The sequence below is a fragment of the Chryseobacterium indologenes genome (assembly GCF_018362995.1).
GTDB classification, from domain to species: Bacteria; Bacteroidota; Bacteroidia; order Flavobacteriales; family Weeksellaceae; genus Chryseobacterium; species Chryseobacterium indologenes_G.
On the sequence record NZ_CP074372.1, the window covers coordinates 115343 to 576715 of the forward strand.

Sequence of the window (461373 nt, forward strand, 5' to 3'; positions counted from 1 at the left end):
CAGACAAAGAAAAAATCATTGTATTAGGTTCCGGACCTATCAGAATCGGACAGGGAGTTGAGTTTGACTACGCTACCGTTCACTCAGTATGGGCGATCAAAGAAATGGGTTACGAAGCGATTATCATCAACAACAACCCTGAAACAGTTTCTACAGACTTCTCAATCTCTGATAAACTATACTTCGAGCCGCTTACAGAAGAAGATGTAATGAACATCATCGAGCTTGAAAAACCAAAAGGAGTAGTGGTGCAGTTCGGAGGACAAACTGCGATTAACCTTGCAGATAAATTAGCCTCTCACGGAGTACAGATCCTGGGAACTTCACTGGAAGATCTTGACAGAGCTGAAAACAGAGATAAATTTGAAAAAGCACTTCAGGAGCTTGGAATTCCTCAGCCAAAAGGAAGAACTTCAACCTCTAAAGAAGAAGCTATAAAAATTGCTAACGAAATTGGTTACCCGGTATTGGTACGCCCAAGCTACGTTCTTGGAGGCAGAGCAATGGAAATTGTATACGCTGAAGCAGAATTGGCCTACTACATGGAAAATGCGGTAGAAGCAAGCCCTGAGCACCCTGTTTTGGTTGATAAATACATGGTAGGAAAAGAAATCGAGGTTGATGCCATCTGTGACGGTGAAACAGTAGTGATTCCTGGGATTATGGAACACATCGAAAGAGCAGGAGTTCACTCCGGAGACTCTATCGCGGTATATCCACCACAGAACATCTCTCAAAGTGAAATTGATACTTTGGTAGACTATACACAAAGGCTGGCAAAAGGACTGAAAGTTATCGGATTAATGAACATCCAATACGTTCTTTTCGAAGGAAATGTATATGTAATCGAAGTAAACCCTCGTTCTTCAAGAACAGTTCCTTTCTTATCTAAGATCACAGAAGTTCCGATGGCTAACCTTGCAACAAAGGCCATCTTAGGACAAAAGCTGAAAGATTTAGGATACAAAAACGGATTGGTTCCAAACAAAGAAGGAGTATTTGTAAAAGTACCGGTGTTCTCTTTCTCTAAACTAACGAAGGTTGACATCTCTTTAGGCCCTGAAATGAAATCTACAGGAGAGGTTATGGGGAAAGACACTACTCTTGAAAAGGCACTTTACAAAGGATTGGTAGCTGCCGGAAGAAAAGTTCCTATGCACGGTTCTATCCTGTTCACAGTAGCAGATAAGCATAAAGATGAAGCAGCGGCTCTTGCAGCAAGATTCCATGAAGTAGGATTCAGAATCTGGGCTACAGAAGGTACTGCGAAATTCTTCGAGGAAAAAGGAATCCCTTGCAAAATCGGATACAAAATCGGAGAAGAAAGTGTAAACCTTATCGACCTGATCCAGAAAGGAAAAGTTCAGTATGTTGTGAATACCACTACAAAAGGTAAGCAGGCTGAAAGAGACGGATTCCAGATCAGAAGAATGAGTGTGGAAAACGGTGTTCCTTGCTTAACTTCAATGGATACGGTAGAAGCAATTCTAAAAGTAATCGAAAGCATGAGCTTCAAAATGGAGACAATGTAATTTCGAAAAATAAATATTTAAATCCCACAAGCTTTCTTGTGGGATTTTTTTATAGGATTAGCTTAAAAATACATGATGTTTACCGAATTATTTATAAATTAGAGCGTTAAAATTCAAGCTGTTATTATTATTTAAAAACTAATAAGAATTCCACCAAATCAAAATATAACCATGGCAGAATATTACGCAAAATCAAGCAATTCTTTATCTTTTGAAATCACAAAAGAAGAAAAATTAATTGGAAAGCTTACTTATACAAGTTGGTTTAAATTTAATGCTGTTATTGAAATTGCAAGTGGTCAGAGCTATCAGGTGGAACCAAAAGGCTTTTGGGGAACTACCATTGAGCTGAAAGATCATGAAAGAGTCCTTTTAAAATTCAGGATGAACTGGAATGGTGAAATTGTGGTACAGACTTATTTTGATGGCGTGAAAAACGGTTATCTTTTTAAACACAGAGGCATCTTTAAAGAATCATTTGTCCTTACAGATCAGGAAGGAGTTGAACTTATGATTATCAAGCCGCATTTAAAATGGACCTCCATGAATTATGAATACCAGATCACCACATCTGATTCCTTTGAAATGTTCCCGGATAAAGAGATTGTCTTAATTAATGCTTTGCATTGTGCTAATTATTACATGTCAATGATGGCGTCTGCTGTGATTTAAAAAAGATAATCTTATTATCATAAGAGAAATAATTTCAAATTATATAAATAGCTATCTCAAAAGTCGAATGAGTCGACTTTTGTCATTCTGACGTAGGAAGAATCTCCGTAATAGTGGTGGTTGTTACCAATAAAAGCAGATAGCCTTTAACTACTTTTCCAAAGATTTCGAAACAGCCAGACTATCTTCTAGCAATCTGTAGCGTATAATCTTATTGTTTTGAATACGCATCTGAATACAGAATAAAGACTCTGCAATATTACCTGTTTCAAGCATCTTCGTTGCAAATTCTCCTGTGATAACAGCATTTTCATTGTCGGTGAAAATATGGTCAATTTTAGCAGAAACAGGTTCTGTATTTTTCCATAAAAGTTCAAAAAAATCAGAGATTTCCTGTTTATTGTTTCTTACTCCCAGCCACGGTGCTTTTTGTTCATCTCCAGGGATATACCAATCTACATTGTCCGAAAATAAATTAGTTAATTCTGTCAGATTTCTCCCAGAAAGATACTGAAGGAACTCCTGAACGGTTTCTTGAATGTTGTTATTCATTTTTCTATATAATTTTAAACTTACTGAATCATTTCTATAAAACTATAGGTTGTCAATGACAACAATTAATGACTAGGTTTTAAGACCATCTGTTCCTAATGCCTGTTATCACAATTTATCGGAAAATCTTTCTCCGTTTTATCTAAAAAACTAATGGAAGGACAGCCAAAAGACTGCGCAAGGAATCCAAAAATCACCGGAGGTTTTCCTTTGAAAAGATAACCGGTATATTGGAAAATATTAGCTTCATCAGCATCTATTCCGTATAGAGGAAGAAATTCTCCGCCATCACTTCCTGCAAGACTGAATACCTTTTCTGCAATCTTTTCCTTGCGATCATTAATAGCGACAAGCTTACGTTCTGTGATATTTCCTTCCTCAAGATAATCCTGAAGATAATAGGTCAGGTTTTCATATTGGGCCTGATAAGTTTTTCCCTGAGCTAATTTTGAATGGCCAAAATATTTTTTTGAAATATCGGTATTCGCTTTTTGCCATTTTACCGCTTTCATTTTGTTTTCTATGAAAGGATTTTTATTCCCAAAATAAGCGATGGCATTATTGTATCGGTCGTAGTTTGTCGTTTTTTGGTGAGTGGCTACCTGAAATCCCATCATGTAAGAATCCGGATTTAAATCTTCGTCATCTGAATAAGGACTTAGATAAGCCACTGCTTTTAACTGACTAACGGGCATTCTTTGAAGTTTATTAGTCCCATACTCATAGATATATAGCGAATCTTTTTCTGTAAGATGAATTCCATCAAGCAATTTTTTTCTGCTGGGAGCATCCAGCTCAAAATGCTGGCGTTCCTCATAAGTCATCTGCTTCTGATTTTTCATAATATCCGCAGGAATAGGCTGTTCTCCTTTATAGACATCTGAAACAGAAATGAAAATATCCATATCAGAATCTTTTTCAGCGGATGAAATGATGGACAGACTGAAAATATTAAAATCGGTATAATCTATTTTCTCTTCAGTTTTTACTATTTTTAGAGAATCATTCGCTGGCTGTATTTCTGTGGTAACTGTTTTTTTCTCTTCTTTCTTACAGCTTACAATAGCCAATGGCAAAAATAAAAGAGTAGCGACCATTTGGGGTTTTATAATCTTCTTTAGCACTAAAGTTTTTATCATATTCTAATTCATTTTGTAATAAGGCTCTGAAAAGTATTTGCTGGGTTTTATATAAGCCATTTTCCTGTCGGCATCAAAGATCCAGATAAACCTGCGGAGCATATCGGCACCCAGATAACTTACATTTTGTGTTTTAAGTTCTCCTGAGAAAAATCCTGCCGGGATATCTTTGAAAACACTTTTTCCCAGTTTAAAATAAGGAAGAAGGGCCTGTTTGGTGGTTAGAGTTTTCCCTTCAGAATTTTTCAGCGTTTTTTCTCCGGTTACTTTTAACTTTTTGTCAAGATGCTTTTCTTCGGCAAACTCATTACTGTATAGAATCGCTCCGGAAAATCCTGATTGCAGTACAAAATAGGCTTCCTGCTGTTGATCTCCATCAATAATATTATCTCCGGCAAGATAGAACCCATCATGATCTAAGATGATATTTAAAGGCTGGTAGCCATTCAGGTCCGGCATTTTATCAAACATCACAAATTGGTTGTTATCATAATCAATTTTAAATGCTTTGCCTTCAAAAATTCCGGTTCCTATCTTTCCGTCAGCTTCATGTCCTGTTAATTGATTGTCAAAGAAGCGCACGTTTTTCTGCGTAATTTTCCCGATTTCTACGGTATTATGGTCACTGATTTCATCTTTGTTGAAAATAATATGATCTGCTTTATGCTTTCGTTCGGGTGAAACTGAATAATCTTTCATTGCAATCTGGAACATAAGATCCAGAGAATCCTTTTTGTTGACAAGGGTTTTAACAATAATATTATTGTGTTTGGTGATCCGGAAAGGGATGGTCTGCTGGGCTTTCATCCCGGAAAATCCAATAGAAAGCAGCATGAAAAGGGCTGTTTTTTTGAGCATTATCAGTGATTAGTGTTTTAAAACATTAAAATTACCTATTATCTTTGGAAAATCAAATAATAAAATAAAATGGTTGAAAAATTGTTTCAAAGCGGAATCCATTGGGAAAAGAAAGAATTCAAACGGAATGAGTTTCTTAAGATTTCAGGCAGTACGGATACTAATATTTATTTTATTGAAAACGGCAGTGTCCGGATTTTCATGATGGATGAAAATGAAGAGAGAATTATCCGTTTCGGATATACCGGAAATATTATTGTCAGTCTTGACTCTTTTTTATCAGGAAAGCCCTCTGATCTATACATTCAGGCTATTAAAAAATCAACCGTGAGAATTGCTTCAAAAAAGGATTTTTATGAGTTTATACAATCCAGTGAAAAACATCTGAAATTTTGGATGGATATTCTGGAAGATCTGGTGTTGCAGCAGCTCGAAAGAGAAAAAGATTTGCTGATCAATGCTCCGGGAGAACGCTTTGAGAGAGTTTTAAAACGAAGTCCAAAGCTATTTCAGGAAGTTCCCAATAAATATATTGCCAATTACCTGAGAATGTCACCGGAAACGTTGTCCAGACTTAAAAAACCTTGAGTTCAGTCAAGATTTAAGAAAAATCTGATGATGATATTTGTATAAAAAAACATCATGAAAATTTCAACTTCAGCATTATTAAATGAATTAAAGGAAAGAACCAGTCAGCATTTGGAATATGCGCAGACTCTCACCCTAAAAACAGAAGAAGAGCTGAACTTCAGAAATTCACAAGATAGTTGGAGTGCGCTGGAATGCCTGGAACACCTCAATCGTTACGGAGACTTCTATATTCCGGAAATCACCAATAGAACAGATACCTCCAAAATTCCTCCGAAAGATATTTTCAAACCGGGAATTCTAGGGAATTACTTTGCTAAAAGTATGCTTCCCAAAGAGAATTTGAATAAAATGAAAACGCTTAAAATAATGAATCCTATCCACAGTCAACTCAATAAAACAGTGATAGAGAAATTTATCAGTCAGCAAAAACAGTTACTCAGCTTATTAGAAAAAGCGCAGAATATTGATCTTGAAAGAACAAAAACGAGTATAAGTATTTCAAAACTGATCAAACTGAAACTGGGAGACACCTTTCGTTTTGTTATTTATCATAATGAAAGACATATTGAACAAATAAAACGAATTTTAGCTTCTTAAAAAAGAGATATAATTTCTAAAAAGCTTAATTTTAAACTAATGGAAATTATACACCAAAAAAACATATCAACTCCACTGGGAGAAATGATTGCCTGTGCTGTAGACCAGGGAATCTGTCTGCTTGAATTTACAGATCGAAAGAATATTGAAAAACAGCTGAAAGCTCTGTCAAAAGCTTTGAAAGCAGAGATTGCAGAAAAAGAGCACCCTCATTTTGTACAGCTGGAAGAAGAACTGAAAGAATATTTTGAAGGAAAAAGAAGCCACTTCGAAGTTCCGCTATTTACCACAGGCACTGAATTTCAGGAAAAAGTCTGGCAGCTTCTCCGCGAAATTCCTATGGGAGAAATCAGAACGTATAAACAGCAATCGGAAATCTTAGGAAATCCCAAAGCAATACGTGCCGTAGGAACAGCAAATGGAATTAACAAGATTGCCATTTTAATCCCTTGTCACCGTGTGATAGGCGCTAATGGTGAACTTGTTGGTTATGCCGGTGGGATATGGAGAAAACAAAGATTACTGGAACTGGAAAAGGCTATTTTATTTTAGAAGTCACTCAGAATAAAAGCGAAGATAAAATTCATTTCTAAAAAGCATTGACTTAAAAGAATATAACCATAGAAAAATATCGGTAAAACAAAATTTAACGAAGTTTGTGAAAGCTATTTTGTTTTGATTTTTGTAATTTTAAACAAAAATTTACACGTGAAAAAGTTATTAGCAGCAGTTTGCATTTCAGTTTCAGCATTAAGTTTTGCTCAGGATTATTCTGTGCCGGCAGCAAGTCCGCGTCAGAAGGTTGAGCAGCAGTTTTCAATGTCTAAGATTTCCATCGACTACGGAAGACCAGGAGTGAAAGGGCGTAAAATTTTCGGGGAACTGGTTCCTTATGGTCAGGTTTGGAGAGCAGGTGCTAACTCGTCTACGAAAATTACTTTCGGACAGTCCGTTAATTTCGGTGGAAAAACAGTTCCTGCAGGAACTTACGGATTGTTCATCGTTCCTACAGAAAAAGAATGGAAAGTGATTCTGAATAAAGATTTCCAACAGTGGGGAGCTTACACTTACGATCCTAAACAGGACGTTGTAGATGTTACCGTACCGGTTAATAAATTAGCAGACAAACAAGAGTGGTTTGAAATTACCCTGAATCCTACCGATGAAAATACAGGAAACTTAGTGATCAAATGGGATATGGCTCAGGCAGAAGTTCCTTTGAAACCATCAAAATTAGATACTGTAATCAAGATTTCTGACAAGTTAAAAGAAATCAAGAAAATAGAATCAGATTCTACTAAAAAGAGCTAAGCAATGAATTTTTCTGTTCAGCCCGTTTTAGAGAATGAAGAATTTCAATTAATCCCCTTACAGCAAGGGGATTTTGAATCTTTATATGAAGTAGCTTCCGATCCTAAAGTCTGGGAACAGCATCCCAACAAAAACCGCTATCAGAGAGAGGTTTTCGAAAAATTTTTTACAGGAGCTATGGAAAGTGGCGGAGCTTTTAAGATTATTGAGAAAGCTACCGGAGACGTATTGGGAAGCAGCCGTTATTATGACTTTGATGAAGAAGACAGCCATATTTTCATCGGATATACTTTCTATGGAACAAAATCCTGGGGTAAAGGAATCAATCCACAGGTTAAAAAACTGATGCTGGATTATATTTTCCAGTTTGTAGATAAGGTCCATTTTCATATCGGAAAAGAAAATTTCCGTTCACAGACAGCTTTGGAAAGACTTGGAGGACAAAAAATTGCTGAAGAAGAAGTCGCATATTTTGCAGAGCCTACAAGAACCAATTTTGTATATGAAATCACAAAAGAAGCCTGGATATGAAAAAATATAAAATTCAACATTCACCATTTATAGTTCCTACTAACGATGGAAAACTGATAGAAGAGCATTGGGGAAATTCTACTGGAAACTCTAATGTTTCTATTGCTCATATGGTGGCACCTCCGGATTGGAGCGAGCCTCACCAGACCCCTGAATTTGATGAATTTACTTACATCATTTCAGGAAAAAAGCAGTTTGAAATTGATGGAGAGATTGTTACTCTGGAAAAAGGTCAGAGTATTCTTATTGAAAAAGGAGCAAGAATCCGATACAGTAATCCATTTTCAGAACCTTGCGAATACCTTGCCATCTGCCTGCCTGCATTTTCTATGGAGTTGGTCAACAGGGAAGAGGAAGGAGTAGATTAAGAAAATTTTTAAAATATAAAAAAGCAAATCCTAGGATTTGCTTTTTTATTGGGTATTAAATTGTTTTCTTGGAATGCCTAATTATAGACTTATTTCAAAATTTCTTTCAGAAACATTAGGGTATGATTCCAGGCTCTTTTCGCCATGGTTTCATTATAATCCGGTGATTTCGGATCTGTGAAAGTATGTTTGGAGTGAGCGTATGTGATAATCTGCCAGTCGGCATTTCCTTCATTCATTTCTTTGATGAGGTTATTGTAATCATCAGGAGTTACACTTTTATCATCAGCGGGATTTTCCACCAGAATTTTAGCAGTTAAAGCTTCATTTTTTCTGCTCTGATCCCTTGCAAGACTTCCATGGATAGAAACCACTCCGGCAACAGGAAGATGACCTCTGGCTGATTCTAACGCTCCGGTACCGCCAAAACAATAACCGATAACAGCTGTTTTATCAGAAATCGCCCCGTTTTTCTTCAGCTGCTCCAAAGCAAGCGAAATTCTTTTCTGGTATTCGTTATAATTCTGTTTGTAGTATCCTGAACTTTTAGCGGCGGATTCATTGTCTGCAGGAATTTTTCCTTCGCCGTAAATATCAGCGATAAAAGCAATATAACCTTGTTTTTCAAGTTCAAGAGCCGCTGTTTTAGCTTCTTCGTCAATCCCTTTCCAGGCTGGGAGAATCAAAACTCCCGGAAGTTTTTTTCCTGCATTGGAAGTGATAAGACCATTTAGTTTCTGTGCACCGTCCTGATAGGAAACAGGTTTAAGTTTCTGACTGAAAAGAGTTCCTGAAGCCATAATCATTGTGGTTAATAAGATAGAACGTATCATAATTAATTATTTGTGAATTAGTGAATTGTAAAACAGATTAAAATTAAGAAAATATTTAAAAGAGTTAAACATCAATTCCAATTTTCTTCAACTCCTTGGTTAAATTGATATCAGGAAAAACTGAAGGGTATGAAGCCCAGTGACTGTGATAGTATGGTTTCTTAACCTCTGTCTTTCCTTACTCCGGTCTGTAAAACTGATACTGTCCGTCTTTATAATAAGCATTGATATGCTGAAGTCCATTGGTCAGAATGATTTCTCTGGCTCCGATAATGGAATTATACCTGGCGGTCTGTTCAAATGTTTTCTCCGTTAATTTGATCTGTGGCGCTTTACATTCGATCAGAATAACAGGCTCTGTTTTCTCGGTAATCAAAAGATCTACACGTTTGGTAAGCCCATTCAGGACAATCTTTTTTTCGGTGATCAGGGCTGATGTAGAATAGGATTTTACAGTAAGGTAATAATGTATCCAGTGCTGTCTTACCCATTCCTCAGGAGTGAGCAGAAGATAAGTTTTACGAACCAAATCATAAATAAAAAACTTATCTTTGTCTTTCTTGAATTTAAAATCAAAAGTTTCCTGAAAATTCAGTTTTGGAAGTTCCATTTATAAGATGAAAGAATTAGATTTAATCCTCAAAAATATTAAAAATAAAGAAGTTTTACCTATTTATTTTTTCCACGGAGAAGAAGCTTACTTTATTGATGTCGCTGTGAAGGCCCTTGAGCATAACTTTCTGGAAGAAGACGAAAAAGCTTTCAATCAGACGGTTACTTATGGAAAAGATACTTCTTATCAGGAAGTTCTTTCTTTGGCCAGACAGTTTCCGATGATGGGAGACAAGCAGGTGATTATTGTGAAAGAAGCTCAGGATTTACGATTCAATGAAGAGGAAAACAGAATTTTGGAATCTTATGTAGAAAACCCTGTTCCTTCTACAGTATTGGTTTTTGCGCACAAACATAAGAAACTGGACAGCCGGAAAAAGGCAGCCAAAGCTTTAGATAAAGCCAAAGCTCTTTTTCTGAGTGAATCTGTAAAGGAAAGTAATCTTCCTAAATGGATTTCAGATGAATGTGCGAAACTGAAAATCAATACAGCCCCTAATATTTCCCATCTTCTGGCAGAATATCTTGGGAATGACCTGTCAAGAATCGTCAATGAACTCAACAAATTAAAAATCATTCTTAAAGAAGGTGAACTTCTTGACGGAACCATTGTTGAAAACCATATCGGGATCAGTAAAGAATATAATATTTTTGAGCTTCAAAAGGCTTTGGGGACCAAAAATGCCAATGCTGCTTTTAAAATTGCCCATTTTATGGGAAAGAACCCGAAGAATAACCCTTTTGTAATGATGCTGGCAAGCCTTTACAATTACTTTTCAAACGTTATTATCTATCAGACGATGGCCGGGCAGTCTCCACAGACTATTGCATCCCAGATGGGCGTTAATCCTTATTTCATTAAAGATTATGCGGAAAGTGCAAGACTTTATCCTTTAAAACATGCCACGAGAGTCATTTCTATTTTACGTGAGTTTGATATGAAAGGGAAAGGACTTGGAGCGGTGAATATGGGAGAAGCTGAACTGATCAGGGAGTTGGTGTATAAAATTATCAATGTAGATAAAATTAAGATGAAAGTGTGATAGGAATGCGAGATACGGGGTAACGAGTTGCGAGTAATATGAGATACGAGTTGCGGGATATGAGGATACAAGTGTTAAATTTTCGTGCCAAATTACTGCCCAAATCCCAATAACTCATCATCAAACCCGGACCAGGAAACCCGAATCCCGAACCTCACAACAATTACTATCGAAATTCAACATATCAGATATTGACAAGTATCATTAAAATAACTTTAAGGAGAAATTAAAAATTCCGAAATTAGCAGTCTTAATTCAAATTAAATCTTTTCGAACAAAGTAAATTATGGAGCAAAACATTTTAGATTGTGTGATCGTTGGATCTGGGCCTTCTGGTTTCACCGCTGCTATCTATGCAGCAAGAGCAGACCTTAAACCTGAATTGTATACAGGTTTGGAGCCAGGCGGACAATTAACTACCACCACAGAAGTGGATAACTTTCCAGGGTATCCAGCTGGGATTACAGGTCCTGAAATGATGATGGATCTGCAAAAACAGGCAGAAAGATTTGATACCAAAGTTCATTATGAAATGATCACTAAAGCTGAATTCTCTAAAGAAGTTGGTGGTGTTCACAAACTATATGCAGGAAATAAAGAGATCCTTGCAAAAACAGTAATTATCTCTACAGGTGCTACTGCAAAGTATTTAGGTCTTGATGATGAAAAAAAATATGCAGGAGGTGGAGTTTCAGCTTGTGCTACGTGTGACGGATTCTTCTACAGAGGAAAAGATGTTGTGGTAGTAGGAGCGGGAGATACAGCTGCTGAAGAAGCTACTTATCTTGCTAAGTTGTGTAAAAAAGTGACATTATTGGTAAGAAAAGACGTTTTCAGAGCATCAAAAGCAATGGTTCACAGAGTGGAAAATACTCCGAATATCGAAGTTAAATTCCACCATGAATTAATCGGGATTGAAGGTGAAAACAGCCTGGTAGAAAGAGCAGTGATCATCAACAACCAGACTCAGGAGAAATCTACAGTAGATGTTGAAGGAATCTTTATTGCAATCGGTCACAAACCGAATACTGATATTTTCGCAGGTCAGGTAGATCTTGATGAAAACGGATATATCTTAACAGAAAAAGGTTCTACAAGAACAAATCTTCCTGGAGTATTTGCTGCTGGAGATGTTCAGGATCACATCTACAGACAGGCTATTACAGCTGCTGGAAGCGGGTGTATGTCTGCTATGGATGCTGAAAAATATTTAGCTGAATTACACTAGTAGTATTCAGTTTAGACAATACAAAGCGTGCCTGATGGGTGCGCTTTTTTTTATTGGAAAACACAAAGGAGCAGGTTTTTTCAAATTATTTTGAACCATTAAGGACATTGAAGCTTTGAAGGAAAGTTAAGGAAGCATCAAAGATGTTTTATAAAGCACAGCGTTTCACCTTAATATTCTTAATTATTTAATTCATCTTAATGGTTTAAGATTATGCAATGTTTCAGAAGATTTTCAACGGGAGGCTTAAAATATACGCGATCATCAATTTTATCGGATCACTTGCGTCTTTGCGCTTGCCAACATTCAACATTTCTTCATACAAAATATTCGATAAGAAATTCGTTAAATATGTAATGAAAACATTAATATATTTGTGAAACTGCAAAACGATCCCGAATTGCATTCCATTATAGAAACTGAAAAAACGAATAAAAAATGAAAAGAGTAACCGCCATCGGAGGCATCTTCTTTAAGTGTAAAGACCCTGAACAAGTAAACGAATGGTATAAAACCCATCTTGGATTACCCACCAGCCCATATGGAGCCAAATTCGACTGGAAAGAGGCCGATTCTGATAAAAAAGGATACACCCTGTGGAGTCCTTTTAAAGAGTCTACCCAGTATTTTGAACCTTCATCAAAAGAATTCATGATCAATTACCATGTAGAGAATATTGAAGTATTGGTAGAGGAACTAAAGAAAGAAGGTGTAACCGTCCTGGATGAGGTAGCTACCTATGAATATGGGAAGTTTGTACATATCCTTGATCCGGAAGGAAACAAGATAGAATTGTTTGAACCGGCAGGGGAGTAAAAGGCGGAAAAGACTGTGATTGAGAATCTGGTGCTATAAATACGTAAAGCTTGTCATTATGAGCGGAACAAAGCGAAGCGTGGATCTAATTTAATAAGTTTAGATTCCTGCGGAATGACAAACGTTGTGGGTAAGCAATTATTCCCATTGTGTCATTCCGTAGGAATCCAGCTGATTTTAAATATAAAGATGCAGTTCTGACTAATACCCCAACGGAAGACGCAATCATTCCCCTCCTTTAGAGGGGTGGCAAAAATTCAAAGAATTTTTGCCGGGGTGGTTTTTCCGGTGCATCTTCCATATTGTTTTCCGGCGAAAGAAGAATCTCATACATCCAGAAGATTCTTTCGTCAGAATGACAGTTTTACAACATTTCTGTATTTCTAATCCAAAATATAAATCTTTTTCTCTTTAAGATTGAATCCCAGTTTTTTACCCAGCCAGTTGATACTCGTTTTACCTTCATAAATAAGACCTTCCACAAAAGCGACTTTAGGCTTTTCAACGGCAGCAAAAGGGGTAGAAATAGAGCCAATATCACCTATATAAAACTTGGTTGTCAGATCAGGATTGAATTCACTTTTCTTTTCCATCACTTGCAGGGTTTCCTTTTTGATATCCATTGTTTGCATCAGACGTTCACTTAGCCAAAAAGAATCTTTGCCAGAGCCGGAATCCAGGAGAACATTGATCTTGTATTTATTGTTCAGGAGCACATAAGTAGTAATATCCATAGACTGGTCTGCATTGGTAGACAGCTGGATATCCATCACTTTCTTACTGCTCAGTTTTTCTTTAGGAAAGATTAGCTCATTGGTAGTATAATCAATGATAAACTCTGTGTCATAAAGCATGGGAAGGGAAATCAAGCCGTCAATTCCATTGATTTCCATATCATGAGTGGAGTACCAGGTATCTTTAAACTTTTTACCATTGAAAATAATCTCTTTTGATTTGAACAGGGGAATGGGCATCTTTTCTCCAGTTGCCCGAAAAGCCGTCAGATAATTATAAGTCTCTTTTGGACCGAGCTTTTTGGAAAAATTTCCCAGAAAAAGATTGATTCCTCCTCCGGTATCAAAGATAAAATTTCCTTTTTTACCATCCACTTCGGCACCTACTACGAGATGGCCGGAAGGAAGAACAGATATAGGTGTTTTTTGAGCAAAAACCATAGAGGAGAAGGCTAGTGAGGTGATCACAACTGTACTTTTAATAAAAGATTGAGTAAACATTTTAAAAATAGTGTTATTAGTTTTTAGTTCTGTTATAGAGTGATTTGAATCTTTACAAATATACTTTATTCTTACCACTGATAAGGTATGCAGCCACTTCGGAAGGGGTTCTACCCACTTGATGAAGGGGCTATACCCCCTTGGGTAAGGGGGTATAGGGGCTTGGTGAACGGGCTGTAACCCCTTATGAAAGTGGCTAGAGGTACTTTCATAAGGGGGTAAAGGATTTTTTGATTGTTATCCGGTGAAAAAACAATTGGGCTCTTTCGTACAGGTAAATCTGTCTATCTCTGGAAAATATTCCTACTTAAAGTAAAATCCCTAAATTTAGCCCCAAATCAAAAACAAAATGGAAATAAAAATCATAAAGGTTACACACGTTACCGGAACTTATATAATCGAAGTTCCCAATGGATCGCTTAATGATATGAAAACCCAGCTGGATAAATGTCTGAATGATGAACAGGGAGCTATTGTTGTAAAGGGAGAGGATGGTGATCAGTTCGTATATCCATCTGATCTTTTAAAAAACAGCTTCATTGCAATCGTAGACAGGGAATAGATGATATGTTCGGGAAAAATAATTCCCTTGATTTCTAGTCTATTATTAATTTTTGTTAAAATTTGTGTGTCAAAAGTTTTGCAGAAATTAAAAATCGTTCTATATTTGCACCACTGAAAACAACGGTATAGCCGGGGTTTAAGGAGAGTTGGCAGAGTGGTCGATTGCGGCAGTCTTGAAAACTGTTGACTGTAACAGGTCCGGGGGTTCGAATCCCTCACTCTCCGCTGGTTGAGAAATTAAAATATGCTAAAACGCTGTAAACATCAATGTTTACAGCGTTTTTTGTTTTAACGCTAGTATCAAAAAAAATCAAAATAGGTCACGATTTATATGACCTATTCCGTGACCCATTTTATAATTTTCAAGATGGGGCACGAAAAACTCAGGGAAACTCGACTAATAGGCAGTCTAATGATTGTACATCTTGCAAAAACTGGTAACAAAAAGTAAATTATTAACAATTAAAGTTATCAAACAATGAACAAAACATTTGACATTTAATAGAATAACTTTTCATATAAAATCAAAATGATCAAGTCTTATGACAAAGTAATGTTCAATTGTTTTTTGAGCTTTTTTGCACATTGATAAAAGATCATTTCCTGATGTGTTGTCAAAACTAAAGTCATCATGGGTTTTCACGATATATTCAGTTACTATTTCAATATTCATTAAATCGAGCTCGATTACATCGGTTTTCAACCTATGTTCTTCTTTGAAGAAAGGAATTTTACGGAAAATAGAATCGTTAAACCGAAAGAGATGTATTGTTTTCATTGGAAAAATATTTAATAAGATGAAAAATTTAGGTTGCAGTTTATTAAGAATGCTTATCTTTTAATCTTCTGTTGATCCATCTTTTGGATAAGGTACGTTCTGATGGTAAGGGATACAAGCCGCCTGAAAGGATATACAATAAGTTGTCCCAAAAATTATTTTTCCTACATAATTCATGACTGTAGTTAGTTAATATTTTTATGTATTCGTGTTCATATTCCTTTGCTTCCTGTAATGTGTAATTTTTTGGAATATCTTGGATAATATCCATAGCAGTCTGGTTAAAGGTTTTAGGTGAATATTTTTCTATAAAGTCTAATTCAAGCCTGCACATCCCGATAAGGGGAGTAAGTAAAGAAAAAATTTCATCATAAAAATTATAAATATTTACCTTCCAAGATAATCTTTCATCTTCCGGTAAAATCTGAATAGTCAATAGAATAAGTTTTTTATGGATTACTTCCATTTCATCTGTGTAGAATTTGTTTTGCTGCCAGAATATGGGTGAATTGATTTTATTTTTTTTAATAATATTTTCCAGTATATATTCAAACTGGATTCTAATATTCCTTATACTCTCGCTCAGGTCTTCTAAAACGGACTGCCAAAGATTATGTTGACTCAAGCTGCAATACGTACTAAATATCAATCTTGATCTGTTGGTAAGTTGCTGTAATTCTTTTAACATCCTAAGAATTTCCGTTGCATCTCTTTCAAGGGTGATATTAGTATTCCTAATATAGAATAAAGTAGCAAACTGTGAGTAATAGATTCTTCTTGAGGCATTTTTTTTATTTCTGAGCCCTAATTTCTTTTTTGGGTGTTTAGTTAGCTTTTTCATCAGAGTTTTATTGTAAGTCTTTTTTCTTAATAATCCCTTTTTCAAAGGATTTTTGCTGTATGATAAGAGAAATAAGATATTGTCTCAAATCTTTTATCGTGATATTTTTTTCTTTCTCAGAAAAAAATAGTGGAGTTTCATCTAGAAGTTCATACAGTTCAGGAAATTCTTTTTGGATTTCCATTGTTTTTTTAAATATCTTTTTTGTTAAAATAGATATCGTGTTTATATTATTCATAGCCGCTTTTTATTATTGTTACTATCATCTTAAAGCGTTTATTTCCTTTTATCGAATGAAATTTATGGGCGGGAATGATAATGCATTCACCTTCTTCCATAAAATAAGAAGCTCCGTCTATAATGATTTCTGCTTTACCTTCAATAATTTGTGCAAAAGCATCAAAAGGAGAAGTTTTTTCGGATACCCCTTCTTTGTCATCAAACGATAAAGCACTGATGTTGCCTGTAAGTTTTTCCAGTATTGTTTTGCTGCCAACAGAATTCGGAATGTATTCTACAATCTGGTTGGTAATATATACTTTTGATTTCTCAAGTTCTTTATGATTCATCACAGTTGGTTTAAACATAAAAAGAGTAGGAAGTATTGTAAATAAAAGGGATAGAACTGTCTAATATCCCATCCCTTTTTCTAGTTAGAACTTTTGATAAATATATCTTTTTCAAAGGTTTTAACTATTCTTGAAAACAATTTATGAAAGATTAATTTCTTTAATAATATTGAGAACTTCTTCACGGTTTTTTCTTAGTCTGTTTCCGATTCTTTCTAACATTTCCTTTTCTTGACCTTCTTCAAGTTTCAGATCGTTATCCGTTAATGTTGAAAACTTTTCTTTCAATTGTTTTGACTGTTCAATCCAGTCTCCAGGAGTTTTGAAAAATTTGTTGCCTTTGTTGTGGTTTGTGTCCATAAGGTGGATTTTAGTGTAACTTCATTGCTACGTTACAAAGTTGGACGTTTAATAATCTATTGTATTATAGATTGTTTCTTTTATGTTGCACATATCACACTTTTACAAAATTGCAGCTTGTTTTGTCTATCTGAAATCCGGGTTTTTCATAAAAGCACAGCTTTGATTACTCTGATATAGTAATAGAAGTTATAAGTCTAGGGATCATTACAAACTTAATATACTAATATATAATTTCAAATAAGTGAATGATTATTCGTACCTTGCTGAATAATTGCATTGAGCTGACAATCTGGACTCTAAAGAACCAGCGTATTCACTTCTTTTCTTTCATTATTTAATACTTCCGGCATACCTCTCTGTTCCGCTTCAAATCATTTATAAAACTGTTTTTGAAAAGGAGAATATAAATCTACTGATTCTCTCAAAAGAGAATTTAATGGTAAAAAAATTATTGATGTTTTTATGTATATAAAAAAATATTTAGGGATGTGGACGTTTTTGATTCCTATCCTGGCATGGTTCTCTTATGTTGGAAATTCTGTTTTTTCTTCAGGGTATTACTCTGTGATTCTTACTTTATTTTTAATAGGAAGTGTTTTGGCTGCGGTGTACCATTCCGAAGTCATTGCTCATCGTTTGGGAGAGCCATTCGGTACTTTACTTCTGGCATTTGCCATTACGGTCATAGAAGTAGGGCTTATTATTTCCATTATGATGGGAGCAAAAGGGTTGGAAACCATTACTCTTGCCAGAGATACGGTTTTTGCAGCAGTGATGATAATCCTTACGGGAATCATTGGGGGCTGTATTGTAATAGGTTCTTTAAGATATAGAGAACAAAGTTTTACACTACAAGGGGTAAGTACTGCACTGATTACGCTTACCTCTGTTATTATTTTTGTGCTTATTCTGCCCAATTATACGGTAAGCCATCTCGGAGGTGAATACACGTCCTTCCAACTGCTTTTTATTGCCTTGATTTCTTTAGGACTTTATCTTGGATTTACCATGATCCAAACTTTTAGACATCGAAGCTTTTTCATTTCTCCACAAAACAAATTATCCAAGAACCTGCCTGTAGAAAGCAATAATAAAATAATTTCCAGAAAACAATTGTATATCAATTGTATATTGTTAATTTTATCCCTGGGAATAGTCGTTTTGCTGGCAAAACTTCTTTCAAAGGATGTTGAACATATAGTTGTTTCTGTGGGTGCCCCCAAATCTCTTGTAGGTATCATTATTGCTGGTATTGTTCTGCTTCCGGAAGGTCTGGCTGCATTCAGAGCTGCAAAAAATGATCAGATCCAAACCTCATTAAATCTGGCTTTTGGTTCAGCTTTGGCGAGTATCGGACTAAGTATTCCTGCGATTGCCATTATATCTGTAATGACCGGTATAAGAATGACATTGGGGATAGATATCAAATCAACGATACTTTTAGGACTGTCGCTTTTTATTATTACTGTTTCACTGGCAACAGGCAGAACTAATATCATGCAGGGAATTGTATTGATCGCTATTTTTTTAATTTATCTTTTTATTACAATTGTACCATAAACCTATTTAAGTTATACATTATAGCTTGATATATACTGAAACGGCCATCTGTAGTTTATATGATATGATGTTTGATATAGAATATATCTCATCAAATGAATCCACAAAAACATTTGAAGGCTAATGATTATAAAGGTATTGCCCAAATATTGAAATATCAAATAAAAACTAATGAGATAACATAGAAATTGGTTCACAACTTGGGTTAAGCCAATACTTTAAAAGTTTGAAGAAGTACTCTGAACAAAAAAAATATTTTGCAAATAAAAATTATTTATTGATATGACTAGTAAAAAATATTACTTCCAAGATAAAAGTCAGAATATTATATCAGAAGATCAATTAATTGGAGGAAATATAGATGATATAGAATGTTTTCTGACTGATTATCAGTTACAAAAGCTACATACAATAGAGCGTGTTTATATCTTGAAAAAAACATTTTTAGGAATTTTTAAGACAAGATTGTATTTATATCTTAGTGAAGATACAATATATAATTACGCTATTCAGAAAACATAACATTACTATACTTTATTATTCCTCCAATCATAGCTTAATGTTAGAATTCAAATTTGTTTGGAATATCGATGCTTTGTCTTATTTCGTTTTGATGGTTTCTGAAAGCTATAATATTTGTTAGTCTTACTAAAACGATAACATCTTTAAAGGAGTGGTCAGCGGCACTATGATGATGAAAATTAGAATTTTCACTTTAACCTTTCTAATGCCTAGGAGGAGAGTATATAACAAAACCCTCCTTTTTAGGGGAGAGTTAATTGTACTAATGAGAATGTACAACTATTATGAACAGTAAATGTATATGTAAATAAATTACATTAATATGCTGCAAGTCATGTGATTCTTTTTATTATTGTCGTATATGGAGTAGAATTAATAAATTTATTTTTAACTCTCCTTAGGGTAATTTTTTTAAGCATGACTTTTTAATGCGAGGTCTTATTACAGAGTTGCAGATAAATGACTGATATCAGAGTTTTGATCATAGGGTTGGTTGCTGGTTGAAAAAGTAAACTACTTATTTTGGAAAACAGAGCCTTGCCATGAGATAGCTGACGGTTGATTCTGCTCCCTGATTAAGATTAACATTTTTTTCTTCAAGGCCGTCATAACAACCACCCGTTGCAGGGTTATAAATGATCTGATGTAAATGATTTTTTCCTAAAAACCAATTAAAAGCACTCCTCATCATCTGCAAGTATTTTTCATCCTTAAAAACTTGATAGAATGTAGATAATGTCAGTATGGTGTAAGCAACATCTATGGGCTGTTCCCCGCCAATTGATTCAGGACTTTTAACCGTTTCTTTCTGCAACCATCCTTTATTGGAAATTACTTTGATTTCCCCCTTAATAAATATTTTAGAAAGCAGAAAACTGAATGATTCATTGGCAATTTGCTTGTACATTTCGTCTTTGGTAGTAATCCATGCGCATAATAAAGCCTCTGGAAGTAAACTGTTTCCATAGGTCAGATAGCTTTCAAACCAATGCCAGTCTTTGTGCTTTTCATGCTGGTACATTTTCACCAGACGATTGGCCAGCTTTTTCAATAATGGAATATTGATTTCTGAATTTTGATAATGTAAGCCTTTGATGATAAAGCCCATTGCTCGGGTAGAATGGATTTTCTCAATCAATGGAAGACTTTTTTCAATTACTGATTCTGCTTCATCATAAAACTGTTGAGGTAAGATTGTTTTTGTTGAAAGTAGATATCCCAGTGCCCAGACAGCCCTTCCATTGGAATCTTCAAGATTGGTTTCATAATTCTGCTGAGCAAATTCCTTGTTTTGATTCACATAGTTAAGAAAACTACCATCCGGTTGTTGACAAAACTTAATAAATTTTAGATAAGTGGAGATTAAGTCTAGGTCAGATTCATCTTTGCTCAGCTCATAATGTCTGCAGGCTACAATCATAGCGCGGGCATTATCATCCAAAGTATATCCGGAATTGATATCAGGTTTATTGATTTTAGAAAACTGGATCATTCCAAAATCTGTTGTCATATTTTTTATATGGCTGAGATTGATGATGGGAAATGCATAATGTAATGTCATGTTGTCTTTGCTATATTGTTGAAATAATAGGGCATGTGAAATAGAGGAATTCTCCCAGGCTGTGGGAGCCATTTTTTCCAAACTATTTGACCGTAATTTTTCCTGTGCAGTTTCATTTTTTAGTAATGTATTCACGGCAACAGCAAGCTGTTTCGGATCTTCAAAATCAATAATGATTCCCAGGTCTTCATTCAGTACTTCCAAAGCATGGGGAATAGGAGTGGAAACCACAGGGCAGCCACAACTGATGGCGTAGGAAAAAGTACCACTTACTGCCTGATTTCTGTCTTTTGAAGTGAAAAGATAAATATTGGTAAGCTGAAGATAATCCAACAACTCATCTAAAGGCAGGTACTGGTTGATAAAGTAAGTATGTTTTTCCAGATGGAGCCTTTTAATAGTATCCTGCAAAAAATCACGATATTTCTCACCTTCATATTTAATGATGCCGGGATGCGTTTTTCCAATAATCAGAAACATTACATCGGGGTTTTTTGTAATAATTTCAGGCAAAGCTTCTAAAGTGGTTTCAATATTTTTCCCAGAACCCAATAAACCAAATGTTGAAAGAACTTTTTTATCATTAAATCCGTATTTCGCTTTTAGTGAAATCTTATCGATAAATGGCAGCAAATGAGTGCCATGGGGTATTACTTTAATTTTTTCAGCCGGAATATCATAATCATAAGAAAGGATATCCGCAGAAATACCGGTCATTACGATAATAGATTTTACAAAACTGCTGATTTCTTTTACCTTTTCTTTTAATTCCAAATCCGGTTTCGGGAGAACTGTGTGAAAAGTAATGATGACGTCTTTCTCTAAATTTTGAAGAAAAAGCAGCAATCCGTTTTTAGCTTCAGTGAAAAATCCAAATTCATGCTGGAGCACAACCAATTGAATATTGTCATTTTTGTTGATTTTATCAGCTAGCTCCAAATAAGAAATAGCATCGGATGTATTGAGTCGATATTGAGGATTTTCTTCGTATCGATAGCTTTCATCTTCAGTTTCCATTGGGCAGATGGTGATGGTAAATGATTCTTTGAACTTTAGCTGAAGAGAGTTTATAAGGTCTTGACAATAGGTTGCAATACCGCACACTTTAGGAGGAAAGGTACTTATAAAGATAATTTCAGGTCTATGATAAATTGTGTTTTTATTACTGTGTACAGATCGTCTTTTTGCCTTTTCCTCCACGTCTGATTTTATATTTTTATTCATGTTGATATCTGTTTTAAAGTCTGATATTCTGTAGTGAATAGTCAGTTATGTGTACCGTAGTAATTCTTTCAGTAATTCCTGGATATTTAAAGAAGCAACAGCAATTCTTTTATCTGCTGCTCCGTAGTAAATATGGAGTGTATCTCCTTCTGCTATAGCTCCGGTTGGGAAGCAGACATTGTTCACTTCTCCCTTCTGTTCCCATTCTTCTTCAGGCTTGAAAAGAGGATAAGGAAGTCTTGAAATTTCTTTTTCAGGGGTGTTAAGATCCAGTAAAGCAGCGCATGCGCTGTAAACATACCCTTCAATGGTATCATGTACGCCATGGTATATCAAAAGCCATCCATGCTCGGTTTCTATAGGGGGACATCCTCCGCCAATATAGCTTACTTCATGCTCATATTGGGGAGATAATACAATATGATCTTTAAAGTGAAGGAAATAATCTTTCCAGAAATCAGGATTCAGATCTTCAATGTTTTCTATACTTGCAATTTGAATATCAGGTCTTATGCGATGAAGAAAATAAAGCTTACCGTTAATTCTTCTTGGGAAAAATATCACATTTTTATCCCACAGGAAGACATCTTTATCATTTTTATGAGTAGGCGGGAGTTTATTGAAACGCTTGTACTTTTCTGCTATTTCACCTTGGGATTCTGATAAAAGTCTAAATTTTTTGTATGGAATTTTGGGAACAATAAGGCCCAGCTTTTTCCATGATATAAGATCCTCAGATATGGCAAGAGCTCCCAATGCATTAACCCCGTCATAACTGGTATAGGTAAGATAAAATAAATGATCGATTTTTACGATTCTTGGATCTTCAACACCATGTTTTTCGTATTCAAACTCGGGGATAATAACCGGATTGCTCAACCGGGTTTCTATAGTCTTATAATCTGATAGTATACAGTATCCGATACTGGAGAAATTATTCTTGGCAACTGCCCTGTATAATAAATGTATTTTTCCGTTATCCTTAATAACTGCGGGGTTTAAAACACCTTCACTCTCAAAGTCTAATGTCGTTTTTCTGAGTATAATTCCGTCTTTTTTCAGGGATACCATTTAGTTGCTGGTATTTTGGGCTTCGTTTTCCCTGTCTCTTCGTTTATTCATCTTATCTTCCCGTTTCTCTTTTGCGGATTTTGCGGGTGGCGTTTTATCCGACTTCTTTTTTCCGTCTTTTTCTTTTGACATTTGAAATATTTTTTAGTAATTGTAAATTTCAATCATTAAAAAGGGAAAGCTTTGCAATTGTCTTTCAATTTGTTGCATAAATCATAGATATTTCCGATTTAATAGACTAACTTTGGTTAAATAACTGTTAATGAAATAATTGACAGATATAAATAGTAAGGGAGATGAAGTTGTATATAAAATATATGGTAAGCTTGCGCTGTAAAATGGTTGTCCATCAGGAATTGGAAAGGCTGGGCATTAAAAATGCTATTGTCGATTTGGGAACTGTAGAATTATTGGATGATATCAGCGCCGAACTAAGACAAATTCTGAAAGAAAATTTACTTAAAACAGGACTTGAAGTATTAGATGATAAAAAAAGTATCCTGATAGAGAAAATAAAGAATGTAGTGATAGAAATGATTCATTATTCAGAGGAACTCCCAAAAGAAAATTTCTCAGATTATGTAAGTGAAAAATTAGGATATGATTATACTTATCTTGCCAATACCTTTTCAGAAGTAAAAGGAATGACACTTCAACATTTTATTATTATTAATAAAGTAGAAAAGGTAAAAGAATTACTGTTGTATGATGAACTCAACCTGACGGAGATCTCTTATAAACTCAATTACAGCAGTGTAGCCCATCTCTCTAATCAGTTTAAAAAGATTACAGGGCTTTCTCCTTCATTTTACAAGCAGTTGAAACAAAGACGTCTTGGAAATCTGGAAGACTTATAAAAGGTGGGATATATGTAAGATTATTCCGGATATATATAGCTTAGTATATACTCTAAAGGCCATCTTTGTAGTATAATAATCAGGAACTTATCAGATCCATAAAGTTTATATCATCATAAATAATTTTAGACTGAAAAATAGAGTAAGCGGTTGAAAGTATCTGTCATACAAAGTGCTGGTCTCCGGTATTAAAACATTCTATTAGTAAAAAAGACTGTAAAAAGCCAATATAAACCATGATAAAATTAATAGGCTTAAGGATTCTCAAATTTGATAATGAGTATATTAAAATCCCAATAAAATAGGAGACTGTTTTCACAAGATTTTAATTAATTAAGGATAGGAACCTATGGTCTCTGTCCTTTTTTAGCCATTTTGGTATATAATAAATTTCATCAACTGAGTCCACAAAAAGATCTGTCTGAATATAAATAAGTATTTTTTTCACACACAAAACAGACCGTTCTTACTATAAATTCAATACAGCAAGCCATGAAAACAATACATCTTTTTCAGTTTAAGAACTCAATTTCCCGGAAGCTTCCTTTTTTTAAGGAAGAATGCAGATTAAATAATTTAAATGATTTAATGGCCTATGACCTGATGAACACCGAAAAAGTGACTGAATTCATTATTGAAGTTCATGATGATTTCATTTTTGAAGATATGACCATAGAAGATCTTTTGTCAATGTGCGAAAATGCCAAGGAAATGATTGAACATTATTTTGTAACAACCATGAATGATTATGACGTTATTTGAACATTGATTTCAGTAGCGTAAAAAGTTTTTTTATATCAACATTAAATAGTAGATGCAATGAAATTCCAGCAAAGTTTACTTGATTATATCAGTACTTCACTCATTACCATGAATGAAACGGTTTCTATAGCAGAAAGCGTAACCTCGGGATTAATACAGCTCGCTTTTTCCCAAATGGCTAACGCAAAACTGTTTTACAAAGGAGGAATAACGACTTTTACATTACCTGAAAAAGTTCAATTTTTAGATATAAATCAAATTGAAGTTAAGGAAAATGGTTTTGAAACTCAAAAAATGGCTGATACAATGGCTGCAAAGGTCGCTGAATCATTTGGAACAGATTGGGGAATTGCTTCTACTGGATATGCTGCATCTGTAAGAAATTCGGGATTTAAAGTGTATTCATTCTGTTCATTCAGTTACAAAGGAGAGATTGTGCTTTCCAAACGCATAGAACTTCATGATAAGACTCAGGCACTGGATGCACAGTTGTATTATACTGAATTTATTTTAGGATGTTATAAAAGTGTTCTTAATCAAATATTAATTTAGGCTATGATATACTTAGATATACCAGCTAAGTATATCATAGCCTTCGCTAAAATTTTAAATAGCTGCATTATTATTCACGACAGAAGTATAATTAGGAAAATTATTTTAAAAGAAACTTGTGAAACAGCCATGAAAATACAATTACTAAAAAATGATTTGTCCTTGGTTTTTTTTTATATGATCAGCATCATAATATAAATCTTATTATTATGCTATATTTGTAATAATAGGATTAAAGAAAATAAGAACAGCAGAACCTAAACTAAAATTATCAACAGTTGTTAGAAACTTATTTTCATCAAATGGCAAAGAAAGGAGCATATTATTACCTTTTGAAAGATGTACTGAATTACTGAGATAATAGATACCATTAAAAACTTATATTATCAAGGTTCCAGGGCTAATAATATTGCGGTATTGCCAATTAATGCATAACTGTATTAGTCACCAATGATTATGTCGAATATTCTCATAGTGTTACAAAGGGAGATATTATGTTCCCAATATAACTATACTATGCTTACATAAAACATTATCCATACGGACATTTTGGAATTTATTTAAGAGAAGCTTTTAATAATGTAATAATTGACTATATAGAATTTTACAAAGAAAACTTAATAGCTTACTAAATATAAAAACTACTGCTAACATAAAGGGCTTAAACGAAGCACAGTGCAGCGGAGGTGCGTTTAAACCTTTGCTGACTGAGCCTTTTTGTGGCTGGGCCAATAGTTAGGGATTGTGAAATGAGATGTTGTACCTTGGTGAGGTGAGTATGCGTTTATTAGATGATCAATTTCAGTATTTCATGTTGCTTTGCGGTATATTAGAATGCTTATTGCATAAGATTTACTATTGTTTTTATATGCAAAGGGGTATTTTTATAAGTATGGAAAAGTATAACCCTTCGATGCATTAAATTGAAAAAATAATCATCCATTTGTGATTTGCTGCTGTGTTTTCCATTTGCCCAAAAAGAATAATTCAGGCAAGCTTTGCCAGCGCCTCCATGGCCACCTGAATCGCGAAAAGATTCTATACTATTAATTAAGCACGATAGGACGTTTTGTAAAGAATAAAGCACTTTTGGTTGAACCTGACAAATCGAATATCATTGGAGAGTAGGCTAAAGTATTGTAAAACAATTATTTAACATTATTTAAGAATGTTAATAATGGTATTAGGAGTTCGACAGGACTCCCTCTCTCTCCGCAAGTTGGGAGACCAAAATAAGCTAAAACGCTGTAAACATTTATGTTTACAGCGTTTTTTGTTTTAGCGAGGGCATCAAAAAAACCAAAATAGGTCATTATTTATATGACCTATTTCGTAGTAGTAACAAAAAGTGAATTATTAATAATTAAAATTATCACACAATAAACAAAACATTAGCCTTTTATTCTTTTTATAAAGAATAAAATCAATACTGAATCTCTAGCTTAAAGATCTTTCAGAATATTTTTCTTCAAAGGTTATTGGGTTCAGAAAAAATATATCTGACAGCATAGGGGATTCGTGAGCTTGGCTTAAAGCGGGAAATAATAGAATGCTTACTGATTATACAGCCTAAGAATTTCCACCAATTCGGGTATGGATCGTATTTTCAGCTTTTCAAACAGTCTGTTTTTGTAAGTGCTGATCGTTGATGAATGGAGGTTAAGTTGATTAGAAATTTCTTTGAGAGGAAGACCTTCAGCAAGCTTATTGGCAATTTGCAATTCGCGGTCTGACAGCGCTTCAAAGGGTGAGCTTTTTGTCGTTCCATTTAATGATTCTAAAAAAATAGCTTCTTTTATGTTATCACTGATATATCGGCCCTTAGTGAGCATCGCCGTTAAAGCAGTCTCAATCACTTCTGTGGAACTTAACTTGCTGAGATAGCCACCAGCACCCATTTTCAAATAACGCATCCCATACAATTCTTCATCCTGCGAAGAAAATATTAAAGTTTTTAATTCAGGCTGGTGAATTTTTATGTAATCTATTGCTTCCTGAACAGTACCATTAGGCATATTAACGTCCATAATGGCCAGATCAAATTCTTCGTTCAGAATTAATTTGTAAAGCGATTTATAGTCCTCTACTTCTGAAATGATGGCATCGGGTTTGAATCGTTTAATTGTTTGTATCAAACCCATCCGGACGATACCATGATCGTCTGCTACAACAATGCGAATATTTACTTTTAAACCCATTATTCTATAAATTTATGTAAAAAAAGGGAAACCGTAGTGCCTTTATTTTCAGCAGAAATGATTTGGATGTTTCCATACAGCAAGGATATAAAATTTTTTACAATTTTCAAACTTAATCCCACTCCTTTCTCACCCGCGGTTCCCAGGAATACGGGATTATCATAATTGTAGATCGTAGATAAATACTTTTCATGTATTCCTGTTCCGGAATCAATCACAGAAAGAACCATCTTATCACCTTCTGTAATTACTTGTAAATAAACATCTTGGTCCTCAAATGAATATTTTACCGCATTGTTAAAAATTTTGTCTAAAACATATTCGAGCAACAGGCGATCACTTATAAGAGATGCATTGTGATCTCCTTTAAAATAAAATTTAATATTTTTTTCCTTTAATTTAGCAGCGTATTTTTCTTCCAGATAGTGAAAAAGATCCATCACCATTATTTTAACAGGTTTAATCTTAAATTCCCCGTATTGTGTTTTTAGCCAGGCAACGCTATCCTGAATAGTTTGCAGATTCTTCTGGGTATCACGTTTTACCTGTGGCAATAACTTAAAAAAATCTTCCTCACTTAAAGTCTTTTGCTCCAGCTCTTCTGTAAGCCATAGAAAGGTTCCAAACAATTCTTTTGAGTCATGAGACAATATTGAAATCAGTCCGTTCTTGAAATTGATTTCATTTTCCAGTTTTTCGATTTTTAATTGGAGTTCGTTGATAAAATCATTCATAAATTAAGTATCACGGTTTAGAAGCTGTTTGAATTATTTTTTTTAAAGAAAGCAGAAGGGTTATATTGTTTAAATGTGAATAAAAACATCCGGTTCAGGCCTTTCTTCAGGAGCTGGCAAGTTAAAAAAAATATCATATTAGTTTAAAAAAAAATCGAATGGGATTTACTTTAAATAGTAAATCCCATATTTTATCTTACTAAAATCCACATTGCACAAACGGCAAAGTTGAAATTCATGAAAGCGCTGAATTGTTGAGAAAATCATCTGCTGGACTCTTACTACCAGAAGACGCTCCAAAGATTATGAAAGAAAAACCGAAAATGCCAATGTTTATATTGTTGTACCAAATATCAGGAGATGAACTAATAAAATTTAATTCAAACAGCTTGAATTTTTCTCATGCAGTTAATTTGATAATATCGTGCTGATCCGTCAATGGATCATTGCTATTAAAATGATCCATAAGGAAGAACATCGCTAAATTGCTGTGAAGCTATAATAAACATTGATAGAGTAGGTGGTATTTTCCTTCCCTACCAAACTTTGGGCACCCGCAGGTGGTATGGTGTATCTTACGTTCAGTCCCTTGTCCAAAACCGGTGTTCCGTTAAAGAGTATTTTTTGGGGAGTTTTGGATAAGGGAACATTTACAGAACTTCCATCTACGCCAATTTGTAATATGTTGGAATTGATGTTGGTCTGCAGACCGCCTTTCTTGAAATAATTTTCGTCCGATTTTACATACAGCTCAAAATTTTCATTATTGGACAACATAATTTGGTTGGGTATCATTTGTGACTGACCATCGGTGTATTGGACAGCGGTATTAAAATTGAAGTTTACATTGCGCCCGGAACTGGGGATGGTGATCTCTGACAGAGGAAGCACTTTTAACTGAACAGCCGTATTTTGCAAACTGTTAATTGAGTTATCTGTACTTCTTGCGTTGAGGTTCAATTCAAACGTATAAGTTCCGGCTTCAAAAAAAAAGTTTTTAAAATCTTCCGCAGACACATAAAGCTCTGGAATGAAGCTGTTTCTGTTTCCCGCTACAACACTGAAATTAGCGGGAGAAAAATTCTGAAAATCGGCAGATAAAGCCTTAGTTGTGAGTGCAGATCCGTTACTACCCAATTTAATGCTTGCTATATTTCTGGTTCCCGGAATACCTTTAGAGGAAGTGAACTGAACAGTTGTGGCAGCAGCTTTCGCCCAAAAATTAAAATCAACCGTATGCGCGATTTCTGTATTATCCAAAGTGAATACCCGTGTGCCTGTATTGCGGTAGTCATTCAAAGAAGATATTTCAAAGTATTTTGTTAAAGAGTTGGTAATCCATCGTATAGATGAAGGAATGACTAAGATCGTTTTAAAATTATGCGGTGTGAAGTCATTATAATTCTGAGTGATATCCATGGAGTAATTCCCGGCCCGGAAGGCATTGGCTGTAAATTGTGAGGCAGGAATTTTAAATGTAAAATTGATATTCCCCCTGTTAAACCCTCCTCCGATACTGAGTGATGGCGGTTCAAACCATCTTATAGCACTTGTACTGAACGACTGAAAACCTGGTAAATAACCTGTTAGTCCGGTATATGGCAGCTGTCCGCCCATACTTTCTAACTGCCACAGAAGAGTGGAACTGGGTAAAGTAGATGAGGAAGAGGAGTGAGTAAAAGTTGGTCCGGAAACTGAGGTGAATGTAGGAGCTGTTGGGAGTAATCCCAAAAAGGCATAATCCCAGTTTGTTCTGTTGGCGTTCGTCATTACCCTTGTAGGCACCGAGTTAAATTCACTTCTGTTAAAAATATTATTTTCCGGAATTGACAGGTATATATCCTGAGCTTTCGTGGCTGCAGACCCACAGAACATGGTAAAAATTCCTATTAGAAAAGCCCTCATCTTTTTCATACTTTTAAATTTAAAACTTTTTCACCTTAATGGTGGTGTCTTTCTTCTTATACTCAAAAACCACAGTTTTTGAATACCCTTCTTTTGTCACCTGAATAGTTTGAGTGGGTTGTATGTAGCTGTATTTGTCATTTTCAATATAGAGGTTGTATTTTCCATCTTTCAGGAAAAACTCAAACTCATTTTTTTGGTTAACCACGGCAGTATAGATTACGCCATCTTCACTTTTTGCATACACTACTATTCCGGTTACATCCGTTTCCAAAACATCGTAGGCTTGCTTGATCTCTGTTAACTTCCCACTTACCCTGATGTTTTTTACCAAGCTCACTTTGCGGTTAATATTATTATATACCAGAATGACAGGATCCATCATCAACCGGGCACCTGCACTTTCGTTCACCTTCAGTGTGTAAGTACCTTCAGGCACATTCTGAAAAACTACTTTTCCATTCTTATCTGTCATCGCTACATAATTGTCCAGTTTTACAATTTCATTAGCAAGTACTGATTCGCCGGAATCCAGAAGTCCATTGAAATTTTTATCTTCAAAGAACTGAAAGGCCACCTTATGATTTCCGAGAGCCGTAGCTATCGTAAAATATTTTTTAATTCCCACTCTGTACTGGTAATAACTGCCACTGCTTGCATATTCAGCCGTAGATTTATAACCGGAAAGATTAAAATAACCTGTAGTGGACCATGAAGGCGAAATCTTATATTCCAGATTACCAGAGATATTACTGTTTAAGTTTTTGTAAAGTTCCGAATAGAAGGTTCCGGCTGAAAAAGATCCGGTCAGATTATGATTAAGCATCTGGAAATTATACGATGCATATACATTGTAATTGGCGAAATTACGGCTTACATCATAATAAGAATTTAAATCAAAGACACTGATTGCGTTCCATTGGGCTGTTCCGTTTAGGGAGAATGACTTATATCTGTAAGATAAAGTTGTTTTCAAACTGTTGAACCAGTCAGCTTTATTGTTCTCTTTTGAATAAGAATATTCCGCCGTCAGGTTCAATCCGTGCGCACCTAAAGTAGTGCTGATGTTGGCTTCCAACCGGTAAGAAAAAAGTTCCTGAGATGTGTAAAAATTAGCTGTTTTTTGCTTTTCAACCTTTGGAGAAAGTAGAAAATTCCACTTCCTTAAAGAAAACTGATAACCTAATCCCAAAGCTTCTGTACTGTTGAAATAATATCTTAAATTAGAAGTATTGCCAGGTTGGGTTGGTGCACCCTGGAAACTCAGGAACTCTGGTTCTACCTGCGAATTCTGATATTGTATAAAAGCACGCTGAGCAACAGATAATTGGCGGCCGATCCGCTGATTTGAGAAAAAGGATCCCCGTTTGATCCCTGCATAGCTTTTGGTGGCAAAGGAATTAACAGATTGTATATCCCATTTTCCTATTTTTCCCTCGTAATTGGCTCCCATTGAAGCGCCTGCGTTTTCATCTTTGTTCACAAGGCCTTTTTCGTGGCTCAGGCCCAACTCTGTGCGGATTGAATGTTTATCGTTAATTAGCAATGATGTTACCGCGTTCGCTACCTGCGTATCTACGTTAAAGCGCGGATCATGTTCGAATATATAGGACACTTTTCCATTGAAAGATTTAGCATTTCCAAAGCCATATTTTGCACCCACCATGGTAGATCCTTCTGTTTGCTGGAAGTAAGTACCGTACAGATTATAATTATTTTCCAGCGCAAGAATTTCAATCTGATTATTTTTGCCAAATTTGGTAGAAACTTTCCCGCCTCTTCCGAAAACCGGGTAATCGTAATCGCTGCTATTAACATTTCCCACTCTTAATACCGTTTTTTTTCTCTCCAGTTCCAGCCACGTATCGTACAGGTTATAACGACCGTCTTCAACATAGTAATCTGCACCAATATTAAAGCGCGATTTCAAATTCTCAGTCACGCGGAATGCTGTATTTCCCCTTAATTGAAGATAGTTGAAACCTGAACTGTTTTCATTATAGCTAATTTCTGCAAAATTACTTCCGCTCACCGCTTCGTTTCCTCTGGCAATTTGTCTGTTGTGCGATAAAATGACCAGATAGAGCGTGTTGCTTCCCACGATTTTATTATCAAGCAGGTCTGTGGCGATTGCATTAATATTAAATTCCGGATAAAGTGTATTCTGTTTTCTGACCGCAATTTTGATCTCAACCGTTTGTTTTTCTAAACCTTCCAGAGATACGGTTTGCTGTTTTGGCATCATTTCCAAACCATCAGGAATGGATTGCAAATCAATATTAACGGTTCTTTTACTATAACCCTGGTTTTCTACAGTCAGCAGAATTGAGGATTGGGGTGCAGCAGGATTAATGAAATTTTCGTATGTGGCGGTATAAATTGCGATGTTTTTGTTCTCGTCTTTAATAACGAAGAACGATGTGCTTTCAGTTCTGGTGACCGCTGGGGTGGCGTACGAAACCTGGAATTTGATTTCATTGGATCTCAGTTTCATAAAATCCACATTGGCGATCAGCTTCACAGGAAGATTTTTAGACTGGCCTGCACCTAAGGTAAAGTCATTTTTGGGATAGAAAAGCAATCCCGGATATTTTTCCTGAGGTATGATATTCTGAATAATAATCTCTTCAGAACTTTTATTCTCAATAACCAGGAAATTTGTAAAAGTAGAACCTTTTTCAACAGCTACGCTGTCATTTTCAAAATGGATTTGAATATCCTTCTTTTCCTGCGCAAAGGCCAACGAAAAGTGCAGAAGAACAAATACAAAAAAGAGGATTGTTCTTCTTAGGACTGATATCGATATTCCATTCTGTAGTTTCAAGACTTAATTTTAAAATTTAAAGTTTTTTTCGCCTACGCGTAAATCATTGGATTCTGCCATTTTGATAATAACCACGCCAAGGAAGTTCCCTGAAATTTTCTCTGGTAAAGAAAATTGAACAACCTGATTGGTATCGGGAAGCATGGAGATGGAAATTGCTGGCAATTTTATTTCCTTACCACTATCTGTGTCGGTGAGTTCAAACTCAACGGTGGCATCATTGATGGTGTTTCCATCATTATGGATGCTTACGGCTACTTTTCTGTTCGCTGTATTCTCATTACTCACCTCTGCAATATTGGTAATATCCAGACTTTTTACGTGGTTTCCCGGTGGAGTATAAAAAATGTGAAGTCCCACTTCAAATAAGGTGATAATACCAATACCATTCTGAACACGTGCCTTATCTGACTGCTGAGGAAGCTGGGTGAAAAACAACATACTGTTTGTAACAGCAGACTGTGATGCATTTGCCGGAATCTGCATGGTTACTACAATCTCCTTTGTGCTTTTCGCAGGAACTGTTATAGAGTTTTCTAAGGTGGATATCCATGAGGCGTTGGAGATTTTTGAACTGCCTGCTTCAAGATAAACCTTATTTCCGTCTTCTTCTCTAACCCAATCTTTGTAGTTGAGATTAAAAACATAATCTTTATCCGAGCTGTTTTGAAGCGTGACTGTCTTTGTTACTTTTTCTCCCGGATTACCTGTGAAAAACAAGCGTGTAGGTGACATGGAGATACTTTGTGCCAGAAATGAAGAAGACCCTGTGAGGATAAAGAAAATGAAAAGGTGAATAAACTTGTGCATGGTGTAAATAGTTTAATAATAAAGATTCCCAAAACTACTGAAAACATAGCAAAAGGAACCTTTACAAACTAAAAATTTTATTATAAAGCAGTCGCAGTATAAGTTACTGTTTGCGTATAAGTTCCGGCTGGTTTACCTAAAATATCAGAAGATGAGGATTTTGCTGCTGGAATGGTGTAGTCCAGATTCAGTGTTAATGCACTTCCAAGCGGAGCATTTGATACTAAGGTTTGATCCGTTGCAGATAAAACTACAGCGCTTTTTGTTCCGCCCATTGTTCCGGCAGCAGTAGCAGCTTTGATAGTCAGAACATTTACAGGGATCAGGTTGGTTCCATTCATGAAATTAGCACCTCCTGCTTTAACTTTAACATTAAAATTTTTTGTAGAAGTAACTTTTAAAGAGTTGGCTTTAGTAATTGTTTGATCAGAGTTATAGTCTGCAGCAGTAGCATAGTTAAAGTCAACCGTATTACCGATTGCTGTACTTCCCGCGTCGATGGAGATTACATCGTTCAGGGTAATGTTTACCGTTGTGGTTGCTGTAGTATTTTGAGCTTGAACATTGTTAGTTCCTAATATGATTGCTCCAAAAGTTAAGGCTGAGATTACGATTAGTTTTTTCATGATAGTAATATTTAATTGTCCTTTTGTATACAGCAAATTTATAGCAGCGATAAAAGTTTCTTTGTAGTGGAAAAAGGAAGTTCATGTAGTAAAATCACTACAGGATTGCTCATTGGTTTAAATAGAAAAACCCTCAATACCTGGAAAGTGCTGAGGGTATATATAATTGATGTGTTTTTTTATAAAGTAGTCGCAGTATAAGTTACTGTTTGGGTATAAGTTCCGGCTGGTTTACCTAAAATATCAGAAGATGAGGATTTTGCTGCTGGAATGGTGTAATCCAGATTCAGTGTTAATGCACTTCCAAGCGGAGCATTGGATACTAAGGTTCTTTCTCCTGGAGATAAAACTACCTCGTTTTTGGTTCCGCCCATATTTCCGGGAGCTTCTGCAACCTTGATTGTCAAAACATCTACAGGGATTGAGTTTGAACCATTGACGAAATGCGGTCCTCCTGCTTTTACCCTTACATTAAAATTCTTCGTTGAGGTAACTTTTAAAGAGTTGGCTTTGGTAATCGTCTGATCAGAGTTATAGTCTGCTGCAGTAGCATAGTTAAAGGTAACTATACCACCAATTGCTGTACTTCCTGCATCTATAGAGATCACATCGTTCAGGGTAATGTTTACAGCTGTGGTTGCGGCTGTATTTTGAGCTTGAACATTATTAGTTCCAAATATAATTACTCCAAAAGTTAAGGCTGTGATGGCGATTTGTTTTGTCATGGCAGTAAGATTTAATTATTATTCTTGTTCTCTTTTGAACATTACAAATCTACAGTTGCTACAAAGCTGTTGCAGTATACGTTACTGTTTGAGTATAAGTTCCGGCTGGCTTACCTAAAATATCAGAAGATGATGATTTTGCTGCTGGAATGGTGTAGTCCAGATTCAGTGTTAATGCACTTCCAAGCGGAGCATTGGATACTAAAGTCTGATCCGTTGCAGATAAAACAACAGCGCTTTTTGTTCCGCCCATGGTTCCGGCAGCAGTAGCTGCTTTGATAGTCAGAACATTTACAGGGATCAGGTTGGTTCCATTCATGAAATTAGCACCTCCTGCTTTTACTTTAACATTAAAGTTCTTTGTAGAAGTAACCTTTAAAGAGTTGGCTTTAGTAATCGTCTGATCAGAGTTATAATCTGCTGCAGTAGCATAGTTAAAGTCGACCGTATTACCAATTGCAGTACTTCCCGCATCGATAGAGATTACATCGTTAAGGGTAATGTTTACCGTTGTGGTTGCTGTAGTATTTTGAGCTTGAACATTGTTAGTTCCTAATATGATTGCTCCAAAAGTTAAGGCTGAGATTACGATTAGTTTTTTCATGATAGTAATATTTAATTGTTATTTTTATTTAATTGTTCTTTTGTATACTGCAAATTTATAGCAGCGATAAAAGTTTCTTTGTAGTGGAAAAAGGAAGTTCGTGTAGTAAAATCACTACACGGTTTATTCATTTGATTTAAATAGTAAAGCCCTCAACACTTTCTAAGCGTTGAGGGCGTATATAAATTCCTGTTATTTCTATTATAAAGCTGTCGTAATATAAATTACCGTTTGCAAATGTCCAAAAGCATAGATTCTACCTTACAGATGACAGATACTTATTCCCGGATTTTGAATTTTATCTATATCGATACAATACATACAAAATCGAAGGCCTCCCTGAGGAAGCCTTCGAAACACCAAATCACAAAATATTAATATGAAAAAATTAACTTATAAAGCTGTTGCAGTATAAGTTACTGTTTGAGTATAAGTTCCGGCTGGTTTACCTAAAATATCAGAAGATGAAGATTTTGCTGCTGGAATAGTGTAGTCCAGGTTCAATGTTAATGCACTTCCAAGCGGAGCATTTGATACTAAGGTTTGATCCGTTGCAGATAAAACAACAGCGCTTTTTGTTCCGCCCATGGTTCCGGCAGCTGTAGCAGCTTTGATAGTCAGAACATTTACAGGGATCAGGTTGGTTCCATTCATGAAATTAGCACCTCCTGCTTTTACTTTAACATTAAAGTTCTTCGTTGAAGTAACTTTTAAAGAGTTGGCTTTAGTAATCGTCTGATCAGAATTATAGTCTGCTGCAGTAACATAGTTAAAGTCAACAGTATTACCAATGGCTGTACTTCCCGCATCGATAGAGATTACATCGTTCAGGGTAATGTTTACCGTTGTGGTTGCTGTAGTATTTTGAGCTTGAACATTGTTAGTTCCTAGTATGATTGCTCCAAAAGTTAAGGCTGAGATTAAGATTAGTTTTTTCATGATGGTAATATTTAATTGTTATTTTTATTTAATTGTTCTTTTGTATACTGCAAATTTATAGCAGCGATAAAAGTTTCTTTGTAGTGGAAAAAGGAAGTTCATGTAGTAAAATCACTACACGGTTTATTCATTTTGCTTAAATAAAAAAGCCCTCAACACCTTTTAAGTGTTGAGGGCTTTCTATTTAAAAATTGGTAGTTATTTACAATGCAGTGGCAGTATAAGTTATTTTCTGTGTGTAAGTTCCCTGTGGTTTCCCCAGAAGTACCTTGGAGGCATTTTCGGAAGAAATAGAGTAAGCAATATTTAAAGACTGTTTAGTACCTACACTTGCATTACTCACCAGTACCTGATCAGCTGTAGATAAAGTGACCTCATTCAAGGTTCCTACCAGACTTCCCCCGGGTATTGCCTTTACCTGTAATATATCTACAGGAATTACGTTGGCGCCACTTACAAAATGGGCACCTTCAGATTTTACTTTTATATCAAAATTTTTAGAGGAAATAATAACTAAACTATTAGGAACGGTCACGTTTTTTGATGAATTATAGTCTTTTGTGCTCCCATAATTAAAATCTACAGTGCCTTCTGAAGCAACACTGCCTATATCCATTGCAATAACATCTGATAAAATAATATTTACGGATGTACTAACCTTCTCGGAATTTTGTGCAAGAACCTGGTTGCTTCCTAAAACGATTGCTCCCAGAGATAGGGCCGTGATAACGATTTGTTTTTTCATGATAGGATAAAATTTAAAGGAACTGTACTAAAATGCTGTCATTCAAAATTAATTATGCTAACCAATATCATTAAAATCATATCTAATCTAATAACATTATCTGACATGACCAAGCTTTTACGTTGTTAATTAATTGTCATACTGACAATTTCGATAATGATGGATGAGTTGTCATCAAGTCATTTTTTTATTTCACAGAATGCTTCACAATAGTTTTAGGTGAGATAATGGTAAAATCTTCTGAATCAAATCAACTAGAATAAGAAGAAGTGACGCTCATTTAATCTTTCGTGTTTTGATCCGATTTTTGGTAATATTCAAATGAATAAAAGCAAGGAAGCAGCCGTGATGGAAACCGGTGTATTTGCTGAAAGTTTTACAAACCCGTTCAATACTGAAGATGAGATTCTGGAATAGCTAAAGTAGGAAGAATGTTATCCAGACCAGCACCGAAATTTGGTTTAAAAAATGAACATCAATGAAGAAAACAATCAGGAAATCATTCAAAATAAACTTTTATATCTAGCAACACTATCGTTAAACGACTTAAACTGATTCATTTTCCACGATCTGCTGATAAATTTCTAAATTAATTTGTAAATATTATAAAATGACCTATTTTTAGTATTTTATTACAAAAATAGTGTTCAATGCCGAAAAAAATTATAAGAAATCTTCAGATAGGAGTAGTGATTTCTCTGATGCTTTTGATTGCTAGTTCTATAGCATCTTATATAAGTATACATAAGCAGATGGAGAATAGGGAAGACTTATTAAAAAGTAAGGAATCTATAAGCTTAGTAAAAGATATCTTAAATACGCTTTTAGATGCTGAAACGGGCAATCGGGGATATCAGCTTACCGGCCGGGAAAATTTTCTTGAACCTTTCAATGAAAGCAGGAATGAATATCCGCTGTTTGTTTCTCAAAAAGATAGACTTAATCTTAGAGATAAGGATCAGATTAATATCCTAAATGATCTGCTGCATACTTCAGAAATGCTGATGAAAGAATATGTCCTGCTTATTGAGAACCGTAAAAAGGGAATATTAATGAGTCCGGAAGAACTTGAACAAAACAAGGAGACTATGGACAGATGCCGTATGCTCGTTCAGAAATTTGTAAAACTTGAGGAAGTTCAACTTGCCATAAAAAACGATGATCTGAACAAGTCTTCGAAGTTGACTGTTTTATTCATCATCTTTTCTGCACTTGCAGCCATCGGTGTAACGCTTTTTGTTTATATACAACTAAAATCTGATCTTATCCGGCGTGGTAAGTTAGAAAACGATCTGTTTTACACTAAGGAAATGCTTGAGGAAACAGGTTCAGTAGCCCAGGTGGGAGGCTGGGAAGCCAATATGAAGACCGGGAAGCTCTTCTGGTCTCAAAGCACAAGAGAAATTCACAAAATAGAAAATAATTTCCAACCTACTTTTGAAAATGCCCTTGAATTTTACAAAGGAAAAAGCGGGGAGAGAATAAAATATCTTTTTAACAGGGCAATACAACAAGGAATTGCTTTTGATGAGGAACTTCAGCTGTTACGTAATGATGGCGTTACGATCTGGGTAAGAGTAAAAGGTATTCCCGAATTTGAAGATGGTATCTGTAAAAGGGTTTTCGGAATCATTCAGGACATTGATGCTTTCAAAAAAATGTTTATGGAGGTCACCCGGAAGGAAGCTATAATGAAGTCCTTTGCTACTGATGTTCCTGTTCCTTTGGCCATGTTTGATAGAGACCTTAACTATGTTGCAGTAAGCAGCAGATGGAGAGAGGAATTTAATATGAATAATATAGATCTTATCGGGAATAATCTATTCACTATATCACCTAATATTCCAGAAGAAAGACAAGAGATCTATGAGAATGCGCTGTTGGGAAAAACATACATCAACGGTGACTTTATGCTGAAGGTGGAAGGAAAAGAAGAAATTCAGCATTACGACCTTAAAGTCGGACCCTGGTATCTTACAAAAGATGAAGTAGGGGGTGTAATTATTTCCATACAGAATATTACAAATGCTGTAAAGATAAATGAAGAACTGAAAAATGCCAAGGAAACAGCTGATATAGCCAGCAAAGCAAAATCCGAATTTCTGGCCAATATGAGTCATGAGATCAGGACTCCTTTAAACGGAGTTATTGGTTTTTCAGACCTTCTCCTTCAGACACCACTGAATGAAACACAGGTGCAATATCTGAATTACATCAATGAGTCAGGGGAAAACCTGCTTAGCATAATCAATGATATATTGGATTTTTCTAAAATAGAATCCGGAAAAATGGAGCTTTTGATTGATAAAACTGATGTTTATGATATGCTGAGCCAGGTCATAAATGTTATTATTTATCAATCCCAGAAAAAAAATATTGAACTTCTTCTCAATATTGAGCCGGGTCTTCCAAAAATACTTTTTTTGGATGAAGCAAGGTTAAAACAGATCTTGATCAATCTTTTGGGAAATGCTGTGAAATTTACAGAAGAGGGAGAGATTGAGCTCAAAGTAGAGAAATTACGCATGGATGATAGTAATATTGCTTTGCGCTTCTCGGTAAGAGATACGGGGATAGGCATCCCTGTTGAGAAACAGAAGTATATTTTTGATGCCTTTACTCAGGAAAACAGTTCCATCAGTAAACGATATGGTGGTACGGGTCTAGGGCTTACTATCTCAAACAATATTCTGGGATATATGGGAAGCCATTTGTCGCTGAGCAGTGTAAAGGAAAAGGGTTCTGTATTTTTCTTTGACATTGAGATTCCTTACGAGATCCCTCAATTGAGGGAGGAAGATGAAATAACTATTAAAACAGCCTTAGTGGTTGATGATAATGAAACCAACAGGGTCATTCTTGAGCACATGCTTAGCTATAAAAATATCAAGTCTACCTTGGCTTCTAATGGGATGGAAGCGCTGGAGATCCTGTTGAAAGGAGAGCGGTTCGATGTGATCCTGATGGATTATCATATGCCTGTTATGTCCGGATTGGAAACAATAGATAAAATAACAGGGCTGTTCAATCAGCGAAAAGAGACTTCTCCGTTTATAGTACTTTCTTCTTCTTCTGAAGAGCTAGGCATACTTGCTTCAGTTAAGAAAATAGAAAATGCCCATTTACTGTTGAAGCCTATCAAATCACATGATCTATACAAAACCTTAAAAAAGGTAGACCAAAGTTATGCAGTAGAAATTAATAAGGATAAGTCTGAGAAAGTTTCGCATTTATTTGCCCCGGATTTAGAAGTGCTTTTGGTTGATGATAACGTAGTGAATATGGTACTGAATAATAGAATGATGAAGTCTCTTGTTCCCGGTGTACACCTAACGGAAGCTGTGAATGGGCTACAGGCTTTGGAAGAATGCAGGAAAAAGCAGTTTTCCATTATCATGATGGATGTACAGATGCCGATAATGAGCGGTATTGAGGCAACACAAAATATTAGAATGCTGCCGGGATATGAACATATACCTATTATAGGCGTTACAGCCGGAAATGTACTGGGTGAAAAAGAAAAGTGCCTTGAAGCCGGAATGAATGATTTCCTTCCCAAACCTATCAGGCAGGCAGACCTTGTTGAAGTACTCAAAAAATATATTAGTGAACATTGATTAGATTACCCAAAAGATTAATACATAATTTTTCGGTTTGAAATTCGGACTATTTTGTCTCGCTCCATCTTTTTTATAGCCCTGATAGTAGTTTCAACGCATAATCCTGTTAAAGAAGCTAATTGCTGCCGTGTGATGGGAACTTCATACGTAAATGGAGTTTTATCTTCATGCTCATGCTTCATGAGCTCCAATACTTCCTTAATCCTCTCAACTGCACTCGGAGAAGATATTTTCTGCATGAGAATAAATTTACGGTAGAGTTGCTTGGATAAGGATTTGCAAAGCTCTAAATAATGACTTGGATGTTGGTTGGTCTAAGAAACGTGTGAAAGTACTTGCACATAATTTAATAATAGTACAATTAGAAAGAGCTACAGCATTTACAGGGTATGTCTGTTCAAGATATAACCTGTAATCTCCTACGGGATCTTTAGAACTTAGAATATTTTGAATAAATTCTTTACCTGCACTATTATAGTTATTTAGTTTAACATCACCATTAACAATCTGAAAATAAAATTTTGGATTTGCGCCTTCCCGGAATATGTAATCTCCCGGATTATAATGTTGTTCTACAGCTCCGATAGAGTATAGAAGTTCTTCTTTAAAAAACATACTTTTAATTTTTGTGGTTTGTGATAAGAATGGATTTAAATTCCCATGTAGGATCATCAGCGTAATACGGGTATCGTAATCTTGCTGCATGTTACAGTATGTTTTTAAAGCATTTTAAAGCAACAGTCTAGCTTAGGATTGGTAGATAAATCATGAAGTGAATTGCGCCTTTTTAATAAATATTTATCAGACGATTTTCAGTAAGAAAACTGCTAAGCTCCATAATTTGTTAGGAGATAATATAATTCGTTAGCAATTAATATGTAGCAAATATAATATAAACACTACTTAAATTATATGTTTTGAATCATACTCTAATGTGTTTTATATTTAATCATAAAGTAGGTGATTAAAATATTTAAGCCTTATTTATGGGGATGATTAAACAAATCTTTTTAACAGAGATTTTATTGATTAATTAAACTCTTCAGGCTCTTAATTGCAATCTATTATTTGAACATTTAAAAAATAAGCTTTCCTGTAAAAAGGAAAGCTTATTTGATTTCAAGTAAGATGTAACTATTAAAAGTACTCAAAATTAAGCTTAACATCTTTTGAATATTATGAGTAGAGTCATAATGAGAATATACGGTATTAAATTCTTCGTTATGAAATACCGAACCTGGGGATCTCCATAAATAAAGTATTATTATGATAGTAATCATAAAGCAGCCAATTATAAGTCTATACCTTTGAATACACACCACAAAATCCCTGAGAACTCATTTTTCGTGAAGGAGTGCACCTCTTTACTGTTATCAGGTTTTTTAAAAATGAAAAGTCAATGTTAGACGCTAAATATTATTGTTTATCAGGATATTAAAATCAAAATGAGTCGTCCTAAAATAGATTGACATAAAATTAGACAATATTTAATCCTGAGAAGTATTTATTTTCTTTGGATTTTTTATGCACTTTATCTGGCGTTTGCATATTAAGACTTAAATATGGTCTTTTAGTATTGTAGATATTAATACTTTCTTTTATCAAAGAGTTTAAGTCTTGTATATTCTTTGTTTTACAAAACAGGAATTCCTGCTTTAATATTCCATTAATTCTCTCAGCCAATGCATTTTGATAACAATCATAACCATCAGTCATAGAAGGTTTTATTCTATTTTTATTAAGCATGTTTTGGTAATAGCCAGAACAGTACTGCAGTCCTCTATCTGAATGATGAATCAAAGGAGTATTTGAAACTCTATTTTTCACTGTCATTTTTAAAGCTTTGGCTACATTCTCAGTATTCATATTTGAGCTTAATGAATATCCCATGATTTTTCTGCTGTAAGCATCTGTTACTAAAGACAAATAGCAGGTAGATTCCCTTGTTTTAATATAAGTTATATCGCTTACAAAAACCTGTTCTGCTTTTGCGATCTTTAATTCTTTCAATAAATTAGGATGTTTTCTAAGCCAATGTTTTGAAAAAGTTGTCTTAACATACTTTTTTTGAGCACGCACAAGCATATTCTCTCTTTTTAGATAAGCAAATAAAGCATCTCTGCCTATTTTGATTCCTTCATTTTTGAACCCTTCTTTAAGTAGGTAATAAAGCTTTCTGGTTCCAAGTCTGGGTATTTCCATTCGTACTTTTTGTACGAGTATCTTTATTTTTAGTAATTCTTTTTCACGGGTTAAGCTCCTCTGCTTATTTTGATAAACTGCCTGACGGCTTATCCCAAACAATCTGCACAGCCTGGATATGCTTATTCCTTCTCTGTGGAGTCTGAAGATTGTTGGGAGGAAAACTTTTTTCTGATTTGGCTGCCATACTGCTTATCTGACATATCAATCATGGTATTAAGAACCTTAGTTTTTAGCTTTTCATCAGCTAATTCTTTTTCCAAACGCTTAATTTTTTGAGCCGGAGTTTCTTTAGAGTTATGCATAATATGGAGTTTAGGTTTACTCCAATCTAAGTTACCATATCTTCGCAACCAAACCAAAACTGTACTTCTGCCTTGGATACCATATTCTTTTTGGGCTTGTTTATAAGTGTAATCACCGTTTTCTACCTGAGAAACAACTCGTAATTTAAAGCCTATATTGTAATCTCTTTGAGTATGTTTTTCCTTTTTTAATTCTTGAGCTTTCATAATATAAGTTGATTAAGTGTCAACTTATTTCAGGACAGGACAGCCATTGGTGTTCTGTCTCATGTTGTCATTGATGTGATTTTTCATGAGAAAGATATTCAGCTGTCGCCATTCTCTGCCAAACCGGTTTTAGGGCTGGGAATTCTGGATTATCCCATTCTGAATTTCATTATTGAGTTTGCTTATGGAATATTTTGCTGGTGGTACTTTAAAGGAAATAAAGCATTGCTTTGGGTAATTATTATATTCAATGTTATAGACCTGCCGATTATGCTGGCACACGGTGATGCACTGAACCCTTTTGTCCATTATCCTTTCCTTTTGCCATCGGTTATATTATTCCAGATCCTTATTACATGGTATTTTGTTTACCAGTATGCCCATTCAGGAAATAACAAAAATATTCATGTCACAGATGACATTTAATTTTTTGTATTTAAAATGGATAAATATATTCCGCACATCATAGTTACTACCGAATAAAGTATTTCTATAATCATGATCTTTAGCAATTCATTATATTCGTAACCAGAATGATACATGATATAGATGTTAATGCTTACATTGCCATAACAGATACAGCTTAATCATAATGAAACTAACCATGAGACAGATTATTTTTACCACTTTATTTTTTTTATCAATTTTCAGTGTAAAGGCTCAAAAGCAAGATAGTATCGCTATTTTTTTTGATGAGATGAAAGAAGCTTCAGTGAAGAATAGAGGACTTTGGAATAAAGACTTGTATGGTCCTATATTGTTAATAGATCCGAAAACCAGAAAAGTTTTTGCCAACGAGCCGGATACAGAGGAAATCTTAAAAAGCAGTGGAAGCACATATTATGGAATTCTGCCTGCTAAGATTAACATTGCCAATACTGCGATCAATTGGGGTGGAAAAAGATGGGCTATGATCATGCTTCCTCTTTCTGACAGTAAACAAAACAGAATAAATCTGCTGGCGCACGAATTATTTCACAGTATTCAGCCTTCACTGGGCTTTACCTTTACAAATGTTGAAAATAGTCACCTTGATCAAAAAGAGGGTAGAATCTGCTTACGTCTGGAATTAGAGGCATTGAAAAAGGCCGTTCAGTCGGTTTCTGACAAAGAATTACAAAAACACCTTACTCATGCGCTTATTTTCAGAAAGTATAGAAATACACTATATGATGATTCTGAGAATACAGAAAATTTGTTGGAATTGAATGAAGGAATCGCAGAATTTACCGGACTTATTGTGAGTGGAAGAAATAGTGAACATACAAAAGTATTTCTTATAAAGGGGATTGACAATTTTATGAAAAATCCCACATTTGTACGCTCTTTTGCATATCATACTACACCTGTCTATGGTTATTTGCTGTATCAGAAAGATCCAGACTGGAACAAAAAAATCAATGCAAAAACTGATCTGACAGATTATTTCATTGAACGCTTTAACATCAGAATTCCGACTGCTCTGCAAAAGACAGCTGAAAAATTATCCGGAGATTATAATGATAAGGCAATTATGAAGGAAGAAGCTGAGAGAGACGAGAAAACTAAAAAACTGATTGCTGAATATAAACTGAAATTCATCCAACAGTCCCATTTTGAAATAAAATTTGAGAAAATGAATGTTTCTTTTGATCCCAGAAATATTGTGCCGCTAGAGGACAAAGGTACGGTATACCCTAATATCAGGGTTACGGATTTATGGGGTATTCTGACTGTTGAAAATGGAGCTTTAATGAGTCCTGATTGGGGTAGAATTTCAATAACAAATCCTATCAAAACAGAAAATAGAAAGATATCAGGAGATGGCTGGACCCTTGAATTGACTGACAGCTACACCCTAGAAAAAGATACGGCTACCGGAAATTACATGCTTGTTAAGAAATAATATTACTCTGATAGCAAAAGCACCACTGTTTTAGTGATGCTTTTGTCATTCAGGTTTTCAGATTATTCATGATACCATTTCTTTTTTAATAATAAGCCCGCTTTTACCAGAAGTATTAAAACCGGAACTTCTACCAGGGGACCAATTACTCCTACAAAAGCCTGCGGAGAATGAATACCGAATACAGAAATGGCAACCGCAATAGCCAGTTCAAAATTGTTTCCGGTAGCTGTAAAGGCAATAGATGCATTTTTATCATAAGGAACCTTTAATGATTTGTTGATAACAAAGCTTATAAAAAACATCAGAATAAAATAGATGATTAACGGGATTGCCACTTTTACCACATCCATGGGCAGCTCCAATATTTTAGACCCTTTTAAGCTAAACATCAATATGATGGTAAATAACAGAGCAAATAAGGTAACGGGAGATATCTGAGGGATAAATCTTGTGTTGTACCATACTGTACCTTTTGATCTTATCAATAAATAACGGGTGAGAAAACCTGCTAAAAAAGGAATTCCCAGATAAATAAGTACACTTTCTATGGTATCTTTCATAGAGACACTTACATTAAAACTGGTGAGTCCCAGCTGATGAGGCAGTATTGTAATAAAAAGCCAGATCATAAAACTATAAGTAAACACCTGAAAAATACTGTTTAAAGCAACCAGTAAGGCTGCATATTCTCTATTGCCCCCAGCGAGGTCATTCCATACGATGACCATTGCAATACATCTTGCAAGACCAATTAGTATCAGACCTGTCATATAATCGGGTTCATCTCTTAAAAAAAGGATGGCCAGAATAAACATCAAAACCGGTCCTATGATCCAGTTAAGAAATAAAGAAATACCTATGATTTTTTTATCCTTAAATGCCAATGGTAAAAGAGAGTAATCAACCTTAGCCAAAGGTGGATACATCATCAGAATAAGCCCTGCTGCCAGAGGAATATTTGTAGTCCCTACGGATAATGAGTTGATCATATCAGGGATGGCAGGGAAAACATGTCCCAGACCAATACCTGTGCCCATCGCCAGAAATATCCATAAAGTAAGATAGTGATCAAGAAATTTCAATCGTGGCTTCATCGTTACTTCGTGATTTTTGAAAAAACATAAAACATTTCTGTGGCGATCTGTAAGCTTCTTTCAGCATATACGGCGGCTTGTGCCGGAGTATTGTCTGACACCTTAGGATCTTCAAACGTAATCGGAATTCTTTTCTCAGCACCAGGAATAAACGGACATCCATCATCTGCCTGTGAACATGTCATAATTGCAGCAAATCCGGAAACAGGATTGAAGTGGTTATCGTATTTTTTGGAAAAGCCAATGACAGGCATACTATTGTCATCATATTTTACGGCATACACAGGATTATTTATCTCTGCCAGGCTGAAAATCGTAAAACCCTGTTCAGCCAAAGTTTCCGCAATCTTAGGGAATAAAGCTGTTGTTTCCGTTCCTCCGGAATAACAGTGAACTCCGAGAATTGAAAAATAAGAAGCAGCGGCCTGCGCCCATATCTGAGCTAAATGGCTTCGACGTGAATTGTGAGTGCAGATAAAACTCAGATTGATTTCTTTTCCTTCAGTCACTTTTTGCTGGACAAAATCCACTAGTGGCTGCAATACTTTTTTTCGGTCTGTGGTTATTTCTTCCCAATGTAAAGATTGGATTGTGTTTAATAATTTTTGAAGCATAATTTCCAGTTTTATGAGCAGCAACCTGAAGCCGGTGTGCAGCAAGATGATTGATTTCCCGTTAGTTCAGATAGATTTTTCTTTTGTTTTTCAGAAGGAATCCCACATGCTTCCTGAGCAAGACAGGCTGTTGTCTTATTTTTCAGAATGAAATTTTTACCGTTAAATTCAAGATCATATTTACCGATGGTCTCTCCCTGATATTCTACTTCAATTTCTGAATCTTCTATTCCCAGTTTATCTTCAGAAAGTTGAATGATGTGAAGCAGTTTTCCCGGTTTCAGACGGTGTTCATAATCATCAGCATTCCATAGCTGGAAGTTCACTGCTTTCTCATGTCGGATTACGCCACCGCAATCAATGAATTTTTTTACAATCTGTCCCACTTCTGTTACATGGAAATGTTCAGGAACAAAAGTGCCGTTTTCCAATTGAAATTCTACATTTTCCAATGTTGGAAGAATTTCTTTGATTTCTGATAGTTTCATTAGATTAAAATTTATTTAGTGTTATATTGCAATATTACGATGTTTGTTTTCAAAAAAATGCCTTAACAGCATTGTTTTATCGTAACATCCTGATTAAAAAACAGGTTAAACTCGTTTTGAAATTGTTTCCAGGTGCTTTCATTAATACAGTAGCATACAGATTTTCCTTCAATTGAACCTTTGATGATTCCAATATTCTTCAGTTCTTTTAAATGCTGAGAAATGGTAGCCTGAGCCAATCCCAGTTCTTCAACAAGATCATTGCAGATGCATGCTTTTTGATTGATGATATACTGTAAAATAGCTATTCTGGCAGGATGCCCCAAAACTTTAAGAAGAGAAGCCAATCTGTTCTGCTCTTCGGTGTAGATTTCTGTTCTAGTAACTCCCATTTTTTTAATTTTAATATTGCAATATTACGATATTAAATTAATGGAACAAAAAAAATCATTGTTTTTTTATGAATACATTTCAATCAGTTGAAATAGGGGGAAAAAAAAGATGAAGCAGAAATAAGCTTCATCTTTTGATCTGTTGTTATGGTAAACTAATCTTTTTACCCTGTTCCGGGAAAATATAATTTACTTTTAGAGGATTGTTTTTCAATAGCTCTTTTTTGATAAGTTCTGGATTATCACCCGTTGGTTTTCTATGTGTAACTACGATGCTGAGTCCTTCAAGATTGTTTTGTCCCGTTTTTTCTTTCAGCTTGCTTAGCTCTTCAATCAGAAGATTAGGGGTAAGGTGGCCGAACAGCAGATGCTCAGGCTGGCTGTTTGGGAAAGAAACTTCAATTAATATAGTATTTAACTGTCTTTTTTTAACAAGTGGAGCAATAGTATTCCAAAGGTGGTCAAGACGGTCAGACTTTTCTATGCGGTCAGCACCTGTATCACCCAGATAAAGAAGGTAATGATCATCCTTTCTTACCAGTGCTGCACTGCTTTTATACGGGTTTACATGACTCAGTTCATAGCCTGTTATAAAAAACGGAGTTTTAGGAGCCGGGATTTCAGTTCCTTCCTGAAGTTCGTTATAATGGTATTTTCCAAGGATTGGTTTTTGGCCCTGATCGGCAAAATTAATCCATGTATCCGTGATAAAATAATGATTTTGCAAAATCTGAATCACTGGCGCTATAGCGAAAATATCCTTTTTAGAATCTGCCGGAGAGTTGATGATCAACCCTGATAAATGATCCAAATGCCCATGAGATACAAAATATCCTTTTATCTGATCTTTCAGAACCGTTTCTGCAGAACCGTCAAGACTTTTCATTTGAATCGCCTTTCGTATTCCTGCATTTACAGTACCTGCATCAAGGCAGAGAAATGCATTGTCTTTCGGAGCGCCTACCAGATAGGCTGATAAATTGTCTTCCTGCTCTCCACCATAGATTCCTAAGGGAATAACATCAAAATTCTGTGCGTGGCAAACAATATTCAGAAGAAAGGCCAATAAAGAAACTGCTGTTTTTTTCATAATACTTAAACTGGAAACCATCCTTTACTTGATGGACAGAGCAAATTTAAGCTATTTTTTGGCGACTGCCTTTCTGTTGTAATAACAAATAGGATATAATGAGGTTAAGTATTTAAAAATCTTACTAAATAATACTTTATATATCAATACATAAAAGTCCACCGAACAATCAGCAGACTTTATCTATTAGGAAATTTGTTTTTATTGGGGCTGCTGCTGTGTTACACAATGTACCATTCCGCCATTGGCAAATAAATTACGGCAGTCTATTCCAACAACCTGTTTACCGGGGTACAGCTGTTGAATAATAGTATTGGCAACAGCATCATTCGGATCATTATAATTAGGGACCAATACACGGTTGTTCGCAATATAATAATTGATGTAAGAAGCACGTCCTACATTTTTTCCGTAAGTGGTTATCACGTCATTTCTGGTTAACGGAACTTTTACGAACTGATAAGGAGAACCGCTTTTTGTGGTAGCATCATATAACTTATCAATGTCGCCGTCAGGAACCTGCCAGTAATTAAGGTCATCAGGATTCATTGTGATAATAGTAGACGAATTTGCAAATCGGGCAAAACCGTCAATATGCATATCAGTGATATCAAGGCCCGCTTTTCCATTCAGCCAGATAAATTTAGTGACTCCTAAATTTTTGGTAAATATAGCTTCTGCCTGCTGTTGGGTCATTCCCGGATTTCTGTTGTTATTAAGGATGGAACTTTTACAGGCCATCAATACTCCGTTTCCGTCAATTTCCACACTTCCGCCTTCATTGATCATTACAGAATTGAGATTGATCTTAGGGATATTGGTGTCTGCAGCTATTTTTGAAGGAATTGCATTACATCTGCTGTAATCGGCTTTGTTACCCCAGCCGTTAAATCCCCAATCCTGAATGAATAATTGGCCATTCTGATCCTTTACATAAATAGGACCGTTATCTCTTACCCAGAAATCATCTGTCTGATAAAGTTTGAAATTGATATTGGTAAGGGGAACTCCGGCACTGTTTAATAACCCTGTAATACGGGATTTTTCTACGTTGTCATAAGCAATGATATGAACTTTTTCACTCTGTACCAGTTCTTTGGTCATTGCTACCCAGGTTGCATCCAATCGGTTGCGGTAAGTTGTTCCATACTGATAATGGTGAGGCCATTGAAGCCACGTTCCTTCGTGTGGAGCAGATTCTTCGGGCATTTTGTAAACAGTAGTTAAGGTATCTGCTGGATCCGGAGTTTGTACCGGATCTGCCTGAGAGCAGGAAAGTAAAAGAGCTGGTAATAACAGGAACATGATTTTCTTTTTTTGCATGATTGATCTATTTTTAACAGAGCAAAATTAGATCGATAAAATTGTGAAAACTTGTCCCAAATTGACAAGTTACTTCAAAGGTAGTAAAATATAAGTCAGCTGTTCTTCCTGATTGTCTTCCTGTTCAATATGCCTTTCGTATTTTTCTATGATAGGAGAGTGTGAAAATTCAAGACCAGAATTAAAAATCCAACGGGAGTAGATTTTGGTGTAAGTTTCATCTATCGTTTCATAGCTGCCGGTATGGGTAAAGCGGACATATTTACCGCCGAATATTGTTTTTGAAGGCAGCTTTTTGTTGACGGACTGTGTTGAAGAGCATGCATCATACCGGCAGTTGATTTCCGTTTTAATTAATGGTTCGTCTGCTATAACTCCAAAATATTCTGTTCCGGAACCAGGAAAATCATTTTGCATGAAGTTTTCCCACAATACTTCAATTTCATCATTGTTATAATAGGTTTTAACGCTTTGATAATACACCTGCATTGGTTTAAGAAAGACAATTTCCGGTTCCAGCAATACTTCAGAGGTTACCGGAATAATCTCATCTTCACAAAGAAGCTGTTCCTTATCTAATCTTGCTGCTTTTGGAGAAATCCCGAAATGTTGTTTAAAAGCCTTAGAAAAAGAAGCAAGATTGGCAAATCCTACTTCAATAGCAATTGTGGTGAGATTTTCCTGGGTATAAAGAATTCTCTTATAAGCATTTTCTACCTTCAGCCTTTGCTGGAAAGCGCCTATGGTTTCTCCGCAGCTATACTTAAAAATACGCTGGATATTCCGGTAAGAATAATTGGAAATTTCTTCCAGTTCCTTTACAGAGACGGGTTGATCATAATTTTTTTCCATAAAATTGATGACTCTGTAAATACAGTTCAGGTTGTCTTCCATAAGCTTGAAGTTTTCAGAAAAATAAAGTCTGAAATTCATTACAAATAAAAGAAATAAAAAAATATCTCAGCAAAATTGTATTTTAGCTTTTGGTATAAAATAGATCAGGAAACCATAATTTTTACCATTTTAAAAACAAAAAACAACTAAAAAACTTGAAAGAAACCATGGAAAAAGAATTATCACAGTTAACCGATCAGGAATTATTGATAAAGAAAAAAGAAGCTAAATCCGGCAATATTCTTAATGCTGTACTTCTGGGAGTAATGGTAGGTATTTCGATTTACAGCACCATAACTGACGGTTTTGGGTTTCTGACTGTCTTGCCATTATTTTTTATAGGTTCTATTGCCAGCCGCTGGAATAAAAATAAAAAACAACTAGACGAAGAATTAAACTCCCGAAATCTGAAATAAAATGCAGGAGTTTAACAGACAAACAGAGGAGGGAGCAGTAGCCTATTTCCGTCACTGTATAAAAAACGGAGATGCTGCAGGAGCATTAAGCTGTTTTCATCCTGAAGCAGTCTACATTAATAGAGATGGAAAAGAGCTGAGAGGACTTGAACAGATAAGTCTGGCAATGAATGAGATCTGCAGATCAAAGCTGGATATTCAAGGAGAAGTTCCCCACGTGACGGTTGTGAATGATGTTGCGATGTGGCTTGATCAGTGGGAAATGACGGGAATTGCTCCGGATGGACATGCTATACATATGACTGGTCATACTTCGTGCATTATGAAAAGGAATGAAGATGGGGAATGGCTGTGGCTGGTTGACAATCCTTTTGGAGCTGCTATACTTAAAAATGATAACATGGTATAAAATATAAAATAATCTTATTGAGAATAAAATTTATGTGACTTTTTGATTCCTGATTCCTGACCCTTGTCAAGGTTTTAAACCTTGACAAGGGTTAGTACAAACAAAAGACCTTCAGAACAGATCTGAAGGTCTTATATTTAAATATGTCGGATATCGATTTTAATTACGCAAAAACTGACCAATTCCGGGAGAATCAAAAGTAAAAGCATTTTGACTTTCCGACTTATCAATTTTATTACTGATAGTGAGTGCCCATAATACCAATTCTTTACAGAAATTTTGATCTTCAGAACTTAGATCAGAAGCATTTTCTTCTACTACAGCTGTCAGAGGAGCTATCCCATCGAGTTTAGCATAAAACTCTTCATCCGTATCATTATAATTAAGTTCCAGATGATTTTTATTGAACCATCTGATCAGGTCGGTATAAGGAGTTTTGATACCTTCTTTTTCAAGTTTGGAGATACGTGGGAACAGGCTTTCAAATTGGGTCATAACCGCTTTGTCAATCAGTATTTTGGCAACATAATCAGCACCTTCTTGTTCTCCTTCATATACCAGTTCAATTTTTCCTGTGATAGAAGGAATTATGGACATGAAATCAAGCAGGCGGACAGTAGTTCGCTCCGCTCCGGATTCAATCAAACGTAATTTGGCTGCGGCAATTAAATTCTCCATAGCGCTGATGGTCAGACGGGCACTGACACCGCTTTTTGCATCTACATATTCACTGATACGTGCCGCAAAAGCAACTTCCTCCAAAAGATCTTTCGCCAGGTCAGGAATCTGTATCTGTGCTTTATCTTCAGCAGAAATCAATGCCTCCTGTTCTGTGATCTGTCTGGCAAGAGCAATTGTTTTTGGATAATGGGTGAAAATCTGGGATCCGATTCTGTCTTTCAGCGGAGTTACAATACTTCCTCTGTTGGTATAATCCTCTGGGTTAGCCGTGAAAACAAACTGAATATCAAGCGGCATTCTCAGCTGGAAACCACGGATCTGAATGTCTCCTTCCTGCAAAATATTAAACAGGGAAACCTGGATGCGGGCCTGTAAATCCGGCAATTCATTTAAAACAAAAATAGAACGGTTCGCACGCGGAATCATTCCGTAATGTAAAACACGCTCATCGGAATAAGGAAGTTTTAAAGTAGCTGCTTTGATGGGGTCTATATCACCGATTAAATCCGCAACATTTACGTCTGGAGTAGCCAGTTTTTCATAGAAACGGTGAGAACGGTGTATCCATGAAATCGGAGTTTCATCACCCAGTTCATCAATCAGATCTTTGGCATATTTTGAAATTGGCTGGAATGGACTATCATTGATTTCCGATCCTTTTACGATGGGCATATACTCATCAAGCAGGTTGACCATACTTCTTGCAATTCTTGTTTTTGCCTGACCGCGTAAACCCAGTAAATTGATGTGGTGCCCGGCAAGGATTGCTTTTTTTAATTGGGGAACCACGGTGTCTTCATAGCCCCAAAGTCCCTCAAATACAGGCTCTTTAGCTTTAATCCTGGCAATTAAGTTCGCCTGGATTTCCTCATTAATCGTTTTATGGGTATAACCGGAGTCTTTTAATTCTTTGAATGTAATATCGTTTTTCATTGTCTTGTAATACTATTTATCTGATCAGATTTTTATGTCAAGTGATTTAATATCTGATATTTATATTCTTCTTATTCTGTTTTTTTCGTAATCCTCGAAGATCATTTGCCCTAAACCTGACAGCCCTGTCAGAAATGCTTTTCCTTTGTTCTGAGCTGTAAATTCTTCTACAAACTGACGCAGGTAAGGATCTTGGGCAATCATAAAAGTAGTGATCGGAATTTTCAGCTTTCTGGCTTGTGCTGCTCTGTTGAGACATTGGTTCACAATCTTTTCATCCAATCCAAAGCTGTTCATATAAAATTCACCGCTCGGCAGCTGAATACAGCTCGGTTTTCCATCGGTGATCATGAAGATCTGCTTGTTGGTATTTCTTTTTCTGCGAAGAATGTCCATGGCTAGCTCCAGGCCGGCTACCGTATTGGTATGATAAGGCCCTACTTTTAAATAGGGAAGGTCTTTGATTTTGATGGGCCACGCTTCATTTCCAAAAACAATGATATCAATGGAATCTTTGGGGTATTTCCGTTTAATCAGTTCCACAAGTGCCATGGCAACCTTTTTCGCCGGAGTAATACGGTCTTCACCGTATAAGATCATGGAGTGGCTGATGTCGATCATAAGGACGGTACTCATCTGTGCCTTATGTTTGGTTTCCTCTACAATGAGATCATCTTCCGTAAGGCGCAGGTCTGAGATTCCGTTGTTGATCTGGGCATTTTTTAAACTTTCAGTCATGTTTACGGCTGCTAAGTCGTCTCCATATTGGAAGGAACGGTTTTCACCATCGCGTTCGTCACCAACTCCTGTTTTGCTGGTGCGGTGATTTCCCGCTCCGTTTTTCTTCAGCTTTCCGAATATCTGATCTAAAGCATACTCGCGAAGGGCAGCTTCCAGTTTTGGGGTTAATATATTTTTGCCTTTTCCACTTCCGGTATTGCCTTCTTCAGGGTCTTCTTCTTTGATATAACCTCTTTTTTTCAAGTCTTCTTCAAAATCCTGAAGAGTATATTCGTCACTGAAAATATCATATTCCTTATCAAGCATATCAAGCCATTCAAAGGCTTCCTCAAGATCTCCGGAGGTATGGGTGAGCAAATCTTTGAAAACATCAAAGACCCGGTCAAAATGTGATAATTCCTCCGGCACATGTTTACTGAATACAAAGCCTTTTCCGGGATTAAAATTTTTATCTGTCATAAGATGATAAATCTGTTTTGCTGTTATTATCTTTTGAATATTTCAGAGAATATAATGAATTGTCTGAAGCATTCTTTAACTCGTTTCAATCTGAAAAGTTAGGAAAATATCATCTTAAGATTTCCTTAGAGAAATAGAAAATACTAATGATTATGATATGAATTAGAATATAAGATCTTATGTTTTGCAAGTATTGAATAGTATATGATATAAAAAATGCACAATATAAGGGTTGTGCATTTTTAGTATTATAAGAAATTGGCTTTTTTATTCGTGATATTTTAGTCCGTCTAAAGCTTTATCAACCTTTTTATTTTCGCCATATACAATTATACCCATCAGATCCAGATTGTCTGCAGTATGTTTTGCTATTTCGAGAACATTTTCTTCACCTGACCTTGTATAAAAAAGCTGTCGGGTATAGATTCCTATTGCCAGCTCACGGTCTTTTGCCCGGCGGAACGCTCTCTGAAGTTTTTCTGCATTATCTGCTTTATAGATAAGGGTAGGATGTTTGATAAAAGCTAAATATTCTTCATGATCTGCAGTGATGAACTTTTCACCATGAGTTTCAGGAAATTCAATTGCAATACTTCCGGCCAAAAAAGAAACAACATTAAGTTTTTGCCATGGCAACAGGTCGTCTTTGATAACGATGGCTACTTTTTTATCGTACATATTTTAATTTTTTAGGTCTAATTCCATCTGAATATTACAACGCTGATAAGGAGTTGAACGTCCGGATACTTTCTGGAAACCCAGTTTGTAATACAGATTAATGGCGGGTTTCAGGATGGTATTGCTTTCAAGATATATTTTTGATGCTCCGGATTCTTTTGCCTTGCTGATGATGGCCTGTCCCAGTAGCCAGCCTATATTTTTTCCCTGTGCTTTGGGAGATACGGCCATTTTTGCCAGTTCAAAATCATAATCAGGGTCATCCATTTTGATAAGAGCGCAGACTCCGAGCGGTTCTTCGTTATATAGGGCAACAAGTATTTTTCCGCCTTTATTTAAGATATATTCATCAGGGTTGTCCAATGCTTTATAGTCGGCATCTTCCATTTCAAAGTAGGCAGAAATCCATTCTTCATTAAGTGCTTTAAATGCGGATTGGTATTTCGGATTATAATCAACGATTTTTACATTTTTACTTTCGCGGGCCTTTTTCTGTTCCTTTACTCTTGAAAGCAAAGATTTCTGTTCAAAAAGGTGCTCCCATTCTGCAAGTGCTTCCCAAAGATTATGAGTTGCTTCGTCAATCATTTCATCAATAGCATGGTCAATATCTATGCACTGGATTTTTATATTTTCAGAAAGTTCTTTTCCTTTTTCCGTAAGTCCGGCAATATTTCTCCTCTTATCATCTGACTGCTGATTGTCCTTAACCAATCCTGCGGTGGTCATTTCTTTGATAATTTTGGTCACTGAAGGTTGAGAATGTCCTATTTCTTCAGCAATCTCCGTAATGGTTTTTGAGCCACCTTCGGAGAGAACGAAGAATACCGGAAACCATTTTGGTGAAAAATCAGCACCATAAAGCTCATAAATCTTTGCTGCTTCTTCTGTAATATTTGAAGCCATAAACCGCAACCGGCTCCCCAATGCAATTTTTCCTGTTTTTTCAAATAAATCCATACGTATAATCAATTATATAACTAGTTATGCAAATGTAATAAATTAATGGATACTGCAATAAATATTTTGATTAAAAAAGCACAAAATGAATTTAATAATTTAAAAATGAGTGTATTAAGGGTTTTTTGGGTTTATAGATTAAAGACAAGAGTGTAGGACTGCTTTTTTCATGCTCTGTTGATCAAATATTATTCGGTAGATATAATAAAATAAGCAGATGCAGAATATTTTACAGAGCATCAACTTTTGCAATTGATCTAAAAAAATAGATTTACGCAAATAAAACTAAATGTTTACAAAGCATTTTAATAGTAAAAAAAAATAAATTCTGTGAGTTTTATCAAATATTCATTATTATAAGAAGACAAAAATTACTTTAACTTTGCGAATGAGATGATATGCTGCTATTATGAAATTGTTGAAAATAATAGTATATTGTTGAAGGCTAATATCTAATGGACTTATGTGGTCAGGAAATTAATTTAACTGATAAACAAATATGAAATATAAATTCTTAAATTTTAAATTGAGAAAACTTGTTCATTACTCATTGATCCTTTGTATTTTACTGATACAGGTCATTATCGCCATATTTTTTTATAATGAATTTGTCAACGGGAAGAAGCTGAAGTTTATTAAAGACCAGCTGGAAGAGAGCCGTGCTTTAGGAGGATTGACGGATAACTCCAGGAAAGATTTTCTGGATGCTCAGGAGCATCTGCAGAAATATATGGCTACTCAGAATAATAAAGAGTTGCAGCTTTATTTTCAGTCGTTGAGAAAACTTAAAATCAATTTTGATAAGATTGGTGAATATGAAAATACAAGCCCAAGGCTGAAAAAGAACCTTGCCGCTCACAGACAGGATACCCTGAAGACCGCAAAACTGAAAATATTGATAGATTCAGTATATCAGACATCTCTGAATCCGCCGGCAAAGATAGAAGAAAAGCAATATGAACCTGCAAAGTATAAAAATGATTTTGAAGATCTGAAAATTCAAACCCGCACCTATGCAGACACTGTTAAAAAGAAAGGCTTTTTCGGTCGTTTAAAAGATGCTGTAACAGGGAAAGTGGATGTTCAGAAAGAAAGTACGGTGATTACGATGACCAACAACAAAACACTGGATCTTTCTCAGGTTAAATCTAAAATGGACAACACAATAAAGTCTATGGATAAGCATTATGCTGCTGAAGTGAAGAAAGTACAGATGCTTGCTGCCGAAAAACAGAAGAACAACCTGCAGTTTTACAGCAATTTCAGTAAACTGCTGGTGTATAGCAACGGCTTAATAGAAGTGTATGAAAATGCCATCAAAGATTTTAAAACCGAACTGGAAAAAGAATATAACGAGCAGAGCTCTAATAATAACAGGATCAGAACCTATCTGGTATTGGGACTGATGATTCTTATGTTTATTGTATCCATTCTGATCATGTATTTTACAAGAATGGCGTTTATCTATGAACAAAAACTGGATGCTGCCAATAAAGAGATTAAAAAGAACCTTAATTTTAAAAACAGAATTCTGGGAATGCTGAGCCACGATCTGAGATCTCCGTTAAAAATCATTAATATTTTTATTGATAAGATCCACAGAACCACAGAGGACGAAACGATAAAGGATTATCTAAAATCCATCAAGTTTACCAACAGTACTCTGCTTCTGCAATCTAACCAGATCCTGGAATACACTAAAAATGAGAATGCTGAAAAAGAACTTATAAAATCGGTTTTTAATCTTAAAGATGAGATTAGTTCTATTGTGAAGGTAATTACTCCTTATCTGGAAACCAGAAACAACAGGTTTGTGGTAACAGACAGAATTCCTGAAGGGGTAGAGGTCTATTCGGATAATATAAGAATCAACCAGATTTTCATGAATATCCTGGGGAATGCCAATAAGTTTACAGAGAACGGACAGATTGATCTCGTTATGGCTATAGAACCCATAGAAGAAAATAAAATTTCCCTGATTACAACGGTAGGAGATACCGGAGTAGGAATATCAGAATCTGATCTTGGTAAAATTTTTGATCCTTATTATCAGGGAATGGTATCTGATGAGGTAGATAATCTGGGAGCCGGACTTGGTCTTAACCTGGTAAAAGAAATTGTAGAGCTTTTCGACGGTGATATATCAGTGGAAAGCAAATTGCACAAAGGAACGAAAGTGACATTCAGGATCAATTTAAATCGTAATAATAATGGAAACACCAATTCAAAATAAAGAAATTATTTTCCTGCTGGCAGACGATCACAGCATTGTACGCCAGGGAATGGAAATTGTTATCAGTGATATTGTTCCCAACGCTAAAGTCTATCAGACTTCATCCTTACATCAGGTATTGGAGCTTATAGAATCCAAAGGAGTTGAGATGGCCATCATTGATGCACATTTCCCTGACGGAAACAGTCTGCATATTCTGCCTCAGATGAAAAGTATAAATCCTGATCTTAAAGTTTTGGTTTTTACAGGACTTGAAGAGGATCTGCATGGCCTTAAATTTATCAAAGCGGGTGCTAACGGCTACCTGAGCAAACTGAGTGAGGAGGAAGAGGTAAGGAAAGCCATCACAACTTTTATAGAGAAAGGAGAATATTTTTCTGATCTTTTGAGGAATCTATTGGTGCAGCTTGTCTACAATCCGGATCTGATAAGCCCTCTCAACAGTCTTACCAAACGGGAACTGCAGATTGCAGAACTCTATGCCGAAGGATATGGAAACCTGGAAATTTCAAACAGCTTGAATATCAAACAGAATACAGTAAGCACAATCAAAAAGAACATCTTTGAAAAACTAAAGATAGAAAATATGGTTGAGCTGGTGGACCTCATTAAAACACACCATAAACTATAACAGTCTGTAGGATATTTTTCACTTCTTTTTGTCAGAGAATTTAATTTTATCGATAAATATCTATAAGTAAATCGAGATGTATCGATGGGGTTTATAGAGGATTTTATTGTGTAATGTTGTTCCTTTGTACTATGAAATTTAAGCAATGAAAAAAGTAAATCAAAAATGCTTATTCAGGTTTTAAATTTCATACACAAAACAACAAATGATTATAACTATACAATTAATAAACAATAGTTATAGAAACACAAATGATGAAATTAATAAAACACTGATGAAATTAAACGTGGTGATGAGTAACCTCAGACGGGCTTCTTAAAAAGCCAGATGAAAAAAACACAAATATATATAAAGAGGTTCAGTTGACAGGTTACAATTACAAAACAAAAAAGGAGGCTGTATGCCTCCTTTTTTGTTTTTTATCATTTGATAAACAGATACTGTAATCTATATCTTAGTTTTGTACCCAAAAAAAGATGACAGGAGAAAAAAAATTGGCCGTTCTGCTTCAGAACATGGAACCGGTATTGAATGCCGGGGAATATGTATTTTGTACTGTTGAAAACCTCAGTGAGGTACCGGATATAGAAAAGGTTTTGTTTTTCTTTCGGGAAACTGAAGCGGTTACCATTGTTTTAAAAAAAGAAATGGCAGATGAATGGAGTATGACTTACAGTTATATTGCTTCATGGATTACTCTGAATATTCATTCTTCTCTGGAAGCTGTAGGGCTCACTGCGGCCTTCGCCAATGCCCTGAAACAGGAAAATATCAGCTGTAATGTAGTTGCCGCTTACTTTCATGATCATATTTTTATTGCAAAAGAAGATGCTGAAAAAGCTATGAAAACCCTCAACGCATTGAAAAAGGCTTAAGAAATTTCAAAATCATCTTCCCATTTTACACTTGTCATTTTCACCTTCAAAAATGTCTAATTGAATTCCTAAAATGTCCTGTTGATAAAGCTTTTGCGTGTTCTGCCTGTTTTTGTGTTTTATGTTTGCACCATAATCAAACAAAAATAAACTACAATGAAAACAATCAGAAAAATCTCAGCTGTTAGCCTGTTATGTTTAACTCTTTTTACCGTAGTGACGGTTTCCTGCACTGAAGAAAATGAACCTCCCACGGTACAGGAGGTACAAAACAGAAACCACCAAACGGCCAAAACCCAATTCATAAACGTTAAAGGAAATGCCATTGCATACCGTGTTTCAGGAAAAGAAGACGGGATCCCATTGGTGCTTCTGCCGGGATTAGGCGGGTCTATGGATGACTGGGATCCTGCGGTGACAGACGGACTGGCAAAAAAATACAAAGTAATTATCTTTGATAACAAAGGAGTAGCTTCTTCAAAAGGAACAACTCCCAACACCGTTCAGGCAATGGCCGATGATGCTGTCGATTTTATCAATGCAATGAACTTGAACAAAGTCAATATCATGGGATTTTCCATGGGTGGGTTTATTGCCCAGAGAATAGTGCTGACTCATCCTTCACTGATTAATAAAGTGATTTTAACCGGAACAGGGCCTCAGGGAGCTATCGGATTATCAAACTTACCTAATATTGTTGCAGGAACAGCGGGATTAAGTCCTGAAGCCTCATTTTTGAAATTCGGATTTACAGAATCGGCTCAGAGTATTATGGAAGGAAAAGCATCTTATGCAAGAATCCAGCTTCGTACAACAGACAGAGATCTTCCGTTAAATGATGCTGCTTCAAATTCTCAATTTACGGCTGTATTGACCTGGGCTCAACCCGATGTCGATGCTCTTACAGAAATAAAAAAGATCAAAAATCCTGTACTGATTGTTCATGGTGAAAATGATCTTCCTGTGTCTGTTCAGAATGCTAAAAATATGGCTCAGAATTTAGACCAAGCAGAATTGGTGATTTTCCCGGATTCAGGGCATGCTTCTTTCTATCAATATCATGATACCTTTGTAGCAAAAGCAATTGAGTTCCTTGGGAAGTAAATTGAAATTATATTCAATGAAAAACTCGCTGTTATCTTCAGCGAGTTTTTGTTTTTATTAATGAAAGAGTTCTAGCTGAATTTCTTTACAGCTTCCACACTCACCGGAGTAAAAAAGTTAATCATGTTTCCATCCGGATCGCAGAACAGAAGTGATCTGTTTCCCCAGGGCATTGTTGTAGGTTCCTGAATGATCTCGGAGGCTATACTTTTAATTCTTTCATATTCTTCATCTACATTTTTAACCATCAATTCAATAATGATTGATTTTGTTCCTGTAAATTCTGTAAGACCTTCCGAAAACATCTGCATGGTTCGGGTACTGCCAATCGCAATGGTTATAGAATCTGTAGAAAGTTCTGCAAAGTCTTCAGTATACCATCGGGCAGTTGCTCCCATGGTTTGTTCATAAAATTCTACTGCTGCTTTAATGTCTTTGCTGATGAGCCTTAATGACGTAAGTTTCATAAGATTTTTTTTGTTTAAACTAATTTTAAACAAAGGTAACGGGTAGTTATGACAACAGACTGTCAGTAGGAATTTATGGATTTTTTATCGAACATAAAACTGGTATATAAAAAAATCCCGATTTAATCGGGATTTATATTCTCTAAGGAGTTACAGGCTGAATCACAAAAGTCTCCGTATCTGTTGTATGGGCGGAAAAATAGCCCAAAGCTCCATTGTTGATATTACTTGGCGGATTGGCTGGAGTAGCACCCCCGCCATTGCCTCCGGAAATCTGAAGCAAAGCACTATAATAAGTGAATATATTGTTATCAATAGACTGCATTTCTACATGGATTTTATCCCCCACAATCACTTCATGATCTCTGCCTTTGTTATCGTCATTAGGCAGAATCAGAGGCTGCTGGTTAAGCATTCCGTTATTTACATTGTCTGAAAAGGTATTCATGTATTTTTTAGGAAGATCGTTGATGGTAAAACTAAAAAGATAACGGTTCCCAAGCGGCTGTGGATCTGTAAAGATCGGTAGAAGGGTATAAGTGGTTTTGTCACCAAATTTGAACGAACTCTGTTCAAGTCCGTCAAAATGAACAATTTCAGGCATGCTGCTCTGAGCGGTATACTGCTTTCCTTCCGCCTGTATCTTCAATGTATAGGTTCTTCCGGGCTGCCCAACAAAAGTTGTTGTCTGATACATTCCGTTTCCTGTGTACTGCAATGTTTCGGTTTGGCCCGTATTATCACTTAAAATGACCTGAGCACCGGTTACAGCCGGATATTGATTAGGCTCTGAGAAACTGACTGATTTTGTAATTCTTACAGTATAAGGCCCCGGTTCATTGGTTACATTTCCTTCGATGACAATATTTCCGCCCTCATTATTCAGGTCCAGATCAATCTCTTTTTCACAAGAGGTTAATGCAAAGAGAGATAATATGATATAAAAAGTATTTTTCATGATTTAGAATTTGAAGTTATAAGTGATGTTAGGTACCCAGCGGAACAGAGAAGTCTGCATTGCACGTGTTGTTCCGGGACGGTCAGGATTGTCTTCAAAATTGATTGTGTAGGCGTTTTCTCTTCCGTACAGGTTATAAATACCGAAGGTCCATGAGCCACGGAATCGCTTATTGGATGTTGGCTCATAAGTCGCACTCAGATCCATTCTGTGATAGGCAGGCATCCTGTCAGCATTTCTGTTGCTGTACTGGAATATGGTTTGCCCGTTCAGCTCATATTTTCCGGTAGGGAAAGTAACGGCATTTCCTGTGCTGTAAACGAATAATCCTGAAAAGCTCCATTTCGGATTAAGCTGATAAGTGGCAACGATAGACAGGTCGTGGGTTTTATCCATTCTGGCGTTGTACCATTCATTATTATTAATTCCGTTGATCTTTCTTTCCGTTTTAGAAAGAGTATAGGAAATCCATCCTGTAAGTTTTCCGCTTTTCTTTTTGGCAATAAGTTCCAAACCGTAAGCTCTTCCTTTTCCGAACAACAGTTCACTTTCTACATCAGATCCGGCATCAAATCCAATCTGAGCCCCATTTTTGAAGTCGATCTGATTTTTCATTGATTTATAGTAAACTTCAGCATTTAATTCATAATTATTGTTGTTGAAATTTCTGCTGTAGCCCACACTGACCTGATCTGCAATTTCAGGTTTTACCGTATAGCTGCTTCCTATCCACTGGTCAGTAGGATTTCCGCTGTTGCTGTTGCTTAAAAGATGAAGATTCTGCGTGTTTCGGGAATAACCTCCTTTCACACTGCTTACTTCATTGATGCGGTAATTTGCGCTAATTCTTGGTTCAGGATTCACATACGTTTTCCCGAATTTCCCTTTCTCTAAGAATTTACTATCGGTAAGCACCCCGTTTTCATACGTATTGAAAGTATCTCCTCCCAATACACTGAATATCGCAAGTCTTACTCCATAATTGATGGTTAGCTTTTCCGTTGCTTTAAAATCATCGTTGATGTAAACAGCGTTTTCCCATGAATATCTCGGATTTCTTGGAAAGCTGCTCACCGTAGTACCGGAAGCACTGCTTGGGGTAAGAGTATGATAAATAGACTGAAGACCGAAACGTACAGAATGCTTATTCCCGGCAAACCAGGTAAAATCCTGCTTAAGGTTCCAATCACGTATTTTTGAATTTAAATCAAATACCGTATCATCATTTTTCAGACTGATTTTGTAATCATAATTGCTGTAGATGAAAGATGTATTGGAAAATAGCTTACTGCTGATAATGCTGTTCCATCTCAAAGTGGCGGTAGTATTTCCCCAGTCTGTATTGAAGGTGTCTCCCAGTCCCAGAACATCTCTTCCGAAGTATCCCGAAAGATAAATACGGTTGTTTTCGTTGATCTGATAATTGGCTTTCAGGTTGAGGTCATAAAAATATAACTTGTTATCTTTATAATCTTTGTTGGTTTTAAGAAACAAATCCGCATACGTTCTTCTTCCCGAAACAATGAATGATGATTTTTCCTTCTGAATAGGCCCTTCTACACTCAGTCTGCTGCTGATCAGACCGATTCCTCCATTCAGATTATAGTCCTTATTGTTTCCGTCTTTCATTTTGACATCCAGTACAGACGAAAGTCGGCCTCCGTATTGTGCAGGGCTGTTTCCTTTGATGATACTCGCATCTTTCAGGGCATCACTGTTGAATGTACTGAAAAACCCAAGAAGGTGAGACGCGTTATAAACAGGTGCTTCATCCAATAATATCAGGTTCTGGTCGGTAGCACCGCCTCTTACACTGAATCCGCTGCTTCCTTCACCGTTACTTTTGATACCCGGCAGAAGCTGTATGGTTTTCATTACATCCTTTTCCCCAAAAAGAACAGGAAGTTTTTCTATACTTTTTATATTTAACGTTTCTGCTCCCATTTGAGCTGATGTTAAATTTTTATCCTTTTTAATAGCGGTTACCACCACTTCGTCAATGGCCTTTGTTGTCTCTTCCTGAGGCAGAAGAGGAAGATCAAGCTTCATATTCTGATCCACTTTGATCTGCTGTTCAAAATCTTTATATCCGGGGTTGGAAATAATGACGGTATAAGTACCAGCAGGAAGTGAAAGAGAGTAAAATCCATACTCATTGGCTGTAACGTTGATGGTAGGATCTTCACTTACTTTTACCGATACTCCGATTAACAGCTCACCGTTTTTTTTGTCTTTCACAGTTCCGCTTACAGAGTAGGTTTGCTGGGCTATTGCCAGGGTACTGAAACAGAGCGCTGCGGTGGCAGCGGTAATTTTTAAAAAGGATGTTTGCATTAGTTTATTTTAAAGTAGTAGATCTCTTGTATAGGAATTAATATTTTGTTGACGTACGATTAGTTGGATGAACAGGGAATTTGTTACACGTAACAAATTAATTATGAAATAAATCCATTGAAAATGGGTGTTTTTGAAAATGGTAAAAGCAAGAATAAAATGAGACTGTTACATAAAAAATAATATTATGCATTGTATATTGATTTATTAATGGTTTTTTAGTTGATTATGTTAAAAAATAAATTATTAACGGCATAGTATAAACTTTATTACTGTTTATTGTGAAAATTATACATCGGAATACTTAAATGGCTTTTATTTCTGTGATGAAAAGACTTTCAGCGTAAAAACGATCTTCAGAACTTTTGATCGGAATTTTAGTCTTATCTTGGCTAAGAATTAAGAGGAAAGAATATGGAAAATGTAAAAATGTGGATCAGGAAAAATGGCTCCACTGCAATACTGACAATATTGTTTATTATCGTATTGGTGAATAAAGATGCAAAAGCGTGGCTGATGAGACAGGTTGCTTCCACAGGAATCCTTAATTCCAGTATATCGGAAACAAAAGAGGATCAGAATACCTCAGCACGATTTTCCTACGCCGGGTTTATGCTTAAAAACGAAGACGGGAGCATCATCAATACTTCTGATTTACAAAATAAAGTAGTCTTCATTAATTTTGGGGCTTCATGGTGTCCTCCCTGCAGGGCAGAGTTTCCCTCAGTTCAAAAGCTATATGATCAATATAAAAACAATCCGGATATGGTATTTCTTACCGTAAATCTTGACGACAACACTGCTCTTGGAAAATCATATTTAAAAGAAAAAGGCTTTACAGTTCCTTTTCTGGTACCGGCTGGCAATATCCCCGGAGTACTTTACAGTGGATCATTACCTACAACCGTTGTGCTGGATAAAAAAGGCGAAATACGTCTGTATCATAAAGGATTGGCAGATTATAGTAAAGATTCTTTTTACCAGCAGATTGATGAACTGTTGAAACAAAAGCCTTAATTTTTACAGCTTATGATTTCTTTTGCCATATTAACTCTAGCAGAAATAGAATCTGAAATATTGAAAGTGAAAATTCCTTTGCAGAACTTTTCCAAAACAATATCATTTCCTTTCTCTGAACGGTACAGGAATTGGGTCACTCAAATACCAACGGCAGAAATTTCTTCTGAAACGATCCTGTATAATTCGGTTGAGGCTGTCAATGAGAATAAAGAATTTGACTTTACTGATTATTGGTGTTTTGCTGGTAACGGGCAGGGGGATCAATGGTTCCTGAATACTGATGATCAGGTTTTTTTCTATAATCATGACTATGATGAAAAGCTGGAACCCATGAATATTAATTTTGAAGAATGGTTGCAGATGGCTTTTGTTATCCGCCAGTTGGATATGTATTTCGATGAATATGACAACATCCCGGAATCTGTTCAACAAGAGTTTTATAAAACCTTGAATAGGCTTCATCCAACATTAAGTAATATTTATCCGTTTACATTTTAACGCTGTTTATATCATAAAGACAATGAATTTAAATGTCTTGATGAAAAAAGAGTACTTTTATACTACAAGAAATAGAACATGCTGCATCAGCTAAGATCTCACATTGAAAAAATAATCCCCCTGAGTGATGATGAATTTGAATTCATATCATCCTGTTTTACCTATAAAAAATACAGGAAACATCAGTTTTTAGTACAGGAAGGAGAAAGGGCGCCTTATAATTATTTTGTTCTGAAAGGCCTTCTGAAACTGGTTTATTCTGATGAAACCGGAAAAGAACACATTGTTGGATTTGCGATGGAAGACTGGTGGGAAACAGATTTTTCTGCTTACTATCAGCAAACGTTGGCAACGATGTCTTTAGTATGTCTTGAAGATACAGAAGTATTGTGTCTTCAGTTAGATGACTATAAAAAGCTCTGTGCCCATCTGCCAAAACTCGAACATTTTTTTCTGGAAAAAGCATATATGGGATTTATTACCGCTCAGCAGCGAACCATTTCAATGATGACAACCGGAATAAAAGAACGGTATGATCAGCTTTTGAAAAAGTATCCTTCTCTTGTCCAACGTGTGCCGAAATCTCTTTTAGCCGCTTATTTAGGCGTTTCCAGGGAAACTTTAAGCCGTCTGCCATTGTAAAAAAGTGATCGGAATCACCTCATAATCGTGATCAGGATCACAGGGATTTGCTGTATTTGTTCTGCAATTTTGTACCGTAATATATAACAAATTCATACAATGGAAAAAAGAACGGTTAACCCATGGAAATGGCAGGAGGAGAGAAGCTATTCTCAGGCTGTGGAGGTAAAAAATGTTGAAAGTACTTTATACTGCTCAGGACAGGCGGCTATTGATCCTGATGGAACATCCAGTGATAAAGATATGAAATCGCAGCTGGAGCAGGCTATTGCCAACCTGGAAGAAGTGATCAGCACGGCAGGATATGAATGTAGCGGTATAGTACGATTAAATATCTATACAACTTCTACTGAAGAACTCTGGCCTTATTTTCCCATTCTTCAGGAATGGATTGCCCAACATAAAATACAGCAGGCCGTAACGATGCTTGAAGTAAAAGGGTTGTTTGAAACTTTAAAAGTGGAACTTGAAGCTACAGTTGTCAAATAAATAAGAAATTGAGCTTAGAAAATTAAACCTTCAAAATGTAATTTGGAGGTTTTTTCTTACATTTATCTTATACCAATTAACATTGATCAAGACATTATGAATATTCAACTTTTTTCAAAAAACGTTTTAGTGGGAGGGGCAACTCAGGGAATAGGAGCAGGAATTGCTCTGGAACTGGCAAAATGTGGTGCTAATGTTACCGTTATGGCCCGCAATGAAACAAAGCTTAAAGATTTCGTTTCTTCACTGCCAGTCATCAATCCGGAACAGAAACATGAATACCTGGTAGCCGACTTCTCGGACTTTGAAAATTATAAAAAAATTATAACAGGATATTTTAATGACCATTCTGTTGATATTCTGGTTAATAATACAAACGGTCCTGAGCCAGGTTTAGCACTGGATAAAACTCCGGATGATTATCAGAAAGCATTTGATCTTCTATTTAAAACGGTTTGCGAAACAACCTTATTGGCTCTGCCTCATATGATCCAACAGAAAAATGGCCGTATTATCAACGTTTCCTCTTTGTCCGTTAAAGAACCGATCGGAAGTCTGGCGCTGTCAAACTCCATCCGTTCAGCAGTCATTGCGTGGGCGAAAACCCTTTCTAATGAAATCGCACAGCATAATATTACCGTAAATAATGTTCTGACAGGATATTTTGACACCGAACGAATTCAAAAACTGGTTACCCATGAAGCTCAGCAAAGTGGTGATTCAGCGGAGGAAATAAAAAAAGCAAGGGAAAATAAAATTCCGATGAAAAGATTCGGACAGCCGGAAGAATATGGGCACCTGGTGGCTTTTCTGGCTTCAGAGTATTCAAATTATCTCACCGGAACAAGCATTCCTTTGGATGGAGGATTGAATAATACGTATTAATTTTTTCATCGAACATGAACAATGTTAAAAAATGAAATTAAATCTTATTAAAACACCTAAATATTTGAAAATCAAAAGGAAGTTCTAAATAGTTTTGAAAATTTAAGGACATATTTAAAGAAATGGACCGAAAATCCAGATTATGAAGAACATGATATTAGAAATATGTTTATTAATCAGTTAGATAAGGTTTTGCTCTTTCATAATTTAAACTCTCATTACTTCATCAATATTTTACAAAATAAACCACTGTTTGATAAAATTCTTCAAACAGCTTCAATAATGGACTATCAAAAATTATTGAGTGTGTATCAAATACAAGGAAAAAATGCCCTTATTTTTCAGCTATCAAGTATTCTAGAAAGGTTTTTTAGAGTTTTATTACAATGTATCAAACCTCAGACTATAAACAAACCGTTTTATATTATTAGAAAAGAATTATTTGAAGTTTTGAATATTGGGTATAATGATGAATGGAAGGCAATTTCAATTTTATCTAACATAAGGAATACTTTCCATAATAATGGAATTCATACTTCAGATGATGTTCCACCTATTAAATATAAAAATATCAATTACACATTTACAAAAAATGAGCTCCATAACAATGCAGATTATTATACACTTTTTATGATTACACAAGATATTGTTAATTTGTATCAAAAAATTTGTGAAAGTAGTTTAGTTAAAAGCTTTGTTTTAATTGAAGGCTAAACAAATATTTCAAACAATCATATTATTAATTTTTTCTTTCATGTAATAAACCCTTTCTCCCGGTTGTCATATACATATTGAAAATATTATATGAAAAACTGGTCTTTTAAAAAATGGAACACCATACTGGGATGGTTCCTTTTCGCTGTTGCACTTATTACATATCTTTCAACAATGGAACATTCCCTGAGTTTTTGGGATTGCGGAGAGTATATTTCTTCTGCAGTAAAACTTGAGGTAACTCATGCTCCGGGAGCTGCCTTATTCCAGATTGTAGGGGCGGGGGCGAGTATTTTTGCGTTGGGAAATGCTGAAAATTATTCCATTGTGATCAATGCCATGTCAGCGTTGTTCAGTGCATTTACCATTCTGTTTCTGTTCTGGACGATTACCCATTTTTTAAGACGGCTTTTGAATAAAGATTTTGACGATGTTACCAGATCTCAGGAGATTCCAATTCTGTTTGCCGGAGTCATCGGAGCTTTATGTTTTACTTTTTCAGATACCTTCTGGTTTTCAGCCGTAGAAGGAGAGGTTTATGCAATGGCTTCTGTGTTTATCGCGCTGCTGGTCTGGCTGATCACCAAATGGGAGAACGAATCTGAAGCCGCAGACAGTGAAAGATGGATCATTCTTATTTTCTTTGCAATAGGACTTTCTGTGGGAGTGCATATGATGTGTATGCTGGCTATTCCTGCCATATGTCTGGTATATTACGCCCGAAACTATACTTTTTCCTGGAAGAGCTTCATGGTTGCTAATCTGGTAACGCTGGGAATTCTTGCGTTCGTATTCAAGATTATATTTCCTTTGGTGATGACGGTGTTTGGAAAACTTGAGATTTTCTTTGTGAACGGGTTGGGACTTCCTTTCCATTCAGGGACGATTGTAGCATTTATTCTTATGATTGCTATGAGTTATTTCCTGATTAAATATGCGAGGAAAACAAAAAGAAAAGTTTATCAGACCATCGTTTTATCTCTGGTGTATATGATGATTGGTTTCTCTTGCTGGCTGGTGATTCCCATCAGGGCAAATGCCAATCCGCCGATGAACCTTAATGATCCGGATACTGCAATAGGAATGAGAGATTATTACAACAGGGTACAGTATGGTGACTGGCCAACAATTTATGGACAGAACTACACCGCATTTCTAGACAGAAACGGTTTGGAAAAAGATGAAGACGGAAGCTACAAAAGAGATGTGACCGGAGATATTTACGAAAAAGATGAAAAAACCGGAACCTATAGAAAAACCGGGGAACGATTCAATTATGTGTTTAATAAATCGCACATCAGTTTCATGCCGAGGATGTTCAATGAGGATAAAGAGGTTACCGCTAATTATATTGCTTTGTATGGCGCTCCTGATTTTACTTTCAATTATGATAATGAAGAAATAGCGGACAATCCGGAGGCTAAAAGGATTTTTGATGAACTGAGGGCCAAATATGAAGGAGACTCCATCACCGCAGAAGATTATCTGAAAGTAAAACCTTATGATCTTATCAAGGTGCAACGCCCTTCCTTTGCTCAGAATATGGATTATTTTATCTCTTTCCAGAACGGATACTACTTTGTCCGATATCTGATGTGGAATTTCGTAGGAAGACAGAATGATCTTGAGGGACATATGGAAAATACCAATGGTAACTGGATTTCAGGATTTTCTTTTATTGATAATGCGTTATTGGGTGATCAGGATCATATGCCGGCTAAATTTAAAAATGAAAGTACCGTGAAGTTTTTCTTTCTGCCATTGATTTTAGGACTTATCGGTTTCTTTTTTCAGCTGAACAGGGACTTCGGGAGGTTTTATGCTATTCTTTCCCTATTTGTTCTTACAAGTATGGGAATTGTCTTCTATACCGGAGTAAAACCATTTGAAGTAAGGGAAAGAGATTATGCAATGATAGGTTCGTTCTATGCGTTTGCCATATGGATTGGTCTGGGAGCAGGAGCTGTACTTTGGCTGATTCAGGCTAAACTTAAATCTAATGCAGCTAATATTATTCTGGGAGTTGTGCTGCTGGGAATTCCTTTTATGATGGGGTTCCAGAATTATACTTCGCATGACCGCAGTAAAAAAACTGCAGCCCGTGATTATGCCTATTCATTTTTACGATCGCTGCCTAAAGACGATATTATTTTTATTTATGGTGATAATGATACCTTTCCGGTGTGGGCAATTCAGGAGACGGAAAGATTCAGGGATGATGTGAAAACTGTCAACTTTACCCTTTTAGCCACACCATGGAATATAGATCAGGTAAAAAGAAAAACATATAATGCCAAGGGGATTCCGGGAGAACTCACTCACGAAGAGTACAGAGATGGGGTCAACGATCAGGTTTATCTGATGAAAAAAGAAGATTGGGAAGGCCTTTTCCAAATGTTGAAAGAACAGGGAGCACCGGACACAGCTTTCCAGGAGTTCAGAAAATATCTTACCCAGGATTCTCTGACGGTGAAAGATGCTATCAGATTCCTTAAACTTAGATCTTCCGAAAAAGATGAATTGCTGAAGATGTATTTCGGGGAAAAGCAATATGAAAAATATAACATACTTCCGGTAAGTAAATTTATCCTTCCGGTAAATAAGGAAAATGCTGTAAAATCAGGGATCATTAATCAGGCTGATCTTTCTAAGGCAGTAGATCAGATTATGATCAATTATGAAGCGAATACCCTTTACAAAAGCAATCTGATGATGCTTGATATGCTGGCCAATTTCGACTGGAAACGTCCTGTTAACTTCTCATCAGGAGGAATGTATGACAGCGAAAATATTTTTTACCTTGACGAATACCTGCAGTTTGACGGTTTCAGCTACAGGCTGGTTCCTATTCACACACCTCAGAGTTCCGATGGAGATAAAGGAAGGGTAGATGCCAATTCGCTTTACCAGGTGGTGAAAAACTTCAGATGGGGGAATTTTAAAGACCTCAGTGTTTATTATAATGAAACGGCAACTTCCAATATTTTAGGATACAGGATGTCTGTAAGCAGGGCTGTATCTGCACTTGTGGTAAGCGGACAGAAAGCGAAGGCTTTAGAACTCCTGGACCTTGCCGCGAAAGAAATCCCGGTTGAAAAGTACAACGATCCAAGGTCATTAAGCTCAATGGTAACCGGATACATAGTTGCAGGACAGGAGCAGAAAGGTCTTCAGCTGGCGGAAACCCTTAAGAAAGGAATATTTGAAGAATATGACTACTATCAGAATCTTTCTCCGGTATTTAAAGCGGCTGCCAGAAAACAGATGAGGTCAAAACCAATGGAATATGCATTAGTTGTTTCAGCAGTTACAGAAGCTTACAAAACATTAGGGCAGAAAGAAAAAGCACATGCTTATCTTTTAAAGTCAATGGAGCCGATTGATAAAAAATTCAGTGTTTTTATAAAAGGGCTGCAGCAAATGGGTAAAGAAAAAGCGATTAAAGAATCTGAAAATGTACGGCAGATCACACCTTTTTACCAATATTTATTCAATGTAATGGAGCCTTTTGATTCTGCATATTCCAGAAAAAAGGAAATTGAAATTACCAATGCCATGATGAAAGCAACACAGTAGATCATCAATAAAAAAACTTTAAACCGGATGTTTAAAGTTTTTTTATTGATTCAGGATAAGTTTAATCTGTGAGATTTTGAATAGCTTTATTGCTCTTTCTTAAATCAGAAGGTCTGGATTGGGTAAATTCGCGGAATGTATCACTAAACGCGCTAATGGAGCTGTAACCCACATCATCCGCAATTTCATTGATGGGTTTGTCCGTATTTAAAAGTAATTCAATGGCTTTTATAATTCTTAATGTTTTCAGGTATTGAAGAAAAGAAATATCCATATCTGCTTTGAAAAGACGGGACATGGAGCGCTCACTCAGCCCGAATCTGCCGCTTACATTGGCCAAAGTAAGTTTTTCCCCGATATTCCACTCCAGATAAGATACAATTTTCATCATCTGTTTGTTGTGAGTGGCCGGAAGAATGATGGGTAAAGGCTGCTGATGGGTTTTTGGCAGTATTTTTTTTAAAGCTACCAGAAATTCAAAATTTTCGTCTTTTGAAGTAACATGTTTTTCATCCCATATTTCAGTATACTTGATCATCTGGATCAGCAGTTCTGATGCCGGATATATTCCCAGCCTGCTGTAGAAAGGATCTGAGAGATCATCATGGGCATAAAAATAAAGAGAGCGCAGAACAGTTGCGGTGTGCCCGATCTCTAAAATATGTTCCATTCCCTGCGGAATCCAAAAAAAATGCCGGGCCGGAACCACATACGTTCTGTTGTTGATCGTAATATAAGCAATACCACCTTCTACATAACTCAGCTGTCCTTTTGTATGCTTGTGGAAAGGAATCAGTTTTTCTGATTTTTCGTGCATAACAAATACACTTTTGTCGTCTTTATCAATATCAGGAAGCGCAGCAATTAATCCCATAAAAAAATATAAAATACCAATGAAAATGCAAATATAATCATTTGGCCGGAATCATGTAAAAGTTGACTATTTTAGATAAATATAATTTCAGGATTGAGGATAAATTTGCAGTGCAATAATTCAAAAATTCAAATGAAAATTTATGTCGCCGGATTGCTGATGCTGGGAATTTCCTGCACAATATCAGCTCAGACTGGCAGTCCAACTAAGGATACTATACGACTTTCCTTAAAAGATGCGTGGCAAAAAGCTGAAGAAAACAGCCGCCATATCAGAATCAATACCATCAATGTAGACATTGCGGAAGCTGAAGTAAAAGATGCGAAAAGAGAACGGCTTCCTGAAATAGAAGTTAAAGGTTCTGCAGAAAAAGCATCCAACATTCCCATCTATGAAAACGGAATCTTTTCCAAACCGACCCAGCATGAAGTTATTCATACTCTTTACCGGGCAGGAGCAGATTTTTATCTGAACATTTATAACGGAAATAAGTTGAATCTTAAGATCAAGGAAAACCAGACTCTTCAGAAAATTAAGGATATCCAGAAAGAGCAGTCTGTATCTGATATTCATTACAAAACAGCAGCTCTATACCTTGAACTCCAGAAAACTTTAATTTTCAGAAACCTTATTCAGCAGGATATTGCCGATCAGAAAACGCAGCTTAAAGAAATTCAGTCCCTTTATAAAAACGGGGTCGTTTTAAAGAGTGATGTTTTAAGGATTGAACTTGAACTTTCAAAGCGGAAAATGGCTTTGGTAACCATAGAAAATGATATTCTCATTGCGACTCAAAAGCTGAATATTATCCTTGGTATTCCTGATGAACAGACTGTCATTCCTGAAGCTCCACTTAATCAATGGGATGAAAATACCTCTTACAATGATTATTTGAAGCTGGCACTGGATCACTCTTTCAGTTACCATGTTTCTGAACAGCAGACAGAGCTGAGTAAACTCAAACTAAAGCAGGTAAAAGCTAATGTAAGACCTAAAATCGGGATGTACGGCGAATTTTATTATGCCAATCCGCAGATTTTTCTCTATCCCTACAATCCTTATTGGTATTCATTGGGAATAGTGGGAATTAAAGCATCTTTTTCCATCTCCTCTCTTTACCATAATACTCATAAAGTAAAGGCAGCACAGCTGGAATTTGAAAAAGAAGAAGAAGCACACAAGGATACAGAGGATAAAGTGAGACAACAGGTGAAAGAAGCCTATCTGAGGTATCAGGAAGCACTTGAGCAGATAAAGGTAGCGGAAGCCAATGTCATCCAGGCCAAAGAGAATGCGCGTATCATTAAGAATACTTATTTCAGCCAGACTTCTCTTATTACAGAACTGCTGGATGCAGATATACAGCTTCTTCAGACAAAATTTGAACTGGAAGCGGCAAAGATTATGGCACAGAACAATTATTATTTACTACAAAATATTACAGGCGTTTTTATAATACAATGAAAAAAAAATATACTCCCACCGACAGACTGATCACAAAGATCACAGGATGGATTTCAGTTTTAATTGTTGCAGCACTTGCTGTTTGGGGTGGTTTTACCCTAAAGAACTACTATGCATACGAACAGACCAATGATGCACAGGTTCAGGAATATGTGAACCCTATTATTTCAAGAGCCGGAGGGTTTATTGTAGCGGTGAAATTTGAAGAAAACCAGGAAGTTAAAAAAGGGGATACACTTCTGATCATCGATAACCGTGAATATATCCTTCAGCAGAAACAGACGCAGGCAGCCCTTCAGAAAGCCCGTGCCCAACTGAGAGTATTGGAAAGTAACACAGGTACGACAGAAAAAGAAGCGGAAGCAGCAATGGCTCAGATAGATGCCAATAAAGCAAAAGTATGGAAGCAGCAGCTTGATTATAACAGATATAAAAAATTGTATGATGAAGAATCTGCCACAAAACAAAGGCTTGAAGATGTAAAAGCAACGTTGGATGTCAATGAAAGTGATTACAAATCTTCACAGGATAATTACGCTGCTTCACTATCAAAAATAAATGATATTCAGGCAGAAAAAACAGTTGTTCTGGCAGAAATTGGAAGACTGGAAGCCCTATTGGACCGCCACAAACTGGATGTAAGCTATACGGCAGTTACTGCAGCTTATGATGGAAGAATGGGACGTAGAACCGTTGAAGTAGGGCAGATGATTGATGCCGGAGAAACGCTGGCATTTATTGTCAATAATGAAACAGATAAGTGGGTGGTTGCGAATTATAAGGAAACACAGATCAGGGATATGCATATCGGGGACCATGTGAAAATTGTAGCAGATTCTTATCCTGACAGGGAATTTAAAGGAACGATTATTTCGCTTTCTCCGGCAACAGGTTCTAGTTTTTCATTGCTTCCTCCGGATAATTCCACCGGGAATTATGTGAAGATTGTTCAGCGTATTCCTGTGAGAATAAAAGTAGATGGAATAAGAAAAGATATCGATGTCCTGAAAGTAGGAATGAACGTGAATGTATATGCCGACAAAAAACATTCTAATGGCTAAAAGACCAATGCCCTTTTTCAAAAGATGGGCACCAGAATGGCTCATCAAGATCATTCTCTTTTCGATGACTCTTCCGGGGATCATTATATTTTTTCTTCCTTTGGCTAATGTGAATGCAGCAGCAGGATATTATGGCTGTGAACCCGCGGATATTCAGTTTTCTGTAGCCTTGTTCTATGCAGGATATGTAGGGTTTTACAGTCTGGAAAGAAGGTTTTTCAGTTTTCTGGCAGCAAAAGAATATTTTCTTCTGTTTACCACACTGCAGATTGTGGCTTGTCTCGTATGTTATTTTACCAACGAAATTTATATCCTGTTTCCAGTGCGTTTCATGCAGGGAATGTTATTTGCAGGAAACGTAAACCTTTCGCTTACCCTTATTTTTACGAGACTGAGCAGTGAAAGAGCAAGGGAGATCAGTTTTTCTGTATTCTTCGGAATTCTGATCTGCGCACTGCCGTTTAATAATCTGATTACTGCAGATCTTATCGATTCCTATAATTTTAATATTGTCTATAAAACAGCCATATTCTCTTACCTGCCCGGGCTTATTTTTCTCACTCTTGCCATGAGCAATTACAGAACTCATGCTAGATTTCATCTGTATAAGCTCGATTGGCAGAGCTTTGGACTTTTCAGTACTATTTTGGTGCTGGTAGGATATATTACCATTTTTGGACAGGAATATTACTGGCTGGAAGATAACCGGATTCTGGGAAGCGCCATAGGAATTGTTGTTTTGGGAGGAATATCCATTTTCCGTCAGCAGGTGATTAAAAGACCATATATTGACCTGCGGATTTTTAAATACAGAAACTTTAAAGTAGGATTGCTGATCCTTTTTGTGATGTATATCTGTCGGTTTGCATCCGGAATTGTTAACAGTTATTTTGCTGCGGAACTGCATTTGGATCCGCTTCATATTTCCTATATAAATATTTTCAATCTTGCAGGATTGGTTGCCGGGGTAATTATTGCCTGTTGTATGGTATTGCAAAAGAAAAATATACGGTACATCTGGGGTTTTGGATTTTTAATGCTGTTGATCTTTCATGGATTGATGTATTATTCTTTTGACGTTCAGGCTGATGAGTTTAATTATTATATTCCCTTGTTTCTTCAGGGATTGGGAGTAGGATTGATTATGGTTCCCACAATTATTTTTATTATTTCGTCAGTTCCTGCTGTTATTGGCCCCTCAGCTGCTGCAACAGCTTTGGCAGTCCGATACCTGGGGTTTTGTATCAGTATAGCGCTGATCAATTTTTTTGAATTGTTTGAAAAAAGCCGCCATTATAATGCTTTTCAGGATCATTTAAGTGCTGTGGACCCGGCAGTCAAAAACTTTCTTCATCAGCAGACATCTAAACTTATTTCCAGGGGAATGCCTGAAGATAAAGCGGTAAAAGCAGCCAATAAATTGTTGGTGGGAAGAATGAATATGCAGGATCATTTGCGTTTTGCAATGGATTATTATGAAATGATGGTGTGGCTTCTTGCGGCCTCACTGTTATTGATTTTTCTTTTCCCTTATCTGAACCGTACAGCTCTTTATTTGAAATCCCGTAGACTATCACCTGCTTAGTTGAAATTTAATATTTGAAAGTATAGCTTGTTAAGCTAATTTTATAGTAGAGTGCTGAGACTGTCTGATAAGGCAGTCTCTTTTGTGATGATAGAAAAAATAAAATATTTTGGCCGGAACTGCATGTTTTTTGTCATTGCAGACAAGGAGCTTTCTCTCTACATTTGTACTCATACAGAACGAGATATGAAGAATGAAGTACAACATACCGGGAAGAAAAACATAGTTCTTTTGGCATTGCCAGAGGTGCAACTGCTTGATATTGCCGGACCGTGGGATGTTTTTACAGCAGCAAACCGTTTTTTGAACAGCGAAAGACAGGATTCCGGTTATCATGTTCATCTGGTATCCGGGACATTAGAGAAAGTAATCTATTCCGGGTCGGGAATGCCGCTATCGTGTAGTCATACCATTTATGATATTGATTTTTCTGTAGATACTTTACTCGTGGCTGGTACCACTTTGAGTGTGCTGGATGAGATCAGTCCCGATGTTTATCATTATCTTCAAAATATAACACCACAAGTAAGGCGGATGGGATCAGTATGTGTAGGAGCATTTGTTCTTGCTAAAGCTGGTCTGCTGGATGGAAGACAAGTAACTACCCATTGGAAATTTGCAGATGAACTGCAGAAATCTTACCCAAAGTTGGAGGTCAATGTTAATCCATTTTTTATTTGTGACAAACCTATCTATACTTCAGGAGGTGTTTCTTCAGGAATGGATCTGGCATTGGCACTCTTGGAAGAGGATTTTGGTAAAGCTTTGGCAGCAGAAGTCGCCTGTCATCTTGTTCTGCATTTAAAAAGACCCGGAATGCAGTCTCAGTTTGGAAACGCATTGCCGGAATATGAAACTATGTCTCCTTTTACAAAACAGGTTCGGGATCTGTTGAAAGACAAGCTAGGGGAGGCTGTAACGGTAGAATATATTGCTGAATCTCTGAGTATGAGTGTCCGCAATTTTTCGAGGGTATTTGTAAAGGAATCAGGAATAACGCCTGGCAGATTTATTGAAAAAATGAGGCTGGATCAGGCCAGGAATATGCTTGAATATACCAATATGAGTATAGAGATAATAGCTGATAAATGTGGCTTTGGCAGTGTTGTTTCGCTGCGTCGTTTATTCCTTAAAAATATTTCTCTCACCCCGGCGCAATACCGGAAAACATTTAAGCGCACAGAATAATCATTTATTCTTTCTTTTTTACTATAAAACTGATGATCATCAATTGTCGGTAAGGAAGAGCTATGTCTTTATTTACAAAATAATCAACTTAAAATAACAGAATTATGAAACACGAACAAGACAATAAAACAATGAATGTAGCATTTTTAGTCTATGATCAGGTAGAAGTACTTGATTTAAACGGTCCTTTGGATGTTTTTGTTAAAGCAAATATCATACAGCCGAACAGTTATGATTGCTTTACGGTCGGAAAAACAAAAGACGTTATATACACAGAAGCAAATACGATGGCTGTTATTCCCACCTATGACTTGCAGACCTGTCCAAAGCCGGATATGATCGTCATTCCCGGAGCAAGTCCTGATTACATTATGAAATATATTCAGGATAAAGATTTTGAAGAAACGGTTCTGAAATGGATTAAAAATCATTATGATGCCGGAACTGTTGTATTTACAGTATGTACAGGAAGCATGTTGCTATCCCGGACGGGCATACTTGATGGTCACGATATCACAACTCATAGTATGCTGCTGGATGCTTTAGAACAATATAATCCGGAAGCCAATATATTCCGGGAAGTACGTTATATTGATCAGGAACAGTTGATTACTACTGCAGGAATTACAGCCGGAATTGATGCTGCCCTCTATCTTATTGGAAAACATCTGGGGCAGGAAACCGTTGATACTATTATCAAAATTTTTGAATATCAGAATAATAAAATTGATGTTTCAAATTAAAATAGTTTGATTTAATAATTTTCGCCAACTGTAAAAGCCGGCGAAAATTATTTTTAGAATCATAATTAGTGACGGAAGCTGAACAGCTTAATGCAAAGAGGAATAAAGCCAATTGAAACGGCAATATAAATAGCTACCCGCACATAATTCAGGGTTTTCCAAAGTGATATTCTGGATATTATTTCTTCTAAAATGGAAGAGGATGCTGCCAAATTTTGAAACTGTATAATATTAGGTGCAAAAAAGGCCAGCGTCCAGACTCTTACTGCTGCATGAATAATGAATAAAACCAAAAGCCAGTTCCTTACCGGATCAATTTTCCAGCAAAAAATAATAGCAAGAATGAAAGCGATTTCGTGAAGAGAATGAAGAATGATCCAGAAAAATTTCAGACTTGCTCCTTTTCCATCCTGAAGAAATTTTAATGTGTCGGGTGGGGAAGAAGTCCATTTAGGCACAAATACAAGAGTTTCGAAAATCTGTGCGCCATTCATAAGGAAATAAAGCAGTGTAGTAATGCAAAGCCATATTTCTGCGCGGGTAATTGAGATGGGTAAACTTTCCATGGTTTTATTTTTTTATGGGTTGTTTAAATGTTCTGCAGTTTCTTTCATAAGAATAGTTGCCTCTCTGAAATATCTCTCAATGGATTCTATTTCCTTTTGAGAAAATGTAGCAATGAGACTCAGTGTCTTTTGTTGCAGCTCATCGAAAATAGGACCCAATAATTTCATGCTGTTCTCAACATTTGGAATGATGATTACTTTTCTTCGGTCTTCCTTGATAAACTGTCTCTTAAGAAGATCCTTTTTCTCCAGCCTGTCTATCAATCCTGTTACTGCACCTGTCGTAAGGCCTGTTAACTTTGAAATTTCCCCTGCTGTTATAGAGTCATACTTCAGAATAAGTCCCAGATACTTATGGTCAGCACTGGAAAGACCTGCTTTTCTGGCAATAGCTTCGTGCATAAAAATTGAAGCATCAGAATACGATCTGCTGGCTTCGCGAAAATTCTGTATACTATTTTTAGCCATCGATTTAATTTAATTGCTAATTATCTTAGTTGCTAAGATATATTATATATTTGATTCATCAAAATATTTTGATGACCAAAAAACTGGCTCACTTGTCAATTCCCATTATTTCATTGATTTTTATCAGAAAAAATAATTAACGTAATTAATTTATAAACAGGTGTTTGACTTTTTGACTGTGAATTTTATTATAAAAAGGCCTGGAAAAGTTTGGAATTTAAGACTGTTTTTCTATCTTTGCAGTCCCTTAAACAAAGGGATTTACTTGAAAAAGTAAGTGGCCGACTCGGTAGCTCAGCTGGTAGAGCAATACACTTTTAATGTATGGGTCCTGGGTTCGAATCCCAGCCGGGTCACTTGTTGGGACAAATCTAAAAAAGATAGATTTGTCCCATTTTTTTTACCATTTAATTTGTTGGTATCCTGATAGATAAGTTCGACTGCTGAATTCATTCTTAGAGTTCGATGTCGTGTTCCGTCAAAAACCAAAAAATCAGGGAATATCGAACTTATGATATGTCTTTTTTCTTCTGTATTCCCCTTCTGATAGCGTATGTCAAGATTAGCAATCTTTTTTAGCCCAGACTTAAATAGGTCTTTGATTTCGGTGTTTACAGAAGATAAATTATTCAATCTTACTTCTAATTGTTCAATTTTTTCAGTGGTATATTTTTTCAGAAAAATATACTCATCAGCTTCAATACCACCATCAATCTTTTGGATAAGAGCTTTCCTTTTACGATTGTTTAATTCTGCAATTTGATTTAATATATTCGTTCTTTCTGCGTTTTGAGTTTTCGTTTGTGCATTAAAATCTTCAGTGAATGCTTCTATAAAAACATCAATCATTCCTTTTTTAGGTATTAAGGATTTAAGTTGTTTGAGAAAAACATCATTAGCAATTTCTGCTTTAAATCGGACACCACATGAGCTTGAACAGTGATAATAGTTGTAATAGACTCCCATCTTTCCTTTTGATGCACTTCCGGTGAGCATTTTACCACATTTATTACATTTCAAGAATCCTCGTAGAGGTAGGTTGTCAATTGAAACTACCTTTGGCTTGATTTTTCTCTTCCTTCCATCAAGTATTTGCTGAACTTCATTGAACATACTTTCGGTTATGAGTGGTTCATGCTGTCCCAAAACAAAATGTGCTTTTTCATCTTTATGAGCCGGGATAAATATTTTTCCGCAATACAGCGGGTTTCTTAAAGCGACCCAAAAATTATTTTTACTGAATCTGTATTTGCCATCTGTTCTAAAGCGCAGCATTTTCCATATTTGTTCAGTATTGTAATTGTTCAGAATAATCTGTTCAAAGGCCCATTTTAATAAAGGTCCTTCGACTTCATGTATACCGATATATTTCTTATTATCTTCTGTTATTTTATTGCTATAGCCTAAAGGTGCTGTCCCCATATATCAGCCTTCTTTTTTAGCACGTCTCATTCCGTAAAAAGTGTTCAGTGATCTACGATCATTTTCTACTTCAGGAGTGGCAAGATAAAAAGCGAGCATTATCTTGTTTTCTGGAATGTCAAAATCAAGGGGTTGTTCAATGGCTTCGGGCTCTACGCTAAAGGAGCGTAGCAGATTGATCATTTGGTATGCATCACCAGCATTACGGCTAAACCTATCCCATTTTGTGAATAGTAATAGTGAAGCAGTTGTATTCTTTTTTATTTTCCGTAGTGCTACTAAGTACTTTTGCCACTCAGGTCTATTAAAGGTTTTAGCTGAATAATCTTCAATGTAAACATTCCTTATTGTGATACCTTTGATTTCACAGTACTTTCTCAAACGATCTTCCTGATCTCGTTGAGAGTATCCTTTATCTGCTTGTTCATCTGTAGATACACGTATATATAAGTCAGCTTGTCTCATAACATCAGCATTATTGTTTGGGATTCATAAAATCCAAATCACGTCCACTAAGATACTGATTTACTGCAATATTAGCAATTGCCTTAATAAAGCTGAGTATTGCCTTAGCCTCTTCGATATTTACAATTGTTCCTTTTTCTTTCAGGACTTTAACTACTTTTTCAGGAGTTAGTTCTGTTACCTCTTCTCTTTTCATCTTACCTCCATTTACCCTTAAATTATAGAATAAAGGTTTTAAAATTACGAGATGATTTTGTTTGTCCGTAGGAGGTCTTATTTGGCAATTGTATATAATCGAATTAAGAAGGAACAAAGGATAAAAACTCCTTCTATAAATGAATATGAATTTTTGTTAGCCCCAACGGATGATTTCTCGAATTTTTTTAAAGAAGATTTATTGAAAATAGAAAGTATATATGAATTATCTTTAGTCATGACCTATTGATATGTACACATTGTTTTTTACGGATTCTTTGTAATTGCTTGATATATAGTTCAACAGGATGGAGCAGGATGCTCAATATTGGTTTTGTGGATAGATTAGTTAATACAAAATTAATATTTATGAAAAATAAATCTTTACTGTTTAAATCATCTCTTAAATCTTTATTGTTTTGTGGATTAACATTATCCACTGTTGATTTGAGTGCTCAGACATTAGCATTTCCTGAAGCAACCGGTTTTGGAAGATATACTACAGGAGCAAGAGGGGTAGCAAATCCTCAGATCTATCTGGTTACCAATTTAAATGACAGCGGCCCGGGTTCATTCCGTGACGCGGTAAGTCAGCCGGGTCGGTTTGTTATATTTAAAGTGGGAGGTATTGTTAACTTACAATCAATTGTTGCTGTGGCGGCTAATACTACAATTGCCGGACAAACCGCTCCCGGAGAAGGAATTGTATTTTTGGGACCCAGAGTATCATTTACAGGAGCCAATAATACGATTGCGAGATATCTTCGTATCCGTTATGGCGGGACATCTCAAAATCAGGATGCATCAGGAATAGCCAACGGGGCCAATATCATTTTAGATCATATGACTTTTACATGGGGTACAGATGAAGTATTCTCGGTTAACTGGGATAACAACGGCACAAGTCCCGATAATATAACGATTCAGAATTCTATTATAGGACAAGGAATGCACCGTCATAATCATTCTGCGGGAGGATTAATGCAGCCTCCACCAGGGGGGAAGATCAGCTTAATCGGGAATTTATATATCTGTAATAAAACCCGTAATAATAAAATAAAAGGAATCAACGAGTTTGTAAATAATGTAGTTTACAACTGGGGTAATTATGGAAATACCTATGGCCACACCCAATCCGGGGAGGCATACATCATGGGAGGAGATTCGGCAGGAAGCTCTTTTGCCAATATTATTAACAATTATTTTATCGGAGGTCCCAATACGAGCAATACGGTTACCACACCTTTTAGCGTAGGAAATGCCAATTTCAATTTATATGGTTCCGGTAATTATTTTGACAATAATAAAAATGGTGTATTAGATGGAGCCGCAGTTCCTCAAAGCTTAGTGGGTTACCCTGTCGGAGATCCGGCCGCCATAATGGCTACTCCGTATGATTATCCGATGAAAACCCCTGCATTAACTGCTCAGGAGGCATACAATAATATTGTTACAAGTGTGGGAGCATCATATCCAAGACGTGATCAGGTAGATGGTCTAATGATTTCAGATTTAATGTCGAAAGGTACAACAGCTACTTATGTGTATGTACAAACTGATTTAACAGCCCAATTTGGTTTTACTAATGGTGGTGCAGGGCACGTTTACGGTGCGCCGGCTCCTCTGGATACGGACAATGACGGGATGCCTGATGCATGGGAAACGGCCAATGGACTAAATCCAAATGTCTTCGATGCTTTGGCAGTAAGCACAACACATGCTCCGTATTTGAATATTGAGGTTTATATCAATAGTTTACCCAATACAGTTCCTCCGGATTTCATTATTCCGCCTACAAATGTGAATTTTACCAATACAATCACAACTACAGGAACTTCACCTTCAAGCTCTTTAACTGTTAATTGGAACGATAATGCGACAAATGAAACTCATTATATTGTAGAACGTTCTTCCGATGGTACGAATTTTACTGTCATTGCAACCTTGGGGGCGAATGCAACAAGTTATAATGAAATTGGTTTAACGCCTGATACTCAATATTATTACAGAGTTAAAGCAACAAATGCAACAGAATCTTCAGTTTACACATCAGATACATCAGTAACCACACCACCAATCCCGTCAGCTCCGGCAAAAGCAAATAACCCGATTCCTTCAACTGGCAATAATAATGTTGAGTTGAACGGTGGAAACCTGCTTTTAAAATGGAATGGAAGTCCAAATACAACAATGTATACAGTTTATTTTGGAACAGATCCTTCAAATTTAAGCAGTATTGCAACTGTACCTTATTCTACTTCACCCGCATACCAGTTTAATAATTTAAATCCGGCAATAAATTACCATTGGAGAATTGATGCGTCCAATACTCTTGGCACTGCTGTGGGAGATGTATGGAATTTCCGTGCACTGACTCCGGGTATTGTCGGCAACTGGCCATTTGCGGAAGCTCCTTCCGCTGGTGAGCAAATTGCAGACATAACGTCTTTTGCTAATCATGGAGTATTAGATACAGCTTATGACAATGCCAATGTAAGAATACCGGGAAAAGAAAACAACGCCCTTGATCTGGCAACGTCGTCCGGTAATATGTACATCGCCAGTATTCCTCATCAGAATCATATTTTATTTGATAATCATTCGTTTACTGTTTCATTTTGGATGAAGACACCAATCAGTATGATACCATCGTCTTCATCTGCAAGTCTTTATATATTATGTAAAGGTTCTTTCACTAAAAATACGGCAACAGGAGCCACAGGGAAACGTTTTAATATAGAAATTAAAGGAGGCCAGCTGCGATATGCTATTGATGATGACATTACGAAAAAAGAAATCACATCACCTATTGCCAATTATTTTACTGGTAACTGGGTACATGTTGTGATTCAGAGGGATATTGCCGCACATAAAATGAGAATTTTCACCAATGGCGCTTTAATCACTGAAGGAGATGAAACTTCAGTTACGGGTATTGGTGAAGCAAGTGATCTGATCATCGGGAATATAGGTGAGCTTGAGTTTTTGTCAACCGCCAATGCTCCGGCTCCCTATAAAGGAGCATTCGACGAACTTAAGTTGTACAATTATGCTTTATCTCCAACAGAAATATATACTTTATACAATCAGGACGTGTTGGGTAATGATGAATTCAGCATCAGCAAAAATGTTGGAACAGTATATCCGAATCCTGCAAAAGACCAGATTTTCATTACGCTTCCAGAATATAAAAAATCCAGTTTAACAGCAACAATTATTGATCTGACAGGAAAAATCGTTGTCAAAGAAAAGATTAATGCTGATGGAAACGGAGTCTTTACATTAAATATTGCAGACAAAAAAGCCTCAGGAAACTATATTCTTAATGTTTCAGGAGAAGATTTGAATAGTAATTTTAAAATTATTATTAAATAAAAGGAATTACCAAAGTTTAATTTCATTCCTATTCAAAAAGAGTCCTTTCAAATTATTTTGAAAGGATTTTCTTTAATTATAAATGGTATTTCAAATATTTTTCTAAATCAACCTGTTAGATTTAAAATTTGATTATTTTTTTGATGTTCATAAGAAACTTATCATTATTTTTGATTTTTACAACTCAATTGAATAATTATGTTCAGATCAAAATTTTTAATTTTCGGATTTACTTGTGCAATCGTTTGCGCTAGTTCTTTTCTGAAAGCACAAAATTCTATTCAGGTAAAAAATACATTGAATTTTTCAAGAAATGAAGTCGTTTCAATACCTGTTTCTCAATTAGCTCCTTTTCTACGTAGAAACAGTGAATCTGACCTCAGGATAAAAGATAGTGGTAAAAACATTCTGCCCATCCAATGGATCGACTATGATGGAGACGGAAAAAATGACGAATTGCTTTTTCAGGTGAATATTGAAGCTAAAAAAGCAAATACTTATACCATTATTGCAGATGCTACAATTCCAATTCCTGAAAGCAAAACTTCAACATATTCAAGATTAGTTCCTGAAAGAGCAGACGATTATGCGTGGGAAAATAATAAAATAGCATTCCGTGTTTATGGCCCGAAAGGTCAGAAAGAAGCACTGGAAGGGATAAAAGGAAGCACGCTATCCAGTGGAGTTGATATCTGGCTGAAAAGAACAGATAAGCCAGTGATCAACAAATGGTATAAAGGCTATCAGACAGATCCGTTGTACTATCACAAAGATACGAGAGGCGAGGGGTATGATCCTTACCAGGTTGGAGACAGCCGCGGAACAGGTGGAATCGGGATTTGGGTGAATGAAAAGCTTCAGGTGTCACAAAATTTTGTAAGTTCTAAAACCATTGCGGAAGGTCCTTTAAGAACGGTTTTTGAATTAACCTACAATCCGTGGAGTGAATTCGGAGTAAAAGAAACAAAACGAATTTCTCTTGATCTGGACTCCAATTTTTCAAAGTTTGAATCCAATTTCCAGGCTGAAAAGCAGGTTCCGAATTATACAATCGGAATTACTTTACATAAAAACGAAGGTGAAACAAAACTGAACGACAAAAGCGGATATTATTTGCACTGGGAAAAAATTGATGATGCTTTTGTAGGTGAAGGAGTTGTAGTGGATCCTGAAATTGTTGAAAAATCTGTTGCCCTTAAATCCGAAACTCCGGACCAAAGCAACCTGTTAGTTGTGACAAAACCTCAAAATAAGCTGATTTATTATGCCGGATTTGCATGGCAGAAAAGCAGGCAGATTCAGACACAAAAAGATTGGGAAGCTCTATTGCAAAAACAATCTCAGATAATTGCAAACCCATTAATGATTAAAGTCGAATAATAATGAAATTAAAACTTTCAGCAGCTGTCTTTTCCTTAACAACAGCCGTTCTTTCTGCTCAGATTAAAGATACTTTAGCCGAAAAAATGCTGGTATATCAGCTTCCCATTGGCGGGTGGGGCAAGCAGCTGGACGATAAATCTGTAGTGAATTATAATTTGCCGCTCGATAAGGATCTTTTGAAAAAGATAAAGGCAACGGGTGACGATCATGCAACCATTGATAATAACGCGACGTCAAGGGAAATTAACGCCTTAATAAAAGCATATTCCACCACAAAAAATCCTGAATATCTGAAATCTGCAGAGAAAGGAATTGGTTATCTTCTTTTAATGCAGTATAAAAATGGAGGTTTCCCACAATATTATCCTAATTCTGGATTGTACAGAAAGCAGGTGACCTACAATGACAATGCGATGATTAACGCTTTGACGGTTTTGTATAATGTGGCGGAAGGGAAAAATGATTTTGATGCTGTTGATTCTAAATTAAAGGAAAAATCAAAAATAGCCGTACAAAAAGGAATTGAATGCATCTTGAAAACTCAGGTTTTACAAAAAGAAACCCCAACAATCTGGGGCGATCAGTACAACGAAATCACGCTTCGGCCAGATAAAGCAAGAACTTTTGAACCGATTTCTCTGGCAACAGGAGAATCTGTAGGAATTATAAGATTTTTAATGCTGCAACCCGTAACTCCGGAAGTTGAAAAATCGATAAAATCTGCTGTAAAATGGTTTAAGCAAAATAAAATTAAAGGCTACAGCTACAATGTTTCAATAGTAAACGGAAAAGCTGTCCGGACTTTGGCAGAGGATAAAAATTCTGTAATCTGGGCAAGATTTTATGATATTAATAATAACAAACCTCTTTTCGGTGACCGTGACGGAAGCGTAAAATACAACTATAACGAGGTTTCTGAAGAAAGAAGAAACGGCTACAGCTGGTTTGGAGATTTTGCCGATAAGCTGATCAATAAAGAATATCCAAAATGGCTTGAGAAAAATAAAATTTCTGAATAACAATTTTAGATTATAAAAAAGACTGAGAATTTCTCAGTCTTTCTTGTTCTAATTTATTGACTAAAAATTATAATGAATTACAGATATTTCCTGTTAATGTTGCTCCTGCATTGGCTGTTACGTCAGACTTTACAGAAGATAAGGACAGCATCGGGATTGTATAAGGAGGATTAAATGCAGTACCGCTTCCTGCTGTGTTTCCGGTAACATTGGTAAATGTATTGTTGGAAGTAACCGTAACTGCTGTGTAACCACTCATCAGGTTAATAGGTTCTTTTACATTCTCAAAAACGTTTCCATCGACACGGATATTCGCCTGAACTCCTGCTGCAATACATTTGTTGCTTACAGAACTGTTGAAATAGCTGTTAACAATATGTATTTTACCAAATCTCACTCTCGGCATACGCTCTCTGCATCCCGGAGCCCACCAGCAGCGAACGAATGTTACATTCAGTTTTCCTGCATCTGCTGTTGCCCCGTCACCTGATCCGATAAGGTTGGAGAATCTGTGGTCGTCTGTTCCGCCTGAACCGCCAGGTTTCGGAGCTTTCAGATAATGAAATTTCGTATAAGAAACTGTAACGAAGTCGGATTTGTTTTTAATGTCAAAATTCCCGTCTACACCGTCTCTGAATTCACAATGATCGATCCATACATTTCTACAGTCATCTAAAATGGCATTGTCCCAGCCATCTGTATCATAAGCTCCCGGACCTTCGAAAATCAGGTTTCTGATCACGATATTGTTGCATCGTTTAATATTGATAATTCCTGATCCGCTTGCAGTCTGATCCGTAGAAACCAATTTAGCACCGCTTGTCCCATAAAGTGTTTTTCCTGTTTGATCCTGTAGCGATAAACGAGTTGTAATAGTGATGGTTCCTGTCACTTTAATGACTTTTACTGCTGTGTTTTCGATCGCAGCTTTTAATTGTGCATAGGTGGCCACGGTAGTTTCAGCGGCTGTTCCTCCACCGGTTGTTCCCCCGTTTTGAGAAGCCCATCCCGGAGCTACACAATTTGCTAAAGGAACTACGGCATTGGCAACGAGTTTGTTTCCGAGACTAAGTTCGTTTGGGTTTTCCGCTAAATCTGTTTTAATGTCTTCCTGCCCGCAACCAGTCAGGGCAAAGGTAGAGCTTAGAGCTACCATAAGAAAGGCAGCTTTAAATGTTGTTTTCATAGTAATGATTTATGTTATTTGATTCGGTTGTAAAATTATATATTTTATATTTAAATGTTTTATATTTTAACATATTAATATTTATATAATTATAATATTATTAAATTTACTTATTCAATCGGTTGCATTTTGTTATTAATTAAAAATTATTTAATCAATTGGTATTTGTAAATAAAACTCCCGCAGATTTTAGAATTCACAGTAAATAACCTGTTTAATTCTGAAATCTGCGGGAGTTTTTCTGCTTACTATTTATTACCTATTATTTTGATTCAAAAATATACGTTTGTCCTTTTTCAGTATCAAAATCAAAAATTTGTGTTTCAGGAATTGAGTAACCTTTTAATTCCGCTTTATCTGAAACTAATGGCATTTTAATAGCATTCACCTGGTAATACAGATTCGGATTTTCTCCTTTTGCTGAGGTTAAACCGGTCTTTGATTTAAACTGAATATCTTTCGCAACTCTGATTCTCGCATTTCCTCCCAGAAAAGATTTTATAACCAGTTTCTTTAGTTTAGAATTCTTCCATTCCATATCGATTTCAAAACCGCCTCTTGCTTTTAACCCTTTCACAGAACCATTAGGTAAAGCATCAGGTAGGGCGGGCAAAATATAAACATATCCATCATAACTTTGCAGTAATAGTTCTGCAATTCCTGAAGTACATCCAAAATTTCCATCAATTTGGAACGGAGGATGCGCATCCAGAAGATTCGGATAAGTTCCTCCCGACTGACCTTTTGTTTCCATAGGTGCGGGAGTCAGCTGATCAGAGATTAATTTAAAAGCTCTGTTTCCGTCCAGTAATCTTGCCCACCAGTTTACTTTCCAGCCCATCGACCAGCCTGTGGATTTGTCACCGCGATACGTCAGCGAATTTTTTGCAGCTTCTGTTAAATCAGGATTTCTGAAAGGAGAGATTTGTCCCGACGGAAAAAGTCCGTACAAATGCGAAATATGTCTGTGTTTATCATTGGTTCTGTCCATATCTGTAAGCCACTCCTGCAGTTGGGTGTGTTGCCCGATCTGCATGGGCGGAAGCTTATTTAAAGCTGATTTTACTTCATCCGAAAGGCCTTTATCTTCATTTAGAATTTTTGAAGCATGAATAAAATTATTAAAAACATCAAAAACCAATTGGTTATCCATTGTTGTTCCTGCCGTAATTCCCACACTTTTCATATAGGTATTTTCAGGGGACATAGAAGGGGAAACTACCAGATATTTTTTCGAAGGATCCTGTTGCAGGACATCGAGATAAAATAAGGCACAACCTTTCAGAGCAGCATAATGTTTTTTCAAAAACTGCTGATCTCCGGTGTATAGATAATGATTCCAGATGTGCTGAGTCAGCCATGCTCCGCCCATCGGCCACATTCCGTAAAACCCGCCGTCTACAATTCCGGTGATTCGCCACAAATCTGTATTGTGATGCATATTCCAGCCTCTGGCATGGTACATTTCCTTCGCAGATTCCTGTCCTGTCACCGATAAATCCTGAATCATATCGAATAAAGGTTCGTGCATTTCACTGAGGTTTGTATTTTCAGCAGGCCAGTAATTCATTTCTGTATTGATGTTCACGGTGTATTTGCTGTCCCAGGCAGGATGCAGCTGATCATTCCAGATTCCCTGAAGATTGGCTGGCTGGGTTCCCTGTTGTGAAGAAGATAGTAAAAGATAGCGTCCGAACTGGAAATATAACGCGACCAGATCAGGATCTTTTGAGCTTCCAAATTCTTTAATTCGAATGTCAGTGTTTTTTTTCGTCTGTTCGGTAGTTCCTAAATCTAATTTTACACGCTTGAAAAATTTCTGATACTTTTCAATGTGTGCTTTTAGTTCAGCATCATATTTCTGATGCAAAGCAGATTGTATATATTCTGAAACTCTTACATCCGGATTTCCGGAAATATCATTATACTTTTTAAAATTCGTAGCAATGGAAATATAAATGATCACTTCATCTGCTCCGGAAATTTCAAGCTGATCTTTTGTTGAGGTCAATTTTCCACCTTTTAAAACCGGAAAAGCCACTGTTTTAAAATTAATTTTTCCAATTTTATTATCGGAAGAACCGCTTGTTCCGTTAATCACCAATTGGTTTTTCTCTGTAAAAATTGATTTTTTCAAGTGTGGAGTGGAAGCATGAATAGAAAAATTCAGACTTCCTTTTTTGCCGGAAGATAATTTAATCATAATCACATTATGCGCAAAAGATGAGAAAATCTCGCGTCTGAAAGTCACTCCATTTACTTCATAGGAAACACTACTGACTGCCTTTTCAATATCTAACGTCCGGGTATAATTTTTAAAATTTTCATGACCTTTAAAATCCAGAAACAGATCGCCCATCGTCTGATAAGGCATTCCGTAATTCAAATCTTTTGGAGCGGCTCTTGGATAGGTTGTATTGGATAGTTTTTGAGCTTTTTCAAACTGACCTTCATTCAACAGTTTTCTGATTTTCTGGATACTGTCGAATGTGTTTTTCGAAACATTATTCCCCGGTTCTCCCGCCCAGATTGTTTCTTCATTAAGTTGAAGATGCTCCTGCGAAGCCCCGCCAAAAATCATAGCACCTAATTTTCCGTTTCCAATTGGTAAAGCCTCGTTCCAGTTTCCTCCAGGCCTGTTATAAATCAGTTTTAAATTTTGCTGTGCCTGAACTGAAACTGAAATTACCGTTCCAAAAGCCAGTAAAAAGATTTTATGTTGAATGATTTTGAACATTTTTATATTTTGTTAAAGTGATTTGATTTGTTGGAAAAAATGCAAGGGGTAAAGGTTTTCAATTATAATAATGCTTTAAGGCACAAGAAAATCAAAGATTTTCAGTAAGTTTTTATAATAATCAATTTTATCAAAGATAAAATCCTTGCGCCTTAAAACGTAATAACCTAAATAATTTTTTACGCCCTTGCGTTTTTCCAATATATTTTAATTACCCATTACTTATTACTTATTGATTATGGCTTTAAGCCAGTCTGAGCAAAGTTTTTTCCAGTTATCCGTCAGTTCAGATTTATTCGTAATTCCGATTTTATGTTCACCTTCAGCGAAAATAAACATTGCACCTTTTACTTTGTTTTTAATCATTTCCTGATAGTATAAAATACTGTTCATGACAGGAACTGTTTTATCATTTTGAGCATGAAATAAAATCGTGGGTGGAGTTTTTTCCGTTACCCGGTTTTGCATTGAATATTCTTTGATTTTTTCAGGAGAAGCATTTTCACCCAGAAGGCTATTGCGGCTTCCGACATGGGCAAATTCTCCTAAATCAATAACCGGAGAAATCAAAATTGCAAAATTGGGAATAGTTGGAATTGAAGTCCAGTCTCCTTTTAATTCCGTATAATCTGTAGGAATATTACTCACAGATGCAGCCAGATGTCCGCCTGCGGAAGTTCCGATAACGCCAATCTGTTCTGGTGAAATGCCGTACTGCCCAGCGTTTTTTCTAAGATATTTTATAGCTGCCTGAATGTCCTGTAACGGGGCAATTTCTTTTTGTTTCAAGTCTGGAGAAGTCGGCAACCGGTAATTTAAAACAAAGGCCGAAATTCCTTGAGTATTGAACCATTTTGCGATCTGGTAACCGCCTAAATCATAAGTAAGTTTATAATATCCTCCACCGGGAATGACGATTACAGCCATCTGTTTCCTATCTTCCTTTGGAGGTAGAAAAGCAAAAAGTTCGGTCTCTTTTATCTGTATGATTCTTCCGTCTTTTTCTTCCGTTTTCAATGGTAATCCTTTGGAGTTCGGCATCTGACCTTTCGGCCAGACCCTAATTTTCTCCTGTGCAGATAATTGAAGAGTTAGGGAAATTAATAAGAGGAACGCAATTTTTTTCATAGCAAAATAATTTAGCGAAATGCTTTTCTAAATCTTGAAGATTTAATTTTTTAATCTTTCAGGAAATCTTCTCTAAAAGGAGCGAAAGCATCAATTAATTGTCCTGCTTCCAGACATTTTACTCCATGGAAAATATTCGGCTGCGCGAAAAATCCGTCACCTTGCTGTAAGATCTTTGTTTCACCATCAACCATCACTTCAAACTTTCCTGAAGCAACATAGGTGATCTGAGAATGAAAATGCTGGTGTAAAGCTCCAATGGCATCTTTTTCAAACTTTACAATCACCATCATTACTTGAGAATTATACCCCACAAACTGTCTGGAAACTCCTGCTCCTAAATCTTCCCACTCTGAATTACCATCGAAGAAGGGTTCTTTTCTGAATTTCATTTTTTATGTTTTTGATTTTTTAACTAATTTTTTTTACGCTTAGTTTGTCATTTGGACGAAGGAGAAATCTATCTAAACTTCATTCGTAAGTCTTCAACTTGTGTTTTGAATGACAAACTGATTTTTTAATTATCAGGATTGAAGAACTATTTAATATATTTCTCTAACCCGATTTTTAAACTCTTCAAATTCTTCAGTGCTAATTTTGCAACTGATTCTGCGCCTAAGGTTGATAAATGAGTATCATCGTCTTTTCCTTTTGGATAGTAAGGATTTTCTCTTTCTTTATAATGCAGATGAAGTTTTTTTGAATTTTCAGGACCGTAAGAAATTTCCAGTTGTTCTGTCAGTAACTGCATATCTACAAACGGAACTTTCAGATCATTGGCCACCATTCTTACTACTAAAGGATATTCTTTATGGGTATCAATCAAAACTCCGTTTTCATTGAAATTTCTTCTTACAATAGAAGTCATCAGAATGGGGGTTGCTCCTTTTGCTCTGGCTTCATTTACATACCTTTCCAGGTTGGCTCTATATTGTGTATATGGATTGGTGAATTTCGTAGAATCCTTTAATTTCTGGTCGTTATGTCCAAACTGAATAATGACAAAATCTCCTTTTTTCAGCTGTTTTTCCACTTTATCCCATCTGCCTTCAGTCCGAAAGCTTTTTGAACTTCTGCCATTCATCGCATGATTCTGAATTTCAATTCCTGTTAAAAATTGTGGCAAAACCTGTCCCCAGCCATGTTCTGGATTTTTATCCGGATTTTCTTTGTTGGCCATAGTAGAATCACCGATGAGGAATAGGGTTGGTTTTTGTGCGAATGTTATTATTGATAAAAATAATAATAGTAAGGTTAGCTTTTTATTCATTTTTAAATTCATTTAATTAAACTTAAAAATGCTTTGACTTTGCTCAGTATAACACGGGTAAACATTACGTCATTTAAGCGAATATTAAAACAGTTGGTATTAGCGATGTCATGCTGAGCGAAGTCGAAGCATCTCAATTATTTATTTGGATTCCATCCATCAAAAATTTTTTCAAGGGTATAATTTTTCAAATCCTTTTTCGTCACCTTATGCGACCAGCTTACTCGTTTGGAGATATCTCCTCCTTCGCCTTTGCTGCCGGATTCTGCATAATAAGCGGTCCTTTCTTTATCAGGAAACATTTTGTCGCCTTTCCATGGATTCCAGCCTTCGGGAAGGATGTGTTTTCCCATTTCAGTGTTAATGAAAACAGTTCTGGCGTAAGGTCTCCAGGGTCTTCCCAAATAAACTTTTGTGATGCCTTCTTTTGCACTTAATTTACAGTCGAAAAAAACAAAACCATACGGTCTGCCGGCTTCTGTAGCGGCTGCGGTAATATAAGAATCGGCCAAACTTTTAATGGTGCAGTTCTTAAAAACAACGGTTGCCTGTCCAAAAATGAAATCAGTTGTTCCTTCAATATAGCAGTTTTCAAAATATTGCCTGCTATGGTTGGTTGCGGAATAAATGGTGTCCTGACAGCCCAGAATATTTGAGTTTTTTATCACAAAATGGTCTCCTTCCACATGGAGAGAAACCGCTTGTCCTTCATTGCACGAAGAATTTTGAATTGTCAGATTACTGATTTTAATATCGTCACCCATTACCAGTAAAGTATAGGAATTGAAGGTTGTCATTTTTTCATTAAAAGCATCCGGTTTCCCTGAAAAATCATTATTGCTGATAATGGTATTGCCTTTATTTTCGCCTTCTAAGGTAATTTTATGTTTTGAAGAGGGAATAGTCACTTTTTCATTATAGATTCCGGATTTAATGAAAACGAAAGCTTCTGCAGGCCCTAAATCTCTGATAGAATTTATGGCTTTCTGAATGGATGTGAAATCTCCGCTTCCGTCTTTGGCTACGGTAATTTTTATGTAAGGATCATTTCCCGCAAAGAGAAAATTTGCCGTCGATATGAACAGAATTAAAAATAACTTTTTCATAAACTGGATTATTGTTTTTTAATGCAAAGATTTTTATGAAACCTCATAATTTTTAGAAAGCAAAGGCGAATAAAATTTACTTCGTGAAGCTGTGACGATAACTTTACTAAATCACTTCGTTGATTCATCCTTGCTCGCTAAATATTCATTAATATTAAATTAAATCTTTGCGTTTAAAATCATAATTAATACTATTTCAAAACTTTATTTAAAAAGTCAATTGTTAAATTCAAAGTTTCTGTAAACCAAGGTTCTGCCGACCAGAAAGAGTGCGAAGTATCTTTGATTTCATGAAATTCTGTCGGAATATTATAACTCTTTAATTTTTTCATCATATCGTCTCTTCCTGCATGAAAACGGGGTTGAGAGCTATTAATGAAAAGGGTAGGAGGTGTATTTTTATCCACATATTCGAGAGGTGAAGCTTCTTTCCAGATTTTTGGATTGTCTTTTTGTGGATACCCCATCCAATAGGCATCGTAAGTTCCTTCTTTTCCGGATTCTTCATGAACAAAAGAAACTACGCCATCTACATTGACGATAGCCTGTAATTTAATATTTTTCCTGACTCCGACTAAAGTAGCGATCTGAGCTCCGGCAGATTCACCCAAAACCGCCATTTTCTTTTTGTTTAATGAATATGTTGAATGGTTTTTCTTTAACCATTGTATACCTGTTTCAATGTCTTCAACTCCGGCAGGGTATTTCGCGACATCAGCCAACCGGTATCCGATAGCAATCACAACGTATCCGTTTGAAGCCAGTTCCATCGCCATAAATTTTTCATTTTCCTTACTTCCGGAGATCCAGCCACCGCCATGTACCATTGCAATTCCCGGATATTTTTTTGACTGATCGAGAGGATAGTATACATCGGCTTTTAAAGAAATTCCGTTGATATTGGCATATTCTACATCGTTATCTATTTTGATATTTTGCGGTACAGGTCTGTCAATGGGTGTGATAAAAGGATATTTTTTCTTAAACTTTTCAAAAGTGCCTTCGTTGGTGTAAGGAGTGGCATTCGGTCTCTTTACCTGTCCAAATGCCATTGTCCCTACAAAAAAAATAGAAATATAAGTATGTTTTTTGCTAAAATTCATGTTATCAAATTTTAAAATTTTGAACCATTAAGAATATTAAAGGAGTTAAGTTTAATTAAGAAAATCATTTTGATTTTAAGTATTATTCAAACCAAAGCTCAGCTTAATATTCTTAAAGACTTAATCAATCTTAATGGTTTTATCTTATCCTTGATGCATTTTATTTAACTGCGTTTTTTGCCACATCTTTTCCGATGGAAAGTGAATTTTTATCGGATGTCACTTCTTTAGGAACCAATACTGCTCCTGTTTTGCTTCCTAACACTTTCACAACAGGCTTACTGGCAGATTCAAACTTCACTGTTGAAAGGTTGATGTTTTTACTGTTGTAAATGGTTGCTCCCGTTCCTTCTGAATATTTCAGTTTTACATTTTTCAATTGAATTCCGTCTGCGTCTACGATGGTTAATGCTTTTCTGGTATTAAACTGTGAATCTTCAATGACTATATTTTTAAGATTCATTTCTGCTAAACCGAATAACGTAATGGCTTCACCAGAATTGACGGCATTGATATTTTTAAAGAAAATATTTCTGAAAACAGGTGTTTCTTCTGTTACCGGATACACTTTTTCCGGCGCTTTGTTGCCTTCCTTCTTTTGGCCATCCTCTAACACAGGAGAGGCTCCTTCATAGAACATATTGAAACCAATGGTCTGTGTCGGAATATTAATCATGTCAATATTTTTAATATAAATGTTTTCAACAATTCCGCCTCTCCCGCGGGTTGTTTTAAAACGAAGACCGATATCTGTTCCGATGAAGGTACAGTCGGAAACATGGATGTTCCTTGCTCCGCCGGACATTTCACTCCCGATAACAAAACCTCCGTGACCGTGGTATACGACATTGTTTTTGACAATTACATTTTCAGTGGGTATTCCTCTTTTTCTGCCATCCAGATCTTTTCCTGATTTTATACAGATGGCATCGTCACCCACATCAAAAGTATTATCGTAAATCAAAACATTTTTACATGATTCGAGATCTACACCGTCCCCATTTTGTGAAAACCATGGATTTCTAACCGTAAGATTTCTTAAAATAACGTTGGTACACATCAATGGATGAAGATTCCATGCCGGGGAATTCTGGAAGGTAGGTCCGTCTAACAACACTTTATCACAACCGACTAAACTTACCATTACCGGACGAAGAAAATCTTTAACTGTCGTTAATTCATCTTTAGAAATTTTATCGGGGACATTGAAACTAGAACTGCTTTCAAATCCTTTTTTATAACTTTCTGAAGGGAACCATGTTTTTCCGTCTGCAGATAATAATCCGCCAGATTTCACTATATTTTTCCATTCAGATTCTGAAACTTTGCTTTTTTTGATGGCTCTCCACGCATCACCGCTTCCATCAATTACCCCTTTTCCTGTGATGGCAATATTGGTTGCATTTTTCGCGGAAATAGGAGACTGGCAGCGAATGGTATTTAATCCTTCAAAACTTACGTCGACCAAAGGATAATCTGCTTTATCTTTACTGAAAATGATGAAAGCACCTTCTTCCACGTGAAGGTTGATATTGCTTTTCAACTCAATGGGACCCGTTAACCACATTCCGCGGGGAATAACCAATTTTCCACCGCCTTTTGTACTAAGGTCTTCAATTGCTTTTTTGAAAGCTTCCGTATTTTTTACATTTCCGCCTGCAATGCCACCATATTGTGTGATAGAAACGGTGTTGGCTGCAAATGAAGTTTCTGCCACCTGAGGCATTTTAAACTCAATGTTTTTATAAATATCCAGGTTCTGAGCATATGTTTGTCCTGAAAATATCATGACTGCAGCTAAACCGATAATTGTAAGAGACTTCTTCATTTTATTTTTTCTGAGTTTTAATTACTTTTTTAAATTCCTGGTAAACAATGGAGGCCATTGCTTTTGCGCCTTCCGGCTGAAAATGGGTATTGTCTTTTTGACCCTTCGGATAGGCTTCATATACATTCTCAGGGAGATTCATGAAATAGTGATTCGTTGTAAAGTCCTGTCCTTTCTTTGTAAAATATTCCATGGATAATTTGTTTAAATCGATGTAAGGAACATTCATTTCTTTAGCAATTTCAATGGGTGCCTGAGCATATTCTCCGTGTACATTTTCCAGTTTGCCGTTTTTCCATGGATAATTTCTGGCAACGGGTGTTAAGATGATAGGATTTGCACCTTTTTGTTTTGTCTGCGTTACAAATAATCTTAAAAATTCTTTATATCCTTCAATGTTTATATACCGCTCTGTATGCTTTTCAGAACCGTCATTATGACCAAACTGCATAATGACGTAATCGTTCGGCTGCAAATGTTCATACACATATCTCCATCTTCCTTCCTGAAAAAATGTTCTGGTACTTCTTCCGCCATGCGCTCTGTCAATAACAGCAACAGAATCTGTTGTAATTGCGGGTTTCAGAAAAGCCAGACTGTCTTTTGTAAAATAGGGCTGAAAAACCTGTCCCCATCCGGTAATCGGGTAGCGGACTTTCATATAATCTTTTCCCGGTTCGTAATCTCCGGTATAATCTGCCATTGTGGAATCTCCGATAAGATAAATATGGGTGACCTTTGTATTGTGTTTTGCCATTGTCTTTTGGACGTTGTTTTGTGATTGACATGCAGACAACAGCAAAACGACGAATAAAAATGAAACTATACTATATCTTTTTTTTGTCATTGATTTTAATGAATTAGGCTCTAATTTTATCAAACCTAACAGGTTTTTAAAACCTGTTAGGTTTCTATATTGTTAAATGAAATTAATTTTTAGTAATTCTGAACCAGGCAAAATCTGCATAGCCACCACGATTTGCTTTTTGTGTGCTTACAGAATACAGGCCGACTTTTGCCCCAATCCATTTTCCGGGTTTCGCCTGGAATACATCGCCCACTGGGGTGAAATTTTTTCCGTTTTCACTGTAGCTGAACTGGCATAGGCCGTTCGGCTCACTTACATTTACTTTTAAATAGACTTCGTTTCCTTTTAATTTTGTTTCAAACAGAACCTTCTCTTCACCTCCTTTATCTGCTTTTTCGGCTCTTCTTAACTGAATATAAAATCCATCGGGTTTATTGGTAATCACAATTGACTCATGATCTAATCCCATTACTAATAAACCTGCAGTTTTGCCTTCTTTAGCATCTTCGGGAGTTAATTTTACTTTGGTAGAAGCTGCAAAATTCGGGGCAGGGAATTTTTGGGTTAACAGATTCGGAACATTCCATAGATTTTTTTCACCTTCAGGAACTTTTATTGAAAATAATCTTAAAAATTTCTGTCCGGGAAGTTTAGAAGACCACACGATATTTTCGTTGGCGCTCCATTGCCATTGAATTCCCAATTTCGCTTTATCAAATTCATCTGTTTCAGGAGGAGTAGCAACAGGGTAGGATTTTCCCACGTTTGGTTTTTTATAGGTTAAAACCGGTTCTCCGATTCCGTTTTTATTATTATCGATCCCGATAACAGGCCAGTCTTTTTCCCACTTCATTGGTTGTAAGTGAACGATTCTTCCGCCCGTATCCACATCCTGAAAATGATAGAACCAATCTTCCCCAGAAGGTGTATCTACCCAAGCACCCTGATGCGGTCCGTTGATTTTTGTTGATCCCTGTTCCAGCACTACTTTTTCTTCGTAGGGTCCGTCAATATTTTTTGATCTTAATACCAATTGCCAACCGGTTGCTACACCACCTGCAGGAGCAAAAATGTAGTAATAACCGTTTTTTTTATACATTTTCGGACCTTCCACTGTTGGATGTGCATCGTGGCCATCGAAAATGTGAACTCCTTTATCGAGGACTTTTGTTCCTTCGGGATTCATTTTGTTAAGAGTCAGAATACTTTTCACCCCGGCGCGGCTTCCTGCCCAACCATGCACTAAATAAGCATTTCCATCCTCATCCCAAAACGGACAAGAGTCGATTAAACCTTTTCCTTCCATTACCAAAATAGGCTTCTCCCAGGTTCCTATCGGATCTTTAGTTTTCACCATGTAAATTCCGAAATCGGGATCGCCCCAATAGATGTAAAATTCACCTTTGTGAAATCTGATACTGGGTGCCCAAACTCCGTCACCTCTTTTGGGTGTGGAAAAATGGTTGTTTGGAAGTACATCAGGAAGTGCATAATTCACCAGTTTCCAGTTGACCATATCTTTTGAATGAAGAATGGGCAGCCCTGGAGCTTCATTGAAACTTGAAGCGGTCATATAATAATCTTCACCAACGCGAATAGCGTCCGGATCAGAATAATCAGCGTATAAAACCGGATTTCTGTAACTTTTTCCCTGATCGGCAGTCCAGACTTCGGAAACGTAGTTTTTCTCCTGTGCGGTGAGGTATGTTGAAGCAACTGAAAATAATGTGATTGCTGCTATATTTAAAATTTTTGTCTTCATAAAATCAGATTCATTATTTAGGTAATAGGAATCAGGTTGTGGTTCTTGATTTATTTTTCAAATTCTAAACTTGCCAAAATGAATGGTCCTGTTCCTTTTCCGTCATTTGAACGGACTTCTTCGTTTACATAATATTCGTAAGAACCGTCTCTGTAAGGTTTTCCTCCTAATCCGGCAACGGCACAGCATTTATTTAAATTAACCACGCCGTTTTCATCAACCGTGATTAAATTTTTGATAATTCCGTCGTAACCTTTTTTTGCAGCAGCTTTGTATGATTTTGGAAGATAACCCTCGTTAACCGATTTAATGATCGTATAAACGAACATAGCTGATGCTGTTGCTTCTTCATAATTACCTTTTTCCAAAGGCTTGTCTAGGATCTGGTACCAAAGACCGGATTTTTTATCCTGAACTTTAATGACTGCATCTGCGTAAGATTGTAAGTAAGAAATTAATCTTGCTCTTCCCGGATGGTCTTTGGGTAAATAATCCAATACATCCACCATGGCCATTCCGTACCAGCCCATCGCTCTTCCCCAGAAATTTGGGGAAAGTCCGGTTTCTTTATTGGCCCAGGCTTCTTTTTTACTCTCATCCCAGGCATGATAAAGAAGTCCTGATTTTTTGTCTAAAAGATTTTTCTGAACGGAATCAAATTGGAAAACAATATCGTCATATGCTTTCTGAGCATCTGCATTTTTGATAAAATCTTTCGTATAGTGCGTGTAGAAAGGCATTCCCATATAAAGGCCATCCAGCCAAACCTGGTAAGGATAGATTTTTTTATGCCAGAAAGATCCTTCATCGGTTCTTGGCTGCCCATCGATTTGTGAACGTAAAGTTTGAAGTGCCTTCAGGTATTTCTCTTTTTTCTCTTTTTCATACAGGTAAAGAAGAACATTTCCGCTGTTGAGCATGTCAATATTATATTTAGAAAGGTCGTAGGTAAGGATTGTACCATCTTCTTTAATCAGGTCTTCACCAAAACCGCTGATATAGTCGTAATATTCTTTTTTGCCTGTTTTTGCATATACTTTTTCTGCACCGTCCAAAACTATTGCTGACGGATAGGTCCATTTCGGACTTTTACTGAAATCAAGCATCCACGCTTTTGGGAATCTATGCATTTCAGAAAGCAGCATTCTTTCTGACCATTTCAAATTGGAAGGAATTATTTTTCCTGATTTTGAAGTTTCTGTTGAAGTTTTTGCTGCGGTTACATTTTTCGTTTGAGCACAAGCGAGGAACATTCCTGAACCTAGAATGACCACCGCATATGCTTTTATTGTATTATTAATGAAATTCATGATCCTAAACTTTAAAGTTGATTATTTTTATCTAAAATTTCCAGTTTTTTATCTAAATCCTGATAAAATGCTTCTTCTGTTACCAAACCGTTTGGTTCCCATGACCAGGCTCCCAAAAAGTAATAAGAGACATTCTTTGTTTTCTTGAAAACTACAGTATGCGTTGATTTTATTTTTACATATTTATCAAAACTTTCGAGAGAATAGAAGATAGCCATGCCCAGATTATCATCTTTTTTCGTTTCGGTTTGATTGCCGTAAGAAGCAATGTAGCCCCATTTCTTATTTTTACTGATTCCCTGTTTTAACGGGATATTTTTAAAAGCAACAATTCCTGTACATAATCCTGAAATGGTATTGCTTAAGTTTAAATCTACTTTTACAAACCTATCTCTGTTGAAAATCGTCAGTTTTGACTGTAAATCGATGGGATTTCCCCAGGTTTTCCAGCCTTTATAATCGATAGATGCGTAAGACTGGTCTTTTTCATTAACAACTTTTACGGCTGTATTTTTTACAATTTTAAAAGTTTCAACAAAATCATTTTGTTCATCATATCTTCCATAAGAACCGATGCCGATTGTACGTCCGGATTTCAAAATGTCCTGTCCCCAGAAGGCATCGTGATGATAGGATTCAAAGCCGTCTTGTCCGACTTCAGGTAAAACCAAAGTGTTTACTTTTTTACCGAAAATATCCGTAGCGTTTCTCCAGTCCAGATATAATCTGTAGCCGATCTGGTTGTTTTCCAGTCCGATACCTTCATATCGGATATAGTAAGAATGATCGGTATGAGATTCAGGAAGAGTGATTTCCTGAACATTTTTGAAAGTTCCTCCAATGTACTGATTATCTTCCCATTTTCCTCCTTCTTTTACGGAAAGTTCCGCATAGGAAAAGGGAGCTTTTGGATTTTTCTTAATTTTTTCAATTACAGAAGTCTGAGCCAGAGAAAATGCTGAGCTCAAAAATGCTCCTGCTATTAATATCTTAAACAAGTTGAATTTCATAATATCTCTTTTTTAGATAACTGGTTTTTTAAACTAAAAGTTTTCATGGTTATTGGTATTGTCTTTCGGTTATTTTTTTAACCAGATCGTTAAAATATACTTCAATATTATCGTAGTTTTTATCCAAATTCCGTTCGTTGGAATTGGCAACTTTTGGATTTAATTTATTCTTAATTTCCCATTCATCAGGCATTCCGTCGTTGTCTGAATCGGGTAGGGGTTTTCCTCTTTTTAAATCCGGAAATCCGCCGACATCTTTTTGAGAATCTATGATTCCGCTGGAACTTCCTTTTGAACCGCTGTAAGTGAAGCTTCCGTTTTTTACATCTTTTAAAACATGTAAATCCACAGCATCCCTTACTAAACTGGCACCGCCGATCTGTAAAATTTTATCATAAGCTGCTTTTGCAGGATCAGTTTTTACATTATTCTGAATATCATGAGGCTTGTTGATTTTTATTTCATTTTTATCTTTTTCCATCAGGTTATAAGACGGTTTCATCTGTGCGAAAACTCCTTGTGCCCAATTGTCTTTTGTTACTTCTGCATTTCCTTCAATCACATTTCCGGTGATGTAATATTTCCCCCAGATATTGTAAACTTCTGTCTCTGGTTTTTCATTTTTATCAATGGCAACAATTCTCTGTCTGGTCATGGTTGCAGGTCCAGGTTTGTAGTAATTATTAACCATATTTACGTTCATTCCTTCACCACCGTAGATATTGTTGTGTCCCCAGTTGTAGATCACATTATTTCTGAAATCGGTAAGATCGGTCAGGGCAAATTCACTTCCCGCATATTCTCCCAATCTCGGGTTTCTGCTGTCGTGATGAGCATAGAGATTATGGTGAAAACTTGCAAATTTTCCTCCTGCAATTCCGCCATATCCGTGAGCGCCTTTCCGGTGAGCAGAATTTCTTAAACTTTCTGCGATCACGCACCATTGAAGCGTGGTGTTTTCATTCACATAAATGGATACTGTTTCATCTGTTGACCAGCTCATAGAGCAATGATCAATGATTAGATTTTTGACAAATCTTGCCCCTAACGCATCGCCTTCAAAATTTTTCTGATCGCCCATTCTGAATCGCATGTAACGTATAACCACATTGTCTGCGCCTATGAAAGTTTCGTAATTGGCAACTGTAATTCCATCTCCGGGAGCAGTTTGTCCGGCAACGGTAACATCGCCTTCCTTTATCTTTAAAGGGGATTCCAGATAAATGGTTCCGCCGGTTTTAAACACAATATATCTCGGACCTTTTTGGTCTAAAGCATATCTTAAAGTGCCTTCTGAGCCATCATCTGTTAGTTTTGTTACGAAATAAACCCTTCCGCCGCGGCCACCTGTTGTATATCTTCCGAAACCTTCTGCTCCCGGAAAACTCAAGACTTCCTGAGCATTGGTCAACATTGCAATACCACATAAGGTCCCTATCGTGAACATTTTTTTGAAGTGCTTTTTCAAGATTGAAAATTTTTTGGTGTTTTGGATTTGGATTAGGTTTATTTCAAACTTTTTTTGATGTTCCAACGGTCGTTTCCTTTTAAAATAATTTCTGTAGTGTACTTTTTTCTTTCTCCTTTTGTTAATTGATGTGACCACGGAACTCTTTTGGAAATATGGGCTCCGCTTCCTTTTGAGTTGAATTCTGCGTAGAAAGTGGTCTTTTCTGCATCAGGTTTGCTCCAGTTGTGCCATCCTTCAGGTTTTATGGTAGAATTGATTTCGCAATCAATGTAAACGGTTTTTGCAAAAGGTCTCCAGGGTCTTCCTAAATACACTGAGTTTTCTTTGGCATTTCCGATGATTTTTGAATTGATAAAAACAAATCCGAACTCGTTTTCCTGTGGGGTAGAAGCGGCTGTAACGTAGCTTGCCGTTTCTTTAGAATAAATGGTGCAGTTTTCAAAAACGGCAGTTCCGGCTCCGAAAATATAATCGATTGTACCTTCGATATAGCAGTTTTTAAAGTAATTTCTTGATGGTTTTGTCTTGTCAGTGGAATCCTGAGCTCCTTTTAAGTACAATGTATCCTGATTTCCTAAGAATCTGCAGTTTTCAAAAGCGATTCTGTCTCCTGAAGTCAGTACGGCAACGGCCTGCCCAACTTTTCCTGAGCTGTTTTCAAATGAAATGTTTTTCGCTGTGAAATCATTTGAATAAATAAAAATAGTAGAAGAACCTGTGGTTCCGATATCTTTTCCTTCTGCATTCTTTTTTGAAGCAAAATCATCATACGTAATGTTGGTGTTTTGAGGGTTTTCTCCTTCTAACACAATGGGACCTTTTGTTTCAGGAATGGTAATTTTTTCTTTGTAAACTCCAGGTTTAATTAAAATTTTTGTCCTTATAGAAGAATCATTTTCAATGGCATCAATGGCTTGTTGTATGGTGGTAAAGCTGCCTTTTCCGTCTTTTGAAACCACGATCGTTTTATCGGCAGTTTTAAAAGAAAGAAGGCTTAACAATAGTATCGAAAGTATTGAAATGAAGTTAAAATTTATATTAATGAGAGGAGCTTTCATAAAGGTTTAATTTGATTTAAAATACAGACTTAGCCAAGGCCAAGCCTGTATTCTCAACTTAATATGAATGTATTTTTAATTTCTAGTAGCCGTAATCTTGTGTAAGGTTATAATTGGACATAATGATATCACTGTAAATAGGCAATAATTCTCTTTTGTTGGGCTGGAAATATTGCGCAAAACCTTTTACAGGATCGCTGATATATGTTGGTAACACTGCGGCTCTCCACGCTATTTTAGTATATCCTGCTGGAGTTGCATCCTGAGAAGGCAGATAAAATACCTGGGATTTATCTCCTCCTGTAAAGAAAATATCGATATCATTAATATTTTGCTGTGCCGTTTTTGTAGGGTCGTAAACTGATTTCTTATAATAAAGATTCAATGGTACGTTAGCATACTGACCTGTTCCGTTGGCAAAAGCCGTTAACTTTTGTCTTGTTTCCGTAATTTTAGCATCTAATAAATTCCAGCGGATCAAGTCATATTTTCTGATCCCTTCACAACCCAGTTCCAATAATCTTTCCTGAACAAGATAATTGAAGAACCCATTTTTATCGGTAGGAATTGTTCCAACTTGTCCTAAATTTCCTGTGTAAGCCCTGTTTCTTACCGCTTTTACCGCATTGATGGCATCTGAAGAAGGCGCTCCGTGAAGTTCATTATCTGCTTCAGCAAACATTAATAATACATCTGAAAAACGCAGTAAAGGCCAGTCAACAGCAAGATTTTGAGAAGGTCCTGTTACATTGGTCCAGGACTTTCTGTATTTAGAATCTGTGAAAGAAATGGCATTTACGAGTTCAGCCTGATTAGAATTATTCACTTTGAAAATTCCAACGTTCATATCTCTTCTCAAGTCATATTTACTGAATTCGTAGAAATAAGTCGGAAGGGCATTGATTCCTCCTCCGCCTTTCCAGCTGGAGTTGTCATCATGCTTTAAGCCATTATAGTAACCGATTTTACTGTCTGTTCTTGCGTTTCCTCCGAATGCTCCTACACAGAAAATGATTTCGTTGGTGGTGTCTTGCGAGTTTGAATGTAAAGCTTTGAAAACTTGCTCGTAGCTTGGGTTTAAGCTATGTTCACCAGTATGATTCATGATGTCTTTACATTCATCAAGAGCAATTTGATAATAGGTTTGAGGATTGGTTCCCTTCACCATCTGCTGTGGATTTCTTCTTAAAGAATATCCTGCTCTTGCTAGTGCGATTCTTGCTCTTAATCCTTTTACAAAACCTTTGGAAATTCTGGCATTGGTCGTGCTTCCTTCGGATCTCCACGGAACTAAGGTTGCAGCCTGGGCAAGATCAGCAATCATTTTTTCGTAAATAACGTCCCTGTCAGTTTTCGCTAAATAAAGATTGTCATAATCTGCAGATGGTTTGTCTTGAAAAGGTATATCACCCCAGTTTCTGATCAGTTCATAATAAAACTGAGCTCTTAATGTTAAAGCTTCTCCAAGGTATCTGTCCATTAATTTTTTATCAGCGTCAGAACCTGTCTTGTAAACAGGAGACAGCGGAATGTTTTTAATGCAAAGATTGGCTCTTTCAATTCCTGAATATAATTTTAAGAAAGGCTTATTTAATTCTGTATTGGTAGGGCAGGCACCAAATGTTGCGAGACCTCTTCTGTCATTACAGTTGTAATCTCCCGAAGTTCTGAAATCATCACTTGAATGCGGATATATTAATGCTAATCTCTGCCCGTATCCGTCATCACCTGCAAGCTGGCTGTAAACTCCCACTAAAGCGGTAAATGTGTCGGATACACTATCGAATTGCTGAGCTTCTGCAACACTTGAATAGTTTTCAGGTTCAAGATAATCACTACATGAATGGATGGTGGTAAGAGATAGAATGCAACTTATTATAATTATTGTTTTTTTCATGTTAATTTTCAATTAAAAGGTTAAATCAATACCTGTTAAAATAAATCTGCTTCTAGGATATGCAGCGTAATCAACTCCCGGAGTTAAAGGGTTTCTTCTTGTACTGGCTTCAGGATCATATCCTTTGTAACCTGTGATGGTAAATAAATTATTTATCGTAGCATACAGTCTGAAATTTTTGATACCAAGCATTTCCAGTGAGTTTTTTGGCAGGGTATATCCTATTGTAACATTATTCAGTCTTAAGAAAGATCCGTCTTCGATGGCGTAAGAATGAAGGATGTAATTTCCTTGTGGCGGTGTCCACATGGTGGTGTTTGCATTTAGCGCTGCCAAAGCAGTAGGATCTGTAACTTTTACCCCCTGATCATTGAACCATCTCCATCTGTCTGCAACATCGGCAGACATGTTGTTGTCTCTGTATAAATATTGAGTGGTAAACTCGATTTTATTGGCATTATACACTTTGTTTCCGATAGAGAAATTAAAGAATAAACTCATATCCCAGTTTCTGTATCTGAAAGTCTGGCTGAAACCTCCGAAGAATTTTGGCTGTGCATTTCCAAGTTCGGTCTGGTCGGCTGCGGTAATTTGTCCATCACCGTTCAGGTCTCTCAATTTAAGATCTCCAGGCTGGATTGGTTTTGAACCGTTAGCTACAGAACTGCTGCTTGGAACTCCGTTTTTTAATGTATAAGCCTGAGTGGTCGGGTTGAAATCGAAATCACTGATCTCATAGCGTCCTTCAGTTACGTATCCATAATAAGTTCCTACAGGATTTCCCACTTTAGCAATGAAGTCATACAAACTGTTTACCCATCCTGAAGCCACCAGATAATAATCATTTCCTCCCGAAACATTCGCCCCCAGGCTTTTAATAATATTTTTGTTGGTAGAAATGTTGAAATCTGTTTTCCATGTAAAGTTTTCTTTATTGACAATAAGTCCTCCCAGTGTAAATTCCAGACCTTTGTTCTGTGTTTTTCCTGAGTTTTGATACTGATACTCATATCCTGACGTCTGAGGAATTTTTGCTAAGACCAATAAATCTTTTGTATCAGTAATATATCCATCAATGCTACCATATAATCTTCCGTTAAAAAAACCGAAGTCGAGTCCTAAGTTTTTAGATACGGTAGCTTCCCATGTTACGTTTTTGTTTGCCAAAGTATTTCCTGTAGTAGCTCCCGGAGTTACACCGCTTCCGAAGGTATATCCATAGTCGGTGGAAGTCGTGAAGAAAGTATCATAAAGGTAGGCCGGAATTCTGTTGTTTCCTGCAAGACCATACCCGAAACGTAATTTAAGCTCCTCCAGCCATTCTTTATTTTTAAGGAAATTTTCTTCTTTAAGTTTCCATGCTACAGAAACTGCAGGAAAAGTTCCCCATCTGTTTCCTACTCCGAAGACATTGGATGCATCTGCTCTTATAGAGGCTGTTATGATATATTTATTATTAAAAATATAGTTTGCTCTACCAAAAAAAGAAAGAAGTCTGTCCGGAGGTAATGCACCGGTCTTGGGAGCATCCTGAATCATCCCTGAAGGTGGAGTTGCAGATTGGATATTAGCAAAAGCCTCATTAGGTGTAATAGATACTGGTAGCCATTTGGTGTATGTACTTGAGGTTTCTCCGTCAGTCTGTACAGTTTCTTCTCCCAATAATAAGTCTAATTTATGACTTCCAAATTTTTGGGTATAATTTAAAGTGTTGGTATTGGTAATTCTTCTGGTCTGGTTTCTCGTTAACTGTACAATCGGCTGATTGTTATTCGATCTTGCGTCACTGGTAACGGTGCCCCAGAACTGATTAATAAAATTATCTTTCTGAACATATCCTACAACACTTCTGAAAGTTAAGTTTTTGGTAATGTTATAATTCAAATATGCATTTAACAATAAATCATTTGTTCTTGCTTCTTTTACTTCGTTATCATTTAAAATTAAAGGATTTACAAGATTCGTTAATGTGGCGTAGTTAGGATCAAAATCATCAATAGGAACATTGCTGCCTCCTTCGAAAGGTTGATATCTTACAGCGTTTCTTAATCTGTTGGTACCCTGAGATCCACTTGCAGAAGTTCCTGCTCCTGAAATCAGCTGACGGCTGTATCGGACATTAAATCCAACCTTCAGTTTTTTTGAAATATCATAATCATATTTGAAATTAGCCATGCTTCTTCTGAAGCCGGAGGAGAGCATAATCCCATCTTCTTCCACATGATTTAAAGTCAATGAAAAAGCAGATTTATCGGAACCGCCTGTTAAGCTTAAATTATGAGTGAAGTTGAATGCTTCTTTTCCGAAAAGCTCATCCTGCCAGTCTCTTTTCTTTATATTTCTGTATTTCTCAGCAAGCTCATTGAAACTACCATATCGGGTTGTAAATGCTGTAATGTCATCGGCAATACCATTTTTATTGTAAAGCTCATACTGATATATTACAAATTCATAAGGGTCAAGAACAGGAATCGTGTTTGTGATTTTTCTTACCCCTGTGTAACCGCTGTAATTGATTTGAGCACTGGTTTTTTTGCGGCCGCCTTTTGTGGTGATCAACACAACACCGTTGGCACCTCGCGATCCGTAAATAGAGGTAGAAGCAGCATCTTTTAAAACTTCAATAGATTCAATCTCTTTAGGAGAAATGATTGACAGAGCGTTATCCATCTGGATTCCGTCTACAATATAGAGAGGAGCATTACTTTGTGTAATAGAAGTACCGCCCCTTACCTTAATTTCAACTTCAGCGCCAGGCGAACCTTCACTGGCCGTGATCTGAACACCGGCAACTCTTCCCTGAATTGCCTCTGCCGCACTGTTTACAGGCATATCTTTTACTTCGTCAGCCTTTACAGAGCCAACAGCATTGGTAACATCTTTTTTTGAAACTTTAGAATAACCAACCAAAACCACTTCATCAATGTTTTTTTCAGTTTCCTTTTTAGTTTCTTTTTCTTGAGCCGTAGCAAGGACAGGAAGTAGAAAGACAGTTAAATATAACCACTTTATTGAATGTACTCTTTTATCCATTTTGTATCCTTATAGTTTTAATTTTTGGTTGAAAGTTTTTTTCAATCGTTTTGTTTTGTGTGGATTTGTAAAGTATTCTACTGATTTTTAGCGGCAAATATTTTCTGAAAGATTATACACATTTTAGAGTGCAATCGATTGCGTAAATTTTCATGATAAATATCCTGGCTTCTAAACTAATATTATTTTTTAATACGCAAAGAAAAAAATATTATTTTTTCATTAATTTGATTGTTGAAAGATAAATGAATTTGCAAAATAATGGACAGTTGTAATGTGATAAATCGCTGTAAATTAATTGTTTGTTAATTTAATCTTAGCTTGGGATATTGATCCGAAAGAAATCAAATTTCTTTATTCTTTATTAATTTAAAGCTTAAATTTTACTTAAAATTTATCCTTTTTTGCACCTGAAAATTTCCCAAAATGACAGTCAAGAATATTTTTTTTATAATATTTCTGATTTTTATCATCTTTTCAGATTAATATTTTTAATCAAATTTTATACTTTATATTAATTTTTCTTATTGTATACAATATATATAGTTGTTTTGGTTTATTATTATCAAATCAATATCTTAATTTTGCTATATTGTTTTGGCGTAGTTTTATATTTAAAACGCTGTTTAAACATTAAATTTGGTTAATATTATCCATGCAATTTCCTAGATATTTTCCCGTTTTTCATATTGTTTTTTAAATTAATAGGCTGTAAATTAGTTACTTATGGATTTGAATTAATTTTTTGTTAACTAATTAAAGAATAATTATATATTTATCCCACAAGTATTTCTATCAGATTTTAGTGTAATTTTATGCAATCGATTACACAATGTTTAACAGGTTTTGATAAAACCGCAAAAGAAAAGTATAAAGTAGTATGTCACAATCAGAATTTCGTTACGCCCATCATCCCGAAGATGTAAAAAAGTATACCACTGAAGATCTTAGGAGGGAGTTTCTAATCAATGATTTATTTAATGAAGATAAGATAAAATTAGTCTATTCTATGTATGACAGGCTGATTGTAGGAGGTATTATGCCTTTAGCACAGGCTTTGAAGCTGGAACCTACGGACGATTTGAAAGCCCAGCATTTTCTTGACAGAAGAGAGTTGGGAATCATCAACGTTGGTGGTGCCGGAAAAGTAACAGTAGACGGTGACGTATATGAGCTAGGAAACAAAGAAGCTTTATACATCGGGAAAGGAGCTAAAGAAGTAGTTTTTGAAAAATCAGGTGATGCACAACCTTATTTTTATATCAATTCAGCGCCCGCACATCATACTTATCCAACTAAAAAAATCACGAAAAGTGAAGCCGAAATTGTAGAATTGGGTGAAGAGAAATATGCCAACAAGCGTACGATCAATAAACTGATTGTAAATTCTGTACTGGAAACCTGCCAACTTCAAATGGGAATGACGGAACTTCACCCTGGAAGCGTTTGGAATACAATGCCTGCGCATACTCACACCAGAAGAATGGAAGCCTATTTCTATTTTGATCTGGAAGAAGGGCAGACAGTAAGCCACTTCATGGGACAGCCTGATGAAACGCGTCATATTTTTATGACCAACAGACAGGCGGTATTGTCTCCGGAATGGTCTATCCACTCAGGAGTCGGAACTTCCAATTATACTTTTATCTGGGGTATGGCCGGAGAAAATATGGACTACGGTGATATGGACGGTATCAAAACTAACGAACTAAAGTAATTTTTCCAATGAATTTATTTGATTTATCCGGTAAAGTAGCAGTCGTTACAGGCGGTACTCACGGATTAGGAATGGCAATGGCAGAAGGTCTTGCCGCTGCAGGTGCTGAACTGGCGATCACAGGTACAACACCGTCAAAATTAGAAGAAGCTTTAAACTACTATCATTCAAAAGGGTATAAAGCAACCGGTTATCTTTTTGATGTGACAGACGAGCTGGAAGCCGCTCAGAAAGTAGCTTTAATGGAAGCTGCCCATGGAAAAATTGACATCCTTGTCAACAATGCAGGAATTATCAAACGTATTCCGGCAATCGACATGGAAGTGGAAGACTTTAGAAAAGTAATCGATGTAGACCTTACAGGACCTTTTATCATGTCGAAATTAGTTGGCAAATACATGATCAAAAGAAGATCCGGTAAGATCATCAACATCTGCTCGATGATGAGTGAACTGGGACGTGACAATGTAGTAGCCTATGCTTCTGCAAAAGGCGGCCTTAAAATGCTTACCAAAAATCTGGCGACAGAATGGGCAAAACACAATATTCAGGTAAACGGAATCGGTCCCGGATATTTTGCGACTTCTCAGACAGAAACAATCCGGGTAGATGGACATCCTTTTAATGACTTTATCATCAGCAGAACTCCGGAAGGAAGATGGGGAAATCCGGAAGATCTTGCAGGAACAGCTATTTTCTTAGCTTCTGACGCAAGCAGATTCATCAACGGACAGATCATCTACGTGGATGGAGGTATTTTGGCAACCATCGGGAAGCCTGTTAATGAGTAACAACAGAATCAGATTAGAATGAAACCTTTTATTACAGATAACTTTTTATTACAAAATAAGTACGCAGAAGAATTATACTTCAGATACGCGGAAAAACAACCCATCATTGATTATCATAATCATTTGATTCCTAAAGATATTGCGGAAGACACTGTTTTCGATAACATCTCAAAGGTTTGGATTGCAGGTGACCATTACAAATGGAGAGCCATGCGTACCATGGGAGTGAACGAAAAATTCATCACAGGGGACGCTTCAGATAAAGAAAAATTTGAGGCATGGGCAAAAACAGTTCCGTATACATTGAGAAATCCTTTGTACCACTGGACACATCTGGAATTAAAAAGATATTTCGAAATTGATGAATTGTTAAATGCAGACAACGCATCGGAAATCTACGAAAATATCACCGCTCAGCTTCATACTCCTGAAAAATCAACAAGAGGCTTATTAAAAATGATGAATGTAGAATCTCTGTGCACTACGGAAGATCCTACAGATCTATTGAATTATCATCAGGATCTAGCAAAAAGCGATTTCACCATTAAAGTAAGTACTGCTTTCCGTCCTGATAAAGCAATTTTAATTGAAAATCACAACTTTGCGGATTATATTTCAAGATTAGGCGAATCTGCCGGAATTGAAATTAATTCCTATCATACTTTATGTGATGCTTTAATCAAAAGAATTGAATACTTCCATGAAAACGGCTGCAGATTGTGCGACCACGGATTAAATAATATTTCTTTTGAAGAAGCTTCACAAGCGGAAGTAAACGCAATTTTTAATGATAAAATTTCAGGAAAAGTAATTGCTGAAAAGCAGGTGAATCAATTCAAAACTGCCATTTTATTATTTTTAGGAGAAGCGTACCACAAATATGGTTGGGTTCAGCAGTTTCATCTTGGAGCATTGAGAAATAATAATGAAAGAATGCACAGAATTCTTGGTCCTGATACGGGATGGGATTCTATAGGTGACTTCGTTCAGGCTGAAACCCTGTCTAAATTACTGAATACATTAGACGGAAAAGATAAGTTAACAAAAACCATTTTATACAATTTAAATCCTGCTGACAATGAGATTTTTGCGACAATGATTGGGAATTTCAATGATGGAAGCATCAAAGGAAAAGTACAGTTCGGATCAGGATGGTGGTTTCTTGATCAGAAAGACGGTATGATCAAGCAGATGAATGCCCTTTCAAACATGGGGTTGATCAGCTGTTTCGTTGGAATGCTGACAGATTCCAGAAGTTTTCTTTCTTTCCCGAGACATGAATATTTCAGAAGAGTATTGTGTAATCTTTTCGGAGAAGAAATGAAAAACGGTGAATTACCTGATGATATCGAACTGATTGGTAAGACCATTTCAGATATTTGTTATCATAACGCAAAAAATTATTTTGATTTTTAAATTTCAAATTAAATAAAAATCTCTCGCAGATTGAGCTGATTATACCGTTTTTTTAACATAATAATCTCAATTTGCAAGAGGTAAAAATAGATTTAAATCATTAAATAAATTGAAAAGATTAAGCTGAATTAATAAAAAGTCAAATTAATTCTACATAATCTCTTCAATAAATCTTAATGATTTAAAAAAATTAAAGGTTGATAAAAAAAATGAGCAGCAAAATAGTCACATTCGGGGAAGTCATCATGCGACTTTCACCACCCGGAAATAGAACCATGAAGCAAAGCCATGAAATGGAATTCTTTTTCGGCGGAACGGAGCTTAATGTAGCATCTTCATTGGCAACAATGGGTTGTGGTGTAAGACATATCAGCAGCGTTTCTGATGATTTTGTAGGTGAATCGGCCATTTCCTTCATTAAAAGTTTTGGGATTGACACCGCATTTATCAACAAAAATGAACATCCTTTAGGTTTGTACTTTTTAGAAGTAGGCTCATCAGTTCGTGCCAGCAGAATTGCTTACAATAGACTGAACGGTTCTTTTGCCAATAGTAAGCCTGAACAGATTGACTGGAAAAAAGCCCTTGAAGGCTGCCAGTATTTCCATTGGACAGGCATAAGCCCAGGAATTTCCGAAGCCGCTTATAAAAGCCTGAAAGAAGGTTTACAAACAGCCCGTGAATTGGGAATCGAAATTACAACCGATCCTGCTTACCGTTCAAACCTTTGGAAATACGGTAAAAACGGAAACGAAGTTTTGAAAGAACTGATTTCTTATTCAACGATTTTTATCGGTGGAGTGAATGAAATTAATGAAATTCTCGGAACTCAGTTTCCCTCAGATAAAGAAGGCTTTATTGAAGCATGTAAAGAATTAAAACAGCAAATTCCTTCTATTCATAAAATTTTCGACAAAATAAGAATTGGTGTTACAGCAAGTTCTCAACAAACACAGGGAAGAGCTTTAGTTGGCGATAACTATTTTGAAACTGAATTGTTGGAAGTTAATCCTGTGGTCGATAGAATTGGGACAGGAGATGCTTTTGCAGCAGGTTTGATCTATGGGTTAATCAATTTTGATGACGAAAAAGCATTGAAATTCGCTAATGCAGCCTGTGCGATAAAACATACCATATTAGGGGACATCAATTACAGTAGTGTCGAAGATATTCTGGAAGTCATGAACGGAGGTTCAGGCGGAAGAATAAAAAGATAGCTGACTTTTGGCAATTGGCTTGTTGATAAAACTAAAAAAATGTAGACTTCGCTGAGTGAAACGCCTTTGCGAACTTGAAAATATACATCAAGCACTAAAAAGAAAATCTTTGCGCCCTTCGCATTAAAAACAAAAGATTAAGATAAAATTTTGAAGGGACAGCATACTAAAGGATGGATAAAACCCCTTCAATGATTATTTTCAACAAAGTAATTCAACAAAATGACAAAAATTCAATTGGTTACAAATACGATCATCAACCAAGGGGTTTTGCCTCTATACTATAATGCTGATGAAATAGTAACTCTGGAAATACTGAGATCACTTTACAAAGCAGGAGTTCGTGCAGTGGAATATACAAGCCGTGGTGATGCTGCGTTAAGTAATTTTACAAAAATGGTAGAAATCCGTAATGCAGAAATGCCGGAAATGCTGTTGGGAATTGGCACAATAAAAAATATACAACAAACTGAAGAATACTATAAAGTAGGAGCAGATTTCTTTATCAGTCCGGGTTTCGTAGCTGAGGTTGCAGAATTTTTGATTCCGAAAGATCTGTTGTACAGTCCGGGTTGTATGACGCCGACTGAAATTATCGAAGCTGAAAATGCTGGCGTTACTTTCATTAAACTATTCCCCGGGAACGCATTAGGAACCGGATTTATGAGTGCGATCAAAGATGTTTTCCCCAATCTGAAATTTATGCCGACGGGTGGAGTAGATACTACTAAAGAAAGCATCGAAAGCTGGTTCAAAGCCGGTGTTTCAGCAGTAGGAATGGGAAGCAAATTGGTAAGCAAAGAATTAATGCTTGCTAAAGACTATACAACTATAGAAAATGAAACGGTAAAAGTGCTGGAAATTATTCAGACTTTAAAATAATAATGAGTAAGAAAGCTGGAAACACCTTGTGATCCTGGCTGAGTGAAACATCTTAAAAACATTCAAACAAAACTAATTCTAAAATTAATATGAGTTCAGTTAAGTCTCTTAAACCGAGCAACTTCAGATGGACGATATGCTTTTTGCTGTTCATTGCAACAACAATCAATTATCTTGATCGTCAGGTTTTATCTTTGACGTGGAAAGATTTTATCGCACCGGAATTTCACTGGAACAATAATGATTATGGAAATATCACGGCATTATTCTCTATTTTCTATGCAGTAGGAATGCTTTTCGCTGGAAAATTTGTCGATTGGATGGATACTAAAAAAGGTTTCCTGTGGGCAATCGGAATCTGGTCTGTCGGTGCAGTTTTACATGCATTTTGCGGAATTGCAACTTCAGGAATTCTTACCGGAAACTGGTTGGCAGGCTTTCACGGATCTAAAGAATTGATTTCTACAGTTTCCAATACCTCTGCCATCATCAGTACGAGTGTAACGCTATTTATTTTTGCACGTTTCGTATTGGCTATTGGTGAAGCAGGAAATTTCCCGGCAGCAATTAAAACTACAGCGGAATATTTCCCTAAAAAAGACAGAGCTTTAGCAACAAGTATTTTCAATGCAGGAGCAACGGTTGGGGCTTTGGCAGCACCGGTTACCATTCCTTTTATTGCAAAAGCCATGGGATGGGAATGGGCATTTATCATCATTGGAGCGTTGGGATTTGTATGGATGGGATTATGGATTTTCTACTACAAAAAACCTCACGAACATCATAAAGTTAACGAGCATGAATTAACCTATATTCAGCAGGATCAGGAAGACTTTGCTGCTGAAGAAAATACTGTGAAGGCAGAAGAAAAAAAGTTCACTTTCAAAGAATGTTTCAGTTACAGACAGACCTGGGCTTTTGTCTTTGGAAAATTTATGACAGACGGCGTTTGGTGGTTCTTTTTATTCTGGACTCCGGCTTATTTAAGCTCCGTTTACAAAATGGATTCTACACAAAGTGCATTACCATTATTCGTTCTTTATATGATTACTTTATTGTCAATCATCGGCGGTTGGCTTCCAAAATATTTTGTGGAAAAGAAAGGCATGAATGCTTACTCAGGAAGAATGAAAGCAATGCTGATTTTCGCATTTTTTCCTTTGTTGGCCCTTTTAGCACAACCTTTAGGTTCGTTAACGTATTGGATTCCGGTTTTAATTATCGGAATTGCGGGAGCAGCACATCAGGCCTGGTCGGCAAATATTTTTTCGACAGTAGGCGATATGTTTCCGAAAAAAGCTATTGCAACCATTACCGGAATTGGCGGAATGGCGGGTGGAATTGGTTCATTCATTATTAATAAATCTTCAGGCGTATTGTTCGATCATGCTCATAAAGCCTGGTCCACGGTTGACGGAATTCCTTTATTGGAAAAATACCCTCAATACATCAACGAAAGATTACCCGACGGATTTTTTGAGCAGTTGGAAAAATCAGGATCAGTAGTTGTAGACGGAATCGACAAGGGCTACATGATCATATTTTCAGCCTGTGCCGTAGCATATCTTATCGCATGGACAGTAATGAAAATATTGGTTCCAAAATATAAAGTGATAAGTCAGTAGAAAAAAAATCTTGGTTAAAATTAGCGTTCTTCGCTGAGTGAAACGCCTTTGAAGCTTAAAAAGTATACAGCATGTTAGCAAAAAAAACTTGCGGACTTTGCATTAAAAATTTTATAGAATTAAAAATATCATTTAATTCAAATTAGAAAGATGGAAAATCAGACAAAACAAAAATTAAATCGTGAATTAAACAATTCTCAGGAAAAACTTCCTATTAAAATAATACAGTTTGGAGGCGGAAATTTTATGAGAGGATTCACAGATTATGTCATTGATAAATTAAATAAAGAAGCGGGATTCAATGCCGGAATTGTAAACGTTCAGCCAACAGCGGGCGGCTCAGTTCATAAATTGGAAGAACAGGGTAATCTATACACGCTTTTCTCAAGGGGAATTAAAAAAGGGGAAATTATTGATACAAAACAGGTAATTTCTGCGATTCAGAAGTCGATTAATCCTTATACAAATTATGATGAATTCTTAGCGTTGGCGAAAGAAGAGGAATTAGAATTTATCTTCTCAAACACAACAGAAACAGGAATTTCTTATGACGAATCAGAAAATAATTACATTGGTCCGCACAAGAATTTTCCTGCAAAACTAACGGTTTTATTACACGAGAGATTCAAACATTTCAACGGAGCTGCAGGTAAAGGCGTGAGAATTATTCCTTGCGAATTGATTGAAGACAATGCGTTTGTATTGAGAGATATGATCCTGAAGTATGCCCGACTTTGGAATTTAGATCCTGATTTTGCACAATGGATTAATCAAAGTAATTACTTCCATAATACATTGGTCGACAGGATTGTTCCGGGGTATCCGAAAGATGACGCAGAATCATACGAAGATCAGTTGGATTATGAAGATCAGATGATGGTTGTTTCTGAAACATTCTTACTTTGGGTAATTCAGGATGCCGGAAATGTAAAAGAGAGAATTCCTTTCGATAAAATTAATGAACAGATTTTGGTGGTTGATGATATTCAGCCGTACCGTTTGAGAAAAGTGAGAATCCTTAATGGCGGTCATACCTTAATGTTGGCTCCGGCAATTTTATCAGGAAAGGAAACGGTAAAAGAATCTATTGACGATGCATTTATCGGGAAGTTTTTAAGGGAAACCATTTTTAATGAAGTAAATCCGACGTTAGGTCTTGATGAAACGGAACTGAAAGATTTTGCAGAAGAAGTTTTTGACAGATTCAGAAATCCTTTTATTAAGCATTATCAGGCGAGCATTGCACTGTATTTTGTTTCTAAATTTAAAGTAAGAATCCTTCCGAGTTTGCTGGGTTACGTTGAAATTAATCAAAAATTACCACTAAATCTGGTATTCTCTTTGGCAAGCTTAATCAGATTCTATCAGGGTAATTTTGGTGAAAAATCTTTGCCAATTAATGATGAAGAATCCATTGTTGCTCAATTCAAAGAAATCTGGACAAACGGAGATTATGGGAAAGTTGCAGAATTATCATTAAGCGAAACCACTTTCTGGGATATAGACCTTACTCAGGTTGGCGGACTGAAAGATGCAGTAGCAAAAGCTTTGTGGGAAATAGACCACAACGATGTAGAAATTGCGTATCACAACTTTATACAATTTTATTCTTAGGAAAAATGCAAAAGAAAGTATTAAAAGTAAATCCCAAGGATAATGTAGCGGTGGCACTGGTAGATCTGGCGCGGGGAGAAACGGTTACTTTGGGTGAACTTACTTATGAAATTATAAAAGACACGAAGGCGAAACATAAATTCGTGACCGAAGATATTACCGTAGGTGATTCTATTATCATGTACGGAGTTTTGGTGGGAAAAGCCAGCCAGCCGATCCGGAAAGGAGAGGTGATTACCACTGAAAACGTAAAACATCAAAGCGCAAAAGTAGGAGGTAAAACAGAAACCACTACCTGGACCGCTCCCAATGTTGATAAATGGAAAGATAAAACATTTATGGGCTATCACCGCGACGACGGACAGGTGGGAACAGAAAATGTCTGGTTATTTTTTCCGCTGGTTTTTTGTGAAAACAGAAATGTTGAGATTTTAAAGGATGTTTTTGAAAAAGAACTGTTGTTTGAAAAAGTGACAAAACATCAGTTATTGTTAAGATCATTAATCAATAATTCTGAAACGGAAGCTGCTGTTGAAGAAGAGCAGGATTCAAGAATATTTAAAAATATTGTAGTTAAATTCATTACACACCAGGGAGGTTGTGGCGGAATTCGTCAGGATGCCGAGGCATTGGGAAGATTGCTGGCAGGATATGTTAACAATCCGAATGTAGCCGGAGCAACCGTTTTAAGCTTGGGTTGTCAGAATTTACAGGTTCAGATCTTTAAAGATGCCTTGGAAAAAATCAGTCCGGATAATAAAAAGCCAATCATCGTTTACGAACAGCAAAAGTCCGGAACGGTAGATGAAATGTTAAGCGGAATTATTAAAGATTCTTATGAAGCCATCAAACACGCTAATGAAATAGAAAGAAAACCAGCATCCCTTTCTAAACTTGTTTTAGGGTTGGAATGCGGTGGTTCAGACGGTTTCTCAGGTATTTCTGCAAACCCGGTTTTAGGACAACTGTCAGATTTAATGGCTGGAATCGGAGGTTCAACTATTCTTTCAGAATTCCCGGAGTTATGTGGAGTGGAGCAGGAGCTTGTCAACCGTTGCGTAAAGGAAGAAGATGCAGAAAGATTTTTACAATTGATGAAAGATTTTGAAAATTCAGTTGTTGCTGCAGGATCTGGCTTTGATATGAATCCGTCACCGGGGAATATTAAAGATGGCCTAATAACAGATGCCATGAAATCTGCAGGAGCAGCTAAAAAAGGAGGTTCATCGCCAATAAATGATGTACTCGATTTTACAGAATACATCAAAGAACCGGGCTTAAATTTATTGTGTACACCTGGAAATGACGTGGAATGTACTACAGCTTTAGTGGGCTCAGGTTCCAATGTTGTTTTATTCACAACAGGTCTGGGGACTCCTACAGGAAATCCTGTGGTTCCCGTAGTGAAAATTTCATCAAATACATCGTTATCAGAAAGAATGCCGGATATCATCGATTTCAATACAGGAGACGTGATTACAGGGGAAAAGTCAATAGACGAAAAAGCAGAAGAATTGTTAGAATTTATCATAGAAGTTGCCAGCGGACAGGTAAAAACCAAAGCGGCAATTCTCAATCAGAACGATTTTATCCCTTGGAGACGGGGCGTAAGTTTATAGTTCTTGTTTTTATATATAAATTATTAGATTTGAAAATGCTTTCAACAGGATGTGGGAAGCATTTTCTTTTGGAGTAAATTAAGTTTAAACACAAATGAAACAAATATTTTCACGAACAAACATAATGTTTTTAATCATTAGGAGCGGACTTTTGTCCGCCTAAGAATATACAATCCGATTGGCTTTGCCCAAAACTTAAGAATGCTGAGATTACTTTAGAATGGCAAACTGAGACATTAACGACATAGGAAAATAGAGCGTTAAGAAAAATTAAAAATTAATCCGTTAAAAAATTCCCACTGTTCGATGCACGAGACAATTTTTGAACCGAAGAACAGATAGCAAATTCGCGCAAGTTTGGGAACTTTAGGATTAAGTTTTAATTTTTAGCGGCAGTTTCCAGGTCTTGAATTTTTGTTTCTTTTGTTTGACTATGTCGAATCGTTGATTTCAAGACAAAAGAAAATCACTTCCTTTTTGAAGACTTCCTGATATAAAGCTGTGGTGCCAAAACCACCTTTTTCTCAATAGAAACCCCGGAATTATTCTCTTTCACGCTTTCAATAAAAACCTGTCCTGCCATTTTCCCCATCGTCAGGGGAGTCTGATCTACAGAACTTATCGGAAGCTCCATAAATTGTGTAAAAGGTTCATTAGAAAAGCCAATAACAGCAACTTCCTGTGGGATTTTGATTTTACGTTTTTTCAGTTCCTGGCAAGCACCTAACGCAGCAAAATCACTGGATGAAAAGATGGCATCCGGAACAGATTTTTTATCCCAAAGTTTTTTAACCGCATCAATTCCTTCATCGATTGAACTTCCTGTTGTGATAATATTCTCTTCTTTTATGCTTAAATTATGGTCCATTAAAGCCTGTTTGTAACCTTTCAGACGGTTCTCATAAATTTCCAGATTTAAGTCTCCGGAGAAATGGCAAATATTTCGGTACCCTTCATTAATCAGATGTTCAGTCGCCATATAACCACCGCGATAATCATCAATAGTTACTGTACTTATTCCTGAAATATCCTTTTTACGGTCAAAAAATATAATAGGAGTATTGGTGGAACTCAGAATATTCTGAATATGTTCGGTATCAATAGTCGTTTTGGAAACAGACATGAAAATCCCATCAACCTGAGCATTAAGCAAAGTATTTAAGTGTCTTTTTTCAATATTTACATCTTCATGGCTCTGGCAGATAATTACATGATAACCATGTGGAGAAAGCTCTTCTTCAATTCCACGGATTACGGATGAAAAGAAATTGGTATTAATATAAGGCACAATAATTCCTACGTTTTTTGTTTCCCCGCTTTTCAGAGCTTTGGCAAGGTTATTTTGTTTGTAGTTCATTTCTTTGGCCGTTTTCTTTACCAAATCTTTCGTTGCCTGGCTTATTCTCGGATGGTCGTTCAATGCTCTGGAAACAGTTGCCACACTTACGTTAAGCTTTTTCGAGATGTCATATATTGTGGCATTTTTCTTATTCATACATGCTTTTTCTGAAGTTTTGGGTATGTCTGGGATAACATACATTATAGTCGTAAATTTAATCAAATTATGTCTATCAAAAAGGAAATATTGAGATTTTATACAAGATTAAGAGTGATTAAAATCAGATTAAGCCTAAAAAATATTGAATTGGCTAATTTTTATTGAGATAGGGTTGAGTTTTTATCTAAAATAAAAACCGAATTCGCTGGAATCAAGCTTATTAACAACAAAAATTTGATTTAATGATAAAAAAGATCGGTTAGTTTAACCAAAGGACACCGAAAACTGATGTCCCCATGGCTAACTATTGATATAAAAAATAATTAACTTTTCCAAAGTTTTTCAATTTCCTCCAAAGATTTCCCTTTAGTTTCCGGAACCATTTTCCATACAAAAAACAGTGATAAAACACTCATCACTCCGTAAAAACCATAAGTAAAAGCTCCGCTAAACTCCATCATAAAAGGATAGGTGGAGGAGATCAGGTAATTGGCGGCCCATTGAGCTGCAACTGCAACTGCAATCGCTGCCCCCCTGATTTTATTAGGAAAAAGTTCTGAGATCAAAACCCAACAAATCGGTCCCCAGGACATCATAAAAGATGCGGTATAGATGATGATGAAAACCAAAGTTGCAATTCCGATAATATGCAAATAAGAGAAAATGGCAATGGCAAACATTCCCATTGCCATTCCTATGGACCCTACGATCAGTAATGGTTTTCTTCCCCATTTATCAACCGTGAAAATAGCAACCACTGTAAAGATAACGTTAACCAATCCCATAACAACAGTTTGCAGCATTGAAGCATCTTTGTGAACACCCATGCTCTCAAAAATCCTCGGAGCATAGTATAAAGCTACATTAATTCCCACAAACTGCTGAAAAACAGAAAGTAAAATTCCAATAATAATAACTGTTTTCCCGAATGTAAAAAGCTCACTTTTATGTTGAGCAACAGTTCCCTTAATTTCCTGAAATATTTCATGTCCTCTAAGCTGCCCATTAATTTTTGTTAAAATTTTAAGCGCTTCATCATCTTTTTTAGTTAAGGTTAAATATCGGGGAGTTTCCGGAACAAAAAACAGTAAAATCCCGAATAAGGCAGCCGGAATTGTCAGGGATAAAAACATATAACGCCAGCCGATATCGTTGATCCATTCTACTGATTTTCCGTCGGCAATACCCCAGTTGACAAAATATACTACCAGCATCCCAAAAATTATGGCAAACTGATTTAGAGAAACCAATCTTCCACGAACTTCAGCAGGGGCTATTTCTCCAATATACATCGGGCAAACCGCGGAAGCAAGACCAACACCAATTCCTCCAATAATTCTATAAAAGTTAAAAGCCAGCAAAACACCCAATGATTGTTCACCCTGCTTAAAAAATAAAAATTCAGGATAAGCAGCTCCCAAGGCACTGATGAAAAATAAAAATGCAGCTACCATCAGTGATTTTTTCCTTCCTAATCTGGTTGAAAAATATCCGGAAACAACCCCTCCGATGACACACCCTATCAATGCACTGGAAATAGTGGCTCCATGAGCCAATGAACTCATTCCCAATGGGATAATTAAATATTCCTGAATGGACTTTTCTGCCCCCGAAATAACGGCTGTATCATATCCGAACAAAAGCCCTCCCAAAGTGGCAACCAATGTAAGCATGGTGACATATACCATGTTGATTTCTGCCTTTGTTCCTGAAGAATATTTCGTGCCCGAATCTATTATTTGCATAGTCTCATATAGTTTTAGTTGTTAAAAATTAGATACTTTGTTAACGGCATTTGTATTATAAATACTGATTAATCAGACTTTCCAGATATTCCTGTTTACCACTTTCCCTGCCTACTTCTCCAAGCCCTTCCGCATGGGAAGCCAGGTCAGTAAGAGATAATTTCCCCTCTTCAAAATCTTTACCTTTTCCGTTATTGAAAGAAGCATATCTGTCAGCTCTGATCTCAGAATATTTTGATTTTTCTAAAATAGCATCTGCAGCCAGGAAAGCTCTTGCAAAATTGTCCATTCCGCTGATATGAGCGATGAAAATATCTTCCAGGTCTGTTGAGTTTCTTCTGATTTTAGCATCAAAATTTACACCTCCACCCTGAAAACCTCCTGCCTGAATAATTACCAGCATTGCCTGCGTCATTTCATATAAATCAACAGGAAACTGGTCTGTATCCCAGCCATTTTGATAATCTCCACGGTTGGCGTCAATACTTCCTAAAACGTTGTTGTCGGCCGCTACTTGTAATTCATGTTCAAAAGTATGCTGGGCTAAAGTTGCGTGATTGACCTCAAGGTTAAGCTTGAAATCATCCAGTAAATCATATTGACGAAGAAAGTTTAGGCAGGTTGCCGCATCAAAGTCATACTGATGTTTCGTAGGCTCCATTGGTTTTGGCTCAATAAAGAAAGTCCCTTTGAACCCTTGTGAACGTGCATAATCTTTTGCTATGTGTAGAAACTTTGCCATATGTTCAAGTTCACGTTTCATGTTGGTGTTCAGTAAAGACATGTATCCTTTACGGCCACCCCAGAAAACATAATTTTCTCCGCCTAGCTTAATCGTTGCATCTAAGGCATTTTTAACCTGTCCTCCGGCATAAGTCAATACGTCAAAGGATAGATTTGTAGCTGCGCCATTCATAAATCGGGGATTGGAGAAACAGTTTGAAGTTCCCCAAAGTAATTTTACTCCGGAAGCTGCCTGTTTTTCTTTGGCATAATCGGTTATAAATTCTATTCTTTTGGTTGATTCTTTAAAATTATCCGCCTCATCAATTAAATCATAATCGTGGAAACAGTAGTAAGGCACACCTAGTTTTGTGAAAAATTCGAAAGCCGCATCCATTTTTTCTGTTGCTCTTTGCTTAACATCTGTTGCGTTTAACCATTCAAAATGCTGTGTTCCCACTCCAAAAGGATCTCCACCCGTTGCACAGAATGTATGCCAGTAAGCTGTTGCAAATTTGAAATATTCTTTCATCGTTTTCCCTCGAATCACTTTATTTTCGTTATAAAATTTGAAAGCCAGAGGATTGTCAGATTCTTTTCCTTCAAATTGAATTTTTCCAATTCCTTTGAAATACTCTTTGTTGCCCATTGTAATTGCCATATATTTTAGTTTTAGTTAGATGATAACATTTATGCAATCGATTGCATAAATGTGTTTGAAAATTTCTTAATGATTAGATTTTGCAATAGTTTTAATTTCCATTTTTCGTAACTATCCTTGTACTGGTTATAGTTCTTATTATCAGGATAATAGCTTTTTAAAATGTCTTTGTCAGTCAGGATCTCATTTTGCGATTTGAATGCTCCGGATCCCATGGCTGCGGCTCTTGCTGCACCCGTAGAACCTGTGGAATCTATAATTCTTATTTCAGTATCCAAAATAGTAGTGATGGTCTGCGTGAATAAAGAAGAGCGGAATAAATTGTCACCGCCTGCTTTTATAATACCTTTCTGAAGCCCGTCGGACATTAAAATATCCGTTCCGTAAACAAAAGAAAAGGCAATACCTTCTAATCCCACCCGGAAAAGATGCTCGCTTTTATGACGGTTAAAATTCAGGTTAAAAACAGACGAGCCAATATCTTTATTATGCAGTACTCTCTCTGCTCCGTTTCCGAAGGGCAGGACAATAACTCCATCGGAACCGATCGGTATTTTTGAAGCTAAATCATTAATTTCATGATAGCTGTGTCTTTTTTGATCCACCTGATGTCGAAGCCAGCTGTACTGAATTCCCGCACCATTGAGGCAAAGCATTTTCCCGATTCTCGGCTGTTCCTTTGTGTGGTTAATGTGGGCAAAATTGTTAATTCTTACAGATTCCTTTGATTTAATATTGTCAGTCACACCATAAACAACTCCGGAAGTTCCGCCTGTTGCGGCAATCTCTCCGAGATTCATTACATTGAGGGAAAGTGCGTTATTGGGTTGGTCTCCGGCTCGGTAATAAACAGGAATTCCCTCGGGAAGACCACTTTCTTCTGCTCCCTGTTTTGAAACATAGCATTGTTCAGTGAAATTTTCCACAATATCAGAGACAAAGGATTCCTCAATTCCCAGGTGTTCCAACATTGTTTTTGAAACTCTATGCTTTTCAAAATCCCAAAGTATACCTTCTGAAAGCCCTGTAACAGAAGTTGTTGCTTCGCCACTAAGCTTAAATGCAATGAAATCTCCCGGAAGCATAAATTTCCAGATCTTGTCATAGATCTCGGGGGTATTTTCCTGTACCCATTTCAGTTTGGAAGCGGTGAAATTTCCCGGAGAATTAAGCAGTTCTTTCATGCATTCTTTTTCTCCGATCTCACTAAAAATCCGGTCGCCAATTTCAACAGCCCGGCTGTCACACCATATAATTGAAGGACAAAGTACTTGTTTGTCTTTTCCAATCAATACTAATCCATGCATTTGATAGGAGATACCAATTCCTTTAATCTCATTTTTGTGGATTTTGCTCTCTGCAATTATTTTTTGTGTGAGAATCCGGAGATTTTGCCACCATTCATCGGGGTTTTGTTCTGCCCAGCCTGCTTTTGGGGAATCTATTGACATTTCATGTTCCGGGTATTTGGCATGGGCAACTAATTTTCCCTGATCATCTACGATGGAAGCCTTTATCGATGAGCTTCCTACATCATAACCTATAAACTTCATTAATTATTAATAATTAATAATTGTAATGCTTTAAATGTAATAATTTTATGTATTATACCGAAGATTTTTATAAATATGTTAATTTTTAATATTATTGAATATTAAATTATTGTTATTCAGTATTTTAACTTTAATTAATTATTTTTTAAATGCTTTAATTCCAATTAAATTAAATAAATTGAGTAATTAACTTTAACTAAAAAAGGCTTTAATTATCCAATATTGAGCAATCGATTGCGCAAATTAATGATTAATTTATATTTTGGTAGATGTTAACCAAGGATAAATCATCGCAAATTAATCAACATGAAAGAGCAGGATACCGTCAAATTCTAAAATGTATACTTTTATGAAAATGAAATGAAAGAATAATTTCGTTATAGAGTTGAAGATTATTTGTTGATTTTTTTGTAAAAACAAACCGAATAAATTTTATTTAAATGATATTCCTTTATTTTGCCATTCTTTTGAATACTGAATTTTATTAATGAAAAATCAGATTCTACAATAAAAAATAAATTATGAAATCTCAAAATACATCAAGCTTTTTATTATCCCTGCTGATGCTTTTATTGTTTTCATCAGGTATAAAAAGCCAGGATAAATTTCCCGACGGCACCATAATTCAAAGATGGTTTAAAGAAAACAAACCTACAGACATCAGTAAATTAGGTAAAAAATATATTCTTACCGATAATGGAGTGAAAAACGACAGTACGATTCTTCAGACAAAACAGGTTCAGCAGGTCATTGATCTTGCAGCTAAAAATGGCGGTGGGGTAATTATTGTACCCAAAGGAACATTCCTGATCAGTTCGGTATTTTTCAAACAAGGAACACATTTACATTTGGAGAACGGTGCGAAATTAAAAGGAAGCGATGATATCAGTGATTTTCCGGTTGTGGAAACAAGAATGGAAGGGCAGACTATAAAATATTTTCCTGCAATAATCAATGCAGATGGGTTAAATGGTTTTACTATTTCGGGAAAAGGAACACTTGACGGAAACGGATTGCGCTTTTGGAAAGCATTCTGGAAAAGACGTCAGTGGAATCCTAAGTGTACCAATATGGACGAAATGAGACCCAGAATCATCTATGTTTCAAATTCTAAAAATGTTCAGGTTGAAGGGATTACCGTAAAAAACTCTCCTTTCTGGAGTACACATTATTATAAAAGTGAATTTGTAAAATTGTTAAACCTGACAATTCTTGCACCAAAAGAACCGGTAAAAGCACCAAGTACAGATGCCGTTGATATTGATGCCTGCACAAATTTCCTGATTAAAAATTGCTATATGTCGGTGAACGACGACGCCATTGCATTAAAAGGTGGAAAAGGTCCGAAAGCAGATAAAACTCCTGAAAATGGTGAAAACAGAAATATCATCATCGAAGATAACAACTTTGGGTTTTGTCACAGTGTTCTTACTTGCGGCAGCGAATCAATCCACAATTATAACGTAATTCTGCGCAACTCAAAGGTGAAAGATGCTTCCAGACTGCTCCACCTTAAAATGAGACCGGATACTCCTCAGCATTACGAATATATTACCGTTGAAAATATCACGGGCAATGTCAAAACTTTCTTGTATGTGAAAGGTTGGAGCCAGTTTTTCGATTTGAAAGGAGAGGAAAAGCCTAAAAAATCTTTAGCGAATGATATTCTGATTAAAAATATTGATATCAGTTGTGAAACGGCATTCGATGTTGAAAAATCAGACTTGTATGATCTGATAGATTTCACGTTGGATAACCTGAAAATAAGGGCTTTAAAACCAAAAGAGGAGAATTTGGGGGCTATTAAAAATTTAGAAAAAATTAAAGTAAATGTTACTCAGGTTGCCTCGCTAGACCAGTCTTATGACAAGAAAGATGATTCCGACATTGCTGCAAAATGAGTTTTTTGTCTAAAATATTCGGCGTGGTATGCTTATGCTCCCAATTATTGCATTCTCAATTTAGATTGGGACGGTTTCTGAGCATACAAGCGAATAGGATTTTTGGATTAATGGAGGAGTCAATATTTTTAATGGAGTGATTATGAAAAGTTGGATAAGAATTATAACCATTTTTATTTGTTCATCGATGTTTACCCAGCAAACCAATTTTAAATTTGATTTTGGCGGAAGCAGAGTTCAGGATGGTTTTATTCCCATCACGGAACATTCTGAATTCGACAGAAAAGCAGGCTATGGATTCATGGATATTTCCGGCTTAAAATCAATCGACAGAGGAGGAAATGCTTTGACGGGAGATTATATTACCAGCGACAGACCTTTCTATTTTTCGGTGGTACTTCCGGAAGGGAATTATGATATTAAGTTAAATTTAGGTGATTCTAAAGGAACTTCTCAAACAACAGCTCGTGTAGAAAACCGTCGTCTGATGCTGGACGAAGTAAAAACAAAAGAAGGTGAAATAGTTGAAAAACTTATTACAGTTCATATTAAAGACAGCATTCTCCGTAATCAGGATGGAGTTGAAATTGGAATTGTAAAATTAAAACCAAGAGAAAGAAAATATTTACATTGGGACAACTTATTGACGATTGAATTTAACAGTAAAGCCCCAAAAATTTGTGCAATAACCATTCAGTCTAACAAAACGGCAAAAACAATTTACCTGACAGGGGATTCCACGGTTGTAGATGCACAGTACGAACCCTGGGCCTCGTGGGGACAAATGCTACCGTGTTTTTTTGTTCCGGAAGAAGTTGTTGTTGCGAATTACGCCGAAAGCGGAGAAACTTTGAAAGCTTTTGAAGACCGCCATCGGATTGATAAAATCTGGAACAAAATAAAGCCTGGAGATTATCTGTTCATCCAGTTTGGGCATAATGATCAGAAGTATGGCAACAGCACAAAATCTGGTTATAGAAAAAGATTACAGGAATGGAGTAATAAAGCAAAACAATTGGGAGCGATTCCTGTTTTAGTTACATCAATGAATCGAAGAGTTTTTGATAAGAATAATAAGATTGTCAATACTCTTGATGATTTTCCTGATGCGATGCGGGAAATTAGCAAAGAAGAAAATGTATATTTAATCGACCTGAATGCAATGAGTAAAACGCTTTTTGAAGCGTTGGGACCGGAAAATTCTAAAAAAGCATTTGTCTATTATCCTGCAAATTCTTATCCCAATCAGAAGGATGCTTTGGCAGATGATACTCACTTTAATACGTATGGCGCTTATCAACTGGCAAAATGTGTCATAAAAAGTATTGTCGATCAGAAGCTGCCTTTGACTAAGTTTATTTCTAAAAAATATAAAGGTTTTGACTTAAATCAACCTGATCCTTTTGAAAAATTCCATTGGCCGGAATGTATCTTCATGGAATCTTTAAAACCGGATGGAAACTAAAAAGTAAGAAAATGAATATTCAATCTATAGTAAAGGCAGGCATATTTTGTTTTGCGTTTGGGAATCTTCCTGCACAAAATCCGTGGCCAAAAACCACTGAAACGGCAAAGCCGTGGACACGATGGTGGTGGATGGGAAATGCTGTCAGCGAAAAAGGATTGGATAAAGAATTGACAACACTTAATAAAGCAGGTTTCGGTGGCATAGAAATCGTTCCCATTTACGGAGCAAAAGGTTTTGAAAATCAGTACATCAATTATCTTTCTCCGGAGTGGATGAAAATGCTTCAATTCACTACAGGCAAAGCAAAAAGTTTGAACATGGGAGTTGATATGGCTGTAGGAACAGGCTGGCCAATCGGTGGTTCGCAGGTTGACAAAGAAGATGCCGCTACAAAAATGATTGTTCAGACATACACAATTTCATCAGGCGAAAAATTTTCAGAGCAAATCATTCTGAATGATGAAAAACAGAAGAATTTAGAAACAATAAAATTAGATATTGTAACGGCTTACAATGAGAAAAATGAAGCAGTTGTTTTAACTGATAAAATAGCAAATGACGGCTCTCTCAACTGGAAGCCGGATTCCGGGAAATGGACGATTTATGCTGTTTTTACAGGCAAAACTTTACAAAAAGTAAAACGTGCAGCTCCAGGTGGTGAAGGGTATACACTAGATCATTTTTCACCTGATGCAACGAAAGATTATCTTAAAACTTTCGATAAAGCTTTTGGAAACTCAAACTATGGAATCCGTTCTTTTTTCAATGACAGTTATGAGGTTTATAATGCTGACTGGACCCCTGATTTTAAAAGTGAATTTAAAAAAAGGAGAGGATATGATTTGAGTCCATACATTAAATATCTTGTCAGTAACGAAGAAAACGAGATGACGGGTAGAATTAAGTCAGATTACAGGGAAACCCTGAGCGAATTGATTTTGAGCAATTTTACTAAGGATTTTACAAACTGGGCTCATTCCAAAAATTCCAAAAATACCAACCAGGCCCACGGATCGCCAGGAAATTTACTGGACTTGTATGCTGCAGTCGATATTCCGGAGTCTGAGACTTTTGGAAGTACGGTTTTTGATATTCCGGGGCTGAGAAGAGAGCGTACAGATGTGCAAAAATCTGATCAACCGGATATTAATATGCTGAAATTTGCTTCATCGGCTGCCAATGTTAGAGGTAAACAATTAATTTCAAATGAAACTTTTACATGGCTTACAGAGCATTTTAAAACCTCCTGGTCGCAAGCAAAACCCGAAGTGGAGCAGGTTTTTCTATCTGGAATCAATCACGTTTTTTATCATGGTACAACATATACACCGGCCGATGTTCCTTTTCCGGGATGGCTTTTTTACGCTTCGGTTAATTTTGTTCCGGAAAACAGTTTGTGGCCACATTTAATGGGATTAAATTCTTATGTTGCCCGTACTCAAAGTGTTTTGCAGAGCGGGAAATCTGATAATGAACTGTTGATATACTGGCCAATTTATGACCAATGGGCTAATCCGAATGGAAAAGATATCGCGTTTAAAGTTCATAACGTGGAAAAATGGCTGCAGCCAACTCCAATGTATAAGAATTTAACGAAGCTAAGCAAAATGGGCTATGCTCTTGATATGATTTCTGACAAGATGATTGGCGAATCCAAATCGGAAAACCAGAAAATTCAGACTGCAAAAGAAGGATCTTCTTACCGGGTTTTAATTATTCCTGAATTAACTTATTTGCCGGAAACTACGATACATTATATTCTCAAATTAGCTCAAAATGGCGCTTCGGTTATTTTTCAAAATGAGCCAAAAGATATTCCCGGAAATTTTGAAGTTGAAAAAAGAAGAGCAGAACTGAAATCATTGTGGGCTCAGATCAAGTTTCAGGATCACGGAGAAAATATAAAAACTGCGAGTTTCGGAAAAGGAAAAATTGTGTTAAGTTCTGATATTGAAAAAGGCTTGGAATATTTAAAAATACAAAAAGAACAATTAACGGAAACCGGATTGAGGTTTGTGAGGAGACAGTTTGACGGTGGAAAATACTATTTCATTGTTAATCATACTGCAAAGGACATTAATCAGTTTATTCCTTTAAACTATACAGGAAAGCAAGCCGTGATCATGAATCCGGAAAACGGAGATTTCGGAGTTGCGGAAATACAAAACAATTCTGTAAGAATTCAACTGAAATCCGGACAATCTTTATTTTTTAAAAATAGTGAATCTGTTGATCATTCCATTGCAAAATGGAATTATATTGAAAAAATAGATTCCCCTATCAGTTTAAATCAAGCATGGCAGCTGACTTTCAAAGAAGGCGGTCCCGAACGTCCAAAATCAAGGATTCTAAAAAATCCGGAACCCTGGACGAACTTTTCAGAAGATTCTGCAACACAGAGCTTTTCAGGAACCGGTGTTTATACAACAACATTAGTTTTGAAGAATAAAAAAGCAGACGATTATCTTTTAAAATTCGATAAACTATATGAAAGTGCAAAAGTAATTGTTAACGGTCAGGAAGCTGGGATTGTCTGGAGTATTCCTTTTGAAATCAACATTGGGAAATATCTGAAAAAAGGGAAAAATACCATTCAGATTGAAGTCTGCAATTTGATGGCAAATAGAATCCGTTACATGGATCAGAATAAAATTCAATGGCGTAATTATCATGAAATTAATTTTGTAAATATTGATTATAAAGCTTTTGATGCCTCTGGATGGAAAATTCAGCCTTCCGGATTGGATGGACAAATTCAGTTATTTCCATTATATTTTTCAAAATAGAATTCATATAAAGAAAAGTATATCAAAATAAATTGCGCAATCGATTGAATTATATATTAATATAATAGTTCAGAATTATGAATATAAAATATAACTTTATTGTACTGATCATTTTTTTTTCACAGCTCCTTTCAGCACAAAGGCAAATGGAGTATTTAAAAAGAGGAATTGTTGCAGTACCTTCAGAAACAGGAATTTTTGTGAGCTGGCGTTTACTGGGTACAGAACCTCAGAATATTCAGTTTGATCTATATCGTATTGAAAATAATAAAAGCAAAAAGCTGAACGAAAAACCATTGCTTAACGAAACCAGTTTTTTAGATACAACGGCAGACAAAACAAAGAATTACACTTATTTCGTAAGATCCAATACCCAGGAACGGGAGATTGATCAGGATTCTGCGAAGTATGCTGCTAATCAAAAACCTTATTTTTCAATTCCTTTAAGAACTCCGGTGGGATATACGCCCAACGATGCTTCTGTTGCCGATCTTGACGGAGATGGTAAATATGAAATTATCCTTCATCAGACGGGGCAATCCAAAGACAACAGTCAGAAAGGCTTTACAGATGAACCCATTATTCAGGCTTATAAACTGAACGGAAAATTCTTGTGGGAAATTAACTTAGGAAAAAATATCAGGGAAGGGGCGCATTACACACAGTTTTTAGTGTATGATTTAGACCAGGACGGCAAAGCAGAAGTCGTTATGAAGACGGCAGATGGAAGCAGAGATGGTAAAGGAAAATTCATCGGGGACCCTTCCAAAGATTACCGGAATGAAAACGGGTTTATCCTTTCCGGTCCTGAATATTTGACTGTTTTTAATGGTGAAACAGGCGAAGAAATTAATACCGTTCATTATATTGTTCCGAGATTTCAGGGCAGCTTGAATCCGACTCCGGAACAGCTTACCGAAACCTGGGGCGATGCGAAAGGAAATAGGGTAGACCGGTTTTTGGGTGCAGTTGCTTATCTGGATGGCAAAACACCCAGCATTATTATGTCGAGAGGTTATTATACCCGAACGGCAATCGCTGCCTGGGATTATAAGGATAAAAAACTCAGTTTACGATGGCTTTTTGATACGGAAAGTTCAAAAGAAAATAAAAAATACCGTGGTCAGGGAAATCATAACCTGAGCATTGCCGATGTAGATAATGATGGAAAAGATGAAATTATTTTTGGTGCAATGACGGTTGATAATAACGGAAAAGTCTTGAATAGCACGGGCTTTGGTCACGGTGATGCACTGCACGTTGGTGATCTGGATCCTTCCTCTGCGGGATTGGAAATTTTTGATATTCAGGAAAGATTTGATGATGCGGGTGCCCATTTCAGAGCAGGTGCAACGGGTAAGGTTTTATGGAAACTACCTTCTTTGATTTATAGTAAACAGGGCAAATTTCAAGGACCGGGAAGAGGACTGTCCTTAAATATTGATCCCCGCTATCAAGGTTCAGAATCGTGGGCTTCAGGAGCTGGTGTGAAAGGTATTTACGATACTAAAGGAAGAAAAATAAGTGATAAAAATCCTGCCTGTAATATGGGAATTTATTGGGATGGGGATTTTTTAAGCGAAATTTTAGACGGAACTTCTGTGTCAAAATGGGATTGGAATAAAGAAAAGTCCAATCTCATTTTTGATGCTAAGGATTTTCAGTGCGAATCTAACAATGGCACTAAGAAAAATCCTTCTCTGGTTGCCGATTTATTTGGAGACTGGCGGGAAGAGCTGATTTACAGAACATCAGATAATCAGGAACTTCGGGTTTTCAGTTCTACCATTCCTACGAAGCACCGTTTGTATACGATGATGCATAATCCGCAATACCGATTGAGTATTGTTTGGCAAAATGTAGGCTACAACCAGCCTCCTCATACTGATTATTATTTGGATGAATCTGTTTCAAAAGCTCCATTGCCAAATATTTATACAGTTAAACCTTAAATCAACCTTAATCCTTTAATTATCTAAAATAAAATAATTATGAAGCAAGTACTAATGAGAGGCGTTTTTTTTGCGTCGATGTTTGGAGTTTTATATTCCTGCTCAGTTCAGAAACAAACGGTGGCAAAAAACGTTAATCTTCCGGATAAAAAAGAAGTTTTGGACGTTTCACGCAGGGCAAATCAATATTTCATGAACAAATGGCCGGACGCGGGAAAGGAAGTTGTCGGAAAAAAAGTATGGCCAAGTAATTTGTGGACACGGGCTGTTTACTATGAAGGACTGATGGCTCTGTATAAAATAGATCCTAAAAAAGAGTATTACGATTACGCCATCGACTGGTCTCAAAAACACAATTGGGACATGATGCGCGGTACCTATACCCGTAACGCAGACAACCAGGCTTGCGGACAAACGTATCTGGATCTTTATGAAATTGACGGCAAAAAAAATCCGGAAAGAATAAAATTTGTCAAAGCTTCTATGGACAGTATGATTGCCTCTAAAAAATCAGATGACTGGTGGTGGATTGATGCGCTCCAAATGGGAATGCCGATTTTTACAAAGCTGGGCAGAATTACAGGTGAACAAAAATATTTCGATAAAAATTATGAGATGTATGCCTTTACGAAATATAAGCATGGAGGAAATGGTTTATATAACCCAAAAGACAAACTTTGGTGGCGGGATAAAAGCTTCGTTCCCCCTTATAAAGAACCCAATGGCGAAGATTGCTACTGGAGCCGCGGAAACGGTTGGGTAGTTGCAGCTTTAGCGCGTACACTGGAAGATACCCCGGAATCTGATCCGCATTATAAGGAATATTTACAGGATTATAAAGATCTGTTATCAGCTTTGCTACCCATTCAGAGGGAAGATGGCTTTTGGGATGTAAGTCTGCATGATCCTGGCAATTTCGGAGGTAAAGAAATGACGGGAACCGCTCTCTTTGTGTATGGAATGGCCTATGGGCTTAATAAAGGATTGATTGATAAAAAGACATATTTACCCGTTCTCGTAAAAGCCTGGAGCGCAATTGTAAAAGATTCTGTTCAGCCGAATGGATTTTTAGGCTGGGTTCAGGGAACAGGAAAAGAACCTAAAGACGGTCAGCCGCTTGCCATTGATAAGCAGCCTGATTTTGAAGATTATGGTTTAGGCTGTCTGTTGCTTGCTGCAAGTGAAGTGTATCAATTAAAATAAACGAATATTCAAAATAGTTAATTTTCACTGAGTGAATGTATCGATTTAGAAAGCAGGAGCGTTAAGAAACTAATATTACAACATGACACTACAAGATGCGCAATCGATTTCATAGTATTAATTTTCAAATTCAATCCATAAGATAAATTATGAATGCATTATTAGGAGTTTTTTTTCACTTCTTAGGAGGTTTTTCTTCAGGCAGCTTTTATTTACCCTATAAAAAAGTAAAAGGCTGGTCCTGGGAAACCTATTGGTTAATTGGAGGCGTCTTTTCCTGGATCATTGTGCCGCCTCTTGCGGCATTTCTTACCATTCCCGGTTTTTGGGAAATCATTCAGAATGAAAGCTCTTCCATATTGGGGCTGACGTTTTTGTTTGGTGCTTTGTGGGGAATTGGCGGTTTTACTTATGGTTTGGGCGTTAGATATCTTGGAGTAGCACTTGGAAGCAGCATTATTTTGGGGCTTTGTATGGTGTTTGGATCACTCGTTCCTTCCATTTATTATGAATTTTCTCCACAAACAGGAAAAGACAATATCGGTTTGCTGTTTTCCAGCCAATGGGGACAGTTTGTTTTGCTGGGACTTCTGGTTTGTGTCATCGGAATCATCATTAGTGGAAAAGCAGGAATGATGAAAGAAAAAGAGTTACAAACCGATTCAACAGATCCTCATGGTCTAGAAGTAAAAACGGAATATAAATTCGGGTTGGGATTAATCGTTTCTATCATATCCGGTGTTTTAAGTGCATGTTTTAACTTCGGACTGGAAGCAGGAAAGCCAATGGCAATCGTAGCCAATGAAGCCTGGAAAATAGCTAACCCGGATCAGGGAGAATTCCTTTTTCAAAATAATGTAACCTACATTGTTGTGCTTTGGGGTGGTATGGCAGTCAATCTGATCGGGTGTTTGTACTTAGCTGTTAAAAATAAATCTTATACCGATTATACCAAAAGAAACGTACCGGTGGTGCGTAACTTGATTTTCTGTGCACTTGCCGGAACTATGTGGTTTTTACAGTTCTTCTTTTATGGTATGGGCGAAAGTAAAATGGGAAATGGCGCCAGCTCATGGATTTTACACATGGCCTTTATCATTTTTATTGCCAATTTATGGGGAATTATCATCAATGAATGGAAAGGAGTTTCCAAAAAAACAATTATAACCATTTCTGGAGGAATGATTGTAATGTTTGTTTCTATTTTGATTGTAGGATACGGAAATTCTTTACGATAAAATTCATTTCACATTCATCCATTCATATAGTTTCAGAGTTAGAATTTTAGCTCTTTTAAAGGCACTGAAAAATCAGTGTCTTTTATTAAAAATAGAGGGGTTTTTAATTCGCGGTTTAGTTAAGTATTTTATAAAATAATTAGTGATTTACAATTGTTTTGTTGTTTATTTTAAAATATAACTTAAATATCGTGGCTGATTGTGGTAAATCGTTAATATTTAAATACAGGATATTGCAGGATGCCCGGATTTTTGTAACGGTGTATTTTGGTAACATAAAAATTAACATATGTCTTTAATAGTTAAACATAAAAATATAAAGCGAATCGTCTTTCCGGCATTTATGCTTTCAACAAGTTTTGTCTGGGGGCAAAAGACGGTAAATGATTCTGTGAAAAACACAAAAGATATTGAGGAAGTGGTTGTTATCGGTTATGGTAAAGTTAAAAAGTCAGACTTAACAGGATCTGTTTCTTCAGTTTCTGCAAAAGATTTGGCAGCTACACCGGCAATGAATGCTTTACAGGCGCTGCAGGGAAGAGCATCAGGTCTGAATATCGTAACAGCAGGTGGTGCTCCGGGTGCCAATGCCAACGTTACGATCAGAGGTGGTTCCTCCATAACTCAAAGTTCCGATCCGCTGTATATTGTAGACGGGTTCCAATTGGATAACGCTTTGAATGTGATTAATCCCAATGATATTGAAAGTATCGATGTACTGAAAGGTGCTTCTGCCATTGCCATTTACGGAGCTCGTGGTTCCAACGGTATTATTGTTATTAAAACTAAAAGTGGGAAGAAAGGAAAAACGACTATCACCTACAATACTTTCATGTCATTTGATATGCTTTCAAAGAAACTGGATGTGCTCTCCAATGTGGAACAATATGTAAAGTATCAGTACGAATTGGGAGTTCTTCAGTCTAAACCATCAGCGTGGAGTAATGTTTTTGATAATAATCTGGGAACCGATGCACCGGGATTCTATTCCGGTGCCAATCAGAGAATTGCCAATCGCTACGGATCTGCTTCTGCATTAGATTGGCAGGAAAAAATGCTGGGAGGAACGGGATTAACTCAGAACCACAACGTAAACGTTTCTGTAGGAAATAATAAGACACAGGCATTCATCAGTTATAATTACAATAAACAGGATGGTTTGCTTCAAAACTATAGTGAGACAAGGAATTCATTACGTGCCAATATCAATTCAGAATTGTATAAAGGGGTAAGAGTAGATTTCAATACCATGTTTACGAACAATTCTGTAAACGGTGGAGGAGCTTATTCAGGAATGAAAAAAATTCTTCTTCAGCCTATTACCGGTGGTACATTATTTAACCAGGATCATTTGTTCAACACTCAGACTTTCCCGGATTTTTCAGCGCTGGACTCTGGTTTCGATACAGAAAACCCATACATAGAAACCCAGGCTTCAACTTCAAACAAGCGTACCAGAACATTCGTAGCCAATGCAGGTATCGAATTTGACTTTCTGAAAAACTTCACATGGAGAACTGCCGGACAATATAGCTGGATAAATAGCAAATCAACATCATTTTCAGATCAAAACTCCCGTGCGTTCCTCACAGATCCTATAAACACAGGGATCAATGGCAATATCGCCAATGCAGAAACATTCCGTTATCAGATCACGAATACTTTGAATTATAATAAAACGTTGGGTGAAAAACATAAACTAAATGCTTTAATAGGGAACGAAATCTGGTATGAAGAATCCGAGGGAAGCAGCATGAAACTTACAAAATTCCCATATCCTAATTTCGGACTGGATGATATTGCCAACGCAACGGTTGCCGATAAAAATACAGATAGATCAAGCAACAGCTTACTTTCCTATTTTGCCCGGGTAAATTATAATTATGATAATCGCTATTTAATTACAGGAACAATACGTGCGGATGGTTCTTCAAAATTTGCAGAAGGATCCCGCTGGGGGTACTTTCCATCTGTAGCAGGTGCATGGCGTGTTTCTCAGGAAAATTTCTGGCAGGGTCATAAGATTGATAAAATCGTTAATGATTTTAAATTAAGAATTGAATATGGAGTAACAGGTAACAATGGTGTCTCTAATAACTTATGGAGAACCAATGTTTTGCTTACAGATTATCCAATAAACAATACTCAGGGATATCCGGCATACGTTACCAGTACAAACTGGGGAAATCGTGATCTTCAGTGGGAAGAGCTGAGAACTACCAATATTGGTGTAGATCTGGCGTTTTTCAATAGCAGAATTAAATTGACTTCCGAATGGTATCATAATAACGTAAGCAAAATGCTTTTCGAAAGTGTACTTCCCGTTTCTTCAGGATATTCGAGACAGTACCAGAATATCGGTTCTATGAGAAACAGAGGGATGGAATTCACATTAAATACGGTGAATGTAAAATCCGGAAACTTCAGATGGACGACAGATCTTAATATCTCTTTTAACAAATCTAAAGTTCTTTCTCTTGAGAACGGACAACTGAATAAAACATTCAGTGTAGGAGGCAGCAGAACGGGAATGGTGACCTACTATGCAACGGTAGGAGAAGAACTGGGAGATATGTACGGGTATATTTATCAGGGAGTTTACACTACGGATGACTTTACCCAAAATTCGGACGGATCTTTAACCTTAAAGCCGGGCGTTGTAAAACCTGCAACCGGAACTCCTAAACCGGGCGATATGAAATTTGCTGCTGATAATGAATCAGGAGATCAGTTTACAAGAAAAATGCAGAAGATCGGAAACGGTACTCCGGACTTTATCGGAGGAATCAGTAATAATTTCTCTTACAAAGGTTTTGACCTGGCTGTATTTATGAAATTTAGCGTTGGAAATGATATTTATAATGCCACTAAACAAAGCTTAAGCCCATATGCGATGTTCCAGAATGTTCCTTCAGAATTCGGGAATAATTATTATCATCTGATTGATCCTAATACGGGGCTGGCAACAACCAATTTAGTAAGATTAAAAGAACTGAATCCAAACGAAGACTCAAGCCTTTGGAGTTTAAGCAATACAAACACTTCAAATATTGCCTACCCATCATCATACTATGTAGAAGACGGTTCTTATCTGAGAATTGCCCAGGTGACATTAGGATATTCTTTTCCTAAAGAATTTTTGAATAAAGTAATGTTGTCCAATGCCCGCATCTATTTTACCGTTAACAATTTAGCAACAATTACAGGGTATTCAGGTTATGACCCTGAAGTTTCTGCAGCAAGCGGGGTGACTATTACACCTGGGTATGACAGTTCTACGTATCCCCGTTCGAGAAGCTATGTTCTTGGCCTTAATTTAACTTTTTAATGATGTAATATTTAAAATCATGAAAAATATATATAATACTCCCATGTTTCTAAGAAAATTAGTCATTCTTCCCTCAATTTTCGTTGCTGTTTTAGCGATGAATTCATGCAGTGACGATTTTCTGGATCAACCCGCTTACAATTCATTGGATACAGAATCCGTATTTAAAAATATAGATACTGCAGAAATGTTTGTTCTGGGTTGTTACAGAGGTATAGTTCCAACAGAAATGTATTATCAGTTAGGAGCCGGAGACACAGTAACCCATTCTTCAGAAGATGGCTCTACCAATAATTCCAAATATAATATTGCCAACTATCAATATGATGCATATACCCCCAATACGGTAACAGGAATTTACTCTGCGATGTATACCGTTATTGAAAGAACAAATATTGCAATCAGCGGATTAAGCAAAATGGAAGCAAGCCCAAAACGTGATGCTTTATTAGCTGAAGTTAAGGCCATCCGTGCATTTTGTTATTATAATTTAATTCGTGTTTACGGAGACGTTCCTTCAGTTTTTAAACCTTTGGATGAGATGGATCCGAATGACCCGAATACATTGTATCCAAAACGTACTTCAAGAGACGAAATTTATGATCATATCATTGCTGATCTTCAGGAATCCGTAGTCAACGTTCCAGGTTTTGGACAAAGTGGATATGCAACAACAGAACGTTTAACAAAACATGCAGTGAATGCCCTATTGGCAAGAATTGCTCTTTACGCAGCAGGATATTCCCTTCGTTGGGATCTGAATACCGGAAGTGGAGCCATGATGTCGCGCCGTAGTGATAACAGCAGAATTCAGGAGTTGTATCAGATTGCGGATAATGCCTGTGCGGCTATTATTAACGGAGGAAGCAATTCTTTGGTTCAGGCTCAGGGCGGTAAAAGTGGTTTTGAAGCCTTGTGGTTCAATTTCTGCCAAAGGAAATTTTCAGTCACAAACTCTGAGATTCTTTGGCAGGTTGCAGAATACGGGGCAAATACAAACTCATCTTTCGGAGTCTACGCTAATGAAGGGTCTCGTGGAGGAACGTATGGATCTAGAAAGGCATTGCAATTCATTCTTCCTAGTTATTATTTGTCTTTTAATCAGGGAGATACACGTAGGGACGTTTCTTGTACTTCTTACAGTGTATATTTCTTAAACAATGGTAATGCAAGTGACACCTGGGTGAATGCCGGAACTACATATTCATGTATCCTGTCAGGTAAATTCAGAATGGGATGGTGTATTGCGCCCCAGGCTGCAGACGCCCGTAATTTAAATATTCCTGTTTTAAGATATGCAGATGTTTTATTAATGTATGCAGAAACTCAGAACTATCTAAACGGCGGACCTACCGCTGCAGGAACCACTGCTTTAATGCAGGTAAGAAACCGTGCAGGAATTGGTTCTGTACCTGCTCCGTCTGGTCATCAGGCATTTGAAGCCGCTATTGTTCAGGAACGTAAATGGGAATTTGCAGGAGAGTTTAATCTTCGTACAGACTTGATTCGTATGAATCGTTTGGCAAGCGAAATTGATGCAACAAAACAAGCGATGAAAAACCTTTCAAACAAAACGGGAGCCTATGCAAATACACCTGTTTACAGACTTTATAAGCTGGAAAAAAATGCACAGATTTATGGTGATCCGTTTTTAGCATTAAAATATATTGATATTACGAACCCTGCAGAAATTGCAGTAATTACTAATGTTCCCACAAGTTCTGCAGGCTTTGAGAATTATCAGACCGCATTACGAGATATTGCAGTAACACACGGACAAACCACTACAACAGATGATAAATGGTATCCTGCGAATATGTTCCAGGCTTATAACAGTACATTTAACAGCAATGCAAAAAGGACAGCCGGATTTATCGGAGCTGCTGCAGGCCAGCTTCAGATCGGTAGTATCATCTATACCAAACCAACCGGTTCAGCTGAAAACGGAGGAACGTATCCAAACTGGATAGAAGGTGGAGGAGACGGCCTTTTCTATGGATTTATACCGAATAAAACAGAATTGCTGCCTTTTGCAGCACAGGCGGCAGGTCATCCGTTAGTTGATAATCCAAATCTGTCTCAGCTTCCCGGATATTAATCAAATTAACCTCAAAGTATATTTTAAACCAATCTTTTTAATCACAAAATAGTAATTATAAATATCCTCAGCCGGATTGTTTTATAAAGATAAATTGACTGACAAGAATTTAAACATTAATTTATCTTTAAATACAGTATTTACCAGTATAGTACGGGATGCTGTAAAAAATATTACAGTCTAATTTTGGATAGAAATTCAGAAATATAAGTAAACCAATGGAAAAAGTAAAAACATTCAAATACGTAGACTATTTATGGGATGAAAGCAAAGCAGCATCTTTCGGAAATGATCAGGTGGCTTTATTTTTATACCGCTCAAACATATTAGGGGCAGATTTAAGAATTACCAATTACGGAGGAGGTAATACAAGCTGCAAAACCATCGAAAAAGATCCCTTAACTAACGAAGATGTTGAGGTGATGTGGGTGAAAGGCTCGGGTGGTGACATCGGAACACTAACAAGAAAAGGGATTGCCGGATTATACACAGAAAGATTAAGAAACCTGAAAAATGTGTACCAGGGATTAGCAGATGAGGATAGAATGGTGGGCTTATTCAATCACTGTATTTTTGATCTGGACAGTAAAGCACCTTCCATTGATACACCTTTACATGGTTTACTTCCATTCAAACACATCGACCACCTTCATCCGGATGCTTTAATTGCGGTAGCTGCCGCAAAAGACAGCGAAAAAATTACAAAAGAAATCTGGGGTGATACAATGGGCTGGGTTCCATGGCAGCGTCCGGGTTTCGACTTAGGATTACAATTGGAAAAATGTTTAAATGATAATCCCGGAATCAGAGGAATTGTTTTAGGAAGCCACGGATTATTTACCTGGGGTGATACTTCTTATGAATGTTACATCAACAGCTTGGAAGTTATCGAAATGGCTTCTGAATATATTGCTGGAAAAATCGAAGAAAAAGGACAGGTTTTCGGTGGTCAAAAAGTAGAATCTCTTCAAGCTGATGAGCGCAAGAATAAAGCAGCTCAGTTGATGCCGTTGTTACGTGGTCTGGCTTCTTCCGAAAGCAGAATGATAGGTCACTTTACAGACAGTGATGTGGTTCTGGAATATATAAACAGTAATGATTTGGAGCGTTTAGCACCACTTGGAACTTCCTGTCCGGATCACTTTTTAAGAACTAAGATTCAACCATTAGTTTTAACTCTAGATAAAAATGAAGATTTAAGTGATTCTAAAGCTATTTTAGAAAAATTAACTCCTCTTTTCCAACAATACAGACAAGAGTACAAAGCATATTACGAAAACTGTAAACACCCGAACAGCCCTGCGATGCGTGATCCGAATCCCGTGATTATCATTTATCCGGGAGTAGGAATGTTCAGTTTCTCAAAAGATAAACAGACTACCCGTGTAGCTAGCGAATTTTACGTCAATGCAATCAACGTAATGCGTGGAGCAGAGGCTATTTCAGAATATACCTCATTACCAAGACAGGAAGCTTTTGATATTGAATATTGGCTGCTTGAAGAAGCGAAACTGCAAAGAATGCCTAAAGAAAAGCCATTGTCAAGAAAAATTGCTGTTGTTACAGGAGCTGGAGGTGGAATAGGGCAGGCTATTGCTGACAAAATGATTCAGGAAGGTGCAGTCGTTGTTTTTACAGACCTGAATAAGGAAGCTTTAGATTCTGTTACAGAAAAATACAGTAAGGATCAGGCTGTAGCAGTTACTTGTGACGTAACCAATGAAGAGGCTATTGCTAATGCTTTTAAAGACACAGTTTTAGCGTTCGGTGGAGTAGATATCATTGTTCATTCTGCTGGCTTGGCGATTTCCAAATCCTTGGAAGATACCACTACAAAAGACTGGGATTTATTGGAAAATGTTTTGGTGAAAGGTCAGTTTTTGATGGTTAAAAATGGGGTGGAGATCATGAAAAAGCAAGGCTTGGGAGGAGATATCATTAATATTGCAAGTAAAAACGGATTGGTTGCCGGCCCAAATAACGTGGCATATGGAACTGCAAAAGCTGCTCAACAGCATATGACAAGATTATTGGCAGCAGAGTTGGCAACAGATAAAATCCGAGTAAATGTTGTAAATCCTGACGGGGTAATTGTAGGGAGTAAAATCTGGGAAGGAGCCTGGGCAGAAGGCCGTGCAAAAGCAAACGGAATTTCTGTTGAAGAACTGCCTGTATTTTACGCAAAGAGAAATTTATTAAACGAAATTATCCTTCCTGAAGATATTGCAAACGGAGTTTTTGCATGCGTTGCTATTTTAGATAAAACCACAGGAAACATCATCAATGTAGATGGAGGGATGGCAAATGCTTTCCCAAGATAACAGATTAAAAACAGTACCCACAAAAGCGTTTTTTGACACTTAAGTTTATTAAGTTAACTATAAAAATGTAAAAAAGAGCACCTAAGTTTTTTGAAAATCTTTGATTTTCTTCTTATATGGACTTTTTATTTTCATTGATTTAAACTTTTTAAAAGCTTAAGTGTTCTAAAGTGTTTAAAAATAAAAAGCTTTTGTATCTATAAATCAATTCAAAAAATCAAAGCATGATTATAGGAAAAGATATCATTGAACAATATAACAAAACAGAAATTGAAAACTTTACGACAGATTTCGATTTTCTACAAAATAAATTAACAAAATCAGGAGCTAATGTTGCTGAGATTGTCAACAAAATTGCTGATTTCCAGGTGGCTATTCCGAGCTGGGCTTTAGGAGCGGGAGGAACCCGTTTTGGAAGATTTTCTTATGGTGGTGAGCCTTCTTCTTTAGAGCAAAAATTAGATGATGTAGGTTTAATTCATACTTTAACACATTCTGCAGGAGCTGTTTCATTACACATTCCATGGGATATTCCAACTGATGTGAAGGCCATTAAAGAAGTAGCTGCATCTCACGGACTTGTTTTTGATGCCATGAATTCTAATACATTCCAGGATCAGGCAGGCGCTAAACACTCTTATAAATTCGGTTCTTTGAACGCTGTGAACGAAGATTCAAGAGCCTATGCCGTAGAACACAACAAAGAAGTGATCAGGATAGGAAAAGAATTAGATTCAAAAAGCTTAACGGTTTGGCTGGCGGACGGAGCAAGTTTTCCGGGACAATTGAATTTTCAGACAGCATTGTCAAACACAGAGAAAAGTTTAAAAGAAATCTATGCAGAAATGCCTGAAGACTGGAAACTTTTCATTGAATATAAGCCTTACGAACCGAATTTTTATTCAACAACCATTCAGGATTGGGGAACTTCGTTTATGTTGGCAAATGCTTGTGGTGAGAGAGCTTATACGTTGGTAGATTTAGGCCATCATCTACCGAATACCAATATTGAGCAGATTGTTGCAACCTTGATGTACAAAGGAAAATTAGGAGGTTTCCACTTCAACGACAGCAAATATGGGGATGATGACTTAACGGTAGGTTCCATTAAACCTTATGCTTTATTCTTGATTTTCAATGAATTGGTATACGGAATGGAAAATAATCCTCAAAACCCTTATCCGGCCTGGATGATCGATGCAAGCCATAATATTAAAGATCCGTTGGAAGATTTATTACAGTCTCTGGAAGCTATCCTAATTGCTTATGCACAGGCACTTTTGGTTGATCAGAAAGCATTAAAAACAGCTCAGCTGAATAATGATGTCGTTGGTGCGCAGGATATTTTGCAAAACGCCTACAGAACAGATGTTCGTCCATTATTAAGAGCTGCAAGATTGCAGAAAGGTGCTGCTTTAGATCCGATCGCAGCTTACAGGAGTTTAAAGGTGAGAGAAAATTTAATTATTGAAAGAGGCCTAGAAACCAAAGCAACGGGATTATAAAACCCTTTTTTAAAATTGATAATTTCAACTTTTGAGTGCAATCGAAAGTTTTTATTATATGTATCCTTATATTTTTATCATTAAGGTTGAAAGTGTTTGGAGGTAGGATCTTGCTTTTTGCTGCTTAAGAAATAAGTGGATTTTTTCTTAATTCATCGTATCATCTGAACACTCCTTAATGGTGTTTCAATAACTAAATTTAAAATTATTGAAACACGAATCAAATATCACAAATCAGCATTGTGACATTTGTGAAGATAGTAGCGTCACTTGTGTTAAAACAAAAAAAATAAATTGCTTTGCCGCTTCGTTGTTGCAATGACAAAAAATAAAAATTCATCCCAGAAATGTCTAAAAAAAAGGTAACCATTGTATTTGATATTGGAAAGACCAATAAAAAGTTCTTTTTATTCGATAAGAATTATAAAGAAGTTGTCCGGGAATATACAGAATTACCACTCATTACTGATGAAGATAATTATCCTGCGGAAGACCTTTCAGCCTTGCAGCATTGGATAAAAGATAATTTTAATGCCATTCTTGATCATGAAGAATATGAAGTAAAAGCCATCAATTTTTCCACATATGGAGCAAGTTTTGTGCATCTGGATCAGAAAGGAAATGTTCTGACTCCATTGTACAATTACACCAAACCGATGGATGAGGAAATTCTTGATTTATTTTATGAAAAGCATGGAAGCAAACAGAAAATTGCCCGTGAAACAGCATCACCCCAGGCTGGAATGCTTAATTCAGGTCTGCAATTATTCTGGCTGAAATATAAGCATCCGGAAATATTCAGAAAAATCCGTCACAGCCTTCATTTACCTCAATATTTATCGTATTTGTTTACCGGAATTTGTGTGTCGGAATTTACTTCAATAGGCTGTCACACCAATTTGTGGGATTACGACAAAGCTGACTATCACGACTGGGTGTATGAAGAAGAAATAGACGCTTTATTACCACCAATTGTGCCGACTTCTGCGAGTATCAATACTTCTTACAGAAATAAAAAAATTAAAATCGGTGTTGGGATTCACGACAGTTCTTCAGCGTTATTACCTTATATTTTAAGCAAAAAAGAACCGTTTTTACTTCTCTCAACGGGAACCTGGAGTATTTCGTTAAATCCTTTTAATGATGAAAGCCTAATTGATGAAGATATAGAAAATAATTGCCTGAATTACATGCGAATTGATGGGAAACGTGTAAAAGCATCCCGTTTTTTCATGGGAAATGAATACAAAATCCAGATTGAAAAACTATGTGCTTATTACGGAAAAGAATATGGTTTCCACAGAGAAGTGCAGTTTGATCAGGATTTGTATTTGCGCTTAATGAAAAATAAAAATATCTATTTTCGCTTTGAAGGAATTATTTTAAAACGAAAAATGATCAGTGAAACAGATTTAAAATCATTCACTACTTTTGAAGAAGCATATCATCAATTAATGATAGAACTGATGGATTTACAGATTCATACCATCAAAAATGCAATCGGAAATTCAGATATCGAAAACATTTATATCGATGGCGGATTCACTGATAATGACGTATTTATGAAGCTTATGTCTCATCATTTTCAGCATTACAATGTGATGTCTACACATTCTCCGCTGGGTTCTGCATTGGGAGCTTCCATGGTGATTTCGAACAAAAAAATAGACGAAACTTTTTTACAGCAGCATTATCAGATGAAAGTGCTTCAACCGTTAATTCTTAATTTATAAAACATGGCATTTCCATTTGATACCCGTTACGCTTCGCTTGAACTTTTAATCGAAAAGTCAAAAAAAAGAATGCCCCGTTTCGCTTTCGAATACCTGGATGGCGGTTGCAATGAAAACATAAACCGGGACAGAAATACGAGCGAACTAAGAGAAGTTCTTCTTCGTCCACGTTATCTGAATAATTACAGTGAAACCAACATGGAAACTGAATTGTTTGGAGTAAAATATTCTGCGCCTTTCGGAATTTCTCCCGTTGGGTTACAGGGACTGATGTGGCCCAATGCTCCCGAAATTTTGGCAAAAGCTGCTTTTAAACATAATATTCCCTTCATATTAAGTACAGTTACAACAAGCAGTCTTGAAAGAATTTCCGAATTAACAGAGGGAAAAGCCTGGTATCAATTATACCATCCGAAAGAAGAATGGCTGCGCGATGATATTCTCGACCGTTGTGAAGCTTCCGGATACGATGTACTTGTTGTTTTGGCTGATGTTCCGACTTTTGGATACAGAGCAAAAGAAATAAGAAATGGCTTATCAATGCCGCCTCAAATTAATTTCCGAAATGTTTCCCAGGCTTTGGTAAAGCCGCAATGGTGTTTAGAGATGCTGAAACATGGTGTTCCGAGTTTTGCAACGATGAATAAGTATATGGATAAAAATATGAATGTGAAACAGCTAGGACAGTTTATGAATTCTACCTTTTCCGGCAGATTGAATTCAGACAGAATCAAGGCGATTCGTGACAAATGGAAAGGAAAATTAGTCATTAAAGGTGTCGCTTCAGACGAAGATGCCGCAGAAGCAGTTCGTTTAGGTTTCGACGGAATGATTATTTCCAATCATGGCGGAAGACAGCTTGATGCGGGTGAATCTACGATTGCTGTAGTGAAAGAAATCAGCGAAAAATATAAAGGTCAGATCAAAATTATGATGGACAGTGGTGTAAGAACCGGCCCGGATGTTGCCCGCGCTTTAAGTTGTGGTGCTGAATTTACCTTTATGGGAAGGACTTTCATGTATGCAATAGGAGCTTTAGGTGACAAAGGCGGTGACCATATTATTGAAATGCTTAAAATGCAGTTCAGACAGGTGATGGAACAGGTTTGCTGTGAAAAACCGGAAGATTTGCAAAACTTCAGAGTGAAATAAAATTTTTAAGGTTATATTAATATTCAATTGGAACGGGCTTTAGCCCGTTTTTCATTGTAACAGATTCTTATTGACTTTAGTCAAAATGTAAAATTCTGTTTGCGGATTCCAAAATATTTTTAAACGAAGATTTAAAATAGTAAAATGCATTATTTAAGGAAGCAAAGTATTGCAACAAAGTTGCTGATGAAGTTAGCTTTATTAGAATCAATTTATTGATTCCATTCTTTGCTCACTTACAATAGGCAGTATGATAAATAAAACTTTGAGTTAAAAAAATGACCACTTCAAAATAAAAATTCGCAAAGACAGCTTTGCGAATTTTTTTATGATAATTTGAAAATTTATTTCTTCTTTTCAGCCTTCACCGCCTGTCTCGCCAATAGCTTCCAGTCATTTTTTACTTTTACCCAAACCAATAAGATATCCAGCGTCACATCTCCTGGTGCTTTTCCGGCATCAGCAGTCGTTGCATAAAAATGATGACGGACAATGGCTGTATTACCAACAATACTTACTGTTTGATTGGTAATATTAATCGTTACAAAATCAGACTTTTTGCTGGCCAGTTTTTCTACAAATTCCCTGGCATCATCAATATGGCCTCCTGAATGTCCGTAAGTTAATTCCGGCAGGATTAAAGATTCTAAATCAGATTTTTCTCCGCTTATCATCGCTAATCTGAACTTTTCGGCAACAGCATTTACAGCCTCCTTATCACTTATTTTCTGTGCTGAAATACTTATTGCCATCATAAAACCAATGGCAAAAATTAATTTTTTAATCATAATTGAATAATATATTTTGATAGTATTTAAAAGTGTTTTTATTCTAAATTCGAAAGTATAATTCGTGTAATCGATTGCATAACTATTTATAAAGAATCTCTCTGAATAAACTTAAAGACGTTATTCACAGATTCTTTTTTATTTTTCAGAATCATATAGGCGGCAGATTCTCCCATAGCTTTAAAATCTGTAGTAATTACCGTAATTCCCAGTAGTTCTTTAAGAGGCGTTTCATTATAGGAAATAATTCCGATGTCTTTGCCTAGTTCAAGGTTTTTCTGTCGGATTTGCTTAACCAGGTTCACCAGATCCCGTTCCCGAATCGTGATGAAAATATCTTTATCCTGCAATTCCATATCGGGATAAATTTCGTCAAGAATTTCATAATCCAGTGTAAAATCTTTACAAAACTTCTCAAAACCCCGTACAATACGGAAAGGGTAGGGATGAATGGATTTGTCGGGATACACTAAAATTATCTTCTCGTATTTCTTTATTTTGTCTAAACCTTCCTTTAAAGCATTATAAATATCATGCTCGAAATCCTGAAAAATAGAGCCATATTCTCCGGAAATATTAGGCTTGGTATTGTCTAACAACAGCAACTTGTTTTTCGGGATCTGTTCAATCATATCTAAAACCTGCTGTGTTGAGCTGGTATGTTTAGACTGTTCGTCACGGAAATGGGGCATAATCACGTAATAGTCAAATCCGCCAAGATTCTTTTTTAAAGAATTAATGAAAAGTGTTTCGTCACAGTGGTAAATATACATCTCAATATTGCCTTTGGTACCGATTGCATTGACGAAATAATTATAAATCATCATTTTATAAGTACTCGGTTTGTTGATCAGGAAGAAAATATTGATCACATCATTTTTATTAATCCGTGAAATATAATATCCTTTTCCTTTTACAGATTCGATGATTTGTCTTTTCCGGAGTTCTTTATACGCTTTTTCTACCGTATCTCTTGAAAGAAAGCACGACTCGCTGAGTTCATTTATAGAAGGGATTTTCTCACCAATCTTAATCTCTCCGCTATCAATTCCATTGAGAATAGAATCTACAATTTGTTTATATTTAGGAACTCTGGAATGCTCATTGATTATTATTTCAAATGTTTCTGCCATGATGTTAAAGTAGGAGATGTTTATTTCAGTTTAAAGAATAATTCAAAGGTTAACGAACGGGCTAAGGCAAGTTACAAATATTTATAATATTAATTGTAATTGCAATGGTTTTACTATAAATTATAACGGAAAAATAGAATTTTAGTATACAAAGTTAAATACAATATGCAAAAAACTTAATAATATACCTTGACATGGTAATTAGAAAAGTAAAAGAAACAAAGAAGGAATTGAGAATTAAATTGTAGTGCTTGTAATTTCAAAGACAAAAGAGGTAGAAGTTTCAAACTTTCCTCCCTGTGTTGCTCCAAACAGGAATTTAGGGGTTATACCGTCTTTGTCCATTAAAATCATGGGACGTTCTAATCTTCCGAATCGTTTTAAATGACTGGATGGTACAGGTTCCTTAATATAACTTTTCATATCAAGGTAAGCAATTTTCGGTTTGGACCAGTTAAGGCCATCCCTGGAAGTTAAATGTAAACCGTATTCATGGTTAAAGAACCCCATATCACGGGCTACTATATGAAATTTTCCATGTTGTTTCCAGATAAAAGCATCTTCCAGCTGGGCATTGTCAGGCTGTAATGAAAAATCGATGACTGGATTTTCCTTCATTTTCTCGTAAGGACCTGAAGGGTTATCAGCCTTTGCCAGTCCGTATTTTCGGTTTCCTCTTACCGGACCTTTCTGGTTTTCATATTCTTCGGTGTTCCAGGATTTATAAAAAAGCCAGAATTTTCCATCATTTCCTTTTATAAAAGCAGGATTGGTAGTACAATGGTCGTCCCATGCGCCTTTTTCTCCGGGAAGTAGCAGAGGTTTTTGCGGCCTTGCCCAATCTCCGTCAAGACTTTTTGAAGTGGCAAGCCCTATTCTTTTGGTATTTGTTTTTCCGTTTTGGTTACCCATGTAGAAAAGGTAATACTCATCTTTTACTTTGGTAATTAAAGGATTATGACAGGTCGTGGCATCCCAGAATTCGCCGCCTCTGGGGGTAAGAATAATTTGTTTATGCTTGAATTCATCATAGGGAGAATCTGCTTCTGCACGGCAGATTTCAGAACCGTTGAGCCAGCCGCCCATCCCTTTTTCTTTTTTCCATCTTGAATAAAAAAGATGAACCTTACCGTCTTCGCTCCAGATTGGAGAATTACACCAAATGTAATAGTTCTCCAATGAAAAGGTACGCCCAATTGGTTTTAAACCGAAATAAGGTTTGTCGGAAGATGAACCTGTAAATGACAACCCCAGAACCCCAGCCGTGATCCCAAGGGCTGAAGTCTGTAAAAAGTCTATGCGTGTAAAGTGTCTGGGTTTGTCCATTTCATCTGATTTACGGCTAATTTAGTTTAAACATATCAACAGACTGTCCTGTACTTTCGGTGAACTGTTTAGCCGGAATTTATCAGCCTTTGGATTTGAAAAAATTAAAACTAGTGCATAAAAAAAGCCCACCCTAAGGCAGACTCTAACTACTACTATATGAATATGAAATTTAAGGCATCTTTTTAAAACCTTCCGCTTTTATTTTCCATGAACCGTCTTTTGGAAAACCCGGAAATTTACCTTTGGAACTGTCCCAGCCTTCGAGCATCATGGCAACAGTCGTTAAAACACCTCCGTTTCCGGGAAGATAAATACGAAGACGTTTATCCTGAAAATTATGACCGTTTTTAAGATAGGTATTAGTCTGAATATTCATAAAAAGTGCATCCAGAGCTTTATTTGGAAGCCCCAGTCTTGCGGCGTTCATGGCCGTCATCGGGAAATCCCAACCCCAGGTGTGTTCCCAGTTCCATCTTTCCCAAACAATGTCCAGTGTGTTTTTCATAATTTTTTTATCCAGTTTCGGGGATTCAGGAACCATTCCTAATGCTCCCAGAACAGCCGGATGATCAGTCATCCATTTCGGAAAAGTGAAAGAATCTTTTGCAGATTCGGTTGATAAATAAACGCCATCCTGAATAGGAAGCGGGGCTAGTTTTGCAATAACCTCATCCCATTTTTTATCTCTAGGCTGCCCCAATCTTTCCTTCCATTGTTGAGCAACTTTCAGTGCCCAATCCCAATAAGCCACTTCATAAGTCGGGTTGTACGTATTCTTTGCAGGGAAAACTTCCTGTGCGGGAATAACGCCTTTTCCTAGATTGTAACGGTTTTTCTCTTTATCATAATGAGCATAATCTGCCATAAATTCGGCTGTTGCAAAAATAAGGTCTTTATATTTTTTCAACACTTTTTTGTCCTGTTTATCGCGGTACAGAAGTTCGGTCATATAGATGATGTGCGGTTGTTCCCAGATCAGGAATGCAGCCACAGAAGATGGGCTTTCATTTCCTTCATTATCAGACATTTTAATCCACCTTACGCCTTTGTAGCCTTGTCTTTCTGCTAATTTTTTTGCTTTTTCAAAAGTCCTGAAATAATAATCCAGTTGTTTTTCTAAAATCTCAGGTCTTCCCCATAAAGCGTAGTGAACACCATGCCACCAATGCATCTCTGTATGTGGTTTTCCGTACCAGCTGTTGAAGGTTAATCCTGTTTCCTGTGGCGGGTTGCTTCCTCCGCATTGTACTTTGGTTAAATATTCTGACAGAACAACCCTGCGTTCCAATTCGTTGGCTCTGGGGTCTGTACTTCCTTCAAAGTCAATTGCTGCACCGCTTTTCCAGAAAAGTTCCCATCCCAAAGCGCTTTCTTTTTCTGCATCAGCAAATAATGCTTTCCTGCTTTTCGGATTTTTAGCTGAAAACTCAACACTTAATTCTATTTTTTTGCTTTTTGAAGATGGTTCTAATACAAAATAATGTTTCCCTGCTTCTCGTAATTTCCCTTCTGTAAAATAAAACTGGGTATAATAATCTGCACTCTGCAACTGATGATGAATGATACCCTGCGTTGATTGTGAAGAAACAATTCTTGTCGTATGATCGTTTTCATTGCCATAAAAAGCAGCGTCATCCAAAAACTGTCCGGTAGGAGAAGGATAGCGTGCGAAAACTTTTAACCTGTTTTGAGCAATCAGATCAGACTCAATTTTAACTCCGATTTTATCAGAGTTCTGAAAAGAAGCCGTCCAGACTTTTACAGGAATTCCGTCCAGTGAGAATTCACTTGTTATAATTCCTGTCCAAAGATCAATTTTTTGATGAATGTTGGTAAGGTCTGAAATTTTTGCTTTCTGACCATCTTTTTTAAGTAGTTCAATACCGATATTTCCTAATTGCAGACGATGTTTGTTGACTCTGAAATACTCAACGGCTCCTTTATTTCGTTCAGGCTCTTTAAGTTGCACACTGTACATTGCTTTACGTCCTTCATTGTTGAAATCGTATGCTTTTAATGTTTCCTTAAATGTATAATCTTTAGTATTTGGAAAACTGTTCCAGCCCCATTCTGACTGGGTTCCCAAGGAAACTCCATTTTTGTAATATTCAGGAAACGACTGCATTCCGGTAATATCGGCTGTGTAGGCAAATTTTCCGTTTCCAACCGTTAAAGTAGAAAGGGTATCGGCTTTTATGTTGACCACATTGTGACGCTGCACTACTTTCTTCCGGTCTATTTTCTGAGCAGTTAATGAAGAAAAGCTTATCAGAAAAAATCCAAGATATACTGCTAATTTTTTACTCATATTTTTTATTTAAGAATAGTGGCACTCATCAGTCCGATAACTACATCGTTGCTCACTGCTGTTAATTTTATTGATTTTAATTCTCTGTTTGGGTCAATCGGAAGATCCAGAATGGTTGCGGCACCGCCTTCAACAGCCCGGCTGCTTACTCCTTTAATTTCTGAATATTTTGTTAAACTTCCTCCTTTGTACAATTCCCCGGTTTTCAGCTGAACCCGGTACGGAATTTTATCGTCCGGAATTTCAAAAGCAAAATTATCATCAAACAAATCCTGCTCTATAGGCCACCAGTTTATGGGATTTTTTAGTTCTAATGCCGTAACCGAACCATCTGAATATTGAATTGTAATCGTTCCATTGATAATTTGTGACTGCATCGGATTGGTAGAACCTGCCATCAGAAAATAGATTTTCTTTCCTTTTCCCGTAACAGGAATTTCAACCGATTTATGAAAATTATCCCATTGACTTGTAAAGACAATATTTTTCGCTTCGTTATTAATTAAAAAAGGAATTCCTAAGAACTCTAGTTTCCCGTCTTTTCGTTTTTTCATCAATCCGCTGTCATCAATTTGAGTTGTGGTCAGCGGGTAACACCAGTTTCCGATTCCTTGCCACGGAAGCTGTAGAGTAGGGACATGGAGTCGTGGTGAAAGATATTTTTGATTGAAAATTTCAGTTACTCTCTCATTATATTCTGAGGCTAATGAAACGGGATTGAATGCGCCTTTATTTTCAATTTCCCAATCTGTTATTTCTACATTTTGCCTGATTCCATTGTATTCAAGCTGAATAAAGTTGGTTCCCCTGCTTAAAACATTTGCTGGAATTTCAATTGAAGTATTTTGATTTTTTTGAATTGAAAAACTTGTACTTAAATTATTAATACTCAATTTTCCATTGATTGTATTGAATGATTTAGACTGAATTTGTAGTTTTTTATTCGCCCATTTTGTTTCCAAAGGAAATCGGATGTCAACATTTATAGGTTGCCACCAAGTTGTTCCGTTTTGCTCGACTTGCACGAAAAAAGTTCCTTTTCTTTCCTTTTGGTTTAATTCAAACTTGTGGTTGGCCAACCCGTCTTCTCCCTTTGGTTGAGTCCACTCCTCCTGAAGAGGGGAATTTTTTACTAATCCCTGAGGATCATAAATATTTTTGATTTTCTTTTTTGTATCAAAATTCAATTGAAAATTTTCGGAAATATAAGTGATGTAATCTGTTTTTTCTGTTTTTAATTCATCTCCCGAATACGTAATTTCAACGGTGAACTCTTTCCCTTTCTCTGTTTCTAACCTTACAAAAGGTTGTAAAATAGAATTTGGATATATTTCAAATTGCACTTTTTTACCATTTACCGTTACTGATTTTATTTTGGAATGATTCACAGGGATCGATACATCAAGCGAAACTGCATGGGTATAATTTGATTTAAACCAATAACTCGTTTTTTTTGAAATTTGGTTAAATTTAAATTCCCAATCCTTAAGCTTTAGTTCTGCAAAATTCCAGTCTTTGGGAAACCCTGGTTTTATAGTGATTTTATTTTCTAATAATTTGGGGTAGATTCCGAAAAGACCTTCCGTTAAAGTTCTTGCAGCCACACCAATTGGATCGGCAAAATCACGGTACAATTCCCCGCGAAAAGCATCATAGTGAGATAATTGCTCAAAATTTCCCGGACTGATTCCGTAGTACATACTTTCGGCCAGATTGCCTTTCCAAAGTCGATAGGCTTCATCATTTCTTCCCGCCTGCCAATATGCCAAAGCTGTTTGTAAATTCTCTGCCAGCGCTACATTATTAATTGACCAATCATAAGGCTGCCAGCTGGTGGTGGAAAGGGTGTAATAATCTTTATTAATTTCCCCTTTTACTGTTATAGGAATCTTCGGAATATGATTGTTGATGTACTGTGTGTTTTGATAATCCTCAAATTCATTTAAAATATAAGCATCCGAAACATGATAAATAGACCATATTCCGGGCTTATCGTGAAGTACCTGATTCCCCAAAGCGTCTTTATATTCAGAAAAATACCCTTTGTTTTTAATCCAAAGCTCGTTTTTCATAGCTTTTAAAATGGATTCAGCTTCTTTTTCATACGGAATAGGATCTTCGCCAATGATTTTGGCCAGTTTTGCCATTTCACGGTTAGCTCTGTAATTATAGGCAGAAGTGTGGGTTACTTTTCCACCAGAATACTGCAAAGCATCGCTCGCCCAAATGGCAGCATACGCATCATAAAGATTGCCCCGTTTGAAGTTTCGTTTTTCCCAATCCATTTGACGGACCATTGTAGGCCACATTTTTTTTAAAAAAATTACATCTCCCGTGTAGTTGAAATGAGAAAACATCTGATCAAAGAAAACCAGATTCATATCATAATGATGAGGTTTTGAATGGTCATTGGGATTTCTGGAAATATATCCGCTTGAGAATACCGAAGTTCCCATTTCTTCTTTGTGTCTTGCCAGATGCAAAAGTGTGTCCATTTCAACGGGTGCCGAATCGGGTTTTAAAACCTGAGAATTGGAATAGCTTTCAAAGTGTTCTTTTGCCCGATCATGCCAACTGAGAACATCGGCGGCGTAAGCTCCTCGCCAGGCATTTAGCCTCATCCTCCAGGCAACTGCGCCATGAAGAAATGTTGGACTTTCCCAAATGCCATCTGCGGCAACGGCAAGGGTAGCTCCGAAGCTATTTAAATCCGAATCCGGAGTTTTCAACTGAATCCGGCTGATTAATGATAAACGGGATCGTTCAGCTTCATTAAAAATGCCTGCAAGTCGTTTGTCTGAAATATTCTGATCTGATTTTCCTTTTTTAATCTGAATATAAACCGGATTTTTTTGCGCTGAATATGCTGCGTAAATGATCGGAGATTTTTCTGTTTTATTTTGTGTAAAATCAGATAATTTTTCCAACGTTTTCGCCTCTGTCAATTGTAATGAATTGGCGTTCGAAAAACTTCCGCTGATGAACTGGTTTTCTTTTTTCTTGTTTAAATAAGTAAGCTCAAATTGGTTTTTATTAATTTGAAACTGATTATTTTCACAATATTCCGGAAGCAAGTAAAAACCTGATTCCGGGTCTGCACCGATGTCGCCATTTCTGCTGAATGTTTTTCCGCTTGCTCCACCATAAACAGCATAAATCTTTGATGAAGGATCTACATTTATTGTCTCCATTTTTAAGATCAAACCTTCTTCTTCAGATTGTGCTAAAACCGTTATTTTTAAATTTCCATTTCCAAGAATATGATCTTTAATGGTATATAACATCATTCCCGGACGATAACGGGTTTCAATGATATCGGCCTGAATTAATTTTTTAATTGAATTTCCTTTATGAATAACAAACTGAAGATTACCACCCATTCCGGGAAGATACAACGCAAACTCCGGCAAATCTCCGGCTTCTACTCTTGAGGCGAGGTTGTTACCATACAAAGCACGGTTGAAGCGGTATTTCCCTTTAACCAGCAAAAAATCACCTTTGTCTTCTTTGTAATGCAGCGCTCTTTCATTTTTCTGCCAATGTCTGGATTGGGAAAAAGAGTTTGAAAAGGCACATAAAACAATAAGCCCTGCTAAAATGGATGTTCTTCGCATTTTATTTATTTAAATCAGTTAGTGGATCTCCGTTAACAGTTACGTTTTTCAAGGTGACATTCTTTAAGAAATCAACTTTATAAGGAATTTCAACACCGTTAATTTTAGCATTCACCATCGTAAAATCTGTTACCGGAGAAGATTCGTAGGCATCAGAAAGGACGGCATATTTTCCACCTTTTTCAACAGTTAGGTTTTCCACCCAAATGTTTCTGATCGTAGGGATGAAGTTGCCTGGTTTTTCATAGTGCATATTGAAACGCACTGCAGCTTCTTTATAAGCGCCTACTTTTGTATTGTAGAAGAATACATTTTCGATAATTCCGCCCCGGCTTGAGCTTGTTTTAATACGAAGTGCCCTGTCAAGGTTTTTACTATCCATCACATTTTCTATGGCGTAAATATTTTTTGCTCCGCCTGCAATTTCGCTTCCGATCACTACGCCGCCGTGTCCGTCTTTCATTTCACAGTTTTCGATGATGTGATTTTCTGCCGGCTTCCCTATACCTCTTCCGTCTTCATCTCTTCCAGATTTTATGGCAATGCAATCGTCTCCCGTATCGAAATATGAATCTTTAATCCACACATTTTTACAGGCTTCAGGATCAAAGCCATCATTATTAGGACCGTGGCTGATTACTTTTACTCTTTCAATCAAAACATTTTCACACAATACAGGATTAAGGTTCCACATCGGAGAATTTTTCACAAAAACATCTGCCATATAGAAATTTTTACTCTTGTAAGGCTGAACGAAATTAGGCCTTAAATAATATCCATCACCGAATATTCTTTCTCTCGGATCTTGCTTTTGAGCCATGTATTCATGCAGTTTTGCGCGGGCAGGATTTTGTCTTCCGGGGCGGGATTCGTTCCAACCGTATTTTTTTGCACCACACCAAAACCACCAATGGTCGTTATCAGAGTTTCCATCCAATGTTCCTTTTCCTGTTATAGCTATATTTTCTTCTTCGTAGGCATAGATTAACGACGAGTAATTCATACATTCCATTCCTTCCCATCGTGTGAAAACAATAGGGTAGTCGTTGCTGTCCTGGCTAAACAGGATCGTTGCACCTTCACTAACATGCAGATTCACATTGCTTTTTAAGTAAATAGCTCCTGTCAAAAAGATACCTTTTGGAACAACAACTCTCCCTCCGCCTTCTGCATTGCATTTTTCGATGGCTTTTTTAAAGGCTTCCGTATTTTTTGTTTTTCCGTCACCATAAGCACCAAAATCAGTAATGAGATAATCTTTTTTTCTGAAGATGGGCTTTACAATTTCTTTTTTTAATCTATTGATTTCCTGTAAAGGCTGTTCAGAGGAAGTCCAGGGTCTGTATTGCCCCGAAACGGAAGCTGATATGATTAATGCGAAAAGTATTAAAGCGTATTTTTTCATAATGTCAGAAAGATATTAGTTTAAGAAAGAACATCAATATTAAAAATCTCTTTCTTTATCGCAATCTAAAACAATTATGATTAAGAATTATCCTGCACTGTCTGTATAAAATTAATGCAATTAAATACTTGAATGTACTAAAATAAAAAAATAAAGTATCACTTATCAGTCAGTATCTTCCCTGGAGTTGCTAACTTTGTTAGGACACACTATTTATACTCTTTAACTTTAAGAGTATGAAAAGATCAGAAAAAATTACAGTTTAGAGTTTAAGATTGGGCCGGTATCTTTAAGTGAGCAGCGAGGCAATGTATCCTCGGTAGCCGAAGAATTGTGGATCTGTAAAGAAAGTCTAGTCAATTGGCGAAAACTTCACAAAGAAGGTAAACTTAGCAAGGAAAAACAAATATCCTCTGATCCGATAAGGGAAGAGTTATTGAGACTTCGCAAGGAACTAGAAGAAACAAAGCTTGAACGTGACATCTTAAAAAAGGTGGTAGGCATCTTCTCCAAGAGAGACGATCATGATAGCTTGATTTTCCATTCAGACAGTGGGATACAGTATGCGTGTACAGAATTTATATCAATAGTCGGAAGAAACATTACCCGAAGCATGAGCGGAAAAGGAAACTGTTATGATAATGCTGTAGCGGACAGCTTTTTCAAAACTCTGAAGACTGAGCTTGCCTATCAAAATAAATATGAAACTAGAGATCATGCTAAAAACTCTGTGTTCGAATATATAGAAACATTTTACAACACTCACAGAAGTTAGGAAATTTAACCATAAAAGAGTATCAAAATTTAATGTCTAATCAATCTAAAAATATAGCATAAAGAGTATATAAATTTTGTCTCAAAAATAGTTGCAAGTTCAATAGCGAAGTTATACAAATCATAAAACTTTAGGTACCATGGAAACATAGAAGAACTAGTGAATTGATATTCAATATGTTAAAAATCCCTTGATATTAATTACCAAGGGATTTTTAGTCTTATAGTTTAAAGTTTATTCTGTCCTATTTCTTTCATAGGTTGTATTTTTACTTGGTTTGGTTTTCGCTTTTCCTATTTTATATGAAAAGCCTACTGTTAAGTACCGATTGTCCGTGTAGTTATTTATTGTATTATCATAGCCATTATAGTAATACATTCCCTTATCTCTTTGTTGTCTAAACAAGTCACTAAAAGTTAAATTGAATTGCATTTGTTTCTGTAAAAGTAAAATCTTTACACCTCCAGCTAAATTTGCTACATTTCCAAGATAAGAGTTAATGGAATTGGTCGGCAGACTATGGAGATAAGACAGGTTTAGGAAAACAGTCTTAGACTTATTGAGATAATAATTATTATCAATATAATAATAAAAAATAACTCCATTTCTAGGAACGAATGCATCATTTAGAATATTTACTTTTGAATAGGAAATATTGGTCATAATACTTGATTCCAGATTCTTAATTTTATTGAAGCTATATCTTATATTGATACCAGTGGTGGTAAGGTTGAAGAAGTTTTCAAAATAATCAACCTGATTATCACCATCAAGTTTAGTAATGTTACTAAACATATTCCTGTTTTCAGTTCTAAATAGTAATATGTTAAGATTCTTCTGACCTTCTCCCATAAAACCTTACCATTTAAAAGTAGAGATTTTCAATAAAATTATAACTTTAAAAAAAGAAAATCTTATGAAAAAGAGCAAATTCACGGAGAGCCAGATTGTCTTCGCCTTAAAGCAATCTGAGACAGGGGTCAAGGTTCAGGAAATCTGTCGTAAAATGGGCATCAGTGAGGCAACCTATTACAATTGGAAAAAGAAATATGGGGGATTGGGTATTTCTGAGCTTCGGAGGTTACGACAGTTGGAAGAAGAAAATAGCCAGCTTAAGAAACTGGTTGCCGATTTAAGTTTGGATAAGCAAATTCTACAGGATGTTTTGAAAAAAAAGTTCTGAAGCCAGCTCAAAAACGTGGGTTGGCTTCAGAAATACATGATAATTATAAGGTATCATTAAGAAGAAGCTGTGATTTGGTAATTCTGCAACGAACGGTTTATTACTATCAATCTCACCGTAGGGATGATACGGCCCTTAGAATGCGGCTGGTGGAGCTTTCACAAATTCGTGTCCGTTATGGCATTCAACGCTTGCAAGTTCTTCTCAGGCGTGAGGGTTGGAAAGATAATCATAAACGAGTGTATCGGATTTATTGTGAGGAAGGCTTGAATCTGCGTAGAAAGAAGAACAAGAGAATAAAATCCGCAAGAAACAGAAAGCCTACGGATGGTACATCCTCCAGTTTACACGAATGCTGGAGCATGGATTTCATGAGCGATGCCTTGTTTGATGGGAAGAGATTTAGGCTTTTCACTTTAGTTGATAATTATAGTAGAAAATGCTTGGCCATTGAGGCGGGAATTTCCATCAAGGGAGAAAACGTCACAGAAATATTAAAAAACATTACCTTTGAAGAGAAGGTTTTTCCCGAGCGTATCAAAATAGATAATGGTCCTGAATTTATCAGCAAGGAATTGGATAGATGGGCTTATGAAAAGAATGTAGAATTGGAATTCTCCAGACCTGGAAAACCTACTGATAATGCATTTATAGAGAGCTTTAACGGTTCATTGAGGGATGAGTGTCTAAGCGTAAATTGGTTTTTGTCGCTTCAGGATGCACAGGAAAAATTAAATGCATGGAAGTTGGATTATAATGATTACAGACCGCATAGCTCATTAGGAAATCTAACCCCGAATGAGTTCATCGAAATGCAATCAAAAAAGCAAATTTCTCTATTTTAGATTGGTAATATTAACGGGGAGAGGTCACCTGTATATGAAGAAATCTTTAAAAAGATAGAGCTAAGAAAGAAGCAGAAAAAATGGTAGATGAATTAAAACAAAATGATTAATGATGAAATATATACTATTTATTATTGCAGTTACCATTTGGAGTGGCTGTTACTCTCAAAAAAAATTGCCAATGGAAGATTGCATCTGTTATTTTAATATCGATTCTTTATCGCAAAGACCTTATTACAGTCCTAATTATTCATTGATAATTAATTCAGACAAGCCTGAAGTTATGTCACTGTCAAAAGGAGTTGTTTCTAAAATAATTAACAGCAATGGAGCTTTAAGTGTAATTATCAGAAGTGATAATCTGTTTTATATTTATTCAGATATTTCAGTTTTTTCAAAAAAAATCAAGGTCAATAAAAATGTTTCTAAGGGAGATGTGATTGGCAAGGGAATTAAATCCAAAAATATATATAGTTCGCAATTGCAAATCTATAAAGGATCAAGTATAATACCTGATGCAAATAAGTACGTTAACTGCAACTTGATAAAAATTAAAAAATAATAGGAATAGTACGTGGCCTTGATAATGATTAAGTCATCATATAATTGGTCCTTTTTATGCGGCTACTATTTGTAACTCACAGTTGTCAGAGCAAATTATGCCTTATAAAATATATAAGCAAAAAGCAGTCTCATTGAGGCTGCTTTTTTGTGCTCCTTAAGATGACAAATATGGTGTTCGGCTACCATCATTTTTAAAAAACTTATCTGTCTTTATATATTAAGTCCTTACTCAAAATATAAAGCGATGGATAACAATATAAACGAAGAACTGAATACAGTCGAAAAAACAGGCGATACCTTACTGGTACTCCATATAGAATCCGGTACTGTTGGAAATATTAAGGGATTGGATGATAATGAGGAAGTAAATAGAGTAAGTCCTGAGGAGCTGAACCATGATGAAATGCTCAGTATTGACCGTAATGAGAATTCTTTTGCTGAGTTTTATTCCACGTTTTATAACCAGCTGAAAGATCCTTCAGAGTCTTCTTTTTTTTAAGGTAACGGAGTATGAAGCAAAACAGACGGCTGTAAATCTTCAGAAGTATTTTGAATAAGGCTTGTGATGAAGAGAAAAAAGAGCTGAAGCAGTATGAGATTTCTATTGATGTGGTGGAGGTGCATAGAAAGGCTGGGGAAGAGAATATGCTAAAGTAGATGATCCTTGGATAATCCAGATTATTTATGGTGCAAATTTTAGATTTATATTTTGCTTTAGCAAAAATATAATACGCCGTATTTTGTCGCTTTGCGGATATATCTTTGCCTTATTAAAGAATGTTAATCAATTCCACTTGGGTGAAACTTTAAAAAGCTTAATTTTGCAGGCAGTAAAAACTTAACCATGAACAATAATTCCACTATACAATTTGTGTATTTCTATTATACACGATTATAAACCACTATTCATTAACGTTAATTACAATATAAGCATGAAAAAACTCTACACGGGTGCATTATTCTTATGTACTATGGGGATATTAGCCCAGGAAGTACTCTGGCAGAAAGATATAAAGTCCAGTTCGCAGGATTTTTTAAACCAGGTTACTACTACCATTGATGGGCAATACCTTATTGCAGGAAGCAGTATCCAAACGGATAAACTCCAGCAAAACAGCAAACAAAACAATGGCTATGATTTTCACCTGATAAAATTGAATCAGCAGGGAGAACAGGTTTTCGAGAAATATTTATCAGGAAACAATCACGACTATTTATCTTCCACGGTTACTACCCAGGATGGTGGTTTTCTGATTTCTGGGACCTCATATTCAGAAAAAGGACTTGATAAAAAAGAAGACTCTAAGGGAGGTTCAGACATTTGGCTCATTCGGATCAATGAATTTGGTGATGAATTGTGGCAGAAAACATTAGGTACCTCTTCGAATGAAGAAGCTAAAGCAGTTATCCAGACTATAGATCAGGGATTCTTTGTTGCCGGGAATGTACAGAACTCCTCTAAAGGTTATGGTTCTAAGGACGTCTGGATTGTAAGACTCGACAAAGAAGGGAAAATATTATCTGAACAAACATTGGGAGGACGCGGACTTGATGAAGTTGAAAAGATGATCCCAACGAAAGATGGCGGAGCATTACTGGGAATTTATTCCAGAAGTGGAGTTGTAATTGGAGATAAGACGGGTAAGCAGACAGAAAACTTTGGTGAAGGCGACTACTGGATTGTCAAGCTTGATAAAAATGGCAAAGTTGAATGGGAAAAGAATTTTGGAGGGAAAGATGATGACCATATCAGAACACTGGCATTAACTTCAAATGGTTTTATTGTCGGTGGAGAATCCAGATCAGAAAGATCAGGAAACAAAACTGTCGGATTAGAAGAAGGAACAGATCTGTGGCTCATTTCCTTAAATGAAAGAGGTGAGCAGCAGTGGCAGAAATCCTACAATTTCAAGAATCGTGATATCCTGATGGGAATGAGTGTGATTCATTCAGCAGACGATAAATCATCCAAAGGAATTCTTTTAGGGGGCTATACTCAAGCTGAGGGAAGAATACAAACTAATGATGAAACCTTCTGGATGCTATATCTGGACCAAAATGGTAATGAGCAGTGGAGAAAACACGTGGGTGGAGAATCAAGGAAAAAGGAGGAAAGGCTTTCAGATCTGAAACTCAATAGAGATGGTTCTATTATTCTTGCGGGAACAAGTGCAGAAGAGTTAGGTAAAGAAAACTGGAAGATTGTAAAGCTGGGAGACAAGCAAGTAAGTGAGCTTCTTCCCCAGTATGATATAAAGATCTATCCAAACCCTGTATCTGATTATGCTTATGTAGAAATCGGTTTTGATTTTAAGGATGCAGATATTTTGTTGTACGACATGAGTGGAAGACAGCTTCAAAATATAAAAACTAAGAACAGAGTGACAAAGATCAATACTCAGGCTTTGGTACAGGGAGCTTATCTGGTGACGATAAAAACTGATTCGGGTAAAACTTCAAACGCAAAACTGATAAAAAAATAATGATGAAAAAGATATTCTTAATAATGGCACTGCCATTAATATCGAATGTTTCGATATGGGCACAGACACTACAACTGCCTAAAAATATACAATCTCCCAATGCTGCTTCTTTAGGGAAATACGGGGATGTACCAATGGATCTCTCTTCGGGAAGAGCCAATGTAAGCATACCTTTGTATTCTCTTAATGAAAATGGTATTCCATTAGATATAAGTGTAAGTTATGATACAGGAGGAGTGAGAGTGGGTGATACCCCTGGATGGGTAGGACAAAACTGGACATTCAATGCAGGAGGTGTAATTACAAGAGTTGTTAAAGGTACTTCGTTCGACGAAAAATTCACCAATGATGTTCCTATGGGCTCCAGCCAATGGGGGATAGCGAGCGGTTATTATTACTATACACCTGCCCTTAATGGGGCCCAGTGGAATAGTGTTAGTAATATGACAACAGTATTAAAAAACGGAGGCATAACCAATAGTACTTATCCAGCAGCAGACCTGGAACCCGATATTTTTATTTTCAACTTTATGGGCCATGTAGGGAAATTCTTTCTGGACTCTGATGGAGTTTGGAAAGTATCTTCTAAGGATAATATGAAGGTGGAAATCAATATGAATGATAAGATTACACCAATGAACTTTCCTGCTACCAATAATTTCAATCAGAGACCATTTTTAAAGGTTCTTGGTAAAATTACCATGACTGATGATCAAGGCAATAAATATATATTCGGAGGTATACAGGATAATATAGAATATACCATTCCTGACTTCTATAATCAATTGGTGAATCCAGTTATTGCTAATGCTTGGTATCTTTCGGAAGTATATGATAAAGAAGGAACTAAGATTTATTCCTTTGAATATGAGAGAGGAGATTATATAGCATCCTTCTATAATACGAATTCTTTTAGCGGATATAGCAAACAGTTTGATGGTAATATATTCGTTCCGGGGGTGGGATGTAGCGGCGGAAGCAGTATAAGTAATCAGGTCGTTGCTGCTGGACAGCTGATCATTCCTACTTATTTGAAATCCATTACTACAAAATCTGCAAGAACAATTAATTTCTCATCATCAATTAACAATTCACTGAAATACAGGTACAATAATGGAGACCCTACTCTAGACAGTGCTTTCTCCAATATATTAAGTTATCTGGCGGGGCTGGCCCTACCGGGAGATTATGAAAATGCGATGTTCTATTATATCAAAAGATTACAGAATGGAGTTACCCCAAATCCCAATGTCACATCAGGACACTTTGACTCGTATATCAATGCATTGAAATGGAGAAAATTAGATGGATTTGTAGCAAGAGACAGCAAAAACAATGTCTTAAAACAGGTTTCATTCAGCTATAATAATACCCCAGCTGAAAGATTGAAACTGGAAAAATTAACGGTGGATAATCAATTTGATCATACCTTCGAATACAATAATTTTAATCAGCTTCCGGGCTTGCTTTCTACTAATGTAGACCATTTCGGATATTACAAGTCTACTCCTTTTTCTCTGGACTATAATTCACCTACAATTCATGAGCCTTCAAGGGAAACAGATCCTACAAAAGTGTATTTTGGAACCTTATCAAAAATTACATATCCTTTGAAAGGGTATACAATATTTGAATATGAACCTCATACCTATTCCAAATATCTGGATTCAAACAGCAGCCTGGTTTCGGGGAATGGAATTATCGGTGGGGTAAGGATAAAAAAAATGTCGGATTTTAGTGATCCACAAAATAAGATTGTAAAAGACTACAGCTATACCATTGATGCCAACTCTACTGTATCCTCAGGAACATTGCTTCAAAAAAATGTCTATTATGTAAAGAATTTTCTTATTCCTACTGAGAATGGTATTCCTTACTATCAAACCCAGTTCAGTATAGGATCTGTAGTACAGCTTTCCAACTTGATGGGACCGCAGATTGAGTATTCAACAGTGGTTGAGAAAACAGAGGATAACGGATATATTGTCAATAATTTTACTAATTATTCAGATTTTCCAAATCTACCTAATAGTGGAAAGCTGGGCCAGAATAATTCCATTTTTGATCCTCATACGGAGTTCGGTTATAAAAGAGGTCTTCCCAAAGAAAGAAGATTTTATAATTCAAGTAATGATCTGTTAAAAGAGGAAATTTTCACCTATAGTGAAACTTCTCCCCAAGCAGCAAGGGGGCTGAGTGGTAAATTTTTTCTTGCTTGTCCTCAATCTAATGGGCAGACACAAGAATTTGTTATTGCCGGAACTGCATATGAATTGTACTATTCTGACTTTAACCTTACCACAAAAAAAACCAGAACTTATGGAAGTGCCGGGCAGTATTTTGAAATGGTTGAAAATAGCAATTTTTCCGATCAGGGAAACTTTGGGGATAATTTTCTGAAGAATAAATCCTTCATTGATACCAATGGGAAATCAATATCCGAGAATTACCTCTATTCTTTTGATAAAAATGGTACTGAGCCATACACAACCATGGTAAATCGAAGAGAGTACCCAGTTGTAGAAACGAGTAAACTTGCCAATCAGGAGCTGTTAAGTAAAACGATAACAGAGTATGCTCTTATTCCAACAGTGGCGTCGAATGGAACTGCTGTGGCTTCCCGAATATTTCCTCAAAAAGTATCGGAAGCTAAGGGTAATAATGCACTTGACGAAAAGTTGATCGTTGATAAATATGATACTGACGGGCATATTTTGAAGGCACACCTACCAACCGGAAACTATACTTATTATTATTATGGTTACGATAACAAATATCCGATATTGAAGATAGAAGGTGTCGAGATTACAGATGAAAGTACTGTTTTAGGATATCTGGCAACGCTTAAGCCTTTGCTTAACGTAATCTCACCTAACTATACCCAAATTATCCAGCAGCAGGCGAATATCATTAATGCTCTGCCTAATCATCTTTGTACATTGTACACTTACAAGAATGAGTTTGGGGTTAGCAGTATCATGAATTCATCAGGTGTGATTGAATATTATAACTATGATAATATTGGACGGTTGATGAATGTGAAGGATCAGAATGGAAAACTTGTAAAGAGTTTTACATATGAAATTAAAAACTAATAATCTGATGAAGTCAATATATAGAATTGTTTTATTGGTACTTGTATTTAGTACCTCAATTATCAAAGCCCAATTTTCGAATTATTCCAAATATTACAATTGGAATCTGCTTACCACGTATTCCAATGGTGGTGGCGGTGGGGTAACATTGAGTATCACCAATAATGTACTCAGTCTTAGTTTTAGTGCTGGTTTTACGGAAACCACTTTAAAACAAGGAAAAATAGGGCCAACTGATTATGTAGGAACGTTACCCAACACAGAAATTCCTGTTCCGGCTGGAAGCTTTTTTACTGATAAAGGATACCGGTTCTTCATTGTTGATAATCAGTTAGCTATTTATCATAATACGCCCATTTCTTTAACTGGATTTTCGGGAACCATATCTGTGAATTTAACATCGCCAGTTCCCATACCCGCGGACATTTCGACGTACCTTTCTAACTGGACTCCGCAGAATAAGATAATGTCGGTAAACTACCTTACGGACCAAGGAGATTCTGGAAAGAAGAAAGCATCTATCGTATATTATGATGGTTTAGGAAGGGAATTGCAGATTGTTGCCAAAGGAGAGACACCTTCAGGAAAAGATTTGGTGACTCCTTTTGAGTATGATAACCTTGGAAGGAAGTCGAAGGATTTTTTACCCGTTCCAACCATGCAAAACAATGGTCTTTTAGTTGATGCAGCTACAATTTCAGGTTTAGCTTCATCTGTTTACAATGGTGAACCGGCATTTTCGGAAAATGTATTTGAAGCCTCTCCATTAAACAGGGTTTTGATGCAGTCAGCACCTGGAACGGCCTGGAAGAAAAACAGCGGACACGAAATAAAATTTACTGATGATGTAAATACAGTTTCTGACGAAGTAAAAAAATATAATGTTGATCTGGCAGTTGCTCAGGATATTTATAATCCTAAATTATCATTCAGTTCCACTTATGGGACAGGTAGCTTAATAAAAAAAGTAATCAAAAATGAGGATTGGACCTCTGCAAACGGAAACAACAACACTTCAGAAGAATTTATTAATAATGAAGATAGAACTGTTTTACGAAGAAAATATGTAGATGGGAAGAAAGCTGATACCTATTATGTTTATGATATTTATGGCAATCTTACCTATGTTATTCCTCCTCTTGCCTCAGATGCAGTTAAAAGTCTGACAACGGGCTTCTTCCCTGATGTAACTCTTGACAATTTGTGCTATCAGTACAAATATGATAAGAAGAACAGGTTAGTAGAAAAGAAGCTTCCCGGAAAAGGCTGGGAATATCTGATTTATAATAAGGCCGATCAATTGGTGATGAGCCAAGATACAAATCTTAAAGATCAAGGTAAGTGGTTGGTAACCAAGTACGACCAGTTCGGTAGAGTGGTGTTTACAGCTATTACTAATAATAATAGTACAAGACAGTCTTTGCAAACTACTATTACAGGAGCTGCTTATACCTTTGAGATAAGAAGTGCTGGCTCGTTTACCGTAAGCGGAATGCCTATTTATTATACCAACAGGGCTCTCCCGGGAAGTCTGGCACAGGTCTTAAGTGTTAATTATTATGATTCCTATCCTGCAGGATATACTTTTAATCCTGCTTTTCCAACGGATATTTTAGGAGAGCCAACATTAAATGCTATTCCTACACTTGAAGGTTTAAGTACCAAAAGCCTTCCTGTCCTTACTTTAGTAAAGAATATTGATGACGATAATTGGTCAAAGGATTATACCTACTATGATAAGAAAGGAAGAGTGATAGGAACTTATTCCATCAATCATTTAGGAGGATATACTAAAACAGAATCCAAACTTGATTTTGCAGGGATAACAAAGCAGACTATAACAAAACATAAGCGTCTGGATAGTGATACTGAAAGAGTCATTACAGAAACGTTTGATTATGACAACCAGAACAGACTGTTGGTACATAAGCACCAGGTAGACAGCAATCCAACAGAGATTCTGGCACAAAATACTTATAACGAGATTTCTCAGATTACCAATAAGAAAGTAGGAGGAACTGATGTTGCCAGTCCATTACAGTCTATAGATTACCAATATAATATAAGAGGCTGGCTGACTAAAATCAATGATCCGGCTGTTTTAAATGGAAAGCTCTTTGGGTATGAAATTAAATATAACAATCCTGTATACACTAATTTAGCATCAGGTAAGTATAATGGAAATATCGCAGAGGTAGATTGGAGAAATGCTTCGGAGGGTGCCTTGAAAAGATATTCTTATACTTATGACCCTCTTAACCGGTTGAAAGATGCTATCTATACAGAACCCAGCGCTACCAATCCCTATAATAATAATTTCAATGAAAATCTGAGCTATGATTTAAATGGAAATATTATGACCCTGAAAAGGAATGCTTATCCTGTATCAGGAACTACAGCCACACAGGTGGATGATCTTGAATATAAATATATAGGAAACCGTCTGAATCAGGTAATAGAAAATTCACCTAACAACTCAGGATATGAAGGTGGGAACAATATTATTGGCTATGACTTTAATGGAAATATGACTGATATGAAGGATAAAGGAATCCAGTCCATAGTTTATAATCATATCAATCTGCTTGTTTCAATTAGTATGCAGTTTACTAATCCTGTTGGAAATATAAGCACAACAAATATAAATCATTTATACCGTGCTGATGGAGTGAAACTTCGTAAAACATACAGTCAGCAGGCTCATATGGGGCTTCCAACAATACGAATGACGGATTATCTGGATGGGTTTCAGTATTCATATGAAGATGATGGAGGGATCTGTATCACATGCAAGACGGAATCGGCCTATGAATCGCAGGCTTATTCAACATTTAAACCTGTTCTTCCGCCGCTTGCGGCATGGAAACTAGATTTTGTAAGTACCCCAGAAGGGTTTTACAGTTTTGCAGAAAACCGTTATATTTACAACTATAAAGATCATTTAGGGAATGTAAGGGTAAGTTTTGGTAAGAACAATGCAGGGGTAGTTCAGACAATGGATGTCAATAATTATTATCCATTTGGGTTAAACCATATCGGAGGATCAAATTACTCAAACTTTGGAAGTTATTATAACTATAAGTTTGGAGGAAAAGAAATGCAGGAAACAGGCTGGCATGATTTCGGAGCGAGAATGTATATGAGTGATTTGGGCAGATGGGGTGTAATTGATCCATTGGCAGAGAAAATGACCAGATATAGTCCTTACAATTATGCTTTTAATAACCCGGTAATGTTTACAGATCCTGATGGCAGGAGCCCGGCCCATGTTGATCCATCAGAGATTTATAAGAAAGGAAATCAGCAACAGATAAAAGCTTTTGAATTTTTTGCGAAATCTAAAGAAGGTCAGGCTGTGATATCAAAATTTGCAGAAAAAGGGCAGGTTATTGCAGGTGTTCAATATAAGGAAAGCGGAGAATTCCATAAGAAGGGAATGGATCTGACATTTGATAATAATATATCAAAAACGTCAGCTTCACAAGGCGCATCCGGTGAAACAACTGTCGAAAACAAAAATGGGAGAACTAATTTTACCGTAAGTGTAGAGAATAATAATACTCCGAACAGAATGGCTAATCAGATTGAAACATTCGCTCATGAAACTTTTATACATGCATTTCCCGAGGCAAAGGATTTCGCTGATGATAAAAAATTTAATCAAAGCAGCGGATATGATAATAGACTTATTAATTTTTTAAAGAAACCGGGAAATGAAAAATATCAGAGCGTTAGATATTATGATCACTATCAGGAAAAGCAAAATCATACTGCAAGGACTCAATATATATCACCTATTTTACAACAATATTATAAATCTGTAAAACAAAATGTTACAAAAGATTCCATTGATAAAAGCATTGACGGCTTTAGGTATTAATTTAGCCTTAGTGAGTACTGTTGTACAGTGCAAGGAGAAAAAGGAGAATACGGAAGTACTATTTTTGAAGAATGACGGTCAGTATTCATTTCTCATTGAAGCTCCTTCAACGATAGCATATAGCACCCCCTCAGCTATGGAGCTTATATCCAAAACTGAGGGAAACAAAAGTAATGTAATATTTGCAGATCAATTAAAAGAATTCAGGCCATACAAATTTGTTTCTGAGCAAGAGAATTATAATAATATTTACGTTTCTAATGTACTCGGAGAAACAAATTTTAGCAATAATAATCTGTTTGAATATGATGTTCAGATAAGTCAATCAGGAGTTTTAAAGTCAAATATTTATTATCCCTATGATCTAAAAGGAAGCTATGAATTTAAAATAGATAGGCACACAAGCAAAATTTTGGGACAGCTGCTTTACAAAATTTCTTTAGAAGATAGGAAAAATAACAAAGTATCTCCAGATGCTAAGTTGAATAATGTAATTGTTTTGGAAGATGATAGAAGGAGAAATGAAGTTTTTACCCATGAAAACAATGCCCAAAATAATCTAGAATATTCTTTGCTTCTGGCTTGGATAAATAAGTTATTATTGGAAAATATTAATAGAGCCAATAAAATAGATCATTTAGATATTCCTTCCATTCAGTATGTGGAAAGGTTAGATATTCCACCTGATATGAAATAGTAAAATAAAGTTAACTTTTCATATTTATAAAATTCCTTTCTTTCTCGGAAAGTTTTTGAGTTTGAATTGATATAAGAAAATCCCGCAGAAGCGGGATTTTTTTATTCTTTCAAGTAATCTTTTTATTTTCCCTGCCGATCTTAATGTCAACTATGACCTTTCAACTGCCATTACTTAAAAGAAACCTGTCCGACTTTATATCTTACTTGGTACACAATAATTTAGGTCATGGATAGCAATAAAAACGATGAATGGATTACTATTAGGAAAACAGGTGATACCTTACTGGTGCTCCATCATGAAACGGATACAGTAGGAATTGTTAAGGGATTGGGGGAGAATGGGGAAGTGGTTAGTGTGGGTCCTGAAGACTTGGACGGTGATGAAATGCTTAGTATTGAACGCAATGAGAGTTCTTTTGCTGAGTTTTATTTAACGTTTTATCACCAGCTGAAAGAGCCTTCGGAGTTTTCGTTTTTTAAAGTAACGGAGTATGAAGCAAAGCAGACGGCTTTAAACTTACAGAAGTATATGGATGAGGCTACGGATGATGTGAAACAGGTATTAAAGAAGTATGAGATTTCCATTGATGTGGTGGAGGCACATAGAAAGGCGGGAGAGGGGAAAACAGCAGGTAAGGGAAAGGATGCAGGAAACAGGTATGTATATACGGCTGAACAGGTGGACTGGAAGATGATGGAGAAGCTGGGCTGGAATAAGGAAAGACTGGAAGAGTTGGGGGCTTTGGAACCAATGCTGAAAGGATATAAAACCCCGATGCTTGTTCCGGTACATATTGAACTGGGGAAGGTATCAGGTACGATTGAAGCGAGGCTTTCTCTTCAGGCTAATGATTTTGGAGAAGTGGAACTCAGGTTTCATCTGGTAAGAAGAATGCCCGATTTTTCCAAGCCTTTCTTTGGGCATGTATTTTCAGAAGAGGATAAAAGGAATCTGATGATAAGTGGGAATATGGGAAGGGTGGTGGATCTGGCTCATGGAATTACAGGGGAGACAGTGCCTTCTCTTATCAGCAGGGATAGGTTGACCAATGAGTTGGTGCAGGTGAGGGCTGAGTGGGTGAGAATTCCGCTGGTGATTAAAGGAGTGACTTTGGATCAGAAGCAGAGAAAGATATTAAGGGAAGGAAAACCGCTGTTTATTGAAAATATGCTTTCAGCGAGGGGGACCCTGTTTAATGCAGCGGTTCAGTATAATGCGGATAAAAGATATGTGGAGTTTTTGCTCGGTAAGAATGTAAGGAGAATAGGAGTGGGAGATTTCAGGCAGGTTCCGGAGGTGTTCAGAGGGAAGAGGCTTAAGAAGTGGCAGGTAGAGAAACTGAATAAAGGAGAGGTGGCGTATGTGGATGGGTTGGTGGATAGAAATGGGAAGGGGTATCAGGGGTATTTGAGGTTTGATAAGAGGATGGGGAAGTTTGAGTTTTCGTTTAGGAATGTGTGGAAGGGGGAGAAGAAAGAGGAGAAGAGTAGGAAAAGAGGAAGGGGGATGTGAAAGCATTCTGGTGGGAAGGCTTTTGCAGTTGGGGAGAAAGCAATTGTGTAGGGGATTACAGTTTCATCCTTTATATTTTACTGCCTTTTAGGGAGTTGTTAATTTTAAATAAGGGTACTTTTTTCTGATCTTTTTCATACTCTTAAAGTTAAAGAGTATAAAAATTGTGTCCTAACAAAGTTAGCGACTCCAATATTACTTCTTTATCAATTTCTGAACAGAAATTTTATTTCCTGAATTGATTTGTGACAAATATACTCCTTGCTTTGAGATCGGCAGTTGCAGCTGTTCTGGAGTCTGAGAGCATCTGAAATTTTCTTTTCCATAAATAAGTTTACCTGAATAATCAAAAATACGAACGCTTACTTTTCTCTCTTTTTCACATTTTATATTAATATTGTTTGAAAAAACTGTCGGGAAAATCTTGAAGTTATCTGCTTTTTTAGACTCAACAATTCCTAAGTTATTGTATGTGTATTGTGCAAGTGCAAATTTGCTGTTGCTGGGAAAATCTGAAGAAGAAGCAAATCCTGCAAGAATTATTTTTGAATCAAAAACCAACGATGAATACGGAATATCCTGAAATCCTGAAAAATCTGTAATTACAACACCGGAATTTCCGAATTGTGTATCTAAAATCCCAGATAGATTAAATTTCATCATCGCAAAATTTTCATTACCATTGGTCGCCGAGTATGTAGAACCAAATGCGATAATATTATTTGAAGAATCTAATTTCATATTTCTCAGCTGACCTCCGATACTTGGAAGAAGTGTCTGTACAACACCGTTCGTTCCGAAAGAATTTTCAAAAGAACCATCCACATTGAATTTTATCACCGTAAAGTTAGATGAAACATTGTTATTGCTTGATGAGAATGATTCTCCGCCCAATAAAATACTTCCGTCACTTAAAACAATATTGGTATTTGATAGTGAGCTACCTATATTCGTAACATTAAAATATCTGTATCCTACGGTGGAAAATGAAGTATCCAAAGTTCCGTTTGGTAACAATCTTAATATAAACATTCTACCTTGGTTGGAGCCTGTCGTCAGCAAAAGATAGCCTGAACAAACGATTGTTCCATTTGGAGCAATATTTACGGCATTCAAATAATGGCGGTGATTAACAGGTGCAATAGTGAATAGTCCGGTATTATTAAACGTAGTATCAAATTGACCGTTCTGTAATAAACGCAAAACGTAACCTTCTGTCAAAGCATTCGTGCCTCTTTTGTTGCCGACCACAATTATTTTTCCGTCAGATTGCAGTTCACCGTTAAAGACATTGTCATCTGACTGAGCGCCAAAATTGATTTCCAGAATACCGTTTGTACCGAAATTTGTAACATAATTTCCATTTTCATCAACTTTACAGACGATGATGTTAAAATAGCCGTCGGCGGCAAGCTTAGTTCCGAGAATGATCATCTCGTTGTTGCTTGTCTTTAATATTTTTTCAATTGATTTAAACGGAAGCTGTTTGATTCCGCTGCTCTGAAAAGAAGTGTCAAAAGAACCGTCAGAATTGTGTCTCACAAGATAAGCGCTGGTATTGTCAGTACCTCCAACCAGTATTTTACTGTTGCTCACAGCAATCATCGACCCAATTTTCTCAATATTTGCGTTTGCATTGATGTCATAAACCATTTTTCCATTGGTTCCAAAATTATTATCAAGTACCTGAGCAAAAAAGAGGTGTACAGATGATAACAAAACAATAAAGATCGCTTGATATTTCATGATTATTTATTTAGCTAATTTCTGATATTTGACGATGGAGTCAGCTGCTTTATCCTGAAATTCAGCAGAATTTAACCACGCAAATATAGGCAAAAACTTCAATGAAAGAACATGAATCCCACTTTTGAGAATGCTGCAACTTTCATCATAAAGAAAGGTTCGATAAAATATCTGAATAAATTGATTCGTACATATTTCGTGCAAGTTATTAAATAAAAAAAGCATTAAAAATCAACGCTTTTGTAATCCAAGATGAACAATTATCGAATTAATTAGTTGATGATTTGGAAATATTGGTAAAGTTAAATTCTTAATGCTACTATTTCTTACCATAATTATTAATCTTATATTTTAGACCATTTCTCCTTACAATGTAGCATAGATTATTCGGTCGGTTTCCTGTACATCTATTAATATCTTGTTAGCAAAACTATTTTGTTCTGTTCTTAGTTCATTTTCGTTGTACACGAAAACAAATTACAGTATATTTGAAATAAATGAGTAAAATGAACTTATGTTAATTGGATATGCAAGGGTAAGCAAGTTTGAACAGAATCTCGATTTACAAACTGATGCTTTAAAGAATATAGGAATTGAAAAAATTTTTATTGATAAAGTTAGTGGTGTTAAATCAGAAAAACCGCAACTTAACGATTTATTAAATTTCGTACGTAAAGGGGATACCTTAACCGTATGGAGATTAGATAGGATTGGGAGGACTACAGTTGGGTTAATTCAGTTTGTGACAGAGCTGAACGAAAAAGGAATACATTTTAAATCTATTTCTGAAAACATTGATACAAGTTCAGCAAGTGGAAAATTAATTTTCCAGATTTTCTGTGTTTTAGCTGAGCACGAAAGAAATGTTTTGATTGAAAGAACAAATGCTGGATTGAAGTCTGCTAGGGCAAGAGGTAAAAACGGAGGAAGACCAAAGGGTATGACCGAAAAATATAAAAAAATCGCACCTTTAGTAAAGAGCTCTTATGAAAGTAAGAATGTTTCAATTGAGGAAATTATGAAAGCTTTTAGTATAGGCAGTAAAGCAACATTTTATAAAATAATAAAATCTTAAAAAACAAAAGAAATAAATGGGAAAGTTCGTAATATCAAAAAGATTTACAGGAGATTATCAATTTAACCTAAAAGCTATTAATGGTCAAACTATTTTGGTGAGTGAAGGCTATTCCTCTAAAGAAGGTTGTAAAAAAGGAATTGAATCTGTTGTACTCAATTCTCAAAATGATGATAAATATGAAAGAAGATCTGCAAAAGATGGTAGATATTATTTTAATCTAAAAGCATCTAGTGGAGAAATCATCGGAACCAGCCAGATGTATGAATCTAAAAATGGGATGGAAATAGGAATTGAGTCTGTGAAAATGAACGCTTCATCGGCTATAATTGAAGATTATACACTATGAAAGCAATAAAAAAAGAAACTCCTGAAGCTCTATCTGCTAAAGTAAAAATTCTCATCGATACAAATATCTATTTAGATTTTTATAGAAGTAAAAAAGATTCAATAAAATTACTAAGTGAACTAGCGAAACATTTTGACAAAATTATTTTGACTGATCAAATAATTCAAGAATTTGAAAGAAATAGAGAAGTTGTCATAAATGAAATGAAAAAGGCTTTTGAACTTGATTCAAATATCCTGTACAAACCGAGTGCATTTTTAGAAAACTTACAAGAATTTACAGAATTAGTCAAATCATTAAGTGATTATCATAAAAAAAGAAAATTGGTTATTGGAGCTATGGATATGATACTTGAAGCTCCTGAAAAAGATCCTGTTTATGCATTTTTTACAGATATGGTAAGAGAATGTACAAGATTAAATACTTTATTGTATACAACTGATGAGATATTAAATAAAGCTCATAAAAGAAAGCTTATTGGCAATCCTCCGACATCACCTAATTATTCTATTGGCGATGAGATTAATTGGGAAGTTGTTCTTTCAAATGTTAAAGAAAATATAATTATTATAGGAAGAGATAATACTTATACTAAGAATTTTTCTTATTTAAAAAGAGATTTTCATTCAAGAACTGGACGATTAATATTAAAAAAGACTGATAAGATAACAGATGCATTAACTGAAATTGGTATTTCTACTTCAACCGAATTGAAAGATGTTGAAAAGACGATGATTGCAGAATTAGAAAACTTTAATGATTTTTGGAAGCCAGAATCTTATGAATAATAATATACATCGCTATGTAAGCAATAGAAAATATAAAAATCTCAAAAGAACAATTTGTAAGTGTTTAATCTTAAAGTACGAAATTTTATTTCGTTGACTACATAATTTAAATTATGACAATAAATGAAAAAATGTATTTGGTGTAGCCGAAATGATCGTGATGTAAATTTTAATACTCTAGCACACACTTTTCCTCAATCATTAGGAGGGAAAAACATCTGCTTAAATGTATGTGACTCCTGCAACTTTGAGTTTGGGAAAAAACAAAGCTTTCAACCATCTGTGGATTTGGCAGTCAAGGAGATTTTTAATCTTTCAAGATTTTTAATTTCAGATAGTAAAAATATTTCTTCTTACAAAAGGTTCAGCTCAGAATATTTTAAGGTAAATCTGCAACGAAGACAGATTAATATCAAAATGAAGTATAAGCTTCAAAGCAAATTTCAAGAAAATTTTGCTAGAAGTTTCAAGCGGGGTATATATAAAATATTCTTAGAAGAAAGAGAAAGAATCTGTGGAGATTCTCATTCTGAAGAGTTTAATTTTATCAGGGAGTTTTCACGATATAATTTAAATGATGTGCCTTTATATTACTTAAAGCCTCGGTATCCTATTTTACTTATTGATCAGGAGCAGTTGGATAATCCTAAACTTCACTTTATGGAGTCAGATCTGGAACTACATAGAAAATACAGATTGTACGAGTTTTATTATGGAGGATATAGCTACCTGCTTCATACTAATGCATTTATGCAGGATCTACATATCAATAAATATAATGCAGATGACCTCTCCCCGTTAATATTACCAATCTAAAATAGAGAAATTTGCTTTTTTGATTGCATTTCGATGAACTCATTCGGGGTTAGATTTCCTAATGAGCTATGCGGTCTGTAATCATTATAATCCAACTTCCATGCATTTAATTTTTCCTGTGCATCCTGAAGCGACAAAAACCAATTTACGCTTAGACACTCATCCCTCAATGAACCGTTAAAGCTCTCTATAAATGCATTATCAGTAGGTTTTCCAGGTCTGGAGAATTCCAATTCTACATTCTTTTCATAAGCCCATCTATCCAATTCCTTGCTGATAAATTCAGGACCATTATCTATTTTGATACGCTCGGGAAAAACCTTCTCTTCAAAGGTAATGTTTTTTAATATTTCTGTGACGTTTTCTCCCTTGATGGAAATTCCCGCCTCAATGGCCAAGCATTTTCTACTATAATTATCAACTAAAGTGAAAAGCCTAAATCTCTTCCCATCAAACAAGGCATCGCTCATGAAATCCATGCTCCAGCATTCGTGTAAACTGGAGGATGTACCATCCGTAGGCTTTCTGTTTCTTGCGGATTTTATTCTCTTGTTCTTCTTTCTACGCAGATTCAAGCCTTCCTCACAATAAATCCGATACACTCGTTTATGATTATCTTTCCAACCCTCACGCCTGAGAAGAACTTGCAAGCGTTGAATGCCATAACGGACACGAATTTGTGAAAGCTCCACCAGCCGCATTCTAAGGGCCGTATCATCCCTACGGTGAGATTGATAGTAATAAACCGTTCGTTGCAGAATTACCAAATCACAGCTTCTTCTTAATGATACCTTATAATTATCATGTATTTCTGAAGCCAACCCACGTTTTTGAGCTGGCTTCAGAACTTTTTTTTCAAAACATCCTGTAGAATTTGCTTATCCAAACTTAAATCGGCAACCAGTTTCTTAAGCTGGCTATTTTCTTCTTCCAACTGTCGTAACCTCCGAAGCTCAGAAATACCCAATCCCCCATATTTCTTTTTCCAATTGTAATAGGTTGCCTCACTGATGCCCATTTTACGACAGATTTCCTGAACCTTGACCCCTGTCTCAGATTGCTTTAAGGCGAAGACAATCTGGCTCTCCGTGAATTTGCTCTTTTTCATAAGATTTTCTTTTTTTAAAGTTATAATTTTATTGAAAATCTCTACTTTTAAATGGTAAGGTTTTATGGGAGAAGGTCAGTTCAAAAGGTTATTGGAAGCTATAGTTGGTTGGAAGAATTTTACCATGAAGACAGTTTCTTAAAAGGTTCATTTAGTGGAAAAATGTAATTTATGTTATCCTACATCTTATAAAGTCATATTAGTGTTTAAGAAGATTACATCTGATTTAAATCTCAAGTATCAAGAGTACATAATCGCCTCAAATCCTCTAGGAGAGAGTTCGAGTTTTGTACCAGTGAGGTCACTATTTTTCTGATATTTTTTTAAAAACATCAGAAAAATGTAAAAAACCCTGCAAATCAATAGTTTTGCAGGGTTTTTTGTTATAGCAGTCGCTATAGTTGTCAAAAATATTCTAAAATTTTGACAAATTAGTTGTAGATTCTGATTAACTGACCCGTTTGAATGGATTGTTGTGGTCAGATTTTCAATATTTTACGCTTTTATCTTCTTTATTCTTCATTTTTCGGTTTAAAGTTTCTTCCAACTCCTTGCCGCAGGAATGTTATTTTTCCTTGTACTTTTTTCGCTTGCTCAAGCACTTCCAATGCTTTTGTCCGCTCGTTCATTTTACCAGCGTGTGTTATATTGTCCTGACGTTCATTTTTTTTCATACTATCAATATAGTGAATTTATTTGAGAAAAACAAATTCTGATTGTTAGATTAATACGAAATTAATATAAGAAGCATTGAGAAGAACCAGTATGACTAGGTTTCTCCAGATTCGATGCTTTTACAATTTTTTTGTTGACATAAGAATTTTCAGAAGGAATTTTTCTGTCATGCTTAAACTATTGTTAAATGGATGTCTAATACAAACAGACTTTTTTTGATTGTATAATAATTGCTAGTTTTGAATACCGGATTTGACGTGTAATCTGTAGATGGTTAAAAAAGAAAATAAAGAACAAAAAGACTGTGAAATGACTGACGCATTTAAAAATTACTTATCCTCAACAGGAGCATTGTTGGCTGATGAAATCAACTTTTCTGCACAGTTCTTCAAACCGATTCACTTGAAGAAAGGTGATTTCTTTATTCGTGAGGATGAAATCTGCCGTCATATTGGATTTATCGCCAGTGGTGCTGTAAAAGCATATGCTACTAATAAAGAAGGGAAGGAAAATATAACCTGCTTTAAGTTTGAAAATGAATTTGCCACCTCATTTCCCGAATTTATGGCGCAGGAAAAATCCAGAAGGAGTATCAGGACTGTAGAAGATAGCATAATCTATAGGATAAGCTATCCGGACTATCAGCTCCTTCTTGGTCAGGTAGCTGCTTTGAATGGAATTATAAAATCGGTGATGGAGCAGGAGTATAACCAAAAGGAACGTTATATGCTGAATTATAATAATAAGTCGGCTGTGGAAAAATACCGTCATGTCTTATCCAGTGAACCGATGCTCATCCTGCGCATAGCAACACAGGATCTGGCATCGTACCTGGGCATCACGCAGCGATCTCTTACACGAGCGAAGGGACAGTTCCACAGACCCGGCATATTATAGGACAAATGTCCTTATGCAGTCCTGATCAGCAATGTAGATTTGCAAAAAAAAATAATATGTTACGTCAAATTGCTCCCGAGGTGTTCCAGATTCCACTAATGCCAAGAAACAGTATCAACTGCTATATTATCGAAGGTGTATTGGTAGACTCCGGAATACGGAGCTCATATGCAATGATAAAGAAAACTCTTCAGAAAATTCCCGTTTATCAACATGTACTGACACATGCCCATGCAGATCATCAGGGATGTAGCGATCAGATATGTGCTGAGTTCGGGATATCATTACTCTGTCACCCCAATGAAGTTTTCAGGACTGAAACAGGTATGGTAACAAGTGACTATCCAACTCCGCAGCATTGGGTAGCAAAGCTTCAACAAAAATACTGGGCAGGCCAGGGGCATCAAGTTGAGCAGACAATTGTTGAAAACGATAAGATCGGAAACTTTCGGGTAATAGAAACACCCGGACATTCGGTAGGTCATATTTCTTTATTCCGTGAACAGGATGGTGTACTGATCATCGGGGATGCGGCGACAAATATGAATCTGCTTACGACAGCGACCGGGTTGCGACTTCCGCCGGATATATTCACCTCGGATCAGCAGCGCAATATCAAATCGCTCCAGAAATTGGCAGAATTGAATCCGGCTATTATCTGCTTTGGCCACGGACCTGTTCTACACAATAAAGATCGGAAATTTGAGCAATTTGTGGCTAAATGCAGTACGGCTGTTTAAAGATAGTTTGTGCTAAAAAACATAAAAATGAGTATCAATATTAATCAGCATTAAGAAAATATCTGTTTTTAGTAATGGCAGAATGTAAAAACATTTGAAAAACTAAAGTAACTTTGTTGGTATATTGTTTTTTTAATGGTTAGAAAGCATTATCTTTTTAATCAGATAAAAATGTTTTACATCTTCCTTTTATGCAGTTAATGTTATGAATAAATTGGCTCAGTTAAAACTGGTATTAAGTATATTTTTAATTTCATTTGTAATTTTCAGTTGCAAAAAAAAACAATCAGACAGTAAGAACAACCTTGAAGGTTCTGTGATTTCTGTTGCCGCTGCAGCCAATCTCAGAGGTGTTTTAGAAGAGTTAAAGGATGTTTACATAAAAGAAAACGCCGATAGAAAAGTTGAAATTAGCTACGCATCTTCAGGATTGCTGGTTCAGCAAATAATAAACGGAGCTCCTTTCGATCTGTTTCTTTCAGCAGACTCTTCATTTCCTGAAAAGCTTAAAAGTACTCATAAAGGTTTCGGTAATTCTTCAGTTTACACCTACGGAAGAATTACTCTGTGGAGCTCAAATTCAGACGTTTCTGAAGGTTTGAAAGTTGTATTAAATCCAAAAGTTAAAAAAATAGCCATTGCTAACCCGAAATTGGCTCCTTACGGGAAAAACGCTGTCGAAGCATTGAAAAAATCGGGTTTATTTACGATCATTGAACACAAAATTGTCTGGGCAGAAAATATCAATCAGGCAGCACAATTTGCCTCTTCCGGCAATGCTGATATTGCTTTTGTAGCACTTTCCAATGCGATAGGCAAAGAAATGACAGGAAAAGGAAAATTTTATGAACTTTCAGCACAGGAATCATCTCCAATTCCTCAAAGCGGTATTGTTCTGAAAGGGAAAAAAACAACGGAAGCACAGCTTTTTTTCGATTTTATTAAAAGTGAAAAATCAAAAAGAATCTGGAAAAAATACGGTTACCAATCTGAAATTGAATTCTAATGCTGGATCAGGATTTTGTTTATACCTTACTTCTTACCGGAAAATTGGCATTGGTGACCACTACTATTCTGGTTATCATTGGAATTCCTGTAGCTTACTGGATTACCCATACACGATTTAAACTGAAATTTATCGTAGAAGCGCTCATTTGTATGCCTATGGTTCTGCCGCCAACGGTGATGGGGTATTACCTTTTGGTGGCCTTCAGTCCGGATAACGCTTTTGGGCATTTTTTAGAGCAATATTTTGATGTCAGGCTTGCTTTTTCATTTAACGGAATTGTTATTGCAAGTATTATCGCCAACTTACCTTTTATGATTCAGCCTCTTCAGAACGGTTTCTCTTCATTGCCCGATGAGTTGAGGCAGGCTTCCTATACAATGGGCAAATCCCAAATAGTTACCCTGATTAAAGTTCTTCTTCCCAACATAAAAGCTTCCGTGATTACCGGAATTGCTCTTACATTTGCACACTGTATCGGGGAATTTGGTATCGTCATTATGGTGGGTGGAAATATTCCTAAGGAAACCAGAATTGCATCCGTTGCAATATATGATCAGGTTCAGGCTCTCAATTTTGAAGCGGCCAACCGATATGCATTTGTACTTTTTATTCTTTCATTTCTTACCTTAATGCTGATTTATAGTATCAACCGTAAAGTTAATTTGACAACATTCCGATGATTGAGATTAATATAAAACACCAGATTTTTACCTCCTCGGGAAATCAGTTTCTTGAGATCAATGAACAGTTTGAAGAGGGGAGTATTGTTCATGTTTCCGGAGATTCGGGCATTGGGAAAACCACTTTTTTTAAAATTATATCAGGTTTAACAGCTCCGGATTACGGGTTCATTAAAATAAATAATACAGTTCTATCGGATACAGAAAATAGAATCTTTTTATCACCTCAAAAGCGTGATATCTCATTGATGTTTCAACATTATGCTTTGTTTCCCAACATGACTGTGAAAAAAAATATTGAATTTGCCCAGAAAAAGAGAAACGATGAGAACATTAATCACCTTGTAAAAATATTTAATCTTGAAAATCTGAAAAATACAGTTCCTTCCAAGCTTTCCGGCGGTCAGCAGCAAAGAGTTGCGTTGGCAAGAACATTGGTTCAGAATGCCACGGTTGCTCTCTTAGACGAACCCTTTTCAGCTGTTGATCCTGCAATGAGAAAGGTAATGAAAGATGAAATTGTGAAAACCTCTATCAATCAGGGATTCACTTTTTTTGTGATCAGCCATAACGACAATGAGTTTGAAGATTATCCTCATAAAAAATTGGTTATCGGATAATTTTTGATTTGTCCAAACTTCAATATCATTGCCGGAATGGAATTGCTTTCAGGAAAAACTATAATACCGGATCCGGTAAGAATATATTTTTAGTCCTTCACAGCACCAATCATTTCTTCACTAATGAATATTTTGGTATATTTTTGAAAGTTCAACAATATTTTTAACTCCTAATTTTAAGAAAATCTTCTTTTTAAAAGTGCTGATAGTGGTTATTTGAATGCCTAACATATTGGAGATCTCCAAATTACCATTGCCATTTGCCAGAAGTTTAAAAATCTCAAACTCCCTGGGACTAAGATTCATTGTATTTGTTTTCTTTTGAGAACTTTCAGCTATTAAATGAATTAAATCTGATGGGTAATAATATCCTGTTCGCAAAATCGTTACGATTGCATTCTTCAACTCATCCTCGGTAGATAGTTTATTTAAATAGCCTTCCGCTCCTTTACGAATATACTGGATAGCAACTTCCTTATCATAGGTTGTAAATATTAATATTTTGACATCTTTCTGAATTTGTTTAAGCTCTGAAATCATATTGGTATACGTGCTGCCTTTCATATTAATATCCAAAAGCACTAAAGAATACTTACAGGCTTGTAAATATTTCTTTGCTGCGTCAAAATCTGATACCAAATCTATTTCTATATCAGGGTATTCTGCCTTTAATATGGCCTTTACACCTAGTCTTACTACAGTATGGTCATCAGCAATTAGTATTTTTCCTTCCATTAAGTTATCGGTTTTGATTGTATATATTGATTTCAATGATTGTACCTGAGGGAGTATTCTTTCTGAATTCTATCTCAGCATTTATCTTTTTAATAAGGTTAATAACCATATGAAGGCCCAGCCCATAACGCTTAAACTGTATGGCTGCATCATCGTTATTACGAGACAACTCATTATAATAAGATAGCTGTTCATGTGACATTCCAATACCTTCATCCTCAATCTTTATTGTAATTTTATCTGCTGTTTCTTTTGCGTTAAGGGAAATCATGCTTTCAGAAGAATATTTAACTGCATTATCAATGAGATTGTGTACAATACAAGCTATGATGCTTTTATTTATAGTGCAGGTTATAGTATTTTTGTTCTGAATTTCAATGTGGTTATTTTTTAATTTTGCTATTTCGTTGAATAATTTTTGCTTGGATTCAAATATTTCATGGATTGGAAATTCTTCCAGAGTATAAATTTCTGCGGTATACAGATTGTTATATTCTTTAAGATTCAGGGTGAATTTATAGAGCTCTTCGGAAGTCTGATGAATACCTTCAAAATATTCTTTCTGAATTTTCAAATCTTCCTCTTCGTTTAATTTTTGAGCTAACATTGCTATGAATTTCACCGGGGTGGTGATATCATGGTTAATGGCATCTACAAACTTTTTCTGGTACTCGGATTCCTTTAACATATGATTCTTTACATTTTCAAGATGTTGAGAAGTCTCTTGCAATTCCATACTGATGTTGGAAACTTTTGTTTTTAAAACCTTGTTTCTTCTACGGATAAATTGGGTTAATATCCTTACAATTAATACGATTATTATAAGTAATATCACAAGCATTCCAGCTTTAAAGACCTTTGTCTGGTAAAAAAGAGGTTTGATTTTGAAAGTGATGATATGATATTTGTAATTTCCGTCAGGAGTAGTTAATATTCTTATTTTCAGAGTGTATTCTCCGGGATCAAAGGTTTTAATGGTAAACTTTCTCTGGTCTTTCAAGTCAATTTTTTGCCAATTTTGATCTTGATTTTCTATTTTCGCTTCTACACTCAGGTTTGATGAATCCGCAAAATAAGGAAGATCAATAAAAATATCGGCTGAATTATAATCATTTTCCAGGAGAAGATGATTCTTAAAATAAACAATACGATTATTGATTCTGGCCCTTTCAATAAAAATCTTATCACTATCAGGATAGTAACTACGCACCTTTTGGGGATCAAAAAAAACAAATCCTTCCATGGACGGAAAAATTACTTCGTTATTTTGGAGTGAATATGCATTGGGCATCGATCCACCATTGAATTCATTGGTCAGTAATCCATCGTTTTTTGTAAAGCGATAATAAAATACTTTTGAACTTTTTTTTGCTGATGCCTGAATGAGTTGTTTTTTTTGCACCTTAAAAAGGCCGTTGTTTGATGATATCCAATAAAAACCAAATGGATCATCTACAATAAAATGAGCAGAAGCTAAATATTGCTGTTGATCAAGAGGCATCTTTATCAGATGGGAATTCTTAAATAGAAAGAAGCCTTCTTTATTGGTTGTAATCCATGTATTTCCATCTTTTGTTGTGAAAATACTTTTGACATTCAGATTTTTTAACAGTATTATTTTTTTTTCACGTAAAGAGACGTAGTAAAGCCCATGGGTGGAACCCACTAATAGTCCATCTGCACCATACTTTAAAAATGAATTGACAACCCCTTTGAATTTGAAAATATCGTTAGGTCTTTTTAAAGCACTGTTGTTGAAGACATGCAAAAAAGAATTAGCATAATCCGTTTTAGAAATTCCAAATAAATTGCCACTACTGAAAATGCCGTTGAGTGCAGTTCCTGAAAAGGAGATAGAATCAGCCACTTTATACTCAGAAGACCGATACCTTCTGAAAATAACATTATCATGCTTATACAATATGTTTCCTTTTGGATCGTAAAACATAAAATATTTATCATTAGAGCCAAATCTATGGGCCTTCAGCATTCCATCCCTATTATATTCATAGCCGTGTGCATCAATAATTGTATTGCTGCTGAAAGGCAATGATGAAGAACTTACATCATCAATGAAAGGAATATTTTTCCGTGCCGTATGAAACTGTGTCAATTGTAAGATGTTGAGACCTTTTACTGAACTTCCTAAATACAGCCTTTGAAATTTGTCATCATAGTAGATACATCCGAACCGGTAATTTCCAAATTTGTCATACCGGGTCAGTAATTTAAATTTTAATTCCAGGTTATTTTCAGACCCTGTAATACTATAGATATGATCATTGTTAACAAGGAAAACCTGGCCTGTAAGCTGCTGCCAATATATTTTGGTCTGTGGATCATTAAGAATAGATGGTTTTTTAGAAATAAAGTCTTTCCCTCTGAAAATATAATGAGTCTCTGTATTTGATGGATCTGTAATACAAAGAATGTCGTTATAAAGGAAAAAATTATATTTCTTGGCTTTTGCCAGTGAAAAAGATTTTTTTTCCTGAGTAGCTTTATCAGTGTAAACAATATTATGATGATTAATATTATACACTCCAAATTTTGTCCGAATTAGATAATTTGTCGCAGCATCAAGTTCAGTACTTGTTGTTCTTGCCATCTGCTTATTGTCTGATTGGTAAAAAACGACCCCTGTATTTTCTTTATTGCGTTTTTTTATAATCAGGGGAGATCTTTTATTGATAAGTATTGTACTTTCTTCATAATTATTAAAAGCAACAATACTATCATTTCGGATGTTTCCATAAAAAGCTCCAAAATGAAAATCTCTGACCGCCAGTTTATCAAACGTTAAAAAGTATGCTCCATCATATCTAACTATTCCGTTATCTGTAGAAAGCCATATAAAACCATATTTGTCTTTAACGATATCTTTAATACTATTTTGGGGAAGACCATTATCCATAGTAAACCAGGATGAAATGTTCTGTCCTTGGATATGGAGGGTAACGAATAAGAAAACTAATAGCCAATGCTTCATGCGAAGTCAATTCTCTAAATTTTTGCAAATATATTCTAAAATAATGTAGAATAAATTTGATATGATAGCAAAGATAATCGTATGCAATTTATTTTATTGAATTATTAACAGACTATAAATTTGTATCAAATCTTAGCATTATGAAAAAGCCTCTTCATTATAGTTCCAGGAAACTTATGATTATTTTTTATAGTATAATGCCTTACAATAAATAATATTTAATCAATTCTTGTTAAGTAAAATTAATACAATGGTTAGTCATTCTACTTCTAATTTTTTCACTTCTGTTGTTTGATTTTTGGTCTGTCATGAGACATCAACAAGTAGACTAAATTTCAAAACTTTTAAAATATGATTCTAAATACATAAAGTTGAAACGGAACTGCTGCATATTCCCTCAATCTGCTGGCAGCAGTTCATGAATCAAAACCTGAATGCTGATGTATTGACGCTAAGAATTTTCTGTATTACACATGAAATCAATAATATAAACTAGACATATCTAAAACATGAAAAAAGCAACTTTATTTTTTATTTTGAGTAGTACGGTTCTCTATTCACAAGCTGGAAATATTGGAATAAATACTACGGCACCTGGCTCCAGCCTGACTGTCAATGGTTCTTTGGCAGCGAAATACAACGCCATTACATCTGCAGCGTATACAATGACTTCTTCAGATTTTCATATTTCGTATAATGGGACAGCAAATGCTGTATTTACATTACCAACTGCTATTTCGGGAGATGGTAACTTTAAGGGTCGTATGTATACCATTAAAAATAATACGGCTTTTACCATTACGGTAAATCCTGCAGCTACAGAAACCATTAATGGTAATGCCAGTGCTACCATAGGCCCTAACCAAAGCTTACAGTTAATCAGCACAGGTCTTACAGGAGCTGCTTCCACATGGGAATTATCAGGAAGCAATTCTGCGGTGGCAACTAATGTAACGGCAAGCAACGGACTTACCACTGTAGGTAATGATGTGAGACTTGGCGGTACACTTTTGCAGAATACAGCAATTGACTATGCGGATAAGGCCTTATATTTCAGAAGCAATGTTGATGGATTCGGGCTTACAGCAATCAGTAATAGCAATCCGGGAACAAATGCTGCTGCACTTTTGCAGTTTACCAATAATACCGGCAGTTCTCTGAACATGTTTCTAAACTCTTCTACAAAAACTACAGACGGTGGTGCCAATGCATCAACAATCAATAGTGTGGGAGGGCCTCTAACTGTGGCTGGTAATAATAATGTGGCACAGTTCAGGCTAAGCCAGTTAGGCGGTGGTGATTATCTTTATAACAATGATAGAAAGCTTAATTTCAACGGAGACGGCGATATTACAGCCTTTGGTACTGCAGGAAATGCTGTTAATGCTTATAATGGCCTTCTTACTTTAAAAGGAAACAGCAGTATTGCGTCATTTTCTAAGGTAACACTGGGCAGTACCGGTCTTAGATATTATTTTGCTGATGATAGTACAGTGGATAAGAGTGTGCTTGACATCAATGGATACGGGGATATATACATGAAGAGATCTGATGGTTCTGGAAATATAATATCGTCTCAATATGGGCATCTTGACTTAAGTGGATTTAATGGTAATACGCCCAATGCTCCTACTCAGATTTATCTTGGTATAGATGGCCTTAAATATAGTTATAGTGGTTTTACAAAAACTACGATTAATGGGATTGGAGATATAAAAACAGCAGGAGATGTGCAAGGACAAACATTATCTTCAATATCACATGCTTATGTAGGAAATAATCTAAGTGTAAGTGGAAGTGCTTATGTAACAGGAACTGTCACTGCAAGTGGAACTGTACTTACTTCAGATATGCGTTTGAAAACTCAGGTTAAAGAAATAGGATATGGTCTTAGTACCATTATGGCATTACAGCCAAAACAATATGAGTTGTCTGCCGATACCCAGATTAAAGATGGGAAACCTGCTGTAAATCCTGCTTTGAAGTCACAGCATAGGCTGGGTTTCCTTGCACAAAATCTTTATAAAATAGTTCCTGAAGCAGTCTATAAACCAAAAGATGATTCAAAAGAAGCCTGGGGTGTTGATTATACAGCACTTGTTCCAGCACTTACAAAGGCAATTCAGGAACAGGAGGCAGAGATAGAACAGCAAAGGAATAAAATTAATAAGTTGGAACTTGAAATGGAGGGTATTAAGAAAAAGCTGGGCTTGTAATTTTGTTGAAAATCAATAAAATAAAGATCTCCTTAAATAGCTTAAAGCAAAATTAGCTTCCAGTGAGTCACTTAATGGGACAAATCATTTTTATGAATGGTTTGTTCTTTTTTATTTGTGCTCACCTAATTGTTTATCAGCTGTGCATTTTTTTAAATAGAATTAGGTTTCGATGTTAAAGAAAACTATTTAATTTACTGACTACATTCTCCCAAAGCTTATCTTTCATATTTCTTTTGAAAAAACCAAAGTGATCAATCTTTTTCAACCCTAGTTCTGAAGGAACCAATTTTGTAAAAGATATTTCTTCCTTACTTTTAATATGCTGCCAGTAAGATTCAGTATTTTTCTCGCTTGATATTGTATCATCTACAGTCCAGTACAGATGAATAGGGAATGTGTAATTCTTGAAATGCCCAACGGGGACAGTCTTACCATAGAATTTCGGATCGAAAAAATAATCTTTCTTCTCGAGCCATTTACCCCATTCATATACCACATTTTTAGGAAGATTTTCCATTAATCCAAAGGTTTTAGCTTTTACATATCCGGTCATTAAAACACTGAGGGGAGCAAAAATGTAGAAATAAAAGTAGGCTTTCATTCTGTAAGAAAATGGCATATTGTGGTAGTAGCCGGCTGATACTGCAAAATTGATCATTCCTTTTACATTATCCAGATTTTTCATAAATCCGATTTGTTGTCCTCCTGCACTGTGCCCCACAATCATAAATGGAAGATCAGGGAACTTTTTGTTCAGAAAATCTTTGATAGCAGGCATGTCTTTTACTCCATAATCTGAAAATGTAAATTCACATGTTTTTAAATTTCCAGAAGAAGAATCTCCGCTTCCTCTGTAATCCCAAAGGCAGCACAGGAAGTCATTTTCAGCGAGATAGGTAAGAAAAGATAAATAAATTTCCTTTTTTGTTGCAGTGCCACAATTAAATTGAATGACAGCTTTAGAAGTATCCGGGATGAAAAGGATTCCCTTGAGTTTTACACCGTCTTCACATATTGTTTCAAAGCTTTCCGTTTTCATATTTCTTACTTTCAAGTTTAAATGTAAGAAATACTCTAATTCATTTATAATATTTCACTATGCAATACTTGGTTTCTATATTAATTCTTAAGAATTTAAAATAGTGGAAAGTCGTGGAGGGATAAAGAATTTGTGAACTATTGGTAAAAATAAGAGAATGATATACTTAAAGATATACCATTCTCACCTTCTAAATAAAAAACAGGATGAATTTGTTAAATGATATGAAATTTTATTTTTTCTCTTTAAAATGCGCAATCCCGGATATTTCTACAGAAGCATTTGCGGGTAGATCTGCAACTGCAATACATGTTCTGGTTGGAAAACTGTTTTTAAAATAACTGCCATATATCTCATTTAATTTGTTATAATTTTTCATGTCTTTTAAATATATAATAGTACTTATCAGATCATCAAATGTCAGATTGTAAATTTCAAGCTGAGCTTTAAGATTTTCCATCACCTGTTTCACTTCCGATTCAAAAGTTGAGTCTGAAAGCTGAGATGTAGCAGGATTGATTCCAACCTGTCCGGATATAAAAACCATTTCGCCTACTTTTAACGAGGGTGTATAAGGAACTTTGTTTGCCATATTGTTTTGTGCTTTGATTATTAAATTGCTTGCTATTAATAAGAAAAAAGGAATGAATTTTAACATTTTTGTTCAGTTTTAAGATGAAATAATGGCGGACTAGGCCTTTTCAAGTTGTACCAATTCATTAAATAATTCCTCCGTATAAATCATATTATATCCTGCCTTCCGGGCAAATAAAATAGGCTTTTCATAGATGTATTGTAATTCCATTGGCCGCCCAAAATCATAATCCAGTTTCATACTTGGCGCATAAGGGATCATTTTTTGTGTAAAAGCAATCATTTCCTGATCAAAATTTTCGGGTAATAGAACATCACAGGCTTTTGCCGCTTCTATAACTTCTTTCATTATTATTTTACACCGTTTCAGATCTTTGGGATCATCGAGTATTTGATTTGTTGTTTTGTCCAGTACGACTGATAATCCGTTAAAGGTCATATTCCATACAAGTTTTTTCCAACGGAGTTTTTTTAAAAACTGATGGGATGATGGGACACCTGAACTTATTAATTGTTCAGAAAAATTATCCAATAGAGTGGGTTGCTGAAGATTATAACTTCCTACGTCAAGGTTTCCGTAATCTTGATGAATCACCGTCCCTTTTTGAGTTTTATGACTGGATATAAGGGCTGCACCACCTGCAAGCTGTAAAGAAGGTAATTGAGCAGATAAGTCTTCCTCCATTCCTAAACCATTTTGTACCAGAATTACAATGCTGTCATTATCCACAATATCAGGGAGTATATTAGGGAGTACTTCATTGTTCTGAGTAGTTTTTAATGCCACAATTACGATATCAGATTTTGGCATTTCCTTAGTGCTTTTGTAAGCATTTACAGAGGGGAGAATAATATCTTTATGCGCATTTGAATAGAGTTTCAATCCATTGGATTTCACATATTCATAATCACTGCGAAGGAGAAAATCAACCTGATGTCCTGCGTTTGCCAGCATAATTCCGTAATAACTTCCTACAGCTCCTGTTCCAATAATGGAGATTTTCATATTTTTATAAGTATTTGCTATCCGACCCGGATAATAGAGTTTTAAATAAAAATTTCACCTTTCAGATATAAAGCTGCTTTCCCTGATATTTCAACTCTTTTGTCGAGTAATTTACAATACAGTTCCCCACTGCGCTGAGACGGCTGAAAAGCATGTAACTGACTTTTCTGAAGTTGAGATGCCCAATAAGGAGTAAGTGTGGTGTGTGCAGAACCACAAACGGGATCTTCGTTTACCCCTACGGCCGGAGCAAAAAAACGGGAAACAAAATCATAGCTTTTACTTTTTGCTGTTACAATAATTCCCCTTGCATTTAGAGCTGCTATTACCGGGAGGTTGGGTCTCATTGTACTGATATCTTCTTCATTTTCAAATATCAGCATATAGTCAGTTTTTCCTTTATATGCCGCAATAGGGGTTTTGTCTGTGGTAGATAAAAGTTCATGAGTTAAGAAAACTTCGGAGAATTCATCTTCCGGGAAATTCAATGTAAAAAGGCTATTTTCTATTCCTACGGATAATATACCGCTTCGTGGAGAATGAAATTCAATCTGATCACGTTGATAATTTTCATAATAATAAAGAACAAATGCTGTTGCAAGAGTTGCATGCCCGCAAAGGTCTACTTCTGTATTGGGAGTAAACCAGCGTATTTCTACATTGTTTTCTTTAATTACATAGAAAGCAGTTTCTGAGAGATTATTTTCTGCAGCAATTTTTAATAATATTTCATCAGTTAACCAACCGGTGAGTGGGCAGACCGCGGCTGGATTTCCTTTAAATATTTCACTTGTAAAAGCGTCTACTTGATATATTTTCATTTTCAAAATTTTTGTATTGCAGGTAAAATTATTAAAGTCTGATTATTCAAAGCAGATACAGGTATTGTGTTTTAACAGGATACAGGTGTTATTGATTTTATTTACCTTAAAATCTTTCTATTTTCCCGTGAGAAAAAAGCCGTTTTTACAAGTGTAAAAACGACTCCAATTTTTTTTCATTTTTGAGTTTTTAGAATACATATTTGCTCTTTCTAAAATTTTAGTCCATGTTGTGTTTTTCCAGACTATTAAATCATGTGTTTATTAATGAGGGTGACATTAACTCCCTGTGCAAATATATTGGGATATTTTGACTTATGTTTAGTTTGCCTGATGTCAATATTTGTTGAAATTTTCTGTTTGTTGACGTTTGAATTGAATGTTGATAAAATAACTAATATTCAATACATACATACTTTTGTTTTTTTTGGAATTTTTTATGAATTGATTTTCCTTAGAATTGGGTTTATATGATTTAAAGGTTCAAAATATAGCAATGAAGAGGCTGTATGTTATGAGAAAATACAGTTTGACAAATTTTGACAAATCTTGGCAAACATCAACAAATGGTTTTTTTTTCAGATAAATGAATTGATAATAATTTTGCTGTCATAAAGATAACAGATATGAAAAAAATTATTATCAGCATTTTAATGTGCTATGGATTCAGCTTAAATGCACAAACCGGAAGTGTAGGAATTAATACTTCAAATCCAGACCCTTCTGCCGTTTTAGATGTTAATTCTGCGAATAAAGGTTTATTAATTCCCAGAGTTTCTTTGCAGAGTTTAAGTGATGCAAGTACAGTTCCATCACCGGCAAATGGATTGTTTGTGTATAATACTAATAGTAATTTATCAAGCGGAACAGGTCTCTATGTGAATTCTGGTACCGCAGCGGCTCCTAACTGGCATACATTCCTTCCATATAGTGTCAATTATGTACTGGATAATGCTTATTCAACAACTGCAACAAATAGTGTACAATACCCTTTTCCTGCTTCCGGTACTACTGTCAATAATATAGATCTTGCATTAGGATTAACCGTCGTTGTTCCTGCAATGAGTACGGTTCAGATAGTCGTTAATTATTCAACGCCAGTAGGTTTTTTAAAACCGAATATTAGTGAAAATTTTGGAGGTTATATGGGAGTGCGTTTCTTAAGAGCCGTTGGTGCAAATCCAGCAGCTGAAGCTCAAGGAGGTTCAAGAAAATATTCTATAAGCCAGATTTTTAATGAAAATGTTGGGAGTTATGTAATGACTAGTGTGGGAGCAACATTTGTAGAAACGGTAACAAATAACACAAGCACTGCTGGATCTGTAACATACAGTCTTAACGGATACATAGAAAAGACCCAAGGTACAAACACTACCCCAAATTTTATATTTAATATGTTCTCTGCAACAGGGCAAAATTATAATTGGGGTCGAGGTACTATGTCTGCCCAGGTCTTCAGAAAACCACTTTAATAAATAAATTATAAGAGTAACACGGGGTATTCTATGGATTATTTAAAGAATATACATATAGGAGAGCTAATAGAAATAAAATGGAAATCGACGGGTATTTCCATAGAGAGAACCTGTAATTTTTTTAAAACTACCGAACCTGAGATACAAAAAGTATTCAAGCAGAATACTATGAATTCTGAATGTTTATTGAAATGGAGCAAACTGCTTGAATATGATTTTTTCAGGCTCTATTCACAGCATTTGATGCTTTACTCTCCACCAACTTATAATGGTAGAGATATTAGTAAGACAAAAAAAGGAAATAATTCTGATTTTCCTGTCTTCAGAAAAAATCTGTATACCCAGGAAATTATTTTGTTTATACTTGAGCAGTTGAGGTTAGGAGAAAAGACTAAAAATCAGATTATGGAAGACTATAGAATTCCTAAAACAACATTATATAAATGGCTGGAGAAATACAGGGAGAAGATATAAGCATAAAAGGTCCTGACTACAGGCGGATTTTTCAGGATATCATTGATAAAAAATTTCCTGAGAAAAAAGAATGGTATTCAGAAGTATTGCAAAAAGAAGACTTATGCATGCTTGATGTTTTGAGAATCAATAATTCCATATTCAATACTCAGGATGAAAAGATGGAGATTTACAATCAAAAACTTCGTTCTTATGATGAGCACTCAATTTTATATATGTTAGATTATCAGAGAAAGAATTATCTGACAAATACTCAGTTAGCTAACCATTTCAGACTAAGCAGAAATACAGTTGCTAAATGGAAAAAACATTTTACATTATAAAATTTCAGAATGTAAAATGTTTATTTATTTGCTAATTGTTTTTATATTTCATTAGAATGTTGCTGGAAATAGGTTTTTTTGACATTTTTTGATAAGATAAAATGTCTTTTTTATATTTTTCATAAGTATTATTATAACGAATTTTGTACCCTTGAATTTACACAAATGATGAAAAAAAAAATGATTTCTGATAGGGAAATAAAGAAATTCTGTATTAAAAATGTGGTAATTAATTTTTGCTGTCTGTAATTTTATATGGATGCACATAAATTATGTTCTGTTATAAATATCAGAACAGTTCTATTGTTCTTTATTCTGTGCAATAATAGTTTTTATTCACAAGATAAAGCAAGACGAAGAAGTATAGACAGTCTCGGTAATATAATTAAAGACAAGAATGTATATGCAGATAAAGGAAGCAAGGAAATTCTGAGATTATGTACAGAAATTTATTACCAGTCTAAACAAATCAATTATAATAAAGGCATGCTTCAGGCTATTTTGAAGATGTCTGAAGTATATATGAATGAACGGAATTATGAGCTGTCTTTAAAGAAAATTTCAGAAGGTAAAGTATTATCAGGTAAAGAAAATGATAATGTTGCTTTATCTAGCTTCCTACTTTGTGAAGGAATGATTTATAGTGAAATGGGTTACACAAAAAAATCCCGTTATTCCCTTCAACAGAGTTTAGAACTTGCTGATAAATTGCCGAGTCAGGATTTACATATAAAAAAGGCTGCTGTTTACAGGTGTATGGCTAGAAATATCAGGCAGGAGGGAAATGTGAACCATTATGATTCTATACTCATATATCTTAATAAGGGGTATTCGGAATCAAAAAAAATGAATCATAATTTCTCTTACAAACCCCTTTATTTAGCTTCATTTGCAATGGACATGGCTAAAGAGTATTTTCGGACTGATAAAATTTCAGAATCTGAAAAATACCTTAATGATTTTCAAATTTATATGAAAAATGAAAGAGACAGGTCAGAGTTTATTTATTATTATTTACTTAAAGGTAATATAGAAAATAAAAAGAAAAACTATAACACAGCCCTTGAATACTTTGAGCAATCCAGACAGATTGTTAATGAGTATAAGATTTATACAAATGCTTTAGAAGATATTTATTCAGGACAGGCAGAAGCTTATCGGAGGCTGCAGGATTATAAGAATGAAGCTGTGTATTCAACAAAAGCAAAGAAAATAACGGACAGCATATCTTCTTCTGAGAAAAAAATATTAAATACTATTGTTGCAAACGAAGATACGGTGAAATGTCAGAAAGAGAATTTAAATTATAGTTATTGGTTATTTATTCTACCTTGTTTATTAGGGGTTGGAGGAACAGCATATATTTTTTTTAGAAAAAGAGGAGATGAAGAGGAAAATGAATATATAAGAAATGCTGAAAATGAATTGCCGGTTGAAGAATATAATATTTCCTTTGAAGAAGCTATCTCTCCCCAAGAAAAAGAAAGGCAGGAACTGGAAATTGAGGATTTAAAAGAACTTATCGAACTTGTTCATAATAATGACAAATCCTTTCATTTGAAATTTCATGAGCGTTTCCCATTATTCAATCAACAGCTTTTAACTATAAATCCTCAACTAAGCCATTCTGATCTTGAGTATTGTGCACTCATAAAATTGAAATTTGATACCAAGGAAATTGCACAATATAAAAATGTTTCTGTAAGTTCAGTATTCAGTAAGAAATATAGAATCCGGAAGAAATTGGATATCAGTACAAATGCGAATATTTATACCTGGATGTTTAATATTGGGTAGTTCATATACATATTCAAAAAATAAAAATATGCAATTCTGTTGTTTTATAGTTTAGAAGATATAAAATCATTTATAAGGATTATTTTTATTGATAATGTACTTTTCATTCGCAGTGTAAGCCTGGAAATTCCAGGCTTTTTTATCTATATTTACTATTTTCAGATAGATTTTCAGACAACATCTGACGTAAATAAATCATCAGGAAACAATAATTTTAATAATATTATTGTTGATGTACTAGCTTTGAATTGACTTTAATTTTACTTTGTTCGATCCAATGAATATTAGGGATTTAGTGTTAAATTTGTTATTAATAAATTATATGTTCAATGTCTAGAAAATCCAGGGCTGCATCGTCTGATCTTATTTCTTATTTCACTTTTGAAGAGCTGCTTCAGCAAGTGGGGTTTGATTTAAGGGTTAAAGGATTTATTGTTATGAACAGTAGTAAAAACGACCATACTATTAAACTCAACATGCCTTATCGGGCCGATTATTACTGTATGATACTGGTTAGAAAAGGAAGTATTGGATTTACAATGAAGGATCAGCTGTATGAAATTGCTGCCGGAGATATGATCTTTTGTCCGAAAGGGGAAACTTTCTGGATGGATCATCTTTCTATAGATTATAATGCCAAGTATATATTCTTTTCTTTCGATTTTATTTCTGAATCAGGATTTAATTCAATTGATGTTCTTAAAATATTCACTTCAGATCCGGCAATATTTATTAAGAATGAATCCGATTTATTCAGGAAGGTTGTATTTCATCTTGAACAACTTGAAAATCTGAATAATGCTGAAAAGAATAATTATTATTTCAAAGAAATGATCTGGCATTACTTTTCACTGATCATCTATGAAATTGATAATTACTTAAAAAAAACTGAAAAAATTAAAAGTATTAGCGATAGAGAAGATGAAATTACGACTGATTTTTTTGTTTTAGTTCGCAAGCACTTTAAAGAGCAGCATAATGTACAATTTTATGCAGATCAGTTGTGTATCAGCCGGAAATATCTTACAAGCATTATTAATAAAACCCTACGCAAGTCGCCTAAAGAAATTATTGATCAGGTTTTGATATTGGAGGCAAGACTTTTGCTTAAAAATTCAAATTCTAATATTACTGAGGTTGCTTTACAGCTTAATTTTCCGGATCAGGCTACTTTCAGTAAATTTTTTAAACGTCACACCCGAAAATCTCCACAGGAATATAAAAAAGGAGATTTATATTAAAATAAACGGATTTAAAATCTGTATTAGAGATTTTTAAAAATGGATTACTCAAATTGAGCAATCCATTTTTTATAATATTTGAAGTTTAAATCACATGATCCGTAATAGAGCATCAAATTTTTGTATCTGATATTGTAAAGGTTAGCAGGATCTGATTCGTAAAATCGTTGGGAAGTATTGTAAATAAAGAAAAAGTTTCTATCTTTGCAGTCCCTTAAACAAAGGGATTTACTTGAAAAGTAGGTGACCGACTCGGTAGCTCAGCTGGTAGAGCAATACACTTTTAATGTATGGGTCCTGGGTTCGAATCCCAGCCGGGTCACCAAAAACCTGAACAGGTTTTAATCAGTTAAAAAGGCGCATTTTTATGCGCCTTTTCTATTTAATATCACTTGTTCATTTCTGAAACAAATGTCCCAAATATCTTGAAACTAATCAGTTTTTACGTCATTGTCTCCTATGATGTTTTCTGCAGGTAATGCTGTGATAAGCTCATGGGTCGTAAGCAATGCATGGGCATAAGTAGGACCGTTCAGAACATGGGCTGCATGCATCATTTCGGAAGTGAAGGCTGCTGTTGCATCTTTTACCAGAGTTACATGATATCCTAACTCCATAGCAAAACGGGCTGTACTTTCAACACAGGTGTTAGCGAGTAATCCTATAGCGATGACATGGGTGATGTCCCGTTGTTTGAGCAGCATATCCAGATCTGTATTGGCAAAACCACTTTGCGCCCAGTGTTCCTTGGCGATAATATCTCCTTCCTGAGGGGTAAAATCAGGATGCCATTCTCCTCCCCAGCTTCCTTTTGCGAAAGAATGACGTTCCATAATACCTATCTGAGTAGGGTTAGGAAATTTCCAGTATTGATAATCCGTAGATTCCCATCGTTTGTGTGGAACAATAAAGATCTGTATGTCGGCCTGCCTTACAGCTTTTACAATGCTTCGGAGATTATTTAATAAATTGTTACTTTCAGCAACTTCTTTCACTCTTGGCCACACTTTCCCACCTTCAGATAGAAAATCATTGTAAGGATCAATAAACAACAAGGCTGTTTTGCTGCGTTCATAGATTGGTGCTTCCATTTTCTTTTTTTATTTAATGTAAGATTAATTTTGTCTCAATGCATGCCTCTCAATACTTTTTGCAAACAGAGGAGTCTCGCTTTGATTGTGATGTATAGAGACTGGCTGTCGCTGGGTTTTAAAAAGTTCAAATGGGATACCCTGCTTTTCCAACCCTTTCATGAAATCCTCAGTGGGTCTGGATACAACTCTGTTGGTAAATTCACACGTATTATCATCTATCTTTTTTACGCTCATTTCCCAGTGTACTAAAACAGTAATACGGCCGGTAGGGGTAAAAACATCCGAAACTGACTCCAGAATAAGATGTGTAGGTTCCGAGACGGTTTCTATATAATGCTGTACCATTGGACTTCCTCCAAGTATTTCTACATTGATAGACATTCTCTTACCATCAGATGAGGTTGTAACGCCTGCCGAAATGTGAGCAGGAGAGCATGCCTGATATTCGTGCTCCGGAAGGGTGAAGCACCACTCCGGAATGTTGATTTTTTCAATCGGTGCGTTGATCACAGCAGAAAAGCTTGAGTCAACAATAATTGGTTTATTTTCCATGATAATTATACTTTAATTCATTTTAGTACATCAGTGAATTTATTTTTGTTTTCCTTTATTCCTGGGATCATCCAAAGGATTCATATAGCTTATTCCTAAAGGTCCATAGGCACTTACCTGAGTTTCATAACTACCTGATTTAGCCCAATGAAAATGCGGTGTATTTCCGGGAAGAACCACAACACTTCCCGGTGGATAAGCCTTTAATTGAGCAGCATCGAACTTTTCGCCTATGCCAATATAAAATACACCGCTTATGACTGTATATATTCTGTTTTCGGGATGTTTATGGGGAAGCAGTATCACATCAGCAGGTACTCTTACCCGAACGACATAAGGTGCTACCTTTTTCGGATCTCCTATCAGTACAGCAAGACGGGCTTCCGGTGGAAATGCCGGAAATGCAGACCATTTGATATTTTCTGCATAGATATCACCTAATTCATTATTGGATAAACTTTGAGCATTAGTCCGGTTTGTACTTAGAAATGCTGTGATGCAAAGCAGAGTTATGAAGTAATTTGTTTTTTTCATTTTTTAGAAATTAATTATTGTAGTGAAAACCGACAGGAATTGGACTTTGATTGTCTCATTACTTTTACCTGATCGATTGTATTCGGATGAATTTTAATACCGAAAAAATTACAGAACAAAATTCGGTAGAGTCTGGCAATGGATTACGTGACCTACATCACATAAACAGGGTGCTCAGCTATTATAATGGGTACAGTAAGTGGGGGAGATCAAACAAAAATGCCAAGTAAAAATGATAACTTTTACTTGGCGTTTTCTTGTTGTTAAGACTGAAGAAGCTGAGAAAATAAAATATTCTTATCCGGGAATATATTTCATCCTGATTTCTTCAGAAGAAGTACTGGTAACTTCCTCAAATCCTATTTTCCGATACAGATTGTAAGCTTTATCATTTCCGGGAGTAACCTCAAGAATGATTTCAATGCCATTAAAGTTCTGACAGGCTTCGGCAATAACAGCTTCAATCAATCCCTGACCGATATTTTTCCCCTGAAACTCTTTTTTGACATACATCTGGTAAATACTTCCGGTATTGTTTTCATTTTTAACAAACGTACAGATGCCGACAATTTCATTCTGTGCGAAAGCTCCATATACAAACCTTTCCGGTGTTTCTTCTTCAATATCGCTTTCTATCCGGAATTTTTTAATACTCAGAGCTTCCTGGTAGTTTGCGCCAAAGGCTTCAGGGAACTTTTCCAGACTTTCCAAACGGATAGCCCTGTAAATTTTACTTTCTTCAGGCAGAAGTTTTCGATAATTAATATTTATCATAGTTATTGATGCGTTGTTATCCGGATACAAATGTGTATATTATTTTGAATTTTCCCCTTAATCTGATAGGTTGAATTTCAATAATTATATTAAAATTTTCAAACTAGCCGATCTATTTGTAACAAATTTCATTTCAGATAGTCTTATTATAAAGAAAAACAGACTTTTTGATCGGAATAGTTTACAGAAACCGTTCAAAAAACTTAAGAAGATGTCTGTTTAAGGGGGAAAATTTTAGTACTTTATTTAAATGTTACATTTTTGCAAAATTAACTGCTTATTTCATAATAAGCATGATAATTTATGTATATTTATAACACTTATTGGGGAATAATATAGAATAACAGTAGAAATTTATCAACATATTTCAATGGAATATGTATAGGTAGATATAGGGAAAAGTGGAGCTGATGGAAAGAATTAGTTTGATCATTCTTACGAATAAAAAAATACATTCAAAGGATATAAAAAAAATAATAGCCTGTACAATCTGCATAGGGTTATTTTTATGTATGCTTTCATGCAGCGGTGATTCTCGGGATCAAGAAAGAGAAAATTTTGATACTTCTTTGTTAAACCAGACTTCGGACCTTCAGTTGTCAGGGGAATATGAAGTGCTTATCCGGCTGAATATAAAATACCTGAAAAAGGCTGCAAAAATGAAATATAAAGCTGGAAAAGGCCTTTGCTACCTGAATATGGCAGGGGTGAATGTTTCAGCAGGAAATTATGATAAAGCCCGTTTTTTTTTCAACAAAGCGGAGAAAGATTTGAAAAACTCTGAGAATAGCTATCATAAAGCAGCATTCTATAATGACTACAGTCTGTATTATTCTCATCTTAAACTAAATGACAAGGCTATTGAATGCAATAATAAAGCATTCTATTATCTAAAACAGGCCCAAAAAACAAGTCTTACTCAAAAACTTCTTCCAAGGCTGTATGTAAACAAAGGGATTTACTATGCATGGAAAGGGTGGTTCGGAACTTCTCTAAAATGTTTTAACAAAGCGAATGTACTGGAAAACTCGGCCTATAGCAATTGTATGGTTGCCCAATACTATTTATTTGTCCATAAACCAGATTCTGCCGGAATATATATTGAGCGTGCAGATGAGAAGATGCTAAGTCAAAAGACAACCGACGTAGAATCTCTCTGGGTTTACTATACCATGGGATATTACTATAACGAAGTGGATAACAGCGAGGAGGCCGAGAAAGCACTCAGGAAAGCCTTAGACATCAATATTAAAACAAGGCGTACATATTCTTCGCATATCAAAGAGGTTTATAAGGCACTGGCAGAACTGTATAAAAAAAAGAACGACGGAGGAAAGGCTTATTTCTATCTGAAGAAGTATATGGAAGAAGAAGGGAGGTTTGACGCCGCCCGATTTACCACGATGAATAAGGCAACCGAAGATTTTATTTCTGAAGTAAAGCAGGAGTCGGATTGGCATAAGAATGATCTTCCGCTGTTTATTGCCTTGTCTATCAGTGTTCTTACCTTTTCAGGAGTATATGTACGGAAGATAATTAACAATTTAAGGCTAAAGAAAAACTCCCTGAAAGAAGAAACGGATGAGCTGAAAAATCATGTGGAAACCAAGCAGCTGGAAGAAGTAATAGAACTTGCCAAGAGGAATGATTCTTCTTTTTTACTAAAATTCAAAGAACTGTATCCTGATTTTATAAAAGCGCTTTTGAAAATAAATCCTGACCTTGAAAATTCAGAACTGACTTTCTGTGCCATGCTGAAACTACGCTTCTCATCCAAAGAAATTGCAGACTATACTTTTGTACAGCACAAATCTGTACAACAGAAAAAATACAGGATCAGAAAAAGATTGAGTATCCCCGGAGAAACAGATATTTATGACTTTTTTGAAAACTTAACTGAATAAAGAATTTCATCACAATAAAAAATACCGGATTCTGTTTTATAAAAGAATTTATTATTGATTTCAGCAGGAACATCATTAAAGAATTTAAAAAAATTATTCTGAGAGATTTTTAATCCTAATTTATACAGGAATTTAGCTTAAATAGAGAAACATATGACACGTATTTTTCTTGTTGTTTTACTTATTATTTTGGTTTCGTGCCATTCTCATTCAAAGAAAGAGGCTGAAAAGAAATTTGATGTTTCCCTGCTGCAACAGAATGAGCAATTCAGAGTGGCGGGAGAATATGACTCTCTGATCAATCTCAACAAAAAGTATTACAAACTGGCTGATAAAATAAATTATGCAGACGGAAAAGCGCTGTGCTATATCAATCTGGCAGAACTTAATATTTCTTTAGAAAACTTTCAGAAGTCCCAGATTCTTTTCGATAATGCAAAAGAAATCCTGGATCAATCAGAAGATGATCTGCATAAAGCCAGATTTTATAATGTCTATGGCCGTTTCAATATGGAGCTCCGAAGAATTGACAAAGCTTTTCAATATAATAATGAAGCCATGAGCCTGATCCAGAAAAGTGGTCAGTCTGAGCTTAAAAATGATCTTCTTTTCAGTATTTATTTCAGGCAGGCTATCTATTTTATCCAAAAAAAGAATTACGAAAAAGCACTTGAATATTTTCACAAAGCCAAAAAGCTGGATAACTCAGGTCTTACGGATTGTGCTATAGGTGATTATGTTTATATGCATAAAAATAAAGACTCTGCATACAAATATGTAAGCACTGCTTACGATAAAGCCAATATAAGAGGGAAGGATGACGGGATAGCATTGTATGCCAATACTATTATGGGAGAATATTTTCTTACCAACAAACAATACGACAAGGCAGAAGAAACGCTTAAAAAAGCTCTGAAGATCAATGAGAAAACTAAACGTATCTATGCCTACTACGGAAAGTATATCTATAACGATCTCAGAGTGTTGTATGAACGCACGGGAGATAAAGAAAAAGCATATTTCTACCTGAAAGGCTATACAGATGCTTATTATAAAACCAATACGTCTTTACTGGCTACAATTAATCAGGATATGGAATCTTTTATTACGGGGGCCCAAAAGGATGCTGAACATCATAAAAGTAAGATATACTGGATTGTCTTTCTGTCACTTGCCGGTCTTTCTCTGCTGGGATTGTATGCCTGGAGAATTATCAGGGCTTTAGGGAAAAGAAAAGAGGTGCTTGCTATAGAAGCTGAAAATCTTAAAATCAGGATGAATGATAATAAACAGGAAGAGGTCTTAGAGCTTGGTAAGAAGAATGATCCTGAATTTCTGAACCGTTTTAAGGAAGTTTATCCTGAATTTATAGATCAACTTTTAACAATTAATCCTAATCTTGAAAGTTCTGAATTGATTTTTTGTGCAATGCTGAAACTGCATTTTACATCCAAAGAAATTGCAAGCTATACTTTAGTTCAGCACAGAAGTGTCCAGCAAAAAAAATACAGAATAAGAAAGAAACTGAATATTCCGGGAGAAACAGATATTTATCATTTCTTTGATACCTTGAAATAATTACAAAAAAAAACTGTCTGATTTATCAGGTCAGACAGTACTCGAAAATATTCTCTTTTCACCACTTGGATTTTTTTAGTGGTCTCTGGGTCAAATATGAAAATTTTTAACGAAAACAGAAAAAAACACTCTACTACATGGGTACTACATCGTGTATTTGTGTTTTTAAATCGCTGATACATAATGAGTTGTTTTTGTTGGTTGTTTTGGAGGTTTATTTATGAAAAAAAAGCTGATGATTCTAAACTGCTTCATTTTTTTAGCTCATATTTTTTATAATTTATCTTTTTGACTGTTGCTCAAGTAGCATTTAAGTATTACTTTCTTTCTGATTTTCAATTTCTTTTTTCGGTCACCTTTTGATCAGAATATTCAAAATATTTTATTCTTTAAAACTCTGCTGATTGATGAATATAAAAGAAGTGAAATATAAATTATTGATAATTAATAACTTATGATAAAGGTGTATCTGTGTAGTATCACCTTTTTTTGTTTTTTATTAAAAATATATAAGTTTTGTAGAGGGTTTTATTGTGAATGTTATACGATATGTTTGGTTTTGTTGAATTTATGATAATGGTGTCTTTGTGTTAAGATAACTATAGAAGAATAGAAACTGAAACAATCTTTGAATAAATATTTTCAATGAACTTTCCAAAATAACTTTAAATAAATCTATGAAAAAAAGAATTTTATTCGTTTGCGCATTAGCGTCTTGTTTTACGGTTTTCAATGCTCAGAGATGGGAATCTGTTTCTCAAAAATCTTCGGGTATAAGAGAAGGAGTCGAAGTGCAGCATTCTTACAGAGTTGATCTGAAGTCTCTGAGAGAAATGTTGAAAAATGCTGAAGAGACGGGAAAAAATGCACGTCCTGTTATTATTTCTTTACCAACAGCAGAAGGAAAAATTGAAAAATTTGCGGTCTATAGCAATCCTGTAATGGATCAATCTCTTGTAGACAGATATCAGCTGGGATCCTATGTAGGAATTGGCGTGGATGATGCTTCTAAGTATTTAAGATTCAGTACATCTCCTACAGATATGCAGTCTATGATCATTAAAGACGGTATATTTCAGTTTATAGAACCTATAAGTGCAGATAAGCAGACTTATGGCGTTTTTTATAAAACAAAGGAAAAAGGAGATGTGCATGGGTTTGAATGTGATACGGAGCATGATCTTAAAGAGATTGGTAAACTGGTGGAAAACGGAAAAAAGATGCTTTCCAATGTAGGAATTACCAACAGACCTACTAATACGAAATACAGAACTTTCAGAATGGCTATGGCTGTTACCGGTGAATATACACAATTTCACGGAGGTACGGTTGCCGGAGCTGTCGCTGCAATCAATAATACAATGACAAGGATCAATGGGGTTTTTGAGAGAGATTTTGGAGCTCACTTTAATGTGTTGGATCTTCCGGGAATTATTTATACAGATCCTGCTACCGATTTTTATATACCTCAGGCAGCAGCAGGAGATCCGTCATTAAACTTACAGCTGCAACAAAAGCTGACGGCAGATGTTGGAAATGCCAATTATGATATTGGGCACGTATTTCATCGCAATGTAGGACAAAGCAGAAATGGAAATGCCGGAGGAATAGGAATTGTTTGTACAAATCCTGCCACTAATACCTCCTTAGGAAAAGGTGCCGCTTTTTCAATGAGCCCTGACCCTGTAGGAGAGGTATTTGACTTAATGGCAGCTCACGAAATGGGACACCAGCTGGGAGCCAACCATACCTTCTCTATGAGAACTGAAGCTTCCGGTGCCAATGTAGAGCCTTGGGGAGGAACAACGATCATGGGATATCCGGGAATTACTCAGGATAATATTCAGGCCAATATGGATGGATATTTCCATTATAAATCTATTTCCCAGGTATTGAATAACCTCGAATCTAAAGTAGGATGTGGTGTTGCTGTTGATATCATAAACAATACCGCACCGGTAATTACACCTTTGGCTAATTATTCTATTCCTAAAGGAACTGCCTATTATCTGGATGCTGTAGCAGTAGATGCAGAAAGTGATCTTGTTACCTATACATGGGAACAGTACAACAGTGTAGGAGACAGGAATACCATTTCCGGAGATAGCGGATGGGGCTATAATGCAGAAGGAGCTATCGCGAGATCTTTACCGGGAACAGCTAACAGCAGAAGATATTTCCCTAAGCTGGAAACTGTATTGAATGGCGTACTGACAGATAAACAGGTATGGGAAACCGTTTCCTATATCCCAAGAACATTGAACTATGCAGTAACTGTAAGAGATCAGAATGCATTAAGACCAATGACTTCCACTGCTGAAACAGTTGTAACAGTAGGTAATGACGGACCTTTCAAATTCAGTGGACTTACCACAACATCTGTTTTATATAATGATGCTTCCAATACCATCACATGGGATGCTGCAAACACCAATAACGCTCCTTATAATGTCGTTGCTGTAAAAATAGATTATACAACCAATAACGGGGCTACATGGACAGATCTGGTAGCTTCTACACCCAATACGGGAAGTTATGCTGTACAAATGCCGGCTAATGTAACGGGGACTGTTAAATTAAGAATATCAGCCATAGGTAATATTTTCTATGCTGTATCTCCGGCTGTAACAGTAGGAACGGCTCCTACTTCTACTGCCGTTGCTCCAACGGGAGTTTCTGCAATAGAGACAGAAGTTTTAAAAACAACGGCGAGAATATCGTGGAATAAATTACCGGGAGCCACTTACTCTGTCAATTACAGAAAAGTAGGGGCTGCAAGCTGGTCGAATACAACAAGTGCTGCCAACTCTGTATTGTTGTCAAATCTTGAAGATGAAACCAATTATGAAGTACAGGTAGCTGCTGTTGTGAATAGTGTTCCTGGAGCATTCTCTACTAATTATGCCTTTAAAACAAAAGGGTTGAGAACGGGTTCAGATTATTGTTTAATGACTACAGGAGGAAATGGTGGAAGCTTTAATAGTGGTCTTGTAAAATTGACATTATCTAACCTGGCTTATGTATACACCGGATTGGATGTTTATAAAACATATCTTGACTTTAGTGAAGATGCAACTAAAGTTGTTAATTTAACAAAAGGAACTCAGTACACCGCAAGCTTTAGAAACCTTGCAGGCGGAAACTATAATGATTGGCTTGAAATCTGGATAGATTACAACAGAAACGGAGTCTTTGAAAACTCTGAAAAAGTAGTGACCAGTGGAGCTCTTCCTTTCTTTGCTGCCGCTGCTCAGGCTTACCTTCGTGATGGAAATGTGACATTTACAGTGCCTGATACGGCGTACTCTGGTGAAAAATTGTTGAGAATGAGAGTTGCAAGTACTTTCTTTAATGCAGCCAGCGGACCTTGCGGAAGTCCTACCGTACCTGTAACTGGTGGTGGAATCGTTTCTGTAGGTTCTTTCAGAGATTTTTCTGTGAAGATTTCGGAAAATGCTAACCTTGCTGTGAGAGATATTGTAGACACAAAATCTTACGAAGTATCTGTTTATCCTAACCCTGCAGATACATTTGTAGAAGTGAAAAACCTTAAAGGTAAAGCAGATTACAAAATCTACAGTGCTGACGGAAGACTAGTTCAGGAAGGTAAAATTGATGGAAAGATCAACGTTGCTTCTTTGGTAAAAGGAATGTATGTGATCTCTATAAAAGATGATAAGGATACTTATAATACTAAGTTAATCAAGAAATAACACAAATGAATCTCCGCATCAGGATCTAAAACGCGGAGAGAAAAAAGATTTATTTAACTGAAAAAGGCTGTCTCTGGTTGAGGCAGCCTTTTGTTTATGATGAAGTAAGATGACCATTAAAAAAGTCCAGCATGGTTGCCAATGACTTTTCAGAATGCATCCGTTCGCCGTTTTCCAGAGATTCCTGTGTGGCAATGGCAGCTCTCTTCCGCATGTGAAGTTCGTAGTTGGAAATCGCTTCCTGTAAAGTGCTGTAAGTATCATTCGTTAAATATTCACTCAGTTCAAGTGCGTCCAGCATAGCCATATTGGCACCTTCTCCTGCAAATGGAGGCATTACGTGGGCTGCATCGCCTATCAGAGTCAGATTGGATTGTGCTTCCCAGGTCTGATCTGAAGGCATAGCGTAGATCAGGCGCGGAATAAATGGAGTGGCAGCATTTTCAAACAATTCATTCCAGACGGGGCTCCATTCGGAATATTCTGTTTTGAACCATTGTAGTATCTGTGCATTATCAGAAAAATCAAGACCGCTGTCTGCAGGCCAGTTTTCATCAGCTTTAAAGCTTGCATAAAATCCCAGATCTCCGTTACCTTTCTGACCCAGCAGAATATTTTTGGTATTTCCGAATGCCATTATTTTTCCTCCTTTAATCATGGCATCAATCTGAGGAGCAGCTTCCTTTGAAACATTTCCTTCCAGCATGATAATTCCGGAATAAACAGGTTTAATATCAGTAAGATAAGGCCGTATTTTAGAATTAGCTCCATCACCTGCAATCACAAGATCTGCATATTCTGAAGTTCCGTTTTTAAAATGCATAAGCCATCCTTCATTCTGAGATTCCATCTTTAGAAAATGACTGTCCCAGACTACGGTCTCAGGATGTAGTGACTCTAAAAGCATATTCCTTAAAGGTCCGCGGTCTATTTCTGGACGGAAATGTTCCTCGCCAAAATCTTCTTCGGGTTTCATCTCATGATCATTGAAAAATATTTCTGCCTTTTCATTCATTATCAGTGTTCTGTCTGCTCCGGGGCGGAAAGTCTTTTTGAATTCCTCCAGCAGTTCTGCTTTACGGATGGCTGCTAATCCGGAATCTTCATGCATGTCGAGAGGAGAGCCCTGTACCCGTGCATTTTTATTGAAATCTCTTTCATATACTTTTACGTTGGCTCCTTTCAACTGTAAAAGTCTTGCCAGTGTAAGCCCTGCGGGACCGCCACCAACGATTGCTATTGATTTGTTTTCTATCAGCATTGTTAATTTAAATTTTACAATGCAAATTTATTTTCCTTTCAATACGGATAATAGTACAAATCGGTCGTTTTTATTTTTGGATAATTCTTTAGGAGCAACTCCGGAAAACTTCTTCACTTCTTTGATGAAATGGTTTTGATCAGTATAATTAAGTTCGGGAAAGAGTCTTCCCTGCGCGATGTGCTCCAGAGATACTCTGAAACGTAAAATAGTAGAGTAGGCTTTTAATGATAAGCCAAGCTGTTTGGTAAAATACCGGTTGATCTGCCTGCTGCTCCATCCTGTTTTTTCAGAAAGTTCCTTTACACTCATTTCTCCTTTTGAAGCATATACCAACTCGAAAAGCCTGTGTTTTCTTTCATCTGCTTTTTGGGGAAGCAGATCTTTAATTTTTTGGGTTGCTTTTAAACAACAAAGATCAAAGTTTTGTAAATCATCAGCTTTAAAATCCCAGAATCCGTGAGAAAGCTCTTTTCCTATATTTAATAGATCAGCGATAGAAGTATTTAAGATATATTCAACAGCAATAGGTTTGAAACTGACAACAAAAGCAGTCATATGGGGAGCGATATATCTTTGCTCCGGATAAGTTTCCAACCCGAGAAGCGTTACATGAAAAGGTTCTGAATCCGACTGTGAGAAGAACAAATCAACTCTTCCGTCAGGAATAATCACAACTTCTTTAGCTTCACCTGAAAGGTTTTGAAACGTTCCCAGATTTTCAACAAAATCAGCAATCTCTTTGTCGGGTTCGATGAAGTTATAATAAAAGTCGTTGTCCATATTTATGCCTGCAGAATGTTGCTTTTAAAGAAGAAAATTACAAAATTTGGAATAGACTGACAAAATATTCCTCATTGTACAGAATTAAAGCAAACCCTAAGATTTTAAATCCTATTTTTGTTTTGGAGAGATTTCAAAAATAAATGTATCATAGTTCTTATTCTCATGGACAAATCATCACTTAACACTTACTTTCATTCCCTTTTCAGTATCAAAGCGGAAGTGGTTGAAAAGATCACAGAAAAATTTATCCATTTTGAATTAAAAGGCAATACTATTTTGTTGGATAAGGATGCAATAAGTACTAAAACATACTTTCTGGAAAAAGGGTATGTACGTTCCTATATACTGAATGAAGATAATGAGGAAATCACAACCAATATCTATACAGCTCCTTGCTTTGTGAATGATTTTCTGTCTTTTTTCAGGCAGCAGCCCACCAAAGAAATATACCAGACAGTAACTGACTGTATTTTCTGGGAAACAGGATTGGAGAATGTACAGGACAATTTTCACAATATTCCTGAATTCAGGGAGTTCAGCCGGCTTCTTTTTGTGCTTAATTACTACAATATTCATGACAGGCTGATAGAAATGGCAAGTCAGAAAGCTTCCACAAGATATTTTAACCTGATGAAGAAAGATCCTGATATTTTTCAGCATGTTCCTTTGAAGATAATAGCTTCTTACCTGGGAATCAAAGACAGTTCCCTGAGCCGGATCAGAAGGGATATTCATAAACTTTAATTTCTTTTCATTTGTCAAGTGATATTTCAGAGATCAACCCTGATCTTTGCTAAAAATAATTTCATGAACAAAAAACATATTGTCGTTGTTGGATTAGGTGGAGTAGGCGGTTACTTTGGTTTTAAAATAAATCAGACCAATGAAACTTCCGGAAAATATACTGTTTCTTTTGTTGCCAGGGGAGAAACCTATAAAAAAGTAAAAGAAAACGGATTGACTCTGCTGTCTCCCGAACATTCCAATACTCAGACATATCCCAATGCTGTGGAAGAGAATATCAGTGATATTCAAAATCCTGATCTCGTGCTGATCTGTGTAAAGGAATATGATCTTGAGAATGTGTGTAAACAACTGCTGCCAGTCATCAATAAAGAAACCATTTTACTTCCGATGATGAACGGAGCAGATATCTATGACAGAATACGTAAAATAATTCCTGAACATACGGTTCTACCGACTTGTATCTATGTGGCTTCCCATATTAAAGAAAGGGGAATTGTGGAACATAAAGGAAAAGCCGGGAAAATGATTGTGGGAAGAGATCCTGAGCATTTTTCTGTTCCTGTAGAATGGATTACAGAGTTATTGGCTGAAAGTAAAATTGATTTTGACTTTAAAGACAATTCATTAACGGATATCTGGACGAAATTTATTTTCATTGCCAGTTTCGGACTGGTAGCAGCTAAACATAATTCTTCAATAGGAGCTGTCTGTACTGATGAACAGCAGAAGAATGAAGCAACTGAAATTATGAAAGAAATTAAGCAGATTGCAGATAAAAAAGAAATCTACCTACAGGAAGATATCATTGATAAAACCTTTGAAAAAGCGTCTACTTTTCCTTTTGAAACACCCACTTCTTTACAGCTTGATATCAATTCAGGAAAGAAAGAAAACGAACTGGAGCTGTTTGCAGGAGCTGTACTGAAATATGGCTCTGAAACAGGTATTGAAACTCCTTTTACTCAGAAAATCTACACTGAGATTAAAGCAAAATAAGTTTTGGCTAAAGCCAAAAAGAAAAAGAAATATAAGAAGGCGGGTTAAAACCCGCCTCTATTGAAATTAAATATAAAAGATAGAAATTTCTTAAGAATTCCCAGATTCTATTCCATAGTTAAGCATCGTGCAGAGGTCTAAATAAAAAATGAATTTAATACATTGTTGTGTCGACTTTTAAGCGTTGTGCATGAATTTCTGCCGATCCAGTAATACTTCATCTGTTTCCCGATGATCAGGATCATCAATACAACAGTCTACGGGGCATACCGCCTTACACTGAGGTTCCTCATGAAAGCCTTTACATTCCGTACATTTTCCGGATACGATATAATAAACCTCGTCAGACACAGCTTCATTATAAGTATCGGCATCAGCTTCCGTCCCGTCCGGGAAAGTTATATGACCAGAAAGTTTGGTCTTGTCTTTCCAGCGCCAGTCGATGGCTCCTTCGTAAATGGCGGAGTTGGGACATTCAGGTTCACAGGCTCCACAATTGATACAGGCATCCGTTATTTTTATAGCCATATTGTGTATGTTTAGAGGGTTTTAAAAAGGGATTTCTTCAACGTTGAACGGTTCGGAAATCCCTGCTAAACTTAATTACAGCAGTTCAACACTGTTCTTTGAAAATAAGCAGCATAAAGTGTGCTATTTTTTATTTTTAAATCATTAATCTGCAGCAATTTCTGTGAGAAGTCCCTGCATCTGCTTTATAAAAGGTATCACGAGACTAATCTTTTGACTTTATGAATGTTGAAGATTTCAGACTTTCTATTTTTTTAGTTGTTGCAATGCTGATAAGTTTATCAAACTTACCGGAATAGAGTTCCGAAATTTCAGTTGAATGTTCAGGATCAAATAATGCTGATCTCACAATAGGCACACTGAATGGCAATGGCCATGCTCTTAATGACTTGGCAATAGAATCCATGGCGTTGATTCCCTGCATCGCCTGAAGACCATCTGCCCAGCATATGAGTCCTACAGTTTTATCTGTAAGGTAAGGTTCGTATCTGTTGGCGGTCACTTCAAGCCAGTCCAGGCAGTTTTTCATCACTCCCGGAATGCTTCCGTGATAAAGCGGAGCCAGCCATATATGGAGGTCAGCATCGGTAAACATCTGGGTCATGCGTTCTACTGCCAAAGGAGTTTTGGAAAGTGTGACATCGAATAGAGGAATGCCGGAATCAGCAAGGGTAAAAATATCAGTCTGGATTCCCAGTATTTTCAGACGCTCTGAAAAATAATTGGAAATCAGTCCGGAAGTAGATTGTGTTCTTCTTTCCAGAGATCCGTTGAATATGATTGCTTTCATTTTTTATTGTTTAAAAATTACTTTGGGTAATCCTATCTCACCATACATCAGTGTTTTAACCAAAGGTTTCAGAAGTCCTGCAGCTAATAAATAGAGGGCGGGATCATGATGGGTACTCGCCCGGACTACTACTTTCTGATTTCTGTAATGTTTCAGGTCTGCATAGATAAGACGGCGTTTCCAGAGATCGAGCAGAACCGTTTCTGCATTGTTCAAATCTACATAAGCAGCATAGGGAGATAGTTTTTCCATGATCAGCATATAGGCCCATGGCGGGATAATGGCATCCGTAGAGCAGATGATTCCTACTGCTTTTTCGTTATAGACAGAAAAATCCACCTTAGCAATTGATTCTTTAAACTCTTTTTCCTTGACAATCATTCCCATGAAGAGATGATCTTTGATATCCAGTTCCACAATTTCCGTTTTCGGTTTGTAATCTGAAAGATCAAGGGCAATAATGCCTGAAGCTTTTGCTTTATTGATAAAATTTTCCTCAGTCATAATTTGTTTACTTTCAGTGTTACTTATCTTACTTTTGACAAAGCTTCTTCATATTTTCTTTCCACAGAAGACCAATCCAGTACCGACCAGACAGAATCCAGATAATCTGCTCTTTTATTCTGATAGCTCAGATAATAAGCATGTTCCCACACATCGATCCCAAGAATCGGGAAACCTCTGTTCATCGAAAGAACATCCATCATCGGATTATCCTGATTAGGGGTTGAACTAATGGCCAGAGATCCGTTGAATTTTACAAAAAGCCATACCCATCCGGACCCAAACTGTGACAAACCTGTTTTTTTCATTTCAGCTTTAAGATTCTCAAGGCTTCCAAAAGTTGAAATGACAGCATCGTTAAGTGCTCCTTCGGGGGTAAGTTTGGGCTGGGGTGAAAGAATTTCCCAGAATAATGAGTGATTATAGTGTCCTCCGCCATTATTTCTTACCGCAGGGCTGTATTCACTTATCCTTTGCAGTAAAGAATCAAGATCAGGATTGACTTCACTGGTTTGTGCAAGGGCTGTACTAAGATTATCAACATAGGCTTGGTGGTGACGCTGATGGTGAATTGTCATTGTTGCTTTATCTATAAAAGGTTCCAAAGCATCGTAAGCATAAGGTAGCTGAGGTAATGTAAATGGGTCCATCGTATTTATTTTTTTGATTATTGTCTGACAAAGGTAAAAATATATTTAAATAAAACAACTTTTTAGTTGTTTTATAGATTTTATACTTTGAAAAGATAAAATATTGTAAGTCTTGTGTTTACATGGTATTTTTGGAGGTTATAGAAAATGACTATATTTGTTGTTGAAAAATAAAACAACCTAAATATTGCCAAATGAAGAAGCCGGCTGCTGATCGTATTCTGATGTTTTTAAAGATGAGAGGTGAAGTTACATCACTTCTTATCGCTGAAGAATTGTCGATTACCAAAGAAGGGGCAAGAAAACACTTACTGAATCTTGCTCAGGAAGGATTGATCCGGTCTTCGGTGAAGAGTGAAGGCGTAGGGCGTCCCTCTACTTACTATGCCCTTACGGAAAAAGGATTGGCGCAGTTTCCTGATACCCATGCAGATGTAACCGTCCAGATCCTGAAATCAGTGAAAAATCTTTTAGGTGAAAATGCCCTGAATTTATTAATCAGTGATCGTGAGAAAAATACTCATGAGCGATATGAAAAACTACTTTCTAAGGCAAAATCTCTGGAGCAGCGCCTTGAATCTCTTGCAAAAGTACGTAGCGAAGAAGGATATATGGCAGAATGGAAAAAAGAAGGAACAGATTATTTTCTTATAGAAAATCATTGTCCGATATGTGCTGCAGCAACAGAATGTCAGGGATTCTGCCGTGCTGAATTATCCAATTTCCAGTCGCTGATCGGGAAAGAATATACGGTTGAAAGAATAGACCATATTATTTCCGGCGGACAGCGTTGTGTTTATAAAATCAGTCAATAATTTATCATTCGGAAGATGGCTTTAAAAGCAGTAATATTTGACATGGATGGAGTCCTGATAGATTCAGAAAAATTCTGGACTCAGGCAGAGCTTGATGTATTTTCATCCTATGGAGTACAAGTTACGGAAGAGCTGGCGGCACAAACCAAATACATGACTACCCAGGAAGTGACAGAATTCTGGTATGAAAGATTTCCATGGGAAAACCGGGATGCATCTGATCTGGAAAATAAAGTCGTTTCAAAAGTAATCGAGCTGATACAAAACCAGGATTGTAGCATGGCCGGTGTAGAGGAATTTATCAGACATCTTAAGAATAAAGAATATAAAATAGGATTGGCAACTAATGCGCCTTTGCGTGTGGCACACGTAGTTCTGGAAAAACTTCAGGTTCGCGATTTGTTTGATACTGTTCATTCATCTGAATTTGAAACCCATGGCAAACCTCATCCTGCTGTATATCTTACTTCTGCAAAAAACCTTGGTATCTCTCCTGAATACTGCATTGCTATTGAAGACAGCCATTCAGGATTAAAAGCAGCAAAAGAAGCAGGAATGCAGACCATAATTTTCACTAATAATGATGAAAGCGTAAATTCTAATCTTGCCGATTTTAAAATATTGAACTTTAGGAATGCTTTGCTGCCGGTGTTTGGGGAATAAGTTGATAGGTAATAGTGAATGGGGAATAGTGAATCCGCCTCACTGTGAATTTTAATACATGCTGCAAAAATTGACGATTGAATGCGCAGCAAATTGACTATTGATATAACCCCGCAACCCGCTCTCAATATCTCATCAAAATCTCCATCAGCAACAGAATAGAAACCAGTTTTTTAGACGACTGATATTCAGGGTTCAATTGTTCGCGGATTTCACCCAAAGCTTTGCTTAGTTTATTACTTACCGTCTTATTGCTGAGTCCCAACGCTTCTGCGGTTTCATTAACGGACATATTCTTCCGGATTCTCATATCATATACCTGCTGTTCTGTTGAAGGAAGTTTGGCAACCACTTGATCAATCATTGATAATAAAGTATTGATCTCATTCTCCTCAAGAATTTCAAAATAATCTGTATCTGATATCTCCAGCTCATTGGGGATGTCAAACTCGTCAATACTCAGCGTAGGAGGAGCTTTTTTATAACTGTTATATAAGTCAAGGATACGATAATGAAGATGGCGTAGAAGATAGCCTTTGGCACTTTCGGAGTCGTCAGTTTGTATCGTATCTGTATTCTCAAGAATCTTTACCCAAAGGTTCTGAAGGATTTCCTCAGCAATTTCTTTATCCCGGGTCCGTACAAATACAAAGCTATATAGACTATCCCAGTATCGGTCATACAGCAGCATAAATGCAGGGCGGTCGCCTGATTTTATTTTCTTTAATAATGTATAGTCTGTTGGGTTCATATTGTTGATGCAAAATTACCTAAAGGAAAATTAACTTTTTGTGAACTTTGGGGATGGTAAGATTAAATATTTCTGAAAAACGGGGTCAAAATAGCGGGTTAATGTTGACTAAATGTGAAAAATGATGAAAATTATTAACAATTTGCTCATAATATGAATATAACGTTAAGAATGCCCTGGGGAAGTTTTTCATTTTCACTGTCTTATAGATAGAAGTATGTGTGAATACCATGAAAGACTTTATGAAAAATCGTTTAACATATAAAAATATTGAAGCCTTTGTTTTCAGACTTTGGGAACGGGAAGTTTCTGAAGAACCAATTTCTGAAAAGGAAAATGAACTTTTAACAAAATGGAGAATCCGGACTGAAAAAGACCTGGACGCTGTTCATAGAAAAGAATCCAGAGAAAGAGTATTATCCGGACTGGAACATTATTTTCCTCAAACAGATAGTATTCCTATACATTCTGTAAGAAGGTTTAAAACAAATCTATATAAAATTGCAGCGGTTATTATTCTGCTTTTGTCGTTAGGAGGTATTTTCACTTATACCATGTTCATTGAGCCTGATGTTTATCTTGCAAAATCGGAAAACCGTATTGTTCATCTTGAAGACGGTTCTGTGGTTACCCTTTTGCCGGGTGCCGAACTTACCGTTGAAAAATCATTTCCTGCTTCTACCAGAGTGGTGGATTTAAAGGGAGATGCCATTTTCTCTGTGGCTAAGTCAAAAGTTCATCCTTTTGTGGTGCGTGCTGATGGTTTTAGTACTAAAGTATTGGGAACAGTATTTAAAATCTCACAATCAGGGAAGAGAAAAGCGGTTGATCTTTATGAAGGAAAAGTGGCTGTATCTTCTCCGGGAGTTCCGGTTTCTTTCCTTAAACCGAATCAGAAATGGACGAATTTCGGGATTGCACATACTACAGCGGTCATTTCAATAAGTCCGGTGAAAAATTCAGCAAAGAAAGTTTCTGCAATCCTGTCTTTAAGCTTTAATGATGTTCCTTTAAAAGAGGTAGTAACGGTTCTGGAGAGCAGCTATAACACGAAAGTATTATATCCTAAAGATGCGGAAGATAAGAAAATCACGGCTGATTTTACCGGAGGAACAGTCGGAGAAAATATTGAATCTCTGGCTTTCATCCTCGGATTGGAAGTACAGAAAAAAGAGAACACCTATATCCTGAAAAAATAAAACATTACTCAAAAAATTAAATAATCATAATCAAGAGAACACTTTAAGTATGAAAAGTTTGAAATGTGGGATTACCATAGCAGCCTTATTTTTTACTGTAGCCGCAGAAGCACAGGAGCTGGTCCAGAAAGTAACATTTTCTGTACCTGCCAACAGACCGTTGATTGAAGTTTTGGAGGAATTTGCCGGAAAAACAGGAATGAGACTCGCTTATTCCAAAGTAGATATTAAAGAGCTGAAGGTAAAGGGAGTAAAATGTGAAAATACTTCTGTCAACAACTGTCTGAAGGATATTACCAATGGACTTCCGGTTGTCTACCGCCTGCATGGTGATCTTATTTCGATAAAATATGAAAATTCTAATATCTCAGTACTGGGAAACGGACGTATTTCCGGTAAAATAGTGGATGAGGTAGGAAATCCCATTACCGGAGCTGAAATTAATATAGCTAAGAAAACCGTAGTCACAGATAATAACGGAGATTTTACAGTAGATCTTCCTTCGGGAATTTATAATCTGACAATAAAAGCACCTAAATATAATACGCTGAGAGTTGAAAAACTGTCTGTCAATGATAAAGAAACAAGTTCTGTATCATTTGCTCTGAATAAAGCTTCCGATAAAATTACAGACATTAAAGAAGTTGTGATTACCGCAGCCCGTAAAGCAGATACACAGGCGGGACTTCTTGCTCAACAGAAAAAAGCGGCACAGATGAGTGACGGGATTTCTGCAGAACAGATTTCCAAAACACCGGACAGCGATGTGGGAGGAACTCTGAAAAGGGTAACGGGAATTACCACTATTGATAATAAATATGTAGTCGTAAGATCAATGGGTGAACGATGGAATACGGCAGCCATGGACGGAATTAATCTCCCAAGTACAGAAGCCTATAATCAGAATTTCTCATTTGATATCATTCCTACTGCTATGGTGGAAAGTGTAGTGGTGAGTAAATCTGCAACACCTGATATGAATGCCAGCTTTGCCGGAGGCTATGTAGAAGTGAGAACCAAAGATATTCCTAACGAAAATTTTACAACGGTAACCATGGGAACTTCTTATAATGACCAGTCGGCTTTCAAAGAGTTTCTGACCCGTCAGCGCGGAAAGTATGACTATTTCGGGTATGATGACGGAACAAGAAATTTTCCAAAAGGACTTGAGCCGATGAACTGGACAGATCCCAGATTTTTTGAACAATCCAGGCAATTTACCAATGACAATTTCAGTACCTATAAAACCAGAGGTGACATGGGATCCAACATCCAATTGGCATTAGGGAGAACTTACGCCCTTAAGAACAATAATAAATGGGGTTTCGCCGGAGCATTTGTCATCAGAAACGAACAAAATAAACTGGAAATCGATCATACGGGAAGAGGAAACTGGCTGGATACCACCGGACCTTATGTTGCTGACTGGCAGACAAAAGGGGTAGCTCCTATACCATTTTATAATTTTAAAAACCAGGGGGCATCTTATAATTACAACTCTACGATGGCGGGGATGCTTAATTTTGGACTTCAGCTGGGGAAGAACAGAATTTCCTTCCGTAATTCATACACCCATATTTTTGATAATACATTAACAAGAGTTACCGGCTGGAATGAATATACTACCGGAAGTTCGATGGCCTCTAATGCAGAATTAGCCTATAATTATTTTTATAACGGAATCATCCCCAATAATGATCCTGCTCAGATCAAGAACTTAGACAGACCTTATACTGATAATACCAATTATCCGATTTTTCAAACCCTTTTGCAGAATAAACTGGAAGGGAACCATAAAATAGGTAATACGGAAGTCAGCTGGTTTGCGGCAAGAACCGGGATAGCCTCTGATACCAAGGATTATACGCAGTATCTTACTCTTTATGATTTTATTGGAAGTGAAATTCTTACCTATCATAAAATTTATAATACCGGAGGAAATTTTTACAGAGGATATATCGCTAATAAAGAAACCGATTACAATTATGGAGCTTCAGTTAAGTGGGATCTGGATACCGGAAATTTTAAAAATACTGTTAAGACAGGATATGCAGGGACATTAAAGAACAATACCAATCAGCAGCAGAAATTCTTCTTAAGGGTAGACGAGAACCGTGATGTTCCGAATAGTGAAAAAAATTACCTGACAATGTACGGTACTCTTTCGGATTGGTTCAATGGATCTCAATATGTCCCGGGGGGTATTGGGTGGGAAACCAAAGCATTGTATAAAAATGATAAATATGAAGGAGAGGTGAAACAACACGCTCTGTATGTGATGTTTGATAACCGTTGGGAAAATAAATTAAGGCTAGTATGGGGAGTTCGTGCAGAATATTTTAAGTATGATCTTGTTTCTCAACAATTGGATCCAAGTGATACAAAAAATGTTACCAAAGCACCCATAGAAGATAAACCGTGGCAATGGATGCCTTCTGTGAATTTTACCTATAGTCCTACGAACAAAATCAATCTGAGACTTGCCTATAATAAATCTGTAATTCGACCACAGTTTAATGAAAGAACAGGGCTTCCTTATTTTGATCCGATTGCCAATGGTTTGATTTATAATACAGAAATGACCTCTTCTGTCATTAATAATTATGATTTCAAATTTGAATGGTTTCCCGGCTTGGGAGAAATATTTTCCGCAGGGCTTTACTATAAAAATATAGACAGGCCCATAGAACGTGAAGGACATATTTCAAGTGAAGGGAATTTATACCTCTATAATGGTAATTCAAAAAATGCAAAACTTGCAGGAGTTGAGGCGGAGGTCAGAAAGAATTTAGGATTTATTGCCGAAGGAACTTTTCTGGAAAAACTTTTCATAAGTGGAAACTTTACCTATAACCATACCAAAGTAATAGCCTTCAAGGATATGTATAAAACAGGGGACAATGATGAAACCTATGAAGTAAAACGTCCGCTGTACGGGCAGACTCCTTATGCCTATAATCTTGGATTGGTTTATGATGGTGACCGTTTGGGGCTGAGCTTTTTATACAATGCAAAGGGTGACCAGTACATTACCGTTGGGTATGCTTACAAAGGAGAAGAAATACAACGTCCTTATGCTGTAGCAGATGCGCAGATCTCCTATAAATTTCTCAGGAATAAAAACCTTGAATTAAAATTCAATGCAAGAAACTTATTCAACAGAGTGAAGGAGTATTATAATAATTATAATTCCTATGTAATACCATTGGGACTGGGGAGTGCTATCGGAACTGAAAGGGAAGCATGGGGACTTTTACCAGGTGCAACGGACAGGTATGACAAGAATATTGATAAGATCATGTTTAGAGCCTACAGCGGAAGAATGTTCAGCCTGAGTGTGAATTATATGTTTTAAATAAGGTTTAAGATCAGATAAAGAAGACTGAATAAAAGAATGGGAAAATATAATATACTATTAAAACTTGTACAATGAAAAAAATAATTCCAATTGTAATACTATTATTATTCTTTACGGCTTGTCAGCATGATAGATTGGAGGATAGGCAGTCTTCTTTTGAAATAAAGGCTACTTCTTCAGAATACCTTACAGCTTCTTCATTTCCGGTAACCAGTGTAAGTGGTAATATTACAGCCAATACAACCTGGAGTGGAGTCATCGAAATGGACGGAATAATAACAGTAAAAGATGGAGCCACACTGACAATCCTTCCAGGAACATATATTAAAGCAAAACCAAAAGGCACAGCAGCTCCATCAGGAGCTCTGATCATCACAAAAACAGGAAAGATCAATGCCGTAGGAACAGAAAATCAGCCAATTATTTTTACAAGTTATAAGTTGTTGGACGGAAACGAAGATACTATTGGAGAGCCAGGCGACTTTGGAGGATTGATCCTGCTAGGGGATGCTTTAACGAATACACCGTCTACAACAACCATTGAAGGACTGTTCGGACCTGATTATTATTATGGAGGGACTAATCAGAATCACAACGGAGGAATCGTGAAATATGTGCGCATTGAATTCGGGGGAACAGATATATTTCCTTATACAATCCATGAAATTAACGGCCTAACTTTAGCAGGAGTGGGCAGTGCTACCACTATTGATCATATTCAGGTATCTTACGGTAAAGACGATTCTTTTGAGTTTTATGGAGGAAACGTAAATGCTTCCAACCTTATTTCTTTTGCACCAGACGACGATAATTTCGATTTTAATAATGGATATACGGGAACTGTTACATGCGCACTTGCTTTGGCAGATTATAATTCTACACATAGTCTCAGTGGGGCAGTTAATGATTCTCACGGTATTGAACTTGATAATAATATTGATGGAACATCTACAGCATTGGTTACACATCCAGTAGTAAATAATCTTACAATAATAGGGTCTTGGAAATCCACTATGGGCGCTATGTACGGAAATGGAATTTACATCAGAAGAAATGGAAGATTAACATTAAATAATACTGTCATTACGGGATATCCTGTAGGAATTAAAGTAGAAGGTACAGGCTCAATGCTTTCTTCTGCCTCTAATTATAATACAATTCAGGTCCACGGATTTACAACTTCTGTTACAGGTGCTGGTACATCAGGAATTCCTGTTACAAACTTATCTACCGGGCTTTCTGCTTCCGGGTGGGGGATGAATCAACCATTTTTTAATGAAGGAGGATGGAATATATCACCAAGAAATTGCGGCAATTTTCAGGGACTTTGGACTAAATATAATTTCTCCATTTTGGAATAAGGAAATGAACCTTATGAGCATGGAAATAGAAATTTAGATTAAAAGATATCTTAATTATAGCAGCGTACAGGTTTCGGTAACCTGATCAAATGACTGAAAAATACTGATGATGCGCACAGCAGTACAGTTCTGAAAAAACCGGGCGTTAACAGCTTTTCCCAGGTATTAACGGTTTCTATGGGAACGTCCCCAATGTAGCTCCTCCTGCAGTGACGGATGAATTCTAAAAACCAAATCGAAGGAATAGAGAGGCAGATATTCCTGAATATTAAAAAACTGATCTGGTATATAAAATAACACGACCGGATTTATTAAAAATTATAACAATGAAAAGACTAACTCTAATTGCAGTGGCAGCATTATCTCTTACAGCTTGTCAAAACGATCAACTGGCGGATTCATCATCTCCATTCGAAATGAAATCTACTTCTGCTGAGTACCTTACAGCTTCGGCTCTTCCGGTAACCAGCGTAAGTGGTGCTATTACTTCAAATACTACATGGAGTGGTGTAGTTGAATTAGATGGAGTTGTAACTGTAAAAAATGGTGCTACATTAACAATCCAGCCGGGTACATTCATTAAGGCTAAGCCAAGCGCAAATAATACAGCTACAGGAGTTTTGGTAATTGCTAAAACAGGAAAAATCAACGCAGCTGGTACAGAAGCTCAACCAATCATTTTCACCAGCTACAAATTGTTAGATGGAAACGAAGATACAACTGCTGCTCCTGGTGATTTCGGAGGTGTTGTTATATTAGGAGATGCTCCTACAAACACTCCATTCACAAAAACGATTGAAGGATTATCTGGTCCTGATTTCTATTACGGAGGTACCAATGCTTCTCACAACGGAGGAACATTGAAATATGTACGTATTGAATTTGCAGGATATGATCTTTTAGCTCCTAATTCAGGTAACGAAATCAATGGTCTTACTTTAGGAGGAGTAGGAAACGGAACTACTTTGGATCATATTCAGGTATCTTTCGGGAAAGATGATTCTTTTGAATTCTTCGGAGGTACTGTAAACGCTTCAAACCTTGTTTCTTTCGCTGCGGATGATGATAATTTCGATTTCGATAACGGATATACAGGAACTATCACTTGTGCTCTTGCTTTGGCAGATTACAACTCTACACACAGTCTTAGCGGAGCAAGCCCGGATTCTAACGGTATCGAGCTTGATAACAACGCAGACGGTTCTTCTACAACATTGTTGACTCACCCGGTTATCAACAACCTTACGATCATTGGTTCTAAGAACTCTACTAAAGGTGCTTTGTATGAAAACGGTATCCACATCAGAAGACACGGAAGATTAACATTAAATAACGCTGTGGTTACAGGTTACCCTGTGGGAATCAAAGTAGAAGGTACAGGTTCTGAACTTTCTTCAGCTTCAGCATACAACACAATCCAGATTCACGGATTTACGACTTCAGTTACAGGTACAGGTACAGCAGGAATCCCTGCAGCTAACTTAGCGACTGGTACTCCTGCATCTCTTTGGGGTATGAGCCAGCCTTTCTTCAACGAAGGTGGTTGGAACGTATCTCCAAGAAACTGTGGAAACTTCCAGGGACTTTGGACAAAATACAATTTCTCTATTGTAGAATAATAAAAAACTTTAAAAAGCAGGGAACAGCATATGCTGATTCCTTGCTTTTACTTCAAAATCTTAATAATCAGCATTATGAAAAAAATAATTTTATCATCTGTTTTGTTTTTATCTCACCTGGCTGCAGCTCAGTCTCTGGTATGGGGGAATTCTTTTGATACTCCTGCTGACCTTCAGGGATGGACTTTCCATGATTTGAACAACAATGGCAACGGATGGGTACAAGGACAGAACATTTATCATAACGGAACTGCTTTAACCTATGGAACTACCGGAGTTCTTCGTCATTCTATCAGTTTGGTTCCAACCGGAAGTGCTACTGGCTTTGCAACAGAAAATGACTGGATTATTTCTCCTCAGATTGATCTTACAAATACTGCAGGAACCGTTACGCTGGCTGCCTATATCGGGAGACAGAGATCTACTCATACTATTGTTGCCAGAGAGCTTTTTATTTATGTAAGCACACCACAGAAGGAAGTTCCTGCATTATCAGACTTCCAGGCAATGACAGTAGATGCGGATGGAAATGATGTTCAGAGTATATATAAAATACAGGTAGGTGATTCAGCCAATCCTTTTCCGGCTGATCTTACCCAGTTTGTAGAATCCCTTGTAGATCTTTCTGCCTTTGCAGGAAAAAAAATCTATATCGGAATGTGGTCAAACAGAAAAACAAGCGGAAATAATGTCCAGAATATCAATATTGATGAAATGGGAATCTACGCTACTTCATTTTTGGGAACTAAGGATGTAAAAAGAAACAAAATTGTAACACAAATAGCAGAAAATCCGGTAAAAGAATCTCTGCAGCTGCAGCTTAATCCGGCATTGAAAGAAAATATGACGCTGGTAACCATTTACAGCGCAGCAGGACAGAAAGTACTTACCGCTCAGTATTCTAAAGCGATCAATACAGCAGGTCTTACATCTGGAGCTTATATAGCAGAAATTACAGATGGAAAAACTACGGAAAGGTTGAAGTTTATTAAAAAATAAGTCTTCTTCCCTTAGAAACTGATTCCAGAAACACCATGAATTTTTAATATAAGATAATGGATAGTATTTGATAAAGGCTATCCAGAACATATCCAACTAGTTTTTTTATAATTATATATTGCCCTGCTCCCGGGTAGGGCAATATTTTTTAAGTTTTACAATGAAATAATTGACGAAAGATGAACAGAATCTTTGCATTACTACTATTATTTACTGCACTTTTTTCATGCACAGACAGCAACACGATGGAGCTGTATGATAAAGTACAGAAACCCGGAGAGGTTAATATCAAAGGATTTTCCAAACCTGATGTCCTTCAGCTGAGGTTCAACGGAGCACCTGTATCCATTGACGGAAAAACATCCTATACCAATAAAATAGAAACCCAGCTTCAGTTTGTCCTCGATCAGGGAGAAACCAATAAACTGTCTGTATATAATAATGAAACAGGAACTGAAATTGCAAAATACAATATTACCTATGACAATATAAATGATTATAAAAACTTATACTTTTTCAATCTTCCGGGGATTTATCTGCAGACGTATGCTGTAAAACCTCAGGTTAATCTTGGGAAAGTAGGGTTTGAATTTATTTTTCCCAATCTTGGCGAATTTTCCGGAGCCACACTGAAAGAGGTGAAAGGCGTTCTTAAAAGAGAAAATGGAGTGGTACTGGCAGAATTTGAAAACATTGGAAAAGACAACTTTACCGCAGTGAAAATCTATAGTTTTTTCAGTTCTACAGCTCCGGTATATCTGGAATTGTACAAACCGGGAACTACAGAACCTTATTCCGGATCTAAAATGATTCAGGTGAAACTGAAACAGCACACAGGAGCAAATATGATCGTCCTTCAGGAAAAAATAGAGAATGGGGAATGGGTGGTAAAAGGAGATATTGATGTCGCAGAATATCTGTAATTGCGTATGAAAAACATTTTAAAACTTACATGCATTGCGATCGCAGTCTTTCTCATTTCGTGTACGAATAATAATGACGAAAGCGCACCTGTTTTTCCGGAAGGAAGTACAGAATCTGTCAATCTCTGGGTTCAGGACAGCATGAAACGGTATTACTATTGGGCAGATCAGATGCCTGAAAAACCAGACTATCGTCTTCCCGTTAAAGATTTTTTTAAAAGTCTCCTGTCTTCCCAGGACCGGTTTTCTTTCATGGTCAATACTGAAGATTCTTCTACCTATCCACGTTCCATAAGAAATATGTACGGTTTTGATTATACCGTTGCCAAGCTTGCCAACAACCAGGTCGTTACAATCGTAAAGCTGGTTCTTCAAAACTCTCCAGCTTTCAATGCAGGGCTGGAACGGGGGATGATTATTACCAAAATCAATGGAAAAGTCATTACAGCAGCCAATGCGGAATCAATGGCTTCATCCATTAAAGACCAGACCGTTGTAGACCTTACCGTAGGGAAATGGCAGAACGGAGCGGTTACCGATGAAAAAAATATTACCGTTTATTATGGCTTTTCTTTTGAACAGCCTATTTTATCTAAAGTTTTTGAGAAAAATGGTAAAAAAGCAGGATATCTGTATATCTATGATTTCCCGGACGGAATGGCACAAACACTGAACCAGAAGTTTGCAGAATTTAAGGCTGCCGGAGTAAAGGAGCTTATTCTTGATCTCCGTTATAACTATGGAGGTTCGGTATCATCTGCAGCAGCTCTTTGCTCATTGATTCCCTCAGGGCTGTCATCTGGTTCACCATTCATTATTTTCAAAGGAAATAAAAACGGAGGTGAAGTGAAAAGAACATTTGCCCAGCAGATCGCTTATGATCCCAAAGCTCTTGATTTTAATACTCTACTTGCCAATGCATTGGGGTTACAGAAAGTATTTATCCTTACCTCCAACAGCACGGCATCTGCAGCGGAAATTGTCATCAACAATCTGAAGCCGTATATGCAGGTTATTCAGATCGGAGATACTACTTTAGGTAAAGATATGGCCGGATTTGTAGTAGAAGACAAACGGAAGCCGAGAAAAATTTCCTGGCAGATCCATCCGGTAATTTATAAAGTATTTAATGCTAACGGAGCCGGAGAATACAGCAATGGAATTTCTCCACAGGTCATGGTCAATGAATACGCCGGGTTGCCACTATTGCCTTTGGGTGATCCTAATGAAACCCTAATTTCTTCTGCCCTTAACGGAGGTTATTTCAAATCTGCAGGCCAGGAAAAGAACGGAAGCGTTACAATTCTTTATCAGAGTGATGTACCTCCGGTGATGATGGAAAAATAGAATTCGGATAGAGAAAGAAATGGAGTAAATATTTTTAACCATTAAGAAGTTTGAAGAAATAAAGTATAGTTAAGATTAATCATTCTGATCTTAAGTTAAAGCGAAGCTTGATCTTAATAATCTTAACACCTTAATATAATCTTAATGGTTCAAGAAAAAATTAAAAGGTTTATTTAATAATAAAAAAATAATGTCGAATAGTAAAAGGATAAAACCTTTTTGCCCTTTCACCTATTCAGGAACACCATAAAATCACAAAATCATGCAGGGAATAGAACCGAAACTTCACATGAACCTGACCAGCCGTATTGAATATTACCGTCTGCTGATAGAAGCTGCAGAAGATCCTGAAAGCCAGCCTTCTGATGTGGTTACACAGATTTCAGAACTGGGTCATCTGTATGAAGAATATCTCCTTAATAAAAAGAATCTGGAGAATAGCATCAAAAACTACCGGCAGTATCATAATGATTTACGGAAAAACCTTACCGTAAGGCTTCGGGAGCTCAGAAGAAAAGCAAGACAGAAATAATACCTGAAATTTACTTTATCAGCTGATTTTGCTGTGAAATTCATACCTTTATAACATCAAGCTGAAGGATGAAGGAATTATGAATTTTACTCAGGCAGAACTTTCCGGTTATTTACAGATATTTTGGCAGTTTTCATGGCCGCAATGGATGATATTCAGTCTTGTCATTAACAGCTTTCTGTACCTGTTTTCTATAGGTTTATATGTTTTTATTGAAAAGACCTGCAGGAAAAGTCAGCTGCAGGAAAAAAATCATCCTGTTACAAGATCCGATTTCTACCTCAGCCTTTTTACCATCATCTGTAACAGCTTTATGTTGTTGCTGGGAGCATTCTTATGGAAAAACGGTTGGATTGTGCTTGGAGGAACTCAATCGGCGATTGGAATAACAGCAGAAATCATTGTTCTGCTTCTTCTGATGGATCTTCTGATGTATCTCTTTCATTACGGTGCCCACTTGCCTTTGATCTACAAAATTCTGCATAGAAAACACCACGAGCATGTAAGTACCAATTTTCTGAGTCTTTTTGTTCTGCATCCTTTTGAAACAATAGGGTTTGGATTCATGATGCTCGTTTTACTCATCGGTTATGATTTCTCAGTAATTTCTATTTCCATTTATCTATTGCTCAATCTCATCTGGGGAACCATAGGACATCTGAACAGGGAATTTTTTCCGGCCTCATTTGACCGTTTATTCGTTGGAACAACAAGATTTCATAATCAGCATCATCTGGATGAAAGCAAAAACTTTGGATTTTATACTTCTATCTGGGACAGGGTATTTGGGACCTATAAATAAGAGAAGGATATTACAATTTTACATGATTCAAAACTTTGCTTAGCAGATAATTAAAATTTTCCAATTCTTTGGAAGTCAATATAGAAGCCGTTTGTCCGGTAATATTTTTACGGAAAGTTTCTGAGTTTTCTATGATAAACCTTCCCTTATCCGTAACTGAAAGATTGTATTTCCTGTGATCTGTTTCCTCCTGTTTTTTAAGGATCAGATCATTGCTGATCAGAAATTTCAGCTGTTTCGAGATGGCTGCCTGGCTTATGTTAAATGCTGCCGAGATTTCCCTTCCTGTGACTGTTTCTTTTCTTAAAATAAATTCAATGATATTATAATGGGCAGCAGTAACTCCATTGATATTTCCCCGGTTCATATGCGCCAGAATAAGACATTGGAAATTTGTGAATGTGTTAAAAAACTCTTTTTCAATGTGTTTCATGATAAATATACTTAACTTAGTTAATTATTAACAAAGTTAAGCAATTTAAATATGGAAAATATAGAAATTACGAACGCCCGGCAAAATAATCTCAGAAATGTTTCCATAAAAATTCCAAAATACAAGATCGTGGTTTTTACGGGAGTATCTGGATCCGGGAAATCGTCATTGGTTTTTGAGACCATTGGGGCAGAAGCTCAAAGGCAGATTAATGAAACCCAGAACAGTTTTATCAGAAACCGTCTGCAGCATTATGGCCTGCCTGATGTGGATAAAATTGAAAACCTGAATGTTCCTATCATCATCAATCAGAAGCGGCTTGGAGGAAATGCCAGATCTACGGTGGGAACGGCAGCTGATGTTTCTGCTTCTTTAAGGTTGTTATTTTCGAGAATGGGAGAACCTTTTGTAGGATATTCTAACGTTTTTTCATTTAATCATCCTCAGGGAATGTGCCCGGAATGTGAAGGATTGGGTTTTGTTCAAACTCTGGATGTGAATGCTTTAATTGACCGTGAAAAATCTTTGCATGAAGGGGCAATCCGGTTTCCGACTTTCCAGCCGGGTGGATGGCGTTTAACAAGATATACGTTGTCCGGCTATTTTGATAATGATAAAAAGCTGAAAGATTTTACCGATAAAGAATGGGAAATTTTGCTGTATGCACCGGAACATAAGCCTAAACATCCAAATAAAGAATGGGGAAAAACTGTAAAATACGAAGGCATTGTTCCAAGAATAGAAAAAGCGTTCCTGAAAAAAGATTCCAAAGAAAATATCACAAGAAAAGATGCCCTGAAGAATATTGTGATCACAAAAACCTGCCCGTTATGTGAGGGAAAACGGTTAAATGAAAAAATACTGTCCTGCAAGATCGAAGGTAAAAGTATTGCAGATTGTATGGCCCTTTCCGTGGATGAACTTCTTGAGTTTATTACTTCGTTGGACTCAAAGCAATACGAAGTCGTCATCAAAGAGCTTTCGGCAAAACTGCAGAATATTATGACTATCGGGTTGCAGTATCTGACTCTTGACAGGAGTACCAACACCCTTTCCGGAGGAGAATCCCAGCGTATAAAAATGGTGCGGAGCCTTGGTAATAGTCTCATAGATCTTTTATATATTTTTGATGAGCCCAGTATTGGTCTCCATCCAAAAGATCTGCAAAATATTATCACGATCATACAGCAGATCAGGGATAAGGGAAATTCTGTCTTAATTGTAGAGCACGATCCGGATCTGATAAAAATGGCAGATCATATCATTGATATAGGTCCCGGCTCGGGAAGAAACGGGGGAGAAGTGGTGTATGAGGGAACATTTAAAAACTTAAAGACTTCAACCGGCAAAACAGGGTCTTATTTTGCAAGGAAACCTTTCATAAAACAAAAATTCAGAAAGCCTGATGGTTACCTTGAAATTAAAAATGCCAACAGGTATAATCTTAACAATGTAACTGTAAATATCCCAACCGGAGTAATGACAGTCGTAACGGGAGTGGCGGGATCTGGCAAAAGTACTCTGATTAACCGTATTCTGCCGGAGCTTTATCCTGATGTGACCATTATTGATCAATCTTTATTCGCTGCAAGTGCCCGGTCCAATTTGCTTACATATCTGGGAATATCAGATATTGTGCGTAAGCTTTTTGCACAATCTAATCATGTTTCAGACAAACTGTTCAGCAGAAATAGTGAAGGAGCCTGTAAAAACTGTAAAGGATTGGGAATAGAAAAGATTGATCTTGCTTTTATGGATGATATTGAGCAGCCTTGTGAAGTTTGTGGAGGTTCGGGATTTGATCCTGATGTGCTGCAATATACCTACAATAAAAAAACAATTGTGCAGGTTATGAATATGACTGTTTCTGAGGCTATCTTTTTTTTTAAGGAAGAATCTGTTCTCAAAAATTTTGATCTGCTGATACAATTGGGACTTGATTATCTGACCCTTGGCCAAAGACTGGACGGCTTTTCCGGAGGCGAGAGACAGCGCCTGAAGCTGACAAGAGAGCTGAAAAACACCAATCAGATCATTATTCTGGATGAACCGAGTACAGGGCTGCATCCAAGTGATACCCAAAAACTGCTGACTTTTTTTAATGGTCTTGTAGATCAGAATAATACGCTGATTGTCATAGAACACAATCTGGATATTATTTCACAGGCAGATTGGATTATTGATATGGGATCTGGTGCCGGAAAATTTGGTGGAAAAGTATTGTTTGAAGGAACTCCGCCGGAGCTTTTGAAAAACAAAATATCATTCACCGCAGAGTTTCTGAAGAAGCATATTCAGTGAAAGGAATGAAAAATGAAGAGTATTAAGTTGAACTCAACTCATGAGATTGCTTCACCTTTGCTTCGCAATGACAGTGTGGCTCAACTTAATACTCTTAAAACCTTATCAACCTTAATGGTTTAAAGATTAATTTTTTATTTACCAGCTTTCACTGCTGATTTAATGGCTTTCTCAACCATTCTCCAATCGTAAAAGTGAAATACCCTGCCATTACTCATCGCAACGAAAACTCCTTTAGGAAATTTTGGACCTAAATTAACATTCGTTACCTCAGAACCATCACTTTCCAGTGTAGAAACAGGAATTTCGGCAATTCTTCCTTTGGACTGATCTTCTCTCAGATAAACATTGAAGGTATCATTCTGCTGATTGGAAACCAGAATATATCCTTTTCCTTTAGAAGTAGGGTAGATGGAAATTCCTTCCACATCAGATTTAAAATCATCCTTCCCGAAAACTGATAATTCCTCATTTCCTTTGTCCGGATCTGCATAATATTTGTGAACGCCGAATTGCTCATCAGAATAATAGATATACCCCATTTCATCATCTACAGCGATACTTTCAATCTCTTTCAGACCGCTGTATTTTCCGAATTTACGAACAACTTCTCCTGTAATGAGACCATCCTTTTCAACCAGTTTATATTGCCAAAGGTATCCGTCAGCAGGTCCTGATTTTCTTCCCACAATGACAAAAATTTCTTCTGTCTGCGGATTTTTATAGAGAGAAATTCCCATCGGACCACGTTCAGATTCTCCGTCAAATACAGAGATTTCTCCGATTTCTTTCAGCTCAGGAAGCGTATATAATTTTACTTTGTTGGTTTCCCTTTCCGTTACGGCAGCGATATCTGTTTTTTTGCCATTCAGCATAAAACCATATTCCAGATCAACGTTGTTGGGACGTTTCAATCCCAAAACCTTATTAATGATTTTTCCATTAAGGTCAAAAGCGTACAAACCTCCATCAGTATCTTTATCCGTTCCAATGATGATACTTTTTGAGGCATCCTGTGGATTGATCCATATGGCGGGATCATCCGTATCATGAACTACTGTTTCTGTGATAACAGCCGGTTTTAATTTTTCTGCTAAATCTTTCTGCCCTGTACAGTTGATCACGAAAGGAAGAACTGAAAGAGCCAGTATATAATGTATGTTTTTCATGTGTATTTAAAAATCAAATTTCACCCCCATTGTAAACCTTGGCCTGTAATATTCAGCCTGAGCGGTTCTGCTCTGGATTCCCTGGTAGTATCTTAACGGCTGATTCGTCAGATTATTGGCTTCTGCAAAAACTCTGAGCTGGCTTGTAATCTTGTAGGAAGCATTGGCATCAAGGAAAAACTGTTTGTCATAATAACGGTCGTCAAACGCTTTCCCCCCCAGCTCATCAATATAATGAGACGCGTAGTTCATAGAAATTCTGGCTGAAAAACGCTTATTTTCCCATGAAAGAGATCCGTTGAACATATGAGGAGCAGCTCCTGGGAATCCTACATCTGTTCTTTCAATGCCTTCTTCATTGGTGATTCCTTTTGCTTTTGATTTAGTGTAAGTATAGTTTACATAAACTCCAAGACCTTTCCAGAAAGCTCCGGGAATGAAATCAAGCTGTCTTTGTAAAGCTACTTCAAACCCATAAATATCTACATTGTCACCATTACGCTGCTGGGTAAATTTCCAGTTGCTTTCCCCTGCAGGAATTGGATTGGTTTGTCCTGCAAAATCATTCGCGAAATCATTTGCCGTATAATTTCTTTGGGAATACGTGTAAATAAAGTTATTCAGGTTTTTATAAAAAATACCTCCGGAAAGTATCCCTACAGACTTAAAGTACTTTTCTGCCATAAAATCAAAATTATACGCATAGGTTGCTTTTAAGTGCGGATTTCCGGCAGCTACGATCTCGTCTTCTGAAATAACATTAAGATAAGGAACCAATGAATAATAATTCGGGCGGGCAAGAGCTGTAGTAAATGCGGCACGAAGCACAAGATCCTGGATCGGAACATATTTGAAGGAAATATTAGGAAGAACATTTGTATACGTATTCGTATTATTGATTTGTCCTACAAGATTCTTTTCATTCATTACATAGTTTCCGGTGTAATCAATGTTGGTAGTTTCAATACGTGCTCCAACAATCATGGATAATTGATCATTGAAATCCTGATCCCAACGGATATAACCTGCATAGATCTGCTCCTTCGCATTGTAATTGCTTGAAAGATATTTCTCAGGCTTTAATTTTCCATTAAACAAAGCAGGATTGAATAAATCCAGCCCTCCAAGGAAAGCAGGATCAACGAATGTTCCCGGAACATAATTTCCCGGCTGGAAGTTCTGACCGTCAAGATGTATCGTTGGTACCGATGAAAGGCTCCCCATAGTGTTGACAGGTGTAAAAGCATAGAAATCATTTTCTCTTTCTTTCTTCTTCAGACGCATACGGAAACCGGTACGAAGACGTCCTTTCTGGCCATCAATTACAGAAAAAGGAAAACGTATATTCACTTTTGCTCCCAGTTCCTTTTCCTGTGTAAAGTTATTGGCATCCGAGAGGTCACTCAACTTGTAACTTCCTAAATTATCTGCAGCAAGGAGATTGAACATCGGTTTTTCAGGATTACTAAGATCGGGAGCGAAATTCATCTTGCTGTTTTCAAACTCAATATAACGTTGATGAGGTTTATCTTCGCTTGCAATGGCATAGTTGACTGACCAGTCTAGATCTACTTTAGAACCTAATAAATGTTCCCCTCTCAAAGCATAGTTCTGAACTTTTTGTTTCTCAAAACGGGTATTGTCATTATCAGCATCACCGCCTTTATTTTGTCTTGTGATGCTTCCTTTCCAGTCTGTAATCTCGGTTTCATCAGCATTGTAGACCGGTTTTATTTTATAGCCTAATGCAAATCTGGTTTCTTTATCATTTCTGAAATTATACATGGCTGAAGCGTAGATCTTATTTTTGGAATTGAATTCATAATCCATATTAAGATCAAAACTATGTCTGATACGGTGTTCATTGTAATAACGAACTCCCATTTTACTTACATAAACGGTTTGTGCAAGATCATTCGCCTGGCTCCATACCGGCTCTATATTATCCGAACCAAAATTATTGTTGTTATAGGAAAAACTGAATACCGCCCCTAGTTTTTTATCTAAAAACCGGTTTCCATATACAAATCCTGCAGTATAATTTCCTTTTTCACGGATAGGATTATAACCTCCTGCAACCGTTGCAGAAATCCTTTGTCCGTTCGGGGAAGCCCTGGTAATAAGGTTTACGGAACCTCCTATCGCATCAGCGTCCATATCCGGGGTCAAGGTTTTATTAACCTCAATCGTGGAGATCATATCAGAAGGGATCAGGTCCATCTGTACATTACGGTTATCTCCTTCAGCAGAAGGAATTCTGTCACCATTCAGGGTAACAGAGTTAAGATTGGGAGCTAGTCCCCTGATGATAAGATTTCTGGCTTCCCCCTGATCATTCTGTATGGTAACTCCCGGAACACGCTTCAAAGCATCCCCGATATTGGCATCAGGAAAACGCCCGATCTGATCAGAAGAAATAACATTGGTAATATTGGCGTTGTTTTTTTGCTTGTTTAAAGCTCTTGCTTGATTTTTTAAAGTAGCTCCTGACACTACAATCGCAGCAATAGACGTTTCTTTTTTGTCGAAAATGATATTCTGACGGGTATTTTTCTCAGGTTCAACGGTTACGTTGTATTCATGAACACCATACCCAAGATAATCAATTTTCATGGTATAACTTCCCGGAGGAACATTCAGGAAAACAAAGTTTCCGTGTTCATCTGAGGTTGTATAAATGTTTCCAGGGCTCAGAGAAATCTTAGCTCCCGGAAGGGCAATTTTCGAGTCGTCATTAATGTTTCCGGAAAGAGATCCGGTTTGCGCATAGAAAAAAATAGAGGCACAAAACAAAACAGATGTAAAAATTTTCTTCACTTTTCCTTTTTTAGATAAAAATCACAACAAAATTAAACGACTGTTTGGGGAAAGTGTTGAAGAGAAAATTAAGTGTTTCTTAAGAATTGTTAATATAGAAAGATAAAAGATAAAAGATAAAAGATAAAAGATAAAAGATAAAAGATCTTGTCGTTAAAATTCAATAGAGGTGGGCTTTAGCCCGCCATACAAATTGTAAATAATTCTATTGGCTTTAGCCAAAACTTAAAATTATTGTTTAATGTGAAGATTTGAGTATATCCTGCACGATAATTTTAGACTTTTCGATTAATTCATTAGATCTGTAGAGCTGGCTGGTGAGTATCGAACTTTCAAAAAGAAGGTAGATATGAGCTGCTGCAATATCGTTTTGAATGTCTTCATTGAAGCATTCCCTCAGCTTACTTTTATGATACCGGATTACCTTATGAATTTCTTCCTTATCAGCAGGAATTTCAGATAAAATATTCAGAAAGCTGCATCCTCTGAAGTCTTCCCTTTCATTCATATCAATCAGAAAATCAAATGATTTCAGTATTTTTTCCTGTACTGTTCCGGCTTCTGATGTAAACTGTCCAAGCTCAGAAGCCCAGTAGTCGTATCTCTTATTAAGAAATTCAATACAAAGCTCATCTTTGGATCTGAAATGCTGGTAGAAACTTGCTTTTGATACTTTCGCTTCGTCAATAACCTGATTGATGCCCGTATTGTTATAACCTTGTCTATGGAATAAAACCATGGCAGTGCTTAGTATTCTTTCTCGAGGTCGGGGCATAATTAAAGATTTTCACAAATGTAAACAAATATGAACAGACGGGTACGTTTTGCAGGATAGATTTTAGACAAACCCTCTGGCATAATAAAGCTGAATGGCAAAAAAGAGTATGGTGAAAAACCATACAACATAAGGATGATAACTGAAATTATTTTTCAGGATATAGTGCAGTGCTTTGAAAAGTTTAAAGGTTCCGATAAGTCCAATAATCACAAAAACGAGAAAGACCATAAAAAAGAGATAATCCCGGGTTCCATACTCGTTCACTTTGCCAAGATGATCCAGATAAGACTCAACATTCAGGGTTTGTCCCAAAAACATAGCGGAAATGATTAATATAAAAAAAGGAGTAGAAGTATATACGGTGGTATAAATGAAAGAAAACAACAGCGTCCGGAAAGCAACGGTATTTACTTTTTCCTTTTTGTACCATAATAAAGCAACACTGAAAATAACGGCTGTAACATTATTCATCAGAAATATAAACAGGGCTTTCTCTACCATGCTTAATCCCTTGATCTTTGAAATAATATTGTGCTCGCCACCGTAATCCATTAAAAGTACAGAGATAATGACAGAAGTGTAAACGGAAAGCTTAATGGGAGAAAGATAATCCTGAAAACGCTCGGTCTCATCTTTTTCCATCTCGTGTACAGAAAGATCATAGCAGCGGCGGGGATCCTGAAACAATTTGAAAATGGTGACCGGAACCAGCAATATTTCAATAATAATCTGCAGACACAGCTTTTCAAAACTATCGATTAATTTTTCAAACATATACACGGGGATTAGGGAACGTACTACGCAATTTAATTAAATTTTACACGATATCTTAAAAAATTAAAGTCTCGAAACAAAAAAAGAGGATAGTTGTAATAAACCATCCTCTTTATCAGTATAAAAATCCTTCCTTTTATTTAGGAAGTCCTCTTTTTAATGCATCATTGGCGATCTCAACCGCTTTTCTTTCTTTCCAGTCCATATACCTTTTTTTGTATCGTCCTTTCATGAAATTATCAAAATTACGCTGCACGGCAAGATTCCAAAGAGAATGCGCTTTTACAGCCCAGCTTTTGTCCCATGCACGCAGGGAAATAGAGAAAGATCCATCCAGATATTTCATCCAGTGCCACCATCCTGTAGGCATGAATAAAGTATCGCCATGTTCCAGGAAGCATTCAATTCCTTCAATACCATCCAGTGCCGGGAATTTTTCAAAATCAGGATTGGCAATATCATAATCCTCCAATGCATAAGTAGCATATGGTAGCTTATAAAGTCTTGATTTCCATTTGTATTCAAATAGAAGAACATGTTTTCTTCCGTTGAAGTGGGTGTGGAAAATATGAGGCATGTCTATATCATAATGAAGGAAGGTCACAGAACCTTTACCTCCGAAAAACATACTCGGATATTTATCTAAAAATCCACCCATCAGATTCTTTGGCGGAACATAGTCGTCCAAAAGTTTTGGAGCAAATTTTATAGGATCAAAGAAAAATATTCTCAGATCAGTAGGCTCCCGTTGAATAAGATCAACATAGTCACGAAAAGGCATTTTCGTAGTCGGAGTATTGATGGGAGCGGCAGGATCTGCTTTGGAACTGTCGTATAGGGGAACTTCAACGTCGCCAACCACTTCTTTCATATACTCCATTGTCCACTTTTGGTAGGCTGGCCATTTTCTTGCCATATTTCTGATTACCACTGGCTTACATGGCTTTAGATATTTTTCACGGAAATCTTCTTGTGAAATATCATCTACAATATCAATTGGTTTAAGGATTATTCCCATTCGTTCAAATTATTAAGCTAAAGTATTAAATATTTACGAAAATAAAATAGAAAGAAATAAAATTATTTGGAATTAATATAAATAAATGATAAAATATATATTCCGGTTCATTTTTTTAGAGTTATTGTGATACATTTTTAGCTTCTATAGCTTTAAAATGTTCAGTGTTTATGCTGTAAAATGATAGTTGTGAAATATAATAATTGTATGTATCATTGTGGTATTAAAAACAACCATGAAAACTTTCACTACAATTATTTTTTCGCTTGTTTTTGCAAGTGCTTTTTCACAGAAATCAGCTAAAATTTTTACTTCAGATATTGACAATTTTTGGGTGGCCTATGATAGCATTCAAAAAACAAACGATCATACCCAAAAACTGGCTCTGATTAAAAAACTCTATACAGACAAAGGAACACCCGGCCTGAAAGCTTTTATGAAAGCCAGAGATTATAATGATACGGTGTTTGTAAACATCATTGAAAAGTATCCTAAATTCTTGAACTCGATCAGGCCCAACACTCTGACGATAAAAACCAAAACAAATGAACTGGAAGCCAGTATTATCAGGTTGAAAGAGATCTATCCGGACCTCAAAGAAGCTGAAATGTACTTTACAATAGGCGGCCTTAATTCCGGAGGAACAGTGAGTGGAAATAAAGTGTTGGTGGGCGCTGAACTTGCCACCGGGCTTCCGTCTACTGATGTTTCAGAGTTTCAGGATGATTGGATAAAAGGGGTTTTTGCAAATCAGTCTCTGGATAATATCGTCTCTTTAAATGTTCATGAATATATCCATACCCAGCAGACCGGAGACCGCAGGAGAGTTCTAAGCCAATCTATCAAAGAAGGTGCCTGTGATCTGATTGCCGAACTGGTCATGAATAAGCCTTTGGAAAGAAAATATTTGTCATATGGAACAGCACATGCCGCTGAGGTGAAGGATTGGTTTAAAAAAGAAATGTTTACCGGGAATTTTGCCAACTGGCTGTATAATGGGAGAAAAAAAGGAGAAAGTGCCGATCTGGGATATTATATAGGATATGAGATATCTAAGTCCTACTACGAGAATGCAAAAGATAAAAAACAGGCTGTAAAAGATATTATAGAACTGAATTATGACAATGATAAGGCTGTAGAAGACTTTCTCACCAGATCAAAATTTTTCAAAGAAAAAATTGATAAGCAAAAGCTGATCAAAGAATATGAGAAAAATTTACCGTATGTTGTAAAAACAGAACCTGCAAACGGTTTCGCACATGTAAATGCTGACACCAAAGAAATAAGAATTACCTTTTCAAAAGAAATGGTTCCCAACAGCTATTCATTCAACCTCTCCGATAAAGGAAAAGAATATTTTCCCATCACCAAAATAATAGGAATGGAAAATAATGACAAAACATTGGTTCTTTCAGCAGATCTGAAGGCAGGTAAAGAGTATGAATTTGTGCTGACGAACAAAAGTTTCGCGTCTAAAGATGGTTATCCTCTGAGAGATGAAACGCTTCTTGTGAAATTTAAAACAAGTGAGAAATAGTTTGACGATGAATGATCTGTGAAATATTTAACTTTAAATTAAAATAAAGGATTAAAAGATAACTGTAAAACCTTGAATAAATTATTTAAATTTTTATAAACCAATCTTCCGTTATCCAGAAGGTTTTATTTTTTCTGTATTAAAAATTAGTCTCCGTATATTTTCTTTTGATAAGCAACATGATGAGAGCCAGAATTAAGCCTATAATGCTTGACCATATTATATTTTCAATGCCATAATGAGCAATCCAGAATCCTCCGGAAAGCGTACCCGCTGTTACAGCGAAATTCCCGCAAGAAGTAAAAATACTATTGATGAACTCCGAAGAATCTAAAGAAGAGGTCACATTGATATTGCTGATCAGAAACCCTCCGGAATGAACCAGTCCCCAGCATCCAACAATCCAGATCATAGGTGCAAAATGGTTTCCGTAATACCAGATCAACAGATGGATGCCGGATAATAACATCAAAAATAAAAGAGTTGTTTGAAACGGAAATCTGCTCATATATTTTCCTGCAATTTTATTCCCGATAATTCCTACCGTTCCAAATAAGAAAAGCATCAGGCTGACCTGTTTTCCATTCATCTGCGTTATATTCTTTAAAAAATCAGCCATATAACCATACGTAGAATACATGGAAGCAATAGTGAAAAATGCAAGAAAAAGCCCGATCCACAAATGTTTATTGTAAAAAATGTGACTGGGAAAACCTTTTGAAGTTTCGGTTTTACTCTGAATAGCTGGTAAATAAATCCAAACACCCGCTAAAGCCACTGCATTGATAAAAGCGGTAAGCAAAAAAGAAGACTGCCAGGAAAACAGATCAGACATAAAAGCAGCCAGAGGCACTCCTAACACTGTGGCCAGAGTAAGCCCCGAAAAAATAATGCTTACCGCCCTTGACTTTTCTTTAGGATCAGACGTTTCTCCGGCGGCAGATAAAGCTATCGACCAGTAAACCGGATGGAAAAATGCAGGAATCATTCTGACAGTGAGCAGCAGATAAAAATGGGTGATATATGCAGAAAGAACATTTGCTGTCACAAAAATAAGCAACGAAAAAATGAGCAGACTTTTTCTTTTGAAAGAGGATAGTGCCAACAGCATAAAAGGACCGAAAACAGCAACGATCAACGCAAAAGCACTCAGCAGCCATCCCGCTTTTTCAATGGAAACCCGGAACGCTGAAGCGAGTTCAGGCAATACACCAATAACTCCAAATTCTGTGGTTGTAATTCCAAAAACACCAAGTGCCAGTACATAAAGATTTCTGTTCATTTTCATTATTTTTTTTGCAAATTTGCACAATAGACTATCAAAAAACTATATACTTACCCTTTAGTTCTATACTTACCTTTTTGAAAGTGTACATAAAAAAAGACTATTATGCCTCAATTCTTCCACGATAAAAGATTGTATTATACTCCGATTGAATTTGCTCTAAGCCATATTGGAGGAACCTGGAAAATGCCTATTCTATGGAGATTACAGGAAAAACCTCTCCGTTTCAGTGAGCTTAAAAAGGATATTCCTCATATCACAGACAAAATGCTGACCAGCCAGCTGCGCGAACTGGAAGCTAAGGAAATGATTCACCGTGAGGTATTTCCCGGAGTACCGCCGAAAGTAGAGTACAGTCTTACAGAAAAAGGTAAAAAAGCCATTCCGGTTATTGAAACCATTATGCAGTTTGGCTACGACCTGATTAAAGATGAAGGGATTGTTTTTCCGCCTAAAGTATAAAATGGTATATCGTCTTTTTTCATACCTTCACCTAAAATCTATTCTATAGTATGAAGCTGAAATTAGGGATCTTAGACCAGTCACCTGTAACAATGGGCGGAAGTGCAGCCTCTGCATTGGAAAACAGTATCAAGCTTGCTTTAATGGCTGAAGAAACGGGATTTCATAGCATCATGTATTCCGAGCATCATGGAGTAGAAGCTTATGGAAGTTCCAGTCCTGAACTTTTAGCAGCAATTATACTCAGTAAAACCAACCATATCAAAATAGGAACCGCCGGAATTATGATGAGAAACTATTCCGCTTATAAAATTGCAGAATGGTCAAAAATGTTATCCACTCTATATCCAGAACGTTTTATTCTCGGATTGGGAAAGGCTCCCGGAGGATTGAAGGATGCAGTTATGGCACTTAATAATCATAAACCGGTAGTTTTATCAAATATGGAAACGAAGCTGGAAGAGATTATTCAACTGATCAGGGATGAAGAAGGAATTTATGACGGACTGATTGCGCAGCCCACCCATGTACAGCATATTCCTGAAATCATGTGGCTGGGATCAGGAATGACTTCCGCAAAAGAAGCTGCTAAACATGGGACAGGGTATTCCTTCGCTGCTTTTATGAACAGTGAGAACGGAATGGAAAATACGGAAGCTTATCTCAGAGAATTTGACGGCACCCAATATTTTTCCCAGCCTTCTTTGCAGGTGGCGGTTGCCGTATCGGTAGCTGATACTATTGAAGAAGCCAGACGGAATGCTTATGGAATGGCCTATCAGTTTTTACAATCCCGTCAATTAGTCAGTCCCAATGCTGTTCTATCTCCTGAAGCTGTAGAGCAAAAGGTTTTGGGAACTAAAGATGAAGATGAGTTTTTCACCTTTTTAGATAGAATTATCATAGAAACACCACAGTCTGTGAAGCAGAGATTAGAACGGGTTTCAGAAAAGTACAATACGGATAATCTTTTGATATTGTGTAATATGTACCGGGAGGAAGATCGTATTTATACCTATAAAAGTATCATTAAAAATAATAACTAAGCCCGCAGGAAAGCAAAAAAAATCTGTTTTACATGGGCTGTATTAAAAGATAATTCAAACTCATGAAGCAGAATATTTCAAAATTCTATATTATTACAGGTGGTCCGGGAGCCGGAAAAACAACGCTGTTGGATGAATTAAAAAAATATGGATTGACAACAGTTCCTGAAGAAGGCAGGAGAATTATTAAAGAACAAATGGAGTCCGGAGAAGAAGGGCTTCCCTGGCTGAACAAAGAACTTTTTGCTAAACTGATGTTTGAAGAATCTGTCAAAACTTACCAGAAACTCAATCAATCGACCCATTTGAAACCCGTTTTTTTTGACCGTGGAATATGGGATACGCTTGGGTATATGAGGCTTGAAAATATTCCTGTTCCGGAAGTAATGATAACAAAAGCCAGCGAAATGGTTTATAATAACAATGCTTTTATTCTTCCCCCATGGAAGGAGATTTATGAAAATGACCCGGAAAGAAAACAAAGCATTAAAAAAGCCATCCTTACTTTTGAATGTATGAAAGAAATTTATCAGGAATATGGTTTCAATATCATTGAAGTACCAAAAGTTACTGTAGAAAAGAGAGCTGCGTTTATACTTGACAGAGTTTTGATATAAAACTGAAATAGGCCCGGCTGAGGGCTATCCTTTATCAACAATCAATTATCATTTATTATAGTATGGACAATTTCCCATTTGAAAAAGAACTGATCGAACTCGCCGACAAAGATCTGACTGTAAGAGAAGAACTGCTCGCAGCAGGAAAACTTTCCGAAGGTTACCATCCTGAAATGGAAAAGGTTCATAAAGCGAATGCCCGGCGGCTTCGGGAAATTATAGCTGAAATAGGATTTCCAACCCTCTCAAAAGTTGGTGAAAAAGGAAGCAATGCTGCATGGCTGATTATCCAGCACGCTATTGGAGAGCCAGAGTTTATGAAAAAGTGCTGTACCATAATGGAAGAAAACAGCAGTGATATTAATCCGATCCATAAAGCCTATTTACATGACCGGATTCAGTTCTTTCAAAGCAAACCTCAAAAATATGGAACACAGCTTACCGCTGATGGAAAGATCTATCCCGTAGAAAACAAAGAAAATTTAAACAAAGAACGGGAAAAAGTAGACCTTCCTGCGTTCTCTGAGGCAGAAATCAACAAAATTCCGGAACCTGAAGACATTCCGGAAATAGATGATAAAAATGTTGAATATACGGTTTGGAGGAAAAAAGTAGGCTGGATTTAAAAAATGTTAAATGAAGAAGAAGATTTTATACTTAAACTTCCAACTCCCATCTTCCTGCTTTCATCTTAATTATTCACTTTCAAAACTTCACGAACCTCAATATTTCCACCTATTTTAAAGATAGGATTTCCTTTCGCCATTTCTACAGCCTCATCAATAGATTCTGCCCGTACAATAATATATCCGCTGATGAATTCCTTGATTTCGGTATAAGGACCATCCGTTACAATATTATCCGGTTTTACCGTTTTTGCAGCTCCCGGTGCGGGCAAGAGAGTATTTCCTTTATCTACAAGTTTGTTTTGTGCAGCAATGCTTCCCAGCCAGTTCAGGCGCTCCTGGATCTGTTCCGGGGAAGGCTTAAAATCAGAAACGTCTTTCAGTCTGAAGATTAACGCAAATTCTTTCATAATCAGATTCTTTATTTAAATGACGATTAAGACATGAAAATAGGGACAGAGTTTTAATTTTATTTTTAATCTGTCTTTGGTTTTTGCTCAAATGTAATATAATCAGATGCAGTATTTCCCGGGTTTTCAACATTTTTTACTTATCCAGTAAAGGTCTGGGATCAAACAGTACCTTTAAGGTATGAATCTTTCCATCTTTAATCTGGTACCATCCGGAAGCTTCTGTCGATTTTTCTCCCATATCAATAATATACCAGAAACATACATCTTCACCGGATGTAAAAGATTTCAGAATTTCATACTTAAACTTCATCTGCTTCATATCTTTAATGTAAACAGATGCGCCTTCTCTTTTTCCTAATATGCCTATAAATTTAAAATCAGGAGCAAGACAGCTTTCCGCTTTGTCAAAATTTTCCTCATTTAAATATTGAATAAACTGTTCCGCCACATTTTGGGTTGTATTGTCCATAATATTGTTTTTATTGTTGAGTACAAAATTAGCGGTTCACTGAGTGTTTCACTTGTGACTATAATCACAAAATGACTCCATTTTATGCTATTTTAAAACAGGAATTCTCCCTTTTGCATACGCAATCTGTTCTTTTTCCTTTTCCTGGTCCGGATGGTTTTTAAGGTACATCTGATAGTAGGTAGCCGCATTCTTAGGCTGTTTCAGATTCAGATCATAAAGAAGGCCTAAGCGATAATAAATAATATTACTGTTTCCAAAAGTCAATCCTCTTTTATAAGCTGTCACTGCATCATTGTATTGGTTTTTAGCTTCATAAATGCCTGCCAATGCTGCATAATATAGTGTGGTGTGATCTGAAATGGCTTCATCAATAGTCTTTTGGGCATAGATGGCAGCGTTGTTGTAATCTTTCAGTTCACGATAGCTTAGAGCCATGAAATATAAAGTGCCTTCGTTTTGTACTCCCATACCTTCCAGCATTTTATAAAGGCTAACACATTTTTGATAATCTTTTACATAAAAATAAGCCTGTCCCATATCATTTATTACATTCACATCCGCGTGGTTTTTAAGAAGTTTTTCACCAATTTCAATTACTTCCGGATATTTGGCGAGTTGATTGGCAACGGGTAATAACGCCTGTTGTAAAGTGAAATTTTCAGGGTCAGAAGCAATAGCTGTCTTCAAAACATCATACGCAGGCTGATATTGTTTCAGGCCACTGTAGGTCAGAGAAAGATCATAAGCAACATCAGCATCCGCAGCGCTAAGAGAGTTGGCTTTTTTGAGGTAGCTCAGTTTGGTTTCAGGAGTATCTGCATAAGTGGCAAGCTGCTTATAAGCATTGAAATTAACACTATCCAGTTGAACAATCTGTTGAAGATAAGTTTTGGCATTAGCAGCATTCCCTCGCCTGGAATTGATACTGGCAAGACTAAATAAAGTGGGAAGATTATTGGGTTGGATGGTGTTGATTTTCAGATAATTTTTTTCTGCTTCCGGTAGCTTTCCGGCCATCATATTACAATAGGCTATTTGTGAAAGAGCTTTTATATCCTCTGTATCTCCGGGATATATGCTTTGGAGATATTTTGCAGCATCGGCATAACGCTGTGTTTCATAATATTCAAGAAGCTTTTCTGTGTCAATTTTTGCAGACTGAGCAGTGAGACTGTTAAAGCCCAATAGAATAATGCACAAGCAAATTCCTTTTCTCATCATGGTTATTTTTAACTAAAATATTGGATATTTAGTAAGCTGCCAAATTTTACTATCACTTATTGGGGATTTTTTTAATTTTTATGAATAATTTATAATAAAACCAAAAACTTCTGTCATTAGATTCCTTATATTCATCCTGCAAAAACAGATCAGACAAAGCAATAAATATGGAAATAAAAACAGTACAATCATTCATTGATTATTATGAAAAAATAAGAGAAAGAACCAACCGCATTATTGCAGTAGTTCCGCCTGAACACATAGATTTTACCTATAAACCCGGAAAGTTTACCATTGGCGATCAGATAAGACATATTGCCACTATAGAAAGGTATATGTATGGAGAAACCATTATGGGAAAGAAAAGCGCTTATCCGGGATGCGGAAAAGAACTGGCCGACGGCTATGAAAATACTGTAAAGTTTTTCAATGAAATGCACAGACAAACGCTGGAAATTATCAATAACCTTTCTGATGAAGATCTTACCCGTAAATGCCTGACTCCGGCCAACAGTGAAATCTCTGTCTGGAAATGGCTCCGCGCAATGATAGAGCATGAGATTCATCACAGGGCAGAATTATATATTTATCTCAATCTCCTGGATGTAAAAACCCCACAGATTTACGGATTTTCTGCTGAAGAAGTTCAGGAACTGAGTGTAAAACTATAGAATGAAAGGAAGTTTTGAAGAATTTCAATCCGTTTGGGTTAATTTGTATATTAGCCCATTCAAAAAATTATAATGGCCAGACCTTTTATCATTCCTCTTTTACTCTTTTTAAATAGTGCGTATGCACAGACCTATTCAGATCTTAAACCTGGAGATACTTTGAAATATGCTCCCCAATCTCATAAACCTTCATGGATCTCGGTACAGTCAGCGGATGCCAATCTGGGAGTTGCCTTGTTTATGGATGGGAAAAAGGTAAAAGAACAGGATGATTCCAGAGGTATAAAGAGTGTTGAACGCTTCTACTTTACGCCGGAAAAAGGAAAAAAATATGAATTTAAAATCTGGGCCAAGTCTTATGTTGAAAAAAGTAAAACGGCCAAAGTTTCCATTACAGAATCCAAAAATGTACCTGTCCTGAATGGTCAGTTCACTTCTGATCAATTAATAGAAGACCTTCACACATTCCGTTCTATAAGAGAAAAAGCAAACTCCGGGCTGTATGTGTACAGAACAAGAAAGCAAATTGACAGTATTTATCAGCAGGCTGAAGAAGAAGCCAGAAACAGCAGGAATATTTTTGATTTTTATAAAATAATTGCAAAAGTTACCGGATTTGAAGGAAGCTGTCATAACTATACAGATCTTCCCAACCATGCTTCTTATTATCTCACCCAGAAACCGGAATATTTACCCATTACGTTAAAAAATATTGACGGTCGTCTGCTTCAGGATTCAAAAGACAATGTATTGCCTCTCGGTGCTGAAATCCTTTCTATCAACGGAATTCCTGCAAAAGAGATGATCAGTCGCTTTTCCCAGTATTATTTTTCTGACGGATTTTCAGCTCCTTACAAAGAAATGACAGGTTTTGAAAGGGGAATGCTGGATAAATTTTATATCGAATTCGGAACCCATAAAAACTATGTCATCAGCTACAAATGGAACGGAACTGTAAAAGAAGTTTCACTGCCGGGAATATCGTTGGAAAACTTTAAAAAACTTCAGGATTCAAGATATTCGCTTGCTTTTGACAAAAAACTGTTGTCTGAAAAATACAGCCTCAATAAAGAAGCAGATGGCATCTATCGCTTATCTTTGAGAGGATTTGATTTTGCAACCGGGAAAGACGATCCTGCCTATAAAAAATTCAGTGCTTTTCTTGATCAGATGATGGACACCCTTGAACGCGAAAAAATAGAAAACCTGATCATCGATCTCAGAGGAAATACCGGAGGTACAGGTGCTCTTTATGAAAAAGTATTTTCATACCTTACACAAAGACCCTTCCGTGACAGTCAATATGCCTATACCAACTTTAATGAAGTGCCTATGGAAGAAAAGCTGGTCATAACTTCTCTTTTTCTGTCAAATGGAGTAACAGATAAAACCGGTTTGAATGCTTACCTTAAATCATTATATCCTAAAGCCGTTCAGGGGAAATACTATTGGGCAGATGATAAAAACCCTTCGATTATGCCTAATGAAAGAACTTTTAAGGGGCAACTTTATTTGTTGGCAGATCAGCGTGTTGCCTCGGCAGCTTCCCACCTTGCTTCTCTGATTAAGTCCTATACCAATGCCATTGTGATAGGAAAAGAAACAGTGGGAGGGTACTATGAACATAACGGCCATCTTCCGCTGGTATATGAACTTCCCAACACCGGTATCCAGACCGGATTCTCTATTGTACATGTTATTCAGGATGCGCAGAATCTTCCCGATCAGAAAAAAGGTCAGGGAATTATTCCTCACGTTCAGATACAGCAGACCGATCAGGAATTTCTGGATCAGACTGATGTTTATCTGAAAAAATTTTCAGAGCTTAGAAAACAGTAAAACGATTTCATTTTTAATATAAAAACCAGCCGTACATTCATTATTTACGGCTGGTTTTTTTGTTGCTGAATTTCAGAGCCATTTTAGTTTATTTCTATTTTAAGTGATAAATTTATTGTTTTTATTTATTAAAAATTGTTAAATATCCATTTGATAAAGAGGTATTTATTTCTATTTTTTAATCATTTATTTTGGAATTATTAATAGAAAGTCGTAGAACTACTACAAAATTTCAGATTACTCACTGAAAATTTTTTGAATACAGATTAGCGTTTTATCTTTGTAATACCACCAATCCAATTACAAAAGAAATAATAATGATTAAAATTTGCCAGTCATCACGATAAACACAGGAGAAATCCTGAATTTCAACAGGGAGTAAAGTAAATACAAGAATTGCTTTACCTTTTACTTATGATTCTATGCCCTGTTTTGATCCCAATATCCGGATTTTATTCTTAGAATAGAACACGGATAACGAAAATGTATCTGATCTTTTTGATCCAGGTAGATTTTAGCCTTAAAAAATTTGACACTCCAATCAATCAAAATATTACAACTATGTTTCAGGACGATCATTCACCCAAAAGGCCTGTTTCCAAAGATAAAGTTCCAGCTGTAGATAATCTGAAAGAGAGTCTGAAAGATCAGGCTGTATCCAAAACTACCCAGAAAATACAGGAAAAATCAAGCGGAACTGTTAAGAAAGCTACAGAAAAAATGGTTCAGGCTCAGGCTTATACCGGAATGGTTCAAAGCGGTTCCCAAATGTTTATGAACCAGGTTAAACAGCCTAATCCACCTACATTGGTAGAGGATAAAGTATGGTCAAAACAGCCTACTTCCGGAATCTATAACGCCAATACAATTCCTGGCAATCAGGTAGCAGGAATCAACCGTGTGATAAAGCTTGAAATTGTAATTGACGGAAAAGTAATCAAACATTTCAAACATTTTCAGCTAAAGCAAAGTGCTGTAAAGCATCATGAATTTGACCTTATGCTGGCCCATGATACCCTTGGAAGCTCAGAAAATCATAATCTGGAAGAAGCCCAAAACTTTCTGGGAAAAAGAATTACCGTGATTTTCAGGTACAAAGACGTTGAAGACGGCCCTGAAAGAAACTTTGTAGGAGTTATCACTGAAGTAGGTTTCAGTCAGGAAAAAGGAAGCCTGGGAAATATTGTTCTTACAGGGGCAAGCCCCACTGTTCTTTTAGATGCAGCCCCTCATATTCAGAGTTTTGGCGGGGCACAGGAGATCAGTCTGAACAGTATTGCAGATCAGGTAATCAAAGAAGGTCTTGGACAAAATTCTTTTGATTTTAGAGTAGATGCCGCACACGGAAACGTTTCGTACAGTTCACAATATGAAGAAACCCATTACAACTATCTGGCAAGAATAGCAGAAGCGTATGGAGAACAGTTTTATTATGATGGTGAAGTCCTGCATTTCGGAAAACTTCCACCTCAGGAAAAGCCTGTGAAACTTACTTACGGAAGCAGTGTGAGTGACGTAAAGATCAAAATGAAAGCCCAGCATGTGAATCCTTCATTTTATGGATATAACAGTAGTAAAAATGAAAAATTAACGACAGGTAACTCTAAGATTACCCATACTTCAGATATAGCCAAAAGAGCTTATGAAATATCAGAAAAAACCTTTACAACCCCTTCACTGAGGGTAGCTCCGATAAAAGCGGTCTCTTTCATGGATGTGGAAAACTCTCAGAAAGGAACAGCAGGAAGTAAAGCTTCAGAAGTATTTGTTATTTCAGGTGTTACAACAGTGCCATTCCTGTATCCGGGCTGTATTGCTGATATTGAAATGCGGAAAGCAGAAAGCAGTGAAACGACTTATTTCACCAAGCTGATGATTATAGATATGTATCACGAGGTGGACGCAAGAGGATATTATACCGGAACATTTGAGGCAATAGCTTCTGACACAGGATTTATTCCACGACCGGAGTTTCATACTCCGAAAGCAGATGCACAATTTGCCAAAGTAATTTCCAATGCAGATCCTTTAAATCAGGGAAGAGTTAAAGTTCAGTTTGACTGGCAGAATGGCTCTACCACTACAGAATACATCCGGGTAATGACCCCTGATGGTGGCGGAAGCGAAAAAGTAAGCAAAAACCGTGGTTTTATGGCCATTCCGGAAGAAGGTGACCAGGTAGTGGTGAACTTTGCCCATCAACATCCCGACCGTCCGTTCGTGATGGGAGGAATGTTCCATGGTGGAGTTGGCGGCGGTGGCGGAGCCGGGAATAATATTAAAAGCTTAAGCAGTAAAAGCGGACATACCATGAGTCTGGATGATGGCGGTGGAATTACCGTAAGAGATAAAGACCAGAATTCTGTTTTTCTGGATGGAGCAGGAAATATAACCATAGACAGTAAGATTTCAATTACCCTCAACTGTGGAAGCAGCTCTATTTATATGGATAAAGACGGAAATATTCAGATCAAAGGAAAAGAAATATTTGTACAGGGAGTCAATATCGGAGTTGGAGGAACAACAAGTATCGGCGTTGGAGTAGGTCCTGAAGACGGTGATCCTACTTCCGGAGTCGGAATCAAGTCAGATACTCTGGATATCGGAACCAAAACCCTTTCCATGAGAGGAGATACCGAAGCCAATCTCAGCAGTGGAGGAAAAATAAATGTAGGTGGCGGAAGTGAAACAAATATTGTAAGTGGAACTGTAAAACTGAATTAAAAGCAGATGAATCCAGTAGATTTGGAGTTGGTAAAATTAAAAAGACAATGGCAGAAAGTCGTTTCAAAGAACGAAGAAAAACCTATGCTGATTTGTTTAGGAGAAAAACATGAAACCGATCTTTTTGATGGATTTATCAAATCAAAACTCTCCGAAGATGAAGAAGGAGATGATATTTTTTTACTCCATTATCAGGAATTTAACGGAATGAAATCTTTCGGACAGACTTTACTGGATGAATGGACCGAGTTTTACGGAATGCTGAAGAAAAGTGAGAAAAATATTCCCCAATGGGAACTCAAAGATCCGGAGCAGACTTTTAAAACAGATGCCTACAAAGCATTTTATCCTTTACTGGAATTAAAGAAAAACTTTCCCAATATTAAGGATTCAAAGATTTACCTCTATATAGCTCCGCTCAGGATCAGTGATACAGAAGAGCTGTCCCTCTGGGTGAAAGAATGGTGCAGGATCTGTGAAATGTCAGAAAACAAAGACCTTAAACTGGTTTGGGCAGAACATCATACCCATAGAACACTATCACAGATTCCTTCAGCGCACAGTTTCAGGGTAGAAGTGGATATCCATCAGTTAATGCAGAATACTGCAGCGCATACTAACCGGAAGAAAAACAGCCCGGATACGGATTTTCAGCAGCAGATTCTTATAGCGAGTAACCATTTAAGTAAAGAAAGATTCAAAGAAGCGGAACATGCCTTAAAAACAGCAGTGAAGCTCGCTAAAGAACAAAAAAATAAACAGGGAGAGATTTCTGCCTATTTTATGCTTACCCAGGCGTATACAGCAGACAGGAAAAAAGACAGGGCAGAAGATACTTACCGGATCATATTTGAAGAAGTAGAACCTGACTCACCTCTGGAAGTTCAGATGTACATGAATTACGGAAGCCATCTGTTAGGAAATTCCAAAAAATCCAAGGCAGAAAAAATATTTGAAAAAGCTGCAGAAACAGCACAAAAGATAGGAGAATATGCAATGGCTATTGAATGCTACAGAATCATAGGAACATTGAATGATACTGTGCTTACAAAAGATAAAATGATAAGGTATTTTGAAAAATGTCTCGACATAGCAAAATTAATGGATCCTTCAGTAAGGGAACAGAGCAGCCTGCGGTTTGTAGCCTCAATGCTGATTCTCAAATACGAAAGCGACCATTCTAAAAAAACAATACTGGACAATGAAATGAAGACTTATTTTGGTGATGACTGGAGGGTAAGTGTAGAAAGGCCAAAAGCAGGGTAATCTCAAATTAAAAGAATCATGGCAGATCTGAATAAAAAGACAGTAAAACCCATAAAGGTTGCAAAACCGGATATGAACCCCAACCGTTCTTTGAAGGTGAACGCAGACGTTACTTCAGTGAGCTGGGACAAAACCAAACAGGGTTGGAAGAACGGTATGAAAAATAACATTGACTCCCTGAATCCTGTATCTATGGCTAAATCCTTAGCTGGCGGAGATAGCGCTCAATCTGGGAAAAGTAGTAGTGGAGGTGGCGGTGGCGGTGGAAGCAGTGCTGTGACTGCCGAAAAAGCAGCTCCGGAAAGTAAGGTAAAACTGATCAAGGTGAATACTCCAGCAATGCCTTCCACTGCCATTCAGCATACGAGTAAGCATTTTGATATTGTGCTGGCCATTGATATCCACTGGACACTGATCCCGCCGCCGCCATCATTTATGCTGATTCCACTGCCATTGCCACATCCTTTTATCGGAATTGTTTTTGACATCATGGATTACATTACCATCACCATTCCGATTCCGCAGTTTGCAAGAAATCTGATGCCATCACTGCCGGAAAGTATTCCAATGGGAGGCTCCATATACGTTCACGGAAGACACAAAGCTACCACCACTACCAGTGTAATGGGAGTGGTGATTCCGTTCAGACACATTACATCACTCATTCCTGTATATATCATTCCTTTTCCTCAGGAAGCTCCGCACGAAGGAGAAGTGTATTATGGTTCACAGACCGTTTTGGCACAGGGAAGTAAAATGAGCGGAAACCAGCCGCAGCAGGTCCTTACCTGTATGGGATTCCCTTTCGGGATGACTATGCTTCCTGCGATGCCGGATAAACCGAAGAAAAATCCACTGGCCTATTTCGCATTCTATAATAACTTTTCAAGCATGTATATCCAGATCAATACGGGCGGGCCTGTATTGGTGGGAGGAGCTTTCGTCCCGCATGTCTATACGCCCGGAGAAATGCTGATGCGTCTTGCGGGAATGTTTTTAATGAGAAGCCTGACCAAGAAAATAGGAAAGTTGGGAGCTAACGGATTAAAGAAATTCAATAACAGTGTCCTTAAAAAAGCGCCGTTCAGTAAATTTAAATTTGCCAATGCTTTGTCTAAAAAATTGTGTAAATGGGGATTTGAGCCGGTTAATCTTGTGACAGGAGCAATGGTTTTTGAATGGGATGATTTTGAAATTCAGGGAAGCACTCCTTTAAAATGGAAGAATGTATGGCACAGTGACAGACCTTATGACTTCGGACCTTTAGGAAATGGGGTCTTCAGTAATCATGACCTGTTTATTCTTACTGAAAAAGGCAATAAGTTTGCCGGTTGGATGCATCCTGACGAAAATATTGCCATGTTAATCCCTGCGCCTGAAATTGGTGAAGAGATGACCTATTTCAGGGATCAGAAAATATGGCAGTACAGACCAAGCAGCAGTATTTGGGTGATCCGTAAAGGAACTGATATTTATACCTATAAACGTTTCTATCATGTTACAGAAGGAACAATTTATAAAGTGATTCATATTGAATATGGAGATGGCACAATCAGAGAATATGAGTATGAAGACCGGAATATTGTACTGAAAACTATAAAAGATGTAAAGAGCGGATTCAGTATTGAAACGGTTATTCATCCCGAATATAAAAAAATAACAGAAGTATATTACTGTTATAAAAAACAGAGAGACCTGCAGGTTCGCTACGATTATGATGAGCGGGGAAATCTTACCCATGTCTGGGATATTCATAAAAAAGCAATTGTCTTTGAATATGATGGAAGAAATCAGGTGGTGAAAAGAACGAACCGAAACGGAATGAGTTATCAGTGGGAATATGATGCAGAAGGAAGAGTAACGCATACCAAAGGTGTAGATGGGTATATGGAAGGAAAACTTCAGTATCATGATGAAGAAGGTTTCACGGAAGTTATTTATCCAAAACAAAACAACAAAACAGAAGAGTATCATTATGATGAAAACTTTCTGGTTTATAAAATGGTAGATGGAGAAGGAGGGGAAACCTGGTATGATTACACTGCTCACAGCGAGCTGAAAATGGTAGGATCTCCCGAAGGCCGAGTTGAAGGATATACCTACGATGAAATGGGAAATATCAAGATTTTCCATAGCCCGGATGGGGAAGAATACCATTATCAGTACAATGAATTCGGACAGGTGATTGCCCGTCTCTCACCTTCGGGAACTTCTGAAACATGGAGTTATGATGAAGACGGAAAATTGCTGAGCTATACTGATCCCACAGAAGAAAGCGTATATTACGAATATGCCGATGGGGAAAGACTTCCTGAAACCAGTAGAAGAGCAGATATTATCACACATTATGAGTACAATTCTAGAGGTCAGGTTATCCATTTGACCAATAGCGCAGGCGCTGAGCAATATCTGAAATATGACGAATACGGAAGAATGTTGGTTTTCAGCCCAAAACCTTTAAACAGAACCCTCCTGAACAGAGACAGAATGGGTAGGGTGGTAGAAGTAAATGAAGAAGGACAATTACCTTTGAAACTTCGTTATGATGCTTATGACCTTCCGATATATGCTACAGACGGCCGTGCAGAATGGCTGCTGAGCTATACCCCATTGGGAAGCCTGAAACGTAAGGTGAGAAGAAATGCAATTACCAATAAAAAAGAAGAGACCTTGATTTTTGGATATGATGCTTATGAAAACTTAGTAAGCATTACCAATGAAAAAGGAGAAATCTATTCTTTTGAAAGAAATAATAATAACGAAATCATAGGAGAAACAGGTTTTGACGGTCAGAAGAAGTTCTTTATTAGAGATAAAGACGGGCTCATTACCCAAAAAAGAACTCCTCAGGGAAGCAATACATTTTATGAATATGATTTAGGACGAAGAATAACACAGACCCATTACCCTGACGGCACCTGGGAGGCATATCAATATGATACTTCAGGATTACTGGTTAAAGCTGATAATGAAGACAGCAGTATCAGTTTCCAGAGAAATAAATTAGGACAGATCATCACTGAAAAACAAGGTGAACACTCTATTCAGTATGAATATGACGATCAGGGAAATCTTATAGGTCTGCAAAGCAGTTTGGGTGCGGAAATAGAATATTCTTACAATGATCTGAGGCATCTTAAAACTGTTAGGGCAGTTACTCCGGATCTTCAGTTGCCATGGCAGATGAACCTCAATATCAGCCAAAACGAACAACTGCTTTCCCGCGAAATGACGGGTGGTATAGACAGCACTTTTGAATTTGATCATATCGGAATGCCGGTGAGTCAGAAAGTGACAGTTAATAAAACAGAAACGGCTTTCCATAAAGATTATGACTGGGCAGCCGGAAGCCGTTTGCTTCATGTTCTGGACAGGGTGACAGGTGGACGGACAAGATTTGATTATGATGCCTTTGGAAGCCTTGTCGCAGCAGAAAATTCCAGTGGGGAAGTTCAGTATAAAAATCCTGATGAAACTGGCTGTCTATACGAAAGTGCAAGAAGAACAGACCGTGTATATGATAAAGGCGGAAAACTTATGCGTGACAAAAACTGGTTCTATCATTATGATGATGAAGGAAATTTACTATTAAAAAGTAAACGGCCGGTTAATAATGTTTTGCCTGAGCATCGGGAAGAAGAAAACAACGTACATCCTTATTACAAAACGATAGCTTCAGACTGGCTGAATACTCCTAAACTGCCAAACGGTATAGACTTACCGGATGTGAATCCCGTATCTTCAGAAGAAGTACAAAGCCCGGAATGGAACCCTGGTGACTGGGCTTATTTCTGGCATGCCAACGGTATGCTTACCAAAGTAAAACGTCCGGATGGAAAAGAGGTGAGTTTTGGATATGATGCATTGGGAAGAAGAATATCTAAAATTGGAGCAAAGAAAATAACTCGTTATATTTGGGATGGCAATGTTCTTTTACATGAATGGAGTTACGATATTGATGAAGAACCTGTAACCACAGTAGATGATGACGGAAATGTCATTGTGGGCAAAGAACCTGTGGAGAATGTGGTGACCTGGGTATATGAGCGAAATTCATATGTGCCATGTGCCAAAATTATCAACGGAGAAAGCTACAGTATTGTTTCTGATTATTTAGGAAGACCTGTTCAGGCTTTTGATAAAGAAGGTAAAGTAATCTGGAGTACAGAATATGATATCTATGGAAATCTTAAAAATGTAAAAGGTGACCGATATTTTATTCCGTTCAGACAGCTTGGGCAATATGAGGATATAGAAACAGATGGTCTTTATTATAACAGATATAGATATTATGACAGCAGCAGTGGCGTATATCTGTCAAAAGACCCCATAGGCTTATTTGGGAATAATCCCAACCCTTATGCATATGTTTTTGACAGCAATAACTGGGTGGATATCTTTGGCTTAGATCCACTTGGTACAACTGGATACGCAGTATATGCATTATATGAAAACGGATCATCAACTCCATATTATGTAGGTATTACTAAACAAAATGTTGGTGATAGGATGTCTCAGCATATGGATACAGGAAGATATGGAGAAACAACTACTCATAGAGTTCTCCAGGAAAATATAACAATAGAACAGGCAAGAGGATATGAGCAGTTTTATATTGAGCAGTATGAAACAAAAACAGGAATTATTGGGGAAGAAATATCCTCTACAAATAGAGGAAATAAAATAAACTCGTTTGAAAAAACCCGTACAGATCCTAGAGGTGTTGCTTTTAAAGCTGAATACGATAAAATTAAGAAAGAAGCTGAATTAGCTGGAACAAGAATAAAATGTAAATAATTTATGGAATACTTTGAAAAAAAAGAAGGTAACATCTTTTTCATACCTTTATTTTTACCTGGAGGGGTAAAGGAAAATATTAAAAATTATAAATCTTTCAAATTTTCTGAAAATGAAACTTATGCTTATGGAAGATTAATTGAAAAAAATGATTCAACAGGAGATCTTATTGAAATATTCAAATATACAGGTGAAATTCCAAAGGATAAGAACATAATTCTTAATTCGGGAAGATTAACAGAGCCTATCCATACTACGCTGGCTTTTGACAGAGACAGATGGAGATTCATTTTTGAAACAGATAATTATGATAAAAATAAAGATTCCAATTATTCTGAAATAACTTTTATTCTGGGTACGGAAAATAGCTTTGATTTATGGAAAGGAGGTACAAAGCAAAGAATAAGTAATGACGAAGCTAAAAAATATAACCCTTGGACTATATTCAATCCAACAAGAGTTGAAGATGCCATAAAGACTAATAACCTAGCCCAACTCCAGCAATAGAAATAGTAAGATTATGGAAATTAATGAATTAAAAGAAGTCATCAAGCCTTTTTTTTGGGTAGAACATGCAAACAGCTTTTCGGTATGTTTAGATGTGGGAGCATATAAACAGGAAATATTTGATACCCGTGCTGATGAAGGGTTTGAAGGTAATGGTTATGATTGGGCATCGTTGGCAGACGTTTTTATCAGAGAAAAAAGAGCCGATCTGATGGATATCATTCATTTTGATCCTGAAGCAGGAATGTTTTGTGCTTACTCTTCCGATTCAGAAAAGTTGAAAGATTTTATTTTAAACTTTAAAAAAACATGTGAAGATGAAACTTTAATCAAAGATTTGTTTTCAAGGGCTGAACTTGACTAATCAAATATTAAAACAATTTAAACAGGTTTAGATGATAATTAGCAGATAAAACTTAATCCAAATCCAATCCAAATATACATGAAGAAAATATTCTCAGAACTTAAAGGTTTTGTGGTGTTTAGTCCGCAGCTTTTAGCAAACTACCTGCAGGAAAATCATCTTCCGGGTACTAATATTTTAAAATATTTCGTAGAAAATGAGCATGGAGACGAAATCACAAAATCAGGAATCGCTATTCCAATAATAGGGGTAGAAGAAGATTATTATGCATTCAGAGTCTCTGTGAATGACGAAAAGATTTTAAATGATGATGAAGTAGAGGTGGAGTCACGAGGCTGGATATTTCAAACCGCTAATAATGAAGTGAAAATTGTTGGCATTGGCTATTTAAAAGATATTGCTGCTATCAGCGAAGAAAATAGTGTCACACTATCTCTGGAAAACGGATGGTATTCTTTAAAAATACGGGGAGGGAATAAAGACGGTGAAAGACTATTTGAACTGAATATGCAGAAACAGGACGTGTATCCGGCCTTTAGCGGAGATGTGACTACCGAATATTATTACGGGTAAAAATAGGCATTAAAAAATAGTAATGAAGGCGAAATACCTTTATTAAAGGGTAAATAACTGAAGTTGAGTTGTTAATAAATTTTAATTTAACAACTTCGAAAGATAGAATTTTCTTCAAAAACAGAGAAATGTAAATTTTCTTCAAAAAATATTTTGCCAGTAATAAAAAACGTTCTATATTTGCACCACTGAAAACAACGGTATAACCGGAGTTAAAGGAGAGTTGGCAGAGTGGTCGATTGCGGCAGTCTTGAAAACTGTTGACTGTAACAGGTCCGGGGGTTCGAATCCCTCACTCTCCGCCAGGTTAGAAACCAAAATAAGCTAAAACGCTGTAAACATCAATGTTTACAGCGTTTTTTGTTTTACGCTTGTATCAAAAAAAACCAAAATAGGTCACGATTTATATGACCTATTTCGTGTCCCATTCAAAAAATTACAAAAATGGGTCACGAAAAATCAGGGAAATCCCGACCAACAGGCAGTCTAACGATTGTACATCTTGCAAAAAGTGGTAACAAAAAGTAAATTATTAAACCATTAAAGTTATCACACAATGAACAAAACATTCAACCTGTTATTCTTTATAAAAAAGAATAAGATCAGAACAAACGGAACCGCTCCCATCTACTTACGAATTACGATAGACGGCAAGGCCGCAGACATTGCTGCTAAAAGATATATCGATCCGAAGAAATGGGATGTTAAGGCACACAAGGCACTAGGTAATTCGCAAGAAGCTAAAACACTGAATCTCTATCTTAAAACTTTGGAACAGAAAGTTTACGATTTCCACTACCTGATGCTGAAAGAAGAAAACTTTGTAACTGCAGAGAGTTTAAAATCTAAACTGCTTGGAACTGACATTGAGCAAAGAATGCTCATCCCCATCTTTCAGGAGCATAATGATAAAGTGGAAGCCTTGGTCGGTCAGGATTTTGCTGCCGGAACATTGGAACGTTACAGAACTTCCTTAAAGCATACGCAGGAATTCATTAACTGGAAGTACAAAGTTTCTGATATTGATATCACGCAAATCGATCACGGTTTTATCAGTGATTATGATTTCTGGTTGCGCAGTGTGCGTAAATGCGCAAACAATACAGCCGTTAAATACCTCAAAAATTTCAAAAAGATCATTCGTTTGTGTATGGCGCACGGTTGGATCACCAAAGATCCTTTTCTCGGCTATAAAGCAAAAATAAAGGCTGTCGAACGTCCATATCTTACCAAAGACGAAATTCAGATGATTTACGAAAAGGAATTTGCATCAGACCGATTGAACCAAGTTCGGGATATCTTCCTTTTTAGCTGCTATACCGGATTGGCTTACGTGGATGTCAAGCAATTGTCTAAGTCTAACATCAACGTTGGGATTGATGGTGATCAATGGATTTTTACCCATCGTCAAAAGACCGATATTTCAACCAGAGTTCCATTATTGCCTGTAGCTCAAGAGCTGGTTTTAAAGTATGAGAATCATCCACAATGCGTCAATTCAGATGTCCTGTTTCCTGTTCTCAGCAATCAAAAAATGAATTCGTATCTCAAAGAGATTGCGAGCGTCTGTGGAATCAATAAAGATTTGACTTTCCATATCGCAAGGCATACGTTTGCTACTACTGTTACTTTATCCAATGGGGTTCCCATTGAAAGTGTGAGTAAAATGCTGGGGCATACGAATATAAAAACGACGCAGCATTATGCGAAGATCCTGGATAAGAAAGTGAGTGATGATATGATGGTTTTAAGGGGAAAACTTCATAACAAATAAAAAAATAGGGATAAATAAAAAAGTCTTACACTTATTTTAGGACGGGACATCCCTTTAAATTTGATTTTTAAGATATGCCTATAACATATAAACACTACTCTATTTTAATGGCCTTATTTAAGATGGAACGGTATCCTTTATTAGATAATTATATTTGTTTTTCTAAAAACTTCTTCACCTAAATCTTTACCTTTTTTTATTCTCCCGGAATCTAGAATACTTACAAACCCCAATTTACACTGATTTATCTTGTTATTATATATGAATTTGTAATTTCCAAACTCACTATCTTTTTGATTTATTTGAGGATATAACAACATACTTTGCGGTGATTCCCAATGTAGGTTATATACAAACATTTGTTTTAAATCTTGATCGGAAGGCTTGTTAGATGTCACAACTTTCCATTTTGTGTCAATGATAAAATTTTCTCCATTTTCTTTTCTAATCAGTATGTCAGGTTTAATTCTTTTATTCTCCCAAAATTTATCTGAATTTTGATAAGAAACTTTATAGTTTGCAGGTTTATATTTGTGAAGAATTCTGAAAATATATTCTTCCCAAAGTTTGTTCATATCAAACAATAAGGTTAACATATTTTCAGTACCTGAGCTGATATTTGGTGAGTAGTTTAGAATTAACATTTTTGCAATTTGTATTGCATTGGTGTAGGGCTTAGTTTTACGGTTTGTTTGAACCATCGCAAAGTGTCTTGAAGTTATCTTCACTTTGTCAATTTTATCAAACTCGAACATGATTCTATTAATTCGATCGGTAAATTTTCCGTTTTCTAAATGTTGCAACACGGATACGCCTTCAAGTAAAATTTGATGGATTACGTTATTTCTGTCATATACTTGATGGGAACAGTAGAACCGTTCTTTATGAACTACATTTTTTTGAATATTCTGAGAAAACAACAATTTTCCTTTTAATGAAAATTGATTGCTTTGGTTCTTTCTGTATTTTTTAATTAAACCTCTTTTAATTAAATATTCTATTTCATTTAAATAAATCTCATAATAAGCTTCAAGAACAGAATTATATCTCTTTTTAAGATGTGTCTCAGATATATTATCAACTTGAATTAATTTACATTCCTTCAACATATGAAGTAACACATCACGCCAAAGTAATTTATTATCTGAGTTGTCCGCTTTTGGTAAAATTTCAATAGTTAATCCGCCAATTTGAATAACCCCTACGTAACTATTAAACAGAATTCCTTTGTGTACTGTTGTAAAGTATTTGTTACCATTTTTTTCATTGAATAACACCAACGCTTGGAAGTTAGATTCAGTAAATCCATCTTGTCCAATTTTTAATTTTTGGTATTCAAATACTTGTATTAATTTATTTTTGGACATCTTCTTCGGCATTATAAATTGAGGTAAATGTTTTCAAATTCCAAGAATCTTGAGGAGTGAACTTGAAAACTTCTTTTTCATCCAAAATTTCGGCATTATATGAAAAATTCTGAGCTAAAATATTTTCACCATTAATTGTTTCAGATGTTACGAATCCACCACCTAAAACTAAACCTATTTTACCATAATCACCATAAAAATATTCTTCCAGAAGAGGAATAATGTTATTAGCAAAGACATTTGATAAATCTTTGAGACATTTTACTTTAAATAAATATGAATGACCGATTTGATGATCCTTATCAATCAAAAATTCTATTCTGTCATTGATAGTTTTGAGAATAGTATTCAAGTTTATTCTTTCTTTGAAATATGGATTTAATTTTTCAGCATCATTTATATTATAGCCTTCTTTTGTATAACTGTCCCATAATTCTCTTTTATCATCTTCCCAATCAAGATTGAACTCAAATAGCTCTTTAAGTCCGTTTTCAACCTCTATCCATCTACTGTCATCCCATCCGATATCTTCATATTGCCATAAAGTGTCATAAATAATTTTATCGGCTTTTACTAAATCTGGATCCGAAGGCATTTCTGTAAAAGAGAATCTTCTGCGTAGCGCAGTATCCATTGCTTCAACACTTCTATCTGCAGTATTCATCGTTCCTATAATATAAAGATTATCCGGCACTGAAAATACTTCATTGGAATATGGTAAGATTGTTTCTATGTATTCATCATTATTCTTGTAAACGCCTTTTCTTTTATCAGCTTCAAGTAAAGTGATTAGTTCTCCAAAAATCGCTGAAACATTTCCTCTATTAATTTCGTCAATGATGAGAACGAATTTTTTTTGAACAGAATGTTTTTCTTTCTTGAACATTTCTTTTAAAACATCCTTCTTTACATCTTTGTCATAAAACTGATAGATTGTTTGCTGAGAGATTCCTTTACTTACAAATACGTTGGAGTTTACGTTTAAATCTGTGGCCAACCATTTCACCTTTCTAAATTGATAATTATCAAAATTTTTGCTATCATCGTAAAAATAATCACTTTCAACCACTCCAACAGCATCAATTATTTTATTACCTTTTGAGACTAAAACAATATCACCAATCTTCATTCTTTGAAACCAAAAGACAGCTTGAATTACATATTTACTTTCTTTAACTAATTCAGGATATTTTTCTTTAAATTTATCTCTGAACACAGTCCATTCTTCAATATTTTTAAACTCAGTAAAATCTTTATCGTCACCCCATCCCAAGAAAATTAATCCATTGTCGACAGACCATTGATGCTTTTCTAAATTCTGTAAACCGCCTAAGCTCATCTTGAAATAATTACAATTATCAAAATTGATATCTATAGAATCATTAACTACATTAGCTGATTTAGCAACAGTACATAATTCTTTAAATATTCCCGGCTTTTTTTCATATATAATCTGTCCATTAACTTCTTCAGGTCTTATTCCTTCAACAAAATCTTCGTAACTCATGCTTTGATGAAAGGTTGTGAATTTTATATGACCTAAGTTTTTTAAATCTTCATATTCGTTTAGAATTTCTGTTCTGTTTCTTTTACGGACACCATTTATTATTTCTACAGCTATCTTTTTTGTTAAGTATGTTTTACCTGTTCCGGGTGCTCCGTATAAAATTTGGTTTAAGGGGAATTTTGTTGTCATATCTGCTATTTCTGAATCTTGGGAGGGATCTGTATTATTTGTATTATTCTCAATTCTGTACATCCAAAAGAATATTTGTGCCTTATAAATATCCTGATAGCTAATCTGGTCTAAAACTTCTTTATTCTTATTAATTTGATCGTCGGGTGCAATAGCGATTTCAAAGTCATCATTAAGTTTTTTCAATAAAGAATCAAATTGGTTTGGAGCATCAACCGAAGTTAAATTATATGGAAATAGAGCTCTTAGAAATCGATAAATAACAGTCCAGTTATTTCCTTCAATTAGGGTTTGAATTTTTTTAAAACATTTATGAATATCTTTTTCTAATAAAATATTAAGAAGAACTGAGAAATCTTTTGAAACTTTTTCCCTAATTTTTTGACGAACAGTAAGTTTAATCAATTGATTCCTTACAGTTGAAAATCCATTACTAGACATGAATAAATATCTTTCTAAAAAGTCACCATTGATATTATTTGAAATGATTTTGTAGTCAGAATTTAATTCAGTGTAGGAACTATACTTATTTTGTTCACAGTTTTTCTGTAATTGAGCTATAACTTCTGTATAAAATTTTATATCTTGATACCATTCCCAATTTTCTAATTTTTCATGTTTAATAAAAAAATCATATTTTTTTTGTAACGTGTTTACAGACATTATTTTTCTTGTTACATATAATAAAAAATCTTGAGCGATGAAATTCCAGTGTAATTCCGTTAACTCTTCAATATTTAATATTTCTAATATCTTTTGGACATCTATTGTGCTTTCTTTCAATAATTCTTTAACCATCATATAGAATTCTTGATAGAACGTAAATGCTTTAAAATCTCTTTTGGGTGCATTTTGAATACTTGTTAGATACCTATGAGATGGTAAAGACTCATTGTCATATGCTATGAATCTTTCCGGTTTATAAAAAGAAAGAAATGCACTTGTTTTTGGGAAACTATTAAAAGATAAAGTAAGATTTTCTTTATTGAGTGAAATTTCACCATTCACAATTTGTTTTATCTTTAGAAGATCTTCGATGGTGACAAAATTATCTTGATATCTAATTATTGTTTGAATAAAATTTACTCCCTTTATTGTGGAATTTGGTGAATATGTTCGTTTTTGAGAAAGTTCAATTTTAGATTTTATTTCTTCATTTAAATCATTTTGAAAATCAATGTTTTTTTGAACCCAATCGATGAAGTTGAATTTGTAAATTTCTTCCGTTTTTAGCCACTCGGTATTTGAAATTGCGTAGTTATATTTTATCACACAAGATTTCAAGACATCTAAATTTACTATCGAATAATCTTTATTGGTTATAATTTCAAAACCCAAATCTTGGAAAGGTTTATTTACTTTGCCACCGTATAAAGTACTTTCATCTATTTTATATTGTCTTAATTGAGCCATATATCTCATAATTTCTTTTGGAGGATAGGTTTTACCTCCAATCATAATTGAGTATTTGGTTGATTTGATTAATTCTATATTGTTATTTTGAATAAACTCAATTGCTTCAAAAACTAAATCTGAACTAATTAATTTGTTGAAATCACTTGCTGAAATTATTTTAAGATTATTATTCATTTTTAATCTATTTTTTGTGCAAAATTCTCTTTTAAAATCTGCATTGAATTTTGAAAGTATTCATATCAAGTTTTAATTTGGTAATATTAATCTATTGAAGAATCTCAACAAATTGAATATATAGATAATTTTACTATATGTGCAATTGGCTATTTTACAGCTTTAAAGTTTCTACAATTAACAAAATAAAAAGCACTTCAAATCAGTAATTACATTGGATTTTTTGGAAATTATGAATATCCATATTATTAAACCCAATTCTTGTATAGATTTTAATTTAGCTTTATGGGATGTTTTTTAAGTATTTTACTAAGTCAAGATTTTTATTTTTTAATTATTTCCTTCACTTTTTCAAATATCTGACTCTCGTAAGAGTCAAAACTATTTTGGATATTTTTTGCCTGTTCAGCAGTTTTTGCATCGTAATAAGCCACAATTTTGTTTGGAACTCCATAATCACTGGCAATTTTTGCTTCCTCCGAAAATGCGTTGTATTCAAGTTTAATTAAAAGTATGTCAATACCAGAGGTCTCCTCTAATGATTTGTTTTCTAAGTTAGAAATAAAGTATTTATACATTAAGTTGAATACACCTAAATATTTAACCAGTTGATACTTAAATGTATTATAAATTAATTCGGCTGTTTCTCTCATTGCTGAGTCAATACATTCCGAAATTTCTTTTTCCTTAGAATTTGAAGAAAACTCTTTTGGGGTAACCTTCTTGCCAATAAGTTTTCTTGACAATAAATAGTTGTAATTACCTTGGAAACCAGCAGAAATATAGCTACTTAATGAAGCATATAAAATTGAATAATCATTAACATCGTTTGGCTTAAACTTGAATCTGTTTTGGATTAGTGCTTTGAGTTTCTCATTTTCAACACGTGGTAGAATAATGTCTAGTATTATTTGAAAACCGTCTTTATCTAAACTCATTGTAGTAGAATTTAAACTACTTATAAGTTTTTTTATAAGTGATAATTGTGTCGAAGACAATTGAAAAATGTCCTTATAAATATCTATTTTTTGTCTTTTACTAATAACTTTAAATTGATTAATAATGTAATCAGGAATTCCAAATTGTTCTTGCAGTTTCCTTAGTTCTTCAATTTGTTCTTTTGTTCTATCATCTAAATACTCGGCTTTAGTCATTTCAAATTCCACTTCATTTTTCGAAGTTTCAATATCATAATTTTTATGCTCTATAGGTTTTCCTTCTTTCTCAATAACGCTTAAAAAATCATTATCTAGAGTGATGACTCTCCCGACATAATGTTCCATAAATCGACCAGCTCTTCCTGCAATGTTTTTTGCGTCGAATTTTAGTAACGGTTTGATATGTTGACCACCACCTTTACTGCTTTTATAAACAATCATATTTTTTGCAGTTGTATTTACGCCTTCTGTTATTGTTGTTGTAGCGGCCAAAATATTCAAATTGTTTTCAGTTTGATTAAATAAGTCAATAATTTCTTTCTGAATGTATTTTGGAACTACACCATGGTGAACACCAATCCCCTTTTTTAGAGCTCTAATTACAATCCATCTTTCGTCAAAAGTTGTTATTAGGTGATTTAAGAAATCAGAAAAGTTTTCAGTTGAAATTTCGGTTCTTTCATACTCCCGAGCTACACTTTCTGCAATTGATTTGGTATTACAATAGATTATTGCGTTTTCGTTTTGCAGAAGAATACGGTCAAATAATTCTTGAATCTTGGCTTTCTTCGTTCCTTTTCCTTTTAAATTAACATCAAGAGAATCAAAATTGGTTTGTATTTTAATATCAGCAGAATATTTATTTACTTTTACAATCTCATATTCATTAAGAAGCACTTTTACAATCTTAAAGTCCTCTAAAAATAAATCAAATGACGGATTGTATTTCTCATCGTTTTTTTCAAACACATCAATGTATGGACCCGCAATAAATAAATCAACATTTGTATTGATTGTTAGACCATAAAATAGTGACATTCTGTAGGCAATATCTCTTTCGTTTTCTTTGCTTTCATCATCTATAATATAGCTGTTGTCAATTTTATAAACTTCATCAACAAAAATAAAATCTACTTCAAGTTTTTTATTTTTGTCTAGATATGATAAATATCTTTCTGGTGTAAAAATTAATATGTTATTTTCTTCGGGATTAATTTCCGAATCACTCAGAGTATGGATTTTGAAATCATTTGATAATTTTATCTTTCCCTCTTTTATCCTTGATAGATTTTCTGATAATAATGCAATGCTCGGAAATATTAGAATTACATTTTTGTAACTCATTTTATTGATTATTTCATAAACTAAGTGGGTTTTTCCAAATGAAGTTGAAGCAGATAAGAAGTAACGATTTAATTTTCCAGTTGTAAAAAAATCTAAAACTTCTTTTTGGTAGAGGTGTAGTTTAGAATTTTCGTTTGTATATAAAGTCGATTCAAAAATTACAGCTGAGATAACGTCTAATTTCACATTTTCTTCATTTTTTAAAAGTATTTTGTCCTCATTAAATTTATGTAAAATATCATAGTAATGAGGTACTCCAGCCTTTGAAGACAGGTGGATTAAAAAACGGTAATCTGAGTCGTCTAACTCATAACTTTTAATGAAGTCAAAATATTCACAAACATTTTCTAGGAATTTATGTCTTGGTAATTCTTGATTTTGAAATTGATTTAAAGCAATTACTGCATCAAGGGTTCTTTGCTGTCTATCCATTCTATAATTTGTTTTTTACATTGCTTTACATCAGATATTGGAAGTAAAATGAAAAAAATTGAATAATCGATTCCGATATTTGGGAAGGTTGTGGTATTATATTTTGTATTAATGTGCGTAATGATTTCGTTGATTGAATCATTGTAGCCATCTTTATGCTGGTCATAGGTTAGTAGAATTGGATAGACTAATTTAATATCATTGCTATTTAATTCATCCACTAAATTTGGAATTAGAGACTTTTCCCATTTATCTAGAATCTTATAAATTGTACTGTCTTTATCCTGAATATTTCCTTTGCTTTGTAAAATTGTAGTAAAGTTTGTTTCGATAAGATAATCATTTGATATAGCTTTAGTAATGTTGCCAAAAACGCTATCTACAGCAGAAGTCCCATTTTGATAAAATTTTGTTTCTCCAAACCAAAGTTGTAAATTATTTTCATCTTGAATTAAGTGGAAACAATCATATCCTGTGACCTCAGATTTTTTCTGAATATCATAAAAATATCCACGGCAAACTAATGTTTCATTATTGTAAAAAATCTTTAGTAATGAATATAATAGAGCTTCACCATAGAAACCTAACTTTAATTTGGCGGTTTCATCAGCAGCCTCATTAAACTTGAATTTTCGCTTAAAAGCATTTTCAAACATTCCTTGATGATAACCACCTTCAAGTTGGTACTGGTCATATGAGTAATACAAGACACTTTCATAAATTATTCTTGATAATTTTTCTAAATTATCGATTTTGTAACAATCATCATTTAAATCATTGTGTGTTATACATGACTTCTGATAGCTTAATGTTTGATTAGGTAAGTTATATTCCAGCAGAATACTGTTAGTAATTAAATCAAGTAAACTTTGTTTCATTTAAGTTTGCATTGTATTAGTTTCTTATTTCAAATATACAAAAGCTTTTAATCGGTTGATTACGGTTTCCCGTAAATAACAAAAATAAAAACTGCCTTAAAATCATCATTCAGTATTTTCACTGATTTTTATGGTGATTATAAATTCAACGTATTTTATAAATAAGCAAATCCCAACTCTCGTCAGGATTCATTACTTAAATTGAAACTCACACTATTTTCCAAGATAACGTTTCACATCTTCGACAGAAGTTCCAACTGCCCTTACAGCTTCTTTCAGCCGTTCTTTGGTAACACCAAGTTCTTTTGACCAATAGTCAAGTTCCCAAGTTTCGTTCACGTTGATTTTTGTCGCGTCTTGAGGTCTTCTTTTACTTAAATCATCACTCATAATAAATAATTTTTTGGTTAATGGAGTAAAATTAGTCAGCTTTTATTTTATATCACTACGGTTTTCCGTAAAACAAAAATATCAAAGAAAGTTGGGTCTGAATTTATTATCTCTTCAGAATTTGTAAATACTGCTATGAAAATGATTTATTCTTCATTGTCTTCTTCTTCCGATTTTGTTCTGATCCATTCATCACCAATAAAGTTTCTATCCATTGAATAGCCATAGTCTAAGTCAAAAGCTTCATTGAGTGTAGAGTCGCTGATAATCATTTCTTCTAAAGCGACGAGCCTGATATCTTCGGGCATCTGGTCACCTGTTAGAAATTGCCAATCTCCGTCCGTATCGTGAACAACTCTCAATATTGGTTGGTCGAGTTCTAACCATTGTCTTGTGGTAAATATTCTCAGGTTTTTTGCTTCTCTGAATTTGAAATCCGCATTTCTATCAAGTAGTGGCTGATCGTATAAAAACTTTTCTTCAAAATTTTCCTCCCAAGGAAATTTGTTGTTTCGGTCTGTCCAGACAAGTTGAACAGCGGGAAATTCTGTTTTGTCGTAGTAATTCAAAGCTGCTCCAAAATAATCGGCTATGTATCTCTTATCCACTGGTATAAACTCGGCTCTACTATCTTTAAAAATATTATGATAGTTAGAATAAGTTTTAATGTTTTCGCTATTCTTTATTAGTTCAGCAACATCATTAATTATTGCTTGTCCAAGCTTTTCCGGCAAACCAAAGCAAATTACTTCCGGTTGCTTGTAAGTCTCGAAAAGTCCGATACTGTAGGCAAAAGATGGCGAATAGTCAGAGCTATTTACAGTTATTACTTGAAGCCCATACTTGTCAATATTAATCTTAGTCTGGATGAGAAGTTCATCCTTACTGACGCAATTATGCTGCTTTTCTTTTTTCATACAAAGGTTTATTATCAGATTGCCATCAATGTTTTAGGCAGTTTATATAACGTTTAACACTGAATTTCAGTTAGCATCCTTCTCAATTGAAGTTTCCCAGCCGTCATAATCTGCATTTAATTCGTTAGCAAGTTTCCATAAATAAATTACATAATCATCCACGCTATTTTGGTCAACATTGTCCATTCTTTTAATATGTAGCACAAAAGGCGTTTCATCCAACTCTTTATTATAACCTTTTTCAACGATGCTAAATCCATTGTTTGAAATTTGTTCAATATAAGCTTCTCTATCAGTCTCTGTTTTGAAATATATCCAATGATCAACTTCTCTTGCTTTGGTTAAGTCATCACCATTTTTTTCTAATTGATCAATTACACGCCTGTTCTGAATAGTTTGCATCTGTGTTGGTGTGGGATAAAGAAAGTCCAGATAACCGCTCCATTCTTTGTCTTCCTTTGATCCATATTCAAATTCGTATTTAGGATAGGAAACCATTACCTCTGAAATTGTCCTGTCATAAAGCATTGTGTCACCAGAATAGAAATACAAATCTCTATGACCTGCTGATGTTAGCCGCCCAATGTAAATTGAGTTGTGTTTGGAAGAAACTTTTGAAACTAATGCATCTTCAATATCACATAACAACGTACTTTCTTCTTTTGAGGATAGCCCGTCTTCTCTTGGGTTATTCATCTGGATAGAAACCCAAACAATATTTGGTTTGTCTTTCATTGGAGCCATAGTAATGAGTCCAAGGTCAACAAAGATTGAGGCTAAGTTACCATCAACATTGGTAAAATAAAAATCCCAATCTTCTTTATTATTTGTTTCTGAAGCAGAAAGCATTGTTGCTTGTTTATTATTTGGCTTTCCAAATATTTTATTGAAAAAACTCATTATAATTACTAATTTATTTAGATATCAAATTTTTTTTATAATTTCTGCTAATAAAGAAAACAATCGATTGTATTCGATAAATAGAAATCCTAATTCATTTCTGGATTTAATCGGAAATTCTATGTCACTCTATTACAAATTTCAACAAATTCTGTTGAGATCTTTGTCTTTCAAATACTCAACAATTAAAAATGTTTCATATAATAAATGTGGACTTTCACATTTTACAGAAGTTAAGTTTATGATAAAGTTAAAAAATATAGTTTTACATCGACTATCGTTGTAGCTATAATTCCATCTTTTATTAAACGTACTAGAATTATTCTACAAATAACTAAAAAAATATATGTAGAAATATCTTAAATTTAGATCAATACTTATGCAATATGATATATAGATTTAGAACCGCAGATAGTTTACTGGATCGTTTTAACGAGTTAGAAAGACAGGAAATTTATTTTGCATCTCCAACTGAGCTTAATGATCCGATGGAAGGGTTTCAAGATATTTTTTGGAAAGGCGACGAGATTGTCTGGAAGAACTTCTTTATAAACTATATTAAAAGTTTGGAAAGATTCTACTCTCTTATGCTGGTAACTGCGGAAACAATTAAGCTAAGTGAAAAAGATATAAGATTAACACATCAATCGGCATTGCATCCGCCAGAGCATCAAAAAGTTATTGAGCAGATAATCATCCATATATTCAGCTATTCGTATATAAACTCCATTCCAAAATCATTAGCAAACCGAACCAGTCCGGTAAGAAGAGAGGAATTACTGTCATATCTGAACTTTTTTCATCAAAATGCTATAAACGCAATTAGCAAAATTTATTTCGACAATGGTTATACTGATCATAAACATTTTTTTAATGAATCTCCAGAATTAACTGAAGTGCAGCAGCAGATGGGGAATATGGTTGAACTTACCAATACATTAGAGCAGGAAAATGGCACTACGGTAGTAGAAGCACTGTTTTCAATGACTGCCAAATTAATGTCGCAGACGAAATTAAACGCCAGACTATCTATGACGGAAAAAGATATGAATACAAATGGCTTTTTTCTTATTTCTGAATTTCCAGAAAAGTATCTTATATTACTAGAGGAATCCATCTATCCTGAGTGGTATTCAGCTTCATTTTTGACAGACAATACCAATTCTGCTATTTGGGGACATTACGGTGACAATCATAGGGGAATCTGCCTGATTTTTGAGGCAAATATCGATAAGGATGATAATATGTTTCTAAATCTGGATGTGGAGTATGGAGTGAATTCCGAAGGATCCGTGAGAGGAATGAGACCAAATCAATTTTATAAAATTAATTACACACAAAAACATACCGAGATTGACTTCTTTAGATCAATCGGCCGGTTAAGTAAGATTGATCTAAATAGAATGTGGTACCGAGATGAATCTGGTAACCTAAGTATATGTGGTGATCATATCAATAACAGTAAAGATCAAAGCTGGATCGACAAATATTGGGATAACTTTTATCTTAGCGTAACATCAAAACTAGATGAATGGTCATATGAAAAAGAATATAGATTAGTTTTAACTAACACCTTTAACGATTACTCTGATAAAAAAGAACGTAAGTTAAAGTATGATTTTAAAGATTTGAAAGGCTTGGTTTTCGGTATTAAAACTGATATGACAGACAAGTTGAAAATAATTAAAATCATCACTAGAAAATGTAAAGAAAACAATAGGCAAGATTTTAATTTTTTTCAGGCTTATTACTCGAAGGAGACCGGCAGGATTGATAAGTTTAAGTTGGATGTATCTTTGTCTGATTAATTGGATTTTCGATTAATTTTTTGCTTAAACATATTTCAGAATAAACAAACATTTTCTTGTATAGTTAAGGTTTTTCGTAAAAGAAAAAAATCAAATGTTGTCAAGATTTACATTTATATTTCTTGAAAACAAAGTTGTTACATATTTTCATTTATTAATCTAATTTCCTCTTCTAAGTCCAATTTGCTGTCAAAGTTTATTTTTAAATTCATACCGATATTATAATAAATTACATTCGAATGTGTTATAACTTCAGGGAATTCATTCATTATATTCAAACATATTTTTTGCATAATCATCAAACAAACTTTTTTTTCATTTAAAGAATCTGGAATTAAATATTCATAAACTTCATTATTCGGATTATTAAAAAATGATTTCTTATTTGCTCTAAAATTATGTGCGAGAATGTCATTTCTGAATTTTTCTAAATCTTTCCATTTACTAATTCGTTTAATTCCGTATTGATTGATATTTCGCACTCTTCTTATCGATTCAGCGTACTTTTTATCAAAATTACTTTCATTGAAGTTTTTATATTCATCTAAAAATGACTTAAATTGTATTAAACAATGATTTGATAAAATTGCTCTTGAAGCCATTGAAAATCCAGGTTGATTATAAAAATTTTCATCAAATTCTATTTTACTTAATTCCGAATGGTTTTTTATACATTCCTCAATACAGAGAATTGTTAATTTTATTTGCGTGAATAGAAAAGATAAGGATTTATAAATTTCAATTAAACGATCCATTTCTTAATGAAATTGCTAATACGGTTTCTGACTATGCTAAATGTGTAATAGAAAATCCCAACTCTCATTAAGATTAATCTGGAATATTTATACCTTTTGCACTTTCAAATTCTTTGAAGAATTTTTCTAATGAATAACGCTCGTGTCGGAGTATATTGTAAATTGTTGACATTGGAATATTATACCCTTCTTCTAATTTCAACTTTGAGATTGTTGATGAAGTGATTCCACACATTTTTGCATATTTATTTTGTGTTATTACCTTACCGTCTTGGTCACGATATTCACGTAGAAATTTACTTTCAATAAAATTACACAAGTGCTTATTAACAAGTGTATTTTTTGTATTCAAAACTTCTTTATTCTGCATTTCATAATAATCTTTATCAAAAGAAAAGATTAAAAAGAAAAATACTGTTCGCTATAGCGAACGATTTAAAAGTTTTTATTATATTTGTAAAATAAATTACTGAAACGTAATTTTGCGATACTTCAACGAAATATTAGAAGCTATTGCTTAGAATCTCAATTCGAAAACTGGTAATTTTATGACACGAGACGATAAGCAGAAAGCTCACGACCTAGGCGTGGGCTCTCTTATCTGTGTCAAAGGTATACCAGTGCCCCGAATTGGATAGTGTAGAGTTCCACGCCGTTTTTATTTCTTATGTAGTCCGCTACCTCTACACTTCTCTAAGCTGCTTTTACAAAATATAGTATCAGATTAGAACAGATACAATGGCAGCGCAACCATTGCGGCTTTACAGCTTTCACGAGACACAATTTTCATTCATATTAATTTTTGGCTTGTATGGGCAGGAAGCTTTGTACGAAAGACTTCCAACGCTTCCTCCTATGCAGTCATTAAGCAAATACCTACAAAACGATTGAAAAATAAAAGGATAGACTTTGAAGCCCGATTTTGGTCCGGTAGCAGGAAACATTCAAGACTAAGGATTATTGAATCATTCTTCCATTTTAACGACCTGGTCACTGCCAAACAGATGCTCAACAACATTATGATCTATGCCGGAAAAAAGAAAACGACGATCAATGAAGACTCTTCGGCAATATTCCATTTTCATCAGGCCCTTCGGTCTTTTGTGCGGGCGTGCTATGCAGTCAGGCTAAAAGAAAGGACCTGTGAAATGAATACTAATTCCGAGAATCATTCTCCATTGATGCAAGGTTCCCTTTCGGATGAGGAATACCGTAATCCAACCCTGGTATTTCAAAAAGCTTTTGATGAATTCAGTATCAAAGATTTCGACTACTATATTGCGGTATCAGTATATTTTTCATTGGGAACTTTCACGCACGCTGCCGAAAGTAAAATTTTTGAGCCTTACCTGCACCTGACAAAAATGCTGGATGCGGCATACCTTATCCTCGAAAGAAGAATCCAAAAGAATCAATAACCATTAAAAGTAAAAATCAGAGAATGGAAAACAGTACCTAGAAATTATCCCAATATAACAATAAAGCCCTTTCCCTCAGTTTGCAGACCACAGGAAAGAGCATAATCAGTTTTAATAATTATAAAAACCTATTCAAAAGTATGAAAAATATCTTTTGCAGGGGAATCCTGTCCCTTATTTTTATCCTTCTCGCAGCTACAACATTCTTCGCCCAGAAAAAGTCTATTAAAGTCGGAGAATCTCTTCCCGATAATTTCTGGACAACTTCCTTAAAGGTGGTGAACCATTCGCAAAAAACCATAAATCTTTCTGAGGATAAGAACAAATTAATTCTCATAGACTTCTGGAATACCTGGTGCAGTGCCTGCCTGATGAATCTGCCCAAGATCACTGCCCTACAGCAGAAGTTTGGGAACAGGATCAGGATACTGCCAGTAAGCAACCAGGATAAGCCGGCACTGGAAAAATTCTTTGTGTCTCAAAACGGAAAGAAGTTTAATACGCTAACCTCCGTTTATAACGATTCCTATTTCCATCAGCTTTTCCCGCACGCCGGTGTTCCGTTCATCATCTGGATCAAAGATGGAAAACTACTGAGTACGACCGATGCAACGCAGCTTACCGAAGAGACCATCAATGAGATCCTGGACGGAAAGCAATCTTCATTACAGACTATCATTCAGATGGACAGGAAACGTCCCTTGATGCTTTCAGAAGATTATGACCGTCAGAAGAATATCCAGCTCCTCAATTATTCATTCTTTGCAAAAGGTCCCATTCCCGACATCGGCTCCGGCGGAACATACCGCACCACAACTTCCGAAACGATCAATGGCAGGCAATTTACCAACCTTCCTCTTTGGGATATGTATTATGCCATCGGCTTTGAATTGTTCAGACAACAGTCTCAAGAATCCTTTACGGGTAAAAGAATGCTCATTGAGGTCAAAGAACCCCAAAAGCTGATGCTCAATCAAAAAGCAGACGGTTCCAATGATACCTCCAATCTTTACAATTACGAGTTCATCATTCCTGAAAGTAAGGCTGATGCGCTTTACCAATATATGCTGGAAGATATCAACCGCTATTCGGATTATACGGTAACACTGGAAAAGAGACCTGTGCAATGTCTGGTGCTGATAAGAACAAGTCAGAAGGACAAACTGGCAAGCAAAGGCGGGGAAAAACGCTCCACCTTTCCACGGACACCATCCATCCTCAGAAACGCACCGCTCAGGAATATGATCAATATGCTGAACGGCGAAATTCCCATTAAGGAAATATTTATCGATGAGACCGGATATACGGGGAATGTGGATATCGAAGTTTCGGGTGTCAAAGATATTTCAACCCTCAGGAAAGAACTTCAGAAATATGACCTTGACCTGATCCCGGCAGAGCGAAACCTATTGATGATGGTCATTAAAGATAATCAATGATGAAACCTATCTGTCATCTGCCTGTGTATTAACATAAATTCTAAACTATATCAAACTATGAAGAAATTATTAATACTTCCCGCTATCTGTTTTGCTTTGCCCGCAATGGCGCAGCAAATGATTACCGGAAGTGTGATGGACGAAACAACCCGATTACCAATAAAAGGCGTAACGGTAGCTATACAAAACACCAAAACAGCCACCACAACAGATCAAAATGGGAAATTCAGCCTTAGTACTGACGAGAAAAAGATTAGCCTTGTCATTCTCGGTAAAGGTTATGAAGAAAAGGTACTTCCTTTGGAACTGCCACTTTCAGAACCTTTGAGGATTTACCTATCAGAGAAAGTGGCACAGATCGATGAAGTGGTACTGACCACCGGGTATCAGAAAATACCAAAAGAACGTTCCACAGGTTCATTCTCCTCCGTAGGTAAGACAGCACTGAACACACAGGTATCCACGAATATTCTTGACCGCCTGGCGGCCACTGCCAACGGCATTGTCATCAGCCGGGGAACTTCCCAGGGAACGCCGCAGATTATGGTCAGAGGACTCAGCACGATTCAGGGACCGAAAGCCCCGCTGATCGTGGTGGACAACTTTCCCTACGATGGCGATATCAGCAATATCAATCCCAACATTGTTGAGAGCATTACCATCCTCAAAGATGCCGCCGCAGCGAGTATCTGGGGAGCCCGAGCCGCCAACGGGGTCATCGTTATTACCACTAAGGGAGCAAAATACAATCAGCCGATAATGGTGGATTTCAATACCTATCTCACGACAAGCCCGAAACCTGATTTGAATTACCTCAAAGTAATTTCCAGTGCAGATTTCATCGATGTGGAACAGGAGCTTTTTAAAAAGAACTTTTATAACACCGATATCAATTCATCAAGCCATCCGGTCCTTTCTCCGGTTGTAGATCTTCTCAACAAAGAAAAGAAAGGCCTGCTTTCTCACGAGGCGGTTCAGAGGGAGATCGAGCGGCTCAAAGGTATTGATTCACGAGATCAGTTCAAAAGGTATATGTACCAGCCATTGGAGAACCGGCAATATTCACTGAGTATGGCTGGAGGCGCACCGCAGTTTTCGTGGACCTCTTCACTCGGCTACGATGACAACACCGGAAACCTGGGTGAGAACTACCAAAGGATGAACCTGCGTTTCCAGAACACCTGGCAACCCCTGAAAAATCTTACCCTAAACACCGGGGTCTTCTTTACTCATTCATCGACCAAAAACGGAAGAAGTTCCTACGGAAGCATCATTATGAAAACCAATGCGGTTCCGTATATGGAAATGGCCGATGCGAACGGTAATGCACTTATTGTCTCAAAATCTTTTGAACAGGGCTATAAATCAGGATTGGGCAATGGAAAATTACTGGACTGGAACTACTATCCGCTCACTGACTGGCAGCATTTCTCAGGGACAGGCAGAAACTCGGAAATTATTATTAACGCAGGATTGAATTACAAAATCCTGAAGGGCTTTGATGCTGATTTGAAATACCAGTATCAGAGAACTACCGGGCTATCCAACAGTCTGTATGATGAACAAAGCTACTATGTAAGAGATTATGTCAACCGCTTCACGGTCATCAATTCCAACGGCAGCCTTACCTATAACGTTCCGAAAGGAAGCATACTGGATAAAACAACCTCACAACTGCTCATCAACAATTTCCGTGGCCAGCTGAATTTCAACAGAGGATTTGGAAAACATCAGGTTTCAGCCATTGCCGGCGGGGAGGTCCGGGATGCCAATTCCCAGTCTGCCAATACCAGATACTACGGCTATGACCCAAATAATCTTTCGTTCGGTACGGTGGATTTTAAGAATAAATACCAGCTGATCACAGGTGGTACTTCTTTCATTGATAACCTTAATGCCTTGCGTGAGACCAATAACCGATTCGTCTCCGTATATGCCAATGCGGCCTACACCTTCGATAACCGCTACACCATTTCCGGAAGTGCCAGAAGAGATGCCAGCAACCTGTTCGGGCTGAAGACCAATGACCAATGGAATCCGTTCTGGTCGGCAGGACTGTCCTGGAATGTCTCCAATGAAAAGCTCTATCATCTAAAGTGGCTGCCTGAACTCAAGCTAAGAGGTTCTTATGGTTATAATGGTAATATCAACCCTGCAATGGTCGCCGTGACCACAATGGCCATACTGGGTGTTTCCACCTATACCCAGGAACAGATGGCTAGATTTGACAACTATTACAATCCACAGCTTCGATGGGAAACGGTAAGGATGATCAATGCAGGACTGGATTTTGCGACCCGCAACAATAGGATCTCCGGCTCTGTAGAATATTTCCGTAAAAAAGGAGAAAATCTATTCGGACAGGTTCCGCTGGATTATACCATAGGATTAACCAGCCTGGTATGGAATGTTGCAGGTATTGAAGGGAATGGTATTGATGTGGAATTAAGGACCATCAACATCAATAAAGCATTCCGTTGGCAGACCACGGCTAATTTCAGCACGTACAAGGACAAGGTGACGAAATACTATCCAAGCAGCACTATTGCCAGGAACTTTGTGCTGTCAAGCGTTCCCATTTCAGGGATTGAAGGCTTGCCGGTCTATTCCATATTCGCTTACCAGTGGACAGGGCTTGATCCTCAGAATGGTGACCCCCGAGGATATCTGAATGGAGAGGTCAGTAAGGATTACGCCAAGATGATGGGCGCTGATGTAAAAGATCTGCAATACTTCGGTTCTGCCATTCCTACGGTGTATGGTTCATTTACCAATACCTTTTCTTATAAGCAATTCACTTTGGATATAGGGATCACCTACAAGCTGGGATATTATTTCAGAAGGCCTTCCATCAATTATACCAGCCTTTTTAAAGATTGGATCGGCCATAGTGATTATGCCTTACGGTGGCAGAAGCCCGGAGATGAGGCGTTTACCGATGTGCCGTCCAACCAGTATCAGACCAACTCTAACCGGGATGCCTTCTATGCAGGTTCGGCGGCTCTTATCGAAAAGGGTGATCATATCCGTCTGCAGTACATCAATCTGGGATACGAGATCGGCAAAAAGCAGTGGCAGCAGATGCCGCTTAAAGCCTTACAGCTCTATGCCAATATAAGCAACTTGGGAATCCTCTGGCAGGAAAGCAAAAGCGGGATCGATCCTGATTTTAATCTGGGCAGCTACGTGGTAAAGCCGCCTGTAATGTACACTTTAGGATTGAAAGCTAAATTTTAAAAATATAAAATTAAAAAATCAAAGGTATGAAAACTATCAACAAAATAAAAACACTCTTTAAATCATCAGTGCTAATACCGGTAATACTATCCGTTTTGAGTTGCAGTGATTTTTTAGATGAAAAATCAGACCTGAAGCTGGCTACACCCGATAAGCTGGAAGACAATCAGATGCTGCTCAACAACTATGGTTTTCTAAATGTGGATTTTGCATCCAGCGGTGAAACAAGCTCGGATGACTACTACCTTACGGATGCAGATTATAATGCATTAAGCTTCGAGGCCTCCAAACGGCTTTATACCTGGATGCCGGATAATGTGGCTACTCCGGTTTCCTCCGGAAATGACTGGTCAGCCTGTTACCGGAGCGTCTATGTCTGTAATGCCGTACTCTTCAATATGAAGGATAAGAACTATACCGGCGAGCAGGCTGATAACATCAGAGGACAGGCGTTGGCTTTGCGTGCCTTCCGCTACCTGGATGCCGCGCAGATCTGGTGTAAGGCTTATAATCCTCAAACAGCAGGTACAGATTTAGGTCTTCCACTAAGGCTGGATCCGGATATGAATATTCCGTCAGTGCGGTCAACGGTACAGCAAACCTATGAACAGATCATCAGTGACTTTCAAACGGCCATTCCACTATTGTTATCAAAACAGATCTCCGGAATGCGGATCTCAAGAGCAGCAGCTTATGGTCTGTTAGCCCGTACCTATCTGTTTATGGGAGATTATCAGAAAGCGCTCAGCAATACGGAAGCGGCATTGAATATCAATAGCGAGCTGATGGATTTTAATACCCTCAATCCTAATGCAGACTATCCTGTTACGGAAATGAACAAAGAGGTCCTGCTCTGGGCAGCGATGAAATACGAATATCATCTGATTCCGGCCAAAATCCCTGACCACATTTACCAGATGTACGATAATAATGACCTGCGGAAAACCGTATTTTTCAGGAAGAATGCAGTGAACGAGGTACTCTTCAAAGCGTATTACAATAATGCGAATGGTCCGATAGTAAGTGTGGCCACTGATGAGCTGTATCTGATGGCAGCTGAGTGTAAGGTAAGATTAAATAAGATCCAGGAAGGTATCGGTTATCTTAATACCTTGCTTGTCAAGAGATGGAAAACGGGAACCTATGTTCCGATAACTGCCAATTCGCAGTCAGAGGCTTTAGATATCATTCTTAAAGAACGGCGGAAAGAACTTTTGATTCGTGGACTCCGATGGCCAGACCTCAAACGGTATAATCGGGACGGAGCTAATATTACGTTGACAAGAACGGTTAAAGGACAAACTTATACGTTACCACCGAACGACCTTCGCTATGCGATCGCCATTCCGGAAGATATCATTACCCTGAGCGGAATACCACAGAATCCGAGATAACAAAAAAACAGGGCTGGAAGTTTCCAGCCCTGCATTGTTAAGGATTGATGAGTTAAGGTCTTCTTTCACTTGGGTGAATCGCTAAAACCTGGGCATTGGTCAGCCCGTCGATCACATCACTCAGGCTGCTTCCTTCTGGAACGGTCATAGAACAAGGTCTGTTTCCTGAAGTAATACAGGATGGGCTTGTTCCTTCCTGCCAGTTGGCTACTTCAGCAAAAGCACCTTCTGACACATCACTGCTGTTGTAAAAATACTGTTTGTCAGCGGACTTTTTTTCCATCACTTTGAAGGACATCACAGCCCCAGAGAATATCACAGCAGCAATCGCTACTGCATTGGCTTTCAAAATTTGATTAAGTTTCATAATTCCGGTCTTTTTATAGATCAAAAAAGATTACCATAAAAACTTTAGAAATCTGCCTGAGAAGTACAATTGAGTAGGTTAAGTCATTTAATTATACCCATAGATTAGCGAATCTTGTCGTACCAAAATATCCTATTCTACGTATTCTCAAACAAATTGTTGTTAATAAAATCATTTTAGAATTTCGGGTTGTTAAACTGCTTTCGGCCGTCTAATTTTAAGGTTGAACATTAATTACAAATTCAGTCACGATCGATCATCCGTAAATAATTACGGTAACATACTTACTCAGCATGCCTGCTGTATTTTAAATTTAAACCTAAAGCGATAACAGAAAGAATGACACAGCCTATATTAAAATACAAATGTTGATGCCAGCTCATTTTCTCCAAAATTCCGCCGCAGGAACAAGGTAAATGATCGCTTGTACTTAGTAGTAAAGCAATATATCCGCTGAAGATGAGCATCAAAATGATACTACTAATCAGTCCTATATTTCTGGTTTTCCGGTAGCATAACAATCCTGTAACAAGAAATTCAACAATGATTATCGTGTAAAGAAGGAATTGTGATAATTTATTCAACAAAGGTGATGCTGAAATCTGGGCTTGAAAATTTTCAAAATCCAGTAACTTACTAATGCCGGCGTAACAAAACTGTAGTATAAAAAAGTAGCTGACGAATTTTACGATTCTTGGTTTCGACTTTTTCATAATCATAATTAGTTTTTAAAATTTTATCTTCCGATTTATTTGCCTTAAATCTGAAGACTAAATTACAGTGATAGGAAGGCTGTGGAAAGCATTTGTGGGAAATATGTATCTTTTTATAAGTCACAAATGATACATTTTTACCACTGTTTTTATTTTTAAATAACTGAAAGTAAAATACTTGTGTCGTTTTTGCGGCTTCTGTCATGGCATTGGCTCCTACAAGTGATTTTAAAAAGATTTTTCCGGTAAATTTGAGTATATCTTATCGCTATGAATTATCATCATAAGATTTTACTGCTGATTTTTAATCTATTGCCCTTCTTTATGATGGCACAGGAGTCTGAAAAACTAACATACAAGATGATTTCAGACTTGTATGCGGGTTACCCTGAGAATGATGAAAGAGCAATGGCATTTGTAAACCGCTATATCGGAAAAGCCAAAAAAGAACATTGTCTTAACAAACAGATCATCGGTTATGAAGAAGCCATCTTTTATACTAAAAATGTAAACCGCAAATTATCTTACGCTGACAGTGCCATTTCTGTGGCATTGCAAGCAAAAGTCTCTGATGTAATCTCAAGATCTTACCTCGGAAAAGGAATCATTTACTATTACAATAAAAGACAGTATAAGCAGGCTTTGGAACAATACCTCAAAGCTTATCAATGGTCTCAAAATTCAGACAACGATTATCAGAAAAACAAGGTTGTCTATCACCTTGGGATGGTAAAAAGTTATCTGGGTGATTATCAGGAAGCGTCCGGACATTTTCGAAATACGGCGAGATATTTTGAGGAACGTCTGAAAGAAAATCTTAATTCCAACACCAGGCTGAATAATGAAGCGGGATATTTTAACAGCATTTATCGGCTCAGCAACTGTTATAGAAATTTAGGGTGGTACAGTCAGGAAGATTCGTTGATTGATCTGGGTTTGCAAAAACTGAAAAATATCAATGACCATCTATTAGAATACGGTTATTTGCAAACAGGAAAAGGCGTACAGCTTTTGAGAAAAGGAAGTAAAACCGAAGCATTAGAACATTTAAAATTATCACGTGATATTTTACTTAATAATCAGGATTACAATTCATTGACAATAATTTACTATTACTTAGGAAAAGTATATTGGTTACAAGAAAACAGGACTGAATCTTTGCGTTATCTGAATAAAGTAGATTCTATGATCCATAAATTCCATTTCATAAGCCCGGAGATCCGCTCAAATTATCAGTATCTTATTGCTGATGCAAAACAGAATGATAATGTTGACAGGCAGTTATATTATATCGATCAGCTCTTGAAAATGGATTCAATTCTCATTGCTGATTTTCCAATGATGGCATCAAAAATTTATCACAAGTATGACAGTGTTCAATTAATAAAGGATAAACAATTGCTGAAAAAGAAACATTATAATTTTAACGTAGTAACTGTTGCTACGGTTGTAGCAACTCTGATTATTTTACTTATTACACTGGATTACAGGCGGCGGGTAAAAAAGAAAAGAATTGGTATTAGGTATTATGAACTGCTGGAAAAAATGAGAAAGCACAATGATCTTTTTGAAACAGTTCCTATACTTTCCAATAAAAAAGAGCCATTCAGTCCGGAGGTTATAAAAGATATCAAAGCGAAACTTAAAAAGTTTGAAGACCAGAAACAATTTCTTACCAAAAATCTGACTTTACCAAAGGTTGCCAAAATGTTTGGCAGAAACCATTCCCAATTATCTTATGTACTGAACGAGCATCTGAAAATGTCTTTCACACAGTATCTGAAAATTTTAAGAATCAAGTACATCACTAATCTTCTGATCGAAGACAAGAACTATCTCAAATACAAGATTCACGTTTTAGCCGACCAATGTGGAATGTCTAACAGGCAGTCATTCTCCGCACACTTTCTCGAAATTAATGGAATGAGACCAACCGAATTTATAAAGAAGAGACTGAAGGAGATTGAAGAGAGATGAATATTATTTCAAAAAATAAATCAATTGTAACAGTATATAATTGAAAAAATATTAAATGATTTATAAAAAATGCATTGTTTTTATTGGTTCAATATGTAAATTTGAAAGATAACGATGATAAAATAGCATTCAAAAATGGTATTGAATTTATTTAGTGACTTAGAAGACGAACAATATAAGAATCGAAAAGATAAAATAGGACAAAGCTCAATCCAATATATTAAATCAGCAAGTATTCTTACAGAAGCTAAAGGCTTTATGCAAGCATACGATTATACACTTAACCCTTATTCTGGCTGTTCTTTTGGTTGCAATTATTGTTATGCTGCATTTTTTGCACGCTCTTCAGATGAAAGGGAAAACTGGGGAAATTGGTTGAAAGTAAAAGAAAACGCATTACAACTATTAATGAAATGGAGAAAGAAGCCTTTAATTGACAAAACTATTTATATAAGTAGTGTAACAGACCCTTACCAACCTATTGAGAAAGAACTTGAGCTTACAAGAAATATTCTTAAAGAGCTGCTTGATTTTCACAAACCCAGATTGGTAATTCAAACACGAAGTACCTATATTACACGAGATATTGACTTGATTAAACAATTTGATGTAGCTCAAGTGAATATGACAGTAACGACGGATAGCGAAGATGTAAGGAAAGCATTTGAGCCACTTTGCCCTTCCAATAAATTACGTTTGAAAGCTATAAAGGAAGTAACCGAAGCAGGTATTCAGACTTGTATTACAATGACGCCACTTTTGCCAATTCAGGACGCAAAGAAGTTTACTCAGGAACTTTTAGATACAGGAGTAAAAAAATTTATCGTTCAACCGTTTCACTCAGAAAAAGGAAAGTTTGTCGCAAGCACTAGAGAAATTGCACTGGAACAAATGAAAAAGATGAATTGGAACAATGACAAGTATCTTGCAGTTGTTGAAATATTCAGAAAAGAACTTCCCTGGTTAGGCGAAGGAAAACAAGGATTTGCCCCAATTTAAATTGCCTATGAAAAGTAAACTTACAGAGTGGTTAAGAGCCGAACAGCAAAATATAGACAAGGCAATTGCAAATGCTGCGATAAAGTATTACAATGAACACAATTCAGAACCTAACTTTCAATACGACTTAAAACAATGTCATATTGAGAGTTACAACCTAATCAGAGGAAAAGATTTATGTTATGACAGACCAAATACAGCTTTTGCTTACTCCATTTGGTACCATCCAAGAAGAATAAATACATTTCTTTCATTTTTCTTAAATAAAATCATTGAGCAAGATGGAGGGCACATCGAAATTTTTGATTTGGGTGCCGGCGCTGGTGCAATACAATGGAGCTTAGGATTAGTATATGTTGGACTTAAAAGATTAGGTAAAACACCACCAAGAATTACGATAATAAATATTGACACTAGTCCATTTATGCTCAATTATAATAAGGAGTATTTATGGAAAGAATTTTTAAAAATATATCCTGAAATTGACAATAATTTCATTGTTGAATATGAGGTTAACTCTTGGAATAATGAAAGAAATTTAGAAACTTCAAATCCAATTTTAGCGGCAAGCTATCTTTTCGATGCGTCAGACAATAAAATGGAAATTGCAAATGATTTCAAGGCATTAGTCAATAGGTACAGGCCGAATACTGTTTTGCTCTTAACTTCAAACCAAACAGAAAAAATTCAGTTTCTTAGAGAACTTGAAATAGAATTTAAACAGCAAGGCTATGACACGTTTAATACTTTGGAATCGAATTTACTTTTCACTGAACCACTTATAAATATTAATAAAATAAGAACGGCATTAAGTAAAAATCTTGGAATTTCAGAACTGCAAAGAGGTGCTTCGTGGATTGACAGAAGTCATTCGGGGTTGGTGTTAGAAAAACAGCAAATTGAATTTACATTTTCCTACGGAATTAAATCTATAGCTTCTTTAGATATCTATAATCCTCCAATAACAGTTCGCCGGGAGGTTTCTCTCAACGAAAAACAAAAACGGTCAGCAAGAAATACAGAAAACCCATCTATAATAGTTGGGCCAGCTGGCTGTGGTAAAAGCATCGTTATTACAGAAAAGATTAAAAATATAGTTGAAGCAGCAGAATATTCTCCCAACTTAAAAATTCTTGTAACTACTTTCAATAAGGGGCTTATAGGTAAATTGGCGGAATGGCTGAAAGATTTGCTTGATAGTACAAAATATTCAATCCATTATGACATTAACTCTTACGGATATAATGATAAATCAAGTCATATAAAGTTCAAAAATTCAGCACATACAAATATCAGATTACTACATTTTGATATGTTACCAAAATTACTTGGTGGTGTTAAATACAGAGGATTTGTAGATCACGAACAGCATTTTAATTTGTTAAGAGAAATTATTCAAAAAGTAAAGCAAGAAGAAAAAATTTTTAATGATAGATATGACAATATCTTAAACCCAGATTTTTTGTTTGAGGAATATCATCGTGTTATTTATGGTTTGCAAGTTGGAATTTCGCAAGGCGAAGATACATATTTGACAATTACAAGAAAAGGTCGAGGCAACAATCCTTCATTACAAAAAAATAGTGACAGAAGAAAATTAGCTTGGAAATGTTTGGCAGAGTACGCACAACGAATGCATAAGGAAGGTATTCAAAGTTTCACTTTAAGAAGACAATATCTGTTCTCTAAATTAAAGTCGGGTCAGCTAAATCCCTACTACGACTACATTTTAGTTGACGAATTTCAAGACTGCACAGAAGCAGATTTTGAGATTTTTTACTCAATGATAAAAGACCCTAACAATTTTACTATTGCAGGTGATCTGGCTCAATCAATTCACTTAGGAACAGCAGCAAGAATACCGAGGGATGAACGAATGAGCCGGCGGCAATTTTATCGTTTGGAAGGTTCATATCGTTTACCTGTAAGAATTAGTGAGTGTATTAAAAAACTTTCCGAAGCCATTGTTGAAAGATTTGGAAATGACGAAGGTGTTACAGACATTATACCATACAAAGGTGCACCACCCGGCTCAAGACCTATCGTTGTTTATGGGCAAAACTATATTGAAGTTGCCGAGAAGGTTAAACAAATTTTTGAACATTATAAAATATATGATCTTCAAAAAATAACAATTCTTGAGAAAGATGCTGAACTCCAGAGAGCAATTGCTCAAAAAGGAATTATTTCTGAAACTAACACAATCCTTAGTTTAAAGGGACTTGAAAAAGAATGCGTACTTTGGTCAACGAGAATACCTTTGGAGTTTGAGAAAGAAGTATTTGAATTTGCATACACCATTGTTACAAGAACTTCGAGTATTTTAATAATTGCCCTTACTGAAAATACACAAAATATTTACAAAAAAATCTTAGGGTTGTTAGACATTGAGCGTTTAATAATGTGGGACAAAGAAACATCTAGTAAATTTTATACTTTTTGTGAACAATATCTACCTGAAACTATAATTGATGAAGATCAGGAATAGAGAGGAAATATGAAAATATGAATGTATTAACCAAAATTGTGTTTTAAATGAAAGTTACAGAAATAGTATAGACTTATTACGGATTTCTGTAATTTACGATTGATTACTTTTCGTATATTTAATTTTACAATAATTCCTTTTCGAAATACATACATAGATGTCATATCGCGATTTTAATAGTTGGGTTTATAAATATTATCTGGAAAATTTAATTCCTAATCAAATTAATTCACTCACGATACCAAGTGGTGAGATTGAACACTACTTAATTTCAAGTAATGATAATGTAAAAAACTGGCGAGAAATTAACAAAGACTCTTGGAGTTATTTGCTAAAGCCTTACCCAAATAATACACCAAGATTTTTGGGTTTAATAGCCCTGCAATGTCACGCTGCATTCAAAATGCATAAGGATAATTCGGTAAGTGCTTCTAACTTTCGTGAAAGATTTGTTGAATTAATAGGAATTGATTCAAATACGAAGCTGAATCAGTTATTTACAGAAATGTATGATTCTAAGCTAAATATTCAAGAAAAAATTTGGAAATCAGTAGTAGATTTTTTTAAAACAAAAAATGTTGTAATCACTATTCCGTCACAAAAATCATTTACTGGTAGAAATACGCAATATCCTCAATCACAATGTATCATAAACTATGAAGATTTAAAAGAATATTTATCTCTTTTTACAGGAATACATTCAAAATATGATATTATCCATTTTGATGAATTTTGTACTGAGTATGAAATTTTATTGCCATATTTAAAACATAATTTTAGAAGAGAAAATAATGTTAAGGAGATTTCTATTTCTGAAAGTAAAATTAAAATAAAACAAATTTTTGATCATTATGTAAGTAATGAGTGGAGGAATCATGAACGTGTTAAAAAAGTTAAGCATGAGGAAAGCTTTAAAATATTCTATGTCAAATTGTTTGAAAATAGCATAAAAATGTTTGATGATAATTTTGAGGAGGTTACAAATGTTGGTACACTTTTCAAAAATAAAAAAATTATTTTTTTTAGAGAGGATATTGAAAATAAGGGAGAATTTAACTTAATAAAAAAATTAGAAAAAGGGTTCCAATATATTTTTTTAGCAGAAAAAGAAAATTCTCAAAACTCATTTTTGGAGAACCTGAATAAGACATTTTCCATGGGGAAAATATATTCTTGCTTAAATAATGTATGCTGTTTTCTAGTCGATCTCAGGGAGAACGTTCCAGATTTTTTGTCTGATTTTGTAGGAAATGAATATCCAATTGAATTACATGGATTCAAAGTATCACAAAAAAGACAATATTTTGTGACAAATCCACCAATCATTGTTTGTAAAAAAAATACCCCATATTCTCTTTATCTCAATAATTTACGTGTACAAGATAATCAGCCTTCAGTTTCTGGAAAATATATTATTAAAGTAAACGGATTTAGTAATTATTCTTTCGAAATTATTGATAAACCTACAATTTTGTCTCAGATTCAAGAATCAAATCAATTCCTAGATTTCAAAAGTATTGAATATACCACCAACGTAATTGGTGGAATGTCCGGTTTTTATGTTGAATATAAAACAGATTTTGTACCTAAAAATCTTACGATAATGAATTGGGCGAATGCAAAAAATAATCATAAGCTCAAATCAAAAAATATTATAATAAAGGCTATTAACCAAAGCAAACATGGAAAAAATTAGTAAAATTTATGCAGTCATATTAGATCGTTCTGAAAAAGGCTATGGCTCTGGAGGAAATTGTAAAGTAGTTTCATTATTAAGAAATGGTAATTATGTAACTGGAGAAGAAGATATATTGAATTATTTTGCTACAGATAGAAAACTGTTTTCAAATAAGATTTTTGATTTTGTACCTGATTTGATGGTGAGAGACCTAATTGAGATTACACCACAATATATAAATAAAGACGTTGAACAAAATAGGAACTATTATGTTTCGCTTCAAAGTGTAAAAAAAATAGGGACGCCTGTGGTTGATATACCAAGCGAATATTTGGAGCAGGATTTTATTGATCTGGATATCATTTCAAAATATCTTTCTGAAAGAAACCTCTATCCTAATAATCATACTCAAATTTATTTGTGTAATAACGAATCAATTTTCGGTCCTTTTAGGATTTCAAATTATTCTATAACACCCGTTCAGGGCAGGCATACCTATTCATTTGAGTATGATATTAATGAATTAATAGAAGATGATGATTTAAATTTTATTTTTTTAATTAGTGAACCTAAATCAAAGATAAAAGCAATTGATTGTAGCACACCTACCCAGTTAGTTGATTTTTTAAAAGGTCGTCTCCAGATTGATAGAGTCAGTTTAAATTTGCTCACCAAGATAGGTAAACAAATAAATGATATTAATAACGGTGCATCAGAATTAGATGTTATCCGCTTAAAAAGAGCATCCGATTATATAGGACAACTTTCAATGTCTTTAGAAGAGCTTTTTACAGTACTTAGCAAAGAAGATTTATGGAATCACGAAATAGGAAATATAGTCGACATATATAGGGATGAGTTTAAAAATTTTGCACTATTAGATATAAATAATTTAATAAAAAAGATTGAAGATGACCTCGCTCAAAAACAATCAGAATTGTTATTAACAGAAAATAAAATAGAGAAACAAACTGCTTTGGCCGTAGAACTAAAGAAAGAAATAGAGTATATTGAAAATCATAAAGACGAACTAATTCTAAATGTAAAATTACTTGCTGGACTACAGTCAGATAAGCCTTTGGAGCAGATTTCTTATAGTAAAAACATTTATGACATCATTCAAATTGAAAACAATCCAGTTTTTGATAATATTGACGATTTTTATGATAATTTGAAGGATAATTATAATATTAAAATCAACAATGGATCTATTTATGAAGATGGTATTTTGCTTTTAAAAGAAAATAGTTTCTTGGTTGCAAAGAGTGCTGTATTTGTATTAAACTTAATCCCTCACTTGGGGAAAACAGAAATATTACTTCAGAATGCTGAAGTTGATTGGTTAAAGTTTAGTTTTTGGAGAGAAAATGGCTTAGAAGAAATCGTTAATAAAGCTACTCTGAATAAAGAATTAAATTACATCTATATTCTGCAGGATTTCAATATCGCAAGTTTTGAGTGTTATGGTAAGCCTATTTTGGATATTGCAAATAATATTCGCAAATCCTTATTCGGTAGTAACTCATTTCCAAATAATTTAAAAATTATCCTGATTCAAGCTGATGAAGAAATAGAAGATTTTGCCTTCTCACTAAATAAATCAACTTTCAAGAATTGGAAATTTCTCCCAGGCGTTATCGATGTGCCCAAAATAGATTTTCCGGTTTGTGATGGTATTGATCTTTTGAATTTTATAGTAGATCGACCAGTCGAAGATTATTCAATAAACTATTTTTAATCGATGATAGATTTTTTATACTATACATTTTTATATCAATATCAAATAGGCAATACTGAACTAAGTTATACTAAAATCAAAAGAGTCTTGTCTAATAGTGTATCAGACTTCCAGAGTGCTGACAAAAATATTTCGGCATTTTATGAACTGCTTAAATATGGTTTAATAGATGTTTATGAGAAAGATAAATACAGTCTTACCCAATCGTGTATTTTCTCAAATACCAGATCTAATTACAGTTTAGGAATCAACATTCCCGAATCTGTTATAGAAAATTTCAAAAACTATAAAATAACCTCTCGTTTAGGGTTGACTATTTTCTATAATCTTCCTTTAGACGAAATTAATACAGAATTGATTCACATTGTTTTTGATTTTAAATCATACACGAATAATTATAGTAGTGTTAATAAGGCAATTAAAAATTGGAAAGCTATAAAAAAGGAAGAAATAGGACAATATATTTCTTTAGAATATTATGATTTTCAGTTTAATAAATGGATTAAGACGCAAACCATAGAGGGGGAATATTCACTATTCAAAAAGTATACTGTAAATGATTACTTTTATTCATACCTTTTTAAATATGGCAATAATTTTTTTGATATTTCTATTGGAGAAACGGAAAAGATTAGAATGCTAACTATAGGCAACCCTGATAGTAAATTTATTCAGTATAAGCCAAGTAGTAAAGAAGTTGTCTTGATCTCATATTTTAATTATCCAAACTTCTTATACAAGACGTTTTTTATTACTCATATTTTAAATACAGGAACTTTTCCTTCAGAAAATAAGTTTACAGTTGATCAAAATGACTTTTTACATATTATTAAAAAGTTAAAATTAAATTACGAGATGTTATGAAAGAAAATTTATTTAATATTTGGAATGACTTAAGAATAACCTATCAAAAGTATATTGACACGAGTTTATTCTTTAGTAATAAAAAGTTAGAGGATGAACGCAATAGTTTGTTAAGTATTGAAGATACTATTACAAAATATCCGATTATTGAATTTACGCCTAAATATAAAGAATATGATACCATTGAAAATATTTGTAAAGAACTTTATTTAGATCCTTCTTTTGCTGTATTTGCAGAAAAAGGATTATTTCCCAATTACAATGGGATTGAAAGTAAACTTTATACACATCAGTATGAATCTTTAAAGACAGCTGTTGTTGATAGGAAAAATTTGATTGTAACAACCGGTACCGGTTCTGGTAAAACAGAGTGTTTCTTATTCCCTCTTCTATATGATATTCTAAATGAAAAGATAAAGAATAAAAACACTAATAAAGTTCACAAATCTGCTATTAGAGGTTTGATATTATACCCATTAAACGCTCTGGCCGAGGATCAAATGAGAAGACTTAGAAGAACGTTATCTTCGGAAGAGGTTGTGAACTGGTTTGATAAATACCTAGACAAGAATTATATTTCTTTTGCAAGATATACAGGTGCAACCCCTACTACAGGTGATAGGAATAATTCCAAAACTAAATCGAAAAATGAAAAAGCTTTAAAAGATTTGGACAAAGAATGGGAATCACTTAAGAATCTCATGGAAGAAGATGCTTCAATATCAACTGATTACTTGTTGGATATCCCAAACAGAAATTACACGGATATTGAACTTTGTGATAGATGGTCAATTCAGGATTTTCCTCCAGATATTTTTATTACCAATTATAGTATGCTAAATATTATTCTCATGAGAAATGAGGAGCAGAACATTTTTGAGCAAACCAAACAATGGCTACAAGAATCACCGGACAATATTTTTCATTTGGTAATAGATGAGCTGCACTCTTATAGAGGGACAAGCGGTACAGAAGTAGCTTATTTATTAAGATTATTACTAAATAGATTAGGATTAAATCCAAATTCCAGACAATTGCAATTTCTTTGTTCAAGTGCTTCTATGCAGAACACACCTAGAGTAAAGAAATTTATTGCTGGATTCTTCGGAATTGAGGAAAATGAAGTAGAAAAAAGATTTACTATTGTTAAAGACAATAAGAAAAATAAATTTCAAGAGAAATTAGAAGACTTAGTTGCTAAGGATTTTTTTCACTTAGATAATCTGGATACTGATGTAATTCAAAATATTTTTACAGATAATAAATTATTAGAAAGATTACAATTTCTAATAAGTAAACCAGAAGAGGCAGACAAGGTTTCAATTGATTTATTTCCTAATGACACTTTAAAAGATGCACTCATTGCATTTGAACAAATTTTAGCTGCTCTTACCATTTTGAAGGATAAGAACAATAATACCCTTCAGCCAATAAGGGCGCATTTATTCTTTAGAAATGTAGATGGGCTTTGGGCATGTTCGAATCCAAATTGTTCTGAAATTGACCAGAAGTTTCTTTTTATAGGTCGTAATATAGGCAAATTATACAAGCGTCCTCAATCAAAGTGTGTTTGTGGTTCTACAGTCTTAGAGTTATTAAACTGTCGTCAATGTGGTGAGATATTTCTGAATTCCTGGGTTAATAAACAAGATTTTAATGAAGATTTTAAATACAAATTGTTGCAAGATCCTTCTCTTGATAAAGATAGTTTTGTAAATCGTGTAATCTATAATAATACAGAGAAGAAAATAAAGTTTAAAGATTTGGAAGGTGAAAAAGATCTTGAAGATTGGAAACCGGTAAATATAGATTTTAAAGATAATTGCTGGTCATATTCTAGGGCTGATTTCAATGCTTTAGTTTTTAGGGGAGGTCCTTCCTATAAAGGCAAATACCCTAACTCTTGTGTATGTTGTGGTGTTACAGTTAGAGAAGATAAGGTGGATGAAAATACATTAACTCCCATACATAGGCACTATACAGGTGTGCAAAAGATTAATCAGCTAATGGCAGATGGTTTGATGAGAGCTTTAGCAAAGAAGAATCCTAATAATGCGAAATTAGTTTTATTCTCTGATAGCCGGCAAGCAGCAGCGAAATTGGCAGCCGGCATCGAATTAGATCATTATAAAGATATTGTTAGGTCATTACTATTAAAGAACCTGGAGAATGAATCCCATTATTATAAATTATTATTAGATTTTCTAAAAGAGAATATTTCTAAAGAGGATAAGGCTATGCTTCGCAAAAAAGCACGTGCAGATTCTGCTATTGGTGATATTTATGAAGCTATTGAAGAATTGCATGATAATCCGAATAAGAATCAGGAAGAAATCTTATCAAAACAAATCACACTGAAAGCAAGAAACGGGATTGCTACCTCTTCTTTAGTTGAAAAAATTGCTTATGCATTATTGCAAAAAGGGATTAATCCTGGTGGTCCAAAAGATTCTCTAATGACTGATTCTAATAAAAATCCATGGCATGAGCAAGCAGATTTTACGGCTAACTATTTTAAAGAATTTCAAGATAAATCACTTTTCGAAAAAATAAAAAAATCGTTAAGTGATGAAATTATTTTAAGTTTATTAGCAGGAAGCCGTAGATCCTTTGAATCTCTAAATATAGGTTATGTCAAACCTCAATTTATATCTCACAAAGAATATGATGATAAATTTATAATAAACTGTATCAAATTATTAGGTGAATCTTATAGATTAGAGTCAGCACAATCTATTTCTAGATTTACTTCTATGCCACAAAAAGTATGGAAATATGCGAGAGCTTGTCTTAATTTTAATGGTTATACAAGTACATTTAAAAGTGATTTTTTAGAATTACTAAACGATAATAAGCTGAATAGAGATGACAAATTTGTCTTAACAAGTAAAAATCTGAACTTTGTATTGAATGATGGTAATTTAAGCTCCTTTATTTGTAATACTTGTAGTAATATCCAGCTTGTGAATTTTGCTAATATCTGTACCAATTGTTGCAACGGAACATTGGTGGAAGCCAATGAGAATACACTAAACCAAATTCTAAAACAAAATTACTATCTACACTTAGCAAAGGATCAGCAGCATGAAGACAGACGTCTGCATTGTGAAGAATTATCTGGGCAAACAGATACAGGGGATGGTAGAAAACGTCAAAGGTTATTTCAAGGCCGTCTTTTTAAATCCGAAAATAAATTAGTAGAAGAAATTGATTTACTGAGTGTAACAACGACAATGGAAGCTGGAGTTGACATAGGCTCACTTACTGCTGTGATGATGGGTAATGTCCCCCCGCAAAGATTTAATTATCAGCAAAGAGTCGGTAGAGCAGGAAGACGCGGAAGTCCTATCTCTATTGCTTTAACCATAGCGAAAGGTAATTCACATGATCAAACACATTACAATGAATCTCATCGAATGGTTTCAGCAACGCCTTCTGATCCTTATTTAGAAATGAACAGAGAACAAATTCTTCTTAGGTTTATTAATAAAGAAGTACTTCATCATGCCTTTAAAGAACTTGATGTAAAATCCTCTAATGTTCATGGGAACTTTGGAAAAGATTGGGATTGGAAGAACAATAAACCAAGAATAAAAGTATTTATTATAGATAATAAAGCTAAAATAATTAATATTATTAATTTCTATAAGAAAGGTTCAAATATTACATTTTCTGCCGATGAAATATATAACGATTTTATTATGAATCTTACAGATAAAATTGATGAAATATGTACTTTGAGGGTTGATTTTCCACAAGAAGATCTTAGTGAGAAATTAGCTAATGCAGGCATTTTACCAATGTTTGGTTTTCCAACACAAGTACGTTCACTCTACGAAAAAACACCATCAAAACTGCCCACGGAAAATGTTGTTTCACGTAGTTTATCAATGTCTATTTCTGAATTTGCTCCAGGCAGTGAAATTGTTAAAGATAAAAGGATATTAAAGAGTGTTGGCGTTGTTTCCTATGTAACTAAATTTGGCAAAGTTGTTGAAGATGATTTTGAAAATTCATTGCGAATAGGCATTAATAGATGTGTGGAGTGTAAAACAATATTTTCGATTAAGCCCTCTTCTGGCAATTGTACACAATGTGGAAATTATTTGCAAGAATTAAAAGCAATTTCGCCAAATGGATACTGTGTAGATGAAGAATTACAATCGAAAGATTTTGATGGACGTTTTGAGTTTAGTGCTAGAGCTGGAGATGTTTCACTTGATCCCAATTCAAATCTAAACTCTCAAAAGCCAATTAGTAATATTTTAGTTTCATCAAATACAATCCCTGACGAAGGCATTGTACATCAACTGAATGATAATAATGGTGATTTATTTAAATTAGGAAATATTAGAAATTCAAAAAAATGGGTTGTTAAAGACTTACTGCATGATACTAAAACGTATGTTGATAATGAAGACTTTTATGCATTAATTTCAACTCAAAAAACGGGTGTTTTAGCCTTGAAACTATTAGAAACATCTGTACAGCTCGACCTTATTCCACCAAACATTTATCAGAAAGCAATTTTTTTAGCTTGGGGATATTTGATTCGCAAGTCAATTTGTGACGAACTTGATATTGAAAATTCAGAATTTAGCATTGGTTATCGTATTTCGCCTGACACAAAGTCGCATGAAATTTATCTTGTAGAAACTGCCGACAATGGAGCTGGTTATACTAATTATTTAAATGGTCAGCAAGATATTGAAATAAGTAGAAAAGTTTTTATAGATAATTTAATTAAAAATGGCAGAATTTATTCTGCTTTACTAAAAGATTCTCATAGTAATGATTGTTTCACATCGTGTTATGATTGCTTGCGTGATTATTATAATCAGAAACATCACTCAATGCTAAATTGGAGATTTGCTTTGGATTTGGCGCAGCTTAGTAGTGATAAAAATGCCGAAATGAGCTTTAATCAAGAATATTGGGAGAGTTTTTTCAGGGATTATTTGTCAAGATTAATTAGTAATAAATACGATGGACAATTGATACAAAATCAAAACATCTATTCTATCAAACACAAAAATGCTGAATACACACTTATACAGCACCCTTTCTGGAGTGAAATGTATGTCTCATCATTATTACTAAAATATAAATATAATAACTCGATTCAATTAATGGATATTTAAGTTTTAATTTTGGTTGATAATATTATAAAATATTGAAAACTTGAATATTATTATTTATTCTATTGCTTTATTGAGGATAATTTATTAACATAAGCAGGAAATTTAAGTTCAATATTTCATTCAAAATCATTTACTCTAAATATAAAAATGCTGCAGCAATAATTTACAACAACATTCTGCTTTGGCTCAAAAACTAAGCAACTCAACACCAAACCTGCGTAAAAATTGAGCAGAATATTTAAATGCGTGCTCAAAATTTAAACAACCATATCTCTGAAGTTTATCCAGGAAAGTAAAGCAGCTCATATCCCTGCGTAAAAATTGCGCCACTTTTTTAAAAACTGGCTCAAAAATGTTACCACAAAACGCTTACCTGGCTCAAAAAGTAAGCCTGTCATCCCTAACCCTGCACAGAATTTGAGCAACCTTGAATTCATTGCTTTTCCGTTTTTTTTCTTTTCAGAAGCAATTAATTCAACTAATTAATAATCAATTAAATAAGATTTTTTTCAGAGCTCTGAAAAAATGAGCAGCATTACTTTGCAAGATGTGTCTTTGTATATACAAACTTTTCAAGTTTTATATCCAAGACTCTCTTGCCTTTTTTGCAAAAAGGGGAAAAGACTTCGGAACTCGTCTTTTTTTCTTTGTAAACCATCTAGTAGATTCCAATTTATTCTTTTTTAATCTCCAAAAGATTCCTGTATCATCCAGATTGTTCTTATTTAGCCCACGCTCCTCTAACACTATTGTTTTCAATGTTTTAATGCTACAAATTTGTAAAAGAAAACTAAGTTGAAAATAAAAATGAAGTAGTTATGATCGTAAACCTAATCACCAAAGAAGACCTTCAGGAATTTAGAACCGAATTGCTGGAAGACATACAAAACCTATTTCAAATCAAGATTTTCCAGCAGAAATTATGGCTGCGTTCGTCAGAGGTCAAAGCACTTCTGAAAATCTCCTCCGGAACATTGCAGAAGCTACGCATCAATGGAACTTTATCTTACACCCGTGTCGGTGGGACACTATATTACAATTACAAAGACATTGAAGAAATGCTGAAAAATAAGCAATGATATTTCGAAGCACCGAAACTAAATTATGAATTATATTAAACATCTTACAGCTTTCTATGAAAAGGTGGCTCAGGATCATACGCTTAATCCATCACACATCAGCCTCTATTTAGCCTTATTCCAGTTCTGGAATTTCAGCCGTTTCCGAAATCCGGTCAGTATTTCACGCGATGAGGTGATGCGCATCAGTAAAATCCGCTCAAAAGCCACCTATCATAAATGCCTGAAGAATCTCCATTCTTCGGGCTATATTGATTATCAGCCGTCTTATAATCCGTTTCAGGGAAGTCAGGTGGTGATGTTGGATTTTGATGGGGAGTTGAAGGCTGGTGTTAAACAGCAAGATAGGAAAAAGTAATTTTTTCTTAAAATCCCCAACGAATAAATTGAATAAGTATTTTTAATCAATTCCTAAATAAACTTACGTAAGGATCTTAGTATATGATATTGATGAAGGATAATGGAAATAATGTTAAATTTGTAAATATGCATCAATTATCATCCACTCTTTTCAAATCCATTAAGCATTTGATTGAAAATGCTAAGAATAGTATCGTCCGCAATATTAACACTACTATGTTGTTAACTTATTTTGAAATAGGTAGAATAATTGTTGAGGACGAACAAAATGGCAGAGATAGAGCCGAATACGCTAAGGAGATACTTAAAAAACTCAGTAAACAATTAACGAAAGAATTTGGAAGAGGATATTCTATTTCAAATCTGGAATATTTCAGAAAATTTTATTTAACATTTCAAGACAGAATTCCCCAATCGATGACTGGGGAATTTAGAAAATCCCAATCACTGATTGGGATTTCTTCAGAAAATTTATATGATGAAATACCATCTCGTAATTTACCATTTACACTATCGTGGACTCACTATATACAATTACTTAAAATTGAGAATGAAGACGAAAGAAACTTTTATGAAATAGAAGCTTCTCAAAACAATTGGAGCGTAAGAGAATTGACCAGACAATATAATTCTGCAATTTATGAAAGATTAGCTCTTAGCAGGGATAAAGAAGGTGTGAAACAATTAGCTCAAAAAGGGCAAATTATAGAAAAGCCCACCGACGTTCTAAAAAGTCATTATGTTTTGGAATTTCTGGATTTGAAAGAAGATAGTCGCTATTCCGAAAGTGATTTGGAGACAGAAATCATCAATAAGCTGGAACATTTTATGTTAGAATTGGGTAAAGGTTTCCTTTTTGAAGGCAGGCAACGGCGATTTACTTTTGACGGTGACAGCTTTTTTGTGGATTTGGTTTTCTATAATCGGTTGCTAAAATGTTTTGTTCTATTAGATTTAAAAATTGGAAAACTAACCCACCAAGATATTGGACAGATGCAGATGTATGTAAATTATTATGATAGAAAGATAAGAACGAAGGATGAAAATCCTACAATAGGAATCATTCTCTGTAAAGAGGAGAACAAAACAGTGATAGAATTTACACTTCCGGAAAACAATAAGACCATTTTTGCGAAAGAATACAAAGCTATTCTTCCAAGTAAAGAAGAATTAAAAAAACAAATTGGATAACCATCAATAAAAACTAAACCCGTGTCACAAAAAATATTAACTCCTCATAAATCTCTAAATAAATCCTTTCTGAAACTTAAACCAAACAGAAAAGATATTGAAAATTTCAAACGCAACTTTATAACACTTTTCGATAGGATTAACGAAAAAGAATCTGAAGAATTTCAAAAAAACCTCATCATAGACTTCCTAAAAAAAAATAGTTTTGATGCAGATTTCTATATAAATACAAAAGGAAAAAATGATTTAGTTATACATACTGATAAAACAGCTGCTAGTCCTGTAGGGGTCATTATTGAAACCAAGAGCATTAGCAATTCTGCGGAAATGGTGAGTGCTAAAAAACTAAACACTAAAGCACTTCAGGAATTGTTATTATATTTTCTTAGGGAGAGAATTACACATAAAAACTTGGAGGTTAAGCATCTTATTGTAACCAATCTATATGAGTGGTTCATTTTTGATGCGTATCAATTCGAATATTTTTTTGCGAAAAACAAAAAATTAGTTAAGCAATTTGAGGATTTTGAAACGAAAAGACTTTCAGGAATATCAACAGATATATTCTATAAAGAAATTGCAAAGCCATTTTTAGATGAGGTAGCTAGTCAATTAGAGTTTACCTATTTCAATTTAAAAGATTACGTATCTATTGTAAAGAACCATTCTCAAAGGGATGACAACAAGCTGATTGCTATTTTTAAAATATTTAGTCCGGCTCATCTCCTAAAACTTCCATTCATCAATGACAGTAATACTTTAGATAAGAGTTTTTATAATGAATTGTTACATATTATCGGATTAACAGAGACAAAAGAAGCTGGAAAAAGATTAATTGAGCGTAATAAGTCTGGACAAAGAAATTTAGGTTCTTTATTAGAAGATACCATTATACAATTGGATTCTTTAGATAAGGTAAATCGTATCAATAAGCCATTCTTGTATGGAGATTCATATGAAGAAAGACTTTTCAACATTGCACTTGAACTCAATATTACCTGGATTAACCGGGTTTTATTCCTAAAGTTAATGGAGGGACAGCTCGTAAATTATCACAGAGGCGACAAAGCATTTCTTTTCTTAAATTTTAACAAGATAAGACAGTACGACGATCTCAATACTTTATTCTTTCAGGTTCTAGCTAGAAAGTATGAGGACAGAAATGAAGATGTTAAGAAAGCATATGAAAAGGTCCCTTACTTGAATAGTTCGCTTTTTGAACCTACCGAATTAGAGCATTCGACTTTATTTATTAGTAACTTAAAGGACGAAAAGAAAATACCCATCCTTCCTACAACAGTTCTGAAAGATACAACAGGTAAAAAAAGAAGTGGAGAACTTAACACTTTAGAATATTTATTTGAATTTTTAGATTCTTATGATTTTGCAAGTGAAGGGACAGCAGATATTTTAGATGAAAATAAGACCTTGATTAATGCTTCTGTCTTAGGGTTGATTTTTGAGAAGATTAACGGTTATAAAGATGGTAGTTTTTATACTCCGGGCTTTATCACAATGTATATGTGTAAAGAAACGTTACGCAAAGCAGTTTTACAAAAATTCAATGAGATAAAGAATTGGGATTGTAATTCAATTGTGGATTTACATAACAAAATAAACGATATAAAAGAGGCAAATGACATTGTTAATTCTTTACGCGTTTGCGATCCTGCGGTTGGTTCGGGTCACTTTTTGGTATCTGCTCTTAATGAATTAATAGCGATTAAAAATGATCTTGGAATCCTGGTAGATAAATTTGGGAAGAGATTAAAAGATTATAATATCGAAGTACAGAATGACGAATTAATAATTACAGACGAAAATGGAGAACTTTTCGAGTATAATCCTAAAATTAAAGAAAGCCAAAGAATTCAGGAGACTTTATTTCACGAAAAACAGACCATTATAGAAAACTGTTTGTTCGGTGTAGACATAAATCCCAATTCTGTAAAAATATGTCGTCTTCGTCTTTGGATTGAATTGCTGAAGAATGCTTATTATAAATCAGAGAACGAATTGGAAACACTTCCTAATATTGATATTAATATTAAGAATGGCAATTCATTAATTAACCGTTTTGGATTGGATAGTAACTTGTCATCTGCTCTGAAAAAAACAGGAATTTCCATAGAAAAATATAAAGAAGCTGTTGATCTTTACCGTAATGCAGAAAGTAAAGCTCAAAAATGGGAATTAGAACAACTTATTAACAATATCAAAACAGGATTCAGGACAGAAATTAGCAAGAACAGCAAAGAAATCAAATCTCTTAATCTATTGAGAGGAGAATATTATACGAAGTATCAAAGTGAGCAACTTTTTGAAACTGCTTTAACAAAAGCTCAACAGAAAGATAAGAAAACTCTGGAAGCTAAAATCAAAAAAATTGAAGATTTTATTGAAGAGATTAAGAACAATAAGATCTATGAAAATGCTTTTGAGTGGCGTTTTGAATTTCCGGAAGTATTGGATAACGAAGGAAATTTTATTGGTTTTGATGCTATCATAGGGAATCCCCCATACATTCAACTACAAAAAATGGGAGCTGAAAGTGATGCGCTTCAGCAAATGGAATATGAAACTTTTGCTAAAACTGGGGATATTTATAGTTTATTTTATGAGTTAGGATATGATATTCTTAAACCTAAAGGAATATTAACCTTTATTACTTCCAATAAATGGATGAGAGCTGCCTATGGCGAGAGTCTGCGTAAATTTTTTGCAGAGAAAACAAATCCTGAAATTTTAATTGACTTCTCAGGAAATCAGATATTTGATACAGCAACAGTAGATACTAATATTTTGACATTTACTAGGGATAAAAATAGACAACAAACAGAAGCCTGTATTGTTAAAGAAAAGCTGTTAATTAATTTGAGCGATTATTTTAGACAGAATTCTTCATTGTCGTCATTTTCAAATTCTGAAAGTTGGGTAATTCTCTCTCTAATCGAACAGCAGATAAAGAAAAAAATTGAGAAGATTGGCACACCGTTGAAAGATTGGAACATAAGGATAAATTACGGAATCAAAACAGGATTTAATGATGCCTTTATTATAGACGGAGCTAAACGAAAAGAACTTATTAATCAGGATCCTAAAAGTGAAGAAATTATACGACCCTTATTAAGAGGGCGTGATATTAAGCGATACTCATACGAATTCGCTGATTTATATCTTATTACGACATTTCCAAGTTTGAAAATAGATATTGAACTGTATCCCGTTGTAAAACAGCATCTTATGTCCTTCGGATATGATAGGCTAAAACAGACTGGAGATAAAGGTGCTCGTAAAAAGACTAATAATCAATGGTTTGAAACACAAGATTCGATAAGTTATTGGAGGATTTTTCTATACAAAAAATTATGTATCCTAATATGACAAAATTTTTACCTTTTTATCTCGACGATAAAGGATTTATGCAAAATGATAAATCCTTTATGATTACAGGAAAGCATCTTTCTTACTTGACTGCATTTTTGAACTCGTCACTCTTCAAATATTGTTTTATTGATAACTTTCCTGAATTACAAGGAGGGACACGTGAATTAAGGAAAATATTCTTAGATAAAATTCCTGTATTGGAAATTGATAATGATTTAAACTCTAAATTTGAAATAATAGTTAGCAAAATTCAGGCAAACATAGATTTCTCTAATATTAACCAACTTCTATTACAATTAGATAAAATGATTTTTGACCTATATGAATTATCCGAGGAAGAGAGAACTGCAATAGGTTTTATTGAGATTCAATAAAACTGATTTCTTCATCATTTAACTCAAATAAATTGTACATCCTTTGATTCACTAAATTTTCCAAATAATCAGTGTTGATATTTTTGGACTTCTGAGTTTGAATTTCTTTTGCTAAATTAGTAAATAATTCCTCTGTTGTTGGGTCAATCCGCATCGGAACTCTTAGCTGCTCAATATATATTTTAATCCATCTTGTCGTGCCAACACCAGATGTTGCTGCAAGCTTAGTAAAATACCATTTGCAGACATTTGAATTTAAATATGATACTAAATACTCTAATCTTTCACCGCTTATAAAAAAGATAGTATTATTTAATAAATAATTGTTTTTATCTAAACAAAAATTTGGATTGTTAGTTAATTCGATCCAGACTATTTTCGGTCTATAAAAATCCTCCATATAAGCACAGTTTCTTAGATTATATGGAGTATCTCCTTTATCAGTTCTTTTCGACAATTGAGGATAATATAAATCTAAATGCTTTTTTACAATAGGGTAATCATTTATATCTATTGCCTTTACGCCCTTCTCTTTGATTCCATTATGAGTATTAATCAGCCATAAATCAGTTGCTTCATAAGCATATCTTTTTATATCTCTGCCACGTAAAATAGGTCGTATGATTTCGGCAGATTTTGGATCTTCTGCAATAAGCTCATCTTTCTTTTTTTTATCTATAATAAAGGCCTCATTATACCCAGTCAAAATTCCTCTGTAGATATTAATATCCCACTCTTTAAGAGGTGTTCCTACAGCTTCAATTTTAGCTTTTATCCGTTGTTCGATATCACTTAATATCACCCAGGAGTCACTACTGGAAAAATTTGCTTTTACTGAATTCTGTCTAAAATAATCGCTCATATAGATGTTATTTTAATAGTCTATGTTTATTTTAGACAGTTATAATATATTTTATACCATTATTGTATAAAATTTTAAACAAAAGAAATGATTTACGGATACATCAGAGTAAGCACAGACAAACAAACAGTAGAAAATCAAAGATTTGAAATCAATCATTTTTGTGACAAGCAACAAATTGTGGTAAACAAATGGATTGAAGAAACTATTTCAGGGGCAAAGAATGTTGATGAGAGAAAATTAGGAAAACTTTTAAAAAAAATGAAAAAAGGAGATGTTTTAATTTGCTCAGAATTATCCAGGCTTGGAAGAAATCTTCTGATGATTATGGGCGTACTTAATGAATGTATGAATCGTGATATTCAAGTTTGGACCATTAAAGACAATTATCGCTTAGGAAGTGATATTAATTCTAAAGTGTTGGCATTTGCATTTGGTTTATCAGCCGAAATTGAAAGAAACCTTATATCCCAAAGAACTAAAGAAGCATTAGCTCGAAAAAGAGCAGAAGGTGTAATTTTAGGCCGTCCTGTGGGTAGTAAATCTTCTAAAACAAAATTAACTGGTCAGGAAAAGAAGATTCAAGAATTGATTGAAAAGAAAGTTTCATATTCTGCAATAGGTAGGATTTTAGGTGTACATAGATTAACCGTTTCTAGTTTTGTAAAAGAACGAATGAACTAATTAAAACTACAAATTAAAATAAAAAACAGAAACCAAAAATAATTCGCTTCCCAGTCAAACAGCTAAATTCTGTCAAGGTCAAGTCCACGGATTTTCAGAAAAACTTTTTACGTATAAAAATCTACGCAAAAACTTTTTCCAAAAAACCTTGACAGAACGCAACGCTCATTTTCAAAAAGCTTTCTTTTTTTTTTCGGTTTTTTCTTCGTTTTCTTTTAGAAATATTTCAACTGAGAAATTTCAATCGTAAAGAGAAGGACTAAATTCCTGATTTAAACTCTAAAAAAACTTGTACAAATTTTTGTCTTTCTAATTGCAGATTTGAACAAAAATTTTTAGTTTTACTACGTAAAATTTAAATTAGGATTTTACCACTTTTTTGCCAATGTCCTATTTAAGGCCATTCACAGAGATGCTACAGCGAAATCTTATCCATAAAGCGATGAGAAATGGGTACAAAATCCCTCACTCTCCGCAATTATTCAAACAAAATAATACAAAAAGCTGTAAAATATTTACAGCTTTTTTTTGTGCTTTGTTGATATATAGAATCTTTAAAATAATTCTTAATCTTATGGCAGAATCTTGGAAGTTTGAAAGGTTTACCGGTACAAAGGAAGATTCTAAATCCTTTAAATCAATATTTACAAATTGAAAGTAACTTCCATATTTTTTATATAAGAAATAAAAATTTAATTCTTTAGTTTATCAACAACCTGAAAAAATTAATTGATTAATTTTACGAATAGATGTAATGCTGTTTTATTTGGATCTTTAGGCTGAAGCTTATCCATATTTAACAAAGCCAGCGATTCTAAGTTAATACTTTATAAACCTTAATTTACTATGGAAGATAATAAACTAAATTTCAGGAAAGTAAAGATTCAGGCTTTTACAAAAGTATTGTTATTTTATGTCTGCGCTATAATAATACTGATTTCAGCATCAGAATTAACAAAAGAATTATCAAAACCAAAAGGTGATTTACTGTGTGTTTTGATAGCAATGCTGGCAACATTTTTTCTTACAGTTTTATTTGTAAAATGGGATAAGATTACACTCTCCGAAATTGGAGTAAGTCCAGGTAGATTAACGCTCAAAATGCTTTTTTATGGATTTATAATAGGCTTGTTATTGGCAATCCTCCAGGCTTTAATTGTTATGGCTTTTGGGCATCTGAAATTAATAATGACTCCTAACTTCAATTGGGGAACAATTATTTTTTATCTATTCTTTTATGTGCTTATAGCAGTTCGGGAAGAATTGGTTTTCCGATCTTACTTACTGAGAACATTAGACTATAATTTTAAAGCAGTATTCGCATTATCTGTAATGATTACACTGTTTATTTCTGAACACATTTTATCCGGTATGAGTTGGAAAATGTCAATCATTGGTTCCGGTTTAGGAGGCTTGTTATTTGGAATTGCTGCATTAAAAACAAAAGGAATTGCTTTGCCCATAGCTATTCATGCATCATGGAATTTTGGACAATGGGTAACGGGTTTTAAAAATCAATCCGGTATCTGGAATGCAGTTGTTGATAAAGGATATGAAATTCAGACAGAAAATATAGGATTAGCGGCTTTTGTCTTGGTAATGGTTTCGGCTGTGTGCATTTTATCTTCCAGAAGAATAACTATTTAAATGGATAAGGAAGAATCAAGAACTGGTTAATTCAAAATTAATTCAAAATTAATTCAAAATTGAGTTTCATTTTTGTTCTTTAATAAACTTCATTGTGAAACAATTATCAATTTTTTTAGCTTTATTACCTGCCATATTAATTAACGCGCAGACTGCAAACCCAGAAACTGCATATAAAAATACAACTGATACCATAAAGGATAATCGGATTAAAAGCCTTCAGGAAGTTACTATTGTCGGGAAAAAAGCGGTTGTCGAAAATAAAGTTGATAAAATTGTTTACAATGTTGCCAATGATGTAACCTCTCAAAGCGGAGCAGCAATTGATGTTTTAAGAAAAGTTCCGCAGGTAACGGTAGATGCAGACGGAAATGTAGAATTACAGGGAAATCCCAATGTCAGATTTCTGATCAACGGAAAACCTTCAAGTATATTTGGAAACAGTCTTGCCGATGCATTGGCTTCCATTCCCGCAAGCCAGATTAAAAGTATTGAAGCAGTAACAAGTCCGGGCGCAAAATACGATGCACAAGGAACGGGAGGAGTCATCAATATTATCCTGAACGAAAGCAAAGTAAAAGGAATCAACGGACTTATCAATGCTTCTGCAGGAACACGTTTTGAAACGGGTTCTTTAAATTTAAATTTCAGAAATAATAATTTCAGCCTGAATGCTTTTTTCAGCGGAAATGCACAGTTGAAGTCAAGAACGCCATCATCACAGGATAGATTTTCTCACGACAATTCACAGCAGACTCAAACCAGATTATTGCAAAACGGGTATACCGATTTTCAAAGACACGGCTATCGTACAGGGTTGGGTTTTGAGTGGTCAATTAACAAGACAAATACATTAAGCGGCTCCGTTTCTTACAATGATTTTGCCAATAAAAGTATCGGATTCATCAATCAGGAACAATATATTACCGATTTTTCCAATTCAAGTGAGCAATCGATTATTGGTTATAGAACTTCGGACAACCGTTCTTCGGTGAATTCCATCGATGGAAATTTAAGTTACAGAAAAATATTTCAAAAAGAAGGACAGGAACTAACGGCAGATTATCTAGTGAGTTACGGTTCACCGAAAAGTAATTATTTGCAGACTCAAAGCCTGGCAGGTGCATTTTCTCCTTACAATGGCATTTCGGGGAGTAATCCCGGTACGGATTCCAGCCATAATTTATCAATAGATTACGTGCAACCAATCAATGATAAGGTTAACCTTGAAATGGGAACAAAAGTGATTTTTCAACATATTACGAATACAACCAGCGTTAACGTTTTGGATGCTTTATCAGGACAATATGAATCAGATCCTTTTCAATCTTACCATTTGAAATATGATATGGGAATTTATGCAGCTTATCTTGCTTCTTCACTAAAATTATTTGATTGGCTGGATGTAAGAGCCGGTGCCCGTTACGAATATACGACCGTTAGAATTGATTATCAGAATACTAATGTTCCTTCGTACAGCCTGCTCGTTCCCTCGTTAATTCTGTCACATAAATTTGATAGTGGAGAAACACTGAAACTTGCCTATACAAGAAGAGTAGAAAGACCCGAATATGCTGAACTCAATCCGTTTTTAAATTTCAGTGATCCACATAACATTACAACAGGAAATCCTTCATTGAAACCTGAAATAGGAGATAATATGGAGCTGGGTTACAACAAAAATTTTGAGAATGGTGCTAATCTTTCATTAACACTTACAGAAAGAATTAACAGTCAGGATTTAAAACAAATCACCACTTTTTACCCGATTTACACTGTAAATGGGACAGACTATACAAACGTATCGGTAACCTCAAGAAAAAATATCGGAAAAGAATATAATTCCGGCGGTGCTTTATCAGGTTCACTTCCGGTTTTTAACAACAAATTAAATATACGGGGGAATATGATGCTTTTTCACAGATATATTGTCAGGGATTATTTTGGAAATGTTGATATGGGGCTTCGTTACCGTTTGAATTTAAATATGAATTACCAGTTTCCAAAAGATTTTATCGTAGAAGTATTTGGGAATTATAATTCAGCGGCCAGGAATATTCAGGGTAAAAACCCACAATCGATTACGTACAGTATTGCAGCGAGAAAACAATTCTGGAACAAAAAAGCAAGCATAGGTATCACGACAACCAATCCTTTCAATAAATACATCAAGCAGGTAACAACGATTGATACCAATGACTACAGTTCCTATTCGGTACGCCAGTTGCCACTTCGTTCTTTTGGGATCAGCTTCAGTTATAAGTTTGGAAAAGATTTTAAAAAGGACAAAGATATCAGTAATGATTATTTAAATGAGGCTTCGCAAGGGAGCTAAGATTCAAAATTAATTCAGAATCAGTAGGTTATTTTGTGTATTGTTTAATTCTTAAATGATGAGATTGATAAATTTTCTGCAAGCCAATAAACGACTTTTATTCCTTTCTTCGCTTGTCACACTTTTGATCATATTTATAGCGTTAAGCTGTTTCGTATTCTTGGAGCCACCGGAATATTTAGACATTCATATTTCTGAGGAAATACAGGAAAATCAAACCCCGAATCTTAATACACTCATGATCTGGATCAGTTGGTTGGGAAGAACACCGGTATCAGTTGTCATGGTCGTTTTAAGTGCTTTTTTCTTTTATTTTTTTCGTTTAAAAAAAGAAGCTGTATTGATTTTTACAACCCTTTTATCGGGAATTTTAGGTTTAGGATTAAAAATATTGATCAACAGACCACGTCCGTCAAAAGATCTCGTTGTTCTTTTGGAAGAAACAAAATACCAAAGTTTTCCGAGCGGTCATGTTTTATTTTATACGGTTTTTTTCGGAGCATTGATATTGATTATTCTTCGTTTAAAAAAGATAAAATATAAAGTGAAAATCTTTCTTACAACGGTTTGTCTTTCTATTATTTTTTTTGGTGCAGTTTCACGGGTTTATTTGGGTGCACATTGGTTTACAGATGTTCTGGGTGGATTTATTCTTGGTGTTTTCTGTGTCTTGATTATGGGATATTTTTATGTTAAAAATGATACGAATGTTTCTGGAAATATAAATTGACATTTTGGAATTCAAAATTTCTACAAAATCGTTTCTGAATATTGTATAGAAAATTCAAAATTTAATTAAAATGAAAAAAATAGCAATTCTATTAACACTTATTACAGCTGTAGTTTTCGTTAATGCACAAAAGATTCAGCAAAAAAATGTTCCTGTACCGGTTCTGAAAGGTTTTCAAAAACAATTTCCAACGGTTAAAGATGCAAAATGGGAAAAAGAAGACGGTAATTATGAAGCAGGGTTTAAAGTAAATGGAACGGAAACATCCGTTGTGATCAATCCTTCAGGGAGCATTCTTGAAACGGAAACAGAAATGAGCAGCAATTCTCTTTCTGCTTCTATCAAAACATATATAGTTAAAAATTATCCTAACCAGAAAATAAAAGAGGCAGCGCAGATTACTGATTCAAAGGGTATTGTTACTTATGAAGCAGAAGTAAATGGGAAAGATCTGATTTTTGATAATAAAGGAAAGTTTTTAAAGGAAAAAAAAGATTGAGATTTTTTAAGCCACGATTTTAATTGGTCATCAATAAACCTCGAAAATGCCTGAGTCATCAATATTATGATGAAAAGAAAAATAATAAGATTAGGATGTACTTATAAATTTTAATAAAAAACTCAACAGAGATCATGGATAATTTATTAGAAGCTGTAAGCAGCTATGTGATATTATTTCTTTCAGAAAATCTTTCGGAGCATCTTTCTTTTCACTGTATGAGTCATACCTATGATGTAGTAGCTGCGGCAAGGGAAATTGGTGTACAAAGTAACCTGTCGGAAGACGAAATGTCGGTCTTATTGGTGGCAGCATGGTTTCATGACAGCGGATATGCAAATCTTTATATCGGCCATGAAGAAGAAAGTAAAAAAATAGCAAAGAATTTCTTAGAAAATTGCGGGTGTGAAAAAAGTTTTATCGATGCGGTTTTAAGTTGTATTGATTCTACAAAATATCCCCCAAAACCTTCTTCTTTACGAGACAAAGTATTGTGTGACTCAGATTTATATCATTTGACACAACCAAATTATTCAAAGTATGCAAATGCAATCAGACAAGAATTTGAAAAATATCTTGGCCTTATTTATACTGATGAAGAATGGCTGGTAAAGAACTGTAATTTCTTAGAAGATCATAAATATTATACAGATTATGGTCAAAATGTTCTTACAAAGTTTAAAGAAGTGAATATTCAATTAATAAAATGTTCCGAAGGATCTTAAAATCAATAAATTACCAAGATGTCAAAGTTTACTAAAAAAATAGCATTTCGACTTTTCATATTAGTTTTTGCTTGTGGAAAAATAGCTGGTCAAACAAACAATGATACCATTCAGGTTGAAGAACCAAAGAAAGATAGTATCATTGCCTTAAATACCGAAAAAAATCATCTGAACTATAAAAGCTTAATTATTCCTACAGCACTTATTGGTTATGGTGTCGCCAGTTTGTCTATGAATAGTCTCAAGAAATTAAACTTCTCCACCAGAGATGAAATTAATGAGCACCAACCGGATCATATCAGACTTGATAATTATACTCAATTTGCACCTGCAGTTTTAGTATACGGGTTAAATGCAATAGGCGTGCAGGGAAAGCATAATTTTAAAGAAAGAAGTATCATTTACGGAACTTCCATGTTGATAACTTCGGCCATCACGATTCCTTTAAAACACATTGTTAAAGAAGAGAGACCGGATGGTTCTAATAATCTATCGTTTCCTTCAGGGCATACGGCTGTAGCATTTGCTTCTGCACAATTTATGTTCAGGGAATATAAGGATACCAACTTCTGGCTGGGAGTTTCAGGATATTCATTTGCTGTTTTTACAGGAGTTTACAGAATGCTGAATGATAAACATTGGGTAGGGGATGTTATTGCAGGTGCTGGTTTTGGAATTCTTTCCACAGAATTGGCCTATTGGTTATATCCAAAAATTAATCATTTTCTGAGTGGAAAAAACAAAAATATGGCTACGATGGTAATGCCGTTTTATCAGGATAAAAGTGTGGGAATTGGCTTTGTTAAAACTTTTTAAATTGATCATTAAAAACAAAAATATGTGGTTCTATTATGCGTTATTGTCGGCTTTATTTGCCGCATTTACTGCTGTTTTTGCCAAAATTGGAGTTTCCAATATCAACTCTAATCTTGCAACAGGTATCAGAACGGTGATTATTCTTGTTTTGGTCTGGAGTATTGTATTTATCAATGGTGAAGCGAAACAAATTGGTTCTTTATCAAAAATGAACATTCTATTTCTGGTTCTTTCGGGAGTTGCAACGGGATTATCCTGGCTGTTTTATTTTAAAGCACTACAAATTGGAAAAGTTTCGCAGGTAGCCGCTGTAGATAAATTGAGTGTGGCTATTGCCATCATTTTATCCGTATTATTTTTCAAAGAAACAGTAACATTAAAAACAGTAATCGGAGCTTTGTTAATCATTAGTGGAACAATATTGTTTGCTTTGAAATGATGTATTGATTTTAATTTTAATTAAAAATAATTTTTATTGAATCTAATTCTATCAATTATAAAGATTAAGAGATTTTAAGATGAAAGTTGTTATTTTTGTAATACTATGCATGATCAGCTATACCAACTTATTTCAGAAAATGTAAAGCTCTCAGATTCAGACAGAGTGCTGTGTACTCAATATTTTGAACCTGTCTTGTATCCAAAAAACAGAATAATTGAGGAAGAAGAAAAAATACCACAGTACTTGTACTTTGTGGTTTCCGGTTTTGTCCGTTTGTTCCATTATAATGATAAAGGAGATGAGATAACCACGCATATCAACTGTCCTCCCGGCTTCATTACTTCCTATTCCAACTTTACCAGTCAGAGTAAATCTGATGAAAATCTGGAGTGCATTACGGAATGTGAGCTTTTACGCATTACAAAGCCTGATCTTGATCTGCTGATGCAGCAAAGCTCTGTGTTTAAAGACTTCAGTTTTTTGATATTTCAACAATCGTTATCCTATAATGAACAACGTGCAAAGGAGCTGGCAACGCTTACTGCTGAAAAACGCTATTTAAAGCTGATGGCTCAAAATCCTGAAATTCTGCACAATGTCCCTATGCAGTATATCGCTTCTTTTTTAGGAATGAACCCTAAAAGTTTGAGCCGGATCCGGAAACAGATTATTAAGTAACATTTGTGAAGTGATTTTGAATGAGCAACACTGAACTTTGCAGTATCATTTAAAATCAAAAGATATGACAAACAGAAACTTAGTATTGGTTTCAGGAGCAAATGGACATTTAGGCAACAATCTCGTAAGGTTACTCATCAAAAAAGGAATTAAGGTCCGGGCGTCCGTTCGCAACATCAAAAACAAAGAGTGTTTCAACGATTTGGACTGCGAAGTAGTACAGGCTGATATTACGGACAAAGCTTCATTCATTAAAGCTCTTCAGGGGGTTCATACATTTTATGCTGTTGGAGCCTCATTTAAATTGTGGGCTAAAGATCCTAAAAAGGAAATCTACGACGTAAATATGAGCGGGACCCGTAATACTATTGAAGCCGCCGCCGAAGCGGGTGTTAAAAGAATTGTCTACGTAAGTTCCATCGCGGCTTTGGATTATACCAGTCTTCCTGCTAAAGAAAGTAATGGCTATAATCCTGACCGCCGGGATATGTATTATAATTCCAAAAACGATGGCGAAAAACTCGCTTTTCAACTGGCTGAAGAATTGGGAATAGAGCTGGTATCCGTACTGCCGGGTGCCATGATAGGCAGTGAGGCATTTCTTCCCCTGAATGTCTCTTACGGTGTACTGAGGCTGATTTTAAATAAACAGATTCCCATGGATACCAAAATAACACTTAACTGGGTAGATGTAAAAGATGTTGCAGAAGGATGTTATCTCGCTGCGCAAAAAGGTCGTTCAGGAGAAAGGTATATTTTAGCTAATGAAAAATGTATGACCATTACCGACACTACCAAACTGGCTCAAAAGCTTTATCCGGAATTGGAAATCAAAGTACCGGGTGCTGTTCCTAAGTTTGTGCTCTATGCAATTGCGGGATTAATGGAATTAACAGCTAAGATTAATGGAAAACCTCCCGTGTTAACGACAAAAGACATTGCAATGTTTTCAGGATTACAACAGAACTTTGATTTGTCTAAATCCAGGAACGAACTTGGTTTTCATCCAAAAAATCCCGAACAAGCAGTGAAAGAAGCTTTCTCCTTCCTGATGGAAAATAAAAATTTGCTATAAATGAAATCCTGTAAAATTAAAAGTTTGCAGGATTTTTTTGCCCGTATTTTCGAATAGATCTATCGCTTTTACTTTGAATTTTTCATGTTTGTATTATTATATCATATTGTTGTTTAAGTTGATTGTTTCGTAATTATTTGCGACTAGAGTATGAAAAATGGTAATTATAAACAGTGGTTTACTTCTTTTTTAATAATAAAAAGTGTGCTTTTTACATTTTTTTTTCACCCAAAACGAAAAAAAAAAACATTCTTCTTATCATAATATTTATTCAGAAAAAAAACATTCTTTTTTTGGTATTGTCGTATTGCAATTAATTGTGAATTCATGTCTTATGAAATAAGTAAGTGTAAATTTAATGATAACCTTATCATATTTTTTATACAATTGATATCATAAAAATTCGATATGTAATGCATTGATAAGCAGTAGATAGTGGTAGTTTTATTTTTTTTATTCAGATGAATTTTTATATTTGTAATGTTACCAAAATGTTAACGAACTAATGAATCAGAACTTTATCCATACCTATGTCTCTGTAGATTGTGTTGTCTTTGGATTTGACCATGAAAACCGGTTGAATATATTATTAGTACAACGCCATGTTGATGATGTACCGTTGGAAAAACAGATCAAACTTCCGGGAAGTTTGATTTTTAGTGACGAAGATGTAGATGATGCTGCACAAAGAGTACTTCATGAGCTTACAGGAATTAAAAAAATGGTTCTTAAACAGTTCAGATGCTTTGCAGATCCTATGAGAGCAAGCAATGTGCATGATATCAAATGGATGGATCAGGAATACAAACATCATATAGACAGGATCATTACAGTAGCCTATCTTTCTCTTTGTAAAATAGATCATAAGATCAACAGCACAAAATATGATACCGTAGACTGGTATCCTATTGATGAGGTTCCGGTACTGCCATTTGACCATAATAAAATTATCAGTGAATCTTTGATGGAGATCAGAAAATGGATTGAATCCGATTTCTCCATTATTTTTGAGCTGCTGCCGAAAAGATTCACCATAAGACAGCTCTATCAGCTCTACAGCGCTTTGAATGAAAAAAATATTGATATTAAGAATTTCCATAAAAAAATATCTTCATTCCCCTATATCGTTCCTCTGGACGAAATTCAAAAAGATGTATCTCACCGCGCAGCAAGATATTACAGATTTGATGCAAAGATTTACAAGAAAAACAATACAAAACTTATAAAATAACCCTTTTAAAAAATTATGTACTTACTAGGCTATGACATTGGCAGTTCTTCTGTGAAAGTGTGTCTCATTGAGGCGTCCAGCGGAAAAGTGATTGCTTCTGAATTTTCTCCCAAAAAAGAGATGAAAATCACTGCGATAAATCCCGGATGGGCAGAGCAAAATCCGGTAGACTGGTGGACCAATCTGAAGTTGGCACATGAAGCTGTTATGCATGAATCTGGTGTACATACTGAAGATATTAAAGGAATCGGAATTACCTGGCAGATGCATGGTTTGATTCTGGTAGACAAAGATCAGAACCTTTTAAGACCGTCAATTATCTGGTGTGACAGCCGTGCTGTACCTTATGGTGAAAAAGCTTTCAAAACCATAGGAGAAGAAAAATGTCTTTCACATCTTTTAAACTCACCGGGAAACTTTACCGCATCAAAGCTTGCCTGGGTAAAAGAAAACGAGCCTGAAATTTTTGAAAAGATAGATAAAATAATGCTTCCGGGAGACTATATTGCCATGAGGCTTTCCGGACAGATAGGAATAACCATTGAGGGATTATCAGAAGGAATCTTCTGGGATTTTAAAAACAATTGTATTTCGGAAGATATTATCAACCATTATGAGATCCCGAAAAGCTTTTTTCCGGAAATTGTACCCACTTTTGGCATCCAGGCAACAGTTTCACGGGCTGCAGCTGAAGAATTAGGATTAAAAGAAGGTACTCCTATTTCATACAGAGCAGGAGATCAGCCTAACAATGCGCTTTCCTTGAATGTCTTTAATCCCGGAGAAATTGCCTCTACAGCAGGGACTTCAGGAGTGGTTTACGGAGTTCTGGACCAGCTGGAATATGATAAATTATCAAGGGTCAATACATTTGCCCATGTCAATTACACTCCGGAACAGATCAGACTGGGAGTTTTACTTTGTATCAACGGAACAGGAATTTTAAATTCATGGTTGAAACATAATTTCGCAACCTCACTTTCTTCTTACGGCGATATGAACGATATGGCTTCACTTTCACCTATCGGTTCAAAAGGATTAAGCATTATTCCTTTTGGAAACGGAGCAGAAAGAGTGTTAGAAAATAAAGATACAAGCTGTTCCATTCACGGAATTAACTTCAATATCCATTCAAAAGGTGATATTCTGCGTGCAGCACAGGAAGGTATTGTATTCTCTTACGAATACGGAATGGATATCATGAGAAATATCGGAATGGATATCCAGGTGATCCGGGCAGGAAATGCCAACATGTTTTTAAGTTCAATCTTTCGCCAGTCACTGTCCAGTGTGAGCAATGCGGTCATTGAACTTTATGATACCGACGGAGCAGTAGGAGCGGCAAGAGCTGCCGGAATGGGAATAGGATTTTATGCAGATTCCAGAGAAGCATTTTCTTCGCTTGAACAGATAGCGGTAATAGAACCTGAACACGAAAAACAAGAACAATATTTAGAAGCCTATGGCAGATGGAAACATCATCTTAACGAAATAATCTAGGACAAATTCAACAGTATTTTTGATCCTCTTACTGACTTTTTAGAATCAGTGAGAAGGGAATCTCTACGCAAAAATTAAAAAAACAAATTAAAAATAATCAAATAAATATGAACACTTTAACAGGTACAAAAGAGTTTTTTACGGGTATTGAAAAAATTAAGTTTGAAGGGAAAGAAAGCAAGAACCCGTTGGCATTCCGCTATTATGATGCGGAAAAGATCGTGATGGGAAAACCTATGAAAGACTGGACCAGATTTGCAATGGCATGGTGGCACACTCTATGTGCAAACGGAAGTGATCCGTTCGGAGGACCTACCATCCACCACCCGTGGGATATCGGAAACGATGCAGTAACCAGAGCAATGCATAAAATGGACGCAGGCTTCGAATTCATGTCTAAAATGGGCTTCAACTATTACTGCTTCCATGATATCGATCTTGTAGACCCTGCCAGTAACTGGAAAGACTACGAGAAAAATATGCAGGCTATTGTAGAATATGCAAAACAAAAGCAGCAGGAAACCGGAATTAAGCTTTTATGGGGAACAGCGAATGTTTTCACGCATGAAAGATACATGAACGGAGCCTCTACCAACCCAAATTTTGATGTTGTTGCATGCGCAGGAACTCAGGTTAAAAACTCTATAGATGCTACCATAGCACTTGGAGGTGAAAACTATGTTTTCTGGGGTGGAAGAGAAGGATATATGAGTCTTTTAAATACCGATATGAAGCGTGAAAAAGATCACCTTGCGCGTTTCCTTTCCATGTCAAGAGACTATGCACGTCAGCAAGGCTTTAAAGGTACTTTCCTGATCGAGCCAAAACCGATGGAACCTACCAAACATCAGTATGATTATGATTCTGAAACAGTAATCGGATTCCTGAGACATTACGGATTAGATAAAGAATTTAAGCTGAATATCGAAGTAAACCACGCTACATTGGCAGGTCATACATTCGAGCACGAACTTCAGGTTGCTGTTGATGCCGGGCTTTTAGGAAGTATTGATGCCAACAGGGGAGATTATCAGAACGGTTGGGATACGGATCAGTTCCCGATCGATTACTACGATATGGTTCAGGCATGGCTTGTATTACTTCCGGCAGGAGGTCTGGGAACAGGAGGGGTAAACTTTGATGCCAAAATCAGAAGAAATTCTATTGATGCTGAAGATCTGTTCATTTCCCACATTTCAGGGATGGACGTTTTCGCCAAAGGTCTTCTTGCAGCAGCTGATATTCTTGAAAATTCGGACTACAAAAAACTGAGAACAAACCGCTATGCTTCTTTTGATAACGGAAACGGAAAAGCATTTGAGGAAGGTTCACTTACATTGGAAGATCTTCAGAGAATTGCTCACGAAATCGGCGAACCACAGCCAAAAAGCGGAAAACAGGAATTGTTTGAGGCCATCGTGAATATGTATATATAATAAAAAAATAAAAGGCTTATAAACACTAAGGATTTTTATACACTATAATTATTAAACAGCCTTTTATTCAACAACTAATACTAAAATAATAATTATGAACCGATTTTATTTCAATAAAAGCAATAGAGCGGCATTATTTTTTGCAATGACTTTATTGCCTTCCGGCATAGCATATTCACAGGTTAAGAAAGATACAGTAGCTAAAGAAAATAAAATAGATGAAGTTGTTGTGATAGGATATGGAACCCAGAGAAAAGAAGCTGTGACAGGTTCTGTAGCCACTGTAAAAGGAGATGCCCTGCGTGAAGTACCTTCTGCCAATATTACTCAGGCATTGCAGGGAAGAACGGCAGGGGTAGATATCTCACAAACCTCCACCAAACCGGGGGCTGCCATGCAGATCCGTATCAGGGGAACAAGATCTCTGACAGGGGATAATAACCCGTTGATTGTATTGGATGGTATTCCTTTTGTGGGATCACTGGCAGACATAAGCTCAAGTGATATCAAAAGTATTGATATCCTGAAAGATGCTTCTGCCACAGCCATCTACGGGTCAAGAGGAGCAAACGGTGTTATTCTCGTTACAACCAACAGAGGGGCAAAAGGGCAGAGACCTAAATTTACTTATAACACCTTTACAGGAGTTCAGACTTTGTTTTCAAAATATCCGATGATGGATGGGCCCCAATTTGCAAAGTTGCGTGCCTATGCCATTCCTGCGGGAAATACAACCCCTTTGTATTCAAACGGGGCTGATGAAAATAACGGTGTCAATACAGACTGGCAAAGCCTGTTTTACAAGCCAGCAATGATGACCAGCCATGATGTAGGGGTTTCAGGAGGAACAGAAGGTGGGAATTATAATGTAGGATTGTCCTATTTTAAACAAAATGCTTTAATCCCTATTCAAAGTTATGAAAGATTTGCCCTGAGAATGGCCATTGACCAGCAGGTAGGATCCATCTTTAAGTTCGGTTTTACAACCAATACAAACTATTCTGTTTCGGAAGGAAACGGAGTAAATCCTGGTGCAGTTCTGGGATATTCTCCTATTGCCAATCCTTACAACGCGGACGGAAGCCCGAAGAGAGTAATGAGCACAGCAGGCGGTATTGATCAGACATGGATTTATACCAGAAGAAGCTTAGAAAGCCTGGCAGACAAATATATTGACGAAACCAAATCTTTTGCATCCTATAACAACCTTTACGGAGAGTTAAGCCTTCCAGTCAAAGGATTGAAATACAGATTAAATGTAGGGTTGGATTTCCGTACGTCAAACAGTGGAAATTACAGCGGCGTAGGAGTCTTCAATACAAACCCTCTGGGGCCGTCATCTGCAGGAAAAGGGAATAACCAGACCTACCATTGGGTATTGGAAAACCTTTTAACGTATGACCGTACATTTGGTAAACATAAAGTAAATGCGGTAGCATTATATTCCGCAGAACAGAATAAGTATACAAGCTCATACATGAGTGCAAAGAATGTTCCTGCAGACTTTTTCCAGTATTATAACCTGGGACAGTCGCCTCAGGCAGATATTACAGTAAGACCTGAAGACCAGGCTTACTCGAAAACCGGTCTGCTTTCTGCCATGGGAAGAATCATGTATACCTATGATAATAAGTATATGTTTACTGCAACACTTCGTGCCGACGGATCTTCCAGACTGGCTCCGGGTAACAAATGGCATACGTATCCCGCATTATCACTAGGATGGAATGTTACCAACGAATCCTTCATGCAGAATATCAAAGCGATTAATCTCCTTAAATTCAGAGCAGGATGGGGGCAGACTTCCAACCAGGCAGTAGATCCATACACTACGATGGGAAGATTTAATGTTGCTCCTTACAATTATGGAAGTGCAGGAAGTACAGGGATTTACGGAAGCCAGCCGCCAAACCCTAATTTAGGATGGGAATATTCAAAAACACAAAACTACGGGGTAGATTTCGGAATACTGAACAACCGCCTTACGGGAAGCGTGGAATATTATAAGACCCATACCTATGACCTGTTGACGCAGAAAAGTCTTCCGGCAACAAGCGGATGGTCATCCATTGTTTCCAATGTAGCCGAAACAGAAAATAAAGGACTGGAAGTTTCCTTAAACGGGGTCATTTTTGATAACCCTGACGGGTTTACATGGGAAGCTGGAGTTAATTTCTATACCAATAAAAACAAAATTTTATCACTTGCATCCGGAACAGAACGTGACGTCAATAACTTATGGTTTGTAGGTCATAATATTAATTCATTGTATGATTATCAATACATCGGTCTTTGGCAGGCTGGCGATCCTTATCAGAATATTCTGGAACCGGGTACCGCTGCAGATGTTGTAGGATCTATCAAAGTTCTTTACACCGGAGGTTATAATGCCGACGGAACTCCGGTAAGAGCAATAGGACCGGATGACAGACAGATTTTTGATACAGCCCCGAAATTTCAGGGAGGATTCAATATGCGCTTTGCCTACAAGAATTTTGAACTGAGTACGGTAGGAGCTTTCCAGCACGGAGGAATCCTGGTGAGTACTATTTATGGATCTGCAAGTTATCTTAACAGATTAACGGGAAGAGGAAATAACGTAGACGTAGATTACTGGACAGAAGATAATACCGGTGCTTATTTTCCGCGTCCGGGACGTCATTTGAGTGGTGATAATCCGAAGTATTCTTCTACTTTGGCGATGTTTGATGCTTCTTATCTTAAGCTTCGTACCATTACATTAGGTTATAATGTCAATAAGGACTTTTTAAAGGATTTAAAAATTACAAGCTTAAGAATCTACTTTACGGTAACCAATCCTGTTGTACTATTCTCACCTTATCATAAGTTCTCGGGAATGGATCCGGAACCGAACTCTTTCGGAAATGAAAACCAGGCAGTAAGCGGATATCCAAACCGCCAGCTTGTTATAGGAACCAACAACCCTTCCACAAGAAATTACTTAATGGGACTTAACTTAACCTTTTAAAACTGTACTGTCATGATAAATTTTAACAAAAAACTGCTATTAGGAGCAATCTTTTTATCCTTAACATTTACAGGATGTAGTGAAATTCTTGATGAGCAGCCAAGAGCAATATATACAGCTGACTATTTTAATACACCGGACGGGGTGAATCAGGGATTTACAGCTTTATACAGACAGATGAGATTACTGTATGGCAATGGCTATTTTATGAGCAATTGTCAGAACGGAACTGATGAATCTACCTGGGCACAAAGTGCGGATGGTAACTTTAAAGAATTGGATATGTCCGGAAACGGTATCATCAATTCCAATACTTTTCCTACAAGTATGGTTTGGAACTCTGTGTTTCCGTATATCAATACTGCCAACGGAATTATTGAAAAAGGACCAGGATTCGGAATTGCAGAATCTATGATTTCTGAAGCCCGTTTCTTTCGTGGATTTTACTACTTCATGCTCGTTCAGACCTATGGAGGTGTTCCTTTGGATTTAGGAGCAGGAGAATTGAAATACAACACCCTGCCATCTACAACTTCTGCAAGAAATACTGTTCCGGAGGTATATACAAAAACTGTTTTTGCTGACCTTAAAAAAGCAATAGAAAATCTACCTGCCTCACCAAGAGTAACCGGAGGCGTGACCAAAAATGTAGCAAGACTGATGCTTGCCAAAGCTTATCTTACTTATGGATGGTGGCTGCAGAATCCAAACGGAATTCCAACTTATCCTGAAGTGACGAGAACAGATCCTGACGGACACAATGCCCAATGGTATTTCCAGCAGGCTTATGATATCGCAATGGAAGGGATCAATAATCCAGGACCTTATGCCCTTCAGCCTACCTTTTATGATGTCAATGCAGGTTCAAATGACAGGAATACCGAATCTATGCTGTATGCAGACCATACACAGTCAAGTACGTATTATAATGAAAGTGATCCTGTAGGATTTGGTTCAGGCTGGGCTCCGGATAATTTTGCAGCATGGATGCAAACCTGGAACTATACTGCCATCAAAAGCAGTAAAACCACAGCGTGGGTGGGAGCAGATGTAGTAAGTGGTGTACAGCGTGAAGCCGCTCAGTCTCTGGGACGTCCGTGGGTTCGTATGTGTCCTACCCTGGGAGTTATTAAAAATACCTTTGCAGATAAAACCAACGATTCCCGTTATGATGGTACTTTTGTAACCACTTACAGAGGAAACTGGAACAAAAACGGAACAGGTCTTACAACAGTTCCTGTACTTTATAATGCCAATAATTTACCTGTACAGCCGGGAGGAGCTATCTTAAGCTTCCTGAATGATGACAGCCAGACTCCTTCTTATCCTACAGGAGCCGGACAAAGCGGAGTGGGAGCAGGAACTCTTTCAGGAAGAGCAGACTGGGTCATTGCACCGAACGGTATCAGCAGAATTGTATACCCAGGCTTATGGAAAATTGGAACTTACCGTACTGATGATCCGAACGGCTTAGGATATCCGAATGCAGGATTAACCCGTCCATTCAGTGTTGCCAAATTTTCAGAATTCTATTTTATTGCAGCGGAAGCAGCCGTAAAAGGAGCTTCAGGAGCTATGACAGCCAGAGACCTTATCAATGTTATCCGTGCCCGTGCCGGAAAATGGAAATTCAATAATGCCCAAAATACCGCTTATGTAGCAGATAACAGTGTAGCTATGACTGCTGCCACACCTTCTGCAATCACCATCGATTATATTCTTGCAGAAAGATCCCGTGAATATTACGGAGAATTCTACAGATGGTATGATCTGGTACGTACTCAGAAGTGGGGAGACTATGCAGCTACTTATCAGATCGGAGGAGCTTCTTATGGAGATCACGCTCCGCAAACGGTTACTAGAACGATAAAACCATTTCACTATCTGAGACCTATTCCTCAGAACCAGATTGATGCAATGGAAGTATCGGCAGATATTAAAGCAAAATATCAGAATCCAGGATACAATTAATTTCATTCTACATTCATATCAGCAACAGAGTAGGTGTGCAAGCACCTGCTTTGTTTATCTGAATTAAAATTTAAAAACTATGGAAAAAACCTGGCGTTGGTTTGGCAAAAAAGACAAAATAGCACTCAGTACACTTCGTCAAATAGGAGTAGAAGGAATTGTTTCTGCTCTGCATGATATCCCAAACGGAGAAATCTGGAATTCAGAGGCCATTATTGATTATAAAAACTATATAGAAAGCCACGGACTTCGCTGGTCTGTTGTGGAAAGTCTTCCCGTAAGCGAAGCCATCAAATACGGAGGTGAAGACCGTGACTCTTTAATAGAAAATTATATCACAAGCCTTGAAAACCTGGGTAAAGCAGGGGTTACAACAGTTTGCTACAACTTTATGCCTGTTCTGGACTGGGCAAGAACCGATCTCTTTCATGAATGGGAAGACGGTTCATCATCACTTTATTTTGACAAAGCCAAGTTCGCATACTTCGAAATTCATATTCTCAAAAGAGAAGGAGCAGAAAGGGATTACAGCTCGGAAATCCTTCAAAAAGTAGAAGGATTAAAAAATACCTTAACGGAAAAAGATAATCATGATCTGATAGACTCAGTCATTGTAAAAACACAGGGATTCGTGAACGGAAATATCAAAGAAGGCGAATTGAATCCCGTAGAAAAGTTCAAAAGTTTATTGGCATTGTATGATGGTATAGATAAACATCAGCTTCGTCAGAACATGAAATATTTCCTCGAAAAAATAATGCCTGTCTGTGAAAAATGGAATATCCAGATGTGTGTACACCCTGATGATCCGCCGTTTTCACTATTGGGCTTACCAAGAATAGTAACCAATGAAGAGGATATTGACTGGCTTCTGAAAGCTGTTGATAATCCTTACAACGGGTTAACGTTCTGTGCAGGATCTCTAAGTGCTAACCTTCAGAATGATGTTCCAAAACTGGCACAGAAATTTGCCCACAGAACCAAATTCGTTCACCTGAGAAGTACAAATGTTTTTGAAAACGGTGATTTTATCGAGGCTCATCACCTGGGAGGAAGAGGAAAGCTTATTGAAGTGATCCGTGTATTCGAAAAAGAAAATCCTGATCTTCCGATGAGAATAGACCACGGAAGACTTTTAACAGAAGATGTTGACAAAGGGTATAATCCCGGCTATTCATTTTTAGGAAGAATGCTGGCATTGGGCCAGATCGAAGGAGTAATGGCTGCCGTTCAGTCAGAATTACAGAAAAATTAATCTGCGTTTGTAATAAATAGTAAAAAGTAAAATGAAAGACCTGTTTAGTATTAAAAACAAAGTAGCAGTCATCACAGGGGCTTCAGGCGTTTTGGGAGGCAGCCTTGCCAAAAGTTTTATAGAAGCCGGCGCCAAAGTTGTCGCACTAGGAAGAAACCAGGAAACACTGGAAGCCCGTGTAAAAGAACTTACAGATTTGGGAGGTGATGCACTCGCTGTAGAAGCCAATGTGATGGATATTGAAAGCCTTGAAGCTGCTTCTGTGAAAATAAAAGAAAAGTATGGCAGCATTGATATTCTGCTCAATATAGCCGGTGGAAATATTCCGGCAGCCACTTTATCTCCCGAACAGTCATTTTTTGATATGGATATGAAGGGATGGGCTGAGGTTACCGATCTCAATATCAACGGAACTGTTTATCCCAGTTATGTTTTTGGAAAAGCAATGGCTGAGCAGGGGAGCGGCAACATTATTAATATTTCTTCAATGGCTGCCTATTCAGCGATTACGAGAGTAGCCGGGTATTCTGCAGCCAAATCGGCAATTACCAATTTTACCCAATGGCTGGCCTCTGATCTGGCATTGAAATTTGGAGATAAGATACGGGTGAACGCCGTGGCACCAGGATTTTTTATTGGTGATCAGAACCGTGCTATTCTGTTGAATCCGGACGGAAGCTTAACCGAGAGAAGTAAAAAAGTAATGGCTAAAACACCCATGCAGAGATTTGGAGAAGTAGAAGAACTGAATGGTGTTGTACAGTTTCTATGTTCGGATGCAGCAAGTTTTATCACAGGAGCATTGATTCCTGTTGACGGAGGTTTCAGCGCATTCAGTGGAGTATAAAAAACTAATTTCTTCATATATATATAGATTGGAACAAGACCTTAATGGTTTCATTCAAGGTCTTGTTTTTAAAATGCTGGCTTTCATGAAGTCAGAACTAAAAGACAATTAAAATCCAGGATTGTAAAGTAAATAATGAGTAATTCCACTAAAAATAAAGAAGTTTTCGGAGAATTGTTTCTGCTTGAATCAGCAAAGGCAGAGAATCTCTATTTCGGATATGCCAAAGATATGCCTGTGATTGATTATCACAATCATCTTGAGCCGGATGTTATTGCTGCCAATCAAAACTTCCGTTCTCCAACCGCTATCTGGCTGGATGGGGACCATTACAAATGGAGAGCCATGAGAAATTTTGGTATTGATGAACAGTTTATTTCAGGAAATGCTTCAGACCACGAAAAATTTATGAAATGGGCAGAAGTGGTGCCTTATACCCTTCGTAACCCGCTATTTCACTGGACGCATCTGGAGCTCAAAAATCCTTTTGGAATCAGTGACTATTTATCATCCGATAATGCAGATACTATATATCATCAGATGAATGAAAGTCTGCAGACAGATGGCTTTTTACCACAATCCATCATTCAGAATTTTAAGGTAGAAGCGTTGTGCACTACAGATGATCCTGCTGATGATCTGGTTCATCACAAGGCTTTAAAAAACAGTGGATTTAACACAGCTGTTCTTCCGGCTTTCCGCCCTGATAACTATATTAATATCATTAATTCTGAACAATATCTTTCTGGAATTAAAAAGCTTGAAAAAGTCTGCGGATTTTCAATCACATCAGCCTCGGACCTGTTGAATGCACTTCAGTCCAGAATGAATTATTTTGTGGAAGCAGGAGCAAAAGTAGCCGATCATGGCTTTGAATATTTCCCGGATACGACAAAATGGAATCATAGCCTTGAAAAAGAGTTTTCTGAATTCCTGAAAGGTAATTTTTCAACGTTTTCCGATCCGGATGCATTATGCGGCTATTTGCTGAAAGAGCTTTGCAAAATGTACGCAGAAAAAGGCTGGGTACAGCAGTTTCATGTAGGGGCAACCCGAAACAACAATTCAGAAATGTTCAGAAAAATAGGTGCCAATGCAGGATATGATGCCATTGGAGAACCCTATTATGCACAGAGACTGAGCGTTTTGCTAGATGCACTGAATACAGAAGGAAAGCTGGCCAAAACCGTTATTTACAACTTGAACCCAGCATTTAACGAGGTTTTGGCAACTCTTGCCGGAAACTTCAATGAAGGAGGCATCAAATCCAAAGTACAGTTTGGAGCAGCCTGGTGGTTTCTCGATCAGCTTGACGGCATGACCAAACAGATGAACACACTTTCCAATATCGGTCTGATCAGCACTTTTGTCGGCATGTTAACCGATTCCCGAAGCCTGTTATCATTCTCAAGACACGATTATTTCAGAAGACTTTTGTGCAATCTGTTCGGAAGTGAAATGGAAAGAGGTCTGCTGCCTGATGATGAAAAATGGGTAGGAAAGATCATTCAGGACATCTGCTATTACAATACAAAAAATTATTTTGAAATATAATACTATGCAGGACTGGACGAAAATATTATGTTTCGGGGAACTGCTTCTCCACTTTGCCCCGGATTCCGAAGGAAACTGGCTCAATGAACAGTCTCTGAAGATGTACGTTGGCGGCGCTGAATATAATGTCGCGGTAGCACTTTCCCAGTGGAAGAATCCTGTAAAACTGTTATCAGCATTACCGGAGAATTTTGTAGGAAATCATCTCGAACTACAGCTTAAAAATAAAGGAATAGAAGTCCTTGCAGAAAAAACTCAAGGGAGAATAGGAACATTTTATCTTTCTTCCGATGGAGATATGCAGAATGCGTCAGTGGTTTACGACCGTTTTCCGTCTGTTTTTACCCAATCGGATTTTGAAGCTTTTAGTGATGATGAAATATTTTCAGGAGTAAAATGGCTGCATATCAGCACTATCACGCCGGCTTTGAGTGACCATGCATTTCACAAATGTTTACAGATCATGAAAGAAGCCAGAACAAGAAATATCACGGTTTCTCTTGATCTGAATTACAGAGCATTGCTTTGGCAAAACCAGAATCCTTATAAAATTAAAGAACTGATGCCATTTGTGAACGTTCTCATGGGAAATATCTGGTCTGTTGAACAGTTCCTGGATATTCCCATTGAATATGAGCTTAATGGAAAATTCGGTGATGAAAATCTTCTGAAACAGGCCGAAAAAACAGCGTTGGAAATCCGGAAACAATTCCCGGAGGTGGAAAAAATTGCGAATACCTTCCGCTTTACAAACGGCGAACAGGTCAATTATTTTGCCACTTTGTTTGTTGATGAAGAGCTTTTGGTTTCAGAAAAATATAATTCAGATAAAATCGAAGAAAGGGTAGGAAGTGGTGATTCTTTCATGGCGGCCTTAATTCATGGAATTTTAAAAGAAAATCCTGACCAGAAGATCCTTGAGGAATCGACAAAAGTTGCTTTTAAAAAGCTTTTCATAAAAGGAGATGCCATTGATGAAAGCATTAATATCGAAAAATTATGAGTGAAATACCACAAAAAATAAAAGACCAGAAAATCGTTCCGCTGTTTTATAACGAATCATTTGAAGTCTCAAAAAATATCGTAAAAGCTTTATACGAAGCAGGAATCCGTGTGATAGAATATACCAACCGAGGTCAGCAGGCACTGGAAAATTTCACCAGACTAAAAACCATTTCGCATGCAGAATTTCCCGGACTTCTGCTAGGAATCGGAACGGTAAAAAACATAAAAGAAATGGATGATTATGCTCATGCAAAAGCAGATTTCATCATTACACCTGTTATCAGTGAAGCATTGGTGAAAAATGCACTTGAAAGAAATATCCTTTTGATTCCGGGTTGTTTTACCCCTTCCGATATCAATATTGCCTATCAGAATGGTTTAAAACTGGTTAAAATATTCCCTGCTGATGCTTTAGGGAAGAAATACATCAAATCGGTACAGCCTGTTTTTCCGGAAATGAATTTTATGCCAACCGGAGGGATCAATGCAGAATTTGAAGATATTCTGGAATGGCTCAATGGCGGAGCTGTAGCAGCAGGGCTGGGAAGTTCCCTAATTGGAAAAGATTGTAATGAAGAAGAATTGACCCAGAAAACACAGAATTTATTACAACAACTTAATCATAATTAAATGCAGGCTCCTCAAAACCGCAATATAAGATGGTGGATGCTGTCCCTTGTCTTTCTCGCCACTACGATCAATTATCTTGATCGTCAGGTAATGGGTTTGCTGAAACCTGTGCTGGAAAAGGAATTCAGCTGGGACGAAAAAGATTACAGTTATATTGTCATGGCCTTTACCACGACTTATGCCATTGGTTATATGGCGATGGGAAGGTTTATAGACAAGGTGGGAACCAAAATCGGGTATGCTGTTTCTCTTATTGTATGGAGTCTTGCCTCTATAGGACATGGTTTTGTGAAAAGTACCATCGGGTTTATCATTGCGAGAAGCACTTTGGGAATCAGTGAAGCGGGAAACTTTCCTGCTGCCATCAAATCAGTGGCTGAATGGTTTCCTAAAAAAGAAAGAGCATTGGCAACGGGTATTTTCAATTCGGGAGCAACGGTGGGAGCTATTTTAGCGCCGCTATTGGTTCCTTTCATCCTCGGACATTACGGCTGGAGACAGACTTTTGTGTGGATTGGAGCTTTGGGCATGATTTGGATTATCCTTTGGTGGAAATTCTATGCCGTACCGGAAAAAACAAAAAATCTCAGCAAGGAAGAACTGCAGTACATAAAAAGTGATCAGGCTGAAAAAGCAGAAGAGAAAACAAAAATTCCTTTATCGGAATTACTCAAATATAAAGTAACATGGTCATTTGCCATCGGTAAAATGTTAACCGATCCTATCTGGTATTTCTTCATGTTCTGGCTGCCGGCCTATTTCTCGGATGTATTCAAAATGGATTTAACAAAACCATCTCTTCCGTTAATTATTATTTACAGCGGAACCACGATCGGAAGTATCGGCGGAGGCTATCTCTCATCATTTCTGATTAAAAAAGGCTGGGCCATCGGAAGAGCCAGAAGCATTACGATGTTATTGTTTGCTTTGATGGTAGTTCCGGTAATGTTCTCAAAATATGTAGATAATATGTGGATGATCACGATCATCATTGCCTTTGCAACAGCTGCGCATCAAGGTTGGGGAGCCAATCTTATGACCACGGTCGGAGATCAGTTGCCTAACAATTATGTCAGTTCTGTCATTGGTTTTGGCGGAATGCTCGGCTCAGCCGCAGGAATTATTTTTCCGCTTTTTATCGGAATTGTTCTCGATGCCTTTAAAAAATCAGGAAATATCAACGGAGGCTACAATATTATATTTTTCATAGCCGGAATATCCTATGTTACTGCCTGGGGATTGATTAAAATAATTAACCGGAAGAAAACCGTTTAAAATATATAACGATCAGTAAACGATTATAATGATAAATATGAATGCCATTTGCTGAGTGTAACGCCTTTGCGAACTTTAGCAAGGAAGTAGTTAAAAAACTTGCGAACTCGGCGTTAAAAAAAATAACACCCATTCAAAAAAATACATTTTAAAAACTATAAAAAAAGAATAACAATGAAACAGAATATAATGAATTTAGCTTTCTTCAGGAATAAAACGAATATCCTTGCAGCAGCAGCTTTGCTATCAGTGACTTCTATTTCTGCCCAGACTTTCTCAGACTTTACTTACCATGGAAACGATAAAATATATAATGACAACCCTCTTAAACCGGACGAGTTTTATTCCCCGATTTTACAGGGCTGTTACCCGGATCCCAGCATTACCAGAAAAGGCGAAGATTACTATCTCGTAAACTCTTCATTTTCAATGTTTCCGGGAGTCCCGATTTTTACTTCTAAAGATCTTGTGAATTGGAAACAAGTGGGACACGTTTTAGACAGGCCTTCACAGCTTAAGGTTGAAAAATCAGGCGTTTCCCATGGAATTTATGCACCGGATATCAAATACAATAAGCACAACGATACTTTTTATATGATCACTACCCAGTTTGCAGGTGGTATCGGAAATATGGTCGTAAAAACAAAAGATCCTGCAAAAGGATGGAGCGAAGTTCAAAAACTGAATTTTGAAGGTATTGATCCTTCTATTTTCTTTGATGATGACGGGAAAGCATATATTATTCACAACGATGCTCCGCCACAAGGTACGGAACAGTACAATGGCCACCGTGTGATTAAGATGTGGGACTATGATCTTGAAAAAGACCAGGTAGTTGCGGGTTCGGATAAGATTATTGTAAACGGCGGTGTGGATCTTTCCCAAAAGCCCATCTGGATTGAAGGTCCTCATATTTATAAAAAGAACGGTAAATACTATCTGATGTGTGCAGAAGGAGGAACCGGCGGTAATCACAGTGAAGTTATTTTTATGTCCGATTCTCCGAAAGGACCTTACGTTCCGGCTGGAAACAACCCGATTCTGACACAGCGCTATTTCCCGAAAGATAGAAAAGAAAAAGTAGACTGGGCCGGTCATGCAGATCTGGTAGAAACGCTGGATGGCCAGTATTACGGAGTATTTCTGGCAATACGCCCGAATGAGAAAAACAGAGTCAACAAAGGCCGTGAAACATTTATCCTTCCGGTTGACTGGAGCGGAAAATACCCGGTTTTCCAAAATGGACTGGTTCCAATGAAACCAAAACTGAAATTACCAGCTGGAGTTCAGAATCAAAACGGACAAAACGGATTTCTACCCAACGGAAACTTTACCTATACTGATAAGCTGACAGATAAAAATCTTGATTACCGATGGATTGCCATGCGCGGACCTCGTGAAAGCTTTATTACGGTTACAAAAAACGGGGTGAAAGTAAACCCTTTTGCCACCAATATCAAAGCGTTGGCTCCGGTTTCGGCACTGTTCCACAGATTGCAGCATGAATCTTTTGAAACTTCTGTAACCCTGGATTTTAAGCCTAAATCAGAAAAAGAGCTGGCAGGAATTACCTGTTATCAAAGTGAAACATTCAATTATGTTTTCGGAATCACAAAAAAAGATAAAGATTTCTACATCGTATTGGAAAGAACTGAAAAAGGACAATCAAAGCTGATCGCCAGCGAAAAGATTTCATTATCCAAACCGGTTAAATTGCAGGTGGTAGCCGATAAAGATGAACATAGTTTTAATTATTCGCTGGATGGCAAGAGCTATAAAAACCTTGGCGGACCGGTTTCAGGAGATATACTTTCTACGGACGTTGCAGGAGGTTTTACAGGAAGCCTTATTGGTCTGTACAGTACCTCTTCCAATGATATTGTGCCACAATAGTATGAAAGATCTGTCATTCTGAATGGAACGAAGTGAAATGAAGAATCTCGTCTTTTACTGACAGTAGAGAAAAAATACTTAGTGACAGCAATTAAGTATTTTAAAATTGAAAAACTAAGCGTAAAACCAAATATCACAGTACATTTTGAAAATCAAAAAATCTTATATAGTTTCTTTATTGGGGTTTATCGGGCTGAATCTTCTTTCAGCCCAGGTAAATCCTTCCGGAAAACAAAGTACGACATTTACAAACCCAATCATATGGGCAGATGCACCGGATTTATCCATTACCAGAAACGGAAACGATTTTTACCTGATCAGTACAACCATGCATCTGATGCCGGGAGCTCCGGTGATGCATTCCAGGGATCTGGTTCATTGGGAAATGTCAGGATATGTTTTTGATACTTTGAATGACAACCCGAAATATGATTTATTGAACGGAACCGTTTACGGCAGAGGTCAATGGGCTTCCTCAATCCGCTATCATAAAGGCAAATATTACGTTTTATTCTCTCCAAATGATGAACCTTTCAAATCTTATTTCTATGTGACTGATCATCCCGAAAAAGGAAAATGGAAACTGATCATAAGAACACGGCATTTTCACGATGCTTCATTGTTTTTTGATGATGATGACAGAATATATGTTTTCACCTCCAACAAAGTTTTTGAATTGAGCCCCGATTTTAAAGAGGTGATCGGAAATCCGGATGGAACTGAAGTATTTCAGAAAGATGCTTCGGAAACCGGACTTCTGGAAGGCAACCAGATGATCAAAAGAAACGGTAAATATTATATGATGATGATATCCTGGCCCAAAAACGGAAAACGCCGTCAGGTCGTCTATAGAGCAGATAAAGTGACAGGTCCTTATGAGAAAAAAGTAGTGCTGGAAGACAATTTTTTAGGATTTTCCTACGCAGGGCAGGGCGCTTTGATTGATGATAAAAATGGAAACTGGTATTCCCTTATTTTCCAGGACAGAAATGGAGTAGGACGTGTTCCGCTGCTGCTTCCCGTACAATGGGAAAACGACTGGCCGATACTGGGAGATAACGGAAAAGTTCCTTTGAAAGGAGAAGTTCCTCTTCAGCCATTCAAAGCCAAAAATCATCTCGTGGAAAGCGATGAATTCTCTGATAAAAAAATGAAAATTCAATGGCAATGGAATCATAATCCTGTAAATGAAGCATGGTCTTTATCCGAAAGAAAAGGCTTTCTGAGGCTGAAAACCAGCAGAGTCGTAGACAATCTGTACGCTGCACCCAATACTTTGACCCAGAGAATGGAAGGTCCGGTCTCTTCAGCAGTTTTGGCCATAGATCTTAAAGGAATGAAAGATGGAGATGTTGCAGGCTTCAGTGCTTTCAATGGGGATTCCGGGATTTTGTCAATAGTAAAGGAAGGTAAAGAAAAATTCATTGTTTTTTCAACCAATGAAGTAAGCCTGGATAGTAAAACCAAAGCGATTACAGGAGTTAAAAAAGAAGAGAAAAAACGGATTTCTCTCAATTCGGATAAGGTTTTTCTACGTATTGATGCCGATTTTAGCTTCGGGAAAGATCTTGCAGACTTTTATTACAGTACGGATCAGAAGAACTGGACTGAAATGGCAAAAGACTATAAAATGATCTTTGATTACCGGAGATTTTTTATGGGATCAAAATTCGCGTTTTTTAATTATGCTACTAAAAATACGGGAGGATTTGTAGATGTAGATTTTTTCAGAGTTAATGAAGCTGGAAAATAACAATCGGATGTAAAGGAAAAAACCTATCGTAAATAAAAAATAAAATAATACACTATTATTTTTTTATCTGAAATAATAAGTGTTAAAACTACAAATAAAAAAATCATGAATAAATCAGTTGTATTAGCATTAGGTTTCATGCTGTCAGGAGTTTTAATTTCTGCACAGGCTTTTGAGAAAAAAGTACCCCAGGATTTCGATATAGAAAAAAAGGAAATTCCACACGGAAAAATAGATACAATACAGTATTCTTCGGCAACGGTTGGAACTACACGTAAAGCTTTGGTATATACGCCTCCCGGATATAAAAAAGGCACTCAATATCCTATTTTATATCTGCTACACGGTATTGGCGGAGATGAAAAAGAGTGGTTTAAAAATGGAACTCCGCAAATTATTTTAGATAATCTGTATGCTAAAGGAAAACTTTCTCCCATGATCGTTGTACTTCCCAACGGACGGGCGATGAAGGACGACAGGGCTACCGGAGACATCATGGCAAAGGATAAGGTGGAAGCTTTTGCAACCTTTGAAAAAGACCTGCTGAATGATCTGATTCCTTTTGTAGAAAAAAAATATCCGGTTAAAAAAAACAGAACTGACAGAGCTATTGCCGGACTTTCCATGGGAGGCGGACAAACCCTGAATTTCGGACTGGGAAATATCGATAAGTTTGCATGGGTGGGAGCCTTTTCCGCAGCTCCAAATACCAAAGAACCTCAACTTCTTCTTCCGGATCCATCCAAAGCTAAAGAATTAAAGCTTCTCTGGATTTCGTGCGGAGATCAGGACAGACTGATGCCTTTCAGTAAAAGAACGAGTGACTATCTTACAGACAATAAAATTCCCCATATTTTTTATGTAGAACCGGGTGGTCACGATTTCAAAGTCTGGAAAAATGATCTGTATCTGTTCTCACAGTTGCTTTTCAAACCTGTCAATCAGGAAGAAGTTAATCGTATTCTGAAGTCACAATAAATACAGGATCAAAGTTTTAAATCCAAATTTCTATGAATATCCGTACAATCCATATAAGTTTCATTGCGCTGATAGGTTTATTTTCAATGGGAACTGCCCAAAACCCAATTATTCAGACCAATTATACTGCAGATCCAGCGCCAATGGTGTACAATGACAGGCTGTATGTGTATACCACTCACGATGAAGACGATTCTACCTGGTTTACCATGAACGACTGGAAAGTATATTCCACCAATGATATGGTGAACTGGACAGATCACGGCAAAATACTCTCGTATAAAGACTTTGAGTGGGCAAAACGCGATGCCTGGGCCGCACAATGTGTAGAAAGAAACGGAAAGTTTTTTATCTATGTTCCGATGTGGTCCAAAACCAATAACAAAGGCGCTATAGGGGTTGCTGTTGGTGACAGTCCGTTTGGGCCTTTTCATGATCCGCTGGGAAAACCTCTCGTTCAGAGCGAATGGGGGGATATTGATCCCACAGTTTTTGTGGATGATGACGGACAGGCACACATGTACTGGGGAAATCCCAAGCTTAAATACGTAAAGCTGAACGAAGATATGATCTCCTATTCCGGAAATATTGTAGAAGTTCCGATGACGGAAGAATCATTTGGCAAAAGAGACGGGAAACCTAACCCGGAAAGACCCACAAAATACGAGGAAGGCCCGTGGCTGTACAAAAGGAAAAACCTGTATTATCTTTTCTGGCCGGGTGGTCCGCTTCCTGAATTCATAGGATATTCTACAGGTAAAACAGCACAGGGACCATGGAAATATGGAGGAATTGTAATGCCTACTGAAGGGAAATCATTCACCAATCATCCCGGTGTTATTGATTTCCGGGGGAAAACGTATTTCTTTTATCACAATGGGGCATTGCCAGGCGGAAGCGGTTTTACAAGATCGGTAAGTCTGGAAGAGCTTACATTCAATAAAGACGGTTCCATCTCACCATTTAAAATGACCAACGGAATTACAAAAGCTATCGCGACAGTTAATCCTTATTCATTCAATCAGGCAGAAATGATTGCCTGGTCGGAAAATGTAAAATCCTATCAGAATAAAGAGGCTGGTGTTTTCATCAAAGCAAAGAAAAATGGAGCATATACCAGTGTAAAGAATGTAGATTTCCGGAAAAAAGGAGCTGCTGCCTTCTCTGCAAGAGTAGGAACGACCCATAACAGTGACGTCACAATGACCATTCATCTGGATGCTGTGAACGGCCCGGTTGCTGCAATGGTAAAGGTTCCGCTGACGGGCGGGGATGACCGCTGGGAAACCGTAAAAGTTCAGCTTACTGAAAAAATTACTGGTGTTCATGATCTGTATTTTGTATTCAATGGAAAAGCCTCAACAGATATTATGTATTTCGACTACTGGACCTTTCTTGAAAATAATGAGTTATGAGAAAAAAAGTTTTATATATCGTATTCAGCCTGTTTCTGATCAGCAAAAGCTTTGCGCAAGTAGCAGAAATTTCAAGTCCGGACGGACACCTGAAGCTTCAGGTTTTTTCAGAAGAGGGAAAAGCATCGTATAATGTTATCCTTCAGGGAAAAGCAATGCTTGAAAAATCCCCGCTGGGCCTGGTAACCAATGAGTCCGATTTTTCAAAGGATCTGAAATTTGTGGACAGCAAAAAGGATATTGTTTCTAAGAAATATACGAACGAAAAAATCAAAAAATCTGAGATTGATTATAAGGCCAATACTTTATTGGTTAACTTCAGTAATGCAGACCAGCATCAGATAGGCATTGAATTTCAGGTGAGCAATAACAATATTGCTTTCCGCTACAATATTCTACCGATGAAAGAGCGGCTGAGTGTTGTGGTACAGTCAGAAATTACAGGGTACAGATTCCCTTCACAGACCACTACTTTTCTTTCACCTATGATGAAGCCTATGACAGGTTTTGCACGCACCGCACCAAGCTATGAAAGTGGCTATAAAGCCGATGCAGAGCTGGGAACACCGTCTGATTACGGCTACGTTTTCCCCGGTCTTTTCCATATTGGAAATGAAGGCTGGATATTGCTTTCCGAAACAGGAGTAAACAGTACATATTGTGCTTCACACCTTGAAAACACAGCAGAAAGAAGCCTTTACAAAGTAGCCTATCCGAACATTGCTGAAAACAATGGTTTCGGAAGTACAGGAGCAGCCGTTTCACTTCCTGGAAAAACGCCTTGGAGAACAATTACAGTGGGCAGTTCTTTGAAACCCATCGTAGAAACTACCATTCCTTTTGATGTCGTAGATCCGATGTATGAGCCTTCACAGGAGTATCAGTTTGGAAAATCTACGTGGAGCTGGATTCTGTGGCAGGACAAAAGCATGAACTATGATGATCAGGTGAAATTCATAGACCTTGCTGCTGCTCTGAAATATCAGTTTATTCTTATGGATGCGCTTTGGGATAAAAATATAGGTAAAGACCGTATGAGAGAGCTTATTCAATATGCAAAATCAAAAAATGTAGGGGTATTGCTTTGGTACAACTCCAACGGAGCAGCCAATGACGCACCGATGGGACCGAGAAACAAAATGAGCTCATCCGTTGAACGTAAAAAGGAAATGAAGTGGCTGAAAGATGTCGGTGTAAAAGGGCTAAAAGTGGATTTCTTCGGAGGAGACAAACAGGAAACCATGCGTCTTTACGAAGATATTCTGTCAGATGCCAATGATTTTGGATTAACCATTATTTTTCACGGAGCCACGGTACCTAGAGGCTGGGAAGTGATGTACCCGAATTATGCAGGAAGCGAAGCCGTTCTTGCCTCAGAAATGCTCTATTTCTCAGAAGAGGTACGCAGGCAGGAAGCTTTTTTTGCCACGCTTCATCCTTTTATCAGAAATACGGTGGGAAGTATGGAATTCGGAGGAACTTTTCTCAATACATATTTAACCGAGTCCAACAGAGACAAAAATAAAAGACATACCACGGATAGCTTTCAGCTGGCTACAGCAGTCCTGTTTCAGAATCCCGTTCAGATGTTTGGTATCATGCCGAATAACCTGACCGATGCTCCGAAGTTTCAGCTGGATTTTATGAAAGAAATCCCGACACTTTGGGATGAAACCGTTTTTATAGATGGTTATCCCGGGAAATATGCCGTGGTGGCGAGAAGACATGCGGATCAATGGTATGTGGCTGGTGTAAATGCTGAGAAACAATCCCGGAAACTGAAAATAAAACTTCAGATGTTTGCCGGGAAAACAGTCAGGTTGATTAATGATGATGCTCAGGGAAATTCCTCAGAAAAAGAGGTTAAAGTGAATGCAAAAGGTGATTTTACGATTGAAATTCAGCCGAACGGAGGATTTGTAATAAGAATTAAAGATTGATAAAACGAAAAACAGAAAAAATGCGCTTCAAAAGCTTATATATCTTTATCATCTCGGGATTTTTGGTTTCCTGCTCTTCCTCACGAAGTCTGGAAAAACAGTCATCCAAAGGCCAATGGCTCACTACCTGGGCAACAGCCCCCCAATTGGTAGAACCTAAAAACCTTGCGCCGGAACCGGGACTTTCGGGGAATACCCTGCGTCAGATTGTGCGTATATCTGTGGGTGGAAAAAAATTGCGGTTACGTTTTTCCAACAAATACTCCATGGACAGCTTGGCGGTAAAAGCCGTTTCGATTGCCGTGCCGTCCGATAGCAGCAATGTGGATGCCGCCACCATCAGATCATTAACGTTTGAGAAGAAAAACAATTTTAAAATTGCTCCCGGATCCGATATTTATTCTGATGAGGTGAACTTTAATCTGAAACCTAATTCGTTGCTGGCCATTACAATTTCTTATACAAAAGTAACCCAATCTGTCACCGGACATCCAGCTTCAAGAACAACTTCTTTCATTGTTAAAGGTGAGCAGACCAATGCTGCGGTATTTAAAAATCCAGTAAAGACAGATCACTGGTATTCGCTTTTTAACATCGATGTAAAGACTGATGAACCCTCATATGCTGTTGCAATCATGGGAAATTCCATTACCGACGGAAGAGGATCAGGAACCAACAGACAGAATCGCTGGCCGGATATTTTTTCGCAGCGGTTACTGGCAAATCCTTCTACCAGGAATATAAGTGTGCTTAATTTCGGGATCGGGGGGAATTGTGTGGTGCGTGGCGGTTTGGGTCCTACAGCATTAGATCGTTTCGATTATAACATCCTCAATCAGCAGGGTGTAAAATGGCTGATCATTCTGGAAGGAGTGAATGATCTGGGAGGAACAAGAGATCCTGATGACGCCTTCAAAAGAACAGAAGAACTGATTGCCGCTTACCAGGTGATGATCGATAAGGCACATACTAACGGAATCAAAGTGTACGGAGCAACGATTCTTCCTTTCGGAAAGTCGTTCTACGAAAAACCTTTCCGTATCGAAGCATGGAGAAAAGTAAATGACTGGATCAGAAACAGCGGGAAGTTTGATGCTGTCATCGATTTTGCCAAACACATGCAGAGTGAAAACCCGGAGGTCATCTTAAATGATATGCATGATCATGATTTTCTTCACCCCAATGAAGCCGGCTACAGGAGAATGGGAGAATTTGTTGATCTGAACTTATTTAAAAATTAAAATCAAAAATATATAGTATGAATTTTACAAAAAACATTTCGTTGTTTCTTACGTTGTTGTTTATATTTTTTGTAAAAGCAGCCGAACCTTTTATTTCTTTTGCCAGGACAGAAAATTCGGTGGTATTGAAAGATAACAATTCAGGTTTGACACTGTTTTCAGACAGCGATTCGGATAAAGGAATTCTGCGTGCCGTTGCAAATCTTCAATCCGATTTTCAAAAAGTAACAGGTGTTCAGCCTCATCTTATTTCCCAAAATTCCGGTGTGAACGGAATGATTATCATTATTGGTGAAGCAGGTAAAAGCAAGACCATTGATGGTTTAATCAGGCAAAAAAAGCTGGATGGAAAAGCATTGGCAGGGAAAAGAGAAAAATATATCATTCAGAATGTCAGTAATCCTTTTTCGGGCGTTTCTGAGGCTATCGTGATTGCAGGAAGCGATAAAAGAGGAACCATTTACGGAATCTATGAAATGTCCCAGCAGATAGGTGTTTCGCCCTGGTATTACTGGGCAGATGTTCCGGTTGAGAAAAAAGATAATGTATACTTTAAAAAAGGAATTTATACCGATGGTGAGCCTGCTGTAGAGTATCGTGGTATTTTCCTTAATGATGAAGAGCCTTCACTCGGAGGCTGGGCAAGAGCAACTTTTGGTGGAGTAAACAGTAAGTTCTACGAAAAAGTTTTTGAACTGATTCTACGTCTTAAAGGAAACTATATCTGGCCGGCAATGTGGGGAAAAGCGTTTTATGACGATGACCCTTTGAGCGGCCCTTTAGCAAATGAAATGGGTATTGTCATGGGAACTTCTCACCATGAGCCTATGGCTTTGGCACAAACCGACTGGCACAGGTATATCAAAAAAAATAACCTCCCGAATGTCTGGGACTACGCTAAAAATGCAGAAGTGCTGCAAAAATTCTGGAGATCCGGAATGGAAAGAAGCAAAAACTGGGAAAAGCTTGTTACAGTGGGAATGCGGGGTGACGGTGACGAAGCGATGGGAGAGGGAACCAATATTTCCCTGCTCGAGAAAATTGTAAAAGATCAGCGTAAAATCATTGCAGATGTTACCAGAAAAAAAGCTGAGAAAACACCTCAGGTCTGGGCATTGTATAAAGAAGTTCAGGACTATTATGATAAAGGAATGCGGGTTCCGGATGATGTGATCCTGCTGTTCTGTGATGATAACTGGGGAAATGTAAGAAAGCTTCCAGACCTTTCAAAACCTTTGCATAAAGGAGGCTATGGAATCTATTATCATTTCGACTATGTAGGCGGACCGAGAAATTCCAAATGGATCAACATAAGCCCTATCCAAAGAGTTTGGGAACAGATGAATCTTTCTTATGAACATAAAGTAGATAAGCTTTGGGTAGTGAATGTGGGAGATTTAAAACCCATGGAATTTCCGATCAGTTTTTTTCTGGAAATGGCCTGGAATCCAAAACAGTTTAATGCTAAAAATCTTTTGGAATATACTGAAAAATGGGCTGCACAGCAGTTTGGAGAAAAACATGCAAAAGAAATTGCGAGGATGATTAATCTGTATGCCAAATACAACAGAAGAGTTACCCCTGAAACCCTTGACAGCAAAACGTACAGCCTTGAAAATTACCATGAATTTGAAACGGTTTTAAATGATTACAGAGCATTGGCTGTAGAAGCTTTACGTTTAAAAGAGCAGATTCCTGCCGAATACCAGGATGCTTATTATCAGTTGGTTTTATATCCTATCGATGCATGCAGCAATTTGTATGAAATGTACTATGCGGTAGCAAAAAACAGGAAATTAGCAGCTCAATATGACTTAAAAGCAAATTATTACGCTGATAAGGTAAAAGAGTGTTTTGAGAGAAATGCTTATCTGGATTATAAATACAATAATGAGATTGCCGGCGGGAAGTGGCAGCATATGATGGATCAGATGAGAATAGGATACAAAACATGGGCAGATGGAAAAGAAAACATAATGCCTGAAGTTACCTATGTATATGATGATAATGCTTCGAAAGAAAAAATATTTCAGGAGAAAAACGGCTATGTTTCCATTGAAGCAGAAAATTTTGCAAGAATGAACAGTTCAGACAGAATCCATTGGGAAGTGATTCCTGATTTTGGGAAAACAAAATCCGGCGTGACAACCTTTCCACAGAATGCTTATCCAAAAACTGATGAAAATATCTGGCTTGAATATGATATCAATTTTGAATCAAAAGGCGAGTTTGAAGTCCAATTATTATTAGCTCCGACTTTAAATTTTAATCATAATAAAGGATTGCGTTATGAGATTTCTTTTGATAACGAAACTCCGCAAATTGTCAACTTCAATGGTCATTACAAAGGAGAGTTGGGAAGATGGCAGTCCGAACATATCATTAAATCCGTTACAAAACATTCGATTCAGCAAGCAGGAAAACATACTTTACGATTCAGAGTGCTGGAACCCGGAATTGTCCTGGAGAAACTCCTGATCAACACCGGAGGTTTAAAACCCTCTTACCTGGGCGCTCCGGAAAGCGAAATGCTTCACTGAGTGACCAATACTCATCACAAACAACACTTTAATTATGAAACACTAATCTTAATTCACATTCCAATCTGAAATACAGTTCCCTGACAGAGAATGAAGAGAAAAAGCAGCGGATGATTTTGTAAACAGCTTTATTTAACAGATCGCTGCCTGATCTATTTCAGGGTATTTCCTGACGGTTTTTGAAAATAAACTGTCTTGATGGGGAATCTATTGCCCTTACTCTAATTATTTGCAATCAAAATCACGAATATTTAAAACTAAACCATTATGAAAAAACTTTTAAATCTTGTCAGCATTCATTCTATATTGTTTTTCAGTTGTCTGGCGCATGGACAGCTTACCACTGTAAAAATTGATAAGAATACAGCTTATCAGAAAATAAAAGGGTTCGGGGGATTTGTCTGCAGTCCTCAGTTTGCGTATAACCATATGTCAACCTCAGAAATTCAGACGCTTTGGGGAGCTTCCAGTGAAGGTGGATATAATATTATGAGATTGTATATCCCTGAAAATAGCAGTAACTGGAGTTCCGTACTGGCTACAGCACAGCTTGCCAAATCTATGGGGCTTACCATTTTTGCTTCGCCGTGGACAATGCCCGCAGCCTGGAAAACCAATAACCATGTAAATGCTGTCTATACCGATACCAATGGTGTACAGCAGATTGGATATTTAAAGCCGGAAAATTATCAGGATTATGCACTTTATCTTAACAGTTTTGTTACCTATCTTCAGAACAACGGAGTTGATCTTGATTATATCTCCATTCAAAATGAGCCGGATGAGATGGCCCAGTATCAGGGATGCATCTGGACTCCTGCACAAATTACCAATTTTATCAAAAATTACGGACAGCTTATCAATTGTAAAGTGATTGCCCCGGAAAGTGTGGGATTTACGGATAATTTTGCCAGTGCTTTGCTGGACCCTTCGGCAATGGCTAATTTTGAAGTGTATGGAGGGCATCAATATGGGCTTATGCAGTCCACCTACAAACAATTCCAGAATTACAACAAAGAAATCTGGCAGACAGAATATCTGATCAACTGGAACTCTTCATCTACCCAGCCGGCCCGAGATTTCAGCTGGAATACGGATGCTTTTACTTTCGCCGGCAGTGTCAACAATGCATTATTGGGTAATGTCAATGCATGGATCCATTACTCTGCCAAACGTTATTATGGCTTAATGGGTGACGGAACTTACGGAACTCCTGCAGGAGTAATGACCAAAAGAGGCTATATTCTTTCAAATTATGCCAAATACACAACAGGAAAAACGAGAATAGAAGCCAAATGGGATGACAAAACCGGAGTTTTACAAGGCTCTTCCTATATTTCCCAGGACGGCAATCAGGTGGTTCTTATGGTCATCAATCCTTCTCAGAATACGTATAGCCTGAAGGTTGATCTGCCTTTTTATACTACTTCGGGAACAAAGATATTGACCAACACACAATCCAATATGGTAAGTACACCTATTTCTTTGAGTACAGCAACGTTCCGGCCAACGGCTGATATCAGCCCTTCTAGTGTTATGACTTTTGTTTTCAATAAAAGTGGTGACAGACCTGCTTCTCTGATGACAGGCGGTGATATTCATTATAATAAAATCGAAACGCAAACGGCTACCAGTACAGCTTTTGGGACAGGATTCAATATCAGCAATACAACGGTGACGTTCTCCAATCCAAGTCCTCTTATCAGTAATAATATGACTGCGGCTAACGGATATCTTCAGCTTAATGACCGATATAATAAACTGATTCTGCATGTAAACAGCTATACAACAGCAGGACAAAGCTATTCGGACAATACAACTTTATACTATATCAACAGTCAGGGGGCAACGAAATCATATAATTACGGTAAAATTAATTTTCCGCAGGGAGGAAATTTTGATATTACATTAGATATTTCAAGACAGGTGCTTACAGACGGATGCAAAGGGATTTTAGGACTGAGAAACTCCAATTACAGCTCTGTGCTTACGATTAATCTGGGAGATGTTTATTTCAACGTAGGAAATGAAATTGCTTCTAAATTCGGCGGAACTTATTCCGCAAGCGACAGCTATCTGATGGATGCCCTGGAAAACGGCTACTACACTTCTGTAGATTTCAGAAATGCAGCAGGCGTTACTTCCTCCAATAACTGGCAGCCTATGAGTGCTAACACTAACAGCATTTATTATGTGAATTCAAACGTAAGTTCATCTGCCAATAATGTGATTTCAGGGACAGCTTGTTCAAATCTTGTCCTTTCCGGTCAGGGTATGGATTTTCAGGTGCCGTTTAACTTTACAGCCAATACAGCTTCTTACAGTCGTACATTTAATGGTTACGACGTGTTGATCCTGCCATTCCAGGCTAATATACCGTCCGGGGTTACTGCTTATATGATGTCACCGGATGCAAATAATATCAACTGTACTGCAATTTCAAACGGAATCATTCCTGCAAATACACCTGTAATCATCAATGCGACAGGAAATATTACTTTCAACGGTACAGGAAACGTCTCTACTCCCAAAGCAATTACTGTTAACCAGATGAATGGAGTTTATCAGAACATTAAAGTTCCGGCCAATGCTTATGTGCTGAAAACAGAAAACGGAGTAACAGGCTTCTATAAAGTAACTGCCGGAAGTGAGCCTGCAATAAGGTCTTTTAAAGCATATCTTACAGAAGAAAATGCCTATTCTGCCAATGTTCTTCCTTTAAATTTCGGATCATTAGACGCCAGAAATATTCTTGCTGAATCCAAAAAACAAGAAGTGAAAATATATCCTAATCCGGCAAAAGCAGATCTTTTCATTGATTCTGATCTTTCAGAAGCTGCTGCAGCCATTTTTGATGCAAAAGGAAGTATCATCAGATCCGAATTGAAAATAAATTCAGGGAAAAACCATATCAATGTGGGAGATTTCCCGGCTGGTATTTACTTTATTGAGGTTACTCAAAAAAACAATACAATAGTAAAACAAAAATTTATCAAAGAGTAAACTGATTCCAAAGCCATCATAAACATTGCTTATGGTGGCTTATTTCCACAATTTGATAGATGAAAACCAAAAGTAAGTAGGATTTACCATTAATTTAAGTGTGTTATTTACATTTATTTAAAATAGAACATTATATTTGTTTTTCAGTGCATTTATGCTCAATGATACAGGCAATTTGTATAAAATAAGAATGAAAACATAATTATCCGTGAAGATATGTGAAATGAGTGGTTTGAAAATTATTATCAGAAAATTCACAGCCTTTTTTAGGACTTTACTGATCCCTAATTGTTATAAAGAAATATTCGCAGTCATCTGTGAAAATCCGTGAAATCTGTGGTTAGAAAATCATTAATTAGAAAATCCACAAAAGTTTTTAGGACTTTACTGATCCCTAATTGTTATAAAGAAATATTCGCAGTCATCTGTAAAAATCCGTGAAATCAGTGGTTAGAAAATCATTAATTACAGAATCCACAAAAGTTTTTAGGACTTTACTGATCCCTAATTGTTATAAAGAAATATTCGCAGTCATCCGTGAAAATCTGTGAAATCAGTGGGCTGAGAATTGTTAATCACAAAATCAACAGCCTTTTTCCGGACTTTATTGAAACCCATACTACCTATGAAAAGAATTGTATTAATCCTATGTGCAACACTGGCAGCACCTTTATTTTTTGCCCAGAGTCATTATAAATACCCATTCAGAAACCCGGAGCTTCCGGTTAATGAAAGAATAGAAAACCTTCTTTCCTTATTAACAACAGAAGAAAAGATAGGTATGATGATGGATAATTCCCAGGCAGTTCCGCGTCTGGAAATTCCAGCCTATGGATGGTGGAATGAAGCACTTCACGGTGTGGCAAGAGCAGGTACAGCCACTGTTTTTCCTCAGGCAATCGGGATGGCGGCCACATGGGATGCTGCAGAGCATTTTAAAACTTTTGAAATGATTTCCGATGAAGCACGTGCAAAATACAACAGGTCTTTTGATGAAGCTCTAAAAACAGGGCGGTACGAAGGACTGACCTTTTGGACACCCAATATCAATATTTTTCGTGACCCAAGATGGGGAAGAGGCCAGGAAACCTATGGTGAAGACCCCTATCTTACCTCTGTTCTGGGCGTTGCTGCAGTAAAAGGCCTGCAGGGAAACGACCCGAAATTTTTTAAAACCCACGCCTGTGCCAAACATTTTGCGGTACACAGCGGACCGGAATGGAACCGCCACTCTTATAACGCAGAAATATCAAAAAGAGATCTGTATGAGACGTACCTTCCCGCTTTCAAAGCATTGGTTCAGGAAGGGAATGTAAGAGAAGTAATGTGTGCCTACAATGCTTTTGACGGGCAGCCATGTTGTGCAAACAATACTTTACTTACTGAAATTCTCCGTGGAAAATGGAAGTATGACGGAATGGTGGTCTCAGACTGTTGGGCACTGGCCGATTTCTTTCAGAAAAAATACCATGGCACTCATCCTGACGAAAAAACAACCGCAGCAGATGCCTTGAAACATTCTACAGATCTGGAATGCGGAGATACCTATAATAATCTGAATAAATCTCTTGCAAGCGGATTGATTACCGAAAAAGATATCGATGCATCGATGCGCAGAATCCTGAAAGGGTGGTTTGAGCTGGGAATGCTTGATCCGAAATCTTCCGTTCACTGGAATACCATTCCTTATTCTGTAGTAGATTCTGAAGAACATAAAAAACAGGCATTGAAAATGGCACAAAAATCAATTGTGCTGATGAAAAACGAAAAGAATGTTCTGCCTCTCAGCAGAAGTATTAAAAAAATTGCCGTTGTAGGCCCGAATGCTGATGACGGATTGATGCAGTTAGGAAACTATAATGGAACTCCTTCTTCCATTGTAACGATTTTAGACGGAATCAAAACCAAATTTCCAAATGCTGAAATCATCTACGAAAAAGGAAGTGAAGTAACAGATCCTTCGTCCAGAACGTCACTCTATCAGAATTTCATCAGTCAGAAAAACGGCGCGAAAGGAATGAAAGTAGAGTTCTTCAATAACAATGAATTCAAAGGGCAGCCGGCAAATACTTCCGTAAATTCCACCGCCATCAGCTACAACAGCTTTGGAGGAACCCAGCTTGCGCCCAATGTAGGAAGAGAAAATACCTCAGCCATTATTTCAGGAATTTTCAAAAGCACCTATACAGGAGATGTCGTATTTTCTGCTTCCACTTCTGATATCTATACACTTTTTGTGGACGGAAAAGAAATCGCCACAAGAAAAGGACCGGATGCAAGACATCCTTCGGAGTTTCCTGTAAAAATGGAAAAAGGAAAAGAATACCAGATAGAGCTGCGTCATACACAAAAAGGAAAATATGTAAGCATAACCTTTGAAGTCTACAGAAAAGACCCTGCTAATTTTGCTTCGGTGAGAGAAAAGGCGAAAAGTGCAGACGTCATTGTCTTTGCAGGCGGACTTTCTCCAAGTCTGGAAGGTGAAGAGATGATGGTGAATGCAGAAGGCTTCAGAGGGGGTGACAAAACTTCCATTGCCCTTCCTAAAGTTCAGCGGGACCTGTTGGCGGAGCTGAGAAAAACAGGAAAACCTGTTGTGTTTGTTCTTTGTACCGGAAGTGCTCTGGGATTGGAGCAGGATGAAAAAAATTATGATGCTTTACTAAATGCCTGGTATGGCGGGCAATCCGGAGGAACGGCTGTAGCAGATGTTTTGGCAGGGGATTATAATCCTTCGGGAAAATTACCTATTACCTTTTACAAAAATCTTGAACAGCTGGATAGCGCTCTTTCAAAGACAAGCAAGCATGAAGGATTTGAAAATTATGATATGCAGGGGAGAACGTACCGTTACATGACGGAAAAACCTCTTTATCCGTTCGGGCACGGCCTGAGCTATTCAAAATTTGTTTACGGAGATTCAAAGCTGGCCAAAAATACAATCAGTACTAACGAAAATGTAATGATCACAATTCCGGTGACCAATTTTTCAGAAAGAGATGGCGAAGAAGTGGTTCAGGTCTATATTAAAAGAAATAATGATGCCCAGGCACCGGTAAAAACGTTAAGGGCTTTTGAAAGGACTTTGATCAAATCAAAAGAAACAAAAAATATTCAGCTCAACCTTTCCAAAGATTCATTTGCCTTCTATGATGAAAAAGCAGATGATCTGATTTCAAAACCCGGCGATTATACCATTTTTTATGGCGGAACTTCTTATGATGCGGGGTTAAAAAGTATTCCGCTAAAAGTAAAATAAAAATTGATTCAGGACAAATTGAGATTTGCTTTAGTTTTCAAAATATACGATCTATGACAACCAAAAATAAAATATTTTCCATCACAATTTCCCTCAGTGCCGCTTTTTTTTCGGCTCAGAATAATATGGTCCGTACCTTTAACCTGGATCTGAAAGAAACCTCTGCTCCTGTTAAAATACAGCCCACCATGTACGGGATTTTCTTTGAAGACATCAATTTTGCAGCAGATGGCGGATTGTATGCTGAGCTGATTAAAAACCGAAGCTTTGAATTTGATGAACCTTTTACAGGATGGAAACAGCCCAACACAAAAACACTCTCTCCTAATCTGGATTCCGGGTTTCTGACCATTTATTCCGATCCTGCCAAAACCAATAAGAATTACGCGAGGATTACCGTTCTCAATGATAAAAATTATATTCTCGAAAATGAAGGATTCAGAGGAATAGGCCTTCATCAGGATGAAAATTATGATTTTAGTTTTGATCTGGAGAATGTTTCAGGAAATATTGCTGCAGTAAATGCCAGTCTTGTTGATGAAAACGGGAAGGAGATTTCTTCAGTTTCCACACTCATCAAAGGAAAGGGGTGGCGGAAATACATAGCCGTTTTTAAATCACCACAAACCGTAGAAAAAGCAAAACTGCGGATCACATTTACCGGAAACGGTATTGTAAACATGGATATGATTTCCCTCTTCCCGCAAGATACCTGGAAAGGCAGAAAAGGAGGCTTACGAAAAGATCTTGTTCAGAAACTGTATGATTTGCAACCCGGATTTTTGAGATTTCCTGGAGGCTGTATTGTTGAAGGAAGAACGTTGGCAGAGCGATATCAGTGGAAAAAAACAATAGGAAATGTGGCAGACCGTGAATACCTCATCAATAAATGGAGTACAGGATTTCCGCACAGGCTTACACCGGATTACGGGCAGTCTTTCGGATTGGGATTTTATGAATATTTCCAGCTTTCCGAAGATCTGGGTGCAGAACCGGTTCCTATTCTGAGTTGTGGAATGGCATGCCAGTTCAACACCGCAGAACTGGTGAAAATGGAAGACCTTGATCCCTACGTTCAGGATGCCCTGGACCTGATTGAATTTGCCAACGGAGGTTCTGGCACAAAATGGGGTAAAATCCGTGCTGAAATGGGACATCCAAAGCCTTTTAATTTAAAAATTATCGGAGTGGGAAATGAACAGTGGGGAGCGGATTATATTGAACGCTATAAAGTATTTGAAAAATCCATTCATGCAAAATATCCTGACGTTAAGATCATCTCCGGAAGCGGACCGTCACCTGACGGCGAATTCTTCGAGTATGGATGGAAAGAGTTGAAGCAGCTTAATGCGCAGATTGTAGATGAACATTATTACAATTCTCCCGAATGGTTCGTGCAAAATGCAGGCAGATACGATAAATATGACCGCTCCGGGCCAAAAGTTTTTGCCGGGGAATATGCAGCCCAGTCTGTAGGCGTGGTAAAACCTGATAATAAAAATAACTGGCTGACCGCCCTTTCGGAAGCCGCTTTTATGACCGGTCTTGAAAGAAATGCAGATGTTGTGTATATGACTTCCTATGCACCGCTTTTTGCCCATGCTGATAGCTGGCAGTGGACACCCGATCTCATCTGGTTCAATAATCTGAAATCTTATGCAACCCCGAATTATTATGTTCAGAAATTATTCTCCAATAATAAAGGAACGGATGTACTGAAAATAGAAAGCAACGGAAAAGCAGTATCCGGCCAGGAAAAATTATACGCTACAGCAGTAAAAGACGCGAAAACTCATGAGATCATTATTAAAATCGTCAATGCTGATACTCAGGCTAAAACAGTAAATATCAAAGCCGGAACTCTGAAAATGGGTAAAAAAATAACCAAAATCCTTCTGTCTGCAGCACAGCTTTCTACTGAAAATAGTTTCGATGCTGAACCCATAAAACCTAAAGAAGAGATTTCTGAAGTCAAAAATGGGGAAATTTCAACGAAAATTCCCACCAATTCTTTAGTGGTTTTAAAGTTGAAAACAATTTAAGTAGCTGTAAAACATATGTTTATGAAAAATAAGTGTGTTTTTTACATTTATTGAAAATAGAATCTTATATTTGTTTTTATCTCATCAGGAGAATTTAAAATCTCAACAATCAAAAACGTTTCACCACCATGAAAAAATATGTCATCGGGCTGGACTATGGTACAGATTCCGTACGGGCCGTCCTTATTGATACTGAAAACGGTTCCGAAATAACTTCTTCAGTCAGCTACTACCAGAGATGGAAGGAAGGTAAATTCTGTAATCCCTCAGCCAATAGTTTCAGACAGCATCCTTCAGATCATATTGAAGGTCTGGAAAAGACTATTTCAGAAGTAGTACAAGAAAGCGGAATACCGGCAGAACAAATCGTCAGTATTTGTATTGATACTACAGGATCGTCGCCGCTTCCTGTAACCAATGATGGAACAGCCCTGGCACTGGTTCCGGGATTTGAAGAAAATCCCAATGCTATGATGGTTTTATGGAAAGACCACACCGCCATTCGTGAAGCCGAAGAAATCAATACCCTGGCAAGAACATGGGGTGGTGAAGATTATACAAAATATGAAGGCGGTATTTATTCTTCAGAATGGTTCTGGGCTAAAATACTGCACATCAGCAGAGCAGATGCAGAAGTAAAAAATGCGGCTTATAGCTGGATGGAACACTGTGATTATCTGACTTTCCTTTTATCAGATCATAAAGACCTGGCTACCTTTAAAAGAAGCCGTTGTGCAGCTGGCCACAAAGCTATGTGGCATGAGTCATGGGACGGCCTGCCTTCCGAAGAATTCCTCAACAGGCTTGATCCTTCTCTGGGAGCGCTCAGATCAAGATTATACCGGGAAACCTATACTTCAGATGAAATTGCCGGTTACCTGAATGAAGAATGGGCTGCAAAAACCGGTCTTACCACCAAAACCATCATTACCGTGGGAACCTTTGATGCCCACTCAGGAGCTGTAGGAGCCAGAGTGGAAGAAAATACACTGATCAGGATCATGGGAACTTCTACCTGTGATATTATGGTAGCCTCACAGGAAGCTATCGGAGAAAAAACGGTAAAAGGAATCTGTGGACAGGTTGACGGCTCCGTAATTCCCGGATTGATAGGGCTTGAAGCAGGGCAGTCTGCCTTTGGAGATGTGCTGGCATGGTATAAAGATATCCTGATGTGGCCGGTTCACCAGGTTATGGTGCATTCCGAAAGTATTTCAGATGAGCAGAAGACAAAGCTTGCTGAAGAAATGGAGGCAGGACTTATCAGAAAATTAACCCTTGAAGCAGAAAAAATTCCTCTTTCAGATACCGTTCCGATTGCCTTGGACTGGGTAAACGGAAGGAGAACACCGGATGCAGATCAGGAACTTAAAGCAGCCATCAGTCAGCTTTCTCTGGGAACAGAAGCTCCCCATATTTTCAAAGCTTTGGTGAATGCCATTTGTTTCGGAGCTAAAAAGATCGTTGACCGTTTTGAAGAAGAAGGTGTGAAAATCAATAAAGTGATCGGAATCGGAGGAGTAGCAAGGAAATCGCCGTTTATCATGCAGACACTCGCTAATGTTCTGGATATGCCGATTGTTGTTGCCGCTTCGGACCAGACTCCTGCGCTGGGGGCTGCTGTTTATGCGGCCGTATCAGCAGGAATTTATCCGACTGTACAGGAAGCAAGCATGAAAATGGGTTCCGGATTTGAAGCAGAATACGAACCGAAAGCCGAAGAAGTACAGCACTACAGAGAATTAATGCAGCAATACCAGAAGCTCGCTGATTTTGTAGAATACAATACCAAGCTGAAAAACAACAGAAAAGAACTTCAGAGCTCCTGAATATTAACCTTTTGAATGATACTCAAAATGAATACTTATAAAGAACTCCAAAGAGAATGTTATGAAGCGAATATGCAGCTGGATGCCCTGAAGCTGGTGGTCTATACCTTTGGGAATGTAAGCGCTGTGGATCGCGACAAGGGGATTTTTGCGATTAAACCAAGCGGTGTCCCTTATGATATTTTAAAACCGGAAGATATGGTGATTTTAGACTTTGATGCCAATGTCATTGAAGGCAGGCTCAGACCTTCTTCCGATACCAAAACCCACGCTTACCTGTACAAAAACTGGGAAAACATCGGTGGGATTTCTCACACTCATGCGATCTATTCCGTGGCCTGGGCACAGGCACAAATGGATATTCCTGTTTTCGGAACCACCCATGCAGACTATCTTACGACAGATATTCCCTGCGCTCCACCTATGCGGGATGAACTGATTGAAGGAAACTACGAATACAATACAGGAATACAGATTCTGGAATGCTTTAAAGAAAAACAGCTCTCTCCGGAAGAGGTAGAAATGGTTCTGATCGGCAATCACGGTCCGTTTACCTGGGGAAAAAATGCTGAGAAAGCAGTCTACAACAGTAAAGTGCTGGAAACCATTGCCGAAATGGCTTATCTCACCAGACAGATCAATCCTGATGCAGAGCGCCTGAAAGATTCGCTCATCAAAAAACACTATGAACGTAAACACGGCAAGAATGCTTATTACGGACAGGAATTTAAACACTAAACACTTCAACATCAACAACTATTAACGATCAACAAAATTATGTTAACACCTCTCAATACCAAAGAAATCTGGTTCATCACAGGAAGTCAGCATTTATACGGACCAGAAACACTGGCACAGGTAGCAGGCCACTCACAAAAAATTGTGGCAGAACTTGAAAAATCTTCTTTCATTCCGGTAAAAGTCATTGTAAAGCCAACGGTAAAAACTACCGAAGAGATATTTGAAACCATTGCAGCAGCCAATCAGGCAGAAAACTGTATAGGAATCATCACGTGGATGCACACTTTTTCACCCGCCAAAATGTGGATCAGAGGATTAAAAATCTTACAGAAACCTCTTTTGCATCTGCATACCCAATTTAACAGAGATATTCCATGGTCAACCATGGATATGGATTTTATGAATCTTAACCAGGCAGCTCACGGAGACCGTGAATTTGGTTTCATGGTAAGCAGACTCAGAAAGAACAGAAAAGTAGTGGTAGGACACTGGTCAGAAGAAAGAGTTCAGAAGCAGATCGGCGACTGGAGCCGTGTTGCTGCAGGCTGGGACGACTGGCAGGGAGCTAAATTTGCCCGTTTCGGAGATAATATGAGATTTGTAGCCGTTACGGATGGTGATAAAGTAGAAGCTGAAACCCAATTCGGCTTTTCAGTCAATACCTGGGGACTCGGTGATCTTGTTGGAGTTATCAATTCAATAAGTGAAGGGGAAATAAAAAGCCTTATGGAAGAATATGAATCTTCTTATCACATGGCAACATCCCTTTTACAAGGAGGAACTAACAGAAGTTCACTTCATACCGCTGCAAAAATTGAATTAGGACTTGAAAAATTTTTAAAAGAGGGAGGATTTAAAGGATTTTCTGATACTTTTGAAGACCTTCACGGGCTGGAGCAGCTGCCGGGAATTGCCGTACAGCGCCTGATGCAGAAAGGATACGGATTTGCAGGCGAAGGAGACTGGAAAACAGCAGCACTCGTACGTGCCATGAAAACAATGGGGCAGGGCCTTGAAGGAGGGAATGCCTTTATGGAAGATTATACCTATCATCTGGATCCTTCCAATCCTTCCATTTTAGGTTCTCATATGCTGGAAGTAGATCCTGTGCTTGCAGCCGGAAAACCTTCATGTGAGATCCATCCGCTGGGAATCGGGGGAAAAGCAGATCCGGTGCGTCTTGTTTTTAACTCCAGAGGAAATATTGATTCTCTGAACGCTGCCCTGATGGACTTTGGAAACCATTTCAGACTGCTGATCAACAAAACCAGAGCATTGGAAATTACAGAAGAGTTGCCAAAACTCCCTGTAGCAAGGGTTTTATGGAAACCTCTTCCTGATTTATATACCGCCGCAGAAGCCTGGATACTGGCTGGAGGGGCACACCATACATGTTACAGTGAAAATATTTCAGCAGAGCAGCTGGAGGATTTTGCTGAGATAGCTGGGATTGAATCATTAGTCATTGATGAAGATACCAGAATGCGTGATTTTAAAAATACACTTCGTTGGAATGAAATGTATTATCGTTAATTAATTTTAAAAAATATGTAAATAATTATGAAAAAAGCAACACATAATGGTATTTTTATTTTATTATTTTTAATTATTTTCGGCTGCAGAAAAGAAAATAACAAACAGGATATTTCAGGAAAAATGGAGAATGTTCATACTTCAGACTATGGAGTGACACCAAAAGGCGATTCTATTAAAAAATACACGCTGACCAATAAAAACGGGATGAAAGTTGAGGTCATCAACTTCGGAGGAATTATCACTTCTTTAACCGCTCCGGACAGGAACGGGAAATACGAGGATGTAGTCCTTGGCTTTACAAAACCAGAAGGGTATTTTGATGGCAACCCGTATTATTTCGGGGCATTGATCGGAAGATATGGCAACAGAATTGCCAACGCAAAATTCTCACTGGAAGGTAAAATATACGAAATCGATAAAAATGATGGTCCCAACAGCCTTCACGGAGGAAAAGAGGGATTTCATACCAAATTCTGGAATATTGAAGAGGTAAAGGATGCAAAATTTCCGACATTGAAATTGTCTTACACCAGCGCAGACGGTGAAGAAGGATACCCGGGAAAACTGACAACAACCGTTTTCTACACCCTTACAGATGACAATGCTTTGGAAATTTCCTATGAAGCAGAAACCGATAAGCCTACAGTGGTAAATCTTACCCAGCATTCTTATTTTAACCTGTCAGGAAACTTTACTAAAACGATCACTGATCATGAGCTGCAGATTAATGCAGATCAATTCCTTCCGGTGAACGAAACCCTGATTCCTACGGGTGAACAGAAAGCGGTAAAAGGTACTCCTTTTGATTTCACGGTTTCAAAACCGATCGGAAAAGATATCAGTGCAGAGGATGATCAGTTGAAAAAAGGAAAAGGATATGACCACAACTGGATCCTGAACGGAAAAGGTCTGAGGAGCATCGCCAAAGTGTATCACCAGGGAACAGGAAGACTGATGGAAGTCTTCACAGATGAACCCGGTGTGCAGTTTTATTCCGGAAATTTTCTTGACGGAAAATTTGATACTAAAACAGGAGGTAAAAATGAATTCAGAACAGGGTTCTGTCTGGAGACCCAGCATTTCCCGGATTCACCGAACCAGCCTTCTTTTCCTTCCGCAGAATTGAAGCCCGGACAGAAGTACCAGTCTAAAACCATCTATAAATTCTCCGTTAAAAAATAAACTATGGGAAAATTAGCAACTATTGATATCATCATATTCCTGATCTATTTCGTAGTGGTAGCTTCCTACGGACTATGGATCTATAAAAAGAAAAAATCTGAATCTACAGGAAGTAAAGATTATTTCCTGGCAGAAGGATCTTTGACCTGGTGGGCGATCGGAGCCAGCTTAATCGCTTCCAATATTTCTGCTGAACAGTTTATCGGAATGAGTGGTGAAGGTTTCTTTGTCGGAATTGCTGTTGCCGCTTACGAATGGATTGCTGCCCTTGCGCTGATCATTATTGCGGTCTGGTTTATTCCGATCTATCTTAAAAATAAGATCTATACCATGCCCCAGTTCCTGGAGAGAAGGTATAACAAATCTGTTTCATTGATTATGGCAGTCTTCTGGCTGTTTTTGTATATTATTGTGAATCTTACTTCCATTCTTTACCTTGGAGCTCTGGCTATCGATACTTTACTGGGAGGAGAACACCTTCACGGTATTATGATCGCTCTTTTGCTTATGGCTCTTCTGATCGGTCTTGGAGGAATGAAAGTAATTGGATATACAGACGTTATCCAGGTGGCTGTCCTTATTATTGGAGGTTTTGCAACGGTGTATATGGCTTTGCAGATTGTAGACCAGAGAATCAACGGAGCGGCTGTAGGAAATGCGCTGGCAGGATTCAATACCCTGATCAATGAGGCTCCGCAACACTTTAAGCTGATTCTTCAAAAACCTACAACGACCACAACTACGTTGGCAATGCCTCAAAACCTTGATGTGCAGAAGTATGTTGTGCTACCAGGTCTGGCCATGTATTTTGCTGGTCAGTGGATTGTTAACCTGAACTATTGGGGCTGTAATCAATACATCACCCAGAGAGCCTTGGGAGCAGATCTGAAAACGGCAAGAACAGGAATTTTATTTGCAGGTTTTCTGAAACTATTCATGCCTGTGATCGTAATGCTTCCGGGAATCGCGGCTTACGTTTTATATTCAAACGGACACCTTCCGGGATTCAACGGAGTAAAAGACGGAGCCTACTCTGCAATATTGGGATTCTTGCCTGTAGGATTGAAAGGATTGGCCATTGCAGCGTTAACAGCAGCAATTGTAGCTTCACTGGCAGGGAAAGTTAATAGTATCTCAACCATTTTTACATTGGATATCTATAAGAAATACCTTAAAACAGATGCTACCGAAATTCAGATGGTGAGAACAGGCCGCTGGGTAATTATTATCGCGATGATGACCGCATTGGCTTTCACCTGGACAGATGTTTTAGGAATTGGTGGTGAAGGAGGCTTCACATTCATCCAGAAATATACTGGTTTTATCAGTCCGGGAGTTTTTGCCATGTTCCTTCTGGGGATGTTCTGGAAAAGAACGACAGGTGCAGCTGCTCTTGTAGGGGTTATCTTAGGTTTTGTTCTGGCGATCTTCTTTAACAGCTTTGCCGTAGAAATTTTCGGGAAAGAGACGTGGATGTATACCGCATTCACTTATGAAAAACTGGAAAATGGAGTGGTGCATACCATTACCGAGATTCCTTTCCTGATCAATATGGGATGGTCATTCTTTATCACGATAATTGCCATGATCCTGATCAGTCTTGCAGGTCCGAAAATTAATCCTAAAGCTTTTGCCATTGATGCTACGATGTTTAAAGTAGACAACAGAACTTTAGTTTTGATTGTGATGACATTGCTTTTACTGACTGCTTTGTATGTAAGGTTTTGGTAAACGAACGTTGAATATGAAAAAGTGAATGGTCAATAGTGAATTCGTTTCACTGTCAATTTTTAAAAATTCATCATTGACTGGCGAAGCAAAATTGACTTTTTACACATAAAAAAAGGATGCTGAAAAAGCATCCTTTTTTTATGTGTTATATCTTAAACATAAATCCCCGCGAGATTTTTTTGTTATATTTTTTTTCGTCAAAGCGATAAAGAAAAGATCCTTTTCTGGATGAGGTCATGTCCTTTTTGTTGGTATTAACAAGGATATCCATACTGTTGATCTTGCTGGTAAAATTCCGCTTGTCAAATTTTTCATCAAAAATAGCTTCATAAAGATTCTGAAGATCCTTCATCGTGAATTTTTCAGGAAGAAGCTCAAACCCGATAGGTCCTGTGGAAGCTCTTCTCCTTAGCCTGGCTACAGCATCCTTTACCATTTCATTATGATCAAAAATGAGGACAGGTGCTTTCTGAAGCTCAACCCATTTTGCACTGTACTGCTCATTGATCTGAATATCTTTCTCAATATTGATGAGTGCATAATAGGAAATAGACATGATTCTGGCTGTTGGCTCACGGTTAATTTCCGTATAACATTTCAGCTGTTCAAGATAAATGTTTTCAAGACCGGTCAATGTACACAGAACCCTGTTAGCTGCCTCATCAGAGGTTTCCTCACTTCCAACGAATCCGCCCATCAGTGACCATTCGCCCATCTGCGGTTCAAAATTTCTTTTTACAAGAAGTATTTTTAGATTTTCGCCATCAAAACCGAAAATAATACAGTCAACGGCAACAAGGTGTTTGGGATATTGGGAGTAATCCTCAGTCATCTTTTATATTTTACTACAAAGGTAAAGCTTTTATAGATACGATATTATATAAATGTGATTCTCACACTTTTAAATCTGGATGATTTATTTCATTAAAATTATTCCTAAAGGATATTTTGGGAGGTAAAATTGTCATCAAAACCCGGAAATATCACTGAAATCAGGTTAATCATACGTGAATTCAATGTTAAAATTGTGTTAAAATTAAAATGAAGATTGATAATAATCAAGAAAAGGGACTTAACGTTAAAAATACGATAAGGTATTTGCTATATCGTTGAAATTTCTACCAAAACATATCCTGAATTCATTTTCATAGGGAATCGTATGATTTTAAGGTTTTGTTTTTCTGTTAATTAATTATCTTATTTTTTATGATAAGGTAGTGTGTTTTTTGTTATTTTTAGGGCTTTATAGAAAGTTTTAAATGAAAAAATAAGTCAAATAGACTCTGAAAATGTTTTGTATATTGAATCTTTCCATTATTTTAGAAATGTTGAATTAACATTTATAATGGCTCCGAAACTTTCTGCTTTTTTATTGTGTTTTGCTTCATTTGCCTCAGCTCAGGTGAAGGAAAAAATCTATTATTTCCCTTTGGAAAATGTCAGATTATCAGAGAGCGTTTTCAGCAAAGCGATGACGGCAGACCATAAGTACCTGATGGCCCTGGAACCGGATAGATTATTGGCTCCTTATCTTAAAGAAGCCGGATTGAAACCCAAAGCAAATAATTATCCCAATTGGGAAAACACAGGATTGGACGGCCACATAGGAGGACATTATATTTCCGCATTATCCCTGATGTACGCCTCTACAGGAGATAAGGCAATACAACAGAGAATTGATTATATGATCAGTGAATTGGCACGCTGCCAGAATACCTCTCCGGACGGATACATTTCAGGAATTCCCGATGGAAAAAAAATCTGGAAAGAAATTAAACAGGGAAACATTCGTGCTTCAGGCTTCGGTTTGAATGACCGGTGGGTACCTTTATATAATATTCATAAGCTGTACTCAGGATTACGCGATGCCTATTGGTATGCGAAAAGTGAAAAAGCAAAAACAATGCTTATCAGACTCACGGATTGGATGATGAACGAAGTATCCGGCCTTTCTGATGAACAGATACAGGATATGCTGAGCAGTGAATATGGAGGACTCAATGAAGTTTTTGCGGATGTTTATGAGATCACTCATGACCAGAAATATCTGAAACTGGCTCATCGCTTTTCCCATCAGGCTATCCTTACACCGCTTTTATCAGGAGAAGATAAGCTTACTGGACTTCATGCCAATACACAGATTCCAAAAGTAATCGGCTACAAACGGATTGCCGATCTTGAGAATAATACGTCCTGGAATAATGCCGCTGATTTTTTCTGGCATAACGTTACTGAGAAAAGATCTTCAGTTATTGGAGGTAACAGTGTCAGTGAACATTTTAATCCTGTGAATGATTTCAGCAGCATGATAAAAAGTATTGAAGGTCCGGAAACTTGCAATACATACAATATGCTCAAGCTGACTAAAGAGCTTTATGCAACCCTGCCTGAATCTTACTATATTGATTATTACGAAAAAGCATTATACAATCATATTCTTTCCACAGAAAATCATGATCAGGGAGGCTTCGTGTACTTTACGCCAATGCGTCCCGGGCACTACCGTGTATATTCACAGCCTCAGACCAGCTTTTGGTGCTGTGTAGGATCCGGAATGGAAAATCACGCCAAGTATGGGGAAATGATTTATGCCCGGTCGGATAAGGATTTATATGTGAACCTGTTTATCCCTTCCACATTGAAATGGAAACAGCAGAAAGTAATGCTGCGTCAGGTCAATAACTTCCCGGAAGTTCCTGAAACAACATTGATCTTTGATGCTGCAGGGAAGTCAGAGTTTGATTTAAAATTAAGATGTCCGGAATGGACCACTCCTTCAGAAGTAAAGATTCTGATCAACGGAAAACAGGAAAAAGTACAGCGTGATTCTGACGGCTATTTTACCCTGACTAAAAAATGGAAAAAAGGAGATGTCGTGAAAATGATTCTACCCATGCATCTTTCTGCGGAACAGCTGCCTGATCATTCCAATTATTATGCATTTAAATACGGGCCTGTAGTGTTTGCCGCAACATACGGAACCGAAAACCAACAGGGACTTCTTGCGGACGATAGCAGAGGAGGCCATATTGCTCATGGTCCGCAGATTCCTTTAAACGAAATTCCTGTTATCCTTGGAAGCCCTTCCGAGGTTGTCAACCATGTTAAGCCTTCCAACAATGGACCGCTCAATTTTGCCGTTACAGGGCTTTATCCGTCTGAAAAATTTGGAAAAGGCTTAAGTCTTGTGCCGTTTTACAGTATTCAGGCAGAAAGATATATCCTGTACTGGCCTCAGGCTGACAAAAATGAAATAGAAAATACATTGAAGCAAAGGGCAAAAGAAGAAGCTGAAACCAGAAAGCTGGATATGATCACCGCAGATAAAATTCAGCTGGGCGAACAGCAGCCGGAATCAGATCATTTTATAGAAAGCAAAGACTCCGGTACAGGATATATGGAAGACCGTCATTTCCGTGATGCCAAAGGCTGGTTCAGCTATCAGATGAAAAATAACGGAAAAAACGCTTCATTCCTTTACCTGCTTTATTTTGATGCCAATAACAATCGTACGTTGAATATTGAGATCAACGGTAAAAAAATCATTGCTCAAAATCTGGAAGGAAAGTCCGGAACTTTACCTCAATATCTGGTTGTTCCAATGCCGTATTCAGAAAAGAATAAAGAAAATCTTACAGTGAAATTACTGGCAGAAGAAAAACTAATGACTGCTAAAGTCATTGAATTACGTTTACTGACAGGTAATTACGAAAAGAAATAAAGCTGAACCAATTTTAAAAACAGATTTTTCCCATGAAAAACAGAATTCTATACTTATTATTTTTTCTTGCAGCCATTTGCAGTTTTGATGCAAAAGTAAGGCTGCCTGCTTTGGTTTCAGACGGAATGATTCTTCAGAGGAATCAGGATCTGAAAATCTGGGGATATGCAGATGCAGGAGAAAAAATTACGGTTAATTTTATCAATAAAGCTTATCATACAACAGCAGACCAAAATGGAAACTGGTCTCTTATGCTTCCAAAGCTTAATGCCGGTGGCCCATATACCATGGCAATTAATGAGATCACCCTTAAAGATATTCTTATTGGTGATGTGTGGGTAGCTTCAGGACAATCCAATATGGAACTTCCGATGCGCAGGTTGACACCTTTGTATGGAAATGAAATTAAAAACGCCAATAATCAGAATATAAGATTCTTCACGGTTCCGCAGAAATACAATTTTAAAGCTCCGCAAAATGATCTTGACGGTGGGAAATGGGAAAGTACAAATCCTCAGACTATTCTTGATTTTTCAGGAGTTGCCTATTTCTTTGCCAAAGAACTGAATGAAAAAAATAAAGTTCCTGTAGGAATCATTAATACCAGTCTGGGAGGATCTCCGGTTCAGGCCTGGATGGATGAAAAATCACTAAAAAAATATCCGGAATACCTGGCTGAAGCAGAAAAATGGAAAAATGATGATCTGATACAATCCACAGAATCTCAGGAAAGATCATTAAGCAAAGCATGGTATGCAGAGCTGGATCAGAGTGATATTGGGTTCAATCAGCACTGGGAAAAAGATAACGCCAATGATTCCGGATGGAAAACCATGATGGTTCCGGGATCATGGGAAGATCAGGAAGGTCCGTTTGACGGTTCGGTATGGTTGCGTAAAGAAATTATTCTTCCCAAAGGAGCAGACCAGAAAACAGCATTTTTAAATCTGGGAAGGATAAAAGATGCTGATATTACTTACATCAACGGAATAAAAGTAGGGAATGTAACCTATGAATATCCGCCACGCTGGTACGACATTCCGAAAGGTGTTTTAAAAGAAGGAAAAAACATCATTACGGTAAGAGTCATCAATGGCAGCGGAAAAGGACAGTTTATCGCTGATAAACCTTATTATTTTGAAATCGACGGAAAGAAAACAGATCTTAAAGGTGAGTGGAAATATAAAATAGGAGCAAAAATGGAAAAAATGGCTCCCGGACAAACATTTATCCGCTGGAAACCGGTAGGGCTTTACAATGCAATGATTAATCCACTGATCAATTATAAGATCAAAGGATTTATCTGGTATCAGGGTGAAAGCAATACCGGAGTCCCAAAAGAATACGGTGATTTGCTGTCGACAATGATCTCAGACTGGCGTTCAAAATGGAACAAAAAAGATATGCCATTCCTGATTGTACAGCTGGCCAATTTCATGGAGAAAAAAGATGAGCCTCTGGATAGTGGTTGGGCTGAGCTGAGAGAGCAGCAGAGAAAGGTTTCCCTCAATGTTCCTTATTCAGGACTTGCTGTAGCTATTGATTTGGGAGAATGGAATGACATTCATCCCTTAAATAAAAAAACAGTGGGTGACAGGCTTGCTTTACAGGCCCTGAAAGTTGGAGAAGGCAAAAAAATCATAGCTGACGGACCCGTTTATCAGTCGATGAAGGCAGAAGGAAATACCATTATTCTATCCTTTAAGCCAGGGACAGATGATCTGGTACAGGGAAGCCTTACAGGTTTTGCCATAAAGCAGAAAGATGGCAGCTATCAATGGGCAAAAGCAGAAGCAAAAGGAAATAAAGTCATGGTATGGAATGATCAGGTCACAAGCCCTGTCAATGTACGCTACGACTGGGCGGATAACCCGGACGGCAATCTTAAAAATAAAAGCGGGCTTCCTGCTTCACCTTTTACAACAGAAAAAAATTAATTTAACATAGAAAACCTTATCAAAATCAATGGATAATCAGCCACAAAAAATATCGGTAGTAGAGAAAGTAGGGTACAGTCTGGGAGATCTGGCGGCCAACCTTGTTTTTCAGACCTTAGTGACCTACCTTACTTATTTTTATACAGATATTTACGGACTCAAAGCAGAAGATGCTTCTGTCATTACCCTTACCGTAGGTTTAATTGCCGGGTTTGGCTTTAATCCGCTTATCGGAGCACTGGCAGACCGTACAAGCTCACGATGGGGGAAATTCCGTCCATGGATTCTATTTACCGCTGTACCGCTTGGTATTGCAGCACTTTTAGCCTTCAGCACGCCTCACTTTTCCTATCAGGGTAAAATGATCTATGCTGCAGTTACCTATTCATTATTATTGTTATTGTATGCATCTAATAACTTACCATATGCTGCTTTGAGCGGTGTTATCACGGGAGATATGGGAGAAAGGAATAGTATTTCTTCATATCGTTTTGTAGCTGTAATGTTTGCACAATTCTTTGTACAGGTATTTATGTTGCCTATCATTCTATATGTAGGACACGGAGACAAAGCACAGGGGATCGAGACTGTTATGACATGGCTGGCGGTGATCGGATCCGTCATGTTACTGATTACCTTTTTTACCACCAAAGAAAGAATCATTCCCAAGCCGGAGCAGAAATCAAGTCTGAAAGAGGATTTAAAAGATTTATTCCAGAATAGACCCTGGATTATTATGCTTACCGTGACTGCATTTATATTCATCACGCTGGCCATGAAAGGAGGTTCTTATGTATATTATTTTAACAATTATGTGGATGAGAATGCTCTCAAAAGTTTTATCTCGCCTATTACAGCATTTTTTAATTCTGCAGGGATGAATTTCTTTGGGGAAGACCCAAAGTCTGCAGGATTCGGATTGTTTAATGCAGGAGGAATTGTCATGATGATTGTCGGCATTACCTTCTCTAAAAAATTGGCAGACCGATTTGGAAAACGGGACACTTTTATTGTGTCATTATTCATTTCTACATTATTCATCCTCGCTTTTATATTCTATCCTCCGAAAGCAGTAGGAATTATGTTTTTATCACAGGTTTTACATGGATTCTTTTACGGAATCAGTACACCGCTTTTGTGGGCTATGATTGCTGATGTGGCCGACTATTCGGAATGGAAAAATAACCGCAGGGCTACAGCTATTATCTTTTCTGCCATGATGGTAGGATTGAAAGTTGGTCTCAGCATCGGAAGCTCTTTGGTAGCTTTGATCATAGGAAAATACGGATATATTTCTGTTCATGGAAATGAGCAGATTATTCAGCCTGAAACAGTGGCAGCAGGAGCCAAAATGCTTGTGAGCATATTTCCGTCCATACCGTTTTTCATTGCGTGCGGACTGCTTTTATTTTACAAAATCAACAAAAAAATGGAAGTTCAGATTGAAAAAGATCTGGCTGAAAGAAGAAAATAAAACGATTACTATGAAACGTATTTTAATTGGTTTGGCGGCTCTTACCGCTTCCGGGCTGTCCGCACAGAAATCCGATGGTACTTTAAAAAAAGCATTTCAGGATAAATTCTATATCGGGACTGCTATGAGTCTTCCTCAGATTGACGGGACAGATCAGAAAGCTGCAGCGATTATCAAAAAACAATTCAGCTCTATTGTGGCCGAAAATTGCATGAAATCGATGTTTCTGCAGCCTCAGGAAGGAAAGTTCTTCTTTGATGACGCTGATGAATTTGTTGATTTCGGGATGAAAAATAATATGTTCATCATTGGACATACATTAATCTGGCATTCCCAGCTTCCAAAATGGTTTTTTTCAGATGAAAATGGAAAAGATGTTTCTCCGGAAGTATTGAAACAGCGCATGAAAAACCACATTACAACCGTAGTTTCCCGCTACAAAGGAAAAGTAAAAGGTTGGGATGTGGTCAATGAGGCCATTCTTGAAGACGGATCCTACAGAAAAAGTAAATTTTACGAAATCTTGGGGGAAGATTTTATTCCTTTGGCATTTCAGTATGCACAGGAAGCCGATCCCAATGCAGAATTATATTACAACGATTATAATGAATGGTATCCGGAAAAGGTAAAAACCGTTATTAAAATGGTTGAAAAACTTAAATCAAGAGGAATCCGTATTGATGGAGTAGGAATGCAGGCCCATGTCGGAATGGATATCCCTTCCATAGATGAATATGAAAAAGCGATTCTGACGTATTCCAATGCTGGAGTTAAGGTCAATATCACAGAACTTGAAATCAGTGCGCTGCCTTCTCCATGGGGAAGCTCTGCCAATGTTTCAGATACTGTTGCCTATCAGAAAAAAATGAATCCTTACACCAAAGGACTTCCCAAAGAAGTAGAAATGAAATGGGAAAAGCGTTACCTTGATTTCTTTGGCTTGTTTTTGAAACATAAAGATAAAATAAGAAGAGTAACCTTATGGGGCGTTACCGACAAACAATCCTGGAAAAACGATTTCCCGGTGAAAGGAAGAACAGATTATCCGTTATTGTTTGACAGGAACGACCAGGAGAAACCTGTAGTACAAAAGATAATAAAGCTGGCAGAGAAAAATTAAAATCAATAGAATTTTTACTTAATGAAAAAATCAAAATATTTATTCCCGGAAGATTATATGGCAGACCCTTCCGTTCACGTTTTTGAAGATAAAATCTATATCTATCCTTCTCACGACCGCGAAAGCGGAATTGAAGAAAACGATAACGGAGATCATTTTGATATGAATGATTACCATGTCTTTTCAATGGATGATGTGGACGGCGGAGAAATAAAAGACCACGGCGTAGTCCTTTCGGTAAAAGATATTCCATGGGCGGGGAGACAGTTGTGGGATTGCGATGTTGCCTTCAAAGATGGCAAATATTATATGTACTTTCCTCTGAAGGATCAGAATGATATCTTCAGAATCGGGGTTGCAGTGAGTGATAAACCTTACGGACCTTTCATCCCTGAAGAACATCCGATGATGGGAAGCTACAGCATCGATCCCTGCATTTTTGAAGATAAAGGAAAATATTATATGTACTTCGGAGGGATCTGGGGCGGACAATTACAGCGATACAGAGATAATAAAGTGCTTGAATCTGCTGTAATTCCAGAAAATGATGAACCAGCAATCCATTCAAAAGTGGCACTGCTGAGCGATGATATGCTTCAATTTGCGGAAGCTCCTAAAGACATTGTCATCATTGATGAAAACGGAAAGCCTCTGCTTCATGGTGATAAGCACCGCTTTTTTGAAGCATCATGGATGCATCAGTATAATGGTAAGTACTATTTTTCATATTCTACAGGAGACACTCACCTGATTTGCTATGCGACCGGGGATAATCCTTACGGTCCGTTTACTTTTCAGGGTGAAATTCTTACTCCAGTGGTAGGATGGACAACCCATCACAGCATCGTAGAATTCAAAGGAAAATGGTATCTGTTTTTCCATGATTCTGTTCCGAGTGGCGGTAAAACATGGCTGAGAAGCATGAAGGTTGTTGAACTGGAATACGATCACGAAGGTAAAATCAAGACGATTGAAGGTCTGGAAGACCGATCATAGTCATCTTTAATTAATTTAAAATTTTTCAATGCGATATCTGAGACTCAACTTACTATTTTTTCTGGTATTTCCTTTGCTGGTTTTCGCGGAGGACGGAAGTCAGCTCTGGCTTCGGTTTCCTGCAAAAAACGGAATATCGGCAGATAAAATTATTTCCAAAGGCAGCAGTCCAACCCTGAATATTGTCAGAAAAGAGCTTAGCAGACACTGGCAGGGACAGGCGGTGGAACTTCGTACAGAAAACAAAGACAAAAACCTTAAAGACGGTTACAGGATTGTTTCCACCCCTGAAAAAATCGTTATTTCTGCAGGGAAAGAAATAGGATTGTTGTACGGTGTCTATCATATCTTACGATTGCAGCAGACAAAGGCAGATCTGTCTCATTTAAATACTGTTGAAAAACCATCATACGATGTAAGGGTTCTGGACCATTGGGATAATCTGGATGGAAGTATTGAAAGAGGATATGCCGGAAGATCACTCTGGAAATGGGAAGATTTACCGGGGAGAATTTCTCCACGCTATGAAGAATATGCAAGAGCGAACGCTTCAATAGGAATCAATTCCGTTGTTTTGAATAATGTGAACGCATCTCCCAATATGCTTAGGGAAGACTATCTTAAAAAAGTAAAGGTTCTGGCTGATATTTTCAGGCCTTATGGGATTAAGGTATATCTTTCCGTGAATTTTGCTTCACCTAAAGTGCTGGGCGGATTACAAAATTCAGATCCACTGAATAAAGACGTGCAAAAGTGGTGGAAAGATAAAGCAGCTGAAATTTACAGATTGATTCCTGATTTCGGCGGGTTTTTGGTGAAAGCCAATTCCGAAGGACAGCCTGGCCCTCAGGATTACGGAAGAACGCATGCAGACGGAGCCAATATGATGGCCGATGCTCTGAAACCTTACAGTGGAATCGTGATGTGGAGAGCATTTGTCTACAGTCCGAGCAAAGACGACAGAGCCAAACAGGCTTATCTGGAATTTGTTCCTCTGGATGGGAAATTCAGGGATAATGTCATTATTCAGATCAAAAACGGTCCGGTTGATTTTCAGCCCCGCGAAGCTTTTAATCCGCTTTTCGGAGCATTAAGAAAAACTTCTGAAATGGTAGAATTTCAGATCACCCAGGAATATCTGGGCTTTTCAAATCATCTGGTTTTTCTGGCTCCATTATTCAAGGAAACACTGGATAGTGACACCTATTCTGACGGCCAGGGCTCCACGATTGCTAAAATAACAGACGGTACTTTAAGACCTTCAAAAATTACAGCTATTTCAGCCGTTGCCAATATTGGAGAAGATACCAACTGGACGGGACATCATTTTGCACAGGCTAACTGGTATGCATTCGGGAGATTAGCATGGAACCATCAGCTGAGTTCAGAGCAGATTGCCGATGAATGGATTAAAATGACCTTCACAGACGATCAGAAATTCCTGGATCCGGTAAAGGAAGTCATGCTTTCTTCCAGGGAAACTGCTGTGGATTATATGATGCCTTTGGGACTTCACCATATCTTTGCGGGAGGACATCATTATGGTCCTGAGCCATGGGGAGATTATAAAGGCGGAAGACCGGACTGGTCTCCTGTCTATTACCATCAGGCTGATGCTCAGGGATTGGGCTTTAACAGAACAAAAACAGGAAGTAACGCGGTTTCACAATATTTTTCACCATTGAATGAAAGATATGGGAATATCTCAACCTGCCCGGAAAATCTTATTCTATGGTTTCATCATGTTCCGTGGGATTATCCAATGAAAGACGGGAAAACCCTGTGGGATGAGCTGTGCTATACGTATGATTCCGGGGTAAAAAAGGTAAGGGATTATCAGAAAATCTGGGATAAAATGGAACCTTATATAGACAAACAGAGGTTTGCAGATGTTCAGTCAAAGCTCAGAATTCAGTCAAAAGATGCGATATGGTGGAAAGATGCCTGTCTGCTTTACTTTCAGACTTTTTCCAAAAAGCCGATTCCTTACGACATAGAACGTCCTGTTCATGAGCTGGAGGATCTGAAAAAGATCAAATTGGACATGGGGCATCACAATTAAAAAATGAGGCAGCTCTTTTTCCTGGTTGGAAATGGAGCTGCCTCAAAACAATAAACTGTAAGTAAAATTTTAATCCAAAATAATTTGGAATGATCGATATGTCAATCTATCTGTATGTATTCCTGTTTATCGGAGAGAAATTATCTTATTAAAAACATTTCCATTCTCTTCAACCTGAATGATGTATTGGTCTGCTGTTTTCGGGTCAAGATCAAAAGTGATATCCACTTTGCCGTCAGCATATTTTTTGTTTGAAGTATAATATGTTGTATTGGAAAGATCATATACTGAAATGCTTACAGGTCCTTTCGCATCAGACATATGAAGTTTTGCCATATGCCCGGAAACAGTATATTCAGGCTTATGCACAGCACTTACAGGTGTTTTTTCCACCTCCATTACATTATCAGCATTGATTTTGATTTTGTATTTCTCTATCTTCACTTCTGATTCTGCTACCAGATAATAGGTTCCTGGCGTAAAGCTCTGAAAATCATAAGACTTTATCAGATGGTCTCCATCTGCAAGATTTTCGAAAAACAGCTCGTCATGTGCAGTGTTATAAACAAAAACAGAAACACTTTTAGCATTTGAAAGCTCAAAGTTCAATGTTTTGTCTTGTACGTTTCCAAAGGAAAGGGAAAAATCTCTGTCCTTACTCATTACATTTGCTGAAACCAATAAGGCTCCTGCAAAAAATACGGCTTTTAATAATGTGCTCATGGGTTAACGCTTTTAGGATTACTATTGCAAAGCTATGGCAGCAATAGTTCTCAGGCTATAATTAAATTTTCATATTTGTGTACTATATTAACTTTGTTTGATCTTATTGATATATTATTTGTTAATTTTGCATATGAAATTATTTGTTTTTGCTTTATGAAACATGTAAATCCTTCTTTTGAGGCGATAAGGCCAACCATAGGAAGCAGTTTTACCAGCCTGAAATTTCTCACCAATGAGAATATAAAATCACATGTCTGGCATTACCATCCTGAGATTGAGCTGATTTTTGTGTGCAAAGGTTCCGGGAAAAGACAGATCGGAAGCAGTATCTCTTATTTTTCAGATGGTGATCTTGTCCTGATAGGAAGCAATCTTCCGCATTGCGGACTGACCAATGAAAGTACCCATAATGAATACGAAATGGTCATTCAGTTTAAACCTGATTTTTTAGGTGAACCTATCTGGGACCTTCCGGAGATGCAAAGGATTTCAGGGTTGCTTGAAAAATCAAAAGCAGGAATCGTGTTCGGGGAAGAGGTGAAGAAAATAATCGGAAAGGAGATTACCGAGATGCATGAAGCTTCCTCTCTGGACAAGCTGTGCAGATTTCTGAAAATATTGGATGAACTGTCTGTGACCCAGGATTACAGGATTTTAAATGCAGGAAAATATTACCTTCAGACGCAGGTTGAAGACAATGAAAGAATCAATCTTATATTTAATTACGTTAAAGATCATTTTAAAGAAGCCATAACCCTCGAAGAAATGGCTGATCTTGCCAACATGAAAGTACCGTCTTTTTGCCGTTATTTTAAAAAAATTACCAATAAAACCTTTACGCAGTTTGTCAACGAATACAGAATTACCCATGCCCTTAAGCTTCTGGCAGAACAGCCATTGAGTATCACAGAAGTTTGCTTTGAATCAGGGTTTAATAACTTCAGCTACTTTAACAGGACTTTTAAAGACTACATTCAAAAAAGTCCTTCTCAATACCGGAAAGAATTTAATTACTTTATGGAGTAATTTTTATGAAAATCTGAAAATTCACCTCTAGATTATAATTTATTAAAATATAAGTGTAAATTTAACACTTATAAATAACAGTCATATCTATGAAATTTTTTATTGACACTGCCAATCTGGCGATGATAGAGGAAGCCAGCACCCTTGGAGTTCTGGACGGAGTAACCACCAATCCTTCGCTGATGGCGAAAGAAGGTATTTCGGGAAAGCATAATATCCATAATCACTATTTGGATATCTGTAAAATTGCTGATGGAGATATAAGCGCGGAAGTACTCGGAATTACTTTTGAAGAAATGATTAGAGAAGGGGAAGAGCTTGCTGCATTACATCCGCGGATTGTCGTAAAAGTTCCTGTAACCAAGGACGGAATTAAAGCGATCAGGTATTTTTCTGAAAAAGGAATAAAAACCAACTGTACGCTTGTTTTCTCAGCCGGCCAGGCCTTGTTGGCAGCCAAAGCTGGCGCTACTTATGTTTCTCCGTTTCTGGGAAGACTCGATGATGTTTCTACAGACGGTCTTCATCTGATCTCAGAAATCAGAGAGATTTATGACAACTATGCTTTTGCTACTCAGATACTGGCTGCTTCAGTCCGACACAGTATGCATATTATCAATTGTGCAAAATTGGGAGCTGATGTCGTAACGTGTCCGCTGGCTCCGATACTATCTTTACTTAAACATCCGCTGACAGACTCAGGATTAGACCAGTTTATTAAAGATTCACAAAAAATGAAATAAGATTGGGCAGAAAAAGTATAACTTCTCTGTTATAAATTCAGTAGTTTTATACTTAGATCACCCCAGATCTGTTGATCAGATGAGATTGATATGCATGAACAGTTAATTAACCCAACCCTACAAAAGTTTAAGGCCGAATTCAAAGCAGAGCCTGAGCACATTTTCCTTTCTCCCGGGAGAATTAATATTATCGGTGAGCATGTAGATTATAGCGACGGTTTTGTATTGCCTGCTGCCATAGATAAATACATTTGTTTTGCTGTCCGCAAGCTGCCACAGTCTAATTTTTGTACCATCATAGCCAGAGACCTCGGAGAAGAATATACATTTGATGTCACACTAGAGGTAAAACCCGTACAGCAAATGTGGATGAACTATATTCTGGGTGTTTTCAGCCAGTTGCAGAAGTCAGAAAATCAGTTTTGCGGAATGGAAATTGTCTTCAGCAGTACCATTCCGATGGGATCCGGACTTTCTTCTTCGGCAGCCCTTGAATGTGGCTTTGCCTATATCCTCAATGAACTTTTTGACCTTCACCTAACCAAAAAAGAAATCGCGGTGATCGGGCAAAAATCAGAACATACTTTTGCAGGAGTTCAGTGCGGAATTATGGATCAGTTTGCTTCCGTTTTCGGAAAGGAAAATAAGGTAATTATGCTCGACTGTAATTCTCTGGAGCATCAATATTTTGATGCCGACCTTAAAGGATACAGCCTGCTGCTTTTTGACAGCTGTGTAAAACATAGTCATCTGACATCCGGCTATAACGAAAGACGTAGAGATGTAGAACATGGCAAAAAAGTCTTATGGAAAAATTTCCCTGAAATTGAAAAATTCCGGGATTTTACATTGCTTATGCTTGATCATACAAAGGAAGAAATGGGAGATATTTCATACAAAAGATGTCTCTATCTGTTGAAAGAAATCCGAAGGGTAGAAATGGCGGCCAAAGCTATTTCAGAAGGAAATATTGAATATCTGGGAACACTCCTCACGGAAACCCACGCCGGGCTGTCCACTGAATTTGAGGTCAGTTGCAATGAGCTTGATTTTTTGGTTGAAAACACATTGCAGCAGGAAGGTGTACTGGGAGCAAGAATCATGGGAGGCGGTTTCGGAGGCTGCAGCATCAACCTGATTCAGGAAAACAGAGCTGAAGAAGTGATTAAAACCATCAGTGAAAAATATCTTGAACATTTTAATATTCAGATGAAAGTTTACCAGGTTAAAATTTCAGACGGGATAAAAGAATACACCAATGAATACATCATTTGACCCTAAAAAACATCCCCACAGAAGATACAATCCTCTTTTGGATGAATGGTTACTGGTTTCTCCACAGCGGGCAAACCGTCCATGGCAGGGGCAGAGAGAAGAAACAGCAGAAGAAAACCGTCCCGATTACGATCCGGACTGCTATCTCTGTTCTGGAAATATTCGTGCTAACGGAGACCGAAACCCAGCGTACCAGGGAACCTATGTCTTTAACAATGACTTTGGGGCATTGTTGAATGAAGAAGTTGAATTTTCCGAGGAACAGTCAGGTTTTTTTACCCTTCTTCCGGAGCGCGGAATCAACAGGGTGGTTTGTTTTTCTGAAAATCATAGCCTTACCTTACCGGAAATGTCTGTGGAACACATCAAAAATGTGGTGGATGTATGGCAGGAGCAGTTCAATGAGCTGGCGGCTCTGGATCATATCAATTATGTTCAGATTTTTGAAAATAAAGGAGGCATCATGGGCTGCAGCAATCCTCATCCGCATGGCCAGATATGGGCACAGTCGTCCGTTCCGGCAATGGTTCAGAAAACCCATGATCAGTTGAAATTGTATTTTGAAAAAAATAAAAGAACATTACTGGAAGACTACCTTGAGCAGGAAACCACAGCTGGAGAACGCATCGTCACAGAAAATGAACACTTTGCCGCATTGGTGCCGTTTTGGGCGTCGTGGCCTTATGAAACAATGATTATCAGTAAACAGAAAAGAGAAAATATTGCGGAATTTTCTGAAGAGGAAAAAGAATCTTTTGCAGCTGTACTCAAGGATCTGACCACAATATATGACAATCTTTTTGAAACGTCATTTCCTTATTCTGCTGGAATTCATCAATCGCCTACAGATGGCAAAGAACATCCGGAATGGCATTTTCATATGCACTTTTATCCGCCGTTACTCAGAAGTGCGGAAGTTAAAAAATTTATGGTAGGATACGAAATGCTGGCTGAGCCTCAGCGGGACATTACCCCGGAACAAAGTGCCACAATATTAAGAAATCTTCCCACCATTCATTACAAGAAAAAATAATAAATCAATATCTTTGAAAAGAATAAGCATATGATAATCTGCTGCAAACAGAATATCGCTTTTCCCAATAAAATTATGGAACAAATTAAATTAATTGTGACGGACATGGATGGGACATTTCTCAATTCCAGCCATGAAATGAGCCCTGAGTTTTCGGATGTTTACCAGGAACTGAAAAAAAGAAATATTGTTTTTGTACCCGCAAGCGGAAGACAGATGCCGGGCATTACCCATTATTTCGGAGAAATAGAAAGTGAGATTGGTTTTATTGCTGAAAACGGTGGCTACATAATCTATAAAGATCAGGAGCTTTTCGCCGATACACTGGAATATCAGTATATTGTTGAGATCATCAAAGCTGTCCGCGAAATACCGGGTGCAAAAGCTGTACTTTCAGCTAAAAAGATGGCGTATTACGAAACCGAAGATCAGCAGTTTGTAGATTTTTTTTCCAAATATTATACTGAAAATATGAAGAAGGATGATCTGACAGAAAAAATTGATGATACCGCCTTTAAAATAGCCGTATATCATCCTGAAGGTTCCGAAAAATATCTGTATCCCGCCCTTAAAAGATTTGAAGAATTCGGTCTTGAAGTGGTAGTTTCCGGGGAGTATTGGCTGGATGTTATGAATAAGGATATCAATAAAGGGAACGCTTTGAAAATCCTTCAGAAATCGTTGGGGATTTCTCCTGAAAATACGATGGCTTTCGGAGATTATATGAACGATATAGAAATGCTGAAGAATGCCAGATATTCCTACGCCATGAAAAATGCCCATCCGAATGTAAAAGAGGTAGCTAATTTTGAAGCATGTACCAATGACAGCTTCGGAGTTCTTAAAACGATTAAGGACTATCTGAATTTGAATTAATTCTTCCGTACACCAAAATTTCATTACACTTTGAACACCAATTAAAACTAATAATATGAAGACATCAACCGGTAGAAAGCCAGCCAAAACATGCTATGAGCATATCGGCGGAAAATTAGGGCAGCTTCTTTTAGAACAATTTGTAGAGAAAGGCTGGATTGCAAAGGATAGTCCTGCTGACCGTAACTATTATATTACGGATAAGGGACAGGAAGAATTTACAAAACTGGGCATTGATCTGTCACAAATAAAAGCAGAATAAAACCCATTTCAGTTACTTTTCAATCCATTTTTGAGTCCATTGCTGCTCTTTTCTTTCATTTTATAAATGCTTGTGTTATCTGAATGATATCTGTAATAGAAAAAACGTATCAATATATTTTACTTTAAAAACTCTTTAAAAATAAATTTGCATTCTTTTTTCATCCTTGAACATAAGATAATTAAAAGCAATAAAATAATTTATGATTAATAACCAGTTTATTACTGAAAAATTTGGATTTCTGGGACTGGATTTTATACGTGAACTTGAAAAATGTTGCGTAATCACTGATATAAAATCTAAAATGGAGATTGTGAGTCCCGGGCAGCGAATTCATTATGTACCTATTCTCATGAAAGGTTCTGTAAAAGTTTTTACTCTTAATGAAGGGAGAGAACTTTTATACTATTATATGAAACCTGGTGAAAGCTGTATCATGACTTTTGCTTCCATATTTAAAAACTGTATAAGTTCTGTATATGCCTGTGCTGAGGAATCATCCAAAGCACTGCTGATTCCTGTTTCCAGCCTTCTTAAGCTTATGAACAGCTTTCCGGAGATGAATAATTTTTTCTACAATGAATATGACAGCCAGTTTACTGCATTGATGAATATGGTAAATGATGCTGTTTTTCATAAACTGGATACCAGAGTACTCAATTATATCAATCAACGTGCTGTTGTTACTGGAAATAATCCTGTAAAAATCACCCATAAAGACATTGCATCAGCTTTGGGAACATCCAGAGAAGTGATAAGCCGTGTTCTTAAAAAGCTCGTTAATGAAGGCCGGATTATCCAACACAAAACGGCTATTGAGATAATAGCCGGGACAAACGTAAGTGAACCATTGTTTAATTAGTTTTGTAAATGCTTCTTTAAAAAAGCAAGACTGCCTTCAGCCAGCTCCTGAGCATCATAAGGTGATTTTTGCCATAATGAAACCTTTTCCTGCATTCCGGGAATTGAGGAGCTGAAATTTTCAAGAACCAGATTCCCTTCAAAATTGATTTTTTTCAATGCTGAGAAAAACTCTTCCCAATTGGTTGTCCCTTCTCCCAGCATACCCCGATGAGATTCTGTAACATGAATATGCTTCAGCATTTTCCCGGAATTGATGATCGGGTCATAAAAATTATTTTCCTCAATATTCATATGAAAGGTATCAAGATGAAGGAAGAGATTATTTTTACCTGTTTTCTTAATAAGTTCCAGAACATTTTCTGCAGTATTGCAAACATACGATTCATAGCGGTTTATAGGTTCTATGGCGATATCTATACTTCTGCTCCGGGCGTAATCTGCCACATTGCACCATACTTCAGCAATGATTTCTTTTTCATTTTCTGTGAGTGGTTTTCCGGTAAAGACACCTATTCCGCTGTGTAAAACTCCTGCCAGCAGATTGGTCTCCAGCTCAGCAGTTTTATCAATTGCTTTTTTGATCAGCTTTTCTGCGGCTTCAGGATAAAACGCAATATGGGCATCTTTGGGAAGGTTCAGCGAGCATATAACCTCCAGATGATTCTCTTTCAGCTGTTTTTTTACTGTTCCGGCATCAAAATCCATTGAGCTTGGAAGCAGTATTTCGATAAGATCAAATCCGGCCTGAGCGGTTTTTTCTATAGCATATTTTCCTGATTCTGCATTCCATAACGGAGTAATCCAGGAGAGTAGGGAAGCTCCAAACTTTATATTCATTATATTTTATTTATTTAATTTTAAAAAATCCACCATTCTGTGCGTATTCCGAAATATGTCCCGAATCTTTTGGCTCCTGACTGTTGTAAAAATGGTGAATAAAGACTATTCATAGCCTGATCATTATATCTTGATACTTCAGCAATAAAACGGATGTGAGGTCTTGCCCAGACACTGCGTTCTGCTGTAGGAACAATGGTAGGAGCCAAAACCAGTTTCATCATCGATGCGGCATCCTGGCTTCCGTTTTTTCGTGCTGCATAATGGAATTCGGAAAGAATATGAAACCAGTTGTTAAAATAGTAAGTGGCCCTGATTCCTGTATTAAATTCTGTTTTCCTGTTGAAAATTTCACGGCTATAATAATCCGGAGCTTTATCATTACTGGCTGATCCTCCTTTACTCTTGGTGAAGACGGCATAAGGATTAAGCGACCAACGGTTTGAGATATTCCAGAGGAAATGTTCAACAACAGTAAAAGAGTAAGCTCCTTTGTATGTTTTTGTAGTTTCATCAGGTGCTCCATAGGTACGCCAGGTCTGTGTATTCCCATTATCGCCTCCATTAGCAATTCCGGTCCCGTATCTTACAGAAAACTGATTGAATGAACCCGGAATTTTTGTTGCAATATCTGTATTTAATTTAGCCCCAAAAACCCACCCCTGATCCGACGGGTATTGCTCTACGGAATTTTCTCCCGATTTTTCTACATGATGAAATTCTGCCAGTAACTTGAGTTTATGTTTTGTATTTTTAAATGGCAGCGTCTGTTCCAGGACCAAAACTTCTCTCTGCCTGTAAATAAGGTTTTTTGATCCGCTGATCACATTGGTGTAAGAATAAGGCGTAGAGTTGCTGGCAGCGGTATCAATAGCAGCAGGGAAAAACATAGAAAACCTTGTGTTTTTATGCCTCAGCCCCCAACCGGTTGCCGAATGGTCATCAAAATAAAAATAATCTGCAATGTGAATGTCATCATATCTCAGCCATCTTGACCCAGCCCAGACATCCCAATCACTTCCCATAATATTTCTGGCCTCAACAAATGCTTCCGGTAAGGCAATAATCATCCCCTGATTGGATTTTGAATCTACATTTCCCAGAAAAGTTCCGCCTGAATAAAAGCTCAGCCTTGCCTGCATATCGATCTTTGTACTTTTTGTACTGTCACCGTTTACCACCGGAGTAAAATGGAAAGCTGGCAAGAAATCAACATAGTCACCCTGATCCATTCTGCCTCCTAAAGATCCCTGGTTGTTCAGGTTCAGTTGTCTCCCGGTTTTGCCATCAGCATTCGGAGAATAACCAGCTCCGATTCTCCCGGTTGTACCAAAGGAAAATTTTTTGTTGGTTATTACGATCTGGGCATTAATTCCCCTGCCGGCGCATACAAGTAAAATGCACCAGACTAATAAGAGCTTTGTTTTCATAGGAATTATTTAAGTGTTTTGGGCTTATAGAATTTTAATGCAAATAATAAAATAACTACATAGCATAGAATAGGAAGGAGATAAGCATGGGCAATATCTTTTTCGGCAATTCTACCCATGATCGGAGGGAAAACAGCGCCTCCAAACATCGCCATAACCAGGAATGATGAAGCCTGCTGAACTTTTGATCCTAATCTTTTAAGTCCAAGACTGAAAATAGTAGGATACATCACGCTCAGGAACAGGTTGAGCAAAATAAGGCTGATAAATGAAGCCCATCCGAAGCTTTGGGAAATAATCAGGCACAGAACGATATTACATGCGGTAAAGATAGCCAGCAGCTTGTTGGGAGCAATGAATCTCATCAGGAAAGTGCCAATAAATCTTCCAATCATCATCATCGCCATGCTCAAGGAAAAATAATAGGAAGCCTGTATCTCCGGAAGATGCATTTTCTCGACACCGTAATTGATAAAATAAGCCCATGTACCGCCCTGTGCGGCGATATTGAAAAACTGGGCAATGACTGCAAATATAAAATGCCTCTGCTTGTAGAGCGGTGCGTGTGGATCTGATACAGACAGGTCTTCTCCTTTTTCATTTTCTGAAATAATGATATCTTCTGCATGAGGATCTTTGAGGTCCGGTACTTTGATAAAGCTGAAAATAATGGTAATCGCCAGAATCACAATCCCAATCCAGGTATAAAGATTTTTTACAGAATCCAGAGATCTTGTTCCTGAATCAGGGGCTCCAAAAATGAAATATCCACCCAGCAGAGGACCGATGATAGCTCCTAAACCATTAAATGATTGAGCAAAATTAACCCTCTGATCACTCGTTCTTTCATCACCAAGAGCTGCTACAAAAGGATGGGCTACCGTTTCAAGAGTTGCCATTCCCATAGCAAGTACAAAAAGAGCCAATCTGAAAAAGTCAAATGAAGAAGTATTAGCTGCCGGAATAAACAAGAAAGATCCCAGTGCAAATAGTGAAAGTCCCAGAATTACCCCCAATTTATAACCAAACCTTTTCATAAAAAGCCCGGCCGGAATCCCCATAAGTGCGTATGCACCAAAAATGGAAAGCTGTACCAGTCCGGATTTGGATTTCGAAATATGAAGAACGTTCTGGAAATGCTTATTCAATACATCACCCATGGTAAGAGCAATGGCCCAGAAGAAAAATAATGATGTAACAAAAGACAGGATGATGTAATATTTCTTATCTGTAAATTTTGGAGTATTCATATAGTATGTTTTTAAGAGGTTTTACAGCTGTTTTTTTCTCTGAATGCCTTGAATTCTTCATAGGTGTAATCCGGACATGCTCCCGCTTTCGAAGTGATAAAAGCCCCCAATGACGTTGCCTGTTTCATGATCTCTTCCGGGGATCTGCCCTGAATTCTTTTAGACAGGAACCCGGCAAGAAAAGAATCCCCACTTCCCACAGTATCTGCAATTTCAATATGAACCGCCGGGAAATTATATGCAGTATCATCTATAAAGTATCTTGCACCTTTGCTTCCTTTGGTAAGAACAATTTCATTCAAATTAAAATAGACCTGAAGATGTCTGATGCCGGTATCTTCATCAATATAATCTTCACCGAGATATTCAAGAATGGTTCTGAGTTCTGCCTTATTCATTTTAACAAGATCAGCCTTATGCAATAATTTTTTAATGAACTCAAAATCGATAAAAGGAGGACGGAAATTGACATCAAAAACCCTGAATTTTGAATATTCCAAAAGTTCCAGCAGAGTAGCTTGGGATGTTTTATTCCTTGTAATCAGGCTTCCAAAAACAAATGCTTCTGAATTCTCAATCAAACTCTTATGTTCTGGCAGCGGTTGAATAAAATCCCATGCTGCTTCCTGCACAATTTCATATATAGCCTCTCCGTGTTCATCAAAATCAGCAAGCACTGTTCCTGTAGCTTTTTCCTCATCTACCTGTATGAAATCTGTTGTTATTCCCCAGTTCTGAATTTGATTAAGAAGGCGGTGTCCTAATTCATCATTGCCAATTCTGCTGAGCATTTTCGTATCAATTCCCATTTTGAAAAGGTTGTAGGCTACATTAAATGGCGCACCACCAGCTCTGGATCCGGTAGGGAAGATATCCCACAGAACCTCTCCAAAGCAAACGACATGGTTTAATTTATTTTTTATCATGATAGGTTAAACGTTTAAGTTATTGTTAAAAAAAATGTTTTATGTTATATTAATTATTTTAAAGAGGCTTTGGCAACCAGTTTTGCGGATAATGTTACCCTTTTTCCTGTCGCTGCATAATCATTGATCTGTCCGTCCAGTAGCCTGATAGCCTCTTCAGCCATTTCTTCAATTGGTTGCTGGATATAGGTAATCTCGGTAGGGAAGAGATCGTATGCATCGGTTTCATCAAATGCAACTACAGAAACCTGCTCCGGAACTTTTATATTGTTTTTAACGAGGTAGGAAAGTCCCGCTACCGCAAGTTTATTACTGGAAAAATATAATGCTGTATTTTCAGGTTTTTTTCCTAAGTTATTTTCAAGCTGAGAATGTACCTCTTGTGCTATATTTTCCAATCCCACCAGAATATATTGTATTTCAGCTGTTTTGTTGGAAGAGCTTATTGCTTTTTCAAAACCATGCTGGCGGTCCAGCAGATGCGGGAGCTCAGTTTCGTAACCAATGTAGATCATTTTATCAAAATCCTTATTAAGAAGCAGGCTGGTTGTTCTCTCGGCTATCTCCTGATTATCAATGGTAATTCCGGGAACAGAAACTCCTTTAAGATACCTGTCAATAGTTACAACAGGATATTTAATGTTGATAAGATTTTCAAGTGTCTTTTCTGATCCTGCTACCGGGGCAACGATCATTCCGTCTACCTGTTGCTGCGAAAAGAGTTCGGTAAGTTTTTTAAATTTTTCTGCATTTTCGTCAGAACTGCCAATAATGAGAGTATAGCCTAATTTTAAAGCTTTATCTTCCAGATTCCTTGCCATATGAGAATAGAAGTCATTGGAGATGTCTGCAACGATCAATCCCAGAAGCTTTGTTTTATTGGTTTTAAGGCTTTTTGCGATCTTATTGGGAGTGTAGTTAATCGTTTCAGCAATTTCAAAAATTTTTTTGCTGGTCTCTTCGCTAATGCGTTGTCCTTCCTTTTTGTTGAGAACATAAGATACTGTGGCTACGGAAACTCCTGCCAGTTTAGCAATATCTTTTATAGAAGACCTTTTCATTTTATTTTATTAATGCACAAAAATATTTCATAAAATAGTAAAAAAACAATAGCTGTGTTTTTTTGGCAGTTTCAGAAAAAAGTGTAATTTCGCGCAATTTTTTAAAAATAATGCAAATATATGATTTTCAGTATATTAAACAATAAAGTCGTATTTTAATATGAACAAATTGTTAACCTATATAATATGATGATTAAATTTGGTTAAACGTTTATCCAATATTTTTTTTAAATTTTATATTTTCTGTCTATTATTTAAATTATATAAGGAAAAATTATCATTGGTTTGAATTTGTAAGTATGCAGATTCCAGAACATAAGTTTGAATCCCTCACTCTCCACAATTATTCAAACAAAATAGTCCAAAAGCTGTAAAATATTTACAGCTTTTTTGTTTTATACAGGTACTAAAGGTGCTAAATAAAAAGCCATAATCTTTAAACGGTCTATTTATTAGCGGTAAAATTAACCTGATCATTTTCTTTATTTGAAATATCCGAATAGTAGTAATGGCAAATCTTTTAAGAATCTTAAACTCATAAAAATCTATCGGGACATCGAAATCTATCGATAGGTTATGTTTTGCGTGATTATGAAAAATCAACAATTTTGCAGAAAATTATTATTGACCTGATGTTTACATCAATGAAAATAAGATTCTAAAAACACATTTAATAGTGAGGGTTAACTCCTTTATTACCTTAAGTGAGAATATGAAAAAAACACATAAAACACTGATTTTACCTTGTTGCTTCCTTATCAATATATTGAGTGGGCAGGTAGGAATGGGAACAAATAATCCACAAGGTATTTTACATGTAGATGGAGCTAAGGATAATTCTGCTTCAGGAGCACCAACGGCAACACAAGTTTCAAATGATTTTATTGTAAATAAAACAACAGGATTCATAGGTGCAGGAGTTCTTAATCCTCAGGTGCAGTTCGATATCAGATCAGCAGGTGCTGAAAATGCCCTTGGTCTGGGAACAACAACCATGTCGGCGGTGGCTGCTGGTGCGGGTGCTACACGATACGATGTAAACAATATACCGGTAGGCGCTAAAATCGAAGTGTCTGATGGTACAGTATGGCATAAAGCTTATATTGCTCCTCAAAAGGCAGTGATTGTTGTCCGTAAAATTGTAAGTCAGTCTATACCATCTGCCTCTGCAACAACTATTGTTAATTGGAACGAGGTACGTGACATGAGCAATAGCTTTGATCCCAGCTCAGGTGAGTTTACAGCTCCCCGAAATGGAACTTATACTTTTTTATTAACATTCAATTTTAACGGAGCCGTTATTAGTGATGGGTCCAGAGTAGAGTCACAATTTTATAATCCCATTACAAACCTGGTTCTTGCCAGTGTATATAAAACTTTCGGCCAGTCTATGACAGGTACAGCTGATGATGCTAATTCTACCCGTTCAACACAAGCTGGAGGATCAAGTACCGTTACCCTTACTCTTATTGCAGGAACTAAGGTAAGTGTCAGACTATATCAAAATCTTACTTCAGGGGCTATTCCGCTTAGAGTGACAACTGATTCTTCGAACCCTGCAAATCCAGATGATGGATTTAACAATTTAACCATAATAGAACATTAAGATATAGATTATGAAAAAGAAGATCAGTATCACTTATAAACTATTTGCTTGTATTTTATTTTTTTCTGCAACCAAGACAATGGCGCAAACAGGATTTTTTACTCCTACACCTGCACAACCTTTGCATATAGATGCGGGAAAAGATAATGGCTCAGCACCTGATGCAACAAAAATATCTAATGATGTTGTTATTACATCAGAAGGACAGGTTGGCTTTGGACTTTTAAACCCGGTTACTAAAGTAGACCTGAGGTCTTCATCCGATCAGGGAATTATTGGTTTAGGGAATAATACACAAAGCCCTTCCGCAGCAGGAGGAGGAGCAATACGCTACAACAACAGTGGATTTTTAGAATATTCTGATGGTGAGCAATGGATCGCATTGCCATTGACTGCTCCAACGAAAGCACTGGTAAATGCCAGTAAAGGCTCTGCGCAAAGTATTCCAAGTGCAGCTTCAACGGTTATTACAGATTGGACAGAAACAGTTGATTTAGGTGCTGGTGTCAGTGGAGATTTTGATCCTTCCACAGGGGTTTTTAAAGCTCCCCGCGATGGTTTTTATCTGGTTTCTTTCAATATTACCTTGGCGAATGGAAATATCCCTAAAAATACATTCATAGAAACCGCAATAGAAAGCAGTCAAAGTACAGATAATATCCCTGTATTTAAGACCATAAATTCTTATCCTGCTTTTCAGGCTGGTGCAGTAAGCAATTATATAAGTGGGAATTGCAATGCTATTTTCAACCTTAAAAAAGATGATACTATAAAGTTCAGCATTAGGCATAATATAGGCAGTGTCCGAAATACGTTGAATGACAATAGATTAAATAATTTAAGTATCAGTGAATTGTAAATACATAATAATGGGGCGAAAAAATAAAATAAAAAAATTGATCAGTGCTGTTATTGTTTTGTCACTGAATGTAACCTATGTAAATGCTCAAATAGGAATAGGGGTACCCAATCCGACAAACCCTCTTGAGGCTAAAACAGATGCCGGTAATATTATAATCAATAGTTCCGGAAAAATGGGTACAATGGTTGCCAATCCCAAGGTAGCTCTGGATCTGCGAGGTGGAACAAATAGCTCTGTGGCTATTGGGAATACTGCAAAAACAGCTGCGCAGGCCGGGGCTGGGGCGTTACGGTATGTTGCAAGTCCTGCTATTGGAGTAAAGGGATACTTGGAATTTTCCGACGGTTCAAACTGGGTTAGCTTTTTTCCTAAAGGAAAACCGCGTATTATAGTAATGGCAAGTAAAACTACTCAGGATACCTATGTATTTGAAAGTGCAACTCCTTCAGAAATAGGACCAAAATCTGGCATAGTACAAAGAAGATCCTCTTATTTAACTAACTGGACTGAAAAATTAGACTCTGATTCAGGGGTTCCAACCTCGAATTTTAATCCGGCTACAGGTGAGTTTACAGCACCGCGTGATGGCGTTTATTTTGCAACTTTTACTTTTGCATTACAATCCAGCCAGGTAAATACTGGCGCCAATAATCAAACAGAAGCAATTTGGGAAGTCAGAGATTCTGCCGGCAACATTACGCAAAGAATAAAAACAAATAATGGATATGCTTCCGATACCGGAGGAAGTCCAAATGCCGTACCGGTAGGTTCAGCCTGTACAGTAAGCGTATATCTGAATAAAGGCAGCAAACTAAGACCTTTCACCTGGATTACAGTAGGATTTGATGGTACAACCAGCCAGTTTGATGTTTCAGGAAGTGGTGCTTACAATGCGCTTACCATCGTTGAACAATAAAGATATTTTAATAGATTTCAACAATCTAAAAGTGAACTTAAAATAAAAACCTGCAACTCATAGGAATTGCAGGTTTTATTTTGGAGAATACAGTTTTCTAACTTAATATTTCACATGGTGCAATACAAATCACCCACGGACATCTTTTGATTCCCGGAGGTGGACAGCAGGCTTCAGAGCAGCTCAATGCTCCGCCATTAATATTCTTCAACTGATCTCTTGAAATTTTTTTAGAATTTTTCATAGTCAAGTAATTGAATTAAACTAAAACTTAAGGCTGGTTTCCACCACCGCATCCGTCATATGGCATACATTGCCATTTTCCGCCGATTAAACAAAGCTGTCCGCCTCTGCAGTCAATGCCACCCTTAATTGTTTTCAATTCCTGTCTTTCGATTTTCTTTAAATTTTTCATAATAGTATAAGTTTAGTTCTATTCGAAATTAAACAATTTTTATCAACTGTTGTAGAATTATCATGAAAATATTTACTTTCAATAAGTTTATTGTTGGATGTTTTCCTTTGAATTTTATATAATTAAGTAAAATGTAATGTATGTAAAGTGTGTCCAATAGGCTTTAATAAAGGAATGTACAAAGATTGATTTGTTTGGAATAAAATCTTGTCTTGTGGCAAGTTGGATTTCATAATGACTTACTAATTTTGGTTAAAAGTTGAATCACCAAATCCGATACTATTATGAAAAGTCTATTCAAATTCTCTATCCTATTGAAATCATTACTGATTTTAACTGTTATCATTATCACGTCCCAGGTATATGGACAAAAAGTGAAACCTTCTGAAAGTGGTTATGCACCTGTTAATGGCATTAAAGTTTATTACGAGGTCTATGGCAAAGGAAAGCCCATTGTATTGTTGCATGGTGCCTTCATGACGATTGATATGAATTGGGGTGAGCTGATCCCTGAATTGTCTAAAAACAGAAAAGTAATAGCGCTTGAACTACAAGGACACGGACATACTCCGTTTTCGGAAAGAAAATTATCTCATGCTATTTTGGCGAGCGATGTTACAAAGGTAATGGACTATCTGAAAATTGATAAGGCAGATGTGGCAGGGTACAGTTTTGGAGGAGAAGTAGCTTATCAGTTGGCAATACAAAGCCCGGAAAGACTGAACAAACTGGTGATTATTTCATCAACCTATAAAACGAACGGCTGGCTGCCTGAAGTAAATAAAGCATTGGAAGGGATGAAGCCCGAACTCTTTACAAACAGCCCTATGCATACTGCCTACAACGCCGTAGCACCTGATAAAACAAAATGGATAAAGTTTCTGGAGCAGATGATCGCTTCTGCCGGACAGCCATTTGATCTGGGTGACGATAAGATTGCTAAAATTTCAGCACCAGTTTTAATTATAGCGGGTGATAATGATGGACTGGATAAAACTGAGTTATCAAAAACTTATAAATTATTAGGAGGTGATGTTTTTGCGGATATGGGCCCAATGCCAAAATCTCAATTGGCCGTTGCTCCCGGGCAAACCCACGTCAGCCTGATGATGCAGACCGCAATGATTCTGAATTATCTGAATGGTTTTCTGAAATAACCAGATATAATAGCATTTAAAAAAATTAATATAATGAGAAAAATAACTGTCTTATCAATGATTACAATGGATGGTGTCATACAGGCACCCGGCGGCCCTGAAGAAGATACATCCGGAAACTTTCAATATGGCGGATGGACTGTATCTTATGGTGATGAACTTTTCGGTGAAATCATGCAGGAAGAAATGAATCAGACTGATTACCTTCTGGGAAGAAAAACATTCGATATTTTTTCATCTTACTGGCCTCAGCATGCTGAATTCTGGCCGGGAATCAACGAAGGAAATAAATATGTGCTTTCTCAAACTATCGAAAACTCAGATTGGAAGAATACTTTTTTTCTCAAAAATCTGGATGACATCCGAAAACTTAAACAATCGGAAGGTGCTGATATTCAGATTTGGGGCAGCAGCGAACTTGTGCATCTGCTTTTGAAACATGATCTTGTAGATGAACTTCGCCTAAAAATTTATCCGTTGATTCTTGGTGGAGGAAAAAAGCTGTTTGATGATAATTCGGTTCCGGCTGCTTTTGCTCTGACGGAAAGCCATATAACATCAAAAGGAGTTATTATAGCCAATTACAAATGTTCCGGTGAGATTGTGACAGGCAATGTTGAACTGTAAACAGAGCCTTTTAATTGAGTTTTTTATTTTTCACAACAGTTAAACCTACAATATGAATACGAAATTTGAAGCCGGAATAAATATTGCCATAAAAATTCCAAAAAATAAATATGAAAAAACGGTTGCCTTTTATAGAGACATCCTAAAGTTAAATGTTGAAGAAAAACCGATTAATAATCCAACTGTTTCCAAAACCCATGAGGTGAAATTCGGGAATAATATCATCTGGCTGGACTGTGTAGATAATTATACCCATTCCGAAACCTGGTTGCAGCTTACAGTTCCTGATGTAGAAGAGGCTATAGAATACCTTCGATCAAACGGAGTAGAAACCTGTGACGAAATTGAAGAGCTTCCTGATAATATGCACTGGATTACAGACCCTGCTGGTACAGTATTTAATTTACAGCAAACATAACACAGAGAATACTTTTTTAAAAATATTTAAATCAGAATATCATTATAAGAATAGTGGCAAATAAGAAAAGTTGGTATTGTTTAAATTTCTTTCTCTGAGTTTGGTATTTTAGTATAAAAATAACCTTCCCGATTGGAAAGGTTATAAAAAAACACGTACTGCTTTGGATGAATAAGAAATTATTAATTATTCTGATTCAGGCTAAGCTTTTTCCATTTGGCAACAGTATTTCTGCTGAGTTTATATTTTTGGGCAACTTGAGTATTATTGAGATTGTGTTTTTTTTGATACTCCAATATCTGCATTATTGATTGCTTATCATAAAAGTGATGTTTTTGGTTAAATACAGCAGGTTCTTGGCAGCGTGATTCAAAAATGAGGTTATTAAGAGTAATGACATCTATTCCTGTTAAGCTTTCCTTATTCAAAATACTTTCACAAGCCTTTGCTTTGTGGGGATATTGATATTGAATGATATCTTTAAATATCTTCTTGTAATCCGGATTATTCATTCGTTACTGTTTGTAAACTTCATTTATAATATTCTTTCCAAGCTGACATTGCTGTCTGGTGTTCCTCCGAATGTAAAGGAAGCAATAGATAATCCCGGAGTACTAACATTAACTCTGAAATTGACATCATTATTCACATCAAGAAACAGAACAGTATCTGCGGAAGCTGAAAAACTATTTGAACTGATAAAGCCGGCATTTGCAGACATATATGCTTTTTGTTCACCGTTTACAGCAATAGCAATATTTACTTTTACTCCTGCAAAGCCTATATTAACTCCATTGAATAGTAAATTGAAATTAATTCTGTATAATCCTTTCTGGCGTATACGGAAAGTATCTGACGGCCGAAAAACAGAAAGGTAATCAGAAAACTGATTGCTGTTATTGGGAATAGACAAAGGAAGATTTCCGGAAGTACACAAGAAGCTTAGACACGCTACACTTGAGGGTTCTATTCTTGCACGGGTCCATGTAGTAGCCTTACCTTGTGGAGTAAATGCCTGTTTCCATGTAGAACCATCATACACTTTGGAAACGGATGCGTTCTTGTCATACATCAGCATGGCTTCCATAGTAGCATCATCATCATAGCCGTCAGGCTGTGCTGCATTATATTTTGGTAAAGTTGTGTTGCTATTTGCAACCGGCTGTATCAATACTTTTTGTCCGGTAGTATTCTGTAGTTCTAACTGTGTGTATGGAGATGTAACATTGGCCCCTCCCATAACTACCTGAGCATTTAATAAACATCCTCCCAATATATTGGCTAATAATATATATTTTTTCATTGCTTGTGTATTAAAAGTTATCTGATTCTTTGTACGTTAATAAAAGTGTCGGTGTGGTCCGTAGAATTGGAGTAAGTAGAAATAAGAGAGCTTGTAGATACAGCTGCAGCCAATCTGATTCTGCTGTTAGCAGGCAATGTAATGGTGGAAGATACACTGGCGCTTTTATTTCCGGATTGCCCTAGGTCAATAAATATTCCTCCGCTTTGGCTGGTTTCTTTAAAGGCCAGCGTAGACCAGGTTGTTCCGTTATCATAGCTTACATCCAGATTGACCCAATAAGATACATCCTGCCCTAGCCCCAGTAAACTGGTTCCTGCAAATCCTACTACACCTGAAACATGATACAATCCTGCAGCAGGAATAACAATATAATCAGTTCCGACCTGAGCATTTAAATTATTCACAAGCAGTTGTGGTCTGCTGGTAGCATTTGAGACAGGTATAGTTTGTCTGTTATTGCTTCCAAACAATTGGGATAATGCGCAGGTGTTAACACCTAGAATCGAAACGCATGTCCAGCTTTGAGCTGCGCTTGCTTTTGTACGGGTTTCAAAAGGATTGTAAAATCCTCCTAACTGCAATGCAGGAATCCATATGGTGCCGTCATATTTGTAATACTGTTTGTCTTCTTTATTGTATAGAAGGGCTCCTTCGAGAGCAGGAAGGTCATCGAAATGGTCTTCTGCCGAGACATTGTATAGTGGGAAGTTTCCTATGCTGTTAGTTTTGGTCATTATGAGTCCTTTTGCAGGATCTTTTATATCAAGCAGCGCATTGGGATGGGGGCTGCCTCCTGTTTTGGAAATCAGGATCTGTGAAGAGGCTGAAACACCAAGCAGCACAGAAAAAAGAAAGGTAAATATTTGTGTTTTCATTATATGTATAATTAAAGGATTACTTTTTCAAAAACAAGCTCCCCGGTTCCGTTTGTTCCATTGTTCTGGAAGGTGGCAGATGCTGAAAGACCAGGCAGAGGTATCGGAGGAGAATACTGCATGTAACCTGACAGAGAAATTTTATCACCAGCATTGAGCTGAATAACAATAGAACCATTAAATACCGGATTGTATCCTAGACGGGCATTGTCAGAAGTAAATGATTGAGAGTCAATATCAGTAAACGTAGTAGGGGTGGCAGCATTTGCTTTTTGGAGTTTTAATCGCACTTCGACAGGTGAGGTGGCTAATACGGCAAATGATCTGTAAGTAATTCTATATAACGCAGCCTCGTTTACCGTTATAATATTAGAGGCAAGTGACAGATTAATATTAGTTCCCTGAAAGTCTGAGCTTCCCGAATTACTAATTGGTATTATTACGTTGGATACTGTACAGCCTGTTCCAAGAAAAGGGATGGTACACGACAATGCAACATTGGAAGGTCTGGAAAAATGAGCAAAATATTGCGGTTTGGTTTCAACCACATAATCATAGGTGCTTCGCCAACGGGTTCCATCATGTTCGTAAACAGAAGCATTGTTCTTACTGTATACTAATGCTCCTTTAAAGGTATTATCTCCAACAGGATTGGCAGCATTGCTTATTTGAGATACCGAAGGCAGTAATACAGCTTTTGCCGGAACTGTGGATTTTACATCCAGAATAGCGTTAGGGTGCGGCTCATGATCACTAGGGTTGGTAGAAATACTAACCTGGGCATATCCGCTAACGGTCAGCATGCAGAATAGCATGAAATGTGCTTTTTTCATCGTATAATTTTTTACATTCTTGTGTTTTAAATTTAGATTTAGAAAAGAAGGATATAGGAAAATATCCTTCCTCCTAATTCAAAATATAATAACATTTGTGTTAATAGAATCGAAGCCCAATAAATACATAATGTAATGACATAGTTTAAAACTGTTCATTGTGACAACAATACTATACTAATCATTTATTTCAATTGATCATCTGGATTCTATGACAAAGTTATTTTAAGGTTTAATTAATGGCACTATAAAGATATTGTCATAAACTAGCGAAACTTGTCGTTTTGGTAATCGGAATTGTTAAAAAGGTGAAAACGTTGAAAATTATCCAAGATTTAGCATCCATGAATACATATTTTCCTCTGTACTGATGTTCAGCTTTTTTCTTATCCTGTATTTTTTACTGATCACGGAATTAAGGGTTACATTTTTATAATGTGATATTTCTTTGGTGTTAAATTTTAATTTGATCAGCGCACAATATTCCAGGTCAGAATGGGAGAGTTGTGGATTTATTTCCAGCAATTGTTTGTTAAATGCAGGAAAGGTTTCAGAAAATTTCAGATGGAAAGATTTATCATTGTTATGAGCAAGCTGTATAAGTTCACTCAAATCTTCAGTATTGGTATCTTTTATACTTTTAGCAGGCAGTATGTCATTTTGTATTGAGCTTTCCTTATTATCAGTGAATGTTTCAGTCGTTTTGTTATAATTCTTTCTTTTATAAACTACATATATAACAAAACTTGTAATCGAAATGAAAGAAATGACAATGATAATCAGAAGTTTATTGTTATTTGATTCGCTATTTTCTGTGTTGGAAATGTTTTTTCTATCAGGAGGAGCAATAACATTATTCAGAACTTTCTTTTCAACACTTAAGATACTGTCTGTTATCTTCTGAGCTTTTGCAGAATAGAGGGCCTGGTTTTTATAGTCCTCAAGTCCTAGATAAGATTCAGCCTTTCCGGAATAAATATCTTTTACCTGTAATGGATAAATTTTAGCTTGTTTGGCTGCCTGTGTTGCTTTTTCAAAATTTTCTAAAGCTTTAGTATAATTTTTTCTTTTGTTCTCTATATTTCCGGTTAATATATAATATCTGATAAACTCAGACTGGTCTTTTTCTGTTTTCATATCCTGAGCGAACTGAACCAGATATTTTTCAGTATTGATGAGATCATTTTTAGAATAATATTCCTGGCTTAATTCTATAGCGAATGAAGAAAGATAAAAATTTCTGTATGGGAATGTAGTGCTTGTTTTTCTTGATTCATTATAACCATTGTGAAGATAAATCAAGATAGAATCTTTTTTTCCGCTTCCATCCTCTTTTCTGAGATTTCTCGCCATGGTTCTATATGCCGTCGCTTTTATGATGTGAGCTTCCTCATTACTTACCTTACCTGTCTGATCAAGAGCTTCATTAAGTGACTTTCTAGATCTTTTAGTATAACTTAGCTCAGTATAAATCATGCCTTCTTCCACATAGATCCATGCTAAAGTATAATAATCATGATATTTTTCGGCTAAAATTTTACCTTCGGGAATTATTTTCATGGCCTCCTCATACCTCTGCTCATTCATATAAATGGAGGGTATTATTTTCATAGCTTCCGTTATTCCTTTTGGGTATGCAATACTCTTTGATTGTGAAAATATAGTATGCCACAATCTTAATAGTTCTTTGCTGCCGATATTATTGTAGGCATCTTTATCTTTTACAATTTTTATTAAACTGTCAATGCTTTTTTTACGCTTGGAATAATCTTGCGAATAACAATTTATAGTGCTGAAAATAAGCAGTATGAAGAGAAATGTTTTTGTTTTCACAGAATTAAGTTTAAAAAATAAAATATAATAGGAACACCAAACTTTTTATTATAAAATTAATAATTAAGAAAAATTGAATATGATGATATCAAATAAAACTATCCGATATTCAACATCCAGGTATACATGTTTTCATCAGTACTTATATTCAGTTTTTTTCTGATCCTGTATTTTTTACTGACCACAGAATTTATAGTAAGATTTTTATGCCGGGCGATCTCTTTAGTGTCAAATTTTAATTTGATTAAGGCACAGTATTCCAGATCTGAATGGGTAAGCTGAGGATTTATATTCAAAAGCCGCTGATTGAAAGTCGGGAACACTTCAGAAAACCTCAGTAGAAAAGATTTATCATCATTTTTAGCCAGTTGAACAAGCTCTCTAAGGGCTTCAACTTCCGTTTCAGATTTTTCATTTTCATGGAGAATAATTGGTTGGGGTATGGGCTCCTGAAGTTTTTCTTCTGTATATTCTTTTCGGGAATTTTTACGATGTAAAATATAAAACGTTAATCCCGCCAATGCTATGAGTATACCTGCTGCAAGATAATAGTTGTTATTTTCATTATCTGCAAAAGGATCCTCATTTTCATTAGTATCAATTGTACTGTTCAATAACTGCCGATCTGCTACAGCAATGCTGTCTGTGATTCTTTTTGCTTTTGTACTGTATATTGCCTGGTTTTTGAAATCGTTAAGCATTAAGTAAGACTCTGCTTTTCCCGAATAGATATCTTTTAAAGCAAGATTGTACATTTTATACTTTTGATAAAATTCCTGAGCTTTATCAAAATATTCGAGTGCCTGTGTATAGTTTTTCTTTTTATTTTCTATATCGCCTTTGAGGATATAATAACGGATAAATTCAGACTGATTCTTATCATGGGATTTCACTATCTCAAACTCTCTAAGGAACAGTTCTGATTTTGAAAAATTATTTTTCAGGTAATATGCCTCAGCCAGTCGTATTGTAAAAATACCAAGAAAAAAGTTTTGGTAGGGATTCTTATTGTCTATTCTTTTAATTTCCTGATATCCACGATTTAAATAAATCAGTGTTGAGTCTTTTGTACTGTCTGTAACAACTTGAATATTGTTTGCCTTTGTCATGTCGACAAGGCTTTTTATTAAATAACCTTCTTTTTCAGATAATTTATTAAGAAGGCCTAAAGAACTGGTAAGTGCTTTTTGAGATTTTTTAGTATATCCTAGTTCAGAATAAACAAAAGCTTCTCTTATAAGGAACATAGATAATAAATAATAATTATCAGTTTCCTTTGCAAGGCTTTTGCCTCGCAAAATCTTTTCAAGAGCTGCTTTATAATTTTGTTCACCCAAGTAAATTGCTGACATTGTCATATCAGCCTGAATCATCCCGTTGGAATAATCAATCTCTTTAGATTGGTAATATATTTCAGTACAGATTCTTAGTGCTTCCTTGCTGCCTTTATTAGCATATATACCTCTATCCTGGGCAACAATAATCATACTATCAATACTTTTTTGTTGTTTGATATTGTCCTGCGAATAACAAAAATTATAAAAGACAACTAAAATTATTAGCAAAAACTTAATTTTCACAAATAAAAATTTTTATATATTGAATAAAATCCCATAAACAAAGACAAATTGAGTCATTTGGTTGATGTATTAAAGTTACTTATTTATTTACTGCGTTTTGTTGAATTATCATAATATATAGTAATTAAGTTTAATATCTATATTGATATAGACAATTATCTATATGATTTATGGAATTTGATAATACTTTTTGAGCGCTGTCTATTTTCATAGAGCGTATGATAAAATTGTTTTTCATCTGTAATGCTATGTGTTTTATGAGAAACTGGAAATTCGAACGTAAAGTCTCACTAATTGAACCCGTTTTTGTATTTGCCCATCCATTTGTATAATGTGGTCTTAGGAATTTTGTATTCATTCATGACTTCCTGCTTACTCTTTTTCCCTGAATCAATAAGATCCAGAATGAAAGAAATAATTTCCTGGGTATACAGTTTTTTTCTGAACTGGGGGAGTGATGATTTAGTAGTAGCATTACCAATATTTACGTTAGCAGGAGGTGCATAGAGTATAAGATAATGTGAATAGACTCTAAAGAAATCATATTCAAGTAAAATGCTGAACCGTAAAATAAGATCGCTTTCTATAGATTTTTGGGATAATATTTTTGTTAACTCTTCATCTGTACATTTCAAAAATTTACAGATTCGTATCTGATCTATTTCAATTTCTTTTATTCTTTGGGTGATGAGGTCGCCCATATGAATATTCTTGATATCGTGAATCATCCTTTAGTATTAAATTTGTGTTTTTTTTAAAATATTTGAAGCGGACGATACCATTTCAAATCGTATGCAAAATTATTAAGATTGCTTAAATATGGGGGTTGTCACAGCTGTCGAAAACTGTCGAAACTTATCGAATTTTGTTATTTGCTGGTTAATTTTGGCTTTTGGGGAAAAGTGGTCCATGAAAAATGTAGACTTTTAAATCGGATCTTTAAACCTGATTTTTATAGGATAAATTGAAAATAACTAGCTTTCATTTGCTATCAGAATCATATAAATTACCGATTTTGATAAAAGATATACTCCAATTTTTAATTTTTGAAATGTTTATATTAATCCTTTCAGAATTTTTACACTCTGATTAAGCTGATCTATAGTGGAAGAGGCAAAACCCAGGCGTATTGCATTTTGATCATATACCTCATATTTATGCAAACTGCCATCTGAGATATATAAGCTTTTTGAATAGGCTTTTTTTGCCAGTTCTTCAAGATTGATGCTCTTGTCAAACTTTGTCCACACCGTCATTCCGCCTTCAGGAACTGAAAAATCTACTGTTTCGCAAAGTTCAGTTTTCAATAAATTACAGAAATGATCCCGTCTGTCCTGATATATACTTAAAGCTTTTCTTGTATAACGCTGTACAGTTCCGTCATTTATAATATCTGCAATGGCATTATCAAGGATATGATCCCCCTGCCGGTCCAGCAGTATACGTATATTGGAAAGATGTTTAATGACATTTTCTGAAGCCACCAGATAGCCCATACGAAATGCAGGAGAAAAGCTTTTGCTGAAAGAGCCGCAATAGATAACCATTCCGTTTTCATCCGCGCTGGCCAGCGGAAGTAAAGGACGGCGGCTATAATGAAAGTCAAAATCGTAGTCGTCTTCAAAAATAATAAAACCATATTCACTGGCAAGTCTCAACAGCTCCAGCCTTCTGTCAATACGGAGCGATACCGTAGTTGGATAATGGTGGTGCGGGGTTACATATACCATTCTCACTTTGATTCTTTTACAGATCTTTTTCAGTTCGTCCACACATAATCCATGCTCATCTACCGGAATACTTATATGTCTGGCTTTGGCATGTATAAAATTGTGTTCTGCACGCTGCCATCCCGGAATTCCTGATACTATTACATCTCCGGGGTTTATCAGCCCTGTACAGACAAGATTGATTCCCATCATGGTTCCGCGGACGGATAATATATTTTTCAGAGAAGTTTTTAGCCCTCTGGTTTCGTTCAAATGGTTGGAGAGGGTCGTTTTATAGAACTCGGAGCCATCGGGAAAACTGTAGCCACCGAATTTATCATATAAACCACTTCTGGTCAGCTGGTTTCTGTAGGCTCTGTAAAGTTCTTTTAATGGTGCCAGCTTAGGATCCGGATGCCCATCATCCAGATGAAGATCTGAACTGGGAATAAAGTAAGGATTAGGCAGATAAAGTTTTTCATGCAGTTCAAACCCCGCTGTTTTAATTCCTTTATTGCTTATCATGTCCTGAAGCTTTTCAGGATCGGGTTCCGGAATGTGTGAGGAGACAAAGGTTCCGCGCCCAACGAAACTTTCCAGCCAGCCCTGCATCTGTAATTCATCAAACGCTTTGGATACCGTTATCCGATTGATATTGAATATTTTTGCTATGTCCCTTGAAGAAGGCAGTTTTTGCCCTGTTTTTAGTTTTCCTTGCCTGATAAGAATTAAAATTTCATCTGATAATTGAAGATATACTGCCCGGTTGGAAGCAGGATCAATTGTGATATGACTCAGTAAACTTCCAATAATTGGACTATTCATTTTATTTATATTGGACTACAAATATACTCCAATATGCTGCTAATTTTGTTGTTGTTAAATAAAAATATCAGCATGAATAATAACGAAATCAAAATAAGAAAAGCCATTGAAGCAGATAGTGAAAAGGTCTGGAGCTTAATGAAAGATCTGGCGGTATTTGAACATTATGATGATTCTTTTGCGATAACACCTCAGATTGTTGCAGAAAGTGGGTTTAGAAAAACACCTCCTGATTTCTATTGTATCGTTGCAGAAGATAAAGATAAGATTGCCGGAATACTTGTTTATTATTTTTTGCCTTATACGGCTCAGAACAGGCCTGCTGTCTATATGAAAGAACTGTATGTGGATGATCATTATCGCGGAAAGAAGATCGGTGAGCAATTGATGGATACTCTTCGTGAAGAAGCAAAAACATATGGATGTACTCAAATAAAATGGACTGTTGCCCCCTGGAATGAAGGTGGAAAAAAGTTCTATGATCGGCTTGGTGCCAAAGAAAATACGGACTGGCTCAATTATGAATGGAGCATCTGAACAGATAGAATTAATAAAAATATTTAAAACAGAAATAATATGAAATTTAGTATTCAACCTCATTTAGAAACTGAAAAAGTAAATTTATATCCTTTGAGTGAAGAGGATTTTGAAGAAGTATATGCAGCAGCGGCTGATCCTAAAGTCTGGGAGCAGCATCCCAGTAAAGACCGATGGAAAAAAGAAGTATTCCAAGTGTTTTTTGACGGAGCCATTCAAAGTAAAGGTGCATTCCGGGTGGTTGATAAATTCACAGGAAAGATTGTAGGGAGTACCCGTTTTTATGATTATAATCCCAATGAAAACAGTATTTTTATAGGGTATACCTTTTATTCGGTGGATTGCTGGGGTAAAGGAATAAATCCTGTTGTGAAAGCGGTCATGCTAAACTATATTTTTCAGTATGTTCAAAAAGTGTATTTCCAGATTGGAGCCAATAATGTCCGTTCACAAATAGCAATTGGAAGAATTGGAGCGGAAAAGGTAGGTGAAGAGGAAGTAAGTTATTTTGGAGAAAATTCTTCATTGAATTATACCTATGAAATATCAAAAGAGAAATGGGAAGCTTATTGCAGTTCTGTAAAAAAATAAATTAAAGAGGAGATCATATTATTATCGTTTTGAACTAACCAGATAGAGTAAATTTTAATACCTTTAACTTTCAAATCATTAAAATTTTAAATCATCCATGAAGACGAAACCATTAACTTTCATCTTAATCCTTTTTTTCCAACTGGTAAGTATCACAGCATTTTCACAGAAAACAGCAGTTCTAAACTCTTTATTAGATAAAAATTCAGAATTTATTTTTCCACAGACTCCCGATAAGATCTCAAAAGCATTGAACACAAAACCTGTTTTTTATGAAGATGCCAATGAGGAAAAATATGTGAAATGGCCTACAAAAACAGGCCTGGAACTTTATTGCAGTCCTGGGAAAAACAATGTGATTGATGAGATGTTTTTTACCATTTCAGACAATAAGCCCGTAGTGATAGAAGGACTTCCATTTGGTCTTATCATGAATAAAAGTACATTGCAGGACTGCAAAACCAAGTTCAGTAAATATAATGCTAAAACGCAGAAACTTGGTGCAGACAGTGAATTCCCGGGAGGTTCAAAACTGATTTTTAAGAGAGGAAAACATTATGCAGCCTTGTTTTTTGATAATAAAAATCTGCTAAAATCTTTAGGACTTACCACAGAACTGATTGATCCTGCTGCCAATTAATTTTAATAAACTTTCAAATACTATAAAATCCGTCACTTTTTGGCGGATTTTTTCAATGTATTGAATGAAGTGTGACTGAGTAAAAATGATCTATTTCATTCGTTCGTAAAAATCCTCCATTCATTTCTTTATTTCCTGAGTTCATTGTTTTCTGATTGAATTGCAGATGCAGATAGAATAGCTTTGACTTATCAAAACAGAAACAATTAAGATTATAAGCTATGAACAGAGAATTAATTTTTTTAAGAACATTTGCTTTTGCAGCAGTCATTGGAATTGTATTTTTAACAGCTTCAGCTTTCAAAACAGACGGGCATGAGAAATTTACGGAGATTGATGTTGAAAGAATCAATATCGTTGAAAAAGATGGTACTGTGAAGATGATCATTACCAATGTGGGAAAATTTCCCAACGGAGAAGATAAAATAAATGGAAGTCCGACCAATAAAACAAGAAAAAAACGCTCAGGCATGCTTTTCTTCAATGAAGACGGAATAGAATGTGGTGGCTTTATTTATGATGGACAGAAAAATAAAAACGGCCACAGTTCAGGATTATCTCTGACGTATGATCAGTATGACGGGGATCAGGTAATGCAGCTTTTGACTCAGGATTATAAGAAAGGAGATAAAAGAGTAGTGGCGAGCGGGCTTTATTTCAATGATCGTCCATCAAAAGAATCACAAATAAAAACCGGAGAAATCTTTGCAGAACTGGACCAGATAAAAGATCAGGAAGCTGCCCGGAAAAAATATAAAGAATATGAACAGCAGGGATTGATTGGAGGAGCACCAAGAATGATGCTTGGGAAAACCAAAGATGAACAGAACGGATTGTTCTTATTTGACAGTAAAGGCCAGCCGCGAGCCAGATTCTGCGTAGATAAAAATAACGAAGCAAAACTGGATTTCTTAGACGATGAAGGAAACGTTACCGCATCATTTCCCGAAAAGAAAAAATAATAATACAAAGAAACAGCCCTGTAAAAATATAGGGCTATTTTTGTAAAAAATGACCATTTATAAAGCCGATGAAAACCATATTAAAACGGATTAATCAACACAGGTATTTTCTCCTGTTTATCCTTTTGTTTGCCTATGTACAGTCTATCCATACCCGGATAGGAATAAGAAGAACATTAGATTGGTATATTTTTACACCGGAAGCTGCAGTTGTCACCCTCATTAGTGCCTGTATCCTGTTTTTTGTGATTGATTTTTTCATTAAAAACTGGCAGAAGTCAGTAACATTCAGCATCGCGGAAATCCTTAAAATATTCAGTTCTTCACTGTTGACATACCTTGTGGTGATGAAGATAATAGGCTTTTTGATTGCTTTTGCTTTTGGAAAGATTGAGAAAAATTTTAATCAGGAAGTAGTTATTCTCTCCACTTTTTCGGATTTAATCGGAGGCTTTATTTACGGAAGTTTTTATCTGGCATACCGTTACTACAAGAAGAATACAGACTATCAGAAACAGCTTGCCCTTTATGATCATGCGTTGTCTGAAAGTAAAATTAATCAGTTGAAAGCCCAGCTTAATCCTCATTTTTTGTTCAATAATCTCAATATTCTGGACCAGCTCATAGAAGAAGATAAACGAAAAGCTTCCGACTTTCTCAATGAATTTGCCGAGATATACCGTTATGTTTTAGATGTTTCCGATAAAAAATTAGTAGCTGTGGAAGAAGAACTTGCTTTTGCAGAGAAATATTTTAATCTGATACAATATAAATACGGAAATGCCTATTCATTAAAAATAAATCATATAAAATCTTCAGGAAATATTATTCCGCTTTCATTACAGCTGCTGCTGGAGAATGCCGTTCAGCATAATCTTGGAACTCATGACCATCCTGTTTCGGTCACCATAAATCTGGATCAGACAATAACCGTTTCCAATAATGTGATACCTAAACGTAACAATAAAAAAACTTCAGGAAGAGCCTTGAACAATCTTAAAGAGCAATATGCGTTATTAAGCGACCAACAGGTAGAAATATCAAAATCAGAAATCGGATTTGCTGTAAAACTTCCTATAATTCCAGTATAAAATATGATAAAAGTTATAATTATCGAAGACGAAATCCCTGCCAGAAAAAAGCTAAAACGTTTTATCAGCGAATTAAAAGAACCGGTTGAGATTCTTGCGGAGATTGATAACGTAGAAGAAGCTGTTGTTTTTTTAAGAAAATCAACAGTAGACCTGATCTTTTCTGATATAGAGTTATTGGATGGAAATGCCTTTGAAATCTACGATCAGGTGAGTGTTTCAAGTCCAATAATCTTTACGACAGCTTACGATCAGTTCTGGATGAATGCTTTTGAAAGTAACGGCATAGAATATCTTTTAAAACCTTTTTTACAAGAGCGTTTCCAAAAAGCCTGGGACAAATTTATTTTATTGAGAACCTCTGCATCAGAACAGAATGAGGTTTTGGTAAAACTTCAGCAAATGCTTAATAATAGTCATACAGAGAAAAAATATAAAAAAAGATTTACAGTCTCCTCACACCAGGGAATTTACTTTGTCAATACTGAAGATATCACTTTCTTTGAAGCAGAAGAGGGAATTGTCTTTGCTTTCGATACCACAGGAAAGAAATATTTGTTGAATGAATCTACGCTAAAAGAAATTGAAAATCAGCTTAGTCCTTCAGATTTTTTCAGAATTAACCGCAGTGAAATCGTTCAGAAAATACATGTTGAAAGAATAGAGCGTTACAATAAAAATACGCTGTCTATCCAAATAAAAGGACAGAAAGCCCATCTGGTGACAAGCCAAAGCAACACAGCTGCTTTCAGAAAATGGATTGAAGAATAGGGATTAAAATTTTTCACTAAAATGATATAAAAAAGATCATTTAATATCAAAAGATAAGCATTCATAATTTTAAAAAAAACAGCACTTCAGTTTCAGGTTGAAAAACGATAACAAGTAGGCTGTTTCTTTAAAGTTGTTTGATTTTTTCATGACATATCTTAAGGATTTAGTAACAAAAAACAAGCAGAATAATCTAAATTACAATGTCTGTTGAATGAAAAATATATTTTTAATAATAACAAAATCAATAGGTTATAGTTAAATAATTATTGTTTGCATAAAATAGCTTTCATGTTTTTATAAAATACCTATATTTACCACCAAGGAGTTCTTAACATCTTCTTTATCAACCGAAACTGGTTACGCTTAGCTGTGTCTTAAAAGGGAATCGTGTGCAAATCACGAACTGTCGCGCAACTGTAAGTAACATCAAGGTTTTTATCAAAAAGGTTCACTGTATACCTCGTTATATGGGAAGGACGATAAAAACTGTTACAAGTCAGGAGACCTGCCTGTTTCGAATTGACGATGCTTTCGCGGTCTGAAGCTTATAGTCAGGTATGATACGATATGGATAACAGTGGGATCAATATATTTTGTCGGCTCATGTTATTTTTGTGATGCAGATATGTAGTGGAGTAATATGCTATTTCATTATCATGTATTCATCGTATTTTCCTTTTCCATATTTTTCTTTCTCACAGGCATTGTGAAGTTTATCAGGAACTTTTTATGAGGATTTAATCAATATAAAAAGTGTAATATGTATCTATTCGATTTCGGTTATTCATGCAGGAGCAGTAAATCTGGAGATAATCAGGTTTGCAGAGAGGTAATGGGGTATAATTCCGGATTACAAAAAACAAATAACACAGAGCAGCTTTCTTTTGATTGCCTTTTTACCACGTCATGGAATGGTGGCTGTTATTGCTCCTATTCATGGTCTTCTGTGAACAAATTTCAACTAAACAATAAAATATTATAATGACTACAAGTGAAAGTTTGAAGTCTCCCGGTATGAAATTCCGGGAGGCCATGCGAAAAGAAAGTCCACTTCAGATTGTTGGAGCCATTAATGCTAATCATGCGCTGTTGGCACAACAGGCTGGTTTCAATGCAATTTATCTTTCAGGAGGTGGTGTTGCTGCAGGCTCTCTGGGTATTCCGGATTTGGGAATTACCACGCTGGAAGATGTATTGATTGATGTTCAGCGTATTACTAATGTTTGTGATTTGCCATTGATGGTAGATGTTGATACCGGATTTGGACCTTCAGCATTCAATGTGGCAAGAACTGTAAAATCATTGATTAAAGCCGGAGCTGCGGCACTCCATATTGAAGATCAGGTAGGTGCAAAACGCTGTGGACACCGCCCGGGAAAAGAAGTGGTAACCAAAGAAGAAATGGTAGACAGGCTGAAAGCTGCAGCAGATGCCCGTACTGATGAGAACTTTGTAATTGGTGCCCGTACCGATGCCTTTGCTAATGAAGGATTGGAAAAAACATTGGAAAGAGCAATCGCTTATAAAGAAGCCGGAGCAGATTTCATCTTTGCAGAAGCAGTTCCTGACCTAAGCTTTTATCAAAAGTTTGTTGAAGCGACAGGAGTTCCTGTACTGGCCAATATTACAGAATTCGGGATGATAAAAATGTACACGGTAGAAGAATTAAAAAATGCAGGTGTGGGATTGATACTTTATCCGCTTTCGGCTTTCCGTGCTGCCAATAAAGCGGCCCAAAATGTATATGAGCACCTTCGTAAAGACGGAACACAGGCCAATGTCTTAGATACCATGCAAACCAGGGAAGAACTTTATCAAAGCATTGGATACTACGACTATGAACAAAAATTAGACAACCTTTTTAAACAAAATAAGTGATAATGTCAAATAACAGTGAACCCACATTTAAACCTAAAAAAAGCGTTGCGCTTTCAGGGGTAGCAGCAGGTAATACTGCGCTTTGCAGTGTCGGAAAAAGTGGCAACGATCTCCATTACAGAGGATATGATATTCTGGATCTGGCAGAGAAAGCACAATTTGAAGAAGTAGCCTATCTTTTAATCTATGGACAGCTGCCTACCGGAGCGCAATTGAAAAATTATAAAGCCAAGCTGAAATCTTTAAGAGGACTGCCTCATTCCGTGAGAAACATTCTTAAGAGTATTCCTGCAGCGGCTCACCCTATGGATGTCATGCGTTCTATGGTTTCCGCTATTGGGAGTATTCAGCCGGAAAAAGATGATCATAATATGGCAGGAGCAAGGGATATTGCAGACAAATTACTGGCATCTTTCAGTTCTGGTCTCCTATACTGGTACCACTATACCCATAATGGAAAAGAAATTGATGTAGAAACCGATGATGACACGATAGGAGGGCATTTTCTTCACCTTTTGCACGGAAAAAAACCTGCAGATTCCTGGGTGAAAGCTATGGAAATCTCGTTAAACCTCTATGCAGAACATGAATTTAATGCTTCAACATTTACCAGCCGTGTGATTGCCGGAACAGGATCTGATATTTATTCAGCCATTACCGGAGCCATTGGTGCCTTAAGAGGACCAAAACATGGAGGAGCTAATGAAGTTGCTTTTGAAATTCAAAGCCGATACAATTCTCCGGATGAAGCAGAGAGTGACATTCGCCAGCGTATTGCAAACAAAGAAGTGATTATTGGATTCGGACATCCGGTGTATACCATTTCAGATCCGAGAAACGTTGTGATTAAAAAAGTGGCGAAAGAGCTTTCTGAAGAAGCAGGAGATATGCTGCTGTATACTATTGCTGAAAGACTGGAAACGATCATGTGGGAAGAAAAGAAAATGTTCCCGAACCTCGATTGGTTCTCCGCTGTTTCTTATCATCTGATGGGAGTTCCTACCTTGATGTTCACCCCGTTATTTGTTATTTCAAGAGTGACCGGATGGAGTGCTCACATCATAGAACAGAGACAGGATGGAAAGATTATCCGTCCAAGTGCCAACTATACAGGGCCTGAAAATAAAGAATTTGTGTCCATCAACGAACGTAAATAATGAAATGTAAGAAATGAAAATAAACCATTCATTTTCAATTTTTTACGCTTAACTTTTAATAAAATAAAATTTTCAATAATAAAAAATGAGTTCACACATCTCAAACGAAAGACCGCAACCCGATCAGGTATTAATAGACATTGCAGATTATGTCTTAAACTACGAAATTAAAAATGACTTGGCATGGAAGACTGCTCACTACTGTCTTCTTGATACGATCGGCTGTGGTCTGGAAGCATTGACCTACCCGGCGTGTACAAAACTTTTAGGACCTGTGGTAAAAGGAACAGTAGTTCCTAACGGAGCAAAAGTACCGGGCACCCAATTCCAGCTGGATCCTGTTCAGGCAGCGTTCAATATCGGAGCAATCATACGTTGGCTGGATTTCAATGATACATGGCTGGCAGCAGAATGGGGACATCCTTCTGATAACCTTGGAGGAATTCTGGCTACTGCAGACTGGTTATCCAGGACTAATATTGCAGAAGGAAAAGCTCCTTTAAAAATGAAACAGGTATTGGAAGCCATGATTATGGCTCACGAGATTCAGGGAGTAATGGCACTGGAGAATTCATTCAACAAAGCAGGACTGGACCACGTTTTATTGGTAAAGCTGGCTTCTACAGCGGTTGTAGGAAAGCTGATCGGGTTAAACCGTGACGAAATTATCAATGCCGTGTCACTGGCTTTTGTGGATGGACAGTCTTTAAGAACTTACCGCCACGCTCCCAATACAGGTTCCCGTAAGTCATGGGCGGCAGGAGATGCTACCTCAAGAGCGGTACGTCTTGCCCTGATTGCAAAAACAGGAGAAATGGGCTATCCATCTGTATTGACAGCAAAAACATGGGGATTCTACGATGTTTCCTTCAGGGGAAATGAATTCAAATTCCAGAGAGAATACAGTTCTTACGTAATGGAAAATGTACTCTTCAAAATTTCTTTCCCTGCTGAATTTCACTCGCAGACCGCAGTAGAAGCGGCAATGACATTACACGCAACTTTAAGAGGCCTTGGAAAAACTACAAATGATATCAAAAAAATTACCATCCGTACCCACGAAGCTGCTATCAGAATTATCGATAAAAAAGGACCGCTAAATAATCCTGCCGACCGTGATCACTGCATCCAATATATGGTGGCTGTACCCTTGATCTATGGAAGACTGACTGCGGCTGATTATGAAGATAACATTGCTTCAGACCCTAGGATTGATGTCCTTTGTGATAAAATTGAATGTGTGGAAGATGTTCAGTTTACAGCAGATTATCACGATCCGGAAAAACGCTCCATTGCGAATGCGATGACAGTAGAACTTAATGACGGAACTGTTTTAGACGAAATAGTGGTAGAATATCCTATTGGCCACAAACGCAGAAGAGACGAAGGTATTCCTGAACTGATCAAGAAATATAAAGTTAATCTTGCCCGTATTTTCCCGGAAAAACAACAAAAAACAATCCTTGAAAATTCATTGGAATATGACACCTTAGTGAATCTTAACGTCAATGAATTTGTAGATCTTTTAGTCATTTAAAATCAATAAGAAAATGGAGAATTGAATATCAAAACGTTTTTAATCAATAGTCGATATTTTTTTGAAAATGATCAATTCTCCATTCTCTATTTTTCCATTACTTAAATGGTCAGTCCATGATTGTTTTTCACCTCAGCCATGACAAACGTACTGTGGGTGCTTCCGATAGAATCTACAGATCCAAGTTTGTTAAATACAAAATCCTGGTAATGTTTCATATCCCGCACCTGAACTTTCAGAAGAAAATCAAAATCTCCGGAAATATTGTAACATTCCGCCACTTCTTCAATTTCTAAAATTTCTTTTACAAAATCATACCCTACAGATCTGTCGTGAATTTTCAGTTTGATCTGACAGAAAACCGTAAATCCACGGTTGAGCTTTTCAGCATCAAGAACAGCAGCATATCTTTTCACAAACCCTTCCTGTTCCAATCTTTTTACCCTTTCAAAAACCGGTGAAGTGGAGAGGTTCACTTCCTTTGCAAGCTCTTTAACGGTCAGTTTTGCATTTTTCTGGAGCAGCCTCAGCAGCTGTACATCCTTATCATCGAGTTGTTCCACAGAATATTATTCTTTTACATTATAAAAACAGTCAAATGTAAAGAATTATATGCTTTTATTATTGTTTTTAAAAGTTTATTTTGCTTAATTAATTGAATTTAATTGTCTGTTTATTCTGTATTGTTAATTTTACACAAAATTAAAAACTTTTACTGATGACCATGGTTATAGGTAAAAGTACAACAGTTCTTTAGAGATACTTCATCAAACAGGAAAGGTTTTACTTAACGTAGATTAATAGGGAATCGTGTGAGAATCACGAGCTGTCGCGCAACTGTAAGTAACATGCCAAAGGTTTCTGTCCTTGCATATCCACTGCCAAAAGCGGGAAGGATGACGGAAACTGTTACAAGTCAGGAGACCTGCCTTTACTGAATTGACAATGCTTTCGCGGTCTGAAGCTTTTGGGTCATACAGATGATATATCGGATGTATACATTTTCTCTGTAAAGGAAATAGTATTGTTTGTTATATCGTGATCCCTGAAATTTTTATCCGTTAAAACATTCCGAAGCATTTTAAAAGGACTTTACCATTAAGTTTAATTAAAAAGTTTAAAAATGCAAACTCACATTCTGGGCTATCCGCGTATTGGTAGCAAAAGAGAACTCAAAAAAGCCTGCGAGCAATATTGGTCAGGTAAAATCCTTTTGGAAGAACTTCTGAATACAGGCAGAACAATCTGCAACCAAAACTGGAACATTCAGAAAGAAGCAGGAATAGATCTTATTCCGTGTAATGATTTTTCATACTATGATCAGGTATTGGATATGAGCCTTGTGGTGGGAGCAATTCCTACACGTTATCATGAAGTAGTGCTTAGAAAGAACAATTCTGAGCTGGATCTGTACTTCGCTATGGCAAGAGGATATCAGAAAGAAGGATTGGATATCACTGCGATGGAAATGACAAAATGGTTTGATACCAATTATCACTATATCGTTCCCGAGTTTTACAAAAACCAGCAGTTTAAACTGAGCTCAGATAAAATTTTCAATGAATTCGCAGGAGCGAAACAGGCGGGAATCAATGCAAAACCGGTAATTATCGGGCTTGTTTCTTACCTGTTATTAGGAAAAGAAAAAGAAGAAGGATTTGATAAACTGGATCTGGCTGGAAACCTTCTTTCCGTATATACTGAGATTTTAACCAAACTTCAGGAGCAAGGCGCAGAATGGATTCAGTTTGATGAACCTTTTCTGGCGTTGGATTTAACGGAGAAAGCCAAAGAAACCTATCACTTTGTTTACACCGAAATAAGAAAACGCTTCCCGAAACTGAAATTGATTGTGGCTACTTATTTTGAAGGATTAAATGATAACGGATCACTTGCGGTATCACTTTCTGTAAATGTATTGCATATAGATTTGGTAAGAAATCCGAAACAGTTGGATGAAATTCTGAGTATTATTCCGGAAAGCTTAAGCCTTTCATTAGGAATAGTTGATGGAAGAAATATCTGGAAAAATGATTTTGAAAAATCTTTGTCCTTCATCAGAAAAGCAGTTGAGAAATTGGGATCTGAAAGGGTTTTAATTGCTCCTTCCTCTTCATTACTTCATTCACCATGTGATCTGGATTTTGAAATAACTCTTAATCCGGAAATTAAAAACTGGCTGGCTTTTGCCAAACAGAAAGTGGCAGAAGTGGTAACGCTTAAAGAACTGGCATCCGGAACAGAAAGTGAACATATTCTTGTTTCTTTTGAAGAAAATAAAAAAGCAATTGCAAGCAGAAGAACATCCTCGCTTATTCATAATGATGAGGTAAAGCAAAGAGCCAATGCTGTCACAGAAAAAGATGCACAAAGAACAAATACCTTCAAAATCCGTAAAGAAGAACAGCAGAAAGTCCTTCAGCTTCCTTTATTTCCAACAACAACCATCGGGTCATTTCCACAGACCACGGAGGTAAGAAGCTGGAGGGCAAAATTCAAAAAAGGAGAGCTTACAGCAGAGCAGTATGATACTTTACTGAAGGAAGAAACCCAGAGAACCATCAACTGGCAGGAAGAAATAGGAATAGATGTATTGGTTCACGGAGAATTTGAGCGTAACGATATGGTGGAATATTTCGGGGAGCAGCTGGAAGGTTTTGTATTTACGAAAAATGGCTGGGTGCAGAGTTATGGAAGCCGTTGTGTAAAGCCTCCTGTGATCTTTGGTGATGTTTCCCGCCCAACGCCGATGACGGTGTATTGGTCTCAATATGCACAATCCCAGACTGAAAAATGGGTAAAAGGAATGCTTACAGGCCCCGTTACCATTTTACAATGGTCTTTTGTACGAGACGATCAGCCTCGTTCAGAGACCTGTAAACAAATTGCTCTGGCCATCCGTGATGAGGTTGTGGATCTTGAAAAAGCCGGAATCAGAATCATTCAGATTGATGAACCTGCGATAAGAGAAGGGCTTCCATTACGGAAAACAGACTGGCAGAACTACCTGAAATGGGCTGTAGAAGCTTTCAGAATCTCAGCAAGCGGAGTGGAAGACGCTACACAGATTCATACCCATATGTGCTATTCGGAATTCAATGATATTATCGAAAACATTGCCGATATGGATGCAGATGTGATTACCATAGAATGTTCCCGTTCTCAGATGGAACTGCTGAATGCTTTTGCAGACTTCAGATATCCGAACGAAATTGGCCCCGGCGTATACGATATCCATTCACCAAGGGTTCCATCCAAAGAAGAAATGATTGAACTGTTGAGAAAAGCCCAGAAAGTCATTCCGGCCAATCAGCTTTGGGTAAATCCTGACTGCGGGTTGAAAACAAGACACTGGGAAGAAACAGAAAAAGCTTTGATAGCAATGGTGGCAGCCGCTAAAGAAGCTTCCGTAGAATATGCACTTTAAAAAACTTTAAAATAATTAGATTCAATAATTTAGATCGTGTTATGGTTTTCATGGCACGATCTGTTATTTTGCTAATCCTCACATTTTTTTAGATGAAGTCTGAGTTATTTTGCCTGCAATGAACTCGGTGGATAACCAAACTGTTTTTTAAATGCAAAGGAGAAATGGGATAAATTTTCAAAGCCCAGATCCAGATAAATATCAGAAACCGATCTCCCTTTTTGAGTAAGCAGAAAATGAGCCTCCTTTAATCGTCTAAGCCGCAGCCATTGTCTTGGAGGTATCCCAAAAATCTTTTGAAAATCTCTTTTAAAGGCAGACAGGCTTCTTCCGGTCAAATAAGCAAACCGCTCTACATTGACATTGAAATGAAAGTTTTTGTTCATAAAAGTTTCAATATCTATTTTGTAAGGCTCAGAGAAATCAAATAAAATATCCTTAAGACCCGGATCATCGTTCAGCATCAGAAGTAAAGCTTCTTTCTGTTTGAGTCGCAGAAGTTCTGTGGAAGCAGGAAGTTCTTCATACGCCAGTAAAGAGTACATAAAAGACGTTAATGCCTTTTGATCCGGTTTTATAAAAGCCGGCGTGTTGTCTTTCTTCTCTGCCTGATAACCATATTCACGGCTGAAATCTCGTAAGATGGCTTCATCAAAATAGATGGTTACCGTTCTTATTTCTCCATTTTTAGGTGGGTATTTTGCAAACTTCAGGAGACGGTTTTTTCTGGCAGAATAAAGTTCTCCCTCTTTAAATATTGTCTTTGTGATCCCGTCATTTAGTTCCATTTCCCCAGAAAGGACCAGCCCCAGACTATGGATTCGTGCAAACTGTTCTCCTTCCCTGAATTCTGAAAAATGACAGGAGTAATTGATAGGTAAAGGAATATTATTTTCGCTCATGGCTCAGACGGTTGTTTCTTGATGGATTCTTTTTCAAACTTACAAACTTTTTTAGGATCAATGATGAATTACCTATTGATTAAATCCTCAAAGCCCGCTAATCACAGACTTTGAGGATTTTATTATCAGGCAAGAATGGATTTAGGTTCCAGATAAGCTTCCAATCCGAATACACCATACTCACGGCCGATACCACTTTGCTTAAACCCACCGAAAGGAGCATAAGGATCATGTGAAAACCCATTGATGCAAATTCTTCCGGCATCAATCTGCGCTGCAATACGTTCCGCATGCTCTTTGTCAGAAGAACTGATGTAAGCTGCAAGCCCATAAGTAGTATCATTCGCAATTGCAATCGCTTCCTCTTCATCAGTATAAGGAATGATAGAAAGCACAGGCCCGAAAATCTCTTCCTGAGCAATACGCATATCATTACGAACATTGGTAAAAATGGTTGCCTTGACAAAATTACCGTTTTCAAAGCCTTCCGGCTTGCCTTCACCACCTGCAAGCAGAGTAGCGCCTTCTTCCTGTCCCAGACGGATGTAGCTTTGTACTCTTTCAAACTGCTTGGCGCTTACCATAGGTCCTACAAGGGTATCTTCTTCATTAGGGTTTCCTACTTTTACTTTTTCTACAGCCTTTTTAGCCAGTTCATTTACTTCATGCAATCTGTTTTCGGGAACAAGCAGGCGGGTAGGAGCGATGCAGGCCTGTCCGTTGTTCATATACGCTCCGAAAACAGCCATTGGAATAGCTTTTTCCAGATCTGCATCTTCAAGAATGATATTCGGGGATTTTCCGCCAAGTTCAAGCGTTACTCTTTTCATGGTATCTACGGCTCCTTTGGCAATAGCTTTTCCTGTGATGGTAGAACCGGTGAAAGAAATTTTTGCGATATCAGGATGCTGGGTAATTTCGGCACCAACTACATTTCCTAATCCGTTTACAATATTGAATATTCCAGCAGGTAATCCGGCTTCATGGAAACATTCGGTAAGCAGCTGAGTTTGGGCAGCACTCATTTCACTTGGCTTGATAACGGCTGTACATCCGGCAGCAATAGCGGTAGCCAGTTTGTTGCAGATGAAACTGTTGCTGGCATTCCATGGAGTAATGATTCCTACCACTCCCAAAGATTCAAAACGTACTTTAGAATGTCCTACAGTTTTTTCAAAGTCATAAGATTCCAGCGTAGTAATGGTTGTGGTAAAGGCTGAAATTGCATTTTGAACACTCATTCTGCAGAACTGTAATGTTCCTCCATATTCATTCACCATCACAGAAACCAGTTCATCTTCCCGTTTACTCACTGCTTCATGCAGTTTTTGTAGTAAACTGATGCGTTCTTCTTTTGTACTTTTTGAAAAGGTTTTAAAAGCTTTCTTCGCCGCGGCAATGGCCATTCGGGTGTCTTCTTCATTTCCAAGAACAACTTCTCCGGTTTTTTGATTGGTCGTAGGGTTGATAAGGTTAAATGTTTCTGTTCCATTCGGTGTAACAAATTCACCGTTGATGTAAATTTTATTAATCTGTTTCATTTTGATGATTTTAATACGACAAAGTTCGTCAGAAACAGAAAAGACAGGTTTGCTGTATAGTTCAATTTTTATTTGTTGTATGGTTCAGATTTGTGTTGAAATAGATGCTGTTTGTTTTCCTTTTTGATTTAATATGAAAAAATGGTGTGTTCTTCCCCGAAAATTGACTACTTTTATCATAACCAAGTAAATAGGTCGTTTTGAGAACAACACTTAAACTTATTACTGCTTAGTATCAGTCTTCGTAACCACAGGCTGATCGTTCTTTCGTTTGGATAATTCTATCCGAACAGGTTTTCATTTCATCATATTATGTACTGCATTGCCTTCAAAAGGCAGCTATATCTGTTGTTTTAGTTTTATCATTATAATTTTTAAAGACTGAATACAGATCAAAATACACCTTAAGAATAGTCTTTGGGTAAATCTCAGATGTATCAGCCTTCTTGTAATGCGTGAATAATATGGAAAAAATCCAACAAAGAATACCAAGCACGATTATAAGTAATGAATACAAAACATATTTGGGAGGTAAAAGCGAAAAATACTCCCTTACTGAAAAAGAAATGCAATCATTGTAACAGCGACAGGTTTTATTGCAGCGATAAATTCAGACTGAATGCACAAAAAAAGAATATTGATATATGGTTGATTTACCGATGTGTAAAATGCAGCAACACCTATAACATGACTGTTTTTTCAAGAATAAGAACAGAATCTGTGAGTAAAGAACTGTTCAATAAATTTTCAGAAAACAATACGGAAACTGCCTGGGAATACGCATTCTCGCAGGAGATAAGACGAAAAAATAATGTAGAAGCAGATTTGGAAAGCGTAGAATACGAAATTCTATACCATACCATTCCTGTTGAAGATCTGATCAGGATGGACGGTGAGATGATTTCGTTTCAAATACAATCTTCATTTGATTTTAACGTAAGAGTTTCAACCGTTATCAGGACATGTTTAGGTCTTTCATCATCTGAATTGAACCTTCTGCTTGATTCAGATACAGTTTATTTTAACGGAAAGCCTTTACAAAAGAAATTCAAGATTAAAAACGGTGATACTGTTACCATCAACAAGCAAGCATTGATAGATCTCTACCTTATTGGGAAAGAGGATTTATTTCTCAAGGCTGTAAATGATAAATAATAAAAGAGCCTCTCAATAATAGTTTGGGAGGCTCTTTTTAATCTTACTTTTGATTTTTTAAAAGATTGACCTGTTTCTGTAAAGTCTCTTTTTCCGGCTTTGACTTTGTAAGGCAAATCGCTTCTTCAAAATGATAAATCGCTTGATCCGGTTGGATTTCAGCATACAAATATCCCAGCAGTCCATGATAATATTCGTTGTTGATGAGGTTAAGCTTTTCTGCTTCAATAACAGCCATCTTATTTCCATAGACCTTGGAAAAAGCAAAGGCTCTGTTTAAGGCTGTAACCGGAGAATATTCAATAATGACAAGCTGATTGTACAGGTTTAAAATATGCTGCCATTTATCTTTAGCAGATGAAGTATGCCAATACGCAATACCTGCTTCCAGATGATATTTTGAAACGGAAATACTGTCCACCTTACAGGCTTCTATCAGGTAATAATTGCCTTTTTCAATCAAAGCTCTATCCCATAATGTTACATCCTGTTCATCAAAAAGAACGGCCTCACCTTGATCATTGGTTCTTGCATCAAGCCTCGAGCTCTGAAAACACATCAAAGCCAGCAAGGCATTGGTTTTTGGGGTATTGGTAAATTGATTATCAGTAAGGATCAGGGTAAGTCTTATGGCTTCCAGGCAAAGATCTTTACGGATTAAAAGAGTATTCGTCCTGGAAAAATAACCTTCATTAAACAATAAATATAAAGTAGTCAGTACCGTCTCCAATCGCTGGTGAATATCCTGTTCAAGTAAAGACTCTATAGTAAAATGGTGTGTTCTGAGAGTTTCCCGACCCCTTTGCAGGCGTTTTTTAATCGTTTCCGTTTTTGAAAGAAAAGCATTGGCAATTTCTTCCACACTGAAGCCACAGAGAATCTGAAGAGCCAGGCATATTTGAGTCTCCCGGGAATTGACAGGGTTGCAGGTCGCAAAAATCATTTCCAGTTGGCTGTCAGTGATATTTTTGGTGTCGAAATTTATGACCGGATGCTCTTTTTCGACGGTTCTTACTTCTTCTTTGTTCTTTTCAATAATGGAAAGGTGTTTGAAATAATCTTTTGCTTTATTCTTAGCCACCGTGTAAAGCCATGCCGCCGGATTATCCGGAATTCCGTTTAATGCCCAATATTCTGAAGCTTTCAGAAAGGTTTCGCTGGCAATATCTTCTGCAATTTCGATATGTTTGATATCAAAACTTCTGCAAAGTACTGCAACGATTTTACTGTACTCGGTTCTGAATAAATGCGGTGTTATTTCATTCGGATTTGTCATGGCTGATCAAAAGGCTGTAACAAAGGTAACTATTACAATGTACTGATTTCCCTTACTTCTACATTTCCTCCAAATAGCAGAATAGGGCAGTCTTTACATAATGCAGCAGCTTCTTCAATAGATTCCGCGTTGATGAGCGTATATCCCATAATGGGTTCTTTAATTTCAGCGTACGGACCATCAGAAATTATTCCGTCGGATTTTACAACCTGTCCGGTGCTCTCCAGGCGGTTTCCTCTGTTTGCCAGTTTGTTTTGCGCAGCAATTCCTGCGATCCAGTTCATCCATTTCTGGGTGTTGGCCTGCATTTGTTCCGGTGATGTCTTAGGCATAGACTTGTAGTCTGCACGGAAGACCAATAAGAATTCTTTCATTGTATTTAAATTTTTGATTCATCTTAATGACGACAGGTTTTCTTCAATGGGGACAATTTTTTAAATTAAATATCGGAATTATTTCAGATCCATAGTTGTTCTGAAAACTCCTACTGCATTTCCGGTAATACGGATGATGTCGGGTTGGCTGTCTTTTACGCTGACCTGTACTTTTACTTCACCAATCCTATTGATGGCTTCTCCTTGTTTTCCAGTAAATTTAAAAATGCCATCAGCAGTCTCTATGATTTTGTTTTGAATAAGATAACCTCCCAAAGGACCGTTGGCATTTCCGGTAACCGGATCTTCAGAAATACCGATGGCGGGTGCAAACATTCTTCCATTGGTTAATATCTCTTTTTCATCTGTATCGAAAGTAAATACAAAATATCCGTTACAGCCGATTTCTTTACTGAGCTTTGCCAAAGCAGTCAGGTCCGGGACCAGATGATTTAAGGTCCTATTGTTTTTAATGCCGATCATTACTTTTGAATGGCCTGTAGAAGCGATCTGGACGGGACATTTTTCCTCAAGATCATCCATTGTCAGTCCCAGGGCCAGCACAATTCTTTGGGTTATTGAAGTATCAAACGCAGGACTCAGCTCAAATTTTCCCTGTGTCATGGTGATGAGATAATCATTATCTTCTCTTTCAATGTGAATTGGTAATATTCCGATTTGTGTATGTATTGCAACAGTACAGGAATCCAGTTGATCTTCCTGAGCTTTTGCGTATAATGCAGCAATGGTGGCATGCCCACAGGACGGAACTTCTGTGGTAGGGGTAAAATACCGGACATGATAATCAAAATTTTCTTTTTGATTATCAGGTTTGAAAACAAATGCCGTTTCAGAATTATTAAGTTCTCTTGCAATGAGCTGCATTTCTTCCGATGTCATATTTTCAGCGTTTAACACAACTCCTGCAGGATTTCCTTTGAATTTTTCTTTGGTAAAAGAATCAATTTGATAGATGATAACTTCCTTCATGACGGGTGATTAAGTTTACTGTAAAAATAAGGAATCAAATCGGGGATCAGATGCGTGTTTTATTGTCATTTGGTAAAAAATGAACCATAATACTGCTGAGGAATGAAGGAGCAATAATCTTTGAAGAAATCTTTTGAATCTTATTTAAAAGAAGAAGACCACAATTTACAAGGTAAATTGTGGTCTTCTACAGCTTAGAACCATTTAAACTACGATTCTGTTTTCAAATAACCATAATGCAAAGCTGTTTCTTTTCCGAATAAGCTTGAGAAAATATTCTGAAACTCATGGATGTACTTGCACTTTATAGCGTTCCCATATATTTTCAGACCCTCCAGTATTTTTCTGGAACTCAGGTCTATATCATATTTTATAAAAGGTTCCGGTCTTTCATACCGTATACTCTTATCCGAACTGTACGTTCGTGAGAATCCCAGTTTTTCAAGCCATTCTTCTGTTATTTTGATAGGTTTGATAGAAGCTGCCGGGACTGAGATACTTTGAATATCATTTTCAATTTTAACAAAATAAGCCTGTTCGACATTGTGAAAGATCTCAGTGATGGTATAAATCTGATTATTATACTCCACCAAGTTCTTGATTTTTAAATCTGCTACGTTCATAATATTTTGATTTTTAGGTGATGATAAGGTTCTGTATAAACAGCAAATACTATGCCCGGCATCACATATTTGTGTGCCGTTTTGGTGAAGGTTAGGTTAAATTTTTACTATAAAAAAATTAACAATCTGTTAAAATAGTACACCTATAGGCGAATTATAGCCTATTGCCAAAAAAATGGATGTGGTACGTATGTGGTATTAGTTTTTTGTTCTCTCTTTAGGCACTGCATTAGCCGTAGTGAGCAGAAGGGCTGTAATAACTGCTACAATAAGAATTCCTATAAAGACATTCCAGTAATAAGCATGAAGGAGATAACCGGTACCACTGCCCAGAATACTGGAACCAAAATAGTAAAACAGCCAGTAAATAGAAGTGGCTGAAGATTTCCCACGTTTGGCATACAATGCAGTCATCTGGCTGGCCATCGTATGTGCAGCGAAGAAGGAAAGGGTAAAAAGACCAAGGCCGAAAATAAGAATATAAATGTTTTCGGATAATAACAATGCAGCTCCGATGAGCATAAACAAAATAGAACCTTTCAGGATATCATTCATTGGAACCTTTCTGGAAAGACGGCCTGTGATCATCGTTCCAAAAACTCCGAAAATATACATGAGAAAGATAAAAGCAATAATAAAATGGCTTAACGAAAATGGTTTTGCTTCCAGTCTGAACGTCAGGTAATTATAAACACTCACAAAAACACCCATCAGCAAGGCAGCTGTGCAGTATAATCGAAGCATATAAGGATTAGTCAGGAAAAACTTCATCTGTTTTACCTTAAGATGATAATCTGTTTTCTGTGGATTGAAAAACCTTGATTCCGGAAACAGTTTCCAGAATACAGCCCCCAGAATGAAGCTTTCTATCCCGATAAAAAGAACAGCATTCCGCCATCCGAATTCACCTGCAAGAAGGGTAGCCATTATTCTTCCGCTCATTCCACCGATGGTATTACCACTAAGGTACATACTGATGGCTGCAGGTACTGCCAAAGCATTTACTTCCTCTGTGAGATAGGCCAGCGCAACTGCCGAAACTCCGGAAACAACAAAACCTTTCAGTACTCCGATAGCGATCAGGAGGCTCAAGCTTGGGATCCAGGTAGAAATAATGGTAAGCAGAGCAGATGAAATCAATGAAAAGACCATGAGACCTTTTCTGGAATAACTGTCTGCTTTGAAAGCAAAAAACAGTAACCCCAATGCCATACCTATTGTGGAGGAAGATACAAGAAGGGAAGTATCACCTACAGACACACCGAACTGTTCTGCAGCCATAGGCAGCATGGGCTGGAAAAGATAAAGCTGTGCAAAAACCGAAAGTCCTGAAAAGAAAATACAAAGTTTTATATATCGGAAACGTGAGCTTCCCTGATTGGCTTTTTCAAATGAATTCATGATTTTTTTGCAATTAAAATGCAGCAGTTTGACAGAAAAATTAAGTCATGTAAATTTCATGATTATTTTCCGAATCTAAAAATCATTATCTCAATCATATGCATTGGTGAAACAAATCAGTGGATTTGTAAACTGCTGATGTATTCTGAAGGCGTAATGCTTTCCATCTGTTTGAAGACTCTGTTGAAAGTAGACTGGTTTGAGAACCCTGCTTCGGTATAAATATACATAAGGGTTACCTTCTCAATATCATTTTCAGTAAGCAGCCTTTTTACACACTCAATTCTGTGCATATTCAGGTAATTATTGAAGTTGGGATATCCCTTTGCACGGATTGATTTTGAGATATAGCTGCTGTTGATATCCATTTCTGCAGAAAGCTTTGAAATATTGAAGTTAACATCTTTATACAACTGCTTTTCTCTCATGACAAGCTCAATTTTCTCAAAAAGTTCGTCTGCAAAAGGAGCTTTTTCTGTCACAAAGGTGGGCTGAGCTTCCGGATTCAGGATTTTCTCTTCAATTTCATGATAAATTTCAACTCTTTTTATTTTATCCTTAAAGTAGATCAGAAGGGATATTACAGCTACATTAGAAACCATAAGGATAGTATCCGTAATTCTTACATCATCCTGACTGTGCAGAGGGAAATCAAAGCTGAAATTTTTTGAAATAAGATATCCTGCTATAATATTCAATAGCACAAAAAGGCTGTAAATAAAGACATATTTCCTCTGAAAAAAAACATATGCCGCCAGTGGAATCGGAATCAGCCAGACAAAACTTGCTATAGAATTGTTCCAGAAAGCAAGCATGATATAAAAATTAAAAAGGGTAGCAATGATAATATAGGAATGTACCATTACATTTATTGAATATGCTTTATGCACAATCAGGTATGTGTAAACCATTAAAAAAAGTCCTCCAAAAAGATACCAGGCCATTATTTTATCCGGAATGATAAAAGTAAATATCAAACCAAATACAGCAAGAATAACAGACATCAGAATGTTGTAATAATATACCAGCTGTTTTTTGTACTGTTCAATTTTTATGTCTTTTGCAGTATTCATTTGTGGTAACAGATAATTTTTAATCATTTCAATTTGCTTTATAACAGTCAAATATCAAAAATGACTATATTAAAACATTGATTGTTAGTTGTTTGTGTTTTTATAAGCCGTTTCCGGGTTTTCATTGATTATTCAGGGATTTGATTTATCTGTGCGGATAATTTTGCATCAGCTAGCTCAACAAAGGTTTATTGGTGACAGGTCAATTGATCCACATGATTTATTCACCCCTTAAATAAATTTTAAACAAATATACTAAAATGAAGAAAATAAAATTAACTCTTGCCAGCATAATGATGGGCTTTTCAATAGCGGCATATTCCCAAGTAGGGATCAATACAGATTCCCCTAAAGTAACATTACATGTAGAAGGAAAACCGGATGTCACAACTGTTCCTGATGGTGTAATGGCTCCAAGAATGACTGGAGATCAGCTGAAAGCTAAAGATGATGTCTACCTGGCGGCGCAGACCGGAGCATTAGTCTATGTGACCCAAGCGGTAACAATGCCTTCTGTGAAGACGGCAAAAGTAGATAAAGCCGGATATTATATGTTCAATGGAACTACCTGGAAATTTGCATTTGGGGGTAAAGACGATGATATTACCATTGGAGACCTGATCTACTATCATGGAAGCATTCCTGCAGGTACCTCAGGAGCTGGTACACTGGCCAGCACCTATCTTTCTGATCTTCCTGTGTTGGGAGGTTTCCTGAGACTTGATGCACAATTTGACAGCAGCTCAGCAGGAACAGGAGCAGCAACAACTTTTAACCCAAGACTTTATAATGTAGGAACTTCAGATGTGAAAATCTGGGTTTCTGAAATGTCCACCCATACCGGAGATTCTGACAATGGAAATATTAAATTATCACCAGGAGCTTACAGACAGTTTGATGATGGTGTTTATCTTACCCAGACTCATAATGAGACCGTTACTTTTGATATTACCATACAGGAACCAGAACCAAGGTGGTACAGAGTGTATTATGCATTCCGTGTAGATAACAAATCCACTACAGGAAGTAGTAATGCTACCACTTCAGACTCCAATACTTCTGATAATACAAGAGAACTGTTTCTTTCTGTACAAAGATTGTACTGATAAACCGTCTGATGATTCTAAAAATACAATGATTAAAAATATACAAAATCAAAGGGATTAGCTTAAAAACTAATGAGATTTGTGTTTTTTCGGGGGCAGGAATATAATAAGGGTTCCAGCCCCTTTTGTTAATGCATCATTTCATAAGCTTTGATCAGTTCTGCAATGTTGGTGACATCAAGCTTTTGAAAAATTCTTTTCTTGTAAGTACTCACGGTAGACATCTGGATATTAAGCCTGTTGGCAATTTCAAGATTTCCGTTTCCGTCAGCAAGGAGTTTGAAGATTTCATATTCACGGGATGACAGCTTTTCTACAGGATTGTTTCTTTTGTTCTGAATAATAAGACCAATCAGTTCTGCAGGATAAAAATATCCTTTTTCGATTACTGTTTTCACTGCATTTTTGATTTCTTCCTCACTGCTTTGCTTATTCAGATAACCTTCAGCTCCCTCTCTGATATATTGGATGGCAACATCCTTATCATAACCTGAAAAAATAAGAATCTTGAGGTCATTCTGTATGCTTTTAAGCTCCGGAATCATTTTTTTATACTGTGTTCCAGGCATATCAATATCTAAAATAAGCAGGTCAAAACGTGAACTCTCAAGCTTTTTTTTCACCTGGTCATAGTTTTCTGCAAAATCTATTTTCAACTCCGGATAAGCGGTTTCAAGAACCAGAGAGGTTCCTGCCCTTACAACGTAATGATCATCAGCAATTAAAATTCTTTCTTTCATAGAGGCTAGTTTTTATTGAGTATTATTTTCACAACCGTTCCCGAAGGCTCGTTCTGGCTGAAACTTATTTCAGCATTGATCTTTTTTACCAGATGGATAACCATGTGCAGACCAAGACCTTTTCCTTTAAAGCTGGGAGTTTCCAGCTTAGGATTTCTGAACAGGTTCATATAAGTGGCAATCTGTTCTGCAGACATTCCGATACCTGTATCAGCGATTATGATTGTGGTTTTTTGTTGGTTTTCTGTAATATTCAGGTTGATGTTTCCTTCAAAAGTATTTTTCACGGCATTATCAAGGATGTTATGAATAATGGCGGTTAAAATACTTTCGTTTACTTTAGAATACACGGTGCGTTCAGTAAGTTGGGTGATTGTTGTTCCCTTTTCCTTGGCAATTTCACAGAATAGCCTGTTTTTGATTTCCAGGATTTTGTTGATAGGATATTCCTTTTCTTCAAAAATATTTTCTGCTTTATAGAGCTCTGTATATTCCTTTAAATTCAGCGTAAACTGGTAAAGCTGCTCTGAAGATTTATAAATACTGTCAAAATATTTCTTCTGAAGCTCCACATCATCAGACTCATGAAGTTTCTGAGAAAGCATGGCGATAAACCGGATAGGAGTGGTGATATCGTGGCTGATGGTTTCCACCAGTTTTTTCTGATATTCCGTTTCTTTCTGCAGGTTGCTTTTTACCACTTCAAGATGAAGGGACGTTTCTTTCAGTTCAGAATTTTTATTATGGACAATTTGCTTTAATGCTTTATTTTTTATTCTTAAAAAGTTGGTGGTCAGCTGAACAATCACAATGATGATGATCAGTATAATAACAGAAGCAGCGACTCTGAACAGCAATGTCTGATAAAAAAGCGGCTCGATATTGAAACGTATTGTTTTAACCTCATATTTTCCTTCAGGAGAAATAAGGATTCTTATACGAAGTGTATATTCACCCGGAGAAAGATTACTGATGGTATATTTTAATTCATTTCCAGTTGCGATCTGCTCCCAATCAGTATTTTCTTTTCCCGATATTTTTCCTTCAATGTAAAGGTTTTCCGGATTAGAAAAATAGGGGATATCTATAAAAACATCCGCCGTTTTATAATCATTCTTTAAATCGAGCGTCTGTTGAAAATACTGGGGTTCAGCATTTCCTATTTTTACCCTTTCAATATAGATTTTACTCCTTTCCGGATAATAAGTCCGGATATTGTTCGGGTTGAAAAACACAAAGCCGTCCATTGAAGGGAATACAAATTCCCCATTTTCCAAAGCATACGCATTAGGTTCCGAACTGCCATTGAATTCATTCGTCAGAAAGCCGTCTTTTTTGGTGAAACGGTAATAAAAGACCGACGTTTTTCTGTTTTCTGCGTACTGAAGCAGTTGTTTTTTAGGAACCTTGAAAAGACCATTGTTGGAGGAAATCCAGTAAGCACCCTTTGAGTCTTCAAGTATATAATGAGCGGATTGCAGGTAACCATTCCTGTCATTCGGCATCTTGATGAGTTTGTGGTTTTTGAAAAGATAAAACCCACTTTTATTTGTAGTAATCCAGATCAGATTATCCTTTGTCCTGAAAATACTTTTAATATGGATATTTTTAATGATGGGAGTTATTGTATTGCTTCCCAGCATTACTGAATACAAACCGTCACTATTACCGGTTAAAATTTCATGGTCACTATATTGGAAAAAAATATTGACAAAACTTTTAAAATTATAAATGAAATCCGGATTGGTAAAAAGATTGTTTTTATAGAGACGAAGTTGAGTACCCGAAACATCCGTAAACGTAATTCCATACAGATTCCCGCTTTTCATAAAACTTTCAAACCCTTTACCAATGAAAGTAGAATCCTTCTTTTTATACCCTGAATTTTTGTAATACCTGATCATACTGTTTCTCTTTCTGATCAGAATGTTTTCTGAATCATCATACATCATCAGATAATTGTCATTGCACCCGAACAAGTGTTTATTGATGATACCGTTTTTCCCGAATTCTGTTCCGTCTTCCGCAATGATGGTACTTTTACTGAATGGGAGAGAAGCGTAATACACATTGTTGGAAAAATCTGCTTCTTTTTTTGAAATATAAAAATTGGTAAGCTTAAGCACATTAAGCCCGTTATTAAGCGTTCCCAGGTAAAGTTTATTAAAATCTTTATCATAGAACATAGAACAGTAAGAGTGATTACCTATTTCCTCAAAATTAATAAGAAATTGTAAGCGGAGATCCTTTTCATTGCCTTCTAAAATATAAATATTATCATGATTGATGATAAAAGTCTGATTGGTAACCTGCTGCCAGTAGATTTTGGTGTCCGGATGATTAAAAAGTGTTGGTTTTTCAGAAACAGAAAGTTGTCCATTATGAATAGAATAGGTTTTTCTTCTCTTCAGATCATTAATAAATAGCGTTTCATTCAGTACAAAAGTATTGTTCAGATCTTTATTGGTAAAAGGGATTGCTATTTTGGTCTCCTTTTTTCCCTCTTTATAGATAATGGCGTTCTTTTCTGTAAAATAATAGGCTGAATGTTTAAACTGTATAAAATAATGAATATCATTATAGAAGCTTGAGGTTATAATATTATTGGCAATCCGCTGTACAATAGTATTGCCATTAGAAAAAGCCATTTTATCATTACCGTTGAGATTGGAAATTTTTGGAAATCTGTTTTTAATAATGATTTTATTCTCCTGGAAATTATTAAGGACCGTAATGCTGTCCAGAAGCGGATCACCAATGAATTCCCCGAAATGAACATTGTTTGCTTTGAAATTATTAAACGTAATAAACGAACTCCCGTCATACCGTACAAGACCATTCTCTGTGGAGATCCAGATAAAACCATATTTGTCTTTGACAATGGCCTTTGCACTACTTTGCGGAAGTCCATTGTCTATGTTGTACCACGTAGAAGTGTGGCTCTGTCCATGAATGTTTAAATAGATGCAAGCAAATATAAATGCCCAAACTCTCATATATGTGCAAAACTGATCTGTATCTCCTGCACTAATGCAAAAGACGGTTAATAATGTTTGTACAAGTCAATGTTTTTTTAATGGGCAGGAACGATTGAAAATAAATTTTTATCATTGAAGTTTTCAGGTCTTTTGTGTTTTATATTTTTTGATTGTGTAAAAATAGTGAAATTATGGCGATAAATCAGTATCTCAAAATCTGTTTTGTACAAGTTTTATCTCCGTTTACAGACGATAGGACATAGAAAGTTTTCGGAAATATTATGATATTTCAATAATAAGTGATAAATTTATACTGCATTCATTTTGAAAATATTCCTGTCAATCTCAGTGCTGTACCGGGCCTGTGATTGATTTTAGGATTTTGCCATTAATAAATATTGATGCTTTTCTGTTTTTATTAAAAGATTTCCTGATGAACGGTTTTTAACTGAATTTAATTGCTTTTTGTAGTAAAAGTTTGACAAAAAACTGAGGTAAATTCTACATGGTATCTTTGTCAAGGCTTATGAATATTCATATTTTTGCAAAAATATTTTCACAACGAATAAAGAAGATTTATTGTATAAATAATGATTCTAAGAACACAAACGGTTTTATCTCAAAAGCAAAAGAGGCTGCATGAAAAGCAAGGCCTCTTTTTTATTGTCCGGTTCAAAAAAACATTTTAAACATACAAAACCTCCCATAGACGGGAGGTGAACTAAACTGATTGTATATTGAAGTGTAATTCAATCGTTATTTATGAGTTTCAAGCCATTTCAGTCTGCGCTCATCCGGCAGATGCTTTACTTTAAAGTTTTCAAAAACAGCATTGAATCCCTGTCCGTCCGGGCAGGCGGCCATTAAACCAACCATTACCGGAATATTATCCTGAAGAGGCGCATTCCGCATCATGATGTAATTTTTATCATCAAAAGAATAAAATATCTCTACAGCATCCAGCCTTCTTACCGCTTTTATCCATACTGCAGGAGGTGTTTTTTCTAAAGTTATGACACTCCAGTCACTTTTGTTGTGGGTCACTACTGTGCTGAGATTGTACTTGCCGTCCACAAATTCCACTCCGGCTTTGATGTAATGCTCTTTGTCAGTTCTCAGCATAAGACCCATCTGATCAAACCTGGCTTTGTAACTGCCGGTGATTTTTACTTTTGCTTCAAATTCACCGCCATAAGTGGCGTAATAAAATGGGGCATCATCTACGGTAAATCCATAATGTGAAACTCTCCAGTAATCACTCTGCGGCGTTACAAACATCGAAAGGCTGTTATTTTTGATTTCCCATTTTTCAGGTTCATTGAACCAGGTCATTTTTTCAAGGCTCTGGGCAGAAAGCTTTTGAATCAGGAATAGGGCACAAAAGCCTAAAATCAACTTCTTCATTCTCTTTGGATAAATTCTAAGGGTAAATTATTATTTTAGCAAAAGTATTATTAAACCCTATTCGCGTCAATACTGATAAATAACCATTATGGAAATCCGCAAACAGCTCAGTGATCAATTGCTCGATAACGCTTCCGGAAAATGTATGCTTGATATAGAAGTCTATAAGCAGAGAGCGCTTGTGTACTCTCAGATGGAAGGGGCGATCTGTGTATTGAGCGATATGCAGTCCAATAAAAGCTATATCTATAAATCTGCAGCAGCCGGAGAACTTGGGCTGACTATGGGTGGAAATCCAACAGAAATAGACTCCATCTGGGAAGAAGAGATGCTGAAAAAAATCCATCCTGATGACCGGCTGAAGAAATATATCCATGAACTCCGCTTTTTCAAATTACTGGAGGCTATGGAAATGGAACAACGCACAGAATACAGTGTCGTATCAAAAATCAGGATGAAGGATAAAAATGAACAGTACCGCTGGGTAAAACACCGTATGTTTTATGTGTATTCGCCTTCCAATGGCAGATTGAGACTGGCTCTCTGTCTTTATAATATGGCCCTGACTTCATCTACAGTTTCTGATTTTATGATTATTAATACCATAAAAGGAGAGGTTGTTGTAAAAGATAAACTTGATTATAAAAATATCCTGAGCCCAAGAGAGCTGGAAGTTTTAAAATTTGTAGGAGAAGGTTATGCCAGCAAGGAAATTGCGGATTTACTTTTTATAAGTGTCAATACCGTAAGCAGGCACCGGCAGAATATTCTGGAAAAACTGAAAGTAAAAAATTCCACACAAGCCTTCAAAGACAGTTTTTATTAACTATTTAGCTTGAAATATCCGAAAAGTTCACCATGTTGTTTTGTATCTTATGATTAAATTTATACTTTGAATACGATTAGCAAGAACAATAAGTGATGAAAAGAAGTGAAGAAATTACCCGTCAATATTTTACCTTTCTGGATAAACACATTCAGGATGTTATTTCCGGGACTGTTCCGGATTTTATGGAACTGAACGAAATTGCCGGAGCGCTTGCTGTTTCTCATAAACACCTCACCGATACGGTTAAAAAAGAAATGGGGGAGCATCCCTGTTATTTTTATGATGGAAAAATTTTAGAACAGGCTAAACAAATGCTCATTAATTCCGATAAATCCGTAGCAGAAATTGCCCGTATTTTTACGTATGATCCATCCAACTTTTCAAAATTTTTCAAAAAAATGACGGGCTCTACTCCCGGAGAATTCAGAAATTGTAACAAGTTTTAATCTGCTTATTTTATTTCTTTAAAATTGCTGTAGGAGGGAATTTATGACGATTTTCCTCTCTCGGTAGGGATTTAATCATGCCGGATTTTCCGTTATAATGGTCATTTTGGAGAATAGTCACCAGAAAACAGGTTTAAAATAATCTTTTATAAATGAGATGGTTGTAAAAAATAATCGCCTTTTTTTATTATTTATATATTAATATTTCTTTATTGTTTACTTTTTTTATTAAATTTAGGTAAGAAAAAACTAATTAATTCAATAGGAAAAAGAATGTTAAAAAGATACAGATATATAAAATAGTTTGGTTACCAGATAATAAGAATAAATTATTGTGTCTTTAATAATATTTAATCTTAATGCAGGCGTTTAAGCCCTCTAAATAGTTATATATTTGTTTCTTTTAAACCACAACAAACAAGATTAAGGATGAGCATCAATTTCACAACAGCAACTATTAAAGACTTTGAGAATATACCAGATAATGATATGGCTCAAAGGGCTGAAATTTTTTATGAATATTTAGACTATGTAAAGTCTAATGGACACATGAATTACAGACTGAAGAACACTTCAGGAACCAATGCAATACTGAATGTAAATATTGCAAACCAAAACAGAGAATTTGTTAGTTTTGTATCGAGTGATTATTTAGGATTTACGCAGCACCCAAAAGTAAAACAGGCTGCCATTGAAGGAATCGAAAAATATGGTACAGGAACAGGAGCTACACCTCTTATCGGTGGGTATTTTGATTACCACAATGCCCTGGAAAAAAAAATCTCAAGTTTTTTTAAACGAACAGAAGACGAAGCTGTAGTATTTACTACGGGTTATACAGCCAATAGCGCTTCTTTACAATGCCTGATGCAGAAAGAAGACCTGGCTATTTTAGATATGGCAGTACATGCCAGTGTGCACGAAGGATGTGCTTTTACCAATAAAAAAACATTTCCGCACAATAATTTGGAATCTTTGGAACACATTTTGAAGGTATCTGAAAATCTGTACCGTACGAAACTCGTTATTGTGGACGGAGTGTATTCCCAGGATGGTGATACCTCCCGTATTAATGAGATCTACAATCTTGTGAAAAAGTATAATGCCTTTCTAATGGTAGACGACGTACACGGTGTCGGTATCCTTGGAGAAACAGGAAGAGGTACTTTGGAACAGGCTGGATTGCTGGATAAAGTAGACATCATCACTGGAACATTCAGTAAAACGTTTGGTAACCTTGGAGGATATGTCATTGCCGATAAAAAAATAGCAGCATTTATCAGATTCCAGTCCCGTCAGCAGATTTTCTCAGCAACAGCTCCGCCATCATCCGCAGGAATTGTTAAAGCCATTGATTTAATAGACGAAGAACCTATCTGGAGAGAAAAACTCTGGAACAATATCAATTATTTCAAAAAAGGGCTTGATGATTTAGGATTGGACACCGGAGTTACGTGTTCCGCAATTATTCCCGTAAAAATTGGAGATCCTTATGTAACAGGAGAAGCCGGAAAACTACTAATAGAAAAAGGAATCTATACCAACCCGATTCTTTACCCGGCTGTACCAAGAAAAGATGCGCGTATAAGGATGAGTGTAACTGCCAGACACGAAAAAGAACATCTCGACAAAACGCTGAATGCGTTTGATGATATTAATAAAAAATTGCATATTGCAAAAAAATAATAATTATGCCTAGAAAAGTAGTGCAGGGCCCCATTAGGGACAAAGAAAAAACAAAGCAAAAACTGCTTGCTGCAGTTGGTAAAATTTTAAGAGTAAAAGGGTACTCTGGATTAAAAGTAAGTAAAATTGCTGCAGTAGCCGGATTTGATAAAAAATTGATCTATGAGTACTTTGGAAGTACAGATAAACTGATCGATGAATATATCAAATCTCAGGATTACTGGAGCCAGGTCAATCAGGACGTTGATATGGATTTTTCCGACGGCGGACATGAACTTACCAAAATGGTTGTACTTAATCAATTTGAAAACCTGAAGAAAAATAAAGAACTTCAGAAAATTATCCTTTGGGAACTTTCAGAAAGCAAGCCTATTCTTAAAAAACTGGTTGAACAACGTGAAGATGTAGGAGAGGTTTTGTTTGGAAATATCTCAGATCCTTACTTCGGAGAAGGTGTGGCAACAAGACATAGAGCAATTATGGCTCTGATTGTTTCTGGTGCTTACTATCTTAACCTTTATACAGGATATAATGCCAACAAATTCTGTGGTATTGATCTGAAAACTGAAGAAGGAAGAAAAGAGATTGAAGGTGCTATTGTTGAATTGATTGACTTTGCATACAGCAAAAAAAAGTAAGGGTTAAAAGTTTTCCGATTTAAGCAGAAATGTTTTTTTGTTGATATTTGAAAACTTTTAATTTTCAAATTAAAACTATATTTCTTATTTTTGACCAATGGAAAATTTTATAGTATCTGCAAGAAAATATCGTCCTCAGGAGTTTGATACGGTTGTAGGGCAATCTCATATTACGGATACTTTAGAACATGCAATTGAAGAAAGCCAATTAGCTCAGGCATTGCTTTTTTGCGGACCTCGTGGTGTAGGTAAAACTACCTGCGCCCGAATTTTGGCAAGAAAGATCAATGAGAAGGATGGCTCGGTTTCAGAAGACGGCTTTGCTTATAATATCTATGAGCTGGATGCTGCATCCAATAACTCTGTAGATGATATCAGGGAACTGATAGATCAGGTAAGATTTGCACCTCAGGTCGGTAAATACAAAGTGTATATTATTGACGAGGTTCATATGCTGTCTTCTGCCGCTTTCAATGCTTTCCTTAAAACCCTGGAAGAGCCGCCTGCCCATGCAATCTTTATTCTGGCAACCACAGAGAAACATAAAATTATTCCAACAATTTTATCCCGCTGCCAGATCTATGACTTCAAGAGAATTGTTATTGAAGATATTCAGAACCATCTCAAGAACATCGCCCAGAAGGAAAATATCCAGTATGAAGATGACGCATTGTACCTGATTGCTCAAAAAGCTGACGGTGCATTAAGAGATGCGCTTTCTATCTTCGACAGGCTTTCAACCTTCTCCCAGAAAAATATTACGCTGGCAAAAGCAGCCGAAGTATTGAATATTCTGGATTACGATCAATATCTCAATATCGTAGATCTCGCCAAGGAAAACAAAATTCCTGAAGTGCTTTTTGCATTCAATGAAATTGTAAAAAAAGGATTTGATCCCCACATATTCATTGCCGGATTAGGAAATCATTTCAGAGATCTGATGATGGCGCAGAATACTTCTACTATCGATCTCATTGAAGTGGGAGAGAAGACAAAATCTAAATTTATAGAACAGGGACAGAAGTGGGCCGCCCAGCAGCTGATTGATGGCATTGAAATCTGTAACCATGCAGATATTAATTATAAAAATTCTAAAAATCCAAGACTTACGGTTGAAATTGCATTAATGCAGCTGGCTTCACTGACAGCTAATTTAGGCGATACTAAAAAAAAAAGTTCCTGATTCTGGCTCCGTTTCTTAGTGAGAAACAGGAGGTAAAAATGCCGGAAAAAGCTCCGGAGAAAAAAGAAGTTAAGACAGAACAGCAGCCTGCAGCTTCAGAAAAAGCAGAGGTAGTTTCTGTAACGAAAACAACCAAGCCATTATCAAGACCGGGAATCTCTTCCGGTTTCAGCATCAATTCTTTCCTGAATAAAGAAGATAAAGCAGAAGCAACAGAAGATGTTATTGTGAAAGCTGAAAATCTTCCTCAAAACCATTTTACAGATACAGATCTGCAGATGGAATGGAAAATTATGCTTAAACAGCTTCAGGTAAAAAATAACTTTGTATTTAACGCAGTAAAAACCTTCAAACTGGAAAAAGTTGAGGAAAATAAAATCAAAGTTTTATTCCCTTCAGATTCTGCCAAAGTAGAATTTGATAAAATAAGCGGAGAATTTTTTAATCATTTTAAAAGAAAAATTCAAAACCATATGATTGAGGTAGAATACGTCAGAGACGTTGAAAATCTGAAGATTGAGGTGGTGACCAAGAGAAAGCTTTTTGAGAAAATGATTGAAAAAAATCCACTTTTAAAAGATCTTGATGATTTAATGAAGTTTGATTTGACATAATTTTTATATATTTGTCAAATATTTCTGTTGAAAATATGTTTTCGACAAGATAAAATTACAACCAGAAAGGCTAAAACAAACGCATTTCTAGAATAAAATGGAAAAATTGACTAACACATATCTGTCTTTTTTTGCACCCGCTAATTACTTTTTTAGCGGTTATTTTAGTTTTTCTGCTTCTTATTATAGAAATTTCAGAACGTATTACCGATTTTATTGGTACTGTTAACTGAATTTCTTTCCAAAAAATACAGGAGAAGTAGAGCCCTATTATTTTCCTGATTCCTTTAAACAATTTTGAACGGCATTTTTTGAAAAGAATTATAAATTAAATTTTATAATCCAAAGGGCTATTGCTGTTAACGAAAAAATTATATAAAAAAACAATAAAATTTAGAATATGAATTTAAATGATTTGAAAAATGAGTGGATCGATGGGCTTACACAGCCTCTAATGATCGCGGGACCATGTAGTGCGGAAAGTGAAGCTCAGATGCTTGAAACTGCAAGGAGAATTAAAGAATCCAATGCCAATGTATCCGTTTTCCGTGCAGGAATCTGGAAGCCTCGTACCAAACCAAATGGGTTTGAAGGAGTAGGAGTGATCGGTTTGAACTGGCTAAAAAAAGTAAAGGAAGAGTATGGTTTCAAAACAGCTACCGAAGTTGCTAATGCACACCACGTATTTGCCGCTCTGGAAGCAGATGTGGATGTTCTTTGGATCGGAGCCCGTTCTACAGTGAACCCATTTACAGTACAGGAAATTGCAATGGCTTTAAGAGGGACAGATAAACCTGTATTCGTGAAAAACCCTGTGAATCCGGATCTTGCATTATGGATCGGAGCATTGGAAAGACTCTTAGGTCAGGATATTAAAAACCTGGGGGTAATCCACAGAGGATTTTCAACATACCAGAAAACAAAATACAGAAACAACCCGAACTGGCAGATTGCCCTTGACTTCAAGAGCCAGTTTCCCAATATTCCAATGCTGATTGACCCTTCACATATCTGCGGAAACAGAACAGGTCTTGCTGATATCACTCAGGAAGCCCTTAACGTAGGATACCAGGGAGCAATCATTGAATCACACTGCAATCCTGATGAGGCGTGGAGTGATGCTTCTCAGCAGATTACTCCGGAAGTTCTTGCAGACCTTATTGGTAATCTGAAAGTAAGAAGCTCTAATCTTGCAGGTTTTGAAGGAGAAATGGGAAGACACAGAACTTTAATCTCAGACCTTGACTTCCAGTTAATTGAACTTCTTTCTCAAAGAATGAAAATTTCTGAAAAGATCGGTAAGCTTAAAAAGGAGAATGATATCGCGATCTTCCAGCCTGAACGTTGGAAAGTAATCACAGAATACGCTACTCAAAAAGCAAAAGAAACAGGAATGTCTCAGGAATTTATTGAAAAAGTATTTAAAGCAATTCACGAAGAATCTATTGAAGTTCAGAATAGCATTATGATCGATAAGAGATAAATTGCAGGTAGTGGTAAAAGATTAGGTTTTAAGATAAGTAGATTTAATTCCTGAAATCGATTACCTGTTTACAGCAAGAAATATTAATTAGGGCTTAGACCTCAGGAAGTAGAAAATAGAACATGTGTTTTTAACCTATTTCCCGAATTCTAAGCCCTAATTCCTTATATTTGCACCAGTATTATCTATGAAAGGAAAAATCATTAAATCTACAGGCAGCTGGTACCAGGTTTTGGAATTGGAAACAAATAAAATTTTCGAGGCCAGAATCAGGGGGAAATTCAAATTAATAAAAACAAGGCTTACCAATCCACTTGCTGTAGGAGATTTTGTTGAGTTTCAACTGGAACAGGATGACATTGCCTGGATTACGAAAATTGAACCACGCTCCAATTACCTGATCAGAAAATCTGTAAACCTTTCAAAAGAAGCTCATATTATTGCTTCCAATATTGATTTGGCTTGTTTTATCTTTACTTTAAAGCATCCTGAAACATCCTTAGGATTTCTGGACAGATTTCTGGCATGTTGTGAAGCCTATAATATTACACCATTGATTCTTTTTAATAAGATTGATGTTCTCCATGGAGAAGAAATAGAAATTGTAAAAGATATAGAGTTTCTCTACCAGGAAATTGGATATCAGACACTGGAGATCTCTTCCTATTCAAGACTGAACCTTGATCAGCTGGAGGAAATCCTTAAAAATAAAACTTCAGTGTTCTTTGGGCACTCAGGTTGTGGGAAATCAACTCTGGTAAATGCTTTACAGCCTGGATTGAATTTAAAAACATCCGAAATTTCAGACACCCATCTTAAAGGAAAACATACAACAACTTTTGCACAGATGCACTTCTGGGATTTTGGCGGAAATGTGATCGATACCCCTGGTGTCCGTGAATTTGCCATGATCGATATTGAAAAAGAAGAAGTACAGCATTATTTCCCTGAGATTTTCAAAAAGAGAGAAGAATGCAAATTTCACAATTGCCTTCACGTGAATGAGCCGAAATGTGCCGTTCTTGATGCCCTTGAAACAGGCGAAATACAGCATTCGCGCTATTCTACTTATATTAAATTAATGGATGAGGCAGAAGAAGCTTCCCAGAAATAATTAACGAGATCAATTTACGATACCATAACCGCCGCAGATTAATTCGGACAATCTGTACATATTCTATTGTTATCATGTCAGAATAATATTTCTTAGATATTATTTTTTTTAATGGTAAAATTTCGCATCTTTATAGATTTCCTGCTTTTTTATGATTTGTTTTCTGATTTTTTACGAAAAAAATATGCTTTTTAGATAACTCTACTTTTTGATGTGACAAATTTGGCAGATAACTCCACTTTTGGCATATTTTAGTTGACAGGAAAAATGATATTCTGGAAAATTTGATTATTCTATTAATTGAAGTAAAAGCAATGATAATTTTAAATATTCCTTTTTATAGCTTTAAAAATTATTGAATTGATAAAAAATTGCTATTTTTTTTGAAAATAAAAAACCCAGCCGAAGCTGGGTAAAAACTAATAACCATGAAAACTCAAATTAAACATGAGAATCGCAATAGAATAAACAATTACTGTGCCAAAGATTGGTTCATGATTTCTTAATAAAAGTTATTTTTATGTTAAAAAAAAATTAAAATAAAAATCAAAGATATTTTTTGTAATTTTGCGCCATTAAAAAAATATACATTTATGTCTAACATTACATTCACTATGATTAAGCCTGATGCAGTTGCTGACGGACATATCGGTGCTATATTGGGTAAGATTGCTGAAGGAGGTTTTAAAATCAAAGCTTTAAAATTAACTCAGCTTACAGTTGCTGATGCAAAAAAATTCTATGAAGTACATGCTGAAAGACCATTTTATGGGGAGTTGGTAGAATTCATGAGCTCTGGTCCTATCGTTGCAGCAGTTTTAGAAAAAGACAATGCAGTTGAAGACTTCAGAACATTAATTGGTGCTACTAACCCTGCAGAAGCAGCTGAAGGTACAATCAGAAAGATGTTTGCAAGAAGCATCGGAGAAAATGCAGTTCACGGTTCAGATTCTGACGAGAATGCATTAATCGAAGCTCAGTTCCATTTTTCAGGAAGAGAGATTTTCTAAGAAAATCATCTTACAAAATAAAAGATCCGGAGAATTTTCTCCGGATTTTGTTTTTTATGATCTTGGTATTCTATTAAAGATTGTTTTCAATGGCACCCACATTTTCTCTGTAGAGCTCAAGAGGTTTATTAAGTAACACCGCAATGACAGTCATTTGCTTGTCAAGCTTTTCCTTTGGAATATCAATATAAATAATTCCCGGCCTGGCACTCCAGTACAGTTTGTTGTAAATGGTGTGTGAGAGCATCGTGCCTTCTCCCGCAACTCTGATTCTTGCAATCTCATTTTTTATTCCTTTAAGGGCAATAGGGCCTGTAGGTGTTCCTTCCACAAAAAGATAAAGAGTTTGTTTATCTTTTGACAGTGCACTCATTCCTGAATAATGCCCATCCGGTAACCCTTTTTCAGTTTCATAAAGTGCTTCCGCATGCTTACTTATCCATTGCAGGGTTTCCTGATTGGTGTTGGGTGTTTTTTTGATTTTCATATCAAGACCATCACTGGTTAGCCCTGAAGAAGTTGGGAGATTAGGACCGTTATATAGGGTGTTGGCAATATTATAGACTGCTTCCTGTGTGTTTTTATGATCCAGAATTTCTGCGAGCGAATGATTTTCTTTCTTAAAATCTTTCAGAAATACAGGTGGTGTATAAAAAGTAAGCTCCACAACGGTGACATCTTTGTCAAATTTTACATTGGAAAAATTCAATGTAAGTGTTTTTTCAGCATTGTAGTCTGTTTTGATGACAGCAGAAGGATCTCCGATAATTTTTACCGAGATAGGTTTTGTTTCCAGTCCATAAATCTTTGTGAAGTTTTTGGCTTCCTCCAGATAAAGAAATAAAGATTTTTTTGTGGTGGATAAAGAAGACTTTCCTTTATAATTTTCAAAAGGAATACCACGTGTTGTTTCATAAACGGCATGCTGATTTTTGGAAGTCCAGCGGCCAAGATTTTTCAGAATTTCAATCTGTTCCTCGGGAATAGTACCATCTGATCTGGGTCCGATGTCAAGCAGAAGATTTCCTCCCATACTGATCACGTCTGCCAGAGTTCTGACAATCATATTGGGTGTTTTATAAGTTTTATCGTAGGGTTGGTATCCCCAGGAATCATTCATAGTATAACATAGCTCCCAGTATGGATTTTGTGGCGGAACGACAGGAATTCCCTGTTCAGGAGTATCATAATCCCCATGAGTGTTGAGCCTTGAATTGATAATGATATTGGAATTGTATTTCTTAAGCAGATCCAGAGTCTGAGTAGCTTTCCATTCCTCGGAAGTATGTTCCCAATCTCCATCGAACCAAAGAAGGTCAGGCGAGTACTGCGAAGAAAGTTCATTAAGCTGGCTTTGATAATAACTGATGAAATTCTGCCATCGTTTTGGATCATCTTTTATTTCGTACCGTTTTTTTGTCCGGGTGTTGATGTCATAATAAGGATGGCTCCAATCCGGCAAAGAGAAATAAAGCCCGGTTTTTAATCCTGAATTTTTCAAAGCGGTGACAAAAGGACTTAAAACATCTTTCTTAGCCAAAGACTGTTCTGGAATCGTGGTCGCTTTTTCAGCCTTAGAATTCCACAATGAAACCCCGTCATGGTGTTTGGTTGTAATAACAGCGTATTTTGCTCCGGATTCTTTAATAAGGTTTACCCATTGTTCCGGCTGATATTTTGAAGCTGAAAAACCATTCAGCTGCTTCATGTAATTTTCGTGATTAATATAATTGTTGAAAAATGACCATGATTCGGAAATTCCATTCACGGAGTAGATTCCCCAATGAATAAAAATACCCAGTTTGGCATTTTTAAACCATTCCATTTTCTTGCTGTTGTCAACTGTTTGAACCTGCGCGTCGATACTATGAGCAGATAACGTCAACCCCAGGAAAACAGCTTTAATCAGACTGCTTTTCATATATAGTTTTATTTTACCATTAAATATAATTAAAGAAAGTATTACCACAACAATTTCTCAATGTTTACTCATAATTATTATCAGAACGTTTCCTTTATTATTGTATTTTTATGATTTAAACTAAAAACTATTTCCATATCATTTTGAACTTACAATAAAAGTTTGAGTAGATTGGATTAGATAAATGGAACGTTTATTGTAAATTTTATCTGAAAAAGCAATTATGAAAATTCCAGTAGTATTAATGGCGAGTTTATTGGCGGTAGGAGTTTCTGCACAAAGCACTAAACCTGAAGCTAAAACTAAAAAGCCTGTAAAAAAAGTAAAAAGAGCAACAACACCCGATACTGTTGAAAAGAAAAAACCGGGAACTCCTAAACCCATCGTAAAAAAAGATACGCTTGTTCTTCGTGGCTATGGCTGCCCGGCTTGTGGAATGGGATAAAAGATGAAAAAACCACTATTAGGAATATCAATGATGGCAGAAGTTGATTTTGTTTCTGCTGTTTTACCGTTGCTGCAGAACAACACTATTGATGTTCTGGAATGGTCCTTTGATACTCTTTATCACAACAATGAGCCGGATTGGCTTCGTGATCTGCTGAACTTTTATGCAGAAAACAACCGTTTGATAGGACATGGCGTTTATTATTCCCTGTTTGATGCAAGATGGACAGAAAGGCAGGAAGAATGGCTGCAAAAGCTAAAAGAAGAAGTCAGCCTAAGAAGGTATAACCATATCACGGAACATTTTGGTTTCATGAACACTGAAAACTTTCATCAGGGAGTGCCATTGCCGGTATCTCTGCATCCCAAAACTTTACAGATAGGAAAAGACAGGCTGTACAGGCTTCAGGAGGCTGTGGATATTCCTGTAGGTATAGAGAATCTGGCCTTTTCATTTTCCGTTGATGATGTCAAAGAACAGGGGGTATTTCTGGATAAACTAACGGAAGATACCAATGGTTTTCTGATTCTTGATCTTCATAATATTTATTGTCAATCCTGTAATTTTGGAGTGGAAATGCAGGAAATAATTGATTTATACCCTTTGGATAAGGTGAAAGAGATTCATCTTTCCGGAGGAAGCTGGCAGGAGAGTGTGTATGGAAAAAAGCAGGTGAGGAGAGACACTCATGATGATGTCATTCCTGAAGAGATTTTTTCTGTTTTACCCCCTGTTTTAGCAAAATGTCAAAATCTGGAATATAGTATTATTGAAAGACTGGGCCATACGCTGAAAACAGAAGGGAACAAAGAAAACTTCCTGAATGATTTCAATAAAGTTAAAGCAATAATTGAAGCTTCAGATGGGAAAGAGAAAGAAAAGAGGAGTTGGAACAAGCGGCAAATACAACTTCCGGAGAAACCTTTAGAAGATCTGGCATTATTTGAAGAACAATCGAGGCTTACAAGGCTTCTTTTTGATGGGGCAGGAGCTGGGATCATCAAAGATCAGGATTTTCATTATTTTAAAACAGAGAACTGGGATCACGAAATGATTCTTACGGCCCAGAATATTATTAAAAAATGGAATCCTTATTAATTCTATCCTGATAACCAAAATCAAAATATATGAAAATGACAACACTCGTATTGATCATTACTGCTGTCCTCACTGCTCTGATAGGAGGACTTTTCTATGCTTATTCATGTTCTGTAGTTCTCGGACTGGGAAAACTTTCTGATGTGGAATATCTGAAAGCAATGCAGAACATCAACCGGGAAATTCTGAACCCCGTTTTCTTCATGAGCTTTATGGGAACAGCTATTCTCCTTCCGGTATCTGCCTTTTTATTCCGCGGACATCAGCCTGCTTTTATTTTTCTCCTGCTGGCTGCGCTGGCTTATCTGATCGGGGTTTTTGGAGTGACAGTTGCCGGAAATGTTCCGATGAATGAAGCGCTGGATAAGTTTGATATTTCCGGTTCTGCAACAGAAGTGATCAGGCAGATGCGTGATAATTTTGAAAACAGATGGAATTTTCTGAATAATATAAGAACAGTCTTTTCTGTCGTTTCCATCATTTTTGTGGTGTGTGCCTGTATCTGGAACAGGGAAGTTTGAAAGGGCTTGAATAAGTAAAAATACGTAATGACAGATTCGGTATTTCTACGGATGTATACCTATGGTTTTATTCAGATATTTGTAATGTTAGCAAGACAAAACAGCGTTTTAACATTCAAAATGTTGAAAAAAAATTTATAACCAGGAAGACTTCATTTCAAACAAGAGAAAAGGCAGCCATTGGCTGCCTTTTGTGTTTATGATAAAGATGCTTATTAAATCTTTAGAAGTTCAATAGTTCTCTCAGGGCTTTCTGCAGAGAAAACAGCATTTCCTGCCACAAGAACATCAGCTCCGGCTTCAAAAAGCTTAGAAGCGTTGTCAAGATTCACTCCACCGTCAATTTCGATAAGTGCTGTAGAGTTGTTGCTTAAGATCAGGTCCTTAGTTTCAGCAATCTTTTTGTAAGTGTTTTCAATGAATTTCTGTCCTCCAAATCCTGGATTTACGCTCATTAACAATACCAGATCCACATCTGCAATGATGTCTTCAAGCATTAATACCGGAGTGGAAGGATTTAAAACAACACCTGCTTTTACTCCTTTGCTCTGAATGTGGTGAATCGTTCTGTGAAGGTGAGTACATGCTTCGTAATGAACAGAAATAAGGTCCGCACCATGATTGATGAATTCATCAACATATTTCTCAGGTTCCACAATCATCAGGTGAACATCTACAAATTTTTTGGCATGCTGCTGAATGGTTTTCATTACCGGAAAACCAAATGAAATGTTGGGTACAAATCTGCCGTCCATCACATCAATGTGAAACCAGTCGGCCTGAGAGTTGTTCAGCATTTCAATATCTCTTTGCAGGTTCCCAAAGTCTGCTGATAAAAGGGATGGAGCAATAAGCTTCGTTTTCATTTTTACTTTTTATACTTTTACTTTATTAGATATTAAAAATTAATTTGTCAGCTATTACTAATTTCTAACAACTAATCTCTAATTTCTTTTTTAATGATACTTCAGTTTCATTTCCGGTTTGATCTTAAGAACTGTTTCATAGATAAGTTTGATGACATTACCTACATCTTCTTTAGAGACCATTTCTACCGTAGTATGCATATAACGCAAAGGTAATGAAATTAAAGCACTTGGTACTCCGCCGTTGGAATGTGCAAAAGCGTCTGTATCAGTTCCTGTAGCTCTACTTGAAGCAGCTCTTTGGAAAGGTATTTTTTTAGTTTTTGCTGTATCAATAATCAATTCTCTGATCGTATGATGAACACTTGGAGCAAAAAATACTACCGGTCCTGCACCACATTTCTGATCTCCTTCTTTCTTCTTTTCAATCATTGGAGTGGTGGTGTCGTGGGTAACATCCGTTACAATAGCAATATTGGGTTTGATGGTGTCAGCAATCATATCTGCACCATATAAGCCTACTTCTTCCTGTACAGAATTGGTAATATAAAGTCCGAACGGGATAGATTTTTTATTTTCTTTTAAAAGTCTTGCTACTTCTGCAATCATGAAACCTCCGATTCTGTTATCCAGCGCTCTGCAGACAAAATATCTGTCGTTCATTTCGAAGAACTCGTCCGGGTAAGTAATCATACATCCTACAAAGATTCCCATTTCCTCCACTTCTTTTTTGGAAGTAGCACCACAGTCGATGAAGATGTTTTCGATTTTCGGAGTAGGCTCATTCTGATTCGTTCTCGTGTGAATAGCCGGCCATCCGAATACTCCTTTTACAATCCCGTTTTCTCCGTGAATATGTACAACTTTTGAAGGAGCGATTGTTTGATCAGAGCCCCCGTTTCTGATTACATAGATTAATCCGTCATCCGTAATATAATTGACGTACCATGAAATTTCATCAGCATGTGCTTCAATCACTACTTTAAATTCAGCTTCCGGATTGATAATGCCATAACAGGTTCCATAATGGTCTACTTCTATTTTATCAACATAAGGTCTGATATAGTCCATCCAGACTTCTTGCCCTTTATGTTCGTAGCCTGTTGGTGATGAAGTATTTAAATATTTCTCTAAAAATTTCAAAGATTTCTTTTCAAATTTCATAAAAAGGAATGATTTTTGCGTTTAATTTTTCTTCTTATAAGTGTAAAAATAATGAATTTTAGTAAGATTATCTGCCTTTTTATTTTCTTTTTTGGAGTCAGTGTTTTTGGCCAAAAGGATGGTGTAGTGGCAAAACCACTCAATCAATATCCGGCTGAATCATTGAAGACAGATGAATTTGGAAATAAATATTATTATGACGAGCAGCAAAAAGTCAAGATTTATGAAATCAATGGCGAGCCTGTAGTCGTATTAGACGAGTTGGTTTTGGTTAATAAACCGAGATTTAATAATCAACTGGATAAAAATTACTATTATTTTCTGAATAAAAAGCTTTATAGGGTATATCCGCTATTTGTTACCGCATTACAGCAGTACAGAGATATCCAGAAAGATATGAATGATATGGATAGTAAAGCTAAAAGAAAGTTTGTAAGGGAAAGACAGAATATGCTGGCGGATCAGTATGAAAAACAGCTGAGAGATCTTACCACTACTGAAGGACAGGTTTTTGCAAAACTAATGAACAGGGCTACCGGAAAAAATGTTTACGAAATAATCAAAGAACTAAGAGGCGGATGGAGTGCTTTCTGGTGGAATGTAAAAGGAAAAATGGCCGATATTGATCTGAAAGAACAATACGATCCACACAAAAACAGAACTGATGAATTTGTAGAGTCACTGCTTCAGTCCAACTGGAATTCAGGGTATCTGCAGCCTTACCCGGGAGCAAGCGATTTTAAAGTCAAGAAATAATATAAATTCCTGTAAGTATTCTTACAGGAATTTTTCTTTTAATTTATCAAATACAATCTTATCTATCGGAAGAGGGAAAGGATTGTCTGGTCTGTCGATATCAATCCACTCTGTTTTTTCAATGCAGGGATCCATGATAATAAAATCTTCTTCATTCACTATATCTACTATATAATATATGGTAAGAAGCTGCTCGTTTTCTTTGAAGCGGGAAACCAGAAAGTTTTCCTGAGTATAAAAATGTTCCAGGACATTGATCTGTACATTCAGTTCTTCATCAAACTCACGATGCAGGCATTCCAGTACTCCTTCACCATATTCCAATCCGCCACCCGGAAATTTCATTAAAGGTTCGCCGGCATATTCTTCAAATAAAGTCAGAACTTGTTTGTCTTTTACTGCACACGCATACACTCTAATGTTGATCTTATCTATCATATATATAATGTATAATATTTGTATAGCTAATGTAAGGAATTTTGTTGAGAAAAGCTGGAAGTTGGAAGCGCAAGCTGGAAGTTTAATACTATCTATTTTTAATAATATTAAATCAACATATCTTTATATATTAGTTATTATTTTAAATAAAAAATCAATAGTAATAAAACAGTCGGTAGTAAACATCCAGATTCCATTCTATAATTTAATGGCATTGATCATCTCTCTCTTTCCCGGAGGTCCCTGTTTTTTTTCTACCTGGAAATTCAGTTCCTGAAGAATTCTTCTTACGCTGCCTTTAGAAGAGTAGGTAGTTAATAATCCGTTAATGGCCATTTTGTCAGAAACCAGTTCAAATAATGGCTTTTCCCAAAGATCAGGCTGTACTCTGGCACCGAAACAATCGAAATAAACAAGATTGATTTTAGGCAAATCGATGTCTTTTAGGTCAAAAAAATCACATTCTATCTTTTTAAGGTTGAATCCACTAATGATTTCTACTGACTTTTCCCAATCTGCCAGATGAATTTTCTGATAAATATTTTTAAACTCAGGGTTGTCAAAATGTTCAAAGTAAGCCAAATCCTTAACTTCGGATTCATTTATGGGGTATTTTTCAAGCGAAAAATAATTGATGACATGATTTTTGTCAGTTTTTAAATATTCATTAATTGTCACCAAAACATTCAAACCTGTTCCAAAACCGAGTTCTAGAATATTAATTTCGCAATCATTCATCAAATTTAGTCCATTTTTAATAAACACATGTTCGGCCTCCTGAAGTGCGCCATGATGAGAATGGTAGTTTTCATTTAATTCATTGATAAACAATGTTTTACTTCCGTCGTTTGTGGTCTTAATTTCTCTTTTCAAGCTATTTTTTTGTCAAATTTACTGTAAAATTTTTATATTTAGAAAATTATGTTAAATTTGTAGAACATCGTAAAAATTTTAAAAAATGATAATTCAAAAAACTGAAAACTCCAGAATTTCTACATTTGACCCTAACGATTTTTCATTTGGTGGTACTTTCATAGATCATATGATTATATGTGAGTATGAAGATGGAAAATGGGGTGATGTAAAATTAGTTCCTTACGGTCCGATTCCATTTACGCCTGCCATGATGGGAGTAAACTATGGACAAGCTTGTTTTGAAGGTATGAAAGCCTATAAAGACAAAGACGGGCAGGTTTTCCTTTTCAGGCCTGAAAAGAATTTTGAACGTATCAATAAGTCGGCAAAGCGCCTTGCTATGCCTGAGGTAACTGAAGAAATGTTTTTAGACGGGTTAAAAGCGTTAGTAGATATTGACAGAGAGTGGATTCCACAGGGGGAAGGAATGTCTCTTTATATCAGACCATTGATTTTTGCTACGGAGGAAGCTTTGAAAGCAAGAGTATCTAATAAATATATGTTTGCTATCGTTGCAACACCAGCGAAGAGCTATTATTCTGAGCCGGTATCTGTGAAAATCTCTGACCACTATTCAAGAGCTGCAAACGGAGGAGTAGGTTCTGCAAAAGCTGCAGGTAACTACGCTGCTTCTTTCTATCCTACGCAATTGGCGATCGAAGAAGGATATGAGCAAATCATCTGGACGGATGATGCTACTCACGAATATTTTGAAGAGAGTGGTACAATGAATGTATTTGTAAGAATCAACGATACGATCTATACACCTCCAACGTCTGAGAAAATCCTTGACGGAGTGACAAGAGACAGTTTCATTCAGTTAGCTAAGAAAAGAGGAATTGAAGTGAAAGTAGAACCAATTCCTGTGAAAACAGTTATTGAAGCGTTGAAGAACGGTTCTCTTAAAGAAGTGTGGGGAGTAGGTACGGCAGTAGTAACCACTCAGTTCCAGGCTTTAGGGTATCAAGGTGAAAAACTTGAGCTTCCAAGATTATCTGACGAAGAAAGCTTCGCCGCTATTCTTAAAAAAGACCTGGTAGACCTGCAGACTAATCTTTCTGAAGATCCTTTCGGATGGAGAGTTGTGGTAGATCACGCTTTGGAAACAGTTTAATATTTTTTAAATAATGAGTCGTCCTAAAATAGGTTGACATAAAATTAGACAATATTTAATCCGGAGAAGTATTTATTTTCTTCGGATTTTTTATGCACTTTATCTGGCGTTTGCATATTAAGACTTAAATGTGGTCTTTTAGTATTGTAGATATTAATACTTTCTTTTATCAAGGAGTTTAAGTCTTGTATATTCTTTGTTTTACAAAACAGGAATTCCTGCTTTAATATTCCATTAATTCTCTCAGCCAATGCATTTTGATAACAATCATAACCATCAGTCATAGAAGGTTTTATTCTATTTTTATTAAGCATGTTTTGGTAATAGCCAGAACAGTACTGCAGTCCTCTATCTGAATGATGAATCAAAGGAGTATTTGAAACTCTATTTTTCACTGCCATTTTTAAAGCTTTGGCTACATTCTCAGTATTCATATTTGAGCTTAATGAATATCCCATGATTTTTCTGCTGTAAGCATCTGTTACTAAAGACAAATAGCAGGTAGATTCCCTTGTTTTAATATAAGTTATATCGCTTACAAAAACCTGTTCTGCTTTTGCGATCTTTAATTCTTTCAATAAATTAGGATGTTTTCTAAGCCAATGTTTTGAAAAAGTTGTCTTAACATACTTTTTTTGAGCACGCACAAGCATATTCTCTCTTTTTAGATAAGCAAATAAAGCATCTCTGCCTATTTTGATTCCTTCATTTTTGAACCCTTCTTTAAGTAGGTAATAAAGCTTTCTGGTTCCAAGTCTGGGCATTTCCATTCGTACTTTTTGTACGAGTATCTTTATTTTTAGTAATTCTTTTTCACGGGTTAAGCTCCTCTGCTTATTTTGATAAACTGCCTGACGGCTTATCCCAAACAATCTGCACAGCCTGGATATGCTTATTCCTTCTCTGTGGAGTCTGAAGATTGTTGGGAGGAAAACTTTTTTCTGATTTGGGTGCCATACTGCTTATCTGACATATCAATCATGGTATTAAGAACCTTAGTTTTTAGCTTTTCATCAGCTAATTCTTTTTCCAAACGCTTAATTTTTTGAGCCGGAGTTTCTTTAGAGTTATGCATAATATGGAATTTAGGTTTACTCCAATCTAAGTTACCATATCTTCGCAACCAAACCAAAACTGTACTTCTGCCTTGGATACCATATTCTTTTTGGGCTTGTTTATAAGTGTAATCACCGTTTTCTACCTGAGAAACAACTCGTAATTTAAAGCCTATACTGTAATCTCTTTGAGTATGTTTTTCCTTTTTTAATTCTTGAGCTTTCATAATATAAGTTGATTAAGTGTCAACTTATTTCAGGACGGGACATAAACTATATAAAAGTCGGGTTTTTCCCGGCTTTTTTTGTATTTATGTATCCATGTAAAAATGTAGGAATGACTTTTAGTAACAAGATTCATGCAGCTGTTTCTTTTGTGTTGACAGATTGATGCATTTCTACATTCACATATTTCTGGGTCAAGTTTTGTAATTGATTCGCGAAATGTGTATTTTCGCAAAAGTTTATGAAAAAAATACTCTTCATATCAGCCATAAGCCTGTTGAGCTGCAACAGAAATACACAGACGGCCCATCCTCCGGTAGGCGGTGTTTTAAGCCAAAAAGATCTGGATGTTTCTAAAAACAGGATGAAAAATCTGAATACCATAGAAAGAGGCCAGATTCAGGATTGGATCAATGGCCAGTCTGTGAAATTCTATCCTACGCAGCTTAATTACTGGGTAACGGCAGAAGGCTATGATCAGAGAGAAAGAAGAAAAGACGAAACTTTGATTTCTTACTCTTATGATCTGTATGATTTTGATCAGACTAAAATCTACGACCAGTCTTTTGAAAGAAGAGATGCCAGATTCGGGCACTTTGATGAACTGAAGGCAGTGGAGAACGCTTTGCGTTTTATACAGGATGGAGAGGAAGTGACGCTTTTGGTACCGTCTTCTTTGGCTTACGGAACTTTCGGGGACGAAAAGAAAATAGATAACGACATTCCATTAATCATAAAATTAAAAGCTCTATAATACATGAAATTGTTTAACAAGAATATAATTCTGGCAGCGGCAAGTATCTCGCTGATGAGTTGTACCCCAATTTATAAAAAAATGAACGTAGACAAAGAAACTTACGAAGGTCTTAATGACGGGCTTTATGCCAATCTTCAAACTACAAAAGGTAACCTAATTGTAAAGTTTGAGGACAAGAAAGCACCAGTAACTGTAGCCAACTTTATTGGTCTTGCAGAAGGGAAAATCGACAACAAAGCTAAGGCTAAAGGAGTTCCTTATTATGACGGAACTATTTTCCACAGAGTAATCAAAGATTTCATGATCCAGGGAGGAGATCCTCAGGGAACTGGAGCAGGTGATCCTGGATATAAATTCGAGGACGAAAGAAACGACCTTAAACATACAGGAAAAGGTATTCTTTCAATGGCGAACTCAGGACCTAATACAAACGGTTCTCAGTTTTTCATTACTGAAGTTGCTACACCTTGGTTAGATGGAAAACACACGATCTTCGGAAAAGTAGTAAAAGGTAACGACGTAATCGATGCTATTGCTAACGTTGAAAAAGGAGCTCAGGATAAACCTAAAACAGATATCGTTTTAGAGAAAGTTTCTGTTTTCAGTAAAGGTGATGAGTACAAACACTACGACGCAGCTAAAACTTTCAGCGAAGGAAAAGCAAAGATCGCAGAAAATAATAAAGCTTTTTTAGCTAAAGAAGAAGCTGAAAAGAAGAAAAGAGAAGAAGAATTCAAAGCTAACCAGGAGAAATTAGTTGAAAACTTAAAAGCTGGTATGCAAAAAACTGAATCAGGTCTTTACTATAAAATTACAAAAACAGCTGACGGTAAAGCTCCAAAAGCAGGTGATAATGTATCTGTACACTATGCAGGTAAATTAGTAGACGGAACTGAGTTCGATTCTTCATTCAAAAGAAACGAGCCGATCGAAATTCCAATCGGAATGGGAAGAGTAATCAAAGGATGGGATGAAGGTATCCTATTATTGAAAGAAGGTGAAACTGCTACATTACTGATCCCACCGGCAATGGCTTACGGAGAAAGAGGAGCAGGAGGAGTGATCCCGCCAAACTCCTGGTTAGTTTTCGATGTTGAGCTTGTAAAAGTAAAATAATTGAATCTTCAAATATGATAAAAGCCGTCCGAAAGGATGGCTTTTTTATTTAGCTCCAATACATTCTGTAACGATCCGGGTATATGTTACGACCCATTTTAATAACTGGAAAGGCTAATGATTTTTCTGATAAAAAATAATCTTAAAATTTTGTAACGCCCATTAAATAATGAAAACCAAATCACTTCTGTTGCTGTTCGTCCTGCTGTCGTTTATCGCTTTTTCGCAGAGCAAGGCAAACCCTGACGATGCAGCAATAAAAAAATCACTTACTTATTTTGTAAACAATATTCAATCTAAACAGATTGATCAGGCGGTAAGTTGTATATATCCAAAATTTTTCACCATAGTTTCAAAAGAACAGATGACACAGATTTTGAATATGACCTACAATAATCCATTCATGAAAATTGAAGTACAGGATCTCAATTTTGGAAATATTGAAAAACCAGAGCTCATTACCGGTGAACATTTTTCTATTACCCATTATTTTTTAAAACTGAAATGTAATGTCAGTTCATTAAATGATGATATGAGAAAGAAAATGAACAGTGCTTTAACAGCCAAATATGGCGCAAATAATGTAAAATATCTGGCCAGCGAAGGTTCGTATCTCGTCAACGCGAATATGAAAGCATGTGCTGTTTCAAAAGATAAGAAGGCCTGGAAATTTGTTATTCTTGAAAAGGAGTATAAAAAAGAACTGGTGAAAGTCTTGCCGAAGAAAATTCTGGATAAATTTTAAAAGGTGAAGTAATAAGCATTGACTTTTTTATTTCCTGTAAATACCGTAAAAATACGGATTTCAGTAAGGCTTTATTACTTCTATCTTTACCCAACACTATAAGAAACAAAATAAAATATGTTTGATCTGAATTACGACCTCATAAAAAAAGAAATTGAGTCAGAAATGTGTGAAGAACACGGTCTGCATCCGGAATTGATTAAAACGGATGAAGGCTTCGGAATAAAAGCCTGTTGTGAACCTTTCAGAGAAAAGATGGTTGAAAAATCCGGAACTATGATTGAAGAAGAAACCAAAAAGATCCTTGATGAAATGATGAAGGATCTCTTTAAAGAATAAGTTTTTACGATGTTAAGATAACTTTGTTATCACGAGCTGCTCCGGAGGGGGTGGCTTTTTTTATTAATACGGTTTCCCGTAAGGTGAAATTAATATCTAATTATATTTTTACAATTAATAATTGTAGATATTTAAATTATGGAAGAAAATAAGATGTTGAATCTCTATCCAATAGATTATCCTTTTGAAACTTTAGTATCAAGAGTAGATGACCTCTCCCCGTTAATATTACCAATCTAAAATAGAGAAATTTGCTTTTTTGATTGCATTTCGATGAACTCATTCGGGGTTAGATTTCCTAATGAGCTATGCGGTCTGTAATCATTATAATCCAACTTCCATGCATTTAATTTTTCCTGTGCATCCTGAAGCGACAAAAACCAATTTACGCTTAGACACTCATCCCTCAATGAACCGTTAAAGCTCTCTATAAATGCATTATCAGTAGGTTTTCCAGGTCTGGAGAATTCCAATTCTACATTCTTTTCATAAGCCCATCTATCCAATTCCTTGCTGATAAATTCAGGACCATTATCTATTTTGATACGCTCGGGAAAAACCTTCTCTTCAAAGGTAATGTTTTTTAATATTTCTGTGACGTTTTCTCCCTTGATGGAAATTCCCGCCTCAATGGCCAAGCATTTTCTACTATAATTATCAACTAAAGTGAAAAGCCTAAATCTCTTCCCATCAAACAAGGCATCGCTCATGAAATCCATGCTCCAGCATTCGTGTAAACTGGAGGATGTACCATCCGTAGGCTTTCTGTTTCTTGCGGATTTTATTCTCTTGTTCTTCTTTCTACGCAGATTCAAGCCTTCCTCACAATAAATCCGATACACTCGTTTATGATTATCTTTCCAACCCTCACGCCTGAGAAGAACTTGCAAGCGTTGAATGCCATAACGGACACGAATTTGTGAAAGCTCCACCAGCCGCATTCTAAGGGCCGTATCATCCCTACGGTGAGATTGATAGTAATAAACCGTTCGTTGCAGAATTACCAAATCACAGCTTCTTCTTAATGATACCTTATAATTATCATGTATTTCTGAAGCCAACCCACGTTTTTGAGCTGGCTTCAGAACTTTTTTTTCAAAACATCCTGTAGAATTTGCTTATCCAAACTTAAATCGGCAACCAGTTTCTTAAGCTGGCTATTTTCTTCTTCCAACTGTCGTAACCTCCGAAGCTCAGAAATACCCAATCCCCCATATTTCTTTTTCCAATTGTAATAGGTTGCCTCACTGATGCCCATTTTACGACAGATTTCCTGAACCTTGACCCCTGTCTCAGATTGCTTTAAGGCGAAGACAATCTGGCTCTCCGTGAATTTGCTCTTTTTCATAAGATTTTCTTTTTTTAAAGTTATAATTTTATTGAAAATCTCTACTTTTAAATGGTAAGGTTTTATGGGAGAAGGTCAGGAGAAGGTCAAAAGTTATATTTTAATATCTTTTCTTCACACCTGTTCCGGTTAAAGAACTGATGAATACAAGGCCAAAGCCGATATAAGCAGCAAATGCCGTCAGATATATAATTAAGCTGTTTAAGCTTGGTTTTAAGGCGTATACCAATACAGAAAAGGCAGCAAAACTTAACACGAGCAATACGCTCCAGATGTTCATTTTTGCAGCATCTTCATTTCTCTTAAAAATCATTTCAAAAAAGTCTCTCATCATTACTTACATTTTAAGGGTTATACATTAATTAATATGATAAAGGCGTACTCATCACGGTAAAAAGAATAAATTCCTTTACAGGGCTAAGGTTCACGATGACTTTGCCATTTATTTATATCGTAATACCGGGCTAAAAAGTCCGGGATATTTTTGTTTTTTTTGAATCAATAAATGATTCCTGGTTATTGATGATACCAGTGAGATACGGTGTGCAAAATTGCAGTGAAAAATCAACGGGGGTTAATTAATCACGAGCCCGTATCTGGTACGGCATCGTAGAAAAAAAAGGATTCATATACTAGATATGAATTTGAATCAGTGGAAAAACTGAAAATCCACAGAAAACCTTTTTTCTCATCCTTAGTGTTTTTTTAATTTTTTCTCAATATTTTACATGCCAATATTATGCCAAAGTAAAAGTTTCGCGATTAACACTTTGTTTCACGGGATTGATGAAGCTCCTGATGAAGCATTTTTTCATCTATTATTTCCTTAAACAAAGAAAAATTTTCCGTTTTTAAGGGTGAGTTATTGGAAATAAAGAAAATTTTACGGCGCAATTATTTTTTATATATTTAAAATACTTTAAAATTACTTAGAACGTGCATCGGGAAAGTTTAAAAGACAGCATCAATAATCTTAAAACCACAAATACCACAAATATTTCGCACAAATTTCACAAATAGAATCGTAGCAAATCAATTTATCAAAACACAGGAACAATCATCTGTGTGAATCTGTTAAATCCGTGGTTATAAAAAATATAATCACTATAAGTTTTGGCTAAAGCCATCGGAAGATAATCATAAAAGGATAAACGAAGCTCGCTTCATTTACGCTCAGGATGATAGTCCATTCCTATTGAATTGAAATAATGAAAAGCACTATTAAAAAAACAAAAACCGCCTTTAAAGACGGTTTTTTATATTTGTTACCAGTTTTTATCAATCATGTAGATAATCTGCGTTAAAGCTGTAGCGCCTAATAATAGCTCTCTTCGGTTCACCTTTTCAAAAGTATCCTCTTCTGTATGATGGATGTCGAAATAACGCTGAGAATCCGGCATCAATTCAGCGGCAGGAATTCCCATGTCATGAAGTGGGTAGAGATCTGTTCCGGAAAACCGCTCTTCAAAATTATACACTCCATAAGGAAGGAACAGGTTTGACCAGCCTTTGATCTGATTTCTTTTGGCATCATCCATATCCAGGGCAATTCCTCTCGGTGCAAAGCCTCCGGCATCTGTTTCTATCGCAAAAAGATGTTTTTCATTCTTCTCTTTTACCGTTTTACCGTATTGAATTCCGCCTTTTACTCCGTTTTCTTCATTGGCAAAGCAGACCACTCTGATGGTATGGTTATTTTGTATTCCCAGCTTTTTAAAAGTTCTCAAAACCTCTATACTTTGAACAATTCCGGCTCCGTCATCATGAGCACCTTCACCTACATCCCAGGAATCAAGATGTCCGCCGACAACAATAACGCTCTGGTCTTTTTTACCGGTAATTTCCCCGATTACAGAATGGGAAAGCTTTTCGCCTTTCATACCGCAGTTGGAGTTAAGTTTAGCGGTGATTTTCTGGCTTTTCAGTAAAGCTTCCAGTTCGTCTGCTGTTGTGCTTCCGATAGCTACGGCCGGTATTTTGGAGACTTTGTCTTCGTAGCGCATGGCTCCGGTGTGAGGGACATCATCAAAAGCAGAAGACAGAGATCTTACGATAGCAAATTTACCTCCTTTTTTAGCTGTTAAAGATGCTGCTGTCGTTCTGTATTTTGCAGCATCACCATAGGCTTTGAAAGTCTCGACAAATGACTGACTGAAAGGATAATTGAAGAATACAATCTTATCTTTTACCTTTTCAGCTGGAAGTTTGTCATATTCTTCCATAGATTTTACCATGATAATTTCTCCCGAAACATCTTTTCCTCCTGTTCCTTCAGAATTTCCAAGGGAAAGCATCTTAAGACTTTTCCATTTTCCGTTAGCAGTCTGGATGTGCAGGGATTCTTTTCCTCTTTCCCATACCGGGATCATGACTTCCTGAAGCCATACTTTATCAGCTCCGGCATCACGGAGTTTTTGTTCTGCCCATTTTACAGACTTTTCATAGGCTTCAGATCCGCTTAAACGATGGCCTATATTTTTTGTAAGCTCTCTCAGCTCTGTATATCCTTTTCCATTGTTCAGGATTTCTGTAGAAATTTTTCTGAACTGGATAGAATCTTCTTTAGACTGGCCAAAAGCTGCCATTCCCAAAAGCAATAATGAAGTTCCAAGTATCTTTTTCATTGTTTACCAATTTTTATCAATCATATAAATAAGTTGTGTCATTACCGCTGAACCAAGCAGCAGTTCTCTTCGGTTGACTTTTTCAAAAGTGTCTTCTTCGGTGTGGTGAATATCAAAATAACGCTGCGGATCAGGAACCAGTTCAGCTGTGGGAACTCCCATCTCGTGAAGAGGAGCAATATCCGATCCTGAATATTTGCCTTCGAAATTATAAATTCCATAAGGTAAAAACAGGTTGACCCAGCTTTTGATCTGATTTCTTTGAGGATCATCCATTTCCAGGGAAATTCCCCGTGGTGAGAAACCTCCGGCGTCTGTTTCTATCGCAAAAAGATGTTTTTCGCTGTTTTCTTTGGCAATTTTACCATATTGTTTTCCGCCTTTCGTTCCGTTTTCTTCGTTGGCAAAGCAGACGGCGCGGATAGTATGGTTGTTCTGTATTCCTAATTTTTTAAATGTTCTCAAGACCTCGATACTTTGTACAATTCCGGCTCCGTCGTCATGAGCGCCTTCACCAACATCCCAGGAATCAAGGTGACCGCCGACAACAATAACGCTCTGATCTTTTTTACCAGTGATTTCCCCGATTACAGAATGGGAAAGCTTTTCACCTTTCATTCCGCAGTTGGAATTGAGCTTTGCTGTTACTTTCTGTTTTTTCAACAGCGTTTCCAGTTCATCAGCGGAAGTATTTCCGATGGTAATGGCCGGTATTTTTGAAATGTTTTCATCATAGCGCATATTACCTGTGTGAGGAACATCGTCAAGAGCGGAAGAAAGTGACCGGATGATGGCGAATTTACCTCCTTTTTTAGCCGTTAATGAAGCAGTAGTTCGTCTGTAAGCACTGGCATCACGGTAAGAAATGAAAGTCTGTACATTTCCCTGATTAAAAGGATGGTTGAAAAATACAATCTTATCTTTCACCTTTTCTGCGGGAAGCAGATCATATTCTTCAAGCGATTTTACCATAATAATTTCACCTGAAATATCCTTTCCGTTTGTACCTTCGGAATTTCCGAGGGAAAGCATTTTAATATTTTTCCACTTTCCGTTTGAAGCCTGGATGTGCAAGGATTCTTTTCCTCTTACCCATACCGGGATCATGACATCCTGAAGCCATACTTTATCGGCTCCGGCATCACGGAGTTTCTGTGCAGCCCATTGTACTGATTTCTCATACGCTTCAGAACCGCTTAAACGGTTGCCTATCGTTTTGGTAAGTTCTCTCAGTTCATTGTATCCTTTGCCATTGTTCAGAATTTCTGTGGAAATCTTTTTGAATTGGATAGAATCTTCTTTAGCCTGACCAAAAACAGCCATTCCAAAAAGCAATAATGAAGTTCCTGCTATCTTTTTCATATTACCAGTTTTTATCAACCATAAAAATCATCTGTGTGATGGCTACTGCTCCGAGAAGCAATTCTCTTTTGTTCACTTTGTCAAAAGTATCCTGTTCGGAATGGTGGTAATCAAAATACCTTTGGGTATCAACTACCAGCTCTGCTAAGGGAATATCAAGTTTTTTTAAGGGAGAAATGTCCTGAATTGCCTCAGTTTGGTCGAAATCATAAACGCCATAAGGGAGAAAATATTCTTTCCATGGATAAATCAATCTTCTTCTCTGAGGTGACATATCCAGAGAAAATCCTCGTGGAGAATAACCTCCGGCATCTGTTCCTAAAGCAAAAACATGTTTTTCATCTCTCTTTTTTACAAAAGCGGCATACATCTCGCGGCCCTGTCCTCCGTTTTCACTATTGGCGTACAGGACTACCCGGATGGTATGGTTATTTTCGTATCCAAGCGCTTTCAGTGTTCTTAAAACTTCGATACATTGTACAACACCAGTTCCATCATCAATGGCACCTTCACCAAAATCCCAGGAATCAAGCTGAGCGCCTAAAACAATCACTTTAGAATCTTTCTTACCTTGAATTTCAGCAATAATATTAGGGTTTGTAGTGTCACCTTTTGATTCAGCAGTCATGTTGATTTTGGCCATGACCTTTTGTTTTTTCAATGTTTTTTCCAGTTCATCTGCAGATCTTACTCCAATGGATAAAGCAGGAATTTTAATTTTATCATCCGGCTCATAATAAATCATTTTAGCATGAGGAGTATCATCATTGGCTGTTGTAAGTGATCTTATAATTAATGCTTTTGCGCCTGTTTTGGCAATGATAGAAGCGGAAATTAATTTTGATTTTGCAGTCTGTAAATAGGAGTCGCTTGTATTGATGATTTTTGGATCCATAGGAACGTTCACGAAAACGATCTTGTCTTTTAACTGCCCTATTGACATGGCATTAAGCTCTGAGGTGGAATTAATCAAGATAATTTCACCTGTAAGATCTTTTCCTCCTGTTCCTTCAGAGTTTCCAAAAGAAAGCATTCTGATATTTTTCCAATCTCCATTTCCGGCTTTTATCTGTAAGGATTCTTTTCCCCGGATCCAGACAGGTGCTTTGGCCTCTTGTCTCCAGATCATGTCAATACCTATTTCCTTGAACTTTTTTTCTGCCCATTCTACGGCTTTTGTATAACCGGGAGTTGCACTGAAACGTGATCCGATTCCTTTTGTAAGTTCACCAAGATTGTCATAAGCCTTACCATTGGTCATGATTTCATCTGAAATTTTTCTGAACTCATCATGATAATTGAATTTGGCAAGCGTTGTTTTTTTTGCCGGATTTTTTTGTGGCTTTTTTTGAGAAAATAAAAATCCACTCAAAAAGAGTGGAAGTATAATGAATATTTTTTTCATTTTTTATTTACCTTTCTTTTTCCATTGATAAAAGTAGGGAAAAAATAGGAATTTATTAAGGTTTCATATCGTACATTACCAGGGCTGTAATCAATTTTGGTTCAATAAATGTACATTTTGGGGGCATACTTAATTTTAAATCCGAAATTTTAATCATATCATTAAAACTTACGGGATAAATTCCGAAACCAACTTTGCCTTCACCGCTGTCTACCTTTTCTTTTAAAAGATTGATTCCGTTGATATTGGAAGTTCCTTTTACATAAGAGATAAGCTCAGAGCTGTCCGGATCTTCAATTTTAAGGATATTTTTGAAAATATACTTGTCAATAAGGTGGTGATCCAGGTTATCCAGAGACATCTCTTTGGAACGAAGATCATGCTTCACGTGAAGAGAGTAGAACTTCCCATCCATGTACATTGAAATGTGGAATTTCTGAGAAGGGTAGTAAGATGTTTCTCCTTTTTCATGAATAAGGAAATATTTTTCAAGTTCCTTCAGGAAATCTTCAGGAGAAATACCATTCAGGTCATGTAAGATTCTGTTATAATCATGAATTTTAATAGACTGGTTGGAAACAATAAAACTGTAGACAAAGTTGTAAAGCTCTGTACCATTATGTTTTTTGTTTTTCTCCTTATGATATTTTGCATTTATTGCTGTAGAACCAATTCTATGGTGTCCGTCAGCAATATAAAATGAATCAATCTGATCTATTACTTCTTTAAACTGCTGTAGTTTCAGGCGGTTATCTATTCTCCAGATTTTATGTCTGATACCGATGGTATCTACATGGTTGAAGATAGGAACGTTTTTCTCCTCATGATTCATCAGCAGCTCAATTTTTGAATTGGCCGGATAGGTAAGGAGTACGGGTTCTGCCTGCAGATTTACTTTTTCAAGGTAATGAGCCAGTTTTTCTTTTTTCTGAGGAATGGTACTTTCATGTCTTTTGATTTTACCATTCCAGAAATCTTCAATACTCGCTAATCCCAGAAGTCCTCGGAACACCTGTTTGTTGGGGTAGATCTGCTCATAAAGATAGTAAGCTGAATTGTCTTGGACCAATTTCTTCTCGTCCAGAAGTTCTTCAAATGTAGAACGGATCTTTCGCAGATTCCGGTCAATATCTTTAGATTTACTTACAACATAGGGTTTAATCATATTGATGTAAGTATTTTCAACTTGAGCCTTCTCAGCAATCTCTTCCTGGGTAAAATTATCCAGTGGATGGGTAGGGAAAGTACTCTCGAAGTCTCTATGAGGTCTTATTCCACGGAAAGGTTTAAAAACAGGCATATTTATCTTATAGTTTCTTTTTGTAGCTTAATAATTTGTTCTGCAAGTTCGATACCGATTTTTTCCTGAGCATCTACTGTATTTCCTCCAACGTGCGGAGAAAGAGATAGTGCAGGGTTCATCAGTAAAGGAAGCTCAGGGCTTGGTTCATTTTCAAAAACATCCAATGCCGCTCCGGCTACTTTTCCTGATTCAATAAAATCGATCAGTGTCACTTCATTGATGACACCTCCTCTTGCAGTATTTACAATATAGACTCCGTCTTTCATTTTTTCAAACTGAGGGGTATCTATAATATATTCATTCGTTTTCGGAGTATTGATACTGATGAAGTCTGCATCTTTCAGAAACGCATCCATATCATTGGTGGATGTGATTTCAAAGTCGACAGACTGTCCGTTGAAGAAGTTCAGGGTAAGAACTTCCGTTTTTGGGCTTCTTGTCAGAACATTTACTTTCATTCCTAAAGCAATTCCTATTTTTATAACTTCCTGGCCAATACTTCCAAAGCCGATTACTCCTAATGTTTTCCCTGAAAGTTCATAAGCATTGCTGAATGACTTTTTCATAGCACTGAAATGAGTATCTCCTTCCAGAGGCATCAGTCTGTTGGATTCGTGAAGGAATCTTGCCAGTGAAATGAAATGTCCGAAAACCAACTCTGCCACTGATTTTGAAGATGCCGTAGGAGTATTGATTACTTTAATACCCTTGCTTCTGGCATATTCCACGTCAATGTTGTCCATCCCGATACCGCCTCTTCCAATGATTTTAAGGCCGGGACATGCATCAATCAGTTCCTGTCTCACTTTCGTTACACTTCTTACAAGAAGGACGTCCACATTATTATCGTTGATAAAATTAATAACGTGATCCTGAGCCACTCTATTGTCCAGGATTTCAATTCCGGCTTCTTTTAAAGCGTTTTCTCCTGCTTTTGAGATTCCATCGTTTGCTAAAACTTTCATGAGTTATTTGATTTAAAGATTGAAAAATGTAAATATTTCAAAATTTTAAAACTGAGGCGCAAATTAATAAATTTAAATTAACTGCTTTTCACTCTTTCAATCTTTGAATTTTTAATACTTAATTATTTGATTGATTTCATTACATCCACCAAAACCTGTACGCTTTCAATAGGTAAGGCGTTGTATAAACTTGCTCTGTAACCACCAAGGCTTCTGTGTCCGTTCAATCCACTGATACCTACAGCTTTCCATGCATTGTCAAATTCTTCTTTTTTGCTTTCGTCTGTGATTTTGAAAGAAACATTCATCAGTGAACGGTCTTCTTTTACGCAGAAAGTTTCAAATAGGGGATTGCTGTCGATTTCATCGTATAAAAGCTTAGCTTTAGCTTCATTTCTTTGTTCTGCAGCTGCAATTCCTCCGTTTTTTTCAAGATACTGAAGGGTAAGTAAAGAAGCATATACAGGGAATACCGGCGGCGTATTGTACATTGATTCTTTAGCGATGTGCTGAGAATAATCAAGAATCGAAAACATATTTTCTCTTCCTGTTTTTCCAAGAATTTCTTTTTTGATCACCACTAAGGTAACTCCTGCAGGTCCCATATTTTTCTGAGCACCGGCATAGATCAGATCAAATTTGGAAAAATCCAGCTGTCTTGAGAAAATATCAGAACTCATATCACAGACCATCAGTGTATCCACTTCAGGGAAAGATTTCATCTGAGTTCCATAAATAGTGTTGTTCGAAGTACAGTGGAAATAATCGTATTCTGAACCAACAGTATAATCTTTAGGAATAAAAGAATAGTTTTCTTCTTTTGAAGAACCTACTACATCTACTGTTCCTACTTTTTTTGCTTCTTTGATGGCTCCGGCTGCCCATGTACCTGTATCCAGGTAAGCTGCTTTTCCTCCTACTTTCATCAGGTTGTATGGTACCATAGCAAACTGCAGGCTGGCACCTCCTCCTAAATAAAGGACTTCATAATCATCACCAAGATTCATCAGCCTTTTTACAATTGCACGCGCTTCGTCCATTACAGCAACGAAATCCTTACTTCTGTGAGAAATTTCAAGAAGAGACAATCCGATACCGTTAAAGTCCAGAATAGCCTGTGCTGATTTTTCAAATACCTCCTGTGGCAAAATACATGGCCCTGCGCTGAAGTTGTGCTTTTTGTTCATATTTTTTATTTTTTGGTTTGCTTCCGGATTGTATAGTCCTTCAGCTTTATTTTTGGTTAAATTGGGTTTTGGACAAAAAAAACGCCTCACAGATCATGAGACGGAATTTTTTTATTCGCCGTGTAAGAATGCTTTTTTATTAAGAAGAGATTCTTCAGATTCTACATGATCCTCGTCAGGAACACAACAGTCTACAGGGCATACCGCCGCACACTGAGGCTCTTCGTGGAATCCTTTACATTCTGTACATTTATCTGTTACAATGAAATATACATCATCACTTACAGGTTCCTGTGGTGCATCTGCATCTACAGTAAGTCCGGACGGCATTGTAATGGTACCTTGAAGAGCCGTACCGTCAGAAGCTTTCCAGTCTACAGCTCCTTCATATATTGCATTGTTTGGACATTCCGGTTCGCAAGCCCCACAGTTAATGCATTCATCAGTTATTTTAATAGCCATCGCTAATTTTTTTTAAATTTGCACAAAATTACAAAATATTCCCCAATTTTAAAGTAATTATGAATACCGAAAATCAAGTTTTAGGACTTATTAAATTAAGTGATTATATAAAAGCGTTTTTAGCGAAGAAACCAGAAGATCACAATGAAGATGATGCAGATTTTGAATTATTATTGAAAAGGTCTGAAATAGAGAATCCGTGGTTTACTATTGATAATCAGAAATTTGCTTTACAGCAATGGGCTGATCTCTTGACTGAAGAAAATATTAAAAAGTGGCTGGGAAATTATTCAATCTCTAAAATATCAAAAAGAGTTGGACTTATTTTGGCCGGAAATATCCCTTTGGTAGGCTTTCATGATGTGATGTCTGTTGTTTTGGGCAATCATATTCCTGTTATTAAACTGTCTTCAAAGGATAAGCGCATGATTCCGTTTTTATTAAAGAAATGGAATGAATTTTCCAATGAGAGTGTAGTGTTTGAATTTGTAGAAAGATTAGAAAATTTTGATGCAGTTATTGCTACAGGAAGCAATAATACAGCCAGATATCTGGAATATTATTTTAAAAATCATTTAAGTATTATCCGTAAGAACAGGACTTCCGTTGCGGTGTTGAAAGGTGATGAAACGAATGAAGAACTGGAGCTGCTGGCAAAAGATATTTTCCAGTATTTTGGACTTGGATGCCGAAATGTGACGAGAATTTTTATTCCGCAGGATTTTGTTATTGACAGATTGTTTGAAAGCTTCTTAGCATTCCAGGATATTATCAATCATAATAAGTATGCCAATAACTATGATTATAACAGAGCAGTTTATCTTTTAAATCAGGATAAATTCTGGGATAATAATTTTGTGATGCTGAAAGAAGATGATAAGCTGTTCAGTCCGCTTTCTGTAATCAATTTCAGCAGGTATGAGTCTTTGGATGACGTAAAAAC

At 36.4% G+C, this 461373-nt stretch carries 377 protein-coding genes, 4 tRNA genes, 2 pseudogenes and 2 riboswitches (2 of these 385 only partly in view); of the genes and pseudogenes, 223 read left to right on the forward strand and 160 right to left on the reverse strand.

Annotation, left to right across the window (positions count from 1 at the left end; translation table 11 throughout):
- Both carB and DYR29_RS00480 read left to right on the forward strand, forming a co-directional pair.
- Window positions 1-1532, forward strand: the end of a protein-coding gene (gene carB / locus DYR29_RS00475; protein ID WP_213278730.1) for a carbamoyl-phosphate synthase large subunit. The gene continues 1651 nt to the left of window position 1, outside the view; 1532 of the gene's 3183 nt are visible here — the last part of the coding sequence; its start codon lies beyond the left edge, outside the window; its stop codon occupies window positions 1530-1532.
- A 171-nt stretch (window positions 1533-1703) separates the two neighbouring features.
- Window positions 1704-2204: a hypothetical protein gene (locus DYR29_RS00480; RefSeq protein WP_213278731.1), complete on the forward strand. Its 501-nt coding sequence runs from the start codon at window positions 1704-1706 to the stop codon at window positions 2202-2204.
- Between the two features lie 150 nt (window positions 2205-2354).
- On the opposite strand, the gene DYR29_RS00485 is transcribed toward DYR29_RS00480, so the two are convergent.
- The 3 genes from DYR29_RS00485 to DYR29_RS00495 form a co-directional block, all read right to left on the reverse strand.
- A complete protein-coding gene (locus tag DYR29_RS00485) occupies window positions 2355-2756 on the reverse strand; it encodes a nuclear transport factor 2 family protein (RefSeq protein WP_213278732.1) in 402 nt (133 codons plus the stop codon).
- Window positions 2757-2851: 95 nt separating this feature from the next.
- Window positions 2852-3895, reverse strand: a complete 1044-nt coding sequence (locus tag DYR29_RS00490; RefSeq protein WP_213278733.1) for a hypothetical protein — start codon at window positions 3893-3895, stop codon at window positions 2852-2854.
- 3 nt (window positions 3896-3898) lie between these two features.
- Window positions 3899-4753: a hypothetical protein gene (locus DYR29_RS00495; RefSeq protein ID WP_213278734.1), complete on the reverse strand. Its 855-nt coding sequence runs from the start codon at window positions 4751-4753 to the stop codon at window positions 3899-3901.
- 69 nt (window positions 4754-4822) lie between these two features.
- Here DYR29_RS00495 and DYR29_RS00500 point away from each other — a divergent pair, with 69 nt between their 5' ends.
- From DYR29_RS00500 to DYR29_RS00525, 6 genes are all read left to right on the forward strand, one after another.
- Window positions 4823-5341 carry a Crp/Fnr family transcriptional regulator gene (locus DYR29_RS00500; RefSeq protein WP_213278735.1) on the forward strand — a complete coding sequence of 173 codons (519 nt, stop codon included), beginning with the start codon at window positions 4823-4825 and terminating at the stop codon, window positions 5339-5341.
- Window positions 5342-5395: 54 nt separating this feature from the next.
- Window positions 5396-5941, forward strand: coding sequence for a DinB family protein (locus DYR29_RS00505; RefSeq protein ID WP_213278736.1), 546 nt, complete (start codon window positions 5396-5398; stop codon window positions 5939-5941).
- A gap of 39 nt (window positions 5942-5980) precedes the next feature.
- The gene (locus DYR29_RS00510) at window positions 5981-6493 is read left to right on the forward strand and encodes a methylated-DNA--[protein]-cysteine S-methyltransferase (protein ID WP_213278737.1); all 513 of its coding nucleotides are present in this window, start codon (window positions 5981-5983) and stop codon (window positions 6491-6493) included.
- A 156-nt stretch (window positions 6494-6649) separates the two neighbouring features.
- A complete protein-coding gene (locus tag DYR29_RS00515; RefSeq protein ID WP_213278738.1) occupies window positions 6650-7252 on the forward strand; it encodes a DUF2911 domain-containing protein in 603 nt (200 codons plus the stop codon).
- Window positions 7253-7255: 3 nt separating this feature from the next.
- Complete coding sequence (locus tag DYR29_RS00520) at window positions 7256-7783, forward strand: GNAT family N-acetyltransferase (RefSeq protein ID WP_213278739.1); 528 nt, start codon at window positions 7256-7258, stop codon at window positions 7781-7783.
- A complete protein-coding gene (locus DYR29_RS00525; RefSeq protein WP_213278740.1) occupies window positions 7780-8151 on the forward strand; it encodes a cupin domain-containing protein in 372 nt (123 codons plus the stop codon). Before DYR29_RS00520 ends, DYR29_RS00525 begins: the two co-directional genes overlap by 4 nt.
- Window positions 8152-8240: 89 nt before the next feature.
- Here DYR29_RS00525 and DYR29_RS00530 read toward each other — a convergent pair whose 3' ends face one another.
- Window positions 8241-8984 carry a dienelactone hydrolase family protein gene (locus tag DYR29_RS00530; RefSeq protein WP_213278741.1) on the reverse strand — a complete coding sequence of 248 codons (744 nt, stop codon included), beginning with the start codon at window positions 8982-8984 and terminating at the stop codon, window positions 8241-8243.
- Window positions 8985-9162: 178 nt separating this feature from the next.
- Window positions 9163-9594, reverse strand: a complete 432-nt coding sequence (locus DYR29_RS00535) for a type I restriction enzyme HsdR N-terminal domain-containing protein (RefSeq protein WP_213278742.1) — start codon at window positions 9592-9594, stop codon at window positions 9163-9165.
- Between the two features lie 7 nt (window positions 9595-9601).
- Between DYR29_RS00535 and holA the strand changes: the two genes are divergently transcribed.
- The 3 genes from holA (at window position 9602) to DYR29_RS00550 (ending at window position 12683) form a co-directional block, all read left to right on the forward strand.
- A complete protein-coding gene (gene holA / locus DYR29_RS00540; RefSeq protein ID WP_213278743.1) occupies window positions 9602-10639 on the forward strand; it encodes a DNA polymerase III subunit delta in 1038 nt (345 codons plus the stop codon).
- 286 nt (window positions 10640-10925) lie between these two features.
- Window positions 10926-11867, forward strand: coding sequence for a thioredoxin-disulfide reductase (trxB, locus tag DYR29_RS00545; RefSeq protein WP_213278744.1), 942 nt, complete (start codon window positions 10926-10928; stop codon window positions 11865-11867).
- A gap of 438 nt (window positions 11868-12305) precedes the next feature.
- Complete coding sequence (locus tag DYR29_RS00550) at window positions 12306-12683, forward strand: VOC family protein (protein WP_213278745.1); 378 nt, start codon at window positions 12306-12308, stop codon at window positions 12681-12683.
- A 383-nt stretch (window positions 12684-13066) separates the two neighbouring features.
- Here the strand turns inward: DYR29_RS00550 and DYR29_RS00555 are convergent, their stop codons facing one another.
- Entirely contained in the window at window positions 13067-13885 is an 819-nt protein-coding gene (locus DYR29_RS00555) for a hypothetical protein (RefSeq protein ID WP_213278746.1), read from the reverse strand.
- A gap of 382 nt (window positions 13886-14267) precedes the next feature.
- On the opposite strand from DYR29_RS00555, the gene DYR29_RS00560 reads away from it, so the two are divergent.
- Window positions 14268-14480, forward strand: a complete 213-nt coding sequence (locus DYR29_RS00560) for a glyceraldehyde-3-phosphate dehydrogenase (RefSeq protein WP_213278747.1) — start codon at window positions 14268-14270, stop codon at window positions 14478-14480.
- Window positions 14481-14622: 142 nt separating this feature from the next.
- A tRNA-Ser gene (locus DYR29_RS00565) sits at window positions 14623-14707 on the forward strand.
- Between the two features lie 289 nt (window positions 14708-14996).
- Here DYR29_RS00565 and DYR29_RS00570 read toward each other — a convergent pair.
- The 5 genes from DYR29_RS00570 to DYR29_RS00590 all read right to left on the reverse strand — a co-directional run bounded on the left by DYR29_RS00570 (window position 14997) and on the right by DYR29_RS00590 (window position 17030).
- Complete coding sequence (locus DYR29_RS00570; RefSeq protein WP_213278748.1) at window positions 14997-15260, reverse strand: heme oxygenase; 264 nt, start codon at window positions 15258-15260, stop codon at window positions 14997-14999.
- Between the two features lie 43 nt (window positions 15261-15303).
- On the reverse strand, window positions 15304-16101 hold the full coding sequence (locus DYR29_RS00575; protein WP_213278749.1) for a hypothetical protein: 798 nt from the start codon (window positions 16099-16101) through the stop codon (window positions 15304-15306).
- Window positions 16102-16108: 7 nt separating this feature from the next.
- Window positions 16109-16339, reverse strand: coding sequence for a hypothetical protein (locus tag DYR29_RS00580; RefSeq protein ID WP_213278750.1), 231 nt, complete (start codon window positions 16337-16339; stop codon window positions 16109-16111).
- Window positions 16332-16670: a cupin domain-containing protein gene (locus DYR29_RS00585; RefSeq protein ID WP_213278751.1), complete on the reverse strand. Its 339-nt coding sequence runs from the start codon at window positions 16668-16670 to the stop codon at window positions 16332-16334. Before DYR29_RS00585 ends, DYR29_RS00580 begins: the two co-directional genes overlap by 8 nt.
- 141 nt (window positions 16671-16811) lie before the next feature.
- The gene (locus DYR29_RS00590) at window positions 16812-17030 is read right to left on the reverse strand and encodes a hypothetical protein (protein ID WP_103247406.1); all 219 of its coding nucleotides are present in this window, start codon (window positions 17028-17030) and stop codon (window positions 16812-16814) included.
- A 465-nt stretch (window positions 17031-17495) separates the two neighbouring features.
- Here DYR29_RS00590 and DYR29_RS00595 point away from each other — a divergent pair, with 465 nt between their 5' ends.
- Entirely contained in the window at window positions 17496-18593 is a 1098-nt protein-coding gene (locus DYR29_RS00595) for a calcium:proton antiporter (RefSeq protein WP_213278752.1), read from the forward strand.
- A gap of 1039 nt (window positions 18594-19632) precedes the next feature.
- Here the strand turns inward: DYR29_RS00595 and DYR29_RS00600 are convergent.
- The 3 genes from DYR29_RS00600 to DYR29_RS22900 are packed head-to-tail and all read right to left on the reverse strand — an operon-like array spanning window position 19633 to window position 23103.
- A complete protein-coding gene (locus DYR29_RS00600; RefSeq protein WP_249413568.1) occupies window positions 19633-21900 on the reverse strand; it encodes a glycosyltransferase in 2268 nt (755 codons plus the stop codon).
- 45 nt (window positions 21901-21945) lie between these two features.
- Window positions 21946-22971: a pesticidal protein Cry7Aa gene (locus DYR29_RS00605; protein WP_213278753.1), complete on the reverse strand. Its 1026-nt coding sequence runs from the start codon at window positions 22969-22971 to the stop codon at window positions 21946-21948.
- Entirely contained in the window at window positions 22972-23103 is a 132-nt protein-coding gene (locus DYR29_RS22900; RefSeq protein WP_260543939.1) for a hypothetical protein, read from the reverse strand.
- 164 nt (window positions 23104-23267) lie between these two features.
- Here DYR29_RS22900 and DYR29_RS00610 point away from each other — a divergent pair, with 164 nt between their 5' ends.
- The 3 genes from DYR29_RS00610 (at window position 23268) to DYR29_RS00620 (ending at window position 25142) form a co-directional block, all read left to right on the forward strand.
- Window positions 23268-23828 (forward strand): helix-turn-helix domain-containing protein, encoded by a 561-nt coding sequence (locus DYR29_RS00610; protein ID WP_052198716.1) that lies wholly within the window; start codon window positions 23268-23270, stop codon window positions 23826-23828.
- 492 nt (window positions 23829-24320) lie between these two features.
- Window positions 24321-24590: a heme oxygenase gene (locus DYR29_RS00615; RefSeq protein ID WP_213278754.1), complete on the forward strand. Its 270-nt coding sequence runs from the start codon at window positions 24321-24323 to the stop codon at window positions 24588-24590.
- A 57-nt stretch (window positions 24591-24647) separates the two neighbouring features.
- Complete coding sequence (locus DYR29_RS00620) at window positions 24648-25142, forward strand: CinA family protein (RefSeq protein ID WP_213278755.1); 495 nt, start codon at window positions 24648-24650, stop codon at window positions 25140-25142.
- Window positions 25143-26695: 1553 nt separating this feature from the next.
- Here the strand turns inward: DYR29_RS00620 and DYR29_RS00625 are convergent.
- The 10 genes from DYR29_RS00625 to DYR29_RS00670 all read right to left on the reverse strand — a co-directional run bounded on the left by DYR29_RS00625 (window position 26696) and on the right by DYR29_RS00670 (window position 37252).
- Window positions 26696-27340, reverse strand: coding sequence for a response regulator (locus tag DYR29_RS00625; protein WP_213278756.1), 645 nt, complete (start codon window positions 27338-27340; stop codon window positions 26696-26698).
- Window positions 27340-28074: a sensor histidine kinase gene (locus DYR29_RS00630; RefSeq protein ID WP_213278757.1), complete on the reverse strand. Its 735-nt coding sequence runs from the start codon at window positions 28072-28074 to the stop codon at window positions 27340-27342. Before DYR29_RS00630 ends, DYR29_RS00625 begins: the two co-directional genes overlap by 1 nt.
- A 480-nt stretch (window positions 28075-28554) precedes the next feature.
- Entirely contained in the window at window positions 28555-29988 is a 1434-nt protein-coding gene (locus tag DYR29_RS00635) for a hypothetical protein (RefSeq protein ID WP_213278758.1), read from the reverse strand.
- A 10-nt stretch (window positions 29989-29998) separates the two neighbouring features.
- A complete protein-coding gene (locus tag DYR29_RS00640) occupies window positions 29999-32803 on the reverse strand; it encodes a hypothetical protein (protein WP_249413569.1) in 2805 nt (934 codons plus the stop codon).
- A 9-nt stretch (window positions 32804-32812) separates the two neighbouring features.
- Window positions 32813-33613, reverse strand: a complete 801-nt coding sequence (locus tag DYR29_RS00645) for an Fn3-like domain-containing protein (protein WP_249413570.1) — start codon at window positions 33611-33613, stop codon at window positions 32813-32815.
- Window positions 33614-33693: 80 nt separating this feature from the next.
- Window positions 33694-34239: a peptidoglycan-binding protein LysM gene (locus DYR29_RS00650; RefSeq protein ID WP_213278759.1), complete on the reverse strand. Its 546-nt coding sequence runs from the start codon at window positions 34237-34239 to the stop codon at window positions 33694-33696.
- A gap of 179 nt (window positions 34240-34418) precedes the next feature.
- Window positions 34419-34964, reverse strand: a complete 546-nt coding sequence (locus DYR29_RS00655) for a peptidoglycan-binding protein LysM (protein ID WP_213278760.1) — start codon at window positions 34962-34964, stop codon at window positions 34419-34421.
- 58 nt (window positions 34965-35022) lie between these two features.
- A complete protein-coding gene (locus DYR29_RS00660) occupies window positions 35023-35568 on the reverse strand; it encodes a peptidoglycan-binding protein LysM (protein WP_213278759.1) in 546 nt (181 codons plus the stop codon).
- Window positions 35569-35961: 393 nt separating this feature from the next.
- Window positions 35962-36507, reverse strand: coding sequence for a peptidoglycan-binding protein LysM (locus tag DYR29_RS00665; RefSeq protein WP_213278761.1), 546 nt, complete (start codon window positions 36505-36507; stop codon window positions 35962-35964).
- A gap of 202 nt (window positions 36508-36709) precedes the next feature.
- Window positions 36710-37252: a peptidoglycan-binding protein LysM gene (locus DYR29_RS00670; RefSeq protein ID WP_213278762.1), complete on the reverse strand. Its 543-nt coding sequence runs from the start codon at window positions 37250-37252 to the stop codon at window positions 36710-36712.
- Between the two features lie 650 nt (window positions 37253-37902).
- On the opposite strand from DYR29_RS00670, the gene DYR29_RS00675 reads away from it, so the two are divergent.
- Entirely contained in the window at window positions 37903-40869 is a 2967-nt protein-coding gene (locus DYR29_RS00675) for a response regulator (RefSeq protein ID WP_249413571.1), read from the forward strand.
- Between the two features lie 17 nt (window positions 40870-40886).
- Here the strand turns inward: DYR29_RS00675 and DYR29_RS22990 are convergent, their stop codons facing one another.
- From DYR29_RS22990 to DYR29_RS00690, 3 genes are all read right to left on the reverse strand, one after another.
- Complete coding sequence (locus DYR29_RS22990) at window positions 40887-41111, reverse strand: helix-turn-helix domain-containing protein (protein ID WP_213278763.1); 225 nt, start codon at window positions 41109-41111, stop codon at window positions 40887-40889.
- Between the two features lie 10 nt (window positions 41112-41121).
- On the reverse strand, window positions 41122-41577 hold the full coding sequence (locus DYR29_RS00685; protein WP_213278764.1) for a Crp/Fnr family transcriptional regulator: 456 nt from the start codon (window positions 41575-41577) through the stop codon (window positions 41122-41124).
- Between the two features lie 771 nt (window positions 41578-42348).
- A protein-coding gene (locus tag DYR29_RS00690; protein WP_425394602.1) for an IS3 family transposase occupies window positions 42349-43586 on the reverse strand; the annotation gives its coding sequence in 2 pieces (ribosomal slippage) (window positions 42349-43220 and window positions 43220-43586; 1239 coding nt in all).
- Between the two features lie 75 nt (window positions 43587-43661).
- Between DYR29_RS00690 and DYR29_RS00695 the strand changes: the two genes are divergently transcribed.
- Together DYR29_RS00695 and DYR29_RS00700 are read left to right on the forward strand one after the other, a co-directional pair.
- The gene (locus DYR29_RS00695; protein ID WP_213278766.1) at window positions 43662-44012 is read left to right on the forward strand and encodes a hypothetical protein; all 351 of its coding nucleotides are present in this window, start codon (window positions 43662-43664) and stop codon (window positions 44010-44012) included.
- A 178-nt stretch (window positions 44013-44190) separates the two neighbouring features.
- Entirely contained in the window at window positions 44191-45471 is a 1281-nt protein-coding gene (locus DYR29_RS00700; protein WP_213278767.1) for a hypothetical protein, read from the forward strand.
- A 62-nt stretch (window positions 45472-45533) separates the two neighbouring features.
- Here DYR29_RS00700 and arsB read toward each other — a convergent pair whose 3' ends face one another.
- The 7 genes from arsB to DYR29_RS00735 form a co-directional block, all read right to left on the reverse strand.
- Window positions 45534-46568 carry an ACR3 family arsenite efflux transporter gene (gene arsB, locus DYR29_RS00705; RefSeq protein WP_213278768.1) on the reverse strand — a complete coding sequence of 345 codons (1035 nt, stop codon included), beginning with the start codon at window positions 46566-46568 and terminating at the stop codon, window positions 45534-45536.
- A 2-nt stretch (window positions 46569-46570) separates the two neighbouring features.
- Window positions 46571-47182: a low molecular weight phosphatase family protein gene (locus DYR29_RS00710; protein WP_213278769.1), complete on the reverse strand. Its 612-nt coding sequence runs from the start codon at window positions 47180-47182 to the stop codon at window positions 46571-46573.
- An 11-nt stretch (window positions 47183-47193) separates the two neighbouring features.
- Window positions 47194-47670 carry a DUF6428 family protein gene (locus DYR29_RS00715; protein WP_213278770.1) on the reverse strand — a complete coding sequence of 159 codons (477 nt, stop codon included), beginning with the start codon at window positions 47668-47670 and terminating at the stop codon, window positions 47194-47196.
- Between the two features lie 62 nt (window positions 47671-47732).
- Window positions 47733-48062 (reverse strand): ArsR/SmtB family transcription factor, encoded by a 330-nt coding sequence (locus DYR29_RS00720; RefSeq protein ID WP_213278771.1) that lies wholly within the window; start codon window positions 48060-48062, stop codon window positions 47733-47735.
- 145 nt (window positions 48063-48207) lie between these two features.
- On the reverse strand, window positions 48208-49152 hold the full coding sequence (locus DYR29_RS00725) for an MBL fold metallo-hydrolase (RefSeq protein WP_213278772.1): 945 nt from the start codon (window positions 49150-49152) through the stop codon (window positions 48208-48210).
- Between the two features lie 201 nt (window positions 49153-49353).
- Window positions 49354-50475 (reverse strand): agmatine deiminase family protein, encoded by a 1122-nt coding sequence (locus tag DYR29_RS00730; RefSeq protein ID WP_213278773.1) that lies wholly within the window; start codon window positions 50473-50475, stop codon window positions 49354-49356.
- A 69-nt stretch (window positions 50476-50544) separates the two neighbouring features.
- On the reverse strand, window positions 50545-51369 hold the full coding sequence (locus tag DYR29_RS00735) for an AraC family transcriptional regulator (protein WP_213278774.1): 825 nt from the start codon (window positions 51367-51369) through the stop codon (window positions 50545-50547).
- A gap of 167 nt (window positions 51370-51536) precedes the next feature.
- Here DYR29_RS00735 and DYR29_RS00740 point away from each other — a divergent pair, with 167 nt between their 5' ends.
- Window positions 51537-51785 carry a DUF92 domain-containing protein gene (locus DYR29_RS00740; protein ID WP_142716386.1) on the forward strand — a complete coding sequence of 83 codons (249 nt, stop codon included), beginning with the start codon at window positions 51537-51539 and terminating at the stop codon, window positions 51783-51785.
- Between the two features lies 1 nt (window position 51786).
- Window positions 51787-52194 carry a YybH family protein gene (locus tag DYR29_RS00745; protein WP_213278775.1) on the forward strand — a complete coding sequence of 136 codons (408 nt, stop codon included), beginning with the start codon at window positions 51787-51789 and terminating at the stop codon, window positions 52192-52194.
- A gap of 159 nt (window positions 52195-52353) precedes the next feature.
- On the opposite strand, the gene DYR29_RS00750 is transcribed toward DYR29_RS00745, so the two are convergent.
- The 4 genes from DYR29_RS00750 to DYR29_RS00765 all read right to left on the reverse strand — a co-directional run bounded on the left by DYR29_RS00750 (window position 52354) and on the right by DYR29_RS00765 (window position 56646).
- Window positions 52354-53808 (reverse strand): sigma 54-interacting transcriptional regulator, encoded by a 1455-nt coding sequence (locus DYR29_RS00750; RefSeq protein WP_213278776.1) that lies wholly within the window; start codon window positions 53806-53808, stop codon window positions 52354-52356.
- Window positions 53809-53868: 60 nt separating this feature from the next.
- A complete protein-coding gene (locus DYR29_RS00755) occupies window positions 53869-55008 on the reverse strand; it encodes a vWA domain-containing protein (RefSeq protein ID WP_213278777.1) in 1140 nt (379 codons plus the stop codon).
- Between the two features lie 267 nt (window positions 55009-55275).
- Window positions 55276-55686 (reverse strand): DUF2000 domain-containing protein, encoded by a 411-nt coding sequence (locus DYR29_RS00760; protein ID WP_213278778.1) that lies wholly within the window; start codon window positions 55684-55686, stop codon window positions 55276-55278.
- Between the two features lie 3 nt (window positions 55687-55689).
- On the reverse strand, window positions 55690-56646 hold the full coding sequence (locus DYR29_RS00765; protein WP_213278779.1) for a bifunctional helix-turn-helix transcriptional regulator/GNAT family N-acetyltransferase: 957 nt from the start codon (window positions 56644-56646) through the stop codon (window positions 55690-55692).
- A gap of 526 nt (window positions 56647-57172) precedes the next feature.
- On the opposite strand from DYR29_RS00765, the gene DYR29_RS00770 reads away from it, so the two are divergent.
- From DYR29_RS00770 to DYR29_RS00785, 4 genes are all read left to right on the forward strand, one after another.
- Window positions 57173-58879, forward strand: coding sequence for a sensor histidine kinase (locus DYR29_RS00770; RefSeq protein WP_249413572.1), 1707 nt, complete (start codon window positions 57173-57175; stop codon window positions 58877-58879).
- Window positions 58857-59510 carry a response regulator transcription factor gene (locus tag DYR29_RS00775; RefSeq protein ID WP_213278781.1) on the forward strand — a complete coding sequence of 218 codons (654 nt, stop codon included), beginning with the start codon at window positions 58857-58859 and terminating at the stop codon, window positions 59508-59510. The genes DYR29_RS00770 and DYR29_RS00775 overlap by 23 nt, the downstream gene beginning before the upstream one ends.
- Window positions 59511-59986: 476 nt before the next feature.
- The gene (locus DYR29_RS00780) at window positions 59987-60385 is read left to right on the forward strand and encodes an ACT domain-containing protein (RefSeq protein ID WP_213278782.1); all 399 of its coding nucleotides are present in this window, start codon (window positions 59987-59989) and stop codon (window positions 60383-60385) included.
- 156 nt (window positions 60386-60541) lie between these two features.
- A complete protein-coding gene (locus DYR29_RS00785) occupies window positions 60542-61489 on the forward strand; it encodes an alpha/beta fold hydrolase (RefSeq protein WP_213278783.1) in 948 nt (315 codons plus the stop codon).
- Between the two features lie 71 nt (window positions 61490-61560).
- Here DYR29_RS00785 and DYR29_RS00790 read toward each other — a convergent pair whose 3' ends face one another.
- From DYR29_RS00790 to DYR29_RS00800, 3 genes are all read right to left on the reverse strand, one after another.
- Entirely contained in the window at window positions 61561-61956 is a 396-nt protein-coding gene (locus DYR29_RS00790) for a VOC family protein (RefSeq protein ID WP_213278784.1), read from the reverse strand.
- 142 nt (window positions 61957-62098) lie between these two features.
- A complete protein-coding gene (locus DYR29_RS00795) occupies window positions 62099-62914 on the reverse strand; it encodes a DUF4249 domain-containing protein (protein ID WP_213278785.1) in 816 nt (271 codons plus the stop codon).
- Between the two features lie 3 nt (window positions 62915-62917).
- Complete coding sequence (locus tag DYR29_RS00800) at window positions 62918-65248, reverse strand: TonB-dependent receptor (RefSeq protein WP_213278786.1); 2331 nt, start codon at window positions 65246-65248, stop codon at window positions 62918-62920.
- Window positions 65249-65662: 414 nt separating this feature from the next.
- Between DYR29_RS00800 and DYR29_RS00805 the strand changes: the two genes are divergently transcribed.
- The 7 genes from DYR29_RS00805 (at window position 65663) to DYR29_RS00835 (ending at window position 73072) form a co-directional block, all read left to right on the forward strand.
- Window positions 65663-66265 carry a TlpA family protein disulfide reductase gene (locus DYR29_RS00805; RefSeq protein WP_213278787.1) on the forward strand — a complete coding sequence of 201 codons (603 nt, stop codon included), beginning with the start codon at window positions 65663-65665 and terminating at the stop codon, window positions 66263-66265.
- Between the two features lie 12 nt (window positions 66266-66277).
- Window positions 66278-66766, forward strand: a complete 489-nt coding sequence (locus DYR29_RS00810; RefSeq protein WP_213278788.1) for an SMI1/KNR4 family protein — start codon at window positions 66278-66280, stop codon at window positions 66764-66766.
- A gap of 78 nt (window positions 66767-66844) precedes the next feature.
- The gene (locus tag DYR29_RS00815; protein WP_213278789.1) at window positions 66845-67408 is read left to right on the forward strand and encodes a Crp/Fnr family transcriptional regulator; all 564 of its coding nucleotides are present in this window, start codon (window positions 66845-66847) and stop codon (window positions 67406-67408) included.
- A gap of 99 nt (window positions 67409-67507) precedes the next feature.
- Window positions 67508-67897 (forward strand): RidA family protein, encoded by a 390-nt coding sequence (locus DYR29_RS00820; protein ID WP_213278790.1) that lies wholly within the window; start codon window positions 67508-67510, stop codon window positions 67895-67897.
- Between the two features lie 96 nt (window positions 67898-67993).
- Window positions 67994-68782, forward strand: a complete 789-nt coding sequence (locus DYR29_RS00825; protein ID WP_213278791.1) for an SDR family oxidoreductase — start codon at window positions 67994-67996, stop codon at window positions 68780-68782.
- A 165-nt stretch (window positions 68783-68947) separates the two neighbouring features.
- Window positions 68948-69496, forward strand: coding sequence for a hypothetical protein (locus DYR29_RS00830; protein WP_213278792.1), 549 nt, complete (start codon window positions 68948-68950; stop codon window positions 69494-69496).
- Window positions 69497-69586: 90 nt separating this feature from the next.
- Window positions 69587-73072 carry a glycosyltransferase family 117 protein gene (locus DYR29_RS00835; RefSeq protein ID WP_213278793.1) on the forward strand — a complete coding sequence of 1162 codons (3486 nt, stop codon included), beginning with the start codon at window positions 69587-69589 and terminating at the stop codon, window positions 73070-73072.
- 61 nt (window positions 73073-73133) lie between these two features.
- Here DYR29_RS00835 and DYR29_RS00840 read toward each other — a convergent pair whose 3' ends face one another.
- Window positions 73134-73946 (reverse strand): helix-turn-helix domain-containing protein, encoded by an 813-nt coding sequence (locus tag DYR29_RS00840; protein ID WP_047423254.1) that lies wholly within the window; start codon window positions 73944-73946, stop codon window positions 73134-73136.
- A gap of 132 nt (window positions 73947-74078) precedes the next feature.
- Between DYR29_RS00840 and DYR29_RS00845 the strand changes: the two genes are divergently transcribed.
- The 5 genes from DYR29_RS00845 (at window position 74079) to DYR29_RS00865 (ending at window position 79987) form a co-directional block, all read left to right on the forward strand.
- A complete protein-coding gene (locus DYR29_RS00845) occupies window positions 74079-75410 on the forward strand; it encodes a TolC family protein (protein WP_213278794.1) in 1332 nt (443 codons plus the stop codon).
- Window positions 75407-76471, forward strand: a complete 1065-nt coding sequence (locus DYR29_RS00850) for an HlyD family secretion protein (RefSeq protein WP_213278795.1) — start codon at window positions 75407-75409, stop codon at window positions 76469-76471. The genes DYR29_RS00845 and DYR29_RS00850 overlap by 4 nt, the downstream gene beginning before the upstream one ends.
- A complete protein-coding gene (locus tag DYR29_RS00855) occupies window positions 76464-78056 on the forward strand; it encodes a beta-carotene 15,15'-monooxygenase (protein WP_249413573.1) in 1593 nt (530 codons plus the stop codon). Before DYR29_RS00850 ends, DYR29_RS00855 begins: the two co-directional genes overlap by 8 nt.
- 186 nt (window positions 78057-78242) lie before the next feature.
- Entirely contained in the window at window positions 78243-79244 is a 1002-nt protein-coding gene (locus DYR29_RS00860; RefSeq protein WP_213278797.1) for a GlxA family transcriptional regulator, read from the forward strand.
- A 104-nt stretch (window positions 79245-79348) separates the two neighbouring features.
- Window positions 79349-79987: a DJ-1/PfpI family protein gene (locus DYR29_RS00865; protein WP_213278798.1), complete on the forward strand. Its 639-nt coding sequence runs from the start codon at window positions 79349-79351 to the stop codon at window positions 79985-79987.
- A 65-nt stretch (window positions 79988-80052) separates the two neighbouring features.
- Here DYR29_RS00865 and DYR29_RS00870 read toward each other — a convergent pair whose 3' ends face one another.
- Together DYR29_RS00870 and DYR29_RS00875 are read right to left on the reverse strand one after the other, a co-directional pair.
- Window positions 80053-80553: a transposase gene (locus tag DYR29_RS00870; protein ID WP_213278799.1), complete on the reverse strand. Its 501-nt coding sequence runs from the start codon at window positions 80551-80553 to the stop codon at window positions 80053-80055.
- Window positions 80554-80565: 12 nt separating this feature from the next.
- Window positions 80566-81021 carry a MarR family winged helix-turn-helix transcriptional regulator gene (locus DYR29_RS00875; RefSeq protein ID WP_213278800.1) on the reverse strand — a complete coding sequence of 152 codons (456 nt, stop codon included), beginning with the start codon at window positions 81019-81021 and terminating at the stop codon, window positions 80566-80568.
- A 283-nt stretch (window positions 81022-81304) separates the two neighbouring features.
- Between DYR29_RS00875 and DYR29_RS00880 the strand changes: the two genes are divergently transcribed.
- A tRNA-Lys gene (locus DYR29_RS00880) sits at window positions 81305-81377 on the forward strand.
- A gap of 580 nt (window positions 81378-81957) precedes the next feature.
- Here the strand turns inward: DYR29_RS00880 and DYR29_RS22960 are convergent.
- From DYR29_RS22960 to DYR29_RS00890, 3 genes and pseudogenes are all read right to left on the reverse strand, one after another.
- Window positions 81958-82443 (reverse strand): annotated as a pseudogene (locus tag DYR29_RS22960) (recombinase family protein); the annotation flags it as partial.
- 3 nt (window positions 82444-82446) lie between these two features.
- The gene (locus tag DYR29_RS22750; RefSeq protein ID WP_249413574.1) at window positions 82447-82908 is read right to left on the reverse strand and encodes a recombinase family protein; all 462 of its coding nucleotides are present in this window, start codon (window positions 82906-82908) and stop codon (window positions 82447-82449) included.
- A 10-nt stretch (window positions 82909-82918) separates the two neighbouring features.
- Window positions 82919-83104, reverse strand: coding sequence for a hypothetical protein (locus DYR29_RS00890; RefSeq protein ID WP_213278801.1), 186 nt, complete (start codon window positions 83102-83104; stop codon window positions 82919-82921).
- 368 nt (window positions 83105-83472) lie between these two features.
- Here DYR29_RS00890 and DYR29_RS00895 point away from each other — a divergent pair, with 368 nt between their 5' ends.
- From DYR29_RS00895 to pelA, 3 genes are all read left to right on the forward strand, one after another.
- The gene (locus tag DYR29_RS00895; protein WP_213278802.1) at window positions 83473-86478 is read left to right on the forward strand and encodes a LamG-like jellyroll fold domain-containing protein; all 3006 of its coding nucleotides are present in this window, start codon (window positions 83473-83475) and stop codon (window positions 86476-86478) included.
- Between the two features lie 198 nt (window positions 86479-86676).
- Window positions 86677-87858, forward strand: coding sequence for a DUF4861 domain-containing protein (locus DYR29_RS00900; RefSeq protein ID WP_213278803.1), 1182 nt, complete (start codon window positions 86677-86679; stop codon window positions 87856-87858).
- 2 nt (window positions 87859-87860) lie between these two features.
- Window positions 87861-88880, forward strand: a complete 1020-nt coding sequence (pelA, locus tag DYR29_RS00905; RefSeq protein ID WP_213278804.1) for a pectate lyase — start codon at window positions 87861-87863, stop codon at window positions 88878-88880.
- A gap of 67 nt (window positions 88881-88947) precedes the next feature.
- On the opposite strand, the gene DYR29_RS00910 is transcribed toward pelA, so the two are convergent.
- The 16 genes from DYR29_RS00910 to DYR29_RS00985 form a co-directional block, all read right to left on the reverse strand.
- The gene (locus DYR29_RS00910) at window positions 88948-90066 is read right to left on the reverse strand and encodes a pectate lyase family protein (RefSeq protein ID WP_213278805.1); all 1119 of its coding nucleotides are present in this window, start codon (window positions 90064-90066) and stop codon (window positions 88948-88950) included.
- 262 nt (window positions 90067-90328) lie between these two features.
- A complete protein-coding gene (locus DYR29_RS00915) occupies window positions 90329-92803 on the reverse strand; it encodes a glycoside hydrolase family 95 protein (RefSeq protein WP_213278806.1) in 2475 nt (824 codons plus the stop codon).
- A gap of 225 nt (window positions 92804-93028) precedes the next feature.
- On the reverse strand, window positions 93029-93931 hold the full coding sequence (locus DYR29_RS00920; RefSeq protein WP_213278807.1) for an alpha/beta hydrolase: 903 nt from the start codon (window positions 93929-93931) through the stop codon (window positions 93029-93031).
- A gap of 50 nt (window positions 93932-93981) precedes the next feature.
- A complete protein-coding gene (locus DYR29_RS00925) occupies window positions 93982-94323 on the reverse strand; it encodes a cupin domain-containing protein (RefSeq protein WP_213278808.1) in 342 nt (113 codons plus the stop codon).
- Between the two features lie 146 nt (window positions 94324-94469).
- A complete protein-coding gene (locus tag DYR29_RS00930) occupies window positions 94470-95201 on the reverse strand; it encodes a rhamnogalacturonan acetylesterase (protein WP_213278809.1) in 732 nt (243 codons plus the stop codon).
- A 137-nt stretch (window positions 95202-95338) separates the two neighbouring features.
- Window positions 95339-96307, reverse strand: a complete 969-nt coding sequence (locus DYR29_RS00935; RefSeq protein ID WP_213278810.1) for a pectinesterase family protein — start codon at window positions 96305-96307, stop codon at window positions 95339-95341.
- 191 nt (window positions 96308-96498) lie between these two features.
- Window positions 96499-97410, reverse strand: a complete 912-nt coding sequence (locus DYR29_RS00940) for an alpha/beta hydrolase (protein ID WP_213278811.1) — start codon at window positions 97408-97410, stop codon at window positions 96499-96501.
- A gap of 160 nt (window positions 97411-97570) precedes the next feature.
- A complete protein-coding gene (locus DYR29_RS00945; RefSeq protein ID WP_213278812.1) occupies window positions 97571-99238 on the reverse strand; it encodes a glycoside hydrolase family 28 protein in 1668 nt (555 codons plus the stop codon).
- Window position 99239: 1 nt separating this feature from the next.
- Window positions 99240-99995 (reverse strand): rhamnogalacturonan acetylesterase, encoded by a 756-nt coding sequence (locus DYR29_RS00950; protein ID WP_249413575.1) that lies wholly within the window; start codon window positions 99993-99995, stop codon window positions 99240-99242.
- A gap of 172 nt (window positions 99996-100167) precedes the next feature.
- Window positions 100168-101808 (reverse strand): glycoside hydrolase family 43 protein, encoded by a 1641-nt coding sequence (locus tag DYR29_RS00955; protein ID WP_213278814.1) that lies wholly within the window; start codon window positions 101806-101808, stop codon window positions 100168-100170.
- A gap of 50 nt (window positions 101809-101858) precedes the next feature.
- Window positions 101859-103118, reverse strand: coding sequence for a glycoside hydrolase family 88/105 protein (locus tag DYR29_RS00960; RefSeq protein ID WP_213278815.1), 1260 nt, complete (start codon window positions 103116-103118; stop codon window positions 101859-101861).
- Between the two features lie 11 nt (window positions 103119-103129).
- On the reverse strand, window positions 103130-104128 hold the full coding sequence (locus DYR29_RS00965; RefSeq protein WP_213278816.1) for a DUF4861 family protein: 999 nt from the start codon (window positions 104126-104128) through the stop codon (window positions 103130-103132).
- A 49-nt stretch (window positions 104129-104177) separates the two neighbouring features.
- Entirely contained in the window at window positions 104178-105575 is a 1398-nt protein-coding gene (locus DYR29_RS00970; protein WP_249413576.1) for a pectate lyase family protein, read from the reverse strand.
- 59 nt (window positions 105576-105634) lie between these two features.
- Window positions 105635-106657, reverse strand: coding sequence for a pectinesterase family protein (locus DYR29_RS00975; RefSeq protein ID WP_213278818.1), 1023 nt, complete (start codon window positions 106655-106657; stop codon window positions 105635-105637).
- Window positions 106658-106739: 82 nt separating this feature from the next.
- Window positions 106740-108554: a RagB/SusD family nutrient uptake outer membrane protein gene (locus tag DYR29_RS00980; protein WP_213278819.1), complete on the reverse strand. Its 1815-nt coding sequence runs from the start codon at window positions 108552-108554 to the stop codon at window positions 106740-106742.
- 12 nt (window positions 108555-108566) lie between these two features.
- Entirely contained in the window at window positions 108567-111587 is a 3021-nt protein-coding gene (locus DYR29_RS00985; protein ID WP_213278820.1) for a SusC/RagA family TonB-linked outer membrane protein, read from the reverse strand.
- Window positions 111588-112467: 880 nt separating this feature from the next.
- On the opposite strand from DYR29_RS00985, the gene kduI reads away from it, so the two are divergent.
- The 8 genes from kduI to DYR29_RS01025 all read left to right on the forward strand — a co-directional run bounded on the left by kduI (window position 112468) and on the right by DYR29_RS01025 (window position 122468).
- Window positions 112468-113304: a 5-dehydro-4-deoxy-D-glucuronate isomerase gene (gene kduI / locus DYR29_RS00990; protein WP_213278821.1), complete on the forward strand. Its 837-nt coding sequence runs from the start codon at window positions 112468-112470 to the stop codon at window positions 113302-113304.
- An 8-nt stretch (window positions 113305-113312) separates the two neighbouring features.
- Window positions 113313-114095: a gluconate 5-dehydrogenase gene (locus DYR29_RS00995; protein ID WP_213278822.1), complete on the forward strand. Its 783-nt coding sequence runs from the start codon at window positions 113313-113315 to the stop codon at window positions 114093-114095.
- Window positions 114096-114113: 18 nt separating this feature from the next.
- The gene (gene uxaC / locus DYR29_RS01000) at window positions 114114-115511 is read left to right on the forward strand and encodes a glucuronate isomerase (RefSeq protein ID WP_213278823.1); all 1398 of its coding nucleotides are present in this window, start codon (window positions 114114-114116) and stop codon (window positions 115509-115511) included.
- A gap of 209 nt (window positions 115512-115720) precedes the next feature.
- On the forward strand, window positions 115721-116728 hold the full coding sequence (locus DYR29_RS01005) for a sugar kinase (RefSeq protein ID WP_213278824.1): 1008 nt from the start codon (window positions 115721-115723) through the stop codon (window positions 116726-116728).
- A gap of 222 nt (window positions 116729-116950) precedes the next feature.
- A complete protein-coding gene (locus tag DYR29_RS01010) occupies window positions 116951-117610 on the forward strand; it encodes a bifunctional 4-hydroxy-2-oxoglutarate aldolase/2-dehydro-3-deoxy-phosphogluconate aldolase (RefSeq protein ID WP_213278825.1) in 660 nt (219 codons plus the stop codon).
- An 89-nt stretch (window positions 117611-117699) separates the two neighbouring features.
- The gene (locus DYR29_RS01015) at window positions 117700-119235 is read left to right on the forward strand and encodes an MFS transporter (RefSeq protein ID WP_213278826.1); all 1536 of its coding nucleotides are present in this window, start codon (window positions 117700-117702) and stop codon (window positions 119233-119235) included.
- 150 nt (window positions 119236-119385) lie between these two features.
- Window positions 119386-120849, forward strand: coding sequence for a tagaturonate reductase (locus tag DYR29_RS01020; RefSeq protein WP_213278827.1), 1464 nt, complete (start codon window positions 119386-119388; stop codon window positions 120847-120849).
- A gap of 5 nt (window positions 120850-120854) precedes the next feature.
- Window positions 120855-122468: a UxaA family hydrolase gene (locus tag DYR29_RS01025; protein ID WP_213278828.1), complete on the forward strand. Its 1614-nt coding sequence runs from the start codon at window positions 120855-120857 to the stop codon at window positions 122466-122468.
- Window positions 122469-122934: 466 nt separating this feature from the next.
- On the opposite strand, the gene DYR29_RS01030 is transcribed toward DYR29_RS01025, so the two are convergent.
- The 4 genes from DYR29_RS01030 to DYR29_RS01045 form a co-directional block, all read right to left on the reverse strand.
- Window positions 122935-123963, reverse strand: a complete 1029-nt coding sequence (locus DYR29_RS01030; protein ID WP_213278829.1) for a LacI family DNA-binding transcriptional regulator — start codon at window positions 123961-123963, stop codon at window positions 122935-122937.
- A gap of 326 nt (window positions 123964-124289) precedes the next feature.
- Complete coding sequence (xylE, locus tag DYR29_RS01035; RefSeq protein ID WP_213278830.1) at window positions 124290-125711, reverse strand: D-xylose transporter XylE; 1422 nt, start codon at window positions 125709-125711, stop codon at window positions 124290-124292.
- A gap of 55 nt (window positions 125712-125766) precedes the next feature.
- Window positions 125767-127095 (reverse strand): xylose isomerase, encoded by a 1329-nt coding sequence (xylA, locus tag DYR29_RS01040; RefSeq protein ID WP_213278831.1) that lies wholly within the window; start codon window positions 127093-127095, stop codon window positions 125767-125769.
- Between the two features lie 29 nt (window positions 127096-127124).
- Window positions 127125-128648 (reverse strand): xylulokinase, encoded by a 1524-nt coding sequence (locus DYR29_RS01045; protein ID WP_213278832.1) that lies wholly within the window; start codon window positions 128646-128648, stop codon window positions 127125-127127.
- A gap of 521 nt (window positions 128649-129169) precedes the next feature.
- On the opposite strand from DYR29_RS01045, the gene DYR29_RS01050 reads away from it, so the two are divergent.
- The 12 genes from DYR29_RS01050 to DYR29_RS01105 all read left to right on the forward strand — a co-directional run bounded on the left by DYR29_RS01050 (window position 129170) and on the right by DYR29_RS01105 (window position 151333).
- Window positions 129170-130549, forward strand: coding sequence for a rhamnogalacturonidase (locus tag DYR29_RS01050; protein ID WP_213278833.1), 1380 nt, complete (start codon window positions 129170-129172; stop codon window positions 130547-130549).
- A gap of 187 nt (window positions 130550-130736) precedes the next feature.
- Window positions 130737-132014 (forward strand): rhamnogalacturonan acetylesterase, encoded by a 1278-nt coding sequence (locus tag DYR29_RS01055; protein WP_249413577.1) that lies wholly within the window; start codon window positions 130737-130739, stop codon window positions 132012-132014.
- Window positions 132015-132025: 11 nt separating this feature from the next.
- Complete coding sequence (locus tag DYR29_RS01060; RefSeq protein WP_213278835.1) at window positions 132026-134803, forward strand: glycosyl hydrolase; 2778 nt, start codon at window positions 132026-132028, stop codon at window positions 134801-134803.
- 146 nt (window positions 134804-134949) lie between these two features.
- Window positions 134950-136755, forward strand: coding sequence for a rhamnogalacturonan lyase (locus DYR29_RS01065; protein WP_249413578.1), 1806 nt, complete (start codon window positions 134950-134952; stop codon window positions 136753-136755).
- 39 nt (window positions 136756-136794) lie between these two features.
- Window positions 136795-137958, forward strand: coding sequence for a glycoside hydrolase family 88/105 protein (locus tag DYR29_RS01070; protein ID WP_213278837.1), 1164 nt, complete (start codon window positions 136795-136797; stop codon window positions 137956-137958).
- Window positions 137959-138107: 149 nt separating this feature from the next.
- The gene (gene rhaT, locus DYR29_RS01075) at window positions 138108-139196 is read left to right on the forward strand and encodes an L-rhamnose/proton symporter RhaT (RefSeq protein ID WP_213278838.1); all 1089 of its coding nucleotides are present in this window, start codon (window positions 138108-138110) and stop codon (window positions 139194-139196) included.
- Window positions 139197-139485: 289 nt separating this feature from the next.
- The gene (locus DYR29_RS01080; protein ID WP_213278839.1) at window positions 139486-142524 is read left to right on the forward strand and encodes a SusC/RagA family TonB-linked outer membrane protein; all 3039 of its coding nucleotides are present in this window, start codon (window positions 139486-139488) and stop codon (window positions 142522-142524) included.
- Between the two features lie 19 nt (window positions 142525-142543).
- Window positions 142544-144622 carry a RagB/SusD family nutrient uptake outer membrane protein gene (locus tag DYR29_RS01085; protein WP_213278840.1) on the forward strand — a complete coding sequence of 693 codons (2079 nt, stop codon included), beginning with the start codon at window positions 142544-142546 and terminating at the stop codon, window positions 144620-144622.
- Between the two features lie 218 nt (window positions 144623-144840).
- On the forward strand, window positions 144841-146943 hold the full coding sequence (locus DYR29_RS01090; RefSeq protein WP_213278841.1) for a bifunctional aldolase/short-chain dehydrogenase: 2103 nt from the start codon (window positions 144841-144843) through the stop codon (window positions 146941-146943).
- A gap of 224 nt (window positions 146944-147167) precedes the next feature.
- Window positions 147168-148448: a TIM barrel protein gene (locus tag DYR29_RS01095; protein ID WP_213278842.1), complete on the forward strand. Its 1281-nt coding sequence runs from the start codon at window positions 147168-147170 to the stop codon at window positions 148446-148448.
- A 347-nt stretch (window positions 148449-148795) separates the two neighbouring features.
- Window positions 148796-150181 (forward strand): FGGY-family carbohydrate kinase, encoded by a 1386-nt coding sequence (locus DYR29_RS01100; RefSeq protein ID WP_213278843.1) that lies wholly within the window; start codon window positions 148796-148798, stop codon window positions 150179-150181.
- 3 nt (window positions 150182-150184) lie between these two features.
- A complete protein-coding gene (locus DYR29_RS01105) occupies window positions 150185-151333 on the forward strand; it encodes an alpha-hydroxy acid oxidase (protein WP_213278844.1) in 1149 nt (382 codons plus the stop codon).
- A 344-nt stretch (window positions 151334-151677) separates the two neighbouring features.
- Here the strand turns inward: DYR29_RS01105 and DYR29_RS01110 are convergent, their stop codons facing one another.
- The 6 genes from DYR29_RS01110 to DYR29_RS01135 all read right to left on the reverse strand — a co-directional run bounded on the left by DYR29_RS01110 (window position 151678) and on the right by DYR29_RS01135 (window position 161910).
- Entirely contained in the window at window positions 151678-152121 is a 444-nt protein-coding gene (locus DYR29_RS01110; protein WP_213278845.1) for a nuclear transport factor 2 family protein, read from the reverse strand.
- 86 nt (window positions 152122-152207) lie between these two features.
- Window positions 152208-153254, reverse strand: a complete 1047-nt coding sequence (locus DYR29_RS01115; RefSeq protein ID WP_213278846.1) for a winged helix-turn-helix domain-containing protein — start codon at window positions 153252-153254, stop codon at window positions 152208-152210.
- 237 nt (window positions 153255-153491) lie between these two features.
- Window positions 153492-154580 carry a glycoside hydrolase family protein gene (locus DYR29_RS01120; RefSeq protein ID WP_213278847.1) on the reverse strand — a complete coding sequence of 363 codons (1089 nt, stop codon included), beginning with the start codon at window positions 154578-154580 and terminating at the stop codon, window positions 153492-153494.
- A gap of 172 nt (window positions 154581-154752) precedes the next feature.
- On the reverse strand, window positions 154753-156891 hold the full coding sequence (locus tag DYR29_RS01125) for a hypothetical protein (RefSeq protein ID WP_213278848.1): 2139 nt from the start codon (window positions 156889-156891) through the stop codon (window positions 154753-154755).
- 5 nt (window positions 156892-156896) lie between these two features.
- Entirely contained in the window at window positions 156897-160505 is a 3609-nt protein-coding gene (locus DYR29_RS01130; protein ID WP_213278849.1) for a DUF4450 domain-containing protein, read from the reverse strand.
- Window position 160506: 1 nt separating this feature from the next.
- Complete coding sequence (locus DYR29_RS01135) at window positions 160507-161910, reverse strand: glycoside hydrolase family 28 protein (protein WP_213278850.1); 1404 nt, start codon at window positions 161908-161910, stop codon at window positions 160507-160509.
- Window positions 161911-162184: 274 nt separating this feature from the next.
- Between DYR29_RS01135 and DYR29_RS22995 the strand changes: the two are divergent.
- Together DYR29_RS22995 and DYR29_RS23000 are read left to right on the forward strand one after the other, a co-directional pair.
- Window positions 162185-162307: pseudogene (locus DYR29_RS22995) on the forward strand (hypothetical protein); the annotation flags it as partial.
- Window positions 162308-162403: 96 nt separating this feature from the next.
- Window positions 162404-162685: an IS3 family transposase gene (locus tag DYR29_RS23000; protein WP_213278851.1), complete on the forward strand. Its 282-nt coding sequence runs from the start codon at window positions 162404-162406 to the stop codon at window positions 162683-162685.
- A gap of 234 nt (window positions 162686-162919) precedes the next feature.
- On the opposite strand, the gene DYR29_RS01150 is transcribed toward DYR29_RS23000, so the two are convergent.
- Window positions 162920-163480 carry an outer membrane beta-barrel protein gene (locus tag DYR29_RS01150; protein WP_213278852.1) on the reverse strand — a complete coding sequence of 187 codons (561 nt, stop codon included), beginning with the start codon at window positions 163478-163480 and terminating at the stop codon, window positions 162920-162922.
- Between the two features lie 121 nt (window positions 163481-163601).
- On the opposite strand from DYR29_RS01150, the gene DYR29_RS01155 reads away from it, so the two are divergent.
- The 8 genes from DYR29_RS01155 to DYR29_RS01190 all read left to right on the forward strand — a co-directional run bounded on the left by DYR29_RS01155 (window position 163602) and on the right by DYR29_RS01190 (window position 176947).
- Window positions 163602-164713 (forward strand): IS3 family transposase gene (locus tag DYR29_RS01155; protein ID WP_213278853.1). Its coding sequence is split into 2 segments (ribosomal slippage): window positions 163602-163857 and window positions 163857-164713, totalling 1113 coding nucleotides; the frame shifts between segments, so codons are not numbered across the junction.
- A 109-nt stretch (window positions 164714-164822) separates the two neighbouring features.
- Window positions 164823-165275 (forward strand): hypothetical protein, encoded by a 453-nt coding sequence (locus DYR29_RS01160; RefSeq protein ID WP_213278854.1) that lies wholly within the window; start codon window positions 164823-164825, stop codon window positions 165273-165275.
- A gap of 246 nt (window positions 165276-165521) precedes the next feature.
- Entirely contained in the window at window positions 165522-165776 is a 255-nt protein-coding gene (locus tag DYR29_RS01165) for a hypothetical protein (protein WP_213278855.1), read from the forward strand.
- A gap of 433 nt (window positions 165777-166209) precedes the next feature.
- Window positions 166210-167760, forward strand: coding sequence for a T9SS type A sorting domain-containing protein (locus DYR29_RS01170; RefSeq protein WP_213278856.1), 1551 nt, complete (start codon window positions 166210-166212; stop codon window positions 167758-167760).
- A 2-nt stretch (window positions 167761-167762) separates the two neighbouring features.
- On the forward strand, window positions 167763-170855 hold the full coding sequence (locus DYR29_RS01175) for a hypothetical protein (RefSeq protein WP_213278857.1): 3093 nt from the start codon (window positions 167763-167765) through the stop codon (window positions 170853-170855).
- A 7-nt stretch (window positions 170856-170862) separates the two neighbouring features.
- Window positions 170863-174735, forward strand: coding sequence for a DUF6443 domain-containing protein (locus DYR29_RS01180; RefSeq protein ID WP_213278858.1), 3873 nt, complete (start codon window positions 170863-170865; stop codon window positions 174733-174735).
- A complete protein-coding gene (locus DYR29_RS01185; RefSeq protein WP_213278859.1) occupies window positions 174686-175432 on the forward strand; it encodes a hypothetical protein in 747 nt (248 codons plus the stop codon). Before DYR29_RS01180 ends, DYR29_RS01185 begins: the two co-directional genes overlap by 50 nt.
- A 228-nt stretch (window positions 175433-175660) precedes the next feature.
- Window positions 175661-176947 carry a DUF3945 domain-containing protein gene (locus DYR29_RS01190; RefSeq protein WP_213278860.1) on the forward strand — a complete coding sequence of 429 codons (1287 nt, stop codon included), beginning with the start codon at window positions 175661-175663 and terminating at the stop codon, window positions 176945-176947.
- 195 nt (window positions 176948-177142) lie between these two features.
- Here the strand turns inward: DYR29_RS01190 and DYR29_RS01195 are convergent, their stop codons facing one another.
- The gene (locus DYR29_RS01195) at window positions 177143-178693 is read right to left on the reverse strand and encodes a T9SS type A sorting domain-containing protein (protein ID WP_213278861.1); all 1551 of its coding nucleotides are present in this window, start codon (window positions 178691-178693) and stop codon (window positions 177143-177145) included.
- A gap of 514 nt (window positions 178694-179207) precedes the next feature.
- Between DYR29_RS01195 and DYR29_RS01200 the strand changes: the two genes are divergently transcribed.
- The 4 genes from DYR29_RS01200 (at window position 179208) to DYR29_RS01215 (ending at window position 181721) form a co-directional block, all read left to right on the forward strand.
- The gene (locus tag DYR29_RS01200) at window positions 179208-179768 is read left to right on the forward strand and encodes a recombinase family protein (RefSeq protein WP_213278862.1); all 561 of its coding nucleotides are present in this window, start codon (window positions 179208-179210) and stop codon (window positions 179766-179768) included.
- Between the two features lie 16 nt (window positions 179769-179784).
- Window positions 179785-180117, forward strand: coding sequence for a YegP family protein (locus tag DYR29_RS01205; RefSeq protein ID WP_213278863.1), 333 nt, complete (start codon window positions 179785-179787; stop codon window positions 180115-180117).
- Window positions 180114-180905, forward strand: a complete 792-nt coding sequence (locus DYR29_RS01210) for a PIN domain-containing protein (protein WP_142017837.1) — start codon at window positions 180114-180116, stop codon at window positions 180903-180905. Before DYR29_RS01205 ends, DYR29_RS01210 begins: the two co-directional genes overlap by 4 nt.
- Before the next feature lie 123 nt (window positions 180906-181028).
- Window positions 181029-181721 (forward strand): HNH endonuclease, encoded by a 693-nt coding sequence (locus tag DYR29_RS01215; protein WP_213278864.1) that lies wholly within the window; start codon window positions 181029-181031, stop codon window positions 181719-181721.
- Here the strand turns inward: DYR29_RS01215 and DYR29_RS01220 are convergent.
- A protein-coding gene (locus tag DYR29_RS01220) for an IS3 family transposase (RefSeq protein WP_213278853.1) occupies window positions 181718-182829 on the reverse strand; the annotation gives its coding sequence in 2 pieces (ribosomal slippage) (window positions 181718-182574 and window positions 182574-182829; 1113 coding nt in all). The genes DYR29_RS01215 and DYR29_RS01220 overlap by 4 nt on opposite strands.
- Before the next feature lie 512 nt (window positions 182830-183341).
- Window positions 183342-183503, reverse strand: coding sequence for a hypothetical protein (locus DYR29_RS01225; RefSeq protein ID WP_213278865.1), 162 nt, complete (start codon window positions 183501-183503; stop codon window positions 183342-183344).
- Between the two features lie 310 nt (window positions 183504-183813).
- Here DYR29_RS01225 and DYR29_RS01230 point away from each other — a divergent pair, with 310 nt between their 5' ends.
- The 5 genes from DYR29_RS01230 (at window position 183814) to DYR29_RS01250 (ending at window position 187450) form a co-directional block, all read left to right on the forward strand.
- A complete protein-coding gene (locus tag DYR29_RS01230; RefSeq protein WP_213278866.1) occupies window positions 183814-184401 on the forward strand; it encodes a Crp/Fnr family transcriptional regulator in 588 nt (195 codons plus the stop codon).
- A gap of 56 nt (window positions 184402-184457) precedes the next feature.
- Window positions 184458-185141: an MBL fold metallo-hydrolase gene (locus tag DYR29_RS01235; RefSeq protein WP_213278867.1), complete on the forward strand. Its 684-nt coding sequence runs from the start codon at window positions 184458-184460 to the stop codon at window positions 185139-185141.
- Window positions 185142-185346: 205 nt separating this feature from the next.
- Window positions 185347-186147 carry a molybdate ABC transporter substrate-binding protein gene (gene modA / locus DYR29_RS01240; protein WP_249413579.1) on the forward strand — a complete coding sequence of 267 codons (801 nt, stop codon included), beginning with the start codon at window positions 185347-185349 and terminating at the stop codon, window positions 186145-186147.
- Window positions 186147-186830: a molybdate ABC transporter permease subunit gene (gene modB / locus DYR29_RS01245; protein ID WP_213278868.1), complete on the forward strand. Its 684-nt coding sequence runs from the start codon at window positions 186147-186149 to the stop codon at window positions 186828-186830. Before modA ends, modB begins: the two co-directional genes overlap by 1 nt.
- A complete protein-coding gene (locus DYR29_RS01250; RefSeq protein WP_213278869.1) occupies window positions 186827-187450 on the forward strand; it encodes an ATP-binding cassette domain-containing protein in 624 nt (207 codons plus the stop codon). Before modB ends, DYR29_RS01250 begins: the two co-directional genes overlap by 4 nt.
- Before the next feature lie 120 nt (window positions 187451-187570).
- Here the strand turns inward: DYR29_RS01250 and DYR29_RS01255 are convergent, their stop codons facing one another.
- Complete coding sequence (locus tag DYR29_RS01255) at window positions 187571-188185, reverse strand: response regulator transcription factor (protein ID WP_213278870.1); 615 nt, start codon at window positions 188183-188185, stop codon at window positions 187571-187573.
- Window positions 188186-188189: 4 nt separating this feature from the next.
- Window positions 188190-191174 (reverse strand): ATP-binding protein, encoded by a 2985-nt coding sequence (locus DYR29_RS01260; RefSeq protein WP_213278871.1) that lies wholly within the window; start codon window positions 191172-191174, stop codon window positions 188190-188192.
- A 509-nt stretch (window positions 191175-191683) separates the two neighbouring features.
- Between DYR29_RS01260 and DYR29_RS01265 the strand changes: the two genes are divergently transcribed.
- The gene (locus DYR29_RS01265; protein WP_213278872.1) at window positions 191684-193390 is read left to right on the forward strand and encodes a tail fiber domain-containing protein; all 1707 of its coding nucleotides are present in this window, start codon (window positions 191684-191686) and stop codon (window positions 193388-193390) included.
- Between the two features lie 175 nt (window positions 193391-193565).
- Here DYR29_RS01265 and DYR29_RS01270 read toward each other — a convergent pair whose 3' ends face one another.
- From DYR29_RS01270 to DYR29_RS01285, 4 genes are all read right to left on the reverse strand, one after another.
- The gene (locus DYR29_RS01270) at window positions 193566-194432 is read right to left on the reverse strand and encodes an alpha/beta hydrolase family protein (protein WP_213278873.1); all 867 of its coding nucleotides are present in this window, start codon (window positions 194430-194432) and stop codon (window positions 193566-193568) included.
- A gap of 232 nt (window positions 194433-194664) precedes the next feature.
- Window positions 194665-195024, reverse strand: coding sequence for a RidA family protein (locus DYR29_RS01275; protein WP_249413580.1), 360 nt, complete (start codon window positions 195022-195024; stop codon window positions 194665-194667).
- 99 nt (window positions 195025-195123) lie between these two features.
- Window positions 195124-196032 (reverse strand): 2-dehydropantoate 2-reductase, encoded by a 909-nt coding sequence (locus DYR29_RS01280; protein WP_213278875.1) that lies wholly within the window; start codon window positions 196030-196032, stop codon window positions 195124-195126.
- A 41-nt stretch (window positions 196033-196073) separates the two neighbouring features.
- Window positions 196074-196853, reverse strand: coding sequence for a PhzF family phenazine biosynthesis protein (locus DYR29_RS01285; RefSeq protein WP_249413581.1), 780 nt, complete (start codon window positions 196851-196853; stop codon window positions 196074-196076).
- Between the two features lie 626 nt (window positions 196854-197479).
- Between DYR29_RS01285 and DYR29_RS01290 the strand changes: the two genes are divergently transcribed.
- The 6 genes from DYR29_RS01290 (at window position 197480) to DYR29_RS01315 (ending at window position 202488) form a co-directional block, all read left to right on the forward strand.
- Window positions 197480-198325 carry a hypothetical protein gene (locus DYR29_RS01290; protein ID WP_213278877.1) on the forward strand — a complete coding sequence of 282 codons (846 nt, stop codon included), beginning with the start codon at window positions 197480-197482 and terminating at the stop codon, window positions 198323-198325.
- 171 nt (window positions 198326-198496) lie between these two features.
- On the forward strand, window positions 198497-198802 hold the full coding sequence (locus DYR29_RS01295) for a hypothetical protein (protein ID WP_342213461.1): 306 nt from the start codon (window positions 198497-198499) through the stop codon (window positions 198800-198802).
- Window positions 198772-199125, forward strand: coding sequence for a helix-turn-helix domain-containing protein (locus DYR29_RS01300; RefSeq protein ID WP_213278879.1), 354 nt, complete (start codon window positions 198772-198774; stop codon window positions 199123-199125). The genes DYR29_RS01295 and DYR29_RS01300 overlap by 31 nt, the downstream gene beginning before the upstream one ends.
- A gap of 255 nt (window positions 199126-199380) precedes the next feature.
- Window positions 199381-200922 carry a helix-turn-helix transcriptional regulator gene (locus DYR29_RS01305; RefSeq protein ID WP_213278880.1) on the forward strand — a complete coding sequence of 514 codons (1542 nt, stop codon included), beginning with the start codon at window positions 199381-199383 and terminating at the stop codon, window positions 200920-200922.
- A 329-nt stretch (window positions 200923-201251) separates the two neighbouring features.
- Entirely contained in the window at window positions 201252-202163 is a 912-nt protein-coding gene (locus DYR29_RS01310; protein ID WP_213278881.1) for a helix-turn-helix domain-containing protein, read from the forward strand.
- Between the two features lie 249 nt (window positions 202164-202412).
- Window positions 202413-202488: transfer RNA gene (locus DYR29_RS01315), tRNA-Lys, on the forward strand.
- A gap of 106 nt (window positions 202489-202594) precedes the next feature.
- Here the strand turns inward: DYR29_RS01315 and DYR29_RS01320 are convergent.
- The 4 genes from DYR29_RS01320 to DYR29_RS01335 all read right to left on the reverse strand — a co-directional run bounded on the left by DYR29_RS01320 (window position 202595) and on the right by DYR29_RS01335 (window position 205117).
- The gene (locus tag DYR29_RS01320; protein ID WP_213278882.1) at window positions 202595-203254 is read right to left on the reverse strand and encodes a cysteine hydrolase family protein; all 660 of its coding nucleotides are present in this window, start codon (window positions 203252-203254) and stop codon (window positions 202595-202597) included.
- Window positions 203255-203278: 24 nt separating this feature from the next.
- Window positions 203279-203809, reverse strand: coding sequence for a hypothetical protein (locus DYR29_RS01325; RefSeq protein WP_213278883.1), 531 nt, complete (start codon window positions 203807-203809; stop codon window positions 203279-203281).
- Between the two features lie 39 nt (window positions 203810-203848).
- Window positions 203849-204343: a cupin domain-containing protein gene (locus DYR29_RS01330; RefSeq protein WP_213278884.1), complete on the reverse strand. Its 495-nt coding sequence runs from the start codon at window positions 204341-204343 to the stop codon at window positions 203849-203851.
- 297 nt (window positions 204344-204640) lie between these two features.
- Window positions 204641-205117 carry a GNAT family N-acetyltransferase gene (locus DYR29_RS01335; protein ID WP_249413582.1) on the reverse strand — a complete coding sequence of 159 codons (477 nt, stop codon included), beginning with the start codon at window positions 205115-205117 and terminating at the stop codon, window positions 204641-204643.
- 410 nt (window positions 205118-205527) lie between these two features.
- Here DYR29_RS01335 and DYR29_RS01340 point away from each other — a divergent pair, with 410 nt between their 5' ends.
- From DYR29_RS01340 to DYR29_RS01350, 3 genes are all read left to right on the forward strand, one after another.
- A complete protein-coding gene (locus DYR29_RS01340; protein ID WP_213278885.1) occupies window positions 205528-207021 on the forward strand; it encodes a tetratricopeptide repeat protein in 1494 nt (497 codons plus the stop codon).
- Between the two features lie 153 nt (window positions 207022-207174).
- Window positions 207175-208599 (forward strand): tetratricopeptide repeat protein, encoded by a 1425-nt coding sequence (locus tag DYR29_RS01345; RefSeq protein ID WP_213278886.1) that lies wholly within the window; start codon window positions 207175-207177, stop codon window positions 208597-208599.
- Between the two features lie 677 nt (window positions 208600-209276).
- Complete coding sequence (locus DYR29_RS01350) at window positions 209277-212312, forward strand: reprolysin-like metallopeptidase (protein WP_213278887.1); 3036 nt, start codon at window positions 209277-209279, stop codon at window positions 212310-212312.
- 94 nt (window positions 212313-212406) lie between these two features.
- Here the strand turns inward: DYR29_RS01350 and DYR29_RS01355 are convergent, their stop codons facing one another.
- Both DYR29_RS01355 and DYR29_RS01360 read right to left on the reverse strand, forming a co-directional pair.
- Window positions 212407-213573, reverse strand: a complete 1167-nt coding sequence (locus DYR29_RS01355) for an FAD-dependent oxidoreductase (protein ID WP_213278888.1) — start codon at window positions 213571-213573, stop codon at window positions 212407-212409.
- A 27-nt stretch (window positions 213574-213600) separates the two neighbouring features.
- A complete protein-coding gene (locus DYR29_RS01360; RefSeq protein ID WP_213278889.1) occupies window positions 213601-214356 on the reverse strand; it encodes a helix-turn-helix domain-containing protein in 756 nt (251 codons plus the stop codon).
- A gap of 165 nt (window positions 214357-214521) precedes the next feature.
- Here DYR29_RS01360 and DYR29_RS01365 point away from each other — a divergent pair, with 165 nt between their 5' ends.
- Together DYR29_RS01365 and DYR29_RS01370 are read left to right on the forward strand one after the other, a co-directional pair.
- Window positions 214522-215103, forward strand: coding sequence for a Crp/Fnr family transcriptional regulator (locus tag DYR29_RS01365; protein WP_213278890.1), 582 nt, complete (start codon window positions 214522-214524; stop codon window positions 215101-215103).
- A gap of 63 nt (window positions 215104-215166) precedes the next feature.
- Window positions 215167-216102 carry a ketopantoate reductase family protein gene (locus DYR29_RS01370; RefSeq protein WP_213278891.1) on the forward strand — a complete coding sequence of 312 codons (936 nt, stop codon included), beginning with the start codon at window positions 215167-215169 and terminating at the stop codon, window positions 216100-216102.
- A gap of 177 nt (window positions 216103-216279) precedes the next feature.
- Here the strand turns inward: DYR29_RS01370 and DYR29_RS01375 are convergent, their stop codons facing one another.
- The 4 genes from DYR29_RS01375 to DYR29_RS01390 form a co-directional block, all read right to left on the reverse strand.
- Window positions 216280-216630, reverse strand: a complete 351-nt coding sequence (locus DYR29_RS01375) for a 4Fe-4S dicluster domain-containing protein (protein WP_149388834.1) — start codon at window positions 216628-216630, stop codon at window positions 216280-216282.
- Between the two features lie 205 nt (window positions 216631-216835).
- Entirely contained in the window at window positions 216836-217420 is a 585-nt protein-coding gene (locus DYR29_RS01380; protein ID WP_213278892.1) for an NADPH-dependent FMN reductase, read from the reverse strand.
- Between the two features lie 3 nt (window positions 217421-217423).
- Complete coding sequence (locus DYR29_RS01385) at window positions 217424-217924, reverse strand: DUF2480 family protein (RefSeq protein ID WP_213278893.1); 501 nt, start codon at window positions 217922-217924, stop codon at window positions 217424-217426.
- Between the two features lie 23 nt (window positions 217925-217947).
- Window positions 217948-218574, reverse strand: a complete 627-nt coding sequence (locus tag DYR29_RS01390) for a superoxide dismutase (RefSeq protein WP_213278894.1) — start codon at window positions 218572-218574, stop codon at window positions 217948-217950.
- 194 nt (window positions 218575-218768) lie between these two features.
- Here DYR29_RS01390 and DYR29_RS01395 point away from each other — a divergent pair, with 194 nt between their 5' ends.
- On the forward strand, window positions 218769-219389 hold the full coding sequence (locus DYR29_RS01395) for a helix-turn-helix transcriptional regulator (protein ID WP_213278895.1): 621 nt from the start codon (window positions 218769-218771) through the stop codon (window positions 219387-219389).
- A gap of 15 nt (window positions 219390-219404) precedes the next feature.
- Entirely contained in the window at window positions 219405-220052 is a 648-nt protein-coding gene (gene hxpB / locus DYR29_RS01400; protein ID WP_213278896.1) for a hexitol phosphatase HxpB, read from the forward strand.
- 124 nt (window positions 220053-220176) lie between these two features.
- Here hxpB and DYR29_RS01405 read toward each other — a convergent pair whose 3' ends face one another.
- Window positions 220177-220803: an RNA polymerase sigma factor gene (locus DYR29_RS01405; RefSeq protein WP_213278897.1), complete on the reverse strand. Its 627-nt coding sequence runs from the start codon at window positions 220801-220803 to the stop codon at window positions 220177-220179.
- A 242-nt stretch (window positions 220804-221045) separates the two neighbouring features.
- Between DYR29_RS01405 and DYR29_RS01410 the strand changes: the two genes are divergently transcribed.
- The 9 genes from DYR29_RS01410 (at window position 221046) to DYR29_RS01450 (ending at window position 232943) form a co-directional block, all read left to right on the forward strand.
- A complete protein-coding gene (locus tag DYR29_RS01410; protein WP_249413583.1) occupies window positions 221046-222002 on the forward strand; it encodes a FecR family protein in 957 nt (318 codons plus the stop codon).
- Window positions 222003-222051: 49 nt separating this feature from the next.
- The gene (locus tag DYR29_RS01415; RefSeq protein WP_213278898.1) at window positions 222052-225357 is read left to right on the forward strand and encodes a TonB-dependent receptor; all 3306 of its coding nucleotides are present in this window, start codon (window positions 222052-222054) and stop codon (window positions 225355-225357) included.
- A 74-nt stretch (window positions 225358-225431) separates the two neighbouring features.
- The gene (locus tag DYR29_RS01420; protein WP_213278899.1) at window positions 225432-226721 is read left to right on the forward strand and encodes a hypothetical protein; all 1290 of its coding nucleotides are present in this window, start codon (window positions 225432-225434) and stop codon (window positions 226719-226721) included.
- Between the two features lie 326 nt (window positions 226722-227047).
- Entirely contained in the window at window positions 227048-228340 is a 1293-nt protein-coding gene (locus DYR29_RS01425; RefSeq protein WP_213278900.1) for a hypothetical protein, read from the forward strand.
- 75 nt (window positions 228341-228415) lie between these two features.
- A complete protein-coding gene (locus tag DYR29_RS01430; protein ID WP_213278901.1) occupies window positions 228416-229339 on the forward strand; it encodes a T9SS-dependent choice-of-anchor J family protein in 924 nt (307 codons plus the stop codon).
- Between the two features lie 179 nt (window positions 229340-229518).
- A complete protein-coding gene (locus DYR29_RS01435; protein ID WP_249413584.1) occupies window positions 229519-230262 on the forward strand; it encodes a hypothetical protein in 744 nt (247 codons plus the stop codon).
- Between the two features lie 6 nt (window positions 230263-230268).
- On the forward strand, window positions 230269-231609 hold the full coding sequence (locus DYR29_RS01440; protein ID WP_213278902.1) for a S41 family peptidase: 1341 nt from the start codon (window positions 230269-230271) through the stop codon (window positions 231607-231609).
- Window positions 231610-231871: 262 nt separating this feature from the next.
- Entirely contained in the window at window positions 231872-232141 is a 270-nt protein-coding gene (locus tag DYR29_RS01445) for a hypothetical protein (protein WP_047422568.1), read from the forward strand.
- 79 nt (window positions 232142-232220) lie between these two features.
- Window positions 232221-232943, forward strand: a complete 723-nt coding sequence (locus DYR29_RS01450) for a sterol desaturase family protein (RefSeq protein WP_213278903.1) — start codon at window positions 232221-232223, stop codon at window positions 232941-232943.
- A gap of 10 nt (window positions 232944-232953) precedes the next feature.
- Here DYR29_RS01450 and DYR29_RS01455 read toward each other — a convergent pair whose 3' ends face one another.
- Window positions 232954-233376, reverse strand: coding sequence for a MarR family winged helix-turn-helix transcriptional regulator (locus DYR29_RS01455; protein ID WP_213278904.1), 423 nt, complete (start codon window positions 233374-233376; stop codon window positions 232954-232956).
- Between the two features lie 51 nt (window positions 233377-233427).
- Here DYR29_RS01455 and DYR29_RS01460 point away from each other — a divergent pair, with 51 nt between their 5' ends.
- Window positions 233428-235677, forward strand: a complete 2250-nt coding sequence (locus DYR29_RS01460) for an ATP-binding cassette domain-containing protein (RefSeq protein ID WP_213278905.1) — start codon at window positions 233428-233430, stop codon at window positions 235675-235677.
- 134 nt (window positions 235678-235811) lie between these two features.
- On the opposite strand, the gene DYR29_RS01465 is transcribed toward DYR29_RS01460, so the two are convergent.
- The 5 genes from DYR29_RS01465 to DYR29_RS01485 all read right to left on the reverse strand — a co-directional run bounded on the left by DYR29_RS01465 (window position 235812) and on the right by DYR29_RS01485 (window position 242233).
- Window positions 235812-236846: a phytase gene (locus tag DYR29_RS01465; protein WP_213278906.1), complete on the reverse strand. Its 1035-nt coding sequence runs from the start codon at window positions 236844-236846 to the stop codon at window positions 235812-235814.
- A gap of 6 nt (window positions 236847-236852) precedes the next feature.
- Window positions 236853-239663, reverse strand: a complete 2811-nt coding sequence (locus tag DYR29_RS01470) for a TonB-dependent receptor (RefSeq protein ID WP_213278908.1) — start codon at window positions 239661-239663, stop codon at window positions 236853-236855.
- 238 nt (window positions 239664-239901) lie between these two features.
- Window positions 239902-240438: a TetR/AcrR family transcriptional regulator gene (locus DYR29_RS01475; RefSeq protein WP_213278909.1), complete on the reverse strand. Its 537-nt coding sequence runs from the start codon at window positions 240436-240438 to the stop codon at window positions 239902-239904.
- Between the two features lie 63 nt (window positions 240439-240501).
- A complete protein-coding gene (locus DYR29_RS01480; protein WP_213278910.1) occupies window positions 240502-241215 on the reverse strand; it encodes a hypothetical protein in 714 nt (237 codons plus the stop codon).
- 136 nt (window positions 241216-241351) lie between these two features.
- On the reverse strand, window positions 241352-242233 hold the full coding sequence (locus DYR29_RS01485) for a cupin-like domain-containing protein (protein WP_213278911.1): 882 nt from the start codon (window positions 242231-242233) through the stop codon (window positions 241352-241354).
- Window positions 242234-242468: 235 nt separating this feature from the next.
- Between DYR29_RS01485 and DYR29_RS01490 the strand changes: the two genes are divergently transcribed.
- Window positions 242469-243770 (forward strand): Ig-like domain-containing protein, encoded by a 1302-nt coding sequence (locus tag DYR29_RS01490; RefSeq protein ID WP_213278912.1) that lies wholly within the window; start codon window positions 242469-242471, stop codon window positions 243768-243770.
- 139 nt (window positions 243771-243909) lie between these two features.
- Here the strand turns inward: DYR29_RS01490 and DYR29_RS01495 are convergent, their stop codons facing one another.
- Window positions 243910-245052 carry an MFS transporter gene (locus DYR29_RS01495; RefSeq protein ID WP_249413585.1) on the reverse strand — a complete coding sequence of 381 codons (1143 nt, stop codon included), beginning with the start codon at window positions 245050-245052 and terminating at the stop codon, window positions 243910-243912.
- Window positions 245053-245160: 108 nt separating this feature from the next.
- Here DYR29_RS01495 and DYR29_RS01500 point away from each other — a divergent pair, with 108 nt between their 5' ends.
- From DYR29_RS01500 to DYR29_RS01515, 4 genes are all read left to right on the forward strand, one after another.
- Window positions 245161-245517, forward strand: coding sequence for a winged helix-turn-helix transcriptional regulator (locus DYR29_RS01500; RefSeq protein WP_213278914.1), 357 nt, complete (start codon window positions 245161-245163; stop codon window positions 245515-245517).
- A gap of 50 nt (window positions 245518-245567) precedes the next feature.
- Window positions 245568-246563, forward strand: a complete 996-nt coding sequence (locus tag DYR29_RS01505; RefSeq protein WP_213278915.1) for an MsnO8 family LLM class oxidoreductase — start codon at window positions 245568-245570, stop codon at window positions 246561-246563.
- Window positions 246564-246625: 62 nt separating this feature from the next.
- A complete protein-coding gene (locus DYR29_RS01510; protein WP_213278916.1) occupies window positions 246626-247180 on the forward strand; it encodes an AAA family ATPase in 555 nt (184 codons plus the stop codon).
- 62 nt (window positions 247181-247242) lie between these two features.
- Window positions 247243-247806 (forward strand): DUF6624 domain-containing protein, encoded by a 564-nt coding sequence (locus DYR29_RS01515; protein WP_213278917.1) that lies wholly within the window; start codon window positions 247243-247245, stop codon window positions 247804-247806.
- A gap of 65 nt (window positions 247807-247871) precedes the next feature.
- On the opposite strand, the gene DYR29_RS01520 is transcribed toward DYR29_RS01515, so the two are convergent.
- The 3 genes from DYR29_RS01520 to DYR29_RS01530 all read right to left on the reverse strand — a co-directional run bounded on the left by DYR29_RS01520 (window position 247872) and on the right by DYR29_RS01530 (window position 249909).
- Window positions 247872-248216, reverse strand: a complete 345-nt coding sequence (locus tag DYR29_RS01520; protein WP_213278918.1) for a YciI family protein — start codon at window positions 248214-248216, stop codon at window positions 247872-247874.
- 136 nt (window positions 248217-248352) lie between these two features.
- Complete coding sequence (locus tag DYR29_RS01525) at window positions 248353-248688, reverse strand: nuclear transport factor 2 family protein (protein WP_213278919.1); 336 nt, start codon at window positions 248686-248688, stop codon at window positions 248353-248355.
- A gap of 87 nt (window positions 248689-248775) precedes the next feature.
- Window positions 248776-249909 carry a tetratricopeptide repeat protein gene (locus DYR29_RS01530; RefSeq protein WP_213278921.1) on the reverse strand — a complete coding sequence of 378 codons (1134 nt, stop codon included), beginning with the start codon at window positions 249907-249909 and terminating at the stop codon, window positions 248776-248778.
- Window positions 249910-250079: 170 nt separating this feature from the next.
- Here DYR29_RS01530 and DYR29_RS01535 point away from each other — a divergent pair, with 170 nt between their 5' ends.
- The 10 genes from DYR29_RS01535 to DYR29_RS01580 all read left to right on the forward strand — a co-directional run bounded on the left by DYR29_RS01535 (window position 250080) and on the right by DYR29_RS01580 (window position 264427).
- The gene (locus tag DYR29_RS01535; RefSeq protein WP_213278922.1) at window positions 250080-250583 is read left to right on the forward strand and encodes a DinB family protein; all 504 of its coding nucleotides are present in this window, start codon (window positions 250080-250082) and stop codon (window positions 250581-250583) included.
- Between the two features lie 72 nt (window positions 250584-250655).
- Window positions 250656-252422 (forward strand): S41 family peptidase, encoded by a 1767-nt coding sequence (locus DYR29_RS01540; protein ID WP_213278923.1) that lies wholly within the window; start codon window positions 250656-250658, stop codon window positions 252420-252422.
- A gap of 561 nt (window positions 252423-252983) precedes the next feature.
- Window positions 252984-255146: a type VI secretion system Vgr family protein gene (locus DYR29_RS01545; RefSeq protein WP_213280554.1), complete on the forward strand. Its 2163-nt coding sequence runs from the start codon at window positions 252984-252986 to the stop codon at window positions 255144-255146.
- Window positions 255147-255152: 6 nt separating this feature from the next.
- On the forward strand, window positions 255153-256412 hold the full coding sequence (locus tag DYR29_RS01550) for a tetratricopeptide repeat protein (RefSeq protein WP_213278924.1): 1260 nt from the start codon (window positions 255153-255155) through the stop codon (window positions 256410-256412).
- 18 nt (window positions 256413-256430) lie between these two features.
- Window positions 256431-261209 (forward strand): RHS repeat-associated core domain-containing protein, encoded by a 4779-nt coding sequence (locus tag DYR29_RS01555; protein ID WP_249413586.1) that lies wholly within the window; start codon window positions 256431-256433, stop codon window positions 261207-261209.
- Window positions 261210-261212: 3 nt separating this feature from the next.
- Entirely contained in the window at window positions 261213-261716 is a 504-nt protein-coding gene (locus DYR29_RS01560; protein ID WP_213278925.1) for an Imm26 family immunity protein, read from the forward strand.
- Window positions 261717-261729: 13 nt separating this feature from the next.
- Entirely contained in the window at window positions 261730-262080 is a 351-nt protein-coding gene (locus DYR29_RS01565) for an immunity 51 family protein (RefSeq protein ID WP_213278926.1), read from the forward strand.
- 78 nt (window positions 262081-262158) lie between these two features.
- Window positions 262159-262653: a hypothetical protein gene (locus DYR29_RS01570; RefSeq protein WP_213278927.1), complete on the forward strand. Its 495-nt coding sequence runs from the start codon at window positions 262159-262161 to the stop codon at window positions 262651-262653.
- A gap of 217 nt (window positions 262654-262870) precedes the next feature.
- A tRNA-Ser gene (locus DYR29_RS01575) sits at window positions 262871-262958 on the forward strand.
- A gap of 251 nt (window positions 262959-263209) precedes the next feature.
- The gene (locus DYR29_RS01580) at window positions 263210-264427 is read left to right on the forward strand and encodes a site-specific integrase (RefSeq protein ID WP_213278928.1); all 1218 of its coding nucleotides are present in this window, start codon (window positions 263210-263212) and stop codon (window positions 264425-264427) included.
- A 140-nt stretch (window positions 264428-264567) separates the two neighbouring features.
- Here the strand turns inward: DYR29_RS01580 and DYR29_RS01585 are convergent, their stop codons facing one another.
- From DYR29_RS01585 to DYR29_RS01615, 7 genes are all read right to left on the reverse strand, one after another.
- Complete coding sequence (locus DYR29_RS01585) at window positions 264568-265794, reverse strand: McrC family protein (protein WP_213278929.1); 1227 nt, start codon at window positions 265792-265794, stop codon at window positions 264568-264570.
- Window positions 265781-269080, reverse strand: coding sequence for an AAA family ATPase (locus tag DYR29_RS22905; RefSeq protein ID WP_274608397.1), 3300 nt, complete (start codon window positions 269078-269080; stop codon window positions 265781-265783). The genes DYR29_RS01585 and DYR29_RS22905 overlap by 14 nt, the downstream gene beginning before the upstream one ends.
- Window positions 269081-269403: 323 nt before the next feature.
- Complete coding sequence (locus tag DYR29_RS01595) at window positions 269404-271794, reverse strand: DEAD/DEAH box helicase (RefSeq protein ID WP_213278930.1); 2391 nt, start codon at window positions 271792-271794, stop codon at window positions 269404-269406.
- The gene (locus tag DYR29_RS01600) at window positions 271761-272672 is read right to left on the reverse strand and encodes a Hachiman antiphage defense system protein HamA (protein WP_213278932.1); all 912 of its coding nucleotides are present in this window, start codon (window positions 272670-272672) and stop codon (window positions 271761-271763) included. The genes DYR29_RS01595 and DYR29_RS01600 overlap by 34 nt, the downstream gene beginning before the upstream one ends.
- A 213-nt stretch (window positions 272673-272885) precedes the next feature.
- Complete coding sequence (locus DYR29_RS01605) at window positions 272886-273062, reverse strand: DUF3606 domain-containing protein (RefSeq protein WP_213278934.1); 177 nt, start codon at window positions 273060-273062, stop codon at window positions 272886-272888.
- Window positions 273063-273208: 146 nt separating this feature from the next.
- On the reverse strand, window positions 273209-273979 hold the full coding sequence (locus tag DYR29_RS01610; RefSeq protein ID WP_213278937.1) for a DUF4262 domain-containing protein: 771 nt from the start codon (window positions 273977-273979) through the stop codon (window positions 273209-273211).
- 66 nt (window positions 273980-274045) lie between these two features.
- Entirely contained in the window at window positions 274046-274879 is an 834-nt protein-coding gene (locus DYR29_RS01615) for a DUF695 domain-containing protein (RefSeq protein ID WP_213278938.1), read from the reverse strand.
- A gap of 386 nt (window positions 274880-275265) precedes the next feature.
- On the opposite strand from DYR29_RS01615, the gene DYR29_RS01620 reads away from it, so the two are divergent.
- The gene (locus DYR29_RS01620) at window positions 275266-276687 is read left to right on the forward strand and encodes a DUF2971 domain-containing protein (protein ID WP_213278939.1); all 1422 of its coding nucleotides are present in this window, start codon (window positions 275266-275268) and stop codon (window positions 276685-276687) included.
- A 137-nt stretch (window positions 276688-276824) separates the two neighbouring features.
- Here DYR29_RS01620 and DYR29_RS01625 read toward each other — a convergent pair whose 3' ends face one another.
- Window positions 276825-277442 (reverse strand): hypothetical protein, encoded by a 618-nt coding sequence (locus DYR29_RS01625; protein WP_213278940.1) that lies wholly within the window; start codon window positions 277440-277442, stop codon window positions 276825-276827.
- A 73-nt stretch (window positions 277443-277515) separates the two neighbouring features.
- A complete protein-coding gene (locus DYR29_RS01630; protein WP_089998739.1) occupies window positions 277516-277812 on the reverse strand; it encodes a helix-turn-helix domain-containing protein in 297 nt (98 codons plus the stop codon).
- 517 nt (window positions 277813-278329) lie between these two features.
- On the opposite strand from DYR29_RS01630, the gene DYR29_RS01635 reads away from it, so the two are divergent.
- The 4 genes from DYR29_RS01635 to DYR29_RS01650 all read left to right on the forward strand — a co-directional run bounded on the left by DYR29_RS01635 (window position 278330) and on the right by DYR29_RS01650 (window position 284930).
- Window positions 278330-278860: a hypothetical protein gene (locus DYR29_RS01635; RefSeq protein WP_213278941.1), complete on the forward strand. Its 531-nt coding sequence runs from the start codon at window positions 278330-278332 to the stop codon at window positions 278858-278860.
- 140 nt (window positions 278861-279000) lie between these two features.
- Complete coding sequence (locus DYR29_RS01640) at window positions 279001-280299, forward strand: TlpA family protein disulfide reductase (RefSeq protein WP_213278943.1); 1299 nt, start codon at window positions 279001-279003, stop codon at window positions 280297-280299.
- A 57-nt stretch (window positions 280300-280356) separates the two neighbouring features.
- Complete coding sequence (locus DYR29_RS01645) at window positions 280357-283536, forward strand: SusC/RagA family TonB-linked outer membrane protein (protein ID WP_213278944.1); 3180 nt, start codon at window positions 280357-280359, stop codon at window positions 283534-283536.
- Between the two features lie 26 nt (window positions 283537-283562).
- On the forward strand, window positions 283563-284930 hold the full coding sequence (locus DYR29_RS01650) for a RagB/SusD family nutrient uptake outer membrane protein (RefSeq protein ID WP_213278945.1): 1368 nt from the start codon (window positions 283563-283565) through the stop codon (window positions 284928-284930).
- 52 nt (window positions 284931-284982) lie between these two features.
- Here the strand turns inward: DYR29_RS01650 and DYR29_RS01655 are convergent, their stop codons facing one another.
- Window positions 284983-285297, reverse strand: coding sequence for a hypothetical protein (locus tag DYR29_RS01655; protein WP_213278946.1), 315 nt, complete (start codon window positions 285295-285297; stop codon window positions 284983-284985).
- Between the two features lie 284 nt (window positions 285298-285581).
- Window positions 285582-286010: a MauE/DoxX family redox-associated membrane protein gene (locus DYR29_RS01660; protein ID WP_213278947.1), complete on the reverse strand. Its 429-nt coding sequence runs from the start codon at window positions 286008-286010 to the stop codon at window positions 285582-285584.
- 270 nt (window positions 286011-286280) lie between these two features.
- Here DYR29_RS01660 and DYR29_RS01665 point away from each other — a divergent pair, with 270 nt between their 5' ends.
- The 12 genes from DYR29_RS01665 (at window position 286281) to DYR29_RS01720 (ending at window position 307286) form a co-directional block, all read left to right on the forward strand.
- A complete protein-coding gene (locus tag DYR29_RS01665; protein ID WP_213278949.1) occupies window positions 286281-287987 on the forward strand; it encodes a helix-turn-helix domain-containing protein in 1707 nt (568 codons plus the stop codon).
- A 135-nt stretch (window positions 287988-288122) separates the two neighbouring features.
- Window positions 288123-288986 (forward strand): SPL family radical SAM protein, encoded by an 864-nt coding sequence (locus DYR29_RS01670; RefSeq protein ID WP_213278951.1) that lies wholly within the window; start codon window positions 288123-288125, stop codon window positions 288984-288986.
- 7 nt (window positions 288987-288993) lie between these two features.
- Complete coding sequence (locus DYR29_RS01675) at window positions 288994-291474, forward strand: UvrD-helicase domain-containing protein (RefSeq protein ID WP_213278953.1); 2481 nt, start codon at window positions 288994-288996, stop codon at window positions 291472-291474.
- Between the two features lie 157 nt (window positions 291475-291631).
- Entirely contained in the window at window positions 291632-293170 is a 1539-nt protein-coding gene (locus DYR29_RS01680; protein WP_213278955.1) for a hypothetical protein, read from the forward strand.
- Window positions 293157-294890 (forward strand): hypothetical protein, encoded by a 1734-nt coding sequence (locus DYR29_RS01685; protein WP_213278957.1) that lies wholly within the window; start codon window positions 293157-293159, stop codon window positions 294888-294890. Before DYR29_RS01680 ends, DYR29_RS01685 begins: the two co-directional genes overlap by 14 nt.
- Before the next feature lie 3 nt (window positions 294891-294893).
- Complete coding sequence (locus DYR29_RS01690; protein WP_213278959.1) at window positions 294894-295754, forward strand: hypothetical protein; 861 nt, start codon at window positions 294894-294896, stop codon at window positions 295752-295754.
- Complete coding sequence (locus DYR29_RS01695; RefSeq protein ID WP_213278961.1) at window positions 295751-300895, forward strand: DEAD/DEAH box helicase; 5145 nt, start codon at window positions 295751-295753, stop codon at window positions 300893-300895. Before DYR29_RS01690 ends, DYR29_RS01695 begins: the two co-directional genes overlap by 4 nt.
- Before the next feature lie 818 nt (window positions 300896-301713).
- Complete coding sequence (locus DYR29_RS01700; protein ID WP_213278963.1) at window positions 301714-301974, forward strand: helix-turn-helix domain-containing protein; 261 nt, start codon at window positions 301714-301716, stop codon at window positions 301972-301974.
- Between the two features lie 25 nt (window positions 301975-301999).
- Entirely contained in the window at window positions 302000-302332 is a 333-nt protein-coding gene (locus tag DYR29_RS01705; protein WP_213278965.1) for a hypothetical protein, read from the forward strand.
- Between the two features lie 128 nt (window positions 302333-302460).
- Window positions 302461-303525, forward strand: coding sequence for a PDDEXK nuclease domain-containing protein (locus DYR29_RS01710; RefSeq protein WP_213278967.1), 1065 nt, complete (start codon window positions 302461-302463; stop codon window positions 303523-303525).
- Window positions 303526-303546: 21 nt separating this feature from the next.
- Window positions 303547-306909, forward strand: coding sequence for a DUF7149 domain-containing protein (locus tag DYR29_RS01715; protein WP_249413587.1), 3363 nt, complete (start codon window positions 303547-303549; stop codon window positions 306907-306909).
- On the forward strand, window positions 306906-307286 hold the full coding sequence (locus DYR29_RS01720) for a hypothetical protein (RefSeq protein ID WP_213278970.1): 381 nt from the start codon (window positions 306906-306908) through the stop codon (window positions 307284-307286). The genes DYR29_RS01715 and DYR29_RS01720 overlap by 4 nt, the downstream gene beginning before the upstream one ends.
- On the opposite strand, the gene DYR29_RS01725 is transcribed toward DYR29_RS01720, so the two are convergent.
- Window positions 307270-308148 carry a TaqI-like C-terminal specificity domain-containing protein gene (locus DYR29_RS01725; protein WP_213278972.1) on the reverse strand — a complete coding sequence of 293 codons (879 nt, stop codon included), beginning with the start codon at window positions 308146-308148 and terminating at the stop codon, window positions 307270-307272. The two genes, DYR29_RS01720 and DYR29_RS01725, sit on opposite strands and share 17 nt — an antisense overlap.
- A gap of 87 nt (window positions 308149-308235) precedes the next feature.
- Between DYR29_RS01725 and DYR29_RS01730 the strand changes: the two genes are divergently transcribed.
- The 36 genes from DYR29_RS01730 (at window position 308236) to DYR29_RS01905 (ending at window position 360555) form a co-directional block, all read left to right on the forward strand.
- Window positions 308236-308832, forward strand: coding sequence for a master DNA invertase Mpi family serine-type recombinase (locus DYR29_RS01730; protein WP_027378531.1), 597 nt, complete (start codon window positions 308236-308238; stop codon window positions 308830-308832).
- An 846-nt stretch (window positions 308833-309678) separates the two neighbouring features.
- Window positions 309679-310479 carry a CPBP family intramembrane glutamic endopeptidase gene (locus DYR29_RS01735; RefSeq protein ID WP_213278974.1) on the forward strand — a complete coding sequence of 267 codons (801 nt, stop codon included), beginning with the start codon at window positions 309679-309681 and terminating at the stop codon, window positions 310477-310479.
- 94 nt (window positions 310480-310573) lie between these two features.
- Window positions 310574-312814 (forward strand): TonB-dependent receptor domain-containing protein, encoded by a 2241-nt coding sequence (locus DYR29_RS01740; protein ID WP_213278976.1) that lies wholly within the window; start codon window positions 310574-310576, stop codon window positions 312812-312814.
- Window positions 312815-312974: 160 nt separating this feature from the next.
- Window positions 312975-313544, forward strand: a complete 570-nt coding sequence (locus DYR29_RS01745; RefSeq protein WP_213278978.1) for a phosphatase PAP2 family protein — start codon at window positions 312975-312977, stop codon at window positions 313542-313544.
- Between the two features lie 70 nt (window positions 313545-313614).
- Complete coding sequence (locus DYR29_RS01750) at window positions 313615-314043, forward strand: PepSY-like domain-containing protein (protein ID WP_213278980.1); 429 nt, start codon at window positions 313615-313617, stop codon at window positions 314041-314043.
- A 134-nt stretch (window positions 314044-314177) separates the two neighbouring features.
- Complete coding sequence (locus DYR29_RS01755; RefSeq protein ID WP_213278981.1) at window positions 314178-314768, forward strand: HD domain-containing protein; 591 nt, start codon at window positions 314178-314180, stop codon at window positions 314766-314768.
- An 18-nt stretch (window positions 314769-314786) separates the two neighbouring features.
- Window positions 314787-315584 (forward strand): phosphatase PAP2 family protein, encoded by a 798-nt coding sequence (locus DYR29_RS01760; protein WP_213278982.1) that lies wholly within the window; start codon window positions 314787-314789, stop codon window positions 315582-315584.
- Between the two features lie 22 nt (window positions 315585-315606).
- Window positions 315607-316023, forward strand: a complete 417-nt coding sequence (locus DYR29_RS01765; protein ID WP_213278983.1) for an EamA family transporter — start codon at window positions 315607-315609, stop codon at window positions 316021-316023.
- 105 nt (window positions 316024-316128) lie between these two features.
- On the forward strand, window positions 316129-316704 hold the full coding sequence (locus tag DYR29_RS01770; RefSeq protein ID WP_213278984.1) for a Crp/Fnr family transcriptional regulator: 576 nt from the start codon (window positions 316129-316131) through the stop codon (window positions 316702-316704).
- 64 nt (window positions 316705-316768) lie between these two features.
- Window positions 316769-317779 (forward strand): NAD-dependent epimerase/dehydratase family protein, encoded by a 1011-nt coding sequence (locus DYR29_RS01775; RefSeq protein WP_213278985.1) that lies wholly within the window; start codon window positions 316769-316771, stop codon window positions 317777-317779.
- A gap of 505 nt (window positions 317780-318284) precedes the next feature.
- Window positions 318285-319010: an NUDIX hydrolase gene (locus tag DYR29_RS01780; protein ID WP_047422594.1), complete on the forward strand. Its 726-nt coding sequence runs from the start codon at window positions 318285-318287 to the stop codon at window positions 319008-319010.
- Window positions 319011-319025: 15 nt separating this feature from the next.
- A complete protein-coding gene (locus DYR29_RS01785) occupies window positions 319026-320510 on the forward strand; it encodes a xylulokinase (protein WP_213278986.1) in 1485 nt (494 codons plus the stop codon).
- Window positions 320511-320617: 107 nt separating this feature from the next.
- Complete coding sequence (xylA, locus tag DYR29_RS01790) at window positions 320618-321946, forward strand: xylose isomerase (protein ID WP_213278987.1); 1329 nt, start codon at window positions 320618-320620, stop codon at window positions 321944-321946.
- 94 nt (window positions 321947-322040) lie between these two features.
- Window positions 322041-324935, forward strand: a complete 2895-nt coding sequence (locus DYR29_RS01795; RefSeq protein ID WP_213278989.1) for a SusC/RagA family TonB-linked outer membrane protein — start codon at window positions 322041-322043, stop codon at window positions 324933-324935.
- 12 nt (window positions 324936-324947) lie between these two features.
- A complete protein-coding gene (locus tag DYR29_RS01800; protein WP_213278990.1) occupies window positions 324948-326906 on the forward strand; it encodes a RagB/SusD family nutrient uptake outer membrane protein in 1959 nt (652 codons plus the stop codon).
- Window positions 326907-326985: 79 nt separating this feature from the next.
- Entirely contained in the window at window positions 326986-328161 is a 1176-nt protein-coding gene (gene uxuA / locus DYR29_RS01805) for a mannonate dehydratase (protein ID WP_213278991.1), read from the forward strand.
- Between the two features lie 31 nt (window positions 328162-328192).
- Window positions 328193-329008: an SDR family oxidoreductase gene (locus DYR29_RS01810; RefSeq protein WP_213278992.1), complete on the forward strand. Its 816-nt coding sequence runs from the start codon at window positions 328193-328195 to the stop codon at window positions 329006-329008.
- 135 nt (window positions 329009-329143) lie between these two features.
- Window positions 329144-330562 (forward strand): glucuronate isomerase, encoded by a 1419-nt coding sequence (gene uxaC / locus DYR29_RS01815; protein ID WP_213278993.1) that lies wholly within the window; start codon window positions 329144-329146, stop codon window positions 330560-330562.
- The gene (locus DYR29_RS01820; protein ID WP_249413588.1) at window positions 330552-331565 is read left to right on the forward strand and encodes a sugar kinase; all 1014 of its coding nucleotides are present in this window, start codon (window positions 330552-330554) and stop codon (window positions 331563-331565) included. Before uxaC (DYR29_RS01815) ends, DYR29_RS01820 begins: the two co-directional genes overlap by 11 nt.
- On the forward strand, window positions 331562-332197 hold the full coding sequence (locus tag DYR29_RS01825) for a bifunctional 4-hydroxy-2-oxoglutarate aldolase/2-dehydro-3-deoxy-phosphogluconate aldolase (protein ID WP_213278994.1): 636 nt from the start codon (window positions 331562-331564) through the stop codon (window positions 332195-332197). Before DYR29_RS01820 ends, DYR29_RS01825 begins: the two co-directional genes overlap by 4 nt.
- On the forward strand, window positions 332198-333472 hold the full coding sequence (locus tag DYR29_RS01830; RefSeq protein WP_213278996.1) for an MFS transporter: 1275 nt from the start codon (window positions 332198-332200) through the stop codon (window positions 333470-333472).
- A gap of 174 nt (window positions 333473-333646) precedes the next feature.
- Complete coding sequence (locus DYR29_RS01835; protein WP_213278997.1) at window positions 333647-335365, forward strand: glycoside hydrolase family 43 protein; 1719 nt, start codon at window positions 333647-333649, stop codon at window positions 335363-335365.
- A gap of 145 nt (window positions 335366-335510) precedes the next feature.
- A complete protein-coding gene (locus tag DYR29_RS01840; RefSeq protein WP_213278999.1) occupies window positions 335511-337118 on the forward strand; it encodes a glycoside hydrolase family 43 protein in 1608 nt (535 codons plus the stop codon).
- 105 nt (window positions 337119-337223) lie between these two features.
- Complete coding sequence (locus DYR29_RS01845; RefSeq protein WP_213279000.1) at window positions 337224-338096, forward strand: alpha/beta hydrolase; 873 nt, start codon at window positions 337224-337226, stop codon at window positions 338094-338096.
- Window positions 338097-338128: 32 nt separating this feature from the next.
- Window positions 338129-339511, forward strand: a complete 1383-nt coding sequence (locus DYR29_RS01850) for a glycoside hydrolase family 43 protein (RefSeq protein WP_249413589.1) — start codon at window positions 338129-338131, stop codon at window positions 339509-339511.
- Window positions 339508-341451 carry a glycoside hydrolase family 97 protein gene (locus tag DYR29_RS01855; protein ID WP_213279001.1) on the forward strand — a complete coding sequence of 648 codons (1944 nt, stop codon included), beginning with the start codon at window positions 339508-339510 and terminating at the stop codon, window positions 341449-341451. Before DYR29_RS01850 ends, DYR29_RS01855 begins: the two co-directional genes overlap by 4 nt.
- 20 nt (window positions 341452-341471) lie before the next feature.
- Entirely contained in the window at window positions 341472-342692 is a 1221-nt protein-coding gene (locus DYR29_RS01860) for an SGNH/GDSL hydrolase family protein (protein ID WP_213279002.1), read from the forward strand.
- 17 nt (window positions 342693-342709) lie between these two features.
- Window positions 342710-345232, forward strand: coding sequence for a glycosyl hydrolase 115 family protein (locus DYR29_RS01865; protein ID WP_213279004.1), 2523 nt, complete (start codon window positions 342710-342712; stop codon window positions 345230-345232).
- 267 nt (window positions 345233-345499) lie between these two features.
- On the forward strand, window positions 345500-348235 hold the full coding sequence (locus tag DYR29_RS01870) for a T9SS type A sorting domain-containing protein (RefSeq protein ID WP_213279005.1): 2736 nt from the start codon (window positions 345500-345502) through the stop codon (window positions 348233-348235).
- Between the two features lie 625 nt (window positions 348236-348860).
- The gene (locus DYR29_RS01875; RefSeq protein ID WP_213279006.1) at window positions 348861-351494 is read left to right on the forward strand and encodes a beta-glucosidase; all 2634 of its coding nucleotides are present in this window, start codon (window positions 348861-348863) and stop codon (window positions 351492-351494) included.
- 53 nt (window positions 351495-351547) lie between these two features.
- Complete coding sequence (locus tag DYR29_RS01880; protein WP_213279007.1) at window positions 351548-353536, forward strand: alpha-L-arabinofuranosidase C-terminal domain-containing protein; 1989 nt, start codon at window positions 351548-351550, stop codon at window positions 353534-353536.
- A 128-nt stretch (window positions 353537-353664) separates the two neighbouring features.
- Window positions 353665-355365 (forward strand): ribulokinase, encoded by a 1701-nt coding sequence (locus tag DYR29_RS01885; RefSeq protein WP_213279008.1) that lies wholly within the window; start codon window positions 353665-353667, stop codon window positions 355363-355365.
- 27 nt (window positions 355366-355392) lie between these two features.
- The gene (locus DYR29_RS01890; protein ID WP_213279009.1) at window positions 355393-356103 is read left to right on the forward strand and encodes an L-ribulose-5-phosphate 4-epimerase; all 711 of its coding nucleotides are present in this window, start codon (window positions 355393-355395) and stop codon (window positions 356101-356103) included.
- A gap of 39 nt (window positions 356104-356142) precedes the next feature.
- Window positions 356143-357639, forward strand: a complete 1497-nt coding sequence (gene araA, locus DYR29_RS01895; protein ID WP_213279011.1) for an L-arabinose isomerase — start codon at window positions 356143-356145, stop codon at window positions 357637-357639.
- A gap of 27 nt (window positions 357640-357666) precedes the next feature.
- The gene (locus tag DYR29_RS01900) at window positions 357667-358824 is read left to right on the forward strand and encodes an aldose epimerase family protein (RefSeq protein ID WP_213279013.1); all 1158 of its coding nucleotides are present in this window, start codon (window positions 357667-357669) and stop codon (window positions 358822-358824) included.
- A 3-nt stretch (window positions 358825-358827) separates the two neighbouring features.
- Entirely contained in the window at window positions 358828-360555 is a 1728-nt protein-coding gene (locus DYR29_RS01905) for a sodium:solute symporter family transporter (protein ID WP_213279014.1), read from the forward strand.
- 145 nt (window positions 360556-360700) lie between these two features.
- Here the strand turns inward: DYR29_RS01905 and DYR29_RS01910 are convergent, their stop codons facing one another.
- Entirely contained in the window at window positions 360701-361387 is a 687-nt protein-coding gene (locus DYR29_RS01910) for an NUDIX hydrolase (protein ID WP_213279015.1), read from the reverse strand.
- Between the two features lie 513 nt (window positions 361388-361900).
- On the opposite strand from DYR29_RS01910, the gene DYR29_RS01915 reads away from it, so the two are divergent.
- From DYR29_RS01915 to DYR29_RS01940, 6 genes are read left to right on the forward strand one after another with little or no spacing between them, the layout of a single operon-like run.
- Entirely contained in the window at window positions 361901-364276 is a 2376-nt protein-coding gene (locus DYR29_RS01915) for a glycoside hydrolase family 127 protein (protein ID WP_213279016.1), read from the forward strand.
- A gap of 32 nt (window positions 364277-364308) precedes the next feature.
- On the forward strand, window positions 364309-366213 hold the full coding sequence (locus DYR29_RS01920; protein WP_213279017.1) for a sialate O-acetylesterase: 1905 nt from the start codon (window positions 364309-364311) through the stop codon (window positions 366211-366213).
- Window positions 366214-366241: 28 nt separating this feature from the next.
- Complete coding sequence (locus DYR29_RS01925; RefSeq protein ID WP_213279019.1) at window positions 366242-367687, forward strand: MFS transporter; 1446 nt, start codon at window positions 366242-366244, stop codon at window positions 367685-367687.
- A gap of 10 nt (window positions 367688-367697) precedes the next feature.
- Entirely contained in the window at window positions 367698-368807 is a 1110-nt protein-coding gene (locus DYR29_RS01930) for an endo-1,4-beta-xylanase (protein ID WP_213279020.1), read from the forward strand.
- A gap of 21 nt (window positions 368808-368828) precedes the next feature.
- Window positions 368829-369803, forward strand: coding sequence for a glycoside hydrolase family 43 protein (locus DYR29_RS01935; RefSeq protein WP_213279021.1), 975 nt, complete (start codon window positions 368829-368831; stop codon window positions 369801-369803).
- A gap of 28 nt (window positions 369804-369831) precedes the next feature.
- Window positions 369832-371865, forward strand: coding sequence for an alpha-glucuronidase (locus tag DYR29_RS01940; protein WP_213279022.1), 2034 nt, complete (start codon window positions 369832-369834; stop codon window positions 371863-371865).
- A gap of 126 nt (window positions 371866-371991) precedes the next feature.
- Here the strand turns inward: DYR29_RS01940 and DYR29_RS01945 are convergent, their stop codons facing one another.
- Entirely contained in the window at window positions 371992-372588 is a 597-nt protein-coding gene (locus tag DYR29_RS01945) for a hypothetical protein (protein WP_213279024.1), read from the reverse strand.
- 156 nt (window positions 372589-372744) lie between these two features.
- On the opposite strand from DYR29_RS01945, the gene DYR29_RS01950 reads away from it, so the two are divergent.
- From DYR29_RS01950 to DYR29_RS01980, 7 genes are all read left to right on the forward strand, one after another.
- A complete protein-coding gene (locus DYR29_RS01950; protein ID WP_213279025.1) occupies window positions 372745-373617 on the forward strand; it encodes an AraC family transcriptional regulator in 873 nt (290 codons plus the stop codon).
- A gap of 89 nt (window positions 373618-373706) precedes the next feature.
- Window positions 373707-374360, forward strand: coding sequence for a fructose-6-phosphate aldolase (gene fsa, locus DYR29_RS01955; protein WP_047422624.1), 654 nt, complete (start codon window positions 373707-373709; stop codon window positions 374358-374360).
- A gap of 90 nt (window positions 374361-374450) precedes the next feature.
- The gene (gene galK / locus DYR29_RS01960; RefSeq protein WP_213279027.1) at window positions 374451-375635 is read left to right on the forward strand and encodes a galactokinase; all 1185 of its coding nucleotides are present in this window, start codon (window positions 374451-374453) and stop codon (window positions 375633-375635) included.
- Window positions 375619-376668, forward strand: coding sequence for a UDP-glucose--hexose-1-phosphate uridylyltransferase (locus tag DYR29_RS01965; RefSeq protein WP_213279029.1), 1050 nt, complete (start codon window positions 375619-375621; stop codon window positions 376666-376668). The genes galK and DYR29_RS01965 overlap by 17 nt, the downstream gene beginning before the upstream one ends.
- Window positions 376669-376743: 75 nt before the next feature.
- The gene (locus DYR29_RS01970; protein ID WP_142716500.1) at window positions 376744-377544 is read left to right on the forward strand and encodes an HAD family hydrolase; all 801 of its coding nucleotides are present in this window, start codon (window positions 376744-376746) and stop codon (window positions 377542-377544) included.
- 55 nt (window positions 377545-377599) lie between these two features.
- Window positions 377600-377806 carry an ArsR family transcriptional regulator gene (locus DYR29_RS01975; RefSeq protein WP_213279030.1) on the forward strand — a complete coding sequence of 69 codons (207 nt, stop codon included), beginning with the start codon at window positions 377600-377602 and terminating at the stop codon, window positions 377804-377806.
- Between the two features lie 202 nt (window positions 377807-378008).
- Complete coding sequence (locus DYR29_RS01980) at window positions 378009-378668, forward strand: Crp/Fnr family transcriptional regulator (RefSeq protein WP_213279032.1); 660 nt, start codon at window positions 378009-378011, stop codon at window positions 378666-378668.
- Here DYR29_RS01980 and DYR29_RS01985 read toward each other — a convergent pair.
- The 5 genes from DYR29_RS01985 to DYR29_RS02005 are packed head-to-tail and all read right to left on the reverse strand — an operon-like array spanning window position 378665 to window position 384174.
- Window positions 378665-379507 (reverse strand): sugar phosphate isomerase/epimerase family protein, encoded by an 843-nt coding sequence (locus DYR29_RS01985; RefSeq protein ID WP_213279033.1) that lies wholly within the window; start codon window positions 379505-379507, stop codon window positions 378665-378667. The genes DYR29_RS01980 and DYR29_RS01985 overlap by 4 nt on opposite strands.
- 20 nt (window positions 379508-379527) lie before the next feature.
- Window positions 379528-380937, reverse strand: a complete 1410-nt coding sequence (locus DYR29_RS01990) for a carbohydrate porin (protein ID WP_213279034.1) — start codon at window positions 380935-380937, stop codon at window positions 379528-379530.
- 5 nt (window positions 380938-380942) lie between these two features.
- Window positions 380943-382187 carry an L-fucose:H+ symporter permease gene (fucP, locus tag DYR29_RS01995; RefSeq protein ID WP_213279036.1) on the reverse strand — a complete coding sequence of 415 codons (1245 nt, stop codon included), beginning with the start codon at window positions 382185-382187 and terminating at the stop codon, window positions 380943-380945.
- Between the two features lie 11 nt (window positions 382188-382198).
- Window positions 382199-383113: a carbohydrate kinase family protein gene (locus DYR29_RS02000; protein WP_213279037.1), complete on the reverse strand. Its 915-nt coding sequence runs from the start codon at window positions 383111-383113 to the stop codon at window positions 382199-382201.
- A gap of 53 nt (window positions 383114-383166) precedes the next feature.
- Window positions 383167-384174, reverse strand: coding sequence for a LacI family DNA-binding transcriptional regulator (locus DYR29_RS02005; protein ID WP_213279038.1), 1008 nt, complete (start codon window positions 384172-384174; stop codon window positions 383167-383169).
- 712 nt (window positions 384175-384886) lie between these two features.
- On the opposite strand from DYR29_RS02005, the gene DYR29_RS02010 reads away from it, so the two are divergent.
- The 3 genes from DYR29_RS02010 to DYR29_RS02020 are packed head-to-tail and all read left to right on the forward strand — an operon-like array spanning window position 384887 to window position 387558.
- Window positions 384887-385780, forward strand: coding sequence for a hypothetical protein (locus DYR29_RS02010; protein WP_213279039.1), 894 nt, complete (start codon window positions 384887-384889; stop codon window positions 385778-385780).
- Between the two features lie 10 nt (window positions 385781-385790).
- Window positions 385791-386639, forward strand: a complete 849-nt coding sequence (locus DYR29_RS02015; protein ID WP_213279040.1) for a hypothetical protein — start codon at window positions 385791-385793, stop codon at window positions 386637-386639.
- 10 nt (window positions 386640-386649) lie between these two features.
- Window positions 386650-387558, forward strand: coding sequence for a hypothetical protein (locus DYR29_RS02020; RefSeq protein WP_249413590.1), 909 nt, complete (start codon window positions 386650-386652; stop codon window positions 387556-387558).
- 97 nt (window positions 387559-387655) lie between these two features.
- Here DYR29_RS02020 and DYR29_RS02025 read toward each other — a convergent pair whose 3' ends face one another.
- Window positions 387656-387802 carry a bacteriocin-like protein gene (locus DYR29_RS02025; protein WP_167375285.1) on the reverse strand — a complete coding sequence of 49 codons (147 nt, stop codon included), beginning with the start codon at window positions 387800-387802 and terminating at the stop codon, window positions 387656-387658.
- A gap of 27 nt (window positions 387803-387829) precedes the next feature.
- Window positions 387830-387973, reverse strand: coding sequence for a bacteriocin-like protein (locus DYR29_RS02030; protein ID WP_002980068.1), 144 nt, complete (start codon window positions 387971-387973; stop codon window positions 387830-387832).
- A 284-nt stretch (window positions 387974-388257) separates the two neighbouring features.
- Between DYR29_RS02030 and DYR29_RS02035 the strand changes: the two genes are divergently transcribed.
- Genes DYR29_RS02035 through DYR29_RS02045 form a run of 3 tightly spaced genes read left to right on the forward strand, consistent with a single transcriptional unit; the run spans window position 388258 to window position 390175 of the window.
- A complete protein-coding gene (locus DYR29_RS02035; protein WP_213279041.1) occupies window positions 388258-389130 on the forward strand; it encodes an alpha/beta fold hydrolase in 873 nt (290 codons plus the stop codon).
- A gap of 33 nt (window positions 389131-389163) precedes the next feature.
- Complete coding sequence (locus tag DYR29_RS02040) at window positions 389164-389757, forward strand: dihydrofolate reductase family protein (protein ID WP_213279043.1); 594 nt, start codon at window positions 389164-389166, stop codon at window positions 389755-389757.
- Window positions 389758-389809: 52 nt separating this feature from the next.
- Window positions 389810-390175, forward strand: a complete 366-nt coding sequence (locus DYR29_RS02045) for a VOC family protein (protein ID WP_213279044.1) — start codon at window positions 389810-389812, stop codon at window positions 390173-390175.
- Window positions 390176-390357: 182 nt separating this feature from the next.
- Here DYR29_RS02045 and DYR29_RS02050 read toward each other — a convergent pair whose 3' ends face one another.
- The 8 genes from DYR29_RS02050 to DYR29_RS02085 all read right to left on the reverse strand — a co-directional run bounded on the left by DYR29_RS02050 (window position 390358) and on the right by DYR29_RS02085 (window position 399136).
- Window positions 390358-390687 (reverse strand): helix-turn-helix domain-containing protein, encoded by a 330-nt coding sequence (locus DYR29_RS02050; protein ID WP_213279046.1) that lies wholly within the window; start codon window positions 390685-390687, stop codon window positions 390358-390360.
- Window positions 390688-390710: 23 nt separating this feature from the next.
- The gene (locus DYR29_RS02055) at window positions 390711-391478 is read right to left on the reverse strand and encodes a hypothetical protein (protein WP_213279047.1); all 768 of its coding nucleotides are present in this window, start codon (window positions 391476-391478) and stop codon (window positions 390711-390713) included.
- Between the two features lie 17 nt (window positions 391479-391495).
- On the reverse strand, window positions 391496-392356 hold the full coding sequence (locus tag DYR29_RS02060) for a hypothetical protein (protein ID WP_213279049.1): 861 nt from the start codon (window positions 392354-392356) through the stop codon (window positions 391496-391498).
- Between the two features lie 11 nt (window positions 392357-392367).
- The gene (locus tag DYR29_RS02065; RefSeq protein WP_213279051.1) at window positions 392368-393189 is read right to left on the reverse strand and encodes a hypothetical protein; all 822 of its coding nucleotides are present in this window, start codon (window positions 393187-393189) and stop codon (window positions 392368-392370) included.
- 324 nt (window positions 393190-393513) lie between these two features.
- Window positions 393514-394800, reverse strand: a complete 1287-nt coding sequence (locus DYR29_RS02070; protein ID WP_213279053.1) for a helix-turn-helix transcriptional regulator — start codon at window positions 394798-394800, stop codon at window positions 393514-393516.
- Window positions 394801-395120: 320 nt separating this feature from the next.
- The gene (locus DYR29_RS02075) at window positions 395121-396509 is read right to left on the reverse strand and encodes a helix-turn-helix transcriptional regulator (RefSeq protein WP_213279055.1); all 1389 of its coding nucleotides are present in this window, start codon (window positions 396507-396509) and stop codon (window positions 395121-395123) included.
- 383 nt (window positions 396510-396892) lie between these two features.
- Window positions 396893-397330 (reverse strand): transposase, encoded by a 438-nt coding sequence (locus DYR29_RS02080; RefSeq protein WP_213279058.1) that lies wholly within the window; start codon window positions 397328-397330, stop codon window positions 396893-396895.
- 327 nt (window positions 397331-397657) lie between these two features.
- A complete protein-coding gene (locus DYR29_RS02085) occupies window positions 397658-399136 on the reverse strand; it encodes a PLP-dependent aminotransferase family protein (protein WP_213279061.1) in 1479 nt (492 codons plus the stop codon).
- Window positions 399137-399208: 72 nt separating this feature from the next.
- Between DYR29_RS02085 and DYR29_RS02090 the strand changes: the two genes are divergently transcribed.
- The 9 genes from DYR29_RS02090 (at window position 399209) to DYR29_RS02130 (ending at window position 408303) form a co-directional block, all read left to right on the forward strand.
- On the forward strand, window positions 399209-399673 hold the full coding sequence (locus DYR29_RS02090; protein WP_213279062.1) for a GNAT family N-acetyltransferase: 465 nt from the start codon (window positions 399209-399211) through the stop codon (window positions 399671-399673).
- A 39-nt stretch (window positions 399674-399712) separates the two neighbouring features.
- Window positions 399713-400264, forward strand: coding sequence for a GNAT family N-acetyltransferase (locus DYR29_RS02095; protein ID WP_213279063.1), 552 nt, complete (start codon window positions 399713-399715; stop codon window positions 400262-400264).
- A 97-nt stretch (window positions 400265-400361) separates the two neighbouring features.
- The gene (locus DYR29_RS02100; RefSeq protein ID WP_213279064.1) at window positions 400362-400904 is read left to right on the forward strand and encodes a hypothetical protein; all 543 of its coding nucleotides are present in this window, start codon (window positions 400362-400364) and stop codon (window positions 400902-400904) included.
- Window positions 400905-401125: 221 nt separating this feature from the next.
- Window positions 401126-401866 (forward strand): hypothetical protein, encoded by a 741-nt coding sequence (locus DYR29_RS02105; RefSeq protein WP_213279065.1) that lies wholly within the window; start codon window positions 401126-401128, stop codon window positions 401864-401866.
- A 68-nt stretch (window positions 401867-401934) separates the two neighbouring features.
- Window positions 401935-402957 (forward strand): sensor histidine kinase, encoded by a 1023-nt coding sequence (locus tag DYR29_RS02110; RefSeq protein ID WP_213279066.1) that lies wholly within the window; start codon window positions 401935-401937, stop codon window positions 402955-402957.
- A gap of 3 nt (window positions 402958-402960) precedes the next feature.
- Window positions 402961-403728, forward strand: a complete 768-nt coding sequence (locus tag DYR29_RS02115) for a LytR/AlgR family response regulator transcription factor (protein ID WP_213279068.1) — start codon at window positions 402961-402963, stop codon at window positions 403726-403728.
- Window positions 403729-404068: 340 nt separating this feature from the next.
- Window positions 404069-404258, forward strand: a riboswitch (cobalamin riboswitch).
- A gap of 454 nt (window positions 404259-404712) precedes the next feature.
- The gene (gene prpB / locus DYR29_RS02120; protein WP_213279070.1) at window positions 404713-405609 is read left to right on the forward strand and encodes a methylisocitrate lyase; all 897 of its coding nucleotides are present in this window, start codon (window positions 404713-404715) and stop codon (window positions 405607-405609) included.
- A 2-nt stretch (window positions 405610-405611) separates the two neighbouring features.
- Complete coding sequence (gene prpC / locus DYR29_RS02125) at window positions 405612-406766, forward strand: bifunctional 2-methylcitrate synthase/citrate synthase (RefSeq protein WP_213279072.1); 1155 nt, start codon at window positions 405612-405614, stop codon at window positions 406764-406766.
- Window positions 406767-406851: 85 nt separating this feature from the next.
- Window positions 406852-408303, forward strand: coding sequence for a bifunctional 2-methylcitrate dehydratase/aconitate hydratase (locus tag DYR29_RS02130; RefSeq protein ID WP_213279073.1), 1452 nt, complete (start codon window positions 406852-406854; stop codon window positions 408301-408303).
- A 101-nt stretch (window positions 408304-408404) separates the two neighbouring features.
- Here the strand turns inward: DYR29_RS02130 and DYR29_RS02135 are convergent, their stop codons facing one another.
- Window positions 408405-408866, reverse strand: a complete 462-nt coding sequence (locus DYR29_RS02135; protein ID WP_047422640.1) for an Lrp/AsnC family transcriptional regulator — start codon at window positions 408864-408866, stop codon at window positions 408405-408407.
- Window positions 408867-409064: 198 nt separating this feature from the next.
- A riboswitch (cobalamin riboswitch) is annotated at window positions 409065-409250 on the forward strand.
- 176 nt (window positions 409251-409426) lie between these two features.
- On the opposite strand from DYR29_RS02135, the gene metE reads away from it, so the two are divergent.
- Window positions 409427-411730 (forward strand): 5-methyltetrahydropteroyltriglutamate--homocysteine S-methyltransferase, encoded by a 2304-nt coding sequence (metE, locus tag DYR29_RS02140; RefSeq protein WP_213279075.1) that lies wholly within the window; start codon window positions 409427-409429, stop codon window positions 411728-411730.
- 104 nt (window positions 411731-411834) lie between these two features.
- Here metE and DYR29_RS02145 read toward each other — a convergent pair whose 3' ends face one another.
- Both DYR29_RS02145 and DYR29_RS02150 read right to left on the reverse strand, forming a co-directional pair.
- Complete coding sequence (locus DYR29_RS02145; protein WP_213279078.1) at window positions 411835-412632, reverse strand: helix-turn-helix domain-containing protein; 798 nt, start codon at window positions 412630-412632, stop codon at window positions 411835-411837.
- Window positions 412633-412757: 125 nt separating this feature from the next.
- Window positions 412758-414173: an aldehyde dehydrogenase family protein gene (locus tag DYR29_RS02150; RefSeq protein ID WP_213279080.1), complete on the reverse strand. Its 1416-nt coding sequence runs from the start codon at window positions 414171-414173 to the stop codon at window positions 412758-412760.
- A 507-nt stretch (window positions 414174-414680) separates the two neighbouring features.
- Between DYR29_RS02150 and DYR29_RS02155 the strand changes: the two genes are divergently transcribed.
- Window positions 414681-415328, forward strand: a complete 648-nt coding sequence (locus DYR29_RS02155; RefSeq protein WP_213279083.1) for a DUF1062 domain-containing protein — start codon at window positions 414681-414683, stop codon at window positions 415326-415328.
- A gap of 43 nt (window positions 415329-415371) precedes the next feature.
- On the opposite strand, the gene DYR29_RS02160 is transcribed toward DYR29_RS02155, so the two are convergent.
- From DYR29_RS02160 to DYR29_RS02185, 6 genes are all read right to left on the reverse strand, one after another.
- Entirely contained in the window at window positions 415372-416604 is a 1233-nt protein-coding gene (locus DYR29_RS02160) for an RNA polymerase sigma factor (protein WP_213279084.1), read from the reverse strand.
- Between the two features lie 32 nt (window positions 416605-416636).
- On the reverse strand, window positions 416637-416978 hold the full coding sequence (locus DYR29_RS02165; RefSeq protein ID WP_213279087.1) for a YciI family protein: 342 nt from the start codon (window positions 416976-416978) through the stop codon (window positions 416637-416639).
- A gap of 78 nt (window positions 416979-417056) precedes the next feature.
- Complete coding sequence (locus DYR29_RS02170; protein ID WP_213279088.1) at window positions 417057-417968, reverse strand: PhzF family isomerase; 912 nt, start codon at window positions 417966-417968, stop codon at window positions 417057-417059.
- Between the two features lie 209 nt (window positions 417969-418177).
- Window positions 418178-418591 carry a hypothetical protein gene (locus DYR29_RS02175; RefSeq protein WP_213279104.1) on the reverse strand — a complete coding sequence of 138 codons (414 nt, stop codon included), beginning with the start codon at window positions 418589-418591 and terminating at the stop codon, window positions 418178-418180.
- A gap of 198 nt (window positions 418592-418789) precedes the next feature.
- The gene (locus tag DYR29_RS02180; protein ID WP_213279106.1) at window positions 418790-419992 is read right to left on the reverse strand and encodes an MFS transporter; all 1203 of its coding nucleotides are present in this window, start codon (window positions 419990-419992) and stop codon (window positions 418790-418792) included.
- 116 nt (window positions 419993-420108) lie between these two features.
- Window positions 420109-421092, reverse strand: a complete 984-nt coding sequence (locus DYR29_RS02185; RefSeq protein ID WP_213279108.1) for a helix-turn-helix domain-containing protein — start codon at window positions 421090-421092, stop codon at window positions 420109-420111.
- Window positions 421093-421325: 233 nt separating this feature from the next.
- On the opposite strand from DYR29_RS02185, the gene DYR29_RS02190 reads away from it, so the two are divergent.
- Entirely contained in the window at window positions 421326-422171 is an 846-nt protein-coding gene (locus DYR29_RS02190) for a hypothetical protein (protein ID WP_213279110.1), read from the forward strand.
- Between the two features lie 128 nt (window positions 422172-422299).
- Here DYR29_RS02190 and DYR29_RS02195 read toward each other — a convergent pair whose 3' ends face one another.
- From DYR29_RS02195 to DYR29_RS02205, 3 genes are all read right to left on the reverse strand, one after another.
- Window positions 422300-422911 carry a response regulator gene (locus tag DYR29_RS02195; RefSeq protein WP_213279112.1) on the reverse strand — a complete coding sequence of 204 codons (612 nt, stop codon included), beginning with the start codon at window positions 422909-422911 and terminating at the stop codon, window positions 422300-422302.
- A gap of 5 nt (window positions 422912-422916) precedes the next feature.
- Complete coding sequence (locus DYR29_RS02200) at window positions 422917-425907, reverse strand: sensor histidine kinase (RefSeq protein ID WP_213279114.1); 2991 nt, start codon at window positions 425905-425907, stop codon at window positions 422917-422919.
- Window positions 425908-426645: 738 nt separating this feature from the next.
- On the reverse strand, window positions 426646-427293 hold the full coding sequence (locus tag DYR29_RS02205) for a DUF1349 domain-containing protein (RefSeq protein ID WP_213279115.1): 648 nt from the start codon (window positions 427291-427293) through the stop codon (window positions 426646-426648).
- An 88-nt stretch (window positions 427294-427381) separates the two neighbouring features.
- On the opposite strand from DYR29_RS02205, the gene DYR29_RS02210 reads away from it, so the two are divergent.
- The 9 genes from DYR29_RS02210 (at window position 427382) to DYR29_RS02250 (ending at window position 436296) form a co-directional block, all read left to right on the forward strand.
- The gene (locus DYR29_RS02210) at window positions 427382-428119 is read left to right on the forward strand and encodes a LuxR C-terminal-related transcriptional regulator (RefSeq protein WP_213279117.1); all 738 of its coding nucleotides are present in this window, start codon (window positions 427382-427384) and stop codon (window positions 428117-428119) included.
- Window positions 428120-428214: 95 nt separating this feature from the next.
- Complete coding sequence (locus DYR29_RS02215) at window positions 428215-428568, forward strand: helix-turn-helix domain-containing protein (RefSeq protein WP_213279118.1); 354 nt, start codon at window positions 428215-428217, stop codon at window positions 428566-428568.
- 429 nt (window positions 428569-428997) lie between these two features.
- On the forward strand, window positions 428998-430254 hold the full coding sequence (locus tag DYR29_RS02220) for an aminotransferase class I/II-fold pyridoxal phosphate-dependent enzyme (protein WP_047422657.1): 1257 nt from the start codon (window positions 428998-429000) through the stop codon (window positions 430252-430254).
- Between the two features lie 5 nt (window positions 430255-430259).
- Window positions 430260-430892 (forward strand): TetR/AcrR family transcriptional regulator, encoded by a 633-nt coding sequence (locus tag DYR29_RS02225; RefSeq protein WP_047422658.1) that lies wholly within the window; start codon window positions 430260-430262, stop codon window positions 430890-430892.
- Between the two features lie 97 nt (window positions 430893-430989).
- Window positions 430990-432075 carry a DNA polymerase III subunit gamma/tau gene (gene dnaX / locus DYR29_RS02230; protein ID WP_047422659.1) on the forward strand — a complete coding sequence of 362 codons (1086 nt, stop codon included), beginning with the start codon at window positions 430990-430992 and terminating at the stop codon, window positions 432073-432075.
- 38 nt (window positions 432076-432113) lie between these two features.
- Entirely contained in the window at window positions 432114-432689 is a 576-nt protein-coding gene (locus DYR29_RS22765; RefSeq protein ID WP_249413591.1) for a hypothetical protein, read from the forward strand.
- 400 nt (window positions 432690-433089) lie between these two features.
- On the forward strand, window positions 433090-434172 hold the full coding sequence (locus tag DYR29_RS02240) for a chorismate mutase (RefSeq protein ID WP_047422660.1): 1083 nt from the start codon (window positions 433090-433092) through the stop codon (window positions 434170-434172).
- Between the two features lie 187 nt (window positions 434173-434359).
- Entirely contained in the window at window positions 434360-435286 is a 927-nt protein-coding gene (rsgA, locus tag DYR29_RS02245; protein WP_213279119.1) for a ribosome small subunit-dependent GTPase A, read from the forward strand.
- 593 nt (window positions 435287-435879) lie between these two features.
- Window positions 435880-436296 (forward strand): nucleoside-diphosphate kinase, encoded by a 417-nt coding sequence (locus tag DYR29_RS02250; RefSeq protein WP_034687444.1) that lies wholly within the window; start codon window positions 435880-435882, stop codon window positions 436294-436296.
- Between the two features lie 73 nt (window positions 436297-436369).
- On the opposite strand, the gene DYR29_RS02255 is transcribed toward DYR29_RS02250, so the two are convergent.
- Entirely contained in the window at window positions 436370-438217 is a 1848-nt protein-coding gene (locus DYR29_RS02255) for an alpha-L-fucosidase (RefSeq protein WP_213279120.1), read from the reverse strand.
- 223 nt (window positions 438218-438440) lie between these two features.
- On the opposite strand from DYR29_RS02255, the gene DYR29_RS02260 reads away from it, so the two are divergent.
- The 3 genes from DYR29_RS02260 to DYR29_RS02270 are packed head-to-tail and all read left to right on the forward strand — an operon-like array spanning window position 438441 to window position 440284.
- A complete protein-coding gene (locus tag DYR29_RS02260; protein ID WP_213279121.1) occupies window positions 438441-438662 on the forward strand; it encodes a hypothetical protein in 222 nt (73 codons plus the stop codon).
- Window positions 438663-438665: 3 nt separating this feature from the next.
- Window positions 438666-439763 carry a DUF692 family multinuclear iron-containing protein gene (locus tag DYR29_RS02265; RefSeq protein ID WP_213279122.1) on the forward strand — a complete coding sequence of 366 codons (1098 nt, stop codon included), beginning with the start codon at window positions 438666-438668 and terminating at the stop codon, window positions 439761-439763.
- 29 nt (window positions 439764-439792) lie between these two features.
- The gene (locus DYR29_RS02270; protein ID WP_213279123.1) at window positions 439793-440284 is read left to right on the forward strand and encodes a DUF1772 domain-containing protein; all 492 of its coding nucleotides are present in this window, start codon (window positions 439793-439795) and stop codon (window positions 440282-440284) included.
- A gap of 215 nt (window positions 440285-440499) precedes the next feature.
- Here the strand turns inward: DYR29_RS02270 and rpe are convergent, their stop codons facing one another.
- Both rpe and DYR29_RS02280 read right to left on the reverse strand, forming a co-directional pair.
- Complete coding sequence (gene rpe, locus DYR29_RS02275; protein ID WP_213279124.1) at window positions 440500-441150, reverse strand: ribulose-phosphate 3-epimerase; 651 nt, start codon at window positions 441148-441150, stop codon at window positions 440500-440502.
- Between the two features lie 90 nt (window positions 441151-441240).
- Window positions 441241-442314 carry a M42 family peptidase gene (locus DYR29_RS02280; protein WP_213279125.1) on the reverse strand — a complete coding sequence of 358 codons (1074 nt, stop codon included), beginning with the start codon at window positions 442312-442314 and terminating at the stop codon, window positions 441241-441243.
- A gap of 51 nt (window positions 442315-442365) precedes the next feature.
- Here DYR29_RS02280 and DYR29_RS02285 point away from each other — a divergent pair, with 51 nt between their 5' ends.
- Window positions 442366-443070, forward strand: a complete 705-nt coding sequence (locus tag DYR29_RS02285) for a DUF4294 domain-containing protein (RefSeq protein ID WP_047422668.1) — start codon at window positions 442366-442368, stop codon at window positions 443068-443070.
- A 21-nt stretch (window positions 443071-443091) separates the two neighbouring features.
- On the opposite strand, the gene DYR29_RS02290 is transcribed toward DYR29_RS02285, so the two are convergent.
- Window positions 443092-443508 (reverse strand): NUDIX domain-containing protein, encoded by a 417-nt coding sequence (locus tag DYR29_RS02290; RefSeq protein ID WP_047384430.1) that lies wholly within the window; start codon window positions 443506-443508, stop codon window positions 443092-443094.
- Between the two features lie 198 nt (window positions 443509-443706).
- Complete coding sequence (gene mnmD, locus DYR29_RS02295; protein ID WP_213279126.1) at window positions 443707-444381, reverse strand: tRNA (5-methylaminomethyl-2-thiouridine)(34)-methyltransferase MnmD; 675 nt, start codon at window positions 444379-444381, stop codon at window positions 443707-443709.
- 85 nt (window positions 444382-444466) lie between these two features.
- Between mnmD and DYR29_RS02300 the strand changes: the two genes are divergently transcribed.
- On the forward strand, window positions 444467-445537 hold the full coding sequence (locus tag DYR29_RS02300) for a branched-chain amino acid aminotransferase (RefSeq protein WP_213279127.1): 1071 nt from the start codon (window positions 444467-444469) through the stop codon (window positions 445535-445537).
- Window positions 445538-445581: 44 nt separating this feature from the next.
- On the opposite strand, the gene DYR29_RS02305 is transcribed toward DYR29_RS02300, so the two are convergent.
- Window positions 445582-446819 (reverse strand): IS3 family transposase gene (locus DYR29_RS02305; protein ID WP_425394603.1). Its coding sequence is split into 2 segments (ribosomal slippage): window positions 445582-446453 and window positions 446453-446819, totalling 1239 coding nucleotides; the frame shifts between segments, so codons are not numbered across the junction.
- Between the two features lie 239 nt (window positions 446820-447058).
- On the opposite strand from DYR29_RS02305, the gene DYR29_RS02310 reads away from it, so the two are divergent.
- From DYR29_RS02310 to DYR29_RS02325, 4 genes are all read left to right on the forward strand, one after another.
- Window positions 447059-447571 carry an FKBP-type peptidyl-prolyl cis-trans isomerase gene (locus DYR29_RS02310; protein WP_213279129.1) on the forward strand — a complete coding sequence of 171 codons (513 nt, stop codon included), beginning with the start codon at window positions 447059-447061 and terminating at the stop codon, window positions 447569-447571.
- Window positions 447572-447652: 81 nt separating this feature from the next.
- Window positions 447653-448690 (forward strand): peptidylprolyl isomerase, encoded by a 1038-nt coding sequence (locus DYR29_RS02315; RefSeq protein ID WP_223599156.1) that lies wholly within the window; start codon window positions 447653-447655, stop codon window positions 448688-448690.
- 169 nt (window positions 448691-448859) lie between these two features.
- A complete protein-coding gene (locus tag DYR29_RS02320) occupies window positions 448860-449435 on the forward strand; it encodes a hypothetical protein (RefSeq protein ID WP_213279130.1) in 576 nt (191 codons plus the stop codon).
- Between the two features lie 117 nt (window positions 449436-449552).
- The gene (locus DYR29_RS02325; protein ID WP_213279131.1) at window positions 449553-449774 is read left to right on the forward strand and encodes a hypothetical protein; all 222 of its coding nucleotides are present in this window, start codon (window positions 449553-449555) and stop codon (window positions 449772-449774) included.
- A gap of 236 nt (window positions 449775-450010) precedes the next feature.
- On the opposite strand, the gene DYR29_RS02330 is transcribed toward DYR29_RS02325, so the two are convergent.
- The 9 genes from DYR29_RS02330 to DYR29_RS02370 form a co-directional block, all read right to left on the reverse strand.
- Window positions 450011-451122, reverse strand: a protein-coding gene (locus tag DYR29_RS02330) for an IS3 family transposase (RefSeq protein ID WP_213278853.1) whose coding sequence is annotated in 2 segments (ribosomal slippage) — window positions 450011-450867 and window positions 450867-451122 — 1113 coding nt in all. Because the reading frame shifts where the segments join, the coding sequence is not laid out codon by codon here.
- 100 nt (window positions 451123-451222) lie between these two features.
- The gene (locus DYR29_RS02335) at window positions 451223-451456 is read right to left on the reverse strand and encodes a hypothetical protein (protein WP_213279132.1); all 234 of its coding nucleotides are present in this window, start codon (window positions 451454-451456) and stop codon (window positions 451223-451225) included.
- A 931-nt stretch (window positions 451457-452387) separates the two neighbouring features.
- Window positions 452388-453746 (reverse strand): M20/M25/M40 family metallo-hydrolase, encoded by a 1359-nt coding sequence (locus DYR29_RS02340; protein WP_213279133.1) that lies wholly within the window; start codon window positions 453744-453746, stop codon window positions 452388-452390.
- Between the two features lie 3 nt (window positions 453747-453749).
- Entirely contained in the window at window positions 453750-455108 is a 1359-nt protein-coding gene (locus tag DYR29_RS02345; RefSeq protein WP_213279134.1) for a M28 family peptidase, read from the reverse strand.
- A 1-nt stretch (window position 455109) separates the two neighbouring features.
- The gene (locus DYR29_RS02350; protein ID WP_213279135.1) at window positions 455110-456513 is read right to left on the reverse strand and encodes a M28 family peptidase; all 1404 of its coding nucleotides are present in this window, start codon (window positions 456511-456513) and stop codon (window positions 455110-455112) included.
- A 55-nt stretch (window positions 456514-456568) separates the two neighbouring features.
- Window positions 456569-457813 carry a DUF1015 domain-containing protein gene (locus DYR29_RS02355; protein ID WP_142716542.1) on the reverse strand — a complete coding sequence of 415 codons (1245 nt, stop codon included), beginning with the start codon at window positions 457811-457813 and terminating at the stop codon, window positions 456569-456571.
- Between the two features lie 2 nt (window positions 457814-457815).
- Window positions 457816-458781 carry a D-2-hydroxyacid dehydrogenase gene (locus DYR29_RS02360; RefSeq protein ID WP_213279136.1) on the reverse strand — a complete coding sequence of 322 codons (966 nt, stop codon included), beginning with the start codon at window positions 458779-458781 and terminating at the stop codon, window positions 457816-457818.
- A 122-nt stretch (window positions 458782-458903) separates the two neighbouring features.
- Entirely contained in the window at window positions 458904-459968 is a 1065-nt protein-coding gene (gene serC, locus DYR29_RS02365) for a 3-phosphoserine/phosphohydroxythreonine transaminase (protein WP_213279137.1), read from the reverse strand.
- A gap of 111 nt (window positions 459969-460079) precedes the next feature.
- On the reverse strand, window positions 460080-460430 hold the full coding sequence (locus DYR29_RS02370; protein ID WP_047375361.1) for a 4Fe-4S binding protein: 351 nt from the start codon (window positions 460428-460430) through the stop codon (window positions 460080-460082).
- Between the two features lie 59 nt (window positions 460431-460489).
- On the opposite strand from DYR29_RS02370, the gene DYR29_RS02375 reads away from it, so the two are divergent.
- On the forward strand, window positions 460490-461373 hold the 5' portion of the coding sequence (locus DYR29_RS02375) for an acyl-CoA reductase (protein WP_213279138.1). Its footprint extends 151 nt past the window's final position; 884 of the gene's 1035 nt are visible here — the first part of the coding sequence; its start codon is at window positions 460490-460492; its stop codon lies beyond the right edge, outside the window.

Bases quoted from the DNA above. Each gene is read 5' to 3' on its own strand.
- serC (WP_213279137.1), bottom strand. From the start codon at position 459,968: ATGAACAAAAAGCACAACTTCAGCGCAGGGCCATGTATTTTGCCACAG.
- DYR29_RS01090 (WP_213278841.1), top strand. From the start codon at position 144,841: ATGGAAAAAGTAAAAACATTCAAATACGTAGACTATTTATGGGATGAA.
- DYR29_RS02255 (WP_213279120.1), bottom strand. From the start codon at position 438,217: ATGAAAAGCAGTCTGATTAAAGCTGTTTTCCTGGGGTTGACGTTATCT.
- DYR29_RS01795 (WP_213278989.1), top strand. From the start codon at position 322,041: ATGAACCGATTTTATTTCAATAAAAGCAATAGAGCGGCATTATTTTTT.
- DYR29_RS22900 (WP_260543939.1), bottom strand. From the start codon at position 23,103: ATGTCAAAAGAAAAAGACGGAAAAAAGAAGTCGGATAAAACGCCACCC.
- DYR29_RS01015 (WP_213278826.1), top strand. From the start codon at position 117,700: ATGAGTTCAGTTAAGTCTCTTAAACCGAGCAACTTCAGATGGACGATA.
- DYR29_RS00550 (WP_213278745.1), top strand. From the start codon at position 12,306: ATGAAAAGAGTAACCGCCATCGGAGGCATCTTCTTTAAGTGTAAAGAC.
- DYR29_RS01005 (WP_213278824.1), top strand. From the start codon at position 115,721: ATGAGCAGCAAAATAGTCACATTCGGGGAAGTCATCATGCGACTTTCA.
- DYR29_RS01355 (WP_213278888.1), bottom strand. From the start codon at position 213,573: ATGCTGATAGAAAACAAATCAATAGCAATCGTTGGTGGCGGTCCCGCA.
- DYR29_RS22905 (WP_274608397.1), bottom strand. From the start codon at position 269,080: ATGAATAATAATCTTAAAATAATTTCAGCAAGTGATTTCAACAAATTA.
- DYR29_RS01370 (WP_213278891.1), top strand. From the start codon at position 215,167: ATGAACAAAAAACATATTGTCGTTGTTGGATTAGGTGGAGTAGGCGGT.
- DYR29_RS01490 (WP_213278912.1), top strand. From the start codon at position 242,469: ATGAAAACTTTCACTACAATTATTTTTTCGCTTGTTTTTGCAAGTGCT.
- DYR29_RS02035 (WP_213279041.1), top strand. From the start codon at position 388,258: ATGAAAAGTCTATTCAAATTCTCTATCCTATTGAAATCATTACTGATT.
- DYR29_RS00815 (WP_213278789.1), top strand. From the start codon at position 66,845: ATGCTGCATCAGCTAAGATCTCACATTGAAAAAATAATCCCCCTGAGT.
- DYR29_RS02290 (WP_047384430.1), bottom strand. From the start codon at position 443,508: ATGATAGATAAGATCAACATTAGAGTGTATGCGTGTGCAGTAAAAGAC.
- DYR29_RS01405 (WP_213278897.1), bottom strand. From the start codon at position 220,803: ATGAACCCAACAGACTATACATTATTAAAGAAAATAAAATCAGGCGAC.
- DYR29_RS01950 (WP_213279025.1), top strand. From the start codon at position 372,745: ATGAAACATGTAAATCCTTCTTTTGAGGCGATAAGGCCAACCATAGGA.
- DYR29_RS01175 (WP_213278857.1), top strand. From the start codon at position 167,763: ATGAAAAAGATATTCTTAATAATGGCACTGCCATTAATATCGAATGTT.
- DYR29_RS02025 (WP_167375285.1), bottom strand. From the start codon at position 387,802: ATGAAAAATTCTAAAAAAATTTCAAGAGATCAGTTGAAGAATATTAAT.
- DYR29_RS00510 (WP_213278737.1), top strand. From the start codon at position 5,981: ATGGAAATTATACACCAAAAAAACATATCAACTCCACTGGGAGAAATG.
- DYR29_RS02115 (WP_213279068.1), top strand. From the start codon at position 402,961: ATGATAAAAGTTATAATTATCGAAGACGAAATCCCTGCCAGAAAAAAG.
- DYR29_RS00985 (WP_213278820.1), bottom strand. From the start codon at position 111,587: ATGGATAAAAGAGTACATTCAATAAAGTGGTTATATTTAACTGTCTTT.
- DYR29_RS01070 (WP_213278837.1), top strand. From the start codon at position 136,795: ATGAAGCAAGTACTAATGAGAGGCGTTTTTTTTGCGTCGATGTTTGGA.
- DYR29_RS02165 (WP_213279087.1), bottom strand. From the start codon at position 416,978: ATGAAAGAATTCTTATTGGTCTTCCGTGCAGACTACAAGTCTATGCCT.
- DYR29_RS01605 (WP_213278934.1), bottom strand. From the start codon at position 273,062: ATGAGTGATGATTTAAGTAAAAGAAGACCTCAAGACGCGACAAAAATC.
- DYR29_RS01535 (WP_213278922.1), top strand. From the start codon at position 250,080: ATGGAAATAAAAACAGTACAATCATTCATTGATTATTATGAAAAAATA.
- DYR29_RS01100 (WP_213278843.1), top strand. From the start codon at position 148,796: ATGTCTAAAAAAAAGGTAACCATTGTATTTGATATTGGAAAGACCAAT.
- DYR29_RS02155 (WP_213279083.1), top strand. From the start codon at position 414,681: ATGAATACAAAACATATTTGGGAGGTAAAAGCGAAAAATACTCCCTTA.
- DYR29_RS00780 (WP_213278782.1), top strand. From the start codon at position 59,987: ATGACAGGAGAAAAAAAATTGGCCGTTCTGCTTCAGAACATGGAACCG.
- DYR29_RS01555 (WP_249413586.1), top strand. From the start codon at position 256,431: ATGGCAGATCTGAATAAAAAGACAGTAAAACCCATAAAGGTTGCAAAA.
- DYR29_RS01260 (WP_213278871.1), bottom strand. From the start codon at position 191,174: ATGAAGCATTGGCTATTAGTTTTCTTATTCGTTACCCTCCATATCCAA.
- DYR29_RS00835 (WP_213278793.1), top strand. From the start codon at position 69,587: ATGAAAAACTGGTCTTTTAAAAAATGGAACACCATACTGGGATGGTTC.
- DYR29_RS01515 (WP_213278917.1), top strand. From the start codon at position 247,243: ATGGACAATTTCCCATTTGAAAAAGAACTGATCGAACTCGCCGACAAA.
- DYR29_RS02000 (WP_213279037.1), bottom strand. From the start codon at position 383,113: ATGATAAAAAATAAATTAAACCATGTCGTTTGCTTTGGAGAGGTTCTG.
- DYR29_RS02185 (WP_213279108.1), bottom strand. From the start codon at position 421,092: ATGATTAAAAATTATCTGTTACCACAAATGAATACTGCAAAAGACATA.
- DYR29_RS01030 (WP_213278829.1), bottom strand. From the start codon at position 123,963: ATGAATAAGAAAAATGCCACAATATATGACATCTCGAAAAAGCTTAAC.
- DYR29_RS01975 (WP_213279030.1), top strand. From the start codon at position 377,600: ATGAAGACATCAACCGGTAGAAAGCCAGCCAAAACATGCTATGAGCAT.
- DYR29_RS01460 (WP_213278905.1), top strand. From the start codon at position 233,428: ATGGAAAATATAGAAATTACGAACGCCCGGCAAAATAATCTCAGAAAT.
- DYR29_RS00570 (WP_213278748.1), bottom strand. From the start codon at position 15,260: ATGAAAACAATACATCTCTTTCGGTTTAACGATTCTATTTTCCGTAAA.
- DYR29_RS02145 (WP_213279078.1), bottom strand. From the start codon at position 412,632: ATGAGCGAAAATAATATTCCTTTACCTATCAATTACTCCTGTCATTTT.
- DYR29_RS01695 (WP_213278961.1), top strand. From the start codon at position 295,751: ATGAAAGAAAATTTATTTAATATTTGGAATGACTTAAGAATAACCTAT.
- prpB (WP_213279070.1), top strand. From the start codon at position 404,713: ATGACTACAAGTGAAAGTTTGAAGTCTCCCGGTATGAAATTCCGGGAG.
- DYR29_RS01435 (WP_249413584.1), top strand. From the start codon at position 229,519: ATGAACAGAATCTTTGCATTACTACTATTATTTACTGCACTTTTTTCA.
- DYR29_RS01945 (WP_213279024.1), bottom strand. From the start codon at position 372,588: ATGAGCACATTATTAAAAGCCGTATTTTTTGCAGGAGCCTTATTGGTT.
- DYR29_RS00600 (WP_249413568.1), bottom strand. From the start codon at position 21,900: ATGAATAAAAATATAAAATCAGACGTGGAGGAAAAGGCAAAAAGACGA.
- DYR29_RS01455 (WP_213278904.1), bottom strand. From the start codon at position 233,376: ATGAAACACATTGAAAAAGAGTTTTTTAACACATTCACAAATTTCCAA.
- DYR29_RS00725 (WP_213278772.1), bottom strand. From the start codon at position 49,152: ATGAAAAAAACAGCAGTTTCTTTATTGGCCTTTCTTCTGAATATTGTT.
- DYR29_RS01510 (WP_213278916.1), top strand. From the start codon at position 246,626: ATGAAGCAGAATATTTCAAAATTCTATATTATTACAGGTGGTCCGGGA.
- DYR29_RS00630 (WP_213278757.1), bottom strand. From the start codon at position 28,074: ATGAATGATTTTATCAACGAACTCCAATTAAAAATCGAAAAACTGGAA.
- DYR29_RS00740 (WP_142716386.1), top strand. From the start codon at position 51,537: ATGGAAAAAGAATTATCACAGTTAACCGATCAGGAATTATTGATAAAG.
- DYR29_RS02205 (WP_213279115.1), bottom strand. From the start codon at position 427,293: ATGAAGAAGTTGATTTTAGGCTTTTGTGCCCTATTCCTGATTCAAAAG.
- DYR29_RS01870 (WP_213279005.1), top strand. From the start codon at position 345,500: ATGAAAAAACTTTTAAATCTTGTCAGCATTCATTCTATATTGTTTTTC.
- DYR29_RS01990 (WP_213279034.1), bottom strand. From the start codon at position 380,937: ATGAAAACAAAGCTCTTATTAGTCTGGTGCATTTTACTTGTATGCGCC.
- DYR29_RS02045 (WP_213279044.1), top strand. From the start codon at position 389,810: ATGAATACGAAATTTGAAGCCGGAATAAATATTGCCATAAAAATTCCA.
- DYR29_RS01225 (WP_213278865.1), bottom strand. From the start codon at position 183,503: ATGAAAAAAAATGAACGTCAGGACAATATAACACACGCTGGTAAAATG.
- DYR29_RS01700 (WP_213278963.1), top strand. From the start codon at position 301,714: ATGATCGTAAACCTAATCACCAAAGAAGACCTTCAGGAATTTAGAACC.
- DYR29_RS01420 (WP_213278899.1), top strand. From the start codon at position 225,432: ATGAAAAAAATAATTCCAATTGTAATACTATTATTATTCTTTACGGCT.
- DYR29_RS01595 (WP_213278930.1), bottom strand. From the start codon at position 271,794: ATGGATAGACAGCAAAGAACCCTTGATGCAGTAATTGCTTTAAATCAA.
- DYR29_RS01770 (WP_213278984.1), top strand. From the start codon at position 316,129: ATGCATGATCAGCTATACCAACTTATTTCAGAAAATGTAAAGCTCTCA.
- DYR29_RS00820 (WP_213278790.1), top strand. From the start codon at position 67,508: ATGGAAAAAAGAACGGTTAACCCATGGAAATGGCAGGAGGAGAGAAGC.
- DYR29_RS00590 (WP_103247406.1), bottom strand. From the start codon at position 17,030: ATGGACACAAACCACAACAAAGGCAACAAATTTTTCAAAACTCCTGGA.
- DYR29_RS02340 (WP_213279133.1), bottom strand. From the start codon at position 453,746: ATGAAAAAGATACTTGGAACTTCATTATTGCTTTTGGGAATGGCAGCT.
- DYR29_RS01800 (WP_213278990.1), top strand. From the start codon at position 324,948: ATGATAAATTTTAACAAAAAACTGCTATTAGGAGCAATCTTTTTATCC.
- DYR29_RS00765 (WP_213278779.1), bottom strand. From the start codon at position 56,646: ATGGATTTATTTGAAAAAACAGGAAAAATTGCATTGGGGAGCCGGTTG.
- DYR29_RS02210 (WP_213279117.1), top strand. From the start codon at position 427,382: ATGGAAATCCGCAAACAGCTCAGTGATCAATTGCTCGATAACGCTTCC.
- galK (WP_213279027.1), top strand. From the start codon at position 374,451: ATGCATGAACAGTTAATTAACCCAACCCTACAAAAGTTTAAGGCCGAA.
- DYR29_RS01645 (WP_213278944.1), top strand. From the start codon at position 280,357: ATGAAGAAATTATTAATACTTCCCGCTATCTGTTTTGCTTTGCCCGCA.
- DYR29_RS01685 (WP_213278957.1), top strand. From the start codon at position 293,157: ATGGAAAAAATTAGTAAAATTTATGCAGTCATATTAGATCGTTCTGAA.
- DYR29_RS02225 (WP_047422658.1), top strand. From the start codon at position 430,260: ATGCCTAGAAAAGTAGTGCAGGGCCCCATTAGGGACAAAGAAAAAACA.
- DYR29_RS01875 (WP_213279006.1), top strand. From the start codon at position 348,861: ATGAAAAGAATTGTATTAATCCTATGTGCAACACTGGCAGCACCTTTA.
- arsB (WP_213278768.1), bottom strand. From the start codon at position 46,568: ATGAAGCCACGATTGAAATTTCTTGATCACTATCTTACTTTATGGATA.
- DYR29_RS02325 (WP_213279131.1), top strand. From the start codon at position 449,553: ATGTTTGATCTGAATTACGACCTCATAAAAAAAGAAATTGAGTCAGAA.
- DYR29_RS01095 (WP_213278842.1), top strand. From the start codon at position 147,168: ATGATTATAGGAAAAGATATCATTGAACAATATAACAAAACAGAAATT.
- DYR29_RS01500 (WP_213278914.1), top strand. From the start codon at position 245,161: ATGCCTCAATTCTTCCACGATAAAAGATTGTATTATACTCCGATTGAA.
- DYR29_RS02195 (WP_213279112.1), bottom strand. From the start codon at position 422,911: ATGAAAGAAAGAATTTTAATTGCTGATGATCATTACGTTGTAAGGGCA.
- DYR29_RS01580 (WP_213278928.1), top strand. From the start codon at position 263,210: ATGAACAAAACATTCAACCTGTTATTCTTTATAAAAAAGAATAAGATC.
- DYR29_RS01180 (WP_213278858.1), top strand. From the start codon at position 170,863: ATGAAGTCAATATATAGAATTGTTTTATTGGTACTTGTATTTAGTACC.
- DYR29_RS02310 (WP_213279129.1), top strand. From the start codon at position 447,059: ATGAAAAAAATACTCTTCATATCAGCCATAAGCCTGTTGAGCTGCAAC.
- DYR29_RS01890 (WP_213279009.1), top strand. From the start codon at position 355,393: ATGAATACTTATAAAGAACTCCAAAGAGAATGTTATGAAGCGAATATG.
- DYR29_RS00700 (WP_213278767.1), top strand. From the start codon at position 44,191: ATGAGACAGATTATTTTTACCACTTTATTTTTTTTATCAATTTTCAGT.
- DYR29_RS01340 (WP_213278885.1), top strand. From the start codon at position 205,528: ATGGAAAGAATTAGTTTGATCATTCTTACGAATAAAAAAATACATTCA.
- DYR29_RS01550 (WP_213278924.1), top strand. From the start codon at position 255,153: ATGAATCCAGTAGATTTGGAGTTGGTAAAATTAAAAAGACAATGGCAG.
- DYR29_RS02060 (WP_213279049.1), bottom strand. From the start codon at position 392,356: ATGAAAACACAAATATTTACCTTTCTTTTTTCTGTGCTGCTTGGTGTT.
- DYR29_RS01085 (WP_213278840.1), top strand. From the start codon at position 142,544: ATGAAAAATATATATAATACTCCCATGTTTCTAAGAAAATTAGTCATT.
- DYR29_RS00720 (WP_213278771.1), bottom strand. From the start codon at position 48,062: ATGGGAGTTACTAGAACAGAAATCTACACCGAAGAGCAGAACAGATTG.
- DYR29_RS02215 (WP_213279118.1), top strand. From the start codon at position 428,215: ATGAAAAGAAGTGAAGAAATTACCCGTCAATATTTTACCTTTCTGGAT.
- DYR29_RS02015 (WP_213279040.1), top strand. From the start codon at position 385,791: ATGAAAAAGAAGATCAGTATCACTTATAAACTATTTGCTTGTATTTTA.
- DYR29_RS02110 (WP_213279066.1), top strand. From the start codon at position 401,935: ATGAAAACCATATTAAAACGGATTAATCAACACAGGTATTTTCTCCTG.
- DYR29_RS01055 (WP_249413577.1), top strand. From the start codon at position 130,737: ATGTTTACCCAGCAAACCAATTTTAAATTTGATTTTGGCGGAAGCAGA.
- DYR29_RS01330 (WP_213278884.1), bottom strand. From the start codon at position 204,343: ATGAAAAAAACAAATTACTTCATAACTCTGCTTTGCATCACAGCATTT.
- DYR29_RS02150 (WP_213279080.1), bottom strand. From the start codon at position 414,173: ATGAAACAGATTAATAAAATTTACATCAACGGTGAATTTGTTACACCG.
- DYR29_RS02240 (WP_047422660.1), top strand. From the start codon at position 433,090: ATGAATTTAAATGATTTGAAAAATGAGTGGATCGATGGGCTTACACAG.
- DYR29_RS02160 (WP_213279084.1), bottom strand. From the start codon at position 416,604: ATGACAAATCCGAATGAAATAACACCGCATTTATTCAGAACCGAGTAC.
- DYR29_RS00480 (WP_213278731.1), top strand. From the start codon at position 1,704: ATGGCAGAATATTACGCAAAATCAAGCAATTCTTTATCTTTTGAAATC.
- DYR29_RS01300 (WP_213278879.1), top strand. From the start codon at position 198,772: ATGGCTGGAGAAATACAGGGAGAAGATATAAGCATAAAAGGTCCTGAC.
- DYR29_RS01410 (WP_249413583.1), top strand. From the start codon at position 221,046: ATGAAAAATCGTTTAACATATAAAAATATTGAAGCCTTTGTTTTCAGA.
- DYR29_RS01735 (WP_213278974.1), top strand. From the start codon at position 309,679: ATGGAAGATAATAAACTAAATTTCAGGAAAGTAAAGATTCAGGCTTTT.
- DYR29_RS01415 (WP_213278898.1), top strand. From the start codon at position 222,052: ATGAAAAGTTTGAAATGTGGGATTACCATAGCAGCCTTATTTTTTACT.
- DYR29_RS01530 (WP_213278921.1), bottom strand. From the start codon at position 249,909: ATGAGAAAAGGAATTTGCTTGTGCATTATTCTATTGGGCTTTAACAGT.
- DYR29_RS00870 (WP_213278799.1), bottom strand. From the start codon at position 80,553: ATGGAAAGTTTACCCATCTCAATTACCCGCGCAGAAATATGGCTTTGC.
- DYR29_RS00605 (WP_213278753.1), bottom strand. From the start codon at position 22,971: ATGGTATCCCTGAAAAAAGACGGAATTATACTCAGAAAAACGACATTA.
- DYR29_RS01665 (WP_213278949.1), top strand. From the start codon at position 286,281: ATGAATTATCATCATAAGATTTTACTGCTGATTTTTAATCTATTGCCC.
- DYR29_RS01525 (WP_213278919.1), bottom strand. From the start codon at position 248,688: ATGGACAATACAACCCAAAATGTGGCGGAACAGTTTATTCAATATTTA.
- DYR29_RS00585 (WP_213278751.1), bottom strand. From the start codon at position 16,670: ATGAATCATAAAGAACTTGAGAAATCAAAAGTATATATTACCAACCAG.
- DYR29_RS00965 (WP_213278816.1), bottom strand. From the start codon at position 104,128: ATGAAATTCAACTTGTTTAAGATATTAATAGCAGGAGCATTTTTGAGC.
- DYR29_RS02080 (WP_213279058.1), bottom strand. From the start codon at position 397,330: ATGATTCACGATATCAAGAATATTCATATGGGCGACCTCATCACCCAA.
- DYR29_RS01230 (WP_213278866.1), top strand. From the start codon at position 183,814: ATGACTGACGCATTTAAAAATTACTTATCCTCAACAGGAGCATTGTTG.
- DYR29_RS00845 (WP_213278794.1), top strand. From the start codon at position 74,079: ATGAAAATTTATGTCGCCGGATTGCTGATGCTGGGAATTTCCTGCACA.
- DYR29_RS01465 (WP_213278906.1), bottom strand. From the start codon at position 236,846: ATGAAAAACATACATTATATACTGGCTCTTTCAGTTCTTCCTTTCGTG.
- DYR29_RS01825 (WP_213278994.1), top strand. From the start codon at position 331,562: ATGAGTGAAATACCACAAAAAATAAAAGACCAGAAAATCGTTCCGCTG.
- DYR29_RS00855 (WP_249413573.1), top strand. From the start codon at position 76,464: ATGGCTAAAAGACCAATGCCCTTTTTCAAAAGATGGGCACCAGAATGG.
- DYR29_RS00830 (WP_213278792.1), top strand. From the start codon at position 68,948: ATGTTTATTAATCAGTTAGATAAGGTTTTGCTCTTTCATAATTTAAAC.
- DYR29_RS01190 (WP_213278860.1), top strand. From the start codon at position 175,661: ATGGATAGCAATAAAAACGATGAATGGATTACTATTAGGAAAACAGGT.
- DYR29_RS01020 (WP_213278827.1), top strand. From the start codon at position 119,386: ATGGAAAATCAGACAAAACAAAAATTAAATCGTGAATTAAACAATTCT.
- trxB (WP_213278744.1), top strand. From the start codon at position 10,926: ATGGAGCAAAACATTTTAGATTGTGTGATCGTTGGATCTGGGCCTTCT.
- DYR29_RS01195 (WP_213278861.1), bottom strand. From the start codon at position 178,693: ATGAAATATCAAGCGATCTTTATTGTTTTGTTATCATCTGTACACCTC.
- DYR29_RS01280 (WP_213278875.1), bottom strand. From the start codon at position 196,032: ATGAAAATCTCCATTATTGGAACAGGAGCTGTAGGAAGTTATTACGGA.
- DYR29_RS02320 (WP_213279130.1), top strand. From the start codon at position 448,860: ATGAAAACCAAATCACTTCTGTTGCTGTTCGTCCTGCTGTCGTTTATC.
- DYR29_RS02040 (WP_213279043.1), top strand. From the start codon at position 389,164: ATGAGAAAAATAACTGTCTTATCAATGATTACAATGGATGGTGTCATA.
- DYR29_RS01850 (WP_249413589.1), top strand. From the start codon at position 338,129: ATGAATATCCGTACAATCCATATAAGTTTCATTGCGCTGATAGGTTTA.
- DYR29_RS01255 (WP_213278870.1), bottom strand. From the start codon at position 188,185: ATGGAAGGAAAAATACTAATTGCTGATGACCATACTGTAGTAAGACTA.
- DYR29_RS01725 (WP_213278972.1), bottom strand. From the start codon at position 308,148: ATGAGCGATTATTTTAGACAGAATTCAGTAAAAGCAAATTTTTCCAGT.
- DYR29_RS01560 (WP_213278925.1), top strand. From the start codon at position 261,213: ATGGAATACTTTGAAAAAAAAGAAGGTAACATCTTTTTCATACCTTTA.
- DYR29_RS00730 (WP_213278773.1), bottom strand. From the start codon at position 50,475: ATGCAAAAAAAGAAAATCATGTTCCTGTTATTACCAGCTCTTTTACTT.
- DYR29_RS00530 (WP_213278741.1), bottom strand. From the start codon at position 8,984: ATGATACGTTCTATCTTATTAACCACAATGATTATGGCTTCAGGAACT.
- DYR29_RS00980 (WP_213278819.1), bottom strand. From the start codon at position 108,554: ATGAAAAAAACAATAATTATAATAAGTTGCATTCTATCTCTTACCACC.
- DYR29_RS01170 (WP_213278856.1), top strand. From the start codon at position 166,210: ATGAAAAAACTCTACACGGGTGCATTATTCTTATGTACTATGGGGATA.
- xylA (WP_213278831.1), bottom strand. From the start codon at position 127,095: ATGGCAATTACAATGGGCAACAAAGAGTATTTCAAAGGAATTGGAAAA.
- DYR29_RS01600 (WP_213278932.1), bottom strand. From the start codon at position 272,672: ATGAAACAAAGTTTACTTGATTTAATTACTAACAGTATTCTGCTGGAA.
- DYR29_RS01965 (WP_213279029.1), top strand. From the start codon at position 375,619: ATGAATACATCATTTGACCCTAAAAAACATCCCCACAGAAGATACAAT.
- DYR29_RS01350 (WP_213278887.1), top strand. From the start codon at position 209,277: ATGAAAAAAAGAATTTTATTCGTTTGCGCATTAGCGTCTTGTTTTACG.
- DYR29_RS00955 (WP_213278814.1), bottom strand. From the start codon at position 101,808: ATGAAGACAAAAATTTTAAATATAGCAGCAATCACATTATTTTCAGTT.
- DYR29_RS01115 (WP_213278846.1), bottom strand. From the start codon at position 153,254: ATGGCAGAAACATTTGAAATAATAATCAATGAGCATTCCAGAGTTCCT.
- DYR29_RS01905 (WP_213279014.1), top strand. From the start codon at position 358,828: ATGGGAAAATTAGCAACTATTGATATCATCATATTCCTGATCTATTTC.
- DYR29_RS01210 (WP_142017837.1), top strand. From the start codon at position 180,114: ATGAAAGCAATAAAAAAAGAAACTCCTGAAGCTCTATCTGCTAAAGTA.
- DYR29_RS00560 (WP_213278747.1), top strand. From the start codon at position 14,268: ATGGAAATAAAAATCATAAAGGTTACACACGTTACCGGAACTTATATA.
- DYR29_RS01760 (WP_213278982.1), top strand. From the start codon at position 314,787: ATGTCAAAGTTTACTAAAAAAATAGCATTTCGACTTTTCATATTAGTT.
- DYR29_RS00805 (WP_213278787.1), top strand. From the start codon at position 65,663: ATGGAAAATGTAAAAATGTGGATCAGGAAAAATGGCTCCACTGCAATA.
- DYR29_RS01325 (WP_213278883.1), bottom strand. From the start codon at position 203,809: ATGGAAAATAAACCAATTATTGTTGACTCAAGCTTTTCTGCTGTGATC.
- uxaC (WP_213278993.1), top strand. From the start codon at position 329,144: ATGAGTAATTCCACTAAAAATAAAGAAGTTTTCGGAGAATTGTTTCTG.
- DYR29_RS02070 (WP_213279053.1), bottom strand. From the start codon at position 394,800: ATGAAAATAATACCCTCCATTTATATGAATGAGCAGAGGTATGAGGAG.
- xylE (WP_213278830.1), bottom strand. From the start codon at position 125,711: ATGCAAATAATAGATTCGGGCACGAAATATTCTTCAGGAACAAAGGCA.
- DYR29_RS00875 (WP_213278800.1), bottom strand. From the start codon at position 81,021: ATGGCTAAAAATAGTATACAGAATTTTCGCGAAGCCAGCAGATCGTAT.
- modA (WP_249413579.1), top strand. From the start codon at position 185,347: ATGAATAAATTGGCTCAGTTAAAACTGGTATTAAGTATATTTTTAATT.
- metE (WP_213279075.1), top strand. From the start codon at position 409,427: ATGCAAACTCACATTCTGGGCTATCCGCGTATTGGTAGCAAAAGAGAA.
- DYR29_RS00790 (WP_213278784.1), bottom strand. From the start codon at position 61,956: ATGAAACTTACGTCATTAAGGCTCATCAGCAAAGACATTAAAGCAGCA.
- DYR29_RS02130 (WP_213279073.1), top strand. From the start codon at position 406,852: ATGAGTTCACACATCTCAAACGAAAGACCGCAACCCGATCAGGTATTA.
- rpe (WP_213279124.1), bottom strand. From the start codon at position 441,150: ATGAAAACGAAGCTTATTGCTCCATCCCTTTTATCAGCAGACTTTGGG.
- DYR29_RS01450 (WP_213278903.1), top strand. From the start codon at position 232,221: ATGAATTTTACTCAGGCAGAACTTTCCGGTTATTTACAGATATTTTGG.
- DYR29_RS00925 (WP_213278808.1), bottom strand. From the start codon at position 94,323: ATGAAATTCAGAAAAGAACCCTTCTTCGATGGTAATTCAGAGTGGGAA.
- DYR29_RS00665 (WP_213278761.1), bottom strand. From the start codon at position 36,507: ATGAAAAAACTAATCTTAATCTCAGCCTTAACTTTTGGAGCAATCATA.
- DYR29_RS02055 (WP_213279047.1), bottom strand. From the start codon at position 391,478: ATGAAAAAATATATATTATTAGCCAATATATTGGGAGGATGTTTATTA.
- DYR29_RS01585 (WP_213278929.1), bottom strand. From the start codon at position 265,794: ATGTCCAAAAATAAATTAATACAAGTATTTGAATACCAAAAATTAAAA.
- DYR29_RS01545 (WP_213280554.1), top strand. From the start codon at position 252,984: ATGTTTCAGGACGATCATTCACCCAAAAGGCCTGTTTCCAAAGATAAA.
- xylA (WP_213278987.1), top strand. From the start codon at position 320,618: ATGAACACTTTAACAGGTACAAAAGAGTTTTTTACGGGTATTGAAAAA.
- DYR29_RS01540 (WP_213278923.1), top strand. From the start codon at position 250,656: ATGGCCAGACCTTTTATCATTCCTCTTTTACTCTTTTTAAATAGTGCG.
- DYR29_RS22750 (WP_249413574.1), bottom strand. From the start codon at position 82,908: ATGAGACAAGCTGACTTATATATACGTGTATCTACAGATGAACAAGCA.
- DYR29_RS02065 (WP_213279051.1), bottom strand. From the start codon at position 393,189: ATGAAAAAAGCACATTTCATGCTATTCTGCATGCTGACCGTTAGCGGA.
- DYR29_RS01675 (WP_213278953.1), top strand. From the start codon at position 288,994: ATGAAAAGTAAACTTACAGAGTGGTTAAGAGCCGAACAGCAAAATATA.
- DYR29_RS01080 (WP_213278839.1), top strand. From the start codon at position 139,486: ATGTCTTTAATAGTTAAACATAAAAATATAAAGCGAATCGTCTTTCCG.
- DYR29_RS00500 (WP_213278735.1), top strand. From the start codon at position 4,823: ATGGTTGAAAAATTGTTTCAAAGCGGAATCCATTGGGAAAAGAAAGAA.
- DYR29_RS22990 (WP_213278763.1), bottom strand. From the start codon at position 41,111: ATGCAGAAAATATCTTCTCCGAGTGCAGTTGAGAGGATTAAGGAAGTA.
- DYR29_RS01430 (WP_213278901.1), top strand. From the start codon at position 228,416: ATGAAAAAAATAATTTTATCATCTGTTTTGTTTTTATCTCACCTGGCT.
- DYR29_RS00495 (WP_213278734.1), bottom strand. From the start codon at position 4,753: ATGCTCAAAAAAACAGCCCTTTTCATGCTGCTTTCTATTGGATTTTCC.
- DYR29_RS01125 (WP_213278848.1), bottom strand. From the start codon at position 156,891: ATGAGTAAAAAATTAGCAGTATATCTTGGATTTTTTCTGATAAGCTTT.
- DYR29_RS02190 (WP_213279110.1), top strand. From the start codon at position 421,326: ATGAAGAAAATAAAATTAACTCTTGCCAGCATAATGATGGGCTTTTCA.
- DYR29_RS02010 (WP_213279039.1), top strand. From the start codon at position 384,887: ATGAAAAAAACACATAAAACACTGATTTTACCTTGTTGCTTCCTTATC.
- DYR29_RS02335 (WP_213279132.1), bottom strand. From the start codon at position 451,456: ATGATGAGAGACTTTTTTGAAATGATTTTTAAGAGAAATGAAGATGCT.
- DYR29_RS02315 (WP_223599156.1), top strand. From the start codon at position 447,653: ATGAACGTAGACAAAGAAACTTACGAAGGTCTTAATGACGGGCTTTAT.
- DYR29_RS00850 (WP_213278795.1), top strand. From the start codon at position 75,407: ATGAAAAAAAAATATACTCCCACCGACAGACTGATCACAAAGATCACA.
- DYR29_RS00660 (WP_213278759.1), bottom strand. From the start codon at position 35,568: ATGAAAAAACTAATCGTAATCTCAGCCTTAACTTTTGGAGCAATCATA.
- DYR29_RS00865 (WP_213278798.1), top strand. From the start codon at position 79,349: ATGAAACACGAACAAGACAATAAAACAATGAATGTAGCATTTTTAGTC.
- DYR29_RS01785 (WP_213278986.1), top strand. From the start codon at position 319,026: ATGTACTTACTAGGCTATGACATTGGCAGTTCTTCTGTGAAAGTGTGT.
- DYR29_RS01565 (WP_213278926.1), top strand. From the start codon at position 261,730: ATGGAAATTAATGAATTAAAAGAAGTCATCAAGCCTTTTTTTTGGGTA.
- DYR29_RS01755 (WP_213278981.1), top strand. From the start codon at position 314,178: ATGGATAATTTATTAGAAGCTGTAAGCAGCTATGTGATATTATTTCTT.
- DYR29_RS01930 (WP_213279020.1), top strand. From the start codon at position 367,698: ATGAAACGTATTTTAATTGGTTTGGCGGCTCTTACCGCTTCCGGGCTG.
- DYR29_RS01830 (WP_213278996.1), top strand. From the start codon at position 332,198: ATGCAGGCTCCTCAAAACCGCAATATAAGATGGTGGATGCTGTCCCTT.
- DYR29_RS00520 (WP_213278739.1), top strand. From the start codon at position 7,256: ATGAATTTTTCTGTTCAGCCCGTTTTAGAGAATGAAGAATTTCAATTA.
- DYR29_RS02180 (WP_213279106.1), bottom strand. From the start codon at position 419,992: ATGAATTCATTTGAAAAAGCCAATCAGGGAAGCTCACGTTTCCGATAT.
- DYR29_RS02005 (WP_213279038.1), bottom strand. From the start codon at position 384,174: ATGAAAAGGTCTTCTATAAAAGATATTGCTAAACTGGCAGGAGTTTCC.
- DYR29_RS01440 (WP_213278902.1), top strand. From the start codon at position 230,269: ATGAAAAACATTTTAAAACTTACATGCATTGCGATCGCAGTCTTTCTC.
- DYR29_RS01120 (WP_213278847.1), bottom strand. From the start codon at position 154,580: ATGGACAAACCCAGACACTTTACACGCATAGACTTTTTACAGACTTCA.
- kduI (WP_213278821.1), top strand. From the start codon at position 112,468: ATGTCACAATCAGAATTTCGTTACGCCCATCATCCCGAAGATGTAAAA.
- DYR29_RS00620 (WP_213278755.1), top strand. From the start codon at position 24,648: ATGAAATTCCAGCAAAGTTTACTTGATTATATCAGTACTTCACTCATT.
- fsa (WP_047422624.1), top strand. From the start codon at position 373,707: ATGAAATTTTTTATTGACACTGCCAATCTGGCGATGATAGAGGAAGCC.
- DYR29_RS01065 (WP_249413578.1), top strand. From the start codon at position 134,950: ATGGAGTATTTAAAAAGAGGAATTGTTGCAGTACCTTCAGAAACAGGA.
- DYR29_RS01615 (WP_213278938.1), bottom strand. From the start codon at position 274,879: ATGAGTTTTTTCAATAAAATATTTGGAAAGCCAAATAATAAACAAGCA.
- DYR29_RS01110 (WP_213278845.1), bottom strand. From the start codon at position 152,121: ATGATTAAAAAATTAATTTTTGCCATTGGTTTTATGATGGCAATAAGT.
- DYR29_RS01985 (WP_213279033.1), bottom strand. From the start codon at position 379,507: ATGAATATAAAGTTTGGAGCTTCCCTACTCTCCTGGATTACTCCGTTA.
- DYR29_RS01650 (WP_213278945.1), top strand. From the start codon at position 283,563: ATGAAAACTATCAACAAAATAAAAACACTCTTTAAATCATCAGTGCTA.
- DYR29_RS01345 (WP_213278886.1), top strand. From the start codon at position 207,175: ATGACACGTATTTTTCTTGTTGTTTTACTTATTATTTTGGTTTCGTGC.
- DYR29_RS01680 (WP_213278955.1), top strand. From the start codon at position 291,632: ATGTCATATCGCGATTTTAATAGTTGGGTTTATAAATATTATCTGGAA.
- DYR29_RS02345 (WP_213279134.1), bottom strand. From the start codon at position 455,108: ATGAAAAAGATAGCAGGAACTTCATTATTGCTTTTTGGAATGGCTGTT.
- DYR29_RS00595 (WP_213278752.1), top strand. From the start codon at position 17,496: ATGTATATAAAAAAATATTTAGGGATGTGGACGTTTTTGATTCCTATC.
- DYR29_RS01730 (WP_027378531.1), top strand. From the start codon at position 308,236: ATGATTTACGGATACATCAGAGTAAGCACAGACAAACAAACAGTAGAA.
- DYR29_RS01705 (WP_213278965.1), top strand. From the start codon at position 302,000: ATGAATTATATTAAACATCTTACAGCTTTCTATGAAAAGGTGGCTCAG.
- DYR29_RS22765 (WP_249413591.1), top strand. From the start codon at position 432,114: ATGCCGGAAAAAGCTCCGGAGAAAAAAGAAGTTAAGACAGAACAGCAG.
- DYR29_RS01285 (WP_249413581.1), bottom strand. From the start codon at position 196,853: ATGAAAATATATCAAGTAGACGCTTTTACAAGTGAAATATTTAAAGGA.
- DYR29_RS00675 (WP_249413571.1), top strand. From the start codon at position 37,903: ATGCCGAAAAAAATTATAAGAAATCTTCAGATAGGAGTAGTGATTTCT.
- DYR29_RS02085 (WP_213279061.1), bottom strand. From the start codon at position 399,136: ATGAATAGTCCAATTATTGGAAGTTTACTGAGTCATATCACAATTGAT.
- DYR29_RS01445 (WP_047422568.1), top strand. From the start codon at position 231,872: ATGCAGGGAATAGAACCGAAACTTCACATGAACCTGACCAGCCGTATT.
- uxaC (WP_213278823.1), top strand. From the start codon at position 114,114: ATGAAACCTTTTATTACAGATAACTTTTTATTACAAAATAAGTACGCA.
- DYR29_RS01025 (WP_213278828.1), top strand. From the start codon at position 120,855: ATGCAAAAGAAAGTATTAAAAGTAAATCCCAAGGATAATGTAGCGGTG.
- DYR29_RS01775 (WP_213278985.1), top strand. From the start codon at position 316,769: ATGACAAACAGAAACTTAGTATTGGTTTCAGGAGCAAATGGACATTTA.
- DYR29_RS01310 (WP_213278881.1), top strand. From the start codon at position 201,252: ATGTCTAGAAAATCCAGGGCTGCATCGTCTGATCTTATTTCTTATTTC.
- DYR29_RS01265 (WP_213278872.1), top strand. From the start codon at position 191,684: ATGAAAAAAGCAACTTTATTTTTTATTTTGAGTAGTACGGTTCTCTAT.
- DYR29_RS00490 (WP_213278733.1), bottom strand. From the start codon at position 3,895: ATGATAAAAACTTTAGTGCTAAAGAAGATTATAAAACCCCAAATGGTC.
- prpC (WP_213279072.1), top strand. From the start codon at position 405,612: ATGTCAAATAACAGTGAACCCACATTTAAACCTAAAAAAAGCGTTGCG.
- DYR29_RS01165 (WP_213278855.1), top strand. From the start codon at position 165,522: ATGGATAACAATATAAACGAAGAACTGAATACAGTCGAAAAAACAGGC.
- DYR29_RS00775 (WP_213278781.1), top strand. From the start codon at position 58,857: ATGGAAACACCAATTCAAAATAAAGAAATTATTTTCCTGCTGGCAGAC.
- DYR29_RS01910 (WP_213279015.1), bottom strand. From the start codon at position 361,387: ATGACTGAGGATTACTCCCAATATCCCAAACACCTTGTTGCCGTTGAC.
- DYR29_RS01305 (WP_213278880.1), top strand. From the start codon at position 199,381: ATGGATGCACATAAATTATGTTCTGTTATAAATATCAGAACAGTTCTA.
- DYR29_RS01855 (WP_213279001.1), top strand. From the start codon at position 339,508: ATGAGAAAAAAAGTTTTATATATCGTATTCAGCCTGTTTCTGATCAGC.
- DYR29_RS01480 (WP_213278910.1), bottom strand. From the start codon at position 241,215: ATGTTTGAAAAATTAATCGATAGTTTTGAAAAGCTGTGTCTGCAGATT.
- DYR29_RS00735 (WP_213278774.1), bottom strand. From the start codon at position 51,369: ATGGAAGACAACCTGAACTGTATTTACAGAGTCATCAATTTTATGGAA.
- DYR29_RS00635 (WP_213278758.1), bottom strand. From the start codon at position 29,988: ATGAAAAAGATGAGGGCTTTTCTAATAGGAATTTTTACCATGTTCTGT.
- DYR29_RS01915 (WP_213279016.1), top strand. From the start codon at position 361,901: ATGGCTCCGAAACTTTCTGCTTTTTTATTGTGTTTTGCTTCATTTGCC.
- DYR29_RS00755 (WP_213278777.1), bottom strand. From the start codon at position 55,008: ATGACAGATAAAAATTTTAATCCCGGAAAAGGCTTTGTATTCAGTAAA.
- DYR29_RS01920 (WP_213279017.1), top strand. From the start codon at position 364,309: ATGAAAAACAGAATTCTATACTTATTATTTTTTCTTGCAGCCATTTGC.
- DYR29_RS00505 (WP_213278736.1), top strand. From the start codon at position 5,396: ATGAAAATTTCAACTTCAGCATTATTAAATGAATTAAAGGAAAGAACC.
- DYR29_RS02020 (WP_249413590.1), top strand. From the start codon at position 386,650: ATGGGGCGAAAAAATAAAATAAAAAAATTGATCAGTGCTGTTATTGTT.
- DYR29_RS01810 (WP_213278992.1), top strand. From the start codon at position 328,193: ATGAAAGACCTGTTTAGTATTAAAAACAAAGTAGCAGTCATCACAGGG.
- DYR29_RS02360 (WP_213279136.1), bottom strand. From the start codon at position 458,781: ATGAAAGTTTTAGCAAACGATGGAATCTCAAAAGCAGGAGAAAACGCT.
- DYR29_RS01385 (WP_213278893.1), bottom strand. From the start codon at position 217,924: ATGACTGAGGAAAATTTTATCAATAAAGCAAAAGCTTCAGGCATTATT.
- DYR29_RS01375 (WP_149388834.1), bottom strand. From the start codon at position 216,630: ATGGCTATAAAAATAACGGATGCCTGTATCAATTGTGGAGCCTGTGAA.
- DYR29_RS01270 (WP_213278873.1), bottom strand. From the start codon at position 194,432: ATGAAAACGGAAAGCTTTGAAACAATATGTGAAGACGGTGTAAAACTC.
- DYR29_RS02175 (WP_213279104.1), bottom strand. From the start codon at position 418,591: ATGAACGTAGCAGATTTAAAAATCAAGAACTTGGTGGAGTATAATAAT.
- DYR29_RS01235 (WP_213278867.1), top strand. From the start codon at position 184,458: ATGTTACGTCAAATTGCTCCCGAGGTGTTCCAGATTCCACTAATGCCA.
- rsgA (WP_213279119.1), top strand. From the start codon at position 434,360: ATGAAAGGAAAAATCATTAAATCTACAGGCAGCTGGTACCAGGTTTTG.
- DYR29_RS01335 (WP_249413582.1), bottom strand. From the start codon at position 205,117: ATGATAAATATTAATTATCGAAAACTTCTGCCTGAAGAAAGTAAAATT.
- DYR29_RS02170 (WP_213279088.1), bottom strand. From the start codon at position 417,968: ATGAAGGAAGTTATCATCTATCAAATTGATTCTTTTACCAAAGAAAAA.
- DYR29_RS01860 (WP_213279002.1), top strand. From the start codon at position 341,472: ATGCGCTTCAAAAGCTTATATATCTTTATCATCTCGGGATTTTTGGTT.
- pelA (WP_213278804.1), top strand. From the start codon at position 87,861: ATGAAATTAAAACTTTCAGCAGCTGTCTTTTCCTTAACAACAGCCGTT.
- DYR29_RS01295 (WP_342213461.1), top strand. From the start codon at position 198,497: ATGAATTCTGAATGTTTATTGAAATGGAGCAAACTGCTTGAATATGAT.
- DYR29_RS00950 (WP_249413575.1), bottom strand. From the start codon at position 99,995: ATGGCAAAACACAATACAAAGGTCACCCATATTTATCTTATCGGAGAT.
- DYR29_RS02285 (WP_047422668.1), top strand. From the start codon at position 442,366: ATGAATTTTAGTAAGATTATCTGCCTTTTTATTTTCTTTTTTGGAGTC.
- DYR29_RS00655 (WP_213278760.1), bottom strand. From the start codon at position 34,964: ATGACAAAACAAATCGCCATCACAGCCTTAACTTTTGGAGTAATTATA.
- DYR29_RS00745 (WP_213278775.1), top strand. From the start codon at position 51,787: ATGCAGGAGTTTAACAGACAAACAGAGGAGGGAGCAGTAGCCTATTTC.
- DYR29_RS00825 (WP_213278791.1), top strand. From the start codon at position 67,994: ATGAATATTCAACTTTTTTCAAAAAACGTTTTAGTGGGAGGGGCAACT.
- DYR29_RS00580 (WP_213278750.1), bottom strand. From the start codon at position 16,339: ATGAATAATATAAACACGATATCTATTTTAACAAAAAAGATATTTAAA.
- DYR29_RS00715 (WP_213278770.1), bottom strand. From the start codon at position 47,670: ATGAAACTATCAGAAATCAAAGAAATTCTTCCAACATTGGAAAATGTA.
- DYR29_RS01900 (WP_213279013.1), top strand. From the start codon at position 357,667: ATGAAAAAAGCAACACATAATGGTATTTTTATTTTATTATTTTTAATT.
- DYR29_RS00810 (WP_213278788.1), top strand. From the start codon at position 66,278: ATGATTTCTTTTGCCATATTAACTCTAGCAGAAATAGAATCTGAAATA.
- DYR29_RS02370 (WP_047375361.1), bottom strand. From the start codon at position 460,430: ATGGCTATTAAAATAACTGATGAATGCATTAACTGTGGGGCTTGCGAA.
- DYR29_RS00900 (WP_213278803.1), top strand. From the start codon at position 86,677: ATGTTCAGATCAAAATTTTTAATTTTCGGATTTACTTGTGCAATCGTT.
- DYR29_RS01425 (WP_213278900.1), top strand. From the start codon at position 227,048: ATGAAAAGACTAACTCTAATTGCAGTGGCAGCATTATCTCTTACAGCT.
- DYR29_RS01395 (WP_213278895.1), top strand. From the start codon at position 218,769: ATGAAGAAGCCGGCTGCTGATCGTATTCTGATGTTTTTAAAGATGAGA.
- DYR29_RS01130 (WP_213278849.1), bottom strand. From the start codon at position 160,505: ATGCGAAGAACATCCATTTTAGCAGGGCTTATTGTTTTATGTGCCTTT.
- DYR29_RS02030 (WP_002980068.1), bottom strand. From the start codon at position 387,973: ATGAAAAATTTAAAGAAAATCGAAAGACAGGAATTGAAAACAATTAAG.
- DYR29_RS00535 (WP_213278742.1), bottom strand. From the start codon at position 9,594: ATGGAACTTCCAAAACTGAATTTTCAGGAAACTTTTGATTTTAAATTC.
- DYR29_RS00670 (WP_213278762.1), bottom strand. From the start codon at position 37,252: ATGAAAAAACAAATCGTTATCACGGCCCTATCTCTGGGAGCAATCGTT.
- DYR29_RS01620 (WP_213278939.1), top strand. From the start codon at position 275,266: ATGATATATAGATTTAGAACCGCAGATAGTTTACTGGATCGTTTTAAC.
- DYR29_RS01185 (WP_213278859.1), top strand. From the start codon at position 174,686: ATGTTACAAAAGATTCCATTGATAAAAGCATTGACGGCTTTAGGTATT.
- DYR29_RS00960 (WP_213278815.1), bottom strand. From the start codon at position 103,118: ATGAATTTCATTAATAATACAATAAAAGCATATGCGGTGGTCATTCTA.
- DYR29_RS02220 (WP_047422657.1), top strand. From the start codon at position 428,998: ATGAGCATCAATTTCACAACAGCAACTATTAAAGACTTTGAGAATATA.
- DYR29_RS01970 (WP_142716500.1), top strand. From the start codon at position 376,744: ATGGAACAAATTAAATTAATTGTGACGGACATGGATGGGACATTTCTC.
- DYR29_RS01045 (WP_213278832.1), bottom strand. From the start codon at position 128,648: ATGAAGTTTATAGGTTATGATGTAGGAAGCTCATCGATAAAGGCTTCC.
- DYR29_RS01885 (WP_213279008.1), top strand. From the start codon at position 353,665: ATGAAAAAATATGTCATCGGGCTGGACTATGGTACAGATTCCGTACGG.
- DYR29_RS01980 (WP_213279032.1), top strand. From the start codon at position 378,009: ATGATTAATAACCAGTTTATTACTGAAAAATTTGGATTTCTGGGACTG.
- DYR29_RS02075 (WP_213279055.1), bottom strand. From the start codon at position 396,509: ATGATTATTGTTGCCCAGGATAGAGGTATATATGCTAATAAAGGCAGC.
- DYR29_RS00910 (WP_213278805.1), bottom strand. From the start codon at position 90,066: ATGAAAACAACATTTAAAGCTGCCTTTCTTATGGTAGCTCTAAGCTCT.
- DYR29_RS00940 (WP_213278811.1), bottom strand. From the start codon at position 97,410: ATGAATTTTAGCAAAAAACATACTTATATTTCTATTTTTTTTGTAGGG.
- DYR29_RS01765 (WP_213278983.1), top strand. From the start codon at position 315,607: ATGTGGTTCTATTATGCGTTATTGTCGGCTTTATTTGCCGCATTTACT.
- DYR29_RS00710 (WP_213278769.1), bottom strand. From the start codon at position 47,182: ATGCTTCAAAAATTATTAAACACAATCCAATCTTTACATTGGGAAGAA.
- DYR29_RS01640 (WP_213278943.1), top strand. From the start codon at position 279,001: ATGAAAAATATCTTTTGCAGGGGAATCCTGTCCCTTATTTTTATCCTT.
- DYR29_RS01670 (WP_213278951.1), top strand. From the start codon at position 288,123: ATGGTATTGAATTTATTTAGTGACTTAGAAGACGAACAATATAAGAAT.
- DYR29_RS01050 (WP_213278833.1), top strand. From the start codon at position 129,170: ATGAAATCTCAAAATACATCAAGCTTTTTATTATCCCTGCTGATGCTT.
- DYR29_RS01660 (WP_213278947.1), bottom strand. From the start codon at position 286,010: ATGAAAAAGTCGAAACCAAGAATCGTAAAATTCGTCAGCTACTTTTTT.
- DYR29_RS02265 (WP_213279122.1), top strand. From the start codon at position 438,666: ATGAAAAAACCACTATTAGGAATATCAATGATGGCAGAAGTTGATTTT.
- DYR29_RS00895 (WP_213278802.1), top strand. From the start codon at position 83,473: ATGAAAAATAAATCTTTACTGTTTAAATCATCTCTTAAATCTTTATTG.
- DYR29_RS02280 (WP_213279125.1), bottom strand. From the start codon at position 442,314: ATGAAATTTGAAAAGAAATCTTTGAAATTTTTAGAGAAATATTTAAAT.
- DYR29_RS01365 (WP_213278890.1), top strand. From the start codon at position 214,522: ATGGACAAATCATCACTTAACACTTACTTTCATTCCCTTTTCAGTATC.
- DYR29_RS00615 (WP_213278754.1), top strand. From the start codon at position 24,321: ATGAAAACAATACATCTTTTTCAGTTTAAGAACTCAATTTCCCGGAAG.
- DYR29_RS01630 (WP_089998739.1), bottom strand. From the start codon at position 277,812: ATGCAGAATAAAGAAGTTTTGAATACAAAAAATACACTTGTTAATAAG.
- DYR29_RS00785 (WP_213278783.1), top strand. From the start codon at position 60,542: ATGAAAACAATCAGAAAAATCTCAGCTGTTAGCCTGTTATGTTTAACT.
- DYR29_RS01940 (WP_213279022.1), top strand. From the start codon at position 369,832: ATGCGATATCTGAGACTCAACTTACTATTTTTTCTGGTATTTCCTTTG.
- DYR29_RS01935 (WP_213279021.1), top strand. From the start codon at position 368,829: ATGAAAAAATCAAAATATTTATTCCCGGAAGATTATATGGCAGACCCT.
- DYR29_RS00485 (WP_213278732.1), bottom strand. From the start codon at position 2,756: ATGAATAACAACATTCAAGAAACCGTTCAGGAGTTCCTTCAGTATCTT.
- DYR29_RS00860 (WP_213278797.1), top strand. From the start codon at position 78,243: ATGAAGAATGAAGTACAACATACCGGGAAGAAAAACATAGTTCTTTTG.
- DYR29_RS01160 (WP_213278854.1), top strand. From the start codon at position 164,823: ATGATGAAATATATACTATTTATTATTGCAGTTACCATTTGGAGTGGC.
- DYR29_RS01320 (WP_213278882.1), bottom strand. From the start codon at position 203,254: ATGGAAGCACCAATCTATGAACGCAGCAAAACAGCCTTGTTGTTTATT.
- DYR29_RS01835 (WP_213278997.1), top strand. From the start codon at position 333,647: ATGAAACAGAATATAATGAATTTAGCTTTCTTCAGGAATAAAACGAAT.
- DYR29_RS00930 (WP_213278809.1), bottom strand. From the start codon at position 95,201: ATGAATAAAAAGCTAACCTTACTATTATTATTTTTATCAATAATAACA.
- DYR29_RS01505 (WP_213278915.1), top strand. From the start codon at position 245,568: ATGAAGCTGAAATTAGGGATCTTAGACCAGTCACCTGTAACAATGGGC.
- DYR29_RS01485 (WP_213278911.1), bottom strand. From the start codon at position 242,233: ATGGGAATAATCCTTAAACCAATTGATATTGTAGATGATATTTCACAA.
- DYR29_RS01710 (WP_213278967.1), top strand. From the start codon at position 302,461: ATGCATCAATTATCATCCACTCTTTTCAAATCCATTAAGCATTTGATT.
- DYR29_RS01060 (WP_213278835.1), top strand. From the start codon at position 132,026: ATGAATATTCAATCTATAGTAAAGGCAGGCATATTTTGTTTTGCGTTT.
- DYR29_RS00645 (WP_249413570.1), bottom strand. From the start codon at position 33,613: ATGCACAAGTTTATTCACCTTTTCATTTTCTTTATCCTCACAGGGTCT.
- DYR29_RS01495 (WP_249413585.1), bottom strand. From the start codon at position 245,052: ATGAACAGAAATCTTTATGTACTGGCACTTGGTGTTTTTGGAATTACA.
- DYR29_RS02355 (WP_142716542.1), bottom strand. From the start codon at position 457,813: ATGCCTGTTTTTAAACCTTTCCGTGGAATAAGACCTCATAGAGACTTC.
- DYR29_RS01290 (WP_213278877.1), top strand. From the start codon at position 197,480: ATGAAAAAAATTATTATCAGCATTTTAATGTGCTATGGATTCAGCTTA.
- DYR29_RS00945 (WP_213278812.1), bottom strand. From the start codon at position 99,238: ATGAAGAAGTCTCTTACAATTATCGGTTTAGCTGCAGTCATGATATTT.
- DYR29_RS01135 (WP_213278850.1), bottom strand. From the start codon at position 161,910: ATGAAAAAATACGCTTTAATACTTTTCGCATTAATCATATCAGCTTCC.
- DYR29_RS01690 (WP_213278959.1), top strand. From the start codon at position 294,894: ATGATAGATTTTTTATACTATACATTTTTATATCAATATCAAATAGGC.
- DYR29_RS00890 (WP_213278801.1), bottom strand. From the start codon at position 83,104: ATGAAAAGAGAAGAGGTAACAGAACTAACTCCTGAAAAAGTAGTTAAA.
- dnaX (WP_047422659.1), top strand. From the start codon at position 430,990: ATGGAAAATTTTATAGTATCTGCAAGAAAATATCGTCCTCAGGAGTTT.
- araA (WP_213279011.1), top strand. From the start codon at position 356,143: ATGTTAACACCTCTCAATACCAAAGAAATCTGGTTCATCACAGGAAGT.
- DYR29_RS01865 (WP_213279004.1), top strand. From the start codon at position 342,710: ATGAATTTTACAAAAAACATTTCGTTGTTTCTTACGTTGTTGTTTATA.
- DYR29_RS00840 (WP_047423254.1), bottom strand. From the start codon at position 73,946: ATGGGATTAATTGCTGCGCTTCCTGATATTGATAAAGACGACAAAAGT.
- DYR29_RS02270 (WP_213279123.1), top strand. From the start codon at position 439,793: ATGAAAATGACAACACTCGTATTGATCATTACTGCTGTCCTCACTGCT.
- DYR29_RS01215 (WP_213278864.1), top strand. From the start codon at position 181,029: ATGAAAAAATGTATTTGGTGTAGCCGAAATGATCGTGATGTAAATTTT.
- DYR29_RS00625 (WP_213278756.1), bottom strand. From the start codon at position 27,340: ATGGGTTTAAAAGTAAATATTCGCATTGTTGTAGCAGACGATCATGGT.
- DYR29_RS00975 (WP_213278818.1), bottom strand. From the start codon at position 106,657: ATGAAAGCTCCTCTCATTAATATAAATTTTAACTTCATTTCAATACTT.
- DYR29_RS01380 (WP_213278892.1), bottom strand. From the start codon at position 217,420: ATGAAAGCAATCATATTCAACGGATCTCTGGAAAGAAGAACACAATCT.
- DYR29_RS01010 (WP_213278825.1), top strand. From the start codon at position 116,951: ATGACAAAAATTCAATTGGTTACAAATACGATCATCAACCAAGGGGTT.
- DYR29_RS01360 (WP_213278889.1), bottom strand. From the start codon at position 214,356: ATGGACAACGACTTTTATTATAACTTCATCGAACCCGACAAAGAGATT.
- DYR29_RS02090 (WP_213279062.1), top strand. From the start codon at position 399,209: ATGAATAATAACGAAATCAAAATAAGAAAAGCCATTGAAGCAGATAGT.
- DYR29_RS00525 (WP_213278740.1), top strand. From the start codon at position 7,780: ATGAAAAAATATAAAATTCAACATTCACCATTTATAGTTCCTACTAAC.
- DYR29_RS01880 (WP_213279007.1), top strand. From the start codon at position 351,548: ATGACAACCAAAAATAAAATATTTTCCATCACAATTTCCCTCAGTGCC.
- DYR29_RS01105 (WP_213278844.1), top strand. From the start codon at position 150,185: ATGGCATTTCCATTTGATACCCGTTACGCTTCGCTTGAACTTTTAATC.
- DYR29_RS00935 (WP_213278810.1), bottom strand. From the start codon at position 96,307: ATGAAAAAGTTATTTTTAATTCTGTTCATATCGACGGCAAATTTTCTC.
- DYR29_RS00650 (WP_213278759.1), bottom strand. From the start codon at position 34,239: ATGAAAAAACTAATCGTAATCTCAGCCTTAACTTTTGGAGCAATCATA.
- DYR29_RS01390 (WP_213278894.1), bottom strand. From the start codon at position 218,574: ATGGACCCATTTACATTACCTCAGCTACCTTATGCTTACGATGCTTTG.
- DYR29_RS00795 (WP_213278785.1), bottom strand. From the start codon at position 62,914: ATGAAAAATACTTTTTATATCATATTATCTCTCTTTGCATTAACCTCT.
- rhaT (WP_213278838.1), top strand. From the start codon at position 138,108: ATGAATGCATTATTAGGAGTTTTTTTTCACTTCTTAGGAGGTTTTTCT.
- hxpB (WP_213278896.1), top strand. From the start codon at position 219,405: ATGGCTTTAAAAGCAGTAATATTTGACATGGATGGAGTCCTGATAGAT.
- DYR29_RS01655 (WP_213278946.1), bottom strand. From the start codon at position 285,297: ATGAAACTTAATCAAATTTTGAAAGCCAATGCAGTAGCGATTGCTGCT.
- DYR29_RS01780 (WP_047422594.1), top strand. From the start codon at position 318,285: ATGAATCAGAACTTTATCCATACCTATGTCTCTGTAGATTGTGTTGTC.
- DYR29_RS02095 (WP_213279063.1), top strand. From the start codon at position 399,713: ATGAAATTTAGTATTCAACCTCATTTAGAAACTGAAAAAGTAAATTTA.
- DYR29_RS01610 (WP_213278937.1), bottom strand. From the start codon at position 273,979: ATGAAAAAAGAAAAGCAGCATAATTGCGTCAGTAAGGATGAACTTCTC.
- DYR29_RS01275 (WP_249413580.1), bottom strand. From the start codon at position 195,024: ATGGCAAACAAAGTTCCTTATACACCCTCGTTAAAAGTAGGCGAAATG.
- DYR29_RS01625 (WP_213278940.1), bottom strand. From the start codon at position 277,442: ATGGATCGTTTAATTGAAATTTATAAATCCTTATCTTTTCTATTCACG.
- DYR29_RS01925 (WP_213279019.1), top strand. From the start codon at position 366,242: ATGGATAATCAGCCACAAAAAATATCGGTAGTAGAGAAAGTAGGGTAC.
- DYR29_RS00995 (WP_213278822.1), top strand. From the start codon at position 113,313: ATGAATTTATTTGATTTATCCGGTAAAGTAGCAGTCGTTACAGGCGGT.
- holA (WP_213278743.1), top strand. From the start codon at position 9,602: ATGAAAGAATTAGATTTAATCCTCAAAAATATTAAAAATAAAGAAGTT.
- DYR29_RS00760 (WP_213278778.1), bottom strand. From the start codon at position 55,686: ATGTACGATAAAAAAGTAGCCATCGTTATCAAAGACGACCTGTTGCCA.
- DYR29_RS00610 (WP_052198716.1), top strand. From the start codon at position 23,268: ATGAAGTTGTATATAAAATATATGGTAAGCTTGCGCTGTAAAATGGTT.
- DYR29_RS02250 (WP_034687444.1), top strand. From the start codon at position 435,880: ATGTCTAACATTACATTCACTATGATTAAGCCTGATGCAGTTGCTGAC.
- DYR29_RS01200 (WP_213278862.1), top strand. From the start codon at position 179,208: ATGTTAATTGGATATGCAAGGGTAAGCAAGTTTGAACAGAATCTCGAT.
- modB (WP_213278868.1), top strand. From the start codon at position 186,147: ATGCTGGATCAGGATTTTGTTTATACCTTACTTCTTACCGGAAAATTG.
- uxuA (WP_213278991.1), top strand. From the start codon at position 326,986: ATGGAAAAAACCTGGCGTTGGTTTGGCAAAAAAGACAAAATAGCACTC.
- fucP (WP_213279036.1), bottom strand. From the start codon at position 382,187: ATGAATACTCCAAAATTTACAGATAAGAAATATTACATCATCCTGTCT.
- DYR29_RS00750 (WP_213278776.1), bottom strand. From the start codon at position 53,808: ATGAAAAACGATATTACATTCAAAGAATTAAAAGACTCCGGTTATACC.
- DYR29_RS02260 (WP_213279121.1), top strand. From the start codon at position 438,441: ATGAAAATTCCAGTAGTATTAATGGCGAGTTTATTGGCGGTAGGAGTT.
- DYR29_RS02100 (WP_213279064.1), top strand. From the start codon at position 400,362: ATGAAGACGAAACCATTAACTTTCATCTTAATCCTTTTTTTCCAACTG.
- DYR29_RS01570 (WP_213278927.1), top strand. From the start codon at position 262,159: ATGAAGAAAATATTCTCAGAACTTAAAGGTTTTGTGGTGTTTAGTCCG.
- DYR29_RS01520 (WP_213278918.1), bottom strand. From the start codon at position 248,216: ATGAAAGAATTTGCGTTAATCTTCAGACTGAAAGACGTTTCTGATTTT.
- DYR29_RS01150 (WP_213278852.1), bottom strand. From the start codon at position 163,480: ATGTTTAGTAACATTACTAAACTTGATGGTGATAATCAGGTTGATTAT.
- DYR29_RS02105 (WP_213279065.1), top strand. From the start codon at position 401,126: ATGAACAGAGAATTAATTTTTTTAAGAACATTTGCTTTTGCAGCAGTC.
- DYR29_RS00685 (WP_213278764.1), bottom strand. From the start codon at position 41,577: ATGCAGCAAGATTACGATACCCGTATTACGCTGATGATCCTACATGGG.
- DYR29_RS00970 (WP_249413576.1), bottom strand. From the start codon at position 105,575: ATGTTCACGATAGGGACCTTATGTGGTATTGCAATGTTGACCAATGCT.
- DYR29_RS01845 (WP_213279000.1), top strand. From the start codon at position 337,224: ATGAATAAATCAGTTGTATTAGCATTAGGTTTCATGCTGTCAGGAGTT.
- DYR29_RS01205 (WP_213278863.1), top strand. From the start codon at position 179,785: ATGGGAAAGTTCGTAATATCAAAAAGATTTACAGGAGATTATCAATTT.
- DYR29_RS00920 (WP_213278807.1), bottom strand. From the start codon at position 93,931: ATGAAAAAAATTGCGTTCCTCTTATTAATTTCCCTAACTCTTCAATTA.
- DYR29_RS02350 (WP_213279135.1), bottom strand. From the start codon at position 456,513: ATGAAAAAAATATTCATTATACTTCCACTCTTTTTGAGTGGATTTTTA.
- DYR29_RS02300 (WP_213279127.1), top strand. From the start codon at position 444,467: ATGATAATTCAAAAAACTGAAAACTCCAGAATTTCTACATTTGACCCT.
- DYR29_RS00575 (WP_213278749.1), bottom strand. From the start codon at position 16,101: ATGAAAAAGCTAACTAAACACCCAAAAAAGAAATTAGGGCTCAGAAAT.
- DYR29_RS01750 (WP_213278980.1), top strand. From the start codon at position 313,615: ATGAAAAAAATAGCAATTCTATTAACACTTATTACAGCTGTAGTTTTC.
- DYR29_RS01720 (WP_213278970.1), top strand. From the start codon at position 306,906: ATGACAAAATTTTTACCTTTTTATCTCGACGATAAAGGATTTATGCAA.
- DYR29_RS02200 (WP_213279114.1), bottom strand. From the start codon at position 425,907: ATGAGAGTTTGGGCATTTATATTTGCTTGCATCTATTTAAACATTCAT.
- DYR29_RS02050 (WP_213279046.1), bottom strand. From the start codon at position 390,687: ATGAATAATCCGGATTACAAGAAGATATTTAAAGATATCATTCAATAT.
- DYR29_RS00800 (WP_213278786.1), bottom strand. From the start codon at position 65,248: ATGCAAACATCCTTTTTAAAAATTACCGCTGCCACCGCAGCGCTCTGT.
- DYR29_RS01475 (WP_213278909.1), bottom strand. From the start codon at position 240,438: ATGCCCCGACCTCGAGAAAGAATACTAAGCACTGCCATGGTTTTATTC.
- DYR29_RS00915 (WP_213278806.1), bottom strand. From the start codon at position 92,803: ATGTTCAAAATCATTCAACATAAAATCTTTTTACTGGCTTTTGGAACG.
- DYR29_RS01250 (WP_213278869.1), top strand. From the start codon at position 186,827: ATGATTGAGATTAATATAAAACACCAGATTTTTACCTCCTCGGGAAAT.